The organism is Emticicia sp. C21, from assembly GCF_003418935.1.
Lineage (GTDB): Bacteria > Bacteroidota > Bacteroidia > Cytophagales > Spirosomataceae > Emticicia.
The window spans coordinates 173,014-634,386 of sequence record NZ_QVMT01000002.1 but is presented as its reverse complement, the minus strand read 5'-3'; the positions used below and the strand labels follow the sequence as shown (position 1 = coordinate 634,386).

Annotated in this window: 350 protein-coding genes, 3 tRNA genes, 2 pseudogenes and 2 CRISPR repeat arrays (2 of these 357 cut by a window edge); of the genes and pseudogenes, 193 read left to right on the top strand and 162 right to left on the bottom strand. The window is 38.3% G+C overall.

Features of this window, described 5'->3' with window-relative positions; genetic code table 11:
- On the bottom strand, positions 1-86 hold the 5' end (the start) of the coding sequence (locus D0T08_RS07445) for a hypothetical protein (protein WP_116981963.1). Its footprint begins 670 nt before the window's first position; the window shows 86 of its 756 coding nt (coding positions 1-86); the start codon lies at positions 84-86; the stop codon falls past the left edge of the window.
- 133 nt (positions 87-219) lie between these two features.
- Between D0T08_RS07445 and D0T08_RS07440 the strand changes: the two genes are divergently transcribed.
- The gene (locus tag D0T08_RS07440; protein WP_116981962.1) at positions 220-612 is read left to right on the top strand and encodes an iron chaperone; all 393 of its coding nucleotides are present in this window, start codon (positions 220-222) and stop codon (positions 610-612) included.
- A 1-nt stretch (position 613) separates the two neighbouring features.
- Here the strand turns inward: D0T08_RS07440 and D0T08_RS07435 are convergent, their stop codons facing one another.
- The 7 genes from D0T08_RS07435 to D0T08_RS07405 form a co-directional block, all read right to left on the bottom strand.
- Positions 614-1,255 carry an MBL fold metallo-hydrolase gene (locus D0T08_RS07435; RefSeq protein ID WP_116981961.1) on the bottom strand — a complete coding sequence of 214 codons (642 nt, stop codon included), beginning with the start codon at positions 1,253-1,255 and terminating at the stop codon, positions 614-616.
- A 101-nt stretch (positions 1,256-1,356) separates the two neighbouring features.
- Positions 1,357-2,460 (bottom strand): hypothetical protein, encoded by a 1,104-nt coding sequence (locus tag D0T08_RS07430; protein WP_116981960.1) that lies wholly within the window; start codon positions 2,458-2,460, stop codon positions 1,357-1,359.
- 214 nt (positions 2,461-2,674) lie between these two features.
- Positions 2,675-3,106 carry an SRPBCC domain-containing protein gene (locus tag D0T08_RS07425; RefSeq protein ID WP_116981959.1) on the bottom strand — a complete coding sequence of 144 codons (432 nt, stop codon included), beginning with the start codon at positions 3,104-3,106 and terminating at the stop codon, positions 2,675-2,677.
- Positions 3,087-3,437, bottom strand: a complete 351-nt coding sequence (locus tag D0T08_RS07420; RefSeq protein ID WP_409012907.1) for an ArsR/SmtB family transcription factor — start codon at positions 3,435-3,437, stop codon at positions 3,087-3,089. Before D0T08_RS07420 ends, D0T08_RS07425 begins: the two co-directional genes overlap by 20 nt.
- A 187-nt stretch (positions 3,438-3,624) precedes the next feature.
- On the bottom strand, positions 3,625-4,119 hold the full coding sequence (locus D0T08_RS07415) for a hypothetical protein (RefSeq protein ID WP_116981958.1): 495 nt from the start codon (positions 4,117-4,119) through the stop codon (positions 3,625-3,627).
- A 92-nt stretch (positions 4,120-4,211) separates the two neighbouring features.
- Positions 4,212-5,486 (bottom strand): kynureninase, encoded by a 1,275-nt coding sequence (gene kynU, locus D0T08_RS07410; RefSeq protein ID WP_116981957.1) that lies wholly within the window; start codon positions 5,484-5,486, stop codon positions 4,212-4,214.
- Between the two features lie 66 nt (positions 5,487-5,552).
- Complete coding sequence (locus D0T08_RS07405; protein ID WP_116981956.1) at positions 5,553-7,088, bottom strand: hypothetical protein; 1,536 nt, start codon at positions 7,086-7,088, stop codon at positions 5,553-5,555.
- A 262-nt stretch (positions 7,089-7,350) separates the two neighbouring features.
- On the opposite strand from D0T08_RS07405, the gene D0T08_RS07400 reads away from it, so the two are divergent.
- The 5 genes from D0T08_RS07400 (at position 7,351) to D0T08_RS27550 (ending at position 10,605) form a co-directional block, all read left to right on the top strand.
- Positions 7,351-7,677, top strand: a complete 327-nt coding sequence (locus D0T08_RS07400; protein ID WP_116981955.1) for a LytTR family DNA-binding domain-containing protein — start codon at positions 7,351-7,353, stop codon at positions 7,675-7,677.
- A gap of 271 nt (positions 7,678-7,948) precedes the next feature.
- Positions 7,949-9,046 carry a hypothetical protein gene (locus D0T08_RS07395; RefSeq protein WP_147322727.1) on the top strand — a complete coding sequence of 366 codons (1,098 nt, stop codon included), beginning with the start codon at positions 7,949-7,951 and terminating at the stop codon, positions 9,044-9,046.
- Between the two features lie 29 nt (positions 9,047-9,075).
- A complete protein-coding gene (locus tag D0T08_RS07390) occupies positions 9,076-9,675 on the top strand; it encodes a type VI secretion system tube protein Hcp (RefSeq protein WP_158561214.1) in 600 nt (199 codons plus the stop codon).
- A 28-nt stretch (positions 9,676-9,703) separates the two neighbouring features.
- Positions 9,704-10,270, top strand: coding sequence for a type VI secretion system tube protein Hcp (locus D0T08_RS07385; RefSeq protein WP_116981952.1), 567 nt, complete (start codon positions 9,704-9,706; stop codon positions 10,268-10,270).
- Between the two features lie 173 nt (positions 10,271-10,443).
- Positions 10,444-10,605: a hypothetical protein gene (locus D0T08_RS27550; protein WP_158561213.1), complete on the top strand. Its 162-nt coding sequence runs from the start codon at positions 10,444-10,446 to the stop codon at positions 10,603-10,605.
- 55 nt (positions 10,606-10,660) lie between these two features.
- On the opposite strand, the gene D0T08_RS07380 is transcribed toward D0T08_RS27550, so the two are convergent.
- Both D0T08_RS07380 and D0T08_RS07375 read right to left on the bottom strand, forming a co-directional pair.
- Positions 10,661-12,568, bottom strand: a complete 1,908-nt coding sequence (locus tag D0T08_RS07380; RefSeq protein ID WP_116981951.1) for a YgiQ family radical SAM protein — start codon at positions 12,566-12,568, stop codon at positions 10,661-10,663.
- Positions 12,569-12,676: 108 nt separating this feature from the next.
- Positions 12,677-13,972: an APC family permease gene (locus D0T08_RS07375; RefSeq protein ID WP_116981950.1), complete on the bottom strand. Its 1,296-nt coding sequence runs from the start codon at positions 13,970-13,972 to the stop codon at positions 12,677-12,679.
- 845 nt (positions 13,973-14,817) lie between these two features.
- Between D0T08_RS07375 and D0T08_RS07370 the strand changes: the two genes are divergently transcribed.
- From D0T08_RS07370 to D0T08_RS07335, 8 genes are all read left to right on the top strand, one after another.
- Positions 14,818-16,224: a Gfo/Idh/MocA family protein gene (locus D0T08_RS07370; RefSeq protein WP_116981949.1), complete on the top strand. Its 1,407-nt coding sequence runs from the start codon at positions 14,818-14,820 to the stop codon at positions 16,222-16,224.
- A 12-nt stretch (positions 16,225-16,236) separates the two neighbouring features.
- Positions 16,237-17,607, top strand: a complete 1,371-nt coding sequence (locus D0T08_RS07365; RefSeq protein ID WP_116981948.1) for a putative oxidoreductase C-terminal domain-containing protein — start codon at positions 16,237-16,239, stop codon at positions 17,605-17,607.
- Positions 17,608-17,623: 16 nt separating this feature from the next.
- The gene (locus D0T08_RS07360; RefSeq protein ID WP_116981947.1) at positions 17,624-18,787 is read left to right on the top strand and encodes a Gfo/Idh/MocA family protein; all 1,164 of its coding nucleotides are present in this window, start codon (positions 17,624-17,626) and stop codon (positions 18,785-18,787) included.
- A 183-nt stretch (positions 18,788-18,970) separates the two neighbouring features.
- Entirely contained in the window at positions 18,971-19,582 is a 612-nt protein-coding gene (locus tag D0T08_RS07355) for a TetR/AcrR family transcriptional regulator (protein WP_116981946.1), read from the top strand.
- A gap of 146 nt (positions 19,583-19,728) precedes the next feature.
- Entirely contained in the window at positions 19,729-22,437 is a 2,709-nt protein-coding gene (locus tag D0T08_RS07350; RefSeq protein WP_116981945.1) for a tail fiber domain-containing protein, read from the top strand.
- Between the two features lie 213 nt (positions 22,438-22,650).
- A complete protein-coding gene (locus D0T08_RS07345; protein ID WP_116981944.1) occupies positions 22,651-22,893 on the top strand; it encodes a hypothetical protein in 243 nt (80 codons plus the stop codon).
- 177 nt (positions 22,894-23,070) lie between these two features.
- A complete protein-coding gene (gene cas6 / locus D0T08_RS07340; RefSeq protein WP_147322726.1) occupies positions 23,071-23,904 on the top strand; it encodes a CRISPR-associated endoribonuclease Cas6 in 834 nt (277 codons plus the stop codon).
- A gap of 12 nt (positions 23,905-23,916) precedes the next feature.
- Complete coding sequence (locus D0T08_RS07335; protein WP_116981942.1) at positions 23,917-24,840, top strand: YafY family protein; 924 nt, start codon at positions 23,917-23,919, stop codon at positions 24,838-24,840.
- A gap of 60 nt (positions 24,841-24,900) precedes the next feature.
- On the opposite strand, the gene D0T08_RS07330 is transcribed toward D0T08_RS07335, so the two are convergent.
- Positions 24,901-25,098, bottom strand: coding sequence for a hypothetical protein (locus D0T08_RS07330; RefSeq protein WP_116981941.1), 198 nt, complete (start codon positions 25,096-25,098; stop codon positions 24,901-24,903).
- Positions 25,099-25,261: 163 nt separating this feature from the next.
- Between D0T08_RS07330 and D0T08_RS07325 the strand changes: the two genes are divergently transcribed.
- The 8 genes from D0T08_RS07325 (at position 25,262) to D0T08_RS07290 (ending at position 41,208) form a co-directional block, all read left to right on the top strand.
- On the top strand, positions 25,262-26,659 hold the full coding sequence (locus tag D0T08_RS07325) for a type I-B CRISPR-associated protein Cas8b1/Cst1 (RefSeq protein ID WP_116981940.1): 1,398 nt from the start codon (positions 25,262-25,264) through the stop codon (positions 26,657-26,659).
- A gap of 13 nt (positions 26,660-26,672) precedes the next feature.
- The gene (gene cas7i, locus D0T08_RS07320) at positions 26,673-27,758 is read left to right on the top strand and encodes a type I-B CRISPR-associated protein Cas7/Cst2/DevR (RefSeq protein WP_116981939.1); all 1,086 of its coding nucleotides are present in this window, start codon (positions 26,673-26,675) and stop codon (positions 27,756-27,758) included.
- A 1-nt stretch (position 27,759) separates the two neighbouring features.
- Complete coding sequence (gene cas5b, locus D0T08_RS07315; RefSeq protein ID WP_116981938.1) at positions 27,760-28,425, top strand: type I-B CRISPR-associated protein Cas5b; 666 nt, start codon at positions 27,760-27,762, stop codon at positions 28,423-28,425.
- The gene (gene cas3, locus D0T08_RS07310; RefSeq protein ID WP_158561212.1) at positions 28,418-30,742 is read left to right on the top strand and encodes a CRISPR-associated helicase Cas3'; all 2,325 of its coding nucleotides are present in this window, start codon (positions 28,418-28,420) and stop codon (positions 30,740-30,742) included. Before cas5b ends, cas3 begins: the two co-directional genes overlap by 8 nt.
- A gap of 59 nt (positions 30,743-30,801) precedes the next feature.
- On the top strand, positions 30,802-31,290 hold the full coding sequence (locus D0T08_RS07305) for a Dna2/Cas4 domain-containing protein (protein ID WP_229238921.1): 489 nt from the start codon (positions 30,802-30,804) through the stop codon (positions 31,288-31,290).
- A gap of 9 nt (positions 31,291-31,299) precedes the next feature.
- Positions 31,300-32,187 (top strand): type I-B CRISPR-associated endonuclease Cas1b, encoded by an 888-nt coding sequence (gene cas1b / locus D0T08_RS07300; protein WP_229238916.1) that lies wholly within the window; start codon positions 31,300-31,302, stop codon positions 32,185-32,187.
- A gap of 156 nt (positions 32,188-32,343) precedes the next feature.
- The gene (cas2, locus tag D0T08_RS07295) at positions 32,344-32,607 is read left to right on the top strand and encodes a CRISPR-associated endonuclease Cas2 (RefSeq protein WP_116981935.1); all 264 of its coding nucleotides are present in this window, start codon (positions 32,344-32,346) and stop codon (positions 32,605-32,607) included.
- A 202-nt stretch (positions 32,608-32,809) separates the two neighbouring features.
- Positions 32,810-35,835: direct repeats of the CRISPR family, unit length 29 nt; unit sequence CCTCTAATCGTACCTTATGGAATTGAAAC.
- Positions 35,836-35,934: 99 nt separating this feature from the next.
- Positions 35,935-39,680: a CRISPR direct-repeat array (repeat unit 29 nt; unit sequence CCTCTAATCGTACCTTATGGAATTGAAAC).
- A 130-nt stretch (positions 39,681-39,810) separates the two neighbouring features.
- Positions 39,811-41,208: a DUF4832 domain-containing protein gene (locus tag D0T08_RS07290; RefSeq protein WP_116981934.1), complete on the top strand. Its 1,398-nt coding sequence runs from the start codon at positions 39,811-39,813 to the stop codon at positions 41,206-41,208.
- A 94-nt stretch (positions 41,209-41,302) separates the two neighbouring features.
- Here the strand turns inward: D0T08_RS07290 and D0T08_RS07285 are convergent, their stop codons facing one another.
- From D0T08_RS07285 to D0T08_RS07275, 3 genes are read right to left on the bottom strand one after another with little or no spacing between them, the layout of a single operon-like run.
- A complete protein-coding gene (locus D0T08_RS07285) occupies positions 41,303-42,814 on the bottom strand; it encodes a nucleoside hydrolase-like domain-containing protein (protein ID WP_229238915.1) in 1,512 nt (503 codons plus the stop codon).
- 14 nt (positions 42,815-42,828) lie between these two features.
- Positions 42,829-43,641 carry an esterase family protein gene (locus D0T08_RS07280; protein WP_116981933.1) on the bottom strand — a complete coding sequence of 271 codons (813 nt, stop codon included), beginning with the start codon at positions 43,639-43,641 and terminating at the stop codon, positions 42,829-42,831.
- Positions 43,641-44,033 carry a hypothetical protein gene (locus D0T08_RS07275; protein ID WP_116981932.1) on the bottom strand — a complete coding sequence of 131 codons (393 nt, stop codon included), beginning with the start codon at positions 44,031-44,033 and terminating at the stop codon, positions 43,641-43,643. Before D0T08_RS07275 ends, D0T08_RS07280 begins: the two co-directional genes overlap by 1 nt.
- A gap of 207 nt (positions 44,034-44,240) precedes the next feature.
- On the opposite strand from D0T08_RS07275, the gene D0T08_RS07270 reads away from it, so the two are divergent.
- The 12 genes from D0T08_RS07270 (at position 44,241) to D0T08_RS07215 (ending at position 57,336) form a co-directional block, all read left to right on the top strand.
- Complete coding sequence (locus D0T08_RS07270) at positions 44,241-45,008, top strand: DeoR/GlpR family DNA-binding transcription regulator (RefSeq protein WP_116981931.1); 768 nt, start codon at positions 44,241-44,243, stop codon at positions 45,006-45,008.
- 116 nt (positions 45,009-45,124) lie between these two features.
- Complete coding sequence (locus tag D0T08_RS07265) at positions 45,125-45,412, top strand: hypothetical protein (protein WP_116981930.1); 288 nt, start codon at positions 45,125-45,127, stop codon at positions 45,410-45,412.
- 40 nt (positions 45,413-45,452) lie between these two features.
- A complete protein-coding gene (locus D0T08_RS07260) occupies positions 45,453-46,847 on the top strand; it encodes an L-fucose/L-arabinose isomerase family protein (protein ID WP_116981929.1) in 1,395 nt (464 codons plus the stop codon).
- A gap of 124 nt (positions 46,848-46,971) precedes the next feature.
- A complete protein-coding gene (locus D0T08_RS07255) occupies positions 46,972-47,778 on the top strand; it encodes a transketolase (RefSeq protein ID WP_116981928.1) in 807 nt (268 codons plus the stop codon).
- A 17-nt stretch (positions 47,779-47,795) separates the two neighbouring features.
- Positions 47,796-48,749, top strand: coding sequence for a transketolase family protein (locus D0T08_RS07250; RefSeq protein ID WP_116981927.1), 954 nt, complete (start codon positions 47,796-47,798; stop codon positions 48,747-48,749).
- 4 nt (positions 48,750-48,753) lie between these two features.
- On the top strand, positions 48,754-50,370 hold the full coding sequence (locus tag D0T08_RS07245; RefSeq protein WP_116981926.1) for a DUF5060 domain-containing protein: 1,617 nt from the start codon (positions 48,754-48,756) through the stop codon (positions 50,368-50,370).
- A 6-nt stretch (positions 50,371-50,376) separates the two neighbouring features.
- The gene (locus tag D0T08_RS07240; RefSeq protein WP_116981925.1) at positions 50,377-51,777 is read left to right on the top strand and encodes a DUF1593 domain-containing protein; all 1,401 of its coding nucleotides are present in this window, start codon (positions 50,377-50,379) and stop codon (positions 51,775-51,777) included.
- Positions 51,778-51,782: 5 nt separating this feature from the next.
- A complete protein-coding gene (locus D0T08_RS07235; RefSeq protein WP_116981924.1) occupies positions 51,783-52,700 on the top strand; it encodes a D-ribose ABC transporter substrate-binding protein in 918 nt (305 codons plus the stop codon).
- Between the two features lie 12 nt (positions 52,701-52,712).
- On the top strand, positions 52,713-53,318 hold the full coding sequence (locus D0T08_RS07230) for a DUF2291 family protein (RefSeq protein WP_116981923.1): 606 nt from the start codon (positions 52,713-52,715) through the stop codon (positions 53,316-53,318).
- 10 nt (positions 53,319-53,328) lie between these two features.
- Positions 53,329-54,813, top strand: a complete 1,485-nt coding sequence (locus tag D0T08_RS07225; protein ID WP_116981922.1) for a sugar ABC transporter ATP-binding protein — start codon at positions 53,329-53,331, stop codon at positions 54,811-54,813.
- A gap of 21 nt (positions 54,814-54,834) precedes the next feature.
- Positions 54,835-55,794, top strand: coding sequence for an ABC transporter permease (locus D0T08_RS07220; protein WP_116981921.1), 960 nt, complete (start codon positions 54,835-54,837; stop codon positions 55,792-55,794).
- A 51-nt stretch (positions 55,795-55,845) separates the two neighbouring features.
- Positions 55,846-57,336 (top strand): glycerol kinase GlpK, encoded by a 1,491-nt coding sequence (locus D0T08_RS07215; RefSeq protein WP_116981920.1) that lies wholly within the window; start codon positions 55,846-55,848, stop codon positions 57,334-57,336.
- A gap of 476 nt (positions 57,337-57,812) precedes the next feature.
- On the opposite strand, the gene D0T08_RS07210 is transcribed toward D0T08_RS07215, so the two are convergent.
- Together D0T08_RS07210 and D0T08_RS07205 are read right to left on the bottom strand one after the other, a co-directional pair.
- On the bottom strand, positions 57,813-58,277 hold the full coding sequence (locus D0T08_RS07210) for a DUF1772 domain-containing protein (RefSeq protein ID WP_116981919.1): 465 nt from the start codon (positions 58,275-58,277) through the stop codon (positions 57,813-57,815).
- Positions 58,278-58,340: 63 nt separating this feature from the next.
- Entirely contained in the window at positions 58,341-59,021 is a 681-nt protein-coding gene (locus D0T08_RS07205) for a cupin domain-containing protein (RefSeq protein ID WP_116981918.1), read from the bottom strand.
- A gap of 483 nt (positions 59,022-59,504) precedes the next feature.
- On the opposite strand from D0T08_RS07205, the gene D0T08_RS07200 reads away from it, so the two are divergent.
- The 5 genes from D0T08_RS07200 (at position 59,505) to D0T08_RS07180 (ending at position 64,380) form a co-directional block, all read left to right on the top strand.
- Positions 59,505-60,776, top strand: a complete 1,272-nt coding sequence (locus D0T08_RS07200; RefSeq protein WP_116981917.1) for an OmpA family protein — start codon at positions 59,505-59,507, stop codon at positions 60,774-60,776.
- A gap of 11 nt (positions 60,777-60,787) precedes the next feature.
- Complete coding sequence (locus D0T08_RS07195) at positions 60,788-61,534, top strand: carboxypeptidase-like regulatory domain-containing protein (protein ID WP_116981916.1); 747 nt, start codon at positions 60,788-60,790, stop codon at positions 61,532-61,534.
- Between the two features lie 50 nt (positions 61,535-61,584).
- Positions 61,585-62,433 (top strand): hypothetical protein, encoded by an 849-nt coding sequence (locus D0T08_RS07190; protein WP_116981915.1) that lies wholly within the window; start codon positions 61,585-61,587, stop codon positions 62,431-62,433.
- Positions 62,434-62,573: 140 nt separating this feature from the next.
- Positions 62,574-63,608, top strand: coding sequence for a sensor histidine kinase (locus D0T08_RS07185; RefSeq protein WP_116981914.1), 1,035 nt, complete (start codon positions 62,574-62,576; stop codon positions 63,606-63,608).
- A gap of 7 nt (positions 63,609-63,615) precedes the next feature.
- A complete protein-coding gene (locus tag D0T08_RS07180; protein ID WP_116981913.1) occupies positions 63,616-64,380 on the top strand; it encodes a LytTR family DNA-binding domain-containing protein in 765 nt (254 codons plus the stop codon).
- Positions 64,381-64,586: 206 nt separating this feature from the next.
- Here D0T08_RS07180 and D0T08_RS07175 read toward each other — a convergent pair whose 3' ends face one another.
- From D0T08_RS07175 to D0T08_RS27545, 4 genes are all read right to left on the bottom strand, one after another.
- Positions 64,587-65,546 (bottom strand): gluconolaconase, encoded by a 960-nt coding sequence (locus tag D0T08_RS07175; RefSeq protein WP_116982034.1) that lies wholly within the window; start codon positions 65,544-65,546, stop codon positions 64,587-64,589.
- Between the two features lie 7 nt (positions 65,547-65,553).
- On the bottom strand, positions 65,554-66,768 hold the full coding sequence (locus D0T08_RS07170; RefSeq protein WP_116981912.1) for a sorbosone dehydrogenase family protein: 1,215 nt from the start codon (positions 66,766-66,768) through the stop codon (positions 65,554-65,556).
- Positions 66,769-66,975: 207 nt separating this feature from the next.
- A complete protein-coding gene (locus tag D0T08_RS07165; RefSeq protein WP_116982033.1) occupies positions 66,976-67,515 on the bottom strand; it encodes a ferritin-like domain-containing protein in 540 nt (179 codons plus the stop codon).
- 244 nt (positions 67,516-67,759) lie between these two features.
- Positions 67,760-67,924, bottom strand: a complete 165-nt coding sequence (locus tag D0T08_RS27545; RefSeq protein ID WP_158561211.1) for a hypothetical protein — start codon at positions 67,922-67,924, stop codon at positions 67,760-67,762.
- Between the two features lie 421 nt (positions 67,925-68,345).
- Here D0T08_RS27545 and D0T08_RS27755 point away from each other — a divergent pair, with 421 nt between their 5' ends.
- The 3 genes from D0T08_RS27755 to D0T08_RS07155 all read left to right on the top strand — a co-directional run bounded on the left by D0T08_RS27755 (position 68,346) and on the right by D0T08_RS07155 (position 71,403).
- The gene (locus tag D0T08_RS27755) at positions 68,346-69,635 is read left to right on the top strand and encodes a glycosyltransferase family 1 protein (RefSeq protein ID WP_229238914.1); all 1,290 of its coding nucleotides are present in this window, start codon (positions 68,346-68,348) and stop codon (positions 69,633-69,635) included.
- 27 nt (positions 69,636-69,662) lie between these two features.
- The gene (gene glf / locus D0T08_RS27750) at positions 69,663-70,847 is read left to right on the top strand and encodes a UDP-galactopyranose mutase (RefSeq protein WP_199538130.1); all 1,185 of its coding nucleotides are present in this window, start codon (positions 69,663-69,665) and stop codon (positions 70,845-70,847) included.
- Positions 70,848-71,004: 157 nt separating this feature from the next.
- Positions 71,005-71,403 carry a hypothetical protein gene (locus D0T08_RS07155; protein WP_116981911.1) on the top strand — a complete coding sequence of 133 codons (399 nt, stop codon included), beginning with the start codon at positions 71,005-71,007 and terminating at the stop codon, positions 71,401-71,403.
- A 14-nt stretch (positions 71,404-71,417) separates the two neighbouring features.
- On the opposite strand, the gene D0T08_RS07150 is transcribed toward D0T08_RS07155, so the two are convergent.
- Positions 71,418-73,586, bottom strand: coding sequence for a family 1 glycosylhydrolase (locus D0T08_RS07150; protein WP_116981910.1), 2,169 nt, complete (start codon positions 73,584-73,586; stop codon positions 71,418-71,420).
- 613 nt (positions 73,587-74,199) lie between these two features.
- Here D0T08_RS07150 and D0T08_RS07145 point away from each other — a divergent pair.
- Both D0T08_RS07145 and D0T08_RS07140 read left to right on the top strand, forming a co-directional pair.
- On the top strand, positions 74,200-75,360 hold the full coding sequence (locus D0T08_RS07145; RefSeq protein ID WP_116981909.1) for a hypothetical protein: 1,161 nt from the start codon (positions 74,200-74,202) through the stop codon (positions 75,358-75,360).
- A gap of 73 nt (positions 75,361-75,433) precedes the next feature.
- The gene (locus tag D0T08_RS07140; RefSeq protein WP_116981908.1) at positions 75,434-75,928 is read left to right on the top strand and encodes a hypothetical protein; all 495 of its coding nucleotides are present in this window, start codon (positions 75,434-75,436) and stop codon (positions 75,926-75,928) included.
- 85 nt (positions 75,929-76,013) lie between these two features.
- On the opposite strand, the gene D0T08_RS07135 is transcribed toward D0T08_RS07140, so the two are convergent.
- The 4 genes from D0T08_RS07135 to D0T08_RS07120 are packed head-to-tail and all read right to left on the bottom strand — an operon-like array spanning position 76,014 to position 80,002.
- Complete coding sequence (locus D0T08_RS07135; protein WP_116981907.1) at positions 76,014-77,123, bottom strand: glycosyltransferase family 9 protein; 1,110 nt, start codon at positions 77,121-77,123, stop codon at positions 76,014-76,016.
- A gap of 9 nt (positions 77,124-77,132) precedes the next feature.
- Positions 77,133-77,687, bottom strand: a complete 555-nt coding sequence (locus tag D0T08_RS07130) for a D-glycero-beta-D-manno-heptose 1,7-bisphosphate 7-phosphatase (protein WP_116981906.1) — start codon at positions 77,685-77,687, stop codon at positions 77,133-77,135.
- Positions 77,680-79,029 (bottom strand): glycosyltransferase family 1 protein, encoded by a 1,350-nt coding sequence (locus D0T08_RS07125; protein WP_116981905.1) that lies wholly within the window; start codon positions 79,027-79,029, stop codon positions 77,680-77,682. The genes D0T08_RS07130 and D0T08_RS07125 overlap by 8 nt, the downstream gene beginning before the upstream one ends.
- Entirely contained in the window at positions 79,022-80,002 is a 981-nt protein-coding gene (locus D0T08_RS07120; protein WP_116981904.1) for a glycosyltransferase family 4 protein, read from the bottom strand. The genes D0T08_RS07125 and D0T08_RS07120 overlap by 8 nt, the downstream gene beginning before the upstream one ends.
- Positions 80,003-80,418: 416 nt before the next feature.
- Here D0T08_RS07120 and D0T08_RS07115 point away from each other — a divergent pair, with 416 nt between their 5' ends.
- From D0T08_RS07115 to D0T08_RS07100, 4 genes are all read left to right on the top strand, one after another.
- Complete coding sequence (locus tag D0T08_RS07115) at positions 80,419-82,104, top strand: carbamoyltransferase C-terminal domain-containing protein (RefSeq protein WP_116981903.1); 1,686 nt, start codon at positions 80,419-80,421, stop codon at positions 82,102-82,104.
- A 3-nt stretch (positions 82,105-82,107) separates the two neighbouring features.
- The gene (locus D0T08_RS07110) at positions 82,108-83,073 is read left to right on the top strand and encodes a glycosyltransferase family 2 protein (RefSeq protein ID WP_116981902.1); all 966 of its coding nucleotides are present in this window, start codon (positions 82,108-82,110) and stop codon (positions 83,071-83,073) included.
- Positions 83,070-84,002: a glycosyltransferase family 9 protein gene (locus tag D0T08_RS07105; RefSeq protein ID WP_116981901.1), complete on the top strand. Its 933-nt coding sequence runs from the start codon at positions 83,070-83,072 to the stop codon at positions 84,000-84,002. Before D0T08_RS07110 ends, D0T08_RS07105 begins: the two co-directional genes overlap by 4 nt.
- Before the next feature lie 64 nt (positions 84,003-84,066).
- Entirely contained in the window at positions 84,067-84,837 is a 771-nt protein-coding gene (locus D0T08_RS07100) for an OBAP family protein (protein WP_116981900.1), read from the top strand.
- 255 nt (positions 84,838-85,092) lie between these two features.
- Here D0T08_RS07100 and D0T08_RS07095 read toward each other — a convergent pair whose 3' ends face one another.
- From D0T08_RS07095 to D0T08_RS07085, 3 genes are all read right to left on the bottom strand, one after another.
- Positions 85,093-85,890 (bottom strand): ferritin-like domain-containing protein, encoded by a 798-nt coding sequence (locus D0T08_RS07095; protein WP_116981899.1) that lies wholly within the window; start codon positions 85,888-85,890, stop codon positions 85,093-85,095.
- A 14-nt stretch (positions 85,891-85,904) separates the two neighbouring features.
- Positions 85,905-86,618, bottom strand: a complete 714-nt coding sequence (locus D0T08_RS07090; RefSeq protein ID WP_116981898.1) for a ferritin-like domain-containing protein — start codon at positions 86,616-86,618, stop codon at positions 85,905-85,907.
- Positions 86,619-87,176: 558 nt separating this feature from the next.
- Positions 87,177-87,249, bottom strand: a tRNA-Phe gene (locus D0T08_RS07085).
- Between the two features lie 204 nt (positions 87,250-87,453).
- Between D0T08_RS07085 and D0T08_RS07080 the strand changes: the two genes are divergently transcribed.
- Together D0T08_RS07080 and D0T08_RS27540 are read left to right on the top strand one after the other, a co-directional pair.
- Positions 87,454-88,782 carry a 4Fe-4S dicluster domain-containing protein gene (locus D0T08_RS07080; RefSeq protein ID WP_116981897.1) on the top strand — a complete coding sequence of 443 codons (1,329 nt, stop codon included), beginning with the start codon at positions 87,454-87,456 and terminating at the stop codon, positions 88,780-88,782.
- A gap of 216 nt (positions 88,783-88,998) precedes the next feature.
- A complete protein-coding gene (locus D0T08_RS27540; RefSeq protein ID WP_158561210.1) occupies positions 88,999-89,151 on the top strand; it encodes a hypothetical protein in 153 nt (50 codons plus the stop codon).
- Between the two features lie 83 nt (positions 89,152-89,234).
- Here the strand turns inward: D0T08_RS27540 and trxA are convergent, their stop codons facing one another.
- Complete coding sequence (trxA, locus tag D0T08_RS07075) at positions 89,235-89,534, bottom strand: thioredoxin (protein WP_116981896.1); 300 nt, start codon at positions 89,532-89,534, stop codon at positions 89,235-89,237.
- Positions 89,535-89,729: 195 nt separating this feature from the next.
- On the opposite strand from trxA, the gene D0T08_RS07070 reads away from it, so the two are divergent.
- The 5 genes from D0T08_RS07070 (at position 89,730) to D0T08_RS07050 (ending at position 95,359) form a co-directional block, all read left to right on the top strand.
- Positions 89,730-90,863 (top strand): glycoside hydrolase family 88 protein, encoded by a 1,134-nt coding sequence (locus D0T08_RS07070; RefSeq protein ID WP_116981895.1) that lies wholly within the window; start codon positions 89,730-89,732, stop codon positions 90,861-90,863.
- A 114-nt stretch (positions 90,864-90,977) separates the two neighbouring features.
- Entirely contained in the window at positions 90,978-91,658 is a 681-nt protein-coding gene (locus tag D0T08_RS07065; protein WP_116981894.1) for a response regulator transcription factor, read from the top strand.
- Entirely contained in the window at positions 91,658-93,028 is a 1,371-nt protein-coding gene (locus tag D0T08_RS07060; RefSeq protein ID WP_116981893.1) for a HAMP domain-containing sensor histidine kinase, read from the top strand. The genes D0T08_RS07065 and D0T08_RS07060 overlap by 1 nt, the downstream gene beginning before the upstream one ends.
- Before the next feature lie 156 nt (positions 93,029-93,184).
- On the top strand, positions 93,185-94,147 hold the full coding sequence (locus tag D0T08_RS07055; protein ID WP_229238913.1) for a hypothetical protein: 963 nt from the start codon (positions 93,185-93,187) through the stop codon (positions 94,145-94,147).
- A gap of 54 nt (positions 94,148-94,201) precedes the next feature.
- The gene (locus D0T08_RS07050; RefSeq protein ID WP_116981892.1) at positions 94,202-95,359 is read left to right on the top strand and encodes an endonuclease/exonuclease/phosphatase family protein; all 1,158 of its coding nucleotides are present in this window, start codon (positions 94,202-94,204) and stop codon (positions 95,357-95,359) included.
- A 6-nt stretch (positions 95,360-95,365) separates the two neighbouring features.
- On the opposite strand, the gene D0T08_RS07045 is transcribed toward D0T08_RS07050, so the two are convergent.
- From D0T08_RS07045 to D0T08_RS07020, 6 genes are all read right to left on the bottom strand, one after another.
- Entirely contained in the window at positions 95,366-96,178 is an 813-nt protein-coding gene (locus D0T08_RS07045) for an SDR family oxidoreductase (protein ID WP_116981891.1), read from the bottom strand.
- A gap of 79 nt (positions 96,179-96,257) precedes the next feature.
- Positions 96,258-96,776 (bottom strand): cupin domain-containing protein, encoded by a 519-nt coding sequence (locus D0T08_RS07040; protein ID WP_116981890.1) that lies wholly within the window; start codon positions 96,774-96,776, stop codon positions 96,258-96,260.
- A gap of 243 nt (positions 96,777-97,019) precedes the next feature.
- A complete protein-coding gene (locus D0T08_RS07035; protein ID WP_116981889.1) occupies positions 97,020-98,102 on the bottom strand; it encodes a DUF4097 family beta strand repeat-containing protein in 1,083 nt (360 codons plus the stop codon).
- Positions 98,077-98,655, bottom strand: coding sequence for a hypothetical protein (locus D0T08_RS07030; protein WP_116981888.1), 579 nt, complete (start codon positions 98,653-98,655; stop codon positions 98,077-98,079). The genes D0T08_RS07035 and D0T08_RS07030 overlap by 26 nt, the downstream gene beginning before the upstream one ends.
- Before the next feature lie 52 nt (positions 98,656-98,707).
- Positions 98,708-99,316, bottom strand: coding sequence for an RNA polymerase sigma factor (locus D0T08_RS07025; RefSeq protein ID WP_409012905.1), 609 nt, complete (start codon positions 99,314-99,316; stop codon positions 98,708-98,710).
- 91 nt (positions 99,317-99,407) lie between these two features.
- Positions 99,408-100,034: a hypothetical protein gene (locus D0T08_RS07020; RefSeq protein WP_147322725.1), complete on the bottom strand. Its 627-nt coding sequence runs from the start codon at positions 100,032-100,034 to the stop codon at positions 99,408-99,410.
- Positions 100,035-100,362: 328 nt separating this feature from the next.
- On the opposite strand from D0T08_RS07020, the gene D0T08_RS07015 reads away from it, so the two are divergent.
- Positions 100,363-101,085, top strand: coding sequence for a GNAT family N-acetyltransferase (locus D0T08_RS07015; protein WP_116981886.1), 723 nt, complete (start codon positions 100,363-100,365; stop codon positions 101,083-101,085).
- Positions 101,086-101,168: 83 nt separating this feature from the next.
- On the opposite strand, the gene D0T08_RS07010 is transcribed toward D0T08_RS07015, so the two are convergent.
- On the bottom strand, positions 101,169-104,234 hold the full coding sequence (locus D0T08_RS07010; RefSeq protein WP_116981885.1) for a 3-coathanger stack domain-containing protein: 3,066 nt from the start codon (positions 104,232-104,234) through the stop codon (positions 101,169-101,171).
- Positions 104,235-104,761: 527 nt separating this feature from the next.
- Between D0T08_RS07010 and pssA the strand changes: the two genes are divergently transcribed.
- The 5 genes from pssA to glyA all read left to right on the top strand — a co-directional run bounded on the left by pssA (position 104,762) and on the right by glyA (position 109,112).
- Positions 104,762-105,514, top strand: coding sequence for a CDP-diacylglycerol--serine O-phosphatidyltransferase (pssA, locus tag D0T08_RS07005; protein WP_116981884.1), 753 nt, complete (start codon positions 104,762-104,764; stop codon positions 105,512-105,514).
- A gap of 45 nt (positions 105,515-105,559) precedes the next feature.
- Positions 105,560-105,811, top strand: coding sequence for a phosphoribosylformylglycinamidine synthase subunit PurS (gene purS, locus D0T08_RS07000; RefSeq protein ID WP_116982030.1), 252 nt, complete (start codon positions 105,560-105,562; stop codon positions 105,809-105,811).
- A gap of 24 nt (positions 105,812-105,835) precedes the next feature.
- Positions 105,836-106,336 carry a hypothetical protein gene (locus D0T08_RS06995; RefSeq protein WP_116981883.1) on the top strand — a complete coding sequence of 167 codons (501 nt, stop codon included), beginning with the start codon at positions 105,836-105,838 and terminating at the stop codon, positions 106,334-106,336.
- 100 nt (positions 106,337-106,436) lie between these two features.
- Positions 106,437-107,660: a hypothetical protein gene (locus D0T08_RS06990; protein WP_116981882.1), complete on the top strand. Its 1,224-nt coding sequence runs from the start codon at positions 106,437-106,439 to the stop codon at positions 107,658-107,660.
- A gap of 159 nt (positions 107,661-107,819) precedes the next feature.
- Positions 107,820-109,112 (top strand): serine hydroxymethyltransferase, encoded by a 1,293-nt coding sequence (glyA, locus tag D0T08_RS06985; RefSeq protein ID WP_116981881.1) that lies wholly within the window; start codon positions 107,820-107,822, stop codon positions 109,110-109,112.
- Positions 109,113-109,378: 266 nt separating this feature from the next.
- On the opposite strand, the gene D0T08_RS06980 is transcribed toward glyA, so the two are convergent.
- The 9 genes from D0T08_RS06980 to sucD form a co-directional block, all read right to left on the bottom strand.
- On the bottom strand, positions 109,379-109,732 hold the full coding sequence (locus tag D0T08_RS06980; RefSeq protein ID WP_147322724.1) for a hypothetical protein: 354 nt from the start codon (positions 109,730-109,732) through the stop codon (positions 109,379-109,381).
- A 356-nt stretch (positions 109,733-110,088) separates the two neighbouring features.
- Positions 110,089-110,991, bottom strand: coding sequence for a gliding motility protein GldN (gene gldN / locus D0T08_RS06975; protein WP_116981879.1), 903 nt, complete (start codon positions 110,989-110,991; stop codon positions 110,089-110,091).
- A 23-nt stretch (positions 110,992-111,014) separates the two neighbouring features.
- Positions 111,015-112,613 (bottom strand): gliding motility protein GldM, encoded by a 1,599-nt coding sequence (gene gldM / locus D0T08_RS06970; protein WP_116981878.1) that lies wholly within the window; start codon positions 112,611-112,613, stop codon positions 111,015-111,017.
- 102 nt (positions 112,614-112,715) lie between these two features.
- Positions 112,716-113,528, bottom strand: coding sequence for a gliding motility protein GldL (gldL, locus tag D0T08_RS06965; protein ID WP_116981877.1), 813 nt, complete (start codon positions 113,526-113,528; stop codon positions 112,716-112,718).
- Between the two features lie 304 nt (positions 113,529-113,832).
- Positions 113,833-114,915, bottom strand: a complete 1,083-nt coding sequence (locus D0T08_RS06960) for an SUMF1/EgtB/PvdO family nonheme iron enzyme (RefSeq protein WP_229238912.1) — start codon at positions 114,913-114,915, stop codon at positions 113,833-113,835.
- A 538-nt stretch (positions 114,916-115,453) separates the two neighbouring features.
- Positions 115,454-116,404: a type IX secretion system membrane protein PorP/SprF gene (locus D0T08_RS06955; RefSeq protein WP_116981875.1), complete on the bottom strand. Its 951-nt coding sequence runs from the start codon at positions 116,402-116,404 to the stop codon at positions 115,454-115,456.
- A gap of 109 nt (positions 116,405-116,513) precedes the next feature.
- Positions 116,514-117,302 (bottom strand): uroporphyrinogen-III synthase, encoded by a 789-nt coding sequence (locus tag D0T08_RS06950; RefSeq protein ID WP_116981874.1) that lies wholly within the window; start codon positions 117,300-117,302, stop codon positions 116,514-116,516.
- An 89-nt stretch (positions 117,303-117,391) separates the two neighbouring features.
- Positions 117,392-118,546, bottom strand: a complete 1,155-nt coding sequence (locus tag D0T08_RS06945; RefSeq protein ID WP_116981873.1) for a DUF4271 domain-containing protein — start codon at positions 118,544-118,546, stop codon at positions 117,392-117,394.
- An 87-nt stretch (positions 118,547-118,633) separates the two neighbouring features.
- Positions 118,634-119,509 (bottom strand): succinate--CoA ligase subunit alpha, encoded by an 876-nt coding sequence (sucD, locus tag D0T08_RS06940; RefSeq protein WP_116981872.1) that lies wholly within the window; start codon positions 119,507-119,509, stop codon positions 118,634-118,636.
- Between the two features lie 580 nt (positions 119,510-120,089).
- Here sucD and murB point away from each other — a divergent pair.
- Together murB and D0T08_RS06930 are read left to right on the top strand one after the other, a co-directional pair.
- Positions 120,090-121,106 (top strand): UDP-N-acetylmuramate dehydrogenase, encoded by a 1,017-nt coding sequence (gene murB, locus D0T08_RS06935; RefSeq protein ID WP_116981871.1) that lies wholly within the window; start codon positions 120,090-120,092, stop codon positions 121,104-121,106.
- 215 nt (positions 121,107-121,321) lie between these two features.
- Positions 121,322-122,056, top strand: a complete 735-nt coding sequence (locus D0T08_RS06930) for an outer membrane beta-barrel protein (RefSeq protein WP_116981870.1) — start codon at positions 121,322-121,324, stop codon at positions 122,054-122,056.
- Positions 122,057-122,227: 171 nt separating this feature from the next.
- Here D0T08_RS06930 and D0T08_RS06925 read toward each other — a convergent pair whose 3' ends face one another.
- Complete coding sequence (locus D0T08_RS06925) at positions 122,228-122,680, bottom strand: hypothetical protein (RefSeq protein WP_116981869.1); 453 nt, start codon at positions 122,678-122,680, stop codon at positions 122,228-122,230.
- Between the two features lie 125 nt (positions 122,681-122,805).
- Between D0T08_RS06925 and D0T08_RS06920 the strand changes: the two genes are divergently transcribed.
- Positions 122,806-123,222, top strand: coding sequence for a DoxX family protein (locus tag D0T08_RS06920; protein WP_116981868.1), 417 nt, complete (start codon positions 122,806-122,808; stop codon positions 123,220-123,222).
- A gap of 30 nt (positions 123,223-123,252) precedes the next feature.
- Here D0T08_RS06920 and D0T08_RS06915 read toward each other — a convergent pair whose 3' ends face one another.
- The 3 genes from D0T08_RS06915 to hflX all read right to left on the bottom strand — a co-directional run bounded on the left by D0T08_RS06915 (position 123,253) and on the right by hflX (position 128,748).
- Positions 123,253-125,043, bottom strand: a complete 1,791-nt coding sequence (locus D0T08_RS06915) for an acyl-CoA dehydrogenase (protein WP_116981867.1) — start codon at positions 125,041-125,043, stop codon at positions 123,253-123,255.
- The gene (gene rnr, locus D0T08_RS06910) at positions 125,043-127,421 is read right to left on the bottom strand and encodes a ribonuclease R (protein WP_116981866.1); all 2,379 of its coding nucleotides are present in this window, start codon (positions 127,419-127,421) and stop codon (positions 125,043-125,045) included. The genes D0T08_RS06915 and rnr overlap by 1 nt, the downstream gene beginning before the upstream one ends.
- A 91-nt stretch (positions 127,422-127,512) precedes the next feature.
- Positions 127,513-128,748 carry a GTPase HflX gene (hflX, locus tag D0T08_RS06905; RefSeq protein WP_116982029.1) on the bottom strand — a complete coding sequence of 412 codons (1,236 nt, stop codon included), beginning with the start codon at positions 128,746-128,748 and terminating at the stop codon, positions 127,513-127,515.
- Between the two features lie 849 nt (positions 128,749-129,597).
- Between hflX and smpB the strand changes: the two genes are divergently transcribed.
- Both smpB and D0T08_RS06895 read left to right on the top strand, forming a co-directional pair.
- Complete coding sequence (smpB, locus tag D0T08_RS06900; protein WP_116981865.1) at positions 129,598-130,053, top strand: SsrA-binding protein SmpB; 456 nt, start codon at positions 129,598-129,600, stop codon at positions 130,051-130,053.
- 33 nt (positions 130,054-130,086) lie between these two features.
- A complete protein-coding gene (locus tag D0T08_RS06895; RefSeq protein ID WP_116981864.1) occupies positions 130,087-130,890 on the top strand; it encodes an HpcH/HpaI aldolase/citrate lyase family protein in 804 nt (267 codons plus the stop codon).
- Positions 130,891-130,940: 50 nt separating this feature from the next.
- Here D0T08_RS06895 and D0T08_RS06890 read toward each other — a convergent pair whose 3' ends face one another.
- The gene (locus tag D0T08_RS06890) at positions 130,941-133,967 is read right to left on the bottom strand and encodes a PVC-type heme-binding CxxCH protein (RefSeq protein WP_116981863.1); all 3,027 of its coding nucleotides are present in this window, start codon (positions 133,965-133,967) and stop codon (positions 130,941-130,943) included.
- Between the two features lie 246 nt (positions 133,968-134,213).
- A complete protein-coding gene (locus tag D0T08_RS06885) occupies positions 134,214-134,558 on the bottom strand; it encodes a hypothetical protein (protein WP_116981862.1) in 345 nt (114 codons plus the stop codon).
- 274 nt (positions 134,559-134,832) lie between these two features.
- Between D0T08_RS06885 and D0T08_RS06880 the strand changes: the two genes are divergently transcribed.
- Positions 134,833-136,074, top strand: a complete 1,242-nt coding sequence (locus tag D0T08_RS06880; protein WP_116981861.1) for a PQQ-dependent sugar dehydrogenase — start codon at positions 134,833-134,835, stop codon at positions 136,072-136,074.
- 187 nt (positions 136,075-136,261) lie between these two features.
- Positions 136,262-136,897: a TetR/AcrR family transcriptional regulator gene (locus tag D0T08_RS06875; RefSeq protein WP_116981860.1), complete on the top strand. Its 636-nt coding sequence runs from the start codon at positions 136,262-136,264 to the stop codon at positions 136,895-136,897.
- A gap of 82 nt (positions 136,898-136,979) precedes the next feature.
- On the opposite strand, the gene D0T08_RS06870 is transcribed toward D0T08_RS06875, so the two are convergent.
- Positions 136,980-139,841, bottom strand: coding sequence for a pitrilysin family protein (locus D0T08_RS06870; RefSeq protein WP_116981859.1), 2,862 nt, complete (start codon positions 139,839-139,841; stop codon positions 136,980-136,982).
- Between the two features lie 339 nt (positions 139,842-140,180).
- On the opposite strand from D0T08_RS06870, the gene D0T08_RS06865 reads away from it, so the two are divergent.
- Both D0T08_RS06865 and D0T08_RS06860 read left to right on the top strand, forming a co-directional pair.
- Positions 140,181-140,501, top strand: coding sequence for a hypothetical protein (locus D0T08_RS06865; RefSeq protein WP_116981858.1), 321 nt, complete (start codon positions 140,181-140,183; stop codon positions 140,499-140,501).
- 170 nt (positions 140,502-140,671) lie between these two features.
- Entirely contained in the window at positions 140,672-144,577 is a 3,906-nt protein-coding gene (locus D0T08_RS06860; protein ID WP_116981857.1) for an AAA domain-containing protein, read from the top strand.
- Positions 144,578-144,611: 34 nt separating this feature from the next.
- Here D0T08_RS06860 and D0T08_RS06855 read toward each other — a convergent pair whose 3' ends face one another.
- Positions 144,612-145,673 (bottom strand): TerC/Alx family metal homeostasis membrane protein, encoded by a 1,062-nt coding sequence (locus tag D0T08_RS06855; protein ID WP_116981856.1) that lies wholly within the window; start codon positions 145,671-145,673, stop codon positions 144,612-144,614.
- A 203-nt stretch (positions 145,674-145,876) separates the two neighbouring features.
- Here D0T08_RS06855 and D0T08_RS06850 point away from each other — a divergent pair, with 203 nt between their 5' ends.
- A complete protein-coding gene (locus D0T08_RS06850; RefSeq protein ID WP_116982028.1) occupies positions 145,877-146,614 on the top strand; it encodes a glycosyltransferase family 2 protein in 738 nt (245 codons plus the stop codon).
- Positions 146,615-146,677: 63 nt separating this feature from the next.
- Here D0T08_RS06850 and D0T08_RS06845 read toward each other — a convergent pair whose 3' ends face one another.
- Positions 146,678-147,958: a metallophosphoesterase gene (locus D0T08_RS06845; RefSeq protein ID WP_116981855.1), complete on the bottom strand. Its 1,281-nt coding sequence runs from the start codon at positions 147,956-147,958 to the stop codon at positions 146,678-146,680.
- A 265-nt stretch (positions 147,959-148,223) separates the two neighbouring features.
- On the opposite strand from D0T08_RS06845, the gene D0T08_RS06840 reads away from it, so the two are divergent.
- The 6 genes from D0T08_RS06840 (at position 148,224) to purU (ending at position 152,505) form a co-directional block, all read left to right on the top strand.
- Positions 148,224-148,781: a TetR/AcrR family transcriptional regulator gene (locus tag D0T08_RS06840; protein WP_116981854.1), complete on the top strand. Its 558-nt coding sequence runs from the start codon at positions 148,224-148,226 to the stop codon at positions 148,779-148,781.
- Positions 148,782-148,944: 163 nt separating this feature from the next.
- Positions 148,945-149,463: a DinB family protein gene (locus D0T08_RS06835; RefSeq protein ID WP_116981853.1), complete on the top strand. Its 519-nt coding sequence runs from the start codon at positions 148,945-148,947 to the stop codon at positions 149,461-149,463.
- 179 nt (positions 149,464-149,642) lie between these two features.
- A complete protein-coding gene (locus tag D0T08_RS06830) occupies positions 149,643-150,296 on the top strand; it encodes a thioredoxin family protein (RefSeq protein WP_116981852.1) in 654 nt (217 codons plus the stop codon).
- 99 nt (positions 150,297-150,395) lie between these two features.
- Positions 150,396-151,211 carry a nucleoside triphosphate pyrophosphohydrolase gene (mazG, locus tag D0T08_RS06825; protein ID WP_116981851.1) on the top strand — a complete coding sequence of 272 codons (816 nt, stop codon included), beginning with the start codon at positions 150,396-150,398 and terminating at the stop codon, positions 151,209-151,211.
- A gap of 22 nt (positions 151,212-151,233) precedes the next feature.
- Positions 151,234-151,641 carry a Holliday junction resolvase RuvX gene (ruvX, locus tag D0T08_RS06820; protein WP_116981850.1) on the top strand — a complete coding sequence of 136 codons (408 nt, stop codon included), beginning with the start codon at positions 151,234-151,236 and terminating at the stop codon, positions 151,639-151,641.
- A 24-nt stretch (positions 151,642-151,665) separates the two neighbouring features.
- Positions 151,666-152,505 (top strand): formyltetrahydrofolate deformylase, encoded by an 840-nt coding sequence (gene purU / locus D0T08_RS06815; protein ID WP_116981849.1) that lies wholly within the window; start codon positions 151,666-151,668, stop codon positions 152,503-152,505.
- A gap of 166 nt (positions 152,506-152,671) precedes the next feature.
- Here the strand turns inward: purU and D0T08_RS06810 are convergent, their stop codons facing one another.
- Positions 152,672-154,297, bottom strand: coding sequence for an OmpA family protein (locus D0T08_RS06810; RefSeq protein ID WP_116981848.1), 1,626 nt, complete (start codon positions 154,295-154,297; stop codon positions 152,672-152,674).
- Positions 154,298-154,507: 210 nt separating this feature from the next.
- On the opposite strand from D0T08_RS06810, the gene D0T08_RS06805 reads away from it, so the two are divergent.
- Both D0T08_RS06805 and rsgA read left to right on the top strand, forming a co-directional pair.
- Positions 154,508-155,488: a bifunctional heptose 7-phosphate kinase/heptose 1-phosphate adenyltransferase gene (locus tag D0T08_RS06805; RefSeq protein WP_116981847.1), complete on the top strand. Its 981-nt coding sequence runs from the start codon at positions 154,508-154,510 to the stop codon at positions 155,486-155,488.
- Between the two features lie 595 nt (positions 155,489-156,083).
- On the top strand, positions 156,084-156,992 hold the full coding sequence (gene rsgA / locus D0T08_RS06800) for a ribosome small subunit-dependent GTPase A (RefSeq protein WP_116981846.1): 909 nt from the start codon (positions 156,084-156,086) through the stop codon (positions 156,990-156,992).
- A 75-nt stretch (positions 156,993-157,067) separates the two neighbouring features.
- Here the strand turns inward: rsgA and D0T08_RS06795 are convergent, their stop codons facing one another.
- Positions 157,068-157,715, bottom strand: coding sequence for a phosphatase PAP2 family protein (locus D0T08_RS06795; protein WP_158561209.1), 648 nt, complete (start codon positions 157,713-157,715; stop codon positions 157,068-157,070).
- A 62-nt stretch (positions 157,716-157,777) separates the two neighbouring features.
- Here D0T08_RS06795 and D0T08_RS06790 point away from each other — a divergent pair, with 62 nt between their 5' ends.
- The 8 genes from D0T08_RS06790 to accC all read left to right on the top strand — a co-directional run bounded on the left by D0T08_RS06790 (position 157,778) and on the right by accC (position 164,209).
- Positions 157,778-158,332 carry a DUF177 domain-containing protein gene (locus D0T08_RS06790; protein ID WP_116981845.1) on the top strand — a complete coding sequence of 185 codons (555 nt, stop codon included), beginning with the start codon at positions 157,778-157,780 and terminating at the stop codon, positions 158,330-158,332.
- A 68-nt stretch (positions 158,333-158,400) separates the two neighbouring features.
- Entirely contained in the window at positions 158,401-158,592 is a 192-nt protein-coding gene (gene rpmF, locus D0T08_RS06785) for a 50S ribosomal protein L32 (protein ID WP_116981844.1), read from the top strand.
- 104 nt (positions 158,593-158,696) lie between these two features.
- Positions 158,697-159,641 (top strand): phosphate acyltransferase PlsX, encoded by a 945-nt coding sequence (gene plsX, locus D0T08_RS06780; RefSeq protein ID WP_116981843.1) that lies wholly within the window; start codon positions 158,697-158,699, stop codon positions 159,639-159,641.
- Between the two features lie 129 nt (positions 159,642-159,770).
- The gene (locus D0T08_RS06775) at positions 159,771-160,757 is read left to right on the top strand and encodes a beta-ketoacyl-ACP synthase III (RefSeq protein ID WP_116981842.1); all 987 of its coding nucleotides are present in this window, start codon (positions 159,771-159,773) and stop codon (positions 160,755-160,757) included.
- A gap of 39 nt (positions 160,758-160,796) precedes the next feature.
- Positions 160,797-161,465 (top strand): hypothetical protein, encoded by a 669-nt coding sequence (locus D0T08_RS06770; RefSeq protein ID WP_147322722.1) that lies wholly within the window; start codon positions 160,797-160,799, stop codon positions 161,463-161,465.
- A gap of 46 nt (positions 161,466-161,511) precedes the next feature.
- Positions 161,512-162,081: an elongation factor P gene (gene efp, locus D0T08_RS06765; protein WP_116981840.1), complete on the top strand. Its 570-nt coding sequence runs from the start codon at positions 161,512-161,514 to the stop codon at positions 162,079-162,081.
- A 198-nt stretch (positions 162,082-162,279) separates the two neighbouring features.
- Positions 162,280-162,768: an acetyl-CoA carboxylase biotin carboxyl carrier protein gene (gene accB, locus D0T08_RS06760; protein ID WP_116981839.1), complete on the top strand. Its 489-nt coding sequence runs from the start codon at positions 162,280-162,282 to the stop codon at positions 162,766-162,768.
- A 97-nt stretch (positions 162,769-162,865) separates the two neighbouring features.
- Positions 162,866-164,209, top strand: a complete 1,344-nt coding sequence (accC, locus tag D0T08_RS06755) for an acetyl-CoA carboxylase biotin carboxylase subunit (RefSeq protein ID WP_116981838.1) — start codon at positions 162,866-162,868, stop codon at positions 164,207-164,209.
- 60 nt (positions 164,210-164,269) lie between these two features.
- Here the strand turns inward: accC and D0T08_RS06750 are convergent, their stop codons facing one another.
- The 15 genes from D0T08_RS06750 to D0T08_RS06680 form a co-directional block, all read right to left on the bottom strand.
- On the bottom strand, positions 164,270-165,169 hold the full coding sequence (locus tag D0T08_RS06750) for a hypothetical protein (protein ID WP_116981837.1): 900 nt from the start codon (positions 165,167-165,169) through the stop codon (positions 164,270-164,272).
- 6 nt (positions 165,170-165,175) lie between these two features.
- On the bottom strand, positions 165,176-165,523 hold the full coding sequence (locus D0T08_RS06745) for a heavy-metal-associated domain-containing protein (protein ID WP_116981836.1): 348 nt from the start codon (positions 165,521-165,523) through the stop codon (positions 165,176-165,178).
- Complete coding sequence (locus tag D0T08_RS06740) at positions 165,520-165,747, bottom strand: YHS domain-containing protein (protein ID WP_199538129.1); 228 nt, start codon at positions 165,745-165,747, stop codon at positions 165,520-165,522. Before D0T08_RS06740 ends, D0T08_RS06745 begins: the two co-directional genes overlap by 4 nt.
- Positions 165,748-165,749: 2 nt before the next feature.
- Positions 165,750-166,790 carry a cytochrome-c peroxidase gene (locus D0T08_RS06735; RefSeq protein ID WP_116981835.1) on the bottom strand — a complete coding sequence of 347 codons (1,041 nt, stop codon included), beginning with the start codon at positions 166,788-166,790 and terminating at the stop codon, positions 165,750-165,752.
- On the bottom strand, positions 166,790-167,596 hold the full coding sequence (locus D0T08_RS06730; protein ID WP_116982025.1) for an MbnP family protein: 807 nt from the start codon (positions 167,594-167,596) through the stop codon (positions 166,790-166,792). Before D0T08_RS06730 ends, D0T08_RS06735 begins: the two co-directional genes overlap by 1 nt.
- Before the next feature lie 147 nt (positions 167,597-167,743).
- Positions 167,744-168,136 (bottom strand): hypothetical protein, encoded by a 393-nt coding sequence (locus tag D0T08_RS06725; RefSeq protein ID WP_116981834.1) that lies wholly within the window; start codon positions 168,134-168,136, stop codon positions 167,744-167,746.
- A 257-nt stretch (positions 168,137-168,393) separates the two neighbouring features.
- The gene (locus tag D0T08_RS06720; RefSeq protein WP_116981833.1) at positions 168,394-169,821 is read right to left on the bottom strand and encodes a TolC family protein; all 1,428 of its coding nucleotides are present in this window, start codon (positions 169,819-169,821) and stop codon (positions 168,394-168,396) included.
- Entirely contained in the window at positions 169,802-173,032 is a 3,231-nt protein-coding gene (locus D0T08_RS06715; protein WP_116981832.1) for an efflux RND transporter permease subunit, read from the bottom strand. Before D0T08_RS06715 ends, D0T08_RS06720 begins: the two co-directional genes overlap by 20 nt.
- 83 nt (positions 173,033-173,115) lie before the next feature.
- Positions 173,116-174,198, bottom strand: a complete 1,083-nt coding sequence (locus D0T08_RS06710; RefSeq protein WP_116981831.1) for an efflux RND transporter periplasmic adaptor subunit — start codon at positions 174,196-174,198, stop codon at positions 173,116-173,118.
- A 92-nt stretch (positions 174,199-174,290) separates the two neighbouring features.
- Positions 174,291-174,737, bottom strand: coding sequence for a hypothetical protein (locus D0T08_RS06705; RefSeq protein WP_116981830.1), 447 nt, complete (start codon positions 174,735-174,737; stop codon positions 174,291-174,293).
- A 625-nt stretch (positions 174,738-175,362) separates the two neighbouring features.
- Positions 175,363-177,828 carry a reprolysin-like metallopeptidase gene (locus tag D0T08_RS06700; RefSeq protein WP_116981829.1) on the bottom strand — a complete coding sequence of 822 codons (2,466 nt, stop codon included), beginning with the start codon at positions 177,826-177,828 and terminating at the stop codon, positions 175,363-175,365.
- A gap of 276 nt (positions 177,829-178,104) precedes the next feature.
- Positions 178,105-178,884, bottom strand: coding sequence for a TSUP family transporter (locus D0T08_RS06695; protein ID WP_116981828.1), 780 nt, complete (start codon positions 178,882-178,884; stop codon positions 178,105-178,107).
- Between the two features lie 145 nt (positions 178,885-179,029).
- Positions 179,030-180,001, bottom strand: a complete 972-nt coding sequence (locus D0T08_RS06690; protein ID WP_116981827.1) for an aldo/keto reductase — start codon at positions 179,999-180,001, stop codon at positions 179,030-179,032.
- Between the two features lie 134 nt (positions 180,002-180,135).
- On the bottom strand, positions 180,136-180,696 hold the full coding sequence (locus D0T08_RS06685; RefSeq protein WP_147322721.1) for a hypothetical protein: 561 nt from the start codon (positions 180,694-180,696) through the stop codon (positions 180,136-180,138).
- Positions 180,697-180,780: 84 nt separating this feature from the next.
- A complete protein-coding gene (locus D0T08_RS06680; protein WP_116981825.1) occupies positions 180,781-182,877 on the bottom strand; it encodes a molybdopterin oxidoreductase family protein in 2,097 nt (698 codons plus the stop codon).
- Between the two features lie 244 nt (positions 182,878-183,121).
- On the opposite strand from D0T08_RS06680, the gene D0T08_RS06675 reads away from it, so the two are divergent.
- Positions 183,122-183,194, top strand: a tRNA-Lys gene (locus tag D0T08_RS06675).
- A 149-nt stretch (positions 183,195-183,343) separates the two neighbouring features.
- On the opposite strand, the gene D0T08_RS06670 is transcribed toward D0T08_RS06675, so the two are convergent.
- Together D0T08_RS06670 and D0T08_RS06665 are read right to left on the bottom strand one after the other, a co-directional pair.
- A complete protein-coding gene (locus tag D0T08_RS06670) occupies positions 183,344-183,664 on the bottom strand; it encodes a MafI family immunity protein (protein ID WP_116981824.1) in 321 nt (106 codons plus the stop codon).
- 78 nt (positions 183,665-183,742) lie between these two features.
- Positions 183,743-184,387 (bottom strand): ankyrin repeat domain-containing protein, encoded by a 645-nt coding sequence (locus D0T08_RS06665; RefSeq protein ID WP_116981823.1) that lies wholly within the window; start codon positions 184,385-184,387, stop codon positions 183,743-183,745.
- Between the two features lie 173 nt (positions 184,388-184,560).
- Here D0T08_RS06665 and D0T08_RS06660 point away from each other — a divergent pair, with 173 nt between their 5' ends.
- Complete coding sequence (locus tag D0T08_RS06660) at positions 184,561-187,632, top strand: T9SS type A sorting domain-containing protein (protein WP_116981822.1); 3,072 nt, start codon at positions 184,561-184,563, stop codon at positions 187,630-187,632.
- A gap of 22 nt (positions 187,633-187,654) precedes the next feature.
- Here D0T08_RS06660 and D0T08_RS06655 read toward each other — a convergent pair.
- The 10 genes and pseudogenes from D0T08_RS06655 to pcaH all read right to left on the bottom strand — a co-directional run bounded on the left by D0T08_RS06655 (position 187,655) and on the right by pcaH (position 197,862).
- Positions 187,655-189,343, bottom strand: a pseudogene (locus D0T08_RS06655) (GH39 family glycosyl hydrolase).
- A 102-nt stretch (positions 189,344-189,445) separates the two neighbouring features.
- Positions 189,446-189,664, bottom strand: coding sequence for a hypothetical protein (locus tag D0T08_RS06650; RefSeq protein ID WP_116981821.1), 219 nt, complete (start codon positions 189,662-189,664; stop codon positions 189,446-189,448).
- Between the two features lie 46 nt (positions 189,665-189,710).
- Positions 189,711-190,232: an HD domain-containing protein gene (locus D0T08_RS06645; RefSeq protein ID WP_116981820.1), complete on the bottom strand. Its 522-nt coding sequence runs from the start codon at positions 190,230-190,232 to the stop codon at positions 189,711-189,713.
- A 142-nt stretch (positions 190,233-190,374) separates the two neighbouring features.
- Positions 190,375-191,583, bottom strand: a complete 1,209-nt coding sequence (gene pcaF, locus D0T08_RS06640; RefSeq protein WP_116981819.1) for a 3-oxoadipyl-CoA thiolase — start codon at positions 191,581-191,583, stop codon at positions 190,375-190,377.
- 14 nt (positions 191,584-191,597) lie between these two features.
- Entirely contained in the window at positions 191,598-192,944 is a 1,347-nt protein-coding gene (locus D0T08_RS06635) for a 3-oxoacid CoA-transferase (protein WP_116981818.1), read from the bottom strand.
- Between the two features lie 6 nt (positions 192,945-192,950).
- Positions 192,951-194,141 (bottom strand): 4-hydroxybenzoate 3-monooxygenase, encoded by a 1,191-nt coding sequence (locus D0T08_RS06630; RefSeq protein ID WP_116981817.1) that lies wholly within the window; start codon positions 194,139-194,141, stop codon positions 192,951-192,953.
- Complete coding sequence (pcaD, locus tag D0T08_RS06625) at positions 194,128-195,267, bottom strand: 3-oxoadipate enol-lactonase (RefSeq protein WP_116981816.1); 1,140 nt, start codon at positions 195,265-195,267, stop codon at positions 194,128-194,130. Before pcaD ends, D0T08_RS06630 begins: the two co-directional genes overlap by 14 nt.
- A gap of 8 nt (positions 195,268-195,275) precedes the next feature.
- On the bottom strand, positions 195,276-196,592 hold the full coding sequence (gene pcaB / locus D0T08_RS06620) for a 3-carboxy-cis,cis-muconate cycloisomerase (RefSeq protein WP_116981815.1): 1,317 nt from the start codon (positions 196,590-196,592) through the stop codon (positions 195,276-195,278).
- Between the two features lie 11 nt (positions 196,593-196,603).
- Positions 196,604-197,128 carry a protocatechuate 3,4-dioxygenase subunit alpha gene (gene pcaG / locus D0T08_RS06615; RefSeq protein ID WP_116981814.1) on the bottom strand — a complete coding sequence of 175 codons (525 nt, stop codon included), beginning with the start codon at positions 197,126-197,128 and terminating at the stop codon, positions 196,604-196,606.
- Positions 197,129-197,154: 26 nt separating this feature from the next.
- The gene (gene pcaH, locus D0T08_RS06610; protein WP_116981813.1) at positions 197,155-197,862 is read right to left on the bottom strand and encodes a protocatechuate 3,4-dioxygenase subunit beta; all 708 of its coding nucleotides are present in this window, start codon (positions 197,860-197,862) and stop codon (positions 197,155-197,157) included.
- A gap of 416 nt (positions 197,863-198,278) precedes the next feature.
- On the opposite strand from pcaH, the gene D0T08_RS06605 reads away from it, so the two are divergent.
- Positions 198,279-199,151 carry a helix-turn-helix domain-containing protein gene (locus D0T08_RS06605; protein ID WP_116981812.1) on the top strand — a complete coding sequence of 291 codons (873 nt, stop codon included), beginning with the start codon at positions 198,279-198,281 and terminating at the stop codon, positions 199,149-199,151.
- On the opposite strand, the gene D0T08_RS06600 is transcribed toward D0T08_RS06605, so the two are convergent.
- The 15 genes from D0T08_RS06600 to D0T08_RS06530 all read right to left on the bottom strand — a co-directional run bounded on the left by D0T08_RS06600 (position 199,148) and on the right by D0T08_RS06530 (position 224,906).
- Positions 199,148-200,446: an MFS transporter gene (locus D0T08_RS06600; protein ID WP_116981811.1), complete on the bottom strand. Its 1,299-nt coding sequence runs from the start codon at positions 200,444-200,446 to the stop codon at positions 199,148-199,150. The genes D0T08_RS06605 and D0T08_RS06600 overlap by 4 nt on opposite strands.
- 31 nt (positions 200,447-200,477) lie before the next feature.
- Positions 200,478-201,008 (bottom strand): DUF3237 domain-containing protein, encoded by a 531-nt coding sequence (locus tag D0T08_RS06595; protein ID WP_116981810.1) that lies wholly within the window; start codon positions 201,006-201,008, stop codon positions 200,478-200,480.
- Positions 201,009-201,042: 34 nt separating this feature from the next.
- The gene (locus tag D0T08_RS06590; protein WP_199538128.1) at positions 201,043-201,909 is read right to left on the bottom strand and encodes an amidohydrolase family protein; all 867 of its coding nucleotides are present in this window, start codon (positions 201,907-201,909) and stop codon (positions 201,043-201,045) included.
- 59 nt (positions 201,910-201,968) lie between these two features.
- Positions 201,969-203,084: an alpha/beta hydrolase gene (locus D0T08_RS06585; RefSeq protein ID WP_116981809.1), complete on the bottom strand. Its 1,116-nt coding sequence runs from the start codon at positions 203,082-203,084 to the stop codon at positions 201,969-201,971.
- Between the two features lie 21 nt (positions 203,085-203,105).
- The gene (locus D0T08_RS06580; protein WP_116981808.1) at positions 203,106-204,041 is read right to left on the bottom strand and encodes an alpha/beta hydrolase; all 936 of its coding nucleotides are present in this window, start codon (positions 204,039-204,041) and stop codon (positions 203,106-203,108) included.
- Between the two features lie 150 nt (positions 204,042-204,191).
- Positions 204,192-205,298: a 5-methyltetrahydropteroyltriglutamate--homocysteine S-methyltransferase gene (locus D0T08_RS06575; protein ID WP_116981807.1), complete on the bottom strand. Its 1,107-nt coding sequence runs from the start codon at positions 205,296-205,298 to the stop codon at positions 204,192-204,194.
- A 31-nt stretch (positions 205,299-205,329) separates the two neighbouring features.
- A complete protein-coding gene (locus tag D0T08_RS06570) occupies positions 205,330-207,132 on the bottom strand; it encodes a feruloyl-CoA synthase (protein ID WP_116981806.1) in 1,803 nt (600 codons plus the stop codon).
- Positions 207,132-207,926: a crotonase/enoyl-CoA hydratase family protein gene (locus D0T08_RS06565; RefSeq protein ID WP_255413510.1), complete on the bottom strand. Its 795-nt coding sequence runs from the start codon at positions 207,924-207,926 to the stop codon at positions 207,132-207,134. The genes D0T08_RS06570 and D0T08_RS06565 overlap by 1 nt, the downstream gene beginning before the upstream one ends.
- Before the next feature lie 107 nt (positions 207,927-208,033).
- Positions 208,034-208,939 (bottom strand): AraC family transcriptional regulator, encoded by a 906-nt coding sequence (locus D0T08_RS06560; RefSeq protein ID WP_116981805.1) that lies wholly within the window; start codon positions 208,937-208,939, stop codon positions 208,034-208,036.
- 385 nt (positions 208,940-209,324) lie between these two features.
- On the bottom strand, positions 209,325-211,787 hold the full coding sequence (locus D0T08_RS06555) for a hypothetical protein (protein WP_116981804.1): 2,463 nt from the start codon (positions 211,785-211,787) through the stop codon (positions 209,325-209,327).
- A gap of 30 nt (positions 211,788-211,817) precedes the next feature.
- Positions 211,818-213,530 carry a RagB/SusD family nutrient uptake outer membrane protein gene (locus tag D0T08_RS06550; protein WP_116981803.1) on the bottom strand — a complete coding sequence of 571 codons (1,713 nt, stop codon included), beginning with the start codon at positions 213,528-213,530 and terminating at the stop codon, positions 211,818-211,820.
- A 15-nt stretch (positions 213,531-213,545) separates the two neighbouring features.
- Complete coding sequence (locus D0T08_RS06545) at positions 213,546-216,950, bottom strand: TonB-dependent receptor (RefSeq protein WP_116981802.1); 3,405 nt, start codon at positions 216,948-216,950, stop codon at positions 213,546-213,548.
- Positions 216,951-217,143: 193 nt separating this feature from the next.
- On the bottom strand, positions 217,144-218,232 hold the full coding sequence (locus D0T08_RS06540; RefSeq protein ID WP_116981801.1) for a FecR family protein: 1,089 nt from the start codon (positions 218,230-218,232) through the stop codon (positions 217,144-217,146).
- Between the two features lie 66 nt (positions 218,233-218,298).
- Positions 218,299-218,895 carry an RNA polymerase sigma factor gene (locus D0T08_RS06535; RefSeq protein WP_116981800.1) on the bottom strand — a complete coding sequence of 199 codons (597 nt, stop codon included), beginning with the start codon at positions 218,893-218,895 and terminating at the stop codon, positions 218,299-218,301.
- Positions 218,896-219,032: 137 nt separating this feature from the next.
- Positions 219,033-224,906 carry a PAS domain-containing protein gene (locus tag D0T08_RS06530; RefSeq protein WP_116981799.1) on the bottom strand — a complete coding sequence of 1,958 codons (5,874 nt, stop codon included), beginning with the start codon at positions 224,904-224,906 and terminating at the stop codon, positions 219,033-219,035.
- Positions 224,907-225,621: 715 nt separating this feature from the next.
- Between D0T08_RS06530 and D0T08_RS06525 the strand changes: the two genes are divergently transcribed.
- The 7 genes from D0T08_RS06525 to D0T08_RS06495 all read left to right on the top strand — a co-directional run bounded on the left by D0T08_RS06525 (position 225,622) and on the right by D0T08_RS06495 (position 234,364).
- The gene (locus tag D0T08_RS06525) at positions 225,622-226,527 is read left to right on the top strand and encodes an OmpA family protein (RefSeq protein WP_116981798.1); all 906 of its coding nucleotides are present in this window, start codon (positions 225,622-225,624) and stop codon (positions 226,525-226,527) included.
- 112 nt (positions 226,528-226,639) lie between these two features.
- The gene (locus tag D0T08_RS06520; RefSeq protein ID WP_116981797.1) at positions 226,640-227,179 is read left to right on the top strand and encodes a GNAT family N-acetyltransferase; all 540 of its coding nucleotides are present in this window, start codon (positions 226,640-226,642) and stop codon (positions 227,177-227,179) included.
- Positions 227,180-227,269: 90 nt separating this feature from the next.
- Positions 227,270-228,709 (top strand): serine hydrolase domain-containing protein, encoded by a 1,440-nt coding sequence (locus D0T08_RS06515; RefSeq protein ID WP_116981796.1) that lies wholly within the window; start codon positions 227,270-227,272, stop codon positions 228,707-228,709.
- A 1,016-nt stretch (positions 228,710-229,725) separates the two neighbouring features.
- The gene (locus D0T08_RS06510; RefSeq protein ID WP_116981795.1) at positions 229,726-230,763 is read left to right on the top strand and encodes a DUF4097 family beta strand repeat-containing protein; all 1,038 of its coding nucleotides are present in this window, start codon (positions 229,726-229,728) and stop codon (positions 230,761-230,763) included.
- A 590-nt stretch (positions 230,764-231,353) separates the two neighbouring features.
- The gene (locus D0T08_RS06505) at positions 231,354-232,118 is read left to right on the top strand and encodes a pentapeptide repeat-containing protein (protein WP_116981794.1); all 765 of its coding nucleotides are present in this window, start codon (positions 231,354-231,356) and stop codon (positions 232,116-232,118) included.
- Positions 232,119-232,333: 215 nt separating this feature from the next.
- Positions 232,334-232,996: an ABC transporter ATP-binding protein gene (locus D0T08_RS06500; RefSeq protein ID WP_116981793.1), complete on the top strand. Its 663-nt coding sequence runs from the start codon at positions 232,334-232,336 to the stop codon at positions 232,994-232,996.
- A 39-nt stretch (positions 232,997-233,035) separates the two neighbouring features.
- Positions 233,036-234,364, top strand: a complete 1,329-nt coding sequence (locus D0T08_RS06495; RefSeq protein WP_116981792.1) for a TolC family protein — start codon at positions 233,036-233,038, stop codon at positions 234,362-234,364.
- Positions 234,365-234,406: 42 nt separating this feature from the next.
- Here D0T08_RS06495 and folK read toward each other — a convergent pair whose 3' ends face one another.
- From folK to D0T08_RS06455, 8 genes are all read right to left on the bottom strand, one after another.
- A complete protein-coding gene (gene folK / locus D0T08_RS06490; protein ID WP_199538127.1) occupies positions 234,407-234,895 on the bottom strand; it encodes a 2-amino-4-hydroxy-6-hydroxymethyldihydropteridine diphosphokinase in 489 nt (162 codons plus the stop codon).
- On the bottom strand, positions 234,895-235,653 hold the full coding sequence (locus D0T08_RS06485; protein ID WP_116981791.1) for a geranylgeranylglyceryl/heptaprenylglyceryl phosphate synthase: 759 nt from the start codon (positions 235,651-235,653) through the stop codon (positions 234,895-234,897). Before D0T08_RS06485 ends, folK begins: the two co-directional genes overlap by 1 nt.
- Entirely contained in the window at positions 235,634-236,044 is a 411-nt protein-coding gene (locus D0T08_RS06480) for a hypothetical protein (RefSeq protein ID WP_116981790.1), read from the bottom strand. The genes D0T08_RS06485 and D0T08_RS06480 overlap by 20 nt, the downstream gene beginning before the upstream one ends.
- Before the next feature lie 236 nt (positions 236,045-236,280).
- A complete protein-coding gene (locus D0T08_RS06475) occupies positions 236,281-237,471 on the bottom strand; it encodes a molybdopterin molybdotransferase MoeA (RefSeq protein ID WP_116981789.1) in 1,191 nt (396 codons plus the stop codon).
- A gap of 196 nt (positions 237,472-237,667) precedes the next feature.
- Positions 237,668-238,444 carry a hypothetical protein gene (locus D0T08_RS06470; protein WP_116981788.1) on the bottom strand — a complete coding sequence of 259 codons (777 nt, stop codon included), beginning with the start codon at positions 238,442-238,444 and terminating at the stop codon, positions 237,668-237,670.
- Positions 238,445-238,594: 150 nt separating this feature from the next.
- The gene (locus D0T08_RS06465) at positions 238,595-239,707 is read right to left on the bottom strand and encodes an XdhC family protein (RefSeq protein WP_116981787.1); all 1,113 of its coding nucleotides are present in this window, start codon (positions 239,705-239,707) and stop codon (positions 238,595-238,597) included.
- A gap of 30 nt (positions 239,708-239,737) precedes the next feature.
- Positions 239,738-240,217 (bottom strand): nucleoside deaminase, encoded by a 480-nt coding sequence (locus D0T08_RS06460; protein WP_116981786.1) that lies wholly within the window; start codon positions 240,215-240,217, stop codon positions 239,738-239,740.
- 32 nt (positions 240,218-240,249) lie between these two features.
- Complete coding sequence (locus D0T08_RS06455) at positions 240,250-241,401, bottom strand: cysteine desulfurase family protein (protein ID WP_116981785.1); 1,152 nt, start codon at positions 241,399-241,401, stop codon at positions 240,250-240,252.
- A 320-nt stretch (positions 241,402-241,721) separates the two neighbouring features.
- Between D0T08_RS06455 and D0T08_RS06450 the strand changes: the two genes are divergently transcribed.
- The gene (locus tag D0T08_RS06450) at positions 241,722-244,181 is read left to right on the top strand and encodes a phosphoenolpyruvate carboxylase (RefSeq protein ID WP_229238911.1); all 2,460 of its coding nucleotides are present in this window, start codon (positions 241,722-241,724) and stop codon (positions 244,179-244,181) included.
- 87 nt (positions 244,182-244,268) lie between these two features.
- Here D0T08_RS06450 and D0T08_RS06445 read toward each other — a convergent pair whose 3' ends face one another.
- The 5 genes from D0T08_RS06445 to D0T08_RS06425 form a co-directional block, all read right to left on the bottom strand.
- Positions 244,269-245,384, bottom strand: a complete 1,116-nt coding sequence (locus tag D0T08_RS06445; protein WP_116981783.1) for an epoxide hydrolase family protein — start codon at positions 245,382-245,384, stop codon at positions 244,269-244,271.
- A gap of 67 nt (positions 245,385-245,451) precedes the next feature.
- Positions 245,452-246,273 (bottom strand): AraC family transcriptional regulator, encoded by an 822-nt coding sequence (locus tag D0T08_RS06440; RefSeq protein WP_310586255.1) that lies wholly within the window; start codon positions 246,271-246,273, stop codon positions 245,452-245,454.
- Between the two features lie 110 nt (positions 246,274-246,383).
- A complete protein-coding gene (locus tag D0T08_RS06435) occupies positions 246,384-248,207 on the bottom strand; it encodes a 3-coathanger stack domain-containing protein (RefSeq protein WP_158561208.1) in 1,824 nt (607 codons plus the stop codon).
- Between the two features lie 158 nt (positions 248,208-248,365).
- Positions 248,366-249,583 carry an anhydro-N-acetylmuramic acid kinase gene (locus tag D0T08_RS06430; protein ID WP_116981780.1) on the bottom strand — a complete coding sequence of 406 codons (1,218 nt, stop codon included), beginning with the start codon at positions 249,581-249,583 and terminating at the stop codon, positions 248,366-248,368.
- Positions 249,584-249,727: 144 nt separating this feature from the next.
- Positions 249,728-251,032, bottom strand: a complete 1,305-nt coding sequence (locus D0T08_RS06425; protein WP_116981779.1) for a D-alanyl-D-alanine carboxypeptidase/D-alanyl-D-alanine-endopeptidase — start codon at positions 251,030-251,032, stop codon at positions 249,728-249,730.
- Positions 251,033-251,260: 228 nt separating this feature from the next.
- Between D0T08_RS06425 and D0T08_RS06420 the strand changes: the two genes are divergently transcribed.
- A complete protein-coding gene (locus D0T08_RS06420; RefSeq protein WP_116981778.1) occupies positions 251,261-251,749 on the top strand; it encodes a DinB family protein in 489 nt (162 codons plus the stop codon).
- 75 nt (positions 251,750-251,824) lie between these two features.
- Here D0T08_RS06420 and D0T08_RS06415 read toward each other — a convergent pair whose 3' ends face one another.
- Positions 251,825-254,512, bottom strand: a complete 2,688-nt coding sequence (locus tag D0T08_RS06415) for a T9SS type A sorting domain-containing protein (RefSeq protein WP_116981777.1) — start codon at positions 254,510-254,512, stop codon at positions 251,825-251,827.
- 281 nt (positions 254,513-254,793) lie between these two features.
- On the opposite strand from D0T08_RS06415, the gene D0T08_RS06410 reads away from it, so the two are divergent.
- From D0T08_RS06410 to D0T08_RS06400, 3 genes are all read left to right on the top strand, one after another.
- Positions 254,794-256,692: an ATP-dependent DNA helicase RecQ gene (locus D0T08_RS06410; protein WP_116981776.1), complete on the top strand. Its 1,899-nt coding sequence runs from the start codon at positions 254,794-254,796 to the stop codon at positions 256,690-256,692.
- Between the two features lie 88 nt (positions 256,693-256,780).
- Positions 256,781-257,263, top strand: coding sequence for a cyclic pyranopterin monophosphate synthase MoaC (moaC, locus tag D0T08_RS06405; RefSeq protein WP_116981775.1), 483 nt, complete (start codon positions 256,781-256,783; stop codon positions 257,261-257,263).
- Positions 257,260-257,814: an NTP transferase domain-containing protein gene (locus D0T08_RS06400; RefSeq protein ID WP_116981774.1), complete on the top strand. Its 555-nt coding sequence runs from the start codon at positions 257,260-257,262 to the stop codon at positions 257,812-257,814. The genes moaC and D0T08_RS06400 overlap by 4 nt, the downstream gene beginning before the upstream one ends.
- Positions 257,815-257,828: 14 nt before the next feature.
- Here the strand turns inward: D0T08_RS06400 and D0T08_RS06395 are convergent, their stop codons facing one another.
- Positions 257,829-258,245 carry a molybdenum cofactor biosynthesis protein MoaE gene (locus tag D0T08_RS06395; protein WP_116981773.1) on the bottom strand — a complete coding sequence of 139 codons (417 nt, stop codon included), beginning with the start codon at positions 258,243-258,245 and terminating at the stop codon, positions 257,829-257,831.
- Positions 258,246-258,272: 27 nt separating this feature from the next.
- Complete coding sequence (gene moaD, locus D0T08_RS06390) at positions 258,273-258,515, bottom strand: molybdopterin converting factor subunit 1 (RefSeq protein WP_116981772.1); 243 nt, start codon at positions 258,513-258,515, stop codon at positions 258,273-258,275.
- Positions 258,516-258,674: 159 nt separating this feature from the next.
- Between moaD and blaOXA the strand changes: the two genes are divergently transcribed.
- Both blaOXA and D0T08_RS06380 read left to right on the top strand, forming a co-directional pair.
- Positions 258,675-259,463 (top strand): class D beta-lactamase, encoded by a 789-nt coding sequence (blaOXA, locus tag D0T08_RS06385; RefSeq protein WP_116981771.1) that lies wholly within the window; start codon positions 258,675-258,677, stop codon positions 259,461-259,463.
- A gap of 27 nt (positions 259,464-259,490) precedes the next feature.
- Positions 259,491-260,249 carry a LytTR family DNA-binding domain-containing protein gene (locus D0T08_RS06380; RefSeq protein ID WP_116981770.1) on the top strand — a complete coding sequence of 253 codons (759 nt, stop codon included), beginning with the start codon at positions 259,491-259,493 and terminating at the stop codon, positions 260,247-260,249.
- 135 nt (positions 260,250-260,384) lie between these two features.
- On the opposite strand, the gene D0T08_RS06375 is transcribed toward D0T08_RS06380, so the two are convergent.
- Positions 260,385-260,966, bottom strand: coding sequence for an NUMOD4 domain-containing protein (locus D0T08_RS06375; RefSeq protein ID WP_116981769.1), 582 nt, complete (start codon positions 260,964-260,966; stop codon positions 260,385-260,387).
- Between the two features lie 219 nt (positions 260,967-261,185).
- Between D0T08_RS06375 and D0T08_RS06370 the strand changes: the two genes are divergently transcribed.
- Entirely contained in the window at positions 261,186-261,548 is a 363-nt protein-coding gene (locus tag D0T08_RS06370) for a CoA-binding protein (RefSeq protein ID WP_116981768.1), read from the top strand.
- Positions 261,549-261,618: 70 nt separating this feature from the next.
- Here D0T08_RS06370 and D0T08_RS06365 read toward each other — a convergent pair whose 3' ends face one another.
- The 3 genes from D0T08_RS06365 to D0T08_RS06355 form a co-directional block, all read right to left on the bottom strand.
- Positions 261,619-262,287: a YdcF family protein gene (locus tag D0T08_RS06365; protein ID WP_116981767.1), complete on the bottom strand. Its 669-nt coding sequence runs from the start codon at positions 262,285-262,287 to the stop codon at positions 261,619-261,621.
- Positions 262,288-262,440: 153 nt separating this feature from the next.
- Complete coding sequence (locus D0T08_RS06360; RefSeq protein WP_116981766.1) at positions 262,441-262,920, bottom strand: group II truncated hemoglobin; 480 nt, start codon at positions 262,918-262,920, stop codon at positions 262,441-262,443.
- Between the two features lie 139 nt (positions 262,921-263,059).
- Positions 263,060-263,389, bottom strand: coding sequence for a hypothetical protein (locus tag D0T08_RS06355; protein WP_116981765.1), 330 nt, complete (start codon positions 263,387-263,389; stop codon positions 263,060-263,062).
- A gap of 456 nt (positions 263,390-263,845) precedes the next feature.
- Here D0T08_RS06355 and D0T08_RS06350 point away from each other — a divergent pair, with 456 nt between their 5' ends.
- Positions 263,846-264,160, top strand: coding sequence for a YtxH domain-containing protein (locus D0T08_RS06350; RefSeq protein WP_116981764.1), 315 nt, complete (start codon positions 263,846-263,848; stop codon positions 264,158-264,160).
- A 36-nt stretch (positions 264,161-264,196) separates the two neighbouring features.
- On the opposite strand, the gene D0T08_RS06345 is transcribed toward D0T08_RS06350, so the two are convergent.
- Positions 264,197-264,616, bottom strand: coding sequence for a hypothetical protein (locus D0T08_RS06345; RefSeq protein ID WP_147322720.1), 420 nt, complete (start codon positions 264,614-264,616; stop codon positions 264,197-264,199).
- Positions 264,617-264,873: 257 nt separating this feature from the next.
- On the opposite strand from D0T08_RS06345, the gene D0T08_RS06340 reads away from it, so the two are divergent.
- Together D0T08_RS06340 and D0T08_RS06335 are read left to right on the top strand one after the other, a co-directional pair.
- Entirely contained in the window at positions 264,874-265,656 is a 783-nt protein-coding gene (locus D0T08_RS06340; RefSeq protein WP_116981762.1) for a TIGR00266 family protein, read from the top strand.
- A 191-nt stretch (positions 265,657-265,847) separates the two neighbouring features.
- A complete protein-coding gene (locus D0T08_RS06335; protein WP_116981761.1) occupies positions 265,848-266,684 on the top strand; it encodes a sugar phosphate isomerase/epimerase in 837 nt (278 codons plus the stop codon).
- 164 nt (positions 266,685-266,848) lie between these two features.
- Here D0T08_RS06335 and D0T08_RS06330 read toward each other — a convergent pair whose 3' ends face one another.
- Positions 266,849-267,445, bottom strand: a complete 597-nt coding sequence (locus D0T08_RS06330; RefSeq protein WP_116981760.1) for a ribonuclease HII — start codon at positions 267,443-267,445, stop codon at positions 266,849-266,851.
- Positions 267,442-268,830 (bottom strand): MATE family efflux transporter, encoded by a 1,389-nt coding sequence (locus D0T08_RS06325; RefSeq protein WP_199538126.1) that lies wholly within the window; start codon positions 268,828-268,830, stop codon positions 267,442-267,444. Before D0T08_RS06325 ends, D0T08_RS06330 begins: the two co-directional genes overlap by 4 nt.
- A 464-nt stretch (positions 268,831-269,294) precedes the next feature.
- On the opposite strand from D0T08_RS06325, the gene plsY reads away from it, so the two are divergent.
- The 6 genes from plsY to D0T08_RS06295 all read left to right on the top strand — a co-directional run bounded on the left by plsY (position 269,295) and on the right by D0T08_RS06295 (position 276,016).
- The gene (gene plsY / locus D0T08_RS06320; protein ID WP_229238910.1) at positions 269,295-269,897 is read left to right on the top strand and encodes a glycerol-3-phosphate 1-O-acyltransferase PlsY; all 603 of its coding nucleotides are present in this window, start codon (positions 269,295-269,297) and stop codon (positions 269,895-269,897) included.
- A gap of 134 nt (positions 269,898-270,031) precedes the next feature.
- Positions 270,032-271,411, top strand: a complete 1,380-nt coding sequence (locus tag D0T08_RS06315; RefSeq protein ID WP_116981758.1) for a dipeptidase — start codon at positions 270,032-270,034, stop codon at positions 271,409-271,411.
- A 9-nt stretch (positions 271,412-271,420) separates the two neighbouring features.
- Positions 271,421-272,806, top strand: coding sequence for an FAD-binding oxidoreductase (locus D0T08_RS06310; protein WP_116981757.1), 1,386 nt, complete (start codon positions 271,421-271,423; stop codon positions 272,804-272,806).
- 93 nt (positions 272,807-272,899) lie between these two features.
- Positions 272,900-274,021 (top strand): FG-GAP and VCBS repeat-containing protein, encoded by a 1,122-nt coding sequence (locus D0T08_RS06305; RefSeq protein WP_116981756.1) that lies wholly within the window; start codon positions 272,900-272,902, stop codon positions 274,019-274,021.
- Between the two features lie 29 nt (positions 274,022-274,050).
- Positions 274,051-274,872, top strand: coding sequence for an N-acetylmuramic acid 6-phosphate etherase (murQ, locus tag D0T08_RS06300; RefSeq protein ID WP_116981755.1), 822 nt, complete (start codon positions 274,051-274,053; stop codon positions 274,870-274,872).
- Between the two features lie 154 nt (positions 274,873-275,026).
- Positions 275,027-276,016, top strand: a complete 990-nt coding sequence (locus D0T08_RS06295) for a VWA domain-containing protein (RefSeq protein WP_116981754.1) — start codon at positions 275,027-275,029, stop codon at positions 276,014-276,016.
- Positions 276,017-276,035: 19 nt separating this feature from the next.
- Here the strand turns inward: D0T08_RS06295 and D0T08_RS06290 are convergent, their stop codons facing one another.
- Entirely contained in the window at positions 276,036-276,290 is a 255-nt protein-coding gene (locus D0T08_RS06290; protein ID WP_116981753.1) for a hypothetical protein, read from the bottom strand.
- Between the two features lie 253 nt (positions 276,291-276,543).
- Positions 276,544-277,614, bottom strand: a complete 1,071-nt coding sequence (locus D0T08_RS06285) for a tail fiber domain-containing protein (protein WP_158561207.1) — start codon at positions 277,612-277,614, stop codon at positions 276,544-276,546.
- 128 nt (positions 277,615-277,742) lie between these two features.
- Between D0T08_RS06285 and D0T08_RS06280 the strand changes: the two genes are divergently transcribed.
- A complete protein-coding gene (locus D0T08_RS06280) occupies positions 277,743-279,143 on the top strand; it encodes a hypothetical protein (protein ID WP_116981751.1) in 1,401 nt (466 codons plus the stop codon).
- Positions 279,144-279,149: 6 nt separating this feature from the next.
- On the opposite strand, the gene D0T08_RS06275 is transcribed toward D0T08_RS06280, so the two are convergent.
- Positions 279,150-280,271 (bottom strand): SGNH/GDSL hydrolase family protein, encoded by a 1,122-nt coding sequence (locus D0T08_RS06275; RefSeq protein ID WP_116981750.1) that lies wholly within the window; start codon positions 280,269-280,271, stop codon positions 279,150-279,152.
- A 67-nt stretch (positions 280,272-280,338) separates the two neighbouring features.
- Positions 280,339-282,075, bottom strand: a complete 1,737-nt coding sequence (locus D0T08_RS06270) for a DUF4091 domain-containing protein (protein WP_116981749.1) — start codon at positions 282,073-282,075, stop codon at positions 280,339-280,341.
- Positions 282,076-282,265: 190 nt separating this feature from the next.
- Between D0T08_RS06270 and D0T08_RS06265 the strand changes: the two genes are divergently transcribed.
- The 5 genes from D0T08_RS06265 to nagA all read left to right on the top strand — a co-directional run bounded on the left by D0T08_RS06265 (position 282,266) and on the right by nagA (position 287,891).
- The gene (locus D0T08_RS06265; protein ID WP_116981748.1) at positions 282,266-283,093 is read left to right on the top strand and encodes an SGNH/GDSL hydrolase family protein; all 828 of its coding nucleotides are present in this window, start codon (positions 282,266-282,268) and stop codon (positions 283,091-283,093) included.
- 107 nt (positions 283,094-283,200) lie between these two features.
- The gene (locus D0T08_RS06260; protein WP_116981747.1) at positions 283,201-284,481 is read left to right on the top strand and encodes a sugar MFS transporter; all 1,281 of its coding nucleotides are present in this window, start codon (positions 283,201-283,203) and stop codon (positions 284,479-284,481) included.
- 56 nt (positions 284,482-284,537) lie between these two features.
- Positions 284,538-285,932, top strand: a complete 1,395-nt coding sequence (locus tag D0T08_RS06255; RefSeq protein WP_116981746.1) for a Gfo/Idh/MocA family protein — start codon at positions 284,538-284,540, stop codon at positions 285,930-285,932.
- A gap of 6 nt (positions 285,933-285,938) precedes the next feature.
- Entirely contained in the window at positions 285,939-286,670 is a 732-nt protein-coding gene (locus D0T08_RS06250) for a glucosamine-6-phosphate deaminase (RefSeq protein WP_116981745.1), read from the top strand.
- A 36-nt stretch (positions 286,671-286,706) separates the two neighbouring features.
- Positions 286,707-287,891, top strand: coding sequence for an N-acetylglucosamine-6-phosphate deacetylase (gene nagA / locus D0T08_RS06245; RefSeq protein ID WP_116981744.1), 1,185 nt, complete (start codon positions 286,707-286,709; stop codon positions 287,889-287,891).
- 75 nt (positions 287,892-287,966) lie between these two features.
- Here the strand turns inward: nagA and D0T08_RS06240 are convergent, their stop codons facing one another.
- Positions 287,967-289,091: a S9 family peptidase gene (locus D0T08_RS06240; RefSeq protein WP_116981743.1), complete on the bottom strand. Its 1,125-nt coding sequence runs from the start codon at positions 289,089-289,091 to the stop codon at positions 287,967-287,969.
- A 313-nt stretch (positions 289,092-289,404) separates the two neighbouring features.
- Here D0T08_RS06240 and D0T08_RS06235 point away from each other — a divergent pair, with 313 nt between their 5' ends.
- From D0T08_RS06235 to D0T08_RS06130, 22 genes are all read left to right on the top strand, one after another.
- Positions 289,405-292,458 (top strand): SusC/RagA family TonB-linked outer membrane protein, encoded by a 3,054-nt coding sequence (locus tag D0T08_RS06235; protein ID WP_409012908.1) that lies wholly within the window; start codon positions 289,405-289,407, stop codon positions 292,456-292,458.
- Positions 292,459-292,481: 23 nt separating this feature from the next.
- The gene (locus D0T08_RS06230; protein ID WP_116981741.1) at positions 292,482-293,987 is read left to right on the top strand and encodes a RagB/SusD family nutrient uptake outer membrane protein; all 1,506 of its coding nucleotides are present in this window, start codon (positions 292,482-292,484) and stop codon (positions 293,985-293,987) included.
- A gap of 194 nt (positions 293,988-294,181) precedes the next feature.
- On the top strand, positions 294,182-296,875 hold the full coding sequence (locus D0T08_RS06225; RefSeq protein ID WP_116981740.1) for a c-type cytochrome: 2,694 nt from the start codon (positions 294,182-294,184) through the stop codon (positions 296,873-296,875).
- 78 nt (positions 296,876-296,953) lie between these two features.
- On the top strand, positions 296,954-297,727 hold the full coding sequence (locus D0T08_RS06220) for a DUF1080 domain-containing protein (protein ID WP_116981739.1): 774 nt from the start codon (positions 296,954-296,956) through the stop codon (positions 297,725-297,727).
- Between the two features lie 218 nt (positions 297,728-297,945).
- Positions 297,946-299,004: an aldose 1-epimerase family protein gene (locus D0T08_RS06215; RefSeq protein ID WP_116981738.1), complete on the top strand. Its 1,059-nt coding sequence runs from the start codon at positions 297,946-297,948 to the stop codon at positions 299,002-299,004.
- 33 nt (positions 299,005-299,037) lie between these two features.
- Positions 299,038-300,243 (top strand): hypothetical protein, encoded by a 1,206-nt coding sequence (locus D0T08_RS06210; protein ID WP_116981737.1) that lies wholly within the window; start codon positions 299,038-299,040, stop codon positions 300,241-300,243.
- 35 nt (positions 300,244-300,278) lie between these two features.
- Positions 300,279-301,307 carry a sugar phosphate isomerase/epimerase gene (locus D0T08_RS06205; RefSeq protein ID WP_116981736.1) on the top strand — a complete coding sequence of 343 codons (1,029 nt, stop codon included), beginning with the start codon at positions 300,279-300,281 and terminating at the stop codon, positions 301,305-301,307.
- Positions 301,308-301,622: 315 nt separating this feature from the next.
- Entirely contained in the window at positions 301,623-302,786 is a 1,164-nt protein-coding gene (locus D0T08_RS06200) for a Gfo/Idh/MocA family protein (RefSeq protein ID WP_116981735.1), read from the top strand.
- A gap of 62 nt (positions 302,787-302,848) precedes the next feature.
- A complete protein-coding gene (locus tag D0T08_RS06195; protein ID WP_116982020.1) occupies positions 302,849-304,333 on the top strand; it encodes a sugar ABC transporter ATP-binding protein in 1,485 nt (494 codons plus the stop codon).
- Positions 304,320-305,258, top strand: coding sequence for an ABC transporter permease (locus D0T08_RS06190; RefSeq protein WP_116981734.1), 939 nt, complete (start codon positions 304,320-304,322; stop codon positions 305,256-305,258). The genes D0T08_RS06195 and D0T08_RS06190 overlap by 14 nt, the downstream gene beginning before the upstream one ends.
- A 1-nt stretch (position 305,259) precedes the next feature.
- On the top strand, positions 305,260-306,177 hold the full coding sequence (locus tag D0T08_RS06185; RefSeq protein WP_116981733.1) for a sugar ABC transporter substrate-binding protein: 918 nt from the start codon (positions 305,260-305,262) through the stop codon (positions 306,175-306,177).
- Positions 306,178-306,208: 31 nt separating this feature from the next.
- A complete protein-coding gene (locus D0T08_RS06180; RefSeq protein ID WP_116982019.1) occupies positions 306,209-309,463 on the top strand; it encodes a glycosyl hydrolase in 3,255 nt (1,084 codons plus the stop codon).
- Positions 309,464-309,573: 110 nt separating this feature from the next.
- Positions 309,574-310,395: a ceramidase domain-containing protein gene (locus D0T08_RS06175; RefSeq protein ID WP_116981732.1), complete on the top strand. Its 822-nt coding sequence runs from the start codon at positions 309,574-309,576 to the stop codon at positions 310,393-310,395.
- 418 nt (positions 310,396-310,813) lie between these two features.
- Positions 310,814-312,220 (top strand): site-specific integrase, encoded by a 1,407-nt coding sequence (locus tag D0T08_RS06170; RefSeq protein WP_116981731.1) that lies wholly within the window; start codon positions 310,814-310,816, stop codon positions 312,218-312,220.
- Between the two features lie 8 nt (positions 312,221-312,228).
- Positions 312,229-313,140: a hypothetical protein gene (locus D0T08_RS06165; protein ID WP_116981730.1), complete on the top strand. Its 912-nt coding sequence runs from the start codon at positions 312,229-312,231 to the stop codon at positions 313,138-313,140.
- 138 nt (positions 313,141-313,278) lie between these two features.
- Positions 313,279-313,563, top strand: a complete 285-nt coding sequence (locus D0T08_RS06160) for a helix-turn-helix domain-containing protein (protein ID WP_116981729.1) — start codon at positions 313,279-313,281, stop codon at positions 313,561-313,563.
- Position 313,564: 1 nt separating this feature from the next.
- Entirely contained in the window at positions 313,565-314,542 is a 978-nt protein-coding gene (locus tag D0T08_RS06155) for a hypothetical protein (RefSeq protein WP_116981728.1), read from the top strand.
- Between the two features lie 4 nt (positions 314,543-314,546).
- Positions 314,547-314,978, top strand: a complete 432-nt coding sequence (locus tag D0T08_RS06150) for a hypothetical protein (protein WP_116981727.1) — start codon at positions 314,547-314,549, stop codon at positions 314,976-314,978.
- Positions 314,979-315,004: 26 nt separating this feature from the next.
- A complete protein-coding gene (locus tag D0T08_RS06145; protein ID WP_116981726.1) occupies positions 315,005-315,217 on the top strand; it encodes a hypothetical protein in 213 nt (70 codons plus the stop codon).
- On the top strand, positions 315,201-315,917 hold the full coding sequence (locus D0T08_RS06140) for a hypothetical protein (protein WP_116981725.1): 717 nt from the start codon (positions 315,201-315,203) through the stop codon (positions 315,915-315,917). The genes D0T08_RS06145 and D0T08_RS06140 overlap by 17 nt, the downstream gene beginning before the upstream one ends.
- A 302-nt stretch (positions 315,918-316,219) precedes the next feature.
- Complete coding sequence (locus D0T08_RS06135; protein WP_116981724.1) at positions 316,220-316,510, top strand: hypothetical protein; 291 nt, start codon at positions 316,220-316,222, stop codon at positions 316,508-316,510.
- A 35-nt stretch (positions 316,511-316,545) separates the two neighbouring features.
- Positions 316,546-316,746, top strand: a complete 201-nt coding sequence (locus tag D0T08_RS06130; RefSeq protein WP_147322719.1) for a hypothetical protein — start codon at positions 316,546-316,548, stop codon at positions 316,744-316,746.
- A gap of 533 nt (positions 316,747-317,279) precedes the next feature.
- Here the strand turns inward: D0T08_RS06130 and D0T08_RS06120 are convergent.
- Complete coding sequence (locus D0T08_RS06120) at positions 317,280-317,816, bottom strand: IS5 family transposase (RefSeq protein ID WP_116981722.1); 537 nt, start codon at positions 317,814-317,816, stop codon at positions 317,280-317,282.
- A gap of 412 nt (positions 317,817-318,228) precedes the next feature.
- Here D0T08_RS06120 and D0T08_RS06115 point away from each other — a divergent pair, with 412 nt between their 5' ends.
- The 11 genes from D0T08_RS06115 to D0T08_RS06065 all read left to right on the top strand — a co-directional run bounded on the left by D0T08_RS06115 (position 318,229) and on the right by D0T08_RS06065 (position 342,571).
- Positions 318,229-321,510: a caspase family protein gene (locus D0T08_RS06115; RefSeq protein ID WP_116981721.1), complete on the top strand. Its 3,282-nt coding sequence runs from the start codon at positions 318,229-318,231 to the stop codon at positions 321,508-321,510.
- 38 nt (positions 321,511-321,548) lie between these two features.
- Positions 321,549-323,318: a hypothetical protein gene (locus D0T08_RS06110; protein WP_116981720.1), complete on the top strand. Its 1,770-nt coding sequence runs from the start codon at positions 321,549-321,551 to the stop codon at positions 323,316-323,318.
- Between the two features lie 3 nt (positions 323,319-323,321).
- Positions 323,322-324,926 carry an ATP-binding protein gene (locus D0T08_RS06105; RefSeq protein ID WP_116981719.1) on the top strand — a complete coding sequence of 535 codons (1,605 nt, stop codon included), beginning with the start codon at positions 323,322-323,324 and terminating at the stop codon, positions 324,924-324,926.
- Positions 324,923-327,868, top strand: coding sequence for a hypothetical protein (locus D0T08_RS06100; RefSeq protein WP_116981718.1), 2,946 nt, complete (start codon positions 324,923-324,925; stop codon positions 327,866-327,868). Before D0T08_RS06105 ends, D0T08_RS06100 begins: the two co-directional genes overlap by 4 nt.
- Positions 327,869-327,879: 11 nt before the next feature.
- Positions 327,880-329,661 carry a hypothetical protein gene (locus tag D0T08_RS06095; protein ID WP_116981717.1) on the top strand — a complete coding sequence of 594 codons (1,782 nt, stop codon included), beginning with the start codon at positions 327,880-327,882 and terminating at the stop codon, positions 329,659-329,661.
- Positions 329,658-331,280: an ATP-binding protein gene (locus D0T08_RS06090; RefSeq protein ID WP_116981716.1), complete on the top strand. Its 1,623-nt coding sequence runs from the start codon at positions 329,658-329,660 to the stop codon at positions 331,278-331,280. Before D0T08_RS06095 ends, D0T08_RS06090 begins: the two co-directional genes overlap by 4 nt.
- A gap of 1 nt (position 331,281) precedes the next feature.
- Positions 331,282-334,194 (top strand): WD40 repeat domain-containing protein, encoded by a 2,913-nt coding sequence (locus tag D0T08_RS06085; RefSeq protein WP_147322718.1) that lies wholly within the window; start codon positions 331,282-331,284, stop codon positions 334,192-334,194.
- 120 nt (positions 334,195-334,314) lie between these two features.
- Positions 334,315-337,590, top strand: coding sequence for a WD40 repeat domain-containing protein (locus D0T08_RS06080; RefSeq protein WP_116981714.1), 3,276 nt, complete (start codon positions 334,315-334,317; stop codon positions 337,588-337,590).
- A gap of 597 nt (positions 337,591-338,187) precedes the next feature.
- Positions 338,188-339,450 (top strand): DNA cytosine methyltransferase, encoded by a 1,263-nt coding sequence (locus D0T08_RS06075; RefSeq protein WP_116981713.1) that lies wholly within the window; start codon positions 338,188-338,190, stop codon positions 339,448-339,450.
- On the top strand, positions 339,447-340,865 hold the full coding sequence (locus D0T08_RS06070) for an McrB family protein (RefSeq protein WP_116981712.1): 1,419 nt from the start codon (positions 339,447-339,449) through the stop codon (positions 340,863-340,865). Before D0T08_RS06075 ends, D0T08_RS06070 begins: the two co-directional genes overlap by 4 nt.
- A 26-nt stretch (positions 340,866-340,891) precedes the next feature.
- Positions 340,892-342,571, top strand: coding sequence for a hypothetical protein (locus D0T08_RS06065; RefSeq protein WP_116981711.1), 1,680 nt, complete (start codon positions 340,892-340,894; stop codon positions 342,569-342,571).
- A gap of 4 nt (positions 342,572-342,575) precedes the next feature.
- Here the strand turns inward: D0T08_RS06065 and D0T08_RS06060 are convergent, their stop codons facing one another.
- The 6 genes and pseudogenes from D0T08_RS06060 to D0T08_RS06035 form a co-directional block, all read right to left on the bottom strand.
- Positions 342,576-343,013 (bottom strand): very short patch repair endonuclease, encoded by a 438-nt coding sequence (locus tag D0T08_RS06060; protein WP_116981710.1) that lies wholly within the window; start codon positions 343,011-343,013, stop codon positions 342,576-342,578.
- A gap of 355 nt (positions 343,014-343,368) precedes the next feature.
- Positions 343,369-344,931 (bottom strand): hypothetical protein, encoded by a 1,563-nt coding sequence (locus D0T08_RS06055; RefSeq protein WP_116981709.1) that lies wholly within the window; start codon positions 344,929-344,931, stop codon positions 343,369-343,371.
- Position 344,932: 1 nt separating this feature from the next.
- Entirely contained in the window at positions 344,933-345,223 is a 291-nt protein-coding gene (locus D0T08_RS06050) for a hypothetical protein (protein WP_116981708.1), read from the bottom strand.
- Positions 345,224-345,491: 268 nt separating this feature from the next.
- Positions 345,492-346,412, bottom strand: a pseudogene (locus D0T08_RS06045) (transposase).
- A gap of 52 nt (positions 346,413-346,464) precedes the next feature.
- Positions 346,465-346,821, bottom strand: a complete 357-nt coding sequence (locus D0T08_RS06040; RefSeq protein ID WP_116981707.1) for a transposase family protein — start codon at positions 346,819-346,821, stop codon at positions 346,465-346,467.
- A 260-nt stretch (positions 346,822-347,081) separates the two neighbouring features.
- A tRNA-Met gene (locus D0T08_RS06035) sits at positions 347,082-347,154 on the bottom strand.
- Between the two features lie 85 nt (positions 347,155-347,239).
- Between D0T08_RS06035 and era the strand changes: the two genes are divergently transcribed.
- From era to der, 3 genes are all read left to right on the top strand, one after another.
- The gene (gene era / locus D0T08_RS06030; RefSeq protein WP_229238908.1) at positions 347,240-348,142 is read left to right on the top strand and encodes a GTPase Era; all 903 of its coding nucleotides are present in this window, start codon (positions 347,240-347,242) and stop codon (positions 348,140-348,142) included.
- A gap of 39 nt (positions 348,143-348,181) precedes the next feature.
- Positions 348,182-349,081, top strand: coding sequence for a DMT family transporter (locus tag D0T08_RS06025; protein ID WP_116981706.1), 900 nt, complete (start codon positions 348,182-348,184; stop codon positions 349,079-349,081).
- A 201-nt stretch (positions 349,082-349,282) separates the two neighbouring features.
- Positions 349,283-350,593: a ribosome biogenesis GTPase Der gene (gene der, locus D0T08_RS06020; RefSeq protein ID WP_116981705.1), complete on the top strand. Its 1,311-nt coding sequence runs from the start codon at positions 349,283-349,285 to the stop codon at positions 350,591-350,593.
- A 51-nt stretch (positions 350,594-350,644) separates the two neighbouring features.
- Here the strand turns inward: der and ettA are convergent, their stop codons facing one another.
- On the bottom strand, positions 350,645-352,309 hold the full coding sequence (gene ettA, locus D0T08_RS06015) for an energy-dependent translational throttle protein EttA (protein ID WP_116981704.1): 1,665 nt from the start codon (positions 352,307-352,309) through the stop codon (positions 350,645-350,647).
- A 200-nt stretch (positions 352,310-352,509) separates the two neighbouring features.
- Here ettA and D0T08_RS06010 point away from each other — a divergent pair, with 200 nt between their 5' ends.
- Positions 352,510-353,784 carry a DUF349 domain-containing protein gene (locus D0T08_RS06010; protein WP_116981703.1) on the top strand — a complete coding sequence of 425 codons (1,275 nt, stop codon included), beginning with the start codon at positions 352,510-352,512 and terminating at the stop codon, positions 353,782-353,784.
- A gap of 158 nt (positions 353,785-353,942) precedes the next feature.
- Here D0T08_RS06010 and D0T08_RS06005 read toward each other — a convergent pair whose 3' ends face one another.
- The 3 genes from D0T08_RS06005 to D0T08_RS05995 form a co-directional block, all read right to left on the bottom strand.
- Positions 353,943-354,332 (bottom strand): hypothetical protein, encoded by a 390-nt coding sequence (locus tag D0T08_RS06005; protein ID WP_147322717.1) that lies wholly within the window; start codon positions 354,330-354,332, stop codon positions 353,943-353,945.
- A 119-nt stretch (positions 354,333-354,451) separates the two neighbouring features.
- Positions 354,452-354,826, bottom strand: coding sequence for a hypothetical protein (locus D0T08_RS06000; RefSeq protein WP_116981701.1), 375 nt, complete (start codon positions 354,824-354,826; stop codon positions 354,452-354,454).
- Positions 354,827-354,937: 111 nt separating this feature from the next.
- The gene (locus D0T08_RS05995) at positions 354,938-355,312 is read right to left on the bottom strand and encodes a hypothetical protein (protein ID WP_116981700.1); all 375 of its coding nucleotides are present in this window, start codon (positions 355,310-355,312) and stop codon (positions 354,938-354,940) included.
- Between the two features lie 991 nt (positions 355,313-356,303).
- Between D0T08_RS05995 and D0T08_RS05990 the strand changes: the two genes are divergently transcribed.
- Positions 356,304-357,086 carry a DUF1080 domain-containing protein gene (locus tag D0T08_RS05990; RefSeq protein WP_116981699.1) on the top strand — a complete coding sequence of 261 codons (783 nt, stop codon included), beginning with the start codon at positions 356,304-356,306 and terminating at the stop codon, positions 357,084-357,086.
- A 324-nt stretch (positions 357,087-357,410) separates the two neighbouring features.
- On the top strand, positions 357,411-358,400 hold the full coding sequence (locus D0T08_RS05985) for an aldo/keto reductase (RefSeq protein ID WP_116981698.1): 990 nt from the start codon (positions 357,411-357,413) through the stop codon (positions 358,398-358,400).
- Positions 358,401-358,504: 104 nt separating this feature from the next.
- Here D0T08_RS05985 and D0T08_RS05980 read toward each other — a convergent pair whose 3' ends face one another.
- Together D0T08_RS05980 and D0T08_RS05975 are read right to left on the bottom strand one after the other, a co-directional pair.
- Positions 358,505-360,883, bottom strand: coding sequence for a M56 family metallopeptidase (locus D0T08_RS05980; protein WP_116981697.1), 2,379 nt, complete (start codon positions 360,881-360,883; stop codon positions 358,505-358,507).
- Between the two features lie 35 nt (positions 360,884-360,918).
- Entirely contained in the window at positions 360,919-361,305 is a 387-nt protein-coding gene (locus D0T08_RS05975) for a BlaI/MecI/CopY family transcriptional regulator (protein ID WP_199538125.1), read from the bottom strand.
- 406 nt (positions 361,306-361,711) lie between these two features.
- On the opposite strand from D0T08_RS05975, the gene D0T08_RS05970 reads away from it, so the two are divergent.
- A complete protein-coding gene (locus tag D0T08_RS05970) occupies positions 361,712-362,353 on the top strand; it encodes a response regulator transcription factor (RefSeq protein WP_116981696.1) in 642 nt (213 codons plus the stop codon).
- A gap of 4 nt (positions 362,354-362,357) precedes the next feature.
- Here D0T08_RS05970 and D0T08_RS05965 read toward each other — a convergent pair whose 3' ends face one another.
- Positions 362,358-364,196, bottom strand: coding sequence for an ATP-binding protein (locus D0T08_RS05965; protein ID WP_116981695.1), 1,839 nt, complete (start codon positions 364,194-364,196; stop codon positions 362,358-362,360).
- A 188-nt stretch (positions 364,197-364,384) separates the two neighbouring features.
- On the opposite strand from D0T08_RS05965, the gene D0T08_RS05960 reads away from it, so the two are divergent.
- On the top strand, positions 364,385-365,929 hold the full coding sequence (locus D0T08_RS05960; protein ID WP_116981694.1) for an ELWxxDGT repeat protein: 1,545 nt from the start codon (positions 364,385-364,387) through the stop codon (positions 365,927-365,929).
- Between the two features lie 35 nt (positions 365,930-365,964).
- Here the strand turns inward: D0T08_RS05960 and D0T08_RS05955 are convergent, their stop codons facing one another.
- From D0T08_RS05955 to D0T08_RS05940, 4 genes are all read right to left on the bottom strand, one after another.
- The gene (locus tag D0T08_RS05955) at positions 365,965-367,479 is read right to left on the bottom strand and encodes a serine hydrolase (RefSeq protein WP_116981693.1); all 1,515 of its coding nucleotides are present in this window, start codon (positions 367,477-367,479) and stop codon (positions 365,965-365,967) included.
- A 103-nt stretch (positions 367,480-367,582) separates the two neighbouring features.
- Complete coding sequence (locus tag D0T08_RS05950) at positions 367,583-369,061, bottom strand: M17 family metallopeptidase (RefSeq protein WP_116981692.1); 1,479 nt, start codon at positions 369,059-369,061, stop codon at positions 367,583-367,585.
- Between the two features lie 104 nt (positions 369,062-369,165).
- A complete protein-coding gene (locus D0T08_RS05945) occupies positions 369,166-370,257 on the bottom strand; it encodes an alpha/beta hydrolase (RefSeq protein ID WP_116981691.1) in 1,092 nt (363 codons plus the stop codon).
- Between the two features lie 216 nt (positions 370,258-370,473).
- Positions 370,474-373,404: an FAD-binding and (Fe-S)-binding domain-containing protein gene (locus D0T08_RS05940; protein ID WP_116981690.1), complete on the bottom strand. Its 2,931-nt coding sequence runs from the start codon at positions 373,402-373,404 to the stop codon at positions 370,474-370,476.
- 779 nt (positions 373,405-374,183) lie between these two features.
- Here D0T08_RS05940 and D0T08_RS05935 point away from each other — a divergent pair.
- The 6 genes from D0T08_RS05935 to D0T08_RS05910 all read left to right on the top strand — a co-directional run bounded on the left by D0T08_RS05935 (position 374,184) and on the right by D0T08_RS05910 (position 389,346).
- Positions 374,184-377,198, top strand: a complete 3,015-nt coding sequence (locus D0T08_RS05935; RefSeq protein ID WP_116981689.1) for a TonB-dependent receptor — start codon at positions 374,184-374,186, stop codon at positions 377,196-377,198.
- A 40-nt stretch (positions 377,199-377,238) separates the two neighbouring features.
- Positions 377,239-378,720 (top strand): RagB/SusD family nutrient uptake outer membrane protein, encoded by a 1,482-nt coding sequence (locus D0T08_RS05930; protein WP_116981688.1) that lies wholly within the window; start codon positions 377,239-377,241, stop codon positions 378,718-378,720.
- A gap of 92 nt (positions 378,721-378,812) precedes the next feature.
- The gene (locus tag D0T08_RS05925; RefSeq protein WP_116981687.1) at positions 378,813-382,160 is read left to right on the top strand and encodes a VCBS repeat-containing protein; all 3,348 of its coding nucleotides are present in this window, start codon (positions 378,813-378,815) and stop codon (positions 382,158-382,160) included.
- On the top strand, positions 382,157-385,486 hold the full coding sequence (locus D0T08_RS05920) for a VCBS repeat-containing protein (protein ID WP_116981686.1): 3,330 nt from the start codon (positions 382,157-382,159) through the stop codon (positions 385,484-385,486). The genes D0T08_RS05925 and D0T08_RS05920 overlap by 4 nt, the downstream gene beginning before the upstream one ends.
- A gap of 273 nt (positions 385,487-385,759) precedes the next feature.
- Positions 385,760-388,279, top strand: coding sequence for a TonB-dependent receptor (locus D0T08_RS05915; protein ID WP_116981685.1), 2,520 nt, complete (start codon positions 385,760-385,762; stop codon positions 388,277-388,279).
- A complete protein-coding gene (locus tag D0T08_RS05910) occupies positions 388,279-389,346 on the top strand; it encodes a DUF4249 domain-containing protein (protein ID WP_116981684.1) in 1,068 nt (355 codons plus the stop codon). The genes D0T08_RS05915 and D0T08_RS05910 overlap by 1 nt, the downstream gene beginning before the upstream one ends.
- A gap of 61 nt (positions 389,347-389,407) precedes the next feature.
- Here D0T08_RS05910 and D0T08_RS05905 read toward each other — a convergent pair whose 3' ends face one another.
- A complete protein-coding gene (locus D0T08_RS05905) occupies positions 389,408-389,746 on the bottom strand; it encodes a helix-turn-helix domain-containing protein (RefSeq protein ID WP_116981683.1) in 339 nt (112 codons plus the stop codon).
- Positions 389,747-389,841: 95 nt separating this feature from the next.
- Here D0T08_RS05905 and D0T08_RS05900 point away from each other — a divergent pair, with 95 nt between their 5' ends.
- The 4 genes from D0T08_RS05900 to D0T08_RS05885 all read left to right on the top strand — a co-directional run bounded on the left by D0T08_RS05900 (position 389,842) and on the right by D0T08_RS05885 (position 396,662).
- Positions 389,842-390,717, top strand: a complete 876-nt coding sequence (locus D0T08_RS05900; protein ID WP_116981682.1) for a pirin family protein — start codon at positions 389,842-389,844, stop codon at positions 390,715-390,717.
- 178 nt (positions 390,718-390,895) lie between these two features.
- Positions 390,896-394,201 (top strand): VCBS repeat-containing protein, encoded by a 3,306-nt coding sequence (locus D0T08_RS05895; RefSeq protein ID WP_116981681.1) that lies wholly within the window; start codon positions 390,896-390,898, stop codon positions 394,199-394,201.
- A gap of 30 nt (positions 394,202-394,231) precedes the next feature.
- On the top strand, positions 394,232-395,737 hold the full coding sequence (locus D0T08_RS05890; RefSeq protein WP_116981680.1) for a polysaccharide biosynthesis C-terminal domain-containing protein: 1,506 nt from the start codon (positions 394,232-394,234) through the stop codon (positions 395,735-395,737).
- Positions 395,738-395,834: 97 nt separating this feature from the next.
- A complete protein-coding gene (locus tag D0T08_RS05885; RefSeq protein ID WP_116981679.1) occupies positions 395,835-396,662 on the top strand; it encodes an SDR family NAD(P)-dependent oxidoreductase in 828 nt (275 codons plus the stop codon).
- Positions 396,663-396,669: 7 nt separating this feature from the next.
- On the opposite strand, the gene D0T08_RS05880 is transcribed toward D0T08_RS05885, so the two are convergent.
- Complete coding sequence (locus D0T08_RS05880) at positions 396,670-398,724, bottom strand: tetratricopeptide repeat protein (RefSeq protein ID WP_116981678.1); 2,055 nt, start codon at positions 398,722-398,724, stop codon at positions 396,670-396,672.
- A 285-nt stretch (positions 398,725-399,009) separates the two neighbouring features.
- On the opposite strand from D0T08_RS05880, the gene D0T08_RS05875 reads away from it, so the two are divergent.
- From D0T08_RS05875 to panB, 4 genes are all read left to right on the top strand, one after another.
- A complete protein-coding gene (locus D0T08_RS05875) occupies positions 399,010-400,734 on the top strand; it encodes a tetratricopeptide repeat protein (protein ID WP_116981677.1) in 1,725 nt (574 codons plus the stop codon).
- A 106-nt stretch (positions 400,735-400,840) separates the two neighbouring features.
- Positions 400,841-401,674: a DUF4292 domain-containing protein gene (locus D0T08_RS05870; RefSeq protein ID WP_116981676.1), complete on the top strand. Its 834-nt coding sequence runs from the start codon at positions 400,841-400,843 to the stop codon at positions 401,672-401,674.
- A 232-nt stretch (positions 401,675-401,906) separates the two neighbouring features.
- Positions 401,907-403,187, top strand: coding sequence for a murein hydrolase activator EnvC (locus tag D0T08_RS05865; protein WP_116981675.1), 1,281 nt, complete (start codon positions 401,907-401,909; stop codon positions 403,185-403,187).
- A gap of 115 nt (positions 403,188-403,302) precedes the next feature.
- The gene (gene panB / locus D0T08_RS05860) at positions 403,303-404,118 is read left to right on the top strand and encodes a 3-methyl-2-oxobutanoate hydroxymethyltransferase (protein ID WP_116981674.1); all 816 of its coding nucleotides are present in this window, start codon (positions 403,303-403,305) and stop codon (positions 404,116-404,118) included.
- A 35-nt stretch (positions 404,119-404,153) separates the two neighbouring features.
- Here panB and D0T08_RS05855 read toward each other — a convergent pair whose 3' ends face one another.
- Entirely contained in the window at positions 404,154-407,075 is a 2,922-nt protein-coding gene (locus D0T08_RS05855) for an FAD-binding and (Fe-S)-binding domain-containing protein (protein ID WP_116981673.1), read from the bottom strand.
- A gap of 309 nt (positions 407,076-407,384) precedes the next feature.
- On the opposite strand from D0T08_RS05855, the gene secA reads away from it, so the two are divergent.
- From secA to D0T08_RS05835, 3 genes are all read left to right on the top strand, one after another.
- The gene (gene secA / locus D0T08_RS05850; protein WP_116981672.1) at positions 407,385-410,711 is read left to right on the top strand and encodes a preprotein translocase subunit SecA; all 3,327 of its coding nucleotides are present in this window, start codon (positions 407,385-407,387) and stop codon (positions 410,709-410,711) included.
- Between the two features lie 28 nt (positions 410,712-410,739).
- Positions 410,740-411,273, top strand: a complete 534-nt coding sequence (locus D0T08_RS05845) for a hypothetical protein (RefSeq protein ID WP_116981671.1) — start codon at positions 410,740-410,742, stop codon at positions 411,271-411,273.
- 307 nt (positions 411,274-411,580) lie between these two features.
- Positions 411,581-412,084, top strand: coding sequence for a methylated-DNA--[protein]-cysteine S-methyltransferase (locus D0T08_RS05835; protein WP_116981669.1), 504 nt, complete (start codon positions 411,581-411,583; stop codon positions 412,082-412,084).
- Between the two features lie 93 nt (positions 412,085-412,177).
- Here D0T08_RS05835 and D0T08_RS05830 read toward each other — a convergent pair whose 3' ends face one another.
- From D0T08_RS05830 to rpoB, 3 genes are all read right to left on the bottom strand, one after another.
- A complete protein-coding gene (locus D0T08_RS05830) occupies positions 412,178-412,747 on the bottom strand; it encodes a fasciclin domain-containing protein (protein ID WP_116981668.1) in 570 nt (189 codons plus the stop codon).
- Between the two features lie 310 nt (positions 412,748-413,057).
- Positions 413,058-417,371: a DNA-directed RNA polymerase subunit beta' gene (rpoC, locus tag D0T08_RS05825; RefSeq protein ID WP_116981667.1), complete on the bottom strand. Its 4,314-nt coding sequence runs from the start codon at positions 417,369-417,371 to the stop codon at positions 413,058-413,060.
- Between the two features lie 85 nt (positions 417,372-417,456).
- The gene (gene rpoB, locus D0T08_RS05820) at positions 417,457-421,314 is read right to left on the bottom strand and encodes a DNA-directed RNA polymerase subunit beta (RefSeq protein ID WP_116981666.1); all 3,858 of its coding nucleotides are present in this window, start codon (positions 421,312-421,314) and stop codon (positions 417,457-417,459) included.
- Positions 421,315-421,705: 391 nt separating this feature from the next.
- Between rpoB and D0T08_RS05815 the strand changes: the two genes are divergently transcribed.
- Entirely contained in the window at positions 421,706-422,824 is a 1,119-nt protein-coding gene (locus D0T08_RS05815) for a hypothetical protein (protein ID WP_116981665.1), read from the top strand.
- Between the two features lie 123 nt (positions 422,825-422,947).
- The gene (locus D0T08_RS05810) at positions 422,948-424,153 is read left to right on the top strand and encodes an RsmB/NOP family class I SAM-dependent RNA methyltransferase (RefSeq protein WP_116981664.1); all 1,206 of its coding nucleotides are present in this window, start codon (positions 422,948-422,950) and stop codon (positions 424,151-424,153) included.
- Positions 424,154-424,288: 135 nt separating this feature from the next.
- On the opposite strand, the gene D0T08_RS05805 is transcribed toward D0T08_RS05810, so the two are convergent.
- Positions 424,289-424,735 (bottom strand): thioredoxin family protein, encoded by a 447-nt coding sequence (locus D0T08_RS05805; RefSeq protein ID WP_116981663.1) that lies wholly within the window; start codon positions 424,733-424,735, stop codon positions 424,289-424,291.
- A 362-nt stretch (positions 424,736-425,097) separates the two neighbouring features.
- Between D0T08_RS05805 and D0T08_RS05800 the strand changes: the two genes are divergently transcribed.
- From D0T08_RS05800 to D0T08_RS05790, 3 genes are all read left to right on the top strand, one after another.
- The gene (locus D0T08_RS05800; RefSeq protein WP_116981662.1) at positions 425,098-425,466 is read left to right on the top strand and encodes a hypothetical protein; all 369 of its coding nucleotides are present in this window, start codon (positions 425,098-425,100) and stop codon (positions 425,464-425,466) included.
- 224 nt (positions 425,467-425,690) lie between these two features.
- Positions 425,691-427,097 carry a serine hydrolase gene (locus D0T08_RS05795; protein ID WP_116981661.1) on the top strand — a complete coding sequence of 469 codons (1,407 nt, stop codon included), beginning with the start codon at positions 425,691-425,693 and terminating at the stop codon, positions 427,095-427,097.
- Positions 427,094-427,615: a toxin-antitoxin system YwqK family antitoxin gene (locus D0T08_RS05790; RefSeq protein ID WP_116981660.1), complete on the top strand. Its 522-nt coding sequence runs from the start codon at positions 427,094-427,096 to the stop codon at positions 427,613-427,615. The genes D0T08_RS05795 and D0T08_RS05790 overlap by 4 nt, the downstream gene beginning before the upstream one ends.
- A 24-nt stretch (positions 427,616-427,639) precedes the next feature.
- Here the strand turns inward: D0T08_RS05790 and D0T08_RS05785 are convergent, their stop codons facing one another.
- The 5 genes from D0T08_RS05785 to D0T08_RS05765 form a co-directional block, all read right to left on the bottom strand.
- A complete protein-coding gene (locus D0T08_RS05785; RefSeq protein ID WP_158561206.1) occupies positions 427,640-428,038 on the bottom strand; it encodes a MerC domain-containing protein in 399 nt (132 codons plus the stop codon).
- 121 nt (positions 428,039-428,159) lie between these two features.
- On the bottom strand, positions 428,160-430,055 hold the full coding sequence (locus D0T08_RS05780; protein ID WP_116981658.1) for a tetratricopeptide repeat protein: 1,896 nt from the start codon (positions 430,053-430,055) through the stop codon (positions 428,160-428,162).
- Between the two features lie 102 nt (positions 430,056-430,157).
- Positions 430,158-434,924, bottom strand: coding sequence for a hypothetical protein (locus tag D0T08_RS05775; RefSeq protein ID WP_147322716.1), 4,767 nt, complete (start codon positions 434,922-434,924; stop codon positions 430,158-430,160).
- Between the two features lie 36 nt (positions 434,925-434,960).
- A complete protein-coding gene (prmA, locus tag D0T08_RS05770) occupies positions 434,961-435,788 on the bottom strand; it encodes a 50S ribosomal protein L11 methyltransferase (protein ID WP_116981656.1) in 828 nt (275 codons plus the stop codon).
- Between the two features lie 34 nt (positions 435,789-435,822).
- Positions 435,823-436,347, bottom strand: coding sequence for a DUF2911 domain-containing protein (locus D0T08_RS05765; RefSeq protein ID WP_116981655.1), 525 nt, complete (start codon positions 436,345-436,347; stop codon positions 435,823-435,825).
- A gap of 341 nt (positions 436,348-436,688) precedes the next feature.
- Here D0T08_RS05765 and mutL point away from each other — a divergent pair, with 341 nt between their 5' ends.
- The 6 genes from mutL (at position 436,689) to uvrA (ending at position 445,720) form a co-directional block, all read left to right on the top strand.
- Positions 436,689-438,614: a DNA mismatch repair endonuclease MutL gene (gene mutL / locus D0T08_RS05760; RefSeq protein ID WP_116981654.1), complete on the top strand. Its 1,926-nt coding sequence runs from the start codon at positions 436,689-436,691 to the stop codon at positions 438,612-438,614.
- Between the two features lie 11 nt (positions 438,615-438,625).
- Complete coding sequence (locus D0T08_RS05755; RefSeq protein WP_116981653.1) at positions 438,626-439,279, top strand: rhomboid family intramembrane serine protease; 654 nt, start codon at positions 438,626-438,628, stop codon at positions 439,277-439,279.
- A 36-nt stretch (positions 439,280-439,315) separates the two neighbouring features.
- Positions 439,316-440,224: a rhomboid family intramembrane serine protease gene (locus D0T08_RS05750; RefSeq protein WP_116981652.1), complete on the top strand. Its 909-nt coding sequence runs from the start codon at positions 439,316-439,318 to the stop codon at positions 440,222-440,224.
- Positions 440,225-440,398: 174 nt separating this feature from the next.
- Positions 440,399-442,333: a 1-deoxy-D-xylulose-5-phosphate synthase gene (dxs, locus tag D0T08_RS05745; protein WP_116981651.1), complete on the top strand. Its 1,935-nt coding sequence runs from the start codon at positions 440,399-440,401 to the stop codon at positions 442,331-442,333.
- Between the two features lie 253 nt (positions 442,334-442,586).
- Entirely contained in the window at positions 442,587-442,799 is a 213-nt protein-coding gene (locus tag D0T08_RS05740) for a hypothetical protein (protein WP_116981650.1), read from the top strand.
- Positions 442,800-442,876: 77 nt separating this feature from the next.
- Entirely contained in the window at positions 442,877-445,720 is a 2,844-nt protein-coding gene (gene uvrA / locus D0T08_RS05735) for an excinuclease ABC subunit UvrA (protein ID WP_116981649.1), read from the top strand.
- A 64-nt stretch (positions 445,721-445,784) separates the two neighbouring features.
- Here the strand turns inward: uvrA and D0T08_RS05730 are convergent, their stop codons facing one another.
- The 6 genes from D0T08_RS05730 to D0T08_RS05705 all read right to left on the bottom strand — a co-directional run bounded on the left by D0T08_RS05730 (position 445,785) and on the right by D0T08_RS05705 (position 455,014).
- Positions 445,785-446,006, bottom strand: coding sequence for a DUF2795 domain-containing protein (locus D0T08_RS05730; protein WP_015028821.1), 222 nt, complete (start codon positions 446,004-446,006; stop codon positions 445,785-445,787).
- 306 nt (positions 446,007-446,312) lie between these two features.
- Complete coding sequence (locus tag D0T08_RS05725) at positions 446,313-450,251, bottom strand: CheR family methyltransferase (RefSeq protein ID WP_116981648.1); 3,939 nt, start codon at positions 450,249-450,251, stop codon at positions 446,313-446,315.
- A complete protein-coding gene (locus D0T08_RS05720; protein WP_116981647.1) occupies positions 450,248-451,339 on the bottom strand; it encodes a chemotaxis protein CheB in 1,092 nt (363 codons plus the stop codon). The genes D0T08_RS05725 and D0T08_RS05720 overlap by 4 nt, the downstream gene beginning before the upstream one ends.
- A 62-nt stretch (positions 451,340-451,401) precedes the next feature.
- The gene (locus D0T08_RS05715; RefSeq protein ID WP_116981646.1) at positions 451,402-451,803 is read right to left on the bottom strand and encodes a response regulator; all 402 of its coding nucleotides are present in this window, start codon (positions 451,801-451,803) and stop codon (positions 451,402-451,404) included.
- A gap of 290 nt (positions 451,804-452,093) precedes the next feature.
- Complete coding sequence (locus D0T08_RS05710) at positions 452,094-454,601, bottom strand: PspC domain-containing protein (protein WP_116981645.1); 2,508 nt, start codon at positions 454,599-454,601, stop codon at positions 452,094-452,096.
- 77 nt (positions 454,602-454,678) lie between these two features.
- Positions 454,679-455,014 carry a PadR family transcriptional regulator gene (locus D0T08_RS05705; protein ID WP_116981644.1) on the bottom strand — a complete coding sequence of 112 codons (336 nt, stop codon included), beginning with the start codon at positions 455,012-455,014 and terminating at the stop codon, positions 454,679-454,681.
- Between the two features lie 79 nt (positions 455,015-455,093).
- On the opposite strand from D0T08_RS05705, the gene D0T08_RS05700 reads away from it, so the two are divergent.
- The 4 genes from D0T08_RS05700 to D0T08_RS05685 all read left to right on the top strand — a co-directional run.
- Positions 455,094-456,149, top strand: a complete 1,056-nt coding sequence (locus tag D0T08_RS05700; protein ID WP_116981643.1) for an AraC family transcriptional regulator — start codon at positions 455,094-455,096, stop codon at positions 456,147-456,149.
- A 57-nt stretch (positions 456,150-456,206) separates the two neighbouring features.
- A complete protein-coding gene (locus D0T08_RS05695; protein WP_116981642.1) occupies positions 456,207-457,190 on the top strand; it encodes an MBL fold metallo-hydrolase in 984 nt (327 codons plus the stop codon).
- Between the two features lie 272 nt (positions 457,191-457,462).
- Complete coding sequence (locus D0T08_RS05690) at positions 457,463-458,299, top strand: aldo/keto reductase (RefSeq protein WP_116981641.1); 837 nt, start codon at positions 457,463-457,465, stop codon at positions 458,297-458,299.
- 28 nt (positions 458,300-458,327) lie between these two features.
- Positions 458,328-461,373 carry the 5' portion of an efflux RND transporter permease subunit gene (locus D0T08_RS05685; protein WP_116981640.1) on the top strand. The gene runs 170 nt beyond the window's last position, so 3,046 of the gene's 3,216 nt are visible here — the first part of the coding sequence; its start codon is at positions 458,328-458,330; the stop codon falls past the right edge of the window.

Genomic DNA, 461,373 nt, shown 5'->3' with positions numbered 1-461,373 from the left:
TTAAGGGCTCTTAACGCATCACTTACACCAACAGGAATTTTCTGGCGCAGTATTTTTATGTTTTCTATATAGTTTGCTTTTATCACAGCTTTTTTAGTTTAAATTCTTTTCGTATAATTTCAGCTCATAAATTTTTCTTTTAACCAAAACTTTACCCAAAAACTTCTATCTTTGAATAGGTTAATTACAATTTTCGCTCTATCATTAATACTAACTTTTATGGTAAACAACGCAGCAAAAAACATCGACGAATACATCGGTAGTTTTCCAGAAGATATTCAGCAGATTTTAGAGAAAATCAGAGCACTTATTCATGCCTCTGCACCAGAAGCTACAGAAACTATTAAATATGCTATGCCTACTTTTGTGTTGAAAGGCAATCTGGTTTATTTTGCTGCTTTTAAAAATCATATCGGGTTCTATCCGGCACCAACCGGAACAGAAGCTTTTAAAGAAGACCTCGCACCTTATAAAACAGGCAAAGGTTCTATCCAGTTTCAGTTAGATGAACCTATCCCCTACGATCTGATAAAAAAGATTACTTTGTTCAGAGTAGAAGAAAATCTCAAAAAAGCCAAAACCAAATCTATGAAGAAAAAAGCAGAAGCTTAATTTATTGATTCAGATAAGGATTAGTACGTCGCTCTAAGCCAATTGTAGTTGGCTCGTTGTGTCCCGGATGTACCTTATAATCATCGTCCAGAGTCATGAACTTGGTTTGAATGCTATTCATTAAGTCGGTATAGCTACAGAGCGGGAAATCGTAACGGCCAATGCTTCCTCTGAAAAGTACATCTCCCCCAATTACAAACTTCTGATCATGATTGACAAAAGCGATATGTCCGGGCGCATGACCAGGTACAAATAGAATTTCTAATTCCGAATTACCGAATTTAATAATATCTCCTTCATTAATAAACCCATCGGCTTCAACAGGTTCATAGCCTTTAATGCCCCACATATTGCAACGACTTTCTACATTGCTCAATATAGGCAGTTCGTTTTTATGCATGAGCATTTTTACCCCAAATTTCCGTTTCACAAAAGCACTGCCAAAAACATGGTCGAGGTGAGTATGCGTTTGCAGCAAGTGCTTAACCGTGAGTTGATTATCAGCAATAAAATCTGCTAATTCTTCTTTTTCATATTGCGCGAGACAACCCGGGTCAATAATTACTGTTTCTTTGGTTTCATCCCAAAGTATATATGTGTTTTCGGCAAATGGTGAGAATGTAAAATAATGGATATGTATCATCAGCTATCAGAAATTGTGGGCGTAAAGGTAGGGAGATTTTGATTAATCACACCAATGAGTTTTCTTTTATGAGGTACACTCTTATTAGTTCTTTCCCGATTTTAGTTATTACTGCAATTGCTGTATTTCATTACAGTTTTAACACTGCCTGAACTATTTGTCATGGTAAGTGGGTATCCATCGGCATTGTATGTATAAGTATAATTTGTTGAACCGACAATAGACCCATCTTCATAATAGGAAGTGGTTTTTTTCCAATTATTTGCTTGTACTTCCTGAGGATAACCATAATCAAAGAATATTACTGGCTGTTTTGGAATTCCAGTTAGCAAATCGGTGGAAAATGTATAAGTTATTGTAGACACCCATATATCTTTATACGGGTTTTTCTTATCATCATACTCAAACACTCTATATAAATATTCTTTAGCCCCGTTAGCTAAATAAGTTTTTTCCAATTGTTCTTTTTCATTATACTCATACCTGAGGTACGTTGATGGACTTACTTCAAGCTTAGTTACCTGGCCCTTGTTATTCAATGTATAAGTTGTGAAATTTAATAAGCTTAATTTAAAATTTTCAGGAAAAGTTCTAATTATTTCTGCTACATTTCCAGTATAGGTAATGTCAACCATTAACTCTCTGCTGTTTGTAATTTTGACTAGTTTACCAGTTTCATTATAACTTAAGGATACGCTATCTGAATATGTTTTTCCTTCCACACTATGCACTCCTTTAATCTTTTGAAGCACATTAGAAGCATTATAAGTATAAAAAAACTTATTTACTCTTTTCATTCCATCTGAATAAAGTTCAGTGATTTCAGCTTCTGCAAGTAAACAAGTACTTTGTTTACTTTTAACATTTACTGCAATGGCTTGCTTATTACCATTCGCGGCAGTAATCGTATAAACTACGGGGTTGGTAAAATCCTGTGATACACCTGAAGCCGGAATGATACTCGCACCTGATGAAATTTCTATGGTAGGTTTGAGAGATTTTAAGTCGATTCCTGAAGGCACCCAAACATTTACCGTTTTGCTTATAGTATCTATCTCTCCTTTTACAACCGGATTTAAATCGGCAAAAGCAAAAGAAAGCATTTTATTTTCACCACTTTGTTTTTGCGGAGAAACCCCATCTTTAGAGCAGGCAAGCACCAATAAACCGGCCGATAATATAACCCAGTACAATTTTCGTAGCATACTTTGCGAATAAATTAATTAGTCAACAATTCAAATATTTAAAGGAGATTTTATTAGAAGACTAGTTCTACGGATTGAAGTTATTCAGAATTTCTTTTGGCATGAATGTTTTTCAACAAAAAATATTGTTAAATCTAAACTATGAAGCATATATGTCCGTAAATAGTCTTATTCTCCATAAAAATTGGAAGAATAAGACTATCAAAAATAAAAATTACTCTTTCTCCAAATACTCTTTCAATCCGGTATTCACAATGTAATTCCAGCCTTCTACAAAGTTTCCTCTGGCGAAATCCGGGTTTGTCTGGTCAAAGTTTTCAAGACCTTCGTGTGTTAATACCAATTTTGTTTTATTACCCTCTGGGAATAGTTCGAAACTTACCAGAGAATCACCCTGATACCCATCATATCGCCAGGTATAGGCTAGTTTCTTTTCATTAATTACTTCCGTAATTTTACAAACGTGTAAGTATTGTTTGCCATCGTCTGGGCCTCCATAGAACTTAAACTCAAAGCCTACTTCGGGCTTAAAATCTTCAAAATTAAAATACCATTCTTTCAGTTGTGAGTTTTCGGTAAGCGCTGCCCAGACTTTCTGAACAGGCGCATCGTAGACCCGTTCGACTTTAATCGCTTGATTGTTCATTTTCTATATTTGTTTTGTGAATTGAATCTTGTTTTAAGAAAATATCTAAAGCGTCTAATTTATTTGTCCAGAATTTACGGTACTGGTCAGCCCATGCTGATACCTCATTCAGTTTGTCCAGTTTTGCCTCACAATATCGTTCTCTCCCCTCTTGCCTGATAACAATCAGGCCACACTCGGTCAGAATCTTGATATGTTTGGATATAGCAGGGCGACTTATATCAAACTCCTCAGCAATAGTATTCAGATTCATGGGTTGATTGGCTATTAAACCAATAATATTTCTTCTGGTAGGGTCGGCTATGGCCTGAAAAACATCTCTTCTCATCATCAATTTAATTATGTAACCAATCAGTTACAAATATATATGTAACAATTAGGTTACACAAATATTTTAACTAATTTATTAACTCAATGTATGTTACATGTTGACAACCTTTATCAATAAAAAAAGCCCTGACTACTAAAAGTCAGAGCTTGATGTGATATAATCGGGCGGCCTAATATCTATCTTTGTTTTAAACATCCAGTCGTTTCCGAATGGCAATGGAAGCTTGCAATTTGCTAATGAAATAGACCAGATAAATTGCTACCAGATTGAACTCAACTCTTGCAAAATCTTTGCTACTATTGAAATACAATTCAAATTTAGATAATGAGAAATTGAAAGTAATATTAGCTCCATCTTCTAAATCAATACCCGGCATCAATGCAATTCCAGCCACATACTCATATGCAAAGCCACCAAAGGCTACACCAAATATCTGTAGTATCTGATTGATTTTTGAAAGTGTTAAGCCTATTTCTATTCGCTTTTCTACGAGTAGCCACCCACTATAAATAGAGAAGCCAAAAAAGACAGCCATAAACAGATAAAGCAATATGTTAAGCCCTTGAATAGGAAAGGTTGTTGCGATCATCCAGACTAAAAAAATGATTCCTACGGCACCGCCAACTATTTGATAATAGGCCAGAATGTTTATCCTGGATTTGAGTTCGTTTGTCTTTTGCATAAGCTGTGTGTTAACCTTCTTTAGAATCTAACCGATTAGCCTATACTTATGTTTTCATCTTGTCTATAAAGTCTGGCACAAATTTTAAGCTATTAGGTAACAGTTAGTCTCTCGGTGCTATACTGCTTATATTGATCTTCCGCCACAATCTTCCAGATACGCTCTACGCAATCAACCAGTTCGGTAAACGTATTATATAAAGGCGCAATACCTAATCTGATATTATCGGGTGGACGAAAATCGGGAACAATCACTTTTGACTCGTCATTGGGCTTAATCATAGCCTGACTAATACGATAACCCTCAGGGTGGCTGATAGAAATATGAGAGCCCCTCTGATTGGCATTGAGTGGTGAAACAATTCTAAAGCCTTGCGGCACTAATAATTGCTGAATGAGTTCAATCAGAAACTCGCTTTGATGCTGGCTCTTGGTGCGCAAACGGTCTATGCCTGCTTCTAAGGTAATATCCAAGCCTGATTCAATAGCGGCTAATGATAAAACCGAGGGAGTACCCACTGCAAAGCGCTGAATAGTATCTTTAGGTTGATAGTCAAGGCTAAAATCGAAAGGTGCCTGATGGCTGAACCATGCCCAGATAGGACTTTGCAGCTGCTTTTGTAAATCTTTACGAACATACAAAAAAGCAGGTGCACCCGGGCCGCCATTGAGGTATTTGTAGGTACAGCCCACCGCCATATCTGCCCCTGACTCATTCAGGTTGACAGGTACCGAACCAACTGAATGGCTTAAATCCCAGATAAACAAGGCATCTTTCTGGTGTGCCAAGTCATTGATATGTGCCATATCATACATAAAGGCACTTTTGAAAACTACGTGGCTTAGCACTACCAGAGCCACTTGATTGTCTATTGCTTCTTCAAACTGTTTTTCATCAACTGTAATACCATCCTGACTTTCAATAATCTTTAAGGAATGGTCTTTGAATTGCTGCTCAATCAAGCCCTGCAAGATGTATAGATCAGTCGGGAAGTTGAGATTATCTGAAATGATTTTCTTTTTGGACTGATTGAGGTTTAAAGCCGCAAAAGCCAATTTGTAGAGATTAAGAGAGGTAGAATCACCCACAAATATTTCATCGGGCTGCGCACCTACTATCTGGGCTAATTTGGTTGCTGTTTTTTGTGGCAAGTCTATCCAATGGTCGTTCCAGCTTCGAATTAATCCTTTGCCCCATTGATTGGTTACTAGAGCGTTGGTTTGTACAATGGTTTTCTTTGGGAGTTTCCCTAAAGAATTACCATCGAGATAAATAGTATTAGGTTCGCTTACAAATGCCTCTTTAAATCTAACTAATTCATCTTTCTTATCGAGTTCAAAGGCTTTTTGATAGAATTCGTTTATCATTTAATAGAGATGATATATAAATGTCGAGTGAGATTCTATAAATACAATAATCAAATTAATGAGCTATTACTGAGTTTTTTCTTCTTCATTGAAATCAGTCTGATACACGATTTTTCCGGTATAAGAATTAGAGATTTTCACCCAATCAATAGAGCCTGCACCATTAAAGGTAAAACGGGTATCTATTAAGTCACTAAAATCTTTATTTCGTTCATAGGTATTTTTAAATACCGACTTATCATTAATAAAAACTTCTATTATGTCACCCAGAATTTTTATTTTAAAATTATTCCACTCATTCTGATTTACGCCAAATTCATGTAAATCATAATTTTTTCCAGGATGATCCGTAATTCTTCTGAAAATCGTTTTACCTACGGTTAATTTAGCATAATCTGCGCAGCCAAACCTAGTAAAGCCCGCATTAACAAAATTAAAATTTTTGTCACCTGTTGTTATATGCATATCATAACACCCTTCTCCCCCTTCGCTTTCAGGGTTCTTCATTCTGGCCTCAAAGGTCATACTATCCATTCTGACCCCAAAATCTTGCGTAAGTGCATGAATAGCATTGCTATAATCGTTTTCGCTTTTAATATCATTTCGTAATTCTTTTGGGTCAAAATGAAAAACTCCATCTTGTATATAATTCTTTACGGTACTGATATTAGTAGTCCATGATTTTTCATAAGCTAATCCATTACCCCAAGCTGTCCATTTATTGGGGTGAGAGTAAACTATATGTTTAAGCTCTTTTACTGCTCTATTATTCACAAAAAGTTTTAATTGATAGATACCCGGATAAAAGTAGGTTTGTGCAATAGTATCTTTTAGTTTATTACTTTTTGTTATGTAACCAATTATATTATTGATTGAAACTATTTTGCCCACGCCCAACTCAACCTCTACATTCTGTACCCTATCTATCTTCCCCAGATCATACATAATACGCACCGCTTGTGGATACTGCCCTACTGTTTTGATAATCTTAAACTGTACATTTTTAAGTTCATCTGCAGAAAAGGGACGGGTTATCCACCAATTGAACAGAAAATAACCACCAACCCCAATCAATATTATTGTTAATATACTATACAACAATCTGAACAGGTTTTTTGCGGACCTGGGTTTTACCTCCTGAAAAACAGCGTATGGTTCATTATTTAAAGAAATTAGCTGTGTTTTACTAAGCGCAGGCAGAAGAGACTCGTCGACATTGACGTAGTTGATATTAACAGTTTGATTATCAATTTCTTTGTTTTGCTCTACAAAATCTTCCCAGTTTTTATAGCCTAAATAGAGAGCAATAGCTGTACGGGAGTGTGTCTGGATACGAACTTCTCTGGCACCATACTCAAAAATGAATCTTCGTAGAAAATCTTTACTAAATAAGTATTTCTTTGCCTGACCATTTCTTTGCTGATGCAGATTTTCTTCTATATCGGCTAAAAGCGACTCTAAAAAGGCATTCTTACTTTTGAGGGCGTCGAAACTCACAAATTCATCAAAATCCTCCTGCCATTTCACCTCCCATTCATCTACAATCTTTTGTAAAAACTGCTCACGCAATTCAAACACATATATCTTGTCTTTCAGTAGCATTATTCAACAGCCTTTTTCATGGAATTAGTTTCTTAAAAATACTCCTTTGCAAAATGTTTTGCAAAAAAAGTTTTTTAGCAAAATAGGTTTTGCAAAGGATTCATGCCCATTCACCCACATATTTGATGCCTCAATTTGCTTTCTCATTATACATATATTTTATGACTTTACCGGGACGCTGCTTCTTGCTTAATTGATTAACAAAATAATAAATAGCTAAGATATCTATACTTTAAAAACCTTTCCTCAAACGCTAAAAATCATGGAAACGCATTTAATAGCCATTGGTGGCCGCAAAAAAGTAAACCCGGCAGAAGTCCTCTTTCTGTTAGCTGATAACAATTATACATTTGTAATGTTTGAAGATGGCAAAAAAATTCTGGTAGCTACTACTTTGAGTATATTAGAAAAACGCTTCGACACTACTAATTTCTTTTACAGAACCCATCGTTCTTTTCTGGTAAATCTACAACAAATTGAGACATTAGAAGCAAACAAGGTAGTACTAAAAAACAAAACCTCTATTTTAGTCTCACGACGTAAAAAAGAGGTTTTAAGGGAAAAGCTTTGTGGAGGAATCAGCAAATAATGCTCTATTATAAAAACCTTACCAATTCGCTCTCAGTCGTCTACTCTTTGAAAATTACTTTTATAACTTAACCATATACACATTGTCTTTTATTTAGTATTAAACAGGATTTTATTTCATGAAATAAGTGTATTAAAACACATTTTTGCAAAACTTTTTCATCTTTAAAGTTATATTTTACATATAATGCCTACCCCCTCTTCTCACGACATGCCTTTTAACACTTATTGGATGTCAGATCCGGCTTAATTAATTAAAGAATAAATTACGCATGAAAAAAATACTTTGCACTCTTTTGTTTGCCGGGCTTACTTGTGCCCTTTATGCCCAGTCCATTACCTTAAGCCCCATTTCTATTGCGAATAGTGGTCATTTTCTCATTAAGGCGTCGGATATTACTTATGGCAATATTTCAACTATAGACCCCGGTGGTGCAGACCTCTGGTTCAGAGTAGGTGAATCAACTAACGGAAGTGGCTTTAATGGCGAAATAGTCGGCCATCTTTCCACTTATTCAGACCATTTTAGGATAGGCGCTTATACTGGCAAATACTTGTCATTTCATGCAGGGAGTGTCGAAAGAATGAGAATTTCGGCCAGAGGAAATGTAGGTATTGGTACTGAAACTCCTGATACAACGGCCTTACTCCTTGTTAATGGCAGTACTATTCTTTCTGATAATCCGAGTTTTCAATCGGTACAAATTGGCTCTAATAATCCTGAACCAAAAGCTAAAATGACTGTTACGAATGATTCGTATGAGAATGGAGTCTTGATTGATGCCTTTAATACGCCTGGTGGCGACGCCCTCAAAGTAATTGGCAGTACTACTATTACCGGAACAACTGATATTGAACAAAAATTAACTGTCGGAGGCAATACTTCTCTGAAAAATACAAGCATCAATGGCAATTTATCTGTGAGTGGTTCGATTTCGAAGGGAGGCGGTTCATTTAAAATTGATCACCCCCTCGACCCCGAAAATAAGTATCTCTACCACAGCTTTGTAGAAAGCCCTGATATGATGAATGTCTACAACGGCAATATTATAACCGATGCCAAAGGGATAGCCCGGGTAAAACTGCCTGACTATTTTGAATCGCTGAATACGGATTTCAGATACCAGCTTACAGTAATAGGCACCTTTGCACAGGCTATTGTTTCTGAAAAAGTACAGGCTAACCAGTTTGAAATACGTACTGATAAACCCAATATAGAGGTAAGCTGGCAGATAACAGGTATTAGAAATGATGCGTATGCCCGGAAATTCAGGATACCGAATGAGATAGAAAAGAAACCTGAAGAAAAAGGCACTTACCTTTACCCCGAAGCTTATGGATTACCTGCCGATAAAAAACTAAAATTTTAGCAAAACCCTATCTTTAAATGAAATTATCCATGAAAAATATAAATAAATCTCTCTTACTGGCGATCTTGCTACTGATGAGCCACTGGGCTTTGTATGGGCAAAGCAACACCATTATGTATTTAGACATACCAGGTTTAGATGGAGAATACACCGTACCAACCGACCGTCCGAATGTTACTACGCCTGGCCCTAAACCAAAGAATATACTCATTCAAAAATACGCACTTATAAAAAAGAACTCTTTCAACGTAAATAGTAGTAACTCTGGTTTGGGTGGTGGAAGAGCAGAAGGCAATGAAATGGATTTGACTTTCAGGATAGAGCAACCAGTAATAGAATTAAGTAAGCGATTATTTAATCATACGGTCACTCCTGCCATGAATTTGTATATTGATTTGCCAGGCACTACGCAAAAAGAGCTTATGCGTATAAAACTCACAGAGGTAAGTATACTTTCAATAGATCATTTTATGGATGGTGAAGGGATTCTTACTTATCTGATGAAAGTCAAATTCAAAAGTAATCTTACAGCTGTTACTACCTATACGCTAGCTAACCCTCCTACTGACACACAAAGGTTTTGTTGGGATTATGTCACGAATACTTCTTGTACATCAACAAATTTTTAAGTGTTAAACGCTAAAATCAGCAAATATCATGAAAAAAAATATATACTTATTGGTTTGTATGCTTCTGATAACACCTGCGCTTTTTGGGCAGACAGTCAGAATCTTCGCTAAATTCACTAAAAGTTTCGGGACTCCACTATTAATTCCAGGTGAAAGTGTAGTGGCTGGGTATACTGATTATATTGAGCTTTATGATTTTTCTTATAATTTCAGCAATGATTTTGCATTAAATAGACCTAATGCAAAACCTGTTTCAGGTGTACTTTCATTCGTTAAGCCCATTAGTAAATCGTCTACTACTTTTTATGAGTATAATGTAAAAAGTGTATACTTCAATTCAATTGAAATCAGATTTGTCAAACAAGCCGGTAATCAACTTCTCAACTTTATGACTTATTATTTTGAAATAGGGTTTGTTAGTGCTATAGATGATGGCAATACACTGACGGAAGAAATAAGTTTCTCGGTGGGTAAAGCCTGGATGGGCTATAGACCAATCCTACCTAATGGCGGAGGCTTAGGTAGTACAGTTTCTTATGGCTGGAATTTTATAACGAGCACGACCTGGGCGCCGACTGTTCCTGATAAGAATTAAGATCCAAAAATGTTTTGCACTCAAAAAATTAAGAAATAATAAGGCCATTAATTGCCATAAGATATTCTCATTTATTAAGTAAAACTTTCGGATTACTTTACTAAGCCCTATTCCATATGAAGAGGGTCTTCTTCATCTTTATCCATTATATCTATTGTCTATGGTATAAAATCATGGACACTAACTTAATCTCAATCGGAGATCCGGTAGAAGTACTCTTTCGGCGAACTGCTAGTAACTTCTGTCTGATTCAACGCTCTCTTTTAATGAATCTGCAATACATTAAAACCATTCAAGACAATAAGGTAGTACTAAAAAACAAAACCTCATTCTAGTCTCACGACGTAAAAAAGAGGTTTTGTACGAAAGATTTTATGGAATTGCCCGAAATTATCTGAATCTTTTCTTCTTGTTCTTCACAATACCTACTGGTTCGCTACCTTGTGTTTTCTTTTTAGGGTTGGCTAACAAACGTTCAGCCAAATCAGCACGACTGAGTTTGTGCAAACGGCTGCGAATCCAGCTTTTAAACTCTGGTTTATACCAGAAGAAGAAACGGTTTTGTGCCAGTTTTTCTTCTTTGGTCTTAGCTGTTTTGATAGGCTGCAAGGTATAAGGATGTACGCCCGAATAATAAATAACCTCAGCTACCGTCATTGGCGTTGGCGTAAAGTCCTGTACCTGCTCTAACTGGAAGCCTAAATCTTTGGTTTCGGCAGCCAGATTGGCCATATCCGCTTCTTCACAACCCGGATGAGAGGATATAAAATAAGGTATCAACGGTTGCTTTAGCTGGTGTTTCTCCTGTATATTATCGTATTTCTGCTTAAACTTCCTGAAGTACTTAAATGATGGTTTACGCATGACACGTAGTGTATCGTCAGATGTATGTTCAGGGGCAACTTTCAGACGACCAGATACGTGGCGAGTTACCAACTGCTCCATGTATTCGTCGTGGTTGCCATCCTTGTTATTTTTATTGAAATCATCGACCAATAAATCGTAGCGGATACCTGAACCCACAAAGGCTTTTTTCACTTCGGGATGTGCATCTACTTGCTGATAAATTTTGGTCAATGGCTTATGTGAAGTATCAAGATTAGTGCAGATAACCGGATGAATACAACTCGGTGCCTGACAACGGGCGCAGATAGATTCATCTTTACCTTTCATGCGATACATATTAGCCGATGGTCCGCCCAGATCGGAGATATAACCTTTAAATTCGGGATGTTGCACAATCTGGTCAACCTCTTTCATGATAGATTCTTCACTTCTGGAGGCAATGAATTTACCCTGATGCGCAGATATCGTACAGAAACTACAGCCCCCAAAACAGCCCCGATGCATATTTATCGAGAACTTAATCATTTCGTAAGCCGGAATCGGCCCACGTTTTTTGTATTTGGGGTGCGGCAATCGGGTATAAGGCAAATCAAACGACTGGTCGATTTCCTTCTCGTCCATAATCTTGAACGGAGGGTTAATCACTAAGGTCTGGTCTGCTATTTTCTGAATAATACGATTCGCCTGCCACTTGTTCGATTCTACCTCTACTATCTTGAAATTGGAGGCATATTTGATTTTATCTTTCAGACATACCTCATGGCTTGCTAATTCCACCGTATTCCAACCTCTATCGTCAGGTAATGCTTCTGAGCTATCCTGCAGATAAGCCACCTGATTCACATTCCTGATGGTATTAAGTGGCACCCCTTTCTTTACCAGTTTCAATATCTCACGCAAGGGTTGTTCGCCCATGCCATATACCAATAAATCAGCACCTGAATCAGACAGAATAGAGGGCATCAGCTGGTCTTTCCAGTAATCGTAGTGGGTTACCCGTCTTAAGGAAGCTTCTATTCCTCCTATCAATACTGGTACATCAGGATAGAGTTCTTTTAATATTCTGGTATAAACCGTAGTAGCATAGTCAGGGCGGTACCCTGCTTCTCCACCTGGAGTATAGGAGTCATTCGAACGCAAGCGCTTATTGGCTGTATAGTGATTCACCATCGAATCCATACAACCTGCTGTTACACCAAAGAAGTACTTCGGACGACCATATTTCTTAAAGTCCCGCAAATCATCTCTCCAGTTAGGCTGGGCAATGATGGCAGTCCTGAATCCTTCACTCTCAATAATACGTCCGATAACAGCCGTGCCAAAGGCAGGATGGTCTACATAAGCATCGCCTGAAACGAGTACAACGTCTACTTCGTCCCAACCTCTTTTTTCCACTTCACTCAAAGTAAGTGGCAGCCAATCTGTTATAGGTCTTTCCGGTCTTATAATCATATTACAAAATTAACGGATTTTTACGAGAAATCCGGTATTATTCCGGATATCCGCAGCATCCGCGAGTATTGAACAAAAAAATCAGCAAAAAAGTCCCATAGGCAGAAATCAGGAAGTACGTTTTAATAATTTCATTATCAAATAAATAGCTGAAAGCGATACCACGGCAACACCTACACCTATCCACTCTGATAAATTAAGGTTTGATAAAAACCAGATAATAGAAATAACCGCAATGGCAGGAATTAATAATCCGAAAGGTAATCTGAAAGGAATTTCGGCAGAAGTTTTGTTTGTGAATCGGTACTTGACAACTGCCACCACCACCCCGAGATAAATGATTAATAAAGAAGCACTGGCAATAATAATTAATTGCCTGAAACCACCCGTTACGGCGAATATAAAATCAAGAATAGTATAGATGATAATAGCCCAGTAAGGCGTAGCATACTTAGGATGCACTTTTGCTATAAATTTAGGAGCCCATCCGCTTTGTGCTCCTGCAAATAATACGCGGGGGTACGATAAAATTGAACCGCTTAATGATCCAAACACAGACATAATTCCTCCGATAGTAATCAATGTAGCGCCTGATGGTCCGAAAATCTTCCCTGCCACTGCCGCTAGCGGAGCATCTTTATGATTCACCAACTCTTTGCCTAAAACACCCTGAGCTACCGATTGAATGATTATATACAACAGAATCACAACACTCATCCCGAGCAATATGCCCATGGGAATTACTCGCCTGGGGTTCTTGGTTTCACCGCTTACACTAAGGGCGGCCTCTCCCCCACCAAAAGCAAAGAATAACAATAAAGAGGCTCCTCCTATATTAGGCAGCGTAGGCAATGCCTGCCATTTAAGATTATCTACTGAAACATAAAAAACACCACCCACAATGAGTAACAATAAAGGAACCAGTTTGATAAGCGTATTGATTTTAACCATCGAATTCCCATATTTTACCCCTCTGATATTGATCCAGGCAAAACTGCCGAAAATCAAAATAAAAAACAGACTTCTGTAAGCAAGTATTTGCAGCGATGGGATATAAACAGTCAACATATCTGCCATTGCATTAATCACGGCTGCGTTTATCAATACGCCTGTTCCGAACCAGAAAAGCGCATTAGACAAAAAACCCGCATAGTCGCCAAAAGCTTCGTGAATATAAGCATAGGCTCCTCCTGTCACAGTTACGCGGCTACCAATTTCTGCAAAACATAAGACTATCGTAAACATCAGAATGCCACAGAAGATATACGCGATTATACTAGCCTCTGCCAGATAAGCCGCTACCAGACCCGGCAAAATAAAAATGCCTGCGCCAATAATCATATTTACGGTATTGGCAGCCAGGCCCAGTATATCAATTTCTCTTTTGAGTTTGTCTGTTTCCATTAGTTCAGGGTAATAGTGGTGATTGTCCTGAAAAGTACGGAAAAATTTCTTCTTGAACTTTGATTTAGCTGATTTAATGATTTCGCTGATGTGGAGCAAACTTTGGTTCACCTCAAAAAATTGTCTGAACTTTGCCGCGACGGCGTACCGTTTTACCTTATTTAATCATTGACCTGAAATATTGTGGAGCGAACCTTGCGACGATCGCCTCCAGTTCGCCGAAGAAATTGTCTGAACTATTATTTAACTGATTGAATGATTCCATTGATTTTTAAAATAGCTTTTATAAGAAGGCATAGTGCAATAAAAGTTAACATCAGCATAATCATTCAATCAGGTAAATCAAAGTTTAAGACAGTATACACAGAAATTATACTTTTCCAATGCCTCAGTCTTCTTAATCCCATCTCATCCTCATCCACATAAAGATTAAACAACCAAAATTTCTATAATTTTTACAAGTTCGCCAAAACTATCGGAAACGTTTCCGAAAACGAAACCGGGAGATATAGATTAAAAAATATAAAAAATAGCCATAAAAGTCTTTGTTAAATGCAAAAATAGCCGTAATATTCTTTTGAATTTGATTGGGTAGCAATGATTTGAAAAGCTTAGTCAAACTAAGAAAAATAGATGTAATTGTATTTTATTTAGAATTACCCACCCCCTAAACTATATTGTGTATTCAACTTAAGCATTCCACTAGTAAACACTGACTTCACTATTATGAAACAATTCTACAATTAATGGGACAATACTTGTGGTTGTAATCATTTTAAATCTAGTGTTATGGCCAAACCAATCCCATTTTATCAATACTTTATTCAACCATTCATATAAAAACTATGGCTACCGAACAAAACAATAACATTTCGAGAAGAAAATTCCTTGATTTGAGTAGTAAAGGCGTATTGGCAAGCAGTACACTTCTGGCAGGCTTTCCAACCATTGTTCCCTCTTCTGTTTTTGGTAAAAATGCACCCAGTAACAGAATCAACATTGGGGCTATTGGTGTAGGAAGAATTTCTCGCGGACACGATATGCCGGGTGTATGGAAACATGATACGGCTCAGATTATGGCCGTGTGCGATTTAGATAGTAATCGTATAGAATCAGCGCAGAAATTAGTCAATGGTTATTATACCAAAAAGACCGGCAAAGAGTTCAACGGAGTAACAGGATATGGCGATTACAGAGAATTATTGTCCAATAAAGATATTGATGCCGTTATTGTCAGTACTCCTGACCATTGGCATGCTCCGATTGTAGTACATGCTGTAGAAGCCGGAAAAGACGTGTATGTACAAAAACCTGCTTCATTGACTATCTCAGAAGGCAGAATGATGGCTGATGCCGTAAAGAAATCAGGAAGAATATTGCAGATTGGTAGTCAGCAACGTTCCACTTCACAATTCAGATATGCGGTAGAGTTGGTAAGAAACGGAAGAATAGGTAAATTGCAGAAAGTATATGTGGGTTTGCCGGGCGACCCTTCAGGAAACGAAGAAGCAGAAATGCCGATTCCCAAAAACCTGAATTACGATATGTGGTTAGGCACAACACCGGAGGTGTATTATACTGAAAAACGCGTGCATCCACAGGTCGGTTTCGACCGCCCCGGTTGGTTGCGTTGCGAGCAGTTTGGTGCCGGCATGATTACAGGTTGGGGCGCGCATCATATAGATATTGCACACTGGGGTATGGATAAAGAATATTCAGGGCCAACAGAGATCTGGGGTAAGGCAGATTTCCCAACCAGTGGTTTATGGAATGTACATGGTATTTTTACAACCCATGCGATGTATGACAATGGTGTTGAAATGATTATCAGCAACGAGATTCCAAATGGAATTAAATTTGAGGGAACAGAAGGCTGGATTTTCGTTTCCCGTGGCGATGGAGCGGTTACTTCAAGCGACCCGATAGCAAAACAAAATGCTGCCAAGAAACTAGATGCCAGTGACCCTAAAATTATTACTTCTGAAATCGGGCCGAATGAATTACATTTACCTGTAAGTAATGATCACCATGGTAACTGGTTGGAAAGCGTTGCTTCTCGCAAAGAACCTATTGCTCCGGCTGAAATCGGTCACCGTTCGTGTTCAGCCTGTTTGTTGCATCATGCTGCTATGAAGTTGAAAAGAAGATTATACTGGGATCCGAAAACTGAACGTTTTAAAAACGACAACGAAGCCAACGCACTTTTGTCAAGACCACAAAGAAGTGCTTACGCGATAAAAGTTACTAAATAACCTTAATACCTGATGAGAAAAAAACAGTTAGCAACAGGGTTTGCTCTAGCACTAAGTATGTTAATCAATCAAGAAACATCTGCCCAGACTTCAAAAGAAATCAAACTAATTACCCTTGACCCGGGCCATTTTCATGCGGCTTTGGTACAGAAAAATATGTATCCTGAAGTTAGTCCCGAAGTGAGGGTATATGCCCCAGCGGGCGCTGACCTCAATTTTCACTTACAACGTATTGAGGGATATAATAAACGTGGAGATAATCCAACGAAATGGGTGGAGAAGGTATATACAGGTGCTGATTATTTTGAAAAAATGCTAGCTGAAAAAGCAGGAAACGTGGTGGTAATTGCCGGAAACAATCGGATAAAAGCTGATTATGTCCAAAAGTCAATCAATGCAGGGTTGAATGTATTGGCTGATAAGCCGATGATTATCAATGGTAATGATTTTGACAAATTGAAGAAAACCTTTGCTACTGCTGCGCAGAAAAAGGTGTTGCTTTACGACATCATGACCGAACGTTATGAGATTTCTACTATGCTACAAAGAGAGTTTTCGATGTTACCTTCGGCTTTCGGAAAATTGGAAAAAGGTACACCTGAAAACCCTGCAGTAACCAAAGAAAGTGTGCACCATTTCTATAAATACGTATCAGGAAGTGTGCTTACTCGTCCGTCATGGTTTATGGATATAGCACAACAGGGTGAGGGCATTGTAGATGTAAATACGCACCTGGTAGACCTGATCCAATGGGAGTGTTTTCCTGAGCAGATAATTGATTATCAGAAAGATATTAAGCTGACAAGTGCCCGCCACTGGACTACTGATATGACGTTGAATCAGTTTAAAACTATTACCAAAACAGAGGGTTTTCCTGATTATCTGAAAAAAGATGTATTAAACGATGTCTTAAAGGTATACTGCAATGGAGAAATCAATTATCAGCTAAAAGGTGTGCATGCCAAAGCATCGGTTATCTGGGCTTATCAGGCACCTGAAGGTGGTGGTGATACACACTATTCAATTATGCGAGGAACTAAGGCGAATCTGATTATCAGACAAGGCGCTGAACAGAATTATAAACCAACGCTTTATATAGAGCCTATTAACAATAATGCCGCTTATGAAGCAGGAGTAAAGCAAGCTTTGGCAATAGTTGAGAAAAAATATCCTGGCGTGAGTTTGAAGAAAAATGACAAAGGTTGGGAAGTAGAAATTCCGGAAAAATACAAAGAAGGACATGAAGCCCATTTCGGAAGAGTCACCGAAAAATACCTTGAATATCTGAAAAAAGGCAAACTCCCGGCATGGGAAGTACCCAACATGATTGCCAAATATTATACAACTACCCAGGCCTTAAAACTGGCAACCAAAACTCAATAACAAACCTGATTAAACTATGGAAAACAATCAGAAAAACCGCCGTAACTTCTTAAAAAATAGTCTGGCAAGCACCGCAGGGCTGGTCCTATCAACAAGCCTTGTGAATGAAATTGCCGCAAAATCAAACACTATTGAAGCTCCTTATATTTATAAAAATGTAGCCCCAAGTATCCGTTTTTCGGTGATAGGTCTTAATCATGGTCATATTTATGGGATGACAGAGGCTATCATTCGCGGGGGTGGCGAATTAGTAGCAGTATATGCCAAAGAGCCTGATTTAATGGCTGCCTATGTAAAAAGATATCCGAATGTAAAGCAAGCCACGAGCGAAAAAGAAGTACTGGAAGACAATTCGATACAACTAATCCTGAGTGCTGCGATTGCCAGCGAACGTGCGCCAATCGGAATCAGAGCCATGCAACATGGTAAAGATTTCATGGCTGATAAGCCGGGTATCACTACTCTGGAGCAATTGGCACAGGCAAGAAAAGTACAGAAAGAAACCAAGCGTATCTATTCAATTATGTATAGCGAACGCTTTGAAAACAGGGCTACCGTAAAAGCAGGTGAGTTGATAAAAGAAGGGGTGATTGGCAAAGTAATTCAAACCATAGGCTTGGGGCCTCATAGAATGAATACTAAAACGCGTCCGGAATGGTTTTTTGACCGTAGCAAATTTGGGGGTATCATTACTGATATTGCTTCCCATCAGTTCGACCAGTTTTTATTTTTCACAGGCTCAACCAAAGGCGAAATTGTTAGTTCGCAGGTAGGTAATGTAAATCATCCTGAATTTCCGCTTTTTGAGGATTTCGGTGATGCGATGGTAAAAGGTAATGGTGGCACAGGTTATATCAGAGTAGACTGGTTTACACCAGACGGTCTAAAAACCTGGGGGGATGGCCGATTGACCATCTTAGGAACAGAAGGATTTATTGAGATTCGCAAAAATATAGATATTGCTATTAAAGATACAGGTAATAACCTGTACTTAGTGAATAATAAGGAAACAAAGTATATTGATTGCGGCAAAGAACCTCTCCCATTTGGTGGCCAGTTAGTAAGTGATATTGTGAACAGAACTGAAACAGCTATGACACAGGACCATTGTTTCTTAGCAACTGAATTATCATTAAAGGCACAGAAGTTTGCCAAGAAACTGGAGTTGACAAAATCATAGTTTAGTTTTCATAGATTTTCTACAAACTTTTTATCATAGTCATTGTTACTTAGGACAAAATAAACTAAGTAACAATGACTTTTTTTGATGTTATTTACCTTTGAAAATATTTTTTATCTGAAAATCTGTCAAAAATTTGCTTTATAAATTTCTTATAAACAATTTTGTCGAACAATTTAGTTTATGCCAAGAGTAGACCACGACACCAAGCAAAAAATACTAATAGCTGCTGAGAAGGTATTTCATAAGAATGGATTTAAAGGCACACGCACTACCCAGATTGCCGAAGAAGCAGGTATTAGCCGTACGATGCTGCACTATTATTTCCGAACCAAAGAATCACTTTTTCAGGAGATATTGGAAAGTACATTAAATACAGTATTTTTTCACATGAAGCGCCTGATAGGTGAGCAGTTCGATTTAGATACGTTGGTGGGAGGTATTATTGAAGTAGTAAGTGATTTGTTTGAAGCCAAACCCGGATTACCCGGTTTTCTGGTCAATCTATTTAATGAATCAGAAGAATTAGCGTATTTTCTGGCACATTCACAACAGGATACGATCCCGTTTCAGTTAGACGAAATTCTTAAAAATGAAAAACAACGAGGTACTGTGAGTGAGGACGTGACCGGCGAAGATTTAATTATGAATATTTACGGCCTATGTGTTATGCCCTATCTGACAATGGCTTATGTAAAAGCCAAAGAAAACAGAGACGAAGAAAGTATGAAAGCCTTTATCAGGAAAAGAAGGGGTAAAATTAAGGCATTCGTGCTGAATGGCATCAAGCCTTAATTTTAAAAAAAATGACCCTATGGTCATATTTTTTTAACCTTAATTAAACAATTTTGTCGAACAATTTTGTCGCATAATTCAAATAAAACATCAGAAACCTTAATTAGTCCTTAGTAATTTATCAAAACATCAAAGCCCATTTACCCATGAATACATATATAAAACTTAAGCACATTTTCTTATCTATTCTTTTTTCTTTGGTTTCCTTAACAGAGGTGTTCTCACAAAGCGTAACTATACTACCAAAATCACAAACGAATAGCGATACCCTATCAACCAAATTCATAAGAATGACTAATGGCGCAGGCATATCTAAAGTGATGGTTTCAGATAATAATGGAAATGGCAGATGGGCTGATACTCTATCAACTAAATCTATTAGATTAACGAATGGGGCTGGTTGGTATAAAGTGATGGCTTCAGATAATAATGGAAATGGTAGGTGGACAGATACCGTATCAACCAAATTTCTTAGAATGATTAATGGTGCAGGGGCGCTTAAAGTAATGACCTCAGACGAGACAGGCAATGGAATCTGGACTGATCCTAATTTTTTTAAAGACGCTTATTGGGCTATTAATAATAGTCATTTATATCAGGTACCTTCAGTTAATTTAGGCATAGGTACTGATAACCCTAACTATAAATTAGATGTTAGGAGTTCTGCTTCTCCAACAGTTGCGAATTTTAAAGGAAGTGAGACTAATGGTGTAGGGATAAGAATCTCTTCTGGCGTTACCGGTAGTATTGATGAAACTCCTATTTCGAAAGAGTGGCAGATATTTCACTCAGGAACAGGAATCGCCAGTGAAAATGGTGGATATGGGCAACTACACTTCAAAGACCATGAAGGTACCCGAATGATTATCCGGAATACAGGAAGGGTTGGTATAGGGGTAACAAACCCATCAGAAATGCTTGAAGTAGATGGCAATGCGCGTATTAATGGAAGAATAGATATACGCAACACAGGTTTAGGGGTATTTATTGGCGAAGGAGCAGGGAAAAGTGATGATTTAACCTCTAAATACAACACTTTTGTTGGCTTTAATTCTGGGTCTAAAACTATTTCCGGTGCAGATAATCTGGCTATAGGTGCCGGAGCATTAGAAAATAATATTACAGGAAATTTTAACACTGCTCTAGGACGTCTTGCCCTTAATACTAGTGCTTCCGGAACTCATAATACAGCTTTAGGTGCTTATGCAGGTGGCAATTCATCAGGAAGTTTTAATGTATTTCTGGGATACGGAGCAGGTGAAAACGAAAACACCAATGATAAATTGTATATCCATAACTCTAACACTACCACCCCCTTAATTTATGGCGATTTTCTAAATCGTAATATGGGAGTAAATGGTAGATTAATTATAGGGGCGCATGAACCTCTTGAAAGTGCAAGTAAACTGGATGTACTAGCAACGGCAAATGCACGTTTTATCGTACAGAGTTGGACACCAGCTAATAATGGACTAGTTGTTGCAAGGCTACTGTCTTCTACAAGTGTTGCGCCTCAACTGCGTTTTGAACGTACCGGAAACAATTTTGTCGATGTGGGTCAGGATACTAATGGGTCATTTGCAGTAGAAACTGGAGGTGATATTTCACGTTTTGTTATTAAAAATACAGGCGAAGTAGGAATAGGCGTTACAAATCCGGTAGCTCAATTTGAAATAGCAAGTACTCAAAAAGACCTTATCAGTGCTTTAGGCTCTTCTACTTCAGGAACATGGTTTCATTTAACAAACTCTACTTCAGGTGGTAAAGGCTGGAGATTTATTTCTACAGGGAGCGGAAATACTGAAGGGTCTGGCAATCTATTGATAAAAGAAGAAGGAAATTCAAGAATGATTATTAAGAACACTTCAGGAGCGGTAGGATTTGGCACAATCAATCCTGGTTCTCAGTTAGAAGTGGTAAGCACAACCAATGAAACGCTACTGGCTAATAGCTCATCTGTTACAGGCACATGGTTTAGTCTTAAAAATACTTCAACCAACGGCAATACCTGGAAATTTGTCTCTTTAGGCAATTCAAATACCGAAGGTGCCGGGCATTTACTAATAAAAGACGCCGGCGGCAGTAAAATAATTATCAAAAGCAATGGCGCGGTTGGTATAGGTACCGAAATTCCTACCAAAGCAAAATTGGTAGTAGATGGTAACTTGTCAAGTAGTTCATCACCATATGGTTATCTGAATAGCAGTGGTTCTACTGGAACTGCAAGCGGAACAAATACTTACTCCATTTATGCTACTCATCGTATTGCCACTTCCGAGTTAAACGTGTATTCTGATGCCCGCATTAAGAAAGTTAAAGGTTTGTCTGATAATGCCAAAGACCTGGAAATTTTAAAAAATATTCAGATAACCAATTATCAATTAATTGATTCAATCTCAAAAGGAAATACGAACTATAAAAAAGTAATTGCCCAACAGGTAGAAGAGAGTTATCCTTCTGCTGTGACTAAAATGACAGATTTCATACCAGATATTTACCAGTTAAGCTCTATCGAAAAAGGATTTATTCCATTAGCCAAAACAACTTTAAAAGCAGGTGACAAACTTAAATTAATGACTGAAGAAAAACAGGAAGTGGTAGAAGTACTTTCTGTTTTCGCCAACGGTATTCAGGTCAATTCAGAAAAAAGCGGAAAAGTATTTGTCTATGGCAAAGAGGTAAACGACTTCCGAACGGTTGATTACGAAGCTTTGACAACCCTCAATATTTCTGCTACTCAACAATTATTAAAACGCATTGAGATGTTAGAAAAAGAGAATCAGGATATTAAGCAATTAAGACAAGATGTAGAAAGTCTGAAAAACATACTGCTAGTGAGTCAAAAAGGAAAATAATAAACATTATAACTATTGAATTCCGAAAGACAGTTACTATTGGTGGCTGTCTTTTTTCGTTAATGACATCCTGATTAATAAAGCATAGAATAATCTCCTGCCATTTAAATTGATTAATGACCTGTCAAATAAAAACTCTTAAAAAACTATGATAATTGGAAAAAACTTCTATTTTTGAGAACAAAATCTAACTTTTGCAAAAACGTATAATTTATGAAAACGACTGATTATCAAAGAGAGTATCAAAAAAAATACAGGGAAAAAAATCGAGAAAAACTGAATCAAAGGTCTCGTCAGTATGCCGAGCAACATCGGGATGAAATGAAAGAGTATTGCCGTGAATATCGTAAGATAAATAAAGACCGCGTGAATGCCTATGAAATAGAACGTAGGAGAAAAAATAAAGAAAGAAGGCTTTCAGCCAAAAGTGATAAACCAGATAACATGAATTCATAAAGAGACAACATTTTTAGTAAAAAGCTACTTTTAAGAGTAGCTTTTTTACATTAATATGCTATTGAATCCTGTCATTAGATACGGAAGTTGTTTAGGATTATTCTTTCACAAAAGAAAGATGACCGGAAAATAAATACTCAATTCCTGACTTGCTTCTACCTGATTTTTAACCTAATATTGAAAACTAAACAGCCTGCTGCGATGCGATTCAGATTGACCTTACGTCCCGAAACCTCCCTACAAAAACTTACGCTTAATTATAACTATCCTTTTTCAAGTTGGGTATATGCCCGTATTCAGGAATCTGATGCTGATTATGCTGCTTTTCTGCACCATCAGGGCTATCAGGTAGAGAATTCGGCTAAGAATTTTAAACACTTCACTTTTTCAAAATTCGACATACCGCACAAAGCCAGGCCTATTGAAAAGGGTGAGGATTTTATACTGCTTTCTGATCGGCCTATATACATTACCGTTTCTTTCTTTATTGATAAAGCTGCTGAGGATTTTATTATTGGTCTTTTCAAAAATCAACGCATCAGTGTTTATAATAAAAAATATCAGGCAGATTTTGTGATAGAGTCTGTAGAATCAATGGCAGCACCTCTCGCAGATACTACTCCAAAGCGATTCAGAGCCACCTCCCCTATGGTGATTGCAGAAAAACGCCCCGACGGCAACGACGACTACCTACCCCCTACTGACCCCAGATTTGCCCACTATTTCGCCATCAATCTGCTCGACAAATATGAGTCTGTATATGGTAAAGGGATGCAGATGGATACCGCCAGCCTTGAAAAACTCATCAGCTTTAAACTGGTTGACACGGATAGAATGCGGTCGAAATTGATTGCCATCAAGCAAGACCGCGACAATGAAACCAAAATAAAAGGCTATGAAAACTTTGTCTTTGAACTGAACGCTCCTGCACAGGTAATAGAAGTGGGCTTTTATGGAGGCTTTGGGAAATTTACCTCATCGGCTGGGATGGGCTATTGTGAAATTTTATAAAACAACAGGCTGATGAACGTTTTTCATGATAATAGTCCTAAAAACAGACTATTGAGTGTTCTGAGAAATTTACTGGAACAACCCTCTTACTATACTCTTAATATGTTGGCTACTAAGTATGGCGTAGACCCCTATTCTATTAAAAGAGATATTAGAGAATTGCGGAACGCCGATTTTATGATAAAAGTGGCCAATAAAAACAGATATTATATTGCCTCCAATCAATCGCTGGAATACTTGCAGGATATCTTGTTTTTTACGGAGCCAGAAAAAGAATTTTTGTTGGAAGCCCTGACTAAAGCTAATGCTTCAGATAAACGTCTGGAGAAAATCAGAGCGAAGCTTGAGACCATCTATGATGTTTCAAAACTAGGTAGTAGCTTATTCTCAAAGACCTTTCTCAACAAAGCTAACCTACTGGAACAAGCTAAAAAGCAAAAACGAGTAGTACAACTGGTCAATTATCGCTCAACTATGAGTAGCAAGGTAAGTAACAGACTCGTAGAGCCTTTTAATGTGAGTACCAAAGACGATATTCTTCATGCCTTTGATTTAGATAAAAAGGTAATACGACATTTCCGGATTTCAAGAATTGAGAAAGTAAAAGTACAGGACCAGCCCTGGCAGTATGAAACAAAACACCATTCTGCGGCGACTGACCCATTCAGGATTGTGAGCGACCAACAGGTATTTGTGCATCTGAAACTAAAGACAGGTGCCTTAAATGAATTGATCGAACGGTTCCCATTAGCTCAGGCGTATATACAACCCTGCGCCGAGCACGACGACCTCTATGATTTTGCCTGTAAAGTGAATGATGAGTTTTTTGGATTAACCAATTTTATAATGGGCTATTTTGAGCATATAGAGTCCATTATTGAGCCGGAATCATTGATTGAGCATATTCGGGCGAAGAGTAGGGAGATAAAATTTTAGGGGATTTTTAGTGGTGGGGCAAATATTGCCCTAAGAGCAATCTAATATTTGCTTTATAATTTACTTTTTAGCTTTTTTTTGAAATAAAGGATTAGTTTTTTTTAGATTTTCTAATTCAGATAACAACTTAGGCATGATTAAATTTTCAATTTCCTTGCTACGTTTAGCAGATAGAGGTTCTCCTTTGATGTTGTCAAAACAGCTATCATCAAATACAATTGCAGAATCAGAGTTTTCTTTTTTGATAGTAAATTTCATGTACATTGAAAAATATTGTTCAAAGATAATAAAGAGTCCTAAATCTTTTGCCTACCTAACAGAGAATAGAGTAAAGCAAAAATCTATAGTTAAACAGCGTATTACCTTAGAGATTGTAAGTTTAGAAAATAAAATCAATTGAAATAAATATATTGAACATACAATGAATGATTTCATAAAACCAACAGGTGACCCTTTTATAGATGTCGGTGGCTTTGTATTAGAATATCTGATAGAAAAATCCCCTGACAAAACCATCCTAGAACATATAGCATATGCAACGGATATTTATGTAAAGTATTGGGGTGGCAAATTGCATACCTACTTTTTAAATTCTTCTATCACTCAACCTGCCTTTAATACAGAGAAGAAAATAGAAGAGACAATGAAATATTATTGTGGTCTTATAGAGGAAACAAATAAAGACTACAAAACTGGGTATTGTCGTATAGTAGGAACAGAAACCAAACTTTATATTGCCGGGAGACATAATCATATGATGTCTGCTTCAAGTGCATTTATTAACTTTCATAGTGCTTATGAAAGTGGTTTATACTTTTCTAAAGAAGCCTTAATACGTACCTTTTTTATCCCATTAGGAGTATGCTTTGTAGGTGATAAAATTGCGTTACTGCAAAGTAACTATGATACCGTAAGTCGATTTTTAATTAAAAAAAATGTTGATACCAATCTTGCAAATGTTGCAAATGGGTTAGCAGAGGGGACATTAAAATCAGAGTTTGGAATTATTTCAAATGCCTTATTTAATTTTGCCGACTCTTGCATTAATGAATTGCCTAATGCCGTTCCAGAGGATGAGAGTGATATTGCACTTCCGGATGTACAATTAAATATGTATCACTTTACCAATTTTGGAGCAAGCCCTGATATTGAACTTCATACGTTTTCAAATCTGCTTTTTAAGTTCTACGGTCATTGCAAAAAGCACTACGCTAAAGAATGGAGTGATTTCATCAATCAACACTATAAATCTTCAAAGTTTAAAGAGGCGCAATTTGACGAGAAAACCCAGGAGTGGTATAATAAAAAAGAACACCTTTCTTACTCAGATTATAAGGTTTGGAACAATCCCATTCTGAATAAATTAATTAAAAATACTTCAATAATCCCAAATCTGCGTCAATGGAGTAAAAACCATCAATTTAGCTTTAATATCATAGAAATTTACTGCATAAATATATTAAAAATGGATAAATATACAATTCAGAAAATTAAAGAACTGGCGGATTTCATTCTTAATGATAAGTCAGAAGACCAGATAAAAAAGGCTCTAGTCAAGCTTAATGGTTTAAAGAGCAGTAGTGATTTTAGACTCTATTTAATAAAGTTGATTAAAGACAATTATGAAGCTAAAACACCTGCGCCACTCATAACATTAGAAGATTATGTGTTTTACCTATTTCCAGATGGATCATTCTGGAGAGATACCCGAGACCTATTGATAATAGCTATTTATCAGAAATTACATGAAACCAATCGTTACATCTCAATTGAAGATGAACCTGAAAATGAAGAAGACAATAATATTCAAAACTATTAAACTTATTTAACAAATGGATTTACTAAAAACACAAGGATTTGTATTAATCGATGTAGATGTAGTAGCGCTTAATAATGCAGGTAAGAGCTCAAGTACAAATTTTGATAATGGAGTTGCGACAAAAACCATTTCAAAAAATGGCAGTAAATTTACCTATGTTTCTGGCCAAGCCTGGAGATATTGGTGGAGAGAAACACTGAGGAAGGATTTTAATTGGGATCTATCACCAATTACCAGAGAGAGTAAAATTGCGTTTACAGACGCCAACCCTCTAAAATATGCAGACGATGATGTTTTTGGATACATGAAAGCAGCAAAAGATGTTGTTTTAAAAGAGGATGGCACTCCAGAACTCGACTCTAAAGGGAAAGAGAAAAAAGAAGATGTTACGGTTACACGCATTTCTCCTTTAAAAAACTCTGTTTTAGTCTCAGTAGCAAGTACAAAAACTGAAGAACATTGGTCAAGTATGGCACGGCAAGATGGCGACTCAGTACCATATAGCAAAGAAGAATATAGTGCTGTAATGAAAGGAATGTTCTCTATTGATTTGGCACAGATAGGTACTTTTGCTACCTACAATAAAACAGGCTTCAAGAATCTTACTTCAAAATTACAAGAAGAGGGCATTGCCAATGGTTGTTCTACCATAGATGATTCATTTGTGAAAGATGCTAAAGGCATTCCTCAAAAGTTAGTTCAATTACCAAAACAAACCAGATTGAAGAGAACCCTAGATACTCTTAAAGCTCTTAAAACTATTTCCGGGGGGGCTATGCAAACGAATAATATGGGAGATGTAACTCCTAAATTTATAATCTTGGCAACAACTACAAGTGGCAATCATCCTTTTTCTCATATTGCAAAAGCAGAAGGAGCATTCAAAAATATTGCAGTACTGAATATTGAGGCGATTAAGGAAGTATTAGAAGATTATAAAGACCAGATTAAAGGAAGAGTTTTTATAGGTAAGAGATCTGGATTTATGGATGAAATCAATAACGATTTACAAAGCTTGACCTCAGATAATGTGGTTGTAACCACAGTTAATCAGGCCATAGAGGGCTATTGCAAGCAACTAGAAACCCAAATTGTTTAATATGAAATTCTATAAAATAGATATTTCGGGTTGGACAGCCAGTTTCAGATACCCCAATCTGATTAGTGGCTATCAGCCAACTTTGGAAGTACCGCCTTTAAGTACGGTTTTAGGTTTAATCAATGCTGCTGCAGGTAAATTCGTTAGCTATAAAAATGACAAAATAGGGTATTATTTTGAATTTGATGCTATCGGCACTGATTTGGAAACCATATATCAGATGGATGGAAACGGGAAAACAACTAACAACATAGCAAAGTCAAATGTTATTAGACGCCAATTTTTATTTAATCCACGTCTGATAATATATACTTCTAATCCTCAAATCGCTGACTATTTCAAAAGCCCTGTTTATCCAATACTTTTAGGGAGAATGAATGACTTAGCGACAATTGATAATATTTCTGAGCTAGAAATGCAGTCAGTTGATGAAGATATAGAGATAAAAGGACAAATCGTACCAACATTTCCTTATCAATTAGCCGGGCAGATTCAAGCATTACCTGAGTATTTTACGAATACCTTTCCCAGAAAGAACTTAGGCACTAAACCTTTTTCTATTGTATCGCATAGAAATGGTGTCAAAACTTCAAGCATTAAAGCTTTGCATGATAATGACCTTAATGTGAATATTTTTATGCACGCTATTAATTATGAGCATGAATGAAATCTTAGCCAAATCTGAACCTCAACTGCCATTATATGTGCATATTGATGACTGTTTGAAAATTCACTCGTTGCTAAAAGATCAATTTGCTGACATAACTAAAATCCCAAATATTCCTACGGAATTTTGGGAGTATGTCAGAATCTGTATGATTTTTCATGACCTTGGTAAAAGTCATATTGAATTTCAAAATATTCTAAGAAATCAACCAAATAAGTGGGATAAACAAAGACATGAATTATTCTCTCTACCTTTTTTTGAGGCTTTTGATGGAATAGATAATGAATCTGTAAAGTATCTTATGCTTTTAGCTATTACAGGCCATCACAAGGATTTTGGGAATCTTTATTCAAAATATATTAACAATTTTTATCAGGATGAAACGCCTGATGATGGTCTTCAACTAAACTTAGGGTCAATTGCAGCAAGAACATTCAAGGATGAATTTAAAAAAGTTGATGTAGAGGCAATAAAACAACTTCTGAAAGATAAATACGGTATTGAAATCAATCGAAGAATTAATATTTCAAACCAATTTAACTTTATCAGGAAGTATAATAATAAAGGGGTAATTATTAACAATGCTAACTATTGGTTTTTAGTACTCTTATTTGGTGCTGTTAAAAACTGTGACCATTTAGGTTCTGCACGAATACAGCATATCTCGTCTGTTAATACTCAGGACTTTCAATTTTTGACAAATCAACAGAAATATTTACAAGAGAAAGGATTAGACTTTTATCAACATCAAAAAATCTGTGCGCAGACTTTAGGCAATGTTATATTAACTGCGCCAACTGGTTCCGGAAAAACTGAGAGTGCGTTTTTATGGATTAAAAATCACTTTAGTTTCAACCAGACAGGTCGTATTTTCTATATTCTTCCATTCACAGCCTCAATTAATGCTATGTTTGAAAGACTAAGCGCTGTTATTGAAAAAGAAAAAGTTGGTATGCTTCATGGGAAACTTAGTGCTTATTTAAATGATTATTTCGAAGAACATCAATACAGCCAGAATACCAAAAAAGAGGCCATTGACGAATTAAAGAATAAATTTAAGTATGTTACGACTCCTATAAAAGTCTGTACACCTTTTCAACTTTTAAAGCACCTTTTCGGATTAAAGGGTTTTGAACAAGGGTTATTTGAGTGGACAAATAGTTATTTTATCTTCGATGAAATACACGCCTACGACCCTAAAACTTTTGCACAAATAAAGGTTCTTCTGGAGTTTGCTACTCAGTATTTAAATGTAAAAGTAATGGTAATGACGGCAACCTTACCAAATTTTCTAAGAAAACATATACAAGAAGCCATTAAAACCTTTACCCCCGTCAATACTGATAATTCTCTTTTTAAAGAATTTAAAAGACATAGAATTATTTTAAAAGAAGGGTTATTAGCAAATAATCTTGATATAATTATCAATGATTTAAAAGCCGGTAAAAAAGTATTGGTGGTTTGTAATACCGTGCTTGAAGCCCAAAAAGTTTATAGAGATTTGAAAGATTATTCTACTAACGCTGTCTTGCTGCACGGAGGCTTTAATGGGGAGGATAGAAACAGACATGAGCAAACTCTCTTAAAAGCTGAAAAAAGAGACGATTTGAAGGACGTAAATCTTCTTGTCGGCACACAGGCTATAGAAATTAGCTTAGATATAGATTTTGAAGTAATCTATTCTGAACCTGCGCCAATTGATGCTTTATTACAACGTTTTGGCAGAGTAAATCGAAAAAGACAGAGAGGCATTTCTACTTGTTTTGTTTTTACAGAAAATAACAGTTCTGACTTTTATATGTACGACAAAGATGTTATAAAAAGAACATTAGAAATGCTGTCAAAACCAGAAAACGAGGAATCAATTGATGAAGCGACATTGCAGGAATACATTGATCATGTTTATGAAAGCTGGAATAAAAAACAAGAAGATGAATTTCGAATGACTTATGATACAATGAAGATGACTCTTGATAACCTTGTTCCATTAAAACACTCCAAAGATAAAGAAGAAGATTTTTATAAATCTTTTGATGGCGCCAAGATTCTTCCACAAGAATTAAAGCAAGACTTTGAAGGCTATTTGATGTCGTTTGATTTTATCAAGGCTGATAACCTTAAGGTATCAATAAAGAAAAATAGATTTAGTCAATGGAGCGTAAGCGGAAACATAAGAAAAGAAAGCTTCTCTTTCGAAAAAAATAAAAAAGGAGATCTATTAAAGATTGAATACTTTATTACTAATAAAGTTTACGATCCTGAATTTGGTTTGTTTAAAGACAAACAACAACCCTGGCAAGATTTCAACACACTTTAATTATGCCCATCACCGCAACTCTCATCAATTACCTGATGCTTTGCCGTCGGAAGGTTTGGCTGCATGCCAATGGCATCCGCATGGAACATACCTCAGAGGTTGTGGCTGAGGGTCGGCTTATCGGGGTGGAGAGTTATCCGCAACGGGCAGAGCGTTGGACAGAAATTGAGGTCTCCGGGATGCTCCCCTACTCTGCTGACACGCCAATCGAACTGGCAGCTAAAATTGACTTCTTTGATCCTCATCTGGGCATTGTGCATGAGGTGAAGAAATCGGTGGCTAAAGAGCAGGCGCATATCGCCCAGGTACAGTTTTATTTATATGTGTTAAGGCTGAATGGCATCAAGGCAGAGTATGGTTTGATAGAGTATCCGAAGTTACGTATAACTGAAAGAGTTAGCTTGACAACAGACGATCAGCAACAGTTAGAAAGCCAGATCAGGAAGGCGCACGCCCTGGTGCAGCAAGAGACTTGTCCGGAGCGGCTTCCGGTCAGCCAATGCAGGTCGTGCAGTTTTTTTGAGTTTTGCTGGGTAGGCGAAGAATAAAACAATGTTATGAAAAAAACGTATTATTTGTTTAATCCGGGGCGGATGTCGCGCAAAGACAATACGCTGAGTTTTACGCCTGTTGACGAAAACAACCGGGAGGGTCAAACGCGCTATATACCCATTGAAACGGTAGACAATATCTATTGTTTCGGGAGTCTGGATGCTAATTCGGCACTGTATAATTTTCTGGGTAAAAACCATGTATCGGTGCATTTCTTCGATTATTACGAACATTATACAGGCTCGTTTATGTCTAAGGATTATTTGCTGGCCGGAAAAATGCAGATTGAACAGACGCGGTATTATAGTTCTGATAAGAAGCGGCTGGTGATTGCCCGGAAGTTTGTAGAGGGGGCTGCTTTTAATATGCTGAAGAACCTTACGTATTATACCAATCGGGGCAAGAGTCTGAGCGAACATATCGACCGGATTGTGAATTATCAGTCGCTGATTGCCGATACCACCCGAATTGACGAGTTGATGGGGATAGAAGGAAATATCCGTCAGGCGTATTACGCCGGATTCGACCTGATAATCAATGATTTTGACATGGGCAGCCGTACCAAACAACCACCCAATAACGAGATAAACGCGCTGATTTCGTTTGGGAATATGCTGTGTTATACAGCTTGTTTAAGCCAGATTTATCATACACAGCTGAATCCTACGATTAGTTTTCTGCACGAGCCTGGGTATAGGCGCTATTCTTTGGCACTTGATATAGCCGAGATTTTTAAACCTATGCTCATAGACCGGGTTATATTTACGGTATTGAATAAACGTCAGCTGAAAGCGAGCGATTTCAGGAAAGAGTTGAATGCGTGTGTGATCAAAGAGTCGGCCAGAAAAACCTTTGTTCAGGCTTTTGAAGAGAAACTGAAAAGAGACCTTTAAACACCGGAAGCTGAGCCGTAATGTATCTTATAAGCACCTGATTAAGCTGGAGTGTTATAAGTTACAAAAACACCTGCTCGGCATGGAGGAGTATAAGCCGTTTAAGATGTTGTGGTAGTGTGATAATTTTAGTTTTGTTGACAAATTTTAAAGTAAATGTATGTAATTTTGGTTTATGACATCGGCGAAAAGCGTGTCGGCAAGATGCTCAAGCATTGCCGCAAATATCTGAACTGGATACAGAATTCGGTATTTGAGGGAGAAATCACAGAGGTAAAATTAAAAGAATTGCTGGCAGGCGCCAGAAAAATAATGGATGAAGCGCGGGATAGTGTGATTATTTTTAAAAGTAGAGATGCGAAGTGGCTGGTTAGAGAAATTGTGGGTGTAGAACGCATGACGACAGATAATTTTTTATGAGGGGATGTCGTCGGTAGGAAGAAAACGAATCAGATTTTGTTCTTTGACATTTTGAAAAACAAAATAAAAACAGCTAAGTCACTGATAATCAATAGTCGTCGGACTCCCGGTAAAATCCTATTACCGGAGTCCGACGATTTTTGTCTTTGTTTTTATGTCAAAAATCGCTTTATTTACCTCTGCAAGGCCGTTTTTCAATCGGCCTCTAATCGTACCTTATGGAATTGAAACTCAATAATTGTAACTATTTCACCATCTTGAAATTTGCCTCTAATCGTACCTTATGGAATTGAAACATGAATCCATACGTTGAATGCCTGGTTTTTCTTCAGCCTCTAATCGTACCTTATGGAATTGAAACTTATTTATAAATACCAGTCTTATCCCGGCATTGTCTGCCTCTAATCGTACCTTATGGAATTGAAACATTATGGTTGGTGGTTACAAATTGGCAAGCTACATGCCTCTAATCGTACCTTATGGAATTGAAACGTTTCAGGCCGCCACAGCAATAGTGCCACGTCTGCCCTCTAATCGTACCTTATGGAATTGAAACACAATAACACTGGCTACATTCCTGCTATTATCACCCGCCTCTAATCGTACCTTATGGAATTGAAACAAATTTAAAAAAAGGTGTTGCGTATGGTTTAAATCCTGCCTCTAATCGTACCTTATGGAATTGAAACCTTTTCTTTGATTCTTCCATCCTTTCTTCATTGATACCTCTAATCGTACCTTATGGAATTGAAACCAAGGTAGTGGCATGTTTCAATTGCACATTTTGCCTCCTCTAATCGTACCTTATGGAATTGAAACAGAAATAGAAATATTGCTATCTCCAACAGCCGAACACCTCTAATCGTACCTTATGGAATTGAAACCCAACAAATTCAAGTGTGCCATTAGATCTTAATTTGCCTCTAATCGTACCTTATGGAATTGAAACTCAAAGAAATCTTTCTTTCAATAGCGGCATTGGCTTCCTCTAATCGTACCTTATGGAATTGAAACGGGTAAAAATTTTCCACCTGAAGTAAAAGCGTTTAACCTCTAATCGTACCTTATGGAATTGAAACTTTTTGTACAAGGTTTGAGAAATGAAAATTAATTTACCTCTAATCGTACCTTATGGAATTGAAACTTTTTGTACAAGGTTTGAGAAATGAAAATTAATTTACCTCTAATCGTACCTTATGGAATTGAAACACCCATTCGGACTTGCAGCCGCTGCACTGGCTTCATTCCTCTAATCGTACCTTATGGAATTGAAACAGTTTAAAAGCTTTCTGCTGAACAGCCCCAACACTTCCTCTAATCGTACCTTATGGAATTGAAACTCCTTAGTCACATGCTCATTAGCTGCATCATCGAAGCCTCTAATCGTACCTTATGGAATTGAAACTTCCCCCACACTTCCGGCACTTCCAGAACGTAGCCCCCTCTAATCGTACCTTATGGAATTGAAACAATTTTCCTGACTTTCATTTGCATCAAGCTTCACACCCTCTAATCGTACCTTATGGAATTGAAACTTATCTCAACAACTACCAAACAGTTCGAATCTGGCCCCTCTAATCGTACCTTATGGAATTGAAACACAAAAACAACAGCAATAAACATTAGGTAGAGTAGTCCTCTAATCGTACCTTATGGAATTGAAACTTATTTCGCCTCACCTTTCCCTGCCGCAATCGGTTCCCTCTAATCGTACCTTATGGAATTGAAACAACTCCGCCGACGGCTCACGCTCTTCCCTATACTCACCCTCTAATCGTACCTTATGGAATTGAAACATTACGGTCAATTCTAATGCAATCAGAATCACTTGGCCTCTAATCGTACCTTATGGAATTGAAACTACGCATTGCAAAATCTAATTGGACTTCCTGGCCCACCTCTAATCGTACCTTATGGAATTGAAACTCAGTTTCGCGGTTAGCTGTCTGATAGGCAAATACAACCTCTAATCGTACCTTATGGAATTGAAACATGGATTTAAGCCAGCATTTAAAGTACATGAGAAGACCTCTAATCGTACCTTATGGAATTGAAACTTGCTGTGTGTCGGGTGATTTCTCATATTGTGAAATACCTCTAATCGTACCTTATGGAATTGAAACATTATAACAATTTACGGGGTGCCGCTACTGATGCCACCTCTAATCGTACCTTATGGAATTGAAACATTTCAGTTAATAGTCTTTTATCAGCTATATCAATACCTCTAATCGTACCTTATGGAATTGAAACTTTTATTGCTTCATTCGTGCTGCATTCGCATCCTTCCTCTAATCGTACCTTATGGAATTGAAACTTGGAAGCACGTATAAAAGATGTGCCAGGATACACACCTCTAATCGTACCTTATGGAATTGAAACCGAACAAATCGAAAATTATCAAAGTTCATGGTTTCTGCCTCTAATCGTACCTTATGGAATTGAAACTTTTACGAGTGCTGAAAGCATTGCAAAAAAGGTCGCCCCTCTAATCGTACCTTATGGAATTGAAACATTTGTACGGAGATATGCGAACCGAATCCGCAAAGACCTCTAATCGTACCTTATGGAATTGAAACTTTAGTCAGGCGGTTCAGGCATCACTAACCAAAGCGCCTCTAATCGTACCTTATGGAATTGAAACAATGATGACATTAATAATTGCACCGCTCCAGATGGCCTCTAATCGTACCTTATGGAATTGAAACGCGACGTAGCGAAATTTATGGAAGGACTGGTAACAGCCTCTAATCGTACCTTATGGAATTGAAACAGTCTACTTGCGATTTGCTTGACTTTTTGCTCAAAACCTCTAATCGTACCTTATGGAATTGAAACATGCGAGTATTAAAAGCACCAAAAAAGCCAAAATTAACCTCTAATCGTACCTTATGGAATTGAAACAATAAACCGTTTTTGCTTTCGGTAGAAGATAAAAGCCCTCTAATCGTACCTTATGGAATTGAAACTTGCAAAAAAGTTAAAGTACTCTTAAAAACTCATTCCCTCTAATCGTACCTTATGGAATTGAAACCTTTTCTCGCAACATACTGTGCGATGGTATCGGCTACCTCTAATCGTACCTTATGGAATTGAAACTTGTTTCGGAATTAAGTTTCCAACTGCATTCCTAACCTCTAATCGTACCTTATGGAATTGAAACTTCACCTTTATGCTTTTTAATTGGCTCATAGCCTTTCCTCTAATCGTACCTTATGGAATTGAAACTCTGGACGGGGGCGAAATCGAATTGTAGGGTACATGCCAGGTTTGTACTGTGTTTGCAGATACCAAAAGTAAAGGGCGAAATCGAATTGTAGGGTACATGCCTCTAATCGTACCTTATGGAATTGAAACAAAATCTATTGTTTTCGGTCGGTGGTATCCGCAATCCTCTAATCGTACCTTATGGAATTGAAACTTTTCAAAGGTCAAGCAAGTACACAGTATTTTACTACCTCTAATCGTACCTTATGGAATTGAAACATAGTAAAAACCTATGGTGCACGTGGCTTAAATTCTCCTCTAATCGTACCTTATGGAATTGAAACATTGCTCCACCCCGCGGGTGCTGTCCCTGACTCAGGCCTCTAATCGTACCTTATGGAATTGAAACAACCAGTTCCGTACAACCTGCCTTATCTCCCACAACCTCTAATCGTACCTTATGGAATTGAAACTTGTTATACTAAGTTGGTTATACGTTGATTAACCGACCTCTAATCGTACCTTATGGAATTGAAACGAAATAAGAGGGGCTTATCACTTAGTAACAGCTGGACCTCTAATCGTACCTTATGGAATTGAAACGGCGTTTGAGAACAGGCAATTAACACGCCGAATAAATCCTCTAATCGTACCTTATGGAATTGAAACTCGGTAGGTGACCCTTTTCTATCAATCGCACTTCACTCCTCTAATCGTACCTTATGGAATTGAAACCATATTTAGCGGCTCGTTTGTCGGTAAGTTTGGCCCCCTCTAATCGTACCTTATGGAATTGAAACCCGCTCGTATCGTGTAAGAAGTTCCCGCAACCCTGGCCTCTAATCGTACCTTATGGAATTGAAACAATAGGAGGCTATCGTAGCGGCTCTCATGGGTACGGTCCTCTAATCGTACCTTATGGAATTGAAACAAAACTTAGCTAAATGCTTCATAGCTAAATTCCTTCCTCTAATCGTACCTTATGGAATTGAAACGCGGTATACATGGGCGGCCGTTCAATTCATGATGCATCCTCTAATCGTACCTTATGGAATTGAAACTTGAATACCGGACTTGTGCCCAATGTGATAGTAACGCCTCTAATCGTACCTTATGGAATTGAAACGCGCAAACGCCACCCGTTTCCCCGTATCATCAATATCCTCTAATCGTACCTTATGGAATTGAAACCAATTAGGCTGCTTCATAATCGGGATAATATTGATACCTCTAATCGTACCTTATGGAATTGAAACTTAGAAATTACCATTAATTATTACCATTACAAATTAACCTCTAATCGTACCTTATGGAATTGAAACGGATTACTCTTATAGTATTCCTTAACTACCTCCTGCTCCTCTAATCGTACCTTATGGAATTGAAACGGTATTTTTAGCTGAACATTCTGGCCTACCTGATAACCTCTAATCGTACCTTATGGAATTGAAACTGCACTACGGCCCCCCAGAGCATTGCCGAACCGGTTCCTCTAATCGTACCTTATGGAATTGAAACTTTGAACTCCCAGAGCCTTGGCTTCATCGCTTCTGGCCTCTAATCGTACCTTATGGAATTGAAACCAAGATACCTTAAGTGCTTATACTTTATTTCATTGACCTCTAATCGTACCTTATGGAATTGAAACTTAGTTGCCAATCCATTTTCTTGAACCCGATCCCTTCCTCTAATCGTACCTTATGGAATTGAAACTAAAGCGGCGGCTGCCAATCCTGCGGGCGAAGCAACCTCTAATCGTACCTTATGGAATTGAAACTACATAAACTCGTCATAAGGCATCAAAGGATTTGGCCTCTAATCGTACCTTATGGAATTGAAACACGGCGTTCTAATTCTTTGATAAAATCAATGTCATTCCTCTAATCGTACCTTATGGAATTGAAACTTGGGTGTTTCTTTATTCGCACAATCGGTATTTTAAGCCTCTAATCGTACCTTATGGAATTGAAACACATTGCATTCGGGTTCAACTGGTAGTGGTGTTTTTCCCTCTAATCGTACCTTATGGAATTGAAACATGAAAATACGCCGTCTTGTTGGGTTGAGCCAAAAACCTCTAATCGTACCTTATGGAATTGAAACTAAACTTTGCTACGTCGCTGGTAGCTGAAATACGAACCTCTAATCGTACCTTATGGAATTGAAACCTTTTATAAGTAGTCTTAATGAGGATATTCCAGTTGCCTCTAATCGTACCTTATGGAATTGAAACAAAGTCTGTTGTGCCTAATTCTGCACCGCTATTTTTGCCTCTAATCGTACCTTATGGAATTGAAACCCTGTTAAAACCTTTGGTGCAAGGGGTATCGCTCCGACCTCTAATCGTACCTTATGGAATTGAAACAAAATCAACTTGGACACGCTACGAAAAAAAGCTGAAACCTCTAATCGTACCTTATGGAATTGAAACGCCGTAACTTTGGCACTACACGTGATTTTGATTAATCCCTCTAATCGTACCTTATGGAATTGAAACGATGAGAATATTTTTAATAATAGCCGTATTGTCGGCCCTCTAATCGTACCTTATGGAATTGAAACCCATTACCAGCCATTTCAACAGGCACAGGCGGTGTGCCTCTAATCGTACCTTATGGAATTGAAACTTTGCGGCTAAGAGTTGCGCCAGTGCGTTCTGGTCGCCTCTAATCGTACCTTATGGAATTGAAACAAGCTAAGTGCTTCAAAGCAGACTTGGAAAAACTACTCTCTAATCGTACCTTATGGAATTGAAACTCTAAATGTATCTCGTGATAATGTTTTAGATTATTACCTCTAATCGTACCTTATGGAATTGAAACTTTGGTGGGAAATTTAAAATGCCACGTACTGAGGCACCTCTAATCGTACCTTATGGAATTGAAACATAAATTGCCCGCGCCATACTGAGAATTTTCTAACGACCTCTAATCGTACCTTATGGAATTGAAACTCAGGAACAGGGCTTTTTTTTAAGGTACTCAAACTACCTCTAATCGTACCTTATGGAATTGAAACTTTTGTGTTTTTATCTCGTACTTCATATAGACAAAACCTCTAATCGTACCTTATGGAATTGAAACGCATTTACCTTCAGGCGCTCTATATCTACAAAATAAGCCTCTAATCGTACCTTATGGAATTGAAACGAGGTTAAAGAAGAGGTTCAACCTAATGAAAAAGTGCCTCTAATCGTACCTTATGGAATTGAAACGATTACACCACCAGTCAAAAGCGCAATAGCAGCTATCCTCTAATCGTACCTTATGGAATTGAAACCTGATAAAATCAGTACTACCTTAAATAGTATGCTCACCTCTAATCGTACCTTATGGAATTGAAACAACCTACAGAAGATTTTGTTAGGCCGCTAATATCAGTCCTCTAATCGTACCTTATGGAATTGAAACGGCCTGAATAGGATTATATGTCCAGGCATTAGTAGCCCTCTAATCGTACCTTATGGAATTGAAACAAGAAGGCAAAGATGATGTCTAACATAATTAATGCAGCCTCTAATCGTACCTTATGGAATTGAAACGTTAGTTATTCTACTTCCTGTTACACCAAAAGCGGCACCTCTAATCGTACCTTATGGAATTGAAACAGTGGTATTTATATGGTATTATACCGTAGTGAATACCTCTAATCGTACCTTATGGAATTGAAACTCCTTTAATTTAAAATCAGTTTTAAGCTTCTTATCCCTCTAATCGTACCTTATGGAATTGAAACTTGGTAGTAAGGATTGATAAAAACTTATCTCCATACCCTCTAATCGTACCTTATGGAATTGAAACTGTTTTAGGGGCTATTTGCTTTATCAGGCTTTACCAGCCTCTAATCGTACCTTATGGAATTGAAAACTTTCAGAATCCTTGTAAAACTTCTAGATATTAATCTTTTAATCGTGTTTCAAAATATCTTAAGCAACATTATTAGGCTTAATTGAGTTACTTAGAAACCAGATTTTGGAAATAAACTTTATTTAGAAACATGAAAATTAGACTATCTCACCTAATCATGACATTTTGTTGCCTTTCGTTTATTGGCAAGCAGAATGTAAATACCTCTTCATTAGTAAAGTATAATGGTTTTAAGCCTACAGAAGAAAGGATATTTAATCCGGAAAGAGGTTTTTACCAGCATTTCGATACAAACTCAAAGTACTACTCAAGGCTTAAAGAGAATATATTAGATACATTAAAACGAGCTAATATCTCCATAATCTATCGAGGATTCTATCTTGACGATTTTATAAATGCCCCAATTTCAAAAGCTTATCTGGACAACGTGCAGGCTGATTTTGATATGCTCCGAAAGGTTGGTCTTAAAGCTGTCATTAGATTCTCATACACAAAGAACTCAAAGGCAAATGTAAGAGACGCTTCAAAAAGCATGATTATCAATCATATCCAACAGCTAAAACCTATTTTTGAAAAGAATGTTGATGTGATTTACGTGGTACAAGCCGGATTTATAGGCACTTATGGCGAATGGCATGCCACAACGCAAGCAGAGTTTGGAATTCCAACAAGAGTTGACTCTGAACCTAATTATCCGGCTAGAAGGGAAGTACTTGATGCTCTATTAGACGCACTACCTGCTAGCCGCATGGTACAAATACGAACTCCCAGATACAAAACCGGTATGTATGGCAATAAAGCTATTACACTTTCAAAAGCATTTAATAAGTCCAATGAATCTCGTATAGGATTTCACAATGATTGTTTTTTAGCCAGTGATACGGATTTAGGAACATATGTGAAAGCCAGAATAAATACTGAATATGGCTTTATGGAAAATCAGACTAAATACTTACCAATGGGTGGAGAAACCTGTAAAGTAAATTCGCCACGTTCTGATTGTCCTAATGCTGTGATAGAACTAAGAAAATTTCACTGGTCTTTTCTTAATATGGATTATCCTATGGAATTAATGAACCAGTGGAAAAGAGGAGACAATTGTTATGATGATATATTTAATAATCTTGGCTACAGGTTACAATTAAACTCAATTAGTTATCCCCAAAAAGTATCTCGGTCAAAGGCATTCAAAGTAGAATTAAATATTGAGAACAAGGGCTATAGTGCTATGTTTAATGAAAGAAAAGCTTATTTGGTTCTGGTTAATACTAAAACCGATAAAGAAGTGAGAATAAAGTTGAAAACTGACCCAAGAAAATGGCTTGGCAAATTTGGTAAAATTGTTGAGCAAATTAAACTTCCTGTTAATACAGTTTCAGGTAAATATCACTTATATCTTTATCTTCCTGATATGTCTGCGTCTATTAAAGATCGGGTTGAATATGCAGTTAGATTCGCCAATGAAGGTACTTGGGATTCAGACAAGGGTTATAATGATTTGAAGGTTGAGTTAACAGTTGGTAATTAGTAAATACATACCAATAATAATGGTATACCTCTTATTAACTAAAAGAGGTTTCTCTGGCAATGAGAAACCTCTTTTAGTTAATCAATCCTTTATCTTACAAAACCGTAATAATCACCCTTTGGTAGCGAGTCAGTGCAGGGGTTCCTTCGTCTTTACCTTCTACAATGATATGCACGGTATCTCCACTGTTTAATGTCGCTGGCAATGTTATTTCTGCCGTTTCGTTGGTTTGCTTACTTATTTCCACAGCATCTTTGGCAGTTCCGGCTTCTTTGTATTGCCAGTAATTGAAGTTTACTTTGTTATTATCAGGGTCTTTGGCGCTTGCTACAATCTGCACTTTGCTACCTGCTTTGGCTTTAATAGTATTGGTTTTCACCGACACTTTTGGTGCATGGTTGGCATTTTTAAAGTCTTTTACGCACCAATCGGCACGAGAGGCAAAGTCTAATTGAATAGGCTCTATCCAACGGGTTTGAGGATAAGTTAAATCCATCTTCTGCGTAAATGGATTATAATCAGCCACCTCTTTGCCATCTTCCCAACGATTCGGATTCTCGGCTGATTGTTTCAATCTACCTCCCCAACCGCCATACGATGGATTCTGAATATTACCTAAGCCTACATCAATCAGGTGCAGATAAGAAGGTGAATCTCCCTCTGAAATAAAATCGTACTTACCAAATGCGCCCCACTGACCAGTCTTTACTTTGCTTAAATCACCATGTATATGCTCATCATCTCCCTCTTGTTTTTGTCCGTCGCCATAGCTATAATACATCTTCGTCAATGGCCCATGATTATTGATGATTTCATCACCCATAAATTTACCCTCCAGTAAATAATGCTGCGATTGAGGAACAGCTCTTTTCCAGGGATATGCAAAGCACCAGAACTGGCTGGCATTATAGAAAACCTTAATGTCTTTCCAATTAGGAGCCACGTATTTTTTATAAGTAGCGTCCTGGTCAAGAATAGCATAAATTATGGCCTTCTGACATACTTTTTTATATATCTGCGACCATTGAGGCGTATTCTTATACTGCTCTTCTATAGATTTCAATGCTCTGGCAATGGTATTTGTTCCACCCCAAACCTGCAGATAAATAGGTTCGGTGGTTGCATCCAGTAATTTGTTTTTGATATGCTCTGAGCCTTCGGTCACCTTCTCCATTTCTCCCTCAAAATCAATATTTCCTACTTTTATCAGTTTGCGAAGCGAATTGGCAGTCGGAAAAGATTTATCATGCAGCATAAGGTTTGGATATACTTTTTCGTAAGCTCCAATCAGGTCCTGCATCCAGGTAACACCCGGCCAGCGAAGGTCAGTTTTTTCTTTGTACAGGTTTTTAGTCATGGCCATTTCAGAAACAAACTTAGTGCCTTTGCCATCGCCTTTATAATGCCACATCGAACTGCTATAAACCAATCCCTCTATCCTGAACTCATTCGCATATAGCAACATTCTGATAAATGAATCCACATCATCTATCTCGCCATCAGTGGTTACTATGGTTCGCGGTTTTGATTGTCCGTTGGCCGTATTCATTAATAGTATCAATCCAAAAAACAGGGATAATACTAATTTAAGCTTTGTTTTCATCATATATATTTTAGGGTTTACTTGAATGCTAATTGAGCAAATTCGCTCAGATATAATCTCCATGAGTTCCAATCGTGCGTGCCCTCATTCTCTCTATAAGTATATTTAAAACCAATCTCATCGTATAGCTCTTTCATTTTTACCACGCTCGAATACAGGAAATCGTCTTTGGCCATGCCTATCCAATATACTTTCGGGCTGTTCTTTTGTAACTCCTTCAACTGCTTCACATGGTCTTCTTTTTTATAGCTACCATCTTTGATAAAGGTGGAGAACAATCCCATACTCATCACGCCAATATACTTAAATTTATCCGGATTGGCATTGGTGATGTTCTGTGTTTGGTAGCCACCCATTGAAAACCCGGTCAATGCCCGGTGGTTTGCGTCAGCAATTACCCGATAGTTACTTTCAACGTAAGGAATCACATCCTTTACCAGACTTTCTTCAAATTTGCCTGATGCCATCGAATTAATACCCGGCGCTACTTTATTCTGCATAGAAGCACTGCGGTCTAAAGGCGCGGCAGTCGTAACCAGATTACCATTCGTAATCACCATAATCATCGGTTCGGCTTTTCCGGTAGCTATCAGATTATCTATAATATAATTGGCTCTACCCCTACTCAACCATACTTCTTCGTCTCCACCACCGCCATGCAATAGGTATAAAACGGGATACTTATTTTTGCTTTTATCATATCCCGGAGGGGTATAAATAAACATTCTGCGCTCTGAACCCAGAGAAGCAGAGTTATACCAGACCGCTTTTAAATCACCATGCGGAACAGGTTTTACATCATATATATCTGCCTGCGCACCCGGTACCATCAATCTGTTCTGAATCCAGGCACCATCAATCTGTTCTGAATCCAGGCACCATCACGGGTTACCATGCTACTATTGGGGTCAAGGGTCGGAATACCATCCAGAATAAACTCATACTCATACATATCTGATGGTAATGGGCCTACTTTTACTTCATATACTGAATCCTTTTTCACCATCGGAATCATATTTTTAAATGACTTTGGCCATGTGCCTGATACTGAATTGGCGTCAGGTGCTTTTATACGGAAGACAACCGAGTTATCCGGAAGTATCTCAGGTGATACAATTTTACTTGGCCGGCGTTGCGCCTGTGCTAAAAATGGCAATACCAGAAGCATTAGCCAATAAAGCATATTTTGTTTATTGTGTAAAAAGAAAATACCTTTTTTCATCTTCAGATAGTTTTATAATTTTTTAAATAATTACTTTAACTTATTTTTGATTGCGAAAGTAAAAGCAAAAATTCATTTGTCAAATATTTTCGTTTATTTTCTTTTTATTTCTTTTATTTTCTTTTAATTTTACTTCAAGAAAATGAATTTTAAATATGTAAATTGCTGATTATTCATTTATCAACATTTAATATTCATTCGTAAACTATGCTACCAAATCAGCGGAGAGATAGAATTTTAGAATTATTGCGTGAAGATGGCTCAGCCAAAGTAGCAGATCTGGCTCGCCTCTTTAAAGTAACAGAAGTAACCATCCGGCAGGATTTAGAGAAACTCGAAGCCGAAGATCTCATCATAAAAGAACACGGTGGAGCATACCTTAAAAACGTTGAAGACCAGGTGCGGAGCTTTTCTTTAGTGCATCAGGATAATCTGGATAAAAAAGAAGTAATCGCCCAGAAATGTCTGGAGTTTATCGAAACAGGAGATACCATTATTCTGGATTCGGGCAGTACAACCACCGAGATTGCCAAAAAGATAAAGACCTCTGGTATTAAAAGCTTAACAGTTATTACCAATGCGCTGAATATAGCCCTGATGCTCGGCACAGAGCCAAGTATAGAAGTAATCATGACAGGCGGAGAGTTCAAACCTCCTACCCTCTCATTAACCGGACAAAAAGCGGCCGATTTTTTTAAGGGACTGAATGTACAGAAGCTATTCCTGGCAACTGCAGGCATCTCACTGAAATCTGGTTTAACCTACCCGAGCATCAGCGACTTGGTGGTAAAAAAAGCCATGATTGATGCCGCAGAGGTTACCTATCTGGTGGCGGATAGCACCAAAATTGGTAAAAGTGCCTTAGCGAGTCTGGGTGCCTTAGGCTTAATAGATTATATCATTACCGATGCCGGAATAGAAGAAAAACACAAAGATGTTTTCAGAGAAAATGAGATTGAGGTAATTATTGCATAAATAGAGAATATGAACGAATCTACAAATGATTTGCGAGTAAATATCAAATATGGATTTACTCATAGCCAACTTGCCAGTGAAATTTTTGATTTAATAGAGACCAATTTAGAAACCCTTTGCCTGATTCTGTAATATCCCAATTAGTACAAAAGAAGTTTGAATTAAGCAACGAAGATAGTGAATTCGCAGTTGGGAGAGTTTATGGTGGAATATTTAGAGGAATTACTAAAAATGGTTTTAATAAACCAAAAGAGGATAACGACCCTCTCGCATATTTTTCGTTTAATAAAGTGATTGATTCATATAAAATCAAAACAGCTTGGTGGGATATTTTTGCAAGCAAAACTATAGAAAGAAATAAATGGGATGATTTCTATGATAAAGTCTGGCGAAGTAATAGTTAAGGCTAAAAAATGTTTGTCTTACAATTAATTAAAATTAAAAATGACACTTGGAATCATCATCGGAAACAGAGATTTTTTTCCTGATAGTTTAGTAGAAAAAGCAAGAACCGAAATCATTGATGTTTTTGCTAAACTGAACCTGAAACCTATTCTGGTAGATAGCAACGAAACAAAGCTCGGAGGAGTGGAGACTTTTAAAGAAGCACAGAAATGTGCCGAATTATTCAAAGCCCATCGGGAGGAAATCACCGGAATACTGGTTCTACTACCCAACTTTGGTGATGAAAAAGGTGTGGCGGATACCCTTAAGTTAGCCGGATTGAATGTTCCTGTACTGATTCAGGCATACCCGGACGACCTCAATAAGATGAACGTGGTGAATCGCCGCGATTCATGGTGTGGTAAGATTTCGGTTTGTAATAACCTTTATCAATATGGCATTAAATATACTTTGACGAGCCAGCATGTGAGTTTGCCATCTAGTGAAACTTTTCAGAAAGACTTGTTGGATTTTGTAGCCGTTTGCCGGGTAGTAAAAGGCCTGAAAAATGTGAGAATCGGGGCAATTGGTGCAAGGCCTGGTGCTTTTAATACGGTTCGTTATTCAGAGAAAATACTTCAAAGAAATGGCATTACCGTAACGACTTTCGACTTATCAGAAATCTTAGGAAGAGCCAATAAACTGGCAACTGACGATACTAAAGTAAAACAACATCTGGAATCTATCAATGCCTATGCGCCTAAAGGTAGGACACCCAACGAAGCCATGCTACAGATTGCCCGATTAGATGTGGTTTTGAAGGAGATAATGGAAGAAAATGTACTGGATGCAACAGCCATTCAATGCTGGACTTCCCTTCAACAAAACTATGGCTGCAATGTATGTACAAGCATGAGTATCATGTCAGAAAATATGTTACCTAGTGCTTGCGAAGTAGATGTGACTGGTACGCTTTCGATGTATGCCATGCAATTGGCCTCAGGCTCACCAAGCGCTTTGGTAGACTGGAATAATAATTATGCCGACGATGAAAACAAGTGTGTATTGTTTCATTGCGGCAACTGGGCAAAGTCGTTCTTACCGGATATTGAAATTAGCAATGCACCGATTTTAGGCACTACAGTAGGTGTTGAAAATACTTACGGCGCATTAGACGGCCGCACCCCTGCCATGCCTTTGACTTATGGACGTATCAGTACCGACGACCCTAAAGGAGTCATCAAAGCTTATATAGGAGAAGGTGAGCTGACCAACGACCCTCTGAACACTTTCGGGAATCGGGCAGTTGCACAAATCCCTGATTTACAAGGACTCATGAAATATGTTTGTAGAAACGGTTTCGAACACCATGTAGTAATGAATGCTTCAAAAACTGCCAGCATCCTGGAAGAAGCATTGGGCAACTATATGGGATGGGAGATTTACAAGCATTAATAGAAGGCAGAGAAATATTGCAATATATCCACGTAGAGACAGGGCAATGCCCTGTCTCTACCACCAAACCGGCACTTTCTAAAAAACGTTTAATTTTAAAAATGCCGTCCAAAAAGCCAAAGAAATGGAAATCAAAGCATTACAAGAGAAATCAAAGCTCTACAGAAGAAACATTCTGAAATACATTTACAATGCCAAAGCCGGGCACACGGGTGGGAGTTTGTCGGTCATTGATATTCTCAATGTGCTGTATAATAGAATCATGAATGTCTCGCCTGAAAACTTTGATTCCAATCTGCGCGACAGGTATGTGCAGAGCAAAGGACATTGCGTAGAAGCACTCTATGTAGTGCTGGCAGACAAAGGCTTTTTTCCGGAAGAAGATTTATTGACCTTATGTAAATACCAGTCACCATATATCGGTCACCCGACCAAAAAAATCAGAGGAATAGAACAGAATACGGGTGGCTTGGGGCATGGTTTATCTATCTGTTGCGGCAATGCACTGATGGCCAAGAAAGATAAGTCTCCGGTAAGAGTTTTTACAATATTAGGTGATGGTGAAATGGCCGAAGGCTCAAACTGGGAAGCATTTATGTTTGCCGCACATTATAAATTAGATAATCTCTGCGCCATATTGGATTACAATAAATTACAGATTACCGCCCCCAATGCAGAAGTAATGGGTCTTGAACCACTGGATAAAAAACTGGAAGCTTTTGGCTGGGCAGTAAGACAGATTGATGGCAACGACATTGAGGCGCTGACACAAACTTTAGAGAGCCTCCCATTTGAACAAGGCAAACCCTCATTTGTGATTGCCCATACTACTAAAGGAAAAGGTATAAGTTATATGGAAAATGTACTGAAATGGCACCACGGCGTACCAACTGCTGAGCAGTATGAAATGGCTTTAACAGAGTTAAATTAAGCAGTTTGACCGGAATTATGAATTATACAATCAATAAAGCAAATCTGGAGGTTTTCTCAGAAACGTTACAGTCTCTGGCTGAACAGGATTCCGATATTTATGTGGTAACAAGCGATTCTCGTGGCTCTGGTAAATTGGTGCCTTACGGACAGCGTTTCCCTGAGCAAATTGTAGAAATAGGCATTGCTGAACAAAATCTGGTAGGCATAGCAGCGGGTATAGCCAGTATGGGTAAAAAAGCCTTTGCGGTTTCCCCGGCATGTTTCCTGACAGCAAGGGCATTAGAGCAAATCAAAAATGACGTTTGCTATTCTGACAATCCGGTTAAATTGATTGGTATTTCGGCGGGTGTCAGTTATGGTGCCTTGGGCAGTACGCACCATAGTTTACATGATTACGCTGTGCTTCGCGCCATCAATAATATTACGATTGTTTCCCCCTCAGATAATTTCGAAACTGAGCAGACCATTCGTCAGGCTGCAGAAATGACAAGTCCGGTTTATATCCGTTTCGGCAAGAAAAATATGCCCGACTCATTGAGTGGTGAAGCTGGCAGGGATTTTAAAATAGGTAAAGGCCGAATTATTAAAGAGGGCAAAGATTTGACATTTATAGCTACGGGTGAAGCGGTTCTCCCATGTGCAAAAGCGGCGGAGGTTTTAGAAAAAGAGCATGGCATTTCTTGTACCGTCGTGAGCATGCACACTATTAAGCCTTTAGATAGCACTTTAATTTTGAATATTGCAGCCAATGGCAAACCCATTATTACAGTAGAAGAACATTCGGTGAATGGCGGATTAGGCGAAGCGGTTGCTTCATTGCTTTTCCAGAACGGCTCTCGTAACCCGTTCAAAATTGTGGGATTACCGGATGACCATACCGTTTCAGGTTCACAGGTGGAGATATTTGAACATTATGGCATATCAGAGAAAGGTTTAACAAATACAGTTTTAACATTGACCAAAAGTTAAATTGATGTCCAGATACAATATTTCCCTATTCACCTCATTCATTTGCTTTTTTTCAAGCAGCATTGCTCTTTTTTCTCAACAGAAAATTGAGCAATGGAATAGGTTTGAGTTTATACTAGAAAATACTTCTGGCAAAAATACTTTTTCAGATAATGCCTTATCGGCTACGTTTACTCATAAAGATACTTCAATTACTATTGCTGGTTTTTATGATGGCGATAACAGATATATTATCCGGTTTATGCCCGAAAATACGGGTACATGGCAATACAAAACCAGTAGTTCATTAGCTGCACTGAACAACAAAAAAGGCGAATTTCAATGTGTAAAAGCAGGTGTGAAAAACCACGGAATTGTGAGGGTTTCTCAAACCTATCATTTCAAATATGCTGATAGCACTGTTTATTTTCCATTAGGAACAACTGCCTATGCCTGGACACATATGGCTAATGATGTTCAGGAACAAACCCTGAAATCTTTACAGAATTCAGGGTTCAATAAAATCCGGATGTGCGTGTTTCCTAAAAACTATGAACTGGTAAAAGAAGAACCTTCGGTGTATCCCTACTTTATTAAAGAAGTGAAAAAAGACACTAAAGGAAACGAAGTAAAAGTTTGGGATTATACTCAGTTCAACCCTGTCTTTTTCAGGCATTTAGAAAAACGTATCGATGATTTGCAGGCATTGGGTATTGAAGCCGATTTAATCCTTTTTCATCCATACGACAAAGGCAGATGGGGATTTGACGAAATGCCAATGGAGGCTAATCTGAATTATATTAAATATTTAGTGGCTCGCCTGGCTTCTTTCCGCAATGTCTGGTGGTCGTTGGCTAACGAATATGATTATGTGAAAAGTAAAACAGATAAAGACTGGGACACCCTGATTAAAGCAGTTACGAAAGCCGATCCTTACCATCATCTCTGCTCCATTCATGGCAGCACGGCCAAATACTTTAATTATCAGATGCCTGAAATTACTCATACTTCTATTCAGGATGAATCGCCTGTGATAAACTGGGGTGGAGCGGCCATTGTTCGGAGCATTTATCCAAAACCTATCATTTTTGACGAGGTGGGTTATGAAGGCAATTTAAAGTCCCGTTGGGGAAGATATAGCGGCGAAGAAATGAATCACTTGATATGGATGGGATTGATTGGTGGTACTTATGTGACTCACGGCGAATCTTTTATGTTTAAAGACCTCCGCGACACTATTTTTTGGGCAAAGGGCGGAAAATTTAAAGGCAATAGCTGGAAAAGAGCCGGATTTATCAGAAAGATAGTCTCAGAAACCGGCCCATTAGAAATGGCCGACGTAAGCCGGGACTTCAAAACCGCTACTAATGGAAAAGGCGCTTATCTTATCTATTTCGGTAAAGAAATCAACGAAACATGGTCGTTCAACCTACCACATAAAAATGCCAGTTTCGAACGACCTAAGGCAGGTATGAAATACAAAGTGGAAGTAATTGATACATGGGATATGTCTGTCTCACCCGTCGATTTAGTTTTTTTTACTAATGAGCCAAACGATTACCGGATTCTGGATAAAGATAATCAGAAAGTCAGACTGCCGTTGAAACCCTATATCGCCCTAAAAATTACTGAAATACCCTGACAAACCATGAGAAACAGAATTATTGGTTATTTACTATGCTTCCTGGCCTGCCAATTGAGTTATGCACAGAATCCACGAGTATTTGTGCTGACAGATATTGAAAATGAGCCGGATGATGCCATGTCTTACGTGCGTTTCCTGACCTATGCCAATCAGTTCGACATAGAGGGTCTGGTAGCAACCACCTCATGCTGGCAACGCACTAAAACTGCCGAGTGGCGCTTACACGAAATTACAGATGCCTACGGAAAAGTAAGAGACAATCTTGAAATACATGAAAAAGGTTATCCTACTGAAGCATACATTCACTCTATCATTAAAAAAGGCTTACCTGTTTTTGGTAAAGAAGGTCTGGGTGAAGGCAAAGATTCAGAAGGCTCTGAATGGCTTGTGAAAAGCATGCTGAAAAACGATGCCCGACCTTTGTATATTCAAGCATGGGGAGGTACAAATGTATTAGCACAAGCGCTTTTCAAACTACAAAAGACACAGAAGCAAGCTGACGTTAATCGAATTGTAAAAAAATTAAGAGTTTATACAATCTCTGATCAGGATGATACAGGCCCTTGGATAAGAAAAAATTTTCCTGATTTATTCTATATCGTTAGCCCGGGTTATGAAGAAAATGGCGGAGGACAATACCACTTTGCTACCTGGACGGGTATTTCTGGTGATATTTTTCATGGACGCTTTACAGGGGCAGATACTACCATCGTTCGTAATAAATATTTGGACCAGCACGTCCGCCAGAATCATGGACCATTAGGTGAGAAATATCCGAAAATAGATTTTTTAATGGAAGGTGATAGCCCAGCATTTATGGGATTAATTAAAAATGGTTTAAATGACCCTGAAAATCCGAATTATGGCGGCTGGGGAGGTAGATACGAATTGTATATCCCCCAATTCAAAAAGTATATGTATGAGCCGGAAACCCGCCCTATCTGGACAGATACGCAGGATGAAGTATATAGCGATATCACCAAGTCTTACCATACGGGTAATCAGGCTACTATCTGGCGATGGAGAAAGGCCTTTCAGAACGATTTCTTTGCCAGGATGGACTGGTGCGTAGCCAAAACCTATAAAGAAGCCAATCATCCGCCAGTAGTTTCTTTGGGTCACGAAAATAATATCACAGTAAAATCAGGAGTACCTGTAACCTTATCAGGCAAAGCAACTGACCCTGACAATAATGAGCTGACTTATAACTGGCTCTTTTACAAAGAAGTAGGTAGCCTGACTGCCAGCCGATTTGTACTAAATAATCCTACCAGGCAGGAAATCACTTTTACAGCGCCCAAAGTCACAGAGCCCAAAACTATGCATTTTATATTGGAAGTAACCGATAACGGCAAGCCTAATCTTACCCGTTATCAAAGAGTAATCGTCAACGTTACACCCTGAAGCGTATGAAAAAAGTCATTTTCCTACTCGCTATGCTGAGTCTGGCGAGTATCTCCTGTAGAGAGAAAAATTCCGGAAAACCTAAAATAGCCGTAGTTATCTCTACGCTTAATAACCCATGGTTTGTGGTCTTAGCAGAGTCAGCAGCCGAAAACGCTAGAAAACTAGGCTATGAAGCCAAGATTTTCGATTCACAGAATAATCCTGCTACTGAGTCAGATAATTTTGAAAATCTGATTTCTTCTGGCTTTGATGCCGTTCTTTTTAACCCAACTGATGCCGATGGTTCTATTGCCAATGTACTCAAAGCAAAGGCTGCAGGTATTCCGGTGTTCTGTATGGACAGAGAAATCAATGCCGATAACGCTGCTACCAGTCAGATACTTTCCGATAATTATTCGGGTTGTGTGGAGATCGGAGTAACTTTCGTAAAAGCTTTGAAAGAAAAAGGAAATTACGCTGAAATCATTGGACTAGTAGGTGATAATAATACCTGGGCAAGATCTGGAGGCTTTCACTCAGTAGTAGATAAATTCCCAAACTTGAAGATGGTAGCCCAACAAAGCGGTGATTTCGACCGCAACAAAGCCATGGAAGTACTAGAAACCATCATGCAGGCACACCCCGATATTGACGCTGTTTTTTGTGGTAATGATGCAATGGCCATGGGTGCTTACCAGGCACTTCAATCAGCAGGCAAGGCAGATAAAGTAAAGGTATTTGGCTTTGATGGAGCATCTGATGTAGTTGAGAAAATAAAGGAAAAGAAAATTGTGGCAACAGGCATGCAATACCCGAAAGTAATGGCAAAAACCGCCGCCCAGTATGCTGATGAATATTTTAAAGGCAAACGGGATTTCCCGCAAAGAGTACCAGTAGAAGTAGAATTGGTAACAATGGCAAATGCAGTCAATTATCAATAATAATCGAGCATTATGAAGAAAGGCATATTTATCCTTATTCTGTTGATTCTTGGCTATAACTCAGTTTATTTCAGAAAACTGAGCGAGGTACGGAATCAGAAACAAAGCAGTTTCAATTTTAAAGCTTTTGCTGACTCACTCTATTATCAGGGTATTCTCAAAAGCAATCATGCGGTTGAGCTTTCGCAACTAATGTCATCGGCACAATCGAATGCGGACTCTGCATTTAAAGCTTATGGCAATCGCTTAGGTATTGGTAATTCTGCTTACTTCATGATAAAAGGCGAAGGAAAAGTGATAGAAAAAGAGGAAAGTGGATTGAAAGTAGTCACCGATAATAATATAGTATTCTTTGTCGACACAAAATATATCTTTGGCAATGCTATCAGAGATGCTTCGGATTTAGTTAAGTTAACAGATTTTAAAACCAATGCTGATTTTAACAAGCTTTCTGAAGAATTGAATACTATCATCCGGGAAAAGTCCATTCCGCAAGATTTGAAAAGTATTCATGTTGGTGATAAAATAACGGTGCATGGAGCCACTAAACTAAGTAAGCAACAAGATAAATCGCTTGTATTAAATATTCTACCAGTTAAAATCTCAAAATCAGAATAACAATCTACTCGTGCTAAAGGCCATTAACATATCTAAATCTTTTCCGGGCGTAAAGGCGCTTAACGAGGTAAACCTGACTTTTTACCCGTCGAAAGTGAATGCTATCTTGGGCGAAAACGGGGCAGGAAAATCTACCCTTCTGAAAATACTGACGGGTGTTTATACAGATTATGAAGGCGAGATTTTGTTGAATGGTCAGCCTGTAAAATTCAAAAGCATCAAAGATGCGCAACAAGCCGGGATTGCCATCATTCATCAGGAATTAAATCTGATTCCCGCATTGAATATTGTAGAGAATCTATTCCTTGGGCAGGAAATAAGAAATAACTGGGGTTTATTAGATACTCCAAAAATGACTCAGATTACCAAAGAATTACTCGCTAAATTAGAATTAAATGTTTCGCCCAATACTTTGGTGCAAAACCTGAAAGTAGGCGAACAACAACTCATTGAAATTGCCAAAGCTCTTTTGGCTGATGCACAGGTAATTCTAATGGATGAGCCAACATCAGCACTAAGCGATAAAGAAATAGAAAATCTGCACCGAATCATTGCCGGTTTAAAGAAAGAGGGCAAGACCATTGTCTATATCTCCCACAAGATGGACGAGCTATTCAAAATAGCAGAGACATATACCGTCATGAGGGATGGGAATAGCATCGATGCCGGAGAAATGAGCCAGACCACCGAGCAGGATTTAATCAGAAAAATGGTAGGCAGAGAGGTGTTGATTCAGAAAAAACAAGGCAATACCAATATTACAAAAGACTTATTAAGCATAAGAAATTTCACCTTACCCCATCCCACGCTAAAAAACAGAAACCTGCTTGATAACATATCTTTTAACCTAAAAGAAGGTGAAATACTGGGTATTTTTGGCTTAATGGGCGCAGGCAGAACTGAATTACTGGAAACTATCTTTGGGCTGAATGTTACAAAAGTGCAAGGGACTATATCTATCGATAATCGTGAAGTCAGCATCAAATCACCGAAAGATGCAATTAAGCATGGAATGGCTTTTGTAACAGAAGACCGGAAAACCGAGGGTCTGGTATTAGGAATGAATGTTGCCTCAAACATCAGCCTGACTACTTTACCTGAAAACAGTCTTCTGAACGAAAAATCAGAGAAACAGCTTGCTAAAGACTATATTTCAACCTTAGCTATTAAAACGCCGTCGGCCCAGCAATTATGTGTGAATTTAAGTGGGGGAAATCAGCAGAAAGTGGTATTGGCAAAATGGTTGGCAACCAATCCCAGGATTTTAATGCTTGATGAACCCACCCGGGGTATAGACATCAATGCGAAAAATGAGATTTACGAAATCATTAAAAAACTGGCAAGCGAAGGCAAAAGCATTATTATAGTGTCTTCAGAAATCCCTGAATTACTGGCGTTAGCAGATAGAATATTGGTGATGTCGGAAGGAAAGTTGAAAGCAGAGTTTTCGGCTGATGAAGCAAATGAGGACAAACTATTGAAAGCCGCTATTTAAAAAAACTATTCACTCAAATAGATGAATAAAGAACTATTAAAGAAATCACAATCATTGATAGCACTCTTTGTGTTATGCCTGGCCATTAGTATCTTATCAGATAAATTCCTGACCGCCAATAATTTGTGGAATGTTCTCCGGCAAATATCTGTCAATGTATGCATTTCAGTGGGCATGACCCTGGTTGTTTTAACTGCGGGCATTGACCTATCCGTAGGTTCGGTATTGGCTTTCACCTCCGCCGTTTGTGCCGGATTATTAACAAAAGGCATTGCGATTGAACCCTTCGATTTATTGATTGGCTTTACTACTTTAGGCGGCATATTAGCAGCCCTGCTTATAGGTTTGTTAATTGGCATTTTCAATGGCTGGGTTATTACCCGGTTTTCTCTCCCACCCTTTGTCGTAACATTGGCCATGCTCACTATCGCTCGCGGAGCAACCATGCTTTATACAGAAGGTATGCCTATTTCAAATCTGGGTGCAAGCTTTGAGTTTATAGGTTCTGGTTGGCTGATTGGCATCCCGGTACCTGTCTGGATTTCATTGGTTGTAGTGGCGATAGTGGTGTTTATCAGTAAAAAAACTACTTTCGGCCGTTATATATATGCTATTGGCGGGAATGAGAAAGCCGCGTTTCTATCAGGTATCAATATTAATAATATCAAACTGGCCGTCTATGGAATTGCCGGCATGATGGCTGCTGTTGGAGGTGTATTAGTCAGTTCACGACTTAATTCTGCCCAACCCAATGCAGGAACCAGTTATGAATTAGACTCTATTGCAGCCGTAGTAATAGGCGGCACTTCCCTGTCTGGAGGTATAGGCTCTGTAACTGGTACAGTCATTGGCGCAACTATTATAGGTGTTTTAAATAATGGCTTGGTTCTTTTAAATGTATCGCCATTCTGGCAACAAGTGGTCAAAGGATTAGTGATTTTACTAGCCGTAATTATCGACCAGAAAAGCAAAAAGAAATAAACTAACCTAGTATTTATAACTCGATTGTACATCCCTTAATTTTAAGCTAAAATGTTCGTCCTTGCCATAGATCAGGGTACCAGTAGTACTAAAGCCATTGTTTTTGATCAAGCGGGTAATCCTGTGGCCTTTGGCCACGCTGATTTGCATACCGATTATTTCGGCAATGGTTTTGTAGAGCAAAACCCTGAAGGAATTTATCAGAATGTTTTAGATGCTGTAAATCTATGTATGGAAGATTTTGTGGCAAAAGGGTTTAGTGCCTCCGATATCGCCTCTTGTGGCATCACCAACCAAAGAGAAACTTTCATACTCTGGGATAAATCAGGTAAGCCCCTCGCACCCGCTGTAGTGTGGGCTTGTAAACGGTCAATTGATATCTGCCAAAAGTTAAAAGCCAATAATCAAGAGCCTTTGATTAAAGAAAAAACAGGACTAATAATCGACCCTTATTTTTCTGGCACTAAACTACTTTGGTTGATTGAAAATGATAAGGATTTACAGGATAAATTGACCAAAGGAGAGCTTTACTTCGGAACTGTAGACTGTTGGTTATTATATAAATTTACTGAAGGTAAATCATTTAAAACCGATTATACCAATGCTCACCGAACACTCCTTTTTAATATCAATACCCTTAACTGGGACGAGGAGATTCTGAAACTATGGGGTTTAGAAAAACTAAATCTGCCGGAAGTATGCCCGTCTTCATACGAATTTGGTATCTGGAATATTGAGTTTGAAACAACAAATTTATCCATAAGCATCAATGCCCTCATTGGTGATTCTCATGCAGCAACCTTTGGCGAGGGTTGTTTTGAGCAAGGCACTGCCAAGGTGACATTGGGTACAGGCAGTTCAATTATGATGAACATCGGAAACAAACCTGTAATTTCGTCAAATGGCATGCTAACCACCATTTGCTGGAGTGTTGAAAATAGAATTGACTACGCCCTTGAAGGTGCAATTGTGGCTTGCGGTTCTACCATCGAATGGCTCAAAAATGAACTCAATTTATTCAAAGATTCTTCAGAAACCGAAGCAATGGCCAATGCTATCCCAGACAATGCAGGTGTATATCTTATTCCTGCTTTTAGCGGTTTAGGTGGCCCTCACTGGCAAATGAACCGACGCGCATCCTTCGAAGGCATGACCTTTGGAACCAGCAAGAACCATATTGTAAGAGCAGCTTTGGAAAGTATCCCCTATCAGATTAAAGATGTGATTGAAGCCATGAGGCAGGATATAGGTACAGCCTTGCAATCTATTTCGGTGAATGGCGGTATTACCCGTAATCAATTTGTGATTCGCTTTTTAGTTGATTTATTAGGTATCCCTCTTAAAAAACAATCAAATGCTGATATTTCGGCCTTAGGTACCGCCTATCTCGCAGGTCTTAAGAGTGGTGTTTATGAAAGTATTGAACAATTGAAAAAACTCAATCAGGCAAAAACCGAAGAAATACAACCGAACCTATCAAATACCGATGTCCATATTGGTTATGACGGCTGGAAAAAATGGATAGAGGGTAGTAAAATTTAATAGAAAATAAGGAATACAATAAGTCATTTTCAAAATTTGAAAGTTTTAAAAAATTGATACCTATTCTATACATAAGAAAAAAGGTAGCCATGAATTTCTTCCTAACTACCTGATTCTCGGGTGGTAATGAACAAAATCGAACCTGATTAGAGTCCAAATCCTATATAAGCAACAATTGTTATGACTGGAATCGAATAAAAACCTGATAAATTAATTATAATTTAAAAAGTAATTTTTACACCAGGAATATCATACATTTTCACTTGCTTGAATCATAGAAATTACAGAGGGACTTTCAAGCCCTTCTCAACTGTTGGGACGGACACCACGCGGAAGCATTAGGATGGAGTTTTCCAAATAGTATTTGGCTAAAAATCTTTTTTAGCTGCCCCTTTCTAATGATGATGCCAGAAACCCTAAAACAAGCCATGATTGAGCAAACACTCAATAGATATGTCCGTCAATTTTACGCTCTACTATTTCGTTTTAGTAAGCCCTAAAAACGCTACAATCGCCAATACAATCAAAAAAGCCAACCGAACAAGGCTTAAGACTTCCCATTGCTTTGCCCGCTTTGTTAAAGAACTATCTATATTCTCTGAATAAGGAGTACCGGTTATGGCCATGAGTTCGGGGACAAAAAACATAAATGTGATAATCAATACTATTACATAACCAATGGTGGTTGTAAGCAGGTAAGCCTTACAGTCTGTTTTTCGGAATAAGATAATAGCAGTGGTCAGCAATAGCAGGGTAACAGGGTGTATAGTCATCCAAAAAGGAGCTGGATTTAACCCATATTTCCCCTGAAACATGCTTAACGAAGCAGGCGGAGCGGCGCTCCATCGAGGTACTACTCCCATATGTTCATAGATGGCGCCCCCTATTACAATAGCGAAAGAAAGACAGGCAAATGCGTAAATAATGTTCTTGAAGTCCATAATAAAATCATTGTTTTAAGAATAACCGTTTAAATGTATTTGTAATAATAGTTTTCCAACGCTTTATAGCTTTTCCCTTACTAACGGGTCGTAATTTTTATAATAGCTCCTGTATCCGAAAAGTCGTAGTGCTGGGGCCAATACAAAACCCATGGCTTTCTGAATAAACACGGGTGGTCCTTCTGCCACATAAGAGTCCAAACCGCTAGTTTGGAACATTGCCATCCGGAAAGCGATATCTGATGACTGTTCAAAAGCAGGGCGGCTGTCCATTGCACCATATACCTGTATAAGATTAAAGGCAAACTTTTCAGGAAAGGCAATCGGATTTTTGATACGTATTGTATCAGCCGTTTCGTTGTAGGGCCTATGCGGTGTACCTTTAGGAATGTTTAATACTTCACCTGGCCTGATTTTCTTTATTTCTCCATTCACCCACACCGTTAGTTCTCCATTTTCTATTTCAAACTTTTCGTCAAATTCAGTATGGATATGTTTGGGAGGCCCTCCGGCAAAGGGTTCTATCTCCAGTAAGCAATGTACAAACCCATCTTCCTGTTTCACAATAGTTTGCCGGAAACCCTCTGCTTTGCTATAAAATTCCTGTCCCGGTTTGAACCATCCGGCCACCGCCGGTTTTTCCTCCGGAAATACAATTCGGTGAAGTAAATTTCCTATGATTAAATAAGAACTCAGAAGTATCAGAAATACCATTGCTGTTTTTTTAATGATTTTAAATCGCATAAAATTTTTATTTAAAAAATAAGTGAAGAGATAAATTTTGGCTTAAGACTATTTGAATAGTCCTTTGCCTCTAATAAGCTTTGAAATCCACTATTGAGACTCCAACTATTAGTGATATTAATGTCCGGGAGGCGGTTGTGCCTTCACGCATATGGTGGCAATGAAACCGGTTAAAAAAAGAGAAACTTGCTTTAACATAATTTTGATTTTTGATGAATACCGGCGCAAGTTAGACCCGTTTATGCTGACGGACAATGAGGCGTGTAATGAAACGGAGAAATAAGCGACCGAAGTTTAGATAGTTCAGAATGAGGCCATTATCCTGAATTAAAAGCTCCAACACCACAAATTTCCTTATTTCTTAGAGCTATCAGCATTAATTCACCAGAACTGTTAATTCATGTAGTATTATCTCCGTTTGATACCAATCAGGCTTTTTTCTGCTTTCTAGTACTTCCATTTTTGCAGCAGAAAAACAAATAAATGATGATTAAGAAAATTTTTGTAATCCTGTTAGCAGCCTGTCAGGTAGTGGCGCAAACACAAGTAGATGGGTGGAACAATAAAGTCAATAATCAGATACACGCCCAAGCCCGAGCTGACCGGAAAATAGACAAGGGCATTGCTGAGACGCTTGACATGGCGAACCAACCCATAAAAAATAATGGCCTTGCCAATAAAAGAGTTGAAGAGACAGCTCTTACCGGAAAACAACTACAGGTGAAATATGATTTTATTCCGGGTGAAAAAGTGATTTACAGCAATGATTTTGCCACAGATAATATGGGAGAATTGCCCACCGGCTGGAACACCAATGGAACCGGCGCTGTGGTAAAGCTGAATAATTTTGATGGTAACTGGGTACAATTATATCAAAGCTCTGCTTACCTCACCGATAATAAAGCATCATTCACTGAAAACTTTACGGTTGAGTTTGATCTTGTACTGCACCGCACCAATCCCAGAGCGCCATTTCCTGAGTTTATCTGGGGTGTATTATCTTCAGGAAAGTTATCAACCATTGATAATGCCTTGCTGAAAAACTATATGGCCACTTTTGCTACAGAAATGAATATCCAGCCTTCCGAAAACAGCAATGCTTCTATTCATTTACAAACTTATGCCAACGGTACCTCCTATTTAAAAACCGATATTAAAAAACCGGTTGCCCGCCTGCAGGCATTTAATGAAAAAATTCATGTGGCCATGCAGGTACAGAAAGAAAGGCTTCGCATCTGGTTCAATGAAGAAAAACTGTATGATTTGCCAAAGGCAATGGTTGCCACTGCAAACATCAACCAACTCTATTTTATTGTGAAAAGATATGGCGGACCGGAAGCGGAAGTAGGCTATGCCATCAGCAACATCAAAATTGCAAAGGGTTTGCCGGACACAAGGCGTAAACTGCTTGATGAAGGAAGGTTCTCTACCACCGGCATAAGATTCAATGTAAATGCCCCTGTCTTGTTGCCGGATAGTCACGGCGTATTGCGCGAAATAGCCGCCATTCTTACCCAGAACCCGGAACTGAAAATAAATATCATCGGGCACACAGATAGTGATGGCGATCATGCAGCTAACCTGGAACTCTCAAAGAAAAGAGCCGCAGCAGTAAAGCAGGCGTTGGTGAACGATTACGGTATTGATGCCAACCGGATGAAGACCGAAGGAGCCGGAGAACAGATGCCTGTCAATGATAATACTACCAAAGAAGGCAAAGCCAATAACCGCAGAGTTGAATTTGTAAAACTTTAGATTTTTTATCCATGAAAACGAAAAAGATGTTTTTATTAATCCTGTTACAGGCCCTATTATTGACTGCCTGTACTAAAACAGAAGAACCACTACCCGATATCTCTACCAACACCAGTCCTGAAAAGGGAGTAATAAAAGGACGCATTACTGATAGTCAGGGAAATCCAATGGCAAACGCTCAGGTAGTAATTGAGCACACGGTGTATTATGCTAGCTACGTATACGCTACCAGTGATGCCAATGGATACTACAAAACCAATGTGCCCAATGGAAGTTGGAAAGCATCGGTTCAGATACAACGCAATTACCAGGGGCAGACCTATAAATTTAACCTGCACCCGGATAACGCTGAACCATTTGCAGGTAATACTGGTGCTGTCCGGAACTTTAGCTGGAAGCTAAGCGGTGCTAAACCCGAAGGGGGCTTTTATGGTAGCTACGTGGCGGTGTATCCTGAACCAGGGGCAGCGTTTTTAATGGAAGATGTAGAACTGACTTTGACACCTGAAGGTCCTTTGGCAGATGGTACTACCGGGAAAACTATTACCAAAAGCCTCACAGATATTGGTGGCGGAGAAGACGGCATTAAGGATGTACCGCTTGGAAAATATATCATAGCTGCCAGAAATAAAGCCAATAGTCAGCTTTTGCAAATAAGAATACGTAATACCGGCACCTACAACAATAAAGTCACCGGAATTTTCAAGTCCGGATATACAGGCAGTACCAGTTATCAGATAGTGGTACAAGTTAAATAAGAACCAAAATAAGCTGAATTTCAACTATTATAATCATAAAAAATAAACATATGAAACCTCAAAAAATACACCAACCCATTGCCATTATCAAAGCATCTGTCTTAATGATAGCCATAGTTCTTTTATCTCTGTTCATGGTTTCATTCACCGTGCATAAAAAAATAGCAGATGATTTTTTAAAACAGTTAGGTATCAGCAAAGCCGATGCAAATGATAAAATAACCAATAGCCTGCTGGGAGGTTACCTGGATGCTTATGGTGTAAAAAATATCAGAAGTACTGCCCTCGGAAACCGGACCACTCTTACTAATAACCTATTGGCATATACGAAACAATATACAAACAGTTCAGACTTTATTAAAGAATACAATGCTTTGCGCGAACAGAAGAAACCGGTCATGTATGTAGTAGAAACACCTGAAGAAATGCAACAGGGAATCATTACCAATACAAAGAAAAGCATGGCAGATGTGGAGCAGAGTCTGAAAAAAGCGGATGCTTCGATGAAACCTGTGTTTGAAAAAGTACTGGAATCTATCCGCAAACAATTGCAACAGGCAGAAGACCCTAATAATAAGGCCATTGCAGGCTACAGAAAAGGCTACCCGTCATTGGTAAAAAACAGGGATGATACTTACGCAAAAGCTATTGCAGATTGGGAAACGAAATATCCAGCCCAACATCAGCAGTTTATAAAGCAGCGTCTGTTAAGATTCATGGAAGAAACTAAAGACATCAATTTTGAGGCTGAACTATACGAAAAGAAAGGCATCAGATATTTTACGGATAAAAACTATGAAAGTAAAAGTATGTACTGGAAAATGGCTTTCCGCGCCGGCAAAGAAGTAGTAGAACCTGCCAGAACTTTCGTTCGTGAGTGGATACAATCCATACAATAGTGGAGCAGATAGGAGCTCTGGGGAAGCGTATATAATCGTAGGGGTATTTCAAACAGCTATTTCTACGCTTCAAAACAAGATTTTGCAGCTTAACACCCTGTATTATTCGCATGAAGTGTATTTTTTGCGATATTTGAGTTATGCAGCCCAAACTTCAAACCAGAACAGCCTTATTATTGATGGCAGTATTACTTCCGCCCACAGTGGTGGTAATTAATTACTTCATTTTAGGCAGCGTATATTTTTCCAGCCTTAAAAATTTTGGTGTGGCTTCAACTGTTGCATTTTTTATCGTGGTTGGTATATGGATTTTGCAAGGCAGGCTGGCCGGAAAGATGCTGCAGATGTATCCTTCGTACCAAGATACCCTGAAAAGAGTGGTACTTTTCTCGATTATAAACCTGCTTATTGTGACCATGATTGTTACATTGATGTGTCTGGCGTTTGATCTGCTTAATATACTAAACTACGAGTTTACTGTTAAAACCTGGCTAAGTGGTCTTATGGCAGGAGCTATCTGCACCATTGTTAACCAGGCAGTTTACGAAACAAACACCTCTTTTAGTCGTATCGAAGCCTCACAACTGGAGACAGAGCAGTTGAAAAAAGCGCAATTACAGACCCAGTTTGATTTGCTGAAAGAACAGGTAAACCCCCATTTTTTGTTTAACAGTTTAAACTCGCTCTCTTCGCTCATTGCTACACATCCCGATAAAGCTGAGGAGTTTGTAGAAGAAATGAGCCGGGTGTATCGTTACCTGCTACGCAGCAACGAAGAGCAGCTAACAACCCTGCAAAAGGAAATAGACTTTATTAAGTCGTATAATATGTTATTAACGACCCGTTTTGGCATAGGTTTCCAGCCAGTGATAAGAATTGAAGAAAAAATGAAGGACTGGCTATTGCCGCCTATGACATTACAGTTGCTGGTGGAGAATGCGGTAAAACATAATATTGTTGATCCGGATACACCACTAAAAGTGCAACTGTATACGCAGGACGAAAAACTTGTAGTGAGTAATAACCTGCAAAAGAAAAACAAAACAGTGGTGTCAAACAAAGTCGGACTGAGTAATATCCTATCAAAATACGAGTTGCTGAATTACCCCGAAGTGGAAATTAAAGAAACAGTTGATGAATTTATAGTGGTATTGCCACTGATTAAAAATATGTAATAGTATCATGGAAATATTAATTATTGAAGATGAACAATTAGGTGCCGAAAAGCTGAGTCGCCTGCTTACCTCTATTGATTCTTCTATTAACATAGTGGGCAATACCAGAAGTATTAAATCGTCGGTAGAATGGCTGTTACAGCATAAACATCCTGACATTATTCTGATGGACATTGAACTGACCGATGGGCAGAGTTTTGAAATATTCAATCATGTGACCATCCAGAGCATGGTCATCTTTACTACGTCTTATGATGAATATGCGTTGCAGGCCTTTAAAGTGAATAGTGTAGACTACCTCTTAAAGCCTATTAAAAAAGAAGAATTAGAAAATGCGCTTGATAAATACATGCATTGGCAACAAAAATTCTCTGCTTCCAGCATAGATGTTGCGCAACTTATCTATGAATTGAAACAGCATCAGCCCAAATCATATCGTTCGCGCTTTCTGGTGAAGATGGGGCAAAGGCTGTTGTCCATTGAAACCCAAGACATAGCTTATTTTTATGCCGAAGAGCGATTGACTCATTTTATTACATGGGACAAGAAAAAATACATTGTAGATTATACCATTGAAGAACTGAAACAGATGCTGGATCCGCAGGACTTTTACCAGGCTAACCGGGGTTTTATTGTTCATGTTAAATCTATTGCCAAGATTCACAATTATTTTAATGGAAAACTCAAGCTGGAGCTACAGCCTGCTATAGAAAAAGAGGTCCTGATAAGTCGCGAAAAAGCTACGGAGTTTAAAGAGTGGATGGGGAAATAGATTTTGATTAGTAGCGTAAAATAGCAAAGTTACAACTTGTGTTTATTAAATATCACTTTAAATTAGTTGAGAGAAGCGAATTTCTGCGTCCTCTCTCAACTTTTGCAAGCTCGTTTTTGATATATTCATATGTGTCTCATGGCCATCCTAAAGACATCTCCTATGATTTTAGATTTTCATCATTCAGATGGCAATAAGAAGCAAACCTATTTTTTAGGAATTGGTTTTAAAGTAGCCAATTGAATAGCAAATTTTTTGGATGGAGTGGCGTTGCTATCTGCCAGCTCACTGGTTTTGGCGTTCATAATCCATATTTTATCATCTTTCATGGTCGCGGTAGCCGGATATGTAAAAGCATCCATTTGCAGTGTAGTAGCTGCCAGTTTGGCGGTTCTCCAGTTATCTTCAGTCTTTATCTGAAATATCTTGTCATTGCCGCCATTTGAGACTATAGTAAGTCTGTCTTTGTCATGTAAAAGTAAACCATCTGCTCCCATAAAGTATTGGTCTATTCCTACCTGACTCACATTTTTAGGGTTCTGAATATCCACTTTATAGATTCTGCCTGTGCCGCTATTATCTACTAGCAAAAATCCATCCGGGTGATAGACAATACCATTTAAACCAATTCCCTCTGTTTCAAAAAGCTTATCTTTAGCAAAAACTGAGGCTTTCCCATCGGATGTTATTTTATAAATAGCATTGGCAAAGCTATCGGTCATATAAATATTGTTGTTATTATCAAAGGTAATATCATTACCAAAGTGTTTACCCGGTACTAAATCTGATAAATCAGTATCTGATAAGCGCTTACCTGTTGAAGTATCAATGCTTATCAGACGAATCATTTTGCGGCGGGTGTCAGGCGAAGTAAATCTGCTATAATTGGCATCACTTACACAAACAAACAATCTTTTGCCATCAGGATGCACTTTCATACCGTAGGTAGATTTCAAAGTGCTATCAGCGTGTAACACCTGATATACCCCTCCGGGTGTTACTTTTCCAATCGTTCCATCGCGCATAGATGAAACATAATAAACGTCAGCATTTTTATCATAGGCAATCCCCTCAGGGTATCTGTCCGGGGCTTCAAACTCAATGCGACTGGTTGGTCTGTTGGCTATACAACCAGTTAAAAGAAGCGTAAGAATAATATATTTCATGTTGTGTTTATTTAGTTTTTCTAATGGCATAAATAACTCCGTTGGCATCATCTGATACGTATACAACGCCAGTATTAGATACTGTTATTCCGGCAGGGCGGCCGAATCGGGCCTTTCTCTTCATAAGCGGGAAACCCGGTTTCAGAAAACCTGTAAGAAAATCTTCTTCGCCTATGGGTTGGCCGTTTTCAAACTTTATTCGTTGTACTTTAAACCCAACAGGCTTACTTCTGTTCCATGAGCCGTGCCAGCAAACCAGGGCATCATCTACATGGTCGAGCGGTACATTAATAGAGGTTTTAAAAAATCTGAACCCTATCGGTGCCATATGTGCCGGAAATTCATAGACAGACGGCTGAGTATTTTTCACCCATTCTTCTTTGGTGTTTCCTGCCGGGTCTTCGCGACTGCGATCTATCTCTTTTTTGCCATAGGCAAATGGATAACCATATACTCCTCCTTTAACAATATGGTTAAGTTCTTCGGGCGGCCATTTATTTCCTTTGGCATCACCTCCATTATCAACACCCCATAGCTGCCCTGTCAATGGATGCCAGTCAAACCCGATAGTATTTCTTAAACCACTGGCATAGAGTGTCCGCTTCCATGTTTTGGGGTCAACCTGCAGAATCGTGGCGGCTTCTTTATCCGATTCCTTACAATCATTGCACAGACTTCCTACAGATATATAAAGCATCCCATCAGGGCCGAACTCCATAGTTCTGTTCGGGTGCTGGCCACCACTTGGCATATCATTAATCAGTATTTCGCCATCATTGTTGAGCGTACCGTCTTGTTTTAGCTGATAACGTCTAAGTTCATTATTATTACACAAGTACATCCAGCCATCTTTAATAGTAATGCCGTGCACACCCTTAAAATCATATAATACGGTTGTAAGATTTTCAAATTGATTATCGCCGTTCATATCTTTTAGCATCAATACATCAGTTCCATCACGACGCGTGACGTATAGTTCATTATTGGGCCCCATATACAGCATTCGGGGTTTTCCCAGACCATATGCTGCCACATTTACCTCCCATCCATCAGGAACTTTAAGCATTTTTACCATAAAAGGCAAAAAATCGAGGTGTTGTGCATACTTTGTAACATGCCTTGTGCTGGTTTTTTCTTTGGGTGGAAGTCCACGTTGAGCAAATGCTATTGTATTCCCCCACAAAAGGAAGTAAGACAAGAGTAATTGAAGAGTTACTTTCATAGTAATTGTTTATTTTTAGTTGTGTATATTATTACTATTGGCAAAAAAATATCTGACTACTAGTTAACATGAACAGGTAGCTGATAAATTGCTATAATTTGATTGTGAAAGAAAATCTGATTGCTTGATAAGCAGATGGAAATAAGCCTTACAAATGCATAAGGCTTATCTGATAATTCAAAAATCTATAAATCTGTAAACAAAATTTTATTCCTGAAGTGCTTCTTTATTAATCTGTCCTTCAGCTATGTTTGTCAGCTTTCTGTCTGCTGCGTTTTCTTCATCCAATATTGATTGAAGCAACTGTGCTTCATTCTTGTGTCCTAATAGCCCTGCCAGTGTTCTCAATGAGCCATAGGAGGCTATCTCGTAGTGCTCTACTTTTTGCGCCGCCATAATCAAGCCACTATCGCGCACAAATGAACCCGTCTCTGTAGAGGCGATAATTTCATTTCCTTCTCTGATTAATCCTTCAATAGCCGGGCACAATTTTGCCACAGGTTCTTCTCCCAGTTGTACAAATACTTTTTCTACCCTCATTACGTGCCCTTCTGTATCTGCGAGATGGGCATTAAAAGCAGATTTTAGTTCGTCTGAAGTAGCAGCACTAGCTAATATAGGAAGCGTATTTACCAATTGCTGTTCAGCCCAATAAATATCCTTAAGGCCGTCTAAAAATAATTCCTTTAGTTTTTCACCGTCTTTCCCTGACAGGGAAGCAGCAAGAGTTGAGTCTGTATTATTCATTTGTTTAATAAATCTGATAAAAAGAGGATGCATTCTTAAACGAAAAAGTTATACCACCTTGGTTTTGGGGAATTATGGCAATTTGGTATCGGGACAAAATTGCAGAATTGCTATTTATCGAAAAAGGGCGGGTAACCAATTCTACAAGAATAGTTTTTTAAATTTTACGCACAAAATCAAAAGGGGTGAAAATTTATGAATTTCACCCCTTTTAACTTCCAAACTTTAGACCCTTGACAAAAGCTTATTTTTTAGAGCCTTGTCCTTGTGAACCTTGCGAGCCCTGTGAGCGGGAACCACTGTTACCCGAATTTGAATTTTTTGAATCGTTGCTTTTGTTGCCTGAGCTTTGCGAACCACCTTTACCGGAATCCTTTTGGCCACCTTGGCCGCCTTGTGAATTTGCCATAATTTTTTAATAATTAAAAGTTGATAAAAAGAGAGAGAACTCGTAATCCTCAAGCTCTTTTGCCAAAACATTATTCCACCCCAACAGATACTACTTTACAAAAAACGACGGGTGAAATTTGTCCCAGAATACAAATTGGCGAGGCATTTTTTAGACGTGGTTAATAACCAAGCTCTCCGAAAATAACATACCAAACCGGATATATTCTTTACGAGTTTGTAATAGAAATCCTTTTGTTTCTTTTCACTTAAACAACTTAAATTTTAAAATCAAAAAATCTTCTTAATTGTCCTGAAAACCAGAAAAGAGGCATTTTATATCTACCTGATAGTCCTGAAGAAAGCTTCATTTAGCCTTGTGTATTTTTAGCCCCGCCATTTTACTGATAAGTTTACTCATTCATAGCTCTATTTCTAATTTGATGAGTCATTTATTCCTCGTCAACTATAAAAAAAGCTACGGCACAATTCTTTTGCTCATAGAAACCAATGGTGACTATAACCTTTTTCTTTTTATTATGCATAAATTTTCTCTTATCGAACAGCCCACCGAGGATTACATTGAGGGCCAGGAAGCACTGACTTACAGTTTGAATAACATCGAAAGTCTTTTGTGTTTTTCACACCTCCGATGGGATTTTGTATTTCAGCGCCCGCAGCATTTAATGAGCCGTGCTGCCAGAAACTGGCGTGTTTTTTTTATAGAAGAACCTATCTATTCAGGTGATATTCAAAAGCCTGAGTTAGTCGTTCGGCAACAGGAAAATCCGGATACTTTATTTATTGTAGTGCCTCAGCTTCCGCATGGGTTTAATCCTGCAGAAATCAATAAAGTATTACAGGATATGCTTGCCAGGCTCATGTTTGATTTCAGAATAGAAGATTATGGGTTGTGGTATTATACGCCTATGGCTTTGAAATTCACGGCTAATTTGATGCCCAGGGTGATTGTTTACGATGCTATGGATGAGCTTTCTGCCTTTAAAGGAGCCTCTTCAGATTTGCTCGATATGGAAAAAATTCTTTTTTCGTCTGCAGATGTGGTTTTTACCGGAGGGAGAAGCTTGTATGAAGCTAAAAAGCAACGTCATTCTAACGTATATGCATTCCCGAGCAGTATTGATAAAAAACACTTTATGCAAGGGCGACAATTACTGCCGGAGCCCGAAGACCAAAAAGATATTCCACATCCAAGGTTAGGCTTTTATGGAGTTGTGGACGAGCGTTTTGACATAGAGCTTCTTCGTGAGTTATCTAGTCGCCAGCCAGAATGGCATTTTGTAATTATAGGGCCAGTGGTTAAAATAAGTCCGGAAGAACTGCCCCGGGCAGAAAACATTCATTACTTAGGTATGAAAAACTATAATGAATTACCGGTCTATTTAAGTGGTTGGGATGTGGCTTTACTTTTATTTGCTCTCAATGAATCGACTCGTTTTATCAGCCCTACCAAAACCCCTGAATATCTGGCTGCATTAAAGCCGGTGGTTTCTACACCCATACATGATGTGATTGTTCCTTATGAAGAAGAGGGGTTAGTAAGCATTGGACGAAACGTGGAAGAATTTGAAAAGGCCATTGAATATGCTCTGAAACAGGGAAGTGACGAAGCATGGAAAACCGAAGTTGATTCATATCTACAAAATATTTCCTGGGATAAAACCTGGGACGAAATGACTTATCTTATCAAACAACAGATTGCTGATAATTAATTATCTACACTTAAACTTTATTAAATTATGTTCGATTACGTTATCGTGGGTGCAGGCTTTGCAGGGAGTGTATTGGCCGAACGTTTAGCTTCTCAAAGTGGCAAAAAAGTATTATTACTGGACAAAAGAAATCATATTGGAGGTAATGCTTATGATTTCTACAATGAAGACGGAATATTGATCCATAAATATGGGCCACATATTTTCCATACCAACTCTGCTGAGGTTTTTAATTATCTTTCTCAATTTACTAAATGGCGTGAGTACGAACACCGGGTGCTGGCTTCTGTAGATGATAAGCTCTTGCCTATCCCTATCAATCTGGATACAGTTAACAAATTGTACAACCGCAACTTTACCAGCGAAGAGTTGGCTAAATATTTTGAAGAAGTCGGCGAGAAAAAAGATGAGATTCGTACATCAGAAGATGTGGTGGTAAGTCAGATAGGACGAGATTTGTATGAGAAATTTTTTAGAGGTTATACCCGTAAACAGTGGGATTGTGACCCTTCGGAGTTAGATAAAATGGTTACTTCCAGAATCCCTACGCGTACAAACCAGGATGACAGGTATTTCACCGACGAGTTTCAGTTTATGCCATTGTTAGGCTATACACGTATGTTTGAGAACATGCTCAATCATCCGAATATTCATATTATGCTCAATACCAACTTTGCTGATGTAAAAGACTTTTTTGATTACGATCAGGTTATTTATACCGGACCAGTAGATGAGTATTTCGACTATTGTTATGGGAAGCTCCCGTATCGTTCTTTGTGCTTCGAGCATACTACATTAGATATGCCTCAACTACAACCAGTTGCAGTAGTGAATTATCCGAATTCGGAGAACTTTACAAGAATAACCGAATACAAGCATCTGACCGGACAAGAGCATACAAAGACAAGCATCACCTATGAGTATCCTTGTTGGGATGGAGACCCGTATTATCCGGTGCCAAAGCCTGAAAATGCAGAGTTATATCAGAAATACAAAGCTATGACAGAGCTATTGCCAAATGTGCATTTTGTGGGCAGACTAGGTACCTATAAGTACTATAATATGGATCAGGTAGTAGCACAGGCGCTGACACTTTACAAAAAATTAAGTGGTATTGATACACTTAGAGATTTGGCAGTACCAAAAGCGAATAAGACTAAAGTCAATGGCTCTGCTGTTCCGAAAATCGGCAGTCCTGTTTTTAAAGGCTGATTTAGCTTCTAAAAGTTCCCTTAAAGTAAGGTCATATCACTGATGAAGCAAAATAAAAGTATTATAAAGGCACTGTTGTTAACAGTGCCTTTATAATACTTTCAATATGGAGTCAATAACCATGAAATGTTTGTCAATCCGAATAAATGCTCTTTTTATGAACACACGGCAAATAGAGCTAATAATTGTACTTTTAGCCATTTCTATAATTTTTCAGGGGTGTAGCAAAAACGACTTTGTGGTGAGTCCCGCAGTTGTTAATCCCCCTTGTCCGGATGCGAAGCTTTCTGTGACTCTTATCAGAGGAACAACTTATATGGGAACATTTACTGTTCCTTATGTAGCAGAGAAACCAATAGCTCTTGAAACCGAAAATACGATTGAATCCACAGGTGTAAAAGGATTGTTGGCCACTTTAAAGAATAATACGCTGGTTTCCCGAGGTGGACTTCTGACCTATACAGTATCTGGCTCACCAGATACAACAGGCAATGCCGTCTTTATGCTCGATTTTAATCAGCATAGCTGCCAGGTAGTTTTACCGATTTTAGAATAAGACTTATTATTGTATTAAATACTACTAAAATAAGCATCTAAGGCATGAGACAAAGTTGGTAAAAATATCCCTCTTTCACTACTCAATACACTACGTTGGGGTCTGGGGGCTTTCCAGTCAAATGATTCCGCATTATGCTTACTGACAAAATCTGTATGAATACCCATCCTGTCTGCAATTTCATGCGCAAACTGCTGCCAGCTAGTTTCTCCCTGATTAGCCAGATGCCAGATACCACACTCATTATCTACCAGTAAATCCAAAGACACATTTACCAGATCAGGCAAGTAAGTGGGCGAAACAAAAATATCATCAGGAAAAAACGCAGTTTGTCCATTTTCTAATGTAAGCCGTATTTTATTAATAATATTCTCTGGCTCCCATGCGCTAAAGAAAAGACTGCTTCTGATAACCAGCGCATCGCAGCCCGAGTCTAAAGCTATTTTTTCAGCTGCAACTTTACTTCTGCCATATACATTCAGTGGCGATACTTTATCGCTTTCTAGGTAAGCCTTTTCTTTAATGCCATCAAATACCATAGCCGACGAAAAAGTTAGTAACTTAATACCGCCAGCCTGGCAAGCACGGCTAAGATTCTGCACCCCTATTACATTGTCATTAAAACATTTCTGTGGCTCCGATTCAGCCTGGTCTACATGTGAGTAACCGGCAGCATTTACTACTGCCCAGGGCTGATAATGCCTTAATACCTGTTCAATAGAGGTTTCATCGCATAAATCCATTTCCTGACGGTCTAGTGCATAATAATGAAGCCCCCGTTGTTGACAAATCAAGCGAAAAGCCTTGCCGAGATTTCCATTTTTCCCAATAATTAATAAGGGTTGAGAAGCGGGCGTTGAGGTATAAATAGAACCATTTCTATCGTGTGCGTGGATAAAACGTGACTCCTTTTCCCACCAACCTTTTTCTTGCAGAACCGGATGCTGAAAAGTCTGATTATTGGCAAGTGAATTAACCATCGTGGCTAATGCTGTTGGGCGAGGTTTGGGCGAACGTAAATCAAATATACCCGATTCATAATCGCCATCGGGTTGAGTTAATAATTTATTCCAACCATAAGCACCTAACAATGCCCATACCGTAAAGGCTTTAATAGGCGTTCCACTTTGGTTAAGTTCAAGACAGATATTCCATACAGATTGCATCCAACGCATTTGTTCTTCTCGTGTACAATGCAAATGCACTTCTGTAATAGCTATATCAATTTTATAACGTTGATATAATTCTTCTATTAAAACTTTCAAACCACTTGGCTGACCATGATTAATTCTTATGGCTTCCACATCAACATATCTATGTACACCATTTCCCCCATGTAAATGTGCCGGATAAAGTGAAAGATTATCATCCAGATACCGCTCTGATGTTACGTAATGATTTACCCCCAACAAATCAGGACAGCAAGGCCTTTCTAAGAAAAATTGCAATGTTTTAAGAGGAATCCCTAAGCCTGTAAAAAAATCCCACAGAGGATGGTATCTGTCTAGCTTACCCATGAGTATATCATAAGTAAGCCAGCGACGGTTATTTTCAAAATCTGCCTGGTACTGGAGTGATGGCGTACTATAGGTTTTACTCAGGTCTTCTGTCTGAATCAGTTTTGCATCCGGATTAACCTTTCTTATCTCTTCCATTGATAGCACCACCGCCTTCAATTCATTAAACAATATAGTAGCAAACGCAAAATTATCTTTAGCATGCGGATGCCACAATCCATACAAACCAGAAAAGCGAGCTGTGGTGAGGGGCTCATTCACAGGCTTGTAATAAGTAACCCAGGGAAAACGATCAGCTACTTTTCGGGCAAATCTGCTTAATCCCACAGCAAATTCATCATCTAATAAATGAGTAAAAGAGGGGCCACAGCCATGATGCAGTAAACTTACAATAGGCGTAATATTATATGACCGAATTTTGTTGAGTTGCAAGGTGGCCCAATCCCAGTTAATAGGACCATTCTGTTGAGTTTCGTGTTTTTCCCACAAAACCGGATAATGCAATGCTTTAATACCCAGCTTTGCAAACTGTTCTATATCATCAGGTCGGGCATAATGATTACTTAATTGTAACTGATCGAGAAAATGATGATTAACTCTATTATAGCTACACTCTATACCAGCCCAGACTTCGGGCGCAAACAACTTAGTTTCTTTAATCGACATTTGTAAATATTTTTCATGAAGAACTTTTTAATCACTATCAGCCAGATATTCTGCTGCTCTGTTAGTAAAGGTAAAAAAACTATACCCAAATCACCTGCGTAATTCGTCACTCAAAATGTAGAATTGGTTCCCATGATTTTTTTTCATTAAAATATCGCGTTTACAGATAATAGTGAGGTATATAAGCAACATATATCCTTATTTGCCTATACTCTTCAGGATATTATTACACATCAATTTCAGTAAACAAAAATTACCTGAGAATGCATGTTTTGTATATCTGGTATTTCTTTCCTCATCATTCTTATTAAATCAATGGTACAAGTATTGAGGTATATACTAAAAGCAAATGTATATAAAGGCCCTATTTTATAGTGACAGAAAGGGCAGCGCAGGTAATGGGAATAATATTCTTTTAAGTTTTGAGCTTTGACTAAAACATAGTATGCTGTGATTGATAGGGAGGTACTTAAGTGTGCTTAATTATAATGTTGTCTTCAGCATTTTTGGCTTATTTCTACATAACAAATAAAAGTCTTTTCCAAAGTTGATTGCGCACAATCAGCTCGACATCAGGTGTATACCTATTAAAATCCAGACAATTTTTGCACTCATGAAACTTTCTACAACTTTTACTGAAAAGAGCATCTGGCATAAACCTTTCCTTATGCTATGTCTGACAGGATGCATCGCGCAATCTTGTAGTAAATCCGAATTGGCTCTAAATCCTGAAGCATTAAGTAACAGCGAAAGCCTTTCGAAAAAATTAAGAGAGAAAGCAATAAAAGATACTGTAAACTTAAAAGCAGGTAAGAATGCAGATAAAGTACTAGACAGCATCGGCTCTCATAAACATTCAGATAGTCTTGGCATTTATACGGGAGTAACAGTTTCTAAAATATTTCATCGTAATAAAGCTGATACCCTACATATACCAATCGCTCTGGTTCCTGTTAATCCTCCTATAAATAATACCAGCAATAGTAGCCAGCCACCAAATAATACAGGTAGTACAAATACTTCCGGTTCTGGTAATAATGTGGTAGTAAATGTTCCACCGGTTGTAACTCCTAAGCCCAATGACTGGGTACCCCCTGGTAATATAGAAAGCAAGCCGATATCAAATGAGATAACTATTAAAACCAGTCAGGGGTTACTTTTACACCCTCCCAAAAACTTATTGATTGGTCTGTCAAAGGCCTATCCATTAGCCACTGATACTTATACGGGACTGCTTACTCAAATGCCGGGCGGTGAAAATGAATTCTGGTTTTATGGTAAAACAAATCAGTATAATTATCCAACCGGCGAATGGGTTATACAAGCCAATGGGTATTCTACCATTGATTTGCCAACGCATGCAATTAATGCCCGTGCAGGTATTGATATACAGCACCCTGAATATAACCAGGTTATCTGTAAAATTGAATATACTATCAAAGACTCACAAGGAAATGTAGTCATGTTTTGTAAAGATACTAAAGGCGGTTTTCATCCTACTTTTATTCCAAACGAGAGAGGAAATAATCATCCGAAAGAGTCTCAAAGATTTCTGCCATATGGTACTTACATAGTAGAATTTAAGAACCTGACAGAGGGTAGCATCAATGCGCCTATCAGACTTACTTATAACCGAGCAGGAGGCAATGCAACCATGGGAGAATACTTTGATACTATAGTAAACAATCAACAAACAGTCACTTTTGCCATCAATATATTCGAGCAAGACCATGATATAAGTATGTTTAAATTGAATTGTAATATGGTACCTTAATTATCTGATTATATATCTCAATTTATAACAATTGAGAAAACATTTTTTCATCACAACTTTATTATTTACTGTCATGTTAGAAAACGAAGTTACTCACTTAGACAAAAGGCGCGTTCTGCCGCCAGTAAGAAAACCTGTCCCCTGGGAGGATTTTTATAAGCAGTTCCGGCAACACATTGTCGATGAACATAATATTCTGAACCAGCGCACCATTTGGTTAGCTATCTCTCAATCATTTTTCTTTGGTGGCTATGCAAGTGTAGCCAATGCACCCAAAGAGGCCAAAAGCCCCATATTCGCTGGCCAACAGGACTTACTTTTGTGGCTGATTCCATCGGCTGCCTTAGTTGCTTGTATCTGCATTTTTTTTGGCGTTATTGCCCGAAGTATCAGTATGCATTCATTACAAAAGAAATTTGATTTATCTGGTCAGTTCGACGAAAACTATCCACCGATTGACGCTGGAAAGAATGTAAAAATGATGGAGGTATTTTCAGTTTGGATATTACCAATAGTATTTATGATTACCTGGATTATCATACTGGCTAAACAATTCATACATGTTTAAAACGGTTTGGATTTCTACAAAAAGGGATATGATTACTTCATATCCCTTTTTGTTATCTTATTTTTGTGCGAGAAAAACGATATAACTATACACCAGTATTTCTGGAGAAGATTTTATTATCATCACCTTGCAGAATTACTTTTAGGGCATCTGCTACTTCTTCAGGAGATGGATACGAGAGGTCTTGATTCAGATGATGCTCTGATACGTAGCGGACTACCTCGTTTTTACTTCTGATGGCTTCTTTTACCGAATAGGTAAGTAATATATGTGGAGATTTCCAGGGAGTGTGTTGTGGGTTAGTTAAAGCATATAAAACTACGGCCGGTGTCCGGGTAGCGGCAGCTATATGAATGGTACTGGTATTGACCGATATTACGGCTTTTGTAGAGGCAATCAAGGTCACAAATTCTTCGATCGTAAATAAACCTGCTACCGAATGAGACTGTGGGCCTATTTGTTCACTCAACGCATCTGTTAGTTCACGTTCGGCAGATGAGCCTGTGATGAGTATGGGTAAATCTGATTGTCTGGCAATCAACTGCCCGATTTTAATCCAGTACATAAAAGGGTAACTCCTTCTTTCTTCTGATACACCGGGATGTAAAATGATCCATGAATTGGCAAGATTAATTCCTAGTCCCTGGAGTTTTTTCAAAGCAGATGCCCGTACTTCTTCTGAATAATAAATAGAGAGGCCTTCAGTGTTGGTGAAAGCTTCTATATGATTCACCAGATTTACATCCCTTTGTACCTGATGCTGAATGTAGCTATAAGGCTCCTTATCCGGGAGCCAGTCAGTCAATAAGGCATAGGGATTTTCTCTAGCATAAGCCAATCGTCTGGGAATACCTGCCATGAAGCAGAATAAGGCTGCAGGTAAAGCACTCTGGCTATAAACCGTAAAAATAATAGCCGCATCAAATGCTTCTTTCTTGATTTCTCTGACCAGCGTTTGGAGTTGTGTATCTACTAAAGAATTATCACATTTAACCCAGGGCAAATTACTTACGATTACTTTATCAATATCCGGAATACACCCGGCAATCAGGCTCCCGGCTTTAGAAGTAAGTATCGTAATATGGCAATCAAATGTTTCTTTCAAAGCACGCAAGGCCGGAGTAGTCATAATCAGATCACCCATGTTATCGGCACGGACACAGAGTATCTTCTTACAGTTTTGCCAGTCTTTCATAGCGCTTTATTAAGAATTAAGGATATAGTCAGTGACCTCTGATAAATCTGTAGCAATATGCGTAGGGGTCCGGATAACCGTTAAATCCCACTCCGTTTCGTTGCCATTATTGATAAGAATGCTTCTGCAGCCTGCCTGATTACCGGCTTCTACATCATGGAGTATATCGCCTACCATCCAAGAGGCATTTAAATCAATATCCAGTTCTTTGGCGGCTTGCAATAAAAGGCCGGGAGCAGGTTTTCGGCAGTCACAGGTTTTATTGTAGTTGCTATTTTTCCCATTCGGATGATGAGGACAATAATAGAAACCGCCGAAAACCACACCCTCGATCTCAAATAACTTTAATAAGTAATCTTTTAGTCGCAAGAAATTTTGTTCTGAAAAAAAACCTAAGGCAATACCTGATTGATTTGAAATAATTACTAGTTGATAATCCATTTGCTGCAAGCGTCGCAATGATTCAATAACCCCTTTTTCGAGTTCAACGAGCAAAGGGTCAATATTATAGGGGACATCCTTAATAAGCGTTCCATCTTTATCGAAGAACACGGCCTTATTCATACAAATTTCTGTTTATCTGCTGATATAGAGGCTCCCTGAAACCAGGCCGCACACCCATCAGCGGTATAGAAGTTAAAGAAGAAGATCTGCTGAACGTTGACACTGGTTTATAACTTGTACGGATAACTTTTTCATATAATTGCTGCATTTGTTTAGCCACACATTCCCAGGTAAAGAGTTTATTGACTCTATTCAGGGAATTCTGGCATAAATAGTTGTAATAAGCCGGATTAGTCAACCCATGTTGTATTTTCTTCGCCAGCATATCGGGGTCATTGGGAGGAACCAGAAAACCCGTCTTACCATCTACCACACTGTATTTAATACCGCCTACATCTGACCCAATCACCGGCGTACCGCAAGCCATTGACTCCAGCGGTGTAATACCAAAGGGCTCATACCAGGGCGTAGAGATAAAGAAATCGGCCGCATTATAAAAATATTTGAGTACATTTCTATTTTTACGTCCAACAAAAATCACAGAATCAACTACCTTTTCCTGCTCTGCAATTGCTTGTAGCCTTCTTAATTCTGCATCTTTGTTCGGGTCTGGGGTATCAGCATTCCCTCCTACTATTACCAGTTTAATTTTAGTTACCTGTTTCAATCTTCCCAAAGCTCTGATAACATTATCTACTCCTTTTCGTGGCACCATGCGGCCCAGTTGTAGGAGTATCTTCTCTTTGCCGGGTAAGTTCAGGGCCTGGCGCGCCAGTGTTTTGTCCATCGGATAAAACTCATCATGGCTGAATCCACACGGAATAATAGTGATTTTAGCCGGGTTTGCTTCGTAATAATTAATCAGGTCTTCCTGGTCTTGCGGACACTCAGCTATAATCTGGTTGGCATCTCGTACAATTAGTTGTTCTATGGATATTCTGTCAGCGGGAAAGGCATCTTTTTCTTTCTGATGCAACTGTCTTATTTTGCCCAGGGCATGGAATGTAACTACATAAGGAATATGTAAACGTTTTTTTAATTGGTGTGCTACCAGGGCCGACATAAAAAAATTGGCGTGGACAATCTCATAGTCAAGCTGATATTTTTTGATATAGGCTATCATATTATTGGTGAAAGCACTCATATAATTGAGCAGTTCTTCTTTCGGAACAAAGGCCTCAGGGCCCGCCTGAATATGGATGACCCTGATACCTTTAAGCCAGCAAACAGTTGTCGGAATTTCTTTAGCATCTTTGCGCGTATAAATGTCTATCTCATAGCCTTTGGTAGCCAATTGTTTACAGAGCTCGGCTACATAGACATTCTGGCCGCCACTATCAACACCGCCCAATAGGGCCAATGGCGAAGCATGCTCGCTTATAAAAGCAATTTTTTTAGTCATGATCAATTGTATTTAATTGAATGGCATACTGAAATACCTCGTACCATTCGTTCGTGAAGCGATTTATATTGAATCTGTTTTTAGCAATCGTTTGTGCCTCAATTCCCAGGGTATTAGCCAGGACACGATCTTCTACTAATAATTTCATATCCTCTATCAGGGCATCAATATTGGTATTGATGAACCCCGAGTCTCCGTTTTTAATGACACTGGCATATTCGGTGGTAGCTAAAGCCACCACAGGCATGCCAACCATCATGGCCTCGCACACAGCCAGACCAAAGCTGGTGTATCTGATCGGATTAAAAAAGAAGCGATAATTGCTCAGAAACTGAGGTAAGTCAGGATGCAATACTTCACCCAAACCACCGGATTTTGAAGTACCCATGCCGACTAAATCAATCGGTACATGCTTTCTTACTTCTTCAAAAATATCCCATCCGGTAATACGGCCTCTTTGTTCTATATGATTGATAACCGTAATACCTTTGGCTAAATGGCCTTTGTATTCAACCCCTGATCTGGTAATTCCATGCTCAATTACTCTGATGTGCGGTGTAGTATTATGCCACATCAACTTATTGAAATGTGTTACATGCACCACTACAACGTCGGGGTCGTCTACTATATGCAGGGTATTGGTTGGGTGTCCCTCTGGCGTATTATGTTCTACATAAACCCTCGGTAATTGCCTCTGTTCAGTAGATAAAACCTCGAATTGGTTTGTCATGTAGTTTTTTTCAGACTGAAACAGAATACAATCAAACTCTATCGTTTTTATCTCTCCGGCAGGTATTTCAATGACATTTTCTCCAAACGGAAAAGTCTCGCCTCTTCCATAATAACCCTCCGATTTTTCCTTGTTTACCGGAATATATAGGTCGTAATTACCCTGTGACAAATAATACAGATAGCTACCATGCACATGCCAGGTAAATACCTTTAGTCTGGGCTCATGAGTAAAAATATTCATAGAAGCGAAACCACTTAGTGACCTCACACTTTGTTAAAAAAGAGTGCCAGCCTATTAATTTTGTTTAATGTTTGACCCCAATTTGCAATAAAAGATTAAACCATATAATTAAACTAAGAAAGCGCTATTTGCCCCTGATTTCGGGAGGAAAAACTTACTCGTGACGATGGACAATTTAAGCGTATCAATTTCTACAACTTTCAAGTGGCATACTTCCGAGATTAAAATCTTCTGGGCTCTAACAAAAAGAAATATTTATAATAATGTAGTTTAATCTCTTCTGTGGTCATTAAAATAGATTTGAAACGGTCTTTCAATACTCATTTCCTTGAGCTATAATTCATTTCTCTTGCTGTGTGGCACAATCATTTTACCTCATTATCACCTTCCTCTTATTAAAAAATCATTTGATGCCTATGTTTACATTAGGAATTAATGCTGCTTTTCATGATTCAGCAGCAGCATTATTGAAAGACGGACAAATTATTGCCGCGGCTGAAGAAGAACGTTTTACTCATATCAAGCATGGCAAAAGGCCTATTCCCTTTTCAGCTTACGAAATGCCTTACCATGCTATCGATTATTGTTTAAAGACCGCTGATATTCACATCAACGATGTCGACCATTTTGCTTATTCTTTTGATCCTGATTTATTAAAAGAATCAGGATTCATCTCCAATGGCGCAGCTATCTATCATAGCTGGGATGAATTATTCCTGACTTATATAGAACAAGCGGCTTTGCAAGTACAGGATGGATATCCTCATCATCTGCAGAAACGTTTTATCGGTGCAAAAGATATTCAGGAAAAATGGCATTATGTAGAGCATCATATTGCGCATGCGGCCAGTGCGTATTACCCCTCCCCTTTCCAGAAAGCGGCTGTTATGATTATGGATGGTCGCGGAGAAAAAATATCCACCAGTTATTATCTGGGTGAAGGCAATGAGATGAAAAGGCTGGGAACCGTACACATGCCTCACTCGCTCGGTATGTTGTATGAGAAAATTACAACCTATTTAGGATTCCTGCATTCATCTGACGAATATAAGGTAATGGCTCTGGCTTCTTATGGACAACCGCTCTATACAAATAATTTTATGTCAGCCATCCACTTGTCTACCGATGGTACGTATACGACCAACAATTTTAATCCCGAAGACTGGTGGGGACCTCAACGAAAAAGAGAGGAACCATTTACACAATTGCATTTCGATATTGCTCATTCGTTACAGAAAGCATTAGAGAAAAGTGTGGTACATCTGGCTAACTGGCTCTATGAAGAGACCCAAACTGAAAATCTATGTCTGGCAGGAGGCATAGCACTTAATTGTGTGCTTAACTCTGTTATTAAAGAGCAAAGTCCGTTCAAAAATGTATGGGTACAACCGGCAGCGGGCGATGCGGGCACAGCTTTAGGCGCTGCTTTATGGGTAGATGTGCGTCTCAATAGTGATGAGCAATCTGATAAGTCTACTAATGAAATGGTGCATGCCTATTGGGGGCCATCTTATAGCGATGAAGAAGTAGAAGCCTTTCTGCAATGGACGAAGGTACCTTATAGAAAATTAGACAATGTAGCGAAAGATACTGCCCGGATATTGGCCCAGAATAAAATCATAGGCTGGTATCAGGGCCGGATGGAGTTTGGCCCGAGAGCTTTGGGAAGTCGTTCGATATTGGCTTCACCCATTGAAGCAAGTATGCAAACTCGGCTGAATGATATTAAAGACCGGGAAGATTTCAGACCGGTGGCACCTGTGGTATTGGAAGAAGACGCCCATGACTGGTTTGAAAATGCTTCATTTTCTCCGTTTATGCTCTTCGTGTATCCGGTAAAAGAAGACAAAGCCGATAAAATTCCGGCCGTAAGGCATGTCGATGGAACTGCACGTATCCAGACCATCAATCGGCAGCAGCATGCTTTGTATTATGATTTACTGAGTGAATTTAAAGGTTTTACTGGGGTACCGGTATTGGTAAATACCTCTTTCAATACCAGAGGCGAGCCAGTGGTGTGTACCCCACGCGATGCCATAGAATGTTTCTGGACTTCTCCGTTTGATGCCTTAGTAATTAATTCATTTCTTTTAGAAAAATAAGCCATGTCTGTCTATATATCGGTTGTTATTCCTACTTACAGGCGGCCTGAGCTCCTAAGTCGCTGTCTGGCTGCCTTACAAAGGCAAACTTTTCCTGCTACTTACTATGAAGTGATCGTAGTGGGTGATGGGGTCGATTTCCCGTCCAGAAACATTGTGCATACCCTGCAAAAGAAAATCAGCCATTTTCATTATTACGAATTAAAAAAGAAAAAAGGCCCTGCTGCCGCACGCAACTACGGTTGGAAACAGGCCACAGGCAAACTCATTGCTTTTACAGATGATGATTGTATTCCCTCTGTTGATTGGTTGCAGGCATTCTGGGATAGTTACCAATCTTATAACAAAGCCAATATCTGTATGAGTGGTCGGTTGATTGTTCCTATCCCGAAGTTACCGACAGACTATGAAAAAAATGTATCTCTGCTCGAAACCGCTGATTTCATAACCGCTAACTGCGCCTGTACAAAAGTGGCGCTAAGAATGGTGAATGGCTTTGATGAAGACTTCCCGATTGCCTGGCGGGAAGATTCAGCACTGGAGTTCGCGATGCGTTCTTTTAATATTCCTGTTGTAAAAAGTGAAGATGCTGTTGTGCTGCATCCGGTAAGAAAAGCTTTCTGGGGCATAAGTCTGAAAGAACAAAAGAAGACACTGTATGATGTATTGTTGCATAAAAAATACCCAGTCTTTTTCCCCAATAATAAAATTAATTGGCTGTATTACGCCATCGTTATCAGTAGCGTTACAGCTATCATTGCTTTGATAGTGCATAAACCCGTGACAGGTTTTATTGCATCAGGGATATGGCTTTTGCTCATAGTTGGCTTTGTGATACGCCGTTTGCACAAAACTATTCTATCGTTTTCGCACGTCACAGAAATGATTACCACTTCTGTTTTGATACCTTATTTATCTATTTACTGGACTTTGCGCGGAGCGCTACGTTATAAAGTTTTTTATCTATGAAAATCCATCCGGCTAATGTGAAAAAAATCGCTATTCTGCGAGCCTTACAATTAGGTGACCTCTTGTGTTCAGTACCTGCTTTCAGAGCTTTGAGACATGCCTATCCGGCCGCAAAAATAACCTTAATGGGCTTACCCTGGGCGGTCTCTTTTGTGCAACGTTTCTCGATGTACATCGATAAGTTTATTTATTTCCCGGGGTATGAGGGGTTGCCTGAACAGCCCTTTGATGAGCAGAAATGGGCAGAATTTGAACGATTGATGAAACATGAGCGATTTGATTTGGTGCTACAGATGCAAGGGAAAGGCACTATTGTCAACGATATGTTGAAAGACCTATCCATTCCGACCATTGCAGGCTTTCATTGTGATGAAAGTCGTATGGAATCTGACTTATTTCTAATATATCCGGAAGGGATTTCAGAAATTGAGCGACATCTGGCTTTGATGGAACATCTGGGGATTGCGCTTTATGGAACAGATTTGGAGTTCCCGGTCTATTCAACTGATGTGGCCGAATGGGAAGAAAGAATACTGCCCGTTTTACCAGAGCATTACGTCTGCATACATGCAGGTTCGAGAGGTGAATGGCGGCAATGGCCTACCCCCTATTTCGCACTGATTGCTGACTACTGCGCTGATCATGGCTATGAAGTGGTGATTACGGGTACCACAGAAGAAGCACCCATCACACAACAGGTAATTCATTTCATGAAAAATCGGGTTATTGACATGACCGGAAAAACAAGTTTAGGCACTATAGGCTTGTTGATAAAGCATGCAAGTATGCTTATCAGTAATTGCACAGGCGTATCTCATATTGCAGCGGCGACAAAAACACCTAGTGTAGTGATAAGTATGGATGGAGAGCCCGAACGATGGGGGCCACTAGACCGACAAATTCATAAAGTGGTTGACTGGACGAAATAACGCTAAGGAAACTGATGTGTAAAATATAAACAAGTTTGATTGAGCTATTTTAAAACCGAAAGCTATGAAATCTATCTTATTTCTCCTGTTTTTTGTTGGGTTCGTTTTGCTTTTGCCGGCCTGTGGTGGCAAGAATACTGCATCTAAGATTGATGCACCGGGAGACGAAAAAACAACAAAAGATAAAGTATTGGAAACCGGAGCTGATTTATTGCAAAATAAATCTCCGCTGAAAGACTTCAATGCCTATTTAGATGGTTTCCATTTTTATAATGGTAATATGAATGCCCAGATGGAAGCACATCATTACGTAAATCAATTGAATGAAGACGTCTATCAGGCTATTATATTTGATGGAAATACAGATAAGCCCAAGCTCATGGGTGTAGAGTATATTATTACTGAAAAACTATTCAAGACCCTCTCCACTGAAGAAAAGAAACTCTGGCACTCGCATCATCATGAAGTAAAATCGGGCTCACTGATAGCTCCGGGTATCCCTGAGCTAGCCGAGCATGAATTGATGGAAAAACTGGTTTCTACCTATGGCAAAACTATTCATACCTGGCATACAGACCAGCAAAGAACACTGCCTTTAGGTGCGCCAATGATTATGATGGGATTTACCAAAGACGGGCAATTACATCAGGAACTATTAGCAGACAGAGATAAGCGCTTTCATATATCGACCGAAGAAAAGAAAAACAATAGAAAAGATATACCCATGACTATAGTTGACCCTCAGGCAAACGCCTGGGAAAAAGGCGAAATAAGACAATTTATTATTACCAACAAAGCAGATAGTGCCAGACATAAGCATCAGAAAATGCTTTGAAAGCAATCTATTTCAGCAAGAAACTAGATAGCAGTCACAAAAAGAACCTGACAATGTCGGGTCTTTTTGTTATGAACCTAGTATTAACAATAGGCAAAAGTTATAGGTAAGACTAAGTCATTAAAATCATTCGCCTTTACATATGAATATGTACGGAGTTACTTATTTTATTCTATCAATATAGAGTATTAAAAATAAACGGCACAAAGCGGAGCGCCGTTTACTTTTAATACTGCCCCATCCTACATAACATTTTTATGTCGCAATAAATCTGCTTGCATTAGCCAATACCGCTTCTCGGCTTAGAGGCTCATCAAATGCTTCACTAGCTCTTTCTTTTGACCTGCCTGCTAAACCAGAAGTCTCTACACCTCCCTGCATAGTATTATCTTCACCGGTATAGATCCCGGCAGGAGTACCCTCATTAAGCGTAATCCAGGGTTCTGTCTCTTCTACCAGATTTCTGATATTTATCAGATACCGTATTCCAGCTGTATGGCGTGCTTCTACCGAGTGTATACGTAAAGCTGCTTCAAGTATTGGCTTATCTTCAGCAGCCATCAGGTTTCCGGCCTGTCCTTTATAAGCACGCACCCCGTGGTCTTCAAAGGCATGGCCTACCATAGCAAAAGTTTTGTAATTAGTAAATACATCAGGGAATAAGCCTTTACCTGTAAAATCGAATGTCGGTTTAGGAATGGCTTTATTTCCTAAAGTTGCTTTGATAAAAGCTACGTGTTCATTTTCATGTTTGGCAACCTGCGTAAATACAGGTCTGTCGCTGCCTGGAATCAGATTCGCGGTATTGATACCTTTTGTAAAATATTCACTATCTAGATATTCCAGTGTTAAAGCGAAATTCAATACATCCATAGCCACCGGAGTGGCAGCATAGGCTTTGTTGAGCGAAGTGGCCACTAATGTTGGGATAGCCAATGCAGAAACTTTTTTCCCTATGGTATTAAATACACTCCGGCGCGATATATAATTGAGTCTTTCGTGGACATCCTCATCCACTTTCTCGAGTTCTGAGATGATATGATAAAGGTTCATGGTAAATCTCTGATTTATGATTGAGGAAGGCTTGAGCCTGTTAATTTGTTTTTAATAAATGACTGAACAGCCGGTAAGACCTCCGAAGGTTTTTTTGAAAGGTCAAGCCCGTTAGCATTAATAATATCGTCGCCCGCAAAGTGCGTTGAATTGGCTTGTAACATACTGCGGATAGCCGCCGCATGACGTGCCTCTACCGATACTATTTTACCCGCCATCAATAAGTTAGCGGCCTCTTTTAGCAAGGTACCTGCTCCATTGTAGGCACTTACCCCTGTATCTTCAAAAGTTCTGGCCGTGCCTAATACACTGGCGCGGTTGGTGAAATCAACTGCAGAGAAATTAAACTCCAGTTGCCCGATCGCATTAGCACCTAAAGCATTGCGCAGATATTCCCGATGAACAATTTCATGGTCGCGGATAGCCATAAGCATATCCTTTTCTTTCTGCGTAGCTCCTGAAAAAATTGTATCAACTACCCTTATGTAGAAGTCGGCCTCTAATTGTTCCAGTGCATAGGCATAGTTCAGAATCCCTATATCGCCCATACCCAGGTCGACATTATCTCCTGCCATTACAGGGTCATCGTCTTTGTCGCAGCCAGCCAGAAAAATTGCTCCTGCAATAGTTGTCATGCCAGCACTTTTCAAGAAGTTACGTCTGGCAACAAAGGTGACCGGCCTATCAGTTTTTATATTGACTGATAAGCCCTCATTCAGTTGTTTCATGTGAATTGAGGTTTAAACCATAACCCAGTATAAGCAGGCTATAGAGAGGAAAAATATTTTAGTCACAAGATTTCTATGCACCCAAAACTTAAAATAAAAAGAGAGGCTCTGAAATAAGGTTCTATTTTCTAAATGATAGGCATGTATAAAATTCCTGTTGTGGCATAAATGCTGAAAAGCAAAGACCATCACATAAGTAGAAATTGATGTGCATGATTTGTAGCACTATGAGGTAACTATTACTATTAATCCCTAAGAATGTAAAAGAATTACCTCGTCAGAAAATTTGGATTAAGCAATAATCATCTCAAATGTAATTTTCTTGTGTTAAGTGGGAGGTTATCGACGGTTGATGAATTTAAAATCTATTACGTACTAATAATGTGCATGTGGCATTAAAAATGATAACTCGGGAGATTTTATACTATTAAGTGAATTGTACTTTTTTCAGGGGATTGTATATAATTGCCGAAAAACGAAGAGATAAAAAGATACCTATATTGTACCCAAGAAAAAAGGCAGCTATGAAATTGCTTCATAACTGCCTGATTATCAGTGTGGTAATGGACGGAATCGAACCGCCGACACAAGGATTTTCAGTCCTTTGCTCTACCAACTGAGCTACATTACCTGATTACCACCATTCCCCGTGTTTTGGGACTGCAAAAGTAGACAAAAAAAAATCAACTACAAACTTCTACCAAAAAAAATCTTAAAAATTTTCTTTAAACTTGCATTATCTAAAATTTGATTATATTTGTAATGGTATGCTTGCATACCATTACAACAGTATTACAAAGACTTACTCCATCAGTATTCATCCAAACTGAATATTATGCAAATCATATCACAAATCTTATTCATTGCATCATTAGGTATAGCGGCCTACTTTATCAATCGTCGGATAGTGCTTATCAAAAAGACTATTCAGTTAGGCCATGCAGAAGACCGTACAGACAGACCTGCTGAACGTCTACAAATTATGCTTCTCACAGCCTTTGGGCAAAAAAAGATGTTTAACCGCCCATTGGTAGGATTGATGCACTTTATTATCTATGCCGGATTTCTGATTATTAATATTGAGGTTCTGGAAATTATTCTGGATGGAATCTTTGGTACACACCGCTTATTCGCTCCTTTTTTAGGCGGCTTCTACACTTTCCTGATTAATTTCTTTGAAATACTGGCACTTGGGGTATTGACGGTTTGTGTAATATTCCTGCTTCGTCGCAATGTTCTGAAAGTACAACGCTTTCAGGAAAGTCGTCATAGAGAAATGAAAACCTGGCCTCGCACCGATGCCAACATCATTTTAACTATTGAAATATTATTGATGTGGGCTTTTTTAAGCATGAATGCCACCGATACACTTTTGCAGGCAAGAGGCGTAGGGCATTATGCCGAAGCCATTACAGGGAGCTTTGTTGTCAGCCAGTGGTTACAGCCGATTTTTGAAAGTTGGAGCGATACTGCTTTGATTGCCTATGAGCGCTTTGCCTGGTGGTTTCATATTCTGGGTATTATGGGCTTTGCTTTATATGTTACCTATTCTAAACACTTGCACATCTTTCTGGCTTTCCCGAATACTTATTTTTCTAATCTTAAGACTAAAGGACAAATGGCCAATATGCCAGCCGTTACTAAAGAGGTAAAAATCATGTTGGGCATTGAACAACCGGATGCTGCACCTGCCGAGGTCGGTCGTTTTGGGGCCAAAGACGTCAAAGATTTAAGCTGGAAGAATCTGATGGATGCGTATAGTTGTACCGAATGTGGGCGTTGTACAGCAGCTTGTCCGGCCAATATTACAGGTAAGAAACTTTCGCCGCGTAAAATCATGATGGATACCCGCGACCGTCTGGAAGATATACAAAAGGGGTGGATAAAAAATGGGAACGATTATGATGATGGTAAAACACTTTTAGGTGATTATATCTTAGAAGAAGAAATACTGGCTTGTACTACCTGCAATGCCTGCGTGCAGGAATGTCCGGTAAATATCTCTCCTCTAGACATCATCCTTGAACTCCGCCGCTATAAGGTTATGGAAGAATCATCAGCCCCCGGATCATGGAATGCGATGTTCTCAAATATGGAAAATAACATGGCTCCCTGGAAGTTTTCGCCAAGTGATCGGTTCAATTGGGCTGACGGCGTGAAATAATTAGCCGTTTAATAAATAAAATACTATATTATTTGTAGAAAAATAGTTTTTTTCTATTATTGAAGTATTTTAATGCCTAAACTTTTTGCACTTAGGAAATATTTTTTTTAACTTTACATAGGCTTTTACAAAAACATGTTGGCATGTTATTTGAAATGAGCTGATATGTAGTGTAAAAATATTTTAGCCTAATGTGCATTTTTGCCTCTAACCTCCATGAGAAAATTTAATTCATCCATGTTTTTACAATGGATAGTTTTTATGCCATTGTTATTGCCATTGGCCATTGTTAGCGGGGCGTTTGATGGTATTAAGCGTGTTTTTGAGCAAGCTACTTCTGATATTATCGAAAAAGAAATAATATCTTAAAGAGCTTAAAGCTTTCCAAATCCTATAAAAAGCATCTGGCCCAAAGAAATTTCTTTAGACCTCTACTTTTTATTGCTATACAATCAGGCAAACTTTTGAACAACGCTTTTCAATTGCGGTAGTGATAACACTCCCGATTGTCGCCATTTCAATTCACTCTTCTTAAATAGCATCAAGGTAGGCACACCAGAAATCTTATACTTTGAAGCTAGTTTCGGATTTTTATCTACATCAATCTTTACAATCTTGATATTGTCTCCCTCATCCTGTGCTAATTGTTGTAGCGTAGGAGATAATACCTTGCATGGCCCGCACCATTCCGCGAAGAAATCAATCAAAATTGGTGTTTCTGAATCAATCAGTTCTTCAAATGTCCCTGTCATTTTGCGTGTATTTATTTTGTTTCATTAGTTAACAAAGAATAAAGGCCGGAGGTTTCAAGAAATTTGTCTGAATTATGATTTACCCGCACGGCAAAGTGCAGACAATCACTAAATCCTATCTTTATACCCACAGGCAGCCATTTTTATTCCGATTACGTCTATATTTGTGTGATTACTACTTTGATTCATGTTTATATGAGAAAATATACCTTTATTCTACCATTTTTTGTCTTTTTGAGTTTTAATTTAACTTTTGCCCAAAGTCTACCCAAAAATCCGGATCTCTGGAAAGCCATGTCGCTGGCTAACGAATACTTTATGTTGAAATGGTCTGATGTGAGTAAACCTATTGTTAGACCCGACCGCACCCGCCCAAGTAATATCTGGACACGCGGTGTATATTATGAGGGATTAATGGCTCTTTATAAATTAGACCAGCAAAAACGCTATTATGATTACGCCGTAGCTTGGGGAGAAGCACATAAATGGGGCTTAAGAAACGGGATTACCACCCGCAATGCTGATGACCAATGTTGCGGGCAAACTTATATAGATTTATACCTGATAGATGCTAAACCAGAGCGTATCCATGATATTAAGGCTTCTATGGATAGCTTGATTAATAGCCCTAAAAAAGACGATTGGTCGTGGGTAGATGCTATACAAATGGCTATGCCGGTATTTGCGCAGTTAGGGGTTATTTATAATGATAACCGCTATTTTGAGAAAATGTATGAAATGTACATGTATACCAAAACTATGCATGGTGATAAAGGTTTATATAATGCAGCTGAAGGATTATGGTGGAGGGATAAGGATTTTGACCCACCTTATGTGACTCCGGCGGGTAAAAACTGTTATTGGTCGCGTGGTAATGGCTGGGTAGTAGCTGCTCTGGTAAGAGTATTGGATATTTTGCCAAAGGATGCGCCACATCGAGAAGAATACGAGAAAACTTATCTTGAAATGATGAATGCGCTTGTGCCACTACAAAGAACAGACGGATTCTGGAATGTAAGCCTTACCGACCCTACAGATTTTGGTGGCAAAGAGTTAACAGGAACATCACTCTTTGTGTACGGCATGGCCTGGGGTATTAACAAAGGCATTTTAGATAAGAAGAAGTTCTATCCGCCTGTTGCAAAAGCCATTCATGCTATTATGAATAATTGTATTCATCCGAATGGATTTTTGGGTTATGTACAAGGAACAGGTAAAGAACCTAAGGATGGTCAGCCCGTTACGTATGATAAAGTGCCAGATTTTGAAGACTTTGGGTTAGGATGCTTTCTACTAGCAGGTACAGAAGTCTATAAGATGAAGCGTTAATACTAATTTTCCTGTTTTTAGAAATATAAATTTTATAAAACGCAGCTAAGTTTACGAATATAGCTGCGTTTTACATTTAATTTCCTACTTTTGGTACAATCCAAGCCACTTAGCATGAAAATCTTAGTAATTGAAGACGAAGTCAGAACTATTCAACTCATCAAACAAGGACTCGAAGAGCAACAGTGGGAAGTTGATATAGCCTATGATGGAGCCATGGGCTTTCAATTAGCTACCCGGCAGGTATATGCCCTTATTATTTCTGATATTATCTTACCCGGCATGAATGGCCTGGAACTCTGCCGCAAACTACGCGAGGTTGGAGTATCCTCTCCTATTCTGCTTCTCACAGCCTTAGGTACTACCGATGATAAAATTGAAGGTTTAGATGCAGGCGCCGACGATTATCTGGCTAAACCATTCGAATTTAGAGAATTAATGGCGAGAGTCAGAGCGCTGACACGTAGAAGCATCGGCATTATTCACACGGCCAACACGCTGAAAGTTGCTGATTTAGAAATGGATTTAGATACTAAAACCGTAAATCGTGCCGGACAGGAAATTACTTTAACTGCCAAAGAATTCGGACTTCTAGAGTACTTTATCCGTAATCAGGGCCGTGTTATATCAAAAGCCGAATTAGCCGAAAAAATATGGGACGTGACTTTTGATACAGGCACCAATGTAATAGAAGTATATGTCAACTTTTTGCGAAAAAAAATAGATAAAGATTTTGAGCCCAAATTGCTTCATACCCAGATTGGTATGGGCTATGTACTCAAAGTAATTTCCTGATGACAAATATCCGCTCAAGGCTAACCTACCAGTTTATAGTGTTGGTCAGTGCCGTACTTCTGTTTTTTTCGTTTGGGGTTTATTTTTTCAGTAAACTATACCTCGAAAAGCGTTTCTATAAACGCCTGCAAGACCGTGCCATTACTACTACCACGCTTTTATTTGATATTCAGGCGGCCGATACTACGGTTTTAAAACTGGTTAACGTTTCCGATAGGGAACTGCTTACGAATGAGAGTATTTCAGTTTATAACGAATCATTAGAGCAATTTATCTTCTTTACCCACTCATCTGATACCAGTTTCCATCAAAAATTACTCCCACTGGTTGTTAGTAATAAACCGAGTACTTACACCAAATATAACGGTTATCAGGTTTTAGGCATTCATCTGACGAATCAAGGTAAAGGAAATTGGGTAATTGTCAGTGCTATCGATCAGAACGGACAAGCAGCCTTACAGGATTTGAAGAAAATCCTGATTGTGATGGTATGTGTGGGCATTCTGCTCTTGGGTATTTCAGGTTGGATTTTCGCCAATAGGGCTTTAGCCCCCGTTTCAGGTGTTATCAGGCAGGTAAACCAGATTTTTCCTCGTAACGTAAAAAAACGGGTTGAATACCCTAACCCGGATGATGAAATAGGCGCATTAGTAGCTACTTTTAATCAGTTGCTCAATCGTATTGAAGAAGCACTCGTTACTCAGAAAATGTTTATCGCCAACGTATCTCACGAGCTAAAAAACCCTCTGACCAAAATTTATTCGCAGATTGAAATAGCTCTTTTGCAGAAACGTACGCCTGAGGCATACGAAAAAAGCCTGAAATCCCTGCAGGAAGATACCCGAACACTTACCCAGCTGACCAATACCCTCTTGAATCTAGCTACAGTAGTGGCCAATGCAGAAAATGTAAAATATACCCCAATCCGTCTTGACGAATTACTCTGGGAGGCTAAAAGTCAATTACAGAAATGGCATGAGACGTATCAGATTCAATTAAATTTTACTGATTTTCCTGAAGATGAAGAGGCACTGCTTATTCAAGGCAATGAGGCCTCTATGAAAGTAGTTTTTATGAATCTGATGGATAATGCCTGTAAGTTTTCTGATGAAAATACAGCTATAGTCAGCTTTACAGCTTCTGACACTGCAATAGTCATTTCCTTTTTTAATAAAGGGCCCGTTATTCCAAAAAGTGATATTCCTTATATTTTCCAACCATTCTACCGAAGCAATGCTTCTGCGCAATCTGTACAGGGACACGGTGTAGGGTTAGCCATTGTAGCCCAGATAATCCGCTTACATACTGGTGAAATAACTGTAAAATCTACCTCTGAGGGCACTACTTTTACACTGATTTTTACCCGTTAATATAGTTTTACCTAATCAAAACATAACATATAATATAGAAAATAACTGGCATGCTTTTTTGCTATTCTATATCTATGAATCTATCAATTTACATTTTAAGGTAAATTTAAAGTCAATTTAACGGCTGTTTAAGTTGACTGGCATTTCTTTGTAATTATGGAAATAACAAATACAAAAATGGCATCAGGTGGTAATCAAGGCATATTCAAGGTCTCTTTCGGAGTACTTATAGGTATATTAGCCTTGCTTGGTTACTTGTTTATGGGTGCCAGAAACGATACGTTTGAACTACAAAAATCACTAACTGAGAAAGTAGAGCAACTGTCTGCCACACAGATAAAATTAGACTCTATCTCAAAGGTTTTAGATGAGAAAATAACCAAAATAAATAAACTCGGCGGCAATATTGTCGAATTGAAGCGCATTAAAGCGCAATTAGAAAACGATAAAAAGCTACTTAAATCAGATTTGAATTTCTCTGTTCAGAAATATAATACCAAGATAAAAGACTATGAAAATTTTCTGACAGTTAAAGACAAAGAATTTAATAACCTGAAACAAGAAAATACCCAATTAAAAGCCCGCACTGAACTATTGGAGCAGGAAAAATTAGAGGTACTAACAGAAAATACTACTTTAAAAAGCGATAAAGAAACCTTATCGCAGGAAGTAGCTGAATATTCTGCCGAAAATTATAACCTGCAACGTCAGGTGACTATGGCCTCTTCTATGAAAGCTATTAATGTGCAGGTGGCCGCTTTATCTTCCAACGGAAAAGCAAGAGAGGGCAATGCTTTCAAAGCCTCACGAATCAATCGTTTGAGAGTATCATTTATTATGCCGTCTAATCCAATTGCGGTTAAAAACAGAAAAGATATTTATGTGAGGATTCTGGATGCGAATGGTGGCGTAATTAGTGATAATGTAACCAGTGGCATACTGGAGTATGAAGGGAGTGAGTTAGGTTATAGTATTCGTCAAGGCGTTGTATTTGAAAACAACGACCAGAAAGTAGATATTATCTATGCACAAGAGGCGCCTTATACACCGGGCAGATATGAAGTAGAAATATATTGTGAAGGATTTAAAATTGGCAAAGGGGGATTCGAAGTAAAGTAATCGTATACCCTTTCCGAAATTCAAATTAATGTTGATCCATAATTGCATAAATACATGGTAATATTAAATAGCTTTAAAATATTTGTTCTGGCTATTCTTCAGACTTTCGGAGAAATAGCAATGGAGGGACTAAGAATTACAGTGAGAGCATTTAAGAAATTTCCACGCTCTTATATAGCTGTGTTCTACCTATTTATTGCAATGGCTTTTTGCTATTATCCGATTTTCGACCATTGGTTGACGGGTTTTATCATGATGAGCCTACCTGTAGCAGTTTTGGCAGGTTTGATAGCAAGCTGCTACTTATTCTATAAAAAGCAGAAATTAATAGCTTCGGTAGGTTTAATATGGTTCTTAATGACGTTCCCGATTATTAAACGATTTGTGGGTATAGGCAATGGTAAACAAGAAGCCAGCAATGCTCAATCACTGAAAGTACTCAGCTTTAACAGCGAAAGTTTTGGGGAAGAAAACGGTAAAGGTGTCAACTGGAACTCTCTTAAAGCCGATATTGCCTGTTTTCAGGAATATTCGCCTAACGAAAACATTGAGACTCAGTATAATGATAAATTAGTTAAGCTAACACCATTTGACCAGAACAGACATATAGGCCTGGCCTTGTTTTCTCAATATCCCGTTGTGAAGGAATATAGCAAAATCTGGGACAGAAAAGGGCAACCTAATATCAATGGTTTTATATGTGCAGATATTGCCTATAAAGAAGATACTGTACGTGTAGTGAATGCGCATTTGTGGTCGATGGGTGTACGTATCAATCAGGCAACTGATGCCTTGAAACAAGGAGATATAAAAGGATTTGTCTGGGAGATTTTTGATACTTTCCGTCGTTTGAAACAGGGGTTTGAAGAGAGAGATGGGCAGATTAAAGAAATAGAATCTTATGTGTCAGGTAGTAAATATCCTGTGATTATCTGTGGAGATTTTAATGAAATTCCGTTCGGATATGTTTATGGGAAATTGCGCCTGAGTTTTAGTAATGCCTTTGAAGAAGCAGGAAAAGGCTTAGGATTTACCTTAAACCGTCGCCCGTACTGGGTTCGGATCGACCAGCAGTTCTTTAGCTCCGACTGGAAAGTTCAATCATGTCAGACTATTAAAAACGTCACAGTTTCAGACCACTTCCCTGTCGTAGCCCAATATGTACTAAAAAAATCACTGGATAGACCTACTAATCTGGTGGCAAATCGTTAATGACTGTTATAGTTTAAACATCTTTGCCAGAACTTTGTGATAGGTGTTCGGAAAAACCCGGGCAACCATATCCAGGGTTCTGGCATCATTGCCTATCAAGATACGCGGTTTGTCTTTCTCAATTCCGTCTAAGATCATATATGCTGCTTTTTCAGCAGACATTTTCAACGCAGCCCTTTCAAACCTTTCAACTGCCTTTTGCCCTTCTTCATTATCTCTGTTATGCCCCTTTCGGGAATTTCGGGCAATGCCAGTTTTGATACCTCCCGGATGGACAGTTGAGATTTTTACATTTGTCTTAACCAATTCGAGCTTTAATACATCAGAAAAACCTTTTACAGCAAATTTAGCCGTAGAATAAGCCGAATTTTGTGGCATCCCTACAATTCCAAAAATACTTGAGACATTTACAATATGCCCCTGATTATGCTTCACCAGATGCCTTAAAAAAGCTTTTGTCATTCTGATTACTCCCCAAAGATTAATACTGAGCAACCATTCAAAATCCGTCAGTGAGGTTTCCAGAAAACTGCCCGAAAATAAAGCTACTCCTGCATTGTTGACCAGAATAAAGCGTTCATGGAAATGCTTTTTGATAATTTCATTGGCAAAAACTTTGATTTGTTCGGCATCAGAAACATCTAAGATATACTTTTCTATAGTACCTGTAGCCTGATTGATAGTCTCTTCTAAGCCGGCCTCGTTTACATCAGTAGCAATCACTTTTGCTCCGGCTGCAGCAGCTTGTATAGCCAAGGCTCTACCAATGCCCGAAGCAGCGCCCGTTACAATAAAAACACTACCTTTTATCTGGCTCATATTATCTGTGCTGGTTTATACAAAAATAAAAAAACAGGATAAGATTTTATCCTGTTTTGCAATACTTTTATTATTCGTATTAAATTTCGCCATATTTCTCCAATAGTTCATTCTGGACATACATTACCTGCTTGCCTTCTTCACTTAGCAGAAAGGTTTCAAGCGTAGCACCTGCCTCACCCATAAAATTAGAATCTGTCAGTTTTGAGATAATAGCCATATATACCATGTTGTTGTTTTCAATGGTATTCAGATCTCCTTTCTCTCCGTCTTTATGTATACCCTGCATTACTTTTATGGCATTTTCAAAGCAAAGACTACCCGGCTCCAGGGTTGTCTTCAGTATTACTTTAGAATTGCCTATCTGATAAGTATGCACCATGTCTTTTTTGACTGTAGCCGACTCGCCAGCTTTTAGTACGAGTTCTTCATTGCCATTCCATATTCTGATTTCTCCCTCCAATACCTCAAAAGTTTTATCAAATTTCCGATGATAATGTAGAGGAATACTCGCGCCCGCTGCAAATTCTGACTCTATTACAGTTCGCTTGCCTTTATTGGTCTTTACTGATTCTCTAATTAATGCTACCTTTTCCATTGCAGTATTTGTTGTACAGTGTTTAATGATTCTTATGAATCACTTATTTTCAGATAATAATGGGTAGCTATTGTGTTAAGCAAGTATATAACACAGAATCTTTATTAAATGTTATTATATCTTCTGAAATTTATATTTATGATTAATTCTTACTAAGAGGCAAAAGGGATATATAAGTTAAATAATCAAACAAAAAACAGGATAAACCCTTAGAGCCTATCCTGTCGCTTCAAAACACTTAATTTATTTTAATTTAACACTACTAAAATTACCGTTTACTGTAATTTTGCAAGTAGGAGAACCTTTTCCGACCTTACCTTCGTAGTACTTGGTCGGATTAAAGCCGTAGTTTTCTTTCTTTTCGGTTTCGGTATTTCTGGTAAATGAGATACCTTTATCTTTCGGGTAATCAAAGTCACCATAGTGAGCCTTCACATCAAAATCGTAAGTTACGTTATCATCTAATGTTAGCGACACAGGCGAATAACTGGCTTTAATATCCAACTCTTTTACATTCTTACCAACGCTTCCCAATTTAAAATCACCTGAGAATTCTAATTTCCAATTGCTCGATTCTTTCAACAATCCTATTGCGCCACTCGAATAACTGATTTTAGCATCAATCTTACCTACTTCTTTGATATTGATATCACCAAAGCTGTTATCAAAATCAAAATTATCAGCTTTTTCCATTTTGATACCTGAATAAGAAGCCTTTAATCTACCTCCTGACATGGACTTAATATAAGAGTCCTGACAAAAAGCTATCTTAATATCTGCCTCAGCGTTTGAAATATCTTCAGCAATCAGTTTTCCATAGCTTTGGTCAACTTTCAAAGGTGTAGTAAAGCTTGGCAGAAATGTACTACCGAATGAGTTTTTCACCTGAAGCGGGTTTGATTTAGGCATATACACCATATAATCAATCTTCAATGAATGTTTCTCTCCTTTATTACTCCAGTTTCTGTTATCTGAGCGTTCAATAACGGTTTTGATATTTACTTGTCCATCATCTTTTTTGCCCACTACATCTACTGAGTTTATAAAGTCAGTGGCTCTATCGTCAGAAGAAGCATTGGCTACAATAAGTACCTCAACCTTTACTTCTTTTTTATCCCAGAAATTGACCTTAATATCGCCAAACTGATTATGCAGAGAGACTTTATCTGACGAAGAAACTGTATATGACAAACTCACATTTTTCTTTTTCTCAATCCATTCTTTATCATCCTTGGCAAAAGTTTGTACGGTAGTCAAAAGGAATAATACCCAGAATACTCCTTTCATTTGGGTGGAAAGGCTACACCATCGTTTTGATTTTTCCATTTTTAACTTCTTTAATTTTTTGAATTATTTGTAACTGTTGGTTTAACAGATCGATCTGCATAGTTAAGTTTTGTACCATAGCCTTCAGCAACTCTTCCGGATTCGGATTTTGCGGCAATTCACTTTTAAGGCTCTGATAATTTTTGTCTAATGCCTGTAATTCGACATCAAACTGGTGGTAGAGTTGAGGGTCTTCTTTTTCTAAAGACTTCAATTCTTCTCTTTTTTGCTCTACCAAAGAGGCAAACTGTACTAATTCTTTGCCATAAGTTTTTTCATAAACCGGTGGCAAATCTAAGCTTGCAAAGCTTTCAGGAATTTGTGAGTACATTACTGCCCCATACCCTACTGTTAACAATATGGCTATACCTGCGGCAATGGCTATTCCCCATCTGAAACCGCCAAATCTTACTATTTTTCCGTTCAGGCGTTTGCCTATTGGTTGTTTTTTAGCAACCTCCACCTCAATTTTCTTCCACAAGTCTTTTGATGGCTCGTAGCTGTCAAAATCATCACGGTTATCTCTCACGAATCTTTCTAAACGGTCTTTCATATCACTCACCCTTGGTAGGGATTTTTTAATTGAATTAAAACTTTCAGTTTAGTTAAAACATTTGTCTATTTATTATCTCTAATAGCCTTTTCTTGGCTCGCATATATTGTGTTCGAGAGGTTGTCTCGCTAATGTTCAATATATTCCCGATTTCTTCGTGGTCGTATCCCTCAAATAAATACAAGGAAAGTACTACCCTAAAACCCTCGGGCAATTGTTCCATTGCCCTGCGTATGCGTTCTACCTCTAACCTGGTATTATCTTCGTGATAGGGGTCAGCTTCGGCATAATCAGCTATATCATATTCATCTCCACCAATATTATATTCATCAATATTTATCAGTTCTACTTTTCTTGACCTTAGGTGATTGATGGCTTTATTGACTACAATCTGTTTTAACCATACACCAAAAGTAGCTTGCTGACGAAAATCTCCGATTTTGGCAAAGGCATCGATGAATGAATCCTGCAATACATCTTCTGCTTCCCCACCATGATTCAGTATCCGCATACAGACGTTGAACATAGCCTTTGAGTAATGCTTGTACAGCTCGTACTGCGCTTTACTCTCGCCACGCTTACATTGCTCGACCAGGTCGGCATGCTTGTTAATGAATACTGTATTTGTCAGAGGGTTATACTGTTTTATGGTTTCAAACAAAAGATGCTTAAAAAAACAGAACGTTGCATGATTGCTGCAAGACTTTCATAAATCTTACATAAACCGTTGATAATGAGCAGAATAAAAAAAACTAAAAAAAGTAAGTAACCGATAATAAACTTAAAATAACACCTAAAGAAAGACCCGCCCAGACTTGTTTGGGTGTATGCGCATTAAGTTGTAAACGAGCGCCAACAAGATAGCCCGCTATTACCATTGAACATAAAAGAGGAATAAAAAGCCCACCCTCTCCAAACTTCACCAGAATACCTGCTAAAGCCCCTACTACCCCCCCGATACCAGCTGCATGGGCACTAATCTGCCACCAGAAACTAATAATAGCTACACAAAGAATGACAAGCGTAATGCTCCAGAGTATATAAGCGCAGGCAAAAAGACTTGAGTTTTTGGTATATAAAAAATACCCAAGAACGCCATAGATAACAGCTGTCATCAGATAAGGTATCCGGCGCTCCCGAAGATTCTCCATTTTCAGACTGCTGATAACACCCCAACGTTTAAGCAGATATACCATATAAGCTGGTATAGCAAAAGTATAGATAAACACAAAGCCCAGCACTATCCATTTAAAAGTCATATCCATGCCCTCGACGCCTATAGGAATAGGGGCCATAAAAAACAGAATCAGAAACAACAAAGTTGGCATTAATAAGGGGTGTAATGTACCAGATAAAAAAGTGGCTAATCGCGTATTCAAAGGATATTCGTTTTTTTCTCAAAGTTATCAGATTTTTTGTAATGCACGAACTAAAACCTGAAGTGTATCGTTATTGATTGGCAAGTAAAAATATTGGGCTTATATTTTGGATATAAATTTTAAACCTAACATCTTTGTACTTGTCTAACAATACATGAACATTCGTCTTCCCATAACGCCCGTTCGATTTGTCAGGTCCGAAAGGACTCGACTGTAACCGTTTTGCCTGCGCGGTAAAACATCCCCTTCATTTTATTTTTCTCTTTATTTCATTTTTAACAATTTTAGGATACAGCGTCTCCATTTGTGGAAAGCCCAATAAATGACGATGAATAACACAGAAATAATTTCCGACGACCAATATATTGTAGAGATAGCTAACGAAAAGCACTACAGCTTAGCCGAAACGATTTGTGACGAGATGGCAGAAAGTGCTAAAGCCCGTGGTACAGGGATTGCTAAACGTTCTCCTGATTATTTACGTGAGAAGATGCGCGAAGGTAAGGCTATCATTGCCCTGACAAAAACAGGCAAGTGGGTAGGATTCTGCTATGTTGAAACCTGGGAACATGGTAAGTTTGTAGCAAATTCAGGCTTGATTGTGAGCCCGGACTTCCGGAAGAGTGGTATTGCTACCCGCATTAAACAAAAAGCGTTTGAGCTTTCTCGTTCAAAATATCCTGATGCTAAAATCATAGGTCTGACTACAAGCCTGGCCGTCATGAAAATCAATTCTGACCTGGGTTACGAACCAACTACTTTTAGTGAGTTACCTGCCGATGATGCATTCTGGAAAGGTTGCTCGAGTTGTGTTAATTATGATATTCTGACACGTACTAACCGTAAGCACTGCTTATGTACAGGTATGTTGTTTGACCCTGTTGAAGCGAAGAAAAAAGAGGATGCAGGCAAACAGGACGATAACTGGGATTTTCTGAAAGAGTTGCCTCTCTATGAACGTTGGATGAGTTTCAAACAAAGAATCTTATTACGACGTGAAGAACGTAGAAAAAAAAAATTGGCAGCCGCAAAGGAATTAGTGGAATTATAGATACTATTAATGGTATTATAGAATAAACTGGAGCCTCGTTTTGTGAACGAGGCTTTTTTTTGCTAAACCAGCTTATTTAAATTTCATTTAGGAAGGTAGCCTATCCATTCTTTCTCTCCTACACGCATTTTCAGGATATATCTATCTTGAGATTCATCAATAATCCAAGCTATATTTTGTTCCCTATGATTATTTTTCTCTGATTCATACGCCTGTCGTAGCTCAGTGTTGGCAGAGTCATTCAAAAATTGCAGGATACTCGGCTTAGTATTTCCTTTGGCAGAAAAATTCTTAAAAACAGGCCCCTCTATAGTTGAATTGGATGTGGCTTCCACGTTAATGCAACCACTCATTATTGCCGTAAATCGGGAACCCGATTGGGTTTCAAAACCAGGATTTAATGTAATATACTTGTTGGCATTATAACTCGCCTTTATATTGGCATTAATCTTATTACTGCCCACAATGTATTTATCTACTTTAAAATCGGTGTCCTGACTGATTGAATTGGTAAGCGTCATTGATTCAGGACAATCAAAATCCAATACCCACAGTTCGCTTCCGTGTGTTCCGTCATCAGCCGCAAAATAGAGTTTATTGTTATGATAGAAATACTCTTTAATATTCATATCATAATTATTACTTTCTTTATCCCTTATAATCTTCATCAGATTTGTACCGGCTGTTGTACCATCAGAACCCCAGATTTCAATCCTTGAAGTATTAGAGACTATATTAAACACTAAAAGACGATTATTAATATTCACTAACTGAATATTCTGTGAATTCCGCGTAGTATTATCTCCCACTTGCTTCACCTTTACTGGAGCTGAAATCCCATCAGTAGACCATAGATAATAGAAGTATACTGAAGGTTGAGTGAATTCATAGGTTAAAAAGTGCAATTTATTCTTAAATACTACTGGTACATTGGAGCTTGAAGTACTGCTGAATAACTGAGTGTTAGCACTTGAGCCATCAGACCTGTACAGACCAAAAGCAGTGCCGTTGTAGGCAGTAAAAAAGAGCTGGTTATTAAAAACCACAAGCCTGTCAATACCAGAACCTTCCGTACCCGGAATAATATCTTTCACCAATACAGTACCCGCTTCTGTACCATCTGTTTTCCATAATTCCCGGCCATAAATTGGGCCTTCATAAACGAACATAAGCTTCCCATTGACCTCATAAAATTTTGATCGGATGCTACCTGAAGGAAAGCTTTTGACTAAAACCGTCCCCACTTCTGTACCATCACTTTTCCATATTTTGGTAGAATTGTCTGTTGTGAAATATAGTAGCCCCCCTGAAATCAAAAAATTAGCCGGGCCTCCGTTCCAGACTGTATAAACCTCTTTCACTTTACTGACTGTATTACCATCAGTTACAAAAAGCGCATATTTTGCAATATTATTGTCATAACCCTTATAAAAAATCAGATTGTTAAACCTTATAAATTCCGGATTTTCAGGATTTAATAAATTATGAGAATAATAAGGTGTAGGCGGCATAGTCTGGCTGAATTTCACCAACTGAGCACCAATGGATGAAATAATTACATCATTATAATTAATCATGCCAGCAATTAAAGACGAGTAATTTACGTCCCAACCAACGCCGGCATTATAATCCATTAACAACTGTGTACTGGCGGCGGTGCCGTCTGTTTTCCAGATTTCACGACCATATTTTACGTCATCAGCAGAGAAATAAACATTATTATTCAGCGCTACAAACTGTGCAGGGTTAGACGAAGCTATGGTTTTATTGATATTCTTAACCGGCAATGTACCCGCACTCGTGCCATTGGATTTCCATAACTCAAAGCCATTGACAGAATCATAGCCCGTAAAGTAATAGGTGTCTCCAACAACTGCAAGTTGATTACTAACAGAACCGGTAGAAAAATTTGGATTCAGCGTATTCATATTCACAGTTCCTGCGGTTGTTCCATCACTCACCCAATGTTGGGTAATATTCTCAAATGGCGAATTAATAAAATATGAGAATACCATGTATATTTTTGAAGCTGCGGGAAGAATTCTTACCATTATACCACCGTTACTATATAACGAAGAAGCCAGTATCGTTTTAATTTTCTCAGTACCTTCAGTAGAACCATTACTTTTCCATAATTCGAACTCGCCCGCATAAGTTTGCCTGATGAAATACATCAGGTTATTCATTTTCACAATGCCTCCGGATATCATTACATTAGTACTTACCAATGTGATTGTATTTCCATCGGTTTTATACAATCGATTACTATTTGCAGAGAAATACAGGTAATCATCATAATCTTTCATGTTACGTGGATAATAAAATCCATTACCCTCAATTACGTCTGCCACGATAACTGTACCTGCTTCAGTTCCATCGGTTTTCCATATTTTCGGGTTAAAATTTGAGCCGGGTCCGATAAAAAAAATAGTATTCCCGGCTTTTACAAATGAATAGACATAGCTTGAACCTGAGCCGGCTATTATATCTTTTAAAATTTTAGTGCCTCCTGCCGTTCCGTCTGTAACCCAGGGTTCATTGCCGGAAGTATCATTTGAAAAACTAAAGTAAATTTTATTGCCACCATTTAAAAAACTACTTTCGGTAAAAGAATGCGTGCCTGTATGAATATCGGTTACTTTGGTTGTATTAATAGCTGTTCCATCGGTTTTCCATAGTTCTAATCTATTGGCAGAAGTATTACTGACAAATACATAAAGCCACCCATTCATCACACTTGCTTTTAAAATTTTACTATTATCGAAAGTTTTCAGAATATTAATGCCATTGCCTTCAGTTACATATAAATTCGGACTTGGCAGATCTTTATAATAAACTTTTCCCTTAAACAAAGCCAGAAGCTGAAAAGAAGCAGGTTGATTTAGCTGATTCCCATTTGTGATTCTTTTTGTATTAGCAGAGGTACCATCAGTAAACCAGATATTTTTATATGTTAAATACTGACTGTAGAAAGCGGAATCTTGGGCTGTGAAAAACAGGGTATCTCCTTTTACGAGGTAATTAATATTTGTTTCTTCACCACTGATATTCGAACTTGCATCAGAAGAAGCAATGTCTTTTAAAAGTTTTTGAGAATACGAATTGAATGAATTAATTAGTAGAAATAATAGTAGAAGTTGCTTGTACATACTTAGTTTTTTTAGTCAGAATTTATTAGAACAATATTCAGGTTATGAATGCAAATTACGGCAAAATATTGATTGAACCCCTTTAGTAAAAGAAATTCTTTTTAAGCGAAAAGTAAAGAAGTAGTTAAAATCTTATGAAATACACCACCAAATATCGTAATTTTCAGCACTTAAATATTTACTGCCTAAGCACCAACGTATGAAACTTTTTACTGTTCCTAATTTTATGAACTTTGTTTAAAGATGAAAATCTTTGAATTAGCTATTAGCTTAATATTAATTATTTTTTCCGGGAGTCTGATTCTTTTGGGAATTATGTCATTTTTTCAGCGAGATGTTTCAAAAAAGCATCTTAGCAATGAAGGCTATCTGTTTTTTGGCCTGATTCTACTAACTATCTTCCTTTCAAGCGTTTTTGTCATCTACAAACGTCTTCGTTAAAAATAATAATTTCTCATGACCTGACATATTCTTACAGGAATATCGTAATTTTCAGCGCTTAATCTTAACTTCCCAAACACCACTATATGAAATTGTTTACTGTTCCTAATCTCATGACCCTTGGCAATCTGCTATGTGGATGTTTTGGGATTGTTTTTGTTTTTCAGGGCGAACTTACCTATGCTGCCTATCTGATCTTTATAGCAGGTATTCTTGATTTTCTGGATGGTTTTGTGGCTCGTCTGCTCAAACAACACTCTGCTATTGGCAAAGAATTAGATTCATTGGCTGATATGGTTACTTTTGGGGTTCTACCAGCCTTTATTGTTGCCCGGCTCATTAGTGATACCATGCACAAAGATTCTATCTTTTCTGACTTTGTGTCTTCTTCTATTGTTTCACAGATTTCATTTCACCCGCTGTCCTATTTAGCTTTTATCCTGGCACTTTTTTCTGCTTTGCGTTTAGCCAAGTTTAATGTAGATACGCGCCAGTCAGATTCATTCATTGGTGTACCTACACCTGCCAATGCGTTTGTAGTAGCCTCTTTCCCTCTTATTCTGGAGTTTAATTCAAATTATGAGTTCCTTATTCATAATAATATATTTTTAATAGCATACACGCTGGTAATGAGCTACCTGCTGGTATCCGAAATTCCGCTGTTTGCTTTGAAGTTTAAAAATTTTTCGTGGGTTGATAATAAAATCAAGTACATATTTCTAATTCTTTCCGTAATTTTGTTGGTGGTTTTGCAATTCCTGGCCATTCCACTGGTTATATTCTTGTATATAATCTTATCTCTAATTAATAAATCAGCCCCTGTTCCCAAAGGGGAGTAAATGCTTAAACAAAATCCCCCTTATCGGGAATGGGGGTTGATACTTATGAAATTCCTCGCTTCGATTGACGTAATGCCTATCAAAGAAATCCTTGATCCTCAGGGAAAAGCCGTATTATTAGGTTTAAAAAACCTTGATATTCAGGGTTTTGGCGATTGCCGTATTGGCAAACATATTAATATGGAAATTGAGGCTGCCGATAAAGCTACTGCCGAAAGCATTGTAGAAGATGCCTGCAAAAAACTATTGGCAAACCTGATTATGGAAGAGTATACTTTTGAGTTAACAGCTATCTGATTCAAAAATTATTAATAAACCCTTATGCAGAATCCATTTGAGGAAAATACCGTACCTGTGCGGCCTACCTTCCTGACTATCTTGTGTGTGCTTACTTTTTTATGGAATGCCTATAAATTTTATGGGGCCATTCCAAACGTGTTTACACCTGAAAAAGTAGCAGCAAGTAAAGAACAGGCCAACGAGATGATGGTAGATATGATGTCGAAATACCTATCTGACAAAGAATTGGAACAGGTAGAAAAAAGCCAGGAGGAAACTGATAAGCTTTTCAGTGAGAAAAATCTGGTAACTGCGGGTGTAGTCACCCTTATTTCGGCCGCTTTATTGATTTTAGGTGGTATCTGGATGTGGGGATTGCAGAAAAAAGGATTCTATGTATATATTGCCGGAAATGTCATTGGGGTTTTGGCTCCTATTATTATTCTTGGAGGCACAATTGGCTGGTCGATAGGAATAGCGTCGCTGATTAGCTCAGCTCTTTTTACAGGCTTGTATGCTATGCACTTAAAATATTTCTCTTAAATGTTAAGCGTTTGTTAACGCTTGCAGAAACCAACTCATATTTGAGTTGGTTTTTTAATTTTATACGCTTTTAGTATTTTTGCTATATCGATCTTTTTCTATGAAAAAACTATTATTGCTACTCTTTTTTTATAGCTCTATTAGTTATGCACAAACAGATTTTACCCGAATCTACCACCCCATCATTAATGAGGCTGAATTAGCTATTGTTGATACCAATTATCATGAAGCACTGGCATTTTATAATGAAGCCTTTGCCAATGTAGAGAAACCATTCGCTAAAGATTATTATAATGCCGCCGTCTGTGCTACAATAATTGGAAAAATGCCCATAGCTTTTGATTTTTTAGAGAAAATAGTAGCCAAAGGGTATCTGGTTGAAAATTTCAGGAAAGATTTCTTCTTCAAAAATGTAGCTGATACCTGCAAACAATGGGCAAGCTTTGAAAAACAAGCTAAACTCATAAAACCTCAGATAAACATCCAATTGCGGGATTCCCTGCAGAAGATGTATCATTCAATGGTAAGCTCACCCATTACTCCGCTTACACCTGAATTAAGGACTTTCGTTAAAGAGCATGCCAAAGAGCAGAAATGGATGCCCGTCGATAGTCTGGTTTTTATAGAAAGCATGCCTAAAAATTTAAAGCAGCAAATAGATAGTCTCCGAAAATTAAATGGGATAAAGGGTTCTGGAATCATACGAAATAATATGCTGATAGCCCATAAAATGCTGGAAGTACATGGTTTTCTCGATGAAAATATACTTGGCCTTAACAGCATCTTTCAAAACAATCCGCAAGCCCCACCTTTTCAAAGAAATACCTCTTCTGCCTCATCTTACCTATATGAAAACACAATTATTAGTGATATACTTATTGCAAGTTCTTTTCAACAAAGTGTAGACAAGATAGATGTTTCAACGATAGTAAAGCAGGCCATCCGGGAGGGAAAAGCACATCCGGCTATTATTAAGTCATTAATAGGCTACTCTACTGAAGAGCCTTGTACAATGGGCCGGGTATTAGTTATTCAGGTAAGGCTGGAAGATAATATAAACTGCCCCAATAATAATTGGGAAGATAAGAAAGAAAGATTCTATTGGAAAAAAGAGAAATCTGCTACACTAACTGAAATAGAGATTAATGAAAGAAGACAAAATCTTGGTCTTGAAAGGCTAGATGATGCTTATCGGAAAGCCTTTTTCAAATCCCGCCCTACACCCTTTCTTATATATGGAGGCAGCTACCAGGCCGAGTTAGCGTATATACCTAACTGCGAATTGATTGATAAAATGATTAAGGGAGCTGTTGTGCTTCGATAGAGAGCTTGCTCGAAATAGCATTTTTTCAAGAAAAAATCTACTTTTTAGAATTTTGTCAAAAGATTATTTGGTTCAGAATTCCTGTTCTTCTAACATTCCATTAAATTTGTGCTTACTCTTATCATTCGTACTTCTTAAATCGTACATCAAACAATCAATATGTCTGTACAAACAACACTCTATCGTGATACCGAAATCTTCGATCTAATCACGAAAGAAAACAATCGCCAATTACATGGTATTGAACTGATTGCTTCTGAAAACTTCGTTTCGCCACAAGTAATGGAAGCTGCAGGTAGTGTACTTACCAATAAATATGCTGAAGGACTTCCAGGCAAGCGTTATTATGGAGGCTGTGAGGTAGTTGACCAGATTGAGCAAATAGCTATTGACCGCCTGAAAGCTTTATTTAACCTTACCTGGGCTAACGTACAACCACATTCAGGAGCGCAGGCTAATATGGCTGTTTTTCTGGCATGTTTACAACCTGGCGATAAAATTTTAGGATTTAATCTTTCGCATGGTGGACACCTTTCGCATGGTTCACCTGTAAATATCTCTGGTAAATATTTTCAACCGTTTTTTTATGGTGTTGAGCAGGAAACAGGTTTGATTGATTGGAATAAAGTTGAAGAAACTGCCCATAGAGAAAAACCAAAATTGATTATCTGCGGTGCTTCCGCTTACTCTCGTGACTGGGATTACGTGCGTCTTCGCCAGATTGCCGATTCTATCGGTGCTATTCTTTTAGCAGATATTTCGCACCCAGCCGGCTTAATTGCTAAAGGTTTATTGAACGATCCTTTCGACCAATGTCATATTGTTACAACTACCACTCACAAAACCCTTCGTGGTACACGTGGTGGTGTCATCATGATGCGTAATGATTTCCAAAATCCTTTTGGAATTACCACACCAAAAGGTGAAGTAAGAATGATGTCTTCATTGTTAGATTCAGGTGTATTCCCAGGTACGCAAGGTGGCCCGTTAGAGCATATCATTGCTGCTAAAGCAATTGCTTTCGGTGAAGCTTTAACAGACAATTTCTATAACTACGCTGTACAAGTTCAAAAAAATGCCAGAGTAATGGCAACTGAATTTGTGAATCGCGGTTATAAAATCATTTCAGACGGTACAGACAACCATTTGATGTTGATTGACTTACGTCCGAAAGGATTAACAGGTAAAATCGCTGAAAACTCTTTAATACAAGCCGATATCACTGTAAACAAGAACATGGTACCATTTGATGATAAAACAGCCATGACAACCTCAGGAATGCGTGTAGGAACGGCAGCAATGACTTCTCGTGGGCTGGTTGAGAAAGATATGGTAAGAATTGTAGATTTGATTGACGATGTATTGATGAATCATGACAAAGCAGCAACTATTATGGCTGTTAAACAGGAAATCAATACCTGGATGCAGGATTACCCTTTGTTCCAGTTCTAAGATTAGATTATCATATGAATAAAGAACCTGTTTAAACTTATTTCTTTTGACTACGAATGTCTAATTTTTACTCATATTTCGTCTAATTCTTTCGTCCGCAGCTCTGCTACGCACTCAATAATTAGCCTCATCTGAGCAAAAATTAGCTCATTCTCGTCATTAAATAAAAAGTTTAAACAGGTTCAAAATAAGAAAAGCGTGGTTCAAAGAGCCACGCTTTTTGTCTAAACCTTAACTAAACCGTATGAAAATAAGAATCTTTATGTTTAACCAATTAAATGGTAATCAAAATCTTGTTTAATGGCAAAGTATTCGCAGTTACCTTTTTCAAAAGATTTCACCGCCATACTTCTACTTTTAAATAAATGCTCTGTGAACAAACTGATTATATAGTTTGCGCACATTTCTACAAACGACTCCTGATTAGTGTCTTCTTCCACTTTTGTTTCAGTACTAGCTATCAATGAATTTTGTAATGCTTGTGCCTCCACTAAAGCTACCGACTGGTTAGTAGCCTTATTTAAGGCGTGTTTTTGTCCATAACTATTATGTGGGAAACCCATAGCCATCGAATTGAGGCTGATTAGTATCGTTGCGAATATTAATAATAGCTTTTTCATAATTTTATTTTTGGAGAGCATTCATCTTTCTTAATTGACAATACAAAGATATATGTTTTAATTGGTATTATGCTATACATAGTACTATTATTTTTCTCTGTTTTGGATGAATGGACATATATCTGGATAAACGGTTGTTTTTATTTCTCAGATTATTACTCGTTTTTTACTTACACTTATTAGATGCAAAACCCTGACACAAAGTTGCACTATAAAAAATATTTTTTAGGCTAAAAAACGTTAAAGAGTGTTAAAATATCCGTGAACTGCCGGATTTCTGGTGTGAACTGTGCTGAGCAATAAAAAAGGGGAGAAGCATTTAAGCTCCTCCCCTTTCTGGTCGATTAAGATCACTCTTAATACTCCCACAAATTATGTTCGAACTCCATCAGCTTATGCTCTGCTTCTTCTGATTTAAGCATACCTTCACGAGCTGATTTGTAAATATCATCTAAGTCTCTGTCACCGGCATTTGATAATTTAGTAATTCTGCCGTGGAATAAGCGTAGTTCAAAAGCATCAGCTAAATTTTTGTGCTGTGCTATATTAGCTGCATTGTACCAGATACATTTTGGATTTGAACGAAAATAACGCTCTAAATCTTTGTATCTGAAATACGCTACCGGACGATCGAAACCTAAAGTAGTTTGTGCTGCCGGAATAACTATTCCTAAAGACTGAATATCGAAATACTGGCGAGAACGTTGTTTGTCAAAAATCCAATCTTCTTTCAGCTCAAGAGTTGTCAGCTGGCTTGGGAAATACTCAGTTGCACTACTGGCTATAGCTGTTGGTGTAGAAAAACCCGCACCTGTGCTATCAGCCGCATTAGTTTTTGTAGCACCGCCACCACCACCCCAGCCATCGTCTCCGCCGCCGGCTGTAGGAGTATCAGCAAAACCTGCATCTTTTTCTTCCTGCGATAATCCACCACCTTCTTCCTTGATTTGCAAACGTTCGCTAAATTGTTCTAAAGTCAATTTAGTAGTCAATGAATCATTGGTGTAAGCATCAAGCAATCCTGCTTTCACAGCATCCATCAAATGCTTAGTAATCTCGCTACCTTTGGCAAAAAGAGGTTGATTTTGTTTTTCTCTCAAATCAATCTTTCTCCAAATTGATGTTTTGTACATCACATTTGCATCATTAATCGGACGCACCGAAAGCGGATTCAAATGATTATTTGTTTTTTCCTGAGCTACTGCTAACTGGCTGGTTATTAGTGCAATACCCAAAGCCATGCCTTGTAATTTTCTCATTAGCTGAAATTTATAAATTATTTTTAATTCAAGGGTACTGTAACAATGACACTTCCTACGTCAACTGATTCAATTTCTCCTTTAAAGTTTCTACGTTCTACTCTTTTTACTTCAATTACATAACGGTCTCCTGCTTGTGCTTGTTGCGCAAGGCTGGAAATATTTGCAGAACTGCTTCCCGATACACCATTCACTTTCTTACTACCGCGGGCAAGGTTCACTTCGAACTCAGCTACACGATAGTTTGCGTCTTTCGGATTGGTAGTTTTAAAGTTGTCGTCAGCAGCAGCTACTGCTACGATACCTCTTAAACCTGCGGCAGATTCACCCCTTTTCTCATCCAGTCTTTTACCTCCTTGTGTAGTGAAATACACTGTAGGCTTAGGCACACGACGAACTTTGAATGGGAAATCTTTTAGTTTATATCCACCATTTGTGACACTCAAAACTACATTGGCAGAGTTAGGTACAACGGTTACTTTTCCGCCACCACCCTGAATAAACTCAGCACCAGAACCGCCAAAAGAAGGTGAATACAAAGCACCCAAACCAGGCGATGAAGTTTGGAGTTCGTTAGCACATTTGAAATATAACGCTGGTAATGAAGCAGACTCTAACTGTACAGAAGGTTGAAGTACAGTATAAGATTCTTCTTTAGTAACTGTTTTTAAGCTACCATCAGGAGCAGGATAAGAAACACTTGCAGTATACGAACGTTTCAATTGCCCGTTTTTATCAAATTCACCACCTGATGCTGTCAATTCATAGACACCTTTACCGTCTTTTACAGGAACAGAAGTACCATTGATACTGATACGAGGTGTAATAGATTTTGAATAAGCACCAATGGCTATTTCTGCATGGTATTTTTGACCCGCTACTACTGCACGGGCATCAGGAATTACCACTGCAAAGATCTCATCAAATTTAATTTCTTTAATCCCTACCTGAGTCGCCAGATATTCCAACACCTGGCTTTCTAAGCGACGAGCTTCCGATTGTTTCTGGCTTAGTACTGCCAAAGCTGCCGGAACAGGTGTTTGGGCAAAATATAATTCAGAAAAATCCTTATTTCTTGTCGATGCATCCGTTTTAGACAATGCCGGGTCTTGTGAAGCATCAATCGCTAATTCAGAGAATTTAGTATTAGGTGCAGCGAATTTTTGAAGAGCTATACTAAAATCATTCAGTTTTTTCTTCAATTCGTATCCTTTACCATTTTTATTAGCACCAACCATCAGAATAGCTACTTTTTCTTCTTCGGAAGGGTTTTTCACACCCCCTGTTACAGGGTCGATTCCGCCACCTGCGTTGATTACTTCCTGCTTTAAACCGGCAATATAACCGTCTATTTCAGCAGTCATTTTTCTTACTTCATTTGCCTGACGCAATACATCCGCATATTTGGCAGCAGTTGCATCCTTCTCGATTTTATCTTTAATTGCTTGTACTGATTTACCGTTTGTTTCGTTTGCTGCTGAATTTGATCTTTCTATGCTATTATTTAATAGCTGAAATTTCTGTAAAATAGCATTACTTATCTGGAGTGCCAACATTGCCGTCAGAACCAGATACATCATGTTGATCATCTTCTGACGTGGTGACTCTTTTCCGCCTGCCATATATATAGTAGTATTATACGGTTAGTAAAAATTTTAATTTAGGTTGTTTTATATCTCTCAATAATAGTTCCAAAACTTTATGAGAGAAAAACAGATAACTAATTAGTTACCTCTCATAGCTGATAACATACTGCCGTAAACGTTATTCAACGAGCTAAGGTTATTAGTCAATTTAGACATTTCTGACTTAAATTGTTGTGTTTCCTTAGAGGCTTCAGCCATATCCTGCATTGCAGTAGTTAAGTTGCTATAGAAAGCGTTCATTGCTTTCAGGTGCTTGTTAGTATCTTGTAATTCTAACTCGTATACAGCATTTAACGCACCCATGTTTTGCGTAATTTTACCAAATTGCGCTCTGTATTCCTGTGCATCTTTAGTCGCATCTGCCATGCTATTCATCGCTGTTACAGCTGTACCATACGCACTGTTCATCGCAGTTACCTGATTTGATGCAGTTTTTACATTTTTAGCATATTCGCTGGTTGCTACAGTAGCATCGCTCAAATCTGACATTTTAGCTACCTGACCAGTTAAGCTTTGGATACCTGATTTAAGGTTATCAAAAATATCCGGGCTGATTTTAGCATTTGCCAACATATCGTCCATTTTCGCTGTTAAGCCTGCACCTTGGGTTGGCGCGATATTTCTTTTTACAGGTTCGCCTGTATAATCATCAGCTAGTTCAGGGTAAGCTCTTTCCCATTGATAATCTACCGGAGGGAAAAGGAATGACTGGATTGCGTATAGGATAAAGATTACTGCTTCAGTTGCTAATCCGATGGGAAGCATAAATGCAAGGGCCTCATAGTGCATGATTTTACCCATCGCACCCAAGATTACAACCGCCGCACCCAATGCATAAATTGTTGGTATGAATCTATCCCAAAAGAAGTTTGTACTTTTCTTTGCTGCCATTTGTTTAAATAAATTAAGAGTTTTATTATAAGATCTATAAAAAGGTTATTAAGACACGAAATAAAGAATTTGTTGTTCTAATTAAAAATTAAAGCAACAAATTTATTTTATGGATTATAACGGTAGAATTTGTCTGAAATTTTATCGATCAGTGATTTTAAATAATCTAACCGCTATGACGAATATTCTATTGGGTAAAAACTATCAGCTAACAAGCTTCTATCTAAAAGAATTGCGAAATATGAAGGATAGCATTCTTAAACGAACACTTGCTCTTCATACTTCGCAATGCATAGATTCCATATTATTCTCTTCCCGGAACGCTTCCTAAACGGTCCATTACACAACGGAAACCGATATATGAGCGACGTTCGTTACGATATTCGTAAGTATTGGTACCTGTTTCCAAGAAGTATGCTACGTCTTTCCACGAGCCACCTTTAATTACTTTTCGTGGTTCATTTTCGTCATTATATACAGGGTTCAAGTCCCAGGTAACAGGCATATAAGATTCTGCATAAGCATCTTCGCACCATTCAGCTACGTTGCCTGCCATGTTGTATAAACCATAATCATTCGGATTAAAGGCATTTGAAGGAGCCGTGTAAGGATAACCATCCGCACGGTAGTTACCACGGTATGGTTTGAAGTTGGCAAGGAAACAACCTTTGCCATTGGCTACGTAAGGGTTACCCCAAGGATATTTAGCACCCTCTTTTCCACCACGTGCTGCCCACTCCCATTCAGCTTCTGAAGGTAAACGATAACGTGGAGAACGGAAAGATTTGTGTTCTGTTAAGTAAGTATTATATAATTGTGAACGCCATTTGCAGAAATATTTAGCGGCATCCCAGCTTACACCTACTACAGGGTACATATCGAATGCAGGAGACGAGTAATAATACTCTGTCATCTGGTCGCCGTTATGATAAGTAAAATCTTTTGTCCAAACAGATGTATCAGGATACAACTGAGACATGATAAATTCTTCGCCAAGTACCGAAACCGAGTCTTCAACCATACGATCTACAAACTGACGATACTCATGATTAGTAATCTCTGTGTCGTCCATGTAGAAAGGCACAATCGTTACTCTTTTGTTCATTGAAACACGCGCCGACATTACATCTTCATCTGCTTGTCCCATCATTAAAGACCCCGAGGGAATCAGAACCATACCATCAGGAGATACCTGCTTGTAACCTTTACGAGCAAAAGCATTAATTTGCCCATTGCGGATACCGTCAGCTCCAGCTACTTTACTACTACCTTCTTTTCCTTTCTTTCCACCAAATAAACCACCAAGTGGGCTCTTACCAGAACCACAACCTTGCATTATAATAATTGGGGCAACGATTAACAGACTTTTAAATACGGTCTTAAGCATTTGCTTGTTCATAGCGTAAAACAAGTTAATAATCTATATTTTGGGGTACTTACTCTATTTGTTGTAAAAACGAGGCTTATGAAAACATTATTGTATTAATAGACAAAGTTATGAAAAAAATTGGATTTTTTGGGTAGCACTCCACTTCTATAGCAATTATTAAGCCAAAAGACGCCAATTTAATCAAATATTGAACCGATTCGGGTAATTTTACAAGCCTGTATTGAAAATTAATCAATCACTCAAGAAAAGAGAAGACGTGTCTCATTTTATTATTAAACGGCATATATTGTGCCAAAATGATAATCTGAGAGTTGCGGAATAAGAAGACAAATTTATTCTTATTCACCAATAGCGTTTTTTCCTGATTAAACTTTAAAATTTTTCCTTACCAAAAATATTTACTCTTTATTCTCAATTAGGCAACTAAGTTACAATAATTGTCTAAAAAACAGTTAAAATTTATCATTAAAAAATTAAGAGTCATTTAACCTTAATTTTTAAAAAATCCCTCTATCGCCCTGATTATCAAATCATATCAGTATCTGTATCTTGGTGTGCGGATAATTGATTTTTTACCTGCACGTGGCGGCGATAAGGCATAGCTAAGCATTACTTCATGAGTAGTAGCACTCTTTGCCTGTGCTCCACCAACGATTACGTCTATAGCATAGCCGACTCTTAGGCTTCCGTTTAAAATATTAGCTCCTAAAAGGGCTGTCACGGCATCGCCCACACGATAGCTAGCCCCTAAATAATAGGTATTGTCATAGGTAGCAATTGCACCCGCTGAGAAGCTCGTAATACTCATATTACTTAGATTTGAGCTTAAGATGAACATCGGGCTTACATCAATCATATACGATACTCCAAATAACATAGTTCCTGTGAGATACGCACTACGGTCTAGCACGTTAGTTGCACCTGTAGAGGCAAGCGAAAATTTAGGTTCATTGAGGTGATTGACTGATAAACCTATTGAATAACTTGGATTATAGAAATAAGCCCCTGCTCCTAAATCAAGCGATGATTGGCTTATTACTCCTGTACCCAGAAGTGGGTCATTTTCATCTCTTGGGCGCAGACGTCCATAATCTATCCCTCTGGTATAAAGTCCACCGTTTACACCTATCGCCAACTGGCTTCCTCCTACCGGAATATGATAAGCATAAGATAGTTTTAAATCTCTCTGGATACTCGACCCTATTTTATCGTTTACGAATGTAAGCCCTACCCCACTTTTAATCATTCTTAAGGGCATATTTGCAGATATTACCTGTGATACCGGAGCACCTCCATCATCGAACGTACTTTGATAGCCTGTATATTGTGTTCTGTAGAGAGCCTGAAAGCGCGTAACATTCTCTGAACCAGCAGTAGCCGGATTGAAGAATAACTGATTAAAGTAATAATGACTGAATTGCGTATCTTGTTGAGCTGAAGCAGTAAAAAATGTCAAAGACAATATTACAATGTAAAATTTTTTCATAGTAGGCCAGGGGTCTTCTGTTTTTCCTTGAGCAATATAAGCAAAAATACTATTTGTAATATTATAACGAAAAAAATTAGGCTAAACTTGTGGTTTAGCCTAATAAATTCTATGAAAGATGATTTGCTTTTTTGATGTAGAGTTCCAGCGCTCCGGTCATGGATGGAGCATTGGGCAGTGGCGCTTCTATATCGAGGATATAACCTGCATCACGAATGGCTTTGGCAGTTGTTGGGCCAAAGGCTGCCAATCGGGTATTGTTCTGCTGCCAGTTCGGAAAATTGGAGTCCAGAGACGTAATTCCTGATGGACTATAGAAACAAATAATATCGTAGAAAACTTCTGTCAGATCAGATAAATCAGCAGGTACAGTTTCATACATAATAGCTTCTGTTAAATGAAGATCATTGCGATTCATGAGATTCGGAATCTCGTTGCTTCTAATGTTTGAGCACGGAAACAGGAACTTTTCGCTTTTGTGTTTCAGAATCAGGGCTTCTAAGTCAGCAGCTGTTTTTTGTCCTACAAAGATTTTACGTTTTCTGATAACTATATATTTCTGTAGATAATTAGCCGTTTGCTCCGAAATACAGAAATACTTCATATCAATCGGTATTTCGATGCGTAATTCTTTGGCTATTCTGAAAAAATTGTCTACCGCATTCCGGCTAGTCAGGATAATAGCTGTATGGGCTAAAATATCCACTTTCTGGCGACGAAAATCGCGATGGTCCAGGCCTTTGACCTCAATAAAAGGGCGAAAGTCTACTTTGAGGTTGTATTTCTTGGCTAATTCAAAGTAGGGAGACTTTTCGTCAGTTGGTCTGGCCTGTGTTACTAAAATGCTCTCAACTTTACGGAGGCGTTCTTGAAGAAGTTTATCTGTCATTTCACTCATCCAAATTGCGGGGTTTCAAGTACAGAGTTTATTTCTGATATTAATTTTCAACAATAATTTAGCTATTTCGTCTATTATATTCCTAACAATTAAATAGCGAATCTGATTCCGAGTATAATAGGCAACAGTTCTACGATGCAAAGGTACGAAATTAAATAAAGACTTTGTATAGGTACACTTCTATTTATCGTAAAATACAGGATAAGGAACCTTATAAGGTAAAACAAAATAATTGGCGTAAAGAGATAGGCTGTCCAGTTAAAATCTACCGGGAAATATTCTAAAAACAAAACCAACAATGCCAGCACAAGAAAAGTATAGAAAATAATAGAGGATTGTATAATTTTGAAATAGTGTAAATCGACTACTTTTTCAAGGTTAAACAACTGCCCGATAAGGCTGATAAAGAAATATTTGAAAATGAGCGCCATAAATACGGCCAGGCATATCCTGAAATAGTTAGAGGCCAATACGCCCAGCGTTTCACCTTCTTGCAGAAATGTTCTCGCACCAAAAACATAAATCCCTTTACTCTGTAACAACATACAGAAGAAACTCATAATCATAGCCAACATCACAATAAACATAATATTCATCCGGCTCAATGGCTTATTGATAAGAAAAGATTGATCCCGGACTAATGTATTGAACAAATCACGCAGGTTATAATATCGTTCAAAGGCTCTTACATAAGAGTTTGATAAGTAAGTAAAGACGACAAGGATAAACATCGACACCAACACAAAATAGTTTTTGTAGGGAGTAGGTGTGCGGGGTTGAGCTTTAATGCTTGATTCGGCCAGAACAATCGGTTTTTGGTTCAATTGGCGTTTATGGCCTAAATACAGCTTTTTATCTTCGATATTTGGCGAACCATATAAAGTAATATAAATCTGCGGTTGCTCGTATACCTTATATAAACTATCAATATTCAATACAATCCACTGGTTGCTGGGAATCTTCTGGCGTAACGAGCCATTGATAAACAAGAAGTTGTCTTCTTTTTGGGCATGTACCAATAAGCTATAGCCACGGTTACTTTCGATATCACAGAATACGGTATGAGAGGGGTAATTGACGTGCTGCTCGGCAATATAAGGTACGTAGGCTTTCATGCGATCGCTATATACCTGCCAGTCGTCATGATAATCATGTACTAAGTAATACCCTCCGTTTGGCCCAACAGTTCCAGCAAACGAATGAAAGGAAATCAACAGGAAAAGTATATAAAGGCCTTTTTTCAATCTATTAAGCAGAATTTTTGCGCGAAATTAACAAAAAAAGGTCAGATTTTCACATCTGACCTTTATCATCTATATAAAATTTTTCAATTATGCTTTACCAAGGGCTTTTAGCATAGTAGCACCAATATCAGCCGGAGAAGCTACTACATGAATACCACACTCAGCCATGATTTTCATTTTGGCGGCGGCAGTATCATCAGCACCACCGATAATAGCTCCTGCATGACCCATACGACGACCTTTAGGGGCGGTCTGACCTGCAATGAAACCTACAACCGGTTTAGTACCATGTTCTTTAATCCAGTGAGCTGCTTCTGCTTCCATACCACCACCAATCTCACCAATCATTACAATACCTTCAGTTTCAGGGTCATTCATCAATAGTTCTACTGCTTCTTTGGTAGTAGTACCAATGATCGGGTCACCACCAATACCAATAGCTGTTGTTTGTCCTAAACCTGCTTTAGTCAACTGGTCAACCGCTTCATATGTAAGGGTACCTGATTTTGACACCACACCGATAGTTCCTTTTTTGAAGATAAAGCCTGGCATGATCCCTACTTTACATTCTTCTGCTGTGATAACACCCGGACAGTTAGGGCCAATTAAACGAACGTTCTTGCCTTGGATATAGGATTTTGCCACAACCATGTCTTTGGTAGGGATACCTTCAGTAATACAAACGATTACTTTGATACCTCCATCAGCCGCTTCCATAATAGCATCTGCTGCGAAAGCCGGTGGCACAAAAATAATTGAAACATCTGCTCCTGTTGCTAATACTGCTTGTTCAACCGTGTTGAATACCGGTCTGTCTAAGTGTTGCTGGCCACCTTTTCCAGGAGTTACGCCACCTACTACATTAGAACCGTATTCAATCATTTGTCCGGCATGGAAAGTTCCTTCAGAGCCAGTGAAACCTTGTACAATTATTTTAGAATTTTTATTGACTAGAACGCTCATTATATCATTGATTAGATGATTAGTAGAATTTTTTATACTCAAAATAAAGATAAACCTATGGTTTTCTCATTTTTACGTAAAAGTAGTTTGAAATGGGAAAAGTGCAAAAGTTTTTTTGTAGCAAAAACAAGCATTGCCAAGCAAGAAAGTGCAAACTCCTGATAATCAGCAGATTAAATAATAAAAATTATCTATTAAAAATAGAATACCCTTTGATTCTTTACAATTAGATAAAAATAGATAGGTGGCAGAAAAACAATAAAAGTTTATAGATAGGGTCAAATGATGCTTTGTAAAAACAAACACATTAAGAGTAAGCTTGAATAGATGATGCAAATATAGCATATTTCTCATAAAAAATATAAACGATGAAAGAGATTTTAAGAATTTTTTGGTCGATTAGCCCTTAAAAGAGAATAACTTTCTTACAATCAGGCCTTTACCAGGAGAAAAAAATTCAGTTTGAGTGGATAATTACACTTAAGCGAAGGGTTGCAAAAGTAATTTGGTTTATGCTTTGCTTTACTTGACTCAAAAAACACTAAATTTGCACCATCTTGAATTAACAATCCTCTTCTCAATGACGGTTCAGACCAACGTATCGCTTAAGCCTTATAATACATTCGGAATAGATGCCACTGCTAAATATTTTGTAGAGGTGTCTAATGTAGAGCAATTACAAGACATTCTGCAAAATCCAGAGTATCAGGGTATCGACCGTTTGATTTTAGGAGGTGGAAGCAATCTATTGTTGACTAAGGATTTTGATGGCATTGTAATAAAAATCGCCATCAAAGGCATTGAGAAATTTAAAGAAGACGAACAGAATATCTGGTTAAAAGTCGGTGCAGGAGAAGTATGGCATGATTTAGTAATGTATTGCGTCAATCATAATTATGCAGGTGTTGAAAATTTATCTTTAATACCCGGCACGGTTGGAGCTGCCCCTATGCAGAATATAGGTGCTTATGGCGTAGAGATAAAAGAAGTATTTGAAAGCCTTGAAGCCATTGAGATAAAAACCGGGAAAAGCAGAATCTTTACCAAAGAAGAATGTCAGTTTGGCTACCGCGAGAGTATTTTCAAACATGCGGTAAAAGGTGACTATGTGATTGTAACTGTCAATTTCAAACTCAATAAAACGCCTGTCTATCATGTAGAATATGGGGCTATTAAAGACACACTGGCCGAAAAGTGCGTAAATCAGTTAAGTATTAAAGCTATCAGCGAGGCTGTTATCAGTATCCGCCAAAGTAAATTGCCCAATCCTGCTGAGATTGGTAATGCAGGTAGTTTCTTCAAAAATCCTGAAATACCGAAGGCACAATTTGATTTGCTGAAAGAACAATTTCCTACGATTCCATCTTATCCAGTTAACGAGCTAATGGTAAAAGTACCAGCAGGTTGGCTGATTGAGCAAGCAGGCTGGAAAGGCCAACGCTTTGGCAATATTGGCGTGCATGCTAAGCAAGCTTTGGTACTGGTAAACTTTGGTGGTGGGCATGGTAATGAAATAAAAGAGCTCTCACAAAAAATTCAGGACTCTATCAAAGAGAAATTCGGCATTCAACTACATGCTGAGGTGAATTTTGTATAAGTCTTCCCAATTTTATTTTATTATCTATTTATAAGACCGCTAGCCTGTCGGTTTTAACCATTCGTCATTCCCACAAAAAATTTTTTATTTCTAAGCAACCCTCATTGTCGTTTTCTGCATCTTGTTTACGAAAAGCAACAAAAAAAGTCTTTTTAAAAACTCCGCGGCAGTTTTTCTAAATATATCCAGAATAGAACATTTTAACGATTACGATTATGAAAACGCTTGTAAAAACAATTGCCGCATTAGCCGTAGCTATGACCGTAAATTTCGGAGCATCAGCACAAGAAGAAGACCACTTCGGAACTTCAAAAGAGAAAGATTACAGCCACGAAAACAAAGAAGAGCATTATGAGAGAAAACCAAGACGATACAATATGTTCTCTCGCAGAGACTTCGGTTTGTATTTGGGGTTGAATACTTATGACAGCAAAGATATGCCTGAATTGGATAACTGGAACTCTCGATATATAGGATTAAGCTGGAAGAAAAACCATCGTTTGTTGACAGGGAAACAAGTAGATGTAGCTTTAGGAACCGGATTTGAATTTGCCTGGAATAACTATATGTTAAAAGACAATATAACTTTAGCTAACCAAACTTTAGGTGCTGATTTTATAGAAGTAAAAGACGATTTGCAGAAATCTAAATTGGTGATTACCAATTTCAATATTCCGGTGATGTTACAATTTGGATTCAAAGAAAGTAAATGGATATTAGGTTTGGGTGCATACGGTGGTGCGAGAATTGACAGCTATACCAAAACCAAAGGCGAAAATGGTAACAAACGCGACCACGGTGCTTACAATATGAATAAGTTCCACTACGGTTTCGCTGCGGAACTCGGACACAAAAGCTTTACTTTATTTGCCCGTTATCAAATGACACCTATGTTTAAAGATAACAATCCTGTGAATGGTAATGGTATTATGTTTGGGATACGTTTGTAAGGATTTGTACAACAAAGTGTGGCATACCTATACTCGTCCAAGTATAGGCGTGCCACATTTATTTCTAGGACTTTATACTTTAAAGCCTTTCAAAACTCTACAACAAAGTTTATCTGAATGCTTAACCGTGCCACCCCCTTTCGCGGACGAGTAGAGGGGTGACACGGTGGGTTATATCTTCTCAAAATCCAAAGGTTGAATATCAGGTTCAACAAGTCCTAATCGGGCTTCTTTTGTGAAGAGATATTCTTTTGTATAGAAAATAAAAGCATTGCTTCTATCACTATATTTACTTTGCAGAAACTGGTTACACACCCGCTCAAAAGATTTTCCTCTAGTAGAATATCTGTTCCAGAATTCATTTAAGAGCCATACCCAGAAAACTGTAATGGTATCGTGATAACCTCCATTATCAGTATTCATCCCTCCTACCGACTCATTATATGTCGGGATATTCAATCGCATTTCAGCCAAAGCATTTTCATAACCCAATTCGGCTACGTGCCATAAACCAGTTATCAGGTGTGCTTCGTGTGTCCATTCTTTTACCGGAAGTGTTTTGGAACGGAAGCCATCAACAATATACTCAAACTCTTTCAGAGTAGAGGGAATAGGATAGTACATTTTTGAGGAATATTATTCTGAATATCTCACAAAAAACGGCTTAATATTAACGATTTCAAAATATTATTTGGTATTATTTTTCAATTTTATATTTTTTCTATATTTGCCAAAAAACTACTAATACTATGAGCCCTATTTTTGACCATACTATTCTAAAATTAATACAGGTAGCCGTTTCACTTTTTGCAGGGGTGCTTTTTCTACAATCCGGTTTTGATAAAGTGATTGATTTCAGCGGCAATAAATCTTATATACAAAGCGTATTTGCCAAGACATTCCTGAGTAGTGTTTCAACGGTTTTATTCATTGTCATTACTATTCTGGAAGTTTCAGCAGGTATCATAAGCTTCTTAGGCGGAATCTATTATTTTGTCGAGGGGCAGGCAGATTATGCTATTTTGGGCTTAGAATTGGCGACATTAGCCATCCTATCTCTCTTTACAGGGCAACGTATTGCAAAAGATTATGCAGGAGCAGCTTCGTTGGTAAGCTATTTCTTATTGATGGTTTTTGGACTGTATCTGTATACTTTGCAGGGTTAAATAAGTGTATGCCGAACGTTGCCCGAAATATTAGAACCATTCGCTTTGCATATCAATCGTTACCTGGTCGGAGCTTAATAAACGTTTTATAAGCGAGTCTGATTTTACCAGTTCATATTCATAGAAATAACGGGCAGTCATAAGTTTTCCCTGATAAAAATCACGATCACAATCATGTGCCTCTGCCAGATTTTGTTGAGCAGTAATGACTTGTTTCAACCATTGCCAACCAATGGTAATCAGGCCAAAGAGTTCCAGGTATAAAGTAGCGTCAGATAGGTATTTCTCAACTTCGCCTTTTTGTGCTAAGCCCAGCAAATGAGCCGTTACCTGTTGTGCTTTGCCTAAAGTCTTTTGCAATTGCTCGGCCAAAGGTTTCAACTCATCTATTGCAATGGCTTCTGCCAATGTTTTAGATACTTCTTCAAAGAAAATCTGTGCAGCTTTGCCATTCTGTATAGTGATTTTCCTACCTAGTAAATCAAGACCATGAATACCAGTAGTCCCTTCATGAATAGGGTGAATACGTGCCTCGCGGTAATATTGTTCAACCGGGAAATCAGTGGTATAACCGGCACCTCCTAATATCTGAACAGCTGCACTGGTAGAAAGGCAACACATTTCAGATGGATATGATTTAGCAATTGGAGTTAGGAAATCTAATAGCAATTGCGCTCTTTCTTTGGTCTCTCCTTCTGTTACATGTGCTACATCAGCCAGTTTGCTGACATACATTAACAAAGCAAACGCTCCTTCTGTAACTGCTTTTTGAAATAAGAGCATGCGCTTAACATCCGCATGATTAATAATATGCGTTTGCGGTTTGGCAGGGTCTTTCTCTAAAATTTTTCTCCCCTGTGGACGTTCTTTTGCATACGCCAAAGAAGCATGATAAGCAGCGGTTCCGATAGAAACAGCATTCAAACCCACACCAATCCGAGCCTCATTCATCATCTGAAACATGTAGTTTAAACCCTTATGAGGTTCGCCTACCAGATAGCCTTCACAATCGTCATTTGAGCCCATCATTAAGTGGGCAATAGGTGCACCTTTATAGCCCATTTTATGATAAACTCCTGCCGTAATTACATCATTGCGTATAAGTTTACCATCAGTATCTGTTCTTTGTTGAGGTACTACAAACAACGAAATACCTTTCACTCCCAAAGGTGCACCTTTGATTTTGGCTAACATCAGATGCACTACATTATCGCACACATCATGGTCGCCGCACGAAATGAATATTTTTTGTCCTCTGATTTTATAGATGCCTTCCTGTTCGGTAGGTTCTGCGGAGGTAGTAATATCAGATAATGAACTTCCGGCATTGGGTTCGGTTAAAGCCATGGTGCCTTGCCATTCGCCGGAATACATTTTTGGGGTGAAAGTTTCTATCAAAGCCTGTGAACCAAAACTACGAATCAGGTTAGCGGCTCCGGTAGTCAGAAAAGGAAAAACGCTTGCTGAGTAATTAGCTGTTTGAAAGATAAAACCTGCAGCATTAAGAACGGTAGCAGGTAATTGCTGTCCGCCCTCATCATACGAAAACCCTGCGTTTATCCATCCATCCTGCCCGAATTGCTTTACGATAGCCTTCATACCCGGATGTACCCTTATCTTGCCCTCTACCAATTGTGGCTCTTTTCTATCCATTTCGGCTAGTAAAGGATACAGCATTTTTTCGGCTATCTGCTGGGCAGCATCCAGGACCATATCGAACGATTCACGACTATGGTCCTGGAAGTAAGAGTATTGGGTAAGCGCTTCGCTATCAAGCACTTCGTATAGGTTAAACTGAATATCACGCTTTGAAAAAAACATTATCTTCTTCTACGTTTACCTTTATCTTTGTTAGAACTGTTTTGGTCTGAACTTCTATTAGAACTTCTCTTTGAACTACCTCTACCTGAGTCGCTTCTTCTGGAGCTGCTTCTTGACGAACCGCCTCTTCCATCACGACCTCTTGCTTTATTCGCCATACCTGACGATGATTTATAGGCTTTTCCTCCTACACTTACCAGTTCTAAATCCATGCTCCGGCGCTCCAGATCAGTAGCTTTCACTCTTACTTTTACAGCCTCGCCGAATGTAATGATTCGTCCGGTGCGTTTACCTACTATGCGGTAGTTCTCTTTATCCAACTCGTAGAAATCATCATTTAAATCGGCTAATCGTACCATGCCTTCACAATTGGTGGAAGTAATTTCCACGAAAATCCCGAAGTCGGTTACGCCAGTCACAACCCCATCAAAAATAGTATTATGGTCTTGCATACTCATAAACTCGACTTGCTTGTATTTGATGGAAGCACGCTCTGCTTCGGCAGCTAGTTTCTCACGTTCTGATGAATGCTTCGATTTCTTTTCATATTCTTCCAGACTCGGAGCCTTTTTCTTATCCAGATAATTCTGCAATAAGCGATGCGCCATCATATCCGGATAACGACGGATAGGCGAGGTAAAGTGACTATAATGTTCAAAAGCCAGACCGAAGTGTCCCAAAGGCTCGGTTGTATACCTGGCTTTAGACATGGTTCTTACGGCCAATTGCTCCAAGACATTCTGCACACCTGTTCCTTCCACTTCTTCCATCATCTTATTCATGGTAGTCGACAAGCCTTTCTCCGAATCGGTTCTGATAGTAAAGCCCAGACGAGCAGCAAAATTGGCAAAATTCAATAGTTTTTCCGGGTTTGGCGGTTCGTGGGTACGATATACCATTGTGTTGCCACTCCCTTCTTCTTCACCCTCCTTACTTTTCTTCTTCTTGCCGAAATTAAAGACAAACTCGGCCACTTTTTTATTAGCCAATAACATAAACTCTTCTATCAGTTTATGCGAATCTTTTCTTATCTTTAATACTACTCCCAGTGGCTTGCCCTGTGCATCCAGTCTGAATTTTACTTCATTGGTTTCAAAGTTGATAGCACCTTTCTGGAAGCGTTCTTTTTTCAGGATTTTTGCCAGATGGTTAAGCGTATGTAGCGGCTTCATATATTTGAGGGCTACCTCATCTACTACTATCTGCCCCTCTTCTATTTCTAAAATTTCCTGCGCTTCTTCGTAAGTAAATCTTTTATCTGAATGGATAATTGTTCGACCAAACCACTCACCTACTACGCGACCATCGTGAGTCATTTCAAAAACAGCCGAGAAAGTCAGTTTATCTTCATTCGGGCGAAGTGAGCATAGATTATTCGATAGTTTCTCAGGCAACATCGGGATAGTTCTGTCTACCAGATATACTGATGTAGCACGACTCAACGCTTCTTCTTCTAATCTTGTACCCTCTTTTACGTAATGCGTCACATCAGCTATATGTACGCCTACTTCGTAATTGCCATTTTCTAATTCACGGTAACTCAAGGCATCGTCAAAGTCTTTAGCATCGTGTGGGTCAATTGTGAAAGTCTGAATATGTCTGAAATCTCTTCTTTTTTGAATCTCGCTCTCCTCAATCTTCTCAGAAATAGCCTCTGCTTGTTCCTCAATTTCTTTCGGGAATCTGATAGGCAAACCAAATTCTGCCAAAATGGCGTGCATTTCAGCATTATTCTCTCCGGCTTTCCCTAAAACTTCGATTATCTCGCCAACAGCTTGTTGGGTGTTGGTAGGATAGGCATTGATTTTTACAATAACAAGGTCGTTTTTGGTAGCCCCATTGATTTTATCTTTAGGAATAAAGATATCCTCATGTAAGCTTTTATGGTCTGGTTTTACCAAGGCATAATTGCCAAAGGTTTGTACTTTACCTACTACCTCACTTCTTCCTCGCTCTAAAATTTCTATTACTTTTCCCTCCGGATTATCACCTTTACGGTAGAATTCTCCGAATGTTGCCACTTTTACCAGATCTCCGTCTATTGCTCCGTTCAGGTCGTCTGCACTTACCCAGATATCAGGTTTACCTTCTTCATGTCTGATAAATCCAAAACGTTGATTCACGTGGTCGAGACGACCAATGACTGCATTGGCTTCGGCATCGACTGTATATTTTCCTTTATCTACCTGATAAATCTTACCTTCCTGCAACAAGTCTTCTATCACCATTCCGAAGAGCATTTTTTCTTGTTTACTATGCACATCGTAATGTTGATAAAGGTCTTGCAGCGTATAAGGTTGTGTGGTATTGACCGACAAAAAGGCTAAAATCTCTGCCTTTTGCTGGTCATAATATGATTGATGTTTATTTTTTGCCATTTTACTGTTTAGCGAACCGTAAGTTCGCCTAATTATATTTATTATTTAGTTTGGTTGAATAGTGTTACTAAAGTTGTGTATTATCATTCAATTACTGCCACTCATACAATGGATTCTGAGTAGGGTCCCAGTTCGGATAAATCTTGAAATGTTTGTCCTGTACTTTGTCAAGTAAAATATCACGCAACTCTGCGATATTCTCTTTGTGTTCGGCAGAAATGAAAACTACATTCTCTGTGTTTTTAGTCAGGTAGCTTCTTTTCAGCGTTTCCAGATTACGTTTCAAATCTTCCTCTGTTACCGTTTCCAGATGCTCGTCGAGGTTCTCTTCTGATTCAGGTTTAAACAAGTCCAACTTGTTAAACACCAATACAGTCGGTTTTTCAGCAGCGCCGATTTCTGCCAGTGTTGAATTAACCACCTCAATTTGCTCCTCAAATGCCGGGTGAGAAATATCTACTACGTGAATCAGAATATCAGCCTCGCGAATTTCATCTAAGGTTGATTTGAAGGACTCAATTAATGAAGTAGGTAATTTCCTGATAAAACCAACGGTATCTGTCAATAGAAACGGGATGTTCCCTAATACTACTTTTCTAACGGTAGAATCAATCGTTGCAAACAATTTGTTTTCAGCAAATACCTCAGCTTTTGCCAGACGACGCATCAAAGTAGATTTACCCACGTTGGTGTATCCTACCAAAGCGACACGCACCAATCGGCTACGTTCTTTGCGGCGGGTAGCACTTTGTTTGTCTATCTTCTCTAGCTTATCTTTCAGAAAAGCGATTCTATCCTGTACTATCCGTTTATCCGTTTCCAGCTCTTTTTCCCCCGGACCGCGCATACCAATACCCCCTTTCTGGCGGCTTAAGTGGGTCCACATACGGGTCAGACGAGGCAATAAGTACTGATATTGCGCCAACTCCACCTGTCTTTTAGACTGGTCTGTTCTGGCACGTTGAGAGAAAATATTTAAAATCAACAGGCTTCTGTCAAGAATTTTTATATCCTTAAATGCCGCTTCCAGGTTACGTACCTGAGAGGGCGTTAGGTCGTCATCAAAAATAATGGTATCAACAGGATTCTCGATAATCCATGTTTCTATCTCTTCCAGTTTCCCTTTGCCGACAAATGTTTTCTGGTCGGCTCTATCTAATCTTTGTACAAATGTTTTTTTAGTAACAACTCCGGCTGTAGTAGCCAGAAAATTTAACTCGTCGAGGTAGTCATAGGTACGCTCGGCGTTTTGTTTCTGCGTAATCAGACCAACCAATATGGCTGTTTCCTGATGCTTTGCAGTAGAAAAAATGGGTGAATTAAGCAATTTTAAAAAATTTTGTTCCAAATAAAATAACTACTAAACTCAATGAAAAGTTTCTGCAATTAATTACACATTCTGAGCAGATTATCTTCACGAGATATTACCAACAAGCAGTATAGAAAAACCAGGTATGGAGAAGAGAAAAAGCAGTTTCTTTTTCTGTATACGATGTAAGCCTACACAAAAGCCTTGGGCTTTCGTTGGTATAAATATAAATATAACAAAAAAAATTAGAAAAATTACATTTTTTTTTGAATAAATTTACGTGCCAATTAAAAATACCACTTTAAGAGGACTAAAAATATTTAATTTACTGATTACCAGCAACTTAACTACATATGTATCCTTTTAATAAATCAATCAGGGAACTTGGCATAGTTTTAGAGTGTTAATTTCAGCGTTGTTGAAACATGAAAAAACAGGTATAATAACGTGTTCTTGTAAGAAAAATCTTAATTTAATTGCGTTTTCATGTTTTATATCATAAATTGCGCTACTTAACAGTAATACTCGCAAATATTAAATAGGGATACACAATTTGAGGAGTTAGATACGTGAAATGAGGGTCGATTTTTTGTATCATAAAATTATTTAAATTTGCTCCGGGACGTTTCATCAATTGTGAAATGTCTCACTTGGAATCGAATCCAGATAGAGCTTATACATGGATTATTAGGAAAGCACGTAAGTCGGAATCCCTGTCACTATTTTTGAGGCAGGGATTTTTTTTATTTTTAAATTTGTAATGAGAATAACTTTACCTAACGAACCTCTTAGTTTTTTGTGTATTTGTTAGAACAAAGTTTGTCAAAAAAAGTATAGTCTTTATGCGCTATACAACAGTATATACTTATGAAAGAGAAAATTGCAAAAAAGATTGACGTATTTAATAAAAAGGCAGGTTTTGAGTATTTCTTCCTGGAGAAATATGATGCGGGAATGGTATTGACAGGAACTGAGATTAAGTCGATACGGATGAATAAATTCAATATGACGGATGCCTATTGTTTCTTTGTTGATGGTGAATTGTTTGTCAAAAACCTGAATATATCTAAATATGATCAGGGAACAATCTATAACCACGAGCCATTGCGTGACAGAAAATTATTGTTAAAAAAGCGCGAGTTGAAGCGCCTGGATAACAAACTCACGGATAAAGGTCTGACTGTGATACCCACTCGTTTATTTATCAATGATGGCGGATTAGCTAAATTAGAAATAGCCCTAGCCAAAGGGAAAAAACTATATGATAAACGTGACACCATTAAAGAGAGAGATGTGTCACGTGAAAGAATGAGAGAGGAATAGTATGAATATTAACCACCAAAATCTGTAAGTCGAATGCGCCCCAACCGATTGAAACAACTGTGGAAAGAAGATAAAACTGTAGTAAATGCCTGGGTTACGATTCCGTCCTCGTGGACAGCCGAAGTAGTGGCTCATTGCGGTTTTGATGCTATGACGATTGACGCCCAGCATGGATTAGCAAGTGATCATATGACGATTCTGACCATGTTTCAGGCTATTTCTACTACCGATACAGTTCCATTGGTAAGAGTTCAATGGAATGACCCTGCCTCTCATATGAAGATGCTAGACATGGGCGCCTATGGAATTATATGCCCGATGATAAACACCCGCGAGGAATCTGAAAGTTTTGTTGGTGCTTGTCGTTATGTACCTGACGGATATAGAAGTTTTGGGCCGGTGAGAGCCAGTGTATATGGTGGTGAAGGTTATTTTGAGAAATCGACAGAAGAGATTGTGACGATGTCAATGATTGAAACGGTTGAGGGTCTGAAAAACGTAGAAGATATTGCTAAAACGCCTACCATGACAGGCTTATACATAGGACCCTGGGATCTGAGTATTTCTATGAGGCGCCCCCGTCAGGGCGATTTTGATGATGTTGAATTACTAAACGCTTTTGATAAAGTATTGAATGCCTGCACCAAGAATAACCTGATTGCCGGGATTCAGTGTCCATCTCCCGAAGTGGCTATCAGAATGTCAGAAATGGGATTCAGATTTGTAACAGCTGCCAACGATACTACTTTGTTGAAACAAGGAGCGGTTGATACGGTGAAAACATTCCACCATAAAACCATCAGCGAGCCTAAGAATGTAAGTAATCCTTATGCCTAAGTTTATAGAAGATATTAATTTATTAAATAGGAGAGGTTTTGTAGCCTCTCTTATTTATTTTGAATGAATGCTATCAGATCAGCCATTTCTTTTACACTGATGGCATTTTCTAAGCCATTAGGCATAATAGAAGTTTCTGATTTTACCATTTTGGCAACGTCCTTTTTCTGTATCACACTTTCTTTCCCCCCTACTTCTCTAAGTGTGAGCACGTTGGCATTTTCCTGTAATATCAAGCCTCCCATGGATGTGCCATTCTTAAAAGTCAACGTCCAGAAATCGTATTTATCGGCAATTGAGTTATTCGGATTAATAATCTCGGTTAGAATCGAATTAGCATTGCGGCTTCTTAGAGTTGACAGGTTAGGGCCGAAGTTTACGCCATTTACTCCCTCAATTTGATGGCAGGTGGCGCAATTTGTTTCGAATACCTTTTTGCCGTTAGCTTGTACGCCTTTCATATCCAATGCCTTCATATAGGTTTGTAAAACAGCCTTACGGTCTTCATTTACGGCCAATACTTTGCGTGCAAACGCACGGATATTAGTTTCTTCATAATTCATTAGATCAACCATTTGCCGCCAGCCTATGGCTGATTTATCAATTCTTTTTTGTTCTAAAGCAGTTAATAATAAAGGAATACGTTCTGGTTTCGCCATTAACAATTCGACTACTTTTTGCTGAATCGGTGCAGAGAAATTCTTAAACTCTTTCAATAAGAAATCGAAGGTAGATCTATCTCCGATTTTACTTAGGGTTTTCAAGACACTTGCCTGTACTACTTCTGGTTCTTTTGTGGTTAGTATCTGCAAAAAGTCTTTTTTATAGGCATTAGCATTAGCTATTGACAATAACTTTACTGCATCAGCACGAAGCTTTTCATCCTGGCTTTTATCGGTTAATATATCTTTTGCCTCCCTGATTTTTCCTGCGCCACTCCCACCTTTTGGCAAACCGGTTACTTCTAATAAATTCAGACAAGCACTTCTGTATTCAGGTGAACTATTGGCTGAGAAAGCCATTAACAAGCGGTCTTTATCTGCATCAGTCAATGGAACAGTAATACCCTTATAATGCCAGAGTTTTGAGATACCGCTCAAAGTAGCTGCTTTCCACCAATCATCGTTCGCGTTTTCTCCTGTAGTACTGATGTAAGAAAAAATAGCTGCAAATACCTCCTTGTTGCCGCTATTGGCAATGGTAGCACCTATATTGGAGAAAAATTCTGCGGTTTCTTCTGATTTTTCTTTGGACAGTTCTTTCACGGCAAAATCAAATACCTGATTCTCTTTTCCTGCAAACGAAGCAATACAGGCTACTCCTATCCATTTATCATGAAAGTCTCTTTTCAATATATCCAGACGGGCTTGTTCTGATTCAAGTGTTTTTACAAAACCGAGGGTATTCAGTAATTGAAATCTTACTTTGTTATTGCCGTCATTGTGTAAGCCAACAAGTTCTTTTTTCAGTTTTTCAGTATCAGATTTGGCAGGCAATTGATTGATATAATTTTCGGCTACTTTAATGCCATTTTCTCTAACGCCTGCTTCATCATCACGAAAAGCCTGAATAATATCCTGAACCTCTATAGTCTTCAGCCCATCCAATAACCATAACGCATGAATCTTTGCTTCGGCTAAGGTGCTTTTACTAATAATGTCTCTTAGGGCGTTAGTAACGCCCTTTGCCTGACGTTGCAATAATAATCTTTGCGCTGTGCGACGATACCAGATATTCTCGTTTTCCAGCAATTTTACCAGTTCAGCATCTGATTGTTTGGATAGATTGAGTTTATTAAGCCAATCCATTGGCAAACCTTTTTCCGGAACCACTCTATAAATTCTACCTTTATCTGTACCATTATATAAAGCACCTGATTTGTTGATTTCGTCTGACATCCATTCGGGGTGTTCAACAATCTGACGGTAATAGTCAATCACATATAAAGCACCATCAGGCCCGATATAGAAATTCACCGGACGAAACCAATCATCTTTCGATGCTAAAAATTCTGATTTTTCATTCAGGCGACTTGCCGTAAAACTTGCACCCGATTGTTTAATTACATCAGCATGTACCAGATTATGCACAGGTTCCCCTACAAAAGTTACATCTTTGAATTTATCTCCGAATGCTCCACCTAAATACCAGGTAACCCCACAGGAAGAAGTAATTACACCCACATCAGTCAATAACTGGTGATTAGGATTCTGGGTAATCGGATAAATCTCGGCTGCGTTACCATGGTCTGAAATATCCTGACTGGCATTAGAAACCAATAAATTCGGGTTATTTTTCAGGTATTGGCTGGCTAAAACCTCATGAAACAGGTGGTCAGCATTGCTGGTATACAAATGATGCCCCCAGGCATCCATCGTGTGGCCAAATTGGGTTTCACCGGATACTTCTTCTACCTGATAAGTATCAGGCTTAAATCTCACGGCACGACCGTTGGCATTTTTACCTAAGGTTTGACCGTTAGGTTTATCCGGGAAATAGATATTTTGCCCTTCATCACCAAACTCTTTTTTATAGACAAATGGGGTTACCACGGCTTCATGCCCCAGGTAAATCCAGTTATCTATTTCAAAACGGGGCGTATTCAGGTTATGCTGAGGATTTGAAAGCGCAAAGCCTGTCAGCATTACTTTTCTTATATCTGCCTTGCCATCGTTATTGGTATCTTCCAGATAAATCACATCAGGCGTATCGGTGATGATAATGCCTTTATTCCAGCGCATAATACCTGTGGGTAATCGTAGACTATCGGCAAAAACGATACTTGTATCAGGATAGCCATCATTATTGGTATCTTTCAGCAATTTTACTTTTCCGGTTCGGGTTAAATCCAAGGGGTAGCCATGCATTTCAACCACATACATATTTCCATCTTCGTCTACTTCCATTGCCACGGGATCTGCTACTAAGGGTTCTGCAGCTACCAGTTCCACCTTAAAGCCATCCATCACACTAATGGACTCCAACGCCTTCTGGTGTTCGGGTGAAAGTATAGGTTGTTGTGTTTTTTGCTGACAAGATAAAAGCAAGCTTAGCGAAATCAGGGAAAGGTAACGCATAGAAGGAATATTCAGAGAGTTAGAGTCTGTTGGTAAATTACTAAAAAATAAGCGTTTATACTCGTTGAAACCGAAATTAAAATCCTGGGTTACGATAATTTTCCGGCTTATGCAGCAGGGAGAGCTACGAAATGCAGTCTTGTTCCCACTTTTATTCTCCGGCTTATTTTTTTATATACTATCAGACACAAAAAAAGGGCTATTCAAAGCCCTTTTCATATGATAAATCAGCACTAGTATTACAGCTTATTTCTTCAGATATAATCTTCTCAAAGCCCCTGCCACAAAACTGAAAACTAAAGACTGAGCCACTGCTATATGTGAAGTAAACATAGCGAGGTCTTCACTAATAGGCTTGATAGGTTTGAGATAGTAAAAACATATCACAATTGAGGCTTGTATCAAGGCAAGAATCCAACCTCTGCGTGGTTCTAAGAAACCAATCAGGAAACTTGAAAGTGCTATGATAGACATGGCCCAGTATCCGGTTTCGACATGAAAATTGGTATAAGCGATTAAAGAGCCGGTACCTATGGCGACTAATATATTTCGTGCTAGTAGTAAATACGGGTTATTTATTTTGGCTGTCATTGGAGTAATATTAAAATTTAGAACAAATGTACTAAAATATAATTTATTAGAACAAATGTTCTAATAATAATTTATCTAAAATCATCAAAAATCTATATGGGGCAACTTTTTCATATAATGAAACGGCGAAAGGCTCTCAAAAGTAAATTTATTTCTCTCTGTTTCAGCCATTTTGCTTTCAATTTAGTTATATATACTAATCGTCTTAAATGCATCTCCTTAGTAATGTTATTAGCTTTTAAGACCCTATTGATCACACAAATAAAACACAACAATGAAAAAAGAAATGCTAACCATTCTGGCAGCTATACTGCTTGGTCTATCTTCTTGCAAAAACAATTCTCAGAAAGCTCCGGAAACTACTGCTGACGGCGAAACTATCTCAACTTTAGCTTCAGTAGAAAAGGAAAATCCCAATACAGATTACAAGCCTGCCTTTGTCGGACAAACAAGGATAGCAGCTGTAACAACGCAGACCCCTTATGAGGGCAAAGTTTTGACAAAAGACCTGAAAAAACCCTGGGGTATTGTGGGTTTACCAGATGGTAGGTTGTTGATTACAGAAAAAGAAGGAACCATGCGAATTGCTACTAATACAGGCACACTTAGTGAGCCAATTAAAGGTATCCCTGAGGTAGATTCTAAAGGACAAGGAGGTTTATTAGGGCTAACGCTTGACCCTGATTTTAGCACTAATCGTATGATTTTCTGGGTTTTCTCAGAAAAACGTCCTGGTGGGAATCTGACTGCAGTAGCCAAAGGAAAACTTTCAGCCGACGAGAAAACTATTGAAGGGGCCACGGTTATCTACAGAGCCACTCCGGTTTATGATGGCGATAAACACTTCGGCGGTAGAATCTTAGTTGATAAAAGCGGTAACTTGTTTGTAAGTACCGGAGAGCGTTCAGATATTGAAACCCGACCACAAGCACAGCAATTAAATTCGGCTTTGGGTAAGATATTGAGAATAACCAAAGATGGTAAGCCAGCCAGTGGCAACCCTTTTGTCGGGAAGGGAGATGCCAGACCTGAGATATATGCCTATGGTAACCGGAATGTACAAGGATTAGCCTTTCACCCTACCACAGGTGATTTATGGGAAAATGAGTTTGGCCCTAAAGGAGGTGATGAACTAAATATTATAAAAGCCGGAAAAAACTATGGCTGGCCTATTATAACCTATGGTGTTGAATATAAGGGGCCAAAGATTGGAGCCGGTATTCAGCAGCAGGAAGGGCTTGAACAACCTGTTTATTACTGGGACCCGGTTATATCAGCCAGCGGTATGACTTTCTTTAGCGGCGATGTTATACCAGAATGGACAAATAATCTTTTTCTGGCCTGTTTAAGTGCAAAACACATAGATAGGTTAGTCATTAAAAACAATAAAGTAGTTGGTGAAGAGAGATTGCTGGAAACAGAAAAACAACGATTCCGTGATATTACGCAAGGCAAAGATGGAGCTTTGTATGCCGTTACGGATGAAGGAAGATTATATAGAATATTTACGAAGTAATTAAATTATTAGTATCAGCGAATAAAACGGTGCGCCGTCTCGGTCACCGTCTAATTAAACAAAGGTTTTTTATTATGTAGAGCCGACTCAAGTCGGCTTTATTTATTTAAACGCAACACAAAATTAGAACATTTGTTCTAATTGAGTTTTTTTTCGTATCTTCGCTGAAAAATTCCCTGATTCTTACATGACTACCAAACAACGGATTCTTCACACATCATTACAATTATTTAATCAGCATGGAGTTGATACGATTACGGTCAGGCATATTGCTAAAGAATTAGGCATGAGTCATGGAAATTTGTGTTACCATTTTCCGAATACTGATGCTATTGCTGAAACGCTTTATGAGCAGTTGATAGAAGAATTGAATAATGTATTGCATGAACCTGCTCTGTTTAATGCAGTCAACCTGCAAACCCTTTATAATCTATGCGCTTTTGTCTTTGAAAGACTCTATAAATACAAGTTTCTCATACAGGATTTTATCAGCCTTACCCGAAGGAATCCGAGTCTGAAACAAAAACACCGTGATTTGGTCAATAGCCGAAGAATATTCTTTAGAATGGGAATGGATGCCGGTATACAAGCCGGGTTTCTAAAGCCTGATATTATAGAAGGACAATACGAAAACTTTTTCAATCAGCTTTTTATTATTGGCGATTTCTGGCTGGCTAGTGCCGAGATTTTGTTTGAGGGCAAAGAAGAAGACAAATTACCAACTTATCTGAATATTGCTTTTACATTGATAGTGCCTTATCTGACTGAGAAGGGTTTGAATGAGTATAAAGGATTATTAAAACGAACGGAGTCGGCTAATTAACCGACTCCGTTTGTTTACTAATTCTATGCAGTATGCGAGCTGGAAGCGACTGTCGCTCGGCTCGCGCCACATGCTACTATTATCAATTCTTTCCGCTTCCCTGAACACCAGAGGTTGTGCCCGTTCCACCGGTTGCCGGTTTTTTATCGAAATCTCCTGCTTTTACGATAGAGATTTTTTTAGGGTCAACGTGTTTCTTCATCGCTGCGTTTACCTGTTCTGCTGTTAGTGCTTCTACTTTTTTCTCAAAGTCAGCGTCAAAAGCCAAAGTTCTGTCATAATATAAATAGTTATTCAAACGGCTTGATAACTCATTATCCTGCGAACGAGATACACTGCGGCTTTGCAACCAACCTGATTTAGCTGCTTTCAGTTCTTCTTCGGTAAAGCCCTCAGAAACCACTTTGTTCATTTCTTCAAAGAAAGCTTTTTCAAGTTTCTCAGCGTTTTCAGGCGCATAGATAGCATAAGTCATGAAGCTGCCAGATTTATCGAAAGGCGCACCCGATAATTGCGAACCTACCCCATAGCTAAGACCCTCCTTCTGACGGATTCTAACAGCCAGACGAGAGCTTAGGAAACCACCGCCTAACATATAGTTACCCAAAATAAGGGCAGGGTAATCTACATCAGTATCCTGTAAAGGCAAGTTTACACCTGCTAAGAAAAGGGCATTGGCTTTATCCGGTGTCTTAATAGCAGCAGCACTTGGGGCAATATCCTGATAAACTGCCTGAATACGTTTGAACGGAATCGGGTTTTTCCAATTGCCCAGAGATGTGCTGATGATGCTTTTAACAGCTGGTTCATCAAAATCACCTACTACCGAAACTGTAGCTGCTGAAGCGCCGTAGAAATCAGTATAAAACTTCTTTACATCTTCCAGTTTCACGTTTTTCACGTTCTCTAATTGCTCATCCAATGTTCCTACATAACGCACATCGCTTTTCGGATATGGGTTCATGGTACGTTGGAATGCTGTGAAAGCAAGACCTTGTGGGTCGCTTTTTTGTGCTTCTATCTGTGCAATATTTTCTTGTCTAAGTTTCTCGAACTCATTGGCATCAAATACGGGATTTTTCAGAATGTCAGTTACGATAGCCAGGGCTTTCGGTAAATTTTCCTTATTTGACTCGATATTTACCACGATATTATTACCGCCGCCACCAACAAATACCTGAGACTTGATTTTATCCAGACTATCTTTGATTTGCTGACGTGTCAGGTTTTTAGTACCCTTGTTTAATAATGAAGCAGTAAATGACGAAATTGTTTGTTTGTTTTGCAGGCTTTGTTCGTCACCGATTCTTAAAGTAATATTGGCTCTCACCGTATTACCACGTGTCGACTTTTGCAATAAAGCATATTCAAGGCCATTAGGCTCTTGTCCACGTTTAGTACGGTTTTCAATATTAGACGGAGATGGGTCGAATGCTTCTCCTTGCGCTACTACCGCACGGCCTTTGTAGTTTTTCACTAAATCATCTACATTCGGGGCTTCTGGCACTTTTACACGGTCAGGCGTTTCTTCTGGAATGAATAAACCAATCGTACGGTTCGATGGCTTGAAGTAGAATTTCGCCACACGTGCTACATCAGCAGGTGTGATTTTTTCTATGGCATCACGGTAAATATATACCAGACGCCAGTCGCCTGCACCGATATATTCGCTTAATTGCAGACCTGTTCTTTCGGTATTACGCAAAGTCAGTTCAAGTCCTTTGATTATTTCGTTCTTGGCGCGGTCTACGTCTTCTTTGGTAATTTCCATTGTTGGAACAGCATCCAGTGTAGCCAAAAGGGTCTTTTTAGCATCTTCCAAATCTTTGTCTTTCAAGACTGATGCACCAAAATATAAGATTGTCGGGTCTTTATTGGTGAACGAATAGGCGTATTGACCTGATGCCTTTTTGGTTTCAACTAGAGCTTTATAGATTTTACCCGCAGGTTCGCTGGTCAGAATACCTTGCAAAACGTCTAAAGCCGGATAATCAGGGTGAGCATTACCACAGATATGGTAAGCAGCTCCAACCGCTTGTACATCACCTACGCGGCGCAAGGTTACTGAGCGCTCGCCATCCTGTACCGGTTCAACAGTATAAGTTGGCTGTAAAACGCGTGTCGGACGAGGGATATAGCCAAAGTATTCATTGACCATTTTAATGGTTTTGGCTTCGTCAATCTTTCCTGCTACTAACAACACCGCGTTATCAGGTTGATAGTATTTTCTGTAAAATGCCTGCAGATTATCAATAGGAACACGCTCAATATCTTCACGTGAACCGATGGTTGAGTTACCGTAGTTGTGCCATAAATAAGCGGTTGAAATCACTCTTTCGCTCAATACACTTTCAGGGTCGTTTTCACCCATTTCAAATTCATTTCTTACTACCGAGAATTCTTTCTCTAAATCTTCTTTCTTAATAAATGAATTCACCATGCGGTCAGACTCCAGGTCTAAAGCCCATTTCAGGTTTTCTTCAGTCGCCGAGAACGTCTCGAAATAGTTGGTACGGTCAAGCCAGGTAGTACCATTCGGACGAGCACCGTGGTCGGTCAATTCCTGTGGGATATTGGTGTGTTTGGTTGAACCTTTAAACACCATGTGTTCTAATAAGTGAGCCATCCCTGTTTCGCCATATCCTTCGTGGCGGGAACCTACCAGATAGGTAATGTTTACAGTAATGGTTTGTTTTGATGGGTCGGGGAACATCAGAACCTTTAGGCCATTGCCTAATACATATTCTGTGATTCCTTCTACTGAAGTAACTCGTACCGGGTCTGGAATAACCGGTTTTTCAGCCATAGCTGCAGCGTCGCCTTTTTTCTTTCTTTTCTTCTTTTCTTTTTTCTGGGCAAAAACATCGCCGCCAAACAAGAAAAGTCCCACAAGCAAAGTAATAGCCATCTGCCTGATTGGAAATTGTCGGTAGGTTTTTAACATAATTTTGAGGAGTAATAAGGAATAAAATACAAATAAACGCCAAAATAAGCATAAGTTTTGGAGCCTATACTTACTCTGTCGTTTTTAATTTTGTTATAACGAATTAATCGAAATAAATAATTTAATCCAAACACAAAATGTTAAGGTGTGTTAAAGGTTGATGAATGGTTTTATCTTTGTTACGTTTAGAGCGGATTGATGTTGAACTGGCTTAAAGAAATTAAAAAAGACTCGTAAAATTCGGAGAAGAACACAACAATCTGATTTTGAGAGAAACCTCTCTTAATACTTTGAAAATAAGATTTAAAGCCAGAAATTTATTGCATTACGATTATTGCTATGGAGGAAGAGAAAATGAAAATTAACACAGGTAATTTCGGAGTGTGTCAGAGTACCAGCCACAAAAACGGCATCAGAAAAGGTTACCAATATGGTGGGAACCTTTTGAAAGAGGACAGGAATGGTTACCAAGTACCAGCCACTCAAGTGGCATTAGAAAAGGTTACCAATATGGTGGGAACCTTTTTGAAAGTGGACTGGGATGGTATAAAAACTATCACACTAGCGACCACTCAAATAGACCCAAAAAAGGTTACCAATATGGCCCTTTTTGAAAGAGGGCAGGAATTGTTACCGGATTCTTGGGATAACGACCACTAAATTGGCATCGAAAAAGGTGACTGATATGGTGGGAACCTTTTTGAAAAATGGCAGGGATGGATTCCCAATTATCAAGCTAACAACTAAGGAAAATACTATAAATAGTATAAAACTCGTTTCAGAGAAGACAAAAAAAAATATAGTAGAAATACCCGGTATTAAGAAATAAATTGCAGAAACTACTCAAAACATACCTTCGCAGGCTGACTAACCTTACTTCACGTAACAGGTCACTTTTACTATTAAGTTTACCACAAGAACAATTTCTTGATTTACATAGTCTGAATTTTTTAGACAATAAGCCCTCTTTTGACTATATCCATCAGTTAATTAGTCAGAAAAACCAGATTCTACTCTGCGATGTACAGGATAGTCGCTATGATAAAGTAAATGAAGTAAGCCAACGCCTGCGCAAACTGGCAAGAACAGAGAATTTTATTGAAGAAGAACGTGGGGCTAAAGACTTATATGTGGCCTATCCGTTTGTAAAAGGGAAATTGTCTGATGGAACCACCGTGCGTTGTCCGCTGCTTTTCTTTCCGGTTACGCTAAAAACCAATGGTAAAAAGTGGATTTTAGAGCAGAGAGACGAGCCTGTGAGTTTGAACAGAAGTTTTTTGCTGGCTTATTCTTATTTCAATCAGATAAAACTGCCTGATGAATGGCTGGAGAAATCATTCGAGGACTTTGATAAAGATAGTCTGGCTTTCAGAACACAATTATATGAATTATTGAAAGATAGTCCGGTTGAAATTAATTTCAATCAGGAGCTTTTTCAGAATCAACTGATTGATTTTGAAAAACTGGCTAAATCGGAGTTGGAAAGTAGCGAGCGAAATGGAGAATTGAAACTGTATCCACAAGCAGTGCTAGGGATTTTCCCACAAGCGGGTTCCTATTTGGTACCGGATTATGAGCAATTGATTGAAAATGCTGAAGAGGGACATTATGAATTAGATACTTTCGAGGAGTTATTTCAACACTCTTCCCCACCCAATCCCCGACCTGTATTTAAGGAAGAAACAGCCTTCCTGCCCTTTGCGATTGATGCTTCGCAGGAAGATGCCATCAAGCAGGTAAAAGAGGGTTATTCGATTGTAGTACAAGGGCCTCCTGGTACAGGAAAATCACAAATGATTGCCAACCTGATTGCTGATTTTACGGCACGCGGGAAAAGGGTATTAGTGGTTTGTCAGAAGCGTGTGGCTTTGGATACTGTTTACCAGCGCCTGCAAAAAGTGGCTATGACTGATTTTGTAGCCTTGATTCATGATTTCAAGAATGATAGAAAGGCACTTTTCGAAAAAATTGCCGGACAAATAGAACGGATTGAAGATTTCCAGAAGAAAAATAAAGGGCTTGATGCGATTTTTCTGGAGCGTAATTTTACACAAATCAGCCGTAGAATTGATAAGATTTCGGAAGAATTGCAAAGTCTGAAAAATGCGCTTTTTGATGAATCTGTTTGTGGTATCTCAGTAAAAGAATTGTATCTGAGCAGTAGCCTGAATAAGCCTTCGATTGATCTACAGGACTTGTATCGTTCTTTCTCGTTCAATGAATTAGCTGATTTTGAGGGTCGATTAAATCGTTATCTGCAATATGAAGCTAAGCTTCGAATCGGAGCAGGTTATGATTTCTGGCAATTACGCAATTCGTTCAGCAAAAGAACTTTTACTGACCTTGTAAAAATCATAGATACGATTGAGGCAGTCATTGCTTTTCAGGCAAAGAATGGTCAGTTATTTTCTATTATCAAACTGAATCAATTTGATGAAAACACCGTACAGGATTTTATCCGATATTTTGAGAACGCACAGGTAGGAGAGATTTTTACCTCGATTGTTCAGGAGAAGAAATTCATTAGCAATCGCCAGTTTGATTTAGAGAAAACCTATGCTGAATTAGAACAACTGTTTACTCAGGATGGTATCGAGCAAAGTATTCCTGCCAGAGACTTATTGTTCAGAAAAACTCAGGTAGAAAAAGCACATTCTGCCAGTCAATCTGGTGTTAATTCGCTTGTCTGGAAATTCTTTTCAAAAGATAAACGAGATATTGAAATCTTGTTGGCGCAAAACAGGCTTCCATTAAGTGAATCGGGCTTGCAAATACTTAATAAGAGAATTAATCAACGTATTACTTTTGAAGACATCAAGGAAAAGCTAAGCAAGAAAGAGATTGTAATTGATGCACAAGAGAGCTGGGAGTCGATTAAAATTCAGTTGCATAACTATATTCTCGCTAATAAAGCGTACGATATTTATCAGCAAGAGGACTTTATCCGTCGCCAAACTACTGATATTTTCACTCACTCAAATGTATTTTCTCTCAATCCATTCAAAGCTTTAGCAAAGCTGATTGTGGATACAAAATTAGAGTTTGTGCAATGGCAATTATACTTATCGTATCATCAAATCGAAAAATTGGTTGATAAACCTGAAGCAAAACAAGAGTTCGTTACCTATCTGAAGCAAAAATTTGACTTATTAGTTGAGGCTGATGAATTAAAAGAGTCGTTTAATTCTACTGAATTAGAAGTAATAAAGCGATTGATAAATTATGAAAATTCAGAGGTAACTACTTCTGATTTAACAGAAGTAGTTCTGAACTCTTTACGGATAGCCTGGACACAGCATATCGAAACTCTTTATCCTATTTTGCGCGGAGTCAGTTCTTTAAAAGTAGAGCAATTAGAGACCGAATTGCAGGAATGTGTTCTCAAAAAACAGGAGCTAAGTCAGGAAATACTATTGTTGAAATTACGTGAACAGACTTATCAGGATTTGGTAATTAATCGTCTGCAAAATGTAGTTACCTATCGGGAATTACAACACCAGACTACTAAAAAACGTAAACTCTGGTCGGTTCGAAAACTTCTGGAAAATCATTCGGAAGAAATTTTCAAACTGATTCCTTGCTGGATGGCCTCACCTGAGTCAGTATCAGCCATATTCCCTCTATCCGGACAAAATCCAACTGATTCACTTTTTGATTTAGTGATTTTTGATGAAGCCTCTCAGTGTTTTGCTGAAAATGGTATTCCGGCCATTTATCGGGGTAAACAAGTGGTAATTGCCGGAGATTCTAAACAATTGCAGCCTACGGACTTATACCAGATTCGTTACGATGAAGATGCCGAAGATGAACATCTCCTGGAAATAGATTCTCTGCTCGACTTAGCGGCACAATACCTACCTCAGGCTTGGTTGAAAGGACATTATCGTAGTCATTCTTTAGATCTGATAGATTTCTCAAATCAGCATTTCTATAAAAACTCATTACAATTACTGCCGCATTATACAGAAATCAGTAAGAATAAGCCTGCTATCAGCTATATCAAACTGGATGGCTATTGGGAAAATAATACGAATCCGACTGAGGCACAAAAGGTATTGGAAATTGTAGAAGATTTGAAACGCAAAGCCCCATCGAAAACAATCGGCGTAGTTACTTTCAACTTTAAACAAGCGGATTTAATTTATCAGACTATCTCACCCGTTCTAGGCGAAGACTGGGGTGTAATTAAGAATATTGAAAATATTCAGGGAGATGAGTATGATATTGTAATCTTCTCAGTAGGGTATGCCCCAAATCTGAAAGGTAAGCTCTTAATGAATTTCGGTAGTCTGAATCAGCAAGGGGGTGAAAATCGCTTGAATGTAGCAGTTACCCGTGCACGGGAATTTATCTATATTGTGAGCAGTATTCTTCCTCATCAATTACAGGTAGACCAGGCCCAGAACTTAGGACCTAAATTATTGAAAAAGTATCTGGAGTATGCACTTGAAGTATCACAAGGAAATTATTCCCCTGAACCTTATACAACCGAGAAATTTAATACCCGATGGTTGCTAAAAAATCAATTAGTGAGAGAAAACCGAGGATTCTATCTGGAGTTACCTTTTGCCGATATTACTGTAAAGGATGAAGGTAACTACGATTCGTTGATTTTAACAGATGATGATTTGTATTACGAGAGCATTACGCCGAAAGATGCACATGCTTATCTGCCGATAAGTCTGCGGGCTAAGGGCTGGAAATTTGAAAGACTTTGGAGCCGTAACACGGAATGATATGGATATTCCGTGTTACGCCCTTGTAATCTTGTTATGCATTTTGTTTCTTCTCGGGAAATGCTACACTTGCCCCTATACTTACTACCAATATACCCACAATCACTAATAGTGAGTGTACATTCGTAAATCCAACTGACACTAGTTGGTGATGCAAAAGCATTTTGACACCGATAAAGCTTAGTAAAACGCCTAAACCGTATTTCAGGAAGCGGAACAAGCCCATGATACTTGCCAGGAAGAAAAACATAGAACGCAGCCCCATGATGGCAAACACATTAGAGAAGAAAACAATATAAGGGTCTTTAGTAATAGAGAAAATAGCAGGGATGGAGTCAACCGCAAAAACCACGTCGGTACCAGCAATCACCAACATCACCAGAAATAGTGGAGTAATATACCATTTTTTAAATCGCTTATGATATACCAGGAAATGGTCAATCACATTACGTTTATACACATTAAAGTATTTGGAAGCAAACCTCACTACCGGATGTTTGGCCGGATCTATCTCTTCATCTTCTTCTTTATTTCGTAGAATATTAACCCCGGTATAAATCAGGAATGCACCGAAAATATACAGAATCCATTCAAACTCCTGAATCAGGGCCGCACCAACAAAAATGAAAATAAAGCGTAAAATAATAGAGCCTAGAATACCCCACACCAGTACTTTTTTATAAAATCTCTTGTGAACCCCAAAAGAATTGAAAATCAGAATAAATACAAAAATATTATCGACCGACAATGAATATTCTGTCAGGTAACCCGTCAGATAATCAATAGCCATACTATTCTGAAAGGTACGCAGGGCTGCTTCAAAATTTGGTGGGAGTTTCAATGCCTCATAATACTTTTCTTTTACCTCCTGTAAATGAGATGCATCGCTAATATCATGAATCAGATAACCATACTGGCGAAGGAAAAAGAAAAATGCAATGGCCAACGATACCCAGATAGCGCTCCAGATACCAGCTTCTTTAAAACTCACCTCATGGCTTTTTGATCTGCTGAATGCCCCCAAATCAAGCGCCATTACAAACGCTACAAAAATCGAAAACCCTATAAAAAATATAGTCTCACTTGATAATGTCATATTTAAAAAATTGCTATTACGAAGCTTTACTTCGTATGTTAATTGTTATTTTTTGGCATTTAGTTTGCCCGCTTATAACAGGTTAGTAAATAATTTATTCTTGGAAATAAAAAGAATCATGCCCTATTTTACAGCCCAATTCTAAAATGGTGATATTTCACCACAAAATCGGTTGCAAATTAGCACCGAAAACTCGAATATTTATGTATAATAATAAAAAAGTAGTAATTGTGATGCCAGCCTACCGGGCTTCACAAACACTTGAACGCACTTACCGAGAAATTCCATTTGATATTGTTGATGAAGTAATTCTGGTTGACGATTACAGCCCTGATGATACAGCAGAGGTAGCTAAACGACTAAATATTCATCATGTTATCCGTCACGATATAAATAAAGGATACGGCGGAAACCAGAAAACCTGCTATACTAAAGCCCTCGAAATTGGTGCTGATATAGTGGTTATGGTACACCCAGACTACCAATATACCCCTAAATTAATCAGAGCTATGGTAAGCATCATTGGTGAAGATCTATATCCGGTTGTTTTTGGTTCAAGAATCTTAGGTAAAGGTGCATTGAAAGGTGGCATGCCCATGTATAAATATATAGCTAACCGTTTCCTGACCTTTTCGCAAAACTTATTGATGGGACAAAAACTATCAGAATACCATACAGGTTACCGTGCATTTTCTAGACAAGTGTTGGAAACTGTACCTTTCAGGAAATGCGACGACGACTTTATCTTCGACAATGAAATGATAGCACAGATATTCTGGAAAGGTTACGAAATAGCAGAAGTTACCTGCCCGACTAAATATTTTGAAGAAGCATCATCTATTAATTTCGTGAGAAGCTCGAAATATGGTTTGGGTGTACTAAGGGTTTCCCTTCTTTATTTCTTCTCGAAATTAGGAATAAAATGGGATTTGCTTGATTGAAAAACTCCTGCAAATACTATAATAATAGGGCGAATATCTGATCGAATATTCGCCCTGTTTATTTTATACCGATTTCAATTCAAAAATCGTAATCTCCGGATAAATCCCTAAACGACCAGGATAACCTATATAACCGAATCCGCGGTTTACATAGAGTTTCTGGTCTCCCTCTTCATATAAACCAGCCCATTCCTTATACCGCAACTGCACTGGCGACCATTTAAAACTACCTAGTTCTACGCCATATTGCATACCGTGTGTATGACCGGCAAATGCCACATCAATATCTTTATATTTAGGCAATACCTGTGCTCGCCAATGGCTTGGGTCATGAGAAAGCAATAACTTAACCGGATACTCCTGTGTATTGGCAACGGCTTTCTCCATATCTCCATGTTTCGAGAAGCCACCTGCACCCCAGTTCTGAATGCCCAGAATTCCTATTTTTTCACCATCTACTTTCACCTCACGGTGCGAGTCCAGCAACAAATCCCACCCCATCGTTTTATGAGCGCCAATCAAATCTGCCAGGTTCTGACGTTTTTTCTCCAACGACCCCCAATCGGTATAATCGCCATAATCATGGTTACCTAAAGTTGAGAATGTACCTAATGGTGCTTTAATCTTTGAGAAAATCTCAATATAATCTTTCACCTCCGGTGCAATATTATTCACCAGATCGCCGGTAAAGAAAAATACATCAGGTTTTTCCTTCATCAACATCTCTACCCCACCTTTCACGGCTGTTTTATTGAAGAAACTCCCCGAATGAATATCTGAGAGTTGTGCAATGGTCATTCCATCAAATTGCTTAGGCAAGTTTTTCAGCTTAAGCGTTACCCTTCTTAAATGATAATCATGTGCGCCTGACAGAATACCCCATGTCATAGCGCCAATATGCAAACCTCCTAAACCCACAGCGGTTTTAGCCAGAAATTCCGATCGACTGATACCTGTAGACACTGGCTGGAGAGTATCTGTAACAGGAGTTTGGCTTGGAGCAGGTGCACTCTGGAAAAACGAAGCGATCCATCTAAAAAAGCGGATAATATCATCAATAAATAATACCAATACCGAAAATATTTTTGATATATAAATAATGAAGACACCCGCCATTAAAAATGTACGAAAGCTAGCCTTGATAGGAGGGGCAGCAGGTGCGTAAGTTAAAGCAGCTATAAATGCTATGATTGAAACGATAGTTAAACCCCAATACCCATAACCGACTACTCGTTGTGTAAGCACACTTGACGAGCGTATCAGTAATTTAACTGCCTGCCAGACATATAAGTCAATCAAAAAAAATACGACTACCGCAATGGGAAGTCCAAAAGCTCTATTCATATCGTTATGATAGTGTTTGTAAAAACCAATGAAAACACAACGGTTTTATTAAAAATATGGTTTCACCAGCCATTTTTTTAATATCTATATATGATGAAAGGCATATTTTCAGGTAAAATAGGCATTAATCGCCTATAAATGGAAATCTTATAATAATTATATTTCAAGCCTCTTAACAAATTTACCTACCAATCGTTTGGTAAAATCAAAACTCTTTGTACATTTGTAAGGTTACTCGTCAATTGATTTTATTTGTCAGATATAAATGCCGATTCAGAAAGTTACAAAGGAGGAAATCTTGTTAAAGTCGTCAGATATTTTTCGTACCAAGGGATATCATAATACCTCTATGCAAGACCTCGCTCAGAATTGTGGTTTATTAAAAGGGAGTCTCTATCATTACTTCCCAAGTAAAGAAATGCTAATGAAAGACCTTTTAGTCTGGATTCATAATTATCTGAAAGAAAGAGTTTTTCCGATTGCACAAGATATGAGTTTTACGCCCGAAGAGCGTATGGGAAAGCTTCTGAAAAAAATGGGACGATTACTTTTAGAGAAAGAGGGTGGCTGCCTGGTAGGAAATACAACCCTTGAAACTGTAGGCGTAATACCCGAATTTCATGAAGTATTGAAAAATATCATGAACGATTGGACATTGGCCCTGCAGCAAATTTTCATGACACAAAAGGATGCAGAAACCTCATTCAAACTGGCTCAATTAACTATTATGGAATTTGAGGGGGCAGTTATGTTCTCGAAATTATATGGCGACAGACAGTATCTCTATGATGCCTTTGCCCGTACCATGTTGAAATTGCAATAAGAATATTAGATTAATAAAGACTCAGGGATTAATCTTTTTAAGAAATAGAAACGAACGTTTGGTATAATATCAATTCAAAGATTTTAATAGTGCGTTAACAGGTAATAGGTCAGGGAACGTGCCGTGTACGTTCCCATGATTTCACCACTTAATATCAAAAATCATGAAAAAACCGGAACTAAAAGAAGCTTTAACAGAACGTTTCAGCAGTATTGCACAAACAGTAGAAGGTGTTGACGAAACTAGATTCTTTGTCTCCATTGGTGAGAAATGGTCAATTGCTGAAAATATCCTCCACCTCACACAATCCGTCAAAGGTTTTAACCAAGGATTATCATTCCCGAAAGAAGTATTGGTAAGGCAATTTGGCAAAATTGATCGCCCCAACCTGGATTATGATGGAGTCGTAAACGCCTATCTGAATGCTTTGGGAACAGGTATTAAAGCCAGTGGTGCTTTTGTGCCGACATTGCCCGAAAATCCATCAAAGGCTATTCTGGTTGCCAGTTTCATCAAACACCATGAAATACTTGCCAATTATTTAGATGAATGGTCAGAAGCAGAATTGGATGATGTAGCTATCAAACATCCTGTTTTAAAGCTTATGACCATCAGAGAAATGTATTACTTTATGCATTATCATATAGGGCATCATCATCAGGCTATTCAGAAAGGAGTTTAAGAAAACTATTCATTTTTGATCAAAACAACTCCGCCCAAACACAATCCAATATATTCAGTGTTTATCTGCTAAAAGATATTTACATTTGTCTGATGATTAAATTTAAACTATCGGTATTAAAATAAATCTAATATACGTACGTTAAGTTTATCAGATTTTTCTGACAAAAATCTCATGACATGAAAAAGAAAATAGGGTTTGTTCTGAGTTTACTGGTAGGATTGGGGTTTTACTCTCTCCCAGCATTTGCTTTGGCCAATGAGCTTCCTGAAACACCCTTGAAAAGATTGGCAGGTTATGGTATCGGTGATGCCGTAGCTGATTTCAAGCTGAAAAATGTAGATGGAAAAACAGTCTCTTTGAATGATTTCGCTTCTGCAAAGGGCTTTATTGTAGTTTTTATCTCTAACCACTGCCCATTCTCAAAGTCTTACGAAGATAGAGTAATAGATATTGACAAAAAATACTCTTCACAAGGTTATCCGGTTATTGCTATTAACCCAAATGACCCTGAGGCTTACGAAGAAGATTCTTTTGTGAATATGCAGGCAAGGGCGAAAGAAAAAGGTTATACTTATCCTTATCTGACTGATAATACGCAGGCTGTTACCAAAGCATTTGGCGCCATGCGTACCCCACATGCCTTTGTACTGAATAAAGAAAATGGTAAAATCATTGTGCACTATATCGGTGCCATTGATGACAATCCCCAAGACCCTTTCAATGTAACCAAGCATTTTGTAACTGATGCAGTAAACAGTTTACTATTGGGCAAGCCAGTAGTAACACCTACTACTAAAGCCATTGGTTGCGCTATTAAATGGAAGACCTAATGAGATTCACTCATTGATTAATATTTTGCCATCTGTTTGTTTCAGGTGGCTTTTTTGTTTTTTATTCCCGAACTTTGCAAAAATTACCAGAATTAATTTATGAGCAATAAACTCCCTTTGTTATTTCCTCCTGAACGCATGGAGAAACTCATGGCTTTCGACCGATTGCTGACAATTATGGACGAACTGAGAGAGCAATGTCCATGGGATAAAAAGCAAACGATGGATACTCTGCGTCACTTAACCATTGAGGAAACCTATGAGCTATCGGATGCCATTCTAGAGAAAGACCTGCCAGAAATCAAAAAGGAATTGGGTGATATTATGCTCCATCTGGTTTTCTATGCAAGAATTGCTTCTGAAACCAGAGATTTTGATGTGGCTGATGTATTGAATGCTATCTGCGATAAACTCATATCTCGCCACCCACATATCTATGGCGATGTGAAAGTGGAAAACGAAGAGCAGGTAAAACAGAACTGGGAACAACTGAAATTAAAAGAGGGGAATAAATCTGTGTTAGGCGGAGTACCACAATCTTTACCGGCATTAGTAAAAGCTATGCGTATACAGGAAAAAGCCAGAGGTGTAGGGTTCGACTGGGAAGAGAAAAGCCAGGTTTGGGGTAAGGTAGAAGAAGAAATGCAAGAGTTTAAAGAGCTATTCAATGCCGAAAAAGAGGAGGTAATTGATGCGGAAGAGGCAGAAGCCGAATTTGGTGACCTGCTGTTCTCTCTGGTAAACTATGCTCGATTCATCAATCTGAATCCTGAAACGGCTCTGGAGCGTACCAATAAGAAGTTTATCAAACGTTTTCAATACCTTGAACAAAAAGCCAAAGAAGCCAATAAAAATCTGAAAGATATGACTCTGTCCGAAATGGATATCTTTTGGGAAGAGGCCAAACGTATTTAGTCCACTTAAACAGTAGAATCAATTGCCAAGAATACTCGCCATCGATTATGGAGCTAAACGCACAGGCTTAGCAGTAAGCGACCCTCTCAAAATCATTGCCTCAGCATTAGAAACCGTACCTAGCGAAACATTGATTGCCTATCTGAAAAAATATACGCAATCAGAAGAAGTAGAGGCATTTGTAGTAGGTATGCCCAAAAATCTGGATGGCTCTGATACGCATGGCACAAGCTATGTTAACCGATTACTAGAGGAATTAAAAGCACATTTTCCGAATATACCTGTTCATCTGCAAGATGAGCGGTTTACCTCAAAAATAGCAGTTCAGACTATGGTTGCCGGAGGAATGAAGAAAAAAGACAGGCAGGTGAAGGGTAATGTTGATAAGATAAGCGCTGTGATTATATTGCAGGGATTTATGGGTATATAATATTTGAAGATTCAGCAGATAAGTATGATAAAGCATATTCTTTTAATGGACGGCCCTGATGCCAAAGGTCTCATTTTTCTTGTTACGAGTGTATTGTATAAAAACGAATGTAATATTCTGTCGCAGGATGAATATGTGAGTCCTGACGGACAGTTTTTTATGCGTACAGAGTTTGTAGCACCTCCAGAATTAGACCCTGAGAAAGTATTGAAGGACCTTCGGGAGAATATTCTTTCTACGGCTATTAATCTCAGGATAAATCCTAAAAAGAAAAAAGATATAGTAGTGCTATGCACTAAGGAACATCACTGTCTATCTGATTTGCTTATCCGTTATAATTTCGATGAACTGGATGCCAATATTCTGGCGGTGGTAAGTAATTATAATGTTCTGCAGCCTTTGGTAAGTAAATTTGGTATTCCTTTTCATTATGTGAGCCATGAGCATAAGACCCGAGAGCAACATGAAGAGGCTATCTTACGTACTTTAGAGATTTATCAACCGGAGTATGTGGTTCTGGCTAAATATATGCGTATTCTATCCCCTGAATTTGTGACGCATTATCCGAATAAGATTGTTAATATCCACCACTCTTTCTTACCTGCTTTTATTGGGGCTAACCCATATAGGCAAGCCTATGAAAGAGGTGTAAAAATCATAGGAGCAACCGCTCACTTTGTGAATAACAATTTAGACGAAGGCCCGATTATTGCCCAGAATATCAAGAACGTAGACCATAAATATACCTATATGGATATGGCACGGGATGGCAAAGAAGTAGAAAAATCTGTATTAACCCAGGCTCTGAAACTGGTATTTAATGATAGGGTTTTTATCTATGGGAACAGGACTGTGATATTGTAGATGTTTTTTCGTCTTGAACTGTGATTAATCTGATTTTAAGAACTCTTTAGCATTTACAAGCTATTAAAATCATAAAAAGTAATAAGCGAAATCAAATTAATCAGCCGCGGCGGAGGACCGCTAAATCACAGTTCAGACAATATAGTCAATCAAAGTTCAGGCCATCTTACTTCCGCACAATAACTATCTGCACACGGCGGTTTAGTGCCCTACCCTCTTCAGTATCATTTGGTGCAATCGGTTTAGTTTCACCGAAACCTACACTGGTTACCCTTGCCGCCTGAATTTTCTTAGAAACCAAATATTTACGCACTGCTTCTGCTCTGTCTTGTGATAGTTTCAAATTACTTTCATTAGAACCCACATTATCAGTATGCCCTTGAATCTCTAACACCAGATTAGGATTGCCTTTCATATCATCAACAATTCTGTCAAGTTCAGGATAAGAGTCTGAGCGTAACGTAGCTTTGGCATACTCAAAGAAGATATTATTTAAAGGAACTACTACCCCTACTTCAATAGGTGCCAGTTTAAGCAAATCATTTTTATACTCCTTATATTCCTTTATTTCGGTCAAATCAAGCGATTTTTCAATGGCTATAAACTCTTTAGCCTCAGCTCTATAGCTGTATTTAGCACCGTAAGGCAATACAATCTTCCACTCGCCGGTGGCAGGATTTGTAAAGGCTTCTCCTTCCTCTCCATTAGATAAAGATTTGTAAATAACCTTAGCATCAGGAATTGGTTTTCCCGTTTTGTCGTCAACTACCCTCCCGCTCACAATTACTACCGGGGTTGGTGCTAAACTATTAGGGTCAATAGGTGTACCGCCATTATCTAAATTCTTTTGCTCTGCCGATTTATCAGAGGTCTGGAGCCCTGCTACCACAGGTTCCTGTTTTTTCTCTTCACGCAATTTAAAACGGACAATATCTCCTTTTCCTACCGAGTTTTTCTTCGTACTCACATACGCATATTCTCCTGAAGCAGCTACGGAAAACGAATATTCATTAGCATCAGTATTTACTTTGTCTCCCATGTTTACAGGTTTCGACCACTTCGTCCAGCTTCTGTCTTTACGTTTGGCTACCCAGATATCTGTTCCGCCTAATCCTCCGTCTTTTCTATCTGATGCAAAGTATAAAGTATAGTTATCTGATGCCAGGAAAGGAGTAGTCTCAGTGCTTCCGGTATTAATATCAGAGCCTAAGCTCTCAGGTTTCGACCATTTCCCGTCTCTTGATAAAAACGAGACAAACAAATTATCTTCTTTTGAATTTTTCTTTTCACTAAATGCCAGTATAAGGGTCTTACCATCATTGGATAAACAAGCTGTCAGGTATTGACCTTTGCAGATTTCATCAAACTTCGGAATCACTATCTGTTCAGGCTCCGACCATCCGGTCTTGGTTCTTTTACACATCGATATTCCCGCCATATTTTCTCTGCGCCCATTGTGATAAACTCCTGAAATCAGAATCTTATTACCATCAGGTGTGATACTGAATAAGTCGTTGTACTGGTCTTTATTAATAGTGTTAGGCATTCTGCGGGCAATTGTCCAGTTGCCGTCATCACGTTTTTCCGAATACCATACATCCTGGCTACCCTTAGTACCAAAGCTATTGGACGGGTGGCTTACCCTTACAAAATACAAAGTTTTATCGTCAGGTGCGATGATAGGATTCAATTCGTTGAACTCAGTATTAATGGCAGAGCCTAATTGCTCCAATTTTTGAGCATTGGCATAAAAAGAACTTAGTACAGCTAATAAAAGGATACTATAACGCATAGTTTTGTTGGTAGTCGGTATGGCAAATATAATCTTTATATATCAGATTATCGTGTTTCTGTAATCTTATCTATTAAAAGTAATCGCTTACAAATAACGCAATCTCTCTGCCAAAATGTATGATTTTGAAAAAAAATCGTTTAAAATCCTTACTTTTGCATCTTCGAAATTAATAGCAACAACTATCGGTAATACGAAATCCATATTTGAATGACAGTCAATCAAATTTTTGATTCTTTTGATAATCTGCGAGTCTTAATTATAGGTGATGTAATGATTGACTCTTATATATTCGGAAAAGTAGAAAGAATTTCGCCGGAAGCTCCCATACCGGTGGTGAATGTAAAACGCAAGGAAATACGTCTGGGTGGCGCCGGAAACGTAGCCATGAATATAAAATCTTTAGGCGCTATACCTGTTTTATGTTCGGTAATCGGGGCAGACTCTGAAGCAAAAGACCTAATCGAATTGTTGAATACCAGTCAACTACCAGCCGAGGGCATTATACAGAGCCCTAATCGGGTAACGACAGTAAAACAGCGGATTATGGCAGGCTCTCAACATGTAGTAAGAATAGATTCTGAAATGGATTCATTAATCAATGCGGAAGAAAGAAGCCAGTTGATAGAAAAAGCCAAATCTTTGATTCCGACATGCGATGTAGTCATATTTGAAGATTATGATAAAGGCGTTTTAGACCAGTACAGTATTCAGGAGATTGTGGCTTTTGCTAAAGAGCATCAGAAACCTACGATTGTTGACCCTAAAAAACGTAATTTTGCCCATTATCAGGGGACAGATTTATTTAAACCAAATCTGAAAGAATTGAAAGAGGGTCTGAAAATAGATTTCAATGCGGATAGTCTGGAAGAAGTGAAAACGGTAGTAGCGGAAGCGAAAAAGGCATTAGGTGTAAACGGCATCTTCCTGACGTTATCTGAAAGGGGCGTTTTTATTGATTTTCAGGATGAAGTGCATCATATATCAGCGCATTTAAGAAGTATTACTGATGTGTCTGGCGCAGGTGATACGGTGGTAAGTATTGCAGCCATTTGTTTAGGACTGAGATTATCACCTAAAACTATTGCAGAATTATCGAATTTAGGAGGAGGCCTGGTTTGTGAGTCTGTTGGAGTAGTACCTATTGAGAAAGCGAAGCTGAGAGCAGAATACCAGAAAAATATACAATAAGAAGTCACTAAGGGCGTACATACGCACGCCCTTAGTGATTGGACAAAAGACTCTCAGCATTTGCCTGGCATAATGGAGAATCTGATATGTGAGTAAAATGCTTTTGGCTACAATTCATGTGAGCTAAAAATTATCTTACATAAGGTCTGTAATAAGGTAATGTTGGTTTGGTTTTCTTAGTTAAAGAAAAAACGACAACTCCCACAGCTACAGCAGCGATTCCGACTAAAACTCCCTTTTTCATGGTTGTATAAGATTTGTTTAAATAATAGATGATTCTATAATTAATAAACGTAAGAAGTGAACAAAACGTTGTGACAAACACTTAAAAACTTCTTAAAATTCTATTTAACGGTAATTTTCTTAATTTTATCCTATACAATTCGTAGATAATAGTGAAATTTACCTTAAATTTTAGTTTCAGATAAACGATTGTCATAAAAGCGCTTTATTAGAGCAGGCCAGCTTTTAAAAATAAACTGATTATACGAATTGTTTTGTTTTTAAGATTAATTTAAGTTTTATTATTTTTGTTATATTTATTATCTGAATTATTAAAGTCTAGCAAGTTTTGAGCCAGAATATAGGTTTAGTCATGCGTTCTACGGGTTCCTGGTATGATGTTCGTACGCAGGAAGGGCATATTTTGCAGTGCCGGTTGAAAGGAAAGTTTAAAATAAAAGATTTAAAAGTAACAAACCCCATAGCTGTAGGCGACAAAGTGGCGTATGATATTGAGAGCGAAACCGAAAATACTGGTATAATCTACGATATTCTTCCCCGGGAAAACTATATTATCCGTCAGTCAGTACATAAAGCAGCACATGGGCATTTATTAGCTTCGAATCTCGATCAGGCTGTTTTGATTGCTACGCTTACTTTTCCGAGAACTTCTTTGGGCTTTATTGACCGCTTTCTGGTAACCGCAGAAGCCTTCCGTATCCCAACGGTTCTGGTCTTTAATAAACTGGATATTTTAGACAATGAAATGATAGCTTATCAGGAAGAACTTGCCGACCTATACGAAAGCCTGGGATACCAATGTTTGTTTACTTCTGCCATTAATAATATAGGGGTAGATGCTTTCAGTAAGTTGCTCAAAGGAAAAGTAACATTGCTATCAGGTCATTCAGGTGTTGGTAAATCTACTTTGGTCAATGCCATTGCTCCTAATTTGGATTTGCGTACTTCTGAAATTTCGACCTTTGCCAATAAAGGGGTACATACCACCACTTTTGCTGAAATGTTCGAAATCGATTCTGAGACCTTTATCATTGACTCACCAGGTATCAAAGAATTAGGATTGGCAGATATGGAAAAAGAAGAAATCAGTCATTACTTCCCTGAAATGAGAGAATTGCTTGGTGAATGTCGTTTCCACAATTGCCTGCATATTGATGAGCCTAAATGTGCCGTAAAAGATGGTGTTGTAGAGGGCACTATTGCTGAGAGCCGATATAGTAGCTATTTAAGTATGGCTTTAGGTGAGGATAATAGGAAGTAGCCAATTGTGGCGCCAACTTCCAGTTCGCGGTTGGCTTTAATATTGGCGATAATCATTAGAATTATTCTTTCTCTTCTAAACTGCGAACGGGCGGCCGCCGCGCGGACGTTCGCGCCACAGAAAAACTATCCCTAACACCACAGCTACTCCCAAAATACTCCCTGCAAAAACATCTCTTGGGAAATGTTGAAATAAATAGACTCTCGAATATCCAATCAGCATCCCTAAAGCCAGCCACAAAAAGCCAAGCCTGTTGTTTTTAGCTACCAGCATATAAAAACAGGCAAAGGCAAAACCAGTAAAGGTATGCCCTGACGGAAAACTCTGCCAGTGATGTATTTCTAAACCTCGAATGGTATGAATGGCTCGACCGCTATGCTCATAGACTTCCATAGGCCTTGGTAGGTTAAAAAGATTTTTGAGTGCAATAGAAATAATTCCTTTGGTAATCCAAATAATTATAAGCATTATTGCTTTAGTTTTTACGTCTTTTTTTTCTTTGAAATACTGATAAAGGTAGACTATTAATGGTACTAACCAGAAGCCATCTTCACCTAAAAGCGTAATATACTGAAAGAAAGTATCAAGGAAAGGGCTATTGTGTCGGTTAACCCAAAACATCATCTCGGTTGGTGAAAAAGCGAGTTGTAAACAAGCCAGAATAATCAACCAAAAGAAAAACAGGGTAAAAAACACACGATGACTTCTAAGAATTTTAAGCATTTTCTTTAAAAACTTTCTTAATTCCAAAATTAGCAGTAAATTTGCAACCTTTCTGTAAAAACGTGAGCAAGGTAACATCAAAATACGACATCCACATTCAAGGCCTCGAAAATAATAAGCGTTATACTTATGAATTTGAAGGCGGCAATGAATTTTTCGAGTTTTTTGAGCAGGAAATTATTACAAGTGGCCATTTTAAAGCCCAGGTAGTAATTGAGAAGAATTCGGCGCTTATGCAACTGTTTTTTGACATTGAAGGGGTAGTAGGATTAACTTGTGACAGAAGTCTTGAGCCATTCGACGAGCCCATTCATGTGAATGAGAAATATATCTATAAGTTTGGCGACAGATTTGAAGAAATCACCGACGAAATAGAGATTATTCCTCAAAATACCGCAACTATTAATATTGCCCAGCACATTTATGACTTTATCGGGGTTTCGCTTCCTATGAAGAAATTACACCCCCGATTCAGAAATGAAGAAGAGCAAGAGGACGATAAATTTATTTATTCGACAGACGAAGGTTCGGAAGAACAAGAAAAGAAAGATGAAGCTATTGACCCACGCTGGGCAGCTCTCTTATCGCTGAAGAATCCAAAAGACGGACAAAATTAAGTTAATATAAAGTACAAAATATTAATACTGTCTTGGGAAAGACGGTATTAGTTTAATTAAATAGAACAATGGCACATCCAAAACGAAGACATTCCTCAGCAAGAAGAGATAAACGTAGAACACACGATGCTTTATCAACGAAAGCATTGTCGGTAGATGCATCGACAGGTGAAATTCACCTACGTCACCGTGCGCACGTATTTGAAGGAAATTTATATTACAAAGGTAAATTAGTGGTTGAAAGCTACGAAAAAGCGTAAGACTTTATCGTAACTACTTGCTTCTGACAATTTACCTGAGTAGATTACGCTCTCGAAAACCAATCGGAAACAAGCAAACATTTATTCACTAAAGCCATTCCTTTATGAAAATTGCCGTTGATGTTATGGGAGGCGATTTTGCTCCCAAAGCCATTATCGAAGGTGCCGTAATAGCTGCTAATCATTTGCCTGAAGGTACGAAGCTCGTATTGGTAGGCAAGCAGGGAGTGATGTTAGATATTTTAAGAACCTTGAAATATCCTGCTCATGCTATTGAAATGGTTAATGCCGATGACATTATCGAGATGAGTGAGCATCCTACAAGGGCATTTTCTCAAAAACCCAATTCCAGCATTGGAGTTGGGTTTAAGCTTTTAAAAGAAAAGCAGGTAGATGCGTTTTGTAGTGCAGGGAATACGGGTGCAATGATGGTAGGTTCGCTGTTTACATTAAAAACAGTAGGCAATATCCAACGCCCACCTATTGCCGGCTTTTTCCCACTAAAAAATGGTGGATATAGCCTTATGCTCGATATAGGTGCTAATGCTGACTGCAAGCCGGAAGTATTAGCTGAGTTTGCAGAGTTAGGGTCTCTTTATGCCAAATTTGCCTTTGGTATTGAGCGCCCGAAAGTAGCCTTGTTGAATATAGGTGAAGAAGAACAAAAAGGTTCAACCGTTGTTCAGGCAGCTTATCAGTTATTAAAAATCAGTAAGAAGATAAACTTTATCGGTAATGTAGAAGGTCGCGATTTGTTTGATGGCAAAGCCGACGTGATTGTTACAGAAGGGTTTACCGGAAACGTGATTTTTAAAATGGGTGAGTCTTTATACGACTATGCTGCAGAGCAAGGCATCCATGATCCTTTGATTGACCGCATGAACTACGAAGTAGGCGGCGGAAGCCCGATTATCGGTATCAAAGGCAATGTAATTGTAGCACACGGCATCTCAAGCCCTGAAGCTATCAAAAACATGATTCTACTTGCCAAGCGTCAGGTAGACTCAAAGGTAACCGAACAAATTGTAGAAGCATACGAAAACAGATAAGCCCGTAGTGTATAACATTACAGGCTTATTTTTTGTTAATAAAAATACTTTTCCTACTGATAAACTAACCCCAGTAACGAAAAGAAACCTAAATTTCTCCTTCTGTAAGGGGTTGGACAAAATCGTACAATGAAACTTAGAGCAGCTATCACAGGTGTTCATGGCTACTTGCCAGAAGATATTTTGACAAACGAAGACTTATCTAAGATTGTAGAAACCAGTGATGAGTGGATAACCACCCGAACAGGTATCAAACAGCGTCATATACAACGTGGAGAAGGTTTAGCCACCTCGCACATGGCAGCTGAAGCCGTAAGAGGCCTCCTCAAAAAAACAAACACTCAGCCCGAAGAAGTAGATTTAGTGATATGTGCGACGGTAACCCCAGACTACATGTTTCCTTCAACAGCCAATCTGGTTTGTACTCAGGTTGGTATACCTACCATTGGTAGTTTCGATATTCTGGCAGCCTGTTCAGGTTTCTTATATGCCTTATCGATAGGTTCACAATTTATCGAATCAGGCAGATATAAAAAAGTGATTATTATCGGTGCAGATAAAATGTCTGCAATCGTTGACTATACCGACCGCACCACCTGCGTATTATTTGGCGATGGTGCAGGTGCCGTGATGCTTGAGCCTACAACTGAAGAGAATGGGCTGATGGATTTTCTACTACGTTCTGACGGATCTGGTGAAAATCATTTAATCATGAAAGGTGGCGGAAGTCGTTTCCCTGCTTCTCATGAAACTGTTGACCAACGCTTACATTACATTCATCAGGAAGGCCCATCGGTATTCAAGTTTGCAGTAACCAATATGGCTGATATTTCCGCCGAAATTATGGAACGCAACAGACTTACCGGCGATGATATTGCCTGGTTAGTACCACATCAAGCCAATAAACGGATCATTGATGCAACTGCCCGTCGTATGGGCATTGGCGATGAAAAAGTAATGCTGAATATCCAGAATTACGGCAACACTACTGCCGGTACTATTCCGCTTTGCCTTTTCGATTACGAAAAGCAACTGAAAAAAGGTGATAACCTTATTCTGGCAGCTTTTGGTGGCGGTTTTACGTGGGGTTCTGCCTATATTAAGTGGGCGTACTAAGAAAGTAAGAAATAACACTATCTATCACAACGCAGTAAAATGAAAAAATTACTGGTATTAATCATAGCCCTGTTAGGGTTAAATGTTTCATTTGCTCAGCGAATGAGAGTTAATGAGAACTATTCTTTAACCTATGGTTTTGGCAAAAAGACTTCGGTTCCGTCTTTTATGTATAGCCAGACTTTAGTGATGGGCAAGAAAGGTGGTTTTGCAGTCGGGACGGGTTTTAGAGTAGGCGCTTTTTCGGCAAAGGGTAAAACCTATACAGGAATGGAATCGAAAAACAAGAATGTGAGCCTTGTCCCTTACCCAAAAGCAAACGCAACTTTCATTAACATTCCATTGGTTGTGGAATTACAGTCTAAAAAAATACTCATTGGCGCTAATTTCGATTTAATCGGGTTTGCCTTTGGAAAAACTAGAGATTCGTTAATTGTAAATAACAAAAGTGGGCAGGTTTTAGACTCATTAAGTGTAAGACCACCAAATTTAAACCTGGCTTTTGGCGGCAGGGGTACTACTAATAATGAAATTTACATTGGTTTCAGACCTCAGGACGGTTTCACACTCAGAGTAGGTGTGAGTTTCATGTTTAGCCAGTACAACGCACGCTATCGCAGAAACGGTAAGGATGTTGATTTCGGACGTTTCAAATATGATGTTCCGATGATGCCTTTTGTGAGTATGGTCTTTAATTTTGAAAGATAAATATATTTGATAATTAAGCTTTATTATAGTTAATAACTAATTAGTAATGGCAACAACAGCAGATTTTAGAAATGGCCTTTGTCTAGATTGGAACAATGATCTATATACAATTGTAGAGTTTCAACATGTAAAACCAGGAAAAGGACCAGCTTTCGTTAGAACAAAACTTCGTAACCTTCGTACAGGCAGAGTAATTGATAATACATTCAACTCTGGTGTAACAGTTACTACAGCAAGAATAGAAAAAAGACAATACCAGTTTCTTTACAAAGACGAAACAGGTTTCAACTTTATGGAAACCGAAACATTCGAACAGGTAAATATCGAAGATAAACTGGTTCCACAAGCTGACCTATTAAAAGAAGGACAGCAAGTAGATATTCTGGTACACGCTGAAACTGAAACTATTCTGAGTGTAGAGTTACCTGCTTATGTAGAGCTAAGAGTAACTTATACTGAACCGGGCGTAAAAGGTGATACCGCTAACAGCCCGTCGAAACCGGCAACTGTTGAAACAGGCGCAACTATTAAAGTACCTCTTTTTATTGAAAACGACGAGTTGATTCGCGTAAATACATCTACTTACGAATACGATTCGAGAGTAAAAGAGAAATAAAATATTTATAAAAGACGACATCGCATTTGTACAGAAATAAGGAGTGAGTAAAACTGATTAAGGGTTTTTTAATCCTGAAATCGAGTATAAGCATTCCGGATTTCTTTGGGGGTGTCGTCTTTATTTTTACTTTTGTAGGAGAATACTCCTGAAACCAGATAAAAATACTCAATTACAAACGACAAATCTTTACCCTTCATGGAAACAAAAGACATTCAGAAACTGATCGACTTTATTGCTCAATCAGGATTAGATGAAGTAAATATCGAAACATCGGAGTTAAAACTGGCTATTAAGCGCTATTCAAACGTAGCACCTGTAGCGGTTCAGGCAGCACCCGCTCCTGCTATTCAGGCTCCTGTTTCTGCCCCAATCCCTGCTGCTCCGGTAGCTCCTGCCATTCAGCCTGCAGCACCTGCGGCTCAACCTGCCGCTGTAGATACAAACAAACTGATTACGATTAAATCTCCAATGATTGGAACATTCTACCGCTCAGCAGGCCCTGATAAACCGTTCTTTGTAGAAGTAGGTGATGAAATCTCATCGGGTAAAGTGGTTTGTATCATTGAAGCAATGAAGCTGTTTAACGAAATCGAATCAGAGATTTCAGGAAAAATTGTGAAAATACTGGTTGAGAATGCTTCACCTGTTGAGTTCGACCAACCATTGTTCTTAGTAGAACCTTGATAGGTCTGACTTATAGAATTGGTATCATAACATTTTTCTGTAAAGTTTGTTAATTGATTCAATAGCCGAAACGCTTACAATACCTAATTGACACTATATGTTCAAGAAAATACTTATAGCCAACCGTGGTGAAATTGCCCTGCGTATCATCAGAACGTGTAAAGAGATGGGCATAAAAACCGTGGCTGTTTATTCAACTGCCGACCGAGACAGTTTACACGTACGTTTTGCCGACGAAGCCGTTTGTATTGGCCCAGCAGTCAGCAAACAATCGTATCTGAATATCCCAAATATTATCTCTGCTGCCGAAATCACCAATGCCGATGCAATCCATCCGGGTTATGGTTTCTTGTCAGAAAATGCTGAGTTTTCAAGAATCTGTGCCGAATATGGTATCAAGTTCATTGGAGCAACCGCCGAGCAAATCAACTATATGGGTGATAAAGCTACGGCAAAAGCAACCATGAAAGACTCAGGCGTACCTGTTATTCCGGGTTCTGAAGGATTGCTGGAATCGGTTGAAGAAGGCAAGAAAATAGCTGCAGAAATCGGATATCCGGTTATTGTGAAAGCAACTGCCGGAGGTGGTGGCCGTGGTATGCGTATTATCAAAAACGAAAGTGAGTTCGAAAAAGCCTGGGACGATGCCAAAATGGAATCAGGAGCCGCTTTCGGTAACGATGGCTTATATCTGGAGAAATTTGTAGAAGAGCCTCGCCACATCGAAATTCAGGTAGTTGGTGACCAATACGGCAAAGTATGCCACTTATCAGAGCGCGATTGTTCTATCCAACGCCGTCACCAGAAATTAGTAGAAGAAACACCCTCTCCGATTGTTACGCAGGAATTGCGCGAGAAAATGGGTGAAGCAGCCATTAAAGGTGCTGCAGCTATCGGTTATGAAGGTGCCGGAACTATCGAGTTCCTGGTAGATAAACACGGCCAGTTCTATTTCATGGAAATGAACACCCGTATTCAGGTTGAGCACCCGATTACTGAAGAAGTAACTGATTTTGACTTAATTAAAGAGCAGATAAAAGTAGCGGCGGGCGTACCGATTTCAGGCAAAAACTATTTCCCGAAATTGTATGCGATGGAGTGCCGTATCAATGCCGAAGATCCGGGCAATAATTTCCGTCCGTCTCCAGGTAAAATCACGAATCTTCATTTACCGGGTGGACATGGAGTAAGAGTTGATAGCCATGTGTATGCAGGCTATACCATTCCGCCAAACTACGACTCTATGATTGCCAAGTTAATTGTAACAGGCCAATCAAGAGAAGAAGTGATTACCCGTATGAAACGCGCCTTACAGGAGTTTGTGATTGAAGGAGTTAAAACTACCATTCCTTTCCACATAAAACTCATGGAAGACGAACAATTCAAATCGGGTCATTTCACTACCAAATTCTTAGAAAGCTTCGATTTCAGCGATTTATAAACTCAAATGCCCTCATTCACATGAGGGCATTTTTTAAGAAATTACACTGTTATCTTCCCATTAAAAATTCACCGTTAAGTTTACACCCCATTGCGGTAAAGACTTTAGTTCTCCCTCTCCCAGATTCTGATAAACAGGAAGTCGATAAGAAAAACCAACATTGAATCTACTATAGTACATTTCAAGTCCTGTATTGGCCAATGCTGCAAAGCCGCCTGTCTGTGAGTTTCGTTGCCCTTCTTTTATATCTCTGAAACCGTAATCCATTAAGACACCTGCATTGGGCATGATAGAGAAAACTCCCCAATTTTTAGAATAAAAAGCTGTCAATGAACCGTTAATACGATTACCGAAACGATATTTATCATTGCTTCTGGTTGAAATCCTACCACCGATTTCTGTGTTTAACCCCCAGTCATGGACTTTAATGGTATGAATGGCACTTAGCAGGAAATCGGTGCTTCCTGTTCCTAACTGAAAGTTCGGATTAATTTCATCTTCATATCCGTACTCAAATTTTCCGGTTGCTAATTTTACGCCTCCGCCAATCATCAGACTCTGGTAAATATGGCTGGTATTGGTTGTGTCCATAAATGTATTAAACACATTGACATGCCCTAAAATAATGGCATCGCCAAGGCCGTTTTTCAAGCTCTCGGCGCCGCTATTTTTCAATACCTGATGATTGGAATTATAAGGTAAAAAAACCATTACCTGAACTTTTTTTACAGGATAAAACCGCCCCCATAATTCAACGGTCTGATACGTTTCCCGGGTTTGCAGAAGAACGCTATTCAGGTGTGAATCGTAAGTCCGGTGTCTGTATCTGAGCCCTATAAATTGCGTTCCTGCGCGAGGGGTAAGGCCGACAAAGGCACTGCCATTGGCACAACCACATATATCGCAGGCCAGTGTATCAAACTGGGTTATAATCAGTACTAAAACGAGTAATTTTTTCATTTCATTCTATTTACAAATAGTGATGTTACTTTCACAACAATACCTTAAAAGTTCTCTTTTCTTTACATCTGCTTTTAATTCGTCGGCATCGTAGCCAATCGAAATGATGTATTGTTTCAATTTTTCGGGATTGGTTTTGGTGGCATCATACGAAATCCTGATCGTGTCTTTTATCCAATCAACTTTTACGTCTTTTACACCTTTCTCAAAATATATATTTTTTCCTAACTTAAACTGACATATATTACAAATGCGTCTGGTCTTAATAATACAGTCAGAAAACTTATCATTCCCAAAAGTCAAAAGACCTGACAAGTTAAAAGTTAAAGTTGAGATGAATTTTTTCCGATTCATTTCTTTATATATTTCTCAGGGTCTTTATCGAATTTCTCTTTGCAGGACTTACTACAAAAGCCCTGTTGCTTTTCTTTATTCACACTTACAAGCGATGTGCCTTTTTTTACCTTCATGCCACACACGGGATCTTTCCCATCTTTTTCTAATTTTGCAGTTGGTTCCTGACTAATGACCTTGAAAACAATCATTCCGAACAATAGAGAAGCAAAGTATTTTTTCATGTTTAAATACCAAATTTTTTGTTTTTTAAAAATTCTTCATCTGTTAGCGTTTTGAGAAAGGCAGTTAATTTTGCTTTCTCATCTTTATTGAGTGCGATACCTAAGGTTTGATTATTTTTTAGTGAGCTATCTAATGATTTTGACTCTATTACCCCATCTGTATAATGATTCAAGACCGCATCAAGGCTATAGAAACGGCCATCGTGCATATAAGGTGCTGTAATGGCGACATTTCTCAAACTCGGTACTTTAAATCTATAACTATCTTCTTCCAATGCCGTAATTCGTTGTCTCCCTGTGTCCTCTTTATTATAAACAGGCAATCCATTATTGCGGTAAGAAAGGTCTGTAAATAGCTCTCCTGAATGGCAGGAAGCACATTTCTGTTTAAAGATTGCTAAACCTTCCAATTCATCAGGTGTCAGCGTTCCACCTGTTTCTTTTCTTACATACTTATCATAACGCGAATTGGCTGATACTAAGGTAAGCATAAACTGCGAAAGTGCTTTTAGGAATCTTTCAGTCGTAATTTCCTTACTCCCGTAAGCTTTCTGAAAAAGCGTAGTATATTTTTCCTGTTTACGAAGTTTCTCTAGAACATTTCCTAATTTTTCATCCATTTCTACGGGATTTTCAATCGGGGCAATAGAGAATAAATCTAAATCAAAAACACCCCCATCCCAAAAAAACTCTTTTTGAAAAGCCATATTCTGAATGGGCATAGAATTTCTGATGCCTATTTTATTGTCAATACCATGACTTAAATCATGACCATGATGTGTAAATGCAGACGGTTGGCTATGGCACTCAGCACACGAAATGGTACCATCTCTAGATAAATTCCCATCAAAGAAGAGTGTCTTCCCTAATTCTATACCATTCTTAGTAAGAGGGTTTTTCGAAAAATCATATACTGGCTTTGGAAAATTAGCGGGAACTGCGAAAAGTTCCTCCGGCTCAATTACCTGAGAGTTGTCTTTAGAACAGGCAACCCCCAGATAAATTAAACTACTGATAGCCAGGACAAGGAATTTTGATTTCATCAGTCTTTTTCATTGTGAACGTGGTCAACAATAAAACTTTTAGCATAGTTCTGGCCAATTGGGATACCAGCCTCTGCCGCATGAACCATATAGGTTTTAGCAATGCTGATTTGATTTACCCCACTAAAAACCTTCTGAATATCATTAATAATATGGATTTGCGGAGCAGTATTGGCTCTTACCTGCGCAGTGGTAGTCATGGGTAAGGTTATAGTTTTCAGGTTATTAGGGGTTTTACCTGTCATACCTCCAAAGCCACCTACATGGTACTGATATTCTGTCGTATTCATCATATTTGGTGGTATGGCTGTTGATTTTCCTTCCATTTTAAAGAAAATATAGCCCGAATTCCACGACCAATACATATTATCGTCACCATAAGAAGCGGGGTCAAGTACACCCTTACGTTGGCTAACGTCGGATACAGATTTTAAACTATCCACACCGATTATATACGAAACCTGATTGTAGTTTCCGGCCGGAACATTGTCTAGTTTAATAAGCCATGAAGTTGGGTCTGAATGTTTTACCAGAAAGTATTTATCTGTAAATTTTACTATCTCACCATTTTCATTTTTAAGAGAAATATTAGAGACGAAGTAATTAAGGCGGGTAACTGTAAAATCTTCATTGAGTGCATTTTTTGCTGTTGTTGTGCCCAGGACTAACTTCTGGTCGCCAACCCGATTATCAAATTCGAGCGTAACGGTATTTTTATCATTAGGATTAATTGCATCATCTTTCTGGCATGAAACAATGATAGCAGATACAAAAAGAGCAATAAGTAAATATGAGAATTTTTTCATTAGTGTAAATGTATAATCACGTGTTTTGATGATATAGGCAATCATATCCCAGCAAACACTGATGATTTGTTTTGAAATAAAATGTATAGAAATAGATAAATAGCCACCCGAAAAAGTCTGGCTATACAACATCAATAATAGAATGTATTATTGGAATGATGGGGGATGAAAAAAAGAAGATGAAAAATCGATGGTTGTTTTTTCTGTAAAAGGATAATTAGTAACAGAAAAATCTTTAATCTCAATCACATTAGCAAAATCAAAATAGCTTTGACTTTCAAATGTGTTTACTTCTATAAGTTTATAAATAAAATTCTGAAGGGCGCTTTGTTCTTCTTTTTCGGTCTGTGTATTGATTTTTTTAGCCAAAAAACATTTACCATCGCAATGTAATTCGGGCTTATTTTTATTAACGCAGTAGTTTTTGATAATAAAGTCTTTACGGATTTCATAATCCAGGCAAATAAAAGGCACTACAAATGATTTCACCACCAAAGCGAGTGAGAGAAATATAAGTCCTATTTGCTTAAATTTAAACATGGGTACAAATGTAGTGCATAATTAAGAATCTAAGTGTTTTTTTTATCTAAACTTGATTTTAAGGTCATTTTATTCATACGCCAATATTTATAAAACGAAAATACACCCATACATTATTAATATTAAGGAGAATATTAGTTTATGGTATCTTTTTTTACAACAAAATCGGTAAGCACAAGCCTACCGATTTGCCATTTTTTCCAAAACATGTTGATATTTACGAACAAATGAATATCTGAGTTCAACCACCCAATAATTTACTTCCAACCACCACCTAATGCTTTATAAATATTTACTTCGGCATTCAGTTGTTTTTTCTTAATCTCCATCAATTCCATTTTTGCTTCCAAAGCCTCTCTTTGTGTTAGCAAAACCTCGGTATAATCAGCACGTGCTGATTTGAAAAGGCTGTTGGATATTTCAATAGAGCTACTTAGGATATCTACCTGATTGGCTTTTGTTGCATAACTTTCAGAGTAATTCTTATTACCTGAGAGTTGATTGATTACCTCCAGATGTGCATTTAGGACTGTCTGCTCGTATTTGTATACTGCCTGAATCTGTTTTTCGTTGGCATTATAATAATTGGCCTTAATCGCATTTTTGTTGATTAAAGGCGCAATCAAATCGCCCAGAACATTAACGGCGATAGATTTAGGATTAATCAGATAAATAGGATTAAATGCCTGCAAACCAATCCCTGCCCGAAGCGTGATATTCGGATAAAAAGCAGCTCTTGCTACAGCAATATCCAATTTTGCAGCTTCTAATTCCTGCTCTGCCTGACGGATATCAGGACGATTACTCAATAATTGCGATGGAATACCTGCAGAGATCTTCAAAAACTGAATATTATTAAGATTGGCAGAGCTACGCTTCACCGGTTGAGGGTTTCTTGCCAACAAGAAGTTAATTCGGTTTTCGGTCTCTACAATTTGCTGTTGAATCTCATACTTAAGATTTTCGGTATTCAATACCTGCGCCGTAAAACGATTCACTGCCAACTGATTTACTCTTGCAGCCTCTTTTTGCACTTTTACCATTTCGAGCGCATCTTTCTGCAGAGTAATATTCTGTTGTACAATCTCTAATTGATTATCCAATATTACCAATTCATAATAGGAATTAGCTATCTCTGCAATCAGGTTGGTAACCACAAAATTTCTACCTTCTATGCCAGACAAATAGCGTTTTACAGCAGCGTCTTTGGCATTATGGAGTTTCTTCCAGACGTCCAACTCCCATGAAAATGTACCTAAAAGCGATTGCTCACCGATATATCTTGGCAATTTATCCGTTCTTGTTTTCGCATCTTCTTCCGAAACCCCATTCCATGTGTAATGCCCCGATTTTTCGCCACCTAAACCAGCGGTTAGAAAACCAAATGGCTGATATTCCCCTTTTCTCGCCATAATTTCATTGCGGCTGATTTCGATTTCATGAAGCATCATATTCAACTCCTGGTTGTTTTTAAGGGCTTCATCAATCAGGTCCGCAAGATTACTATCTGCAAAATAATTCCTCCAGAGAATATTTTCGGCCTTAGTAGTATCCCCATTGAGTGCATATTTGTCCGGCAATGAGTTGGTAACTGTTTTGGTAGGTAGATTTTCTACCTTACAGCTACCCAACGCAATGATCAGCACCAAAAAGAAGCCATACCTTTTAATTATTTTGTTCTTCATTTTGTTTCAGGATTTTTGAAATTAACTTTCTCAATTTGCTTTTACTAATAGTTCTGGTTTCTACCAAATCTTCACTTAACGTTACCATGGCTTCATCTTTAATTAATTTTTTTCCATCAATCATTTTACCAAAAATGTAATACAGCCCCGGCACGATTAATACCCCAAAAATAGTTCCGAACAACATACCGCCCAGAGCAGATGAGCCAATGGTTTTATTACCAACCGCACCAGCACCATGAGCGCGAACTAATGGTATCAAGCCTGCAATGAATGCAAAGGAAGTCATCAAAATAGGTCTGAAACGTGCTTTTGCCCCCTCGATGGCCGCATCAAGTACCGACATACCTTCGTTGCGTTTTTGTATGGCAAACTCCACAATCAACACGGCATTTTTACCCAGTAGACCCGTAAGCATAATCAAACCAATCTGGGCAAATACGTCATTACTCAATCCCATTCCTTTTAACAATAAGAAAGAGCCGAATATACCCGGAGGTAAGGACAGGATAACGGCCAGAGGCATGATAAAACTTTCGTATTGTGCTGCCAAAACCAGATAAACGAAGAACACTACCACCATGAAAATAATGATTGCCTCATTCCCACGACGGGCCTCATCATATGATAAGCCTTCCCATGCAATATCATAACCTTTAGGTAATTTAGTTTCAGCTACTTCACGAATCGCCTTAATGGCATCGCCCGAAGTATATCCCGGAGCAGGTACCCCATTGATAAGAGCCGATGTATATAAATTATATCTAGATATCTCGTTGGGTCCCTGTGTCTTTTTAATAGACATAAAGGCTGAATAAGGCACCATTTCGCCATGATCATTCTTTACGAACATGTTCAAAATATCCGTAGGGTCTTTTCTGTATTCTGGGTCAGCCTGAGTATACACCTTATAATAGTTATTGAAGCGTACAAAACCCTGCTCGTAGGTACTACCAATCATAATGTTCAGGTTTTCCATGGCTGCACCTACTGAAACCCCTTTTTGCATCGCCAAAACATTATTCACCACTAATTCGTATTGCGGATAATTGGCAGAATAAAAACTGAATAATCCGGTGAGTTCTTTTCTTTTTCTCAATTCTGCAACAAAATCTTTATTTACCTCATCGAATTTCTGATAGTCTACTTCGCTACCTTTATCTAATAAACGAACCGCAAAACCAGACGAAGCACCATAACCCGGTACAGCTGGTGGCTCGAAATACTCGATTACCGCCCCAATATCCTTCGTTTTTTCTTCCAACTCTTCCATCACCTCTTTCACAGATTCCTTTCTCTCCGACCAGTCTTTCAGGTTGATTAAGCAAGTACCAGCATTAGAACCCCGGCCTTCGGTAAGGATTTCATAACCTGCCATGGCCGTTACCGATTTCACACCTGGTGTTGCTTTGGCTATTTTTTGTAATTCCAGTGAAATAGCATTCGTACGTTCGAGTGTTGTACCGGGAGGTGTCTGAATAATGGCATAAATTTGCCCCTGATCTTCACCCGGGATGAAACCGGCTGGTAGAATAGTATTAATTCCTATGATACCTGCTGCAAAAATCAACAATACCCCAAAAGTCACCACTCTACGGTTCACAATTATGGTTAGTAGTTTGGTGTATTTGCCTAATAACCAATCAAATTTTCTATTGAACCAATCGATAAATTTATCTACAGGTGATTTTTTCCGAACTTGTCCATGGGTATTTTTCAAAATCATGGCACATAATACAGGTGTAAGCGTAAGAGCCACAACTCCTGAAAGTACAATTGACGAAGCCATTGTAATGGCGAATTGTCTGTAAAGTACCCCCACCGGACCTGTCATAAATGCTACCGGAACAAATACGGCTGTCATGATTAAGGTGATGGCGATAATGGCCCCGCTGATTTCGCTCAATACTTTCTGTACAGCTTTGAAGGGCGTTAAATGTTCTTCGTGCATCTTTACGTGCACAGCTTCTACTACCACAATGGCATCATCGACCACAACCCCGATAGCTAGTACTAACGCAAAGAGTGTAATAAGGTTGATACCAATCCCAAAAAACTGCATGAAAACGAATGCTCCAATTAACGAAACAGGCACCGCCAGCGTTGGAATGAGTGTAGACCGGAAATCGCCAAGGAAAAGGAATACCACTAACGAAACCAGTATAAACGCTTCTAATAGTGTATGCAATACCTGATCAATCGAAGCATTTACGAAGCTTGATACGTCATAATTGATTTCATAATCAACCCCCGGAGGAAAATTCTTTCTCAATTCTTCGAGTTTCGCTTTCACATCAGCAATAATCTGATTGGAGTTACTTCCGGGGTTTTGTTTTAATACCAATGAAGCCGATGGATAGCCGTCTTTATTGGTATAAATATCCACAAACTCACTACCGACATCTACTTTGGCGACATCTTTCAGTTTTAGAATTTCACCTTCTGCATTTGCCCTGATGATGATGTCTTTATACTGCTCAGGCTTATTAAACCAACCCTGATAAGTAAAAACGTATTCGAGCGATTGCGCTACCTTACCGGAACTTAAACCTACACGTCCCGGACGACCTAATACACTTTGTTCATCAATGGCTTTCAATACATCTTCAGCAGAAATATTATATGCTCTCATTCTGTCCGGATTCAACCAGACCCGAATGGCGAATGCTCTACTACCCACAATTTCAGAACGCCCTACACCGCTGATACGTTGTAATTCGGGAACAACCAGGTTATCAGCATAGTTGAACAAAAACTTCTGGTCATATTCTTTATCTGTACTAAAGAAGTTGACATACATCAACATACTAGGTTGTACAGGCGTAATAATAACCCCCTCACGCTGAACCAGAATAGGTAAGTTTGCCCAAACCTGATCCACACGGGTTTTTACACGGGCAGCGGCAATAGTCGGGTCAATACCAGGTTCAAAAACAATCTGTACTGTTGCCTCACTGGCACTGGTTGCATCCGACATCATGTACTGCATGCCCGGCACACCATTGATGGCACGTTCCATGATAGTCAGGGTCGATTTCACCAATACATCAGCATTCGAACCCGGGAACTCAATGAAAATATTTACCCGTGGAGGTGCTATTTCAGGAAATTGGGATATGGGGCGGGTAAAAATCGCCAATATCCCCAAAAAGACGATTGCCAGAGACATGGCAATAGCCAGTACTGGTCTTTTTATGAATTTGCTAAACATTTTTTCTGCGTTTTGTCAATACCTTACAGGTTGCGAATCGTCGCACTGTCTGAAACCCATAAGGCTTTCAATGAGATTAAAATTTACTCTGCATGAAGGTTCTTTAACTCTTCAACTACCGTCCTGTAAGGTTTAAATTTAGTTTTGATATGGTCTCCGTTTTTCACTTTACGTAAACCTTCCACTATAATTTTATCATTGGTAGACAAGCCACTGGTAACAGTATAAATATGAGGCATTTCTAATCCGGTTGTTATTTGTCTGGTTTGAACATTGCCTTTTTCATCCACCACAAATACAAATTTTTTGTCCAGAATATCGAAAGTAGCTTCCTGCGGAATCAAAAGGGCATCTTTAATATGCGAAGGCAAAAGAATTGTACCTGTTTCTCCATGTCGTAAAATACCTTCCGGATTCGGGAATGTAGCACGGAAAGCAATGTTTCCTGTTTCATTGTTAAAATCTGCCTCAATGGTTTCAAAAAGACCGTCATGGTTAAAAATCTCGTTGTTTGCCATCAGCAACTTTACTTTTTGAGGCCCTTCTTTTTTGATACGGGCAGCGTAGTCGAGATATTCAGCTTCCGGAACATTAAAATAAACCCAGAGCTTACTATTGTCCGAAAGTGTTGTTAGCAATTCTCCTTCATCTACCAGACTTCCCAATCGCATATGGAATCTATCCATTATACCACTAAAAGGAGCGTTAACTGATGTTAGACCCAGATGCGTACTTGATAATTTTAAGTCAGCTTTTTCACGGTCAAGTTTCGCTTTGGCTAAGGCCAGTTCTTGTGGCGAAACGATGTTCTTGTCAGCAAGAATTTTGGTATTCTGATACTCAATTTCAGCATATTCTACGTCAGCTTTCGACTTTTCCATTTCGGCCTGATATACCAGTGGCATAATCTGAAACATAGGTTGCCCTTGTTTGATATGCTGACCCTCATCAACATATATTTTTGTTAAATACCCTCTTTCCAAAGAGCGCAATTCTATGTGGTTACTGGCTCTGACCTGACAGACATATTCCTTGTTTATAGAAGTATCGACCTTTATCGGGCTACTTACAATAAACTCAGACACCTCTTCTTTTGTATGTTCAGCGTGGTTACAACCTGCAATATAAAATGCAGCAATTGCTAAAAAAATGATTGAATATTTCATGAATATTTTAAAAAATAAGAATGTAAGCCTATTGATTGAAAAAGAATTTCAAACTAAATAATGCCTTAAAAAACCTTTAAAAAGATAGATTTTTACTTACGTAAGTAAGAAACCATTGAATTAAATGGAATCTTCCACGAATGATGGAGCAGAAAAAAGGGAATAGTAATTCGTTTTTGAAGAGATAAATTAAAGCTTACAAACGAACTCTCTACGAAGTTGTAATTAAAATAGGATATATGTAACGGGAAATCGCTTTCAGAAGATTCATCCCCTGTACTTTCGTCAGTAGGGTCTACTTCTTCTTCAGCACTCAGAATCGATAGGAAATCGCATGGGAGCGTTGACTCCCAATCCTGAAAAATGATACTCTGCGAGTTCAGCTGATTTGCCTTAATGAAAGAAATATTGAGTCTTTCATTTCCGGTATTCGAACTATTGCCCTTAACAAAAATAGAAGTAACCAGAAATAGACCGCATACCATCCCGAATAATCGGAATGGCTGGCTTAGTCTGATATTTCCAGTCAAGATTTTCATACGTTGTGCAAAGCTACTAAACCATTTTTAATATTAATACAGTCGCCTCTCTGACTTCACTTTAACTTCTAATAAAAGCAATATAAGATTTTATCATAAATTACTGATAATCAATAAATTATAATTACAAAAAAAACAGAAAATCTTGAAATAATGAAAATTTAATGCAGAAATTTTAATGACATTTTAACTGCGTTTTAAGTATTAATTAACTAATACAAAAACTATGCAAGATACTTGAAGTGGTGAGTGGCTATGCATTCATGAATTTAGCTAACAGAAACCTCTATCCTACTCTGGTTCGTGTCGATTTTATAGGAGTACTATTGACCCAATATGATGTGTCGGGGTGAAGAATGAAACTGACAGAAATGTATATGAAACAAATGAATGCTTTAATAATTACTTATCGTGCATCGGGTGATGTTTGTAATTAAGAGAAGTGCTTGCACTAATGTGATTGTAAAGCTAAGAGGTTAAGTAGTTAAGTGTATCCTGAACAATACCCTGACTCTCACTCATCTTAACAATTTGTCAAAACAAAGGCCCTCAAATGAGGACCTTTGTGTCAAAATATCTATAAGTTTCTAAAAGATATTTAGAAGAGCATATAATTCTTAAATTATTATTGACAACCTTCTATACTAGCCTTAAAAGTGCTTCCGTTCTGCGCTTCAAAACCTGTGTTTAATATAATGGCGTTGCCTGCATTATAATTTACTTTGGCTGGCGATATAACTTTGTTGGTTGCCGTAATCGTTTGTGTAGCAGCAAATGTGGTATTGCCACTTGAAACATCAGCAGTTAGATTTACTGCCGAAGCATTCACTAAAACCGTTCCCGTTGGCACTCTCGAACTTTTAGTACCTCCGTTTTCACAAGCTGCATAATAAGTAGTATTAGTCGTTGGGCTCTGGTTCAGGCTGTTACCTGTGCCGAGCGCAGAACCACCAGTAGCAACATTATACCAGGTAACCACACCTGAGGCACAAGTAGCTGATAAAGTTACGCTTGTACCACTGCAAATAGCTGTTGAACTTACTAAAACGTTATCAGGAGGTCCAAAGCCAGCAGTAATAGAAAAGTTGCTATTAGAAATATCAAAGAAAATATTGTTGCTGCTTTCTACTTTGATTCTGGCTGTAGTAGTATTTACATTTGGAAGAATGATTGATTCGGTACCATCATTTGCCGTATTGGCAGCAAGTGTGACTGGAAATGTTAACCCTCCATCGGTTGATAGCAAAATATTTACCTGAGTGCAACTTACAGGTGCTACATTGGTATTGGCTACACTCCACGTAATTGTTCTGCTGCTATTACCAGCATAAGAACCTGCCAGATTGGTAGTCTCTAAAAATGGCCCTGAATTGGCATCAACTGTTACGGTTAACTCATTATAAGTTACTCCACCTACCCCATCCCGTACAGTCATCCGGTGTGTTGTAATAACTCCCACTGATGGCAGCTTATCTCCGATAGCCTTGTTTGTGCCGTTTAATATCGCCTCTAATCTAGGGTAATATCTTGTACCTGTAACAACAGGGGAATAACTTCTGAAAAATGGGGATTTGGAATTATCATTCAATGTAGTATGGTCTGGTATAACTGTTCCAACGTTAGTTCCTTCCCATGAATAGCTTAATACATTACTACCATTAGAATCAGAAGCATTTCCTTTTAATACAAATGGTGTTGATTTTGGAATAGTTGTATTGGCAGGAAAAACCGTAATAACCGGAACAACATTACTATTGGAAGTAGTAGTAAAACAAGTTAAAGTAGCAATGTACGCCTCCGCCTGTTGATAACTAACTGTATGAAAATTCAGAAAGGGTTGATAGGGCGTTTCGTAATCATCATTTCCGATTCCATCGCTACAGGTATAGCCATAGCTCATAATAGTAGTACCAGATCCTGGCTCAACAGAAGTTTCAGGCTCACGGGTAGTGCAAACCGGAATAGAGCTATTATAACTATGACTCATCCCAAACTGATGTCCCATCTCGTGCGCAACGAGTTGGTCGTCAAAAACAGGGGCAAAAGAACCATCACCCACGCCAGAGACCCCTGCACCTTTTGCTTCAGTGGTACAAGCCGAAGAACTGGCAGCAATGCCACCTCCTGAACCAGCCGCAGTTCCTAAAACGTGACCGATATCGTAGTTGGCAGTTCCAATCAATGAATCTAATGTTCTTTGATTTTGTTCAAGCATCGCCTCCTGGTCATTGTTGTTGTAAGGGTCAGTAGCTGTATTCGTAAAAACCAGATTCACATCACTTACTAAAGTAAATGCTACACTTAGTTCTACCCGATAAACAGCATTTATTCTATTTACATAACCAACCAGACCGGCAAATGCATTGGTAGCATTGCCATCATAAGCTGCCTGCTGGGTAAATTCAGCATCGGCTGCCATAGCTAATCGGAAAGTACGAAGCGTAGCACCTGAGTTATTAGCAGTGGTATTCGGACTCTTGATTTTATTATTTTTATCAGTATTAGGTAAATTAAATTTTGCGTCTATCACGCCACATTTATTACCAGTTCCGAGAGTAGATTTCAGGCTTTTAGGACTTACAGCATCTTTCGCAAAATAAACCCGGTACAAATGGTCTGATGTATCTTTTGATACCTTATCGTAATAGGCAGCATCGCTATCAATACCCAAAACAATCGCGTTAAAGCCTATGGCTGTAAAACTTATACGAATCGTGTAATTGGTATTCGACTGTCCTCTACCCGTATAGGTTTTAATCTCCGGATGTCTGGCAGCTACTTGTTGCGACAAGACAGGAGATTCAAACATATTGAAGGTTTCCATTTTTCCATTGGGTAAAGGGATTTCCAGTGGTAGTGCAGCACCATTACTAAACTCAAGCGATGCTTTTGATAAATAAGCCCTTAATTCATTTTCTTTCAGTTGATAAAAATCAGACTTTTTAATGTTTTTTGTAAGAGACGGGTCGGTACTTAAACGGGCAGAAGATACATTATCTGCTACAAAGAAGTTTTTCTGCGCCATTGCACCAAAAGAACATAAGAATAACAGGCTCCTATACAGAGTCGCTTTAAAATAAAAGTTTGGCATAATAAATAATAGTTAAGTAATTGACGCGCTAAAGCAGCCAATCCACTGGTTGTCAAATTTTTAAATGGTCAGTTTGAATTTCCAGTAAACGAATATGAGGAGAGAAAGCGCACTAAAGAAGCTGTAAAATAAAACTTACATAGTTTTGCTCATGACATAAGGTGAACAAAGATAAAGAAAAAAGTCTAATACTAGCCCTGAAAGACTTTTATTTCATACAATACAAAAAAAAGCTTACAAATCAACACGAATAATAAATATCAAAATAAGGTTGTTTTAAAATTCATCAAAAAGTTGCAGCACATCATACCCAAACCTAACTATCAACCCAAAAACCACAAACAGGAATATCATCCGTACAAAGGCATTGCCCCTTAGAATAGCTATTTTGCTACCTACATAAGAGCCTGCCATATTACAAATCATCATCGGGAAAGCAATCTTGAACATTACGAAGCCTTTGCTCACAAAGAAAATTAAAGAGGCCACATCAGCTATTACATTCACTACTTTTGAAATGGCTGAGGCCGATAAAAAGCTGTAGCCGATAATACTAACAAAACCAAATACTAATAAACTACCAGTACCCGGACCTACAAAGCCATTATAAAAGCCTGTTGCCATGCCTATCAACAATCCATAAAAAGGAATGGCTTGCAGACTGAAACGAAGTTTTTCGTCTTGTCCTAAGTTTTTTGTACGGTAGGTGTAAATAGCGATAAGGGTCATTAAAATCAGAATAGTAGGCTTTAAGATCAGGGCACTCATCATGCTTGATAGCAATGCACCTGAGTATGACATAATAGCCGCACCAATGCCTGAATACAATACGGTTTTCCAGGGTATCTTCACTTTTTTGGAGTACTGATAACCTGCCACTGCTGTACCCATAGATGAAGAAAAACGATTAGTACCGATTATCTGCGGTACTGAATAAGAAGGAAATAAAATAAACAAAGCGGGGACTTGCACCAAGCCCCCGCCTCCTACAATAGAGTCTATAAAACCTGCAAAAAAAGCTGCTATACAGGCGATTATTGTTGTTGTTTCGAGCATAAATGTTTGGAGAATGGAGAATGGAACAGGGAGAAAGGAAAATAGAAAAGATACCTTTTTCGGTTTTAAATTTTCTGTTTTAAATTTTTCTGTTTAAAACTTCTACGTTTTCCTTGTTCCCGCACGGCGTCCGCTTGCTCCAATTTTATTGCGACCACTCTGTCGGGGTTCTGTCCCAACGATGAGTTTTGAGTTTTAAGCGGAGATTTTCGTCTAATTTCTTGCCATCACTACTACCGATATTGGCCTCTACGTGGCGTATTTTTCTCATACCCGGTATGATGGTATGTACATCGTCATTACACAAGATGAAACGTAAGGCCATTTCAGGCATCGTCATTCCGTCTGGTACCAAAGGTTTTAAAGCATCTGCATGTTCGACGCTTGGAATGAGGTTTTCAGGTACAAAGTAAGTAGAACGCCAGTCATCGGCAGGGAAAGTAGTTTCCTTTGTCAATAAGCCTGTCAAAGTACCTTCATCAAATGGTACTCGGGCTATGACACCAATATCCATTTTTTTGCATAATGGGAATAACTCATCCTCAGGGTTCTGGTCAAAGATATTATAGATTACCTGTACTGTATCAATCAGTCCTGTTTTCAGTGTTTCCAATACATTGTTAGGCTCCCAACGATTTACACTGATACCGAAGTTTTTTACTTTACCTTCTTGTTTCAGTTTCGTAACTGCTTCTTTCCAATCATCGTTATTCGCCCAGACATCTTCCCAAACATGGAATTGTTGCAGGTCTATACAATCTACCCCCAAGTTTTTCAAACTCTTTTCTGTATACTCAATGATATGGCTCGCAGGGAAGCAATCTTCTAATAAAAAGTGTGATTTTGATGGCCACGTAAAGTTTTTAGGAGGAATCTTTGTAGCAAAATACAAGCGCTTACTGGCATATTTCTTCAATACATCTCCCAGAATCTCTTCGCTTCTTCCTGCACCATAGCCCCAGGCTGTATCAAAAAAATTACAGCCTAATTCAACCGAACGGTCAAGCGACTGACCTACTTCATCCTGGTCAGAGCCTGTCCAACCTGCTAATCCCCACATACCATATCCTATTTCACTGACGTTCCAGTCGGTACGTCCAAATCTTCTATACTCCATGTTTTGTTTATTATTATGTAGTTTTAAAATACAAAGGTTAGGAAAAATAGAGAAAGGAACACGGAGAATGGAGAAAGTATCATAAATTTAATTTTCATGTTTTTACTTTCTCCTTGTTTCCGCGCGGCGTCCGCTTACTCCTTTCTCCTATTTATAGTAGCAATAATCCATGAGATGATACCTATCAGAAATAAGGCAATGCTGATACCAAAAGCTACCCATTTGAACATACCTGCGCTGGAAGCAAAACTGGCAGCACCATCTGCTCTTTCAGGAAAGGCATTGAGCATGGCAATGATACCTGCGTTTTCAGCGAAATCGCCGATTGTAGCTAAAATTGGAAAAATATTGAGCTGTTGTATAAAGCTATCAGGTGCAAAACCTCTCTTGAAGACATAGCTCAACAGGAGAATATTAGTAATGGTATAAATAATCGGATAGATAATATCAATCACTGCTTCGGCAAAGAAGTAGTATTTTCTTCCTTCTTCTCCATAGGCAGTCAGCATATTATACGCTTCGTCAGCTGTGAAGCCAAATTTAAGGTCTAATACGCCTAGGGTATTTGTAGGGTCAAATTTACCTTGCATATAAGGTAGAATTACGGCTGAAATAATCATTTGCAAAACAAAGAATATCAGCACATTTCGACCCGAGGCATGGCGCCGAGCGAAGTTTGAAAGGGAGGTAAGCATTGCATTTGGTAAGGTTAGATCAATGAAAAGATTGATTACAAATATAAAGAAACAAGCGTATAATTTGTCTTTTAATCAACTATTTCAGCTTACTTTTTCCACTTTAACGGCTACATTATTAAAAGCTGCATTACCCGTCAATTCATCTACAACATATTCGTCTGTCAAATCATTAATGCTTACGCCTGCATATTTAGCGGCTACATCTAATTGCACACCTTTTCTTGCATGGCCATACCCATGAGGCATGCTTACTACCCCCTGCATCATATGGTCAGTAATTTCAATTGGTAGTTCTACACAACCTACTCTTGACGTTACTTTCACTATTGATAGATTATCAAGATTAAGTCTGTGTGCATCTGCTGAATGAATCATTAGAGTACATCTGTTTCGCCCTTTCACCAATCGCTCTGAATTATGCATCCACGAATTATTATCGCGCAGGTGTCTTCTGCCAATCAGGAGATAGTCAAATCCATTCTGAGTATCCGCACTTTTCAAAGATTGCTGCAATCTTTCTATATCTTTAACCAGTATATCTGGAGCTATATTAATTCGTTTATCTGGCGTCAATAAACGTTTAGGTAGACTTGGCTTCAAAGCACCCAAATCAATACCGTGAGGATTATCTCTTAGTTGTTGTAAAGAGAGTTGGTATGACCCAAATTGCAAACCCATGTCCAGTTTCACCTCTGGAGGCTCCGGATTAAAGGCTACATCAGGTGCATTATTTAGTCGATGCGCCAATTCCTGATAAATCTCCCAATCATATTTGGCGCCTTCTGCTTTCTGGAATAAGGCTTCTGAATATTTAGCCGTATTTCTAACGGCTAGTACATGGAAAGTGGTATCGTAATGGGAAACTTCTAAGCCGGTAGCAGGAGGCAAAATAATATCTGCATGACGAGTAGTTTCGTTGATATAAATATCAATAGCCACCATAAATTCCAACTGTTCAAAAGCCCTGTCTAACTGCCCGCCATTAGGCGTAGAAAGGATCGGGTTACCGCAGCTGATAACCATAGCCTTGATTTGAGATTCTCCCTCAGTCAGAATCTCTTCTGCTAAAGTCGCTACTGGCAATTCGCCTAAGAACTCAGGCAATTTCCTGACTCTGCTTTGCCAGCGATTAAATTTATTCTCTGATCTGGCTCTGGCTAGAAAATCTAAGGCAGGACTTGAAAACATAGCCCCTCCTGCTCTATCCAGATTACCGGTTAATACATTAATAGCATTAATCAGCCATTGAGCGATGCTGCCAAAAGTTTGTACAGATACCCCTACTCTACCATAGCAAACTGCTGCTTTTGCCTGAGTAAAATCGTATGCTAACTGACGGATTAGCTCAGCAGAAATACCTGTCTGTTTTTCCACTCTTTCTGGAGTGAAAGGTGCTACAATTTCTCTCAACTTTTCTACACCATCAGTAAATTCAGCTAGTCTATCTAAGCTCATAAGGTTTTCGGTAAAAATAGTTTGAATCATTGCTAATAACAGAAAAGCATCTGCTCCCGGACGGATGAAATAATGCTCATCTGCTTTTGCTGCTGTTTCGGTAAAACGGGGGTCAATCACTACTACTTTACCTCCTCTCTTCTGAATGGCTTTCAAGCGATTGGCCACGTCAGGGACCGACATAATACTGCCATTTGAAGCAATAGGGTTGCCCCCGATGATGAGCATATAATCGGTATGGTCAATATCTGGGATTGGCATCAGCATCGGGTGCCCGAACATTTGCCATGCAGCAAAATGATGGGGTAACTGGTCGGCAGAGGTAGCTGAAAACAGGTTTTTTGTATGTAGAGCCCTGGCAAAAGCCGGAGAATTCATGGAAGTACCTAAATTATGTATTGAAGGATTTCCCTGATACATACCTACAGCATTGTTTCCATATTTTACCTGAATATCTTTTATGCGACTCACCACTACTTCAAAGGCTTCTTCCCATGAAATCTGTTGCCAACTGTCTCCTACACGTTTAACAGGGAATTTTAGTCGATTAGGGTCTTCGTAAATATCTTTTAATGCTACTGCTTTCGGGCAAATATGTCCACGACTGAAAGGATCATTTTTATCTCCTTCAATTTTTGTCACTTTTCCTTCTTCTACTTTGATTTCAAGCCCACACATGGCTTCGCATAGGTTACAAGTACGGTAATGTGTTAGTGTTTGCATCGGTCTAAAGTAGCTAGTACGAATAGCAAGTTAGTAGTTTTTTGAGACACTCTTCCGAAACCGAAAATAATTTTAGCCAGATTAGTGGCAGTAATTCAAAAAAAATTAAATTTGCAAACCATAAGACCGGGCGACGTTCGTTCCGTAGCTCAGTTGGTAGAGCAATTGAGCGAACGTCGCCGGTGTACGTCACCAGCTCTTAATCAGTAGGTTGAGAGCGCAGATAGTAGAACATAAATATTAAGACTCCGTAGCTCAGTTGGTAGAGCAATTGACTCTTAATCAATGGGTCGAGAGTTCGAGCCTCTCCGGGGTCACTTCAATAAAAAGGTCTTGTAATATGATATTACAAGACCTTTTTATTAAACTATATGCATAAAATTACCTCTTAACTTTATTCTTCTTAGGATACTTTTATTTTAACGATAGGCTTTTAATTATATCAGAGACTTATTCTTTGACTTGTTTAGGAAGAATGCTTTTCTCTTATACACCCTTTTATAAAAGAATAGTTCTCAATAGGTAGTTTCAACATTTCACCTATTTTACAAATCTCAATAAAAAACTCGTTATCAATCTCAATATTGGATTCATAGATTTGAGTAATAATAGTGTCAAAGCACAGTTCGTATTCAAAAAACTCAAGAAACTCTATCGCTTCCTCTAAATATTGATTGCTTAACCCAAGCGTTTTTGCTTCTTCAATAAATAAACGAAGGCTTTGTTTTAGCTTATTTATTTTTCGCCCTTCAATAAGTGAAAGAATAATTTGTTTTAATTCACGCATATATAGTTTTACCGGAAATGCGGTTATTATAATATAACTTTAAAGTAATCTAAACTTTTTAAGTGGGCATAAATTCTTTCACCCCAACAACGCCCTCAACTCCACATCCCCCTCCTCAACCAAATCATAAATAGTCTTTCCATCGGCGTTGGGAATATTTTTGTCACCACCTGAATACAGCAGGAGCCTGATGCATTCCAGATGTCCTTCTATATATTTTTTATCTCCTGATTTCAGACCGTGAACTGCCCAGAAAAGCGGTGTTGATTTAAAGTCAATACAAAGTTTATTGAGGTCTATATTTGTAGATAAAAGTCTTTTTACCACTTTAGGTCTGCCGCACCAGGCCGCCCAATGTAGGGCTGTACCTCCGTGACATCCCGGGTGATTAATATCTGCGCCTTGGTCTATATAGAAAATAGCTACCTTATCGGCATGAAGGCTTGCTGCGGCCACAAGTGGGGTATCTTTTTTTAGTATCTTTTCACCGCCGTTAATATCTGCCCCATATTTCAGGAATAATTTTGCCATTTCTACACCCTCTTCATCTGTATAAAGTTTCGAAAATACGCCATCGCAAATCCGATGTAACGGGTGTGCTTTGGCTGTATTTGCGGTATCGTAGGGTAACCCCTCATTGGCAAGTGCGGGGTTTTGAGAAAGAATATTTCTAAGCCCTTCAAGGTCTTTTTTATTGATTAATTCTGTTATTGTCCATTCCATTGGTTTCGTCGGTATTTAGTACAAATGTTAATCAATTTTTCAGAATATCCGTATAAATGCTTGTTAATAAATATCAAACTATCGAGAATAGATTTTTTCAAGTTAATATAATTCATTGCTTTATGAACAATTATTATTTAATTTTCGACCTATTAATAAATACTGCATAAAATATGACTAAAATTGTTTACGCTACATTCTTGCTGTTATTATCCTATTATTATTCCTATGCACAAGAACAAACCCCTGCCATAGAATGGGTAGAACCCTATAATGGAGGAACCAAAGGTGGAAGCATCACTCTTTCTCCAGGTCCTAATACTTTATTTGCCTTGATAAAGGACCAGAATACCAATAGTGGTTCGGCAAGTATTAGTAAATTTCATGCCGATGGCCTTGTAAAAAATCAATATATTACTGTAGAAGGAGGTTCAGGTAATGTCCCCTATATGTTGCAATGCCCATCTCAGGATGGTGGCGTGCTTGCTTACCTTACTTCAAGTCATGTTTTTAAGAAATATGATGCCAGTCTGAATTTGAGTTGGGAACTAACCGACATTTATTTTTATGTGCAAACTGCCACCGCTACGCTTGCTAATGGATTCTATCTACAAGGCTACTCTTTTACTAATAATAAACCCGTCACTGAGCTCAAAAGAATGAGGAATGATGGTACTATAGAGTGGTCGGTTGATATTTCTGGCTTTTCAAGTAGTACGGTTAATGATATCCAAACATCCAGCGATGATGGGGTAATCATTGCAAGTGCTAGTGGTATAAGAAAATACAATGCATTAGGGAATCTTATTTGGTCAAATACCGATATTTTAGGTGCTTCTCAATTGATTATTACAGATCCTTCTATTATGTATACCTATACAAATAGCAGTAATTCTGGTAACCGAAGTATTATTCAGTTAAATACTTCGACCGGAAATGCCAATTGGACAAGGCTTTTAATCGGAGAAAATATCAACGATTTTGAAAGAACATCCGACAATGGCTGTGTATTTAGTACCAATACAGGCTTATACAAATATAATTCTGCAGGGGGGTTACAATGGAAAAATACCAATTATAGTTCTGCTAAAATTACTACCACAGGCGATGGTAAGATATTTATAATAAAGAATAATGCAATTATCAAACTGAATTTTAGTAATGAGCAATTGTGGTCTAAAAGTTTCAATAGTAATTACTATGTCATTCAGGATATAAATGGTGCTTCTGATTTTGGATTATATGTAACCGCAGTTAAAAATGGGATATATTATAATACTGGCCCAAGTTTCCTTCTTTTCAAACTAGCATCTCCAGACACGCCTTGTAAAACAAATTTCGACATTACTGGTGAAAATGCTACCTTTTGTAGAAATGGCAGTTTGTCATTATCTTCTAAGATGGGGAATGTCTCGATGGAATACATGGCTTATCTGACTAATCTCAGCTTTCAATGGTATAAAAACAATGCCCCTATACAATTTGCCACCAACTATTATTATACAGCTTTTCAAACTGGAAATTATACTTTAAAAGTCAGGCAACAGGGATGTGAAGCCACTTCTCGCCAGGTTGAGTTAAATATCGTTAATAGTTCAGCTCCCATAATTGAAGCAGATACTCGTCAGATTTGTGCAGGTACTCCACTTAGTTTAAGAACTAGGGGTTGTGAAGGAACTGTAGTTTGGTCGACTGGGGCAAGAGGAGAGCAGATCGATGTTACTCCACAAGTAACTACAACCTATAATGCCTGGTGTGAAACCACAGTTAATAATGAGCTTTGTCAGAGTTACACTAGTAATTATTTTACAGTCTCAGTACGTGCTTTTTCCAATTTAAAAATTAGTGATATTGCTGGTAAAAGGGAATTTTGCCCGAATGATTCGACAGAATTAAAGCCGACCCTTACTGGTGGCATTCCGCCTTTTTCATATACCTGGATAAAAAATTCGTCTATCGTTTCTAAGAAAGTTAATCCTTTAATAGGTGAGGAGGGAGATTATATATTACATGTTTTTGATAATGTTGGTTGCTATAACCACTCAGATATAATACATATTAAAAAAGCAGACAATCCGGTTCCGCCTGTTATAAATCCACCAACCAATACTATACTATGCTTAGATGGACATATCACGCTTTCAACTAATAATCAGGAAAGCGGTTATCAATGGATTATAAATAGCCATGAAATTAAAGACGAGGTTAATCCATCTTATAATGTAACCGTTCCCGGCAGTTACTTACTGAAAGTTAAAAATGCTAGCGGATGCTCAAGCATATCTAATGATGCCGTAGTCATTACCCCTTCTGACTTGAGTATTAAAGATGTAGTCGGGAGGAAAGAATTATGTAAGGGAAGTTCTACACAATTAGAGGCAACTATTTTGGGAGGAGTTGAGCCTTACAATTACGTATGGACAAAAAACGATACGATTCAGTCACAAAATAATAATGCGATAATTAAGCAAAAAGGAGAGTATATCTTTACTGTCATTGATAAGGTTGGTTGTAAAAGGAGTTCACAACCTATTCTAATCAAAGAATTATCTATTCCGATAGCTCCTGTTATATCATCTTCTTTAGGTACCCATATATGTGTTGATAGCAAATCAATATTAACAACTGATTCAAAAGCGGTTAGTTACCAGTGGTATCTGAATGATGCAGCAATTGAAGGAGCAAGCAATCAATTTTATACCGCCGCCTCATCTGGTAAATATGCACTAAAAGTAACCAACGAAAATAATTGTTCGAATATCTCTGAAAATGCCATAACAATCTCGCAGATAATCATTCCTCAGCCTACGATTAAACAATCAAACGATAGTTTAATTTCGAGTGCTTCAGCGGGCAATAAGTGGTATTTTAATACCACGGAATTACCCCTCACATCACAGAAAATAAAATTTACAGAAGTAGGCAACTATCAGGTAAAAGTATTTGAAAAAGGTTGTGAAAGCATCATTTCGGCTAATTTTATACCCATAATTTTAGCTAATGAAGAAATGTCTATACATATTCAATTATATCCGAACCCAACGTCCGATAAAGTATTCATTAAATCCTCAAAAGCATTCAGCTATCAATTAGTTGATGTAATGGGTAGATCGTTAAAGCAATCAACTGACAAAAGTTTCAGTCATACTATTGACATAAAAGGATTTACTTCTGGTAATTACTTTGTAATTCTACAAGAAGAAAACGGAAGTAATTTTGTCCGAAAACTATCGGTTAATCAATAATTGCTCAATTGATATAGCTATTTTACCAATCAAATTTCAACAATGAAACCCCTTGTCGTGGTAGTTTAATACTGAGTTTTAAGCTACCATTACTTGTTTTTATATAGCTGGGTGAGGTCAGTAATGTTAATTGTCCGGCTTTTTCGAGAATAGCTATTTGCTCCCTGGTCGGGCTTTCCGGAGAGCCCATTTTCTTCTAGACTTCATAGGCATTGCTGTTTTCATCATCTATCCGATAATGGTTGAATTTAAGTTTTCCAATAGGTAACCCTTTTAAATCTATTTCAATTGAGGCATCTTCTGCCTCTACATCATCATCATGATAATGCCAGAGCATCACAGCCGCAGAATTGACATCTTTACTGGCCAGCGCATTAATATCAGCTTTTGCACCTCTCACACTTGAGTCACGCACCATTTTGAAATCGTATTTCATATTGCCTTTTACCTCCACACGTTTACCTGACATCTGACCAAACATTCTGAATACATTCAGCACGGGTTTATCTATACCATTGGTTGCCAAATCACGGAAACCATAGAAATAAGGCTGATTTTCAAACTCAAACGACCAGCTGACTGCGGCTTTCAGATTGACTTTATAATAATCGGCTAAAGCATATTTGCGGGCAAAAGAAGCGGCAGTATAGCTTGAATACATCGTGCCATTCCGATAAGCATTTTGTGGATTAGTTTTCATGCCACAAGCCGCACAACCTTCGGGGTCTGACTCGCCGATAATGATAGGTAAATGCTTCAATGTCGGAAATGATGCTACAATTCTGAATCCTTCTGAAATATCTCTTAATTGTGTACCCATATTCATCTGCACATGTCCATCTACAATTTTAGGTGCACCTTTGGCATGGAATGAGATAAAATCAAGTGGAGAACCTACTTTTCCCGTCACATAATTTTTACCCGAAATGCAGTGTTTGAGAAAGGTTTGCAAAAAATCTGCTGCTTTATTCCAGCTTGGGCCCGTGGTTTCCGGGCCTCCCATTTTTATAGTTGGCAAGGCTCTTTTGGCTGCGTCGGCTGTATAATCATATAGTTTACAATATTCATCTACTGTGCCTTTCCAATAGCCAATGTTAGGTTCGTTCCAAAGTTCCCAATACCAGCTTTCTACTTCTTTTTTTCCGTATCGCGCTACTGAGTGTTTTACCCATTGATAGACCAGTTCGGCCCATTTTTTATAATCCGTTGGCGGATACGCCCACCCTGTATAAATATCATTATAGGGCATACCGGGTTTCCAATAATGTTCATAGGGTTCAGGCTTAGGTGAGAGCGCTTTGGGCATAAAACTGAATTGTGCCAATGGTTTAATACCTCTGGCTAAGTAAGTGTCAAAAATCTTGTCAACTCTGGTCCAGTCATATATTGGATTTCCGTTGGCATCTTCGGTATATACATTGGTTGAGCCCCACTTGAGCGTCAATGTATCATGCCCGGAAGTAAGCAGATTATGCGCTCTGAAATAGACGGGTACAGGACTCATGGATGATAATTCTGATAGTAGCTTTTTGCCATCTCTCATATAGGCATAGTTAGGTTCGTCAGCACCAAACCAAGCCCACATGGTGGTCATATCACCTATTTTTTTATTAAAATCAACCTGAATAATTGTTTTTTCGGAAGAGGTATTCTGAGAAAATGCAACAAAATTAAAAAGAGCAAAGAAGCCCGAAAGAATGATTTTTTTCATGGAAAAGTGGTTTGAATAGAATAGTGCAAATGTATAAATTCTATTCGTAAACCATTTAATTGAAATAGAATATCTAATTAGTTTCTGTAGTAATTAAGGGTGCTATACTTTCCATTTTTCTTTATAGAGATTTATTCCAATCCAATAAAAAAATAAAAGTGGTAAAAAGAAAATCAGATTAAATCCTAATTTTTCAAGTACATCTCCAAGCGTATAATTTTCTTGGCCTAGTGTAAAAGCTAATGAAATTATCAAAGATATTATTTGAAAAACAGCTCCGATACCAACAAAAATCAAAAGAAAAAGTCCAATGTATTTCATAACTTAGAAAATAATTTTGAATGATATATTAATATTCTTTCTTCACCTATTTCTTAAACATCGGTAAAGGATTTAAGGGATGCTTAAAAAAGTTTTTAGCAGTGGCTTTTATCAGAAATCTATGAAAGCCTAAAGTTGGAAATTGCTGTTTATTCAATTGAGTGGATTGCTTATCTGCACCAAATGTCAATATCCCAAAACTCACATCTATCCAATCAGCCTGGCGGAAAGTTTCTACGGTTTGGGAATATTGAGCTTTGTATGAGCTAATTTTATGATGATTGTCAATCATGAGCTTTATTTCCTCGATGCAATCTTGCCTATTAGTTTCAGTAAGATAGATTTTCACTTGTTCGATAGAGGGAGCTAAATAATCGAAAGTATGGTTAGTCCAGATGCCAATGTCGTGAAATACGGCTGCAATGGCATATTTATCTTCGTTGTCCTTAATAGTATCTAACAAAAGGCAATTCAAGAAGACACGGTAAACATGATTGCGATACTTATCGTAATCAGAACCGATAGCTGATTGGAATTTTTGTAATAATTCTTCAATGAGAGGGTTCATTATGCGAAATGTTTTTTTACCACGGAGGACACGGAGTATTCCACGGAGGGTCACGGAGTTTTTAATCACTAAGTTTTCTCAATCATTCAATCACAAATTCGCTAAATCACTCAATCACACATTCACTCAATCACTAAATACATCAAACCCTTTCCACCACTACTGCATAACCCATACCTACACCTACACACATAGCAATTAAAGCATAGCGTTGTTTTGTTCTGACTAACTGATTAACTGCGGCCTGTATAATACGTGTGCCAGACATGCCCAGTGGATGCCCCAAAGCAATAGCGCCACCATTTGGATTAATTCTTTCGTCGTCATCTGCCAGGTATAATTGGCGGCTTACTGCCAGACATTGTGCAGCAAAGGCTTCATTGAACTCAATTACCGCTATATCATTAAGTGACAAACCTGCTTTTTGCAAGGCTTTTTTCGAAGCCTCCACAGGACCAATACCCATAATACGAGGTTCTACGCCTATTACTGCCGATGAAACAATACGGGCTTTTGGGGTTAGATTATAAGTTTTTAGTGCTTCTTCTGATGTTATCAGCATGGCTATTGAACCATCATTGAGTCCGGCAGAATTGCCTGCGGTTACTGTGCCGTTTTCTTTTTTAAAGGCGGGTTTTAGCCTGGCTAAAACTTCCAATGTCGTATTACCTTTGATAAATTCGTCTTTATCAAAAACGTTTACATTTCCTTTTTTGTCTGCTAATTCAACACCTACAATTTCTTCTGCCAGAATACCTTTTTGCTGAGCGGCAAAGGCTTTTTGTTGTGAGCGCCAGGCAAATAAATCCTGGTCTTCGCGACTGATATGATAGAGTTCAACCAGATTTTCAGCCGTTATACCCATCGCATCAGTGCCGTACATCTGATGCATTTTAGGGTTGATGAAGCGCCAGCCGAAGCTTGAATCAAACATCTGGGCATCGTTACCAAACGGTTTTGAAGTTTTTGAAATCACCCAGGGGCCACGTGTCATATGCTCCATACCTCCGGCAATAATTATTTCTCCATCGCCTGCTTTAATGGCTCTGTTGGCATGAATCACTGCCGACATACCTGATGAGCATAAACGATTGACTGTTTCTCCCGGAACCGTATAAGGTAAGCCTGCCAATAATAAGGCCATGCGCGCCACGTTGCGGTTATCTTCCCCAGCCTGATTATGGCAACCTAAAATCACATCATCGATTGCCACGGCAGGAATTGAAGGGTGTCTTTTCAGCAACTCCTTAATAGGAATAGCTGCCAGATCATCTGCCCGCACAGTTGATAAACTTCCGCCAAAACTACCTATTGGTGTGCGAATAGCATCTATGATATAGGATTCTTTCATAAAATACGCGTTTTTTAACTCAATTTTTCTACAAAACTGGCACTTGTCTTAGCTCTCGCTTCTTCCAAAGTAGCATTTGGCATCAACTCTATCAACGTTAACTGATTATCTGAATAATCAAAAACTGCCAGTTCGGTTATGATAAGACTTACTACTCCTGAGGCCGTCAATGGCAAAGTACAAGCTGGCACAATCTTAGATGAATCATCAGGATTAGTATGGGTCATAGTGATAATCAATCGCTTGGCACCTTTGGCTAAATCCATAGCACCACCTACACCTAACAGAGGTTTTCCTGGTACTGCCCAGTTAGCCAGATTGGCGGCCTCATCTACTTCCAGTCCCCCCATAATAGCCACATCAATATGCCCGCCGCGAATCATGGCAAATGAATCGGCACTATCAAAATAGCTGCTACCCTTTAATGCTGTCACAGGAATTTTACCGGCATTCACCGGATAATCCATTGCTCCACCACCATCTGCGGGTACAGGGCCAACGCCTAACATCCCGTTTTCTGTATGCAGAATAATTCCATGCTTTTCTGTTATCAGGTCAGCTACTAAAGTCGGAATCCCGATTCCTAAATTAACTACATCACCTTTTTTCAATTCTTTCAAAGCCCGTCTGGCCATATTCATCCGCGATTCATCTACTTTTTTAGAGGAAGAAACCGAAGCAGACATGCCCAGGTCTTCTAAAGTCAAAGTAGCCTGTACCAGATAATCTACATAGCATCCGGGTGTATGAATATGCTCGGGTTGAATCTCTCCAACTCCTACAATTTCTTCTACTTCTGCAATGACTAAATCGGCTGCAGTAGCCATGGCCTTATTAAAATTCTGCTCGGTCATCCGGTATTGCAGATTACCTGCGGTATCGGCCCGCCATGCCCGGATAAAGGCCACATTTCCTCTTAAACCTTTAATAAATACCTGTTCTACTCCGTCTATTACTTTGGTTTCACGATTTGCGGCTATTAATGTTCCGGCTGAGGCAGGTGTATAAAAACCTCCAATGCCTGCGCCCCCTGCTCTAAGCGCTTCTGCTAATGTACCTTGAGGCAAAAGCTCATAATCTATCAAACCTGCCTGAACAGCCTTTACTGCATCAGGATTAGAGGTAAAGAATGAACCTATCAATTTTTTAAGCTGACCATTTTTTAATAATCTTCCGCCTCCTAAGCCAACTTCTCCGGCATTATTGCCAATGAAAGTCAGATTTTTAGTACCTAATTTGGCCAAGGCGTGCATCAGATGCACGGGGTTGCCTGTCATGCCAAAGCCACCCTGCAGAAGGGTATCCCCCTCTTTCACCATGTGGGCGGCGGTATGTGTATCTATAATCGGAACCTTTTTCATGTTTTCTTATTCAAACGCCTCAAATGGTAAGCCTACGTAGTTTTCGGCTATGGTAGTTGCATAGGCTTTTGACACTTTTATATAATCGAATTTTGCTTTTTGTAATTGATAGGTAAACGACCCGTGTTCGTCTTGTTTATGGAAGAGCGTCGTCATGAAATTAGAGAAATCCTGTGCCCGCCAGATGCGTTTCAAGGCAATGGCTGAATAATTGTCTAATGCATTAATTGAATTTTGCTGATAATATTCTGCCAAACCATCTGCCAGATGTTTTACATCTGCTACGGCCAGATTTAATCCTTTCCCTCCGGTTGGTGGTACAATATGGGCGGCATCACCTGCCAAAAATAATCTACCTGCTTGCATATTATCAGTAAAAAAACTGCGCATAGGTGTAATGCCTTTTTCGAAAATCGGACCTGTTTTTAAAGTCCATCCCTCTGTTCCTAGGCGGATGGCTAATTCTTCCCATATCCGTTCATCCGACCAATTATCAACCGAATCATCATTATCAACCTGAATGTATAAACGACTGATTTTATCTGAGCGTAAACTATGCAAAGCAAAGCCTCTTTCGTGGTAAGCATATATCAACTCGTCGGTTGAGGGAGCTACGTGCGCCAATATGCCTAACCAACTAAAGGGGTATGTTACTGAATATTCTTTAAACGTATCAGAAGGCAAAGTCTTTCGTCCTATGCCATGATAGCCATCACAAGCCGCCATGAAATCACAATCCATAATGCCTGCTTCACCCTGGTGTTCGAAATAAATTTTCGGGTTATCTGTGTCAAAATTTTCAATTTTTGTGGCAGGGGCTTCAAAATAAATCTGCCCTCCTCCGGCTATCCATTCATCTGTCAGGTCTTTTACTACTTCCTGTTGACCATAAATGGTGATGTTCCTGCCACCTGTCAACTCTCCAAAAGGTATTCTGATGCGTTGACCGTCAAAACTCAGGTATACCCCATGATGTTCCTGCCCTTCTTTTAAGAGTCTATTTGCTACACCCAGACTTTTATAAATATCAACTGTATTCTGCTCTAATAAACCAGCCCTTACACGTGCCTGCACATACTCACGGCTTCTATGCTCAATGATTATCGCTTCTATTCCTTGTTTACGCAATAGCAAAGCCAGTGTTAAGCCTGCCGGGCCTGCGCCAATAATTCCTACCTGTGTTTTAAGTATTTTCATACACTATTCCCATTTCTTTAAATAATTCCTGCGCTGATGCAAAAGCTTCGTTGGCAGCAGGAACACCACAATAAACAGCCGATTGCAGAATTACTTCTTTGATTTCAGATACTGATACACCATTATTGATGGCAGCCCGCAAATGCAGTTTAAATTCCGCTTTTCTGTTCAGGGCAATCAACATGGCAAGGGTTATAAGGCTTCTGCTATGTTTGGACAAATTTGGCCGAGTCCAGATTTCTCCCCAGGCATAGTTGGTGATAAACGATTGAAAATCAGTATTGAAAGAATTGATTTTTTCGTTAGCTTTATCTACATAAGCATTGCCTAATACGGTTCGTCTCACATGCATGCCTCTGGCATAATTGGTATCACCCACCAGAAAATCCAATAATACCTGCGCATATTCCTTAGGAATTTCTGTGCTTGTCAAATGGCGCGCATGTAATACTTTCAGATGGGCATAAGGTATTTTATTGGCTAAATATTCTGCCGATTCTACATTCGTAACAGGGTCTTCATCACCGGTTATGATTAGCGTTTCTATCGAAATGTTCTGTACTTTTTCTCTGAAATCAGCGTCTCTCACCGCCGCACAACCACCTGTATAACCTGTAAGATTATTACGCAGAAACATAGCCTTAATTTCACTCACGCGTTTATGGTTTTGTCTCCTGAAATCTTCGGTAAACCAGCGTTCCATCGTCTCATTCGCAATGGCTTGTATACCTTGTTTAGTAACCGTATCAATGCGGGTATTCCAACGCTCATTATCTCCTATTTTTGCAGCTGTATTGCTTAAAACAAGTTTTTCAAATCTTTCGGGATGATTCAGCCCTAACCATTGACCGATTAACCCTCCTATAGATAACCCACAAAAATAGGCCGTTTCGATTTTCAGATCGTCCATCAAATCAATTACATCCTCACCCAGTTGCTCAATGGTATATTTTCCCGGCGTCGCCTCGCTACCTCCATGCCCTCGCATATCATATTGCAAGATTCTAAAGTAGGGAAGCAGGTAAGGAACGAGCTCATCCCACATCATCATCTCAGAACCTAAAGAATTCGAAAATATCAACACCGGACTATTGGGTGTGCCCTGGATTTTATAATTTGTTTTCATAGTAAATCTCAGTGATTAGAAAGATTATCTAAAATTTCGTCGATGATATCTAAGCTATTGCCTATGGAGTTGGCAGGCATGAATAGCTCGTCCAAGTTAGGTAAATCTACAAAAATTTCAGACAAAATTTCTTTCAAATGCTTTTGCTGGGCAATTGCCTGCTTACAGGCTTTCTCTATCAATTCATGAGCCTGAGTTTTGCCCATTTTATATGTTAAGGCTAATGACACATTTTCAGCATAGATCAACCCTTTGGTTAATTCCAGATTGGTTAACATTCGTTTGTCGTTCACTTCCAATCCTTCTATCAATTCAATGGTTCTTTCTACACTGCCACCCGTCAGCATCATAATTTCGCAAAGTACTTCCCATTCCGAATGCCATAATCCCGCTGAGCGTTCATGCTCTTGTGGTATAGCCGATAATATACTAGCTACTTGATGAGGTAAGCGTGTAGCATTAGCTATGATTGCTGCACATAGTACCGGATTCCGCTTGTGGGGCATCGTGCTTGACCCTCCTTTTTCTTCGCCTGCTCCTTCCAGTACTTCAGCTATTTCTGTCTGCATCAGCAAAGAAATATCTTTAGCTATTTTGCCCAGGCTACCTGTCAGAATTCCCAAAACACTAGCCCACTCAGCTATATTATCTCTTCCTGATTGCCATGAAAAACCCACATTCAATTCTAATTTTTCAGCTACTGATTGCTGTACTTCTTTTGAAAGATAAGCATTGCCGCTTCCTACTGCCCCGTTCAATTGTATCACCAAAACCCTTTCTTCTACGCTTTTGATACGGGCTTTTGTTCGTTCAATGCTTTGGAGCCAGTTAGCTGTCTTTAAACCAAAAGTAATGGGGCGTGCCTGTTGCAAGAGTGTACGGCCTACTATCAACGTTTGTCGGTGTTTTCTGGTAAGCGCTATTAATAATTGAGAGAGAATATCTAATTTTTCATCCAACCAGATGATAAATTCCTGTATCTGTAAAACCGTAGCCGTATCTACTATATCCTGGCTTGTCGCGCCCAGATGCACATATTTTGACGCTTCTGCACTCGTATTCTTAACAATGCGTGTGAGTTGTTTGACTAAAGGTATAGCTGCATTCCCCCCTTTTATGAGATCTGCTTTGAGTTTATCAACATCTATAAAATCAGTTCGGCAACAACTGACGATAATTTCAGATAGATCTGTCGGAATAATTCCCTGCTCTGCCTGTGCCATTGCCAGTACACCCTCCACACGAAGCATCTGCGCTATGATTTGGGTATCAGACAATAGTTCGTTGACTTCGGTTGAATAGAAATATTGAGAATATAAGCTCATATGATAAGCAGTTATATATCAAAAAAAACAGTTTCGTTGTCGCCCTGCATATAAATATTAAACTCATAAGTTGAGCCTTTCTTTTTTGCTATCAGGGTGTGTCGTCTACCCTCAGGCACTAAATTCAGCACTTCATCCTTGCTATTCTCTTCAACTTCGTCTGAAAAATAGATGCGGGTATAAGAATGAATCTGCTGCCCGCGCATAAAAATGATTACTGATAAATGTGGGGCTTGCCCATTAAAAGCTACCGGTTTGAGGGTATAAAAAACAAAGCGACTCTCCACATCAGTGCCTGTACCAAAGCGCCCAAAAAGCTGATGTTGTCCATCATTCTGCCAGATTTCGATCATGGCATCGGGTATCATAACACCTTGACCATCGAATACTTTACCGACAATAGTGATAGCGTCTTCGTGGTCGAGGGGGTTAACCATTTCATTGCCTACAAGGCTTTTGAAATCATATAGATATTGCTCCGGTGCCAGCCCGTAAGCAAAATAAGGTCCTACTGTTTGAGAGGGAGTTTGTAACATGAGTTAAACAATTTATAGATTGTCAATTACAAAGTTTCAAAAGGCGTTTGCTTGTAGCCTCTTAACACGAAATCGAAACGATACCCCAGGGCAAAGCTGGGTTCGGTAGCGCTTAAATCGAATTTCGAAACAAGTAGCTCTCTACCCTTTTCAGGTACACTCAGAAAAACGGGGTCGTATGCTAAAAGAGGGTCGCCCGGAAAATACATCTGTGTTACCAGTCGATTGGTAATATTGACACCGAATAAAGAAAAATGAATATGATTTGGCCGCCAGGCATTATAGTGGTTTCCCCACGGATAGGCCCCAGGCTTGATGGTGTAAAATTTATAGTTGCCATTAGTATCGGTCATGCAACGCCCAGCACCTAAGAAATTAGGGTCAAGCGGCGCTTCGTGTTGGTCAACTTTATGAACATATCGTCCGGCAGAATTGGCTTGCCAGATTTCAATCAGGGTATTTGGAATCGGAAGACCGTTTTCGTTCATCACTTTGCCATGTACGATAATTCTTTCGCCGATAGGCTCGCCATTTTTAACTGTGTTTTTTGTCAGGTCATGGTCGAGCGGGCCTACATTAAAATCTCCAAAAACCGGACCTGTGAGTTCAGACAAAGATTGTTTGAGCAATACCAATGGTTTTTGGGGTGCCCTATATATCGTTGATTTGTATTCGGGAGTCAAATAGGCAGGCTGTACTTCCCTATCGAAAGAATTATAGATAATCTGGCTCATGGTTGAATATTTTTAACAAAGATATTTTCAGCATATAAAATACTCTTGGATTAATGGAAATATTGCTTGCACAAAACAAACATTTAATGTATTTTTAAATGGATTTATCGCATTAAGATTCGTTTATCCTATTAAATAAAATTCCTTGTCTAATATATTATCCCTACGGGATACTAGGTTCTGAAAATAGATAATTTATCTACCGATATATCGTCCCTACGGGACTAAAATTAACTAGATGCCTTAAAAATCGACAAAATTCAAGTATCCCGTAGGGATGGTATATCGGTAGAAAAGAATTGTAATTAAAGGCTTCAAGTCCCATAGGGACGATATATTAAGCTTTTACTCAACAGTTTTGTTTTAAAAAAGTTTAATACTTTTCAAAATATCCATTTGTATTTTTAAAACATATTATGAGCAAAGCTATAGTAAATTTCAAAGGGCTATATGGCGATAAGCAAGCCATTTATTTACCCAACTTTATTCACCACGAGCCGCTCGAAACCCGTAGTAAAATGTATGACTGGGAAATAAAGGAGCATCTGCATACCGAGCTTTTCCAGGTATTTATTATTAAGAAAGGGGAGGGCATTATTATTTCTGAAAATAAAGAATTGAAACTCGTTGGGCCATGTATTATTACTATCCCGACCAATTCTTTGCATGGCTTCATTTTTCAACCTGATATCAATGGTGAGGTTATCACTTTTTCAGAATCTTTTCTGGAAAATATTTTTAAGCCTACGCCTAAAATATTACTCGGCATTAATCGGTTTAATCTTTTGTTATTTGAACAGCATACCGCCGCCTTTAAGCAGATAGCACAATATATCCATGAAATAATCCGCGAATTGTATAATGATAATCTTGAAAAGCAAATCGTAATACCCTCACTTTTTCAACTACTTTTTATTTATTTATACAGGTTCAGTCTTTTGCAAAAACAAACCATAGCTCAATCAGACAACCGAACTTTACAGTACTTTCAGAGCTTTCAGAAGAGTATCAAACAAAGCCTGCACGAAACAAAATCAATCAATCAGTATGCTAAAGAATTAAATATTACTAGTGTACATCTTAATAGGATATGTCAGGCATTAGTACAAAAATCAGCTTTAGCAATCGTACATGATTACTTGATTAACGAAGCAAAGAAGTACCTGTTGAATACAAACTATTCAGTTTCAGAAGTGTCTTATTTTCTTAATTTCAAAGACCCTGCTTATTTTACTCGCTTATTTAAAAAAGAGACAGGTGTAACTCCTACTGATTTCAGGAAGAATTAACTCACCTCTCTTGAAGAAATAAACAAAGTCATTACTCCAGCCAAAACAGTCGGAATAGCATAAATCAGGAAGTTAGTACTTAGAGACAAGCCCATACCAATGAGAATACCACCCACGGCGGGACCAATTATACCCCCAAGCCTACCGGCACCAATGGCCCAACCTACACCTGTTGTTCTAAACTCGGTAGGATACATGCGGGCGGCTACCGCATATAAGCCTACAAAACCCCCTTGTATACCAAAACCTAACAAACCAAATACATAGAGAATAGCATCGGAGCCAATAAACATTTTGAAGATAGCCATTAAGACTGCCGTCAGAATAAATATAACGCCAATCGTTTTTTTAAGACCATACTTACTCGAAAAGTAGCCTTGTGTCATGATACCAAACCAGGCTCCTGCATTAAATACGGTTCCTGTATAAATGGCTAACTTCATTGATAAACCTGCATTGGTAGCCAATTTGGGTATCCAGCTGGTGAGAAAATACAAAGTGGCAAAGGCAAAAAATAAAGCTATCCATAGTTGCAATGTCGGTGTCCGGAAGTCTTTATTGAATAATGATTGGATAGATCCCTTATTCTTTTCTGATGATTCGGAGGGAATCTTCTCAATAGCTTCAAAACCCATTTTTATCAGAATTATATTAATCTTTTCTAATGCGTCGCGTGGTTGTTTTTTAATATAGAAATCTAAAGATTCGGTCAGAAAAAAGTAGATAACAGGTAATGAAATGATGGTGATGATTCCTGCAATTTCAAACATACTCTGCCAGCCATCCCGCACAATTATATTGCCTGATGCCAGACCTGACAAAACCGCGCCTACCGGATAGCCGGATATAACAAAACTTACCCAGAAATCTTTGGTTTTATGAGGGGTATACTCGGCTGCTAATGCCGCGGTACTTGCTAACATGCTGCCCACACCCAGGCCACTAACAAACCTTACAGCAACTAACCAGTAAATAGACGTGGCAAAAGACGTGAGATAAACAGTAGTACCCATCAAAGCCGCACTTAGTAAAATCATGTTTTTTCTACCGATGCTGTCTGCAAAGGGTGCCAGAAACAAAGCACCGAATGTCATACCGAATAAGCCCGAACTAAATACAACTCCCAAAGCTTGTGGACTTACGCCCCAATTCTGAGATATAGCAGGTGCTGCATAAGAGATAACGAGTACATCCATGCCATCAAGCATGTTCATGAAGAAACAAACGATCAATGTAGCATATTGTAATCGAGATATTGGCGAGTTATCAATTAGGTTTTTAGTATTGAATAGCATAGTTATAGCGGTTGAATAGTTTGACAGATACTCACTTCACTTTCCAGACCTGAATGGCTACATTATCGGGATTTCTTTGAGCTTTGCAAATAAAGATGGCATTATTCAGCCATTCATACTTACTGCCTTTAGGCGCTTCAAACTTTGGAATAGCTCTGAAATAATATTCTGACTGATTTACCTGTTCGCCTTTGGCAATACGCGCGGCGACTTCGGGAGTTGCGGCTCTAATGCCTGTGTTCTTGATGTAAATAATTACTCCGTCTTCGGTTTTCATCTGGTAGTGTGCCTCCAATTCTGCCACACCATCAGCTCTTACTACCTGCCAGTCGGCACCGCCATTCAGTATTTCGGCTTTAATATTCGGCCCTTCAACCGTACCTCCAATAATAGGAATAATGCGGCGGACACCATGAGGTGTTTCTCCTACCACTATAGCAGGGTTCAGTTTCACTTTTAATTCACAGACAAATTCTAACTGAGGGGCTTCAGGTGTGGATTGTGCGTAACTATTAAATATGCATAGGAGCATTAGTGAAAGGCTAAGGCAAACTTTTTTCATAGGATGAATGATTATCAGGTATCAAATAGATGTTTTATTGCAATCCTAATAGTCGGATTGCATTTTCCTTTAAAATTAATGGTTTTACCTCCGGTTTGAAACCTGCTTCATCAAAATCTTTTATCCAGCGCTCCGGCGTAATCAACGGGAAGTCTGTTCCGAACAGCATCCGGTCTTTCAATAAGGTATTGGCATACTGAACTAATTGTTTCGGAAAATACTTCGGCGACCAGCCACTCAAATCAATATACACATTAGGTTTGTGCATAGCTACTGAGAGCGCTTCATCCTGCCAGGGCCAGCTTGGGTGTGCAATGATAATCGGACAATCAGGAAAATCAATCGCTACATCGTCCAAATGCATCGGGTTTGAATATTCCAAACGCAAGCCGCCACCCCCGCGTACGCCACTGCCAAAACCCGAATGACCGGAATGGAAGAGCATAGGTAATTTGTATTCGGCAATGACTTCATATAAATGATAAGCCATTTTATCTTGTGGATAAAATCCTTGCACTGTAGGATGAAACTTGAAACCTCTTACCCCATAATTTTCAATCAAATCACGGGCCTCTCTGGCACCCATTCTTCCTTTATGTGGGTCAATACTTGCAAAAGCAATCATGACATCAGAGTTTTTCAAGGCTCCCTCTGCTACTTCTTTATTAGGTATTCTCCTTTTGCCTACATTAAATTCTGAATCGATAGTAAACATCACAAATGCCATATTCATCTCACGATAATAATCGGCTGTTTCCTGAATGGTCGGGCGTTTGTCAGACTTAAAATATTTAGCAAATGCTACATCAAATTCAGACCGATAGTCATCATGGGGTTGCTGACAAGAAACCTCGGCATGTGTATGTACGTCAATCGCTACTATTTTGTTGATATCAATCATTCTTCTTAAAATCTTAAATTTGATACTCTCAAAAAACTCTGTGGTAAAACAACAAGCGCTTACTCCATAAATCCAGCCTTAGCTTTTACTCCGGTTTTTGTCCAGTTTCTTAACTCATCAAAGGCCAATGCTATTTGTTGAGGTGAGAAAGCACAATGCCCCTGCCCTTTGGTATATTTTACCGTAAAGTATTGGTCTTTACCTTTTTGATGAACCATATTTTCAAAATTTACCACCCCATAAGTAGGCGGTATCAACTGGTCATAAATGGTATGAACTAATAATACTGGCTTATTGATATTGCCCGAACGGTCGTATTTACTAAAAACCACATCAGGATTCACTGTTGCTGCCAAACGCTCAGCTTTTTGGTTTACTAATAGATTATCAGGAAAGCCCGAATAAACCGTATTAGTATTATCAAATGGGTTTCCTCCGGCTTTTTGTGCAATATCTCTTAATACATTTTCATTGAAAAACAGCGAGAACGGCAAATCGTCTAGTTTCAAATCAAAGCGTTTGGCAAAGGCGAGTGCTAAGGCTGAATCTTTAGCCATAATAGCTTTTTTAATATCCATGGCCTTAGCCATCATTTTTCTTGAATCCTGTGCCTGATAAGGGCTTTTCAAATCAAATATAGTACTTAATGGCGTAACAACCCCCGGAAACAAGCCATTGAAAGTAGCGTACATATCAAACTCTTTGCGGCATTGCAGATAGATTCTACTCGAAAGCGGACAAAGTGGCAAAGCTCCCTGATAATTGGTATCGTAATTTTCCATGATGGCTAAAGTGACCCCTCCGCCCATCGAGCCCCCTACCATAAAAGTAGAATCTGGTTTGCCATATTTATCGAAAAAGTATCTACGCAAAGCTTCGGTATCGTCTACTCCCTGCGCCAAAGCCAATCCCTGGAATTGATAGTCAGAGGCTGCCACGGCAAAACCTCTTTCTAAAAACGGACTCATGGATTTGAGAAACTGAGGACTTTGACTTTGCAAAGGGCTTCCATTAAATTCGTATCCATGCGCATACATCACTAATTTCCATCGCCAATTAGGTGGAAACAGGATTCTATAGCGTGCCCCATTGATACTACCAGAATCAATCTTAACGATAGTTTGCCCTAAGGCTCCAATGCTTGTGAAAAGAATCAGAAAAATGATATTTTTCATATTGAATTTGTTTATACAGGTTCAATTATTCTTCATCTCCTTCTCAAAAAAGGCTAGCATCTGGTTGTAGTATTTATCAATCATCACACCTGGCCCGTGTCCACCTCCGGCGACAATGACCAATTCACTTGGTACCCCCTCTTTTTGTAATTTTTCATACAATTTTTTGCTTTGGCAATCGGGCACTAAAGGGTCTTTATCTCCATGAAAAATCAGGAATGGAGGGTTGTTTTTATTGACATAGCTGATAGGATTGGCCAAGGCAACTTTAGCGGGATTTTCCTGAATAGCTCCACCAATTAAGGAAGATTCCGGAGATTTGGCTTCATTATGAGCAAAGGAACTGCCACATTGATCCATAATCAAAAAATCAGTTGGTCCGAACCAATCTACAACAGCATTTACTTTGCTGCTTTGGTCAGTATACTTACCCAAATTCCCCTCAATATCTATATCAAGACCACCAATTTTATCTGTTTTGATAGCGTTGGTTGTGCCTGTCAAAGCCGTCAAATGCCCACCCGAAGACCAGCCTGTTACGCCAATGAAAGAGTTATCTAAAGAAAATTTTGCGCTGTTGGCTCTTATGAACCGAATAGCCGCCTTTACGTCCTGAATCTGGGCAGGAAATTTGGCATCTTCACTCGAACGATGGTTGACATTGACTACAGCAAAGCCACTTTCCAGTAATTTCTGTCCTAAACCTTCTGTAAATACTGTTTCTTTCGATGAATTGGAAAACCAGGCACTGCCATAAATGGCGATAATGATGGGATAGGGAGCTTTTCCATTTTTAGGTAGATGAATATCCAGCTTATGCCCAATGGCTCTGTCGCCTACATAATCAATATCCAACCAATACTTCGATGAAGAAATGGCTGTTTTTTCTGCATCTATCTCTTTTGATTGAGCCCATGCAAACGTTGAAATGAGCATAAGAAGGAGGATTTTTTTCATGAGATTGGTTGAATAATGTTGGTTATAATATAGATTTTAGAGCTTAAAAGGTCTTAAACCATCCCGTCAAAATCCGACTTCGTCAGGATTTTGCCTCCCTCCTTGAAAAGGGGGAATTTTTAGACACCCTCTGCCCTTACCCCTCTGCATTCACGACTCTCCCCAAACTTTAATGGCGGTATTTACTACCAATTCAATTTTACGCCATTGGTCATCGTGGGTCATGTCATTGCCGTGATGGGTAGATGAAAAACCGCATTGCGGACTCACGCACATATTCTCTAAAGGCATATATCGGGCAGCTTCATCAATGCGCTTGCATAAATCATCGATATTCTCTAATTCTTTCTGCTTTGACGAAACAATACCTAAAACTACGTTTTTGTTCTTAGGAACGAAACGTAAAGGAGCAAAATCTCCACTGCGCTCATCATCATATTCAAGGAAGTAGGCATCTACATTGATTTCGTTGAAAAGAATTTCAGCCACAGGCTCATAACCTCCTTCGGCAAACCAGGTACTACGGTAGTTACCACGGCATAGGTGTATACCAATAGTTAAATCTTCCGGGCGGCCATCAATCACTGAATTGATTAAAGCGGCATAAGTTCTTGGCAAAGCATTCGGGTCTTCTCCTCTTTCAGCAGCGGCAGCTCGCATTTTTGGGTCGCAGAGGTAAGCCAGATTCGTATCATCTAATTGCAGATAGCGTAATCCTGCTTTGTAAAGATGGTTAATTTCTTCACGATAAGCTGTTGATAAATCATGAAAAAACTCATCCATATCAGGATAAGAATTAATATCTATTGATTTTCTACCACCTCTGAAATGAATCATGGTAGGCGATGGAATTGTTACCTTTGGCGTTTGGGTAACAATTGATTTTAGATAATTAAAATCATCAACCTGGATATCTTTTACGTGTTTTAGTTTACCTGTTACACTTAATACCGGGGGTTTGAAACCGTCTTCAGCCACTTTAGCATTTGGATTTGCTTCTATTCCACCAGTTACCGAAACACCTGCTAATTCTTTCAGGAAATCAAGGTGGAAATAATCACGGCGAAACTCGCCATCTGTGATTGATTTCATACCTGTTGACTCCAGTTTCTTTACTGTTTCCAGAATAGCAGCATCTTCAATAGCACGTAGTTCTTCGGCAGAAATCTCACCTTTTTTCCATCTTAAACGATTTTCTTTAACGGCAGGAGTCCGTAATAAACTACCTACATGGTCGGCTCTGAAAGGAGGGTTCATTAGTATTATATTTTATGTTCGTGTTGAATATTTACTGATACAATTGTTCTACCAGATGTGCCCTATGTTTCAGCACTATGCGCTGATTCAATGAGCCCTTATCGGTAATTTCTCCCAAATCAATGGAGGGAGGGTCTAGGGCTATTATAATTTTCTCTACCCGATTGGCACTACCTGTAGCTGACTGATTAAATTCGTTTAAAACATTATTCAAATAGTCGGAAATGGCTTCATGCTGAAAAACATCCCGATTATGAATTTCTGCTGATAAATCGGCATGTTTTCTACAAGCTTCCGCATTCAGAAACAGAATAGCGCTGACATATTCTTTGTCTAAACCTGCCAGCACTACATCCTGCATAATAGGCGAACCTGCCGAAATCAATTTAGCTTTTAGCACACCCACATTTACCCAGGTGCCTGTTGATAGTTTGAAATCCTCAGCTATTCGCCCATCAAATACCAGCCCTTTATCCGGGTAATTTTCATCTAAAAACTTTACGGCATCTCCGGTCTTATAATAGCCTTCTTCATCAAATGCTTTGAGGGTTGCCTCTTCATTCCGCCAGTAGCCACGCATCACATTCGGGGCTTTGTAACGAGCTTCCAGTTTATCACCATCAGGCACAATTTTTACATCCATTCCTGCTACAGGCACTCCCAGAAGTCCGGAAAAAGCCCCTCCCCAATTAGCAAACATAGCCGATGGGCCAGACTCGGTACAGCCTAAGCCTGTAATAATAGGTATCTTCTCTCCAATAGTTTCTACTGCCAACTCTTCTAATCTATTCCATACAGGTTGTGCCAGACTAGCTCCTGCATAAAAAAGCATGTTCAGGTTTTTGAAGAAATTCTGGCGTAAATCCGGTTCTTTTTCCAGATAAGGTATCAGCATTTCAAACCCTTTAGGCACATTAAAATAGGCTGTTGGAGAGATTTCTCTCAGGTTCTGAATCGTTGTTTCTATACCCTGGGGAGTTGGTTTGCCATCGTCAATATAGAGTATACCTCCATTATAAAGCGCTAAACCAAAGTTATGATTGCCTCCAAAGGTATGGTTCCAGGGTAGCCAGTCTATAAATACAGGTGGAGTAGCCGACATAAACGGAAAAACCTGAGTAATCTGTTGGAGATTGGTACACCACATTTGCTGGGTATTAATGACACCCTTTGGCAAACCTGTGGAACCTGAGGTAAATAATACTTTGGCTACTGTATCACCACTCACTTTGGCAAAAGCCTCTTCTACTTCCTGTGTTGGTTCCGTAGCCAATAAATGGGCAAAATCAATTCCTTTACCATCATTAACAGTGATAATTTCAGCATTTGGAAATAAACCTGCGGCTAATTCAAGTGCCTTTTGATATTGCCTGCCATTTTGGGCAAAAATGACTTTGGGCGTCATTAATTCCAGACAATGTTTTAATTTCCCAAAATCCTGTGAAATCAAAGAATATGGGGGAGATATAGGTGAGTAGGGAATGCCGATATGTATAGCAGCTAAAGCCAGTAAAGCATGCTCCAGGCTATTTTCTGAGAGAATAACTATGGTTTCCTCACTCGTGAAATTCAGGTTCAGGAGGTATTGAGCAATAGATTGTACCTTGCTTAGTGTTTCAGCATAAGACAGTTTTTGCCATTCATCTGTTTTGTCTCTACGCGCCAGAAAAGTTTTATCAGGCGTTTTTTTGGCCCACTCTATTAACTTTTGCGTTAGTTTTTCTGGTGTTGGTGCTAAGTCTTGTTCCAGGCGAAAATGAATAATACCATTTTCCCGTACCAGTTTATGTGTACGGGTCGGGCCGAAAGCGATATTTTTATAGCCTGCCTGCATTATTCGCCTATCTTTTTTGCTCTCCCCTCCAGAAAATCATTCAATCGTTGCTTGGCTTCCGGCGAGCTTTGGGCAATTGCGGCCATCATGCTTTCAAGCATTAATCCTTCGGTTTGTGAAGAATCTGCTATTCTTGGTAATACGTGCATCAGGGCGTAGTTTGTCATTTCTGCATTTTTGGCTATTTTTTGAGCTAATTCTTTGCCTTTTGTTAATCCCTCACCCTGTGCTACAAGATATTGTGCCAAACCAATTCGTTCTCCTTCTTCGGCTTTGTAGACTCTGCCTGTCATCATCATATCAGTCATGCGGGCTATGCCTATCAGTTTAGGTAATCTGACTGATGCGCCACCTCCTACAAAAATTCCCCGCTGTCCTTCCGGCAATGCATAGAATGTGCTTGGTTCTGATACCCGGATATGACAGGCTGCTGCTAATTCTAATCCACCACCTACTACTGCGCCATGCAATACGGCAATGACAGGGGCAGTACCAAACTGCACTTTATCTAATGCTCTGTGCCACATTCGGGAATGATGAATACCCTGAACGGCATTTCGTTCTTTTAATTCTGACAAATCAAGTCCTGCAGAAAAGTGGTCGCCGATACCATAAATGACTACGCAACGGATGGATGGCGGCAGGTTATCGAATACTTTCTCAATAGCCAGAATCAATTCATCGTTGAAAGCATTTCGCTTTTCAGGTCGGTTTAGACCTACCATTAAGATGTCTCCCTGAATCTCGACTTGTAATGTTTGGGGCAGAAAAGAGTGAAAGATTTCCTTGTACACAATATCTATTATTTATACAATTTTATATCGGAATTTTACCATACAAATTTGAATAAATAAGGTGCGTAAATTATAGGCAATAACTCACTGATACTATGCAAAATCAATCAATTTTCTAATTGACGGTATTCTCGGGGAGTAAGGTTTGTTTTGGATTTAAAGAAACGGCTGAAATCACTAGGGTCGAACCGACCCAATTTAAAAGCAATTTCGCCAATGCTCATAGAAGTTTGCTTTAGTAATACTTTGGCTTCCAGAATACGCATATCTTCTAATAGTTCATGTGCAGATTTGCCGATTGTAGCTTTTACACATTTATGGAGATGATTGGGAGAGATAGCCAGGTACTCTGAAAACTCCTGTACTGACTTTTTCTCGTAGATAAATTCTGACAGGGCATTCTTGTAACGTTGGGTAATAAATGTAGCTGCATTTTTGGCATTTTGAGAGGCAGGCTGCGCCAGATGCTTTATTTCCAAAAAAAGAGACATCAGGTACATAGGAATCATTTCAAACCTTTTATTGTCACCTACCTGGTATTCCTTCTCCAGGATTTCCAGAATGCTGACAATGCGTTCAGATTCCTGTACATAAATCAGAGGTTCGTCTGTAAATTGAAAAAAGGGCAAATCTCTGGCAATATCAATCTTAATAAATGATTGATTGAAAATGTCAGGCGAAAAATGGCAATAAAACCCTTCGGCATCTGCATCCGCTTTTTCTATTGACGTAATCACATTGGAAGGTAAACAGAAAAAATTATTGGATTTTATTTCATATAAAGAGAGACCTTTGCTTCTGATAACCGAACCTTTGGTAATGAATACAAAGAAATAAACCGAACGGCGGTGCGGTTGCATAGGAATACGCAAGTGGTCTTTGTAGGTTTCTACCCGCGCAATGTGAAACTTATCATAAAAACCCGATACCGTGGGTTTCCAGTCGGCGAAGATATAATCATCGAACTGGGAAGGGTTTAGTAAGGGTATTTTTGATGGGTTTGTTTTTTCCATGGTATGACAAAAGTAGGAGGAATTTTTGTGGAAACCATTGTGGTATTTTGTCTGAACTATGATTTATCTGATTTTTGTGATTACACTGATTTTATTTGAATAATAAGAGTTCCAGTCTTCTCAATTCAGATAACACTTATAAAACTCTTTGTCAGTGAAATCAAATCAATCAGGTAAATCATAGTTCAGATAATTACAGTGCGAGCTGGAAGCGACCGTCGCTCGGCTCGCGTCACAAATAAAAAAATCCCCGAAAAAGCTTTCGGGGATTTAAAACAAAATTATTTATTAACAACAATACTAAATATCAGGTCTTTGCTAAGTGAACGATGAATAATTCACACAATCCATAATCACTAAATCACACAATCACTCATTCACTCAATTACTTATAAGTCAACCACGCAGTAGCCTGGCAATCTTTGTCTGTGGCAAAGCGAATCCAGCGAGCCTGAAACGAATCAGAGAAAGTATGCTCGAATGTTTCGTTGGGCTTTACTGTTACTTCTTTATACAACATCCAAGGGCCATGACCGATTGACTCTACTTCAATTCTGAATGTTACGGGTTGGTTTGATTTATGAGAAATTTTTAAGCTCTTTTTGTCATAAAACCCAATCAGGTACGGGTCAGAGGCAGTATTGGCTGTTACCTGGGTATCTTTCCACGGGCCGCCTTGTCCGACTGGTTTGCCTAACTTCCAGAGGTCGTCAATGGTTCCTGCCCATATTTTGGCTTTGCCATCAGTTGAGGTAATGATATGTTCGCTGGCAGCAGTCTGGTTATTTAAACCCGTCATCACTAATAAGCCACGATAAGAAGCATAGTCGTGAATAGCTAACGTATGAGAAGCCACCGGTCTGATTTTAGCATAGCCATCTGCGTTTTCAGCAGGCAATTCATAGAAGGTGCCGTGGGCGTTCATTAAATCGCGCTCGGTGGCTACTTCTCTGCAAATTCTTAGAGATGCACTATTGGTTTTTGAGGTTAAAGCATTATTGCCTTTAGGTAGCCTCCATCTTCTTCCGGCATCGTCTGTGATCAGAACAGAAGCCTCATCAATAGTCAGGATATTACTTGGTACGGCAAATTTTTCACGGATAAACTTAGCTGTTTCAGAATCATCTTTTTTCACCAGATTCATCGCGCTATCTAATTCATAATAGCCTGTTTCTGTGAATTTACCATTAGAAAAATCTTCCGCTAGTACACCTAATTTATGGCGGTTATTACCTAAGCCGTATAAAAGTCCTCCTTTGTAGCTAGTGCTATTGGCAGGAGTTAATCCTGTAAACATTTTATCCATTGCAGGGGTATAGCGGCTATCATCTGTATAGTTAAAGTTGACCGTTGCCGTAGTAGCTTTATTGGTTTTCACACGAATCCACTCTCCTACTTCGGTAGCTGCAAAAGTGATTGAAGCTGATTGTCCTGCATTTACTGATACTGAACGTAAAGTTTTCCAGATGTTTGTACCATTGGCATCTACTTCAAAGCTAAAGGTGACGTCTTCGCTCCCGGCATTGTTGACCCATGCCATACGTTTTTTCCAACCTGCAAAAAGGAAAGGCTCTGACGTGGTATTGGCTGCAACTTTTTCATTCAACCACACTGCTCCTTGTGCTGTGTTTGGTCCTAGTAAATCAGGTGTATTGATTGAGGTGAACCATAAATTAGAGTTTGATTGTCCCGGGCCTTCGATGTTTCCTTTGGCTCTGCGTTTGTTCAGAAACTCTTTTTGTGCTGAATCATCACAACCTAATACCAGCATATTCTGCCAACGGCTATAATCACCGATTACTTTCAGATAAGCCGAACGTGGACGAATACCTGCTGTATTTTTAGAAGTAAAGGTTTTCGGGAAACGCCAGAACATGCCGTGCATGGTCATCAGATAATCAGGTTTTTCGGGAGTACCGATATCTCTGATACGTGGCCATTCGGTGTTAAATCCATGTGCGCCATCGTAGCTATGGCTGGCTTTAGGCAGGCGGAAGAATGTCCATTTGCCACCATCACGCACACTTACCAATACAGATTTATGATCCCAACCTGTCGACCAGATCGGGTCAGTTTCAGGGTTAGCATTTCCATAAATTCCACCCGGCCCGGTTACTTCTACAAATTGGTTACGACGAACATTTTTCCAGTCTTTTCCATTCCATTCAGCCAATAGCCCCGATTCAATATCAAATTGTTTCATGGCTAACTGGCTGGCTTCTCCATTATTCGAATAGACCATTACGCCCTGACCAGAATAAACACCTTTGCCATGCGCGCCTACCAATAGTTGAGCTTCCTGAGCCATTTCGCCTTTTTTGCGGTCAACGTTACCGTCTTTATACAACATTTTAGGCTCAAGGGTATGTACATCTACCTCATAAAAACCCTCTTCCATGGTAGCATAATAAATCTTATTGGCAGGGTCGAACAAGTGACGGGCATTACCTGTATGTCGACCCGGCATTTTTGTATAAGGAATCGTACGCACATTTCCTTTGTTTGAAATGGCATAAGGCCCGATAAATAGCTGATTAGATTCTTTGTGAATCATGCGGTTTTCGGGTGTACCACCGATGCTTTCAGGACGCACCACGCGATCAAGGTTATTGCTTATTTCATACAATTTATCTGAGGAACCAAACGGAAAATGTTGGCCATAAGAAATTACCCAGAGTTTACCTGCCCACGGCACTACTGCACCAGTACCGCATTCGCCTTCGTTATTGTAATAGGCCAGGTGTGGATAGATACCGCTTATCTGTCGGTAAGAAGTTTTGATTTGTGCCTTTAAGGTTTGGCATGCCAATAGCAGAGCAACTGCTATCATTGCTTTTGAATGTCTCATTTCTAATAAAATTTTGGTAATTAAGCGGGTTTAATACCCATCGTTTTGTTTCATGTTCGGGTTAATCTGAATTTCAGCAGTTGGAACAGGCCATAGGTACTGACGGTCGTTCCATGAGGTTGGAACCAAGTTTTTGATGAGACCCGTAGCAGCCATTGCGCTGAAATCTGGCGTACCGTCTTCATCAATCGTCGGTGTTCCGGCGAAGAACCATAGGCCTTTGTCTACTACTTTAGCTTTTAAATCAACCGGGTCAAGCATACCATAAATCGGGCGGTTCAATACTTTTCCGGCAATTCTCCAGCGTACAATGTCCATGTATCTGAGTCCTTCGTTGGCTAATTCCATTCTTCTTTCCATGCGAAGTATTTTGCGCAATTCTGCCTGATTTGTTTCGGTAACAGCCGGATAAAGTGTAGTAGCACTTGTGGCTACTTTGTAGGCTCTGGCTCTTACTGTATTAATGGCATCTAATACCGAAGCATCAATCTGATTCTGCTCAATTTTAGCTTCTGCATAAATTAAAAGAATATCAGCATAGCGGATAATAATCTGCTCAGGTTCAACCAGACGACCATTGGCTAACCATGAATCATCAATGCCTTTTTTCCACACCAAGCCGTTGAAAGAAGCGAATTGCGCATTAACCCGATTATCATTATTTGTAACCAATGAATTGCTGCTTAATCTTAATACCTGTACAGCATAAGGATTTGGATCGTAAATAAAGCCTAAGTGTGCCTGACCAAATTCTACGATTGAAGCCGTACAACGCGGGTCGCGGTTTTTAAACGGGTTGCGAGGGTCATAAAGTGGCGATTTATCAATGGGTTTACCATCGGTGCAGAGGTAAGCACAGAATAAATCCCAGCTTGGATTGGTAGCCGCAAAGCCTCCTGAGTTACGGGTAATCTTATCAGAAGTTGGTCCTAAGGTAATCTTTTGCTCTAAAGAACGTGGAATTGAGAAAATAACCTCTTTTGAGTTTTTAGTAGTTTGCAAAAACAGATTAGCGTAATCAGGATGCAAACTGTACTGATTCAAATCCATGCAGGCTTTTGCTGCAGTGACGGCGATGCTATAATCTTTCTGATACAAGGCAAAACGGGCTTTCAAGGCCAATGCCACGCCTTTAGTTACACGTTTCACTGCCGATACCGCATAAGAAGCAGGCAGGTTTGTAATGGCAAAATCGAAATCCTCGTAGATTTTTGTGATAACGGTTTTCTTGTCGGTTCTGCCTACTGTATAAGCCTCTTCAATCGTCACTACGGCATCGGTATATACTACATCACCAAATTTATCTACCAGTTTGGCATACTGTGCCGCACGGTGGAAACGGGCTTCGGCCAGATATACATCTAGTTTTGCCTGACTCACTTTGGCTTTGGTTTCAGCACTGTTTAGCGCTACAATCGCGCGATTGGCACGGGCAATTGCCTTGTAGCCATTGCGCCAGAAAGCTGTTGAAAAATCCCATTGACTGGTTACTGTTCCTGATTTAATAGGGGTCAGAGTCTGACGATAAAAACCATCATCTGAAATATAGTTGACACTGGTATTGTCTTCGTCCCATTGCCACCAGTCCAGGCGATACAGGTCATTTAAAGCTAACTGAATTTCTGTTTCGTTAGAATACCATTTTTCGGCCGATGGCTGTGCCAAAGGATATAAATCAAGTGAGTTCTGGCAGGAAGCTAATAACAATAAGCTCAATACTGCACTATATATTTTTACTTTCATTTTGTTGTCGTTGTTTTAGAAACCAATAGAAAATCCACCAATATAAGTCGATACGATACCAATACCCTCAGGGTCCCAGCCTTTTGGATACTTGTTGAAAGAGAAAATATCGCTGCCGGTTACATAAAAACGAATACTGTTTGCCATGATTCTCTTGGTAATAGTCTGCGGTATTGTATAGCCCAACGTTACGTTTTTTAAGCGGAAATAGCCACCATTAAACAACCAGAAATCTGATAAACTACGATTCAATGATTTGTTGGTTTCGGTATATCTTGGATATTTGGCTACCAAATTTTGCTCGGCTGTATTGTTCATGCTCCAGGTATTGCCATCCAGATAAGTTGGGAAAGCGCCGAAGTTTTCAGCATTGTAATCGGTATAAGGAAGCAATGAACTACGCTGATAACCGATGCCCTGAATGCTGATGCCTAAATCTATGCCTCTGTAGTCTAATCTGAAATTGCCACCGTACATCCATTGTGGTTGAGAGTTGCCCAAAAGAACGCGGTCATATTCAGGTGATATTTTGCCATCCGGTACGCCAGTAGGGCCACTGATGTCCATATATTTTAAGTCTCCAACTTTTACATTGCTGCTCAGTTTTGGTGAGTTGTTTACGTCTTCCTGTGTCTGATAAATTCCTTGTGCTATGTAGCCATACCACTCGTCAAACTGGCTTCCTTTTTTTCTGATTTTATCGCCGATAAACTCTGTACCGCCCAAATCACCCATTGTTGATTTGAACTGTGAGATATTGAATGAGGCCGAATATCTGAGTTTGCCTACGGTGCTTGTCCAGCCTAAGTCAAGGTCGATGCCTTTGGTTGTCATGATACCTGTATTCTGGTTCGGATTCTCGAAGCCTACGAATATGGGTATCTGCAAGGCCAATAGCATATCTTTCGTTTCTTTACGATACACATCAGCAGTAAAACGGAGCTTGTTTTTCAAGAAATACGCATCTAAACCTAAATCAACTGATGACGTTTTTTCCCACGAAATATCTTTAATAGCATATTGATATTGTGCCGCTGTTTGTTGCGAAACCACCACATTATTCTGATAGAACAGGGCATTACTGAAATTCATGATACCGACTGACGGGTAATTTCCGATACGCTCGTTACCTAATGTTCCCCATGAAGCACGAAGTTTCAGGAAAGAAATCAGGTTTTGTTGTTTGAAGAATTCTTCTTCGCTCACTACCCAACCTGCCGAAACAGAAGGGAATGTACCCCAACGATAGGCAGCATTGAAACGGGAAGAACCATCGCGACGAACATTGGCCTGAATCAGATATTTATCCTGAAAGCTATAGGTCAGGCGACCGAAATAGGAACGATAGGCTGTTTCAAAAGCCGTACCAAAATTATCTCTTAAAGCTGTCGGGCCCTGGTCGAGATAAGGATAAGTATCAAATAGATACTGGTCGCGGGAAGCTCCGATTGATTCACTTTTGTAATAATAATTCTCATAACCCACCAGGGCCGTAAAATCATGCTTTCCAATGGTTTTGGCATAATTGGCCAGAAACTGGGTAGTTAAGCTATAATTGCTCCAACGGTTTTCGTCCAGACGGGTAGTAAGCCCTCCGCCAATCAAAGAAGTGATATATTGGTTAGGATTATCAGCCGCATAAACGTCTACTTTTTTATTGAATTTCTTCTGGTCTATAAAATCAAAGATGGGAGCCAGAATACCGGAAATCTTTAAGCCTTCGATTGGTTTCAGGTCTAAGGCAATACGACCACCAACCTGATTATAAGTGTATTTGTCTGTACCGCCATATCTTACTTTGGCATATACATTCTCTCCTGCTTTACCATCGGCAATTCTGCCATCAGCCCAAAGAGCCGGATAAATTGGTGCGGCAATTCTGGTACGATAAAGAGGGTCAGTGGCAGTCGGGTCAACCGTATTGGTTCTTTTAAAGTTAAAGTCAACTGTGCCACCTACTATTTTATTAATAGTGAAATCGTTGTTCGAACGCACAAATACACGACCATAGTTTTTATTATCATAGAACCCTCCGATTTTTTCATAACGAACCGAAGCGTTAGACTTTACGAATTTTGAGCCCCCTACTACGCTTACACTATGCGCTTCACGTTGAGCCATATTCTTCAATGTCATATCCATCCAGTGGGTATCAGGATATTTATCTGGATTTGTAGCGTGTTTCTGCGCATAATCTGTCAGTAAATCCTGAATGAATGCCGGAAATTTGTTGGCGCCATTACCTGCATCATTCCAGCGTAATTCGTTTTGCAATTCCATGTAGCGAACTGCCCCCATATAGTCGGGCAATTGGGTTGGGGTATCAAAACCTCTTTCGTAACTATAGTTGAATGACGCCTGATCAGTTTTGGCTCTTTTGGTGGTAATCAGAATTACCCCTGCCGCTGCGCGAGAGCCATAGATAGAAGCCGAAGCAGCGTCTTTTAGAACCGAAAGGTTATCAATATCATTCGGGTTTACCTGATTCACATCACTCACCGGTACGCCATCTACAATTACCAAAGGGTTAGAATTACCAATAGTCGTTATGCCTCTGATTTGAATATTGGCACTACCCATTGAGCCCTGAGAAGCATTACGACTTACCATGACGCCAGACATAGCTCCTTGCAAAGCCTGAGAAACCTGCGTTTCTTTACGCTCCTTAAAAACATCTGAGTTAATAGAAGATACCGCTCCGGTTAAGTCTTTCTTTTTCTGTACGCCATAACCTACTACTACTACTTCTTCCAATGCTCTCGTATCTGTTTGTAGCGTTACATTCAGTACCGACTGGTTTTCAACGAGTAATTCCTGTGCCTGATACCCTACAAAACTGAAAACCAGAATTGCCTCGGTATCTGGTATTGAAATACTATATTCTCCGTTTACTCCTGTTACGGTTCCGCGTGTGGTGCCTTTTACGGTTACACTTACACCCGGCAGACCTTCTCCTTTTTCGTCACTCACTGTCCCTTTTATATTAATATCGGCTGTGTTTATCTCATTTGGCGAATAAATAACAGTATTAGGTAATGTCTCCGGTAAGGCCAGCGTTATCAGCCGGGACAGAATTATCTGGTTATTAACTACTTTATATTTGATTTTAAGAGGAGTCAACAATTTATCTAATACCTGCGAGAGGGACTGATTGACGATATTCAGTGATACTTTCTGGGGTATTGCCAATAATTTAGGTCGGTATGTAAACTTTACATCCGCCTGCTTTTCTATGATTGTGATAGCGTCTTCAAAGTTGCGATTCTCAATCTGAACACTCACCTTACGGTTGAGCAATTCCTGCGCCTCAGCATCTTTTGCCAACGTGATACCCGTAAAAATCATCGCAATGCAACAATGTAGGAGCGATAGTTTCATGAGGTAGAGTAGTTTTTTTTTGATTTGTTGTCTTTTTTTCATTTAATTTAAAAGTTTTTGTTAGATAAGGAGCAAAAACAATCCCTCCCACCCAGAATTCTGGGTGCAGTTCTTCGAAAACTATGAGGGGAAAACAGAGCCGATAACGCCGGAATCGTTATCGGTTTTTCTTTATTTAAGGGAGTTTGACTTTTTTTTATCCATAAATAAAATAGTGTATAGGGGTTTGGTTGAATTAATTGCATCCATTACTGGTAATCACTACCTGTGCATCTATCAGCTTATAAGTGGCATCGAGCGCGGCACAGATAATATCCAGTTTTTCAAATAATGTCTCATTTGTGAGCGATGTAGTCAGACGGCAGTTTGACATCACTTCTTTATCGTAGATAATCTCTACGCCATAGGCCTTTTGTAGGGCAGAGAAAATCTCATCAACAGGCGCATTTTTGAACGAAAACTTTTGGAGCTCCTGCGTATTTAATAATATAGTGGGTTTGGCTACCAGCGTGCGTGTCAGTTGTTCGTTTTCTTTACTATATACTACTTGCTGATTAGGCGTTAGTACTACCCCTTTTGTTTCAGGGTCAGGAGTTTGGTTCGATTGCTGGGCGTATACTGATACCTTACCCGTTTTTACATCGACCGATACCTGTTTATCCTGTTCGTATGCTTTTATTGAAAAACTGGTGCCTAATACTTTCGTAACCAAGCCATTGGCATAGACTACAAAGGGTATTTTGGCATTTTTCTTTACTTCAAAAAAAGCTTCGCCAGATAGATATACCTCTCTTAAATCGCCGTTGAAAGATTCATTATAGCTTAAGCGGCTATTAGGTTGGAGTACTGCTTCGCTGCCATCAGGCATGCTCACTGGCATAGTGCCTGCTGAAGTATTAATTACTTCTTTAATAGGTTTTGAGCTAGTGGTTGTCAGTTGCGTATAAACACTGGTTGGCTTAACCCATACATTTTTGTTTACCCAAAAGAGTACTCCTACCATCAGGATAACAGATGCGGCAGCAGCCCAGTATCTCCATGAGATTTGAAGCCCTGCCCGAGGAGTTTGCACCTGTGTAAGGTGCTCTTCAATGTCGGTCCAGATAAATGGTATTTCATTAGCTGGGGCATCTTGTTTGCTTGCAATGACTAATTGCTGAACGGCTAATTTTGCTGTGTGGATTTGTTTAGCGAGAGAAGGCGTATTCTGGATAAGTGCCTGAAAAAATTGTTCAGACTCCTGCGTAGGGTATTTTACCCAACGAATGAAGTCTTCGTCTGTGATGAACTCCTCAAGTGTGTATGTTTCGTAGTTTTTAGTCATGGTTTTTGGTTTCTATACCCTAAATCAGCCATAGTGCGGTTTGTACTCATTAAAATTGAATTATTTTTAATTTTTTTTGGAACTTATCAAGAAAGCTATGAATAGAAGCAAAAATGGGGTAAAATACTGGCGCAATTCGGTGATAGCTCTGTGTAGAAGATTGCGGACAGACTGGTTATTAATCTGCATCATTCCGGCGATTTCTTCAAAACTGAAATCGTGGTAATAGCGTAATTGAATGATTTCCTGCTGGCGCTTAGGTAGTTGCTGGATGGCTCTTTTGAGCTGAATAATCTGCTCGCTGTATTGTTCGGTGGTAATCAACTCATCTTCTACTGATAGTACGCCAATGATATTCTCAAATAAATCCTGGGTATCAATAGAGGTATGGTTATGCTTCTCTATATTGCGAAGAATGCGGTTGCGGAGAGATACATAGAGATAAAAGCGAATAGAGTCGGTATCGGTCAGGTTTTCGCGGGTATGCCATAGATGCAGGAAAAGGTCCTGAATGCTATCCCGAATCAACTGGCGGTCGTTGGTTACTCTGTACCCGTAGCTTAGCAAATCCTCAATGAACAGATTATAGATTTTAGCAAAGGCATCTCTGTCTCCATTCTTAAACGCCTGCCATAGAGCTATATCTTTACTATCGCTACTCAATGCTTACCTGATTTTTGTAGCAAAATTATGATTAATTATTAAAAGAAAACATTATCTCAAAAAAATCCTATTATGTTAAAACAGTATTTCGCAAAGCTATTGGGGTCATTCTAAACTTTCCATTATTTAACTCCCCTCTATTCTTCACCATCTCTTTCAGCATCAGATACCGGTTGAAAATTTACTGGGAAATAACAGGTAAAAACAGTGCCATTGTTTATTTGACTATGGCTGGCTATATACCCATGATGAATATCCATGATTTTTTTACAGATGGTCAATCCTATACCAGTACCCGGAAACTCACTTTGCCCGTGCAATCGTTTAAAAATCTGGAATATCTGCCGGGCATGTACATTATCAAAGCCGATGCCATTATCGGCAAAAGAAATTTTGTAAAACTCTTCCTCCTGCCTGTCGCTCAACTCAACAATATCACTACCTTTTGCGAGAGAAACAGAAATCCGGATATAAGGTTTGTTCCCCTCCCGCTGAAACTTCAGTGCATTACTTATCAGGTTATTGAACAAATAGAATAAAGGTGAAGCCGCTCCCTGAATAGTCGGCAATTTATCTGATTCGATAGTTGCTTCTACATTAGCCATCTGCTCGGCATATTCGTCTTTGGTTTTTTGTAATACATCATTCAGGTCTACTTGTTCAAGTAGCTGAGATCTTGATTGTAGCCTTGACAAAGAGAGAATATCCTCAATCAATAAATCCATTCTTTTTACAGCGCTCTTTATTCGGGTCAGATACTCTTTGCCCATCACAGATAAAGATTGTGATTCTTTTGTATCGAGCATATTGCTAAAGACTGTTATTTTCCTGAGAGGTTCTTTTAAATCGTGGCTGGCAATAAAAGCGAATGAGGCCAGCTCAGCATTTTTGTCTTCCAATTCTTTATTACGTTGAGTAATCGATGAATTTAATAGTCTGAGTTGCTCTTCTGAACGAATGAGCTCTGTAATATTCAAATCTACTCCCAGAATTTTTTCTGGTAAACCGAGTGTATCGACTAAAACGACAGAGTTGATTTTCAGAATTTGGGTACTACCATTTTTGTTAATTCTAAGAACTCTGTCAACTCCTCTATGACTATATGCAATGCTGTCAATTAAATCTTCAGCTATATCAGAGTCTTCTTCAATAGCATATTGGCGATAGATACCAGGCGTTACTTTTACTCCTTTTTCAAGGCCAAATAACTCGTACATGCCATCAGACCAAATAAAATCTCCTGAAGCTATATTGTACTCCCAACTGCCCATCTGCGCTATTTTCTCTGATTGCTGTAAAATAGCCAGCGTTTTTCTTATTTCTTCATCTGCTATTTTGCGCTCGGTAATATTACGCGAGGTAAGCACTACGCCATCATTCAGTTGTACAGCTACACTCTCATACCAACCACGTAAATTTTTATTGCCATCAAAATACATTTCAAAGAAGTCGGCCTTACCGGTATACAACACGTTTACTAATTTTTTGAATAAGCCGGATTCTTTAGCTTCAGGGAATAGCTGTAATAATTTTCTTCCTGTAACTTTTCCCAGAATATCTTCAGTGAAACGGCTAATCATCATCCATTGGAAGTCGACAATCGTCCCCTCTTTATTTCTGACAGCCTCAAATACCTGAACCAGATTTAAAGAGCTTTCAAGCGTAGCCTGAAATAAGTCCCTATTTCTTTTAAATTCCTGTTCTGTTTTTTTGATGAGCGTAATATCAGAATAAGTAACCAGACACCATCCATTCAATCTTGTAGCAAATACCTGCGCCCATACATCTGACCCATCTACATCAACACGAACTTCGCCTCGCCAGTCTTTACCGTTTTCTATTACATAAGCATATTGTTTAAATAAGTAATCTGTCGATTCATCCGGAAATTCTTTCAGAAAGCGTTTACCTACCAGTGATGCTCTGTTAACACTGATCAGGGTTTGGCTATTGGTAAATACATATTCAAGGTCGATAATTTTATTCTCGTTATCACGAACAGCCTTTAGTGCCATGATACTGCTGGAAGTGTTGTGCATTATAGACTGCAAAAGATTCTTATTCTCCTTAATCTCCAGTTCTGCTTTTTTCCTTTCAGTAATATTTTCTGTGGTAATCAGAAGACCATCGCCAAATTTTACAACTATATTCCGGTACCAGCCTTTTAATCCCTCGCCTTTATAATAACTTTCGAAATCGTCTGATTTACCAGTTTCTGCTACTTTTTTATATCGTTCAAATGCCAGACTTGACTTAAGGCCAGGATATATTTCAGTATATTTCCTGCCTATAAAATCAACATCCGGCGCATACTCATTTGCTTTTGAATTGACCAGTACCCATTCAAAATCAATGATTTTACCTGCCTTGTCACGTACAACCTTAGCAACATTTATCGCATTCAGGGAAGAATCAAATACTGATTGAAGCAAAGATTGACTTTCTTTTAATTCAGCAGTACGTTCGTTCACCTCTTGTTCCAGTTGAGTCAGATAGCTTTCTTTGGCTTCAAGCAAAGCTTCTTCAGCACGTGCACGCTCTACCGATGCCCAGGTGCGTTCGGCGGTTTCTTCAATGAGTTTTATTTCTGAGTCTTTCCAGACACGTGGTGTAGCCTGGTGTACTGCCAGAGCAGCAATCAACTGACCATTTTTTATAAGCGGTATTATCACAAAGGCATAAGTACTGATAGTCGCATATTTAGCCATCTCTCCGGCACTAACCAGTGGGTCATTTTCAATTGTATTAACTACTATATTATGCCCCAGGCGGAGTTTATCTACAATACGGCCAAAATTCTCTGTCGGAAATTGCCCTATACGTCTAGGGGCTTTTTCGGTATGATATGTCTCATTAATTACATAATATTCTACCTGGTTTTGCCTGATAATCTCCATGTAAAATGCCCTGTCAGCCTTCAGATGTTCCCCAAGCACAAACGCCGCCCCAAGCCGGATTTCGTCAGGATTATCAAGCAAACGGATAGCGTCGCTCAGTTTCAGAAGGTATGCTTTTTCTTCCTCACTTTGGCGTAATACTTCTTCAGCTATCTTGCGGGTAGTAATATCAATATGCGCCCCCATTAATCGGATGGCTTTTCCGTTTTCATCTCTTTGAATATGGCCCTTGGCTAATATCCATCGGGTTTGCTTATCATTTGGGCGGATAATCCGATATTCACTTATATACATATTACTTCCGCTTGCCAATGCTTCTTGCAGGGTGGTATTTGCCCGCTCTCTATCTTCGGAATGCAGGCGATTCAACCAATCTTCGTGTTGCTCCAGAGTTGTATCGGCTGGTAAGCCGTGTAAACGAATATACTCTGCTGAACGCCAGCTACGTAAACTGTTCACTACATCCACATCAAAACCACCTACACCACCTATTTCCTGCACAGTACTCAACTCTGCTTCCCGGCGGCGTAATTCTTCTACTATTTTTGCTTTATCTACAGCAGCCCAGACACGTTCTGCAGTCTCTGCTGCCAATTCAACTTCTGTCTCTGTCCAGTTTCTTGGAGTAGACTGGACTAAACAAAGCACCCCTACGACTTTCCCATTTTTTACCACGGGTATATCAACAAATGAAATCACTTGTAAGGCCAGACATAATGCCCGCAATGGCTCATCAAGAATATCAGAAGTGCTGGCATTATGCACAACGAAAGGCAGACCCTCATCAACTACTTTTTTAAATATGGCAAAGCTGCTAAGTGGATACGTTCCGGCAACAGATGGTAAATCCCCTTTAGATGCATCACGTTTGATGATGGCGTTGTCACCTTCAACTTCACAATAATAGCATCTGTCTGTATCAAAATAATTCATGGCCGTTAAGGTAGCGACTCCTTCTAATTCTACCGGGTCGGTTATTGGGCGAATAGCATCGTTGAGGTGTAATAGATACCTCTGGTGTTCTTCTGATTTTCGCACGGCAGATTCTGCCTTGGCTCTTTCAACAGCTGCCCAGGTGCGTTCGGCTATTTCTTCCAGCAATGTTATCTCTTCTTCTTTCCATTGGCGGAGAACTGACTGGTGAACTGCTACGATGGCAATAAGCTTTCCCTCTTTTACCAAAGGCACCCCTATTCCTGCCCGAAACTGTATGTTCTCAAAGGCTTTTATACCTTTTTGATCCAGTTCAAGGTCTGTGTATAAATCATTAACCACAATGGTTTTTCCGGCAAGATATGTCTCGCGCATCTTCAGACTAAAATCTGAAAACTTTCTTGGCCCAAACATAGGAGAGACATCTTTCCAATAGCCGGTTTGCGTTGTTAATGTATTATCGTCCGGTTGAGCTTCTGCATAGTAGGCACGATTCACCTGTAGATACGACCCTAATAACCCCATAGCCGTTTCTTGTATGGCAACAGGGTCACGGAGTGGTCTTAATGCGTCAATCAAATTTAACAGGAATGCCCGTTTTTCATTATCTTTTCTTAGGGTTTCTGCAATTCTTTTGCGCTCTGTTATGTCGTTAAAAAGTACAGCTATATGGTTATCCTCCAGCTCATCAATACAAAAAGCATATAATTCGAACCATTTATCCACTTGTTCTACAAATCCCTCAAAACGCTCCGCTACCCTTGTCTGTACAATTCTCCCATATATCTCTATCCATAGTGGCTCTGCCTCAGGGAGTACTTCCCGAAAAGTTCTGTTAATTACGTTTGTTATTCCACTTTGCTTTTCAAAAACGGGATTAGTTTCAACGTATTGAAAATCTACAGGCTTACCGTCCTTATCAAAAATCACTTTCAGAATACAAAAACCTGCATCAATGGCATTGAAAAGTGACAGATACTTACTGGTTGCCTGCTTAGCTAATTCGTCTTTGGCTCTTAATAGCTCCTGTTCTGCTTTTACACGAGCTGTAATGTCATTACCTGTCTGTATAGCCTGAACAGGCAAACCTTTTTCATCCCGTTTGAGAATTTTGCCTCTTACCGATAGGGTATGCCAAGATTCGTCTTTATGCTTAAATCTGTATTCTACTTCATTGATATCGTCGTCTGACATCGAATCCATTCGATTATAATAGTCCGCTAAGCACAGTCTGTCTTCCGGATGTACAAGAGAATTGTTACGTTCTTCAAAACTCATGCTTTTAACTTCCTCTTCAGTGAAGCCGGAAATTATTGATGAATCTTTATTTATGTAAAGTATTTTTCTGGAAGGCAATTCAATGATTGTAACAACATCAGGTATGGTCTCAGTAAGTGTTTTAGTAAGATTGAGTTGTGCTCTTAAATCATCATCTGCTTTTTTTAGCTCCGTAATATCTCTGCCAATAGATAAAATAGTTTGTATTTCTCCAACGGCGTTTCTCTCAGGTACCAGTGAAGATTGAAACGATTTGAGCCCGTTGGCAGTGAGAAGTGAAGTATGGTGTATAGAAGGCTCTCCAGTGGCAAATATTTTTTGTAAGGTTTGCGTCCAGGGTATAGTTATTTCATCGGGTTCGCCTAATTCATGAATATTCTTTCCAATAGCAAACTCATTTTCTATGCCAGTTTTTGCGCCTAATGCTTTATTGGCATACAGAAGTTTGAGGTCTTTACTCCAGCGGGTGATAATATCAGGTGTGTTTTCAACAAGGCTTCTGTATTGGTCTTCTAAATTAAATGGTTGTTCTTCGGAAGTAAGGGGAAGACTATAGCTAAAAAAAACACAAACACCGTCAGCGGTAGGCTGGGCTAATAAATTCAGTACCTGATTACCGGGAGGTTCTGTATAAGTTACTTCCACTTCAAGCTTTTTTGTATTGGCCTGAATGATGGCTTCGTATCCCTGTGTAAATCTAATTTTTGGGAAAACCTGTACGAGTGGCTTACCAATTAGTTTTTTCTTCTCTTTTTTAAAAAAATGCACTGCACTGGCATTGAGATATTTTATTTCATACGCTTTGTTTAACTCAATGAATACATGCTTTAATAAAGAAGATTTCTCATCACTACCAGCAAATGTTTTTTCAGGCGTTGTTTTATTACCTGCGTTTCCGTTCATATTCCTGTTATTTATTTAAATTAAATAATCAGGCCACGGGCATGTTTGTATCTAGGATTTCGTCAGAAGGAGGCCAAGCTTCTTAAGTATGAGTTTATAGGATTCTTTTTGGTAGGTAAGTTTTGTTGAAGGCACAGTGCAAATATAAATCATAAAAGTTCAACAAATCAAAGTAAAACAGAATATATAAATTCTTATTCCACATAATTTCCGGAATATTTTCCGCTTTGATAATAACTACTACCATTCCATAGCAAATGTGGGGATTTTTTTCCCCTTCGTCCTCTACAAATTTAAAAGTTGCTATATACAAGCAGGGAAATCTAATTATACATAAGATTTAGCGTGGATAATTCATTGCTTCTTTCGTAGATACACCATGCATGTAGTCTCCAAAGATATATAACTACACTTTAAATTATCTGCTAATTTTAACTCTACAGATTAGATTTATCGGATTGCTGATGCCTCTGGAGACGCCATGCATGTCGTCTCTACCAGAATTGTTGAATTTTAAATTCGTGCTTATTTTCAGAAACCTTAATAACATATAATCCTACGTTTGCCACTTATTTTTAATCCGGAACTAACTATTTAATCTATTTCGTGGCATACTTTTTTTGACTTCTGACACATAAAACAGGCATTGAGGAAAATATAATAACTATTCCTGTCGGCCGAAACTTATGTCATACTAAATAAAACACACAATCTCATGAAAGTTTTTGTTAAACCTCTGGTTATCTTTTTTGCAGTTACATCATTAGCTTCCTGCGTCGCAAAAAAGAAGTATGTAGCATTACAAACTGAACACGAACGTGTACAAGCAAACTTAGTAAAATGCGGCGATGAAGTACAAGACTACAAAGACCGCTTAGCTAAACTACAAACGAGTTCTGATGCGCAAATCTCAACTGCTCAGAATACGATTCAACAACGTGATCAACAGTTGAACGATATGAAAGATCAGTTAAATGACTTGAGAAAAGTGCGTGACCGTCAGTTAGAACAAGTTGGTGATTTAACGGTATTATCTAAAGCCGCCAATAGTAATATTGATAATACATTATCACAGATGGCGCAAAAAGACCAATATATCAACCGTTTACACGCGGCAAGAACCAAAGCTGACTCGATGAACTTAGCTTTAGCATTTAATCTGACGCGCGTGTTGAAAGATGGTATTGAAGACAAAGACATTGAAGTAAAAGTTGACAAAACTGTGGTAATGATTAATATTTCTGATAAAATGTTATTCAGCAGTGGTAGCTTTAAAATTTCTTCAAGAGCTAACGAAGTGTTAGGCAAAATTGCACAAATCATCCAGTCAAGACCAGAGCTTGAAGTAATGGTTGAGGGTTATACAGACAATGTTTCGATTAAAAACGAATGTATTTCGGATAACTGGGATTTGAGTGTAAAACGTGCCACTTCAGTAGTTCGTACGCTACAAGGACAATTTAAGGTAGATCCTAACAAATTGATTGCGGCGGGTCGTGGAGAATTTAATACATTAACAAGTAATGATACAGCCGAAGGACGTACTGCTAACCGTCGTACCCGTATCATCTTAATGCCAAAATTGAATCAATTCTATGATTTATTAAGTGCTAATAAATAATTTAGAAGCGATTGAATGAACGAAACAGAGCTGCTTAGGTAGCTCTGTTTTTTTGTTTATGAGAATCCCGAAACTAATTATTTGCTAACTTTACTCCTATCCATCACCAAAAATGAAAGGAGACTTAATCACCCTCAGACCATCAATTCCACAGGATCGCAGACAGATTTTTGAATGGCTGGCACATTCTGATTTGACTTCTGCTATGCTTGGCCCACCCAATTTCCCCGAAAACCCTGTGCCTACCTGGGAAGAGTATATAGATGACTATTACGAATATTTTTTTGATGGCTCTCAACCGGAATCAGGACGTTGTTTTATCATTCAATTAGGTGATACAGCTATCGGACAGGTAAATTATAACAATATATATGAAGAAGCATCAGGACTTCGATTTACAGAATTAGACATTTGGATGGCAGGTAGTGAATATACTCATAAGGGCTATGGAACAGATGCCTTAAAAACGCTCTGCCATTTCTTGCATAAGGATTTAGGCTGTCAAAAATTTATCATCGCCCCTGCCCGACAAAATATTGGTGCAGTAAAAGCTTATCAAAAAGCAGGCTTTGTTGAAACCACTGCAGCGCCACCAAACTTTGTTCCTGATTATGCCGATACTATTATTATGGTGAAGTATATAAGAGATTAATGGCTCTTCACTATGCTTCATCCATTAATTTTATAAATTTGTATACAAGCCTACAAGTATCTCACATCTCGCCAACAAACCTGAAACTGTATGAAAAATTATCTGATTCTTACCCTTTTGTTTGCCTTCACTATTTTGAAAGGCATAGCTCAAAGCAAAGCCGAAAAGCTTGCAGAAGTCATGAAAGCTTATCATGGGTTTAATATGTTTGATGGAAGTGTACTAGTGGCAGAAAATGGGAAAGTAATTTATAAAGGTGCTTTCGGCATGGCTAACCGTGAGTGGGATATTCCGAATACAGTCGATACTAAGTTCATGATTGGGTCGGTGTCAAAACCGCTAACAGCCATGCTGATGCTGATACAAGTGCAAAAGGGTTTGGTTAATTTGGATAAAACTATATCCGACTATTTACCTGAATATTCAAAGAAAAATGGTAGCAGAATCACTATACGCCAGTTGTTGAGCCATACTTCCGGCATACCCAATTATGACATCATCAAAGATTTTTTCCCAAGAATTAGCCGGCAGAATTATAGCAGAGAAGATTATATCAAATTGTATATGGATTCTACGCTTGTCTTTGAGCCGGGTAAGAGTTATTACTATAGCAGTTGGGGATATTATACTCTAGGCTATATTATGGAAAAAGTATCAGGCAAAAGTTATTCGCAATTGATGAAAGAAGATATTTTTGATAAGTTACAAATGAATAGTTCGGGCTCCTATTACCATACCCGGATTGTCCCCAAAAGAGCCACAGGATACGACTATATCATTGGCGGTTATACAAGCTCCGATTTCAGAGACCAATCGAATACGATGGGGACGGGGGATATTTACTCGACTGTGGAAGACCTTTTTAAACTGCATATTGGTATCAGTAATAATAGCTTGATTAATCAGCAATTGACAGATGAAATGTTTAAACCGGGTATCCGTCCGTGGCGGTACGGGTTTGGATGGTTTAATCAGCAATTCAGGTATACGCCAAAAGATAGTGTATTTGCCAATTATCATCTGGGCATGACCGAGGGCTTTCTTTCGTTTCTGATTCGTATCCCCTCTACCAATAGTCTGGTTGTATTCTTATGCAATAGCTCTCCTACGCATTTCTTTGGAATCACCCAGAGTCTACTAAGAGTTCTTTATAATAAACCTGTGCAATTGAAACAACCTGCCCACAAGGCTATGGAGACAGTTATTGCCACCAAAGGCACAGCCGAGGCAGTGAAAGCCTACCCCGTTTATAAAAAAGATACTGCCAATTATTATATAGACTGGCTGGCGATGGACCAATTGGGTAATCAACTATTTGCCGATAAACGCTACAATGATGCGCTTTTGATTTTTGAGAATAATGCGAAGGAGTTTCCTCAACGGGATTTAGTGTTGATTAGTATTGCCAAAACCTATGAAGTATTGAAGCGTAAGGACGAGGCGATTGAATATTATAAGAAAGCCATAGTTGCTAATCCGAATAATGAAGAGCCTAAAAATAGGTTGAAGGAACTGGAGCGAAAGCCCTGATTTTCACTAAATTTAACAGAATAGCTTCGTTGTGTAAGATAAAACAAGTAATAACTACATCCATAGCCAGACTTATTAGGTTGTCACAAATAAACGTTTGGCTAAAGCCAATATAAGGAGTCTATATATTAACCTTCTAGAGACAATTGAATCAGGTAAAAAGAAAGAATTTTTTCTTTGATATATAAGGCGTGGTGCGACTGTCGAGCGTTCGCACCACAATATAATTAACTAATTTCCCTATCCATTGTCCGATTTGGAGCCGCCACAGCGCAAAGAATAACACAACAGTACGATTTTACCAGAAACCTCCTTAAACACTTTGAAAACATAATTCTAAGTCAGAAATTTAGGGGGACGCCTAGTTGAGACGCCCAGTTGAGGAAACCCAGTCTTTCACTACCATATATATAATAACTATTGCCATGGAAGATATTGGAGTACAAAATACGAAAACAGAGCCGGAAAAGGTTACCGATACGGAGGGAACCTTTTTAAATAAGAATAGCGTAGTTTCCAGATTATCAAGGTAACCGCCATTAAAACGGAATCGGAAAAGGTTACCAATATGGGGGAACCTTTTTGAAAAAGACATCTATAGTTTCCAAGTATTCAACCATTAAAATGGGGGCAGAAAAGGTTACCAATACAGTGGAAACCTTTTAGGGCAAGGACAGCGATGGTTTCCGAATACCAACCATTAAAACGGAGCCAGAAAAGGTTACCAATATAGTGGGAACCTTTTTAAATGAAGACAACGATAGGTTCAAGTATTAACGAATAAATGGAATCGGGAAAGGTAGGTGCTACGGTGACTACCTTTTTGAACGGAGACAATGAATGTATTAACATCCCTTTCGTGATTTGTAGAAAGGGATTTTCTGGTTTAAAAAACTTTATTTCCCAAAATGAGGGCAGCACGAAAAATAATTGTCTTATTTATGCAACGCACAAAAGTTTTTTTGCATCTTATTTTCAAAGCATCAAAATTATCGATTATAAACTATACTTAATTTATGAAAAAGCTACTCTCATTATTTATTTTAGGATTATCAACAGTCAGTATTTCTTTCGCACAAGACAAAGAAACTCCTTATTTAGTAAAAACTTATCAATCATCTGAAGTTCAGAATCTGAATGTACGCACTTCTGGTGGTGGTATCACCGTAACAGGCCAGCCTGGCAACGAAACCCGTGTTGAGGTGTATATCAGACCTAATAACTGGAACGGAAGCACAATCAGCAAAGCCGAAATTGAAGAGCGTCTGGAAGAATATGAATTAAGTGTAAAAAAAGAAGGTGGCACCGTATATTGCTTAGCCAAAAGAAAACGCGATAGCAACTGGAACGATTGGAAAAAATCGCTGAACATTACTTTCAAAATCTATTCTCCTGAAAAAGTTTCAACAGATTTAGAAACCAGCGGTGGAGGAATAAACCTGAAAAACTTAACAGGAAACCTAAATTTCACTACAAGCGGTGGTGGTTTGAAATTAGCTAACTTAGGTGGCAATATCAAAGGAAGAACCTCTGGCGGTGGTATTGATTTAACAGGCTGTCGTGATGTAATTGATGTTAGCACCAGCGGTGGTGGCATTGGCGCTGATAATTGCAAAGGCGATATCAGACTAAGTACTTCCGGCGGCGGATTACGTTTGAAAGGTCTTGATGGCACAATCAGAGCAACAACCAGTGGTGGTGGCGTAAGAGCAGAAGAAATCACCGGTGAATTGGTTACTTCAACTTCGGGCGGTTCTATTCACCTTGATGATATCAGAGCAAGTGTAAAAGCTTCAACCAGTGGTGGCGGTATTGATGCAGATATTAAATCATTTGGTAAATACCTTTCTCTATCAACCAGCGCAGGTAGCATTAATGTAAGAATGCCATTAGACAAAGGTTTAGACCTTGATTTGGATGCTAACCGTGTGCGTGTGCCTGAAATCAGAAACTTTAGTGGAAGAATGGAAAAAGACCGTGTGAAAGGCACAGTAAACGGCGGTGGTATTCCGGTAACGATGGATGCTAATTCTGGTGGAATACATATTAATTAGTGATTTAGTGATTTAGTGATTTAGTGATTTAGTGATTTAGTGATTTAGTGATTTAGTGATTTAGTGATTTAGTGATTTAGTGATTTAGTGATTTAGTGATTTAGTGATTTAGTGATTTAGTGATTTAGTGATTTAGTGATTTAGTGATTTAGTGATTTAGTGATTTAGTGATTTAGTGATTTAGTGATTTAGTGATTTAGTGATTTAGTGATTTAGTGATTTAGTGATTTAGTGATTTAGTGATTTAGTGATTTAGTGATTTAGTGATTTAGTGATTTAGTGATTTAGTGATTTAGTGATTTAGTGATTTAGTGATTTAGTGATTTAGTGATTTAGTGATTTAGTGATTTAGTGATTTAGTGATTTAGTGATTTAGTGATTTAGTGATTTAGTGATTTAGTGATTTAGTGATTTAGTGATTTAGTGATTTAGTGATTTAGTGATTTAGTGATTTAGTGATTTAGTGATTTAGTGATTTAGTGATTTAGTGATTTAGTGATTTAGTGATTTAGTGATTTAGTGATTTAGTGATTTAGTGATTTAGTGATTTAGTGATTTAGTGATTAAAATATTAGTAAAAGACATATAATATGAAAAAACTACTTATTTTCTTTTTCTGTGCTGGTATGATCAGCACAGCATCGGCTCAAAAAGAAGTTTCAGCAAAGGCTATTTTTGATGCCATTGATAAAGGACAAGCCGTTAGTTATGAGGGTGCAACCATCACTGGAGTATTAGACCTGACCGAACTTTCTAACAAAAAGCGTGTGAAACAAAACAGAGACTACGAAGAGTACAAAAGCACAGTAGAAGTACCTGTTTCTTTCAAAAATTGCACTTTCAAGGATGATTTCATTGCTTATAAAAACAATGAAGATAAAAGAGGCGGTAAGAATTGGAGCATCAGCATGGGTGATGGTGAAACATATACCACCGATTTCGAAAAGAGTGTAGTTTTTGAAAACTGTACTTTTGAAGGCAAGAGCGAATTCAAATACTCTGATTTTGCAGAGAAAGCTGTGTTTAATGGAACAAAGTTTGGTAAAGAGGCTAATTTCAAGTATGCTGACTTCAAAAGAGAATCAAACTTTGCTAATTGTACTTTCGGCGAATACGCTAATTTCAAGTACTCAAACTTTAAATACGATGCTGATTTTTACAGTGTAGCATTCAGAGATTATGCCGATTTTAAATATGCTAATTTCAATGAGCGTGTCACTTTTAAAGGCTCTTCTTTTAATCAGCATGCAGATTTCAAATATGCTGAATTTAAAGATTCAGGCAATTTTGATAATACAAAATTCAAATCAGGAATTGATATGAAGTACTCGAACGGTAAAAAATACATGAACTGACAGCACCTTTTTTATAACCCTATCCCTTGTCCGAAGGCGTACAAATCTTGTCCGTTTTCGGACATTTTTATTTCACAAAAATCAACATAAAGTATTGACTATAAGCAAATTAAATTTAATGGCATAAACTTTGGCACTTATGTATACAGAATTTAAACCTGAAAATCGGCTAGGAAATAGTATCTTAACGCATAGAACTAATCAATTTAATCAAAATGATTCAATTAAAAAACATATCTAAATACTACCCGGCAGGCTTCGGAAAAATTTATGTATTAAGAAACGTCAATCTTACTATCAATCAGGGCGAATTCGTATCTATTATGGGCCCATCAGGCTCAGGCAAATCCACCTTGCTACATATCCTTGGCTTATTAGAGGAAGCATCAGAAGGTGAATATTTATTTGAAGAGGTACCTGTACAAAAACTATCAGAGAAAAAACGTACTGAATTGCACAGAACCAGCATCGGCTTTGTATTTCAGGCTTATCATCTGATAGACGAACTAACTGTTTATGAAAACATAGAAACACCGCTTTTGTATAAAGGACAATCGAGTTCTGAACGTAAAAGCAGAGTAGCTGACGTATTAGATCGTTTTAATATGGTAGCTAAAAAAGACCTTTTCCCAACACAGCTGTCGGGTGGGCAACAACAACTAGTAGGTATTGCCAGAGCGATTGTAGCCGAACCAAAAATCATCTTTGCTGATGAACCTACCGGAAACCTCCACTCTGAACAAGCCAGACAAATTATGGAGCTATTTAAAGAATTAAATGAAAAAGATGGGGTAACCATCGTACAAGTAACACACTCAGAAGAGAATGCCAGTTTCGGTAATAGAATTATCAGACTGAAAGACGGCTGGGTGGAATAATCAGAAGAAGTTTAGAAATCAGTGATTTATATCAATACAATGAAGAATTTAACCAAATACTTACTGTTTTTTTCGATTACCCTGAGCTTTTCGGGTACATTTGCTCAAAACCAAATGACCCTGAAAGAATGTCTTGATGTGGCTATCAAAAACAACTTAACTTACAGAGAAAGTCAGATACAGGCCGAAGCAGCGAATGTTGAATTAATGAGAGTCAAGTCTTTGCAATACCCAAGAATTGGTTTTGGTGTTGGGCAAGACTTACGTATTGGTAGAAGTATAGACCGTTTTACCAACTCTTATATTGAAGAAGTTTATAGTACTAATGGTTTTGGGCTTGATGCCATCGTTACGGTTTTCAATGGTTTTCAGATAAAAAACCAGATTCAACAAAACCAGTTATTAAAGGAAGCCGGAGTAAAGGGGATTGAAGCAACCCGTAATTTAGTTACGATTAACCTTTTACAGGCTTATTTACAGGTGTTAGCTTCACAAGAGTTAGTTGAAGTAGCTCGCCAACAAGTAGAAACCTCTAAAGCACAAGTTGAAAGAATAAATAAAATGGTAAGTGCCGGAATAGTAGGACAAGCAGAATCTTTCTTAATCAGGTCTCAATTGGCTAACGATGAGTTTTCTTACGTCACTACAAGAAATACACTTAAAACTAACCGTTTACTGTTATTTCAGTTAATGAACATGACGCCAACTAATAATATTACTTTTACGCCAATAGGTGATGAAGTAAATATTTACAAGCTGGATAACGATTTTGTAAATCAGTTATACGACCAATCTCTGGCTAATTTCCCATCTGTTAAAAGAGCTGAATTACAGCTAAGAAGCTATAATAACCTGATAAAAGCTACTAAAGCTAATGTAATGCCAAACGTTTCATTATCTGCCAGCTATGGTGCTTTTTATTCGACTTCAAATAAAGCAGAAACCTATGTACAGCAGATTAATGGTACGCGTAACGGTTCGCTTTCTCTAAACTTAAGTATTCCGATTCTAGGTGGGCTACAAAACAGACCACGTATTGCGGCTGTAAAAGTACAGCAACAACTCACAGAAAATACACTAAACACAGCTAAGCTCCAATTGCGCCAGTCTATTGAGCAATCATTTCAGGCATTTGATGCAGCTTCTGAAAGATATAAAGTAGCCACCGATCAGGTAAATATCAATCAGGAAAATGTGAAAGCTGTAGAAAGCAAAATCAGTGCAGGTACAGTAAATACGGTAGAATATGTTTTAGCCAAAACCAATTTCGACCGTGCAAGAAGCAATTTGGTTCAGGCAAAATACGAAGTGTTATTGCAACAAAAAATCCTGGATTTCTATAAAGACGGAGAATGGAAAATTAATTAATAAATACAATTTTTTGAAACTGGCTACGGCGCATTGTCGTAGCTATTGTTTTTTTATCACCTCGCTGGTATCAGCACAATTAGCTAATAAAGTGCCATTTGTTTGTTGTAATATTGGATGAACAAAATCAGAAGCGACTTCTGCTAATGGTGCTAAAACAAACCGACGATCCTGGATAAATGGATGAGGAATAGCCAGATTATCAAGCTTAATAATGGCATCGTTATAGTATAGAATATCAATGTCTATAATTCTCGCACCCCATTTTACCTCCCGTATTCTACCCATTGATTGTTCAACAGCCAGAATCATAGCCAATACCTCTGGTGCTTCATAATCGGTTGCAACACAAATGACTTGATTCAGAAAATCATTCTGCTCGGTTAAGCCCCAGGCGGCTGTTTCATAAATACTGGACTGTGCTACTATTGCACCGATACTTTCGGAAATGCGCAGACAAGCCAGGCCCAAGTTTTCCTGCCTGTTTCCCAGATTAGACCCAAGGCCAAGATAAACCTGATTGATTTTCACTAAACGGTAGTTAAATTAAAAGATTGGATAACCTCCGCTATCTCAGGGAGTAAAGTAGGATTTTTCTCAAAAGCATTACCGATAACAATAATATCAGCTCCTGCTTCTAAAGCATCATGTGCTTTTTCGGCAGAATTAATGCCTCCACCTACAATGAGTGGGGCATCAATATTTTCGCTTACCCGACGAATCATCTTAGGTGATACCGGATACATCGCTCCACTACCCCCATCAAGATATATCAGCTTCAAGCCTAATAACTCTCCTGCTATAGCTGTGCAGGCAGCAATGTCGGGCTTATCATGAGGAATAGGTGTTGTATTGCTGATATAAGAAACCGTAGTCTGGCGACCGCTATCTACCAGAATATATCCTGTTGATAAGATTTCTAAACCACTTTGTTTCAGGATAGGTGCAGCAATCACATGCTGACCAATCAGATAATCAGGATTACGACCGGAAATCAATGAGAGTAGTAAGATACCATCAGCAGAGGGTTCGATATGCAGGCTATTACCCGGAAAAATGATAACCGGAATATTGGTCTGGCTGTGAATGCTTCCAACCATTTCAGCCATAATATTATTGGTAATCAGGCTACCGCCCACAAAAAAGAAATCTACCCGATTTTCGACGCAATTGTATAAGAAATGATTAAAAGCGGTGGTCTCAACTTTATCAGGGTCGAGTAAAACAGCCAAAGCTTTTTTCTTTTGCTGTTTGTTTAGTAATATTTTATCAAGAAGTTGCTTCGGCATCTTTTGTTGTGAGGTGGTCTATCAATTCCATCAATTTTTCTTTTGCAACAGCCAGCAGAACTGAGGTAGCAGCACCTTTTAAAGCACCCCATAATAATGAATCACCTTCTTTTTCTTTCGCAGGTTCAGGCTCGGTCAATAACAAAGGCTCGTCCGATTGTTTTTCCTCTTTTCCGTCAGGTAAAAGCAATTCTGTTATTGCATATACTGCAACAATGATTCCTCCGATTACCAAAGCATTTTTACCTACTTTTTTCAAGTCTCCTATCTGGGTTTCAATGGCTCCTAAATACTTATCTATAGATTCTTGCAATAATTCTTTGCGTTCTTCACGATTCGTCTTTGGTGGTACGATCGGCACTCCTGTTAAGTTTTCTCTCTGATTTTTCACTATCCCACAGATTTTTGTTCAAAATTATTCAAAAATGCTAAAAAAAGAAAGATTGCTACCTGTTTATAGCAATTTAAGCTTTAAAACGCAATAAACAAATGAATAGTATACGATTTTTTGATAGCCTATACGAACCAACCTTTCCTTTCAATACTAAACTTCGGTACCTATACAAAAGTTTCGGTTTTTAAGGCTAATTTTTGAATTATTAGCTTTCTTGCAGAATATGAATAAGACTATCTATACAACCAAACATTATACTTTTCTCCTGCTTTGTATAGTTCTTTTCCTAAAGGTAACTCCATAAAGGCATCTGCTTCTACCAGACTTGCCAAATCACCTGAGCCATTACCTTCAATAGGCATCGCTTTCCAATTACCTGTTTCAGATTTTTCCAATTTTACCTGCAAGAAAAAAGTCAACTCAAATCTTACGACAAAATCCTTGCCCAATTCGGCAGTAATACGCTCGGTTTCTAATCCTTGTGAAGCATCTAACCAAGGCTTGAAATAGCGACGTAGGCACATAAAGGTTGAAACAGGGTTACCCGGCAAAGCAAAGACTGCTTTTTCTCCTTTTACTCCAAACCAGAATGGCTTACCCGGCCTTTGTGAAACCTTGTGAAACAATTTAAGAACACCCTGATTTTCTAATGATTGTGGTACAAAATCAAATTTCCCTGCAGATACACCTCCGCTTAAAATCAATACATCATACCTATCAAGATACTCCCCTATTTTCTGTTCAATTATTTCCTGGCTATCCGGCAATAGAACTGTATCTGCTTCAACGCCCCAGTTTTTCAGGCAAGCCTGCAATGCATAACTATTTGATGTTCGTATCTGATGTGGCAAGGGCGTAGTAGTAACAGGCACAATTTCTTCTCCCGTCGAAATCACAATAGCCTTTACCCGCTTTTGAACCAGAATCTCATTCTTACCAATAGTAGCTGCTATACCAATTTCGGCAGGGCTTATTTTTCTTCCTTTAGCAACTATAAGTTCATTCTGCTTTTTGTCTATTCCTTTCCCATGAATGTTCAAACCTGCTTTAGCTGGTATAAGCTCTATGGTTGCTACTCTATCTTTAATACTGATGTCTTCATAACGAATCACCGTATCGGTACCCACAGGCAGCATAGTTCCTGTCATTACCTCTACACAATGCTCAGGATTATCTAAAATAGTCTGTGGTTTACCTGCGGCTGCAGTTTGGGCAATAGAGAAACTGGTTTGGCCTTTTTTTATCTGGGCGTAGGCTACCGCAATACCATCCATAGATACTCGGTCAAAAGGAGGGAAATCCCGGTCGGCTTTTAGGTCTTCAGCTAAAACTCTACCTAATACCTCCGCTATAGCTAATTTTTCGGTAGCAATATTTATCTTGTTATTCAGAATAATTTCTTCGGCTTGTTCAACGGTTGTCATGGCTGCTAATGTAAGTCAGGTTGTTATTTATACCTATACAAAGGTATGTTTTTTACGCAAGATAAGTTCTGATTAAGAAATGTCTCTTAATAAGAGAAATATATATGCCATGTTTTTATTGAGGATATCCAGAATAAAACAATCTCAATTGTCTAAACTCCAGGCAATTGAGGTTGTTGATTCTAAAAGTAAATGATTAAGTAGTTTTAGAAACCTTCTTATAAGTTATTTTCAATGGAGCTTTGCTCAGGCATTTCCTCATGGTTCTATCTGCAATTAATAAAATACCTACCGAGAAAATAAGCTTGCCGACGGTATAAGTAAAAGTAGAATAACCACCCAACACAAAAATACTCATGTATACATAAACATCAAGTACACCCACGCCAATAGTACCAAATACTATTTTGTACCAATTCTTTGAAAAGGGTTTATCAACAAAAAAACTTATACAGACGGTAATAGTAGTTGTAAGCATACCCAACAAGACGATGAAGAAAAACAGCTTGTTAGCAACAAAATACTCCTCATAAGTTTGAATTAAAGAAAAACTAAAGCCTACCAGAAAAAGTAAGCCTGTCGATACTGCATAGAAAATATTTTTAGGAATTGCCACTTCCTCTGGTATTTGTACCCGTTGCTTAAGATATAATACTATCAATACCAGATACATAAGGATATTATTGAAAATACTGGAAATTAGTAAATAATTATCACTTACGAAATAGTAATAGATTTCAGAAAAAACATTGAAGAAAAGAAAGGCCATTAAGAGATAAAAAATACCGGCTTTCTTTATTCTCTCCCGCTGAACCCACAAATAACCCATACATAATAGTGCAGGAGCCTGATTTAATAATTTAGACAACAGTAGTTCTTCCCACGAAAGCATTTTAGGTAAAGGCACAAACTGAAAAAACAGGGAAGTTAAAATAACAACTACCCCATACAAGGATACAAATTTAAATGACATGCAAATAGTATTTTACAAAAGCAAACGTACATAATCTAATAACAGCAGTTATACAAAACTCAATAGCAAAGGCTTTTTCAGATAAGGAATTTCAGATAGATGTGAATATGGGAGGACAATAATATTTTACTTCTGATAAAAAACCAAATTTTAATTATCATAAATTGGTTTATTTCTGAATTTCAGCTTAATAGCATCTCTTCCAGAAAAATTTGTACGGATTTCTGCGCAAACAGACAAAGCAATTTCTTCAGGGGTATTCGCACCAATATCTAAGCCAACGGGGCTGTAAATACGACTTTCATTTTCAGGAGTAATCGGGTCACCCTCTTCCTGCATCCGGTCGTACATTTTTATGGTTCGTTTCTTTGGGCCTAACAAGCCAATGTATGAAATATCCGTTTTCAAAAGCGTTTGCAGATTACGGTAATCGGTTTCATAATCGTGGCACATCGAAATAGCGGCCGTGTATTTATCAATAACAGGCACGTAGTCTTTTGGCATTACGCCATCAGCAGTGGTAAAGAGCGAAGGATGCATTTTGTTAGGATTACATATCACTATCACTTTCCATCCTAATTCTTTTGCCATGCGCACCATCGGATATACATCATAATTGCTACCGAATACGTAGAGCTGTATAGCAGGAGGGATAACCTCAATGAATAAACTGATAGTTAAATCATCAGCTAAAGTATAGGTTTGTGAGACAGATTTGGTATTTGCCAAAGCCGCCTGAATCTCTTCTATCACTTGTCCTTTAATAGCCTCTAAAGGAAAAATAGCGCTAAAATATTCAGGAGAATCAAATCTGAAAACCTGTCCTAGCTGAATAGTTTCATTAGTCTTGTTTAAGGCAGTAACAGTAACTATTACATTGGGGCTACGTTGGTCAAGGCAATGCCTCATTTGTAACACAGCATTTAGCTCGTTTTGTGGGTCAAGCGGAGTAATCAACACATCAATGATGCCATTACAGCCTAAGCCCACACCTATCTGATAAGGGTCGTCGTCGGAAGTATCGTAGGTAATCAAAGCAGCTTTATTTTGCGACATAGCCAACCTTGCCTTTTTTAAAGCATCTCCCTCCAGGCAACCTCCACTAATACCTCCAATCCATTCACCAGATTCCATTACCAACATTCTTGCGCCTGTTCTTCTATAGGATGAACCCTCAACACGTACAACAGTTGCCAAAGCTGCCCGATTCTGACTAAAATCAATTTTCTGATAGGCTTCAACAATTTGCTTAATTTCTTTCATATATATCCTGAAAAAGGGCATAATAGCAATTTAACAATTATTTGTATCTTCTTTCTTCGCCCAAAGCTTGAATGCTTCCTGAGCTTCCTCTCTTCCTAAAGGTTCAATAGCAATTTTTCGTTCCGAAAGTGGTAAAGGTATTTCCTGATAGAGAAACGCATCATCGAAACCTATTTCGGCGGCATCGTTCCGGGTATTGCCATAATATATCTTTCTTAACTTTGCCCAATAAATGGCGCTTAAGCACATCGGGCACGGCTCGCAGGAGGTGTAAATCTCACAATCCTGCAATTCGTAGGTACCTAAATTCTTGCAGGCATCTCTGATAGCCACAACTTCGGCATGGGCTGTAGGGTCGTTATTGGTTATTACCATATTATGCCCCTGTCCTACTATCTTACCATCTTTAACAATTACCGCCCCGAAAGGCCCTTGACCAATACCATCCTGACTACCTAATAAAGAAAGTTGAATGGCCTTATGCATAAATTCTTTTTGTTGCTCTTCCATTATAGTTGTATGTAAAATTCATGTTTGTAATGCTAAAATACCCTGACTTTTTGCATACGATTTACAACCTCTATGATATGCTTAATAGCAAAATCAATATCCTCTGGCTTTGTCATTCTTCCTAAACTAAACCTTATAGACCCATAGGCCGAATCATCATCTAAACCCAGGGCTTTTAAGACATAGGAGGGCTCAGTAGATGCTGAATTACAGGCTGACCCATTGGATACTGCTATCTCATTCAGGCTCATTAATAGTTGTTCCCCATCGATTCTCCCAAAACAGATATTGCTTGTATTCGGCAGACGATAAGTGATGTTACCATTTATTTTCGTTTCAGGTATAGCTCCTAAAATACCATTTTCCAAAGAATCTCTTAAAGCACCTAGTCGAATAGCCTCTCTTGTCATTCTTTGCTGGCAGATTTCACAGGCTTTTCCTAAGCCAACAATTCCGGGCACATTTAATGTTCCTGAACGCAAGCCTCTTTCATGCTTTCCGCCATCTTGCTGGGCAACAATGTTCAGTTTTTTTCTGATATATAAAGCACCTACGCCTTTAGGGCCATAGAGCTTATGAGCAGACATGCTCAATAAATCTATTTCATCAGCTATCACATCAATGAGCAATTTCCCTACAGCTTGCGTGGCATCGGTATGAAATAATACCTGGTGGCGATGCGCTATTTCGGTGATAGTTTTCAGTGGATAAGTAACCCCGATTTCATTATTCGCCGCCATTACTGAAATCAGAATAGTCGTCGGGCGAATGCTAGCTTCCAGTAATGTTAAATCAATATTGCCTTCACTGTCAACTGGTAAATAGGTAATTTCAGCCCCTGATTTCTCTAAATGCTGACAGGTATCTAAAACTGCTTTATGCTCTGTTGCAACAGTAATAATATGATTACCTTTTCGGCTAAAAGCCTCATATACTCCTTTAATAGCCAGATTAACCGATTCAGTTGCACCGCTTGTAAAAACAATTTCTTTTTCAGAAGCACCCAATAAGCCGGCCACTTGTTGGCGAGCTAGATCCACTGCTTCGGCAGCTTTCCAGCCATAGGCATGAAACCTGCTTGCCGCGTTCCCGAAATGGTCTGTCAGATATGGCAGCATGGCTTCCAACACCTCTTTATCAAGAGGAGTAGTTGCGTTGTAATCCATATAAATAGGGTACTTCATCAGTTGGCCGGAAACAGGTGTTAGCTCTTATTTTTGAAGGAGTAAAATTACTGATTTTATAGATTATTGAAGCCCAAAAAGATATGTCTTTCTATAGAATTGTTTTATCTTTTGATAAATTTTAACTTTTTCAAGAAAAACCAAACTTTATTCGGCAAAATAATCAAAATACAGTAGATTTTTACGTAGTTTGTTCCATCAAAACATTAATACTCCTAAGAAAAATGCTAGGAAATTCTATTGATTCGGTTTTTACACAAGAAATTCATAACAAATATCTTGTATTTAACACCCTTTTTTCAAGGCTGCCTTATGATAAGATGACCAAAATTGGTCAGTTAATGCCTTTTTTGCATGATATGTCAGAAAGCGGTTTTGATGAAGGCAAAGAACCCAAAGAAATCATTGAGTTATTTTTCAAGCAATATACTTCCATTAAAGAAGAAAAGGAAAAAATAGACCTTTTGTTTCGGTTTATTACCTATATCGAACGCCAGGTGGTATTATTTGACAGTGTAGAGGATTCGGCCTTTGAAAAAATGTATCCTTTGAACGGTAAAGGAACGCTGCAAGGTACACTTGATCTGGCTCTGCAACAGAATAAATTGGAAGAAGTACATCAGAAGTTAAAGAATTTCAAGGTACGTATAGTTTTCACGGCTCACCCAACGCAGTTTTACCCAAGCAGTGTACTGCGCATTATTCAGGACTTAGAGCAACTGATTCCTAAAAACGATATTAATGGTATTGACTCCCTGCTACAGCAGCTAGGTAAAACGCCTTTTATAAATGAACAAAAACCAACTCCATTAGAAGAAGCGCAAAGTATTATCTTCTATCTGCGCCATGTATACTATCAGGTTATCGGCGAGATTCATGATAAGCTAAGAGCTTATTTTCAGAATGGTAGCGGAGGCTTCAACCCTGTATTAGAATTAGGTTTCTGGCCGGGTGGCGACCGTGATGGTAACCCTTTTGTAACCGCCGAAATCTCTAAAAAGGTATCAATAGAACTTCGGACCAGTATCCTGAAATGCTATTACAACGACTTCAAAATCATTTGTCGTCGCCTTACATTCAAGGGTGTTATGCCTTTACTTACAGCCATTAGTAATCGCATTTATACCAATATGAATGGCTTAAAGCATGATTTGACCTTACAGGAATTATTGACTTCTTTGGACGAAGTAAGACAGATTCTGATAACCAAACATAAAGGAATTTTCCTCGATTTATTAGACAGATTTATTCAACAAGTAAAAATATTTGGTTTGCACTTTGCCTGCCTCGATATAAGACAAGATAGTAGCATTCACGAAAGTGTAATGGAGCAGATTAATCAGAAATATGGTATTTCTGACAAGCCTTATACCGAATGGAGCGATGCTGAAAAACTACAGTTTTTAACTGAACATGAATTACTGATAAACGAAGATGATTTTGAAGATGTGCTAACGAAAGACACTTTCAGGACAGTTCGTATTATTAAAGAAATACAGACATTGAATGGCGAAAAAGCCTGTCATAGATACATTATCAGTAACTCTACTTCTATGTTTTCGGTATTAGAGGTACTGGCCTTATTCCGTTTCTGTGGTTACAAAGCATCAGAAATCAAGGTTGATGTTGTACCATTATTTGAGACCATAGAAGGCTTAGATAACTCACAGGCAACCATGACCAATCTTTATCAATTACCTTTCTACAAAAACCACCTTGAAAACAGAATAAACCATCAGACAATTATGTTAGGTTTTTCTGATGGTACTAAAGACGGTGGTTATGTAAAAGCTAACTGGGAGATTTACGAGGCGAAAGAGAAACTAACCCGTATCTCGAAAAAGAATCAGATAGAAGTAATTTTCTTTGATGGTCGTGGTGGTCCTCCTGCTCGTGGTGGTGGTAAAACCCATCAGTTTTATGCCTCACAGGGGCCAACTATTGCTAACAACGAAATTCAGATAACCATTCAGGGGCAAACGATTACCTCTATGTATGGTTCCCGTTCGCAGGCTATGTATAATTTCGAGCAATTGTTGTCGGCAGGTATCATCAATGATGTTTTCCAGGACGATAAATCGATTATCAATAAGCAAGAACGCAACCTGATTGAAGAACTGGCAGAGGAAGGTGTAAAGAAATATTTTGAGCTGAAAGAACATCCGCTTTTTGTGCCTTATCTTGAAAATAAAAGTCCTCTGAAATACTATGGTTTAACTAATATCGGTAGTCGCCCAAGCAAGAGAAGTTCAGGCAAAAAACTGACTTTATCCGATTTAAGAGCGATTCCGTTTGTGGGTTCTTGGAGTCAGTTAAAACAGAATGTACCTGGTTATTTTGGTTTCGGCACTGCCCTGCAAAAAGTAATAGACGAGGGGCGTCTGGAAGATTTGAAATTGCTTTTTGAAAACTCCTTATACTTTAAAACCTTAATGGAGAACAGTATGATGGGATTGACGAAGACCTATTTCCCATTGACTTATTACATGAAAAAAGATCCGGAATATGGCGAGTTCTGGCAAATCCTTTTTGATGAATATAAGCTGACCGTGGAAAATATGCTTCTTGTTTCCGGGCAGAAGAAGCTAATGGAGAATGAAAAACTAAGCAAACTATCGATAGATTATCGTGAGCATATCGTGTTGCCATTATTGACAATTCAACAATATGCCCTGCAGAAAATTGAAGAGACAACCGACGAGCAATTAAGATTGGTTTATGAAAAAATGGTTACCCGCTCATTATTCGGTAATATTAATGCCAGTAGGAATTCGGCGTAATCTTGAATAAGTTCGTCTATAAGCAAATAAGTCTGGTAAGTGTTTAATGCACTTACCAGACTTATTTGCTTATATCAGACATCTAATCTATATCTCAAACTTCTCAAAAAAATTGCTTAGCTCAACAGCATACACATAAGGAACTTCCATAGGCGCAAAATGCCCGCCTTTTTCCAATTTATTGAAGCTTACTAAGTTTACCATTCTCTCCGCCCATTCCTGCGGGAATTGCGCTTCTTTCGGGAATAATGAAACACCCGTCGGTACACTTACCTTTTGAGAAGACTTTAAGCCTCCCGCTCTTGCATTTTCAGCGTATGTTCTAATTGAACTATTGATTGTCTGGCTCACCCAATAAATCATGATATTGGTAATTAACTCATCCTTAGTAAAGCTATTCTCAATATGACCATTATTATCACTCCATGAGTTGAATTTTTCCAGTATCCAACCCGCCAATCCAACAGGTGAATCATTCAATCCATAGCTTAAAGATTGAGGTTTGGTTGATTGAATCATATTAAAAGCGCCTTCGCTGAAAAACCAACCCTGAATCATCTGACCAAATTGTTGTTCAGCTTCTGACATCGTACTCCAATCTTCGGTTCCATCAGGATAACCCACATCAGTAATATGAATGGCATTCACCTGATTGGGAAACTGATTGGCCATTGATTTGGCAATCACACTCCCCATATCACCACCTGCCACAAAATATTGCTTATAGCCAAGTACTTCAACCATTAATTGATTGAATATTTCAGCCGTCACGTCACTATTTACCGCATGATGGCTCGAAAATCCAAAGCCCGGAATGGAAGGGATTACCAGATCAAATGAGTTTTCATTTTCAGTCAATAATGAAATTAATTTGTAGAATCGATAATAAGAATCCGGCCAGCCATGTATTAATAATAAAGGTTTGTTGGCAGTGCCCTTCCCTTTTACGTGAATAAAATGAATTGTAGTTCCTTTTATTTCCGCTGTAAATTGGGGAAACTGATTCAATGCTTCCTCTTGTTTGCGCCAGTTATAGCTATTCTGCCAGTAATCTACCAATTCTTTTAAGTAACGGGAATTAGTTCCATAACCCCATCCGGCACCTTCTGGTTCTTCTGTCCAACGAGTATTTTTTAGTCTTACTGATAGATCGTCCAATACCTCTTGTTGAACGTTGATAGTATATTTCTTAATTGCTGTCATATTTGTTTTTGTTTATATGACAAAGATCGGCATAGCTGCTCACCTGCCATTGTAAAAAATTTACCAACTAGAATAAGATAATATCAGTAAGGACTTTATGATGTTCGGAAGAATTATTGATTTTGAAATATTCGAGAGGGCTGATGCCAGTAAAATGTATAAATTCTTTAATAAAATGAGCCTGGTCGAAATACTCGTGATCATATACAATAGATGACCAATATACCTGCCCCTTTGCTTGTTGAATGGCATTAATTACTTTATGAAACCGCTGTAGTCGTTGCAGATATTTTGGAGAAAATCCGGTTTGTTTCTTTAAAATATGAATCAGATGTTTTTGTGAGTACCCCGACTTATTTACCAGCCAGTCAATCGGCTTATCTATGTTTTTATCAATAAACTTTACAACTGACGTGTTGAAACTATTGTCAGTTATATACTTTTGAAAATAATGCTGGATATGCTGAAATTTATTCTCAATCTCTTCTTCATTAATCAGAGTTTGATAGAGTCTGTTAAACGAACTGCCCAATAGTAATTCAATTTCTAAACCGGGATAGATTAATTCAGACATCGGAATTTTTGTAAGTGCATAAAAGCCCCCTACCGTAAATCGAATACTGATAATAGCCGAATTATTATTGTTCTGATAGGTAATAGCTTTGGCATTTGCACCAGACACCCAGCCATGTTTCATGGTACGCTTACCCTCAAAATTACTCTCAGAATATAAAGTATTTATACTTTTCTCTTCAAGCTCAATGATGAGATTTATCCTGCCATCAGGCAACTCCATGAGATAAGGCATGGGCTGAGAACCCTTAGCATATATGATATGCTCTATGTACTGTGACATAGGATACTGTGGTATATGCCTTTTAAAAATCAAGTTTTAGACTATTTATGATCCATTTATACCTATAAATCTATTTTGCCTGATAAAATCTAATTGTACTCTTAATCACTCATTCACAAAATCGCTAAATCACTCAATTTCCCCTAATTACAATCCTGAATAGTAGCTTTAAACACAGACCCATTTTTAGATTCAAAACCCGGGAGTAACTCTACTTTGTTTTTAGCAGTATAATCCACCTTACCGCTTACTTGTATTTTCTGAGTACTCTGAACTGTCTGTTTACTTTGATATGGATATTGTGTATTAGTTACCGACCCTTGTAAAAACAAGCTATTCGGGCTGCACGTAGTAACAGTAATATTTTTGGGCGTAGAGTTAATATAACAATTCAGGGTTTTACATTGCACATAATAAGAGGTTGATGTAAGAGGGCTTACCACAAGCGGATTATTTGTAGCACCGGTTGACCAGGCATAAGAGGCATTACACCCAGACCCCGTCAAGGTAACACTTTCGCCCGGTCGTATTGTTGTGGCTGAAGTAACGAAAGTTGGAGTAGAGGGCAAAGGGAAAGACGATAAGTTGACAATAGGGCTAAAGAAAGTCTTTTTCGAAGACTTTCTGACAGAAGCTGCCAAACGCGCAGGAGCCGTTGTCAAAGTGTTAGTATTATTATTTATCGCCGTCCAGTTAAGGCGTTCATAGCCTGCCGGAGGTAAGAATGTATAAGTACAACAACCGCTTGAGTTACGGCCTCTGGCTTCATTATCGGTATTATTCCGGTTTGACCAATAATACTGGGCATACGAGCCAGGTACAGATAAAGTAATAGGCTGTGATGGATTATTGGGATTACAGGCTAAATTTAACGCCAATAAGGGTGATGGCATCATTGGGTTTGAGTTAGAGAAAAAATTATTATCCAGACTTGCATTCCAGACATTAGCAAATTCAGCCTGCCCTGCATAAGTATCAAAATGGATACCGTCGGTTCGTTTATCCCCTCCAAAAATCGGGTCTGTTTCAGGTCCTGGAAATACATAAGGCAGACCTGCATCATTGTTAATCAAGGCATTTTGTCCGGCTATTGGGTTTGGATGTTCATCAGGATTTCGTGAAGCTCGTGCAATTACCCAGGCTAAGTCAGGAAATTCAGAATTTTCTCTGGTTTCGTTAATAACGTTTACCATATTCGTATAATACGTTCCCGGGTCTGTATCAGGGTCGCTTTCGCCCTGATGCCATAGTACGCCTCTTAGTCCTGTCAGACTTGCATAAATAGCTACCGAGTTTTCTAAGGCACGATAAGGTGCTCCGTGTGCCCGATTTATCCAGTCAGGCCCATCAAAGGGCAGGCCCTGAGACGAATTTCCCCATTGGGTACTCGAGGTTCCACCATGTGCCGCACCGTAAAACAGGACAGGTACATTGAGTTTCTGTACTAATAAATCTCCTAATCTTCCCCACGCCCAAGGCACATAATGAAAAGGTCCTATAGCGGTTGAATCTCCGGCCAATTTAGAAAAACCGATGGGTAATTTATTATAGTCTGAGTAAGCCTCTGTATAATCAATGGTGCTTACTCTATCGTCTTCTGCTGAGGTACTCACGCCTGCCCCGCCCTGCGCATTTGATTGCCCTGCTATTACGAAAACTTCTCCTACACCTATCCGCTGGATAATTTTCCCATCGACCAGGTTATTGTTTTTGAAAGCGTTTACTTCTAGTTGGTACCAGCCTGCCTGCACAGTTAACGTACCTGAAAAATAACCATTAGAAGGATTATTCTGAATAACTATCCAGTTGGTGGAAGTACCGGAGCCAACCCATTTGGGTACAACCCGTGCCTCAATTCTATCAACTGCCGATAGATAAGTGCCTGCAATGATGATTGTTCCCTGATTAGAATTATTACGTTGGAACACCATGCGTTCCATTGGGTGAGAAAGTACAATTTGAGCCATGCTTTTAAAACTTAAAAACACAATGGCTACACAAATTCTGACAAAGATGCGATTAAATAACATATCAATTATAGGGGCTTATAAAGTTGCTAAGACTTGAACACCTTGACGGTAAGCTTACCGTTTAGGTTGTAACAGTATACAAATGTAAGGAAAAATTATTGTGGAAATGAAATTTTGCCCATCGATACGCTCGGTACTCCTTTGCGGGAACCGAAATCTGTTTTACCACCAACCAACGCTTCGTTAGCAAGCGTAGCAAACAAGACGGCTTCCTTGGCATCGCCCGAAACACCCAGATCATCAGTTCTATGAAAATCAAAATCAGGAAGCAATTCTTTCAGAAACTGCATAATCAACGGGTTGTGAACTCCACCGCCGCTCCCATAAATCTTAAATGATTGTGGATTAGCTGCATATTTAGGTAACTGAGTAATCAGTTTTTGAATAGCTTCAGCAATAGTCTCTGCTGAAAACCTGCATAGGGTGGCTAAGATATCTTCGCTTGAAAGGGACTGTGTATTACTTTTTTTCTGTGCATTTGCCAGGTATTCCAGATTAAATAATTCAGGGCCTGTTGTTTTCGGGAAAGGCTTTTCAAAGAAACTATCTTGTTTCAAGATTTTTAGCAATGCCTGATTTAACTCTCCCTGACTGGCAACTCTGGCATCTTCATCATAAGGCAAATCGAAGTATTTTTTCATATAGGCATCAATCATCGTATTGCCAGGGCCAGTATCTGTGGCAAAAACTTCATTGGCATCTAAATTGCCCGCCAGATAGGTAAAATTAGCTATACCGCCCATATTGAGCAGAATCCTGTCTTCTCCGCGCTTAGAAAAAATCAGATAATCTCCATATACTGCTAAAGGGGCGCCTTCTCCTCCGGCCGCACAATGTTTCTGACGGAAATCAGATAAGGTAATAATACCTGTCTTTACTGCTAAATGGTCTCCATCACCAATCTGGAGGGTAGCGTTCGGAAATTTATCGAGCCCATGAAGAATTTTAGGTGAGTGGAAGACCGTTTGTCCGTGACTAGCTATTATAGCTACTGTCTCTGTTGGAATCTCCCATTTTTCCAATAAATCACTCACTATCTGTCCATGTAAATTCCCAATCCACGGATTCAATACACATAGTTGCTGAAAGTCTATTTCCTTTTTGGCAAATACCTTTCTTATCTCATCTTTTATCTCTTCCGAAAAACTAACAGTATCAAAATTCAGTAATTCTATTTCCGTATCTCCTCCACTATTTCTGAATTTGCACAAAGCTACATCTAAACCATCCATCGAAGTGCCCGACATCAATCCGATAATCAATCTTTCTTCGCTCTGCGCAATGCTGTAAAGTTTTTCTATGTTTTGATTCATATCTATTTTTTTCTGATAGACCTGCCTTTCTCTTTACAAAAATAACCAATTAGATTGAAACATAAATATTAATCATGCCTACTATAATGCAAATTCAGGAAATAGTATCGTATCTACCTTTGTAAAATTCCCCTTTAGGGGCTATTAGTTATTCTCATAAATCCAAGTCAGGATTTTCTCTACTTCTTTACGAACCTTAGTTGTTGACTGGTTGAAATTATTATTCATAAAGCTCACTAATAAGGTTTTTCCTTTCTTGGTTACTAAGTAGCCACTCAGGTTATAAACGCCACTAAAAGAGCCTGTTTTAGCAAAAATAAAAGATTTATCAGTATTTTTATAGCCGTTCTTGAGCGTACCCGATTGCCCTCCTATAGGCAAAATCGAAAAGAGTTTTTGTTGAGGTACTTCTGCATGTATCTTTTCCAGGAGTTTTATTATGGAACGGGGAGTAAAAAGATTATATCTCGATAAACCAGAGCCATCTACCCATTTAGGTGCATCGGGTAAATCCTGCAGGTATTTTTCAGTAATAGATTTAATCACAAAAGAAGAATTAATCGAATCTTTTAAAATAGCTCCACAAAGCAATAGTAAATGTTCAGCCAACATATTATCACTTTCCTGCATCATTGGGCGGTATACATCCTCTGATGCCATGCTATAGAGAGTCTGAGCGTCTTTTGATACAGGAATATGTAGCACACTCACGTTTCTTTTGAGTGTGTCCATTAATAATTGTTGGGTTAGCCCGGTAAAAGTTTTGTAAGGTATATCCTGCGTATAGCCATTTTTCTTTAACATGATTTTTGGTAAAAAAAACATATTATCCGTTTGCAGACGGGTGATAGTACTGCCTTCATCTTTTTTATAGAAGCTATTATCAAAAATAGTAGGTTGTAGTTTAAACGTTTCTTTATCAATATTTACTCTAACTACATTTCCGTACATAGGTAAAGGTGAAATTTCTGCCGAATAATAATCATTAAAATCATCCCATGCCCAGCCTGTGCCCATTGAGGTATTAGTAAAATTGCCATCAGAGTAAAAAAGGCGCTTGCTACTTCTATGGCTTTTCAGAAATTCAAATGCTCGGGTATTCTTTAAGTCGTGATGAAAAAAAGTAGGATCGCCTGTACCCCAGAAAATTAATGAATCTCCTTTAATAGTATAGCGCAAAGCAGGAATCGAGTCGCCTAAAGTTTTGATGCAGGCATAGTATGTAAACAATTTAGTATTAGAGGCAGGGGTAAAATATTTGTCAGCATTTCTTTCAAACAGGGTCTTTTTCGTATCCAGATCATAAATAGCCATGCCCGTAAAATTCTGAGCAAATACCCGTGAGGTATCAATCAATGTAGCATAAGGTTTCCTTTTTGATAATTTCTGCGAGGTAGTACAAGAGATGCCAATAAAAGCTAATAGGGATAGTACAATCAATTTTTGCATACTTTTTATTTTTTTGCGAATTTACATCAAGATTGTCAGGATTTCAATGCTTAATAAAGCGTATTTGAGGAAAATATGCAAGATTTTCTGATTTTTCGGCTTTATTTTTTCCTTTTAAATTCCCACAAATTCTGACAGAAGTATTTCTTTTTTTGTTCCGTTTTGCCCTTATCAACCAGGAGATTTTTATTATCGACAGTCTGTTTTTAACTCTTAAACCTATCAACTATGAATTATCTGGACTTATCTATAAAAATTGCGGTTAATAACTGGCAATTACAAATAAACGCTTTCAATAGTGTACTTGATAAACTTTCTGACGATCAACTCATGTGTGAAATAGCACCGGGTAGAAACAGAGGTGTGTATCTTTTAGGGCATTCAACAGCTGTGCACGATTTAATGCTACCGCTTTTGCGTTTTGGAGATGCGGTCCATCCTGAATTACACCCTCTTTTTGTTGAAGCCGCTGATAGAACAATTGCAGAAATTCCACCCATTCACCAACTGAAAGCCCAGTGGAAAGAAGTAAATGATAGCCTCACAGCGCATATAAACAATTTACCCGTTGAAGAATGGTTTACCCGTCATAACAATATTTCAGAAGAAAACTTTGAGAAAGAACCGCAAAGAAACCGCTTGAATGTATTATTTAGCCGTACCAATCATCTAAGTTATCACAGAGGCCAGCTAGCCTTATTAATAAAGAAACACTGAAAGTAAACTGGCATAAAAACGAGAGAGCCATTTCTACCTCAGGAATGGCTCTCTCATTTTATACTTTTTTTCTGGTTATCTGTTTACTACAAATCTTTTCACTACCGATCCGGTTTCGGTATGTAAGCGAACAAGATAGCTACCTGCTGCCAGATTACTTACATCAATTTTCTGGTAGAAAGTATTTATATCGGCAATAAATTCTCTGTCCATTACTTTTTTACCATTCGCGCCAAATACTTCCATTTTTACACGACCCGGTCTTGCCAGAGTAGTGCTGATTTGTATTTCATCCGGCGATGGGTTTGGTGATAAAGTCACTGCCTTTTCCAAACCCGGCTCTACTGCCAATACTGGCGGTGGCGGTGGCAACTGTATTTTCAGGTTATCAATGGCCCAACCCCAACCGTAGGTTAATTGGTCGGCAAATAAACGGAAACGAATCAGTACGATATCTCCGCCTACAAAATTATCGGTACTTAACATTTTGATGGTTCTGCGTTTAAACATGGCAGATGTACCTACTCCTTTAGAGTCTACACTGGTAAAAGGCTCGCCATCTGCTCCCATTACTGTGCCATTTACCGTATTACCTGTAAAAGCTTTTTCCCATGTACTATTGCTGGTTGCATCATACCCATCTTCAAAAGGTATCCAGGAAGCACCGCCGTCATAAGATCCCTCTACAACTACATAGTCATAGAAATCAGCGTCGCCAAATACTGAGTTATCATCACCCGGTTCTACCAATACAACTTCATCAAAACTAATATTAGCCGAATCTTCATCCATTTTCAGCTCGATAGGTTTTAAGAACAAGGCCATCGTGCTAGTCTCGAGGTTTTCGTCGCCACCATTTTTATATGGGTGAGCTGAGTGCAAAGCCCCATCATTAAAACCCGATGGTTGCGAAATACCCCAACCGCCTATCCCGGCAAAATCCTCGTTAGTCGTATTAAAGTCTGTACTGTAAGACAAGATAGGTTCCTGCGTAGTTAAATCAGTTACTAAAAACTCAAAATAATCTGGTGTAACAGTTACATTAGTACCAGGTGTTTTCAGATATGCAGGTAATCTGGTAGTATTCTTATTTTTTGAGTTGTCAACCGCTACAATGCGATACTGCACACGGTCACCCTTTTTCAAATCCCCAAAAATACCCTTTCCTAAATAAGCGATATCATCATTTCTGCCTTGTGAATAAGATTTATCATCGGTAGCAGGATTATACTTTTTCAGGCCGATAGGATTCTTTGCCTGCCCGTTTATCATATATTCTACATAAACCGTATCTACTCCATGTTCAAAGTCATCTTCTGCATTCAGGAAAACATCAGGTTTAGCTGTTGAAGAGACAAATGTAGGTGGAATAGTTGAGATAAAAGGTGATGAAACGTCGGCTTCGCCAATCTGGAATCCATAATAACCCGCCAGAGGTGCTTCGGCAGGAACAGTGTTTTTACGTTTGAAATTATCTTCTACAACAATATAATATCTGATAATAGAACTTGAAGCAGTAACTGGTATAACAGCGGTATAGTCGTTAGAAGTACCTACGCGTGTCAGGTTAATAGATTTTGCTTTAGTAATCGTATCGTTTTCAGCATAAAACACTTTTGCAGTTCCTGCCACCAGGGTTGTATCACTGACAATAGTAGCTTTTACAGTCACACTTTTAACAGCGCCTTCGATACTTTTAATTGGTGTATGCAAGATTGATGTACCTTTCCAGCCCATGTCAGCAAACATATTCTTTACTAAAGGACCCGGGTCACGAATTACTTCTCTTAAACTGGCAGCCGAAGTCATCAGGGAATTCGGGTTACCTGACGTATAAGTATTGTCATCTAGGTGCGATGTGCTTGATCCAAGTTGATAAGTACTAGGTGCATATAAGCGTGGTTTTTCTTCACCTTTAGCGGCAGAAGTAGGGCTATTAAAGAATAGATTATTACCGATTAATTGCTGACGTAATGCTGATGATGGATTAGGAAAAGCGCTTGTATTAAGCAACTGTTGGCCTGTGCCATTTTCAACAAATTCATCGAAAACAAAAGGTGAGCCTGTATCATACCCCCACGTTGCCGTAGTTGAATTAGCTGTCGAGCGAAATGACGACGTAAATCCTAAACCGTGGCACAACTCATGCAAAACTACAGAAGCAAAGTCGAACTCATTACGGCCCGGAGTACTTGTACCTAAATACCAGGGAGCTGAACTATTAAACTCTGCCGTAATATCTGGTTCATTTACTGAGTTCAGTTCCTGTCCGGCTATTTTTTCAGCTAACGCAATGGGATACCACGTACTAGCTTTTTGCTGACCCGGAAAGTTTCTTGTAAAATCTCCAGGACTGGCTTGTCCTAAGATCGTACCAGAAACACCATCGCTATCAATCGGATGCCAAATGGCATTAATACGAATAGGAACAGGTGAAGTAATCAGATTAGACCAGATGTCTACTGCCAATTGAAAAGCCTTTTGTGCAGCCGGAGAGAAACCATTATAAGTTACAATAAAAGTAGCTTTGGCTGTTGAACGCGCAAATTTCCCATTTAAAGCATCTTGCACTTCTTTGGCAGGAGGAATATAAGTGTTAGCATCAACAAAATTGCCCGGACACACAATCATCTTTCCCTTCATGAATTCAATCTTGTAGGGATTGGTCTTTGCAAGCTCTTCGTGGCGTGGTTTAATAGTTTTCTGGGCAATCGCTGACATTACCAAAAAAGATAGTAAGCCAGAAAGGTAAATTTTTCTCATAATCTTTAGCGTCAATTCCTGTTTTCGAGGGTCTTAAAAATATACGTAATCCAATGGGTCAAGGTTGCTTTGAATTTTTGTACAAGGTATACATTCTAGCGAATATAATAACGTTTTTATTGGGCGAATATTAGAAATAATCCCGAAAGTATTATTTATCGGCTGAGTTTCCAGAGCAACCTAATTTTCTTTAAACTAATGATGATAGGCTTAGATAAACTATCAAATTAACAAACCGAAAGCTTATCTTTGCACTATAGACGGAAACTGCGATTTGAACGATGCAAGCATCAAAAGAAATATTATCAAAATATTGGAAGTATGATACATTCCGGCCTTTACAAGAAGATATCATCAACTCTGTATTAGCCGGAAACGATACGTTGGCTATTCTGCCAACCGGAGGCGGGAAATCGATTTGTTTCCAGGTGCCTGCTATGCAAATGGAAGGAGTTTGCATTGTGATTACTCCGCTTATTGCCTTGATGAAAGATCAGGTAGAGCAATTGAAAAGAAGAGGCATTAAAGCAGCAGCTATTTATTCGGGCATGCACCGCACAGAGATAGATTATACTTTGGATAATTTTGTTTATGGCGATTACAAGTTTCTTTATGTATCGCCTGAACGTTTGCTAACAGAAATCATGCAGGAGCGTACCAAACGCATGAAAGTATGTTTACTGGCTATTGACGAAGCACACTGTATCTCGCAATGGGGCTATGATTTCCGGCCACCTTATCTTAAAATACCGGATTTTAGAAAGTTTGCACCCAATGCTCCCATGATTGCTCTCACGGCAACGGCAACAAAAGATGTTAAGATAGATATTCGGCAAAAACTGGGTTTACGAAATATTAAGATCTTTCAACAAAGTTTTGCCCGACCTAATATCTCCTACTCTGCCTTTTGTGAAGAAAGCAAAGAACGCAAATTGTTTGATATTTTGCAGAAAGTACAGGGTTCTGCCATCGTCTATGTAAGAAGCCGCAGAAGGACCAAAGAGATTTCAGACTGGCTCAACCGCAATAAAATAAGTTCTGAATTTTACCATGCCGGCTTAGCTATGAACGACCGCTTTAAAAAGCAGGAGGCATGGATTAAAAATCAGGTAAGGGTAATCGTGGCAACCAACGCATTTGGAATGGGTATTGATAAACCTGATGTAAGGGTAGTTGTACACCTTGATTTACCAGAAAACCTGGAAGCCTATTATCAGGAATCAGGCCGTGCCGGACGAGATGGGCTAAAATCTTATGCCATTCTATTGTACTTTAAATCTGATTTAACTGATATTTATAAACAGATAGACCAGAAGTATCCGCCCATAGAAAACCTGAAAAGGATATATCAGGCTTTAGCTAATTACTTTAAACTGGCAGTTGGGGCAGAGAATTTTGAAAGCTATGATTTCGACTTTCAGGAATTTATCGGCACTTTCGGTTTAGTAGCGAATGATACACATAATGCTTTGAAAAAACTGGAAGATGAGGGTCTGATACAGTTAAGCGATTCTTATTTCAGTCCTTCAAAGCTGGTTTTTAAGGTTGATAATCACAACTTATATAATTTTCAGATTAAGAATGCGAACTATGATAAGTTTACAAAAATGCTCTTGCGCATGTATGGCGGCCAATTATTTACCGACTTCACAACCATTTCAGAATCTACTATAGCCCGAAACTACTTTGCTTCTAATCTTGAAGTAGAGAAAATGCTTGAGTATCTGAATGAGGTGGGTATAGCTACTTATCAGAAACAAAAAAGTATCCCTCAACTTACCTTCCTGACGGCCCGCCAGGATGCCAACTATCTGACTATTGACCGGGCTGAATACCATCGGAGAAAAATGAAAGATACCGAAAGAGTGGATGCTGTAGTGCAGTTTACACAGGAGGAGCGCCGATGCCGTATGCAATTTTTACAGGAATATTTCGATGAATTTACTGAAGCTACCTGTGGCATTTGTGATAATTGTCTGAAACACAAGAAACGTGAAGTTCCCTTTGATATTTATGCTAAGTATAGGCAAAAAATCCTGGAAATTTTACCGGCCAATATTACTCAGGTAGTAGCATATAGTTTCTTTACCAACAAAGACTTTGTAACAGAGGTAATTAGAAAAATGATAGAAAACGAAGAAATATGGTATAGCGAATTAGGCATTTTACAGAAAAAATAACCTTTGTGGCGCGAGCTTCCAGCTCGCTGTAATATTAGAGAGTTTTAGAAAAAAACGACATTTCAGGACAATTACTATTTAAAATTTTATGTCAGAATTCACTCATATAGACGCAGCAGGTAACCCCTCAATGGTGGATGTCAGTCAAAAAAGCGTCACCAAACGCATAGCCAAAGCCCGAAGTATTTTAATATTAGATGAAGTGATACTAGAAAAGCTGCAGAACGATGAAATCCATACTAAAAAGGGGCCGGTATTTCAGATAGCTATTATTGCCGGAGTAATGGCAGCCAAAAAGACGGGCGATTTAATACCGCTCTGCCACCCCCTTGGGCTAGAAAACTGCCAGCTTACTATTACCTTGAATGAGCAAAAAGAAGTAGTAATCGAATGTACTGCCTCGCTTACGGGCAAAACTGGCGTAGAAATGGAAGCACTAACCGGAGCAAGCATTGCAGCCTTGACTGTGTATGATATGTGCAAAGCCTTTTCGCACAATATTGTTATTAAAGAAACTCGGTTAATTGAAAAATCAGGAGGAAAAAGAGACTTTAAATTAGAGACTGAATGAACGGACTGATTCTGATAGGTGGCAAAAGCTCGCGTATGGGTACAGACAAAAGTCTGCTTAATTATCATGGCTTATCCCAAAGAGAATATCTGTTTCAGTTAATGAGTAAGTTTTGCTCAGAAGTCTATTTCTCTTCCCGAGAAGAGCAGGAACTTTCAGATAATTTTATCCTTGATAAACTTGCTATTAGCCCTATTAGTGGCATTCTTTCAGCCTTTGAGCATAATCCACAAACTGCTTGGTTGGTATTAGCTTGTGACATGCCTTTAGTTAATGAAGACGTCCTCAAATTACTAATCGAACATCGGAATCCGGAGAAAAGGGCCACAGCCTTTTATAATCCAGAAATCAATGCGCCTGAGCCACTCATTACTATCTACGAACCTAAAGCTTATCCTTTGCTAGTCAAGTATATTGAGTCAGGTAACAAAAGTCCCAAGGTTTTTCTACAGAACAATGATGTACAATTAATAGAAGAAGAAGAGAAAAGCTTTTTGAAGAATGTGAATACAAAGGCTGAGTTTGATGAGTATCAGACAAAGGCTAAGTAATCTTTTCTTTGATATTAAGGCGTGGCCGATACCCACACTTCTCCATCTTCAAAAACCTCCTTTTTCCAGATAGGTACTGTTTCCTTCAGGGTATCAATTACATATTCGCAGGCATCAAATGCGGCTTTGCGATGGGCTGATGATACTGCTATTACCACCGGAGCTTCACCAATACCTAAAATACCCACCCGATGATGTACGGAAATTTTTTTGAGAGAGAATTGCTCAACAGCCTGCACAGCAATTTTTCGCATTTCTGAAATTGCCATGGGTTCGTAGGCTTCAAAATCCAGTCTTATTACGGACTTACCTTTGGTCTGGTTACGTACGGTTCCTACAAAAACCACAATTCCTCCGGTATCATCTGTTTTCACAAAATCAAGGCATGCTTGTTCTGAAAGTGATGTATGTAATAGTTGTATGTCAATCATATTTATATCAAATTGCTTACTTCTCAATCATCCCCCACTTACAGGTGGAATCAGCACTATTTCATCGTTTTCTTTTAATGTCATGGCATCTTCTGCATATTCCTCATTCAAAGCAATTCGCAACGACTTTAAAGTAGCAAATTTAGGAAACTGTGTCGAGAGCTGATTTTTCAGATCCGCAACTGTTGCTTCTGAGGGAAGTGAAAGCTTATATTCAAACTGCCCTATAATGTCACGGGTAATACCAAAACACAATACTTTTAAATTCATTCTTTCAATGGGTGTTTTTCAACTACAACACTAAAAACCTTTATTGAATTTCCTTAGATAAAAATCTTTGCAAAAAAACAGACCGTTTCATCAATAATTTATTACCTGCTACCTATTTTTGTTAGAAATCAGACCAAATTTACTTCGTGCTACATTAGAATGAAAAAACTACTCACTTTTATTTTTATTCTTGGTTGTTTGCCAGATACTTTCTCGCAAAAAGTTGAAGATTTCAGTGAGTATTTTAAAGAGAAAGATTTAGAAGGAGGCTTCTTTTTGTACGATTATAAAAAGAAAGAATATACAATTAGCAATAAAGCCGAGTTGGTAAAACTCACTTCTCCCGCCTCAACTTTTAAAATCCCAAACTCGCTGATAGCTTTGGAAACAGGCGTTATTAAGGATGAAAATGAATTAGTTAAATGGGATGGACAGAAACGGTCGCGCGAGGTTTGGAATGCCGAACATGATTTAAAGCACGCTTATAAAAACTCAACAGTCTGGTTTTATCAGGAACTAGCCCGCAGGATAGGTGAGAAAAACTATCAACAATACCTGAAAAGTTGCGATTATGGCAATAAAGACATAAGCGCCGGACTAACCACTTTCTGGCTAGGTTCAAGTCTGACTATCTCACCTAAAAACCAACTTGAATTTTTAGTAAAACTGCATGAAGAGAAACTACCGTTTTCGAAAAGGACATTTGAAATCGTAAAGAAAATCATGATTCAGGAAGAAACACCTGAATATATCTTAAGAGCGAAAACAGGCTGGGCCGATACGCCGCCTAAAGATATAGGCTGGTATGTAGGATATGTGCAAAAGAAAGACCATTTGTATTTTTTTGCTACCCGAATCTACAAACCAGTAGGGAAGCAGATGCCCGCTTTTGCCGCAGACAGACTTGAAATTACCCAAAAAATATTGAAGAAATTAGGTATTATTTAAAACCCAAAAACGCTACCGAAAACCCCAATGAAAATTAAAACCCTGATTATTGACGATGAAGTAAGAGGAAGCCAAGCTCTTGCTAAACTATTGGAACGTTATCCTGAAATAGAACTCTTAGGTGCGGCTCACTCTGCTGATGACGGCATTGCTACTATTCAACGACTGAAACCTGATCTGGTGTTCCTGGATATTCAGATGCCGGGTAAAACCGGATTTGATATGCTGAATGCCATGCCCGAAGTAAAGTTTGAGGTAATCTTTGTAACAGGCTATGACCAATACGCTATTCAAGCTTTTAAATTTGGGGCAATAGATTATCTGTTGAAGCCTGTTGATATTGACGATCTTGACTACTCTGTAGAGAAAGTAATAGACCGCATTAAAAAGAAAGACACCAATCATAGCATTGAGTTGCTATTGCAGAATATCCGTACGCCTAAAAACGAGAATATGCAACTGGCGCTTCCTACACAGGAGGGGGTTTTCTATATTCCGATTTCAGAAATTCTCAGGTGCGAGTCCGATGGTAGTTATACTGTTTTTCATTTAGCCGATAAAAAGAAAATCATTGTTTCGAAAAACGTGAAAGAATATGAGGAATTATTGACCCCTTATAATTTTTGTAGGGTACATAATCAACACTTAATCAACCTGCGCCACGTTAAGAAATACGTAAAAGGCGAGGGTGGATTTGCTATTATGTCAGACAATTACGAAGTGGAAGTAGCCCGTCGCAGAAAAGAAGATTTTCTGACCGAGTTAGGCAAAATAACACTAAGGTAAACTTTTTCAGAGTTTACAGATTTTGCAGGAGCGGCACAGGTCGTTCCTGTTTTGTTTTCAGAAGCGGTACTTAGAGAAGATTCGAATACTTCAGGCACAAATATAAGTATTCTGTTCACATCAATTAGCAAGCAATTATTCTTCAGTTTTCAGATAGCCCCAGTTTTCGCCTGAGCGTATACGATTCAATTGTGTGTGAGTAATACCAAATTGTTTCGCAATCATTTTCAGACGGGTATTTTCGTTCTGAAGCATCTTCTTTATCATTCTAACCTTGGTTTCAGTCAACTTATAGTTCTTTGTATTTCTCGGAATCGGCTTATTCTTCACGGCAGGATTCTCGCGGTTGTGCTCTACCATTTCATCTTTTGTTACCCATTTCAGGTTTTCAAAATGGTTATTCACTTTGTCGTAGTCAAGGTGGATAACGAACTTATGATCGGGGCTATCTTTTTTTACGAATGCTTCGGCAACTAATTTATGAATATAGCGATTGAATGTTTTTCCTTTAGGTAATCTTACATTCAACGATCGATAACCCTGAATAACCGAGCCTTTGATAATTGTACCTTTGGCATCGTTCTGCAAACTACGGAGGCGACCAAAATTCGAGACCTCATAACGAGGCGGATTCTCCACTCCTTCTACTTCAATGACAACAGGTGTCCATCGTTCTGCCCAAAGAGCATTTTTTTCACTATTCAGTCCTCTATTCATCACAAAATTATATTAGTTTTTAATCTCAAACTATTGTCAGATTTAGCTAAAAAAGTATGCCAGCAGCAAAATGAGTATTACTCTCAACAGTCAGGATTATCTTCGCATTATAACAACATTATTGGCAAAAAATTGTTTTTAAATTGTGGTTTTAATCTAAAACTAAGGAACAAAACCCGTTTAAGTAAATGTTTTACTACTAAATAACACAACAAAGAGATGTCGAAGAAAACTTTAGTAATAGGAGCATCCACCGACCCAACACGTTATGCTTTTTTAGCTGCCAACAGATTATTAAATCACGGTCATGAAATTGAACTCATAGGTAGAGATCAAGGAAAAATTGGTGGCAAAGAAATACAAGTAACTAAGTCTGAACTAGAGGGTGTGGACACTGTAACGATGTATATCAGCCCCAAACGCCAGCCCGAATATTATGATTACATTGTAGGATTAAAGCCTAAAAGAGTCATCTTTAACCCAGGCACCGAAAATCCTGAATTTGAGTCATTACTCGCTAAAAATAAGATAGAACCGTTACACGCTTGTACATTGGTTATGCTTTCTACAGGGCAATATTAATGTGCGATTCTTACTTTAGCCGAAAAACAAACGGTTTTCATCCGAATTATTTATTAAATGGCAACTGTACTTAGGTTGCCATACGTCCCTCAAATCCTAAGTCCAGAAGTCTCTCATAAGCCGACCAGACTTCTTCAGGTATATCCATTTCTATCAGAAAGCCTTTCGCCGGATAAATCTTCAACCGTTGTAAATCTCCGGTCATATTACTAATTACACGTTCTTTGCTGATACCTCCTGCCAGACAACGTTCCACATAAGAGTCGTAGGTATCAGGCAAAGCCGAAACAATAAAATCAAAGTCTTTGAACTGTACCATGGCCGTAGCATAAGTCCGACGAATCATATAAGGCTTTTGTACCAGTATAAAACTCTTAAAATCTAAGTTTTTATCTGCTAGCAGCTTTCTTGTCAATATAAAATTCGCGCCTGTATTAGTGGCTTCATTTTCTAACAAAATTACTTCAGTAGGCACACCCTTGCTCACCGCAATATCAAAAAAGGCTTCTGCTTCGGTTTTAGGTACTTCGTTTCGCAGTTGACCTACCGGCCGAACCACCCCGCCTGAAAAAATAATATAAGGCGCATAGCCCTCATTATACAGTTGAGCAGCGTAATCGGCTACCGATGGATCGTGGCTACCTAATACAAAAATACAATCAGCTTTTTTAAGTGGCTGTTGCAAAAAATGGTAATCATACAAAAGCCTCGCGTAATCGTCAATCAGGGTTTCAGTCATTTGTCAATATTTTTACCCCTATACAAAATTATATAATATCAGTATGAATAGTTGATACTTCTGATTATAATTTCGTTAGAATTTAGGATTTGGTTAAGTACTAAAGCGTGCTTTAAATTTTTTAAAAGGTTACAAATTGCCTGATAATTTGTTCTAATTCTCGTTAGGCATGTAAGGCCCACCTGTTTCTCCCCAGCCCCATTTAGGCATTGGTTCACCATTCATCATTGGGTTTTCAGTTAATTGTGAATTAATAACTGCCAGCCTTGTTCCCCATTCAATGTATCCGACAAATGCCGAACGAAACTCCGGGTCGCTTTTTAAACCTACTTCATCTGCGGTTTGTAATAAAAGCTGAACCCAACGCTGGCGTTTTTCTTCTGTCAGCATTTTACCAATATGCTTGCCAACCATTTTAGAATGACTACCATTATCTTCAATCGTATAAAATTGAGCACCGCCAAAAACCTCTGCCACAAAATTTGAAACATGCTTCACATGTTCCGGCGACATATCTTTAAAAACTTCACCCAATAGGTCATCTTTCAAAACCTTTTCGTAAAACTTGGTAAACAAAGTTTCGAAAGTTTTAATATCTCCTGCCCATTCATAAAGTGTAGGAATAGTGTTCATTGCTTCTTTATTAATATTTAATTCTTATTTGTGCACATTTTTAATCGTGAAGCGGTTATTATCGAGTAGCCATCGCTATCATCGCTCAAAAAGGTGCCCACCGGATCGGTCACCTTTTGTAATGTCGCTTTATTGGTATTTAAAAATCATTACTGTCCTCACTCAAAAAGGTTCCTACCATATTGGTAACCTTTTCCGGTTCCGTTTTCGAGCTTGGCACTCGGAAATCACCTCTGTCTCCTTTCAAAAAGGTTCCCACCGTATTGGTAACCTTTTCCGGTTCCGTTTGAGTGGTTGATACTTCGAAACCAGTACTATTCTCGCTCAAAAAGGTTCCCACCATAATGGTAACCTTTTTCGGTTCCGTTTTCATAATTGATTGTTGAAAACCCTCTTTGACTTCTCTCAAAAAGGTTCCTACCATAATGGTAACCTTTTCTGGTTCCGTTTTAGTGACTGATTCTTGCATAGACTCCAAAACTGTTTGCTGATAACTATATCTAATCGCTCTATTAAACTTACTTCGATTTATATTGATTTTCCTTTTATCCATTTCAATAGTGATTGTAATCCTCGGCTGGACGTCTTCAACTGGGCGTCTCCCTAAATTTCCGATTTAGAATTGTGTTTCCAAAGTGTTCAGGAAGTTTTTTGGTATAATCAGACTATTGCGCAAAAGGATTGGTACGGTCGTCTGCAACAAAGGTTCGCATTCTCATCCATACGATTTTCTGCCATTTATCAATATTTTTCACCTACGGGCAAAATTATGCATTATCCAACTAAATTATTGATACTTTTATTCCATAATTTCGTTATTGAAGTTACGAGCCTGTTAAAAATGATAACACAATCTGCATACAGTCAGATAAACACTCATTAAAAAGGCTCTTTTTGATTATTAACAATAAATCAATTTAAGACTATGGTAAATGCAAAACACTTAGCCACATTTGTACTGGGAGCAGCCGCGGGTGTAGCCTTACACAAATATTTACAGACCGAAGAAGGAGAAAAGGCATTAGCCGATTTAAAAGAAAAAGGCAATAAGTTCAAGGGTGAAGCCGAGCAAGCACTTGATAAAGCACCTGAATATTTTGATAAACTAAAAACCGAAGGTGCTGAGGCTTTGAAGCAGTATTTTCCGGGTGCTGAAAAATTCTTGCAGGATTTATTCGGTGGTAACAAACCTGAAAATCCAACAACGACAACTCCACCGCCGAGTGAACCACAGGCATAAAAAAAAGGCTAACCTCGCGGTTAGCCTTTTATGATATTAAGCTTTCTTGATATTAAAGCTGATTTTGTAATCCTGTAAACTGATTGGATCAGGCGTTTGCGGATAAGGCGATACGTCTGTTACTTCAATTAAATAATTAACCCCATTCAGTTGTACTGTGGTTGAAGCAGGTTTTTGTTCACCACCTTTTATTTCAATCACCGCTTCTTTCGTTGAACCTTTTTCAGAAACGCTTATGTAAACCTTAACCATTCCTTCCCAAACACATACAACGCTTTTAGGACAGCGACTGTCCTCAATTTTTGTTACTTTTACTTCAACACCTTCCTGCAATACTACTGCTTTAGAATAGGCTGTTTCAATTGTACTACCAAACGAAGCCTTCTGTTCTGCTACGTCTTCTTTCGAACATGCAGTTGCTAATGCAACCATCATTACTACCATTAACCTTTTCATAAAATTTTCCTTTAATTTTTTAAGCTATCTTTCATACTGTCAGAGTTTTTAGTTCAAAAACCATTCCATGCTATTTTGTCTAAAATCCTCTACATATACTACAATGATGCTTTATATAGCTGAAAGGTTGGAAAAAGTTTAAAATAATATAAAAATAACCATTCCCTCAACAATGTACCCATTTATGTAGTTTTTTTTGAAAGATATTCTACTAAACTTATATATTCGTCGCAAAATCATAAACCCAATATATAGCTATGCGTTCTCACGAAATTGATTACAAAATATTTGGCGAAGACATTCAGATTGTCGAAATCGAACTAGACCCTTATGAAACCGTCATTGCTGAAGCAGGTTCTATGCTTTATATGGAAGACGGAATACAGTTTGAAACCAAAATGGGTGACGGCTCACAACCGCAACAAAGCATTTTTGGCAAACTCCTGCAGGCAGGTAGCCGTGCACTGATGGGTGAGTCTATCTTCATGACCCACTTTACTAACCGTGTGCCACAAATGAAACGCAAAGTAGCCTTTGCTGCACCGTATCCGGGTACAATCAGAGCAGTTGACCTGGCAAAGATTATGGGCAATACGCTTATAGTTCAGAAAGATGCCTTCTTATGTGCTGCTATGGGCACAAGTATCTCTATTCATTTCAATCAACGCCTGGGTTCAGGTTTCTTTGGTGGCGAGGGCTTTATTCTTGAAAAACTACAAGGCGATGGTATGGCATTTATTCACTCAGGCGGGGTAGTTATTGAGCGCCAGTTAAATAATGAAACACTACGTGTGGATACTGGTTGTGTGGTAGGGTTTGAGCCACAGCTACAATTTGATATTGAGCGTGCGGGAAGCCTAAAATCAATGATTTTTGGCGGTGAGGGCTTATTTCTGGCTACGCTTCGTGGTACAGGTAAAGTTTGGATTCAATCATTACCGATTTCGAAATTGATTCAACGTCTGGCACCTTATGGTGGTAATGCTAACAAAGAGGGTGGCTCTATTTTAGGTGGATTAGGTAATATGTTTGAAAGTTAAGATTTAAAATAAAGTAAAGCAAAAGCACAGGTAGTTGGCTATCTGTGCTTTTTTGTTGGTTTGGTGCAAAATTCTCGGATTGAAATTTGATTAAAACCCACAAAAAAATCACATTTATCATTCTGTTTGTGCAATAAAATCTGCTACTTTGCCGTGTATTTCTTTAAAACCAAAACCTCCTGCAAAAAACTATGATGATTGATCGCAGAAAATTCTTACAACAATCTGCTTCTTTAGCAGCATTGGCCCTGATAGCTAACAGAGTAGAAGCTAAAGGCACCCTGAAACAATTCGGTTGCCAGCTATATAGTATCCGTGATGTATTGCCTAAAGACCCTAAAGGCTATATGAAGCAATTGGCTGATATGGGCTACGAATATTTTGAAAGTTACTCAAAAGACCCATTCTGGGGAATGACTCCGAAAGAAGCGAAATCTTATCTATCTGATATCGGCGTGAAAATGGTAAGTACTCATTTAGGCTTGCCTGATACCAACGAAGAAATGATTGCGAAATGTGCAGAAGCAGGTTTAAGCTATGTGATTTGTCCGGCTATCGGGATGCAACCATCAGCAGATGCCTGGAAACAAAAAGCTGAGGCTTTCAGCAAACACGGCGAAACTGCAAAAAAATACGGTATCAAATATGGTTATCATAATCACTCGTACTCATTCCAGAATGCGAATGGTGTGAAAGGACAACGTATCTTATTAGAAAATACTGACCCATCTTTGGTGATGTTCGAGTTAGATATGTGCTGGATTGAAGCTTCAGGTGAAGATACGTTGGCTCACCTGAAAGAATACGGCAAACGCTACGAACTTTGCCATGTAAAGCAATTAGAAACCAAAGATCCTAAACCAAAACAAACGGATCTGGAAAAAGGTATCATTGATTACAAAACGTTGTTACGTGCAGCCAAAGATGCAGGTATTAAATACTATCTGGTAGAACAAGAGCAATATCCGGTAAGCCCGATCGAAAGTATGAAAAACGACGCAGCTTATCTGAAAGACTTGAAATTCTAATTTAGAATATAATTAAGCGAAAAGGGTGGCACGGTTTCAAATCGTGTCACCCTTTTGTGTATGACGATTTTTCAAATCGTCTGAATAAAGTACCTTAAAATTCAAAATTTTTTCACTATTGATTAATTGACGATTTAAAAACCGTCATATACATTACCCCTGTTCTAAAACAACTTAATACACTTAAAAGTCAACCGATGATAGGGTGTTAACCCATTTTGAAGAATGGCGTTGCGATGGTGTGGTGTCGGATAACCGGCATTTTCATGCCAACGGTAAGAGGGAAATTCTAAACCCAATTGCTCCATCAAATCATCACGATAGGTTTTTGCCAGAATAGAAGCAGCGGCTATTGATAAGAATTTCTCATCACCTTTCACGATACAGGTATGCGGAATGAGCGGATAAGGCACAAAGCGGTTGCCATCTACCAACAAATGTTCCGGCTGAATTTTTAATGCCTCCACTGCCCGATGCATCGCCAGAAAACTTGCCTTTGATATATTAATCTTATCTATTTCGGCCTCTGATGCTTCTTTTATCTCATAAGCCAACGCATCTCTGAATATATCATCTTTTAAACGATTCCTTTGCTTCTTGGTTAATTGTTTCGAATCATTCAGCAAAGAGTGTTTGTAGTCTTTGGGTAAAATTACAGCTGCAGCAACCACAGGCCCAGCCAGACAGCCCCTACCCGCTTCGTCAAGCCCTGCTTCTATTACGCCTTCATTATAACACGACCAAAGATTTTTTTCTTTCATGTACCCGCTGTTTCTAAAGAATATTGTTCCGATTTCCGCATTTTACCTATCAGATAATAAAAACGTGAGGTCAGTAAAATGGCCGACATAGTTAGTCCTGCAAATAGCCCTATCCAAACGCCAATGGCATCTTGTTTCAGAGTAAAGCCCAGAAAATAACCTAGTGGCAAAGCTACAACCCAATAGGCAAACATGGTAATCCAGGTCGGAATATTTACATCAGCAATACCACGTAGAATACCCAGAGCAACCACCTGTATTCCATCTGACAACTGGAAAACTGCCGCTATCCACATCAATCTCACAGCTATTTCAATTACTTCTATATCTGAAATATAAAGTTCTACCAAGAAACGCTTTAAAATGATAATCAACAACATCATAGTAGTCATGAATATACCAACTAAGAGCAAAGCCACATTGCCCGAGGTTCTTATTTTCTGAATATTCCTCAAACCTCTACCCTCACCTACTCTGATACCTCCAGCTACACCCAGGCCTGCCGCCATCATATAGGTAGTAGACGCAACATTAATAGCAATCTGGTGCGCTGCCAGTTGGTTTTCGCCAAGCCACCCCATCATTACTACGGCTAATGAAAAAGCAGCTATTTCAAAGAAAAACTGTAAGCCACTCGGCACACCAATTTTAAAAATATACTTTACCAAATCGCCTACAGGCAATGGGTTATACTTTTTCTTCAAATACTTCTTAAAGGTTTTCGCTCTGAATAGATAGGTGAACATAGCAATTACCATCAGAATACGGGTAATGAGTGTTGAGACCGCAGAGCCATTCAATCCCATTTTTGGAAAACCCCAATAGCCATTAATCAATAATACGTTAAGAATAAAGTTAGCAATAAGCCCGATGATGGTAATCATCATGGCCACATAGGTGCGAGAGAGCCCATCCGAAAGTTGTTTGGAAGCTACAAAAATGAATACAAACATACTGGATACAACAATGATACCCATAAAAGTCGGAGCTTTCTGATTGATTTCGGGCGATTGCTGAAAAATATCAAAGAAGTAGATACAGATAAAACCTACGGCACCCAATATCAGTCCAAACCACAAAGCAGCCCATAAACCAGCCCTGAATAGCCGATTGACTTCGGGTACATTCCGTTCGGCTTTGGCTTTTGAAATGAGCGGTGCAACAACAGCAAGCCCACCAATACCAATGGATGAAATCACAAAAGCAATGGAGTTGGCAATACCTGACACACCCAAGCCTATTTTGCCCAGATAATGCCCTACCATAATATTGTCAGTTACGCCCATCAAAATAGTCCCTAATTGTGCTATCACAATGGGCACAGCCAAAGACAAAGTTTTACTCGTTTCTTCTTTAAAAGAAGCAGATAATAGATTTATTTTCATAACCTTTGAAGGAAATAGCAAGCCGGATTCGCGTTTGTTGTACAATAGTCTTTAGCAGAAGACTGAAAAGATTGGCATACTTTCTCAGGAATTAACTGTTAGTTGTGGGATGCTTAGCTTAGGCTTATATCTTAACTCATAAAAATAGTATGTCTACCAGAACAACAACGACTGCTTGAAAAAGATTTGGGGTTTGGTAAAAATTTTTAAATCAACCTAAAACGGTTTAGTAATTTATGGTCAATAAGATATAAAGTTTTGAATAGTATCTGTTTATAAAAAGAGTTTGAGGAAGAAATTACCCATTAAGCGAAATATACAATTCTATTAATAATTTTTTGACATACAAAACATTCACTATCAATACATTAACCTTTTTAATAAAATTTTAAATCTTCAAATCTCACAATTTTTGTATAGTTTTGCAGCTTCATCATTTAAACGCGAGAACTTGTATGATTTTAATGGGCGTTCTTGTTGCCTATTTGTTAGGGTCTATCCCTACGGCTGTTTGGTATGGTAAAATTTTTCATGGGGTCGACGTTCGCCAACATGGTAGTGGCAATGCAGGAGCAACCAATTCTTTACGTACTTTCGGCCGAAAAGCAGGTATCATCGTTCTTATCATCGACTTCCTCAAAGGCTTTCTAGCCGTTCTTTCAGCCCAGTTTTTATTCCCTGATACTGAAAAATATTTACCCCTTATCATGGGTCTTGCTGCTGTAATCGGGCATCTATACCCGGTTTTTGCACAGTTCAGAGGTGGTAAAGGTGTGGCAACTGCACTGGGTGTTATAGCAGCCACTTTTCCGATGACCGTCATTATCTGCATGGTGGTTTTCTTTATACTCGTTTTTGCTACCAGGTATGTCTCTTTAGGTTCTATGATAGGCGCTTTGGCTTTTCCGGTACAAATTGCACTCAATGTCTGGAATGTGAATCCTAACCATGACCCTTACTATATTGCTTTTGCCAGTGCTTTATTCCTCATTCTGGTATTCACGCACCGCCACAACATTCAGCGTTTGATGAAAGGAACCGAAAATAAATTCGGCGCTAAGAAATAAATCACGCTTTCTAAAATTGTATTCTCTCCATCAATTACTTTACTTTGTAGTAAGGATGAGATAGCTTTTTGCTTTCTATTATCCAACTAGTCACACATTTACCCAAAGCGCTTGGGTAACCATAACACATATCTATGAGTATTTATATAGACCAGAACAAAGATCGTTTTTTAAACGAGTTGTTTGATTTTCTCAGGATTCCGTCTGTCAGTGCCGATTCTAAATTTCAGCCTGATATGATTCGTGCAGCCGAATATATTCAAGAAAAATTACTAGCAGCAGGGCTTGATAAAGCTGAAATAGTACCTACGGCCGGACATCCGGTAGTATACGCCGAAAAAATTGTGGATGCTGCCTTACCAACTATTCTGGTATACGGACACTACGACGTTCAACCTGCCGACCCTTACGAATTGTGGAACTCTCCTCCATTTGAGCCTACTATCAAAAAGACAAAAGTACACCCTGAGGGCGCAATCTTCGCCCGTGGTTCCTGCGATGATAAGGGGCAGATTTATATGCACGTAAAAGCCATTGAAATGATGCTGGCTGACGGCAACCTGCCTTGTAATGTAAAGATTATGTTTGAGGGAGAAGAAGAAGTGGGCTCTGAGCATTTAGGCACTTTTGTGAAAGAAAACAAAGAAAAGCTCAAAGCCGACGTTATTCTGATTTCAGATACTTCTATCATTGCCAACGATATTCCATCAGTAGAAACAGGTTTACGAGGATTAACTTATATGGAAGTATCAGTTACAGGCCCGAACCGTGACTTACATTCTGGTGTGTACGGTGGTGCTGTAGCCAATCCAGTAAATGTTTTGTGCGAGATGATTGCTTCATTACATGATGCCGATGGCAAAATAACCGTAAAAGGATTTTATGATAAAGTATTGGAGCTAAGCCAGGAAGAAAGAGACGATTTAGAAGCTGCTCCATTTAGCTTAGAAGAATACAAAGAGGATTTAGATATTGCCGAAGTAACAGGCGAAAAAGGATATACCACCCGTGAGCGTGCCTCTATCCGCCCGACTTTAGACGTGAATGGTATATGGGGTGGCTATACAGGCGAGGGTTCAAAGACGGTGCTACCATCGAAAGCTTTCGCTAAAATCTCGATGCGTTTAGTACCGGATCAGGATTGGGAAGAAATAGCTGAATTATTCGATGCGCATTTCAGAGCGATTGCTCCGCCAACGGTTAAAGTAACTGTTACCCGTCATCATGGCGGACAACCTTATGTTACCCCAACCGAATCAGCAGGTTATAAAGCAGCGATGCTGGCAATGGAAGAAGCCTATGGCAAAAAACCTGTACCAACCCGTGGCGGTGGAAGTATCCCGATTGTAGCCCTTTTTGAAAAAGAATTAGGTTTAAAATCAATCCTATTCGGCTTTGGGCTTGATTCTGATGCGCTGCACTCGCCTAACGAACATTATGGTCTGGTTAACTTCTTCAAGGGTATAGAAACCATTCCTTTATTCTATAAGCATTATGCCGAATTAATGAAATAAGCGATACGGATGGATACGCAATCGAAGCAAATCGTTTTTGAGCAGTTACAGGCATTACTCCATGATCGGGTAGTTGACAATGAAACCACTCGCAACGAACATGGCGTTGGGTTTAGTTATCACGCTTGTACCCCGCCCGATTGGGTTGTGTATCCATCTTCTGCCGAAGAAATCTCCGAAATCGTTAAGATTTGCGCGGCTAATCAAATACCGATTATTCCATTCGGGGCAGGCACTTCGGTTGAGGGACATATACTAGCTGTAAATGGCGGCGTTTGCATAGACCTCCGGTTGATGAACCAGATTCTGGAAATCAATCATGCAGATATGTATGCCACCATCCAACCTGGCGTTACCCGTAATCAATTGGATGAAGCGCTGCAAGGCACAGGTTTCTTTTTCCCGATTGGCCCGGGAGTCAATGCCACCTTAGGCGGCATGGCAAGTACCCGTGCCTCAGGCACAAATGCCGTTCGTTACGGCACCATGAAAGAGAATGTGCTATCGCTCAAAGTAGTATTACCAGACGGAAAACTCATCAAAACCGGAAGCAAAGCTAAAAAATCTTCGGCAGGCTACGACCTTACTCATCTTTTTGTAGGTGCAGAAGGCACTTTAGGTGTTATTACTGAATTAACGCTCAAATTACATAGCTATCCACAAGCCATTTATGCGGCGGTTTGTTCTTTCCCTACAGTAGAAGCGGCTGTGAATACTACCATTCAAACTATTCAGAAAGGCATACCTATTGCCAAAATTGAATTGCTTGATGAACAGATGATGCGGGCTATTAACCGCTATTCTTCCTTGAATTATGCAGAAACGCCAACGCTTTTTTTAGAGTTTCATGGTTCACAGGCAGAATTAGAAGAACAAGTTGAACAGGTAGAGACTATTGCTAAGAGTTTCGGTGCCAAAGAGTTTATCTGGGAAAAAGACGAAGCTGCCCGCACAAAACTATGGCGCGCCCGTACTGATGCCGCTCCTGCCTCTGTAGCGTATCGAAAAGACGGACAATTGATGTCAACAGATGTTTGTGTACCGATTTCAAGATTAGCCAAATGTATTACTGAAACTCAGCTTGATATTGAAGAGACTGGCATCTACGCCCCCATTTTAGGACATGTAGGTGATGGTAATTTTCACCTGACTATTGTGATAGATTCTAATAATCCCGAAGAGTTTGAAAAAGCCAAAGCGCTCAATAAACGCCTGGTAAAAAGGGCCCTAGAGATGGAAGGCACCTGCACAGGTGAACATGGCATAGGCATTGGCAAGTTATCATATATGACCTTAGAGCATGGCGAAGCCGTATCTACCATGTGGACTATCAAAAAGGCGCTCGACCCTCTAAATATCATGAATCCCGGGAAACTACTTCCTGTGCTTGATTAAATTCTCTTGCTACAAAGTTTATCATCTTTGCATTCGTAATAAATAAATTTTATTATAAACTTTGCAAATGTTTCATTGACGCCCCTCAAACCTATGAAAACTTTTCTTTGCGCGCTGCTATTTGTTCAGATTTGTTTTGCCCAGACACCCAATTTTGTTTCTCAAACTATTGACAATCAGGTAAGTATTGGCTATGGTTTAGCTATCGGAGATGTGGATGGCGACAAGAAGCCTGATATCTTGATGGCCGACCAGAAACAATTTGTCTGGTACCGAAACGGAGACTGGAAGCGTTTTGTGATGATTGAGAATCTGACAACCAGAGACAATGTTTGCATAGCCGCAAGAGATATAGATGGGGATGGAAAAGTAGAAGTTGCTGTAGGTGCTAACTGGAACCCGGGTGAAACCAATGACCTGAGCAAATCAGGCTCGGTTCATTACCTGATTCGTCCCGCTGACCCTACGCAGAAATGGGAAGCAGTTGAATTACATCATGAAGTAACTATCCACCGCATGAAATGGGTAAAAACCAAAAATGCCTATCAATTAGTGGTTGTGCCTTTGCATGGCCTAGGCAATAAAAATGGCGAAGGTGCAGGAGTAAAAATATGGGCGTATAATAAACCAGTAAATCCTAAAACCGATTGGAAACGAACAATTATTGATTCGACCATGCACCTCACTCATAATTTTGAGATAAAGGAGGATAAAAATACTACCTGGCTCACTATCGGAGGGAAAGAGGGTTTACGTACCTATCAGTACACTGACAAGTGGGAGAAATCAGGGAAAGCGCATGGAAATATGCAGATTGGAGAAGTAAAATATACAGAAGTGGGTAAAAATGGCTATTTTGCAACCGTTCAGCCTATGCATGGTAATAAACTGGTTTGGGTAAGCGATACGAAAGAGCCGGTTGTCCTGAACGAAAATCTGAATCAAGGGCATGCCCTTGCTTTAGCGGATTTCCTTAAATTAGGCAGGCCACAAATAGCTGTGGGCTGGCGTGAACCAAATAAAGATAAAAAGGTAGGCATCAAATTTTATGTGCCTGACGCAACGCTATCCCAATGGAGTGAGTATACCATAGACGATAATATGATGGCTTGCGAAGACATGCAAAGTGCCGATTTAGATGGTGACGGTAAGATAGATTTAATTGCCGCAGGAAGAGCCTCTAAAAACCTGATTATCTATTGGAACAGACAATAAAATAAAACAAAACTACTATAAAACTTAATATGTCTCTTGGTCTAGAAAAACTGGCAACAGAATCGACTTCGCATTATGATAATCTTGAAAAGATGTCGGTGCATGAATTACTGGTAAATATCAATAAAGAAGATAAGACAGTGCCTGATGCTGTCGAAAAATGTATTCCACAAATTGAGGCTTTGGTGAGTCAGATAGTACCCCGCATGAAAGCAGGTGGTAGAATTTTTTATATTGGTGCCGGCACAAGTGGCCGTTTGGGTATAGTTGATGCCTCGGAGTGTCCGCCAACTTTTGGTGTACCTCATGGCATGGTAGTGGGTATTATGGCAGGTGGAGACAAGGCCATCAGAAAAGCCGTTGAAAATGCCGAAGATGATATTGAACAAGCCTGGATAGATTTAGAAAAATATAAAATCAACGAAAAAGATACTTTGATTGGCATTGCGGCTTCCGGTCGTACGCCTTATGTAATAGGAGGATTAAGAACGGCTCGCAAGAACGGAATCCTTACAGGTTGTGTGGTATGTAATTCCGGGAGTGCTATATCTGCCGAAGCCGAATATCCGGTTGAAGCAGTAGTAGGACCGGAATTTGTGACAGGCAGTACCCGTATGAAAGCAGGTACCGCTCAAAAATTGGTATTAAATATGATTTCTACCTCTGTTATGATTCAGTTGGGCAGGGTGCGTGGAAACAAAATGGTAGATATGCAATTGACCAATCTCAAATTGGTAGAAAGAGCAACAAGAATGGTGATGAACGAACTAAAAATACCCCACGACGAAGCTCATGCCTTAGTTCTCCAACACGGCAGCGTTAGAAATGCCGTCGATAATTATAAGAATTGAGTGAATGAGCGAATTAGTGATTGAGTGATTAAATTAACTCTAAGCTCTCTGATGAACAGAAATTAAATTCGTTTGATAGCTTAAATTAAAATCACTAACTCACTCAATTCCTTAATCACTCATTCACTAAATCACTCATTCACTAAATAAATTCATGTGGGATTGGTTCTCAATAGATTGGCTTACTGCACAAACCCTGCGTTCGTTCGTTTGGGCTGACAGGATATATCTGTATGCCATTGCCGGAATCCCCTTTTTATTTTTGCTTCGTTGGTTATTTTATAACAGAGGTCAGCAGAAATTAGGTTTGTCATTAAGTAATCCTCAACTGCAAACCCGATTAATCAGCTATCTGCGTTTCCTACCGCCTTTATTTTTTGTATTAGGTATTACTTGTGTATTGCTTTCATTGGCTCGTCCGCAAAGGGTAAAAGAAAGTAAAGAGCAGTTTTCGGAAGGAATAGATATTATGCTGGCGATGGATATTTCAGAGTCGATGTTAGAAAAAGACCTGAACCCAAATCGACTGGATGCTGCAAAAAATGTAGCCCGTGAGTTTATCAAAGGACGCTTTCAGGACCGCATTGGCTTAGTCATTTTTGCTGCAGATTCATACTCCATTTGCCCCCTCACAACAGATTATGACATGCTGAATGAGTATCTGAATGAAATCAACAGTGGCATGATTCAGACTTCCGGCACAGCCATTGGTAGTGCTTTAGCCACCTGCATCAACCGCCTGCGAGACGTACCGGGCAACAGCAAAGTAGCCATTATCTTAAGTGACGGCGACAACACAGCCGGAACGCTTGACCCATCTACAGCAGCAGATTTAGCCAAATCATTCGGTATAAAAGTGTATACCATTCTTGTAGGAAGAGACAGTAAAAATGTAAAAGTAGATGAAAGCACACTAAAAAAGATTGCCCAACAAGGCAACGGGCAATTCTTTACCGCCACCGATAACCAGACACTCAAAAATATCTTCGAGCAGATCAACCGTTTAGAAAAAGTAAGAATCAAAGACAGTGTATACCGCGATGTAGAAGATTTCTACTACATCTACCTCAACTGGGCAGTAGCTTTCCTATTGGTTGCCTTCTTCTTTAAAAATACTTTTGTTGGGAATATTTTGGAGGATTGAGGGGTAAACTAAGAGAAGCTTAGTCTTTCAAATTAGCTTCAAAATGTTCTACAATTTTTGTTAACGGTTCAAATATCACTTCATTAGAAGTAGAAACTAATCTAGCTTTAATAGAGTATTTTTTTAACTCACCATCTTCGCTAACCGCTACTCTGTTTCCGGTATCTTTAAAAAGATATTCTTTTGGTGTCGATTTCCCTTCCCTTATTAAAATAGGCTTTCCTAAAAATGGTTGAGCTCTTTTTACCAAATCATCAACTTGTTCTTTTGTCATAGTTCTAAGTTATTTAAAAGCGTAATCTTTATTGTTTATTTAATTCGTTTTTTAAATCCATTGTTAACGCTAATAGTTTCTTAGTTTCTTCCTTTAAAGATTCAATCATTACTTGTTGCTCTTGCACAGCTTTTACTAAAGGCACTACAAATTGTGAATAGGATAAGCTATAAGTTTGATTTTTATCACTAGGTATAGTAATCCCATTAAAGCTATAGTCTATTACTATAAAAACATTGAAAAAAATATAAAACTACTTCCCCACCTCAACCAACTCTCTCCCAGCCAACAACTCAATCTTCCTTTCCAAATCATCAACCTTTTGCAATTGCTTTTTCAGCAGTTCAATTTCCTTTTGCTGAGTTTCTATTTGTTCCTGTTGTTCTTTTATGGCATTGGCAAGGGGTATAACAAAATCAGAATAGGCCAGTGAATACCTGCCATCTTCCGCTTTTTTGAGCCCACTAAATGGCACTTTTAAGTCTTGCATAATGGCTTCTATATCCTGAGCAATAAAGCCATCGTAGCGTGTTTTTCCCTTATCGGCAATGAAATTATACGATACGGTTTGCAGGCGTTTAACAAATGCCAGTCCTAGGCGTGAAGTGTAAAATATGTTCTCTTTTAGTCGTCTATCTGATGGGTTTGTCCAGGGTACCTGTCCTTCAATCACAGTAACAGTTGAGTCCCCTATCCGGACTTTGTTTGAGGCATTTACAATAGCTCCATTACCAATCGCAGTAGCATTGATTAAATTGTTTTTGGAGGCATTAGCATTATAGCCAATAAAGGTATTATTTGAACCTGAAATATTTATAGAACCTGCCTCATTACCTAAGGCCGTATTTTCATAGCCATCCTTATTGAATTGAAGCGCAAAAGCACCATTGGCAGTATTACGATACCCTTCTCTATTGTCCCGGAGCGCATAAAGCCCATCAGCTGTGTTCCAGCTACCTCCTAAATTATCAGCAAGTGCCCCTCGCCCGGTTGCTGTATTATAGTTTCCGGTCATATTACTATAGAGGGCCGAACACCCATTGGCGGTATTCCAGCTTCCGGTTGTATTATTTTTAAGGGCTAACGTTCCGATAGCTGTATTTTCAATACCTGCACTATTTATCCAAAGTGCATAGTCGCCTAACGCTAAATTTGTAACATTATAACTACTATTGGTCTTACCCTGCAATCCCTTAGGACTAATCGTAATTGACCCATCTGATTCAGATTGTGTAAAAACCTGTCCTTGGATACTGAAAATGTTAATATGTATCAGCACCAAGAGAAATGTAAAACGTCTGCCTGTTTTATCAATTTGATCCATATACGTCTTTGTAAAATTTTTCTCCATCATGTTTTAAAATTTTCGACCAAAACTATTCCCCCCAATAAAAAAAAACTACTTATTTTACATTATAATGGTTACTAATACATTATTCCAGACTAACCTGAATGAGAACCCTATCCCTTTTATGCCTTTTATTATTCTCTCCTTTCACAATAAAGGCTATTACGCTAAAATGGGTTGATGAAGTTGATCGATGTGCTTATAGAATAGATACGCAAAAGAAGATTATTGAAAAAGAAACCAGGCTGGGAATCTGGGAAGTTTTCGGGAATATCAATCTGCTCAATGTTGATGAAAAAGAGATTCTTCCCAGCAATGATATTATATGCTTAACTCCTTCCAATAAAAGCATCCGCTATTTACTGGTCGACTGCACTAATCAGGTTTATCAATTTGACTTCAAAGGATTGAATTTTGAGAGAATAGACAAAACCTATTATAGAGGATACAACTGCCAAAGCATAAGATTTATCCGAAAGGATACACTGTACTGTGTCGGAGGATATGGCTGTTTTAGAACTAATAATTTACTAACTTATTTTCAGAATGAAACCAAAGAATGGGACGCAATCAATAGTCTGAATAATCCTCCAATTTCCATTCACAAAGGATTAAATGGATACTATAAAGAGCGGGATATATTCTTTTCCGGTTTAAACTATTACTATAGTGATGCCGAAAATAATGGAAACTTCATAAACGACTTTGGAATGAATGAATACAGTTTCAGAGATAAAAAATGGACTACCTTAGGAAAGATAACAAACCCTGCTTTATTAAAAATTGTAGAAACACCAAACAGAGTATTCGATTGGAACGGGAAATACTTCGTTATCAGAGTATACGAAGCACCTAACAACAAAATTTTTATAATTGACCCCGTTAAAAATGAAGTTTTTAAATGGGAAGATAAAAAACGACTCTTCGAACCAATATCCGATGCAGGCAAAGACAGCAAAAAAGAATATATAATCGGAGATTCACTATACAGTTCTAAACTTGTCACAACAGCGCCACAAAATTATGTTTCTAAGCAAGTAGTATCATTAGAACAACTAAAAAAAGAAGCCACATTCATAGGTAAAGTCTATGAGTCATCAGGTGTAAACTACTGGTTAATATCATCAATAATAGCTGCTATTATTATTGTTTGTGCAGTCTTTTATTTGAAACGATCAAAAGCTAAACCAAAAGAGTTTGGGCTATCAGATAAATTAGATGATATCGAAAAAGCAATGCTTGCTATCTTAATTCAGAACCATCATGCTGAGGGCATAGATACAGAACAAATAAACACGCTATTGCAGGTCAATAATAAAACGATTGAAAATCAACGGAAGGTAAGGCATGATTTCATTAAAGCCTTAACACCTAAATTAGCTCTCATTTATGGCATTGAAGAACCCATTGAAAAAATACCTTCTTCTATTGATAAACGTATCTTTAACTATAAACTTAATAACGAACTTTATAAAAAAGTGACCAATCAAGTCTCTAAAACATGATTGAGGTTATTTTTTCTTTCCCCCTTTCTTCCCCAAAATCTTCCCAATCGCCTTTTCATAAGCATCAGCATATTTCATCATGCCTATATCTGTCGGGTGAGTGCCGTCTACGGTTGAGGCTGAATCAAAGCCAATATCTGCGGCAGTTAGTAGATGAATATTTTTCACACCCTCTTTTTTCATGGCTGTGAAGGTCTTATTCATCACTTCACTACTCCAGGTATATCTGTTAAAAAAAGTAGTATCTACACCTACTTCGGGTACTCCGCAACAATGCTCTACTAATAAAATAGGCACATCAGGGTGCTTGCTTTGCAGGCTCTTGACCGAGGTACGAATACGATTTTCTATATCTGCTCCCGGATATACCTTTTTATCAACCAGATTAGGCTGGCAGTCTAATACAAAAAGTCGGGCATTGGTTTCGTTGAGCAGGTCAATAACAGGTTGCTCCAATCGGCCATTGCCGGAGAAGCCTAAATTGATAATAGGTACATTGAGTTTTCTGCCCAAAATATTTGTCCATGCCAGGCCCGGTCTGCTGGCGCAAGCGCCTTGCATAATAGAGGTACCATATAATACTAATGGCTGTTCAGTACTTACTTGTAATGGGGTAAAATTTTTATCTTTAGGTGTCCCTATCTGCATCCACTTCGGCATATTGTATAGCGGTAGATACAATCTAAATTCTTTGACAGGTACCCCACTTATCATATTCGTGAATTTATATTGCACAGTATCCCCAAAGCTGTAAGCCCCGCGTATCCATTGCCAGTTATTGTTGGCATCTAAAGCATATAAATCAACCCCACTCACACCTGTGGCAGGCATATGATCCATACTTTTAGCCTTTGAAATCTGGTAGCGAACTGTCAATTCAGTAGCATTGGTGGTGAATTTGATATATTCCCCTGCAGTATTTTGTCCTAAAGACCAAACCGCTTGTCTAACGGTCTTTTCGGCTTTGGCAGGTAATCTATCATAAGGTCTTACCAAATCAGTTTGCCAAGCTCTTCCCTCAATGACCGGGAAAGTAGCATCTGCAGGATTCCACCATTTCATTTGCTGGGCAGATAATGAAAAGGTAGTTAAGGCTAGAAGAAAACCGAGGTAATGAGTGTATTTCATATTGAGTGAATGAGTGATTTAGTGAATGAGTGATTAAATAGCATTATTTAATCACTCATAAACATTATTAAAATTCATTTAAGAGACTCTTAGCTTTTGCTACGGTCTCTTCGGCAGTTTCCGAAGCTAAGTCTTTGATTTCAAAAGTTTTTAAGGCTGCTTCCAGTTTACTTAACTGAGCTGTCTGTTGCTTGCTTTGATATTCCTTGCGTAAGAGTCTTATTTTCTCAAAATCCTGAATCCCTTCTATGATTTTTTCAAGACGCACAGACGATAAAGCACCCGGATATACCTGAAAAGTGTCTCCGGCGGGCCATGCTGTAAAGCGACTATCAGTCGACGGAGATTTTGGCCAGCTATTATATGCCCAGCGGAGATAGCCATCCATTCCGGTTGCGGCTGTATACCAGCCCATCCAAACCATTTCATCAGGTGGCGAGAACGTAAAGGCATTCGGGTATTTTTCTGCACAACAAGTATACCACGTACTTAACTTATTTTGCTGCTTGCGTTTCTGTAAAACATCGGCTGGGTATTTCCATCTGGATGCTACGCAATAATCAAAAATATCATTTTCAATTTCAGCATGATAATCTCCTGCCAAGGATACTTTCCAGTTAGGATCAATGGTTTTCAGGAGTTTAATTACTGATTGCATGGCAGGCATCGGGCGTTCGTCCATCGCAATAGTGGTTATGCCGAACCAACCTTTATCCTTTAAATGTCTGGTAAAATCAGTCAGCATAGGTGTCCAGAACTCATTGTAAGCAGGTGTGCCGATAGCTTGGGTAAAAACGGCTTCTTTTCCTGCGGCTTCGTCGTTATAAGTAAAAGCAATTTTCCAGGGCACCATGCTATAGCAATTAATCTGCTTATTGATGCCACAACTCATCACAAAAGCTACATATTTATCAAATAGCGAATAGTCATAAGTCCATGAGCCATCTTTTTTCTTTGTCCATTTAATCAGGCTTGGGAAATCGTCATAAGTCTGATGTCCCCAGGGCTCATTTACTATACTGGTGGTTACAATTTTCTGCCCTGCATCAGCTAACATTGTATAATATTTTCGCATCATAGCAAAATGCGCATCGCTCCAGGGCTCTAATTTATGTACACGGGCTATGGCATATGGGTGCTGCCAGAAATCTAATCTATACGCCCATTCAGATGGTGGAGGTAAAGTTTTATCAACGACTGTCAACGCAACTTTCAATGCGTATTTTTTATCTGCATTAAGCGTCACAGTACCTGAATAGAGTCCAGGACTTACATTAGTAGGCACTTTCACACTCACCCATACAGGTTGGGTCATGTTCTTTTGCACCTGCATGCTTTTGATATCAACATTAATAATATCTGCCACTTTCGACGAATCAAAATCCTGGGGTTTACGGTAGCCACAACCATTCCTGAATTCATCAGTCATTACATACTGTAAAAAGCCTGTGCTAATATTATCCTTTTTTATTAACTCTCCTTTAGCATTCTTTAAATCACTTACCTCTACCGTTACATGAGTCAAATCAGCTTTGCTCCATATCAGTATTTGTGTATGTACTTTTTCTCCCTTCCATGCACTGGCAGTCCAGGTATCATTTAATTTAATTTCGGGAGGTAATTCCTGAGCGAAGCGTTTGCTTGATGAAGCAAAACTTACATTGGTATTTGCTGAGACTTTGCTCCATTGCACAGCCAATTGTGTAGGGCTTGTATTGGGCTTTTTTTGCAGAGCCAGGCTCACATCTTGTGCCAATACTATCTCTGTAAACAGGCAACAAGCAATAAACAGTAAATTTTTCATTCGTGTGTATTATAAGTTTTATTGAATAGATGGTTGAATTTCATTTCAAATTAAGTAAAAATATTGTAGAGTTCTTAATACTTTAGGCAAGCACAAACATTCATGAGATACGATTGTAGCTTAAAAAGCATCAACGCATATCAAACAATAAAAAAAGTATTTATCTTTACTCAACCTTAACATTCAACTTATGAAAAAACTCGCCACTCTTATCGTACTGATAGCGTTCATCAGTTCGTTTACCTTCAAAGAACTTTCATGGGTTGCTATTGGCGACTCGATTACTTATCTGAACGACCACCAAAAAGAAACCGGAGACCGTGTCACGAAAGGTTATATGACATTGGTTACCGAAAAGCTCCCTCATATTAAATACATTAATCAAGGGCATAATGGCTGGACTTCAGGAGGGATTGCTAACGGCATTGAAAAGTTAGGATTAACCAAAGCAGATGTCTATTCTATTTTTCTGGGAACTAATGATTGGTGGCAAGGGAGACCATTGGGACAACTGACCGATTATAAAAACAACACTGGCAATAATACAGTCTACGGTTCATTCAGAATCATTATCGATAAATTAAAAAGTCTTAATCCTGAAGCACCGATTATCCTGATTACCCCTATGCAGCGGGTAGATTTTGTTTATATAGCCAATCATAAGAACAATGCTTATGGCTCATATAAACCTAATAAGAGTGGGCAAATGCTTGAATCATTTGCCTATGCCATTGATTCTATAGGTAAATTTGAAAAATTTCCGGTAGTTGATCTGTACCATACCAAAGGCCTGGAAATGGAGAATCTGGTTAAATTCAAGCGTCTGAAAGACCCACAAACTGGCGCCTACAAAAACTTTACTTTCCCCGATTCTATTAATATTCCTTTCAATCCTGAAACGGATGAATATCCTTATCCGGTAGAATCAATTGCTAAAACCTATGACGGCTTGCACCCTTCTGATGTAGGGTATGAATTAATAGCTAAGCCGCTCATAAAAATCATGAAGAAATACTGATAGCTCAATTGTCGGATTAATACCTCAGAGCTTAAGAATAGTCTTCAATCACATATAAGCAGTATAGAGATAAGAATAACCATTCAACCCTAAAATTCAAAGCCCTAATGTCATCAAAAAAATCTTACGTTACCTCTGTTATTATTCTGGCGACATTATTTTTTATCTTTGGATTTATCTCATGGTCGAATGCCATTCTGATTCCTTACTTCAAAATTGCGTTTGAACTCACCAGTTTTAAAGCCTATCTGGTAGCTTTTGCGTTCTATATCTCTTATCTGGTTATTTCGCTACCATCCTCTATATTATTGAATAAGTTCGGCTATAAAAGAAGTATCGTCACCGGTCTTTGGGTAATGGCGCTTGGCGCATTAATCTTTATTCCAGCAGCCATGATCAAAAGTTATGGTCTTTTTCTTACCGGATTGTTTACGTTGGGTACTGGTCTATCTATTCTGCAAACAGCTTCGAACCCTTACATTACTATTATCGGCCCCATTGAAAGTGCAGCGCAGCGAATCAGCATTATGGGTATTTGCAATAAAGGAGCCGGTATTATAGCCCCACTCATTCTGTCTTTTATTATTCTTAAACCAACAGATATTAAGGTAATTGAAAACCTTAGTGTTGAGAATCAGGTAGCCAGACAAGAATTATTAAGCCAGTTGTTAGATAGAGTCATATTGCCTTATGGGGTAATAGCACTTGCCTTATTCATGTTAGGTACTCTCATCTATTTTTCCTCATTGCCTGAAATTGAACACGAAAAAGATGAACAGACTGGCAATAAATCAATTTTATCGTACCCCAATTTGATATTGGGAGCAATAGCCATATTTTTTCATGTAGGAACGCAGGTAATTGCAGTAGATACCATTATCAATTATGGAGTTTTTCAGGGTCTTTCGTTGAATGTAGCCAAAGTTTTCCCTTCTTATGTATTGACCATGACCATCACAGGGTATATCACAGGCATTATTCTGATTCCGCGATTTGTCAATCAACATACCACCCTGAAAATCTGTACCATTCTGGGCTTGCTATTTAGCATTTCAATCATTTTTACGAATGGGGGAGTAGAATTTATGGGCGTTTCAACTGATATTTCTATCTGGTTTATTGTATTATTGGGCTTGGCTAACTCGCTTATCTGGGCAGGCATCTGGCCATTAGCTATCAAAGGCTTAGGGAATTTGACAAAAGTTGGCTCTTCACTCATGATTATGGGGTTAAGCGGAAATGCCATTATGCCTTTGGTTTACGGCTACTTTGCTGATAAATCCAGTCCGCAAAGTGCTTACTGGATTTTAATCCCCTGCTTTTTATACCTGATTTTCTATACATTTTATGGGTATAGCCTTAAACATTGGAAATTGAAAACTCATTAGACCTCTATTTACAACAACCTTAACAGGCTTCTCAAACAAGCCGAACTATAAAAAAGATGAAAAATAACAGAAGAGATTTTTTGAAAATGGGAGGTGCTTCAGCGCTCACATTAGCTGCTAACTGGGATGCGCAGGCATCAACCACAAATAAGGATAAAACCAAGGCAGCCTTTAATATGTCAGGTTATGCGGCACCCAAGCTCGAAACCGTAAGAATTGGTTTTATTGGCGTTGGCAACAGAGGAAGTGGCTCAGTAACCAGAGTTAACCGGGTTGAGGGAGTAGAAACGAAAGCCATCTGCGACAAACGGGAAGTAAAAGCCCGTGAATCGGCAGACAAGCTTGAAAAAATGGGGATAAAAGTTGACCTCTATTATGAAAATGAGGATTCCTGGAAAAAAATGTGCGAAAGACCGGATATTGATTTGGTTTATATCGCTACTCCTTGGCATCTGCATACCCCAATGGCCGTTTATGCCATGAAGCAAGGCAAACACGTAGCGATAGAAGTACCTGCGGCTACAACAATGGAAGAATGCTGGCAACTGGTTGAAACATCAGAATCAACTAAAAAGCACTGCATGATGCTTGAAAATACCTGCTATGATTTCTTTGAATTACTGACACTCAATATGGCGCGCCAGGGCTATTTCGGAGAAATTATACATGTGGAAGGAGCATATCTGCATGATTTGAGAGATAGCCTGATGACTGATGGAAAATATTCAGATAACTGGCGATTGAAACAAAACCTGCGCAATGGTAGCTTGTATCCAACGCATGGACTTGGGCCTGTGAGCCAGGTATTGAACCTGAATCGTGGTGATAGAATGGATTATCTGGTATCTACCTCCTCGAATGATTTTACGTTACATGATATTGCGGTAGAAAATGCTAAGAAAGACAATTACTATCAGCAATTTGTGGATAAGAAATTCAGAGGAAATCTGAACGTAACGACTATCAAAACACTGAAAGGGAAAACCATTATGATTCAGCATGATGTCTCAACTCCCCGCCCCTACTCACGTATTCATCTGGTGAGTGGCACGAATGGTATCGCGCTCAAATATCCTGAACCGGGCAGAATCTCAGACCATAAACACGAATGGCTGAAAGAAGCTGAATTAGCTAAACTGCAGGAAGAGTTTACTCCACCAATCGTAAAAAAAATAGGCGAAATGGCTAAGCAGGTGGGCGGCCACGGTGGTATGGATTTTATGATGGATTGGCGCATGATAGATTGCCTGCGCAATGGTATTCCACTTGACCAGGATGTATATGATGCAGCGCTCTGGAGTGCGGTTGCTCCTTTGAGTGAGGCTTCGGTTAAAAACAGGTCAAAATCAATTGATGTGCCTGATTTTACGAGAGGTAATTGGAAAACAAATGAACCAATGGACATTACAATGTCGAAAGGAGGAAATACCGGAATCAGAAAATACAATTAATCACCCATGGAGATAATAGTTAGTGAAAACAATAGTGAATCAGGAGAGAAAGCAGGCAAAAGTGCGGCAGCAAAAATCAAGAAAACAATTGCTGAAAACGGGCAGGCCAATATCATTTTAGCGACAGGGAGCAGTCAGTTTGAAACGCTTTCAAATTTATTAAAAGATACCTCCATTGACTGGTCAAAAGTGAATATGTTTCATCTGGATGAATATATCGGGCTTTCTGAAACCCATCAGGCGAGCTTCAGAAAATATTTAAGAGAAAGATTTATTACGCAAGTACCCGCATTAATGAGTTATACACTGATCAATGGTGAGGGAGATATTGAGGATGAGCTAACGCGACTCAGCGAAAAAATCAGCCAACACCCAATTGATGTGGCTCTGGTTGGTATCGGAGAAAACGGACACCTCGCTTTCAATGATCCACCCGCCGATTTTGAAACCAACCAAGCCTATATAGTGGTTGATCTGGACCAGGCTTGTCGTCAGCAACAATTGGGCGAGGGCTGGTTTGATAGTCTGGCGGAAGTGCCACAAAAGGCCATCAGTATGTCTATCAGACAAATCATGCTATCAAAAAGTATTGTTTGCTCTGTGCCTGATTTAAGAAAGGCTGAGGCTGTCAGGAATACGCTAAAACAAGAGGTAAGCCCAATGTTTCCTGCAAGTATTCTGCAAAATCATCCTGATTGTGAATTGTATTTGGATGCTGATTCAGCAAGCTTGCTTTAAGCTCAAATAAAAATATTTGTCTGATAAAGTGCGATTATGAGTTTGACCAAAATAGTGAATGCTCAGGTAATAACACCCCATGCAATCCTCGAAAATGCTACAATTGTAGTAAAAGATGGGAAAATTGATGGGGTGTTTACCGATGCATTTGATATTGAAGAGGCAGATATAATTGATGCTCATAGCAACTTTGTATCACCAGGCTTCATAGATATTCATTTGCATGGTGGAGGCGGTTATGATTTTATGGATAATACCATAGAAGCATTTCAGCAAATTGCTATTACCCATGCCCGGCATGGTACTACTTCAATGGTACCTACTACACTTACCTCTACCAAAGAGAATCTAATTAAAACACTTGAAACCTATGAATTAACCACAAAGACCCAGTACAAGGGAGCTGGTTTTTTAGGTGTTCATATTGAAGGCCCTTATTTTGCGATGAACCAGCGAGGGGCGCAGGATCCTAAATATATCCGCTTACCGGATGCCGATGAATACAATGAAATTCTCAACAGGTTTCCATTTATTACCCGTTGGAGTGCTGCACCTGAATTACCTGGTGCGATTGAGTTTGGTGAAGTCCTCCGCAAAAAAAATATTACCGCTTCAATAGCACATACAGAAGCATTATATGCCGATGTAATCAAGGCGCAGGCGGTTGGCTATTCTTTAATGACTCACCTGTATTCAGGCATGGTGGGAGTAGTCAGGAAGCAAGGCTTTCGATATGCAGGTACTGTTGAAAGTGCTTTCTTATTAAATGATATGGATGTGGAAGTGATAGCCGATTTAAAGCACCTGCCTGCCGAATTGCTTCAATTGATTTATAAAATTAAAGGCTCTGAAAGTATCGCACTCATTACGGATGCCATGCGCGCAGCCGGAACAAATGTAACTACAAGTAAATTGGGAAGCCTTGAAGATGGGCTTGATGTGATAGTAGAAGACGGTGTAGCCAAACTACCAGACAGGCTTTCATTTGCTGGAAGTGTAGCTACTGCTGATAAACTCTTGAAGAACCTTGTTGAAAACGTAGGTATATCCATTCTGGAAGTTGTAAAAATGCTTACGGCTACACCTGCCAGAATCATGAAAGTACAAAACTCAAAAGGCAAAATAGAAAAAGGCTTTGATGCTGATTTAGTAATTTTTGATAAGGATTTTGAAATAAAAAGCACTATTATTGGCGGAGAAGTCGTCTATCAAAAATCTTAAAAAGAGAAAAGCCATTTCTTATTTCTGTCATTGTGAAACTTTGTGTACCATTATGTACATTGTGGCAAAGCTATATCATCTTCTTTTCACACTTTTACTTTTTAATTCACTTTCAAGCACATTGCCAAAGAATTTATTGCCTTGTAGATGCTCTTCCAGATAAGCACTCGTCAATTTGGTAATTGTCTCATACAACTGGGAGTTCTTACAATTGCCGGAAGATTTGACACTAGACGGATAAGCCGAAAAATCACTATGCTCGGCAGAATCGACTTTAAGGATCAGATAGTCTTCAGAAACTTTCTCTAGAAAATTACTTACCGAATCTTTTGATGGCTTTTGATTGATCGGTGAGCTCTCAAATCTTAAATACGGGTTTTTCAAAGACATTTTTTGAAAATCAAGGCTATGAAGAATACTATCAAAATCTGCATCTTCTTCTTTAGCATATCCATAATGATGAACCTCTGAACCTTCTAATGATACGATGCACTTCACATTCGGAATCTTGCCCGCAACTAAAGCTCCTGTCAGGCCTCCCCAACTATAGCCCATTACGGCTATATTATTAAACTTAATATTAGAATATGTTTCTAAATATTTAACAGAAGCAAGAGCATCATTCACCTGTTCCATCGCATCTTCTTTTTTCATCGTCATATCGCCAGGAAATCTGCCTATAGAATTAACCCCTACAACTATAAATCCCTTTCTGACTAGTGTTTCAAATAAGAGGTAGTTCTCGTATCCCATGCCATTATAACTAGCCATATAAACTATCACCGGGAAATTCTTCTCAATAGCCTTAGCATTTTTATAAGTCTGCGTAGGAAGGTTTAATAGGCTGATAGAATCAGAACATTGAAAACCCTCGCTCAACATCTTTGCAAATTTCATTGCTAGTCCATCGGCATGAGTTGAAGCTGTATAAAAATTTGCTCTTTGCTCAAACAGGTTTAAATAATCTCCGAATCGTATTAATGAACCACTTAAAGAATCCTTTGCAGGATACCATATATCAATATCTATGGGTCGATAATACAAGGCATTACTCGAGTCAACGCCATGTTTATATTTTCTTGTTTTATCAGTTATGTGAATGGTTTTAAAGCCAACTTTATATAATTGTTTTTCTTCTGATTTTGAATGATTGCAGCTAAACAGGCTAATGGATAGGATAAATAAAATGCAATACTTCATATACCTATAGTAGTTAATTTTAGTAGATAATTGCTTCTGTTATGATATATGCAGAAACAGTGTGAGAAGTTGCCTGAGGTAATAATACTCTTACATTAACCCAATATAAAATATAGCAATATTTTAATAAATAATATAACTCTATTTGCGAAATACAGAAGTGTACAGGACGCTTTGGGTTTAGGAAATAAATAATTTTATAAAAAATCACAAATTATTTATGTCTTACTAAACAATCTCTACTTTTTTTCACCCTAAATCAAGCGTATTTATGAAGTCGAAAATTACTATTCATTTGAGTAGGATTTATGCAATGGGGGGAACCTTTTTGCTAATGCTATTCTGTTCATCATTTGCTTTTTCCCAAATAAAGGGTACTGTTACCGGCTCTGATGGTGGGACACTAGTAGGAGTAAACGTTTCAGTCAAAGGAACCAATAAAGGAACCCAGACTGGCGGGGATGGTACTTATAGAATTGACGCAGCCAAAGGCTCAGTTTTAGTTTACAGTTTTGTTGGCTTTGCGGCTAAAGAAATAACCGTAGGTGACCAAACTCAAATTGACGTAACCTTAGAACTAGACGACAAATTATTAGGTGAAGTCGTTGTAGTAGGTTATGGTAGCCAGTTGAAAAAGAATGTAACAGGTGCGGTACAGAACATTGGAGCCAAAGAGATTAAAGATATTCCTGTATCTCAGATCGGACAAAAGCTTCAGGGTCAATTAGCCGGGGTACAGATTAACCAAACTACAGGGAAACCCGGACAAGGAATGAGTATCAGGATACGTGGACAGTTATCGGTTTCGGCTGGTAGTGATCCATTGTATGTAATCGATGGTTTTCCGATTACAGGAGATATTGGCGCTATGAACCCTGATGAAATTGAAGATATTTCTATTCTGAAAGATGCTTCTTCTACATCCTTATATGGTTCAAGAGCAGCTAATGGTGTAGTATTGATTACCACTAAAAAAGGCAAATCAGCAGGTACCAATGTAACTTTCAGTACTTTTGCTGGCATACAGAATGTTCCAATGAGAGGCCGTATTAAAATGTTGAACGCTGAAGAATTTGCCCAATTTAAAAAAGAATCTTACGAAGATGCAGGTCAGGCAGTACCTGTTGAGTTTCAGAATCCTTCGCAATACAGAGATAAAAACAACGACTGGTACGACGCTTTAATAAGAGACGCGCCTGTACAAAGCTATAACCTGACCGTAACATCGAACAAAGAAAAAGTAAGAACTTCCTTTGTGGGTGGCGTATTCAATCAGGAAGGGGTTGTTTTGAATAATACCTACAAGAGATATTCATTAAGAATGAACTCGGAGTATGATGTTTCTGACAAAGTAACGCTTGGCTTTAATATTGCACCACAATATGTGTTTGACAATACACCAAGAACTGACGGAGACAGAGGAACAGGTATTTTATTTAATGCCTTACATACCTGGCCGGTAATGCCTATTTATGAAGCAGATGGCAAAACCTTAACCCTGTTTAACAGATTCCCGCCTAGCACCGGAAATATCTTTGCTTACCCTAACTGGGTAAGAGCTGCCGAAGAATTAGTGAACGAAACATCAACCACTAATTTAATAACCAATGCCTACATTCAGTATCGCCCAATCAAAGACCTGGTTTTGAAATCTACTTTCAATATTGAGCTATTGCGTTCTAAGTTTTTCTTCTTTAACCCATCAACTGCTACCAGTGCCATAAATGTTCCGATTCCGACAACGGCAGTTTCGATACGTCAGAATTTTGAAAACCTGACCTGGTTGAACGAAAACTTAGCTACTTATTCTAAAACCATAAATGATGATCATAATTTTGAGCTTTTAGCAGGTTTTTCACAACAACGCTTCCAACAAGAGGGAACACGTATCCAGGCTGATACGTATGCAGATGACCGCCTTCCAACAATTCAGGGAGCCATCAATATTAACCGTGGTGGTACATCAAGCCAGGTGCAGGAATGGGCATTAACTTCAGTACTTTCAAGATTAACGTATAACTATAAGGGTAAGTACCTGTTAACAGCTGCTGTTCGTCGTGATGGTTCTTCTCGCTTTGGTTCTGATAATCGCTGGGGTACATTCCCATCAGTATCAGCTGGATGGGTTCTTTCAGATGAAGCATTCTTAAAATCAATACCTAAAATCTCTTTTGCCAAATTAAGAGCAAGTTATGGGGTTATTGGTAACAACAATATCGGTAACTATACACCGTATGCCTTGATAAACAATACAGTGAATGCCGTTTTTGGTAACAACGTAGCACCTGGTGCTGTGGTAACATCGTTAGCAAATAGCCGTCTGGGTTGGGAAACAACCAAACAATTAGACCTTGGTTTGGACCTGGGCCTATTCAATGACCGTATCACGTTTGTTTATGATTATTATACCAAACGTACTACCAATTTATTATATAGCGTGCAGATCGCTCAGGAAGCCGGATTTACCAACTTTAACGATAACATCGGAGAGATTAAATTCTGGGGACATGAGTTTGCTTTAAATACAAGAAATACAACCGGAAAATTCAAATGGAGTACCAATGCAAACATTTCAATTAACCGCAATAAAGTAATTGCTTTGGCTGATGGTATCGACCGCGTATACGGAACTTTCCACATCACGAAAGTAGGTTATCCATTTGGTCAATTTTACGGACACATTGCCCAGGGAGTATATAAAAATGCCGAAGACCTGAAAAACTCTCCACAAGTACCAGGCCGTTCGGTGGTAGGTAGTATCAAGTTGACAGACCAGAATGGTGATGGTATCATTACCAACGGTGGTGATTTTGACGACAGAGTAATCATGGGTAATCCATTCCCTAAATTTACTTACGGTATCGTTAATAACTTCTCTTATGGTAACTGGGATGCGAGCATCGTTGGTTCGGGTTCACAAGGCAATCAGTTATTAGTTCGCCATATTTATAGTACTGCTAACCTTGATGGGGTATTTAATCTGGTAGAAGGCGTGAAATATCGTTTCCGCTCAGAAGCAAATCCTGGAAAAGGTATGTATGGAACAACAGTTGGTGGTGGTAACGTAACAGGTATTGAAAGAGACTGGATGAACAGCCGCTTTATTGCTGATGCTTCGTTCTTTACTATTAAAAACGTAACCATTGGTTATACCATTCCAAGAGCTAATAAAGTGTTCAGATCAGCACGTATTTATGGTTCAATTCAACAGTTGTATGTATTTACAAAATACTGGGGCGGACCAAACCCTGAAACATCGGCACAAGGTGATGGAAATGGTAATGGTGGAAACCTTAGCCAGGGTATCGACTTCTCGAACTACCCGGTTCCAAGAACTTTCACACTTGGCATTAACTTGAACTTTTAATTAACGTAAACACATTTAAGACAATGAAAAAGATAATAATAACAGCAATGTTTATGTGTTTTGGGTTAACGAGTTGCAAAGACTTTTTGACGGTTGTCCCAGAAACTAACCTTAGTACTGCTATATTTTTTACCAAAGAAGCCGATTTCCAACAAGCAGTAAATGCAGCCTATGTGCCTTTACGCGCTATCGTAAACGACCGGGCATGGCTTTTAGGCGAAATGCACTCAGATAACGCTTATTATTACAGAAATATCCTGTTTGGTGCTACCGAGCAACAGGAAGATATAGCAGACTTTGCCGTACCAACAGCCAATGGAGTTACTTCAAATGTCCATGTACTGAACCAATACCGTCTGGATTATCAGATAATTGCCCGTTGTAATCAGGTTTTAGCTGCCATTGATAAAGTTGAATTTGGCGCAGAATCTAAAAACAATCTGAAAGGACAGGCTTCATTTTTAAGAGCATATGCCTACTTTGAACTGGTACGCTATTTTGGTAAAGTGCCTATGCACCTTACACCGGTAACGAATCGTCAGGAAGCAGCCATAGCATTATCAGAAGTTGAGGCGATTTATACGCAGATTATCAAAGATGCAAATGCCGCTATTACAGGGCTTCTGCCAAAATCAAAACAGGAACCGGGTAGAGTTACTTCAGGAACTGCAAGAATGTTGCTGGCGAATGTATACATGGTAAGAAAGAACTGGGGAGAAGCCGAAAAACTATTGAAAGAAATTGTAACAAGTGGTGAGTATAAATTGATGCCAGATTTCAACGATGCTTTTTCGACCAATACAGGAAACAAAAACAATATAGAGTCAATGTTTGAAGTACAGTTTCAGGAAGGTGCATCAGGTTATAATGGCGCCATCATTTATAACTACCTGCCTCGTCCGATGAGTCCGGAAGAGTTAAAACCAATCACAGGAACATCCAATCCTCAACCATTAACAGGTGAAGGAAACGGTGCGCCAACGCCTGATCTAATCAATGCGTTTGAAGCAGGTGACAAGCGCAAAGATGCAACCATTGGTTATGTTACCATTGCCGGAAGTCTGCGAGCAAATAAGAATTTCCCTTACAACAAAAAGTTTGCAAAAACGCACGCTTTGCATGGCAATACGGGTAATAACTTCCCGATTTATCGTTATTCTGAGGCGCTTCTATTCTTAGCCGAAGCATTGATGGAGCAAGGTAAAGGAGCAGAAGCACTTCCATATCTTAATCAGGTGCGTACACGTGCCGGCTTACCTGAAGCCACAGTAACTGCACAGGCAGATCTGAGAAAACAGATTTATCAGGATCGCAGAAGTGAGTTAGCTTTTGAAAACAAACGTTGGTTTGATTTAGTGCGCACAGGCACAGCAGTAGAGGTTATTACAGCCTACGGACAGAGACTCAAAGCCAATCCGGTAGATTATTATTATCCGGAAGGTGCCACGGCACGTAGCCATGCCTTTTCTAATATCAGTTTACTGTATGGCCTACCGGCTGACGAAGCAGCCTTATCACCACATTTTTGATTTAATTTATAATTATACACTGCATAAGTAGAAAATAAATATGTAATTTAGGGCAAATAGGGGTATTAAGAACCAGCTTGAATATTTATTCAGGCCTCATTAATACCTCATATTTTCACCTTTTATTCAGCTGTTTCGCGCTTATGCAGTGTTTATAAAGTACTTATTTTTTTTCGCCTTAACATATAAAAACTATGGTATCCAATCAACGAACAATCCAAATTTCTGTCGGATTAATGGCTCTGGCATTGGCTGCGTCCTTTACGGTTCTTAAAAACCCGCCACCGCCAACATCGAATAACGATGATCCGAAAATTAAAAAGCTAAAACTGTCAGAAGGTTTTTCAGCACAACATCTTTACAGCCCTTCCGAAAACAATCAGGGTTCATGGGTTGCCATGACTTTTGATGACAAAGGCCGCATGATTGCTTCTGACCAATACGGAAAATTATTCCGGGTAAAGATTCCTGCTATCGGTTCTACCGGAAAGGCTGAAGTTGAAAAATTGCAGATTGGTATCGCTCCAAACATTGATACTACAGGTATGGGCTATGCACATGGTCTGTTATATGCCTTCAACAGCCTGTATGTCATGATTAACAACAATAAAAATAATAAGATATTTCCACGTAGAAGTGGCCTTTACCGCTTGCAAGACACCAACAACGACGATCAGTTTGATAAAATCACGCTGTTAAAAGAAATGAACGGTGATGGCGAACACGGCCCTCACAGCATTATTTATTCTCCAGATAAACAATCATTGTATGTAATTTCAGGAAATCATACTGATTTACCTCCAATGGACTCTTATCGCTTACCATCAACCTGGAAAGAAGATAATTTATTTCCATTAATAAAAGACCCACGTGGGCACGCCAACGACCGCATGGCTCCTGGTGGGTGGATTGCCCACACTGATCCTGAGGGGAAAAACTGGGAATTGGTAAGTGCAGGTTACCGCAATGCCTTTGATATGGCTTTTGATGCAAACGGCGACTTGTTTGTATATGATGCCGATATGGAATGGGATTTTGGTTTGCCTTGGTATCGTCCAACCCGTATTTGTCATGCCACCAGTGCCAGTGAATTTGGCTGGAGAACCGGAAACAGCAAATGGTCGCCAACTTTCCCTGATAATTTACCTCCGGTTATCAATATTGGTCAAGGGTCACCTACCAATTTAATACATCTGAAAGATGCCAAGTTCCCTGCCAAATACAAAAATACCTTATTGGCTTTCGACTGGAGTTTCGGGATTATGCACGCCATTAACCTGAAACCTGCGGGTTCATCCTTTACAGCTACGCGTGATGAGTTTTTATCAGGTTTGCCATTGCCATTGACTGATGGAGCCATTGGCCCTGATGGCGCTTTATACTTCCTTTCTGGCGGTCGCCGATTAGAATCAGACTTGTATCGCGTTTACTATACAGGTACAGAAAGTACGGCGCCAGTTGCTGCACCTCCCATTAATGCCGCCAATACTTTAAGAAGAAACTTAGAGAAATTCCATACAGGCGGGCCGAATCCCGCCGCAGTTGCAACAGCCTGGCCGCAATTGAAAAGCCCGGACAGATTTATCCGTTATGCTGCCCGTTTAGCGATTGAACACCAACCAGTTGCTGAATGGCAGGATTTAGCCCTGAAAGAAAAAGACCCGATTGCAGCTACACAAGCATTGATTTCATTGATACGCACAGGTAAAGGTGATAATCAAACCCAGATTCTGAACGCTTTATTAGGTATAAATATAAAAGCACTGAACGAGGCACAACAATTAGATGTATACCGTGCTTTTGAACTGGCTTTTTTAAGAATGGGACAACCAGATGCCACAACCAAACCAAAAGTAGTGGCCTATCTGAATCCGCTTTATCCGGCAAATTCAGCACAATTAAACCGTTCATTGAGTAAGCTATTGCATTACTTAGATGAGCCAAGTGCTATCAAGAAAACCTTGGCTTTGATGAAGATTAAAGATGAACCGGGCACTAATGCATTGATGCAGGAAACAGCAACAGCTTCAAGCGATTTGATTCTAAGAAGCTCACAATATGGAGGTGATATTGCAGCCATGCTAGCAAAGGTTCCGCCTGCGCAGCACACCTACTATGCTAATGTATTAACAATGGCTAAAACGGGTTGGACGCCGGAAGAGCAAGATACCTACTTCAAATGGTTCAGTGATGCATTCAATTATAAGGGCGGTCGTAGTTATGTAGGGTTCATTGACAGGTCCCGTAAGTTAGCCCTGAAAAATGTTCCAGAGGCAAAAAAAGATTATTTTGATAAGCTTTCTGGCGCAGAGATGCTAAGTAAATCAGGTAACGACCTAATTACCGCAGCTACTCCAAAAGGGCCAGGACGTTTCTGGAACTTAAGAAATGGTCTTCCAATTGTAGAGCAAGGGCTAACTGGTCGCAATTTTGAACAAGGAAAAGCCATGTTTGCGGCTACAACCTGTAAAGCTTGTCATACCATGAAAGGCGAAGGTGGATCAACTGGCCCTGATTTGACGCAATTAGGCACAAGATTCTCAGCAAAAGATATGCTGGAGGCAATCGTTGACCCGAACAAAGCAGTATCAGACCAGTATGCAGCTACGCAATTCAGTTTGAAAAACGGTGGATCAATTGTAGGTCGTCTGGTGAATGAAGATAAGGTAGCCTATTACGTTTCACAGAATCCTTATTCACCTGAAACCCTTGAAAAAGTATTGAAAAAGAATGTGGTTTCTAAAAAACCATCCAGCGTTTCAATCATGTTCCAGGGGTTAATCAATAGCCTGAATGAAGAAGAGTTTAAAGACCTGATGGCCTATCTGATGTCGGGTGGTAATGCAAGCAATCCAATGTTTACAGCAAAAGCTGAAGCAAATAAATAATGATTTTAGGAGGCACGGCGTGGCATATCATAAACAAGCGTGTCACGCTTAAGCCTTCCTTAAAACAAAAATAATACAATGAAAACAAAAAATATTTCTAAAGCTGGTCAATTAATTTTACTTTTCATTATCTTGCTAACAGGTTGCAAAGTATCAAATCCGGGCTCGGGTGAAAAAGGTTTTAAATCTATTTTTGATGGAAAAACCCTGAATGGCTGGGAAGGAGATACCAAATACTGGCGTGTAGAAAATGGCAATCTGGTAGGAGAAATCACGCCTGAAACCTTACTCAAAACCAACTCATTTATTGTATGGCAAGGTGGAGAACCGGGTGATTTTGAACTAAAAGGTGAATTTAATATTACTGAAAAAGGAAACTCAGGCATCAACTATCGTAGTGAAAAACTATTGGATATTCCTTATGCGCTAAGAGGATATCAGGCTGATATTGATGGCGCTAACCGTTATACTGGTCAGAATTATGAAGAACGTGGACGCACGACTTTGGCTTATCGGGGAGAAATTGCCAGTATAAATCCACAAAGTGGCACTATGAAACCGGAAGACGTAAGAGCAAAAGTGCAAAGAAATGCCTGGACTGAACGCAAGGTTACCGGAAGCTTAGGAGAAAACGAGGCATTAAAAACAAAAATCAAAAGTCAGGATTGGAATACTTTCCATCTGGTAATCAAAGGGAACCGTTTGCAGCACTATATCAACGATGTTTTGATGAGCGATGTAACCGACGAGGATTTAGTAAATGGAAAGTCAAAAGGTCTTTTAGGTGTACAGGTACACGTAGGTCCGCCGATGAAAGTGCAATATCGTAATCTAAGATTAAAACAATTATAAAATGTTTAAGCAGAAATGGTAATCATTCTACTGAACAATTACCATTTCTGCGGTTTGGTATTTTTCAACTTTATAGTCTTTTTTATTTTGAAATTTACCCTGTCTAAAAGTATATAAAGAAATAATTTATACCTGGCAGGCAACAAACTAAAAATCAAACAGCATAAAGCTAAATCCAGATGGATGTCTGACAAACATCAAAAAATAGTATTAGAAATATGAATGAGGTAAAAAAAGTAGGTTCGGTTCTATCAGGAGAAGCAGGTTGGAAAGATAAAATCTCAAATCCGGCTCAGCTTGGTGGCATCGAAACTTCTGTTTTAGATAATGGCTTAGGGCGTGGCAACAGAATTGCCTGGATCAATACTGGTACTGGTTTAAGATACAAAGTTGTTTTTGACAGAGGAATGGACATCGCCGATGCCTTCTATAACCAACATAGTCTGGCATGGTTGAGTCACGGAGGGTTTACGACGCCACAACCTCAGTCAGACAAAGGAATAGACTGGCTCAGAACATTTGGCGGCGGCTTACTCACTACCTGCGGACTTTCGCACGTAGGTGGCCCTGAAAAAGATGAGTTTGGTGAAAGAGGCGTACACGGACAAATTTCCAATATCCCTGCTGAAATCGTGTCAATTATTCAGCCTGACCCTGTTGCCGGAAAAATGGACATGAGTATCACCGGGATCATTAAAGAAACCAAGGTATTCGGACCAAGTTTAGAGTTGCGCAGAACCATTTCCGGAAGATTAGGTGAGCCTACAATTAAAATTCATGACGAAGTAATCAATCGTGGCAATACCCCTACTCCATTTATGCTACTTTACCATTTCAATTTCGGCTATCCGCTGGTTGATGAGGGCACAGAGATTTTGTGGGAAGGCCAATGGCAACCACGATTTGGAACTGAAAACGCCAGAATCTTCAAAGACGGAAATGATTTCAAGAGATGCCCCGCACCGCTTGACGACCATCTGGGCACTGGCGAAGAAGTAGTATTTATCGACCCCGCAGCCAACGACATAGGTCAATGTACCTGCGGACTCTTTAACGCTAAAATAGGCTTGAAAGTTGAAATCAATTTCAATAAAAACGAACTACCGCATTTAATCAACTGGCAGCATTGGGGCAAGAGTGAGTATGTAACAGGCATAGAACCTGCCACTAATCCACCAATAGGGCAGGCACAGGCAAGAACCAATAAAGAACTGATCTTTCTGAATCCCTACGAAACCCGCACATTCGATTTAGAGATACAAGCATTAGAAATTTAAACCTACAAAATACATTCAACCCCAGATTACATTATGTCAAATTTAAGTTTAGCACAAAAAGCATTAGAACAAGGAAAAGGGATTTTACGATTAGCTCCGACTTGGGTTCCTCGTTCATTTTGTGTTCCCGGACGAAGAATCAAATTACATCCAGATGATTATTACGTATTAGGCGGTGTGCGTGGCGGTATTGATGAGCGTTGGCTATCATCAACCACACCAGCCAAAAACGGCCCGTTAACAGGAGAAAATGAAGGTTTGAGCTTTGTGGTTGTAAACGAAGGAGAAAGAGTATTACTCAAAGATGCAATAGATGAACTGGGTGCAGAAATAATCGGAAGCCGCCTTTGGGATGAATATAAAAGCTGGCCAATGTACTCGAAATTCTTTGACAATATGGGGCCATTGCCACACCATATTCACCATAACGACGAAGAAGCTGCAAAAATTGGACAATTAGGAAAACCGGAAGCCTATTATTTTCCGCCACAATTGAATAACCACGGTGGAGATTTCCCTTATACATTTTTTGGTATTGCACCAGGTACAACCAAAGAGCAAATCAAAGAATGTCTGATGAACTTCACCAAGGGAGATAACAAGATAACGATGTACTCTCAGGCATTCCCATTGATTCCGGGTACGGGTTGGGACGTTCCTCCAGGCATGTTGCATGCACCGGGTAGTATGTGTACTTACGAACCTCAGAAAGCGTCTGACGTTTTTGCCATGTATCAGTCTCTAGTAAATGAAGCCATCATTCCGGAAGAATTATTGTGGAATGGCACACCACCAGACCAGATTGGTAATTATGACCAGTTGATGGGCGTAATTGATTGGGAGTTGAACACAAACCCGAATCTTTTAGAAACCCGTTTCATGGCACCAAGACCAGTAAAAGATGTAGCTGAAATGGAAGCAGAAGGGTATAATGAAAGTTGGGTTTGCTATCGTTCAGAGGCATTTTCTGCAAAAGAATTAACGATTCTACCGGGACAAACAGTAACCATTAAAGACAGCGCTGCCTATGGTATCATCATGATGCAGGGGCATGGTAAAATGGGTGTTTGGGATATTGAAACCCCATCTTTAATCCGTTACGGACAGTTGACAAACGATGAGTTCTTCATCACAGAAAAAGCAGCCGTTGAAGGAGTTACCATAGTCAACCATTCATCTTGCGACCCGATTGTGATGTTGAAGCACTTTGGCCCGAATAACCCTGACCTGGTTTTATAAAACATAAAAATACAACCTCAAAATCTATTAATTCAATGGAAAATAATTATCCCAAACTTCATAACGCTACCTGGCCTGGTATTGTAGGTAAAGGGCCGGATTCAGAGCCACCAATTGCATTCGATACCATGCTTGAAATGACTGCCGCAGCTGAGGTAGATGGCATAAAATTCGATGGTGTCGATTTAGGTCTTTTCGATCCTCATTATGATTTAGATACATCAGATGATGGCGTAAAAAGACTAGCCGATAAAGTTGCCAAACATAATCTTGAAATAGGAAGTCTGGTTGCGCCTATCTGGGGAGGCCCTGCGATGGGTTCTGCCGATGAGCGTAAGCAATTTGTAGAAATGGTGCGTAAATCTTGCGAAATAGGTCAGAAACTACGTGCCATGGGCATTCGTCCGAATGGCATTGTCAGAATCGACTCAGCAAGTGGCGTACATGACTGGGCTAATGACCCGGCTAGCAATTCGAAATTAATTGCCCAGACGTTCAGAGAAGCCTGTGATGTAGCCGCCGATTACGGCGAAAAATTAGCTGCAGAGGGTGAAATCTGTTGGGGAGGTATGCATTCATGGAAAACCATGCTTGAAACCTTAGAAGCCGTTGGCCGTCCGAATATTGGCTTCCAGGCTGATATGTCTCATACAACACTCTATCTATTGGGCTATAATGCTCCGGAACACCGCATCCTGCCGGAAGATTTTCAATGGGGCGACAGAGAGACATTTCTTAAAGGGTTGAAAGAGCTGACCAAAGCGCTTCGTCCGTGGACGATTGACTTCCACGTGGCTCAGAATGACGGTACTGTTTATGGTTCAGGCTCGCATGATAAAACAGGTCGCCACTGCCAGGCCACAGACCCGAATGGTAAATTAGATATTGCGCATGATGCAGGTTATTGGCTGCGTGATGAGGCTGGTGTATTGACCAAAGCATTCAGACATATCTGTTGGGATGGTTGTATGTTCGCCAATGACGTAATGACGCAACAAAAAACATGGAACGATATTCTGGCGGCAATGATAAAAGTTCGTCAGCAACATGGATGGGTAGAATAAAAATGGACAATGTTTTATTTGATTAGTTTGCTAAGAGTATAATCTAATTGAACTTGTCGGATAAAAATAAATATATTATCCCTAAGGGATATTGTACGCAATTATATTTCTTTTCTACCGATATATCGTCCCTACGGGACTGAAATATTATGAAAGGTTTCTATATCCCGTAGGGATAATATATCGGCGGCCGCCGCGCGGTAGAAGATAATAAGACCACAGATTCCAAGTCCCGTAGGGACGATATATTCAATTTTTGCTCAATAGAAATATTTTTCACTAATGAGCTATAATTAATCTGATACTCAAGAAACAATGTCAACAAAGAAACAACTCAGAATAGGATTAATAGGAACGGGTTTTATGGGTAGAACCCATTCCAACGGCTATAACCGTGTGCCAAACTTTTTTCCGGAATTAGAATATACCCCTGTTTTAAAGGCAGTTTGTTCAAGAAATGCCGAAAAAGTACAGGCTTTTGCCGACCAATGGGGTTATGAATCAATCGAAACCGATTGGAGAGCACTCATCGCACGCGATGATATTGATGCAGTAGATATTTGTACACCTAACGATAGCCATGCAGAAATCGCAATTGCTGCGGCCAAAGCAGGGAAAATGATTTTATGCGAAAAACCTCTCTCTCGTAATCTGGAAGAAGGTCAGGCTATGGTTGATGCGATTGAAGCAGCAGGTGTGCAAAGTACAGTTTGGTACAACTACCGCAGATTGCCTGCCGTAACCCTTGCCAAACAAATCGTTGACTCAGGCAAATTAGGCAAAATATACCATTACCGCGCTAATTTCTTACAAGACTGGACCATCAGCGCTGACCTTCCACAAGGGGGAACAGGCTTATGGAGAATGGACTCAGAAGCCGCAGGTTCTGGCGTAACCGGAGATTTACTGGCACACTGCATTGATACAGCCATGTGGTTGAATGGTGCCATTACCGATGTATCGGCAGTAACTGAAACATTCGTAAAAGAACGTATGCATCAGCTAACGGGTAAAGTGCAACCCGTAGGCATTGATGATGCCTGTATTTTCCATTGTCATTTTGCCAATGGTTCATTAGGGCTTTTTGAATCTACACGTTATGCACGTGGTCACAAAGCGTTGTATACATTTGAAATCAACGGTGCAGATGCCTCTATCCGTTGGGATTTACATGATTTAAACCGCCTGGAATATTTCGACCACCGCGACGACTCTATTGTGCGCGGCTGGCGTTCAATCATCGTTACGGATGGCGACCAACCATATATGAATAAATGGTGGGTTGGTGGCTTAGGCATTGGCTATGAACATAGCTTCATTCATCAGGTAGCCGACTTTTTGAATAGTCTGCAGGAAGGGAAGCCTTGTTCACCAACTTTCAAAGAGGCATTGCAAACCCAGAAAGTATGCGAAGCCGTTATTGATTCAGCTAATAGCAGAAGTTGGAAAGATACCAATGTAGATGGTGATTTTGTTTAAATCGATATAGTAATATTACGATGCTGGCAGGGTGCAAGGCCTTGTCAGCATTTTTTGAATATATGAGTCAGAAGAGAATCCTCGAAGTACAAAATCTTTGTAAATCTTTTTCGGGAGTAAAAGTTTTAGACAATATCACTTTTAATCTTGAAAAGGGAGAAGTTCATGCGCTGATGGGAGAAAACGGCGCAGGAAAATCTACTTTTATGAAGATTCTGATGGGATTGCTTCCGGCTGATTCGGGTGAAATAATTTTAGGTGGAGAGAAAATACAGCATACCCATGTTCATGAGATGCTGAAACGAGGCATCTCAATGATTCATCAGGAAATATTGATGGTGCCTGAATTAACCATTGCGCAAAACATTTTTTTAGGGAAAGAAATCCATCGTTTCAGTTGGCTAAATGAAAAGGATATTTACAAAAAAACCAGAGAATTACTCAAAACGCTGAATATAAATATCGATGCGAATACCAAAATGAAACATCTGAGCATTGCAGATAAGCAAATGGTAGAAATTGCCAAAGCTATCTCAAACAATGCTAAAATCATTATCATGGACGAGCCCACATCGGCGCTTTCAGATAAAGAAGTTTCTACGCTTTTTGCTATCATTAAAGACTTGACCAGTAAAGGAGTTGCTATTATTTACATTTCACACAAAATGGATGAAATCTATCAGATTTCAGATAGAATTACGGTCTTGCGTGATGGACAATACATTGCTACAAAATCTGCACAAGAACTACCTATCAAATATCTTATCTCTATGATGGTAGGTAGAGAAATAGAAGACATTTTCCCTAAAACCGAACACCCAATTGGTGAAACCATCATTAAAGTTACTAATTTAAGCCAGACAGGAAAATTTGAAAACATCAACTTTGAAGTAAAATCAGGTGAAATTTTAGGAATTGCCGGATTGGTGGGTGCGGGCCGAACCGAAGTTGTGCGGGCAATAGCCGGACTAGACGAATTTAAAGAAGGAGAAATTTTCATTAATGAAGAAAAAGTGACCGTTCCATCACCGAAAGCTGCCATGAAATTGGGTATTGGTTATGTGAGCGAAGACCGTAAAGCATTTGGTTTTATTCCACAATTATCGGTCAAACAAAATATAACTTTATCATCTCTGTCGAGCCTGTCAAATTCATGGTTTGTTTCTGATACACAAGAAGAAGCGTTGGCCAATCAGATGAAGAATAACCTGAAAATTAAGGCATCGAGCATCAACCAGAAATTGATATACCTGAGTGGAGGCAATCAGCAGAAAGTGGTTATTGCCAAAGTTTTGTCATCTTCGCCTCAAATCATTATTTTAGACGAACCCACGCGCGGAATTGATATAGGAGCAAAATTTGAAATTTATAAATTAATCAATGAATTAAAGAGCAAGGGGTTAGCTATTATCCTGATTTCGTCTGAATTGCCTGAAATTTTTGGCATGAGCGACCGGATACTTGTATTGTCAAAAGGCAAACAAACGGCCCTATTATCAAGACAAGAAGCTACCCAGGAAAAAGTCATGCAGTATGCAATACATTAAAAACTTAAAACAATACGGCATTCTTATTGCTTTTTTGGTCGTTTGTGTTACCCTAAGTTCTATCAGTCCCCAGTTTCTGACATTCTCAAACTGGTTAATTATTTTTACCCAGGTGTCAATTAATGCTTTATTGGCTTTTGGGGTTACATTCGTCATTATCACCGGTGGCATCGACCTCTCTATTGGCTCAGTGGTGGCGGTCTCAGGTGTGGCAGCAGCCTTATTAGCCCGACAGGATAGTTATCCGGTTATTGTTCCAATTCTCGGCGGATTATTCGTAGGATTATTATTTGGATTGTTAAATGGTTTATTAATCACCAAAAGTAAAATTGCACCATTCATTGTCACATTAGGCGTGATGACTATTGGTCGGGGATTGGCATTGATTATCAGCAAAGGTCGCCCAATCTCTAATCTTTCGGAGTCATTTAATTTTATAGGTGGGGGTGATATCCTTGGCATTCCATTTCCGATAATTATCTTATTTATCGTATTCATTATTTGTTCAATTGTCTTAAAAAAGACCATCTTCGGGCGCTATGTATATGCTGTTGGAGGCAATCAGCAAGCTGCCTGGGCATCGGGGATTAATGTCAATCAGGTGAAAATGGCAGTCTATGCGCTTTGCGGATTATTGTCAGGTTTAGCAGGTATTCTACTGACATCAAGAATTACCACAGGCCAACCCAATGCCGGAATGAGTTTTGAATTAGATGCCATCGCTGCGGCTGTAATCGGAGGCTCCAGTACTTCAGGAGGTGTGGGGAGTATTCAGGGAACATTGTTTGGTGTAATCCTGATAGGTGTTTTAAATAATGGTTTAGACTTACTCAACGTAAGTTCGTACTACCAGCAGGTAGTGATGGGGGTTATCATCATAGGCGCTGTTTTACTAGATAGTTGGAATCAAAAAATTAAAGATTAATATGAAAAAACTCATCCTTTTTGCCGCAGTTTCATTGCTTCTCTCATGTAATTCGGCTAAAAAAGAAGAAAAGGCAAAAATCAAAGTAGGTGCCACCATGCTCAGTATGCAAAACGAGTTTATTGTCAATATCAGCGATGAGATGCAGAAAAAGGCAGATGAGCTTGGCGTAGAATTGATTCTGGTTGATGCCGAACATTCGCCATTAAAGCAAATAGAACAGGTAGAAAGCTTTATCTCTCAGAAAGTAGATGTAATCATCATGAATCCTTGCGAGGTAGAGGCAAGTTCACCTGGAGTTACCAAGGCATTAGCAGCTAAAATACCCATCGTTAATGTTAATTCAGCAACTAGCACAGCTCCTACCGCTTTTGTGGGTTCAGATGATAGAGAATCCGGCAGAATTGCCATGAAATATATAGCCGAAAAACTGGGAGGGAAAGGAAACGTGGTCATGATTAATGGTTTCATGGGTCAGGCAGCTCAAATCCAAAGAGAAGAAGGTGCCAAAGAAATTCTGAAACAATATCCTGATTTGAAATTAATTGCCAGCCAGACTGCCGAATGGGACAGAGCTAAAGGAATGGATTTAATGCAAAACTGGATTCAGTCTTATGGCTCAAAAATAAACGCAGTGTTCGCTCATAATGATGAAATGGGCTTAGGGGCAGTAAAAGCTCTCCAATCCGCTGGAATGAAAGACAAAGTGGTCGTAGTAAGCATTGATGCCATTCAGGATGGATTGCAGGCTGTTAAAAATGGCTCGTTAGATGCAACAGTTTTTCAGAATGCCAAACAACAGGGGGCAGGCGCCATTGAAGTGGCTCTAAAGTTGGCAAAAAAAGAAGCGGTTGAAAAGGAAGTCATGATTCCGTTTCAGTTAGTTACTAAAAGTAATATCAGTGAGTTTTTGAAATAATTTTATTCACGTACTAACCTATTTTATGAGTATGAAAAAAATTATACTTGTTACTCTCCTTATTCCGGGTCTGGCTTTTGCCCAAAGTCAACAATTGAGAGACTTTCAAACCCCTCCTGATGCGGCCAAACCAAGAGTCTGGTGGCATTGGATGAATGGGAATATCACCAAAGACGGTATTAAAAAAGACCTGGATTGGATGAAAAAGGTAGGTATCGGTGGCTTTCAGAATTTTGATGCCAATTTGTTCACACCAGTAGTGGTGCCTAAGAAGTTGGTATTCATGCAGCCTGACTGGAAAGATGCATTCAAATTCGCAACAGAGCATGCCGATAAAAACGGTCTTGAAATGGCCATTGCAGGCTCTCCCGGTTGGAGTGTAACAGGTGGCCCTTGGGTACAGCCGGAAGACGGCATGAAAAAATATGTCTGGACAGAATTAAAACTTGAAGGCGGAAAACCTTTTGCAGGCAAATTACCACAACCTTCCGGTGCTCTGAGTAATTTTCAGAATGTTGAGGTTTTTGGTGAGGGTTTATCAGGGGGATTTGTAGGGACAAAACCTGATTTTTATAGAGATGCCTTAGTAATTGCTTACCGGATTCCTGCTAAAGAAAAAACTTTGGCAGAACTCAATCCAAAAGTGACATCAAGTGGAGGAGAATTTGACCTCAAAAAACTGACTGATGGTGATTTAAGCAAATCAACACCATTACCACCTAAAGCCATAGACGAAGATATCTGGATTCAGTATGAATTCGATTCGCCGCAAACTTTCAGGGCTTTGTCAGTCGTTGGGGCTAATCATGGTCCTTTAGAACAGTTTAATGGCAGTCCTGAAAACAGGTCTTTACAGGTAAGTGATGACGGAGTTAATTTCAGAGAAGTCACTAAAATACATGGTAGTGCTGTGCCACAAACTACGGTTAGCTTTCCGCCAACTACAGCAAAATATTTTCGATTTGTGTATAAAACCCTGGCAGCCTCTGCCGGATTTGCAGCTATGATGGGAGGTAATGCACCACCTCCACGGCCTGAAGGTGTAAGCGTAGCTGAATTCGTTTTATATACTACTAGCCGCATTGATAAAGCCGAAGATAAAGCAGGTTTTTTGCCATGGACAGAAACCACAGCATCCTATCTGCCTGATAATTCGGATGCAATTGCCGCAGCCGACATTATTGATATAACCGCTAAAATGAGCGCTGATGGTACCTTAAACTGGACGCCCCCCGCAGGAAACTGGATGATTGTCCGTTTGGGCTATTCATTGACAGGTCGTCAAAACCACCCTGCCTCGCCGGAAGCAACGGGCTTAGAGGTAGATAAATTAGACAAAGACGCCGTAAGGAGATATATCAATACCTATCTGGATATGTATAAAGATGCTACAGGTGGTATGATGGGCGCTAAGGGCTTGCAATATATGGTTTTAGACAGTTACGAGGCCGGCCACATGAACTGGACTAAGGCGTTTCCTGAGGCATTTAAAAAACGACGAGGGTATGATTTAATCAAATGGATTCCGGCTTTAACAGGCAGAGTCGTGAAAAGTGCAGAAGATACCGAGAAGTTCTTATGGGATTTCCGTAAAACTGTTGGCGAATTAATAGCGGAGAATCATTACGATGTGATAGGCGAAGAATTGCATAAACGCGGCATGAAGCGTTATACCGAATCACATGAAGGTAAACGTATTTATCTGGCTGATGGTATGGATGTTAAACGCAATGCAGAAGTTCCTATGTCTGCTATGTGGACGCCGGGTAGTTTAGCAGGAGGAGCAAATGAGGAAGTACGAAGTGAAGCAGATATTCGGGAGTCAGCTTCAGTGGCCAATATTTATGGGAAACCTTTCGTAGCTGCCGAATCCATGACTGCGGTACAAAATGCTTTTTCATGGCATCCAGAAAAATTAAAACGCACCGCTGACCTTGAAATGGCATCTGGCTTAAATCGTTTTGTCATTCATACCTCAGTGCATCAGCCACTTGATGATAAAAAACCAGGGTTCTCTCTTGGCCCATTCGGACAGTATTTTACCCGTCAGGAAACATGGGCGGGAGCAGGAGCAAAAGCCTGGATGGATTATCTAGGCAGAAGTTGCTATTTGCTTCAACAAGGCAAAAACGTGGCTGATATTTTATATCTCTATGGTGAAAATACCAATATCACATGGGTTAGCAGAGAAAAACTACCTGATATTCCTGCAGGATTTGAGTATGACTATGTAAACTCATCGGCTTTATTAAATGCCATACAAGCTAAAAATGGTCAGCTAGTAGCTAATAGTGGAAATACCTATAAAGTATTGATGTTGGATGAATCTACAAAGGCTATGACCTTATCAGTTCTGAAAAAAATTAAAGCTTTGGTAGATGGCGGAGCAAAAGTAATCGGAGAAAAGCCAGAAAAATCACCAAGTTTAAGTGATAATGATTCCGAATTTAAAAAACTAGCTAATGAAATCTGGTCTAAGCCTAATGTAACAACCTTTGATAAAGTCAATTTAAAGCCCGATGTAATCATTAGTGGAGCAAAGAATAAAATACTTTACCGTCACCGTCAGAGTGGCTACCAGGATATTTATTGGTTAGATAACCGTGGAGCAGAGCCAACTGATGCAGAGGTAAGTTTCAGAGTAAGTGGAAAAGTACCGGAATTGTGGAATCCTCAAACCGGAAAAACAGAACGGGTTTCCTATAAAATAGTAGACGGTCGGACTATTATTCCGTTGAAATTTGAATCATGGGACGCTTACTTTATTGTTTTCAAAGGTAGTGCTGCAGCTAAGAGTTATACAAAAGCCGCAACCAATGATAAATTAATTTCACCAATTTCAGGCACATGGAAAGTAGACTTCAACAATAAAAAGGTTGATTTTGCAAACCTTAATTCCTGGTCTGAAAACGCAGATGTAGATATTAAGTATTTTTCAGGAACAGCTACTTACGAAAATATATTCAGCCTGCCAGCAGTTGATAAATCAGGCAAATATATTATTGATTTGGGTGATGTGAAGAATATAGCTGAAGTAATTGTAAATGGCAGGAATGTAGGCACAGCCTGGAAAAAACCATTTAAACTGGATATCACGGAAGCTGTAAAGGCAGGCGAAAACAATATCCAGATTAAGGTTACCAACCTTTGGGTGAACAGACTGATTGGTGATGCCCAACCTGATGCCAAGAAAACCACGTTTACTACCATGCCTTTTTATAGAAAGGATGGACAATTATTACCATCAGGATTATTAAGTCCAGTTAACCTCTATTTCAATAAATAAAGGCGCTTTAAATATTAAATCGGAAAATCCCTGAATTGTTAATACCTTTTAGGGATTTTTTGTGAATACTCTTTTTTAAATACTACCTACCATAACCTTAAACAATTTCCATGTCGAAGCATTTATTTAACAAACTATTAATTAAATCAGTCTGTTTCACAGCAGGGATGCTTTTGATTTGGATAGGGCTTAATTCTTTTCTATCAGCTAATATCTGGGATGGGATGACTATCAGCAAATCTGCCTTAACGGTTGAATATTGTGAGTTCAATAACCTAACTCAATTTTTCCATCAACGCATAAATACCTATTCTAATCTATCCTATTTCTTTTTTGGCATTTTGCTTATTCAGATTGCGCGGGAAGATTATAAAAACCAAAATAAAAAATTGCTGAATAGGATGGAGCAATTCCCATTACTATCAGCATTAACGGGCCTCTGCTTTATTTATCTGAGTTTTGGTAGCGCTTTTTTTCACGCCTCTCTTACCTATATAGGGCAGAGAGTAGATATGAACGGGACTTACGGCGTTTCAATTACATTATTAAGCATTGGCATTTATCAGATTTTCCATAAAATACATTTATCTGATACTGCCAAATACATTTGGATTGGCTCATTGGTAGTATTTATCATCGCATTTTTTAAAATCGCCTTACTGATTTCCAGTTCGATTTTGTTACCTGCCATGATTTTATCATTGACTATTATGAATGTGATTAATTATTTTCAATTCCGAAAAGAGCGTTCCATTCTATTAGCCATTCTGAGTTTTGTATTAATTATTGTAGCTATAAAAATCCGTACCCTGGATGTCCAGAAAATAGATTGTAATCCTTATTCATGGTATCAGGGGCATGCTTTATGGCATTTCTTAACTGCTTTGAGTAGTTTTTGTAGTTATGCTTTTTTTAGGTTTAATAAGAGTTAGAAATAAATGAAAAAGTGGATATATAGTTAGTTTGCTGCTTTTTTCACGCAAATATTAAGTACAAAGTATGTAATACAGGAAAGAAGTTTTGCATAAAAAAGGGATGGAAAAATCTCAAATTGTTGTACCTATGTTGTACCAAACAAAAAAGGCAGTCACATTTAATGTAACTGCCTGATTATCAGTGTAGCGGGAACAGTGCTAGCACCCTCTTAATACTCTTCACTTGCAAACACTTGATTTGCAACTATAAACCATTGATTTTAAATCACTTACATTAAAACCTCTCTTCTTTCCCATTAATTTACATTAAAGTAAATATAGTTTTTATTAAGAAAATTGCGTAACCATTGCGTAACCATTTAAAGATATATGTATATTTGTAATAACGATTTACAAACTACTTACTTAAATAATAATGGCTACTGCATTTTTTCGTTTACGTAAAGCAAATGACAAGAAACCACAAATTATTTATATTGGATTGAAATACGGTACAGACCAGTTAATTGTACCCACTGGTATAAAAGTACTACCTAAACATTGGGACTTTGACAAAAGTAAAATTAAGCAGGTGGCTCTACCGGAACTCAATTTGCAACCGAATATATTACAAAGAAAGTCTAAGGAAACCGACATAATTAGTTTTACTAATAACTACCTATACAGCTTAGCGGAATTTGTTAATACTAAATCAAATTTAGAAAAAGAGGTTTTAAAAGTAGAAATTGAAAACTACCTTAATGGGAAAGATGAAATTGAGCAATTTGCATCTGATCTTAATTCATTTATAAATGGCATTATAATCAACTCTAGGAGCAAAAAGAAGAAACTATCTAAAGAAGATTTAATCAATCAAATAGAAGCCTTTCTTCGACCTCCCGCAAAAGGTCTTACTTTATTTAATTACATAGAATCCTTTATTGAAGATTCAATAAAAGGCAGGCGGTTAATTGACGGGGCCAACGTAAACGAAAGAACTATTAAACGTTATCGCACTACTCAAAGTATTTTACAAGAATTCGCTAAAGGTTATAAACGTACTATTGATTTTAACACAATAGATATAGACTTCTACAAAGATTTTAATTCATATATGGCTAAGGTGAAAGATTATGCACCTGCTACAATGGGGAAACACGTTTCAACTTTAAAAACCTTTTTAAGAGAAGCGACTGAAAATGGTATTAATACAAACCTCAAATTTCAATCAAAAGCTTTTAAAGTAGTTGAAACTGAATCTCATAGCATAGCTCTTACAGAAGATGAATTAAAATCCTTATATGACTTAGATTTAAGTAAAATTCCACGATTAGAGAAAGTAAGAGATTTGTTTATAGTAGGCGCTAATACGGGATTAAGGTTCTCAGATTTTACTGATATTAAACCTGAGAATATCAAATATAGAGAAAATGGTTTAATCCTTGATATTCTTCAATTCAAAACTAAAAATCAAGTTATAGTACCTTTAAATGATACCGTAGTCACACTTCTAAAAAAGTATAATAACCATCTTCCAGAAGCAATTAGCAATCAAAAGTTCAATGATTATATTAAAGAGATTGCAGTAATGGTTGAAGCCCTCAAAGAACCTCAAATAAGGGCCCTTACAAAGGGAGGAAAACAATTTGAAGAAGTTATTCCTAAATGGCAATTAATATCAAGTCATACAGCACGCAGATCGTTTGCAACTAATGCATATGAGAGAGGCACTCCCGCTTATTCATTAATGCAAATAACAGGACATAAAACGGAAAAATCATTTCTGAAGTATATAAAAACTTCTAAAACTAAACACGCTGAAATCGTAAGAAAGCATTTGTAAGTTTACCTATGGAAACAATAGAAAAAATAGTGGAATTATCTCTCCTAAATGCAATAAAAGAAGAAGATATAAAATATAACGACTTGGCAGCGAAAATCACATTTTATAACCAAAAAGAAAGTTTAGAAGAAAAATGTAATTTTTGGCATGAAAATAAGATTCCGCTTGATTCATCTTCCCAAAGTTTTTTCCAAGAAATAGATACAGCAGAGTTACCATGTTTTCCAAATTCAGATAATGAGATTCATTATTATCAAGAGTGGTTATTAAGAAAAGAATGTAAAGATTGGGAAGGTGAATCTTTTGATATAATATTACCTGAAAATGAAAAAAATACTCAATCAAATAAAAGAAGAATTATTATTACTTCATTTGAAAAATTACTTGAAAATCTAAAAATAAGATTAAAGGATAATAATTTTAAAGTAATTATAGAAAATGAATTAAAATTACAGAAACAGGATTTACAAGATGTTTTAAGAAGGCCTTATTTATATAATTTTGACAATAGTTTATTTGAAAAACTAATGGCAAATCAACCTCTTCATGAGCTATTATTTAAATTTAACAGGCCTGAGAAATATGACGCTTTACGGAAATTTGCAATAATATGGGACAAAGCAAAATATGTACTATTTTTAGAAAAAGCCATATACAATATAAAAAATGTATTACCAGTAAATGATATATCATTAAATCCTATTTCTAAACAGGTAAAATCTAAACTACCTAATTCACGCCAAAAAAGCTTTTGTATAAATTTCCTTAAATTTTTAAATGAAGGAATAACTACTACCCAAGCAGTCAATATGGCTAGTAAGAAATCTAAATATTCAGAACGTAATGGCATGATTATTTATGAAAAAATTAAAAATGGAGAATTAATTTTTAAAGAATTAAGTGAAAAATTAAAAAAATAAACCAATCTACATAACCATTTCACTATCAGACAATTACCCCCTGTTTTTTCACTGAAATATTGCACTATTAAGTTATTAAAATATTAGTTTTAAATACCTTAATGTATCTTAATTTGTGCTTCACTAATTAATAATTATATGAAGCACACATTCTTAAATCCCTATGAAGTAATCTTTGAAAAGCTTCAATCAATAGAAAGTACTTTAGTAGATTTAAAGCCTCAATCTATATCTCAATCATCAATACCGCCTGAAGAAAAATTCCTGGATGTAAAACAAACTGCTGAGCTTTTTGGAGTTTCGACTGTTTCAATCTGGGCTTGGGAAAAAGCCCAGATTCTTAAGTCATATCGAATTGGAAATTTAAAGCGGTTTAAATATTCCGAACTTCTCGAGAGTCCTAAACTCATTAATAGGAGATAATATGATTGATGGAATAAAATCTCTTTGCGTAAAAACCGATGCAGAATTGTTATTAAATAATTCAATTCTGAAAAAGTTCTGGAAAATGGAGGTCCAGACACAAACTGGCGCAGTATGTAAAGACTACGTAAATTATAAAGGACTACAATTTATTCATAAACAAGGATTAATACAATTGAGAGGGAGTATACACAAATACTTTAATTCAGGGCTTTATAATTTTGATGATTTTTATTGCATTAACTGTATTAATACAATAAAGGAATTAGGTTGTGATTTTGAAATTGATTTAAACCAGACCGAAATTCACAATTTGGAATTTGGGGTTAATATTAGTTTGCCTTTTAAAGTTGCATTACTATTGGAAAACTTACTTACATATAAGGGCAATTGCTTTGAAAAGAAAGTTGAAGATACAATAGATTATTATGAGGCAAAAATGAGCCAATTTAATATCAAATTATATGATAAGGGAAAGCAGAACAGATTACCTCATAATTTGTTGAGATTCGAAATAAAGGTAAAGAAAAAGCAATATTTTGAAAGATATAATTTACCTATTAACTCTTTATCAGACTTACTTAACAGTAATATATACCCGAAACTAGCAGAAATTTTAGTCTTAACTTTTAATGAAATTTTATTTGGTGATAACAGAATAGAAGTTTCAAGTCTATCAATAATAGAAAAAGCTGTCTTTTTTAAAGGAAGTAATATAAATACGTGGATTGGGAAAAGTGAAAACGAAAAAATGAAGAAACAAAGACAAAGATTCAAAAAGAACTTCTTTGAGTTACTAAAAGATCATAGGGTTGGAATTAATTTTCAAGAAATAGCAATGCAAAGTATATTAAAGAAATCATTAAAAGTATCCCAATTATATCTATCAGATAATTCAGAGATTTCAAACATTAAAAGTAGTATAAATGTCCCGAATCTACATTTTAAATACATGGTAGAAACGGGACAAATTTCCTAGTCCTATGGAAGAAAAAGATATAAAAGAGCAATTTATTTTATTAAGAGCAGAAGGATGTTCTTTTAACAAAATTGCCAAAAAATTGAATAAGGCTAAAGGCACTCTTCTTGAATGGAATAAAGAGTTAGCAGAAGAGATTTCTAATTGCAAAGCCTTACAATTAGAAAGTCTATATGAGAAGTATTTTCTTCTTCAAGAGAGCCGTTTACAATTATTTGGAGAAGTTTTGCTTGTAATAAAGAAAGAATTAGCAAAAAGAAATTTTGCTAATATATCAACTGAAAAATTATTAGAATTTCTGCTAAAGTACTATTCCTTACTAAAGGAGGAGTATATAGAACCTAAATTTAGCACTGAAAGTGAAATTCAGGAAAAGAAAACTGAAAGATTAGATTTAGAAAAATTCATTTCAAGGCTTTCTAAAAAAGAAACATAAAACCATTTTTGAACTGATTTTGAACCATGAATGAAATAAATTCTCTTAAAGCAAGTGATATAAAACAATTACTATTGAAAATATATATACAATATAAAAAGGGTGAAATAACTCATTCAATAGCATATAAAGAATCATTTTTACTAAACTCTATTCTAAAGGCTATTCAGATAACTGATTTAGAAAAAAAACTTGAAACGATAGAATCAATTTTACATAAAAATGAAGAATATAAATAACATTTTAACAAGAGGTTCAGCTAAACAAAGAGTCTTGTTATACTTCGAAAATTTATTCATAGAATCAATTGATAAGCGACCAGGAGTAAAAGGCTTTTTAACAAAAGAAGAGCAACAACGTCTTCGTAATAGTTTCAAAAAAAAAGATGAAATGATATTATTCCATAAATACTATAATGCATATGATGCTTCTATTGTCGCAATAGGTAAACTAGCAGTCTTGCATTTAGAATTTGTAGCTTTAGCTGCATCACTGCCTTTACTATATGCGATACATCAAGACCACCGACAACTGCTAGAGACTATAAATCGAGTATATTGTGAATTAATAACTAATCTAAAAGTTGAAAAGTATGAATGTGAAAGCATCAATACTACTCTTGCTTTTAGTAGTTTAATACAAAGTGAGGATGGTTTTTTTGATATAGAGTATACTGATGATATGGAAATAATAAGTAAAAGAAAAAGTTATAGAGAAGAGGCTATTAAGTCATTAATAAAAGTAAAATCTGCAATAAATGCTATAGAAGAGTATCTATCAGAAATGGAATTTGATATTGAAGCATATAATAATTTTTTAAAAGATACTGCTGAAGATTGTAATAAACGTGCTCAAATTGCAAGGAGTAATATTTTTTATCATGAAATAGAAATAGATAAAGATTATTCTATCGAATTTAGAAATTATTTCGTATTTTAATCCTGAGAAATTTTATTTTTGTGTTAGTGTTATAAAATTTTAAGCTATAGAGTAAAAAATAGTAATAAAAGACATATTAGTTTTTAGCGTTTAGCGAAACAAACCTGTATCCTGAAAGGTCGAAAATTCAAGTTACACAGGGGTAGTTGAGCCAAGCGTCCACCGTATGCGTGGACGCTGTTCTCTACTTTGTGTAACAGGGATTCGACCCCCTCAGGATGCAAGTAGCGGCAGCGTTTCACGCTTTTTTATTTGCAATATGGGTGGTAAAATCTAATGTTTAATTATAAATCAATTACAAAATGAAAAAAATGCTTACTCTTCTTTTTCTATCTTATGCTTTATTTTCTTGCACTGGGCCTAAAAGTATACCTATAAAAGGAGCTTATTTAGAGAAACCTTTCACGGTATATTCTGAAAAATCAGTCGAAGATGTTTGGTCAAAAGTGATAGATATTTTTGCCACTTCTGGAATTACAATTAAGATAATTGATAAGTCAAGTGGATTAATAGTAACTGATGATTATTCTTTTCTAAAATCTTATACTTTTGAAACAACAGGTGGAAACTTCAAAAACCGAATGCTTGGGTAGTTTGCAGTACATTAATGAATGGGTTAGGAGAAACAATGATTCCAGAAAAAATAACAGGTAGCTGGAATGTCAGAGTAAAGCCAGAAAATAATAAAACTGTTATAAATATTAATATAACCAACTTAACTGCAAGCCGCTATTTCCCTCCTTCTCAATATACTGCTTCAAGAACTCTTTACTTAGATGTAAAATCTACAGGCAAGTTTGAGGGAATGATTGCTGAAATGATTAAATAAATTAAACAACCATTTGAATTAATTACTTAAAAAGTAGGGCAAAAGAGGTTGTAAATATATTTTCCAAATGAAAAATATATATTAATCAGCCCTACTTATTTGAACAAAATGCTGACTTCTTTAAAACGACAGCTTACAATAAAGGGTTTTGAATAGTTTATAAGTAATGGTTTAAAAGACTAAAATGTTCATAAAATTATCATATAATCAACGCTAAAATAATAATTTAGATTCTTCCTTATTCGAAGCTACAAGTAAGAACATGTTTAAAAATTAAATTTGTCATTTTTCATAATCGGTTGAGAATTATTTGGCAATTGACCCACAAAATCCAAGCTTCTGCACTTTTAGTGGTTTTTTCATAGTCTTTTGAGTGCCTTCTGAAGAAATTTAGCCATCCAAAAGTTCTTTCATTAACCCATCTCCACTTTACAGGAACAAACCCTCTTTCTGTGGGTGGCTTTGAAGCGAACTCTACTTCTAAGCCAATAATATTATTTTGAACCCAATCGTAAAAAACCTTTTTGTAAGCATCATCGACTAGTACTTTTCGCTTCGGCGATCCGATTCATTCTTTTTAAATAACCTAAACAATGCTCTATCAATAGATGAGCCTTTGTCCCATCATGGATATCTGCTGCATGTACAATCACTCCCCACACTAAGCCAAGTGTATCAACAATAAGGTGCCTTTTTCGACCATTAATAAGTTTATTGACATCAATACCTTTATGTTGACTTATAAAAGCAACTGATTTAATTGACTGACTAGCAATACATAATAAACTTGGTGTTGCTTCTTTGTTTTGACGTGTTCTCTCTTTTGCATTTAGAGAACTATTGAGTCTCTCTAAAGTTCCGTTTGCTTTCCATCTGCGAAAGTAATAATAGATAACTTGCCAGGTTAATTTGGAATGATTTAGATTTCTCCATTGGGTTCCTGTCCGAAGAATTTCTAGTATTCCATTTACAACATCTCTTAAATTATGTTTACGTTTTCTAGTATCCTTTAAAATTTCTTTAATAACTTGCCATTGGGCATCAGTCAATTCCTCGAATTGAGTTTGCATTAAATTTTGAGTTTGGTCGCTTTAAATTTAAGCAACTGATGCCCTTTCTTCAAAATTTAAACATCCTCTAAAATGCGTCTAATCCATTATTTAAAGTTACTGCTACTCTGCTTTTAATATCAGTTTTATAACTACTTATCTGCAAATATTTAAAGGTTTATATTCTATAAACTTAGTTGTCAAACATGATAAATTATAATAATATTCGATAACTTAATATAAGCTTTAATTAATAACCAACATTTATTTGACCGAATAATAAAAACACTAGTATTGATATCTTATTTATCCTAAATTTTCTTACATTTAAGAATTTGATGTCAAACTCATATCTCAAAAGAGTATAATGGCATTACCATATACTACCTGCAACCTCCGTAAAAATTTGTTTCTATCAACCTAATTAGCCGCTATGACAAATCCGAAAAAATTCTTTGCTCTACTTGTGGGCATTGACAAATACCCTGATGGCATTCCACAACTGAGTGGTTGTGTAAACGATATTCTGTCAATAGAAAAAATCCTGCTGGAAAAATATAGCCATTTACAGCCTGCTATACAAACGCTTTCAAACGAAAAAGCTACAAGAAAAGCTATTATTGATGCTTTCAGAACTCACTTATCCAAGGCTTCGGCGCAGGATACGGTCTTATTCTACTATTCAGGGCATGGCTCTACCGAAAACTCCCCTCAGGCTTTCTGGGAAATAGAGCCGAGCCGGAAAAACGAAACATTAGTTTGCTATGATAGCCGACAAGCAGGCGGGTCTGATCTGGCAGATAAAGAATTGGCCGTTTTGCTGGCTGAAATAGGCAAAAAGACCCAACAGATTGTTGTATGTCTGGATTCCTGCCATTCGGGTTCTGGTACAAGAGACACCGTACATCTGGCTGCTGTACGCCAGATTCCAAAAGATGCCAATACGCGATTTTTAGAGAGTTATCTGGACGGATATTACGAGCGACAGTTGCTGGAAACTGGTGAAATAAGTGTCCCACGTACCACTCATGTATTATTGTCGGCCTGTCAAAATACTGAAAAAGCGTATGAAAATGACGAGCGTCATGGCGTGTTTACCAGTGCATTGGTAGCCTGTCTGAAAAACGTATCCGGAGGCGGAATTACTTATGCCGAATTATTTTCAAAAATTTCTATAGAGGTAAGAAATAAACAGAGGGTTCAGCATCCTAACTTTGAATATTTTAATCAGTTCAATCCGCATACTTTATTTTTAACCAATACTATTTCGGATAGGATACGAACTTTCCCGATTTATTATAATAAAGCTGCAAAGCAATGGAAAGCCGGGAAGGGGGCTTTGCATGGGCTTCCGATCGAAAATGCAGACACTATTAAAATCTGGATTTTTGGAGCGTCAGAAACTAATTTAGAGGCGAGTAATAAAATGGCTGAAGCCGTATTGGATGATATTGAGCCCGAAGAAGCTACTTTAAAAAGAATAGATAGTAATTTGAATACAGAGAAATCTTATATAGGTCTTCAGGTAGCTGGCGGCTTGAAAAATGCTTCTGTTTATTCATTTGCACCAGTAGAAGGTTTAACTGCTTTATTTGAATATGATGCATCAGAACATCCTGATCAGGCTGATTACTGGCTATTGAAAGAAGGGGCTCTTTATAAAATTGTGCATAGGTTAAGTATTAAACTTATTGCGCAAAGCATACATAGTCAAGACATAAACTCGGCTTTACAAAAAATTGCCCGTTGGGAAAACCTAAAGAAATTGCGGAATCCAAAATCAAAAATTCCGGCCGATACTATCGAAGTAATCTTTAAAGTGGCATATCAGGAATTTAAAGAAAATAAGATAGAAATACCCTTAGGTACTGATAGTGAAGGAAATACGGAGTTTCGTGAGTATGATATCGAAGTAATTAATAATACAACGAAAAGCCTGTATTTTAATACAGTGTTTGTCTCGCCACTTTATGGGATTATCAGCATGAACAAAGCGAGTACGGTTATTCCAAGCGGAGAAAAAGGATACCTTGTTAAAGAAAGTAAATTAGGTTTTTTTGAGAGTCAGAAAAACGATACGGAAAGTAATGGATTATTTAAAATAATAGCTAGTACACAGGATATAGACCTGTCAGCTTTTATTCAGAGTAACTTCTCTTTAAATGTTGATTTTTCACAAAATGGGAAGGGAGAACCAAGAAGCTCCTTCAGAGGTGGCAAATTTATAGATGAAGCCAATCCGAATAATTCAAATAGTTTAGATTGGGTAGTTGCTAAAGATATTAATCTGAGAATGATTAAATCTGTGCATCAGATAAAACCATCGGAAACATTAACCATTGCAGAGAATAATATTAGTTTTCAAGCGCATAAGAATCTTAAAGCCGATGTTACATTTTCTCAGTTTTTCGACGCTGGCAGAAGCGCTCAGAGTTCGACGTTTATAGCAGAAAGTGCTGCTAAAAATCATGGATTTGCGCTCGTCGATTTAGTTGGTAACACAAGGTCTCTTTCTTCTCAAATTATCGAATTGCAAAACATTGAAGGAGATGTATCACCAGAGTCACCTCTTATTCTGACTATTACCAATAAAACAATTGCTGAGGAAGAACTCGTAGTACCGGTTGCCATAGTTGATAGTGAGTTAGTTGTGATGGGCTCAAGCAAGGTTATTGAGAATGGATCAAGGGAGGTTTATATCGAACAACTACCTGAAGCTTCTCCTCAGCAAAGCTTTGCTATCACAACCAGAAGTATCGGCAGAGCTATTAAATTCTGCCTGATGAAAATAGTGTTTAAGGTAAATCCTTCCAAGTATTTTCAACTTCGCCGGATAGATTTTGATAAAGGAAAAGCAGAGCGGACAACTGACGATATTAAAGAGAAAGTAGCAGAAGCTAATACGATTGTATTATTGGTTCATGGAATTATCGGCGATACAGAAGCCATGATTCCGTTTATCAGTAAAGTTGTAAAGGCAGATAGACAGAAAGAGGCAAAGTATGACCTGGCGCTGACATTCGACTATGAATGTCTGAACACCCCCATAGAAGAGATTGCTGCTAACCTGATTAATGAACTATCTAATATTGGGATAAGTGAGACTTCAGGTAAAAAAGTAACGATTGTGGCTCACTCAATGGGAGGATTGGTGTCACGCTATCTGATTGAAAAACTCGGGAAAGGTAAATTGGTTGAAAAATTGATTATGGCAGGAACTCCCAATGGAGGGTCTGCTCTGGGAGCAATACCGGGTTATCTTTCCTTTGCTTCAGATGCCCTCACCTTTGGGTTAGGACTGGCCTTTGCCGCTCCCTATTTATCCTGGGCTGCAGGTTTGATTGTGGTCTTACGCAAAAGTACAACAATTACACACACATTAGCGCAAATGGATCGCGCCTCTGGTTTTATCAGAGATTTGAACATTGCTAACGACCCCCATATTGCGTATTATATTCTGGCGGGGCGCATTGATAAATATGTAGTTGATGGTGAAAAATGGTTTGACCGAGCAGGAAAAAGACTATTACTAAGTATTGGTAATGTATTTCATGAAGGGGAAGAACATGATATAGCAGTTTATACTGCTGATATCAAACGGGTTGATGGTATGCGCTCGCCAAAGCCGGTTAAAGAAGAACCTGGCTGCCCTCACGTGCTGTATTATGAAGAATCAGGTAGTGTTGAGATGATGCATAAATGGTTGTTAGAATAATTTAGCTCCAAAAAAAACAGACCTTTATTAATAAAAAAATGGATAACAGGCCAACAATCTTAGTTGCTTTTGCCAACAATCTGGAACGTCCTTTAGAATATTTAAAGGTCGAAATTGAAAAAATAAGGAAAATTCTGTCTAAGCACGACTATTATTTTAGAATAAGAGTAGTTGAAAACGCAACTATCTCTGATATTGGAGAAGTGATAGAGGAATGTAAAGACCATATTGTGCTGTTTATGTATAGTGGGCATGCAGACGGACTTAGCATAGAGACGGAAGAGCATAGAATGTCTGCCAAAGGTCTTGCTAATGAGTTGGAAAAGTGCGGAAACCTACAATTAGTTATTTTAAACGGTTGCAACTCACAGGGTCATATAAGGTTTATTGAAGCGATTAAGACACCAATAGTTATTGCGACGGAGTCGGCAGTAGGCGATTTATCTGCCAGTACATTTTCTCAGGTTCTGTTTGAAAACTTATTCGATGAAGAAACCATCGAAAAAGCTTTTGACGAAGCTCTAAAGAAAGCAGAAAGTTATAGAGGTAATGGAGGTAAAATTGAAAGTGATAAGCAGATAGGCAGGTTTTTAGACGAATCGAATACGATAGACAATATCTGGATTTTGAGAGTGAATGAAGAAACAAGCAACCATTGGACAGTTTACAAGGAAGTTAAAAAATTTAAAAACAGTGGTGACTATGAACCTAATGAATACCTGAAAGATTGCCTCTTTGAGGCTTTATGTAAACCCAATCTCAAAGTTTGTAATTATAATGACTACGAAGGAGCTAGAGCCGAGATATGGAAGTTATTTCCACAGTTTATCAGCAAATTGATTTTTGATCTTTGTGCCGAGTCAACAGGCAATAGCACTATTGATATAGGTAAACGGTTCGATAAGCCAACCATCACTAGATTGGAGAAATGTATACAATTCTACCAGACTATTCAGGAAGTATTATTAAGTATTACTTTATCTTTAATTCGTGATTCTCTGGTTAAAAACAAGCAAACCTCTACTGAACCATTAAAATTAGTTTTTGAAGAAGCAGTTTCTAAAAAAATTAATAAAATCAAGCCCTTGAAGGCGGGTATAGAATGGTTGAACGCATGGTTGAAGGCGTTGAATATTGATAACTCTAAGCTTTTTGTAAAGGAGTTAATAGAGCTCAAAATTGATGTACTTGACGAAGTAGCCAAATTTTTTGAGAAACTTAATGACGATATAACTCATAACTCTAATCTAAAAGAGAGTCAGTTAAACCGGTGGTGCGAAAGTGCTGAGGAAATGCTTGTTGATCTGATAGGACAGAATTTGTTTCTTGTAAACTATCAGTTTCTTTCTATTAAAAACATTACAGTATATAAAAACAGAACCCATCCAAAAGCCCGTTTTGGTTTAGAGTTATCAGTATATGAATGGAAAGATTCAGAAATAATCGATACCGACGATAGAAAAGGGGGGGCAAAAATAGAATCGACACCAGATAGTTTTTCAGTATTAATGACCAAGATCAGAGATGTGTCGCAGGATGTGGTAATTGATTTAGAAGATTCCTTGAAGTCTATAGAATCAGACCAATATCTGAATTTATCTCCCTTTCTAATTGATAAGAATATAAAGTATGAAAAAGAGGCACTTACGCATATTTCTTATATTGATACAATAGCCAATAATAAATATACGTATGAGTCTCTATGGGCTAAAGATATGCCATTTATCATTTCAGATACTAGAGAAATGCGGGTTGTTTTCAATGACATCAATGACCAATTCAATCATTTCAATAAGCTAATTTCCTGAAAAATGACGATTGAACCCTCTCCAATAAAGAACCCCTTTAAATTTCTGGCACCTTATCGGGGGAGTGACATTGACCTTTTCTATGGCCGAACCGATGAAGAGCATAAGCTATACGAGCTACTATCTGCAAGTAATATTGTTTTGGTATATGGCCCATCCGGCACAGGCAAAACAAGTCTTATTCAGTGTGGATTAAGCCGGAAATACAGTATGCCCGATTGGATACCGTTGTTCGTAACCAGAAACGGAAATTTCAATCAGAGTATTCTGGCGGCTTTACAGCAAATAAAACTTGATCAACAGAGTACTGATATAGTAGCATACGTAAAAGACATTTATCGCAAATATTACCGGCCAATTTATTTGTTTTTAGACCAGTTTGAAGAGGTATTTACCTTGGCAGATAAAAAAAACGGGTTAAATGCAGATGGAGAAATAGGAGAACTAGCACAGCTTTTAAAAACCATTAAGTCTTTATCGGAAATCGGTATCGTTAAAATAATTTTTATTATCAGAGAAGAGTTTTTAGGCGAACTGTATAAGTATGAATGGTATCTCCCCACTTTATTTGATTTCAGGGCGCGTATAGAGTCCATGAAACCGTCTGATGTAGAGGAAGTAATCACGAAATCGTTTAAAAGATTTAATATTAGCAGTGGTGAAAGCATAGAAGAACAGATACAAACCAATTTGATTGAAGGCAATGCCACCAGCCAGTTGGCATATTTACAGGTATATCTCTCTCGTTTATGGGATTATGCCTATAGTAATGATGCAACGCAAGAGCATTCTGAAGAGGCTTTGCCAGCGGTTACTATCACTGACGATACCCTTAAGTTTGTCGGGAAAATTGAAAATATTCTGGAAAAGTACGTCAATGAAACCATACAAAATACAGCTTCTGAATTAAAGGTAGAAACAAAAACAATTGAGGGAATCTTAGACAGTTTCGTGACGGAAGATGGGACAAAACGCCCTCGGAAAAAAGATAAAATCAAAGATAAAACCGAAGACAAGGATATTTTAAAGGCTCTGGAAAAAGCACGTCTGGTAAGCCAGAATAAAGTATACTTTGAGCTTGCACATGATACCCTTGCGGCTATACTGGAAAAGAAAAGAACCAGTGAGCAACGGCTTATTAATAATTTAATCCACAGTTTCAGAACTAATTATCAGTTGTTTGAACGCAATAATAAAAAAGGCTATCTGAATGAGCAGAACGTAGAGCTTTATGATAAGTTTAAGAATGAAATTGATGCACAGCTTAAAGAGGAACAATACATTATTGATTATATAGAAGATAGCCTTAGAGAAAATGAGAATGACAAACTGGAGAAAGAAAAAACAAGTAAAGCCCGGAAAAATATAGCTATCGTTGCTGGAGTACTTTTTTTGGTCGCCTTTCTTGCAGCCATATATGCTTTTGATTTATTAAAAAAAAACAATAAACAAAAAGCCAAAGAGCTTATACAGGATGCAAAAACCTATGAGGCAAGTAATGATATTGAGTTTGCTCTGGAAAAAGCAATGAAAGCAGATAGTCTATCCCCTAATAATCCTGAAATCACAGATTTGATAGGTAAATATAACTCATATATGAAGAAATGAAGTACTTATATACTATTCTATTACTCCTGAACAGCTTTTGGCTTTTGGGTCAAAATGGTGATTGTAATAAATTGGATAATCTGATAAAGCAAGGTACCCAATTTGAAAAAGATAGTGCCTATATTCTGGCATTAAACAAATATTTTTCTGCACTTGTAGCTGCCAAGAACTGTTTAAAAGCAAAAAATGCACAGGAAGATGTTAAAAAAAGGATTAATGATTTATTTGAAAAAATAACCAAACAGAAGGAAAAACTCGATAGTCAAAACACAGCCCTTAATATTCAAAGTGTTAAACTTAAAATGCAGATTAAGATAGCTAATCAAGCAAAAATAGCCGCCATAAAAGCTTCTAATAAAGCTACTGCTACCTATTGGTTATCTGAATCGGTGAGTATAAACCCAATGCAAGGTCTGGGCTTATTGGAAAAAGCAAAGGGAATAACAAATGATACAAAAACACTGGAAGCCATTAAAAAACAAGAGTCTCTTATTTTTAATACCAGCAATTATGGTCAATTTCAGGAACGAAGTAGCTTTTTGTTATATTCGAACAGAATAAATATCAATGAATATGCATTCTCGTCAGATTGTAAGTGGCTTATTATTCAGCTTAGTAACGGTAAATATGAGATATGGGATATTAAGAATAAAAAAAAACCTGATTTCTTAAAGAAAGAAAGCATTGTCTTTACTAAGTTTTCATCTGATAGCAAATGCCTGATTACTATAGAACATGATACCATTCAAAAATATAAAGTGTATGATTTGTCAACTGAAAAAGAACTTGAATTTATAAAAGCGAAAACGGCAATTGAAGACATTTCTTATTCGCCTGACAATAAATACTTAATCTGGTCAATAAAAGAAAATGGTGAAGATAGATACAATGTCTGGGACTTGCTGAATAGAAAAAAATACTTTGAAAATGAAAAAAATTATGTAGATTTTTCTAAAGATGGCAGATGGTTGATTACACGGGATATAAATAGCCAGGACTTTCTGTTTTGTAATCAGAAAAATGCAAAAGATAGTTTATGCAAGAAAAAAGGTATCAGAACCCACAGTTTTTCAGGAGATAATAAATGGTTGATTACCAGAGGAAAAAAGTACGAGTCTACTATCTGGCAATTATCAGATAATAGTAAAGAAATCAAATTCTCAGCTAATAATGACACGCTTTTTAATGCTGAATTCTCTAAAGACAGTAAATGGATGATGGCTTGGATTAATGGGGAATATAAAGCTTGGAATCTGTTAGATACTGGAAAGCCTGAGAACCAACCCAAATCTTCTTCAGGCTTCAGATGGATAATTGTTCCAGATAATACTAAGGGTTTTTATCTTTTGGATGTATCGAATAATCTGGAAAAAGAAACCTTTGTAGATTACATGGTAGATTTTGTCAAGATCTCCTCAGACGACAATTGGGCTATTACCCGAAATAAGAGCGGACTATACAGAATATGGAATATTTCGAAAAATGGCAAGAACCCTCTTTTAGTAGAAAATTTAGGAAATTTACAAAGTGCTGACTTTTTGAAAGATAATAAATGGCTTATTATAAAACAAGGCGATAAAATTTCGCTAAAGAGTTTACTGAATAAAAATGGCTTTCCGGAGAATGCTAAAGGAATTAGTGAGTGTAAGTTATCAGAAGATAATAAATGGTTAATTACAAAAAACCAGAATAATGAATATAAATTCTGGAGTGTAGCTGATACTATTAAAAAAGCCGTTTTTTTAGACGACAGAGAAAAATTCACGAATATAGTATTTGGCAAAGAATCTAATAGTCTGATTACTATAGACAGTTATACCAAGTGTAAATTCTGGGATTTAAACAATACTAAAACTTCTTCATTAGTCATTGCGGATTCAGATATTGAAAGTATTACCATATCTACTGATAATAAATGGGTGGCTACAAAATATAAGAACGGAAGGTCTGACATTTGGGATTCATTGTCAAGAAAAATTTTGCCTACAAGTACAGATGCTAAATTTTCTAACGACAATAAATGGTTACTTATAACAAAATCGGATAATAGCTACGAACTCTGGGATTCAACTCTCACTCGAAATAGCCATTTTAATCCTAATGGTGTTGAGAAAGCGGAATTTTCTATAAATGGCCAATGGATTAATATAAAGCATATTCTTAATAGAGGCTATAGCTCTTTTAATCTAGTGACTGATAAATTTGAATCAAAAAAAACAATAGATTCTACATTTTCGCTTGAAAAAAAATGGCTCATTACCACAAATATGACCGACGATTATAAAACTATCTGGAATTGGGCTGATAAGAAGCAATATGATTTTTTTAGCAAAGAGTCTATTATATATGCAACATTTTCAAAAGATAGCAAATGGTTAATTACAAGTAATAAACGAGATGTTCATAAAATCTGGGATTTAACTACTAAGTCAAATCCTACCTTAATAAAAAAATATGAGAATATTTATAAAGCAATGATTTCGGCAGATAATAAGTATATGATTACAAAACATCATGAAAATGATGATAAAAAGGTATATAAAATATGGGATTTATCTAAAAAAGAAGAGATTCTAAAGAATGAAAATCAAATTCATAGTGCCACTTTTTCTGGTAATGGTCTATATCTCACAATTTTAACGGGCCACCAAATAAAAACTTATGAACTTGCTAATCTAGCTAAACCTATCCAAACACTCTGGGTTAATAAAAAACCAACGCAGGCTCAGATTATAAAAAATCAATATCTATATGTAGCAGTAGGTAAAGCTATTATAAAAATGGATTTGCATGCACAACGGGGAGACTTTTTCAGCTATGGAGATAGCGAGCCTTTAGATTATACTCACGAAGAAATTAAAGACTGGAAAGGTGTATTTGGAAGTCAATATTTGATGCCGCTAGATAAGGAAATTAAAGAAAAATATGGAATAAAAAAATAAGAATATTGTCTATGTTAAAACCATTATATCTGCTCTGTTTTGCGAATGCCTTTCAGGATTTACCTTTTCTGGAATTAGAATTATTAGAAGTATCTTATTTACTCAGAAACCGACAGGATTTAAAAGATGATTTTGACCTTAAATTAATAAAAACCAGAGATGAATTGATTGACATTCTGAAAAATGAAATTGAACGAGAACGTCTTTACTGGTTTTACTATGGTGGCCATTCGGCCGGAGATAAGCTTCTTACAGAAGGTGAACCCGCCAATAGAACAGGGCTAATTAAATTATTAAGTGAATGTCCGAATCTTAAACTTGTTTTTCTGAATGGATGCTCAACTGAAGCATGGATACCCGAATTTCCGAAAACTTTCAAGCAAAGTAAATACCGGATTCCGGTTATCATAGCAACCGAGAGAAGAATTGCTGATAAAATGGCTTATGAATTTGCCATAACATTTGTGGAACAACTCATCATTTTTGGTAAGGCTGTTCATAAAGCATTTGAAATGGCAATAAAGATTATTCAGACTAATATAGGTAGTGAAAACCTAGAAATTGGCCGTTTTCTTGAAGCAGAAGAACAATTCCTTGAAAACCAAATAAAGGATATTTATATCAGAGCAAGTCCTGGCCAGAAAGAACAGCATTTTTCCCAACTATTAATTACATATCATAGCGAAAATTACACCCCAAATTCAAGGCTTTTCAAAACATTAATCAGAGAATTAGCAGGATATAATGTTGAAATTGAAACCCGACTAAAAAAAGACAGGGCTATTCCTAATATAAATCCTTACAAAAAATGCATTTTCGAGGCCTTCCCTTACTCTCTCAGTAAGAGGCTTCAACGCCTTGATTCTTCCGAAAGTATTGCCGATAAGGAAGGACAAACAGGTTTTTTTTATAATAAGCCTGATAAACATCGTATAGGTGAGTTAGTCAGAACAAGTCAGACAATTGTAGATATTTTATTTGCTATTACTCAAGCTGAGTTATATCGATTGCTACTGACAGACACTATATCTTTTAATAAACAAAGCTTATCGTCCTTATGCAATATCTATTCTACTTCAGTAAATCTATCAACGATTGCTTCGCTTGAAAAGTGGATAAATATCTTAAAAGACTATAAAGATGATTTGTATATAGAGGAAATAGTAGCCTTTGAAGATAAAAATGGATCTGATTTTTTTGAATTGGGAAGTTATTTTGAGAAACTTTCAACTGACAAACTGAGCGATGAAGAAGCCGCTTATTTAGTTGAACTGGCAGAAATAAGGTTAAGCAAAATGTTTACCTATATCACATTTTTGGCAAGGTACCGCCTTACTTCTATTGAATTGATTTACGTGAATCGTAGACGTCAGTCTCTCCCGCAATTTAAACATTCTCTTTATAAACAACAATGGAGTGGGCTTGAACCGAATAAAGACTATGAAGTATTAAAAGACTATTATCTTGATCATGCCTCTATAGTTTTGCATAAAGATGAAATTCAGCAGATACAGACCTATCTGAATCTTACTCCTTTCCTGATTGATAATACACTGTTTATAGAAAAAGCAACGGTATCTGATTTGTTGGTCTTTAATAGAATAAAAAATACTGATGAGATGCACCTCCAATACAGGCATCTGATAACCGGGGCAGTAAACATCAATAAAGAATTGTTTTACTTGGAGAATGAACAAGGAAGCAACCATATTGACTATCAAAACATGGCTTACCTTGAAATAAGCAGTGAGTGGAAACAATATCTTGAACTTCTCAAAAAACGCTGCTTATGAAAAGCCCTTTTAAATTCTTAGATGCCTATACACTAGCAGATAAGCTATCGTTTTTTGGAAGAAAAACAGAAGAAAAGCTGCTGTATCAACAACTACGTATGTCCTCAATGGTTTTGTTGTACGGGTTTTCGGGAACAGGCAAAACCAGTCTGGTACAATGCGGGTTGTCTCAGTATTATGATGGGCCGGACTGGCACCCCTTCGTGATAAGAAAGGGAGAATCTATCAATGAAAGCATGCATAAAGCCTTAAGTAGCGTACTTGAAAATTCAAAAACGATTCATGATTTAGGTGAATTGGTTTATGAAGTTTTTATTACTTACTCTCGCCCAGTATACCTTATTTTTGATCAGTTTGAAGAAATATTCACCTTAAACACTACCGAAAATACCACAGAGCAATCAGATGAGAAAATCGTTTTTTTTAATAGTTTAAACCAGCTTCTGAAAAGAAATTTACCCTGCAAAATTATCCTAATAACCAGAGAAGAATATCTGGGGCGGCTATATGAATACGAACAATACCTGCCTAATCTGTTTGATTTTAAGATAAGAGTAGAGGCCATGAATGCCCAGAAATTAAGAGATGTCATCAGTGGTACTTTTACGCATTTTGAAATCACTACAGACTCTCCAGGCCTTAAAGAACAAGTCATTAAGAATCTATTGGAGGGTAATGCCACAAGCCAACTGGCTTATCTGCAGGTATACCTGTCTCAGCTTTGGGAGCAGGCTTATAAAAAACAATACAAACAGCAGGAATGGGGGATAATCCCGCCACCTGTACACCTTGACCGAGATATCATTGATAAAGTTAAGGATGTAAAAAATGTACTCGACATTTATCTGGCAAATCAAGAAGAGAATATAGCAGGGAAATTGGAGATTAAACCACATGAGGTGAGGTGGATATTAGACTATTTTGTAACCCCGGACGGAACAAAAAGACCATTGCTTACTTCGTTTAATTTTGAAAACAGGCTAAAAGATGATAAATTGTTTACCTGTTTAAAATTGCTAGAAGATGCTCGTCTGATACGGCGTGACGATAAATATTTTGAATTGGCACACGATATTTTAGCCACCATTATAGACAACCAGCGAAATGCCCAACAAAGACTCATTAAAAACCTGATTCAGAATATCTCTTTTAGTAAAAGCCAAGAAAGTCGATTAGATACCAATATGATTAAAAGATATGATGAAGTAAAAGACATAGCCAATTTTGATGAAGAAACGGCTTTGTATGTTGAGAAAAGCAGAAAAGTACTTAGGAACAGGAAGTTATTAATTATGGGGCTACAGATTCTATTAGTGTTATTATTTATTGGCTCTTTTTTACTGAGTTATTATGCTTATCGTAGTAAACAACAAGCCGATGAAGAAAAAGAAAAAGCACAAAAAGCATTAGTTCAGAAAGACATAACGGATTATGAAGTTATCTTAAGAAGAGTAAATTCTATATTAGATAACCCTGATAATTGCCCTGATTCTATGATGGTAAATAAATTATTTGAAATGAAAAGAAAATCTAGTTCTACTTTTTATAAAAATAATAAACTTTTTATAGCTAATGTAAAAAATACGATTGATCGCTATCAAAAATCTGATTGTAAATGACATGAAACCATTTAACTTACTTCTGATTCTTACTCTCCTGTTGTTTGGCTCTATTGTATTTGGGCAAAAAGAGAAATGCACTGATTTTGATTGCATTATACAAAATGTAAATAAAATTCTTGAAACCAGCGATAATGATAAATATCAGAAAGCACTCCGTAATTTAGATGATGCCGAAAATTACCTGACTGATAATGATAAAGCTCAAAAGAATAAAATAAAGGAAATAAGAAATAAGATTTTTTCTGATATAGAAGCAAGATTAAAAAAAGCATTGCAAGATGAAAAAAACGCCCAGACCTCTACTGAAAATGCAACGGCTTTGTATTGGTCATCAGAGGCAGAGAAGTTGAGCCCTATACAAGGGTTAAGATTGTTGGAGAGGGCCGTGAGCAAAACACAGGATGAAAAAGTGATAAAAATGATAAAAGGCCAAATTTCTTCCATATTTATTTATAGTAATTATCATCAATTTGAAGAAAAGAAAAGAGTTCAATTATTTGATGTTGAAAGTAATGTAGAAAGTAATGTAGCAACCTTTTCACAAGATGGTAAGCTATTATATATGAGAGATATTCAGGGGAATTCTAAAATATGGGAAATAGGAACCAGTAAAGTGTATGATTTCTTAAGGTCAGAGAAGGGGATTAATTACGTGAATTTTTCACCAGATAATAAACTGTTATATACTACAGATATAAAAGGTAGCTCTAAACTCTGGGAAATACAAACAGGTAAAATGTATAATTTTTTGAATTTGGGGAAAGGGATTACTTATATACTTTTTTCACCAGATAGCAAGCTATTATATACGAGAGATGTTAATGGTAACGGTAAATTATTAGAAATAGAAACAAGTAAAGTTCCTGATTTCTGGAAGTCAGAAGGAGAGATTAATTATGTGAGTTTTTCGCCTGACAATAAGTTAATGTATACGATAGATATTATGAATAACTCTAAACTAAGGAAAATAGGAATAGATAAAATGTATGATTTCTTAAGTGGAGAAAATGGTATTAGCTTGGGGTACTTTTCACCAAATGGCAAAATATTATATACAAAAGATATTAATGGTAACTCTAAACTAAGAGAAATAGGAACAGGTAAAGTGTATGATTTCTTAAGTGGGGAAAATGGAATTAATTATGCTTTTTTTTCTCCAGACAGTAAGCTGTTATATACGAGGGATATTAAAGGTAATGGTAAAATAAGAGAAATAGAAACGGGTAAAGCTCCTGATTTTTTGAGGTTGGAAGGGGAAATTATAAATGTATTTTTTTCACAAGATAATAAGTTATTATATACTAGGGACTCCAATAATAATTGTATACTAAGGGAAATAGGAACAGGTAAAGTGTATGATTTTTTAAATGGAGAAAAGTGGATCAATTTTGTAAGTTTTTCACCAAACAATAAATTATTATATACAATGGATGTCTATAATAATTGTAAATTATGGGAAATCAAAACAGGTAAAGTGTATGATTTTTTAAGAGGAGAAAGAGCGATTAGTTATATTAGGTTTTCGCCAGACGAAAAGATATTGTATACTATGGATGCTGATTATAATTATAAACAATGGGAAATAGGAATGACTAAAGCCCCTATTTTTTTTAAATCAGAAATATGGATTGATTATGTAAATTTTTCACCGGACAGTGGACTGTTATATATGAAAGATGGTCAAGGCAACTCTAAACTATTGGAAGTACGAACAGGTAAAATTTATGATTTTTTAAAGTCGGAAGAGGAAATTAGTTATGCAATTTTTTCGCCAGATAGTAAGCTATTGTATACGGCAGATATTAAGGGCAACTATAAACTATGGGAAATAGATACAGGTAGGGAACATAATTTTTTAAAAGGAGAAAAAGAGATTAACTATTTACATTTCTCACCAGATAGTAAGCTATTATATACGAGGAATATTAATGGTAACGGTAAACTATGGGAAATAAGAACAGACAAAGTTTCTGATTCTTTTAAGTTAGAAGAAGGGATTGATTATATGCATTTTTCGCCAGACAATAAGCTATTGTATACGAGAGATATTATGGATAATTCTAAACTTAGGGAAATTGGCACAGGCAGGGTATATGATTTTTTAATAGGAGAAAAAGAGATTCGATATAGTCATTTCTCACCTAATTGTAAACTGTTATATACGCGAGATGCTAAAGGTAACACTAAGCTCTGGGAAATAGGAACAGGTAAAATGTATGATTTTTTAAGGGGAGAAGAAGGAATTAATTATGTATTGTTCTCACCAGACAGTAAGCTATTGTATACTAGAGATTTTAATTATAACTCTAAGCTATGGGAAATAGGAACAGGTAAAATGTATGATTTTTTAAAAGGAGAAGAAGGGATTAATTACATAGATTTTTCCTCCGACAGCAAAATGTTATGCACGAAAGACATTATGGGTAAATGCAAAATATGGCAAATCTCAACTAATAAAGTTCCTGATTTTCTAAAATTAGAATTGGATATCAGTAATGTGGATTTTCCAACAGATAATAAATTATTAGTTATTGAATCCAAACACAAAGTAAAAACATATGAAATGAGTACAGGTAAAATGATTCAAACACTTTGGGTAAATAAAAAGACCACAAGTGCTGAAATTATTGATAACCGCTACTTATATGTTGTAGTTGGCAAAGCCGTAATCAAAACAGACCTGCAAGAGCAAAAAGGTGACCTTTTTAGCTATGGGGATGGTGAACCATTAGATTATAGCTATGAAGAAATAGAAGAGTGGAAAAAGGTTTTTGGAGATAGATATTTATTGCCTTTGGATGAGGAGATTAAACAAAAGTATGGGATAGAAGATAAACCTGCTATGGCTAAAACCGCTCCATCGAAACAAGAACACCCTAATAAAAAGGGTGTTGTTCGTATCAAGAAATAACTGACTATGCAAATATAGTAAGAAAAGTAAGTGCCGCCTTGGATAACACGGATAATTGCCCCAGTTCGACGACGGGAAATTAACTATTTAAAATGTGAAGAAAATCTGATTGTAAATGACATGAAACTATTGAATGTACTTTTGATTATTACATTGCTATTGTTTGGCTCTACTGTATTTGGGCAAAAAGAGAAATGCACTGATTTTGATTGCATTATGCAAAATGTAAATAAAATTCTTGAAACCAGCGATAATGATAAATATCAGAAAGCACTCCGTAATTTAGATGATGCCGAAAATTACCTGACTGATAATGATAAAGTTCAAAAGAATAAAATAAAGGAAATAAGAAATAAGATTTTTTCTGATATAGAAGGCAGGTTGAAAAAAGCAATACAAGATGAAAAGAATGCAATCCAGGGTGAAAAAAAAGCCCGGATAGCTACCGAAAATGCTACCGCTCTCTACTGGTCATCTGAGGCGGGGAAGTTAAACCCAATACAAGGTTTGCGGTTGTTGGAAAAGGCAATGGACAAGGCACAAGATGAAAAAACAAAAAAAATAATTAAGGAACAAGACTCTTTGATTTTTAATAATAGTAATGGGCATCAATTTCGGGAAAGGAAAAAAACTCAGATTCCACAGGCAATTTATGCGAATGTTTTAATTACTATCTCTCCGGATCTTAAGATTTGGATACTAAAAGATGAAAACGATATGCATAAATTATGGGAAATAAGTGAGAATAAAGTTTATGACTTTCTAAAGTCAGAAAAAGGGATTATTGATGTGGTTTTTTCTTCAGATAGCAAGTGGTTTTATACCAGAGATGCTAATTGTAAATCTAAAATATGGATAGCAGAAACGGGCAAGGTCTATGATTCTTTAAATATAGAATTAGATGTTAGTAAAGTATCTTTTTCATTAGACAGTAAGTGGTTGTATATCAAAGATATTACTGAAAAATACAGAATATGGGAATTAGGAAAGAATAAAGTTTATGATTTTTTGAAGACAGAAGAAGGAATTAGCGATATATTTTTCTCTAAAGATAATATGTGGTTGTATACTAAAGATGTAAAAAACAAATATAAGATATGGAATTTAGGTAAAGGTGAAGTCCCTGAATTTTTACAGACAGAAGAAGAAATTAATGCTGTAGAATTTTCATCAGATAGTAAATGGCTTCATATTAAAGATATTAACAGTAAATCTAAAATATGGGATTTAGGTACTGGCAAAATTCCTGATTTTTTGACGACGGAAGAGCAGATTAAACATATAGATTTTTCGCCTGACAGTAAATGGTTGCATATTAAAGACGTTAAAAATAATTCTAAAATATGGAATCTAAATATGCGTAAAATTCACGATTTTTTGAAGATGGAAGCAGGGACATCATACCTAAACTTTTCACCTGATAGTAAGTGGCTCTATGTTGGTATTAAAGATAAAATAGTGGAATTGGAGACCGGAGAGGTTTATGATTTTCTTAATTCCGAAGAATCGATTGACAATGCATCTTTTTCCCCTGACAGTAAGTGGTTGTATACTGAACTTGAGGATAATAAATATAAAATATGGGAAGTAGAGACGAGAGAAGTTTATGATTCTTTGGAACTCGAAGAAGGGTATTACAAAGTTTCTTTTTCGCCAGACAGTAAGTGGTTGTTGATGAAAGGAGATAATCATATATGTATTATATGGGAATTAGGGAGTGGTAAGAAATATGATTTTCTGAGTTATGATGATAGAATAGAAAGTGTTCTTTTTTCATCAGACAGTAAGTGGCTGTCTGCAATAGGTGTAAATTATAATCGTATGATATGGAATTTGAGTTCAGGTAACCCTCCTGATTTCTTAAAGTCAGAAGGAGAGGTTTTTTTTATGTCTTTTTCTTCAGACAATAAAAGATTATATACAATGGATTTTAAGGGAAATTGTAAAATATGGGACTTAGACATAAATGTAATTACTAGTTTTTTGAAAAATGAGGAGTCTATTAGGCATATGGATTTTTCACCTGACAATAACTGGCTATATACGATAGACTCTAAACTAAAATATAAAATCTGGGATTTATATACAAGTGAAATACCTTATTTTTTAGAAACAATAACAGAAAAAGGAATTAGGCAGATAGATTTTTCTACTGATAGTAAATGGCTTCATATATATTATCATAATCATGAACATAAAATTTGGGATTTAAGTACGGGTGAAATACCTTATTTTTTAGAAACAGAAAAGAAGATTACAGGTGTAGAATTCTCCTCTGATAATAAATGGCTGCGTATAGAGGGTCAATATTACAATCATAAAATATTCGATTTAAATACAGGTGAAATTTCAGATTTTTTGAAGTTAGAAGAGGAAACTAGTGATGTGCACTTTTCTCCTGATAATAGATTGGTTTATATGAAAGGCAAAGATGATAAATATACGCTAAGAGAAATAGGGACAGATAAGAAGTATGATTTTTTGAAATCAGAACAGGATATCTGGAATGTTGTGTTTTCTCCGGATAGTAAATGGCTCTATACGAGTGACTTAAGCGATAAATGTATAATATGGGAAATAGAAACAGGTAAAATGTATGATTTTTTAAAATCAGAAGGAAATATTTACAATATAGAATTTTCTACAGACAGTAAATGGTTAATTACTTCAAGTACTAATAGTAAGTACAAAATTTGGGAAGTAAAAACTGGTAAAGTGCCGGATTTTTTAAAGACAGAGAAAGAGTTTGAAGATGTACATTTTTCAGTCGATAGTAAATGGTTATATGGAAAAATGGCCGATGGTAAATACAAAATATGGGAATCAGGAACTGGTAAAGTGCCTTATTTTTTGAAGCCTGAAGAGGAAATTACTTTTATGGATATATCCGATAACAGTAACTGGCTTTTTATTATAGATGGCAATAAGAAATCTAAAATCTGGGAAATAGATTCAGGTAAAGTATATGACTTTTTAAAATCAGAGGAGAAGATTAGTTATGTAAACTTTTCATCGGATAGTCAATTATTAGTAGTTTTTTCGAACCACAAAGTAAAAACCTACGAAATTGCTACAGGTAAAATTCTCCAAACCCTATGGGTCAATAAAGAGCCAATACAGGCAGAAATAGTTGACAATCAATACCTCTACGTAGCCTCAGGCAAAGCCATCATCAAAACAGACTTACAAGAGCAACAGGGAGACCTTTTTAGCTATGGGGATGGTGAACCATTAGACTATACCTATGAAGAAATAGAAGAATGGAAAAAGGTTTTTGGGGATAAATATTTACTGCCACTGGATGAGGAAATTAAAGAAAAATATGGGATAAAAGATAAACCTGCTACTGCTAAATATACTCCAACAAAACAAAAGCACCTTGGTAAAAAGCATTAAGCCTTTAGTATGAGTTATTTCATGGCTTGTTGGAGAGCAACTGCCTTGTTTTGAACGGGCAATATTCATAAAAATGCTGGAATAACTTGGTAATAGATTCATAATTGATAGCCTATAGACTTACTAAAAAACTATTGGCTTCCAAATTCAAAATTCAGAGGACAAGGCCAAAGAGTTCGTCTCTGGTTTGGTATTCGTTTACACCTATCTGACAGACGCTTAGTACTACTAATTCGGCTTTTATGTAGAGGTTAAAATTTACTCTGGTGTTGAGATCTCAGTTAATTATTCAATGTTGCTTGAAGCCATAACTCTCCTATAGCAACTTATTACTTACACTCTTCGACAAAACTAATTTAAATCTTAATATAATTAAATCGAATTTTGGAATAGCTACAATCTATACAAATACTTTACCGAAAATCCAGACTTTAATAGATTTTATATCGAATAAGAGTTTATGAGTTACCTCTTTGGCAGTTATTCATTAAAACCTTATTCGATATAAATTCTAATAAACGAAACTAAAAATGGTATTTTTATTATTTTAATTCTATTCAATTAACTTTGTATAAAAGTAAATTTTACAATAATAGAATGGAACTAAAGGAAAGAATATCAATAGAAGACATTGACGGAAAAAAAATCAAAATCAGATTAGTTGAACCTGAAGATAATAGTTCAGCAATACTAACACATTATCTTCACAACTATAACAATGGGATAAAAAAATATTATGAGGAAGATGCCAGAGAATATATAAATGAATTTATTAAGTATAAAGAACTTGAAAATAAGGTAAAATTTGACGTTGAAGAAGCCATACAACAACTACTTTTTCAGGTTGAAAATGTACCTTTTCCAACCCCGAAAAATTATACTTTTAAATTTATTGATTTATTTGCTGGGATAGGTGGATTTAGATTAGCTTTACAGAACTCCGGAGGGAAATGCGTTTTTACTTCTGAATGGGACAAGTATGCTCAGATTACTTATAGAGCAAATTTTGGAGAAGTTCCTTTTGGGGATATAACAAAAGAAAGTGCAAAAAAATATATTCCCGATGAATTTGATGTATTATGTGGGGGGTTTCCATGTCAACCTTTCTCAAATGCGGGTCTGCGAAAAGGTTTTGAAGATACAAGAGGAACGTTATTCTTTGATGTAGCTGATATAATTAACAGGAAAAAAGAAAATGGGACTCCTATTAAGGTTATCTTTCTGGAAAACGTTAAAGGATTAAAAACCCATGATAAAGGAAATACTCTAAAGACCATTATTGCCACTTTAAAAGAATTAGGGTATAATGTTGCTGAAAAAGTCTTGAATTCGAAAAACTTTGGCGTTCCTCAGAATAGAGAGAGAATATTTATAGTTGGTTGGCTAAAAGATTCTGAGAAATCCTTCAATTTTCCTTTAGGTATGGATAATGATAGTAATCCTATCTTTAAGTCTGAAGATTTGCATAAAACCAAATTAACGTCTGTAAAAAGTATCCTAATTGAAAACCCTGGAGATAAATATACTATTTCTGATAGATTACATGCAGGTCATCTTAGAAGGAGAAAAGAACATAAGGAAAAAGGTAATGGGTTTGGTTTCTCTTTATTCAATGGAGAATCAGTCTATACAAATACTATATCTGCAAGATATTATAAAGACGGCAGTGAGATCCTGATAGAACAAAAAGATGCTAATCCAAGAAAACTTACACCAAGGGAGGCGGCAAATTTACAAGGATATGATAAACAGTTCGTAATACCGGTATCGGATGTACAAGCGTATAAACAATTTGGGAATAGTGTTTCTGTACCTGTAATTCAAACAATTTTTAGCGAGATAAAAAAGCAACTATTATGAATATAAACCCAGAAGAGTATATAAAACAAACATTTCCTAATAGCCCGTTTAACTTTTCTCTTAGTACAAGAGGCGGATATATAACTTTTAGTAATTCAGGCATAAGAGGTATAAAATCTTTCTCTTTAGGACTAGATACCTTAATACAAATTTTTAAAGATATATTAGAGGAGCTTAACAACTTTGCTCCTCATACGAGATATGATGAAACATTATGGAGAAATTTAGAAAGCAGATATTATACAGATAACACCGCTAATTCTATCTCTACAGTTCAAACGAAACCGCTTTTCTCAACTATTAGCAAAATAATCGCTTGGGCAAACTATCCCTTATTAGATAATACGGATGTTGATAATATTATAAGTTTAGATGAAAGCCATATAAAAAATACAATTAACAAATTGGAAGAATTAGCTGAGACTTTTAATCCTGTTAAGGAAGTCCCCGTTTCTGCTTTAGAAAAAGCAGAAAATATAATTTACTATGGTTCTCCAGGTACCGGAAAGTCTTATAAAGTAAATGAAATTCTCAAACCTCTTGATATGAAGTTTTATGAAAGAGTAACTTTTCATCCTGAATATGATCATGCTTCTTTTGTGGGTACCTACAAGCCAACTACAGAAAATGAAGGAACTATGGAGCAATTAAAATATAAGTTTGTACCACAGGTTTTTACAAATATTTATATAAGAGCATGGCAAGACCAAGACAATCAATATTATCTCGCAATCGAAGAAATAAACAGAGGGAATTGTGCGGAGATTTTCGGAGATATTTTTCAGCTATTAGACAGAACAAGTAATTATACAGTTACACCAGACGAAGCATTGAAAAAACATCTAATTAATGAACTTGGTCCAACCCATGATGGTGTTGTTAATGGCTTGAAATTACCTCCGAATTTATCCTTACTGGCAACAATGAATACTTCTGACCAATCTTTATTTCCGATGGATAGTGCGTTTAAGAGAAGATGGGATTGGGAGTATATCCCTATTTGTTATACTGAAACGTATGAGTTAGAAGAAGGAACAAAGGAAAATGAGTCGTTTAAATACTTAGTAAAAATAGGGAATGAAAAGTTTAAATGGATTGATTTTATAGAAGCTGTTAATAAAATAATCAGACAGAATGAAAATTTAGGAATGGATAAATGTATAGGTAATTATTTTATTAAGTCTGATACCAATGAAATAAGTCTGAAGGAATTTATAAATAAAGCTATATTCTACCTTTGGAATGATGTTTTTAAAGATGAAGAAGAGGCTAACTCTATTTTCAAAAGAGGTACGTTTTATGAGGATTTTTTCCCTATCGGTACTAATGGACTTGAACATGTAAAAAAAATTCTTGATTTTCTAAATGTTCAAATATTACCATTAACTCCTACGTCTGAGGAAAGTTCTGATTAATAACTTAAATTCCTTAAGGATTAAAAATGAAAATTCTGATTGAGGGACAAAAATATAGTACTTCTGATTTAGAATTAGTCTTTGACAATTCCAATTTTTATACTGAAAAGGGTGCTGAAGCTACAATAAATTCAGTAGGATACTATCATTCCTTTAGCAAAGGAGAATTGGCTTATATGTTGCCAAAAGTTTTCATGAAAGACAGTAATCAGACGATTTTCGATATTTCATCAGATGAACTACTTCATTTTGAAACAAACGAATCTTTTAAGCATAGCGAACACTATAATTGGACAAGACAATTATTAGTTTACTTTTATAATAGCCTCAAAGAGTACAAAAACAGGTATGCTGAAAATCTCTTAACTCAAGCTAGTCATAGTTTAGAATTAAATACAAGTTTAGGCGAGAATGAATATACCTATCTCGACCTGCTTCTGTCTTTTGTAAATTTTTATAAAAAGAATAAAACCACTATCCTCTTTAAGCACATTGAATTTAAATCAAATCGAGCGAGGAAACCTAAATGGGAAAAGACAATAAGAAAGTCAATGCCCTTTTTAGACTCTTTAAATACGCCTATTTATTTAGAAATTGCTAATAAAAAGAAAAATGTCAATAATGAAGAAGAATTAATTACTTATTTTTTTTCCATTCTGAATCATTTTAATAAAGAATACCAATTAAATCTTAAGATAGATCCAAGTTATGAATTGATAGAAGGCAGTGCATTTGTAAGGCTTCAAAATTCTGGATTATCTAAACTCAGAAAAATCAAGCATCGTTATTTTTCAGATGTGTTAAGAAGAATGTTTCGCTTATGTGAATTATATTTTCAGAAAACCGATTTAAGTAATATAAAAAGAAAGAAAGAAGAATTCATTTCGGTTAAGAATTATAACATCATATTTGAAGATATGGTTGATAAACTCTTTTCTGATGAACTGGATATAAAAAAGGAAATAGGCAGAGAATCTATTTCTTTAGATGACTTAAAATATAATAATGATGGTAAGATAATTGACCATATATATGAATATCAATCTTTGATAGATACATCAAATATTTTCTATATCGGTGATTCTAAATATTATAAAGCAGATTCCTTAGCAGGAAAAGTATCTCAATATAAACAATTTACATATGCTAAAAATGTAATTCAGTTTAATATAGATTTATTGAATGAAGGAGAAGTATACAAAGAAAATATCCGTTATCGGGACGATATAACAGAAGGGTATAACATAACGCCGAATTTCTTTATATATGGTTATATCAACGACATAAATGATTTTGATACTCCTAAGCTAAATTTATTATCAGAAACTCCTATAAAATCCTTTCATTTTGAAGATAGACTGTTTGATAGAGATACATTATTTGTTCATCAATATCAGATGAATTTTTTGTTTATTTTAAAAGCATATTCAATTTCTAATCAGATAACAATTTCTGAATTCAGAAAAGAAGCTAAGCTTCAGTTCCGGAAAGAATTCATTAAGTTCTTTGGTGATTCAAGCAAATCTAAATTTACTATATATGAAAAAGAAATGAATAAAAAAGAGGCAAACGACTTTGTTAATCCTAACTTTAAGCAGTTGAATGGTAAATGCTTTTATACAAACGACGGCAGATTATTAGTTGCTCAATACAATGATATTATGTATGTGTCGTTGGATGCATTTAATAAGATTAAATTTACCTGATAATTTACATAATTGCAGAAACTTCCCTTTCTTTTAAAAACTTCACAAGGCTATTCAGAGTTTGCTCTTTCTTATCCTTTTTTAATTCACATTCATATATCAGATATACATGCCATCCCAGCTTTTCTAATTCAGAAAACTTTACAATATCTCTTTTTTGATTCTGCCCGATTTTTTCTATCCAGAATTCTGTATTTGATTTTGGCATTATGAAATATCTGCAACCTGTATGACCATGCCAAAAACATCCTTGTATAAAAACAACAGTTTTGTATTTTGGCAGGACTATATCTGGTTTTCCGGGAAGTTTTTTATCGTGCAGCTTGTAACGAAACCCATTTGCAAAAAGAAACTTTCTTACCATAATCTCAGGCTTTGTGTTCTTGCCTTTAATCTGGCTCATATTATAGCTTCTTGTCTTTTTGTCATGAACATCTGTCATGTATTTCTTATAATCCAGATAATTGTTCTTTTCGTATAAATTAGTATAACTAAGTTATTGTTTAGTTTAAGCCATTTTGTTGTTTCGTACTTTACTATTATAGAAGATAATCGTGTATATTAATAAGAGGAAACAATAGATAAAAAACTTTTAAATGTAAAATTATAGGCACCATTTCAGAAACAGCTATCTAATTATCAGAATTTTTAGATTTTATATCTTAATATTTTATTATAACTAGTTCATATGAATTTGAATAGTAGTTCTAAAGGTACAAATACATCTATATTTTGTTAGTGATAAATTCAAATATCGAAAATAAATAATAACTATCAGAAATGTTATATTTATATAGTTATTTTTGATTCTCCATATAAATTCCATTGATAATACCATTTGAAATAAATTCTGAAAAATTCTTACTTTTACTAAGCTCTGGTGGAAATTCACTCAAATCGTATTTGCCTACTCCTGCAATAAAATCAAATAAACAATAACATACCCCGACCTGTCTCAAAAAATGATTCCCAAAATCGGAATTATTTCTGAATGTAATCTTATTCTCTATTGACCAAGCAAGGGGGCTGTTTGTGAACTCAAGTCCTCTATATTGTGGAATAATTATTTCCGCTGAATCTCTAGACAAATCACCTGTAAAACAAGTCCCAGTATTTGAAATAAACGGTAAATACTTATCTCTTGCCGCTGAAAACTTATTCTGAACCCAAAATAAAAAATCTTGGTGCAGAAAATTATTTTCTGTATATTTAGTTGTTGGATTTGCAAAATCAATATCAATCATTTGCTTTAAATTGAGATTTTGCTCATCTATTATTGTAATAAGCTTTGATTCATCTGATACTTTTAATATAAATTCTTTAATTTCTTTTTGATTTGGATGTGCCTTTACCAATCCAATCTTTTTAATTGTTTTGGCAGCTAAAATAAATCTTGAAGGAGGATTTATCTCATGCCATTCCCAAGTATTTTTAGAATTCGGGGGATTAATATAATAAGGGGGAAGTGGAGGATTTAACGCAATAAAACAAAGAATATTTACCGTTGAAAGTAATTCTTCTATTTGATTTGGAAAATAGCCTAGAATATACAAGAATGTATTAAATGGCACACCATATGTTAAGTTCTGTAAAATATCTAACCTGTCTTTTATCATTTCCGGTAAGGAATTATTTCTTAAAATGGAAAAAAAAGAACCAATTAAAAATTGAAGCTCAGAAATAGTTGCTGCACATTCCATTATTGAATTTGAAGTTAATTCATCAGGCCCAATTTTCAATCTTACAATAGAGTTTTCTTCAAAATTAAACCAAGATCGTGCTTCATCTAAAGTCGGGACTTTTCTTTCTCCGAATTCACTTTTGTAAAACAAAAAAATATCACCAATAGCATAACCGAAAACTTCGCTATCTGGCATACCATTTATATGTGTAGTTCTTGAATCTTCAAAAGCGGTAATAACCCATTGAAAATCAAACCAAAATTGGCAAAACAAATTAATATCGGAATTATATCTTGAGTAAGTTTGCTTAATAGGTTGTTTTGTTTTTGAGTTTTGAATGAAAATTGGTTGATTATTTTTTCGCCTATTTATAATCTCTCCTTTAATTTCTTGGGGTAGTTCTCTTAAGTTTGTAAAAGTTGTCATTTCTTGCGAAAATTTAAGAGCATGTAAAAATGTCCCAAAACTTGTACAATGATTTTGAATCCAATGACACCATTCATGTATCATAGTAGCATTATAAGAGGTAGTATATTCTAAAAATTTGTCAATATCTTTTTCCTCTTTATAATGTTTAGTATGATATTTAATAATAAAGTTTCTAGTATTGTAAGAGGCACTTCTATCAATACCTGAATTTCTAATATGATTTTTAAGTAAGGGAGTATTTGGTAACATCCTATTTTTTTTTCTTTTTTGAAGACTTGATTTTTACATTTTTATCTTTTAGTGCAGATTTAATCATTTGCTTTAAATGTTTATATGCATGTTCCCCTATTTCTGTAAGTATTAAACTTATTACAATTTCAACAATATCTATTTGACCATAAGTACCTCTATTTAAGAAAACAGGAATTATTGCATCGTTTTGAATTATCCTATAATTTTTAACTTCGGGCAAACTTTCAAGTTTAGATTTTATTTCTTGAATTTTATTATACTCACATTCAATTATTATTTCTAACTCCATAATAAAAATATGTTTAAATGTTAACTATTACTTAAATATAGAAAGACTGATTCTGATATAGTCTAGATTAAATATCTCCTCTAATTTTAAAATACTACTATATGTAGTCCTAACAATAATAAAACTATATTATAGATTTAATTAATTTATTGAAATAATTATAGGAGTTTAAAAATTGAATTTTATTTAAAAAAAAGCAAGATTTTGAAAGAATTAATTTATCGGGACAAACAATGGATCAAGTCAAAAACCTGTGGGGCTAATAAATTTAAGCATAGATTTTGGTGAGTCTATATAAGAAGAACGAAATATTCTTAACACCTCTGAATTGACTTCTAAACGCTTTTATCTTGGCATTAAAAGACTCCGCAGAAGCATTAGTGCTTCTATTTTCAAAGAAGTTTACGATTGTCTTGTAATGATTCTGTATTGACCTGGCAACTGTATTGAACGATTTAAATCCAGCCTGCCTTACTTTCTCATGCCATTTAGCTAGCCTTGTTAAGCCATATAGCTTATCATTAGTGTTTTCAAAGATATAAGAAAGACTCATAGTTAAATCGTAAGCCTATTTAATGTCAGGGTATAATCCGAATAGCAAAGCCGCTCTTTGCCTCTGATTTTCTGTCCAATCATTTTCTTTTTTATACAAAACATACCTGCTTCTGGCTAATAACTGTTTAATAGTATCTCCATTCGAAAGTACTTTAGGAACATATTCCGTTTCTGTTTTCTTAGCCAATTCAATAGCATCATTTTCAGCATCTAATGCCTCCTATCTATGTTTGATTCTGATTTCTTGTAAGGCTTCTGAGGCAAGTTGCTGAACATGGAATCGGTCGGTAACTCTGGTAGCATTAGGGAAAGCCCTTTTAGCAATTAACTCCATGTTAGCAGTCATATCAAGGGTAATTTCCTTGACTTTCTTGCGCAGATTGACCGGAATCCTTCGTAGAACATCAATGACTGTTTCTGCCTTAGTGCCTGCTACAATGGCTACAATACTACCTTTCTTGCCCTTAGCCGCCTTATTAGTCAGAATTGTGTAGAGTTCGCCATCTGATAGACTGGTCTCATCGATGGATAAGTATTTGCCGATATTCTCTGGAAAAAGAAGCCATTTCTTGGCATGAATTCGCTGAGACCAACTCTTAAAATCACTCAGATAATTCTTATATTGCTCTTGCAGCCTTTTGCCATTCACTCCATAATAAGTAGCAATGCTTTGCGTAGCATCTGCATTAGAATCGATTAATAGCGTTTAAAAAAGCGGCGAACTCGTTTGTCATCCGAGTGCCGTCTGCTACTAAGTCCCAGTTTCGATATACTGCCTTTTGCTGTGTATAGCTATACCACCTGCGACGTTTGATGTGTAGAAAAACTTTATGTCCTCTGATTGGAAAATCCTGAACTGTAATCTCATCAAAAAATCCTTTGGATTCTAATTTCTGAGTTTCAAACTCTTTGGGTCTCTGATTAATCTCTTGTAGATATAAATGCATTACCTCTGCTGTAGTCTTATAAGAAGTAAGCTCAAAATTCTCAACTATTATTTCAGGAAGTAATAACTTCAATATCTCTTTATAATCCCCTTGCATCTATCTTTTCTTAAAAATGCAAATCTCGAAATTATTTAACTACCCCACAACTTTTAGGTTTGAGCCCAAACAATCAACTCTTTGGATTGTAGAGATAATTAAATAGTATTAATAGTGATTCTGAAAATATGTATTATTTATATAATAATATATGAAGTAAAAGTAAGTAGTATATTCAATATTGCGTAACCAAATGCGTAACGGAGAGACAAAAAAAAAGCGTAATTTATTGATTTTCAATAGATTACGCTTTTATTTTGTAGCGGGAACAGGACTCGAACCTGTGACCTTTGGGTTATGAGCCCAACGAGCTACCAACTGCTCCATCCCGCGATGTTGTTCCTAAATCGGACTGCAAAGGTACGACTATTTTTGAAATAAAAAACTATCTTTGCAAAAAAATAAAATATTTTTTCCTGTGGATATAGTTTCTCCAAATCATAAAGCTGGTTTTATCAGTATTGTCGGTAAACCAAATGTGGGTAAATCTACCCTGATGAATATATTAGTGGGCGAGCGTCTTTCTATTATTACTTCTAAAGCGCAAACCACTCGCCACCGTATTATGGGCATTGTAAATGGCGTGCACAATGGTACTGATTTTCAGTTAGTTTACTCAGATACTCCCGGTATTATTAAGCCTGTTTACGAGCTTCACAAATCAATGATGCACTTTGTACACGGCTCATTAGATGATGCTGATGTGATTTTATTTGTGACTGATATTTTCGAGAAACATGATGAAAATGATGTAATTGAAAAGCTTCAGCATACAGAAACACCTATTTTATTAATTGTCAATAAAATTGATTTAGCCAAACCAGAACAGATCGAAGAGAAGCTTAATTACTGGAAAGAAAATTTTAAAGCTACAGAGGTTATTGCTATCTCGGCATTAGAAAATCAGAATATCGGAGAGTTATTTGATAAAATCATTAACTTTTTACCTACCCATCCACCCTATTTCCCGAAAGATGAATTAACAGATAAACCGGAGCGTTTCTTCGCGGCTGAAATCATGCGGGAAAAGATTTTTACTAATTATATCAAAGAAGTCCCTTATAGTAGCGAAGTAGTAATTACCAGCTTCAAGGAAAAAGAAGACATGATTGTGATTAGTGCCGAAATCTATGTAGAACGTACTACGCAACGCGCTATTCTATTGGGACATAAAGGTGAAAGAATCAAGAAAGTAGGAATTGAGGCCCGTCTGGAGATGGAAAAATTTTTTGGTAAAAAGATTTTCCTGGAGCAATACATTAAAGTTGAGCCTGACTGGAGAAATAAACGAAATAAATTAGAGAAATTTGGGTACGAATAACGTACCCATTATTTTTGATTTCCTTTACAATCAACCACTATGCTATACCTTATCTTAAGTATCGTTTTCTCAGTATTGTTACTGATAAACTTTCGCATTTATCCCAAATACCAAATCAGTACTTTTCAGGCTATTGCTTTTAATTATCCGGTCTGCTTTCTGACTGGTCTTGCTTTAATGCCGGAAGAACAGCGTTTTGAATTAAATTTCTCGGAAGATTGGCCGTATTATGCATTATTTTTAGGGGTTGGCTTTATCATTACTTTCATATTGTCAGGTGTTTCTACTCAGAAAATGGGAATCACAGCAACATCTTTGGCTAATAATATCTCCTTGGTTATTCCGGTTATTTTCAGCCTTTTCATATTAAAAACCAATGGCCGTACTTTTGATGGACTAAACTATCTGGGCTTGCTTCTGGCGGTAATAGCTGTTGGCTTAAGCACATTTAAGCCGAGTAATGAAAAAATCAAAGGTAAAGGATTAGATTTCCTATTACCTATCGCTGTTTTCTTGCTTTATGGTATTACGAATACAGCTATTAATTACCTGAATCTGAAATATATTACTTCTTCTGACCGTACCGTGCCTGTTACCTTAGTAATGGTCTTAGGAGCAGTAATTGCCGGAGCTGTTGCATTGATTATTCAGCTAATAAGAGGTAAAGAGAAAATTGAAGGCAAAAATATTCTGGCTAGTATTACCTTGGGAGTACCTAATTTTTTGTCATTCTATTTTCTGATACTAGCTCTTTCAGCCTTTGGTAATAGTGGCGCTTTTGTGTATCCTTTATACAATATTGGTGTTATCTTAGTGTCGGCAATTATTGCCGGATTATTTTTCAAAGAAAAGCTTACTGGCTTGAATAAAATTGGCTTACTATTGGCTATTGTAGCTATTGCTTTGATTTCATGGCAGGATATTCAGGGAATTTTTTAGGTATCTGTGAACCCAAAGCCCTTGTACTGTGTTGATACTCAACAGAATTTCCTCTGTTTTCCCTATCTTTGTACCCCATTAATACTCAGCGACTTAAAGAGAATAGAGACCTCTCTCTTTATTGGCGCTTGGAAAAATTGTTTTTTTATTATTTTCAGAGGTCTTCATCTATAATTATACCCTTTTAAGGGTCAGGGGTTTATGGCAAATATTGTTGCAATTGTAGGCCGACCGAACGTCGGTAAATCTACGCTTTTTAATCGTCTTATTGAGAGCCGCGTGGCTATCACTGATAATATGCCGGGTGTGACGCGCGACCGTCATTATGGGCAGGCTGTATGGACAGAGAAATATTTTACAGTTATTGATACAGGCGGATACGTAGTAGGTTCTGAAGATACTTTCGAGGGCGCGATCCGCGATCAGGTAGAAATTGCTATTGAAGAATCAAGCGTTATTCTGTTTGTGGTAGATACCATGACAGGATTAACCGACCTGGATAAAGACTTTGCCAATATTCTCCGCCGTTCGAAAAAACCTGTATTTGTAGTAGCTAATAAAGCTGAAACTTTTGAGCGCCAGCAAACCGCAGCAGAGTTCTATGAAATGGGCTTAGGTGACGAAATCTTTGCTATTTCTGCTGCCGATGGTGGTGGAACAGGAGATTTGTTGGACGAAGTAGTGAAAGCATTTGAAGATGACGGTATCGAAAACCCAAATGAAGGAATTCCAAGAATTGCGATTCTGGGCCGTCCGAACGTTGGTAAATCTTCATTCCTGAATGCACTGACAGGCAAAGACAGAAGTATCGTAACAGACATTGCAGGTACTACCCGCGATGCGATTGATACGCATTACAGATTGTATGGAAAAGACTTTATTCTGACTGATACAGCAGGTATCCGTAAAAAAGCTAAAGTGCATGAAAGTATTGAGTTTTATTCGGTGCTACGCTCTATCAAAGCTTTAGAAGATTCAGATGTATGTATTATTCTATTAGATGCGTCTAAAGGCCTGGAATCACAGGATATTAGTATCATTGCCAATGCCCATAATTCTAAAAAGGGTATTGTGTTGATGATTAATAAGTGGGATTTGGTAGAGAAAGATTCTAAAACTGCCGACCGCATGAAGAAGGAGATTCTAGAACGTATTGCTCCTATGAATTATATGCCTGTTGTTTTTGCTTCGGTTTTAGAAAAACAACGCATTTTTCAGGTAATTGAGAAAGCAATGGAAGTATATGAAAATAAAACTTTCAAAATTACTACTTCTAAACTGAATGAGGTAATGTTACCAATCATCGAGCAGACACCTCCACCGATGTTGAAAGGTAAACAAATCAAGATTAAATATTGTCTTCAATTACCTACACCATCGCCGACTTTTGTATTCTTCTGTAATTTACCACAGTATATCAAAGAAGCCTACGAGCGCTTCTTACAGAACAAAATACGTGAGCATTTTGGTTTTGAAGGCGTACCGATTACAATATTTTTTAGAAATAAATAAGCTAATTAACTAAGAAGTCTCACTTTTGGTGAGACTTCTTAGTTTTTATACCTATTGCAATTTCTTATACTTAATACGCTTAGGTGTTACATCAGTTCCTAATCGCTTGCGGCGATTCTCTTCATATTCCGAGAAGTTACCTTCAAACCAATATACCTGCGAGTTACCCTCAAAAGCCAGAATATGCGTCGCAATTCTATCTAAGAACCAACGGTCATGGGAGATAACTACGGCACAACCTGCAAAGTTTTCGAGACCTTCTTCTAAGGCACGTAGTGTGTTTACGTCCAGGTCGTTGGTAGGCTCATCCAATAGCAATAAGTTACCACCTTCTTTCAGCATCATGGCCAAGTGTACCCGGTTTCTTTCACCACCTGACAAGGTACCGATTTTCTTTTCCTGATCAGACCCCTGAAAATTGAAGCGGCTTACATAACCACGGGCATTTACCTGCTTATTCCCCAACATCACCCATTCATTGCCACCTGAAACCAGTTCATAGACTGATTTAGCAGGGTCCAGCTGGTTGTGTTCCTGGTCAACATAAGAAAGTTTTACCGTCTCTCCTACTTCAAATGTCCCTTCAAGGGGTTGTAATTGCTCGGTTATAAGTTTGAATAAAGTAGTTTTACCGGCACCATTCGGCCCGATAATACCTACAATACCGTTTTGAGGCAGACTAAAATTCAGGTCTTCGTATAGTAGTCTATCACCAAAGCCCATTTTCACACCTTTGGCTTCAATTACCTTGTTCCCTAAACGTGGCCCTGGAGGAATGAATAACTCCAGTTTTTCTTCTCTTTCTCTATTATCTTCGCTCACCATGCGGTCGTAAGCTGCCAAACGAGCTTTAGATTTAGCCTGGCGTGCTTTAGGTGCCATTCTCACCCATTCCAACTCTCGCTGCAAAGTCTTCTGACGTTTTGACTCCGATTTCTCTTCTTTCGCTAAACGGTTTTGTTTCTGCTCTAACCATGAAGAATAATTACCTTTCCACGGGATACCTTCTCCTCTATCCAACTCCAGAATCCATCCGGCAACGTTATCCAAGAAGTAACGGTCGTGGGTAACAGCAATGACCGTTCCTTTATACTGGCGAAGATGTTCCTCTAACCACAATACTGATTCGGCATCCAAGTGGTTGGTAGGCTCATCTAATAATAATACATCCGGTTGTTTGAGCAATAAACGGCAAAGGGCAACCCGACGTTTTTCACCACCTGATAAGGTTTCAATCTTTGCATCTTCCGGCGGACAACGCAGGGCATCCATCGCACGTTCCAAACGTGTATCCAATTCCCACGCATCCAACTGATCGAGTTTCTCTTGCACTATTCCCTGTCTCTCAAGAAGTTTATCAAAATCTGCATCTGGTTCAGCAAAAGCATTATTGATGTCGTCAAATTCTTTCAATAAATCTACAATCTCCTGTACGCCCTCTTCCACTACTTCGCGCACGGTTTTATTAGGGTCAAGCTGAGGCTCTTGCTCAAGTAAGCCAACCGTATAACCAGGAGAAAATACCACATCACCATTGATATTTTTATCGATACCCGCAATAACCCTTAATAGAGTAGATTTACCTGAGCCATTGAGACCTAAGACACCGATTTTTGCTCCATAGAAAAACGAAAGGTAGATATTTTTGAGAATCTGACGGTTTGGAGGAATGATTTTACTCACGCGCTCCATTGAGAAAATAATTTGCTCACTCATTGTTTATTGAGGTTTCTTAGATAGTTTTTTATGATCTAATATTAAATTTTAGAAAAATATGACATATTTCAGGCTTTTTTTCTACATTGAATAAAATTTTGTTTCAAATATCGTCATTCAAGTTTGCATTATACAAAAAAACTACGAATTTTACCATTTCAAACCACAACCCTTGACTCACAAGCCATGTGATTTTAATTATGGACGGCGTAACATTAGATAACGAATATGCTTACATCAAAGACGGTAAGGTATTCTTGAAGGGCTACTTAGACATGCCCGACCGACAAATCGGCGAAGTAAAACGCACAGAAGAAGAAGCTTTCCAGTATTTTATTAACCGTTACCAGATTGCGGTAAACAAGGTTAATCAACTTGAATCGGAAATCACGGAGGCCCAGAATAAGGGCTCCTTCTTAACAAAACTCACGCAACTTCGCAAACGACTGCTGAACTTCGATGGTATCGGCGACTTTATTCCATTGCTCAAAAAATTAGATGAGCATGAAGAATACCTTCGCGGATTGATCGTAGGTAACCAAGCCAACAACCTTACTATTAAGCAAGCTTTGATTGAAGAAGCCAAAGAAGCTAAAGAAGATGTTGACTGGGGTGTTGTAGCTGATAAGCTGCAAGACATTAAAACCCGCTGGATTAGAACAGGACCTGTTGATAAGCCTTATCAGGAGGATGTTGAAACGGTTTTCCGTGAAGTATTGGATGATTTCTATCAACGTAGAAAAGCTTTCTACGAAGAACAAAACAGAATCATTGCAGAACGCATGGAGAAATACACGGAATTGGTGAAAGGCGCTGAGCAGTTATTCCGCATGGGTAACTGGGAGTTGTCTTTTGCTGAGTTGAAAAGACTACAAAACGAATGGAAGAATGTTGGGGATGTACCTCCAAAACGTCTGAAATTCGAGTTCCGTCGTTTCAAAAAACTAACGACTCTTTATTACGAAAAATATTGTAATGCCAAGGGTATTCAGATTAAAACCAGAGTTGACCCTCGTGTAGAAGCACAGCAAAAAATGATGGAAGAAGCTGAGAGATTAGCAGATGCCAAAGATATCTTTGCCTCTACTGAAAGAGCAAAAGTATTGCTTAACGACTGGAAGAATATCAAAGTGCCTTCTCATTTGGCAGTACGCAACGTAGCAGAACGCTTCAGAGCAGCTTGCGATAAGATTTTCGAGTTAAGTTACTTAATGAAAGTAATTACAAGAAAATTACCTAATTACAATTATTTGAGCGAAAGACAACAAGTCTTAACCAAATATCGTGAGATGGAAAGCATCGTAACCCGTGCTCGTGGCGAGTTGAAACAACTCATTGAAAGCTACGACGGTGTAGCACGTAATCCGGACATGGATAAAATCATGACTTCTAATATTCAGACACAACGACGCAAGTTATTGATGAAAGAAGTAATCCTGGAGGAATTGAGACGTGCCGCACAAAATGTAGGATAAGATAATATGCTTCATATCAGAGCCCTGTTTGCCTGGCAAACGGGGCTTTTTGTTTGGCACATCTCTCTAACGGATATAAATAAACGAATAAAGAAAACAGCGTTGCGGAAAAAACCACAACGCTGTCTGATTACCCTAAACTAAATACTAATGATATTTTATTTTACTTCTACAGTTCTATAATCTGAGACAGATGGCAATTTTGTCTGAAGATTGATTTCTTTGGTAATAGTTTCTTTACCATTGCTGATTTCGAAACGGTATTTACCATCTTCCAAACCTTGCAAATCAAACTTCTTTGCAAATTGTGTTGCTTTTCTGTTGATAACCTCTACATAAATCGTCTCGTTCTTTTCGTTTTTCAAACGAATCTCTACCCAGTTACCTTGTTCTTTAGCAATTGTCACGTTCACTTTCATGGTGTTCACCACGCGATACATGCCTACGTCAAATGTTTTACCATCTGGTAACTCTGTTGCTGAAACAGCTGTGAATGTGAATAAACCTGCTACTAGAGCTAATGCGAAATTTTTTAATTGCTTTTTCATAATCATAATTTTGTTAAAATGTTAAATACTTTGCTTTTTCAATTAATAGACGCTTATAACAGCTGTGTGTGTCAAATTCTTAGTTAACTGGCTATATTACTTGATAAGCGGTCGGTGGCTTAGTAACTTAATGTATGTGTACCTTTTACGATTTCTTTAGTAATAATGCGGTCTCCGTTTTTCACCTCTACATAGTATTTACCGGCTTTCACGTTGCTCATATCAAAACACAATTTGTATGCTTCAACTTTTTTGCCTAAAACTTCTTCGTGTAGAATACTTCCGTCGGCGTCCATCAATTTAATGGTAGCGGCTACTCCTTTATCTTTTGTCAGGTTCATATTCAATTTCAATGAATTGGTGTGACCTGCTTCGTACATACCTACTTTAAGGTTGCTGCTTTTATATTCTATTTTTTTGTCGTCAGCATTAGCATTGAATGCTACGGTACTCGCTAATAACGCGATTGCGATGATTGATGTTATCTTTTTCATAATTTTTTCTTTTTAAATAATGGCTTTTTCAATTTAATAGATGCTCTTTTAGAGCTGTGTGTTTCAGATTTTAAGTTAATCGGCTATAAACCTTGATGAACGGTCGGAAGCTTAGTAACTTAAAGTGCTTGCGCTTTTTAAAATTTCTTTGGTAATGATACGTTCTCCGTTTTTAACCTCTACATAATATTTACCGGCTTTCACGTTGCTCATATCAAAACACAATTTGTATGATTCAACTTTTTTGCCTAACACTTCTTCGTGCAAGATACTTCCGTCTGCGTCCATCAATTTGATAGTAGCGCCTACACCTTTATCTTTTGTCAAGGTCATATTCAATTTCATTGACTTTGTATGACCTGCTTCGTACATACCTACATTAAGGTTACTACTTTTATACTCCATTTTTTTATCTTCAGCGTTGGCGTTGAATACTAGAGTAGTTGCTAATAAAGCTATTGCGATGGTTGATGTTAACTTTTTCATAATTTTATTTTTTTTAAACTTTTTCTTAATTTTTTTGATGTTTTAAAATTAGCTCAGCTTTGTTTTTCAGTGTGACATTTGTGATAAAAGTGGATTATTTTGTTATGAACTCCTTATCTCTTTATGTCTTTTGTTTTCTGCTTTGCTATTTTGTTTTTGTTTTGATGATTCAAAGATATATGTTTTACTTGGTACTGTGCATTACAAACTACTTGAAAGGTTATTTTAAAAGGATAAACGGTAATTAAATTTGTTTGCTTGAAAATTCATTGGTTGTGAAATTTTATTTCGTCAAATCCTTTTATTTAACTTTAAAAAAGACTCAGTCAGAACATTATTTCGCGAAACCTTAATTTTTGTTAAAATTTCTTATTCTCGCTCTCCTCTTTTTTTTGTTTTCGTTTTTGCTTTGATGTCTCAAAATTATAGCGACTTTCTGAATCTGGTAACTTACAATTTATAAACGGTCAATGCTAACTTACGAACGGTTACTTCTTTTGTATTTCTGGTTCGATTGGGGTGTTTGGCAAAATATTATTTTATCTGTATATACTTTGCTTTTTAAAAAAGGTTACAAACAAAATAAAATTTTGATAAAACCTCATTTTTGTCCTTTCGCCTCATGCTTACATTTTATATATATGACAAACTCGTGCCAGAAAACTTTAAAATTTGTTAAAATATATTTAAACCATTGATAATCAGTAGTTTAAATAAAATAAAGCGTGCCAAAAAAATTTATAGATTATTGAAATTTGTCCGATTCCGTACGTTTCATTTCCGTTTTCGTACATTCGTACAAAAAACATTACTGGTTTTGGCATGGTAGTAGGCAGATATTAAGACCAAAAAGAATGGTTTTAAAGAGTGAGAGAAATAAATTTTATCAAATTTTTAAGATATTCTTTTTAAAAAAACTTGTAGCTTGCAACTTAAATCTATACCTATATATATAGTATAGAATAGTAACATTCAACCTTATTTACTCAAGATGAAAAAATTACAGATTTTAGCCTCTTCATTTGCCATTGCCGTTTTAATCAGCTGCAATACCAACGCTCAAACCAAATCTACAGTACCGGAAGTTTCACCAGCACCAATGAAACCAGATATGACAGAAATCTGGAATCCAGAAGTACCAGTAGTAACCCCGGGTAAAAACCTGGGTGATGCCCCTTCTGATGCGATCATACTTTTTGACGGAAAAGATTTATCGCAATGGGTAAGTGCTAAAGATGGTGGTGCACCTAAGTGGAATATTAGAAATGGTATATTAGAGGTAGCTCCGGGCACTGGAGATATTAAAACTAAAATGAAATTCGGGGATTGCCAGCTACATATTGAATGGAGCGCGCCAGACGAAGTAAAAGGCAACAGCCAGGGTCGTGGCAATAGCGGGGTATTCTTCCAGGATCGTTATGAACTTCAGGTATTGGATTCTTACCAGAACCGCACTTACCGCAACGGACAAGCCGGAAGTATTTATAAAGACCAGGCTCCTTTGGTAAACGTAACGCGTAGCCCATTAGAGTGGAATACTTATGATGTTATTTACACTGCTCCTCGTTTCAAAGCAGATGGCCGTATAGATTATCCTGCCCGTATCACCGTATTGCACAATGGCGTAGTAGTTCAAAACAATACTACTATCCTTGGATTAACGCTTTATATAGGCTTACATACATATCCAGAAGCACATGGTGATGATGTAATTCACTTACAAGACCATGGTAACGTAACTCAATTCAGAAACATCTGGATTAGAAAACTGTAATACACTATATAATATAGAGTTATATAAATGAAATGCTACTCCTTATGGGAATGGCATTTCTATTTTATCTAAACTATGCCGCGACGGCGTACGGTTTTGCCTGATTTTATTGATTTCACTAATGAACAATTTTATACATTTTAAAATCATAAAAATCACCTAAATCAGGTAAATCAAAGTTCAGACAAAGCAAAAGATTAAATTTCTTTAATCTATAACTCTCAACAAACCAATCGTTCTAACGCACTGTTTTAACAGAAAGGATAAACTCCTTATTCTTATATAATATCCTCAATAGTATCTCACACTTCAACCGCATTCATAATGAAACAAAACAAATTAGGTAATCAGGGTTTGATAGCATCGCAAATGGGCTTAGGCTGTATGGGCATGTCGGAGTTTTATGGCAATACCGATGAAGCCGAGTCTTTACGAACTATCAATAGAGCTATTGACTTAGGCGTAAATTTTCTGGATACAGCCGATATGTATGGGCCCTTTAAAAATGAGATACTTCTGAGCAAAGTATTAAAAGAACGTAGAAGAGAGGTAGTTTTAGCCACCAAATTTGGCATTGTAAGAAGCGCTACGGACCCAACTGTAAGAGGTTTTAACGGCTCTCCTGAATATTGCAAAAAAGCCTGTGAGGATAGTTTACAAAGACTAGACATAGAAACCATAGATTTATATTATTTACACCGTGTTGACCAGAATGTGCCGATTGAAGAAACGGTAGGCGCCATGGCCGATTTGGTAAAAGAAGGGAAGGTGCGTTATATAGGTTTGTCAGAAGCTGCTCCTGAAACACTTCGTAAAGCTTTTAAAGAACACCCAATCACTGCCTTGCAGACTGAATATTCTCTTTGGTCTCGTGAGCCCGAAGATGAGATTATTCCTACTTGCCGCGAATTAGGTGTGGGTTTTGTTCCTTATAGTCCTCTGGGAAGAGGTTTTCTGACAGGAGAAATCAAAAGCTTTAATGATTTAGCACCAGATGATTTCCGTAGAATGTCGCCACGTTTTCAGGGTGAGAATTTTGAAAAGAATTTGGTATTGGTTGATAAAATTAAACAATTAGCCACTGAAAAAGGCTGCACAGCTTCTCAATTGGCTCTTGCTTGGGTAATGGCCCAAGGCGATGATATTTTCCCGATTCCGGGCACAAAAAGAGTAAAGTATCTGGAAGAAAATACTAGTGCAGCTGAAATCAAACTTTCTGCTGATGAATTAGCCGAAATTAACACAATTGCTCCTAAAAATGTGGCGGCTGGCACTCGTTATCCTGCTGCGAGTATGCAGTTTGTTAATAAGTAAGGATACTACTAAACGAAAATCCGTTCTTACCAATTTCTGTTGATAAGAACGGATTTGATTTTTACCGGGAATAAAATACTGTAACTGGGTACAAAGATTTATTCTTAGTTATAAATTCTGGGCGCTCTGGCTGGTCTAGGTGCAACCACTGGTGTTGGAGTTCTGATATATCCTGAAACTGGTGCAGGTGCAACTGTTGGCGAGGGGGTTCTCATATATCCTCCGGTTGGCGCCGGAGGAACTGGAACTGATGCAATGGCAGCGAGTCTTCCAATAGCCCTTGGTGTTGGGGCGACTGGTGGTACAGGAGGTACAATACCACCAAAGCGATGATACATATGTCCATCATTGCTGTAAGTGCTGAAATTAATGTTATCTCCATGCGCCTCTATTGTAAAATCTTTTTCTTTGATACCTCTCATGCGGCTTCCCCAGGTTTTATTAATCCAGTTCCACACTTTTTCATACGTTGCAGGCGATTGAGACTCTAAATCGATTAGCAATTTCTCACCTTTGATACGAATCTCAAAATCTTTTTTATCTTTAATCAAACCCTCTTTGAAAAGCATTTCGGCAAACTCTCTGAACTCTTTCTTAAAGCGGGCTTCTTCTTCCTTAGCTAGTTTTTCTATTACCTTTCCTTTCTCTTCCATTAATCGGCCAAGGCTATCCATAGGTCTTTCAAAGCGGCTCATTAATCTTTGCAGACTATCCATTGGATTGTTTAAGTGATCCATTTTTCTCTGAATAGGCACCATCTCCTCCTCCACTTTGCGCATTTCTTCTTCAAATATGTGCATCTGATTTTCCAGGTCACGCTCTTTTTTCTCCAGGCCTCTCAGTTTTTGTTCTGCATCAGCAGGCATTCTAACGTCACGGTATTGATTTTCTATTTTTCTCATAGCTAAACTCACTTCCTGCATCTCTATTGAAAGATTTTCAATCTTCCGTTGAGGTATACGCATTTTCAATGAAACCTGCTCCATATCTTTGCCATGCTTTTCCATTAGCTTGCCGTACTTGTCTTCCATCTGCTTGCTATACTTTTCCATTTCCTGGCCATACTTCTCCATTTCTCTGCCTAATCGTTCCATTTCTTTTTCTGCATCATCTAGTCTTGAAGTATCAGCAGTGTATGACGTATTAAATTCTTCACTAAAGAACTGCTCGTTTACATCATCCATTTCATCTTCTACAATACCCGGTACCATTGCAAAATTTGAGTTTTTAGCTTTCAGAAACTCCGTGGCGAATGTCTTCATAGATTCAAAATCTTTGCCTGCTAGTTCTTTACCCTCTACCACGATTTTTACAATCTCTCCTTTCTTGTTTTTAAATACACCCACATTCTTTTTATCTTTTTCAAAAAAGTAGAAATCAAATTGCTCTTCCGGTTTAGCAAACTCACTATTTGTATTTTTTGAAACAAGGTCATTTTTGGCGATTCTATCCTGACCATAAGCAATACCCATTGCTACTATTAATATCATACCTACAAAAAGTGCCCAGTTACCATAGCTCATAGGTTTGGCATCATTAATACCCACAATGCGCTTGATTCTATCCATAAAAGTCTGGCGTTTCGCTCCAAAGGCCATTGCCAAACGTGGCTGATGCTGAAAGGTTGCTACTTGTGTCAAGGCCTTAGCTAATACTAGTCTGTCGCCGCAGATATTTACTGCAAAATCATCACAGCAGTTTTCTCTTTCGTCACGCACTTGTGCCGAGATAAACCAGGTAGCAGGATGGTAAAAGAAAAGGATTTCGACACAACTCTGGAAGATATTAATCAGGTAATCGTAGCGTTTGATATGCGCTAATTCGTGGGCTAGAACCGCCTCCAATTGGGTGATACTAAGCCCCGACATTATACCAGCCGGAAGCAGAATAATAGGTTTTATCCAGCCGATGGTCATAGGTACTACTGCTTTAGCCGACTCAAATAAACGGATTGGTATATTTAACTGAATTTTCTCCTGTAGTTCTTCCATAATACCTAATACCTCATCTCTTACGGGCGTAATTTTCTGTACTTTCAGCTGTTGCACATATACAAATCCTATAATCAGGCGCAATAGGAGAAGATTAGCCCCTATAAACCAGAAGAAAACAAAAGTATCCAGATTATTCTGAATGAATAGTTGTGCCTGCTGAATAAAAGTTAGTTTAGATGGAGCAAATACTGAAACACCATCTAAATTAACAGCATTATTGATAAAGAAAGCTGTAAATCTTGGTTTTGTGGCTGCTATTCCGGCAGGCTCATATACCATTCCGAAAGTGACAATGGCACTAATCAACTGCAAACTCAATGCACCAATACCTTGCCAGTAGCGGGCACTTGAAGTCTTGAAAATATGGCGTAAGATACTAAATGCCACTACTATGACAAGTCCTTGCCACAAAGAGTGAATAAGTGTCCAGCCTAATGCTGAACTAATGTTTTCGGGAATTCCGGCAGTAAAATCAAAAAGCTTTTTCATAATTTAATTAAGTATAATATTGTTAGTTTAATAGGTCATTGTCCTTTTTCGATAGAATCAATTAATTTCTTAATCTCTTCTAACTCTTCTTTACTCACTTGCTGATTACCCAAAGCCTGCATCACCATTCTGGTTGCCGAGCCACGGAAAGTGGAGTCAATGAATTTGTCCAGAAGCATGTGCTGCGTAGGTTCTTCGCCTACTGCTGCTTCATACACATGATAACGACCCTCATCCGTACGGCTCACTAATTGCTTCTCAAACATAATCTGCATGATTTTGAGAGTAGTGGTGTAGCCTACCTCTTTAGTTTTGGAGAGTTCGTCATTTACCTGTCGAACAGTTGCTTTACCTAAAGCCCACAAAATCTGTAAGATTTCTAATTCAGACTCGGTGGGCTTAATTTTTATTTGCTTTTCCATAATTTTAAATTTTATCAAACAATTGTATCAGTCTGACCTGACGGAGAATATCTACGAATGATTTCGTAACAAATGTACGAGAAAAGAAATTATACTTCCAAATTTTATTACGAAAATTTTCGTAGATAAGAAAGAATTAAGTTTTTTTAACAAAAAGGGGTTGTGGAGCGAACTTCCGCGCGGCGACGGCCAGTTCGCTTTCAAGAGTTTATATAGTAATAAAAAATAAGAAGTGTTTACGATAAGGCGAGGTAGTAAAATTTGAAGAATTTCGAATGAATAAACTTATTATACTTTAATAAGCTATTTATCCCGAACAATTACAGCAAAATCTTCTCTCTTTTAATCAAAAATTTGGATATTTGTTTACTAATGCCCAAAGTAATGTGTCTCAACCCGATGTAGTATGCGTATACTGATTGCAGACGACCATAAATTTATATTAGATAGCCTTGAATTGCTGATTTCTACCATGCCGGAACATGAGGTAATGGGCACTTATGGCAGTGGAACAGAAGTATTAATGGCTTTGGAAGACAACAGCGATATAGATGCCATTCTATCTGATTATAATATGGGCGAGCTCAATGGGATTGATATGACCAGAGAAATAAAACAAAAGTATCCGCATATAAAGGTCTTATTGCTTACTGTATCAGAAGATGCCGAAACTATCAAAGAAGCATTCGAGGCAGGCGTATCAGGATATGTGATGAAGAAAGCAGGCAAAGCAGAGTTGCAAAAAGCCCTTAATACCATTGCGTCGGGAGAAAAATATTATAGCGAATCGGTAGTGTTTGAACTATTAAACCGGGATAAAAAAATAGGAGATCTGGTACAGGAAACCAATGCTTCTGGTCTATTAACAGAAAGAGAATTAGAAATCATAAAATTGATTGCGAAAGAATTATCTACTAACCAGATTGCTGATAGACTCTTTATCAGTCCTGCAACGGTAGAAACCCATCGACACAATATTCTGAAAAAATTAGGGGTTAAAAACTCCATAGGCATTGTGATGTATGCCGTTAATAATAAAATCGTGTAGCAACTTATACAACAGGCACCATTACCACTACTTCTGTCCCTTTTTCGGGCATACTCACAAAATTAATTTCGCCATGTAAAGAAGTTATACGGGTTTTGATATTAGTCAGACCCATACCATGCTTTGAGGCTTTTTCTGAAATCCCAATGCCATTGTCTTTAATAACCAGACGCAATTTACTGTCCACCTGTGTTAAAGCAATAAATGCATCCTGCGCTTGTGCGTGACGAAGCACATTGTTAGAAAGCTCGAGTATCACGCTGAATAACTCATACTCTATTTTATTGGTAAAACGTTCATCATGTGTTGAAATACTCAATGAAAAATTAGTTTTACCCAATGAATTAATCTCTTTTACCATACTCTCTAATGCTTTGGCTAGTCCATGCAATTCAAGTTCGGCTGGCAGGAGATTATGCGAAAGCAAACGAACATCGGTATAAACTTCAGACAATGCCTCAACTGTTGAACTAAAAATTTTACTCTCTTTCTCTGTCTGAAAGCTCGGATTAATGGCTTCTAAACGCCAACGCAAGCTGGCAATTTTTGCCGAAATATTATCATGCAATTCACTGGCGACGCGCTTGCGCTCAATGGTTTGACCTTTCAGTAGCGCTCCCTGAATTTCTTCATTTTTCTCTACCAGTTCCGCATTAATTTTTTTCAATTGCTTATTATTCCAGAAAACATAGGCAATTAGAATAATGCCGACCAGCAGACTAAAAATCAAACCCATACCTACCAGACTTTTCTTTTCGTCAGCTTGTTTGAGTGCCTCATATTCAAGGGTCTTGATTCGGGTTTGTTGTTTTTCAAAATTATAACTGGCTTCCAGTTCGGCGTATTTCTGATTTACCGATAATCTGCCCAAACTATCTTCATGGGTTTTGTAATCTTTTAGATACTTCAAGGCATTCCCGCTATCTCCAGCCATTTCATAAGTCTGGGAAATCTGATTTTCTGCCCTTGAAATCATTTCCATCCACGCTGATTTTCTGGCATATTCCAGACTCAATTTCCGGTATTCTATAGCTTTGGCAAATTGTTTTTTCTTTTCATAGATTTCTGCCAGATCAGAGTAAATCGCAAAAATCACCACCCGGTTATTAGTTTCCTGCGCATATTTTAAGGCCTTATCCCTATAATGATTTGCCAGATGTTCATTTCCTAACTGGGAATAGCAATTAGCAATACAATGCGGATTATCAGCTTTCAGATTGGCACTGGTAGCTCGTGGTAATAGTTTTTCAACTTGCAGATAATAGCTTAGCGCCTTTTCATAGTTCTGTATACCGAAATTATCATAATAATTATAATCTCCATAAAAGTCTAAAATCCAGCAAAGGTTATTCGTATTGTGAGTCATTTTTGCCAATGGTAGGGCCTTCTCCATATACTCTATGCACTTATCAGGTCTGCCATTATTATTCAAAACAAAACCTGTAAGTATATAAGTATAACACAAATCATAAGGGTCACCACCTGCTTTTGTTAAAATTTCACTGGCTTTTGAATACAACCTTAGTGCCTCTGTATAATTGCCGTTCCTGTCTTGTCTTTTACCTGCCGCTCTGCTATAAAGTCCTTTGCCTTTTAACCAGTTCACTTTCTTGGTAAAATGCCCTAAAGAATCCAATAAGCCGTCTGCCCGCTTATCTGCCAGATTAATGGCTCGCTCGGTTAATAAACTTAGTTTAGCAATAATTAATGTATCGCGTTGAGGCGTAGGTCCTTGCTTACCTAAAGTATGAATCTGGTTAATCAATGAATCAAGAGAAGGGTTCTGGGCTAAACCTTTCAAACATAAACTCATAAAAAACAGACAATAGAATAGTTTGTTCATGGGTAATAGAGCGCAGGAGATATGAGTAAAAATAGCAGATTAAACTCCTGATTTGCAAGAAAACACTGCAAAATACAGGAAAACCTGTAGATAAAATGTAGGATTATCTGTATTGATGCGCTTAGAAAATATAGAGAATTTTGGGGTATTAATTAGTCTGAAATCTGATATGTTAATCTCCTATAATTATGAAAAAAATTCTACCGGCTTTTTGCCTCTTTGCGCAAATAACATTTGCCCAAACCCCTACCCTTGTCAAAGATATTTATAATGGCACTGTTGGCTCCTTATCTTATTATGGAGAAACTTCAAGAATGGCTAATCTGAACGGTACACTTATTTTTGGAGCAAATGATGGCACAGTAGGGGCCGAATTATGGAAAAGTAATGGAACTTCTGCCGGAACTGTATTAGTAAAAGATATTAAACCTAACGATAACCAGTATTTCAAAGGTTCAGACCCTACTTTATTTATTACTATTGGCAATTATGTATTTTTTGCAGCCTATAGTGGTTTGGGAGAACTATACAGAACAGATGGCACAACCGCAGGCACTATTCAGTTAAGTACTTTTTCCGGCTCTGAAATTACTAATATTGGTACAACTGCCTACTACGCCAATAACGGAGAATTATGGAAAAGCAACGGGACTATAGGTGGAACAAGCCAGGTGAAAGATATTGTGCCATCAGGCGATTCCTCCCCACGTAATTTAACCAATGTCAATGGGACTCTCTATTTTGTAGCGAATGATGATGCAGATGTATTGAATGAAGAAATATGGAAAAGTAACGGGACCAGTGGCGGGACAGTAAAAGTAAAAGAATTGAATACAAATGGAAGTTCAAGTCCAACCGGATTAATCAGTTTTGATAATAAACTCTACTTTTTTGCTTTTAACAATGACAATGGCGGTTGGGGTTTATATAAAAGTGATGGCACATCTGCAGGTACAGTATTAGTAAAGTCAGGTTTGTATGACCCATCTAATGCGATTGCACCAAGCGACCCTATTGTTTTTAATGGAGCTTTATATTTTACAGCTAATACTGCTGGTAATGGTGTAGAAATCTGGAAGTCAGACGGTACGAATGCAGGAACAGTTTTATTAAAAGATATCAATGTTTCAGGCTTTCAGGGAGGCGGCACCCATGAAGCAGCCGTTTTGGGCAGTTACCTTTATTTTTCTGCCACTGATGGTATAAATGGTATAGAGCTATGGCGAACTGATGGTACAGCCAATGGTACAGTATTATTTAAAGACATCAGAGCCGGCAATGGCAGTTCTGATCCGGCTAAACTTAAAACCATAGGTACCAAAATTTACTTTCAGGCTTCTACCGCTGCCAATGGTGCTGAATTATGGCAGACTGACGGCATAGCTGATAATACGGTACAACTGCCCGATATTGCCAGTGGATCAATGGCTTCTATTCCTGCTTATTTTACAGAAGTAAATGGAACAATTTTCTTTCGTGCTACCAGCTATGGTTTCGACGTAGAACTCTGGAAATTAGATATAAATTCTAATTGTCCGCCTACACTCGCTCCTACCGGTAACATTACCACTAATCAGAAAGCAAATAGCAGTGTGAGTACTACTGGAACCAATATCATTCCTACTTCTGTGAATGTGACCTATCAGGCAGGGAAATATGTACAACTCAATCCCGGTTTCAGAACACAAGGCAATACAGTTTTTCAGACGAAAATACTGGCAGGCTGTAACTAAAAAGTGCCTTCTGGTTTCTCAGAAGGCACTCCTTACTATTTCTTTTTCAATTCAATATCCATTGCAGCGGCAGGCATTTCTACAGATATTCTGTCTATCTCGCCTTTGGCATTCATCAGAAATTTAAATTTGATATTCTCCCAGTCACCTAAGGCTTCAAAAATATCATAATGATAATGCCGCAAAGAGATTTTTTCGGTATGAAAATCTGCTTTTAACGAATCGCCATTTACGCTGATAGTCAATGTACCATAGGCAGGGTGTTCATAAGTGCCTGCATAACTGGTTATGGCATGCGTAGGTTTGGTATCTTTTTGTCGTTGCTTTTCATTATCAACTTTTGCTTTAGCAGATTTTTCTTTGCCCTCTAAGAAATCTTTCCTCAATCGGCTGTTCCAATCTATAAGGTTCTTTTCCAGATAAGTATCAGCAATATAATTAGTAATAGTGCTTACAAAATTGTAGCCGACTACGCCTGTATTAGTGGTAATAAACACAGCCAGATTATCATTTGGAAAAACCGTCATTTGTGACCGATAACCCTCAATTGACCCACCATGCTGACGACGCAGATGCCCACGATAAGTATTGATTGTCCAACCCATGCCATAAGTACCAAAACCCAATTCGGGATACTTGGCTTCGGCAGGTTGTACTACTGCCAGAGGTGTATGGTTTTCGTTAAGATTTTTCTCTGAAACAATTACTTTATCTCCTATTTTCCCTTTGTTTAGTTGTAATAATAGCCAGTACGACATTTCAGTTACATTCGCTTTTACGGCTCCGGCAGGGCCAATGCCATCCACATTACTATCAAACCCTGCTTCTTTTCCCAGGTTCATTTCATCATCATATGAAAGTGAATAATCTGTATTTTTCAACATTTCAGGATAAGTCAATACAGTAGTTTTCATGTCTATTGGGTCAAGAATTTTCTCCTGCATAAACTCTTCCCATGTTTTGCCTGACAGGCGCTCAATTAATACCCCTGCTGCCATATACATGAGATTATTATATTGATACTGGGCATAAACAGGCTTATTAAGCGGCAGATATTTTAACTTATCAAACATTTCTTTTCTGTTGAGCGGAGCAGATACCCATACATAATCATGACGTGGTAGGCCAGAACGATGGGAAACCAGATCACGGGCAGTAAGGGTACGAGTAGCATACTCATCATACAATTGAAAGTCGGGCATGTATTCTTTTACTGGCTTATTCCAATCTAATTTGCCTTCGTCTGCTAAGATAGCTAAGCAAGCTGCAGTAAATGATTTCGAGCAAGAAGCAATTCCAAAAAGCGTATTTGCTGTAACAGGTGCTTTAGTTTTAATATCTTTTACACCATATCCTTTAGCATAGAGGAGTTTGCCATCTTTTACAATACATAAAGCCGTACCCGGCACTCCCCATTCAGCCAGCATTCTATCCACAAAAGTATCCAGTTGTTTAAGCGTATCGACAAAGGCAACAGCTTTCGTTTTTTTCTTTTGCGCAAGCGCCGGAGAGAAGACAAAGAGGAGAAGGAGTAAATAAATATTTTTCATCAGATAGGGAAACTGTTTCTTAGTTTAGGTTTTAACCAAAAATAAGAAAATCTTATGAAAAATATAGCAATAGAGATAAAAAATTAGTGGATATAATAAAGGATTACAAACCTCTCAACCACGTAGTAAGCAACCTAACCCCAAAGGCGGTACCCGATTTCATTGAGCCATATTCAGAATCACTAAAAGCCATTCCGGCAATATCCAGGTGTGCCCAGTTACTATGTCCATCTATGAAAATCTCTAAGAATTTAGCGGCTGTGATAGCTCCTGCTATTGGTAGAGAAGATAGGTTCTTTACATCAGCAATGTCTGATTTCATCATGTCTTTGTAATCATCCCATAAAGGTAAGCGCCAGAGTTTTTCTCCGCTTACTTGTCCGACCTCAAATAATTGGTCGGCTAAATCATCATTGTTAGATAATAAACCTGCGGCATTATAGCCCAAAGCAGCTATACAATTTCCGGTTAAAGTTGCCAAATCAATAATTACCTCCGGTTCGTAATTTTTCTTGATATAAGATAAGCCGTCAGCTAAGATGATACGCCCCTCGGCATCGGTATCAATTACCTCAATGGTTTTACCAGAATAGGTATGAATGACATCGCTCGGTTTCAAGGCATTGCCATCTACACAATTTTCAGTCACTGGAATTACGCCTATCAGATGAACAGGTAGTTTTAACTTTGCAGCCAGTTCTATTGTTCCCAATACAGCACCTGCCCCACCCATATCAGACTTCATATAACTCATACTACCTGCGCCTTTGATAGAAACGCCACCTGTATCAAAGGTTACGCCTTTGCCTACCAAGCCTATTTTTCTCAAAGGTTTATCAGCCAAGGCTGATAGATTATATTCTAATACAATAAATCTTGGTGGATTTTCCGTACTTCCTTTGCCTACGGCTATTAAAGCACCTAGGCCTAAGCCCTCACATTCTTTTTCATCAAATACTTTTACGTCAAAACCATACATTTCACCTGCTTTCAAGGCATATTCTGCCATTTTTTCGGGATACTTCTTATTGGCAGGGGCATCAACCAATGTCATAATTCTGATTTGGGTCTTAGCAGTTTCTTCGCCAATTTCTGCCAAAGATTGCGTTTGTTCTATACCTTTTTCAGCTACAAAAATATCCAGTGTTGATTCAGCTGAAAAGAAATTGGTTTCTTCTTTTTTATCTGTCTTAAACAACCCAATTTCATACTCAGCCAGACAAGCTCCATTCACCACATATTCTATACTACTTTCTAGCTTGCAAGTTTTGAGGTCTATAGTTAAAGAAAGAGGCAGTTTTTTCTTATTCTGATAGAAAAATGAACGGAATACTTTGATGAAATCCATTGGTTTAGGTGTCTTTCCCAAACCTATCAGATAGATTTTTTCAAGCCCTTTTTTGGCAGGATAAAACATGATTATTTCCTTTAAACCTGCTTTAAAATCCTGTTGTAAAGCTTCCAGATTAAGGCCAGCCTGACGGGCAATTTTTGAAAGATTTTCTGCTAATTTATTATTGTCTATCAAAGGATAAACAATAGCTTGCGGCGTACTCAGCTGAGAAGATATATTGATTTTCATTGTATTTCTTTTGGTATCTGGTATGCTGATTAAACAAATATACCACAACTCACACCAAATTTTAATTTAGTATCAATCGTGGTAATATCTAATGATTAAAAGTCTTAATAAAACAGCCATGCAATGGCTTTAGCAAATTCTTCTCCCCAACGTTTTTCGGTATGCTCCCCTCTCGAGTCGAGCGAGAGTTTTACATCTACTTTATCTGTACTCCAATGTTGACTTTCTATGGTTTCCTTGATTTTTTTCACACCCGGAATCATCGCTCCGCTTTCTTTACCCCCGGCATATAAATAAATCTTCGTATTAATTGGACTAAAGAACTCAGTGATATCAAAATATATCTTGGTTGATACCCATAATGAGGGTGAAAATACCATCATGCGACCGATAGTTTCCGGGTACATTAAGCCTGCATACAGGCTAATTAAGCCCCCCATCGAACTGCCACCGATGCCCGTAAACTGTGCTTCGGGTTTGGTTCTATAATTTTTATCAATATATGGTTTCAGGGTACGCACAATAAAATTGGCATACTTCATACCCATACCTTTGCCTTTTTTTTCAACTGTATAAGGCGAATATTCTTTAAAACGGTCTTTATCACCGTGATCAATAGCCACTATAATCACGTCTCCTTTGCCTTGTTTGGCTAATAGCGATAAACGCTTATCTATTTCCCAATTACCATAATCAGAGCCCTCACCATACAGATTTTGTGCATCCTGCATATATAATACCGGATAACGTTTATCAGTATTTTGCTCATAATCGCTGGGTAATAGAATATGAATAGCACGTGTTGTACCCAACTGCGGAATAGTAAAACTCTCAGATACTACCTGCACTTTAGGCATCAATTGCGTGATAGAAGCCGTTGAGCCATCTTCCCGCCAGAAAGGCACATAATCCTTTATGCTGCCTTGTTTTTTGGTAATGACACGATTAGCCGGAGAGTTTCCGTAGGAATCTAATTCCACAAAATCCCAGCCGCCACGAGTGTACTTGTATTCTATCTTTTCAGGAAGATTTTTATCTGGCGAAAAATTGAACCTATATTTACCTTTACCTACCTTTTCCATTTCAAACTCTGTCAAATCGGGATACCAATCACAAAAATTCCCGGCTAAGTAAACAGGTTTCTCATCATCTTCAGGGGTTGCTAGTTCTAAACTTAATAGTGTACGATTACTCATTTCTTACTCTTTGTATCCTAAATAACTATCAAACTTACGGAAGAAAACTTTCTTTTATAAATTTGAGTTCAAAAAAAATATCAATTTTAATCTGTCAACAGACTGTAAATCAAATACTTGTGTGGATACTAAAAATATAATTTCTCAAGATAATCCTATCTTAGAGAACATTTTCAAAAAATAATACAATTTTAACATTAATCTAATGCTAAAAAACTATACCAGCGCTTCCCATAAAATTTCTACAGGGTGTAGAGCTGTTCTGCTTGTTCCATCATGTATCTGATGACGACAACTGGTACCCGGGGCAGCAATAATTACTTCTTCGGGTTGTTTTCTCACGGTCGGGAAAAGCACCAATTCACCGATTTTCATCGAAATATCAAAATGCTCCTGCTCATAACCAAAAGAACCCGCCATACCACAACAACCTGATGGAATGAGATGCACCTCATAATTGGCCGGAAACGAAAGCATCTTCTTGGTAGGTGTCAGTGAAGCAACCGCTTTTTGCTGACAATGACCGTGTAATTTAATCAGCCTTTTTTCTTCCGTAAAGCTACTTTTCTTAATGTTCCCTTTATCTATTTCACGGGCTATAAACTCATCAACCATCAAGGCATTTTTCGCTAAAGTTTTGGCATGAGAGATTAATTCATCAGCAACCAAATCTGGATACTCATCTCTGAATGTCAGAATAGCTGATGGCTCGATGCCAATCAAAGGCGTGTTTTCATTGATAACATCTTTCAGCAGACTTACATTTTTATTAGCCAGTTTCTGAGCATCTTTCAGCATTCCTTTTGACAAATAGGCTCTACCTGCATCTACATGATTTGGTATTATGACCTGATAACCCAGCTTTTGTAACAGAAAAATTGTCTTTTTACCGATTTCTACATCGTTAAAGTTGGTAAATTCATCACAAAACAGATATACTTTCTTCTCAGCATTCTTATCAATGGTTTTTGCAATATGCTTATCATACCATTTTTTCAAAGTATCTTTTTGTAAAAGCGGCATAGTACGCTCCGGATGGAAACCTACTACCCTATTGGCGATTTTGCGAAGTGGCGCATTATCAAAAACCAGGTTATAAGCCCACGGAATATAAGAAGCAATATTACTCATTTTAGAATAATTACCTACCAGCCATGAGCGAACAGGTACGCCGTGTTCTTCGTTATAATGCTGCAAAAATTCCATCTTCAACTTCGCTACATCTACATTCGATGGACATTCAGATTTACAGCCTTTGCATACCAGACACAAATCCATTACCTCTTTCACCTCTTTGCTATCAAATCGGTTCAGTTTCTCCGATTTAGTCAGCACCTCTCTTAACATATTGGCTCTGGCACGAGTAGTATCTTTTTCATTGCGGGTAGCCATGTAGCTAGGGCACATCGTGCCACCGCTTAATTCTGTTTTACGACAATCGCCTGAGCCATTGCATTGCTCGGCATGTTGAAGTATATCCTGATTATGGAATTTGAATACCGTTTTAAATTCAGGTGTTTGTTGACCTGCTTCATAACGCAGGAATTTATCCATTGGCGGAGTATCAACAATCTTATTCGGATTGAAGATATTCTGTGGGTCCCAAACCTGTTTTAATTCCTTAATTAAAGCATAGTTTTTCTCCCCAATCTGTTGGCGGATAAACTCGCCTCTCAATCGGCCGTCACCATGCTCACCTGATAATGAACCTTTATACTTTTTAACCAAAGTCGAAATCTCTTCTGCAATTAATCTGAATTGCTTATGTCCTTCTTCAGTTTTCAGATTGATAATCGGGCGTAGATGTATCTCTCCAGAACCTGCATGTGCATAATGCACTGCCGACATGCCATTTTCAGCTAATACTTTGTTAAAATCTATAATAAAATCCGGCAGATCGTTTACATCTACTGCTGTATCCTCAATTACGGCAACTGCTTTTTCGTCACCCGGTAGGTTAGATAATAAGCCCAAACCAGCTTTTCTTAAAGTCCAGATCTTTTTTGTATCGTCGCCGAATAAAACCGGGAAGTGATAGCCTAAGCCAGCGCCGCGCATTTCTGCCTCCATTGCCATAGCTAGTTGCTGAATCTCCTCTACCGAATCACGGGCTAATTCTACTACCAGAATAGCGCCCGGATCGCCTTGTACAAAGAAACGGTTTAAGCGTTGCTCTTTATTTTCTTTGGTACACTCTAAAATATAATGGTCTATCAATTCAACTGCCGAAGGTTTATACTTTAAGGCAATCAGGTTGGCTCTTAAAGATTCATCTACTGAATCGAAATGTACACAAACCAAGCCAGTGCATCGTGGGGGAAGTGGATTTACATGAATTTTGATTTCAGTCAGAAATATCAATGTACCTTCTGAACCAGCTATCAGTTTACAGAAATTAAAAGATTCTTTTGAATCAGCCTCAAATACTTCCGTCTCCAATAATTCATCAATCGCATAACCTGTGTTTCTACGCTCAATAGTTCTTTTCGGAAACTCTTTTCTTATTTCTACCTGATTATTTTTATCACTTAAAACTCTGCTTATGTGCTGATAAAGTTTAGTTTCCAGGCTATTATCAGTAGCCATGCTTTTTTCCTGAAACTCAGATATAGTCAAGTCTTTAAATTCAACAAAACTTCCATCACTCAGATAACCCTTTACTTCCATTAAATGGTTACGTGTTGAGCCATACACTACTGAGTTTGAACCACAGGAGTTATTCCCAACCATCCCGCCTATCATGGCACGGTTGGCAGTTGAGGTTTCCGGGCCAAAAAACAACCCATGTTCTTTCAGAAACATATTCAGCTCGTCACGTACCACACCCGGTTGTACTCTTACCCAGCTTTCTTTTGTATTAAGCTCTAATATTTTAGTGAAAGTTCTTGAAACATCTACCACAATACCACTACCTACTACTTGTCCGGCCAGCGAAGTTCCGGCCGTTCGAGGAATTAAGGATGTATTATTCTCTTTAGCAAAGGATATTAATTTTTTTAAATCAGTTTCATTTTTAGGAATAGCTACTGCCAGGGGCATTTCACGGTAAGCCGAGGCATCAGTAGCATACAATGTCCGCATCACTTTGTCATAATGAAGTTCACCTTCTAAGGTCTGGGCAAGCTGTTTCAGTTGGTCATCAAGCATTATCTGTCGATTCTAAATTGGTCTATCCTATACTCGTTTTTATCAGACTCCAAAATTAGTCAATATGATGTTAACTTATTTAAAAAGTACAAAAGAATTATTTGCGTACAGAGATTAAAATTCCAATACGTATATAATACAAAGTTCAAAATAAGATTATAAAATTTACTTTTCAAATACTTCTGCATCAGTTTTTTACTAGGTATTATTTTGCATTTTTAACCTGTTGGTTATCTGTTTCTTGCAAAGAATATAGTTGAATAAACAAAAAAGAAATTAGTACTTTTCCAATAATGATTACGTTTAAAAATTATGTAGCGGAAACGATTGCAGGGCAATACAAACAATGAAAATAAATATATCTGTCATTACATACTTAGTAGTATTTTTTTTATTTATCGTATGAATCTAAAAACTATACACAAAACACCCATTTTTACTTGTTGATAAATTCTAAAATTGTTGACAAGTGCTACTTTTTATCTTTTTTTGAAACTTATGCGTTGCTCTGCAAAATAAAAAATTAAAAATTACCTTTAAAAAACAAGGGATTATGGGTTTTGTGCAAGTTTTTTTCTGAAATTTCTTAATTTTTTAATTCATTTTTTTGGACTTTAAGTATTTCTTTTTGTAGTTTTGGAGGTTGATTAGACGTAATGTTCTATCTAATCTCCGGATATTCCAATTGTAGCGGATAGTCTGGATAAGATGTCGATAAAACAAAGTCCTGATTAGCAAGTTTTTACGAACAATTTATTAACTCACTTTAATTACAACCTATGATGAATTCCTACCAAGTAGGCCGCTTCTCAGAGCGGTTATTGGCTTGTGTGAAAAATTCTGTTTTCACTCTCGCTGCATTGTTACTCACATCATTCACATTTGCGGTAATGGCACAGGATGTCACAGTTACAGGTACTGTAAAAGGCACTGATGGAACTGGTTTACCAGGTGTGACCGTGCAGGAAAAAGGTACTTCGAAAGGTACTCAAACAAACGTAGACGGTACCTATAGACTAGCAGGCATTTCCAGAAATGCTACATTGGTATTCAGTTTTGTGGGTATGGAAACAAAAGAAGTTGCTGTTGGTAACCAGACTGTTGTTGATGTAACCCTATTAGATGATACTAAAGCCCTTGAAGAAGTAGTAGTAGTGGGCTATGGTACGCAAAAAAGAAAAGAAATTTCAGGTACTGTAACAAGTCTTGGAAGCCGTGATTTCAACCCTGGGGTTGTTACTAACCCATTAGCGGCTGCACAAGGTAAAGTGGCAGGTTTGGTAATTACACAAAGTAGTGGTGACCCTAACGCTCGTCCAACTGTACGTCTTCGTGGTACAGGTTCATTGAGTGCGGGTAGTGAGCCTTTATATGTAATTGACGGTGTGATTGGTGCTCCGATTGAAAACGTTGCTCCGGAAGATATCCTGACAATGGATGTATTGAGAGATGCATCTTCTGCTGCTATTTACGGCTCAAGAGGTTCGAACGGTGTAATCCTGATTAACACCAAAAGAGGAAAAGCAGGTGCAACTACAGTTGATTATAATGGATATGTGGGTCAGGAAAGAATTTCACAAAGACCTGAATTATTGAATGCTGCTCAGTTCAGAGAAGCTGCTAAAAAATATAACCAGACATTTGATGATGGTGGTGCTGATACTGATTGGTTGAAAGTAATTACTCGTACTGCCATGTCACAAAACCATAATATTGGTGTTTCTGGTGGTTCTGAAAACTTCTCATACAGAGCTTCAGTAGGTTACTTAGACCAGATTGGTACTTTGATTGGTTCTAGCAAAGCTCGTTTAAATGGTCGTTTGAATTTAGATGCAAAAGGAATCAACGGGAAATTATTAATGAAGTTCAATATGTCAGCTTCGCAGGCTGATGCAAGCTTCGCTCCTGAAAGAGCTATCGGTTTTGCGATGAACATGCGTCCTACTGACCCTGTTTATAGCGCTAATGGTAATTACTTCCAGTTGCCTGGTACATTTGGTAACTTTAACCCGTTAGCTGTTCTTGAAAGTATTTCTCAAAAAGAAAGATTACAAGACGTTCTATTTAATGCACAGGCAGGTTATACAATTATTGATGGCTTGTTCTTTAACGTAAGTGGTACATTACGTACACAAAACAAAAATTCAAGCTTCTATGCTAAATCTACTATTGATAACTTACTTCGCACAGTAGGTGGAAACTCTGCTTCAAGAGGTTTAGATGGAGTAGTTGACAAACAGTTAGAAACTACTTTGAACTATACTAAAGCTATTACCTCTAACAGTAACTTAAGCGTGTTGGCAGGTTATACTTATCAGGATGTTGTTTCTGACGGTTTTGGTGCTTCAAATAACAACTTCTTAACTGACGTTTTCGGGCCTAATAACTTAGGTGCAGGTCTTGGTATCAGAAGCAATCCAAACTTGATGGGTTCGTATAAAAATGAGTACAAACTGGTTTCGTTCTTAGGTCGTGTACAATACAGCTTAATGAACAAATATTTTGCTACGGTGAATATGCGTCGTGATGGTTCGACTAAATTCGGGGATAACAACAAATGGGGCTTCTTCCCATCAGTATCTGTTGGTTGGACTTTGAGCGAAGAGCCATTCTTAAAAGGAAACCCGGTTGTTGATAACTTGAAACTTCGTGTAAGCTGGGGTAGAACCGGTAACTCTGAAGGTATTGCTCCTTTGCGTTCAAGAGGTTTCTATGGCACAAGTGGTACTTACTACGATGCTACGCTTAACGACTTCTTACCATCATATGCTATTCAAGGTAACCCGAACCCTAACTTGAAATGGGAGGTTAACGAAAACTACGGTGCAGGTATCGACTTCGCGTTGTTGAAATCAAGATTAACAGGTTCGATTGACTGGTATACTCGTCAGACTAAAGACTTGTTATATGTAGTAAATGCTCCTCAGGAAAAAGGTTATGTATTCCCAACTATTCTTGCAAACGTAGGTAGTATGCAAAACAGAGGGGTTGAAATCTCTTTAACTTATCAATGGGTTGATAAAAAAGATTTCACATTTAGCTCAACTTTTGCAGGTTCATTCAACAAAAACAAAGTTATCAGCTTATCGAACGACTTGTTCCAGGCGCAAAACCAGATATTCTTAACTACTAACTTGGGTAGTGCATTAAGAGGTACTTCTGCTGTAAACTTCTCGGTTCTACAAGCAGGACAACCGGTTGGTGTATTCTACGGAGCAATTGTTGATAGAATTGAAAATGGTAAATATGTATTCAAAGATATAGACGGTAACGGAAAAATAGAGCAACAGGCTGGTGACAGAACTTACCTTGGTGACCCGAATCCATTCTTTGTAGGTGGTTTAACCAACAGCTTTACTTACAAAAAATTCGATTTCCAATTCCAGTTAACAAGCAACTTAGGTGCAAAAATCATGAACACCAACCAATTGTTGCTAGGAAGACAAGATGGTCGCCTTGCTGAGTCAAATGCCCTTGTATCAGCATTAACTTCACCGATCAACGATAACCAGACCATTCCGATGAGTTATTATGTTGAATCAGGAAATTATGTTCGTGTAAACAATGCTTCTTTGGGTTATACTTTACCGGCTAACTTGGGCGTTCTGAAAAGAGCACGTATCTATATTGCAGGTAATAACTTATTATTATTTACTAAATATTCTGGTGTAGATCCGGAAATTAGTCAGGCATTGAAAGTGGATGGAGATAACCAAAGAGCTCCAGGTATTGATGTTCGTGAGACTTACTACAAAACACGTGGTCTTACTGCAGGTATCAACCTTTCTTTCTAAATAATCGTATATACAAAGACTGATTTAAAATATCAATAAAATGAAAAGACAAAATATTATAAAAGTACTTTCTGTATCGGCGCTTAGCTTAGGTCTAATCAGCTTGCAGTCATGTACTGACCTTACAGAGCCGGTTTATAGCTCTATTATTGATGACGGTAATTTCCCTAAAACTGACGACCAGATTGCTGCCGTATTAGGGCCTGCTTATGGTGGTTTAAGAGGTATGACTGACAACTGGTTTAACCCAAGTGAAGCAACTACCGATGAATTAATCGTTCCGACCCGTGGTGGTGACTGGTATGATAATGGTGACTGGTTGGCGTATTCTCGCCATACCTGGACATCGCAACACGGCCCTATTAATAATGCTTGGGGTTTTATCTTTGGTAATATCTCACAAGTAAACCAATTAATGGTAGTTGTGAAAAGTAACCCGAAAGCAGTTTCTGAGCTTAAAGCGATTCGTGCTTTCTATTACTTCATGGCAATTGATTTGTTTGGTAATGTGCCTATCGTAACCGATGCCGCTTCAAATGCCGGAACTAAAACCCGTGCAGAAGTATATGCTTTCATCGAGAAAGAATTAACCGATAATATTCCAAACCTGAATACCGCTAAAGTATATAGCCGTATGAATCAAGACGTAGCTAATATGCTTTTAGCTAAGTTATATCTTAATGCAGGTGTTTATAAAGGTGCTCCTGAATGGCAAAAAGCTTACGATACTATCAATAAAGTTATTACCTCAGCTAACGGTTATGCTTTATCAGCTAATACATTAGATAACTTTGTGGTTCAAAATCAAGGCTCAACTGAAAATATCTGGGCAGTGCCTTACGATAACTTCAAAGCAGGTGGTATGAACTTCCAGATGAGAACCCTACACTATGCTAACCAACGTACGTATAACTTAGGTAATGCTCCATGGAATGGTTTCTGTACTTTAGCAGAGTTCTATAACTCTTTCGACTCAAAAGATGCCCGTGTGAAAATGTGGTTGACAGGCCAGCAATATGCAGCTGATGGTACGCCATTGTTAGATGCTAAAAACCAACCTTTGGCGTTTGTTACTGATTTCAACAAAGATCAGATGACTGATGCTGACCCTGAGTTCCAGATAGCAGGTGCTCGTTCTCAAAAATATGAGATTCAGAGAAATAACCCTAATGGCGACCAAAGCAATGACTTTGTTGTATTCCGTTTAGCAGATGCTATCCTGATCAAAGCTGAGGCCGCTTTCAGATTAGGTAAAACTGCTGAGGCTCTAACAGGTGTAAACTCTATCAGAACAAGATCTGGTATTCCTGCATTGGCTACTTTAACTGAAGCTGATATTTTAGCGGAAAGAGGGCGTGAATTTGCTTGGGAAGGTTGGAGACGTAACGATATGATCCGTTTCGGGACTTTCTCTAAAGAAAGAAAATTCATGAAGAATCTTGATAAAAACAGAGAATTGTTCCCAATTCCTCAACCTCGTATCGATGCAAACCCATTATTGAAACAAAATCCTGGGTATTAATCATATATGAGCTTAAAAAAGGCAGATCAGATGTGGTCTGCCTTTTTATTTTACAGCCGGCAGACCAAGCTGCTGACATTTAACCTATACCAATGAAAAAAATACTTTTTATAATTTTTTGTTCTTTCTTCCTATTCTCCTGTAGTAAAAAAGAAGATACCCTCTTTGAATCCCTCCCGGCTTCTGAAACTGGTATCGACTTTGTAAACAGAAGCTTAGAAAAGAAAGAATTCAATATTTTTAATTACCGCAATTTCTACAATGGTGGCGGGGTGGCTATTGGTGATATAAATAACGATGGGTTCTCTGATATTTTTGTTACCTCCAATTTTGAAGACAATAAACTCTATCTCAATAAAGGCATTAAAGACGGCAAAACTTTTCAGTTTGAAGATGTATCAATTAAAGCAGGTATTGTAGGTAAAAAATTCTGGTCGACTGGTGTAACATTTGCCGATGTAAATGGAGATGGCCTATTAGACATTTATGTGTGTAATTCAGGTAGCCAGGATCAACGGGGTAATCAGTTATATATGAATCAGGGTGTAGGACAGAACGGTATTCCGTCGTTCAAGGAAATGGCAAAAGCAGTAGGTCTGGAAGATGGGGGGTTTTCTACGCATGCCGCTTTTTTTGACTATGACCGTGATGGCGATTTAGATATGTACCTGCTTAACAATAGCTTTACACCTATTGACAGGTTAGGTTATATAAATTTACGTAATGAGCGTGACAGATTAGGAGGGCATAAATTATTCAGAAACGATAGTGACAAAGGAAGTCTGAAATTTACTGATGCAAGCGAGCAGGCAGGTATTTACGGAAGTTTGATTGGTTTCGGTTTGGGTATCACCATTGGTGATGTAAATAATGATAATTGGTTGGATATTTACATTTCTAATGATTTCTACGAGCGTGATTACCTATATATCAATCAGAAAGACGGTACATTTAAAGAAGACTTAGAAAACCAGATGGCGCATATCAGCCTTAGCTCTATGGGCGCTGATATTGCTGATATAAATAATGATGGTAACCTGGATATTTTTGTAACAGATATGTTGCCTGCCGACGACAGACGCTTGAAAACCACCAGTGTTTTTGAAAGCTATAATTTGTCGGAGATGAAAAAGGAACGTGGTTTCTGGCACCAGTATATGCGGAACATGCTACACCTGAACAATGGCGATGGCACATTTAGTGAGATAGGCGAGTTTTCAGGCGTACACGCCACTGACTGGAGTTGGGGAGCATTGATTTTTGATATGGACAACGATGGAATGAAAGATATTTTCGTAGCCAATGGCATTGCCAAAGACCTGACAGATCAGGATTTTGTAGAGTTTTTGGGCGACCGAAATACAATGCAACAAATGCTCGAGGGCAAAAAATTCGACTATAAAGAATTTACCGATAAAATCTCTTCCGTTTCTATTCCTAACTATGCCTATAAAAATAATGGCAATCTGCAGTTTAGCAATGTCGTTAAATCGTGGGGATTAGAAGGTCCTGGCTTCTCTAATGGTGCAGCTTATGGTGATTTGGATAACGACGGTGACTTAGATTTAGTAGTAAATAATGTAAATGCCCCGCTTTCGGTTTATAAAAACAAAACCAACGAGGTAAATAAAAATCACTTTCTGCGCATACATCTGAAAGGCACAGGTAAAAACCTGAATGGCATCGGGGCTACTATTACTGTGTATCAGCAAGGGGCTAAGAAAGTATTACAGCAAATGCCTAACAGAGGCTTCCAGTCGTCAAGCGACCACCAGTTAGTATTTGGTTTAGGCCAGAATGCCAATATAGATTCGCTTAAAATTGTATGGCCTGATGATAAGATGGAGGTATTGAAAAATCCGAAAGCAGATGCAAGTCTGGTTTTAGATTATAAAAATGCCAATCAGATTTTTAGCACTACTCCATCTGTAAAACAATTCTTATTCACTGATATTACTAATAGTACACTTGATTATACCCATCAGGAAAGCAATTTTGTTGATTATAACAGAGATGTTTTATTGAAACAGAAGTACTCTACCCAAGGTCCGGCTCTGGCAGTTGGCGATGTAAATGGAGATGGCTTGGATGATATCTATTTGGGTGGCGCAACCGGACAACCCAAGAAGCTATATATTCAACAGAAAAATGGAAAGTTTGCAGAATCCAATCAGCCGGATTTTGCTTTTGATGGTACTACCGAAAATGTAGATGCCTTGTTTTTTGATGCCGATAAAGACGGAGACCTGGACCTATTTGTCGTAACGGGAAGCAATGAATTTGAAGAAAACGCACCAGAACTACATGATGTGTTATACTTAAACGATGGCAAGGGCAATTTCAAAAGAGACCTGCGCTTCCCTCCTATCAATGAAAACGGTTCATGTGTAACCACTGCTGATTTTGATAAAGACGGAGATTTAGACCTATTTGTAGGCTCGCGGATGATTCCGGGTAAGTACGGCCTGAGCCCTGCGAGCAATTTATATATCAATGATGGTACCGGAGGATTCAAGAATCTATCAAAACGCTACATGCCACAAATCAATGATTTAGGCATGGTAACCGATGCCGAATGGATAGATATTGATAAAGATGGCTTTGTAGATTTGGTGGTTACACAAGATTGGGGCAGTATTGTGGTCTTTAAGAATGACAGAGGTCGCACGCTTACTTTGAAAGAAACCATTAAAGATTCTGAAGGGATGTGGAATTGCCTGAAACCAGCTGATATTGATGGTGATGGAGATACAGACTTTATTGTAGGTAATTTAGGCGAAAATACCAAATTGAAAGCTTCAGTTAAATATCCTGCCTATTTGGATGTAAATGATTTTGATAAAAATGGTACTACCGAGCAGATAATCTCATGCGTAACTGAAGACGGCAAAACTTATCCGATGGTATTAAAAGGCGAACTACAAAGAGCCTTGCCTATTATTAAAAAGAAGTTCATTAAGTATGCAGACTATGCCAATAAAAGCATTGAGGATATTTTTACGGCAGAACAGATGAAAGATGGTATACGCAAAAAAATTACCTATACCCAAACTTCGTTCTTGATTAACGATGGCAAGGGGAATTTCTCGCTAAAAGCCTTACCTATGCAAGCCCAACTATCTCCTATTTATGCCATTGAAACTGGTGATTTTAATAATGACGGTATATTGGATATTGTTCTGGCCGGAAATTTCTACGATGTTTTGCCGGAATGGGGGCGTTTTGATGCCAACTATGGTTTATTGCTTCAGGGAAAAGGAAAAGGAGAGTTTGAAGCCATTAACCCTGATAACTCAGGATTTAAAACCCTGGGACAGGTGAGAAAAATGTATAAAGTAAAAACAATGATACACAACCCTAATGCAACTGAAGAAATGCTCGTGCTGGCCAAGAACAACGATAAAGCGCAGGTTTTCAGTTTTAAAAAGCAGAAAAAATGAAGTCAATAGTAAAATTAGTTAGTATAGTCAGTTTATCGGTTATAGTTTTTAGTTCGTGTAGTAAGTCAAAGAAAGATGATGGAGTAAAGCTTTTCAATAAACTATCAGCCACCCAAAGTAAAGTTGATTTTGCCAACAATATCACTGAAACCAAAGATTTCAATATTCTCGATTATCTTTATTTCTATAATGGCGGAGGTGTAGCAGCAGGGGATATTGATAATGATGGCTTAACCGACCTGTTTTTTGTGTCAAATCAAGGTAAAAGCAAGCTTTATCTTAATAAAGGTAAAACCAAAGATAGTCCGGTTGAGTTTGAGGATATTTCAGAAAAGGCTGGAATCGGTGGTTTTTCTGACTGGAAAACAGGCGTAACTATGGTCGATGTGAATGGCGATGGTCTATTGGACATTTATATATGCGCTGTTTCAAATTATAAAGGTCTGGAAGGTTCTAACGAATTATATATCAATAACGGCGACCTGACTTTTACTGAAAAAGCTAATGAATATGGCCTGGACTTCACAGGTTTCTCTACCCAAGCCGCTTTCTTCGATTACGACAAAGACGGAGATTTAGACTGTTATCTACTCAATCATGCGGTGCATAATACCCGTTCTTACGATCGTGTAAATACCCGCATGCTCAAAGACAACGAAGCCGGAGATTATCTCTATCGCAACGATAATGGCAAGTTTACTGATGTGAGCAAAGAAGCCGGCATCTATCAGGCAGCTATGGGTTATGGCTTAGGTATTTCGGTTGCTGATATTGATAACGATGGTTGGTTAGATATTTATGTGAGTAACGATTTCCATGAAGATGATTATTACTATATCAATCAGAAAAATGGCACATTTAAAGAAGCCATTAAAGAGCACTTCACTCACCTGAGTCGTTTTTCAATGGGTTCTGATGTAGCTGATATTAATAATGATGGTTTTCAGGATATTATGACCTTAGACATGTATCCGGAAGATGAAAAAGTCGAAAAATCGTCGGTTGGTGAAGACCCGCTGGATATATATCTCTATAAACTACAATTTGGTTATTTCAATCAATATAGCCGTAATTGTTTGCAACTGAGCATGAGTGGCAAGCGTTTCAGCGATATTGCCCCGATGGCAGGTGTAGCAGCTACCGATTGGAGTTGGAGCCCGTTAATGGCTGATTATGATGGGGATGGAATCAAGGATATTTTTGTAACGAATGGTATTTTGAGAAGGCCTAATGATTTAGATTATCTGAAATTCATTGCCAGCGATTCACTTCATTATAATCTTCCTACCTCTCATGAGCTAGACCAACAGGCTATTGATAAAATGCCAAGCGGCAAATGGCATAATTATCTCTATAAAGGCACGAAAGAATTACAGTTTCAGGATAAATCAATTGACTGGGGTTTTGAAGAAGAAAATGTCTCTAACGGAAGCGCCTATGCCGACTTAGATAATGATGGGGATTTAGATTTAATTACGAATAACCTTAATGAAACTGCAGGGATTTATCTGAATCAAAGCAGAGAAACAGTAGGCAATAACTACATTAAGGTCAAGTTGAAAGGCAATGATAAAAACACCTTTGGTATAGGAGCCAAGGTAATATTGAAAACAAGTGACGGTGAACAATTGCAACAGTTGATGCCAACGCGTGGTTTTATGAGTTCAGTTGAGCCCTCGTTGATTTTTGGTATCGGAAAAACGCCAAAAGTAGATTCGCTGATAGTGATATGGGAAAACCAGAAAATGGAAGTGATTGTCAATCCTGCCATTAACAAAACCCTTACTTTAGACCAGAACAATGCTAAACTGGATGGTAGCACTTATCAGTTTGAAGTACCGCAAACGCCACTATTTGAAAATATTACTACTGCCGAAAATATTCCGTTTGTGCATAAGGAAAACGTTTATTTTGATTTTACCCGTGAATTATTGATTCCGTTTAAGGTATCTACTGAAGGGCCAAAAATGGCCGTTGGTGATGTGAATGGTGATGGTTTGGAAGACTTTTATGTGGGAGGGGCGAAGTATCAGGCCGGAGAATTATATCTGCAAAAAGGCAGCGGATTCATTAGGAGCAAACAATCTGCTTTTCAAGCTGATTCTCTATTAGAAGATGTAGATGCCTTATTTTTTGATGCAGATGGCGACAAAGACCTTGATTTATATGTGGTGACCGGAGGTAATGAATTTTATGGAGAAATGGTCGAACAATTTGACCGCTTATATCTGAACGATGGCAAAGGAAACTTTACCATATCTGCTGATGCCTTACCAAAAATGTTTGATAATAAATCTTGCGTTCGTGCCTGCGATTTCGATAAAGACGGTGACCTTGATTTATTTGTTGGTGGACGAGTGGTTGGTTATCAATATGGCAAATCGCCTAATTCTTATTTGTTAGTGAATAATGGCAAAGGGAAGTTTACTGACGCCACTAAAAATATTGCTCCCGAACTTCGCCAGGCAGGTATGATTACCGATGCTGTATGGACTGATATAGACAAAGATGGCGACCTTGACCTAACTGTTGTAGGCGAATGGATGCCGATTAAAACTTTTGAAAATAACAAAGGCAAATTCAAACAGATAGATAATCAGTTAGGCAAGTTTACTGGTTTCTGGAGTAGTATAACTGCCGGAGATTTTGATAAAGATGGCGATATTGATTTTGTAGTGGGTAACTTAGGTACCAACACCAAATTCAGAAAGCATGAGGGCGGGCAATTGAGAATGTTTACCAAAGATTTTGACAAAAATGATGCGGTAGACCATATCTTAGCTTATAGCAGAGGGGATAAATGGTATCCGGTAAATGGTAAGGACGAGATGGGTAAGCAGATTCCGAGTATTATCAATAAAAAATATGTTGATTATAAAGATTTCTCGGGCAAAACCATTGAACAGGTATTCAACTCAAAAGAACTAGATGGTGCCGAAGAAAAGCTAGTCAATACTTTTGAATCGGTTTATATCGAAAATCTGGGTAATAAAACTTTTAAATTGAAATCGCTACCAAATCTGGCACAAGTATCAAAAATCATGGCACTTCGAACAGAAGATGTAGATGGTGATGGTAATTTAGATGTGTTGATTGGTGGCAATTTCTATGGAGCTAATATGTATCAGGCACGATACGATGCTTCTTATGGCTTGATTCTGAAAGGAAATGGCAAAGGAGATTTCAAAGCACTAGTACCTACAGATACAGGCTTTTTACAAGAGGGTGATGTGCGCGATATTAAAGTGATTAATACGCCTAAAGCCCAATTATATTTTGTATTGAGAAATAACGACAAAATGCAGGTTTTCAGGAAATTGAAGTAAGATATCAGTCAAACACTTAGCTATTAAAATCTGGTGGGGTTGGCTTGCCAGCCCCATTAAATATTTATCATTGAATCTACGCAAAACTAAATCAAAGACTTGTCAAAATTCAAAGGCCTTTTATCCAACTAAAAGCCTATAAAATTCGTCATATCTTTAAATCAGCGTGACTAACTTTTATACTTGAACTCCCTATTATTTATTCAATAAGAAGGTCTGCCCAGAGCGGATCCGCTTCTGCTTACAATTGAGATATACTTAACCCAATGATGAATGAATAAACAACTCTATCTTTTTTTTACACTCCTATTCTTATTGAGTATCCATAAAGGCGCTATTGCCCAGAAGAAAACCTTTCTTTTCTCGGGTACTATAAAAGAAGCAGGAACAAATTTACCACTTGAAAACGCCACTATACTTTTCTCAGGTATGAGTATTGGTGTTCATACTGACTCATTGGGTTATTTTGGTTTGTATATGGCACCTAAAACCTATCAGATTACTGTTCGGATGCTAGGCTACAAAATAAAAACGGATAGAATAGTTCTAGACCAGAACGTACACATTGAAGTAAGTCTTGAAAAAATCGAACGCCTGCTGGATGAAGTAGTTATCACCGCCGAAAAATCTGACGCCAATGTTAATCGCACTATTATGGGAGTTGAAAAACTCTCAGGTAAGACCCTGAAAAAGCTGCCCAATCTGATGGGAGAAGCTGATGTTATCAGAAGTATCATGCTTTTACCGGGTGTTTCAACGGTGGGTGAAGGCGCTTCGGGTTTTAATGTAAGGGGTGGTAATGTGGATCAAAACCTTGTTTTGTTAGATGGCGTTCCCCTATTCAATACCTCTCACCTATTTGGTTTTTTTACGGCTTTCAATGCCGACATGGTGCAGGATATAAGTTTATTTAAGGGTGGTATTCCATCTATGTATGGTGGACGGGCATCATCTGTTTTAGATGTACGTTTAAGAGAGGGCAATTTTGATAAATGGAGTTTGCAAGGCGGTGTCGGCCCTATTTCCAGTCGCATATTGGTTGAAGGCCCTTTATGGAAAGGCAAAACTTCTATCATTGTTGCCGCAAGAGGTTCTTTATCTGATTTTTATCTCCGTTATTTTCCAAACGAGGCCCTCAAACAAAGCAAAGCTAATTTTTATGATTTCAATGTAAAAGCCACTCATAAATTTGGGCAGAATCAAAGAATATCGCTATCAGCCTATTCAAGCAATGATGCCTTTAAATTAGGTAGTGACACCTTATATTTCTGGAATACGAGCAACATCAGTTTAAAACATAATGCCTTGATCAAAGGCAAGTTAGCACATAATTTCACAGCATTTCTAAGTAAATATCAATATGGTATTGAGGGTTTGAGTACTCCTTATCAATATAAATGGACACCTTCTATCATTCAGAAATCTATCAGAGAGGATTTAAGCTATGAGTTATCTAACAAAAGTAGATTAGACTTTGGTTTTGAGTTCAGTCAGTATACAAACGATGCCGGAAGCCTCTCACCTACTTCTGCAGAATCAATAGTCAATACATTTTCCATGCCTGTTGAGCAATCGAGAGAAATGGCGGCTTATGTGGGGCATAGCATCAGTTTGGGAAAAGCCATTAGTTTGGATTATGGCCTACGCTATGCTTATTATCAATTACTTGGCCCAGGCAAGTTTTATAACTATCAATTGGGTACACCACGTGAAGTAGAGACTATTATTGATACTCTCAATTATCGGAAAGGTTCGGTGATACACTCATATGGGGGCTTTGAGCCACGTGTCTCTCTGGCCTTTAAATTAGACACCAATTTCTCAATCAAACTGGGGTATAATCGCATGCAGCAATTCATGCATCTGATTTCTAATACTATGGCTATTTCACCCGCTGATGTCTGGAAAAACAGTAATCAGCAGATACCTCAACAAATAGCCGACCAGTATTCCATTGGCTTTTTTAAGAACTTTGTAGGGAGAGAAAGTAATGTTTATGAAACTTCTTTAGAAGTCTATTACAAAGACCTCAAAAACGTAGTAGATTATATTGACGGCGCTGCGCTTTACCTGAATCCAACCATCGAAACACAGCTATTGGTAGGTAAGGGCTTTGCATATGGTGCAGAGTTTTTTCTCAAAAAAGCCCGGGGTAAAAAACTCACAGGTTGGTTTTCTTATACCTACTCCCGAACTTTCCGCCAGATTCCTGCTACTGAAGATCAAATATCGGCTAATTTTGGTTTAAGATTCCCTGCCAACTTTGACTCGCCACATAATTTTAAATTGGTACTCAATAACCGATGGACAAAGCGCACGACATTCAATGTAAATTTTACTTATAATACCGGGCGGCCGATTACCTATCCGAACGGAAGATATAAAATCACAGCATTTAGTGATGTGTATGACTATATGGTAAAAGCCGGATTGAATCCAAGAGCCGGATTCGACAAGGGTACTTATGTCTACAATGGGGTAGTATATGAATTCTTACAGCCGACTACTATTTATCAATTATTAGATGGGTATTCTACTCCAAGCTTCACGCTAAGAAATGCCGAGCGGATTCCTGATTATATGCGTTTAGACTTAGGGATTACCATTGATGCTAAAGAAAAAAAGAAATGGCAGGGTAGCTGGAATTTCTCTATTTATAACATCCTAGCTCGTCAGAATGCTTATTCTATTTATTTCAAATCGGCCACAGGTTTGCGTACACAGGCTAAAACCTATAAACTCTCGGTTTTAGGCGCTGCTATTCCATCACTTACTTACAATTTCAAATTCTGATGAAAAAGATATATTTGTTTTTATTCCTGATAGGCTGGCTGACTTCCTGTGAAACTGAACTGACAGACTTTGAAGCGAGCAACCAGACCAATGCTATTGTGGTGTACGGAGAAGTGAACAATCTTTCAGGTCCATACCATGTGAGACTGAGTAGAGCTACAGCTTATGATCCTTATGATGCCTCAGAATACATGGGAAAACCCGTGACACAGGCACACGTACGAATTGTGGATGGTTCAGGTAATGTATATAACATGTCAGAAACACAAGATGGCTACTACGAGGCATCTCCAATATTCAAAGGAATAATCGGGCAGAAATATCAACTAAAAATCACGACCAATGATGGCAAAGCCATTGAATCTGATTTAGTTGAATTGAAAGCTCCTGCTGTATTTAATAAGCTTGATTACACTTTTGTAAATGCTGAGAAAGCCCTTGATATGAAATTTAATGTAACAGCAGAGATAAGTGACCCTGCAGCAACTGAAGATTACTATTTTATCAAACGTCAGGACTTCATTCAGTTTATTACTATCTGTCCGCCGCCACCACCTTTGCCCCAGCCTACTCCTGTTTGCTATAATAAATGTTGGCGAGCTCCTTTCAATAGCCAACCTGTTTTACTAAAAGATTTTTTAGTGAATGGAAAGAATATTCCCATACCAATAGGCAGCGTCGACTATAAAGATTACACCGATTGGATTATGCAATTAGATATTTATTCAGTTTCTAAAACCATATATAATTACTGGCAAAGACTAGAAGACCAAAGAACTGTAGGCGGAGGCATCTTCGATAAAATACCCGCGCAGATTGTGGGGAATCTGAAATGTATATCAGACCCTCGGCAGGAAGTTTTAGGCGCGTTTGTAGTAGGAGGGGTGACTAAGCGACGCCTCACCATTAATCGTTTTGAAAATGTTCCAACAGATGCCTATAACAAAATGCTTATTGACATCGGCGTGTTTGATTACAGATACTCAAAATTCCAGCTTTGGGATTGTCAGACCGCCGGATTTGTTGAATATAATATTGGCCATAATTTGCCTCCATTGCTACAGTAGTATTAAGCACCATCAATTGAAAAAATAAGTGGTGCTTATTAAATCCATTCATTGCTAAAACTCAGGTAGACATTATTTTTTGTCTATGCGTTTGTCCCCATTTTTCCATGGCATTTAACACCTCATCCAGTGTTTCGCTATAAGGTGTGAGCGCATATTCAACTGTAATAGGTTTGGTATCAAGAACTGTACGACTTACCAATCCATTCATTTCCATTTCCTGTAATTCTTTCGACAATATTCTAGGCGAAATATCCGCCTCTCTCGATAACTCACGAAACCGCCTCTTGCCACGTCTTAATATTGTAAGTAATACGAGTTTCCATTTACCACCTACTACATCTAATGTGTCTCTCATGGCTAGTCTGGCTTTTCTGCAAGCTTCTGGTGTATATTCCATGGTATCCTTTTTGTAATCGCTATTCTTTTTGTAACAGATAACAAAAGTATAGCATTAATTCGAGAAATTTGCATGGTAATTAAACTTTTACAACAATGAAACAAAGAATCATAGAACATATAACTACACCTCAGGGGCATCAGGGTTTCTTAGGTGAAGGGCATACTGCAAAAGCCTTGATTGATGGGAAAGATTTTGCTAATACTGACCCATTCATTTTATTGATGGACGATGCACTGAATCTTCCGGGTGGCAAACCTGTCGGAGGGCCGCACCCACATGCAGGTTTTGAGACAGTAACACTTGTATTACAGGGTGACAACAGAGACTGGCACACAGGAAGCCTCGAATTAATGACTGCCGGCAAGGGTATTATCCACACTGAAGAAATAGCTTCTAAAACCCATATGCATATCCTGCAATTATGGTTGGCTCTGCCTCCTGAAAAAAGATGGATAGAGCCCTCATGGCAACAGATTCTTCTGGAAGATGTGCCTACTCTGAAAACCGACCAGGCTGAGATCAGAATTTATAGTGGAAGTATTCATAACCTGCATTCCCCACTACAAAACCATACTCCTTTTACATTGGTGGATTTCACATTAGGAAAAAACACAGAAACCAGACAGGAAATTCCTGCTGAATACAATGGATTTATCTATGTATTGGAAGGCGAGGTAACAGTAGGAAAAAGCAAAGTCACTCAAGGTCAGGTTGCGTGGTTAGACCGAAGCAATGAAGCAGGGGAAAGTGAGCTCACATTTATAGCAGGCGAACAGGGAACTAGATTTGTGCTATATGCCGGGAAACCGCATAAGGCACCCATCGTCAGTTATGGCCCTTTTATTGCTGATATGAACAAAGATATTATTCGTCTGTATAATGAATACCATGCAGGGCAAATGCCTCATCTGAACAATTTGCCTGAAAGCCGTAAAACATGGCATCGTAAAGTAGAAGCGTTCATTTAAGCCAATATATAATCAGAGTGTCAGGAATGGCACTCTGATTGTTTTTTAAACCTATCTTTAAATTTTCTGGTTTCTTCTTCTCTCTTTCTCAGCTCATCTACTATCAGCCTAAACCACCTGAATTATATATAATAGAAATCGAATTCTATTGTTATTTTTACAGGCTTATATTTATCTGATGACAAAATCGCTGTTTTATTGCTTGCTTCTGTCTGTGTTGCTTTCGTGCAAAGAAAGTTCGCAGGATTATTTATTTGAATCATTGGATGCTTCTCAAACGGGAATAGACTTCATGAATAAGATTGAAGATACGCCCGAAATGAATATTATCAACTACCGTAATTTTTATAACGGAGCCGGAGTAGCCATTGGCGATGTCAACAACGACGGTTTTGCGGATATTTATCTCACAGCCAATCAGGGCGAGAACAAATTGTACCTCAATAAAGGCAAAAAAGAGGGTAGTTCTTTTCAGTTTCAAGACATAACCAAACAGACAGGCGTAGGTGGCACAAAGGCATGGAGCACGGGTGTAACTTTTGCAGATGTAAATGGCGATGGTTTATTAGATATTTACGTTTGTAATTCAGGTGAGTTGCGAAATGATACACGAGGCAATGAACTATTCATCAATCAGGGAGTAGGAAAGAATGGTATTCCTTCGTTTAAGGAAATGGCCGTAGAATACGGAATTTACGATGGGGGATATTCTACACATGCCGCTTTTTTTGACTATGACCGCGATGGTGACCTGGACATGTATCTGTTGAATAATAGCTTCATACAGGTGAATAAATTACAATACCAGAATCTCCGGAATCAGAGAGACCCATTTGGTGGGCATAAATTATTCAGAAACGATAATAATAAGTTTACCGATGTAAGTACAGAAGCAGGTATTTATGGGAGTCTGATTGGTTTTGGCTTAGGTATCACTGTGGGAGATGTGAATAATGATAACTGGTTGGATATTTATATTTCCAATGATTTCTACGAGCGTGATTATCTCTATATCAATCAGAAAAACGGCACTTTTAAAGAGGTAGTAGAGCAATCGATGGGGCATACAAGTCTTAATTCTATGGGTGCTGATATTGGTGATATTAATAACGACGGACAGCCGGATATTTTTGTGACCGATATGTTGCCCAACGATGATTATCGGCTAAAAACTACCTCAAGTTTCGAAACCTACGAATTGGAGCAAATAAAAGTACAAAGAGATTTCTATCATCAATATACCCGCAATACGCTACAACTCAATAATGGAGATAACCATGATGGCATACCCATTTTCAGCGAAGTAGCTGCGCTTTCAGGTATTTATGCGACCGACTGGAGTTGGGGAGCCTTGATTTTTGATATGGATAATGATGGTATGAAAGACATTTTCGTTGCCAATGGCATCGTTCATGACCTCACCGACCAGGATTTTATCAGCTTTTTAGCTGATAAGAACACTGTCCCTCAAATGCTCGACCAGAATGGGAGGCTCAATATTAATAAAATGGTTGAGAAGATGCCTTCTGCACCCATTCCCAATTATGCTTTTAAAAATAAGGGGAATCTGAAATTTGAAAACAAAGCTGCCGACTGGGGCTTAGGTGAACCAGGGTTCTCTAATGGCTCTGCCTATGGAGATTTAGATAATGATGGCGACCTTGATTTGATTGTAAATAACAATAACATGCCACTTTCAGTCTATCGAAATAATGCTACTGAAAAACTTAAAAAGCATTTTTTAAGAATAAACCTGAAAGGGGCAGATAAAAACGCTTTTGGTATCGGGGCTAAAGTATATGTGTATCAACAAGGTAAAAAACAGTTTTTACAATCCATGCCTAATCATGGGTTTCAGTCTTCAAGTGACCATATATTGATTTTTGGTTTAGACAATAATCCGGGTATCGATTCTGTCACAGTTATCTGGCAGAATGATAAAAAACAGACTATCAAAGCTCCAAAAGCAGATACAGAATTGGTATTGGAGCAAAAGAATGCCAATCAAACTTATATCAATAAACCATCTATTACCAACAAGCACTTCATAGACATAAGCACGCAATCAGGCATAAATTTTACCCATGTTGAAAACGGATTTGTTGATTATAACAGAGATGCTACGCTTAAGCAAATGTTTTCAAGAGAAGGTCCTGCCTTAGCAGTAGGTGATGTAAATGGTGACGGTTTAGAAGATGTGTATATAGGTGCAGCCTTAAATTCAGTTGGACAATTGTTTTTGCAAAATGGTGCCGGAAGTTTCCAATCATCTAAACAAAGCGTTTTCGGTGCAAATCCACATGCTGATGAAGTAGCTGCTACTTTCTTTGATGCTGATGGAGATAAAGATTTAGATTTATATATTGCCACTGGTGGAAATGAGTTTCCAAAAGAGAATCCTGCATTGATAGATTATTTATACATCAACGATGGAAAAGGAAATTTCTCTTTAGGTAATTTACCTGCACTATATGAGAATACTTCCTGCATAATAGCCGGAGATTTCGATAAAGATGGCGATCAGGATCTTTTTGCTGGCTCACGGATGGTTAGCGCTGAATATGGTAGAAGCCCTAAGAGTTATATCCTGAGAAACGATGGCAAAGGCAAATTTACTGCCGAAAATTTAGGTGAAATAGGTATGGTAACCGATGCCACGTGGACTGATATTAATAAAGATGGCTGGCAGGATTTAGTACTCGCAGGTGACTGGATGCCTGTAACTATTCTCAAAAATCAGAAAGGAAAAATCTCTAAGCCAATGCCTATACCAGATTCAGCAGGTTGGTGGAATACTATCAAAGTGGCTGATATCGACCATGACGGAGATGAGGATTTGATTGTGGGGAATTTGGGACTTAATTCCAAGTTAACCGCCTCAAAAGACCAACCGGCCATGATTTGCGTGAATGATTTTGATAAAAACGGACTGGTTGAGCAGTTGATTTGCGTCTATAACAATGGCAAATTAGTGCCTCTCATGCAAAAACCAGACTTGCAAAAGGTCATACCCTCTATTAAAGAACGCTTTGTTTATCATAAGGATTATGCCAATAAGTCGGTTGATGAAATATTTACCAGTGAGCAGAAAGAGGGAATGATAGATAAATCGGTAGTTCATCCGCAAACCTCATTCTTTATTAATGATGGTAAAGGAAATTTTAGTATTGTACCGCTCCCTATTGAAGTACAATTCTCCCCAGTATATGGCATAGAAACCTGCGATTACGACCACGATAACCAATTGGATATTATTCTGACCGGAAATTTCTTTGATGTACTACCTGAAATCGGGCGATATGACAGTAATCATGGCATAGTTCTACACGGAAAAGGTCAGGGAAAATTTGAAGTACTGAAACCACAGGATACAGGCTTTTTCAGTACCGGACAGGTACGCCAAATGAAAATAGTAAAGGGAGCTAAGAAAAATATGTTAATTTTGGCAAAAAATAACGATAAGGTTCAAGTAATCGGATTCTGAGGAATATCTTACCTCCCCTGAAATTAACACATGAGCGTAGTAAAAAAATTAGCAAGTGATACAGCTCTTTATGGTATCAGTAGCATTGTTGGCAGATTTCTGAATTGGCTTTTAGTAGCAATACATACCCGTGTTTTTCCTGAACAAAATTTACTGGCCGATAATAATCAATTATACATTTTTGCTGTATTACTAAACATCATCTATACCTATGGTATGGAAACGGCCTTCTTCCGGTATGCCAGCAAAAAAGAAAACCGGGAGGAGTACTTTAACCTGATTTTATCCTATATTATTGTTACGAGTATTATTTTCTCGATCATCATTTATTTCATGGCAACCCCGATTATTAATGCCATGAAATTCCCGGGCAAAGAAAGGCTTGTAGTTTGGTTTGCTATCATTCTCGCTACCGATGCTGTGGCTGCTATCGCCTTTGTTAAACTGAGAGCTGAAAATCGTGCTAAAAAATTTGTTGCCATTCGTCTCATCAACATTTTTATCAATATCGGTCTGAATGTCTTTTATCTAATGTTCTGCAAATACATTCATGAAGGCGTTATGTTACCTGACTGGAAACCTTTTGCAGACTACTTCTATAATCCTAAAATTGGTCCTGATTATATTGTTTGGGCAAATTTCATTGCTAGTCTGATTACATTACTAATACTCTGGCGAGAATTTATTGATTTCAGATTCTCCTTTGACCTCAAGAAGTTTAAACCTGTTCTTATCTATGCTTATCCTCTCTTAATTATGGGTTTAGCAGGGGCAACCAATCAGTTAGCCGATCGGATTATGTTCAGGACTGTTTTACCCGAGGGCTTTTATCCCGGTTTCACCACCGATGCGGCTTTTAGTATTTATGCCAATGTCTATAAGCTATCCATTTTTATGCTTCTGGTCGTGCAAGCCTACCGCTATGCTGCCGACCCGTTTTTTTTCTCAAAGGCCGAAGATAAAAACTCACCGAGTATGATAGCTTTGGCTACCAAATGGTTTACCATAGCCTGCATTCTTATCTGGGTAGGTGTAAGTTTGAATATAGATTTAATTAGCCTGATATTAGGTAAGAATTACCGATTTGGTCTTGAAGTGGTACCTATTCTGTTATTAGCTAATTTGTTTATTGGTGTTTATCAGAATATGTCTATCTGGTTTAAATTGAGTGACAGGACCCATTTTGGTACTATCCTGACTTTTATAGGCATGTTCATTACGGTTGTTTTAAACATGATTCTCATCCCTCAGATGGGCTACATCGGTTGTGCGCTTACCTTTGCTATCTCCTCATTTGTGATGATGGTTCTATGTTATTGGTTTGGACAGAAGTATTATCCAGTTCCCTACGAAATTAATAGAATTGTTATTTATCTGATTGGGGCAGGTATTCTGATTTTTGCCTCATGGCAAATCAAAATAGAAAATCCCTATTATGCCATTCCTTTTCATTTAGTGTTAAGTTTCTTGTTCTTATTTATCATTGTCTTTGTAGAGCGCAAGAGTCTGGGGTTAAGTAAATTTTTTCGCGTTTAGTAATATCTTGCGTGTCACGCTTATACTCGTCCGAATAAGAGCGTGGCACGCTTATTTTTCGACAAGTTTAATTATAGTAAGATCAATCAAAGAACGCATGAAAACAATAAGTATCATAGGCTGTGGATGGTTAGGATTACCATTGGGAAGATATCTTTCCGAAAAAAACTATCTGGTAAAAGGTAGTACTACACATGAGGAAAAACTAGAAACTTTGCAGGGAAATGGGATTGAGCCCTATCTTCTTAAACTTAATCCACAGCTAGAATGTGAATATGTGGATAACTTTCTTGATAGCAACGTTTTAATCATCAATATTCCTCCAAAAATAAGCATACAGAAGACTGATGCACATGTTGAGCAGATAGCTAATTTGCTAAAGGTTGTGGAAAACTCTCCAATCAGAAAGATTATTTATATCAGTTCTACCTCTGTTTATCCGGAATTGAATCGTGAAGTAGTAGAAGAAGATGTTTTAACGCCCGAAACATCGGCTAGCCCAACTATGGTAAAGGCCGAAAATCTACTCAAAAGCTTTTCCACAGAAGTAACTATTCTACGCTCAGCAGGACTAATGGGATATGACCGTATCCCTGCTAAATATTTTGCAGGTTGGAAAGGCTTGACTACCGGAGACATTCCGGTGAATTATATTCACAGAGATGATGTAATCCGAATCATTGAAACCGTTATTGAGAAAGAAATCTGGGGTGATACATTCAACATTGTTTCTCCCATACACCCCATTAGAAAAGAAATTTATACCCAAAATTGCGAGGAATTAGGCTTTGAAATGCCTGAGTTTGTAGAAGCACCTACTCCGCATCCCTATAAGATTATCAATGGAGATAAATGGTTGGACAAATCAGGTTATCATTTTCTTTTCAAGAATCCCTTAGATTATTTCTATCAGTTGCCCGAATAAACACGCATCAATAGTTAGTTATACCATTATTTTTCAGGATATTTCGGGCATTGATATTCCCTTTCTTAGCCGATTTAATGTACCATTGCTTGGCAGTTTCAATATCATTCCGATTAGCATAGTTGATACCGATATTATACTCAAAATCACCGGTTGAGTCTCTTACTGTCGCTCTTCTCCAATATTCTATGGCATTATCATCCTGTTTTAAATCTACATAGGTAACACCCAGGTTTTTATAGGCAGGGCCATATTGCGGTGCTTTCTCTATCAACTCCTTTAATTCCTTAATTTCCTGTTCATAGTTTCCTTGCTTCCGATACGAAAAAGCATGATTCAGATAAGCATCCCAATAGTCGGGCTTAATAGCCATCGATTTCTTAAATGCCTGCCTGGCTGCCTCATATTCTTCGCTACCTATCAGCGATAATCCGTAAGCTGTCCAGTACTCAGCATTTTCAGGTTCGTTTTCAAGCGTAATTTTATAATAATAATTAGCATTCTTATAGTCACCCATCCGGTAATAAACCGTGGCAAAAAGCCAGTTAGTACGGTTAGATTTCGGTAAGTACTGAGCCGCTTTCTGGAAATACTTTAAGGCCGTAGCATTGTCTCCCTCATCTAAGAACATGGAACCAATCGTACGGCACACATCTGCATTCTTAAAACCGCCATCATCTGCCCGTTTGAGATATTCTTTAGCGATTGGAAATTCTTTATTATTTAAATAATACCATCCTATATTACTCAATATCATTGCATCATTCGGGAAAGCCTTGTCAGCATCTGTAAAAAGCACTAATTCGTTTTTCCACTTGCCTGTCTGCACAAAGGTCATTCCACATAATACCAGTGCCACAATGAAGAAGCCTGCCAGAATACCTTTTGATGAAGCATAGATTTTATTTACCAATAATCCTATCAGGAATAATGGGCCAATAGATGATAAATAATAATAGCGGTCGGCAACCAAGGCACTCCCCACAGGTAATATCTGCAAAACAGTAGAAATAGCAATCAGAAAAAAAGCACCTGCCCACCAGATTCGTTTATCTTTTCTTCCGAACCAGATAATAGCCCCAATTAATAGCAATGCACCTAAAAGAGCCAGAGAATAAATAGCTGGGATACTTCCGGTAGCTTTATTAGGGTAAGGATAAAACGGATAGAGATTATAGGGCAGAATGGTTTTCATCCAATAAAAACAAAAAGCATAAGCTGTTAACAAAATCCGCTCGCCTGTACTATAGGCGCTTCCTATTACACTTGAGGCATCTGCACCTGCATCTTTTTGTGCATGTGTAGCCAGATAGGCAAATATAAGTGTGATAATAAAATAAGGAATCTTATTAATCAGTATCTTAAAGCCCAGAGGCTTTTTCAGAAAACAATAGTCTGTAATAATCAGGAGAGCAGGTAATACAACCGCCATACCTTTTGATAAACAGGAGGCAATGAATAAGAGGATTGAAACGCCGTAGAAAACTTTATTATTTGTTTCATCAAAACGGATATAATACCATATGGAAAGCAATAAGAAAAAAGTATACAATACATCCTTCCGTTCTGCTGCCCACGCCACCGACTCGACATGCAATGGGTGAATGGCAAATAAAACAGCCGTAACAAAGGATACCAGAAAATTAGCATTCAGCCGTTGGATAACCCTAAATACCAACCAGCTATTCAAGATGTGTAGAATCAGATTATCTAAATGATACAACCAGGTCTTTTCTCCAACCAAAGCATATTCAATCGCCAGACTCAAAACCGTAAGCGGGTGATAATTTCCAACTACATATTCAGTAAAAATGGCTTTTATATCAAAGTTTTTAACCAAATCATTGATAGTAATATAGGGCTTATCATCCCATACAAAACTGTTTTGCCAGATAGGAAAATAGCTGATGAATACCAAAACACTCAGAATGGCAGGAATCCATTTTTCATCAATCGAAAAATTTTTGTCTGGGGCGTGTGTTTCTATCACTTTAGAGGCCGTAGATGTTTGCGTTGCCTCCTTTTTAAGGCCTTGTTTAGGTTGAGACTTATGTTTTGCCATTTGGTAGATTGGTCGGGTTTACAAAAATATTCCAATTATCTTGCCAAAGCAATACTTCATACTTTTATGTGGTACATTTTCCGCTCATACGCTTCTGCTTGTGAATATCCCCTAAAATAGGTAGATTGCTTGAGAACATAAAACATATTACCAAGGTCGAAGGTTGTTATTTTGTTATTACCAAATAATTTAAAGAACTTTGATGAGTCTTTGGCAGGAATGTTGCCCGATATTAAGCAATATTCGGGGCGTTTGGGCGTTAAACTACCTACAATTAGTTGATGAATGAAAGTATCAAAAATCATATTATGGGCATTTCTCTGGCTTCCTGTATTAGGTATAGCACAGAAAAATAAGAAAGCCGACGATGGCACTATTTCTGAAAAAGAACTTCAGGCTGAAGCAATCTTTACCGACGGCATGAAGTACTTTATTGCTGAAACTTACGATAAGGCCATTACGCACTTCAAAAAAGCTGCTGAAATGAATCCTGCCAGTTCGGGGACGAACTTTATGATTGCGAAATCTTTTCTGGCATCCAACGATATTGCCAACGCTACGCTGTATAGCGAGAAAGCCGCAAAAATTGATGATGATAATAAATTCTACAAGAAGTTTTTAGGCGATTTATATATCAAACAGAAACGCTACAAAGAAGCTGCGCAGATTTACGAAAAGCTCTCCGATAAATATCCAACCGATGTTGATAATTACCTCGATTTATCGAATGCCTATATTATGCAGGAGAAATATTCTGATGCGGTAGAGGTATATAATAAAATAGAGAAAACAATTGGTATGAGCGAAGAAATTACCCATCAGAAACAATTGATTTACCTGAAACAAAATAAGCTCGAAAAAGCCATTGAAGAGGGCGATAAACTGATTGCCTCAGAACCTACTGAACCCGAATATGTTGTACAACAAGCACAGATTCTGATTTCGAACCAACGCTACGATCAGGCTTTAAAAATGTTGGAAAACTCGCTGAAACGTAATCCGGACTTTGCAGAGGCCCATGTGTTATTAGCAGAAATCTATCGTAAAAAAGGTGATTTAGAAAAATGCAGCCAGGAATTACAAGTTGCCTTTACTAACAAAAATCTTTCATCAGATGTAAAATTCAAGATTCTATCAAGCTATATGCTGATGATGAAAGATGATAAGGGAGATAAGACCTTAGATAATCTGATTGGCTTGACAAGAGAGTTAATTAAACAAGCACCGTTAGATGCGAAAGCCCATGTAGTATTGGGAGATTTATTGATGAAAAAAGGCGATATGCTAGGCGCTCGTAACAGTTACATCAAATCGACCCAGTTTGATAAATCGGTTTTTGAAGTATGGCTAGCTATAGTTGAAATTGATTCAAAACTCAACAATACCGATAGTCTTGCCAAGCATTCAGAAGAAGCCATTGAGTATTTCCCGAATCAGGCTTTTTTCTGGTACCATAATGGTGTAGCAAATTTTGCTAAAAAAGATTTCGAGAAAGCCATTTCGTCTTTAGAAGAAGCAAGAAACTTATCTCAGGATAATAAGGAGTTAACCAAATTTGTCAATGGTTTGTTAGGCGATGCCTACAATGAAGCCAAACAATTCAGCAAGTCTGATGATGCCTACGAAGCAGTTTTGAAAATTGATCCGAACGATGAGCACGTGTTGAACAACTATGCTTATTATTTATCATTGAGAAAAGATAAGTTGAGCCGCGCTTTGGAATTATCAGCAAAGCTTACCGAAAAACATGCGAACAACCCAACTTTTCTGGATACACATGCATGGGTATTGTATACCATGAAAGATTATCAGAAATCACGTGAGGTGTTAGAACGTGCTGTTAAGCAAGGTAGTGGTGTAAGCGGTACAATCATAGAACACTATGGAGATGTTTTATATCAATTAGGCGAAAAAGACAAAGCCATTGAACAATGGAAAAAAGCCCGCCAGATGGGAGAAAACAGCATTAATATAGATAAGAAAATACAATCCGGACAGTTAATCGAATAGACTCACCTTACTTAAACTGTTGAAACATTTGCCCTGAAAAGATTTTTATTCCGATAATTGCACCGGAGTAGAGCAGTCTAAGCAAATCTTTAAAACTTCCACAAATATGTCAAGCCGTTATATTATTCTGACTTGCTCTTGTCTGATAGTTCTATTCACGACTTCCTGCAAGCGTCAGAGAATTCATAAAACTGAAACTAAAGATTCTACCAATGTAGCGGTAACACAACCTGATATACCTGCTAAAATTGATACACCGGTTACCAGCCCAGACCCCATTCTTAAGGTAGATATAACACCTGCTGAAATAGATTTTAAGTTTTTGAAAATAAAATCAAAAGTTGATTATTCGTCCGGATCAGATAGCCAGTCGTTTCCTGTAACGGCACATATTGAAAAAGACAATAAAATCTGGTTATCGATTGCGGTAGGTTTAGAGGTAGCCAGAGGACTTATCACAAAAGATTCAATTATTTTCCTCGACCGACTTCATCGTACTTATTATAAATACGATTTTGCTACCCTGAGCCGACAATTCAATTTTAATCTTAACTATGACCTTGTGCAATCTATCTTAATAGGCAATATGCCTATCAAAAAACGTGAGAGCGATGAGATTACTAAACAAGAAGGCAGTTTCGTAATCAGACAAAAAGAGAATAGTATACAAATTGAGAATATTATTGCAGAGCCTAATTTAAAGCTCCGGAAGCTAACAGCAGCTGATACAACTGGCAGTAGCAAAATGCAGATTGACTACGATAATTTTCTATCGATTAATAATTTTTTGTTTCCACAAGCCATTATTGCTAAGATTGATGCAGCAAAAGATAATAAAACTAACCAGACTTTAATAAATTTGCAGCATAATAGAATTGAGTTTCTTGACGAAAGCCCCGGATTCTCGTTCAGTATTCCTAAAGGGTATTCGCCAAAATAGCCTTGGCTAAGAGCATGTTTAAATATTGTTTTTCTGACCGCGCGGCCGCCGAAAAGCATAGATTTTTGAGTCAGGCAAGCGGACGCCGCGCGGGCATATTTTTTCAATGTAGCCATCGGACCGCCGAAGCGGCAGCTACATTGAAAAAATATAACGCAGCATGACTTAAAAAGATAGCTTTGTAGGTCGAAATATAATTTTTAAACATGCTCTAGTCCTAAACCAACGCCTGATGTCTTTAAAAAGTCTAACATATTTTTTTCTTACCTGCTTTCTTTTTGGCTTACTGATTAATCAACAAGCGTTTGCTCAACGCACCCGAAAATCGCGTTCTCAACTAGAAAATGAGAAAAAAAGAAATCTGGAAAAGATTGCCGAAACTACAAGGGCTTTAGAAAGCGCTACAGCCAAAAAAGAAGTTACGGTTGGTAATATCAAGGCTATTAAAGAGCAAATATCTTCCAGAGAAGAGCAAATCGGCCTGATGGAACAGGATATGGAACTGATTGATGTGGAGATGCAGGATATTGTTAGCGCCAAAGAAAATCTTGAAGATAAACTGATTAAACTAAAAGAAGAATATGCCGCCATGCTTTATTCTGCTTCAAAGTACAGTGGTAAACTCAATAAACTCAGCTTTTTATTTTCTTCTTCTTCTTTCAACGAATTGTTGATGCGGTATAAATATCTGCAACAATATACCGAAAACCGTAAAGCGCAGGTAACCCAAATGAATAAAGTAGCGGCACTGCTATATGAAAGACAAACCAATCTGGAGGGAAAACGCACTGCTAAAAATCGTTTGATTACGGCTAAGGTAGTAGAAACGAAAAATCTTGAACAACTCAAAACCAAACAGACTGAAATGGTAGGCGAGTTGTCAAAAAAAGAGACTGATTTAAGAAAAGAAATTGAAGCTACGAAACGCTCGGTTACCAAATTAGATAATCTGATTGCCAATGTAGTAGCCAGAGAAATTGCCAAAAAGAATAAAGAAAGAGAAAGAAAACAGGATAAAGAAGCCAAATTAGCCAAAACAAACCCGACCCGAAAGAGAAGCAACAAACCTATTATGGATCTGGATATGGAAGAAACCACTTTGGGGCGTTCGTTTGGTGCTTCCCGTGCACGCTTACCCTGGCCTGTGCAAAGAGGTTTTATATCTGACCGATTTGGCGTAAAAGAACATCCTGTTCTGCATGGAGTATTAATCAATAACAACGGCATAGATATTCAGACGCCCTCTAATGCCACCGTGAGGTCGGTATATGATGGTATCGTAAAAGATATAACTGAGATTCCGGGTTTGGGTAGAGTAGTGGCCGTACAACATGGTGATTACTTTACAGTTTATGCCAATCTTAATCAGGTATTTGCCTCGGTCGGGCAAAAAATCAGCGCCAAAGAAACCATTGGTACAGCCGGAGTATCTGGTGGAGCAACAGAAATTAATTTCCAGATATGGCATAATACCGAAAGGCTGAACCCCGAAAACTGGTTGGTACCAAGGTAAAAAAATAAGCTTCTTTACTTTGCTTCAAGAACTAAAAGAACAGAGAAACGTTATAGTAGAATCTGTTAAAAATTAATCACTAATTCAGTAAATCGCTAATTCACTAATTTCTTCCATGTCTACTCATTCTGAAATAAAACGCATTACTACCCATACCTTGCAGGAGATGAAACGCAAAGGCGATAAGATAGCCTGTCTTACCTCTTACGATTACTCAATGGCCAAAATTGTTGATGGTGGAGGGGTAGAACTCATTTTGGTAGGTGATTCGGCATCGAATGTAATGGCGGGTCATGAAACTACTTTGCCGATTACTGTCGATAATATGATATACCATGCGCAGGCGGTGGTCAAGGCTGTGAAAAGGGCTTTAGTAGTAGTAGATTTACCTTTTGGTTCGTATCAGGGTAATTCATCAGAAGCACTGCGTTCAGCCATCAGAATCATGAAAGAATCAGGAGGACACGCAGTTAAATTAGAGGGTGGCATTGAAGTAAAAGAATCAATTGTGAGAATTTTAAGCGCAGGTATTCCTGTGATGGGACACCTGGGGCTTACACCACAATCTATCTATAAATTTGGTACTTATGCCGTAAGAGCCAAAGAAGAGGAAGAAGCAGAGCAATTGATAGCCAATGCCAAAATGCTTGACGAAGTCGGTTGCTTTGGTGTAGTATTAGAAAAGATTCCAGCTGATTTAGCAAAAAAAGTTACCGAAAGCATCAGTATTCCAACAGTAGGTATCGGTGCTGGTCCTCATTGCGATGGACAGATTTTAGTGGTACATGATATGTTGGGTATTAACAAAGAGTTTTCTCCTCGTTTCTTACGCAGATATGCCGATTTGCATACGATTATGACAGAGGCAGTTAAGAATTATACTAAGGATGTGAAATCTTCTGATTTCCCTAATGAAAAAGAGTCTTATTAGCTAACTGTGGCGCGAACGTCCCGTTCGCGCCACAGTTATAAGAGTGCCTCGTACAAAATCTCAGCCGGATGCTTTGCTACACGCCCCGTTCCATCTTTTATCTGATGGCGACAGCTTGTACCTGGGGCAGCAATAATTACCTCCTTCGATTGTTTTCTAACTGTCGGAAATAATACCAACTCACCGATTTTCATAGAAACATCATAATGTTCGGCTTCATAGCCAAAAGAGCCAGCCATACCACAACAGCCTGATGGAATCAGATGCACTTCGTAATTGGCAGGTAATGATAAGCTTTTCTTACTTGGTGTGAGAGAGGATAAAGCTTTCTGGTGACAATGTCCGTGTAGTTTTATCAACCGTTTTTCAGTAGAGAATGCTTCTTTCTTAATATTTCCTCTATCTATTTCGCGGGCAAACCATTCTTCAAAAATAAAGGTATTATGAGCGATCTGCTGGGCTGCTTCTCTGAAATTTTCCGGTACTAATTCCAGATATTCATCTTTAAGCGTCAGAATAGCTGATGGTTCTATGCCAATGATTGGTATCTCCTCTTTCACCAAATCTTTCAAGGCATTTACATTCTGAATAGCAATCTTTTGGGCTTCCCTAATCATGCCTTTTGACAGGTACGTTCTCCCACTTTCTACATGTTTCGGAATCAATACTTGATAACCTAATTTCTGTAAAAGCAAAATCAGTTTTTTGCCGACCTCAACATCATTGAAATCTGTAAACTCATCACAAAACAGGTAGACCTTTTTAGTTGAATTAAAGTCTTTTACCTCTTTGGCATTTTTATACCAATTTCTTAAAGTGTGGCTGTGTAACAAGGGCATTGTACGATCTGGGTGAAACCCAACAATCCGATTAGCTATGCGGCGGGTAAAGTCCGTTTTAAAAATAAAGTTATACCCCCAGGGAAGTATACTTGCCAAACGCATCTGCTTAGTAAAAGTACCTATCAGTTTAGAGCGGAAAGAAATACCATGTTCATCATAATAGTGCTGCAAGAACTCACCTTTCATTTTTGCCATATCTACGCTAGAAGGACATTCTGATTTACATGCTTTGCAGGATAGACACAAATCCAGAATCTCTTTCGTTTCTTCCATTCCGGCTGCTTTTGTCTCAGAGTTATCCGTCAGGTATTGCCGTAAAATATTGGCTCTTGCCCTGGTAGTATCTCTCTCACTTCGGGTAGCCATATAGCTTGGGCACATGGTTCCACCCGTTATCTCGGTTTTCCGGCAGTCACCTGAGCCACTACATTTTTCGGCTAAACGTAAAAAACTCTCCTGTTTAGAGAAATCAAAGACAGTCTTTTGAACAGGAATATTCTTATCAGCTTCGTAACGCAGAAATTCGTTCATCGGTGGTGTATCTACAATTTTGCCTTTATTGAAGATACCATTTGCATCAAAAATCTGCTTTACCTGTCTGAATAGATTATAGTTCTTCTCTCCCATCATAAACGGGATAAACTCACCTCTCAACCGCCCATCCCCATGTTCCCCTGAAAGCGAACCACCGTATTTTTTAACCAATGCTGCTGTTTCTGCCAGAATTGTACGGAATAATGTTCTGCCCTCTGATGTTTTAAGATTTACCATCGGCTCTACATGCAATTCTCCTGCGCCTGCATGTGCATACATGGAATATTGAACACCATGATTTTTGAGTAGTACTTCTAACTCAGCAATATAAGCCGGTAAGTCTTCCAGGTCAACGGCGCAGTCCTCTATCAGATTAACGGGTTGCGTATCACCGGGTAAGTTTCTTAATAAGCCTAATCCCCCTTTGCGTACCTCCCATGCTTTTTTGGCATCATCCTGTAGTAAAATCGGATAAGCATATCCTAAGTTATTATCTTTCAATTCCGCTATTAGCCTTTCAGCTTTTTCTCTCAAGTCTGCTTCCGTTTCAGCAAAAAACTCTACCATCAATATCGCCTTAGGGCCACCCTCAATAAAGAACCGATTTTTCGATTGCTCAATATTGGTTTTGGTAAACTCCATGATAAAATCATCTACTAATTCCGAAGCCGAGCATTCATGTTTCAAGGCAATCAGATTTGCCATTAATGCTTCGTGTAAGCTGACTGTATGCACTGCTACCATTCCTACTTCGGTGGGTGGTAAGTCTATCAGTTTCAATTTAGCTTCTGTGACAAAGCATAAAGTCCCCTCCGACCCTGCTATCAGGCTACTCAGGTTGAAAGGGTTCCCGGTTTTTATTTGCCACATTTCCTCAACTACATCAAGGGCATAACCAGTATTCCGGCGGGTAATTGCCTTTTTAGGAAATCCGGTTCTGATTGCTTCCTGATTTTCTGAATTATCAATTAAAGCAATTAACTCTCTGTAAATCTCTCCCTCCTTATTCTTTAATTGGCTTTTCTTATTCAATTCCTCAGCAGTAATAGCTCCAAAAACTGCTTCACTTCCATCTGATAATAAGGTTTTCACTTCCAGCAGATTATCTCTTGTCGTTCCCCAGATAATAGAATGTAAGCCACATGAATTATTCCCAATCATTCCTCCAATCATCGCACGGCTAGACGTTGAAGTCTCCGGCCCAAACATTAATCCATAGGGCTTCAGATTGGCATTCAAATCATCACGAATCACTCCGGGCTGCACTCGTACCCACTTCTCCTCCCGATTGACTTCTAAAATATTGGTAAAATTTTTAGATATATCTACTACCAATCCTTTTCCCACAACTTGTCCAGCCAGTGATGTACCGGCGGCACGAGGTATTAAAGTAAGTTGATTACTATTAGCAAAATGGATTAACTGACGAATATCCTGAACACTTTTTGGTAAGGCTACAGCAATAGGTTTTTCCTGATACACAGAGGCATCGGTGGCATAAACCGTTCTGATGGCCTCGTCAACAATGGTATCTCTAAAGTATAATTCTCCCTCAAAATCTTTCAGCAATGACTCAAACATGGGGTTCTGTTTTTTTAGGGTTCAAATTTGAGGAAGAAAAGGCAGATTTGCTACGTATCTAAAAAGAAAAGAATTAAATAAACTTTAAAATTTCGCCGTTCACCACATTACATGGACATTTATTAACAATATTCCCCTAATTTTGTTGTTATTAAACTGTCATAAAAGCGTAAATTTGCAGCCTTAAAAATAGAAATACTTCACAATCAGCCATTTAAAGATTGACAAAATGGCAGGTTTAATGGATTTGGAGAGGTATTTGACAGGTAAAGTTTCATATCAATAAGAAATTAAGAACAAGATATACAGATGCTGAATTTTTTAACCAAGGGAATCACACAGATTTTCGGAACAAAGTCTGATAAGGATAATAAGGAGTTACAACCTTATGTAGGACTGACAAATGAAGAATTTGCCAAATTGAAGAGTCTTTCCCATGATGAGTTTCGTGCTAAGACCACCAAGTTACAAAACTATATTGCGCAGAAACTTTCACATATCGACGACCAGATTAATCAATTGAAAGAAAACATCGACAATAATCCTGATATGGAGGTTGATGAAAAAGAAGCTTCTTTCAGAAAAATTGATGAACTGAAACTGGATAGAAACAAAGAACTGGAAGTAGTTCTTTTAGAGATTCTGCCAAAAGCGTTTGCGATTGTAAAAGAAACGGCTCGCCGTTTTACTGAAAATGCAGAAATCACTGTTACTGCTACACATCTCGACCGTGAGTTGGCCATGAAAAAAGGCCATATCAGAATAGAGGGTGATAAGGCTATCTGGCAAAACCAGTGGTTAGCCGCCGGAAATATAATAACCTGGAACATGGTGCACTACGATGTACAGATTATTGGTGGCGCTGCCCTGCATAAAGGTAAAATTGCCGAAATGGCAACCGGAGAAGGTAAAACCTTAGTGGCAACTTTCCCGGCATTTTTGAATGCGTTAGCAGGTAAGGGTGTACATATCGTAACGGTGAACGACTACCTGGCTCGTCGTGACTCGGAGTGGATGGGACCGATTTTTGAGTTCAATGGTATCACCTGCGATTGTATTGATAAACATCCGGCCAACTCATCTGCTCGTAGAGCTGCTTATGCGGCTGGTATCACTTATGGTACAAATAACGAATTTGGTTTCGATTACCTACGTGATAACATGGTAAACGACCCGGAAGAGTTGGTACAACGCGAACACCACTACGCAATGGTCGATGAGGTTGACTCCGTATTAGTGGATGATGCCCGTACACCATTGATTATCAGTGGGCCAATGTCACGCACAGGTGATGAAGAACTATTCTTATCATTGAAACCACGTATCCAACGTATTGTAGAAGCGCAGAAAACTTTGACTAATAGTTACCTCAATGAAGCTAAAAAGCTGATTGCGGCAGGTAATAAAAAAGAGGGTGGTTTAGCTTTATTCCGTGCGTTCCGTGGTTTGCCTAAAAACAAGCCTTTGATTAAGTATTTGTCTGAACAAGGGATGAGACAAATCTTACACGAAACAGAAGCAACTTATCTGGCTGAAAACCAGAAATTAATGCCTGAGGCAGACGCTCCATTGTATTTTACTATTGATGAAAAAAATAACTCAATCGAGTTAACAGATAAAGGTCTTGATTTTATTACCGGAGAAGGCGAAGACCACAATTTCTTCTTAATGCCTGATTTAGGTGTTGATTTAGCTGCTATCGAAAAATCAGATTTGCCGGAGCAGGATAAAATCATCAAAAAAGATGAAGTCATTCGTGATTATTCTTTGAAAGCCGAGCGTATCCACTCTGTTAATCAGTTATTAAAGGCTTATACCTTATTCGAAAAAGATGTTGAGTATGTAGTGTTGGATAACAAAGTAATGATTGTGGATGAGCAGACAGGTCGTATCATGGATGGCCGTCGTTGGTCGGATGGTTTACACCAGGCTGTTGAAGCTAAGGAGAACGTAAAAGTAGAAGATTCGACGCAAACTTATGCGACTATTACCTTGCAGAACTACTTCCGTATGTACCACAAACTGGCAGGTATGACGGGTACTGCCGAAACAGAAGCAGGGGAGTTCTGGAAGATTTATAAACTGGATGTGGTTAGTATCCCTACCAACAGAGCAATTATCCGTAAAGACGAAGAAGATAAGGTTTACAAAACTGTTCGTGAAAAATACAATGCTGTAGTAGATGAAATCGTGCAATTGGTAAGCATTGGTCGCCCGGTACTGGTAGGTACAACTTCTGTTGAAAACTCAGAGATTCTGAGCAGAATGCTTACCCTTCGTAAGATTCCACACCAGGTATTGAATGCGAAGCAACATGCCCGTGAGGCCGATATCGTAGCAGAAGCCGGAAAACCGGGTACGGTTACGATTGCCACCAACATGGCTGGTCGTGGTACTGACATCAAGCTAACTCCTGAAAGTAAAACCGCCGGTGGACTGGCTATTATCGGTACAGAGCGCCACGATTCTCGTCGTGTTGACCGCCAGTTGAGAGGTCGTGCCGGTCGTCAGGGAGACCCCGGTACTTCACAATTTTTCGTATCATTAGAAGACCAGTTGATGCGTTTATTCGGTTCTGACCGTATTGCAAAAGTAATGGACAGAATGGGTATGGAAGAGGGAGAAGTGATTCAGCACTCTATGATTACCAACTCTATTGAACGAGCACAGAAAAAAGTAGAAGAGAATAACTTTGGTACTCGTAAGCGTTTGATTGAGTACGACGACGTAATGAATATCCAACGTGATACGATTTACAAACGTCGTAGAAATGCCCTTTTTGGAGATAGATTATCATTGGATATTGCGAATATTCTGTATGATACCTGTAGTGATATTGTGATGAATGCAGAGGGGAATTATGATGAATTTGAACTACGCAGCATTCAGAAATTAAGTATTAAACCTGAGATTGAACGCCATGAGTTTTCGAAAGGAAATACTAAATTAATAGACAGACTTTATCAGCAGGCTGAAAGAACCTATAAGGCAAAGAATGATCATATCCGTAAAACAATGGTACCTGTTTTATCTGATGTGCTAAAAGACCGCCGTGCGTTGGTAGATGAGCCGTTTGTAGCCATTATTGGTGATGGTACGCAAAACATTGGTTTGTACTGCAATCTGAAAGATGCCGTAGAAAGCGATGGCAGAGAGTTAATCAAAGAAATAGAGAAACATATTTCGTTAACAGTTATTGACCAGGAATGGAAAGAACACCTACGCGATATGGACGACTTGAAACAATCGGTACAGAATGCTTCTTATGAGCAGAAGGATCCATTGTTAATCTATAAATTCGAGGCAGTAGAGTTGTTTAAAAACTTCCTGAATAAGGTAAATGCTGATACAGTTAGCTTCCTGATGAAAGCGAATGTTGTAGAATTAAGGTTCCAGCAACTAGCGCCTCCGAGAGAAGAAAAACCGAAATTACAAACCAATAAGGCAGAAGAAGACGGTGGTATCGGAAGCTCTGATTCAGGCTCACGCCCTATTACTCCGGCGCGTACTCAGAAAATTGCTGACAGAAATCAACGTGTAAGCGTACAATACAAAGATGGTACTGTGAAACGCGAAGTAAAATACAAACATGTGGAAGAAGACGTAATCAGCGGAAAAGCTGTATTGGTTGATTAAGGTAATACAAACTAAAAATCTTAAGTAGATGAGAATTGTATGTATTTTTCTTGCTTTATCATTTTTTGGGCAAGAATTATTCGGACAAATTTCAAGACCAACAAAATCTCAACTACTTAATATTTTCAAATCAAGTATTGGAGAAGAGAATAGAAATAAAAGAGCAATTACTACTACAGGTTCTGTTTCTTGGTTAATATGTAATAAAGATAGTTCTTTCTATAAATCTGATACTCTCTATTTGTATGGTGACAATTATGGCGATGCTAGTAATTACTATATTCAGATAAAAGATTGTTGTAATGTTATAGGCTTGGTTTTCTATAGAAAAGCCGCATTTGCTCAAGTGGAACAAGAGTTGTGCCGTTCAAGATCAAAAGTAGTAACTAACAAAGATTTTTATACAGTTGCCATATCTGACGAAAACAATCAAACGATTATGAAAGTACTTCGGAATAAGCAACTCATTGACACATTTAATGTTATAGCATTTGAAGAGATTTCTCTTTTAAAAGAAGAACGATCAAATAAAAGGTTGACATTAGTAAGACAAAAAATTTAGACTTATTATAAAGCCTAAGGCAAAAAAACAAGAGAAGTCGCTAAGTTTTAGCGGCTTCTTTTGCTTTGTATTTTTATAAATTGTATTCGTAGAGACGATATGTTGGCGTCTTCTGTGGCCTATGAGCACTATTTACGGTCTATTATTTTTATCCCTAAAATACCATTTATTGGATCAGATATGCTTGTGGAGACGCCAGCATGTCGTCTCTACGAAAAAAACGCACTAAATCAGAAGAAAATTTGTATAACTTTATACAGATTACAGCAAATGAAAGCTTGGCCAAAAATTCAAAGGTTCAACCAATATGCCCTATATTAAACACTATGATTCTCCTCTTGGAGCATTAGAACTTATCGCTACAGATACACACTTAACCCATGTGCTCTTTCGGGAAGCACAGAAAAAACCCAGCAGACAATTACAGGAAACGCCTGAAAATTCAACGGTTATTGATGAATGTATCAGGCAGTTTGATGCGTATTTTAAAGGAGAATTAAAAGACTTTGATTTACCCCTATTACCAGAGGGAACTGAATTTCAAAAATTAGTTTGGGAAAGCCTGAAAGGTATTCCTTATGGGAAAACCATCTCATACTTACAATTATCACGCATTATTGGCAACGAAAAAGCCATTAGAGCAGTAGGCGTTGCTAACGGCAATAATCCTTTAACCATCATTCTCCCATGCCATAGAGTAATAGGCTCTGACAAAAGCCTGGTTGGCTACGGAGGAGATTTATGGCGAAAAGAATGGCTTTTACGTCACGAAGGCAGTTTGCCGAAAGAAGAACAATTGAGTTTATTTTAATCAAACCAAGCAGTAGAGAAAGCAAAAGCTAAAAAAATAGCAGTAAAACGCTGAACCCTTTACTGCTACCTTATTATAATAGATTCTCAAAATCTATTTATTATTCATACTTACCACTTTTTTGTTATCAAATGGCATCAGTACAGAATCAACTACGTGTGCTACACCATTACTATGATACACATCTTTAGAGGTAACTGTGGCAGTCATACCATTTTCATCGGTTACTATCAGGTTACTTCCACTCATTGAGAATTTCAATGTTCCACCCTGCATAGTTTTTACTGAAAGGGTACCACCATTTCCATTTATACCTGCCATAATATCGTTCGAATCCCATTTACCATCTATTACATGGTACTTTAAAACCTTTGTTAAGGTTGATTTAGAGGGTGTAGCACCCATCTTCATAAAAGCATCGTTAGTAGGAGCAAAAACTGTGAATGGTCCAGGTCCTTGTAGCGTAGTTACTAGTCCGGCAGACTTTAGTAATGCAACAAGTTTAGTGTGTTCTTTTGAGCTCATAATGTTTGCAACAACATTTTTATTAGAACTCATTTCAGAGCCACCAACCATGACTTTTCTCTCTCCTGATCCTGTTTCTTGTGCAAATGTCCCCAGTGAAATCAAAGCAGACACTAATAATAATGAGATAGTTTTCATGCTTTTGTTAGTTTTTGTGAATACAATATTTGTGAGCCAATTATGCTCATTAATAATAGTAAAGAAACTGTTCCAGCATCAGAAAGAGGAGTTTTAAACTAAAATACAGATTAATAGTACTAAAAATACCATTAGTCTGGGGATTTTGTTCCTCAAAAGTTAAATATAGTATTAGAGGTATAATGAAATACGTTCATTAGAAAGGCTCAGATATACAAATCCTAAAAAACAAAATCCTCCCTATCATCTGATAAGGAGGATTGTTTGCTAACGTAGGGGTTCAGAATTCTGAACCCCTACTTATTATATTTTAAACATATTCTCTACGTTGTTTCGCTGCTTCCTGAGCTTTACGCTTTTCAGCGGCAGCTTCCAGTTCAGCTTTGTTACCAACAAGTATGTTCTGATATTTACGGTTACCTGTTCCGGCAGGAATCAAGTGTCCTACGATAACGTTTTCTTTCAAACCTTCCAGTGTATCGCGCTTACCTCTTACAGCAGCTTCTGACAACACTTTAGTAGTTTCCTGGAACGATGCCGCAGAAATGAATGATTCAGTACCTAATGAGGCAGTTGTGATACCTTGTAGTGTCGGACGAGAAACGGCCGGCATAGCATCACGTACTTCGATTTGTGCCAGGTCGGCACGTTTCAAACGGCTGTTCTCATCACGCATCTCACGAGCGCTGATGATCTGACCCGGCTTGAATTTATCTGAAGCACCTGCATTCATTACAACTTTCTTATCCATGATCTTGTCGTTGGCCAAACGAACTACCCATTTATCAACCATCTGGTATTCAAGGAATAGCGTATCACCTGAATCTACAATTTCAACTTTCTGCATCATCTGACGTACAATTACCTCGATGTGTTTGTCTGAAATCTTCACCCCTTGCTGACGATAAACGGCTTGTACCTCGTTTACTAAGTACTCCTGTACGGCGGTAGGTCCTTTGATACGTAGAATATCGGCTGGTGTGATAGCTCCATCTGATAGAGGGTCACCTGCTAAAACGAAGTCACCATCCTGTACCAGAATCAGTTTTGATAGAGGTACCATGTATTTCATTTTAACACCATCTTTTGCTTCTACGAAGATCTCACGGTTACCGCGTTTTACAGAACCGTATTGTGTGATACCATCAATTTCAGATACAACCGCCGGATTCGATGGGTTACGAGCCTCAAATAACTCTGTTACACGAGGCAAACCACCCGTAATGTCACGGTTCATATTGATAGCGCGAGGGATTTTTGCTATGGCCTGACCTGCTTTAATCTTCTGACCATTTTCAACAGTCAAACGAGCCATTACAGGTAAGTTATAAGCTTTATCTTCATCACCACCAACTCTTACAATGATAGCAGGGTTTTTCGAACGGTCTTTCGACTCGATGATTACCTTATCACGGAAACCTGTCTGCTCATCGGCCTCTTCCTTATATGTGATGTTTTCTTCGATAGCTTCGTACTCAATAGTACCATCTAACTCAGAAAGGATAACGGCGTTGAACTGATCCCAGTGGCAAAGAGAATCTCCTTTTTTCACTATATCACCATTTTTAACCTCTAAAGTAGCACCGTAAGGTACGTTGTTGGTAATCAGGATATTGTTAGTACCTTCTTCCAGGATACGAATCTCACCACGACGACCCAACACAATAGTGATCTCGTTGCCTTCACGGTCAACAGATGGTACCGTACGCATCTCTTCCAGTTGAATCACACCACCAAATTTGGCTTTGATGTTGGCTTCAGAAGCAACGTTCTGGGCAGTACCCCCTGTGTGGAAAGTACGAAGTGTCAGCTGTGTACCTGGCTCACCAATTGATTGTGAGGCAATTACACCTACGGCTTCACCCATATCAGCCATACGGCCAGTAGCAAGGTTACGTCCGTAACATTTAGAACAAACACCCGTTTGCGTTTCGCAGGTTAATGCCGAACGAATCTCTACAGTTTCAATAGCTGTTTCATCAATCTGAGCAGCAATCTCTTCTGTAATTTCCTCACCTGATTTGATAATCAGTTTTTTGGTAAGAGGGTCAATGATATCATAAACTGATGTACGACCTAAGATACGCTCTGATAATGGTTCAACGATATCTTCGTTATCTTTCAAGGCAGATACCTGAATACCACGTAATGTACCACAATCTTCTTCGTTTACTACCACGTCTTGAGCAACATCATGTAGACGACGAGTCAGGTAACCCGCATCGGCTGTTTTCAAGGCTGTATCGGCCAAACCTTTACGAGCACCGTGGGTAGAAATAAAGTACTCCAATACGTCAAGACCTTCTTTGAAGTTTGACAGAATTGGGTTTTCGATGATCTCCCCTACTGAACCCTGGATATTTTTCTGAGGTTTCGCCATCAATCCACGCATACCACCCAACTGACGCACTTGCTCTTGCGAACCACGTGCACCCGAGTGCATCATCATATAGATTGGGTTAAAACCTTTCTGGTCAGCTTCCAATTGTTTCAATAATACCTCACGGATACGTGTGTTTACACGGCCCCAGATATCGATAATCTGGTTGTAACGCTCACGCTCTGTGATAATACCGAACATATAGTTATTCTGAACTTCCTCAACTTCTGCTTTCGCATCTGTGATTAGTTTTGTTTTTTCCGGAGGAACGATGATGTTATCCAAACCGATAGACAAACCACCTCTGAAGGCTGTCTGGTATCCTAGTTCTTTTATATCATCCAAGAATTTCGCTGTACGGGCATATCCGGCTTCTTTGAATACGCGACCAATCAACTGTTGCAGTTTTTTCTTGGTCAATAATTCGTCAAGATAACCTACCTCTTCTGGCACACATTGGTTGAAGAGAATACGACCTGCAACTGTATCAACTACTTTATCAACTAATTGTCCGTTTTCGTCTTTTACTTTTACGCGACATTTAATGTGCGCATGTTTTGAAACTTTACCCTCATTCAAGGCAATAATTACCTCTTCTGCCGAGTAGAAAGTCATACCATCACCGGGCACTTTGTCTTCTTCAGTTGATTTACGTCCTTTTGTTACGTAATATAAACCTAACACCATGTCCTGAGAAGGTACCGTGATTGGTGCACCGTTCGCAGGGTTAAGGATGTTATGAGAAGCCAACATCAAAATTGATGCTTCCATAATTGCCTCCTGACCTAGTGGTACGTGTACCGCCATCTGGTCACCGTCAAAGTCGGCGTTGAAGGCCGTACAAACTAACGGGTGCAACTGGATAGCTTTACCCTCAACCAATTTAGGTTGGAATGCCTGGATACCCAAACGGTGAAGCGTAGGAGCACGGTTTAGCAAAACAGGATGTCCTTTTAATACGTTTTCAAGAATATCCCAAACTACGGCGTCTTTTCTGTCAACGATTTTCTTAGCAGATTTTACTGTTTTCACGATTCCGCGCTCAATCAGTTTTCTGATAATAAATGGTTTGAACAACTCAGCTGCCATATCTTTAGGCAAACCACACTCGTGTAGTTTCAATTCCGGACCTACCACAATTACCGAACGACCAGAGTAGTCAACACGTTTACCTAATAAGTTCTGACGGAAACGACCTTGTTTACCTTTCAACATATCTGAAAGGGATTTCAAAGCACGGTTACCTTCTGAACGAACAGCGTTTACTTTACGAGAGTTGTCGAATAATGAGTCGACAGCCTCTTGCAACATACGTTTTTCGTTACGTAAGATTACCTCTGGGGCTTTGATTTCCAACAAACGTTTCAAACGGTTGTTACGAATAATCACACGACGGTAAAGGTCATTTAAGTCAGAAGTTGCGAAACGACCACCATCAAGAGGTACAAGCGGACGCAATTCTGGTGGAATAACCGGAACCATGCGGATAACCATCCACTCAGGTTTGTTTTCGATACGAGTATTGGCATCACGTAGGGCTTCTACCACTTTCAGACGTTTTAAAGCTTCTGCTTTACGTTGTTGAGAAGTATCAGTTGCCGCAGCGTGGCGTAAATCATAAGAAAGTTCATCTAACTTAATACGAGAAAGCATCATTTCTAATGCCTCTGCACCCATTTTGGCGATAAATTTATTCGGGTCTTTATCGTCAAGCATCTGGTTTTCTCTTGGTAGTTTGTCAACTATATCAAGATACTCTTCTTCTGTCAGGAAGTCATTGGCAGAGATACCATCTTCGCCTTTGATACCAGGTTGAACAACAACGTAACGTTCGTAGTAAATAATTTGGTCGAGTTTCTTCGACGACATTCCTAACAAATACCCGATTTTGTTTGGTAAACTACGGAAATACCAGATATGTGCTACCGGAACCACCAGTTCGATGTGTCCCATGCGCTCGCGACGTACCTTTTTCTCGGTTACCTCAACCCCGCAACGGTCGCAGATAATACCTTTGTAGCGAATACGTTTGTATTTACCACAGTGGCATTCCCAGTCTTTCACAGGTCCGAAAATACGCTCACAAAACAAACCGCCCATCTCTGGTTTGTAGGTACGGTAGTTGATCGTTTCCGGCTGTGTTACTTCTCCAAACGAGCTCTCCAAGATTGACTCTGGTGAAGCCAAGCTAATGGTGATGCTGTTGAAGTCGCTATTAAGTTTTTTATTTTTCTTTAAAGACATTTTCCTTATGATTGATGTGAAAATGATTTTTTAAAATCTTAACCTGTCTCGACTTCTCAGCCAAGACAGGTGTATTAATATTGCATTACTGCAAGGTAATCTCTAATGCCAAGCCTCTCAACTCGTGTACTAATACGTTGAATGACTCAGGGATATTAGCTTTTGGTAAGTTTTCGCCTTTAACAATAGCTTCGTATGCTTTGGCACGACCTACCACGTCATCAGACTTAACTGTCAGGATTTCCTGCAGGATATGCGATGCACCGAATGCTTCCAATGCCCACACCTCCATCTCTCCGAAACGCTGACCACCAAATTGTGCTTTACCACCCAATGGCTGTTGCGTAATGAGTGAGTATGGTCCAATCGAACGGGCGTGCATTTTATCATCAACCAAGTGACCCAGTTTCATCATATACATAATACCTACCGTTACTTTCTGGTCGAATGGCTCACCGCTCAATCCGTTGTATAGTTGCGAACGACCATATGGTGGTAATCCTGCTTCTGCCAACTCTGCTGATACTTCTGCTTCAGTAGCACCATCAAAGATTGGAGTAGCGTATTTACGACCTAACTTACGACCTGCCAAACCTAATACAACCTCATAAAGCTGTCCGATGTTCATACGAGAAGGTACCCCAAGTGGATTCAATACGATGTCCATTGGTGTTCCGTCTGCTAAGAATGGCATATCTTCATCACGTACAATACGGGCAACAACCCCTTTGTTTCCGTGACGACCCGCCATTTTATCACCCACTTTCAGTTTACGTTTCTTAGCAATATATACTTTCGCTAATTTTACGATACCTGCAGGTAGTTCATCACCTACTTCTAATACGAATCTTTCGCGTTTGAAACGTCCGATTACTTCACTACGACGAGCTAAGTAATTTTTGCTCAATGCTACGATTAATTTGTTGAGTTCAAGATCATCAGTCCAACCGTCCAGAATCACATCACCTAAAAGGTTAACTTCTTCCGGTACGTTGTATTGGCTTTCGTCAACATAATTGTTTTTATCAGGGAATAAGTTATTAGCAATATTCGAACGGTTGAATTTCATTCCCTTCGATATTAACTCATCTCCGAATTTGTGTTTCACGCCCACTGTAGTTTTGCCATCAAGCAATTCTACCATTTTATCCAACATTCTTTCACGTAGTTCAAGTAATGCTCTGCTGTGTTTTTTCATCAAAGCTTTTAACTCGTCTTTGTGTTTCGAACGTTCTTCTTTACTTGGGCGAGAGAACAATTTTGTATCAATAATCACACCGTCCATTGATGGTGGTGCTTTTTTAGATGCATCTTTTACGTCACCGGCTTTGTCACCAAAGATAGCGCGTAATAGTTTTTCTTCAGGAGTCGGGTCAGACTCACCTTTTGGTGTAATCTTACCAATCAGAATATCTCCTTCTTTTACTCGTGTACCTGTGCGAACGATACCGTTTTCGTCAAGGTTTTTAACAGTTTCTTCCGAAACGTTCGGAATCTCAGCTGTTAACTCCTCTTCTCCACGTTTCGTATCACGTACTTCCAATTCGTATTCTTCAATATGAATAGAAGTAAATATATCTTCACGTACTACTCTTTCAGAGATTACGATCGCATCCTCAAAGTTATATCCTTGCCAAGGCATAAAGGCAACCAAAAGGTTACGACCCAAAGCAAGCTCGCCACCTTGTGTGGCATAACCTTCTACCAGAATCTGGCCTTTTTTCACTTCCTGTCCTTTCAATACAATCGGACGGATGTTGATACAAGTATCCTGGTTAGTACGACGATGCTTAATCAATTCGTATGTAGTAAGATTGGTATCGAAGCTAACCAATGTTTGCTCTTTAGTCCAGTTATAACGAACCTTGATTACATTGGCATCTACGAATTCAATCACACCATCTTCTTCTGCTACTACAAGGGTACGAGAGTCGCGAGCCAGACGACCTTCAAGACCTGTCCCTACAATCGGCGCTTCAGGACGTAATAATGGTACGGCCTGACGTTGCATGTTTGAACCCATCAGGGCACGGTTGGCATCATCGTGTTCAATGAAAGGAATCAACGAAGCGGCTACCGATACAATCTGGTTAGAGGCAATGTCCATGTAGTCAATTGAATCTGGCGTTTTCATCGGGAAGTCCCCTTCGTAACGACATTTCAAAGTATCTACGAGGAAGTTACCATCTTTATCAACGTCTGCTGTTGCCATCGCGATGTTTTTACCATCTTCTTCTTCGGCAGTCAGATAAACCAGTTCGTTGGTTAATTTACCATTCTCAATTTTCAGGTATGGCGTTTCAATAAAGCCCATACCATTGATTTTGGCATATGTACAAAGCGACGAAATCAAACCGATGTTTGGTCCCTCAGGCGTTTCAATGGTACACAAACGACCGTAGTGGGTATAGTGTACGTCACGGACCTCGAAACCGGCACGCTCACGACTCAAACCTCCTGGTCCAAGAGCTGACATACGACGTTTGTGCGTAATCTCAGCTAATGGATTGGTTTGGTCCATGAATTGTGATAGCTGGTTGGTACCGAAGAATGAGTTAATAACCGACGAAAGTGTACGGGCATTAATCAAATCTACTGGTTTGAAATCTTCGTTATCACGAACGTTCATACGTTCTTTGATAGTACGCGCCATACGAGCCAAACCTACACCAAACTGGGCGTATAATTGCTCGCCTACTGTACGCACACGACGATTTGATAAGTGGTCGATATCATCGACTACTGCCTTAGAGTTAATAAGGCTGATTAAGAACTTAACGATTTCAACAATGTCTTCAGTGGTTAATACCCCTGTTTCCAATGGTGTGGTTAAGCCCAATTTTGTATTTACACGGTAGCGGCCTACCTCTCCTAAATCATAACGTTTGTCAGAGAAGAACAAACCCTGGATAATCTCACGGGCTGTTGCTTCGTCAGGTGCTTCTGTGTTACGTAACTGACGGTAGATTTGCTCAACAGCCTCTTTTTCAGAGTTTGAGCTATCGCGTTGTAACGTATTATAGATAATGTTAAATTCAGATACGTTAGCATCTTCACGGTGTAAAATCACCGATTTTTGCTCTGTATTCAAGATGGTAGTAATATCGCCTTCTGAGATAATAGAGTCACGCTCTAAGATTACCTCGTTACGGTCGATAGAAACCACCTCACCTGTATCCTCATCAACGAAGTCCTCAGTCCATGTTCTTAAAACACGGGCTGCTAAACGACGGCCGATTGCTTTGGTCAGAGCATCTTTTGTACCCGGAATTTCTTCTGAAAGACCGAACAGGTTTAAGATTTCTTTATCTGAACCAAAACCAATGGCACGAAGCAATGTAGTTACAGGGAATTTTTTCTTACGGTCAATGTAAGCATACATGACGTTGTTAACGTCAGTAGAGAACTCAATCCATGAACCCTTCATCGGGATCACACGGGCAGAGTATAATTTTGTTCCGTTTGTATGCTTGCTCATAGAGAAGAATACACCCGGCGAACGGTGTAATTGTGATACGATTACACGCTCGGCACCATTGATAACGAAAGAGCCTCTTTCGTTCATATAAGGAATATTACCTAAGAATACTTCCTGCTCGATTGTTTCGAAATCTTCGTTATCAGTGTCGTTACAAATCAAACGTAATTTGGCTTTTAAAGGCACAGCGTACGTCAGACCTCTGTCAATACACTCATCTACTGAGTATTTTGGAGGATCAATAGTGTAATCAACAAACTCCAATACGTAGTTCTCGCGAGAATCGGCGATTGGAAAGTTTTCAGCAAACACATTGTAAAGCCCTTCTTTTTTGCGGCTTTCGGCTGGTGTGTCAATCTGAAAGAAATCCTGGAACGATCTTACCTGGACATCCAGAAAATCCGGATAATCTACAGATGGGTGTACCGTTGCAAAACTTTTTCTACCGTTTACTGTCAGACTCAAGGCTTTGAAAGTTTTAAGTTTATAATTTTTTTAAACTAAGCTGTTAATTGGAAGCGACAAGCAGACTCGTACTCCTAATCAAAGAGTCTTGAACTTATGCTATAAAACAAGCTGAAAATATATATTTCGTAGTGAAGAAGATGATTGGCCCTGTGCAACTGCCCTACGGAAAAACGGTTGTGTATCGGACAAAAATCTCATGAATGATAAGCGCTGTTAAAGAGAGTATCGCTAAATAAGGTGCGAAATTATATAATAATAACTTTAAATGCAAATATTTATTATGGAAATGTTTCGGATTGTTTGAAATATTTTTTATATGTGGTGCTTTCATACAATTAAATACTCTATTTTTGACAAAAAGTATTGAATCTTATACAACAGAAAATATATGTATCAAAAGAAAATTGTCTTTGAAAATGTTCAGCAATATTTTATTTGCAAAGAGAAAGGAATAATTGTTATTACTGAGAAAGACAATACTATTAAGGCTATTAATTCAGGTACTTTCGAGCTAATCTGGCAGACAGATAAATATTTTGGTGTTCAACAATTCAGAGAAGATGTCATTGTACTTGTTGACTATGAATATAAACCATTTTATGTCAATGTTGATAATGGAGAAATTAATGTAGAGATTAATGAAAAATTTAAAAAATATTCGTTTAGTAATTTCTCTGATTCTTTAGGATATTATACTTCGAAAAATCTTGAAGGATATTTTTATAAAGATGGTATCTATGATTTCAGAAATGACAAAAAACTCTGGGAATTCAAGTATGTTGATGCAAATAAGCAAATTTTATCTTTGAATTACTTTATTCAATGGCATAGAGAAAAAATATTGGAAACAATTTCCATACAAACAGGTGAAAAGATTTGGGAATTTTCTGCAAATAAAATTGGAGTTTTCTTTGATGACCAGATATTACAATCAGGTTCAATAAATGGTGTATTAGGATTATTTGGTTTAGTATTAGTAGTAATTATCACTGGTGGTGGAAACAAATTAAGAGGTAGTGAACAACTCATTGGTTTGCATATCCAAACTGGGGAATTATTATGGCTATTGAGCGATTTTGAGTATGAAGGTGTCAAATATAATGCTTTACCTACCATTGCTACCTTGCAAGCTGATAAAAATCATCAATACCTGATTGGCTTTCAGGGAGGGAGTTTTATTGAAATAGCCCCTGAAACTGGTAAAGTGTTGAGATATAAAAAAGGAATCACTCAATACGATAGATATACATTAACGAAACCTATAGATTCCTTTTCATTACAAGGTGATTATTTATATTTCAGAACTGTGATAGCAAGCATAGGTGGTTGGCCAACAGCCATTGGTGCTTTTAATTACCAGACCGAGCAAATTGAGTGGTTGCATGTGTTTGAGAAGTTTAAAAAACAGGGGTGTTTTCTACCTATCGGGCAGCCTAAAGTAGAAGGTAATAGGGTTTATGCGCTTGATTCGGGTGGCACTTTACATATTTTTGAAAAGGAGGGTTAAGTACTATTACGTCTTTTAAAACGAAACAAAATCTTGAATAATGAAGAAATCCACCCCACCATTTCCTCATCCCACAAAAAAGCCTGACCTTTGTATTTTTTAGGATATAGATGCCAGAATAATATGAAATACCATAGAGTATTAGTTGAAGCCATTGTATATGCTTTGCAGCAGATTTTTATAGAGGGCAGACAGGCCGACAAAGTCATTGAATACGTATTGAAATCGAATAAGAAATGGGGTAGCCGGGATAGGGCTTTCATTGCCGAAAATACCTATGAGATTGTACGTTGGTGGAGGCTGTTGAAATTCGTAACACAACTATCTGATACTAAAATAGAAGATGCTGCCCAATTCTGGCACCTATTTGCTGCATGGCGCGTCTTGCAGGGAGATAAACTACCTGATTGGCAGGAATTTAATAAAGTTCATGCCAATCAGATATTAGCCGGATTGGAAGAAGCCCAGCAAATAAGAAAGATAAAAGAATCAGTACCGGATTGGCTAGATACCATTGGTGAGCAGGAATTAGGCGCAGAATGGAATGCTGAACTGCAAGCCATGAACAAACAGGCTCCTGTCGTTTTGCGTGCTAATACACTTAAAACTACTCAAACAGATTTACGAAAAAAATTTCATGAGATTGGCATTGAGACTGATATCCTGCCAAATGTAAGCGATGCTTTGGTTTTACAAAAAAGAGCGAATGTATTCTCAACCGAAGCTTTTAAAAACGGGCTTTTTGAAGTACAGGATGCCGGAAGTCAATTGATTGCTCCTTTTCTTGAGGTACAACCCGGTATGCGGGTAATTGATGCCTGTGCAGGTGCAGGAGGTAAGACGCTCCATCTGGCAACCCTGATGGAAAATAAAGGCAGAATAATAGCAATGGATGTAGAAGAATATAAGCTTCAGGAATTACAAAGACGAGCCCGACGCAATGGCATTGGCAATGTAGAAACCAAACTGATAGAAGCCAAAACTATAAAAAGGCTGAAAGAAAGCGCCGACCGATTGCTACTAGATGTACCTTGTTCAGGCTTAGGCGTATTAAGAAGGAACCCCGATGCCAAGTGGAAATTGAAAACTGAGTTTCTGGATAATATCAAGAAAACACAAAATGAGATAATTACTAATTACTCAAAAATGCTGAAACATGGCGGTAAGATGGTATATGCCACTTGTAGCATTTTGCCCTCGGAGAGCGAAGAACAGGTGCAGAAATTTCTCGGACAAAATACAGAGTACACGCTTATCAAAGAACAACGCACCTCTCCTGCTGCCGATGGCTTTGATGGGTTTTATATGGCGTTGATTGAAAGAAAATAGTGTATCACTAGACTGGCCGTGGGCGACTGGCCGCCCTCCTTTCAAGTCGTGACATAAACAAAAAGAGTAGCATCGAATCACCGAATGCTACTCTTTTTGTTTTAACGAATCTGAATCGTTACATTACAATATCAATTAGATACTTCTCTTTTTAGAAGCAGCGCTTTTGCCTGTATTTAGCAATTGATCAATTTCTGTATATCCTAAAATTGATTTTACTACCTTGCCATTATTAGGGTCAATAAAGAACAATGTCGGATATCCTCTCACTTCGTAGATACTTGATAATCTCATACCTTCGTCGCTTTCCATATCTATAGCAGCATTCACAAAGTTCTGGTTAAAGAACTCTCCCAATTGTTTATCAGGGAATACTCTTGCCTGAAGCATTTTACATGGGCCACACCAGGTTGTGTAAGCATCCATGAAAATAAGTTTTTTCTCAGCCTTAGCTTTTTTGATGAGTTCTTTCCAGGAAGAATTTCCTTCGAATTTGATTCCTGATGTTGAAGAGGCGTGTTGAGCAAAGGTTGACAAACTAAGTAATAGTCCAAGGGTAGTAACCAATAATTTTTTGTTCATTTGCAAGAAAAGATTTGAATTTACACAAGATTAACGATAAAACTTTGGCTTTTAGTTTCTTAGCATAAAAATAAAGCAAAATTTGCACCAAAGTACGCTTGCCAATCATCAAATTTTATTTTAAAATATTCCTATCTCTTCATTTAATTCTGGCATACTACTAACTAATCTGGATATAGTTTTAAGCAAATACCTACTATATCAAAATGGATAATAGCTTGCCAATTACCACTTAGAAAGAATACACTTAGATTTTTGCTCTAATTTTGGGAATATAAATTCGTATTCGTAACATCGTATACTTCAAATATCTTATGCTGAATTCTCTGGCATATTATTAATATAAACTAAATCATAAATTCATGAAAACAATAATTAAATTACTCCTTATAAGCTTATTGATTGGGTTAAATGCTTGCAGCAAAGATGAACCTGATCCTGTATCTGTAATTGCTGATAAATGGTGGTGTGATTCCAAGAATGTCGTATTATCTCAATATTTTAAATCAGATGGTACATGGGAGCAGGGCTCTAAAAACGGAGGGGCTAATAATGACAAAGGTAACTGGACTTTTTCAATCGATAAGAAAAAGATTATTGTTACCAATGTTGTCGGTAAAAATCAAGCGCTAAAAAACTGGGAGTATGAAATAGTTTCTTCTTCCTCTACTAATCTTGAGCTAAATTTTGCTGCTTTTAATATAAAAATGTCGATGATAGTTTGTCCGTAAATGTATATTTTTGCTTATTATTTTTCTATTAGTTATTTCATGATTATGTATATAGAAGCCCTCCTTAGGGCTTTCTTCTTTTAAAATAACAGGTATTCTTTTGTTCCTACTTGTAATTTGAATGAATAAGTTATTTTTGTAACAAGTAATAAACAAATGACTGCTTTTCTCAGCGTACGACTTATTAAAAGGCTTCTTTAGTTACTAACACACTCAATACCTGTATGAAAAAACTACTCTTCCTCTTCCTGCTATCTTATACCACTTTTGCTCAATCGACTCAAAAGAAAATTGATTCGGTGCAGGTATTACTTGAAAAAGCTTATAACGAAAAAAACGCTGCCGGAATTTATGAGTTAGGTGATGAAGCTTTCCGGAAAGGATTGCCCGAATCAGAGATCACAAAATTACTTTCTCAATTACATGCAGGATTAGGCGCCTGGAAATCATCAGAATTTCAGAAAAATGCCGAAGGATTAGCCTACTACAGAGGTATGTTCGATAAGACTGACCAGACTGTTGTTTTAGGCTTAGATAAACAGGATAGAATTTCTACCTTCCGGTTCCTGCCCTATACAGGTAATAAACCGAAGAAAGATTATATCGTCGCTACCGATAATAAGATGTCTACACCCTTGGATAAAAAAGTAGATAGTCTGGTAAGGCCTTATATTCAGATGAATCATACTGTTGGTTTGGCAATAGCTGTTATCAGAGATGGCAAGATATATACTTATAATTATGGTGAAACGAAACGGGATAATAAGCAATTGCCTGACCCCGATAAAACTTTGTTTGAGATTGGCTCTATAAGCAAAACCTTTACCGCAACGCTATTGGCTGATGAAGTAATCAAAGGCAAAATGTCGCTTGAAGACCCCATAAATAAATACCTTCCTGACTCTATTGGCAATATGGCTTATAATGGGGTGCCTATTACACTCAAAACTTTATCAAATCATAGTTCGGGTTTCCCTCGTCTGCCAATCAATTTGTATAAAAAGGGGGACCCTGCAGATGACCCGTATAAGAACTATGATACCCAGCGAATGTATTCTTATCTAAAAAACTTTAAACCGTATCGGGAAGTAGGCGTTAATTATGAGTATTCTAATTTTGCAGTTGGTCTTTTAGGAAATATATTAGCCTTGCAGAACCATACTACCTATGAGAAGCTAATGGAGGAGCGCATTACGAAGCCTTTGAAGATGAGTCATACATTTATTACCATCACGCCAGACCAAGCTTCTAATTTTGCGCAAGGTTATAATGAAAAAGGAGATGCTACTTCTTCCTGGGAGTTAAATACTTTAGCAGGGGCTGGCGGCATACGTTCTACTGTGAATGATATGGTGAAATACATTAGTGCTCAAATGGTTAAAGCACCAGAAAAGCTTCAAAAGGCTATTGACCTGACCCATCAGGTTACGTTTGAAAAAGGCCAGACTATCATTGGTTTAGGCTGGCATACAGGCAAAATGAAAGAGCAGACTATCTTTCAGCACTCTGGTGGTACTGGAGGATTCAGGACTTTGGTGGCTTTTGATAAGGAGAATAAAATTGGGGTGATAGTATTGTCTAATACGGCCGAAGAAGTGGCGCCTATGGGGTTTGAGTTGTTGAAGAAATGAGACTATTGATTATTTTTATAATTATCTGTTTGAATTGGGGATGCAAAAAAGAACAGAAAATAGAAATCATATGGCAAACTCTGGCAAATGGAGAAAAAAAGCCAATGGGAGTATTAATTGATAGAAAAAAGAATGGCCTTTGGATTGAATATTATGATAATGGTAAAACTGGAATTATTAAATCATATAGAAATAATCTTTTGAATGGCCCAAGCATAGTTTATAGTTTAAATGGTAGACTTACCCATGTAACAAATTATCTTGATAGTACTTACCATGGAGAGTATATTCTTTATAGTTGTGATACCACTTGTATTAATATAAAGGGTTATTATAAACATGGCAAACCTGTTGGTATATGGGATTTTTACCCTCAATGCGATTGTCGTTTAAGCAGAAAAATTGATTATGGTGCAGATGGAAACAAAAATGATACGCTTATAGATAATCACTTAGAGCCTATACTTATGAATGGAGATAAAATTATGGAAGAACTTGAAAAATCAAGAAAGAATTAACTAAAATCAATCATAAAATCTCATTCAATGCTGATGACCAGTACTATGGCATGCCCTCTTATGATAGTACCAGTTCAAACCATAAGCAGAAGCCATTAATAAGCCACCTGTTACATTGAAAAACATTTCGTAGGTGTGAGGCACAAAGAAAATTCCTAAAATATTGAAGATTAAGGCTACTACAAGAAGCCTAAGAGGTGTATAATTGCGGTGATTTTTATAATCTTTTCTTAATAAGAAAATAGCTAAACCTGCGCTGATACCAATCAGAAGAATCTCGGATTGCTCACTGATGGCATTTTTACTTAAATAAGGCAATGACGTAAGCAGAAATGGCATTGCCAGACAATGCACCGTGCAAAGGATAGACAGCCACAGACCTACTTTATTGAGATTATGATAATGAGTGAATATTTTTCGCATAAGCATGAGAAATTGTGTCACCAGGTGATTGCATCACCGAAACCTTGACACAAATGTACAACTATTATGCAACATCATTGCAAATAATTTAGTTCATTCTCAAAAATATACTTTCTTATCGTTAAGGCTGAACACCCAGTTTTATCAGGTTATTGCGAGCATCCACATAGTTCGGGTTGCGCTTCATTACTTCCTTTAAATCTCTGATAGCTCCCTCGGTATCACCTAAGCTAAAACGTGCTACAGCTCTATCATTATAGGCTGTATCTACCGACATACCCAAATCTATCATGCGGGTGTAGTCATTATAGGCTTCTTTGAACTTATTGGCTTTCAGATTAGCAAAAGCACGCATGCCCAGATAGGCAGTTTTATTTTCGCCCTTATCCATGGCAGTCGTGAAATCACTGGCAGCCTGTTCAAAATTTCCGGCATCGCGGTTGGCGATACCCCGATTATAATAGGCCACAAATTTGCGGTGTTCCGGTGATTTATCAATACTCTTCTGATAGAAGTCCAAAGCTTTTTTGTAGTCGCCTTTCAGGTAATAAGCATTTGCTAAAGCACCCATTAACGCATAAGATTCTACGCCTTTTGATAGCGCGTACTCACCATACAATAATACATTGTTAATTTCACCTGAACGGCCATAATGATTGGCCAGGTTTTCGTTTACTACAGGCGAGGTTGGTTCGTATTTATAAGAGTTGGCAAATAAAGTACCTGTATCTTTATAAGTGAGTGTTTGTTTGTAAGTGAGATACATAAAAATAACTGCTACTACCGCACTTCCGCCCAGTATCAGATTCTTTGATTGTACTTTCTGATTTAAGTAATAGAAAACGATGAATATTCCTCCGAAATACGGGATATAAGAATAACGCTCTGCCAGAATCGCTCCCCCTACTGAAAGGAATTGTAATACCAACAATATGGTAAAGAAGAAAAAAAAGATACCAAAGAACGCGGCTTTCTGGCGCTTATAAGCAAATACTCCCAAACCTAAAATAATCAATGCCCAGATAGGTGCAGTGATAAACTGAACAGCATTATATTGATCGGTACCCGGGTAACTATAGAAATTATGTTGATTAATAGGAATAAACATTTTGAAGATGTAAACCAGAAATCCGTAGAACCCGAATTTCAGTTTTGTACCCATATCAAATACGTTGGCAATAGCCACATCGGCAGTCATTTTCTCGATTCTACCACCCAGGTTACCTCCTCCTTGAATATGTACGGCCAAAGCACCGAATATCAAAGCAATGATAAAAAACGGAATCTTTGAGGTAATATTTTTAACAGTCAGGAATCCTCTGTCGTACCAATAATCAATCAGTAATAGTACCAATGGCAACACTACTGCCATGGCTTTTGATAAGCAGGAAAGTACAAAGAAAACAAAGCAATAGATATAGTATTTGCGTTGGTTTTGCTCCAGATACTTCACATACTGAATACAAGCCAGAAAGAAGAACAAAGTATACAATACGTCTTTACGCTCTGAAACCCAGGTTACCGACTCTACGTGCATCGGGTGGATACCCCAGAACAATGCTACCAGAAAACTCACCAGCATATTGTCTTTGGTAAGCTGACGGGTAAACTTGAAAATCAATAAGGTATTGGCTAAATGTATAAGTGTATTAACCACAATAAAAGAGCCTGCCGCCTTGCCAAATAATGCCGAATTGAGCCACAAAGAGGCCATCGTAAGCGGGTGGTAGTTCAAGGCACTCTCAACACCTAAAAGACGAATCAGGTTAGCAAAAGTAGGATTCTGCACCATGATGTTTTCTGTCACATACATGTTGTCATCCCAAAGTACAAAATCATTGGAGAATCCGCCCCAGAAGGCTATTAAAACAGCAACTGCAATAATGATAGAAGCTACAATCGGGTTCAGTGTAAAGCCCTCATTTCCTGATTGACTTGAAAGAGTGGCCGCAGCCGAGCTTGGTTTGGTTGATGGGGTTGGAGTACTCTGTTTAGGTTTTTGCTTATTCTTAGCCATGATAAATACTATTTGGATTCTCGTCAGCGAATATAGCAATTTCTTTGCCAATTCTACAAAACGAAATTGGTGAGCATTGTTGCAATGCTCACCAATTGATTATTAAAATCCTTCTTTTTCTGCTTCCGGTTTCTTTTTCGCTTCTTCTTTTTTCTCTGTTGGGTCTTTCGGTACTTCCGCTAATTTCTTAGGGTCAGTTTTCTTGGCTTTTGCTGTTTCTTTGATGCCTTTATAGGTTTCAAGGAACATTTTGCGGAAAAGAATAGCCTCTGAGTAGTCAACAGCAATCACCTGATAACTCTTGTCTTTTTTCTTCTCGCCCTTGGTTACTAAAGCATTGAAAGCATCGTCTGAAGAAATAATACCCATTTCACCTTCTTTATAGCCGAAGTAGTACCAGTTTTCACCGGATAGTTCAAGAAAGATATACATTTCATCGCCACCTACAGGATTCTTGCGAATCTCTACGTAGCCATCCACCATCGCGTTGATGTCTGTTTCACCGATATTCGAGAGACCCAGTTTACCTACGCTTCTATAGGCATTCTGCTTAGGCTCCCATTGCAGTTTCAGATTACTGAATACCATCGAGTTCAAGAATTTAGGCGAGAATTTAAACAACGGCACATATTCTTTAGCTGAACGAAGTTTGTAGTCTTCAATGTCTTTATCGCCTACAACATGACCAATCTTCGAGATTAATTCTGGTGAGTTCAGTTCTATAGCTGCTTCATTTACCCCGGCATCCAGGTTCGTTTTCACAATCTTAGTAGCCATACTAGCCAGAATAGGCTGTGCAATTGGGAAGTTTACCTGCATTAGGGTATTGAACTCATGCCTGGCTGTATCGAGGCGCAATTTGGCAAAACCAGATGTTTGCAGGTATTGACCAAGGTCAGCACTTAATAGGTTAAACTTACCCTCCAGGTTAACAATACCCTGGTCTTCTATCAATTCATATTTATTACTGATAGGTGCTTTTTCTCCATCAGGTTTGATACTGAATAGCTTGTTAGGCTCATCTCTGCGAAGTACGCCAGTCGTGACGAACACATCCTGGTCTTCATCAGTTTCTTTCGCCGAAAGGAAAGTTGGATATAGCCCATTGCTGGTAGCGGTTGTTCTGAAATGCAAGCCCGCAAAAAGCAGAGATTCATTGCTTTTCAGATTTTTATCCACTGTAATCGCCACTTCTTCTGATTTATCTCCTTTATAAGGTATCCAATAGCCGCCAAGTTTCGGGTACTTTTTCAACACCGGTAATACAAAACCATCCAGACTCAGATTTTTAACAGGTGCCGACATAGCGATTTCACCCTGATAGATAATTTTGGGTGATAGGTATAAACTATCTCTTTCCTTAACCGTGGCATGAGCAAAAGTTGAAACGCCTTTCTCCTTGGTTTTCTTGCCGTCAGTGCCTGTAATCAGATTCACCTCTCTCAATTCAAAGTCACCCATTTTGATATTGAAGGTATCTTTCTTCACATTCACAAACTGGTAAGAGGCGTCTCCGGTAAATTTATTTTTAGAGAGAATCTGAATATTACCATTGCGCAGGTTATGGTAGGCATTCAGGGTGTCTACTATCAGGCGAGCATTTTTAAAAGGAAGAATTTCTGCATTTCCACGAATAGCTACCTGGCCTTTATCAGGGATAATCTTGGCATCAGCAGATCTGATAAATGGTACACCTCCGATATTGAAAGTCAATTGCTCAATATCATACATAGCCGAACTACCATTAAATGCCAGTCCTTCCTGAGCCGCGTTGGTTGATGTAAATACCGAAGTAGCTACATCGCCTTTCATACTGATCTGTTTCTTCTTAATATTCCATTCGGCACGGTCAATATTGGTTTTGTAGGCAGCATAAGGAAATTCGAACGACGATTGCTGAGTACTATCATTAAAGTTACCTTCGTTGGTAGCAATGTTAACAATGCTGGTATTGACGTTGAAGTTTACATTCACGTTTCTACCCAATAATACTGATTTTGAAGCAGCAGTTAATGATTTAATACTAAACTGAGACTTGTCTGCAATAAAGCCTTCTTTATTGAATTTAAACTGGTCGGACCCTGTTTCTGAATCTGTTCGAGTCAACTGACCTAAACCGAATAAACCACCTTTACGCACTAATACCTTTCCTTTTAATAAAGACGAACCTGCATAGAAATTGAAGCCCTCTCTGGAAGCAATCAACATAGAGTCTGCTTTAGGTATCCACTTTAAAGTATAGTCTTTTATTTCTACCTGCGGGAAGTAAGCTGCGCCTGCGTTGTTGGTTTCAATTACTTTCCCTTGTTCACCTTTGGCTAATAAGGAGTCAGTAGCGAAGAAGATTTCTTTGGCAGTGAGTGTAGCCGCTAAGTGCTTAATATCTCCCTCGGTATGCAATCCTGAGCCATCCATTACCAGCGGTGAAGCGAACTTAACAGAAGTCTCGTTGCCAAATACCGGATAAGTACCAGTAGGCACTTTATGAGAAAAACCAATGGTTGTATCAGGCATGATACGTAGTTTTTCTTTGAAAGGTTTGAATATATTGCCAGAAAAGAAAGTTCCGGCAAATTCCATGTCCCTGACATTCAAACTATCGAAATCAATCTTCGGTACTTCAAAACGTACTTCTTTGTTGTAGGCCTTCTTCCCTCTGAAATCGTCGTCGAAATACACAATAGTACCCTTGTCTATTTTCAGCATCGGGTATTGTGGCAATGATTGCTTTCCTGATTTATTATCAGGTTTATTCAGATATACAACCCCTGGATTATCGTATTTGATTCGTCCGCCTATCTCTCGTCTACCACCTTTAGCATATACTTGCGGTGGCGTAAAGGTGATAGAGTCTATCTTAGGCAAGGTAAGCATGTATTTTTCGTAGTCAAAAACTAATTCTTGTCCTGAAAAACGATAGTTTTTGGCTTTGAACTGACCGTTGAAAGTAAAAGTTCTGTTTTTACCTACTTTGATGATTTTATCGTAAGGAGCGATAAAGGCCCTCAATGAATCACTCAAATTAAAACGTTTAATTCCTCTGATTACCAAACTCTTATCGTTGAGATTCAAGGTAGCATTAGCTGTAGAGTCTTTGCTGTTACCGAAAATAGAAGGAATTAGTATTTCATCAAAATCTTTCTTGCCTAAGTTGGCTAATAGGAAGTGCTGGCCTTTAGGCGTGATATTATAAAGGTCAGTAGTCGGATTATAATAGATAAAACCTTGTTGCACCGCTACCATTAAACCTGATTTAAGTACTTGTGGTGAAATTTTATTATTATTGAAAGCCGCTACATCAGCTACAGCGAAAACGGGTTTATTGTTCTTTTGTACGAAGTTTGACGCTACAACCAGAGGGTTAAACCCTCCACCATTGTTCAAGCCTGTTAATCTATCCGCATCAAAGAAGTCTAAGGATTCAAAAACTGCAGGAATTTGTGTTCTACCTGATACAATATAGAAATCCATTTTACCCTCTACCAGACTCCAGCGCATGGCATCACATTTAATGCTCATCTGGTGATAGGTATCGGTAAAAGTAGCGTCTTTAAAACCGCCTGCATCTACTTTGTTCAGACGTAGAACACCATCAGTTGGGACATAATGCAGTTTTACTGCCGGATGATAAATAGAGTCCTGGCCGATATAAGTCACGAAGCTGGCTGTTTGAGCACTGATAAAAGCATCGTTGATTTCGAAACGGGTACTGGTGGTTTTAAAAGCGACCTTCCCCTCCTGCTTTACTGTGATATTAGAATAGCCATTTTGGACCGAAGACGAGTAAATCCGCTTCCCTATAATAGAGAAACCGCCTTTGTATTCGATACTCTTATCTATATTCTTTATAAAAGCATCGCTTTGGTAGGACATGAAACGAGGATAACTGGCCGGAGCATTCTTTGCACGTTTTTCTCCTTTAAACTCCAATACACCCTTGATTGGTGCAGTCAGCCGCTCGGTGTATGTCAATGTCACATCATCGCCCACAAAACGTGGGTTACGGATTTCGAAAGTATAATCGCCTAATACGGCTGAGATTTGCGGCAGACCCAGATTCTCCCAGGTAATTGTACCGCCTTTACCTACAAAGGTCCCTTCTTTCAGCGCAACTGTTCCCGATGTTTTAGCAACGGTAGCCGAGTCGCTGGCTGTTGCCATAATCAGGTCAACATTATTCAACTCTATAGCTACACCGCCTAAAACGGGCATTGGTTTCTTATTAATATCCTGTAGTGCCTGAACAGCATTGGGGGTTTCCTGAGTGACTGGCGTATCCCAGCTATCAAAGACTTTTGAGGTTTCTGCAGGAGTAGGCGTAGTGCCATTAGCGGCAGCAGGTTGTTGAGTAGCGGCTGCCTCAGGAACTTTGTTATCTAAAAACTTAAAATCAAAAGTACCACCAAGTGCATACAGACGATTAAAACCGGAAGCGTACACTCTTCGTTTTTCAAGGAAGTCTTTAATGGTCTCAAAAATCCGGGTAGCTGTTTTTAAATCGTAGAGTTCAACCGTTTTTTGGGTCATATTCAGGAAATTGTCCAGTTTCGCGTCGTCATATTTTTCCTGGTCAATTACCTTGTCTATAATCAAGAAGAGATAATAAAACTGAGCCATTTTATGACCTTTAGTACCCATTTTTTTGGCTGTATTAATCAGCGTAGTTTTCTGATTGGCACTAAAACGGCTTGTCCAGTATGACTCAAATTTATTTCCCATAGCAATGGCCATCGCATTATTATCTGTCGCCATTACTGTTTTTATCTCGCCGATAAAGGTTTGCGGATTGTCCGACAACCTGATTGACTGTGCTTTTGCAGAAAATGACAAAAGAATCCCACAACAGAAGATGATAGAAAGATGCCGCATAAGTGAAAGAGCAGCGAGTATTTTCGCCTTTTTTATTTACTGATACTTAAAAACGACTGCTGCCCAGTTATTCTTGCTTAGTTGAGCTACTTTTTTTAAACCCACCGATTCGGCAACTGTTTGAATATCAGCTATATCTTTTTCATAAAAACCACTCACGATTAAATCGCCTCCCTTTTGCAGAAATGTAACATAAGCAGGTATCTGGCTAATTAATATATTCCTATTGATATTAGCCAGCACAATCTCGTACATATCTTTGGGCTCATCCTCAATTGTCCCCTGCCTCACGGTCACATTTGCGACATTGTTTAGCTGAACATTTTCAATAGTATTTTCAACTGACCATTCATCAATATCAAAAGCACTGATTTCAGAGGCACCGAGCTTTGCGGCTAGTACTGCTAATATTCCTGTACCAGTACCTACATCAAGTACTTTTTTGTTGGTGTGGTCGATATTGAGTTGATGCTCCATCACCATAGAGGTAGTTTCGTGATGGCCTGTACCAAACGACATTTTGGGAGTAATAATAATTTCGTAAGGAAAATCAGGTTTAGGCTCGTGGAAATCGGCGCGCACATAAATCTGCTCACCTATCTGAATAGGCTGAAAATTCTTTTCCCATTCTTCGTTCCAGTTCTGACGAACAATCTTCTTGAATTGATAAGATATGGCTGTACGCGAGGCATAGTCTTCCAACATTTGCTTCACAACGACATCATCAAAAATTTCTTCCTGAACATAGGCTTCCAGACCATCTTCTGTTTCAACAAAAGACTCAAAACCTAACTCGCCTAATTCTGCCATCAAAATCTCGACAAAATCGGCATCTATTTGTAGTGTTAATTCTATATAATCCATGCCGTAAAGTTCGGAAATTCTTCCGGAATTTCTATCAATGCCTGATAGGCACTTTTACTTCGGTGTTTTCCCAGCGCATTGCCATATCGCTTCCACCTTCTTCCGGCACAAAATTTATGGTAAATTGCTCTACAGTTCCGGGTATCTTGCTTGCAGGAACTTCTACCCTCAATACATCTTTTGACTCGTCGTACATCGTTCCCCACTGACCTGTTTGTCCGTTAAAGATAATTGTCCATTTATCAGGGTTCGGGATAGTCCACAATGTATATTTTCCTGCTTTCAGGGGTTTATCGGCAATTTTTATATCTTGTTTCGTGTCAAAGATAGTAGCTTCGTTGGCTCCCGTACGCCATACTTTGCCATAAGGCACCAAAGTTCCGAAAACAACACGGTCTTTTTTATAAGGCTGGCAGTAATCAACCTGTATAGATAGTCCATTCTGATTGCCAACGGCCGTAGCGGCAGGGCTTTTGCTCTTCGTGAAAGTCATATAGCCAAAGAAGGCGAGCGCTAAAACAACTACACTAATTAGGATAATTTTTACAATTTTATTCATTTTTTATAGGTTTATGATTGAAAGGCTAACATGAGAGTATTATAAAAAAGTTCGGGGCTATATACGCAAATTGTTTTTAATTTTAAGCGTTTTATATGTTATATAAAATTAAATAAAGTTTTTTGCTGATTTCATTTCAGAAAACAACAATTTTGCACCGGGAATGAAAGAGGGAGGTTTTGCAGTGATATATTTGTTATAAACCAAATCCTGAAACAGCTGGTTATTTAATCAGGGTGGCCGAAAGCTACCACTGAAATGTCAAACTGATGGAACAAATTCCCTTCAAATTAAGGTTATTTAAATAAATTTTTTAGTTTAAAGGGCAAAAAATTAAGATAATGTTAGATATTATTCATTTACTACCTGATTCTATTGCAAACCAGATTGCAGCAGGAGAAGTTGTGCAGAGACCGGCATCAGTAGTAAAAGAATTGTTGGAGAATTCTATTGATGCCCGTGCCAATAATATTCAGCTGATTGTAAAAGATGCAGGTAGAACCCTCATTCAGGTAATTGATGACGGCATAGGTATGTCTGCCACTGATGCCCGCATGAGCTTTGAACGGCATGCTACTTCAAAAATAAGAACGGCTGACGATTTGTTTGCGATCCGTACGATGGGTTTCAGAGGTGAAGCGCTTGCTTCTATCGCTGCTGTAGCACAGGTAGAACTTCGTACGCGTCGTCTGGTTGATGAAGTGGGTACATCCATTAAGATTGAGGGCTCTGATTTCAAAAATCAGGAATCAGTTTCTTGTCCGAAAGGCACTAATTTTCAGGTAAAAAATCTATTCTTCAATGTTCCTGCCCGACGCAACTTCCTGAAGTCAAATCCGGTTGAAATGAAACACGTCCTGGACGAATTTCAACGGGTTGCTCTGGCTCATCCTGAAATTACTTTCACGCTTTATCATAACGATGTAGAGGTTTATAATTTACCTTCGGGTAAGCTAAGCCGTAGGATTGTTGATATTTTTGGTAAAAACTATCGGGAACAATTAGCTAATTGTGAAGAAGAAACACCATTTGTAAATGTTGATGGCTATGTAGGCAAACCCGAATCAGCTAAAAAAGGACGTGGCGAGCAGTTTTTCTTTGTCAATAAGCGCTTCATCAAACATAATTATCTACATCATGCGGTGCTAAGTGCTTTTGAAGCAACTATCCCTGAGGGCAGTAGTCCTTTCTATGTATTATTTTTAGAAATTGACCCTTCTCATATTGATATTAATATTCATCCGACCAAAACCGAGATAAAATTTGATGATGAAAGGGCAGTGTATGCTATCATCCGATCGGCAGTCAGACGGGCTATTGGGGTTTATAACCTCACTCCTACTATTGATTTCGAATCAGATATTAACTTTGGTAATATTACCACTACCAACCGATTCAATGATTTACCTTCGCCGATTAATCCGGCTATAAGCGATTTTGAAAAACCTCGTCAGAATTCTGGAGGGGGTAATGGTTCATCGCTGCCGCCTATAAAAGATGATTCTTTCAGGGATAAATCTAATACAGATAACTGGCGGAAACTTTTTGAGGGCTTAGATAGCTTTAAACCCAATAATCAGGCTAATCTTGATTTTCATACACCTGATACCCAAAAAGATTTTCAGAATGAAGCCCCTCTGACACTAGGTAGTAAAGCCAATGATATTGTTGATGAAAGCAAACGTCTGGCCGAGGTTAAAGATATTAGTGCGATTCAGATTCAGAACAGGTTTATTGTAACCCAGGCTAAGAATGGCTTAATGCTAATAGACCAAAGGGCTGCTTATGAGCGCATACTTTATGAGAAATATTACAATACGCTGAAAAACAAAAATTCGTTTACCCAACAGTTGTTATTTCCTAAGACTCTTGATTTGCATCCGGCTGATTTTCAGTTAGTGATGGAGATACAAAATGAGATAAAGGCATTAGGTTTCTCTTTTGAAGAATTCGGGCAAAATACCATAAAAATAACGGGTGTTCCACCTGAAGTACAGGAAGAAAACGAGAAAGAAATCTTTGATGGACTGGTGCAACAATTCAAAACTAACCAGAGTAATTTGCAGTTGGATAGCGTAGAAAACGTAGCTCGTTCGTTCTCAAAAAAATCTTCTGCCAAATATATTGGCGAACTATCGAAAATTGAAATAAATTTACTGATTCATCAACTTTTTGAAACGGCTGTTCCGGGTTATACACCTAACGGTGAGCCCATTATGACTATTTTGTCGCTGGAACATTTAGCCGACCTGATCATAAAAAAATAAAAGAAAAAGCTATGTTTTATTTAAGTCCGGTTGCTCGTAATTTACTGATTGCCAATGTAGTAATATTTCTTCTGTCTGGTTTTTTAAATGATGAGTATATTACGCGACAATTCGCTTTCTTTAATCCCATTTTACCCGGAAGTCCTGAATTATTAAATCCGAATTTTAAGATATGGCAGCCATTTACGTATATGTTTATGCACGGTAGTTTGGGACATTTACTGAGTAATATGTTTGCTTTATTAATTTTTGGCTCGGGAATCGAAACATTTTTTGGTTCTAAACGTTTTTTAATATACTATTTGGTTACAGGAATTGGCGCAAGTTTTATTTACTCTTTTGTAAATATGTATGACATGCTGCAATTCTCACCTGATTCGGAACCTTACTGGATGTTGGCTGCAACGCCAATGGTAGGGGCTTCGGGAGCAATTTTTGGGATTCTGATAGCTTATGCGTATCTTTTCCCAAATAATGAGCTGATTATTTTCCCGTTCCCGATACCGATTAAAGCCAAATATCTGGTAGGATTCTATGCCGTATATGAATTATATGCCGGCATTCAGGGGACATCAATGGGAGTAGCTCACTTTGCCCACATAGGTGGTTTATTAATTGGCTTCATTTTATTAAGATATTTTGGCTTTGGAAAGTCTCAATATTAATTTATTACGTAAATTTGTTTAAGGAAGAAAGAGCGAGTGGCAAATTTTATAGATGACATAAAAAATCCGTTCCGTCGTGGGAATACATTGGTGCAACTAATGCTCATCAATGCGATAGTTTTTTTGTCTTTAATTCTGACAGGAGCTATTTTATCATTTTTCCCGGAGGGAAACGTCATTAATAAAGTGATTAATGACAATGTACTGCTAATTGCGCCTATCAGGGAGTTTATCTGGAAACCCTGGACACTCCTTACCTACTGTTTTACTCACTATAGTTTTTGGCACTTATTGTTCAATATGCTTACGCTTTATTGGTTCGGCACATTGGTACAGGAGTTTATAGGTAGTCGTAAACTGATGAATATCTATATTATTGGGGGTGTTTTCAGTGGTTTAATCTATATTGGTATTTACAATTTGCTGTCGCTTACGCCTCAGGTAAATAATATCAATTCTACCGTTTTAGGTGCCTCTGCTGCTGTTTGTGCGGTTATGTTTGCCGCCGTTACACTTTTGCCAGAGTATGAATTTTACTTCTTTGGCCTTTTCCTGATTAAAATCAAATACATTGCCTGGTTTTTCCTACTCTTATCTTTCATCGTACCAAGTAGCGGTATTTCGCACCTGGGAGGGGCATTGGCAGGCTATTCTTACATTTATTTATTACGGAAAGGTGTTGATTTAGGTAGCCCTATCGAAACCGTTGGTGACTGGTGGAGTAGCTTGTGGAGACCTAAACCTAAAATGAAAATTCCTCAAAGAAAATATAGCGAATCTACCGTTTCGAGCAAAGGTAATAGTAGCACGAATCTCGACCCTAATTATTTTCCTGACCAGGACGAAGTTGATGCCATTCTTGACAAAATAGGTAAGTCAGGTTACGAAAGTCTCACTAAAGAAGAAAAGCAAAAGCTTTACCGGGCCAGCCAAAGAAAAGATTAATATGCAACTATTGTTTTTTTCGTATCTTTGTAAGCTTATCGGCATCATACCTGAAAAGTGATGATGTGCATTCTGCTCTAACCCAAAAAAGTATAAATATTTACGATATAATCAAACATTTTATCCTATGTTTGGTTTAGACAGAACAATCGACTTGTAATTTGTTATAAAGATATGCTCATCACATCCGGCGAACTTCTGGAAACCATTAATGACCCTTCCGATCTAAGAAAACTTGACCGATCAAAACTTCCACAACTTGCCGACGAACTACGACAATTTATTATTGATGTAGTATCTGTATATGGAGGGCATTTTGGTGCCAGCTTAGGCGTGGTTGAGCTAAGTGTAGCGCTTCATTATGTATTTAATACTCCCGACGACCAACTGGTGTGGGATGTAGGCCATCAGGCTTACGGGCACAAGATTCTGACAGGTCGTAGAAAGCAATTTCATACTAACCGTTTCTATGGTGGTATTTCGGGTTTTCCAAAACGCAAAGAAAGTATTTTTGATACTTTTGGTGTAGGACACTCCTCTACCTCTATTTCTGCAGCTTTAGGTATGGCAGTGGGCTCTATGCACAATGGAGATAAAAAACGCCAGCATATTGCCGTAATTGGTGATGGCTCTATGACCGCCGGAATGGCTTTCGAAGCCATGAATCATGCAGGCTCTTTAAAAGATGCTAATCTGCTGATTATCCTGAACGATAACTGCATGGCTATTGACCCAAATGTGGGTGCTTTGAAAGAGTATCTGACAGACATTACCACGTCTCAAACCTATAATAGAGCCAAAGATGATATCTGGAAGCTCTTAGGTAAAATGAGCAACTTTGGCAAAAGTGCGAGAGAAATTGTGCAGAAAGTAGAAAACGCCATGAAAGGTGCTTTACTAAGCCAGAGTAATTTGTTTGAAGCATTGAATCTCCGGTATTTTGGCCCGATAGATGGTCATGACCTCAACCATATGGTGAGCGTATTAGAAGATTTAAAGAATATCCCCGGCCCGAAAATCCTGCACTGCTTAACTGTGAAAGGTAAAGGTTATGCCCCCGCCGAAAAAGATCAGACCAAATGGCATGCGCCAGGTCTTTTTGATAAGGTAACCGGAGAAATCAAGAAAAAAGTGTATGATAAGCCAATGCCTCCGAAATATCAGGATGTTTTCGGACATACGATTGTGGAACTGGCAGAGGTCAATGATAAAATTATGGGTGTTACCCCTGCCATGCCATCAGGCTCATCATTAAACATTATGATGAAAGCGATGCCTGACAGAGCATTTGATGTAGGTATTGCCGAGCAACATGCCGTAACTTTCTCGGCAGGTATGGCTACAAGAGGTTTGGTAGTATATTGTAATATCTACTCAACCTTTATGCAACGCGCCTATGATCAGGTGATTCATGATGTATGTATTCAGGAACTACCGGTTATCTTCTGCCTTGATCGCGCAGGTTTTGCAGGAGCAGACGGCCCTACGCATCATGGCGCCTATGATATTGCTTTTATGCGTTGTATCCCGAATATGGTGATTGCTGCTCCGATGAACGAAGAGGAGTTACGCAACATGATGTATACCTTCCAATTGGATGAAGTACAGAAACTGAAAACAGCTTTCACGATTCGTTATCCACGTGGTGAGGGTGTTTTGCCAGATTGGAGAAGACCATTAAGAAAAATAGCCATTGGTAAAGGGCAAAAGATAAAAGACGGTAGCGATATTGCCATTTTAACTATCGGTCATGTGGGTAATTATGCGGTTCAAGCCTCCGAAATGCTGAAACAAGAGGGCATCAGCGCAGCACATTATGATTTACGCTTTGTAAAACCATTAGATGAAGCACTTTTGCATGAGGTATTCCAGCAGTTTGATAAAGTGATAACGGTGGAAGATGGTTGCGTAAAAGGTGGTATGGGTAGTGCCGTACTAGAATTTATGGCTGACCATGAATATACTGCTAAAGTAAAACGCCTAGGTATTCCTGACCGGATAGTAGAGCATGGCGAGCAAATTGAATTGCACCGCGAATGTGGTTTTGACCCTGAAGGCATTGCTGATGCAGCCAGAGAAATGGTGAGTAATAAGATTTTGGTGTATTGAGCGTTTATGTATCTATTTAGGGAATTTAATATATTATCCCTACGGGATACTGATTCAAAAAACTTTAATCCTTCTACCGATATATCGTCCCTACGGGACTTAGAATATCCCGTTAGGGATGTTGTATCGGTAGAAAAATAGGTAAAATAATGTTAAAGTCCCGTAGGGACGATATATTAATTAGTTTAATCTATCTCACCCAATAGTTCTATATATGTCTTCTTTTTTTGAAAGCTTTTAGAATTTAGAACCCATGAAAGAGGAACTTTCTGAAAGAGATTATAAAGTATTAAATTTACTTCATCAAATTGAGGAAGTAAATAAGATGATTGACTTGCATAGCCAGGAAGGTGGAATAGGTATCATGAAACAGCAGTATGAGGAAATTCTTGCAAAATATATTGAAGAATTAAATCAGGTTGTAAAGGAGTTTAATGGTAATTTAAGTTTCGCAATGGCTGCTTAATTCTTCTTCTTCGCTTTTAAAAACAGGAACTACATGCCTGTATTTTTCGTTATTTTTTAAATAATCTCCCATAAATAGTGAGCGAAAAACAATTGAATGATATTGACCTGACTGGCTATGACCAAATAGAGGTGTTAGGAGCCAGAGAACATAACCTTAAAAATATTGATGTAAATATTCCCCGCAATAAACTGGTAGTTATTACGGGTATTTCGGGTAGCGGAAAATCTTCTTTAGCTTTTGATACGATCTATGCTGAGGGGCAAAGACGCTATATGGAGAGTTTCTCTTCTTATGCCAGAAGTTTCATTGGCGATATGGAACGCCCGGATGTGGACAAAATTAACGGCTTATCTCCGGTAATCTCTATCGAGCAGAAAACCACCTCAAAAAACCCTCGCTCTACGGTTGGAACCACTACCGAAATCTACGACTTTCTTCGTCTGCTATTTGCCCGTGCCAGTGAGGCCTTCAGCTATGTGACAGGTGAGAAAATGGTGAAGCAAACGCAGGACCAGATTATCGACCAGATTTTACAGCATTATGAGAATCAGAAAATCACTTTGCTGGCACCGTTGGTAAAAGGTAGAAAGGGACATTACCGTGAGCTATTTGTGCAGATTGCCAAATTAGGGTATAACAAAGTGCGTGTAGATGGTGAGATATTGGAGATTAACCCCAAAATGCAACTCGACCGCTATAAGATTCATGATATTGAGGTAGTAATTGATAGAATTGTTCCTAAATCTGAAGATCGTTATCGCTTGAATCAGTCAGTAAGCACTGCCTTAAAACAGGGTAAAGGCTCTATGATGCTTCTGGATGCCAAGGACAAAACTCAATACTTTTCTCAGAACCTGACAGACCCGCAATCGGGTATCTCCTACGAAGATCCTTCACCTAATAGTTTTTCTTTCAATTCTCCTTATGGAGCCTGCCCTACCTGTAATGGTCTGGGGACAATTGAAGAAATAACTGAAGACTCTATTATTCCTGATAAATCTTTAAGTATCAGTCGCGGAGGTATTGCACCGCTGGGTGAGTATCGTGATTTATGGATTTTCAAGCAGATAGAAATTATTCTGAAAAGCTTTAAAGCGAATATCTCTACGCCTATTGATAAACTGCCACCAGAGGCTTTAAAAACCATTTTGTACGGCAGTGAAGAATCTGTGGCTGTACCTTCTAAGAAATATCCGGGTACTGAATGGAATACGACTTTCGAAGGTGTAATTACCTTCCTGAAACGTCAGCAGGATTCGGATAATGATAAGATTCAGGAGTGGGTAAGAGACTTTTTAGTGATAAAAACTTGTCCTGATTGCGGCGGGTTGCGTCTGAAAAAAGAATCTTTACACTTTAAGATTGATCATAGAAATATCGCTGAATTGGCCGAAATGGATATCCGGGAAATTGGCGAATGGTTTGACAATCTTGAAAGCCGCATCTCTGACCGACAAAACACTATTGCCCGTGAGATACTGAAAGAAATCCGTAAACGCATTGGTTTCCTTATGGGTATTGGCTTAGACTATCTGACTTTGAATCGTCCTCTTAGAACCTTATCCGGTGGAGAATCGCAGCGGATTCGTCTGGCTACACAGATTGGTACGCAGTTGGTGGGCGTATTGTATATCATGGATGAGCCAAGTATCGGATTGCATCAGAGAGACAATGTCAAACTAATTCAGGCTTTAAAAGATTTACGTGATTTGGGCAATACAGTTTTAGTCGTTGAGCACGACAAAGACATGATGCTTGAATCTGACTATATATTAGATATTGGTCCGGGTGCAGGCCGACATGGTGGAAGCATTGTAGGAAGAGGTACACCAAAAGAGTTTTTGGCCAACAGAAGTACCACTTCTGACTATCTGAGTGGCAGGTCAAGCATTGAGATTCCGAAAGAACGTAGAAAAGGGAATGGCAAAGCATTGGTGATTAAAGGTGCAACCGGACATAATCTAAAGAATGTAACGTTGAAACTTCCCCTAGGCAAAATGCTTTCGATTACGGGTGTGAGTGGTAGCGGGAAATCATCTTTGATTCATGAAACATTGTTCCCAATTCTGAATCGTCATTTTTATAATGCCAAGAGAGAGCCGCTTCCTTATAAATCCGTTGAGGGGCTGGAATTTATAGATAAAGTGATTGAGGTCGACCAAAGTCCTATCGGACGTACACCAAGAAGTAACCCTGCTACCTATACAGGTATGTTCTCTGATATCAGAACACTTTTTGCTGAATTACCCGAATCTAAAATCAGAGGATATAAGCCAGGCCGTTTCTCATTCAATGTAAAAGGTGGTCGCTGTGAGGATTGTGAGGGAGCAGGGATGAAGAAAATTGAAATGGAGTTCCTGCCTGATGTTCACGTAGCCTGTGAAACCTGTAAGGGTAAACGTTTCAACCGTGAGACACTGGAAGTGCGTTTTAAAGGCAAATCTATTGCTGATGTGCTCGATATGACTGTGGAGCAAGCCTTAGAATTCTTTGAATTTCAACCCAAGATTTTCAGAAAAGTACAGACTCTTTTTGATGTAGGTTTGGGATATATTACGCTGGGGCAACATGCCACTACCCTATCAGGTGGAGAGGCACAGCGGGTAAAATTAGCTGAAGAACTTTCTAAAAAAGATACCGGAAAAACGCTTTATATTCTGGATGAACCAACGACTGGTTTACATTTTCAGGATATTAAGAAATTGCTGGAAGTATTGCAGAAACTGGCTGATAAAGGCAATTCGGTACTGATTATTGAGCATAATCTGGATGTAATAAAGGTTTCAGACCACCTGATTGACCTCGGGCCGGAAGGTGGCAATAAGGGCGGACAAATCATTGCTGAGGGCACACCTGAACAGGTGGCCAAAGTAAAGGGCAGTTATACAGGATACTTCCTGAAAGAGGAATTAAAATAAAACAGAATATCTATCAGCAAAAAGAGCAATAAACTGGGTTTATTGCTCTTTTTTTTAATGAAACCTAATATTCATCTTCATTGAAGAAAAAGTCGTCTTTGGTCGGATAATCTGGCCAAATCTCCTCGATACTCTCGTACGGTTGTCCGTCGTCTTCTAGTTCTTGTAAATTTTCAATAACTTCAATGGGTGCTCCCGAACGAATCGAAAAATCTATCAACTCATCTTTTGTAGCGGGCCACGGTGCATCCTCTAAGTATGACGCAAGTTCGAGTGTCCAATACATAGTTTATTCCTTATTTAATGTTACAAAAAATTTGTGGCTGCAAAAGTATAACAATTTTTAATTTGTCAAGTATTTTCACCCAAAAATGTATTATCTGTCAAACGTTTTTTTTGAAAAATATTATATATTCTGCGAAAAAATATACAATACCTATACCAAGCTTTTGACTATCAATTATTTACAAAAATAAAAAAAACTCTTATTTAAGCAAATGAAAAGGAGTTTTTTTATTGATGTCTGGATTCTTTTGAAATTATTCAATGCAGCGTCAATATCTTCTTGATATATCGACGCCTTATCATGCTATCAACTAAGCGGTAACCAAATGGTAAACCTTGCCCCTTTACCAACTTCTCCATCAGCTTTTATAAAGCCGTGGTGGTTATTGACAATTTTCTCTACAATGCCCAGTCCGATTCCCGTACCGCTGTATTCTGATTTACCGTGCAGGCGTTGAAATAACTCAAATATTTTTGTATTGTATTCGTTGTCAAAGCCAATGCCATTGTCTGAAAAAACAATTTCAGCGTATGTTGTTTCCGGCTTCAATTCAAAGTCTTCTTTTATGGAATCACCGTAAACAGAACTTGTCGTAATTTTTACTTCCGGTTTGCCTTCATTAAATTTCAGTGCATTGCTGATAAGGTTGGCAAACAACTGGTGCATCTGGAAAGGAATGGCATGAATAACCGGCAATGTATCGTTGAGTATCACAGCCTGCTTGTCATTAATCAGCATTTCGTAATCAGCCTTTACGTTATTCAGTATCTGGTTGAGGTCAACCAGTTCAAAATCTTCATCGGGTCGCGACAAACGTGAAAAACTAAGCAGGTCGTCAATTAATTGAGTCATACGTTCAGTGGATTCCCCAATGCTCTTCAGGAATAGCTCCAATTTTTTATTATCATCTTTCGCCTTATTCAGTAGTTTAACATAGGTTTGAATTTTGCGCAGAGGTTCCCTTAGGTCATGACTGGCCAGATAGTTAAATGATTCAAGTTTTGAAATGGTATAATTGAGTTGGATATTTTTTTCTGAAAGTTCTTCCTGGCTCTTTTTCAAAGCAAGGGTGCGTTCCTGTACCTCCTGTTCGAGTTTAAGCCGGTATCTTTCATCGCTTTTTCGTAGTGCTTCTTCTGCTTCCTGACGTTCCTTGATATTAGCGAAATTGGCGATGATAACAGCAGCCGTTTGCGTAACTACCTCTGCGAGTGAACGGTCGTTTGGCGTAGCTTCATGGGCTTCGGTAAAGTACATGGCAAAAGTACCTACAGCTTTATTCTCAAATGTTTTGATAGGAAAAGACCAGCATCCACGGAAGTTGGATTTCTCTGCCAGAGAAATCCAAGGCTTCCAGAGAGGATCTTCAAAAACATTGGAGATGAGAACCGGACGACCGTTTGGTGCTGCTAATCCGCAGACAAACAAATCCTCGCCAATAACAGTGTTGTCTATCTCTTTTAAGTAATCTTCGGGCATATTTCCGGCTCCCCATATCGGTTGCAGATAAATCATCTGCTGATCTACCATATAAAAAGCAGTGCGGGCACCTGTTTCTTCAGCCACCAGTCTGGCAATGATATTCAGGGCATCTGCCAGCGTTTTTCCATCAATGGCTGCCTGAAATACCTCTTTCTGCCTGCGCATCCGCTCCTCGTTTATGTGCGATTTCTCCTCTGCCTTTTTACGGGTGGTAATATCAAAAAAAGTAATCACTACACCGTTAATCTGGTCTTCTGTGGTCCGGTAGGGCAACATCCGCATCGAATACGTCATTCCTTCTTTGGTGGTTACTTCACGCTCAATCACCTTGAGCTTTCTCATCACAATTTCTGCATCATGCAATAGATTATCATCGTTCAATTTATTGGTTATATCAGTCAAAGGTCTGCCGTAATCGCTGGGTATTAAGTTGAAAATATTTCTGGCAGTCGGCGTAAATAAGGATACCCGGAAGCTACGGTCGAGAAAAAGCGTGCCCACATCAGCTGAGTCGATCAGATTCTGTAAATTATTGGCCGATAGGGTAGACTCTTCAATCTTCACTTTCAGCTCCTGGTTTACAGTGCGCAACTCTTCATTAATCGATTGTAGCTCTTCCTTGCTTGTTTCCAGTTCTTCTGCCGACGAACGCAGCTCTTCGTTCATGGCCTGCAATTCTTCGTTGCTGGCTTTGAGTTCTTCCTGCTGAAATTCGTGCTGCTCAATGGCATTCCTTAACTCGCCTTTTATCCGCACCAGTTGCTCTTCAAGGTGGCGTGAAATATTTTCATTCGGAGACACCAATACTTCTTTATCAGTATCGTCCTGATTGATGGGCTTGGATTCAAACAAAACCAATATAAATCCACGAGCCGTGTCTTCCTGCCGCAATACAGGCCGTATATGCACATTTACGATTTCAATGTGGGCATCTATTTTTACTTTTAATCCTCTGGCTTCTACTGCCTGTTTGCGCTGCACAGCCTGGTATAGAGCGGAACGGATTTCCAGGCGGAGTTCTTCTTTCAGCAATTTCAGTAGATTCTGGGTGATTTCACCGCCGCTTATCTGCAGATACTTTCCTACCGAGCCAGATAGGTGTACAATTTCGTACTCTTCATTCACAATCAGAGAAGGTGGGGCATATTCTTCCAGCAGCCGGTGGTGGAGGTCGCTGAAAGTGATACGTTCCAGTACTTTCTTTTCGTGTTGTGTAGTAGGCACGATGGTTTGCCCGATGCTGAAAGAAGGCACCGTTTCAGGTACAGGGTAAGACCTAACGTTTACCTCGCGACTTTGATAGAGATGGGCATCGCGGTTGAACGAAGCAAAGAGGTCGCTTGCCCCATCTACAGATTCAGAAGTACCCAAAAACAGAAAACCTCCCGGCCTGAGGGCAAAATGAAATGTCTCCATGGTTCGTTCCTGTGCTACATGATTGAGATAAATCAGCACATTGCGACAACTCACTAAATCGAGATGAGAGAAAGGCGGGTCTTTGATAAAATTGTGTATCGCAAATAGCACTGTCTCTCTTATTTCACGCCTGATGCGGTATTGGTCGCCCTCCTTATTAAAGAAACGCCTCAACCGTTCAGGTGAGATGTCAGCCGCATCATTAATGGTATATAGTCCTTCTCTGGCTATATTAATAGCGGTCTGGTCAATATCGGTTGCAAAAATCTGGATTTTTGGTGCATCTATTACCCCCATTACTTTTTCAGCGCATAGTATGGCCAGCGAGTAGGCTTCTTCACCGGTGGCACAGCCAGCAACCCATATCCTTACCTGTTTTTCTGAATTTTTATTGGCCGTAATGCGCGGAATAATTTCCTGCTCTAGTATGTCAAAAGGTCTTCTGTCTCTGAAAAAATTAGTGACCGATATGAGTAAATCTTTTAAAAGTGCGGTGGTCTCATCGGGACTGTCTTTTAAGAAAGCAGCATACGAGGGCAAATCGGCAAAATTGCAGATATTAATGCGTCTTTCGATGCGTCGCAACAAGGTCGGGCGTTTGTAATTCGTAAAATCATGACCGGTGCGTAAACGAAGATGTGCAAAAATTTCACGCAACGCCAGTTGCTGGCTTTCGCCTCTGGCTTCAGCCTCAAGCGGAATATGCGTAGTAGAAAGACTTCTTCTATAAACAATGATTCTTTCAGGAATTGCAGCCACAGATAGTACTTCGTCTACCAGTTCGGTAGCAATGGCGTTGCGAGGCATTTCATTGAATTCTGCTTCACGCGGATTCTGAACAAAAGCTACCCCGCCTCTTTCTTTAATGCGCTTCAAACCCATAGAACCGTTGGCGCCTGTACCTGATAAAACGACACAAACGGCTCTTGCCCCGTGCGAATCGGCCAATGAACGAAAGAAAATATCCACAGGTGCCCGGCGGTCTTCAAAGTTGGTATTAGGTGATACAGCAATAAAACCATCCTGCATAATTAAATGCTGGTTGGGGGGTACTATATACGCTTTATTGGCTTCTACTTTTACTTTTTCGGTAACCTGCGAAACAGGAATGGCTGCCACTGACTGCAATATATTTGCCAGTTTGCTGTCGTGATCTGGCGACAGGTGTAGTATCACTACATAAGCGATACCTGAATTAGCGGGTACGTGCCTGAAGAATTCCTGTAGTGCCACGATGCCTCCGGCCGATGCACCGATACCTACAATCAGAAGTTCATTCTTACCAACCCCTACTTCCTCATGGGGCAGGGGTTGTTTTTGTTTTTCACTAACCCGTTTCTTTGTCATTGTTTAGCTTTTACTGTACTTTCTAAGAATTCCTGTTCAAGTTTGTTTTTGCTTACCTGTTTGTGCTCTTTTACTGCTCTGCGCACCAGTTGAGAGCGCTCATCTGCCTCTTTTGCCTTCTGAAAATAGATGGCCGCCAGTTTTGGATGATTGACCTCCGCATGGTGGTCGCCGATATGGTTCATCAGCATCACAATTTCATCTATACCCCGAATGGCACTGTATAAATTGTCTTCAATTTTTTCTGAAATGGCAAGCATCAAAGCATCGACTGAATACGCATGACCGGTATGGCAACGATACCGAATGATATTATCATTATGCAGTCGAGATAAAACACCCTGGCATTCGGGGCAGGTATATGGCGTAAGCCCGTCAAACTGTAATATCCCTCTTTCCATGGCTTTTGCTTCTGCGGCAATGTCAATTTCTTTTCTCGTTTGTTCATCTTTCATAACCTCCATCTTTTTTAAGGGCTCTTTAGATAGGTTCACAAGCAAATCAGCCATTTCAGCCACCGGAACGCAGTAATCTACCTGTACTTCACGCAGGGCGCTTTCAGGCATAGATGACACTTCTGCATCTATAGGGTCCTGAACCACAGCCATACCGCCGTAGTGCTTTACTGCCCACAGACCCGCAGTACCGTCATCTAAGGCACCTGATAAAATAACCCCAATTACACGGTTGGTGCAGGTATAGGCCGCCGAGCGGAACAGTGGGTCAACTGCAGGCCGGAAACGGTTCTCTTTAGGCCCATGTGTTACCCGAACCTTTCCGTCTTCAATGAGCATGTGGTAGTCGGGTGGAGCAACGTAAATGCGATTCGGTTTTATGGGTTCATAGTCGTAGGCATGAGCTGCATAGATTTTATTTTCGCGATTAAGCACCTGAGGCAGTATGCCATGCACATCGGGGCTTATATGCCATACAATAAAAATGGGGGTCTCAAAATCAGCAGGCAGGTTGCTGACAATTTTTTTTATTGCCTCAAATCCGCCTGATGAAGCACCTATCACAATGAGTCTTTGCTCCGCATTCGTTTGTTTTTCTTTCTTCTTCCTTTCTTTTGTACGATTAGCTATCATCCCTATCCTTAAAATAAGTGATACAAAATTTCAAAAAATAAAAGATTAGGAATGATTATAGGTCAATCGGGTGAAGTTTGAGTTGTAAAAATACCAAGAAGTTTGTTGCGGATATCGGAAATATCTGTTTCTTTTTTTATTAATCCTGTGGCACCAGATTTTAAACACTTTTCTGCTAATAACTTGTCAGCAGAGGTGGAATACATATAAACCGGTACTTCATTCAGCCGCTTTATTTCCTTGATTTTTGCGAGGCATTCCATCCCATTCATTTTGAGCATATTGACATCAAGAAAAATAAAATCAGGTTTAAACGCATCATTACTCAGCATGGTAAGCCCTTTAATTCCATTATCCGCAAAATGGCATTCAATAGACAATTCTATGTCAGATACAGCCATTTCAAAGAATAAATGATCCTCAGGGTCATCATCAATAAGCAATACATGGATAACTTTTTTCATGTGGCTTTTGTTTATAAAGGCTTAGGTAAAGGGCCATTTAAACTTAAAAGAACCATTCTCAAACAAGTGAGAACTTAATTGTCGCAAAAGTAATAGGCTCCTGATGGAAACTTCAAACGAAATTACAAGATAAAAGTGAATTTCATCGCATTCGTCAATAAAAGGAGGGATTTTTGCGACCAAATTGATTAAATGGGCTAATGGAAGAAATTTTCTCGTGTACCTTATTATATAAACAAAAAAGAGACTGCCTGAAAGACAATCTCTTTTTCGTTGGAGGAGCAATCCTACTACTCTCTCGTAATCTTACTAGCGCCGCTGGTATTTGATGAGTTCAGATTTTTCACTCTCCCCAGTTCTACATGGCTTGCACCGGTTGCCTCGGCTTTTACATCATTAATCTCCATCTTTCTGGCATCAATGTGGCAGGCACCTGTTGCATCAATCTCCATTCTATCAGCCGAGCCACGGAATTCGGCATTGGCAGCTCCGGTAGCATCTAAGTTTACATTGCGGGCGTCTACATCTATAGCTGCTTTTACTGCACCTGTCAGGCTAATATCGATATCCTGATTTTTATCTTTAAAGCCTATCACTTTCACCGTTGAAGCACCTGACAAATCCAGACCTTCGAGCTTAGGCATAGTAATAATGATTCTGGTTCTTTCATTACGACGGCTGAATGAGAACTTATCTCTGTATTCAATCTCAAGGGTTTCGCCTTTTACGTCTATATCCAGATCATCGATATTATCCTGACTATCTGAATCAGCTGAGACATTGAATGACTCTCCCTGACGAACGGTTACGATAAAGGCACCACCTACATCTATTTTGCTGAAGTTTCTTTCATCAAATTTCTTCTCAAACTGTCCTTTACCTTCGAATACTTCCATATCAAAAGAGTTACCGTCTTCGTCATAGTGATCACCTCTATTTCTTAGCGCTTCTCTTTCCTCCTGGCTCAGTTTAGGACAATCTCTGCAAATCATACCCGAATCGCGTTTCATTACAAAGGTGTATTTATCCGCATCATCGTTATTTACATCGTAGTTATCATTGTGCCAGCGATTAAATATTTCATAATAGAATCTTCTGGTCAGCTTAAACGGTTTGTCATAAGGTATATATAGTGTCATATACAAGTCCTGACCACGGAAGCGTGCATTATCTGCCAACTTTATTTCCTGATCGAAAATCAGCACAGAGTCTTTTTGTTTTACATCGTACAATACGCTTTTCGCATTTTTTTCTGCATCTGCTTTTGTGCGACCCTGAGCTTCAAATCTTTGCTCCAGTTTTAAATCGTTCCCGTCGTATCCCTCTAATTCAACACTTACGCGCTCTCTGGCTTGAAATCCATCAAAATCATCGCGGTTATTATCAGAATCCAACAATAGTGTCCGGGTAGGCAAAGGGAAATTTTTGGTTACTTCAAACTTTCCTTTTTTCTGGAAATTCAAAGCATATTTGGTTGCTAAAATACCTGTTCCCATCAAACCTATTAACCATAATCCTAATAAAGAAATCCAGAAATTACGGGTACCGATACGACGGTTGGTCATCAATATTAAACCTACAAACAATAGGGCTAAGAATGGCGTAAACGAAGCTAAGAAAGCAAAGAAGCCAATCATTGGGTTAATATCCCCGGCAAACATTCTGAAAGGACTGTGCTCGAAAAAGTCTGATCCTTCAAAACCTGTTACTACCCCAAAGAAAGCGGCAATTGAAGCTACTACGGCTACCAACATAGCTAAGGCAAATAGCATCAGGAAAATACCTACTAAAACTCTTACCACAGGCCCTAAGTTTTTCAGGATTTCACCAATTCCTTTGATAACAACTGCTACTAAACGGAAAGGGAATAACAAGATTTTTGTAACGGCATTTTCAGGTGCGCTTTTATCAACTTTCAAGCCTTCTTTAATATTGGTTTCAATGTTAGAGAGGGTCACTGGCTCGCCTTTCATTTCCATTTTCTGAGTTAATGTCTGTGCTTTAGGTGCTACAATCCAAAGAATGATATAGGCTAAAACCCCAGTACCAAAGAGCAATACACTTAGTACGAATAGTAAACGGATTACGGTAACATCTACTCCGAAATAAGCTGCTAAACCACTGGCCACACCACTTACAACCTTATTGTCGTTATCACGATAAAACTTCTTAATTTTTTCGTCTTCTGTAAGCGTTGTGCTGGGTGGAAACACTAACCAGCATACAAAGTATCCTAAGAACACAAAACCAGAAAATGGAGCTAACTCATCAATCAACGGTGGTACTCCTAAGAAAATGAGTAAAAAGATAATTCTTATCCATACCACATCCATATTGAAATAATGCGCCAGACCTGCTAAAACACCGCCTAAAGCTTTACGTTTTACATCACGATACAGGCGTTTTGGTCCTGCTGATGTAGTCGCTTGTTCGCCACCTAAGGTAGTTTTTTCTTCAGTTGTTGTTCCGGCAAAGCCTTTGCTTTCGGCTTTGGTATGTGCACTTGATTTTAAATCTTCTTCTTCCTGAAAAGCTTCAAAATCGGCTACACTACCCATTGATTTTATCAGGTCGTTTACCCCTTCAAGGGTAATTACCTGCGAAGAAATATCTGATTTGTCTTTTGTCCAGAATTTCTCTGCAATCCTTGCTTCTATGTCTGAAACAATCTCCTGGCTCCCCTCATACGACGAGAAGTACTGCTGAATGGCACGCAGGTAGTTGCTCAATTTATCGTAGGCATCTTCCTCTATATTGAAAACTACGCCTGCTATATTAATTTGTATTGTCTTTTTCATTGTCTTAAACTGTAAATACCACACGTAAATGCCGTAGTGGCTAAATAAATGAAAGGTAAGTCTTCTGTGTTGGTAGGTTATTTGGTTTTCTTACTGATAATCGTTGTTACCGAATCCGAAAGCTCATTCCATGTACTATTAAGATTATCCAAAAACAATTGTCCTGTGTCGGTTAACACATAGTATTTTCTCGGCGGGCCTGAAGTTGATTCTACCCATTTGTAATCTAAAAGACCTGAATTTTTAAGGCGTGTCAGGAGTGGGTAGAGCGTACCTTCAACCACCATGATTCTGGCATTGATAAGTTCGTCTAGAATTTCGGAGGCATAAATTTCGCCCCTCGAAATTATGTGTAAGATGCAGTACTCCAATATCCCTTTCCGCATCTGCACTTGGGCGTTTTCTAAATCCATGTGATCTATATCGTTTAAAGCATTTCCACTTAAATTAACAATACAAAGTTAATAAAAGGTACTATGCAATGCAAGATACTTGGCAAAAAAAATACTGCATTTAGGACAAACGGTAAAATACCATGAGCAAATCAGAATTTTCAAGGATGAATTTAAGCAATTTTTAACACCTGATATAGTTTCTATTTGTACTTTTGAACCCATTAAAGATTCGTTTGTGAAAACGCCTGATTTTGAGGTTTTTATTGGCATCACAAAACTGATGCAGGCATTAGGCTTACCAGACCCGCATTCGCCCGATTTTCAGCTATACAGATTTGAAGAGGCTATGCGGACACGACCTGCCATTAGCCCTGTGTATCGGAGTGATTGTTACATCTTTGCCCTGGTTACCAGCGGAAAACTGGCGTTTAAAGTAGGTATTTCTGATTTCATGATGCAGGCAGGTACACTCTATTTTCTGAGTCCCTGGCATTTGCACCAATACCATCGCCTTGAAGACCTCACTGGTTATATCTGTTTCTTTAATGACAGCTTCTTCGCCTCTACTCCTGAAAGTCTACATACGATTCGAGAGCTACCAATGTTTCAGTTAGAGGGCAGAGCCGTGTTTGATTTATCTGCTGACGAGCAACAACCCTTTAAAGATTTATTTGAATTGATGCTTAAAGAGGTAAATAGTTCCTCTGCCTGTCGCTGGGAAATCATGCGCCACCTATTGCATATTTATTTCCTTAAAGCCCAGGAAACCTACGAAGCTCATACGCATACAACTACCGAACACGCCAAAAATGCCAGGCTAAGTCGGGCCTTTGAGCGCTTGCTGGAAGAGCATTTTTTGCTATTATCGAAAGGGCGAACTGGCAAAGTATTTACAGTAAACGAATTTGCTGAGCAATTGAACGTACATCCTAACCATTTGAGCAATACATTAAGAAAAGAATTAGGAAAATCTGCCAAGCAATTAATTCATGAACGATTGATTTTTGAGGCCAAATCTTTATTACATACTACCGAGCTTTCGGTGACTGAAATCGCGTATCGCCTGCGATTCGATGAACCAACCAACTTTACGAAATTCTTCAAGAAATCTACCGGAACCCTTCCCAGAGAATACCGTACACAAACGGCATAAGGAGGCATTGATTCTTCTACAGGTTTAATTATATTTGCTTAAACTTATCCAGACACAATGAAAAAGAAAATATTACTTGTATTAGTAGTTTTAGTAGCTGCTGTTTTAGGAGGCGTATTCTACATGATCTCGCCCTCAGGAGATATAGAAAAATATGCAAAATACTACGTCGATGATACTTCCTCGCCCATTAATGGTAAAGTAAAAGTTACATTTTTTGGCGTTTCTACACTCTTATTTAATGATGGCGAAACGCAGTTGCTGATTGATGGCTTTTTTACAAGGCCACCCTTTCTGAAACTAATGACTACAGAACTTTCTAGTGATACCGTAGCAATTGACCAATTGATACGTCAATATAAAATGGATAGAGTAAAAGGTATTTTCCCTACACACTCGCATTATGACCATGCCTTTGATGTAGCTTATACTACTAAAAAAATGAATGCTATTTTATATGGTTCTGAATCCAGCTTGAATATTGGTCGTGGTGGAGGATTGAAAGAGGCTCAATTGCATTTAACCATACCTTATGAAGAAATCCAATTAGGGAAATTTACTGTGCAGATCATTCCTTCTATACATTCAGCACCGGGTTCTGTAAAAGATTCAGGTTTGGTAATTAAAGAACCTAAACGCCAGCCTGCCAAAATGAAAGACTACCCAGAAGGTGGCACGTTTGATTTTTTGGTAAAATATAACGGGCATCAGGTATATATCAAACCTAGCCCGAATTTTATTGAGGGTGCTTTAGATTCTATCAGAGCTGAAGTTTGTTTCTTAGGTATTGGCACTATCGGCACAAAAGAGCCTGCCTGGCAAAACCAATACTATAAACAAACTATAGGTAAGCTACAATCTAAACTAATAATACCTCTGCATTGGGATGATTTTACAAAACCTATTGACGGACATCTGGATATGCTTCCCCGTTTTGTGGCTAATACGCCAAAAGATTTTGATTATATCATTCAGAAAACCCATGCTGATAAAATTGATTTTAAGGTTTTGCAGGCTTATAAAAGCGTTTTGTTGTTTTAAATATCTTTAACGATTTTTCAAATCGTTAAAATTCAGCAGACTTTTATCAATCTCCCTGATTGGGCAAAAGTATATTCTATTCTAGCCTATTAAAAAAGCGATTTAAAAAATCACTATACACGCCTTTTCATAATTAATCTTAGCATAATCCTATAATTTACCCCTATTCAATCCCTGCATCTTCGATTTTTACCATTCTTCCTGCAAAACTTACCGTGATTTTCCGGCTTGCCAAATAGAACTTTGTAGAATATTTTACCAATAAAATCTACATGGAGTTTCTCAACAAGCAATTTATTATTGGAGACACTTTAGCAGTCAACCGGATTGGTCTAGGTACTATGCGGGCAACTACAGGTGCAGGCTCGTGGGGAGAACCTGCCGACCGGCAAGCGGTCATTAAGGTGATAAGGAAAGCCTACGAGTTGGGAGTCAATTTTTTTGATACTGCCGATGCCTACGGTCCGGGTTGCTCAGAACTGATTTTAGCCGAAGCTATTGAGCCTTTCAAGAAAGAAGTAATAGTAGGCACTAAAGGTGGCTCGGTTAAATATGCTCCCGGAAAGATATTTGCCAGTGGTAAACCCGGCTACCTGAAAACAACGGTTGAAGCCAGCCTGCGAAGGCTGAATCTTGAAACGATTGATTTGTATCAGCTAGACCACGTTGACCCCGAAGTGCCTATTGAAGAATCGGTTTGGATGCTTGCTACCTTGAAAAAGCAAGGAAAAATTCGGGAGATAGGTTTGTCTAATATCAAATTAGACCAGTTGCGAATGGCGCAAAGTATTACAAAGATTGCTTCGGTGCAAAACTCCCTGAGCATTGCCAATCAGACACATCTGAAATTTGCCCAGACCTGTGCTAACGAAAATATCGCTTTCATAGCGTACTGCCCTACTGCTATGATTGATTCCGATAAAGCCCCGAAGTATCAGACAAAAGCATCCGATATGGGAATCACTTTACCGCAATTGTCATTGCTTTGGTTGCTCGAAAAGTCACCCAATATTATTCCGATTCCGGGTACTTCTTCGGAAAAACATTTACAGGAAAACTTAGCTGTGTGGGATATGATGCCCTCGATGATGAGCAAAGCAGCTATGTAATTTTTATACCAAAACCTAAATCATTCTTATGTGGATTGTTCGATTAGCACTCAATCGCCCCTATACCATTGCAGTCATGGCTTTTTTGATGATGCTCGGAGGTGTTATGGCAACCCGTTCGATGCAGACGGATATTTTTCCCAAAATTGATATACCTGTTGTAAATATTGTATGGGCCTATCCGGGCCTTTCGGCTCAGGATATGGAGCGCCGTGTTGTAATTAACAACGAGCGGGGTATTTCCTCGCAGGTACAGGGGGTATCACGTATCGAATCAAGCTCTATTCCGGGTGTGGGTTTGTTACGTGTCTATTTTCAACCCGGTACTGATTTGGGGCAAGCCTTAGCCCAGATTTCTGCGGTATCGTCTACGGCCTTACGTCAGATGCCTCCGGGTATGCAACCTCCGGTATTGCTCCCTTATAATGCCTCGAATTTACCTGTATTGCACATGATTATTTCGAGCGAAACCATGGGAGAAGATGCTGTAGCTGACTACACCAATAACTTTTTACGGTTGCGTTTATTCACTATTCCAGGCTTACAAACACCGGGGGTATATGGTGGTAAACAACGCCAGATTAATATAGATATTGACCCTGCGCAATTAACTGCCAAAGGGCTTTCGGCGGCTGACGTTATTTCTGCCTTGCAGAGTTCAAACGTTATTCTTCCGGCAGGTACTGCCAGAATGGGACAAACCGAGTATAATATCGCCCTGAATGCCAGTCCAAGCACCATTGACCAGTTTTATGATATACCAGTAAAAGTTATTAACGGGCAGACAATTAAGATAGAAGACATCGGTAAAATATCAGACTCCTTTGCTGACCCAACCAATATCGTACGTATCAATGGTAAGCATGCCAGTTACTTGTCAATCCTCCGTAAATCGAGTGCATCTACCCTTACGATTGTAGAAGCATCTAAAAACATGATTCCAAAAATCAAGGAAGCAGCACCGGAGGGATTAGAAATAACAACAGATTTCGACCAGAGTATCTTTGTAAGCGCTGCCATTGATAACGTATTGCACGAAATGGGCTTAGCTATCTTCCTGGTGGGTATCATGATTTTCGGCTTTCTGGGTAACTGGAGAAACGTATTCATCGTAGTAACTTCTATCCCATTAGCTATTCTCACAGCTATTATTGTATTAGACCTGACAGGAAACTCTTTGAATATCATGACCCTTGGTGGTTTATCATTGGCGGTAGGTATGTTGGTCGATGATGCCACGGTGGCGATTGAAAGTATCCACCGACACCTGAGTATGGGTAAATCACTAGTGCGGGCTATTATAGATGGGGCTATGGATATTGCTACTCCCGCCTTAGTTGCTACACTATCTATCTGTATTGTGTTTATTCCGGTATTATTTATTACCGGGCCTGCTGGTTATTTGTTCGTTCCGATGGCGCTTTCAGTAGTAGTAGCTATGCTTACCTCTTATGTATTGTCAAGAACATTAGTTCCTTTGCTCTCTCGTCTGATGCTTTCAGCAGGTTCACATGATGCCCATGCTACCAGATTTGACCGTTGGAGAGACCGTCGGTTTGAGCGTATGCAGGATGCCTATGGTAGTCGTTTGCGCAAAACCCTGAAACAAAAAGGGCTTGTATTGATTGGTTCATTGGTAATTGTAGTACTAACTGTAGTTCTTGTTACGCCACATGTTGGTACCGACTTCTTCCCTACTACTGATACAGGTTTCATGAAACTGCATTTCAGAGCACCATTTGGCACTCGTATTGAAGAAACCGAAAGATATGTTGAGCGCATTGAAGAAGCCGTAAAGAAAATAGTACCACCGGAAGAATTAGGAACTATCAGTGCCAATATCGGTGTACCAATTTTCTTTAACCTGGCCTATGTGCAGTCGGATAATGTGAATGGGATGGATGCCGAAATCATGATTTCGTTGAAGAAAGGCCATAAACCTACGGAGATATATCGTAATAAAATACGTGAAATATTAGACAGCGATTTCCCGGGAACGCAGTCTTACTTCCAGACTGCCGATATGGTGGGTCAGGTATTGAACTTCGGTTTGAGTTCTCCTATTGATTTGCAGGTAGAGGTAAATGATTATAACAAAGGTTATGAAATGGCGAAAGTATTAAGAGATTCACTCAAAAAAGTAGCCGGATTGAAAGACGTTACCATTAAACAGGTATTAGATTATCCTACCCTAAAAATAGATGTTGACCGTATCAGAGCTGCACAAGTAGGACTAAGCCAGAGAGACGTTGCCAGTAACTTATTGGTTAACCTCTCATCCAGTGGTTTGTTTGCACCATCTTACTTCCTGAATCCTGCTAATAATGTCAACTATACGGTGATAGTAAAATCACCTATGGCTAAGATTCAGTCAGTGAGCGATTTGATGAATCTGCCATTAACTACTAATGCCGCTGCCAGTGCTTTGAATAGCAACTCGACCTTACAACCTACAGATGTACCCCGACAAATTGCACAGACCGTGCGCAATGTATCAGACATAAAACCAACGGTAATGCCGAGCCAGATTAACCACGAGAATATCCAGCGTGTATTGAATGTTTCGGCCAATGTAGAGGGCAGAGATTTAGGTTCGGTTTCTGCAGATATTGAGCGTATTGTGAAGAATATGGGTACTTTACCAAAAGGCTTTGCCATTACCGTTCGTGGACAAGGGCAGGTAATGAATGAGTCATTCACGAATATGGCACAGGGGCTGGTATTGGCTATCTTGCTGGTTTATGTACTCATGGTGGTATTATTCCAATCGTTAAAAGACCCATTGATTGTATTAGTGGCTATTCCGGGAGCATTAACAGGGATTATTCTTTTTCTATGGGCCACAGGTACAACTATCAACGTAGTATCATTGATGGGTTCTATTATGGCCGTGGGTATTGCTGCATCCAATGCGACCCTGATGGTGAGTTATGCTAACGACTTGCGTTCAGAAGGTTATTCAGTGCTGAAAGCAGTCATTGAAGCCGGAAAAACCCGTCTTCGCCCTATCCTGATGACAGCCCTTGCAATGGTACTAGGTATGATTCCAATGGCAATTGGTATGGGAGAAGGTT

Excerpts from the sequence above, each read along its gene's own strand:
- D0T08_RS07440 (WP_116981962.1), top strand. The coding sequence starts at position 220 with ATGGTAAACAACGCAGCAAAAAACATCGACGAATACATCGGTAGTTTT.
- D0T08_RS07435 (WP_116981961.1), bottom strand. The coding sequence starts at position 1,255 with ATGATACATATCCATTATTTTACATTCTCACCATTTGCCGAAAACACA.
- D0T08_RS07430 (WP_116981960.1), bottom strand. The coding sequence starts at position 2,460 with ATGCTACGAAAATTGTACTGGGTTATATTATCGGCCGGTTTATTGGTG.
- D0T08_RS07425 (WP_116981959.1), bottom strand. The coding sequence starts at position 3,106 with ATGAACAATCAAGCGATTAAAGTCGAACGGGTCTACGATGCGCCTGTT.
- D0T08_RS07420 (WP_409012907.1), bottom strand. The coding sequence starts at position 3,437 with ATGATGAGAAGAGATGTTTTTCAGGCCATAGCCGACCCTACCAGAAGA.
- D0T08_RS07415 (WP_116981958.1), bottom strand. The coding sequence starts at position 4,119 with ATGCAAAAGACAAACGAACTCAAATCCAGGATAAACATTCTGGCCTAT.
- kynU (WP_116981957.1), bottom strand. The coding sequence starts at position 5,486 with ATGATAAACGAATTCTATCAAAAAGCCTTTGAACTCGATAAGAAAGAT.
- D0T08_RS07405 (WP_116981956.1), bottom strand. The coding sequence starts at position 7,088 with ATGCTACTGAAAGACAAGATATATGTGTTTGAATTGCGTGAGCAGTTT.
- D0T08_RS07400 (WP_116981955.1), top strand. The coding sequence starts at position 7,351 with ATGGAAACGCATTTAATAGCCATTGGTGGCCGCAAAAAAGTAAACCCG.
- D0T08_RS07395 (WP_147322727.1), top strand. The coding sequence starts at position 7,949 with ATGAAAAAAATACTTTGCACTCTTTTGTTTGCCGGGCTTACTTGTGCC.
- D0T08_RS07390 (WP_158561214.1), top strand. The coding sequence starts at position 9,076 with ATGAAAAATATAAATAAATCTCTCTTACTGGCGATCTTGCTACTGATG.
- D0T08_RS07385 (WP_116981952.1), top strand. The coding sequence starts at position 9,704 with ATGAAAAAAAATATATACTTATTGGTTTGTATGCTTCTGATAACACCT.
- D0T08_RS27550 (WP_158561213.1), top strand. The coding sequence starts at position 10,444 with ATGGACACTAACTTAATCTCAATCGGAGATCCGGTAGAAGTACTCTTT.
- D0T08_RS07380 (WP_116981951.1), bottom strand. The coding sequence starts at position 12,568 with ATGATTATAAGACCGGAAAGACCTATAACAGATTGGCTGCCACTTACT.
- D0T08_RS07375 (WP_116981950.1), bottom strand. The coding sequence starts at position 13,972 with ATGGAAACAGACAAACTCAAAAGAGAAATTGATATACTGGGCCTGGCT.
- D0T08_RS07370 (WP_116981949.1), top strand. The coding sequence starts at position 14,818 with ATGGCTACCGAACAAAACAATAACATTTCGAGAAGAAAATTCCTTGAT.
- D0T08_RS07365 (WP_116981948.1), top strand. The coding sequence starts at position 16,237 with ATGAGAAAAAAACAGTTAGCAACAGGGTTTGCTCTAGCACTAAGTATG.
- D0T08_RS07360 (WP_116981947.1), top strand. The coding sequence starts at position 17,624 with ATGGAAAACAATCAGAAAAACCGCCGTAACTTCTTAAAAAATAGTCTG.
- D0T08_RS07355 (WP_116981946.1), top strand. The coding sequence starts at position 18,971 with ATGCCAAGAGTAGACCACGACACCAAGCAAAAAATACTAATAGCTGCT.
- D0T08_RS07350 (WP_116981945.1), top strand. The coding sequence starts at position 19,729 with ATGAATACATATATAAAACTTAAGCACATTTTCTTATCTATTCTTTTT.
- D0T08_RS07345 (WP_116981944.1), top strand. The coding sequence starts at position 22,651 with ATGAAAACGACTGATTATCAAAGAGAGTATCAAAAAAAATACAGGGAA.
- D0T08_RS07335 (WP_116981942.1), top strand. The coding sequence starts at position 23,917 with ATGAACGTTTTTCATGATAATAGTCCTAAAAACAGACTATTGAGTGTT.
- D0T08_RS07330 (WP_116981941.1), bottom strand. The coding sequence starts at position 25,098 with ATGAAATTTACTATCAAAAAAGAAAACTCTGATTCTGCAATTGTATTT.
- D0T08_RS07325 (WP_116981940.1), top strand. The coding sequence starts at position 25,262 with ATGAATGATTTCATAAAACCAACAGGTGACCCTTTTATAGATGTCGGT.
- cas7i (WP_116981939.1), top strand. The coding sequence starts at position 26,673 with ATGGATTTACTAAAAACACAAGGATTTGTATTAATCGATGTAGATGTA.
- cas5b (WP_116981938.1), top strand. The coding sequence starts at position 27,760 with ATGAAATTCTATAAAATAGATATTTCGGGTTGGACAGCCAGTTTCAGA.
- cas3 (WP_158561212.1), top strand. The coding sequence starts at position 28,418 with ATGAATGAAATCTTAGCCAAATCTGAACCTCAACTGCCATTATATGTG.
- cas1b (WP_229238916.1), top strand. The coding sequence starts at position 31,300 with ATGAAAAAAACGTATTATTTGTTTAATCCGGGGCGGATGTCGCGCAAA.
- cas2 (WP_116981935.1), top strand. The coding sequence starts at position 32,344 with ATGTATGTAATTTTGGTTTATGACATCGGCGAAAAGCGTGTCGGCAAG.
- D0T08_RS07290 (WP_116981934.1), top strand. The coding sequence starts at position 39,811 with ATGAAAATTAGACTATCTCACCTAATCATGACATTTTGTTGCCTTTCG.
- D0T08_RS07285 (WP_229238915.1), bottom strand. The coding sequence starts at position 42,814 with ATGATGAAAACAAAGCTTAAATTAGTATTATCCCTGTTTTTTGGATTG.
- D0T08_RS07280 (WP_116981933.1), bottom strand. The coding sequence starts at position 43,641 with ATGGTACCGGGTGCGCAGGCAGATATATATGATGTAAAACCTGTTCCG.
- D0T08_RS07275 (WP_116981932.1), bottom strand. The coding sequence starts at position 44,033 with ATGAAAAAAGGTATTTTCTTTTTACACAATAAACAAAATATGCTTTAT.
- D0T08_RS07270 (WP_116981931.1), top strand. The coding sequence starts at position 44,241 with ATGCTACCAAATCAGCGGAGAGATAGAATTTTAGAATTATTGCGTGAA.
- D0T08_RS07260 (WP_116981929.1), top strand. The coding sequence starts at position 45,453 with ATGACACTTGGAATCATCATCGGAAACAGAGATTTTTTTCCTGATAGT.
- D0T08_RS07255 (WP_116981928.1), top strand. The coding sequence starts at position 46,972 with ATGGAAATCAAAGCATTACAAGAGAAATCAAAGCTCTACAGAAGAAAC.
- D0T08_RS07250 (WP_116981927.1), top strand. The coding sequence starts at position 47,796 with ATGAATTATACAATCAATAAAGCAAATCTGGAGGTTTTCTCAGAAACG.
- D0T08_RS07245 (WP_116981926.1), top strand. The coding sequence starts at position 48,754 with ATGTCCAGATACAATATTTCCCTATTCACCTCATTCATTTGCTTTTTT.
- D0T08_RS07240 (WP_116981925.1), top strand. The coding sequence starts at position 50,377 with ATGAGAAACAGAATTATTGGTTATTTACTATGCTTCCTGGCCTGCCAA.
- D0T08_RS07235 (WP_116981924.1), top strand. The coding sequence starts at position 51,783 with ATGAAAAAAGTCATTTTCCTACTCGCTATGCTGAGTCTGGCGAGTATC.
- D0T08_RS07230 (WP_116981923.1), top strand. The coding sequence starts at position 52,713 with ATGAAGAAAGGCATATTTATCCTTATTCTGTTGATTCTTGGCTATAAC.
- D0T08_RS07220 (WP_116981921.1), top strand. The coding sequence starts at position 54,835 with ATGAATAAAGAACTATTAAAGAAATCACAATCATTGATAGCACTCTTT.
- D0T08_RS07215 (WP_116981920.1), top strand. The coding sequence starts at position 55,846 with ATGTTCGTCCTTGCCATAGATCAGGGTACCAGTAGTACTAAAGCCATT.
- D0T08_RS07210 (WP_116981919.1), bottom strand. The coding sequence starts at position 58,277 with ATGGACTTCAAGAACATTATTTACGCATTTGCCTGTCTTTCTTTCGCT.
- D0T08_RS07205 (WP_116981918.1), bottom strand. The coding sequence starts at position 59,021 with ATGCGATTTAAAATCATTAAAAAAACAGCAATGGTATTTCTGATACTT.
- D0T08_RS07200 (WP_116981917.1), top strand. The coding sequence starts at position 59,505 with ATGATGATTAAGAAAATTTTTGTAATCCTGTTAGCAGCCTGTCAGGTA.
- D0T08_RS07195 (WP_116981916.1), top strand. The coding sequence starts at position 60,788 with ATGAAAACGAAAAAGATGTTTTTATTAATCCTGTTACAGGCCCTATTA.
- D0T08_RS07190 (WP_116981915.1), top strand. The coding sequence starts at position 61,585 with ATGAAACCTCAAAAAATACACCAACCCATTGCCATTATCAAAGCATCT.
- D0T08_RS07185 (WP_116981914.1), top strand. The coding sequence starts at position 62,574 with ATGCAGCCCAAACTTCAAACCAGAACAGCCTTATTATTGATGGCAGTA.
- D0T08_RS07180 (WP_116981913.1), top strand. The coding sequence starts at position 63,616 with ATGGAAATATTAATTATTGAAGATGAACAATTAGGTGCCGAAAAGCTG.
- D0T08_RS07175 (WP_116982034.1), bottom strand. The coding sequence starts at position 65,546 with ATGAAATATATTATTCTTACGCTTCTTTTAACTGGTTGTATAGCCAAC.
- D0T08_RS07170 (WP_116981912.1), bottom strand. The coding sequence starts at position 66,768 with ATGAAAGTAACTCTTCAATTACTCTTGTCTTACTTCCTTTTGTGGGGG.
- D0T08_RS07165 (WP_116982033.1), bottom strand. The coding sequence starts at position 67,515 with ATGAATAATACAGACTCAACTCTTGCTGCTTCCCTGTCAGGGAAAGAC.
- D0T08_RS27545 (WP_158561211.1), bottom strand. The coding sequence starts at position 67,924 with ATGGCAAATTCACAAGGCGGCCAAGGTGGCCAAAAGGATTCCGGTAAA.
- D0T08_RS27755 (WP_229238914.1), top strand. The coding sequence starts at position 68,346 with ATGAGTCATTTATTCCTCGTCAACTATAAAAAAAGCTACGGCACAATT.
- glf (WP_199538130.1), top strand. The coding sequence starts at position 69,663 with ATGTTCGATTACGTTATCGTGGGTGCAGGCTTTGCAGGGAGTGTATTG.
- D0T08_RS07155 (WP_116981911.1), top strand. The coding sequence starts at position 71,005 with ATGAACACACGGCAAATAGAGCTAATAATTGTACTTTTAGCCATTTCT.
- D0T08_RS07150 (WP_116981910.1), bottom strand. The coding sequence starts at position 73,586 with ATGTCGATTAAAGAAACTAAGTTGTTTGCGCCCGAAGTCTGGGCTGGT.
- D0T08_RS07145 (WP_116981909.1), top strand. The coding sequence starts at position 74,200 with ATGAAACTTTCTACAACTTTTACTGAAAAGAGCATCTGGCATAAACCT.
- D0T08_RS07140 (WP_116981908.1), top strand. The coding sequence starts at position 75,434 with ATGTTAGAAAACGAAGTTACTCACTTAGACAAAAGGCGCGTTCTGCCG.
- D0T08_RS07135 (WP_116981907.1), bottom strand. The coding sequence starts at position 77,123 with ATGAAAGACTGGCAAAACTGTAAGAAGATACTCTGTGTCCGTGCCGAT.
- D0T08_RS07130 (WP_116981906.1), bottom strand. The coding sequence starts at position 77,687 with ATGAATAAGGCCGTGTTCTTCGATAAAGATGGAACGCTTATTAAGGAT.
- D0T08_RS07125 (WP_116981905.1), bottom strand. The coding sequence starts at position 79,029 with ATGACTAAAAAAATTGCTTTTATAAGCGAGCATGCTTCGCCATTGGCC.
- D0T08_RS07120 (WP_116981904.1), bottom strand. The coding sequence starts at position 80,002 with ATGAATATTTTTACTCATGAGCCCAGACTAAAGGTATTTACCTGGCAT.
- D0T08_RS07115 (WP_116981903.1), top strand. The coding sequence starts at position 80,419 with ATGTTTACATTAGGAATTAATGCTGCTTTTCATGATTCAGCAGCAGCA.
- D0T08_RS07110 (WP_116981902.1), top strand. The coding sequence starts at position 82,108 with ATGTCTGTCTATATATCGGTTGTTATTCCTACTTACAGGCGGCCTGAG.
- D0T08_RS07105 (WP_116981901.1), top strand. The coding sequence starts at position 83,070 with ATGAAAATCCATCCGGCTAATGTGAAAAAAATCGCTATTCTGCGAGCC.
- D0T08_RS07100 (WP_116981900.1), top strand. The coding sequence starts at position 84,067 with ATGAAATCTATCTTATTTCTCCTGTTTTTTGTTGGGTTCGTTTTGCTT.
- D0T08_RS07095 (WP_116981899.1), bottom strand. The coding sequence starts at position 85,890 with ATGAACCTTTATCATATCATCTCAGAACTCGAGAAAGTGGATGAGGAT.
- D0T08_RS07090 (WP_116981898.1), bottom strand. The coding sequence starts at position 86,618 with ATGAAACAACTGAATGAGGGCTTATCAGTCAATATAAAAACTGATAGG.
- D0T08_RS07080 (WP_116981897.1), top strand. The coding sequence starts at position 87,454 with ATGCAAATCATATCACAAATCTTATTCATTGCATCATTAGGTATAGCG.
- D0T08_RS27540 (WP_158561210.1), top strand. The coding sequence starts at position 88,999 with ATGAGAAAATTTAATTCATCCATGTTTTTACAATGGATAGTTTTTATG.
- trxA (WP_116981896.1), bottom strand. The coding sequence starts at position 89,534 with ATGACAGGGACATTTGAAGAACTGATTGATTCAGAAACACCAATTTTG.
- D0T08_RS07070 (WP_116981895.1), top strand. The coding sequence starts at position 89,730 with ATGAGAAAATATACCTTTATTCTACCATTTTTTGTCTTTTTGAGTTTT.
- D0T08_RS07065 (WP_116981894.1), top strand. The coding sequence starts at position 90,978 with ATGAAAATCTTAGTAATTGAAGACGAAGTCAGAACTATTCAACTCATC.
- D0T08_RS07060 (WP_116981893.1), top strand. The coding sequence starts at position 91,658 with ATGACAAATATCCGCTCAAGGCTAACCTACCAGTTTATAGTGTTGGTC.
- D0T08_RS07055 (WP_229238913.1), top strand. The coding sequence starts at position 93,185 with ATGGAAATAACAAATACAAAAATGGCATCAGGTGGTAATCAAGGCATA.
- D0T08_RS07050 (WP_116981892.1), top strand. The coding sequence starts at position 94,202 with ATGGTAATATTAAATAGCTTTAAAATATTTGTTCTGGCTATTCTTCAG.
- D0T08_RS07045 (WP_116981891.1), bottom strand. The coding sequence starts at position 96,178 with ATGAGCCAGATAAAAGGTAGTGTTTTTATTGTAACGGGCGCTGCTTCG.
- D0T08_RS07040 (WP_116981890.1), bottom strand. The coding sequence starts at position 96,776 with ATGGAAAAGGTAGCATTAATTAGAGAATCAGTAAAGACCAATAAAGGC.
- D0T08_RS07035 (WP_116981889.1), bottom strand. The coding sequence starts at position 98,102 with ATGGAAAAATCAAAACGATGGTGTAGCCTTTCCACCCAAATGAAAGGA.
- D0T08_RS07030 (WP_116981888.1), bottom strand. The coding sequence starts at position 98,655 with ATGAAAGACCGTTTAGAAAGATTCGTGAGAGATAACCGTGATGATTTT.
- D0T08_RS07015 (WP_116981886.1), top strand. The coding sequence starts at position 100,363 with ATGAATAACACAGAAATAATTTCCGACGACCAATATATTGTAGAGATA.
- D0T08_RS07010 (WP_116981885.1), bottom strand. The coding sequence starts at position 104,234 with ATGTACAAGCAACTTCTACTATTATTTCTACTAATTAATTCATTCAAT.
- pssA (WP_116981884.1), top strand. The coding sequence starts at position 104,762 with ATGAAATTGTTTACTGTTCCTAATCTCATGACCCTTGGCAATCTGCTA.
- purS (WP_116982030.1), top strand. The coding sequence starts at position 105,560 with ATGAAATTCCTCGCTTCGATTGACGTAATGCCTATCAAAGAAATCCTT.
- D0T08_RS06995 (WP_116981883.1), top strand. The coding sequence starts at position 105,836 with ATGCAGAATCCATTTGAGGAAAATACCGTACCTGTGCGGCCTACCTTC.
- D0T08_RS06990 (WP_116981882.1), top strand. The coding sequence starts at position 106,437 with ATGAAAAAACTATTATTGCTACTCTTTTTTTATAGCTCTATTAGTTAT.
- glyA (WP_116981881.1), top strand. The coding sequence starts at position 107,820 with ATGTCTGTACAAACAACACTCTATCGTGATACCGAAATCTTCGATCTA.
- D0T08_RS06980 (WP_147322724.1), bottom strand. The coding sequence starts at position 109,732 with ATGAAAAAGCTATTATTAATATTCGCAACGATACTAATCAGCCTCAAT.
- gldN (WP_116981879.1), bottom strand. The coding sequence starts at position 110,991 with ATGAGAAAATTACAAGGCATGGCTTTGGGTATTGCACTAATAACCAGC.
- gldM (WP_116981878.1), bottom strand. The coding sequence starts at position 112,613 with ATGGCAGGCGGAAAAGAGTCACCACGTCAGAAGATGATCAACATGATG.
- gldL (WP_116981877.1), bottom strand. The coding sequence starts at position 113,528 with ATGGCAGCAAAGAAAAGTACAAACTTCTTTTGGGATAGATTCATACCA.
- D0T08_RS06960 (WP_229238912.1), bottom strand. The coding sequence starts at position 114,915 with ATGCTTAAGACCGTATTTAAAAGTCTGTTAATCGTTGCCCCAATTATT.
- D0T08_RS06955 (WP_116981875.1), bottom strand. The coding sequence starts at position 116,404 with ATGAAAAAATTTTACATTGTAATATTGTCTTTGACATTTTTTACTGCT.
- D0T08_RS06950 (WP_116981874.1), bottom strand. The coding sequence starts at position 117,302 with ATGAGTGAAATGACAGATAAACTTCTTCAAGAACGCCTCCGTAAAGTT.
- sucD (WP_116981872.1), bottom strand. The coding sequence starts at position 119,509 with ATGAGCGTTCTAGTCAATAAAAATTCTAAAATAATTGTACAAGGTTTC.
- murB (WP_116981871.1), top strand. The coding sequence starts at position 120,090 with ATGACGGTTCAGACCAACGTATCGCTTAAGCCTTATAATACATTCGGA.
- D0T08_RS06930 (WP_116981870.1), top strand. The coding sequence starts at position 121,322 with ATGAAAACGCTTGTAAAAACAATTGCCGCATTAGCCGTAGCTATGACC.
- D0T08_RS06925 (WP_116981869.1), bottom strand. The coding sequence starts at position 122,680 with ATGTACTATCCTATTCCCTCTACTCTGAAAGAGTTTGAGTATATTGTT.
- D0T08_RS06920 (WP_116981868.1), top strand. The coding sequence starts at position 122,806 with ATGAGCCCTATTTTTGACCATACTATTCTAAAATTAATACAGGTAGCC.
- D0T08_RS06915 (WP_116981867.1), bottom strand. The coding sequence starts at position 125,043 with ATGTTTTTTTCAAAGCGTGATATTCAGTTTAACCTATACGAAGTGCTT.
- rnr (WP_116981866.1), bottom strand. The coding sequence starts at position 127,421 with ATGGCAAAAAATAAACATCAATCATATTATGACCAGCAAAAGGCAGAG.
- smpB (WP_116981865.1), top strand. The coding sequence starts at position 129,598 with ATGAAAGAGAAAATTGCAAAAAAGATTGACGTATTTAATAAAAAGGCA.
- D0T08_RS06895 (WP_116981864.1), top strand. The coding sequence starts at position 130,087 with ATGCGCCCCAACCGATTGAAACAACTGTGGAAAGAAGATAAAACTGTA.
- D0T08_RS06890 (WP_116981863.1), bottom strand. The coding sequence starts at position 133,967 with ATGCGTTACCTTTCCCTGATTTCGCTAAGCTTGCTTTTATCTTGTCAG.
- D0T08_RS06885 (WP_116981862.1), bottom strand. The coding sequence starts at position 134,558 with ATGACAGCCAAAATAAATAACCCGTATTTACTACTAGCACGAAATATA.
- D0T08_RS06880 (WP_116981861.1), top strand. The coding sequence starts at position 134,833 with ATGAAAAAAGAAATGCTAACCATTCTGGCAGCTATACTGCTTGGTCTA.
- D0T08_RS06875 (WP_116981860.1), top strand. The coding sequence starts at position 136,262 with ATGACTACCAAACAACGGATTCTTCACACATCATTACAATTATTTAAT.
- D0T08_RS06870 (WP_116981859.1), bottom strand. The coding sequence starts at position 139,841 with ATGTTAAAAACCTACCGACAATTTCCAATCAGGCAGATGGCTATTACT.
- D0T08_RS06865 (WP_116981858.1), top strand. The coding sequence starts at position 140,181 with ATGGAGGAAGAGAAAATGAAAATTAACACAGGTAATTTCGGAGTGTGT.
- D0T08_RS06855 (WP_116981856.1), bottom strand. The coding sequence starts at position 145,673 with ATGACATTATCAAGTGAGACTATATTTTTTATAGGGTTTTCGATTTTT.
- D0T08_RS06850 (WP_116982028.1), top strand. The coding sequence starts at position 145,877 with ATGTATAATAATAAAAAAGTAGTAATTGTGATGCCAGCCTACCGGGCT.
- D0T08_RS06845 (WP_116981855.1), bottom strand. The coding sequence starts at position 147,958 with ATGAATAGAGCTTTTGGACTTCCCATTGCGGTAGTCGTATTTTTTTTG.
- D0T08_RS06840 (WP_116981854.1), top strand. The coding sequence starts at position 148,224 with ATGCCGATTCAGAAAGTTACAAAGGAGGAAATCTTGTTAAAGTCGTCA.
- D0T08_RS06835 (WP_116981853.1), top strand. The coding sequence starts at position 148,945 with ATGAAAAAACCGGAACTAAAAGAAGCTTTAACAGAACGTTTCAGCAGT.
- D0T08_RS06830 (WP_116981852.1), top strand. The coding sequence starts at position 149,643 with ATGAAAAAGAAAATAGGGTTTGTTCTGAGTTTACTGGTAGGATTGGGG.
- mazG (WP_116981851.1), top strand. The coding sequence starts at position 150,396 with ATGAGCAATAAACTCCCTTTGTTATTTCCTCCTGAACGCATGGAGAAA.
- purU (WP_116981849.1), top strand. The coding sequence starts at position 151,666 with ATGATAAAGCATATTCTTTTAATGGACGGCCCTGATGCCAAAGGTCTC.
- D0T08_RS06810 (WP_116981848.1), bottom strand. The coding sequence starts at position 154,297 with ATGCGTTATAGTATCCTTTTATTAGCTGTACTAAGTTCTTTTTATGCC.
- D0T08_RS06805 (WP_116981847.1), top strand. The coding sequence starts at position 154,508 with ATGACAGTCAATCAAATTTTTGATTCTTTTGATAATCTGCGAGTCTTA.
- rsgA (WP_116981846.1), top strand. The coding sequence starts at position 156,084 with ATGCGTTCTACGGGTTCCTGGTATGATGTTCGTACGCAGGAAGGGCAT.
- D0T08_RS06795 (WP_158561209.1), bottom strand. The coding sequence starts at position 157,715 with ATGCTTAAAATTCTTAGAAGTCATCGTGTGTTTTTTACCCTGTTTTTC.
- rpmF (WP_116981844.1), top strand. The coding sequence starts at position 158,401 with ATGGCACATCCAAAACGAAGACATTCCTCAGCAAGAAGAGATAAACGT.
- plsX (WP_116981843.1), top strand. The coding sequence starts at position 158,697 with ATGAAAATTGCCGTTGATGTTATGGGAGGCGATTTTGCTCCCAAAGCC.
- D0T08_RS06775 (WP_116981842.1), top strand. The coding sequence starts at position 159,771 with ATGAAACTTAGAGCAGCTATCACAGGTGTTCATGGCTACTTGCCAGAA.
- D0T08_RS06770 (WP_147322722.1), top strand. The coding sequence starts at position 160,797 with ATGAAAAAATTACTGGTATTAATCATAGCCCTGTTAGGGTTAAATGTT.
- efp (WP_116981840.1), top strand. The coding sequence starts at position 161,512 with ATGGCAACAACAGCAGATTTTAGAAATGGCCTTTGTCTAGATTGGAAC.
- accB (WP_116981839.1), top strand. The coding sequence starts at position 162,280 with ATGGAAACAAAAGACATTCAGAAACTGATCGACTTTATTGCTCAATCA.
- accC (WP_116981838.1), top strand. The coding sequence starts at position 162,866 with ATGTTCAAGAAAATACTTATAGCCAACCGTGGTGAAATTGCCCTGCGT.
- D0T08_RS06750 (WP_116981837.1), bottom strand. The coding sequence starts at position 165,169 with ATGAAAAAATTACTCGTTTTAGTACTGATTATAACCCAGTTTGATACA.
- D0T08_RS06745 (WP_116981836.1), bottom strand. The coding sequence starts at position 165,523 with ATGAATCGGAAAAAATTCATCTCAACTTTAACTTTTAACTTGTCAGGT.
- D0T08_RS06740 (WP_199538129.1), bottom strand. The coding sequence starts at position 165,747 with ATGAAAAAATACTTTGCTTCTCTATTGTTCGGAATGATTGTTTTCAAG.
- D0T08_RS06735 (WP_116981835.1), bottom strand. The coding sequence starts at position 166,790 with ATGAAATCAAAATTCCTTGTCCTGGCTATCAGTAGTTTAATTTATCTG.
- D0T08_RS06730 (WP_116982025.1), bottom strand. The coding sequence starts at position 167,596 with ATGAAAAAATTCTCATATTTACTTATTGCTCTTTTTGTATCTGCTATC.
- D0T08_RS06725 (WP_116981834.1), bottom strand. The coding sequence starts at position 168,136 with ATGTTTAAATTTAAGCAAATAGGACTTATATTTCTCTCACTCGCTTTG.
- D0T08_RS06720 (WP_116981833.1), bottom strand. The coding sequence starts at position 169,821 with ATGAAGAACAAAATAATTAAAAGGTATGGCTTCTTTTTGGTGCTGATC.
- D0T08_RS06715 (WP_116981832.1), bottom strand. The coding sequence starts at position 173,032 with ATGTTTAGCAAATTCATAAAAAGACCAGTACTGGCTATTGCCATGTCT.
- D0T08_RS06710 (WP_116981831.1), bottom strand. The coding sequence starts at position 174,198 with ATGAAATATTCAATCATTTTTTTAGCAATTGCTGCATTTTATATTGCA.
- D0T08_RS06705 (WP_116981830.1), bottom strand. The coding sequence starts at position 174,737 with ATGAAAATCTTGACTGGAAATATCAGACTAAGCCAGCCATTCCGATTA.
- D0T08_RS06700 (WP_116981829.1), bottom strand. The coding sequence starts at position 177,828 with ATGCCAAACTTTTATTTTAAAGCGACTCTGTATAGGAGCCTGTTATTC.
- D0T08_RS06695 (WP_116981828.1), bottom strand. The coding sequence starts at position 178,884 with ATGCTCGAAACAACAACAATAATCGCCTGTATAGCAGCTTTTTTTGCA.
- D0T08_RS06690 (WP_116981827.1), bottom strand. The coding sequence starts at position 180,001 with ATGGAGTATAGAAGATTTGGACGTACCGACTGGAACGTCAGTGAAATA.
- D0T08_RS06685 (WP_147322721.1), bottom strand. The coding sequence starts at position 180,696 with ATGCTTACCTCCCTTTCAAACTTCGCTCGGCGCCATGCCTCGGGTCGA.
- D0T08_RS06680 (WP_116981825.1), bottom strand. The coding sequence starts at position 182,877 with ATGCAAACACTAACACATTACCGTACTTGTAACCTATGCGAAGCCATG.
- D0T08_RS06670 (WP_116981824.1), bottom strand. The coding sequence starts at position 183,664 with ATGCGTGAATTAAAACAAATTATTCTTTCACTTATTGAAGGGCGAAAA.
- D0T08_RS06665 (WP_116981823.1), bottom strand. The coding sequence starts at position 184,387 with ATGGAATGGACAATAACAGAATTAATCAATAAAAAAGACCTTGAAGGG.
- D0T08_RS06660 (WP_116981822.1), top strand. The coding sequence starts at position 184,561 with ATGACTAAAATTGTTTACGCTACATTCTTGCTGTTATTATCCTATTAT.
- D0T08_RS06650 (WP_116981821.1), bottom strand. The coding sequence starts at position 189,664 with ATGAAATACATTGGACTTTTTCTTTTGATTTTTGTTGGTATCGGAGCT.
- D0T08_RS06645 (WP_116981820.1), bottom strand. The coding sequence starts at position 190,232 with ATGAACCCTCTCATTGAAGAATTATTACAAAAATTCCAATCAGCTATC.
- pcaF (WP_116981819.1), bottom strand. The coding sequence starts at position 191,583 with ATGAAAGAATCCTATATCATAGATGCTATTCGCACACCAATAGGTAGT.
- D0T08_RS06635 (WP_116981818.1), bottom strand. The coding sequence starts at position 192,944 with ATGAAAAAGGTTCCGATTATAGATACACATACCGCCGCCCACATGGTG.
- D0T08_RS06630 (WP_116981817.1), bottom strand. The coding sequence starts at position 194,141 with ATGAAAATACTTAAAACACAGGTAGGAATTATTGGCGCAGGCCCGGCA.
- pcaD (WP_116981816.1), bottom strand. The coding sequence starts at position 195,267 with ATGAAAACAAATTATAAAATCCAGGGCACACCCAATAGTCCGGTGTTG.
- pcaB (WP_116981815.1), bottom strand. The coding sequence starts at position 196,592 with ATGAGCTTATATTCTCAATATTTCTATTCAACCGAAGTCAACGAACTA.
- pcaG (WP_116981814.1), bottom strand. The coding sequence starts at position 197,128 with ATGTTACAAACTCCCTCTCAAACAGTAGGACCTTATTTTGCTTACGGG.
- pcaH (WP_116981813.1), bottom strand. The coding sequence starts at position 197,862 with ATGAGCCAGATTATCTATAATTCTTTCGATAGGGAAGTACAGCCTGCC.
- D0T08_RS06605 (WP_116981812.1), top strand. The coding sequence starts at position 198,279 with ATGAGCAAAGCTATAGTAAATTTCAAAGGGCTATATGGCGATAAGCAA.
- D0T08_RS06600 (WP_116981811.1), bottom strand. The coding sequence starts at position 200,446 with ATGCTATTCAATACTAAAAACCTAATTGATAACTCGCCAATATCTCGA.
- D0T08_RS06595 (WP_116981810.1), bottom strand. The coding sequence starts at position 201,008 with ATGAAAAAAGTTTGCCTTAGCCTTTCACTAATGCTCCTATGCATATTT.
- D0T08_RS06590 (WP_199538128.1), bottom strand. The coding sequence starts at position 201,909 with ATGATTGATATCAACAAAATAGTAGCGATTGACGTACATACACATGCC.
- D0T08_RS06585 (WP_116981809.1), bottom strand. The coding sequence starts at position 203,084 with ATGAAAAATATCATTTTTCTGATTCTTTTCACAAGCATTGGAGCCTTA.
- D0T08_RS06580 (WP_116981808.1), bottom strand. The coding sequence starts at position 204,041 with ATGAAAAAAATCCTCCTTCTTATGCTCATTTCAACGTTTGCATGGGCT.
- D0T08_RS06575 (WP_116981807.1), bottom strand. The coding sequence starts at position 205,298 with ATGAACCCTCCTTTCAGAGCCGACCATGTAGGTAGTTTATTACGGACT.
- D0T08_RS06570 (WP_116981806.1), bottom strand. The coding sequence starts at position 207,132 with ATGCAGGCAGGCTATAAAAATATCGCTTTCGGCCCGACCCGTACACAT.
- D0T08_RS06560 (WP_116981805.1), bottom strand. The coding sequence starts at position 208,939 with ATGGAAAAAACAAACCCATCAAAAATACCCTTACTAAACCCTTCCCAG.
- D0T08_RS06555 (WP_116981804.1), bottom strand. The coding sequence starts at position 211,787 with ATGAGACATTCAAAAGCAATGATAGCAGTTGCTCTGCTATTGGCATGC.
- D0T08_RS06550 (WP_116981803.1), bottom strand. The coding sequence starts at position 213,530 with ATGAAAGTAAAAATATATAGTGCAGTATTGAGCTTATTGTTATTAGCT.
- D0T08_RS06545 (WP_116981802.1), bottom strand. The coding sequence starts at position 216,950 with ATGAAAAAAAGACAACAAATCAAAAAAAAACTACTCTACCTCATGAAA.
- D0T08_RS06540 (WP_116981801.1), bottom strand. The coding sequence starts at position 218,232 with ATGACTAAAAACTACGAAACATACACACTTGAGGAGTTCATCACAGAC.
- D0T08_RS06530 (WP_116981799.1), bottom strand. The coding sequence starts at position 224,906 with ATGAACGGAAACGCAGGTAATAAAACAACGCCTGAAAAAACATTTGCT.
- D0T08_RS06525 (WP_116981798.1), top strand. The coding sequence starts at position 225,622 with ATGAAAGTTTTTGTTAAACCTCTGGTTATCTTTTTTGCAGTTACATCA.
- D0T08_RS06520 (WP_116981797.1), top strand. The coding sequence starts at position 226,640 with ATGAAAGGAGACTTAATCACCCTCAGACCATCAATTCCACAGGATCGC.
- D0T08_RS06515 (WP_116981796.1), top strand. The coding sequence starts at position 227,270 with ATGAAAAATTATCTGATTCTTACCCTTTTGTTTGCCTTCACTATTTTG.
- D0T08_RS06510 (WP_116981795.1), top strand. The coding sequence starts at position 229,726 with ATGAAAAAGCTACTCTCATTATTTATTTTAGGATTATCAACAGTCAGT.
- D0T08_RS06505 (WP_116981794.1), top strand. The coding sequence starts at position 231,354 with ATGAAAAAACTACTTATTTTCTTTTTCTGTGCTGGTATGATCAGCACA.
- D0T08_RS06500 (WP_116981793.1), top strand. The coding sequence starts at position 232,334 with ATGATTCAATTAAAAAACATATCTAAATACTACCCGGCAGGCTTCGGA.
- D0T08_RS06495 (WP_116981792.1), top strand. The coding sequence starts at position 233,036 with ATGAAGAATTTAACCAAATACTTACTGTTTTTTTCGATTACCCTGAGC.
- D0T08_RS06485 (WP_116981791.1), bottom strand. The coding sequence starts at position 235,653 with ATGCCGAAGCAACTTCTTGATAAAATATTACTAAACAAACAGCAAAAG.
- D0T08_RS06475 (WP_116981789.1), bottom strand. The coding sequence starts at position 237,471 with ATGACAACCGTTGAACAAGCCGAAGAAATTATTCTGAATAACAAGATA.
- D0T08_RS06470 (WP_116981788.1), bottom strand. The coding sequence starts at position 238,444 with ATGTCATTTAAATTTGTATCCTTGTATGGGGTAGTTGTTATTTTAACT.
- D0T08_RS06465 (WP_116981787.1), bottom strand. The coding sequence starts at position 239,707 with ATGAAAGAAATTAAGCAAATTGTTGAAGCCTATCAGAAAATTGATTTT.
- D0T08_RS06460 (WP_116981786.1), bottom strand. The coding sequence starts at position 240,217 with ATGGAAGAGCAACAAAAAGAATTTATGCATAAGGCCATTCAACTTTCT.
- D0T08_RS06455 (WP_116981785.1), bottom strand. The coding sequence starts at position 241,401 with ATGAAGTACCCTATTTATATGGATTACAACGCAACTACTCCTCTTGAT.
- D0T08_RS06450 (WP_229238911.1), top strand. The coding sequence starts at position 241,722 with ATGACCAAAATTGGTCAGTTAATGCCTTTTTTGCATGATATGTCAGAA.
- D0T08_RS06445 (WP_116981783.1), bottom strand. The coding sequence starts at position 245,384 with ATGACAGCAATTAAGAAATATACTATCAACGTTCAACAAGAGGTATTG.
- D0T08_RS06435 (WP_158561208.1), bottom strand. The coding sequence starts at position 248,207 with ATGGCTCAAATTGTACTTTCTCACCCAATGGAACGCATGGTGTTCCAA.
- D0T08_RS06430 (WP_116981780.1), bottom strand. The coding sequence starts at position 249,583 with ATGAATCAAAACATAGAAAAACTTTACAGCATTGCGCAGAGCGAAGAA.
- D0T08_RS06425 (WP_116981779.1), bottom strand. The coding sequence starts at position 251,032 with ATGCAAAAATTGATTGTACTATCCCTATTAGCTTTTATTGGCATCTCT.
- D0T08_RS06420 (WP_116981778.1), top strand. The coding sequence starts at position 251,261 with ATGAATTATCTGGACTTATCTATAAAAATTGCGGTTAATAACTGGCAA.
- D0T08_RS06415 (WP_116981777.1), bottom strand. The coding sequence starts at position 254,512 with ATGAGAAAAATTTACCTTTCTGGCTTACTATCTTTTTTGGTAATGTCA.
- D0T08_RS06410 (WP_116981776.1), top strand. The coding sequence starts at position 254,794 with ATGCAAGCATCAAAAGAAATATTATCAAAATATTGGAAGTATGATACA.
- moaC (WP_116981775.1), top strand. The coding sequence starts at position 256,781 with ATGTCAGAATTCACTCATATAGACGCAGCAGGTAACCCCTCAATGGTG.
- D0T08_RS06400 (WP_116981774.1), top strand. The coding sequence starts at position 257,260 with ATGAACGGACTGATTCTGATAGGTGGCAAAAGCTCGCGTATGGGTACA.
- D0T08_RS06395 (WP_116981773.1), bottom strand. The coding sequence starts at position 258,245 with ATGATTGACATACAACTATTACATACATCACTTTCAGAACAAGCATGC.
- moaD (WP_116981772.1), bottom strand. The coding sequence starts at position 258,515 with ATGAATTTAAAAGTATTGTGTTTTGGTATTACCCGTGACATTATAGGG.
- blaOXA (WP_116981771.1), top strand. The coding sequence starts at position 258,675 with ATGAAAAAACTACTCACTTTTATTTTTATTCTTGGTTGTTTGCCAGAT.
- D0T08_RS06380 (WP_116981770.1), top strand. The coding sequence starts at position 259,491 with ATGAAAATTAAAACCCTGATTATTGACGATGAAGTAAGAGGAAGCCAA.
- D0T08_RS06375 (WP_116981769.1), bottom strand. The coding sequence starts at position 260,966 with ATGAATAGAGGACTGAATAGTGAAAAAAATGCTCTTTGGGCAGAACGA.
- D0T08_RS06370 (WP_116981768.1), top strand. The coding sequence starts at position 261,186 with ATGTCGAAGAAAACTTTAGTAATAGGAGCATCCACCGACCCAACACGT.
- D0T08_RS06365 (WP_116981767.1), bottom strand. The coding sequence starts at position 262,287 with ATGACTGAAACCCTGATTGACGATTACGCGAGGCTTTTGTATGATTAC.
- D0T08_RS06360 (WP_116981766.1), bottom strand. The coding sequence starts at position 262,920 with ATGAACACTATTCCTACACTTTATGAATGGGCAGGAGATATTAAAACT.
- D0T08_RS06355 (WP_116981765.1), bottom strand. The coding sequence starts at position 263,389 with ATGCAAGAATCAGTCACTAAAACGGAACCAGAAAAGGTTACCATTATG.
- D0T08_RS06350 (WP_116981764.1), top strand. The coding sequence starts at position 263,846 with ATGGTAAATGCAAAACACTTAGCCACATTTGTACTGGGAGCAGCCGCG.
- D0T08_RS06345 (WP_147322720.1), bottom strand. The coding sequence starts at position 264,616 with ATGAAAAGGTTAATGGTAGTAATGATGGTTGCATTAGCAACTGCATGT.
- D0T08_RS06340 (WP_116981762.1), top strand. The coding sequence starts at position 264,874 with ATGCGTTCTCACGAAATTGATTACAAAATATTTGGCGAAGACATTCAG.
- D0T08_RS06335 (WP_116981761.1), top strand. The coding sequence starts at position 265,848 with ATGATGATTGATCGCAGAAAATTCTTACAACAATCTGCTTCTTTAGCA.
- D0T08_RS06330 (WP_116981760.1), bottom strand. The coding sequence starts at position 267,445 with ATGAAAGAAAAAAATCTTTGGTCGTGTTATAATGAAGGCGTAATAGAA.
- D0T08_RS06325 (WP_199538126.1), bottom strand. The coding sequence starts at position 268,830 with ATGAAAATAAATCTATTATCTGCTTCTTTTAAAGAAGAAACGAGTAAA.
- plsY (WP_229238910.1), top strand. The coding sequence starts at position 269,295 with ATGGGCGTTCTTGTTGCCTATTTGTTAGGGTCTATCCCTACGGCTGTT.
- D0T08_RS06315 (WP_116981758.1), top strand. The coding sequence starts at position 270,032 with ATGAGTATTTATATAGACCAGAACAAAGATCGTTTTTTAAACGAGTTG.
- D0T08_RS06310 (WP_116981757.1), top strand. The coding sequence starts at position 271,421 with ATGGATACGCAATCGAAGCAAATCGTTTTTGAGCAGTTACAGGCATTA.
- D0T08_RS06305 (WP_116981756.1), top strand. The coding sequence starts at position 272,900 with ATGAAAACTTTTCTTTGCGCGCTGCTATTTGTTCAGATTTGTTTTGCC.
- murQ (WP_116981755.1), top strand. The coding sequence starts at position 274,051 with ATGTCTCTTGGTCTAGAAAAACTGGCAACAGAATCGACTTCGCATTAT.
- D0T08_RS06295 (WP_116981754.1), top strand. The coding sequence starts at position 275,027 with ATGTGGGATTGGTTCTCAATAGATTGGCTTACTGCACAAACCCTGCGT.
- D0T08_RS06290 (WP_116981753.1), bottom strand. The coding sequence starts at position 276,290 with ATGACAAAAGAACAAGTTGATGATTTGGTAAAAAGAGCTCAACCATTT.
- D0T08_RS06285 (WP_158561207.1), bottom strand. The coding sequence starts at position 277,614 with ATGGATCAAATTGATAAAACAGGCAGACGTTTTACATTTCTCTTGGTG.
- D0T08_RS06280 (WP_116981751.1), top strand. The coding sequence starts at position 277,743 with ATGAGAACCCTATCCCTTTTATGCCTTTTATTATTCTCTCCTTTCACA.
- D0T08_RS06275 (WP_116981750.1), bottom strand. The coding sequence starts at position 280,271 with ATGAAATACACTCATTACCTCGGTTTTCTTCTAGCCTTAACTACCTTT.
- D0T08_RS06270 (WP_116981749.1), bottom strand. The coding sequence starts at position 282,075 with ATGAAAAATTTACTGTTTATTGCTTGTTGCCTGTTTACAGAGATAGTA.
- D0T08_RS06265 (WP_116981748.1), top strand. The coding sequence starts at position 282,266 with ATGAAAAAACTCGCCACTCTTATCGTACTGATAGCGTTCATCAGTTCG.
- D0T08_RS06260 (WP_116981747.1), top strand. The coding sequence starts at position 283,201 with ATGTCATCAAAAAAATCTTACGTTACCTCTGTTATTATTCTGGCGACA.
- D0T08_RS06255 (WP_116981746.1), top strand. The coding sequence starts at position 284,538 with ATGAAAAATAACAGAAGAGATTTTTTGAAAATGGGAGGTGCTTCAGCG.
- D0T08_RS06250 (WP_116981745.1), top strand. The coding sequence starts at position 285,939 with ATGGAGATAATAGTTAGTGAAAACAATAGTGAATCAGGAGAGAAAGCA.
- nagA (WP_116981744.1), top strand. The coding sequence starts at position 286,707 with ATGAGTTTGACCAAAATAGTGAATGCTCAGGTAATAACACCCCATGCA.
- D0T08_RS06240 (WP_116981743.1), bottom strand. The coding sequence starts at position 289,091 with ATGAAGTATTGCATTTTATTTATCCTATCCATTAGCCTGTTTAGCTGC.
- D0T08_RS06235 (WP_409012908.1), top strand. The coding sequence starts at position 289,405 with ATGGGGGGAACCTTTTTGCTAATGCTATTCTGTTCATCATTTGCTTTT.
- D0T08_RS06230 (WP_116981741.1), top strand. The coding sequence starts at position 292,482 with ATGAAAAAGATAATAATAACAGCAATGTTTATGTGTTTTGGGTTAACG.
- D0T08_RS06225 (WP_116981740.1), top strand. The coding sequence starts at position 294,182 with ATGGTATCCAATCAACGAACAATCCAAATTTCTGTCGGATTAATGGCT.
- D0T08_RS06220 (WP_116981739.1), top strand. The coding sequence starts at position 296,954 with ATGAAAACAAAAAATATTTCTAAAGCTGGTCAATTAATTTTACTTTTC.
- D0T08_RS06215 (WP_116981738.1), top strand. The coding sequence starts at position 297,946 with ATGAATGAGGTAAAAAAAGTAGGTTCGGTTCTATCAGGAGAAGCAGGT.
- D0T08_RS06210 (WP_116981737.1), top strand. The coding sequence starts at position 299,038 with ATGTCAAATTTAAGTTTAGCACAAAAAGCATTAGAACAAGGAAAAGGG.
- D0T08_RS06205 (WP_116981736.1), top strand. The coding sequence starts at position 300,279 with ATGGAAAATAATTATCCCAAACTTCATAACGCTACCTGGCCTGGTATT.
- D0T08_RS06200 (WP_116981735.1), top strand. The coding sequence starts at position 301,623 with ATGTCAACAAAGAAACAACTCAGAATAGGATTAATAGGAACGGGTTTT.
- D0T08_RS06195 (WP_116982020.1), top strand. The coding sequence starts at position 302,849 with ATGAGTCAGAAGAGAATCCTCGAAGTACAAAATCTTTGTAAATCTTTT.
- D0T08_RS06190 (WP_116981734.1), top strand. The coding sequence starts at position 304,320 with ATGCAATACATTAAAAACTTAAAACAATACGGCATTCTTATTGCTTTT.
- D0T08_RS06185 (WP_116981733.1), top strand. The coding sequence starts at position 305,260 with ATGAAAAAACTCATCCTTTTTGCCGCAGTTTCATTGCTTCTCTCATGT.
- D0T08_RS06180 (WP_116982019.1), top strand. The coding sequence starts at position 306,209 with ATGAAAAAAATTATACTTGTTACTCTCCTTATTCCGGGTCTGGCTTTT.
- D0T08_RS06175 (WP_116981732.1), top strand. The coding sequence starts at position 309,574 with ATGTCGAAGCATTTATTTAACAAACTATTAATTAAATCAGTCTGTTTC.
- D0T08_RS06170 (WP_116981731.1), top strand. The coding sequence starts at position 310,814 with ATGGCTACTGCATTTTTTCGTTTACGTAAAGCAAATGACAAGAAACCA.
- D0T08_RS06165 (WP_116981730.1), top strand. The coding sequence starts at position 312,229 with ATGGAAACAATAGAAAAAATAGTGGAATTATCTCTCCTAAATGCAATA.
- D0T08_RS06160 (WP_116981729.1), top strand. The coding sequence starts at position 313,279 with ATGAAGCACACATTCTTAAATCCCTATGAAGTAATCTTTGAAAAGCTT.
- D0T08_RS06155 (WP_116981728.1), top strand. The coding sequence starts at position 313,565 with ATGATTGATGGAATAAAATCTCTTTGCGTAAAAACCGATGCAGAATTG.
- D0T08_RS06150 (WP_116981727.1), top strand. The coding sequence starts at position 314,547 with ATGGAAGAAAAAGATATAAAAGAGCAATTTATTTTATTAAGAGCAGAA.
- D0T08_RS06145 (WP_116981726.1), top strand. The coding sequence starts at position 315,005 with ATGAATGAAATAAATTCTCTTAAAGCAAGTGATATAAAACAATTACTA.
- D0T08_RS06140 (WP_116981725.1), top strand. The coding sequence starts at position 315,201 with ATGAAGAATATAAATAACATTTTAACAAGAGGTTCAGCTAAACAAAGA.
- D0T08_RS06135 (WP_116981724.1), top strand. The coding sequence starts at position 316,220 with ATGAAAAAAATGCTTACTCTTCTTTTTCTATCTTATGCTTTATTTTCT.
- D0T08_RS06130 (WP_147322719.1), top strand. The coding sequence starts at position 316,546 with ATGATTCCAGAAAAAATAACAGGTAGCTGGAATGTCAGAGTAAAGCCA.
- D0T08_RS06120 (WP_116981722.1), bottom strand. The coding sequence starts at position 317,816 with ATGCAAACTCAATTCGAGGAATTGACTGATGCCCAATGGCAAGTTATT.
- D0T08_RS06115 (WP_116981721.1), top strand. The coding sequence starts at position 318,229 with ATGACAAATCCGAAAAAATTCTTTGCTCTACTTGTGGGCATTGACAAA.
- D0T08_RS06110 (WP_116981720.1), top strand. The coding sequence starts at position 321,549 with ATGGATAACAGGCCAACAATCTTAGTTGCTTTTGCCAACAATCTGGAA.
- D0T08_RS06105 (WP_116981719.1), top strand. The coding sequence starts at position 323,322 with ATGACGATTGAACCCTCTCCAATAAAGAACCCCTTTAAATTTCTGGCA.
- D0T08_RS06100 (WP_116981718.1), top strand. The coding sequence starts at position 324,923 with ATGAAGTACTTATATACTATTCTATTACTCCTGAACAGCTTTTGGCTT.
- D0T08_RS06095 (WP_116981717.1), top strand. The coding sequence starts at position 327,880 with ATGTTAAAACCATTATATCTGCTCTGTTTTGCGAATGCCTTTCAGGAT.
- D0T08_RS06090 (WP_116981716.1), top strand. The coding sequence starts at position 329,658 with ATGAAAAGCCCTTTTAAATTCTTAGATGCCTATACACTAGCAGATAAG.
- D0T08_RS06085 (WP_147322718.1), top strand. The coding sequence starts at position 331,282 with ATGAAACCATTTAACTTACTTCTGATTCTTACTCTCCTGTTGTTTGGC.
- D0T08_RS06080 (WP_116981714.1), top strand. The coding sequence starts at position 334,315 with ATGAAACTATTGAATGTACTTTTGATTATTACATTGCTATTGTTTGGC.
- D0T08_RS06075 (WP_116981713.1), top strand. The coding sequence starts at position 338,188 with ATGGAACTAAAGGAAAGAATATCAATAGAAGACATTGACGGAAAAAAA.
- D0T08_RS06070 (WP_116981712.1), top strand. The coding sequence starts at position 339,447 with ATGAATATAAACCCAGAAGAGTATATAAAACAAACATTTCCTAATAGC.
- D0T08_RS06065 (WP_116981711.1), top strand. The coding sequence starts at position 340,892 with ATGAAAATTCTGATTGAGGGACAAAAATATAGTACTTCTGATTTAGAA.
- D0T08_RS06060 (WP_116981710.1), bottom strand. The coding sequence starts at position 343,013 with ATGACAGATGTTCATGACAAAAAGACAAGAAGCTATAATATGAGCCAG.
- D0T08_RS06055 (WP_116981709.1), bottom strand. The coding sequence starts at position 344,931 with ATGTTACCAAATACTCCCTTACTTAAAAATCATATTAGAAATTCAGGT.
- D0T08_RS06050 (WP_116981708.1), bottom strand. The coding sequence starts at position 345,223 with ATGGAGTTAGAAATAATAATTGAATGTGAGTATAATAAAATTCAAGAA.
- D0T08_RS06040 (WP_116981707.1), bottom strand. The coding sequence starts at position 346,821 with ATGCAAGGGGATTATAAAGAGATATTGAAGTTATTACTTCCTGAAATA.
- D0T08_RS06025 (WP_116981706.1), top strand. The coding sequence starts at position 348,182 with ATGCTATACCTTATCTTAAGTATCGTTTTCTCAGTATTGTTACTGATA.
- der (WP_116981705.1), top strand. The coding sequence starts at position 349,283 with ATGGCAAATATTGTTGCAATTGTAGGCCGACCGAACGTCGGTAAATCT.
- ettA (WP_116981704.1), bottom strand. The coding sequence starts at position 352,309 with ATGAGTGAGCAAATTATTTTCTCAATGGAGCGCGTGAGTAAAATCATT.
- D0T08_RS06010 (WP_116981703.1), top strand. The coding sequence starts at position 352,510 with ATGGACGGCGTAACATTAGATAACGAATATGCTTACATCAAAGACGGT.
- D0T08_RS06005 (WP_147322717.1), bottom strand. The coding sequence starts at position 354,332 with ATGAAAAAGCAATTAAAAAATTTCGCATTAGCTCTAGTAGCAGGTTTA.
- D0T08_RS06000 (WP_116981701.1), bottom strand. The coding sequence starts at position 354,826 with ATGAAAAAGATAACATCAATCATCGCAATCGCGTTATTAGCGAGTACC.
- D0T08_RS05995 (WP_116981700.1), bottom strand. The coding sequence starts at position 355,312 with ATGAAAAAGTTAACATCAACCATCGCAATAGCTTTATTAGCAACTACT.
- D0T08_RS05990 (WP_116981699.1), top strand. The coding sequence starts at position 356,304 with ATGAAAAAATTACAGATTTTAGCCTCTTCATTTGCCATTGCCGTTTTA.
- D0T08_RS05985 (WP_116981698.1), top strand. The coding sequence starts at position 357,411 with ATGAAACAAAACAAATTAGGTAATCAGGGTTTGATAGCATCGCAAATG.
- D0T08_RS05980 (WP_116981697.1), bottom strand. The coding sequence starts at position 360,883 with ATGAAAAAGCTTTTTGATTTTACTGCCGGAATTCCCGAAAACATTAGT.
- D0T08_RS05975 (WP_199538125.1), bottom strand. The coding sequence starts at position 361,305 with ATGGAAAAGCAAATAAAAATTAAGCCCACCGAGTCTGAATTAGAAATC.
- D0T08_RS05970 (WP_116981696.1), top strand. The coding sequence starts at position 361,712 with ATGCGTATACTGATTGCAGACGACCATAAATTTATATTAGATAGCCTT.
- D0T08_RS05965 (WP_116981695.1), bottom strand. The coding sequence starts at position 364,196 with ATGAACAAACTATTCTATTGTCTGTTTTTTATGAGTTTATGTTTGAAA.
- D0T08_RS05960 (WP_116981694.1), top strand. The coding sequence starts at position 364,385 with ATGAAAAAAATTCTACCGGCTTTTTGCCTCTTTGCGCAAATAACATTT.
- D0T08_RS05955 (WP_116981693.1), bottom strand. The coding sequence starts at position 367,479 with ATGAAAAATATTTATTTACTCCTTCTCCTCTTTGTCTTCTCTCCGGCG.
- D0T08_RS05950 (WP_116981692.1), bottom strand. The coding sequence starts at position 369,061 with ATGAAAATCAATATATCTTCTCAGCTGAGTACGCCGCAAGCTATTGTT.
- D0T08_RS05945 (WP_116981691.1), bottom strand. The coding sequence starts at position 370,257 with ATGAGTAATCGTACACTATTAAGTTTAGAACTAGCAACCCCTGAAGAT.
- D0T08_RS05940 (WP_116981690.1), bottom strand. The coding sequence starts at position 373,404 with ATGCTTGATGACCAACTGAAACAGCTTGCCCAGACCTTAGAAGGTGAA.
- D0T08_RS05935 (WP_116981689.1), top strand. The coding sequence starts at position 374,184 with ATGATGAATTCCTACCAAGTAGGCCGCTTCTCAGAGCGGTTATTGGCT.
- D0T08_RS05930 (WP_116981688.1), top strand. The coding sequence starts at position 377,239 with ATGAAAAGACAAAATATTATAAAAGTACTTTCTGTATCGGCGCTTAGC.
- D0T08_RS05925 (WP_116981687.1), top strand. The coding sequence starts at position 378,813 with ATGAAAAAAATACTTTTTATAATTTTTTGTTCTTTCTTCCTATTCTCC.
- D0T08_RS05920 (WP_116981686.1), top strand. The coding sequence starts at position 382,157 with ATGAAGTCAATAGTAAAATTAGTTAGTATAGTCAGTTTATCGGTTATA.
- D0T08_RS05915 (WP_116981685.1), top strand. The coding sequence starts at position 385,760 with ATGAATAAACAACTCTATCTTTTTTTTACACTCCTATTCTTATTGAGT.
- D0T08_RS05910 (WP_116981684.1), top strand. The coding sequence starts at position 388,279 with ATGAAAAAGATATATTTGTTTTTATTCCTGATAGGCTGGCTGACTTCC.
- D0T08_RS05905 (WP_116981683.1), bottom strand. The coding sequence starts at position 389,746 with ATGGAATATACACCAGAAGCTTGCAGAAAAGCCAGACTAGCCATGAGA.
- D0T08_RS05900 (WP_116981682.1), top strand. The coding sequence starts at position 389,842 with ATGAAACAAAGAATCATAGAACATATAACTACACCTCAGGGGCATCAG.
- D0T08_RS05895 (WP_116981681.1), top strand. The coding sequence starts at position 390,896 with ATGACAAAATCGCTGTTTTATTGCTTGCTTCTGTCTGTGTTGCTTTCG.
- D0T08_RS05890 (WP_116981680.1), top strand. The coding sequence starts at position 394,232 with ATGAGCGTAGTAAAAAAATTAGCAAGTGATACAGCTCTTTATGGTATC.
- D0T08_RS05885 (WP_116981679.1), top strand. The coding sequence starts at position 395,835 with ATGAAAACAATAAGTATCATAGGCTGTGGATGGTTAGGATTACCATTG.
- D0T08_RS05880 (WP_116981678.1), bottom strand. The coding sequence starts at position 398,724 with ATGGCAAAACATAAGTCTCAACCTAAACAAGGCCTTAAAAAGGAGGCA.
- D0T08_RS05875 (WP_116981677.1), top strand. The coding sequence starts at position 399,010 with ATGAAAGTATCAAAAATCATATTATGGGCATTTCTCTGGCTTCCTGTA.
- D0T08_RS05870 (WP_116981676.1), top strand. The coding sequence starts at position 400,841 with ATGTCAAGCCGTTATATTATTCTGACTTGCTCTTGTCTGATAGTTCTA.
- D0T08_RS05865 (WP_116981675.1), top strand. The coding sequence starts at position 401,907 with ATGTCTTTAAAAAGTCTAACATATTTTTTTCTTACCTGCTTTCTTTTT.
- panB (WP_116981674.1), top strand. The coding sequence starts at position 403,303 with ATGTCTACTCATTCTGAAATAAAACGCATTACTACCCATACCTTGCAG.
- D0T08_RS05855 (WP_116981673.1), bottom strand. The coding sequence starts at position 407,075 with ATGTTTGAGTCATTGCTGAAAGATTTTGAGGGAGAATTATACTTTAGA.
- secA (WP_116981672.1), top strand. The coding sequence starts at position 407,385 with ATGCTGAATTTTTTAACCAAGGGAATCACACAGATTTTCGGAACAAAG.
- D0T08_RS05845 (WP_116981671.1), top strand. The coding sequence starts at position 410,740 with ATGAGAATTGTATGTATTTTTCTTGCTTTATCATTTTTTGGGCAAGAA.
- D0T08_RS05835 (WP_116981669.1), top strand. The coding sequence starts at position 411,581 with ATGCCCTATATTAAACACTATGATTCTCCTCTTGGAGCATTAGAACTT.
- D0T08_RS05830 (WP_116981668.1), bottom strand. The coding sequence starts at position 412,747 with ATGAAAACTATCTCATTATTATTAGTGTCTGCTTTGATTTCACTGGGG.
- rpoC (WP_116981667.1), bottom strand. The coding sequence starts at position 417,371 with ATGTCTTTAAAGAAAAATAAAAAACTTAATAGCGACTTCAACAGCATC.
- D0T08_RS05815 (WP_116981665.1), top strand. The coding sequence starts at position 421,706 with ATGTATCAAAAGAAAATTGTCTTTGAAAATGTTCAGCAATATTTTATT.
- D0T08_RS05810 (WP_116981664.1), top strand. The coding sequence starts at position 422,948 with ATGAAATACCATAGAGTATTAGTTGAAGCCATTGTATATGCTTTGCAG.
- D0T08_RS05805 (WP_116981663.1), bottom strand. The coding sequence starts at position 424,735 with ATGAACAAAAAATTATTGGTTACTACCCTTGGACTATTACTTAGTTTG.
- D0T08_RS05800 (WP_116981662.1), top strand. The coding sequence starts at position 425,098 with ATGAAAACAATAATTAAATTACTCCTTATAAGCTTATTGATTGGGTTA.
- D0T08_RS05795 (WP_116981661.1), top strand. The coding sequence starts at position 425,691 with ATGAAAAAACTACTCTTCCTCTTCCTGCTATCTTATACCACTTTTGCT.
- D0T08_RS05790 (WP_116981660.1), top strand. The coding sequence starts at position 427,094 with ATGAGACTATTGATTATTTTTATAATTATCTGTTTGAATTGGGGATGC.
- D0T08_RS05785 (WP_158561206.1), bottom strand. The coding sequence starts at position 428,038 with ATGCGAAAAATATTCACTCATTATCATAATCTCAATAAAGTAGGTCTG.
- D0T08_RS05780 (WP_116981658.1), bottom strand. The coding sequence starts at position 430,055 with ATGGCTAAGAATAAGCAAAAACCTAAACAGAGTACTCCAACCCCATCA.
- D0T08_RS05775 (WP_147322716.1), bottom strand. The coding sequence starts at position 434,924 with ATGCGGCATCTTTCTATCATCTTCTGTTGTGGGATTCTTTTGTCATTT.
- prmA (WP_116981656.1), bottom strand. The coding sequence starts at position 435,788 with ATGGATTATATAGAATTAACACTACAAATAGATGCCGATTTTGTCGAG.
- D0T08_RS05765 (WP_116981655.1), bottom strand. The coding sequence starts at position 436,347 with ATGAATAAAATTGTAAAAATTATCCTAATTAGTGTAGTTGTTTTAGCG.
- mutL (WP_116981654.1), top strand. The coding sequence starts at position 436,689 with ATGTTAGATATTATTCATTTACTACCTGATTCTATTGCAAACCAGATT.
- D0T08_RS05755 (WP_116981653.1), top strand. The coding sequence starts at position 438,626 with ATGTTTTATTTAAGTCCGGTTGCTCGTAATTTACTGATTGCCAATGTA.
- dxs (WP_116981651.1), top strand. The coding sequence starts at position 440,399 with ATGCTCATCACATCCGGCGAACTTCTGGAAACCATTAATGACCCTTCC.
- D0T08_RS05740 (WP_116981650.1), top strand. The coding sequence starts at position 442,587 with ATGAAAGAGGAACTTTCTGAAAGAGATTATAAAGTATTAAATTTACTT.
- D0T08_RS05730 (WP_015028821.1), bottom strand. The coding sequence starts at position 446,006 with ATGTATTGGACACTCGAACTTGCGTCATACTTAGAGGATGCACCGTGG.
- D0T08_RS05725 (WP_116981648.1), bottom strand. The coding sequence starts at position 450,251 with ATGACAAAGAAACGGGTTAGTGAAAAACAAAAACAACCCCTGCCCCAT.
- D0T08_RS05720 (WP_116981647.1), bottom strand. The coding sequence starts at position 451,339 with ATGATAGCTAATCGTACAAAAGAAAGGAAGAAGAAAGAAAAACAAACG.
- D0T08_RS05715 (WP_116981646.1), bottom strand. The coding sequence starts at position 451,803 with ATGAAAAAAGTTATCCATGTATTGCTTATTGATGATGACCCTGAGGAT.
- D0T08_RS05710 (WP_116981645.1), bottom strand. The coding sequence starts at position 454,601 with ATGAAAAAGACAATACAAATTAATATAGCAGGCGTAGTTTTCAATATA.
- D0T08_RS05705 (WP_116981644.1), bottom strand. The coding sequence starts at position 455,014 with ATGGATTTAGAAAACGCCCAAGTGCAGATGCGGAAAGGGATATTGGAG.
- D0T08_RS05695 (WP_116981642.1), top strand. The coding sequence starts at position 456,207 with ATGAAAAAGAAAATATTACTTGTATTAGTAGTTTTAGTAGCTGCTGTT.
- D0T08_RS05690 (WP_116981641.1), top strand. The coding sequence starts at position 457,463 with ATGGAGTTTCTCAACAAGCAATTTATTATTGGAGACACTTTAGCAGTC.